This is a genomic window from Pseudomonas sp. RIT-562, assembly GCF_026241895.1.
GTDB lineage: Bacteria > Pseudomonadota > Gammaproteobacteria > Pseudomonadales > Pseudomonadaceae > Aquipseudomonas > Aquipseudomonas mandelii_F.
The window spans coordinates 1-456,202 of the sequence record NZ_JAPJIV010000001.1; the positions used below are offsets into that span (position 1 = coordinate 1).

Annotated in this window: 413 protein-coding genes, 1 tRNA gene, 1 other RNA gene, 3 pseudogenes and 1 riboswitch (1 of these 419 cut by a window edge); of the genes and pseudogenes, 188 read left to right on the plus strand and 230 right to left on the minus strand. The window is 59.6% G+C overall.

Features of this window, described 5'->3' with window-relative positions:
- Positions 1 to 243: 243 nt before the first annotated feature.
- The gene (gene tyrS, locus ORL50_RS00005; RefSeq protein ID WP_266008906.1) at positions 244 to 1,443 is read right to left on the minus strand and encodes a tyrosine--tRNA ligase; all 1,200 of its coding nucleotides are present in this window, start codon (positions 1,441 to 1,443) and stop codon (positions 244 to 246) included.
- Between the two features lie 213 nt (positions 1,444 to 1,656).
- Between tyrS and ORL50_RS00010 the strand changes: the two genes are divergently transcribed.
- Positions 1,657 to 3,078, plus strand: a complete 1,422-nt coding sequence (locus ORL50_RS00010; RefSeq protein ID WP_266008908.1) for a peptidoglycan DD-metalloendopeptidase family protein — start codon at positions 1,657 to 1,659, stop codon at positions 3,076 to 3,078.
- 3 nt (positions 3,079 to 3,081) lie between these two features.
- A complete protein-coding gene (locus ORL50_RS00015) occupies positions 3,082 to 4,173 on the plus strand; it encodes an anhydro-N-acetylmuramic acid kinase (protein ID WP_266008911.1) in 1,092 nt (363 codons plus the stop codon).
- A gap of 76 nt (positions 4,174 to 4,249) precedes the next feature.
- Here the strand turns inward: ORL50_RS00015 and erpA are convergent, their stop codons facing one another.
- A complete protein-coding gene (gene erpA, locus ORL50_RS00020) occupies positions 4,250 to 4,600 on the minus strand; it encodes an iron-sulfur cluster insertion protein ErpA (protein WP_007947969.1) in 351 nt (116 codons plus the stop codon).
- A 168-nt stretch (positions 4,601 to 4,768) separates the two neighbouring features.
- Complete coding sequence (argC, locus tag ORL50_RS00025; RefSeq protein ID WP_266008919.1) at positions 4,769 to 5,803, minus strand: N-acetyl-gamma-glutamyl-phosphate reductase; 1,035 nt, start codon at positions 5,801 to 5,803, stop codon at positions 4,769 to 4,771.
- Between the two features lie 135 nt (positions 5,804 to 5,938).
- Here argC and hemJ point away from each other — a divergent pair, with 135 nt between their 5' ends.
- The 6 genes from hemJ to coq7 all read left to right on the plus strand — a co-directional run bounded on the left by hemJ (position 5,939) and on the right by coq7 (position 10,489).
- Positions 5,939 to 6,367 carry a protoporphyrinogen oxidase HemJ gene (gene hemJ, locus ORL50_RS00030; protein ID WP_266008921.1) on the plus strand — a complete coding sequence of 143 codons (429 nt, stop codon included), beginning with the start codon at positions 5,939 to 5,941 and terminating at the stop codon, positions 6,365 to 6,367.
- Positions 6,368 to 6,400: 33 nt separating this feature from the next.
- Complete coding sequence (locus tag ORL50_RS00035) at positions 6,401 to 7,369, plus strand: NAD(P)H-dependent flavin oxidoreductase (RefSeq protein ID WP_266008924.1); 969 nt, start codon at positions 6,401 to 6,403, stop codon at positions 7,367 to 7,369.
- 47 nt (positions 7,370 to 7,416) lie between these two features.
- Positions 7,417 to 8,388: a DUF805 domain-containing protein gene (locus ORL50_RS00040; protein ID WP_266009681.1), complete on the plus strand. Its 972-nt coding sequence runs from the start codon at positions 7,417 to 7,419 to the stop codon at positions 8,386 to 8,388.
- Positions 8,389 to 8,450: 62 nt separating this feature from the next.
- Positions 8,451 to 9,239 carry an SDR family NAD(P)-dependent oxidoreductase gene (locus tag ORL50_RS00045; RefSeq protein WP_266008927.1) on the plus strand — a complete coding sequence of 263 codons (789 nt, stop codon included), beginning with the start codon at positions 8,451 to 8,453 and terminating at the stop codon, positions 9,237 to 9,239.
- 80 nt (positions 9,240 to 9,319) lie between these two features.
- Positions 9,320 to 9,658: a histidine triad nucleotide-binding protein gene (locus tag ORL50_RS00050; RefSeq protein ID WP_266008929.1), complete on the plus strand. Its 339-nt coding sequence runs from the start codon at positions 9,320 to 9,322 to the stop codon at positions 9,656 to 9,658.
- A 183-nt stretch (positions 9,659 to 9,841) separates the two neighbouring features.
- The gene (gene coq7 / locus ORL50_RS00055) at positions 9,842 to 10,489 is read left to right on the plus strand and encodes a 2-polyprenyl-3-methyl-6-methoxy-1,4-benzoquinone monooxygenase (protein WP_266008931.1); all 648 of its coding nucleotides are present in this window, start codon (positions 9,842 to 9,844) and stop codon (positions 10,487 to 10,489) included.
- 120 nt (positions 10,490 to 10,609) lie between these two features.
- Here coq7 and speD read toward each other — a convergent pair whose 3' ends face one another.
- Together speD and ORL50_RS00065 are read right to left on the minus strand one after the other, a co-directional pair.
- Positions 10,610 to 11,404 carry an adenosylmethionine decarboxylase gene (speD, locus tag ORL50_RS00060; RefSeq protein ID WP_122841271.1) on the minus strand — a complete coding sequence of 265 codons (795 nt, stop codon included), beginning with the start codon at positions 11,402 to 11,404 and terminating at the stop codon, positions 10,610 to 10,612.
- A gap of 239 nt (positions 11,405 to 11,643) precedes the next feature.
- Positions 11,644 to 12,066 carry an OsmC family protein gene (locus ORL50_RS00065; protein WP_092277352.1) on the minus strand — a complete coding sequence of 141 codons (423 nt, stop codon included), beginning with the start codon at positions 12,064 to 12,066 and terminating at the stop codon, positions 11,644 to 11,646.
- Positions 12,067 to 12,329: 263 nt separating this feature from the next.
- On the opposite strand from ORL50_RS00065, the gene crp reads away from it, so the two are divergent.
- Positions 12,330 to 12,974 (plus strand): cAMP-activated global transcriptional regulator CRP, encoded by a 645-nt coding sequence (gene crp, locus ORL50_RS00070; RefSeq protein WP_266008938.1) that lies wholly within the window; start codon positions 12,330 to 12,332, stop codon positions 12,972 to 12,974.
- Here crp and ORL50_RS00075 read toward each other — a convergent pair.
- The 4 genes from ORL50_RS00075 to ORL50_RS00090 all read right to left on the minus strand — a co-directional run bounded on the left by ORL50_RS00075 (position 12,971) and on the right by ORL50_RS00090 (position 16,267).
- Entirely contained in the window at positions 12,971 to 13,669 is a 699-nt protein-coding gene (locus ORL50_RS00075; RefSeq protein WP_266008940.1) for a lipoate--protein ligase family protein, read from the minus strand. The two genes, crp and ORL50_RS00075, sit on opposite strands and share 4 nt — an antisense overlap.
- A gap of 112 nt (positions 13,670 to 13,781) precedes the next feature.
- Positions 13,782 to 14,618: an indole-3-glycerol phosphate synthase TrpC gene (gene trpC / locus ORL50_RS00080; RefSeq protein WP_266008942.1), complete on the minus strand. Its 837-nt coding sequence runs from the start codon at positions 14,616 to 14,618 to the stop codon at positions 13,782 to 13,784.
- On the minus strand, positions 14,615 to 15,664 hold the full coding sequence (trpD, locus tag ORL50_RS00085; RefSeq protein WP_266008944.1) for an anthranilate phosphoribosyltransferase: 1,050 nt from the start codon (positions 15,662 to 15,664) through the stop codon (positions 14,615 to 14,617). Before trpD ends, trpC begins: the two co-directional genes overlap by 4 nt.
- Before the next feature lie 9 nt (positions 15,665 to 15,673).
- Positions 15,674 to 16,267, minus strand: a complete 594-nt coding sequence (locus tag ORL50_RS00090; RefSeq protein ID WP_007980194.1) for an aminodeoxychorismate/anthranilate synthase component II — start codon at positions 16,265 to 16,267, stop codon at positions 15,674 to 15,676.
- A gap of 407 nt (positions 16,268 to 16,674) precedes the next feature.
- Between ORL50_RS00090 and estP the strand changes: the two genes are divergently transcribed.
- Entirely contained in the window at positions 16,675 to 18,582 is a 1,908-nt protein-coding gene (gene estP, locus ORL50_RS00095) for an esterase EstP (protein ID WP_266008949.1), read from the plus strand.
- Between the two features lie 165 nt (positions 18,583 to 18,747).
- On the opposite strand, the gene trpE is transcribed toward estP, so the two are convergent.
- The 10 genes from trpE to ORL50_RS00145 form a co-directional block, all read right to left on the minus strand.
- Entirely contained in the window at positions 18,748 to 20,229 is a 1,482-nt protein-coding gene (trpE, locus tag ORL50_RS00100) for an anthranilate synthase component I (protein ID WP_266008951.1), read from the minus strand.
- Between the two features lie 72 nt (positions 20,230 to 20,301).
- Complete coding sequence (locus tag ORL50_RS00105) at positions 20,302 to 21,120, minus strand: phosphoglycolate phosphatase (RefSeq protein WP_266008953.1); 819 nt, start codon at positions 21,118 to 21,120, stop codon at positions 20,302 to 20,304.
- Positions 21,117 to 21,791 (minus strand): ribulose-phosphate 3-epimerase, encoded by a 675-nt coding sequence (gene rpe, locus ORL50_RS00110; protein WP_266008955.1) that lies wholly within the window; start codon positions 21,789 to 21,791, stop codon positions 21,117 to 21,119. The genes ORL50_RS00105 and rpe overlap by 4 nt, the downstream gene beginning before the upstream one ends.
- Positions 21,792 to 21,871: 80 nt before the next feature.
- A complete protein-coding gene (locus tag ORL50_RS00115; RefSeq protein ID WP_266008957.1) occupies positions 21,872 to 23,020 on the minus strand; it encodes an iron-containing alcohol dehydrogenase in 1,149 nt (382 codons plus the stop codon).
- Between the two features lie 204 nt (positions 23,021 to 23,224).
- Positions 23,225 to 24,049: an ABC transporter permease gene (locus ORL50_RS00120; RefSeq protein ID WP_008084123.1), complete on the minus strand. Its 825-nt coding sequence runs from the start codon at positions 24,047 to 24,049 to the stop codon at positions 23,225 to 23,227.
- A gap of 12 nt (positions 24,050 to 24,061) precedes the next feature.
- Positions 24,062 to 25,309 (minus strand): ABC transporter permease, encoded by a 1,248-nt coding sequence (locus ORL50_RS00125; protein WP_266008962.1) that lies wholly within the window; start codon positions 25,307 to 25,309, stop codon positions 24,062 to 24,064.
- A 182-nt stretch (positions 25,310 to 25,491) separates the two neighbouring features.
- Positions 25,492 to 26,535, minus strand: coding sequence for an ABC transporter substrate-binding protein (locus ORL50_RS00130; RefSeq protein WP_266008963.1), 1,044 nt, complete (start codon positions 26,533 to 26,535; stop codon positions 25,492 to 25,494).
- Between the two features lie 44 nt (positions 26,536 to 26,579).
- Positions 26,580 to 27,704 (minus strand): ABC transporter ATP-binding protein, encoded by a 1,125-nt coding sequence (locus tag ORL50_RS00135; RefSeq protein ID WP_266008964.1) that lies wholly within the window; start codon positions 27,702 to 27,704, stop codon positions 26,580 to 26,582.
- Positions 27,705 to 27,960: 256 nt separating this feature from the next.
- Complete coding sequence (locus ORL50_RS00140) at positions 27,961 to 28,590, minus strand: response regulator (protein ID WP_003210977.1); 630 nt, start codon at positions 28,588 to 28,590, stop codon at positions 27,961 to 27,963.
- Between the two features lie 160 nt (positions 28,591 to 28,750).
- A complete protein-coding gene (locus ORL50_RS00145) occupies positions 28,751 to 31,147 on the minus strand; it encodes a PAS domain-containing sensor histidine kinase (protein ID WP_266008966.1) in 2,397 nt (798 codons plus the stop codon).
- Between the two features lie 73 nt (positions 31,148 to 31,220).
- Here ORL50_RS00145 and ORL50_RS00150 point away from each other — a divergent pair, with 73 nt between their 5' ends.
- Positions 31,221 to 32,210 carry an alpha/beta hydrolase family protein gene (locus ORL50_RS00150; RefSeq protein ID WP_266008968.1) on the plus strand — a complete coding sequence of 330 codons (990 nt, stop codon included), beginning with the start codon at positions 31,221 to 31,223 and terminating at the stop codon, positions 32,208 to 32,210.
- 8 nt (positions 32,211 to 32,218) lie between these two features.
- Here the strand turns inward: ORL50_RS00150 and ORL50_RS00155 are convergent, their stop codons facing one another.
- The 3 genes from ORL50_RS00155 to ORL50_RS00165 are packed head-to-tail and all read right to left on the minus strand — an operon-like array spanning position 32,219 to position 34,675.
- Complete coding sequence (locus ORL50_RS00155) at positions 32,219 to 32,986, minus strand: DnaJ domain-containing protein (RefSeq protein ID WP_266008970.1); 768 nt, start codon at positions 32,984 to 32,986, stop codon at positions 32,219 to 32,221.
- Between the two features lies 1 nt (position 32,987).
- The gene (gene murU, locus ORL50_RS00160; protein ID WP_266008973.1) at positions 32,988 to 33,659 is read right to left on the minus strand and encodes an N-acetylmuramate alpha-1-phosphate uridylyltransferase MurU; all 672 of its coding nucleotides are present in this window, start codon (positions 33,657 to 33,659) and stop codon (positions 32,988 to 32,990) included.
- Positions 33,656 to 34,675: an aminoglycoside phosphotransferase family protein gene (locus ORL50_RS00165; protein WP_266008976.1), complete on the minus strand. Its 1,020-nt coding sequence runs from the start codon at positions 34,673 to 34,675 to the stop codon at positions 33,656 to 33,658. Before ORL50_RS00165 ends, murU begins: the two co-directional genes overlap by 4 nt.
- 130 nt (positions 34,676 to 34,805) lie before the next feature.
- Between ORL50_RS00165 and ORL50_RS00170 the strand changes: the two genes are divergently transcribed.
- The 11 genes from ORL50_RS00170 (at position 34,806) to ORL50_RS00220 (ending at position 48,931) form a co-directional block, all read left to right on the plus strand.
- The gene (locus ORL50_RS00170) at positions 34,806 to 37,607 is read left to right on the plus strand and encodes an LPS-assembly protein LptD (RefSeq protein WP_266008978.1); all 2,802 of its coding nucleotides are present in this window, start codon (positions 34,806 to 34,808) and stop codon (positions 37,605 to 37,607) included.
- Positions 37,588 to 38,904 carry a peptidylprolyl isomerase SurA gene (surA, locus tag ORL50_RS00175; RefSeq protein WP_266008980.1) on the plus strand — a complete coding sequence of 439 codons (1,317 nt, stop codon included), beginning with the start codon at positions 37,588 to 37,590 and terminating at the stop codon, positions 38,902 to 38,904. The genes ORL50_RS00170 and surA overlap by 20 nt, the downstream gene beginning before the upstream one ends.
- A complete protein-coding gene (pdxA, locus tag ORL50_RS00180; protein WP_266008982.1) occupies positions 38,901 to 39,890 on the plus strand; it encodes a 4-hydroxythreonine-4-phosphate dehydrogenase PdxA in 990 nt (329 codons plus the stop codon). Before surA ends, pdxA begins: the two co-directional genes overlap by 4 nt.
- Positions 39,887 to 40,705 carry a 16S rRNA (adenine(1518)-N(6)/adenine(1519)-N(6))-dimethyltransferase RsmA gene (rsmA, locus tag ORL50_RS00185; RefSeq protein WP_266008984.1) on the plus strand — a complete coding sequence of 273 codons (819 nt, stop codon included), beginning with the start codon at positions 39,887 to 39,889 and terminating at the stop codon, positions 40,703 to 40,705. Before pdxA ends, rsmA begins: the two co-directional genes overlap by 4 nt.
- A gap of 114 nt (positions 40,706 to 40,819) precedes the next feature.
- Positions 40,820 to 41,200 carry a Co2+/Mg2+ efflux protein ApaG gene (gene apaG / locus ORL50_RS00190; protein ID WP_266008987.1) on the plus strand — a complete coding sequence of 127 codons (381 nt, stop codon included), beginning with the start codon at positions 40,820 to 40,822 and terminating at the stop codon, positions 41,198 to 41,200.
- Positions 41,200 to 42,084 carry a symmetrical bis(5'-nucleosyl)-tetraphosphatase gene (locus ORL50_RS00195; RefSeq protein WP_266008989.1) on the plus strand — a complete coding sequence of 295 codons (885 nt, stop codon included), beginning with the start codon at positions 41,200 to 41,202 and terminating at the stop codon, positions 42,082 to 42,084. Before apaG ends, ORL50_RS00195 begins: the two co-directional genes overlap by 1 nt.
- Before the next feature lie 33 nt (positions 42,085 to 42,117).
- Complete coding sequence (glpE, locus tag ORL50_RS00200) at positions 42,118 to 42,447, plus strand: thiosulfate sulfurtransferase GlpE (RefSeq protein WP_266008991.1); 330 nt, start codon at positions 42,118 to 42,120, stop codon at positions 42,445 to 42,447.
- A gap of 296 nt (positions 42,448 to 42,743) precedes the next feature.
- On the plus strand, positions 42,744 to 44,666 hold the full coding sequence (locus tag ORL50_RS00205; protein WP_045059965.1) for a PrkA family serine protein kinase: 1,923 nt from the start codon (positions 42,744 to 42,746) through the stop codon (positions 44,664 to 44,666).
- A 141-nt stretch (positions 44,667 to 44,807) separates the two neighbouring features.
- Positions 44,808 to 46,079 carry a YeaH/YhbH family protein gene (locus ORL50_RS00210; RefSeq protein WP_010467159.1) on the plus strand — a complete coding sequence of 424 codons (1,272 nt, stop codon included), beginning with the start codon at positions 44,808 to 44,810 and terminating at the stop codon, positions 46,077 to 46,079.
- A complete protein-coding gene (locus tag ORL50_RS00215; protein ID WP_266009001.1) occupies positions 46,076 to 47,638 on the plus strand; it encodes a SpoVR family protein in 1,563 nt (520 codons plus the stop codon). The genes ORL50_RS00210 and ORL50_RS00215 overlap by 4 nt, the downstream gene beginning before the upstream one ends.
- 63 nt (positions 47,639 to 47,701) lie before the next feature.
- The gene (locus ORL50_RS00220) at positions 47,702 to 48,931 is read left to right on the plus strand and encodes a multifunctional CCA addition/repair protein (protein ID WP_266009003.1); all 1,230 of its coding nucleotides are present in this window, start codon (positions 47,702 to 47,704) and stop codon (positions 48,929 to 48,931) included.
- A 95-nt stretch (positions 48,932 to 49,026) separates the two neighbouring features.
- Here ORL50_RS00220 and folK read toward each other — a convergent pair whose 3' ends face one another.
- The gene (gene folK, locus ORL50_RS00225) at positions 49,027 to 49,545 is read right to left on the minus strand and encodes a 2-amino-4-hydroxy-6-hydroxymethyldihydropteridine diphosphokinase (RefSeq protein ID WP_266009005.1); all 519 of its coding nucleotides are present in this window, start codon (positions 49,543 to 49,545) and stop codon (positions 49,027 to 49,029) included.
- Positions 49,536 to 49,892, minus strand: a complete 357-nt coding sequence (folB, locus tag ORL50_RS00230) for a dihydroneopterin aldolase (protein ID WP_266009007.1) — start codon at positions 49,890 to 49,892, stop codon at positions 49,536 to 49,538. Before folB ends, folK begins: the two co-directional genes overlap by 10 nt.
- Positions 49,893 to 49,966: 74 nt before the next feature.
- Here folB and plsY point away from each other — a divergent pair, with 74 nt between their 5' ends.
- Positions 49,967 to 50,536, plus strand: coding sequence for a glycerol-3-phosphate 1-O-acyltransferase PlsY (plsY, locus tag ORL50_RS00235; RefSeq protein ID WP_266009008.1), 570 nt, complete (start codon positions 49,967 to 49,969; stop codon positions 50,534 to 50,536).
- A 33-nt stretch (positions 50,537 to 50,569) separates the two neighbouring features.
- Here the strand turns inward: plsY and tsaD are convergent, their stop codons facing one another.
- Positions 50,570 to 51,595, minus strand: a complete 1,026-nt coding sequence (gene tsaD, locus ORL50_RS00240; RefSeq protein ID WP_266009010.1) for a tRNA (adenosine(37)-N6)-threonylcarbamoyltransferase complex transferase subunit TsaD — start codon at positions 51,593 to 51,595, stop codon at positions 50,570 to 50,572.
- A 199-nt stretch (positions 51,596 to 51,794) separates the two neighbouring features.
- Here tsaD and rpsU point away from each other — a divergent pair, with 199 nt between their 5' ends.
- From rpsU to ORL50_RS00270, 6 genes are all read left to right on the plus strand, one after another.
- Positions 51,795 to 52,010, plus strand: coding sequence for a 30S ribosomal protein S21 (gene rpsU / locus ORL50_RS00245; protein WP_002551877.1), 216 nt, complete (start codon positions 51,795 to 51,797; stop codon positions 52,008 to 52,010).
- 479 nt (positions 52,011 to 52,489) lie between these two features.
- The gene (dnaG, locus tag ORL50_RS00250) at positions 52,490 to 54,469 is read left to right on the plus strand and encodes a DNA primase (protein WP_266009012.1); all 1,980 of its coding nucleotides are present in this window, start codon (positions 52,490 to 52,492) and stop codon (positions 54,467 to 54,469) included.
- A gap of 67 nt (positions 54,470 to 54,536) precedes the next feature.
- The gene (gene rpoD, locus ORL50_RS00255; RefSeq protein WP_266009014.1) at positions 54,537 to 56,384 is read left to right on the plus strand and encodes an RNA polymerase sigma factor RpoD; all 1,848 of its coding nucleotides are present in this window, start codon (positions 54,537 to 54,539) and stop codon (positions 56,382 to 56,384) included.
- A gap of 122 nt (positions 56,385 to 56,506) precedes the next feature.
- Positions 56,507 to 60,253 (plus strand): bifunctional diguanylate cyclase/phosphodiesterase, encoded by a 3,747-nt coding sequence (locus ORL50_RS00260; RefSeq protein WP_266009016.1) that lies wholly within the window; start codon positions 56,507 to 56,509, stop codon positions 60,251 to 60,253.
- Between the two features lie 15 nt (positions 60,254 to 60,268).
- Positions 60,269 to 60,345 (plus strand) — tRNA-Ile (locus tag ORL50_RS00265).
- 287 nt (positions 60,346 to 60,632) lie between these two features.
- Positions 60,633 to 60,935: a superinfection immunity protein gene (locus tag ORL50_RS00270; RefSeq protein ID WP_266009018.1), complete on the plus strand. Its 303-nt coding sequence runs from the start codon at positions 60,633 to 60,635 to the stop codon at positions 60,933 to 60,935.
- 37 nt (positions 60,936 to 60,972) lie between these two features.
- On the opposite strand, the gene ORL50_RS00275 is transcribed toward ORL50_RS00270, so the two are convergent.
- The 12 genes from ORL50_RS00275 to ORL50_RS00330 all read right to left on the minus strand — a co-directional run bounded on the left by ORL50_RS00275 (position 60,973) and on the right by ORL50_RS00330 (position 72,303).
- Positions 60,973 to 61,227 carry a hypothetical protein gene (locus ORL50_RS00275; protein WP_266009020.1) on the minus strand — a complete coding sequence of 85 codons (255 nt, stop codon included), beginning with the start codon at positions 61,225 to 61,227 and terminating at the stop codon, positions 60,973 to 60,975.
- Between the two features lie 48 nt (positions 61,228 to 61,275).
- Complete coding sequence (locus ORL50_RS00280; RefSeq protein WP_266009022.1) at positions 61,276 to 61,800, minus strand: hypothetical protein; 525 nt, start codon at positions 61,798 to 61,800, stop codon at positions 61,276 to 61,278.
- A complete protein-coding gene (locus ORL50_RS00285; protein WP_266009024.1) occupies positions 61,797 to 61,934 on the minus strand; it encodes a hypothetical protein in 138 nt (45 codons plus the stop codon). Before ORL50_RS00285 ends, ORL50_RS00280 begins: the two co-directional genes overlap by 4 nt.
- Positions 61,934 to 62,233 (minus strand): hypothetical protein, encoded by a 300-nt coding sequence (locus tag ORL50_RS00290; protein WP_266009026.1) that lies wholly within the window; start codon positions 62,231 to 62,233, stop codon positions 61,934 to 61,936. Before ORL50_RS00290 ends, ORL50_RS00285 begins: the two co-directional genes overlap by 1 nt.
- 455 nt (positions 62,234 to 62,688) lie before the next feature.
- Entirely contained in the window at positions 62,689 to 63,264 is a 576-nt protein-coding gene (locus tag ORL50_RS00295; protein ID WP_266009028.1) for a recombinase family protein, read from the minus strand.
- A 351-nt stretch (positions 63,265 to 63,615) separates the two neighbouring features.
- Positions 63,616 to 63,801 (minus strand): hypothetical protein, encoded by a 186-nt coding sequence (locus ORL50_RS00300; protein WP_236269794.1) that lies wholly within the window; start codon positions 63,799 to 63,801, stop codon positions 63,616 to 63,618.
- A 252-nt stretch (positions 63,802 to 64,053) separates the two neighbouring features.
- Positions 64,054 to 66,399 (minus strand): phage/plasmid primase, P4 family, encoded by a 2,346-nt coding sequence (locus ORL50_RS00305; protein WP_266009033.1) that lies wholly within the window; start codon positions 66,397 to 66,399, stop codon positions 64,054 to 64,056.
- Positions 66,396 to 66,668: a hypothetical protein gene (locus tag ORL50_RS00310; protein ID WP_236269792.1), complete on the minus strand. Its 273-nt coding sequence runs from the start codon at positions 66,666 to 66,668 to the stop codon at positions 66,396 to 66,398. The genes ORL50_RS00305 and ORL50_RS00310 overlap by 4 nt, the downstream gene beginning before the upstream one ends.
- Positions 66,665 to 66,985, minus strand: a complete 321-nt coding sequence (locus ORL50_RS00315; protein WP_266009035.1) for a helix-turn-helix domain-containing protein — start codon at positions 66,983 to 66,985, stop codon at positions 66,665 to 66,667. The genes ORL50_RS00310 and ORL50_RS00315 overlap by 4 nt, the downstream gene beginning before the upstream one ends.
- Before the next feature lie 574 nt (positions 66,986 to 67,559).
- On the minus strand, positions 67,560 to 68,939 hold the full coding sequence (locus ORL50_RS00320) for a tyrosine-type recombinase/integrase (RefSeq protein ID WP_087716043.1): 1,380 nt from the start codon (positions 68,937 to 68,939) through the stop codon (positions 67,560 to 67,562).
- Positions 68,940 to 69,175: 236 nt separating this feature from the next.
- Positions 69,176 to 69,823 (minus strand): peptidase M41, encoded by a 648-nt coding sequence (locus ORL50_RS00325; RefSeq protein WP_266009682.1) that lies wholly within the window; start codon positions 69,821 to 69,823, stop codon positions 69,176 to 69,178.
- 125 nt (positions 69,824 to 69,948) lie between these two features.
- Entirely contained in the window at positions 69,949 to 72,303 is a 2,355-nt protein-coding gene (locus tag ORL50_RS00330) for a glucose/quinate/shikimate family membrane-bound PQQ-dependent dehydrogenase (RefSeq protein ID WP_266009039.1), read from the minus strand.
- Between the two features lie 191 nt (positions 72,304 to 72,494).
- Here ORL50_RS00330 and ORL50_RS00335 point away from each other — a divergent pair, with 191 nt between their 5' ends.
- The 10 genes from ORL50_RS00335 (at position 72,495) to ORL50_RS00380 (ending at position 83,580) form a co-directional block, all read left to right on the plus strand.
- Positions 72,495 to 72,956: an Lrp/AsnC family transcriptional regulator gene (locus ORL50_RS00335; protein ID WP_266009041.1), complete on the plus strand. Its 462-nt coding sequence runs from the start codon at positions 72,495 to 72,497 to the stop codon at positions 72,954 to 72,956.
- 259 nt (positions 72,957 to 73,215) lie between these two features.
- A complete protein-coding gene (locus ORL50_RS00340) occupies positions 73,216 to 74,913 on the plus strand; it encodes a flavin monoamine oxidase family protein (protein WP_266009043.1) in 1,698 nt (565 codons plus the stop codon).
- 11 nt (positions 74,914 to 74,924) lie between these two features.
- Entirely contained in the window at positions 74,925 to 75,719 is a 795-nt protein-coding gene (locus ORL50_RS00345; protein ID WP_266009045.1) for a carbon-nitrogen hydrolase family protein, read from the plus strand.
- Positions 75,720 to 75,767: 48 nt separating this feature from the next.
- Positions 75,768 to 78,188, plus strand: coding sequence for a pyrroloquinoline quinone biosynthesis protein PqqF (gene pqqF, locus ORL50_RS00350; RefSeq protein WP_266009047.1), 2,421 nt, complete (start codon positions 75,768 to 75,770; stop codon positions 78,186 to 78,188).
- A 156-nt stretch (positions 78,189 to 78,344) separates the two neighbouring features.
- Positions 78,345 to 78,419 carry a pyrroloquinoline quinone precursor peptide PqqA gene (gene pqqA, locus ORL50_RS00355; protein ID WP_009045898.1) on the plus strand — a complete coding sequence of 25 codons (75 nt, stop codon included), beginning with the start codon at positions 78,345 to 78,347 and terminating at the stop codon, positions 78,417 to 78,419.
- A gap of 72 nt (positions 78,420 to 78,491) precedes the next feature.
- Positions 78,492 to 79,403: a pyrroloquinoline quinone biosynthesis protein PqqB gene (gene pqqB / locus ORL50_RS00360; protein ID WP_266009049.1), complete on the plus strand. Its 912-nt coding sequence runs from the start codon at positions 78,492 to 78,494 to the stop codon at positions 79,401 to 79,403.
- Between the two features lie 216 nt (positions 79,404 to 79,619).
- Positions 79,620 to 80,372, plus strand: a complete 753-nt coding sequence (pqqC, locus tag ORL50_RS00365; RefSeq protein WP_266009051.1) for a pyrroloquinoline-quinone synthase PqqC — start codon at positions 79,620 to 79,622, stop codon at positions 80,370 to 80,372.
- Positions 80,369 to 80,644: a pyrroloquinoline quinone biosynthesis peptide chaperone PqqD gene (gene pqqD / locus ORL50_RS00370; protein ID WP_266009053.1), complete on the plus strand. Its 276-nt coding sequence runs from the start codon at positions 80,369 to 80,371 to the stop codon at positions 80,642 to 80,644. The genes pqqC and pqqD overlap by 4 nt, the downstream gene beginning before the upstream one ends.
- Before the next feature lie 4 nt (positions 80,645 to 80,648).
- Positions 80,649 to 81,791 carry a pyrroloquinoline quinone biosynthesis protein PqqE gene (gene pqqE / locus ORL50_RS00375; RefSeq protein WP_266009683.1) on the plus strand — a complete coding sequence of 381 codons (1,143 nt, stop codon included), beginning with the start codon at positions 80,649 to 80,651 and terminating at the stop codon, positions 81,789 to 81,791.
- Positions 81,757 to 83,580 carry a S9 family peptidase gene (locus ORL50_RS00380; protein WP_266009055.1) on the plus strand — a complete coding sequence of 608 codons (1,824 nt, stop codon included), beginning with the start codon at positions 81,757 to 81,759 and terminating at the stop codon, positions 83,578 to 83,580. The genes pqqE and ORL50_RS00380 overlap by 35 nt, the downstream gene beginning before the upstream one ends.
- Before the next feature lie 99 nt (positions 83,581 to 83,679).
- Here ORL50_RS00380 and ORL50_RS00385 read toward each other — a convergent pair whose 3' ends face one another.
- Complete coding sequence (locus tag ORL50_RS00385; RefSeq protein ID WP_003228885.1) at positions 83,680 to 83,838, minus strand: YqaE/Pmp3 family membrane protein; 159 nt, start codon at positions 83,836 to 83,838, stop codon at positions 83,680 to 83,682.
- Positions 83,839 to 84,033: 195 nt separating this feature from the next.
- Entirely contained in the window at positions 84,034 to 85,284 is a 1,251-nt protein-coding gene (locus ORL50_RS00390; RefSeq protein WP_266009073.1) for an aspartate aminotransferase family protein, read from the minus strand.
- A 169-nt stretch (positions 85,285 to 85,453) separates the two neighbouring features.
- Here ORL50_RS00390 and ORL50_RS00395 point away from each other — a divergent pair, with 169 nt between their 5' ends.
- On the plus strand, positions 85,454 to 86,350 hold the full coding sequence (locus ORL50_RS00395) for a LysR family transcriptional regulator (RefSeq protein ID WP_266009075.1): 897 nt from the start codon (positions 85,454 to 85,456) through the stop codon (positions 86,348 to 86,350).
- Positions 86,351 to 86,588: 238 nt separating this feature from the next.
- Here the strand turns inward: ORL50_RS00395 and ORL50_RS00400 are convergent, their stop codons facing one another.
- From ORL50_RS00400 to bioB, 10 genes are all read right to left on the minus strand, one after another.
- The gene (locus ORL50_RS00400; RefSeq protein WP_266009077.1) at positions 86,589 to 88,367 is read right to left on the minus strand and encodes an acyl-CoA dehydrogenase C-terminal domain-containing protein; all 1,779 of its coding nucleotides are present in this window, start codon (positions 88,365 to 88,367) and stop codon (positions 86,589 to 86,591) included.
- 192 nt (positions 88,368 to 88,559) lie between these two features.
- Positions 88,560 to 90,356 (minus strand): acyl-CoA dehydrogenase C-terminal domain-containing protein, encoded by a 1,797-nt coding sequence (locus ORL50_RS00405; protein WP_266009079.1) that lies wholly within the window; start codon positions 90,354 to 90,356, stop codon positions 88,560 to 88,562.
- A 90-nt stretch (positions 90,357 to 90,446) separates the two neighbouring features.
- Positions 90,447 to 91,736 (minus strand): GGDEF domain-containing protein, encoded by a 1,290-nt coding sequence (locus tag ORL50_RS00410; RefSeq protein WP_266009082.1) that lies wholly within the window; start codon positions 91,734 to 91,736, stop codon positions 90,447 to 90,449.
- Between the two features lie 219 nt (positions 91,737 to 91,955).
- Positions 91,956 to 93,761: a phenylacyl-CoA dehydrogenase gene (locus tag ORL50_RS00415; RefSeq protein WP_266009084.1), complete on the minus strand. Its 1,806-nt coding sequence runs from the start codon at positions 93,759 to 93,761 to the stop codon at positions 91,956 to 91,958.
- 277 nt (positions 93,762 to 94,038) lie between these two features.
- Entirely contained in the window at positions 94,039 to 94,335 is a 297-nt protein-coding gene (locus ORL50_RS00420) for a pyrroloquinoline quinone biosynthesis protein PqqE (protein WP_266009086.1), read from the minus strand.
- A 106-nt stretch (positions 94,336 to 94,441) separates the two neighbouring features.
- Positions 94,442 to 95,122 carry a dethiobiotin synthase gene (bioD, locus tag ORL50_RS00425; RefSeq protein WP_266009088.1) on the minus strand — a complete coding sequence of 227 codons (681 nt, stop codon included), beginning with the start codon at positions 95,120 to 95,122 and terminating at the stop codon, positions 94,442 to 94,444.
- Positions 95,119 to 95,931 carry a malonyl-ACP O-methyltransferase BioC gene (gene bioC / locus ORL50_RS00430; protein ID WP_266009089.1) on the minus strand — a complete coding sequence of 271 codons (813 nt, stop codon included), beginning with the start codon at positions 95,929 to 95,931 and terminating at the stop codon, positions 95,119 to 95,121. Before bioC ends, bioD begins: the two co-directional genes overlap by 4 nt.
- On the minus strand, positions 95,924 to 96,655 hold the full coding sequence (locus ORL50_RS00435; protein ID WP_266009091.1) for an alpha/beta fold hydrolase: 732 nt from the start codon (positions 96,653 to 96,655) through the stop codon (positions 95,924 to 95,926). Before ORL50_RS00435 ends, bioC begins: the two co-directional genes overlap by 8 nt.
- Positions 96,648 to 97,826 carry an 8-amino-7-oxononanoate synthase gene (bioF, locus tag ORL50_RS00440; protein WP_266009093.1) on the minus strand — a complete coding sequence of 393 codons (1,179 nt, stop codon included), beginning with the start codon at positions 97,824 to 97,826 and terminating at the stop codon, positions 96,648 to 96,650. The genes ORL50_RS00435 and bioF overlap by 8 nt, the downstream gene beginning before the upstream one ends.
- 152 nt (positions 97,827 to 97,978) lie before the next feature.
- Positions 97,979 to 99,034 carry a biotin synthase BioB gene (gene bioB, locus ORL50_RS00445; protein ID WP_266009095.1) on the minus strand — a complete coding sequence of 352 codons (1,056 nt, stop codon included), beginning with the start codon at positions 99,032 to 99,034 and terminating at the stop codon, positions 97,979 to 97,981.
- 89 nt (positions 99,035 to 99,123) lie between these two features.
- On the opposite strand from bioB, the gene ORL50_RS00450 reads away from it, so the two are divergent.
- The 5 genes from ORL50_RS00450 (at position 99,124) to rarD (ending at position 104,920) form a co-directional block, all read left to right on the plus strand.
- Positions 99,124 to 99,876, plus strand: a complete 753-nt coding sequence (locus ORL50_RS00450) for a ComF family protein (protein ID WP_266009097.1) — start codon at positions 99,124 to 99,126, stop codon at positions 99,874 to 99,876.
- A 113-nt stretch (positions 99,877 to 99,989) separates the two neighbouring features.
- The gene (locus ORL50_RS00455) at positions 99,990 to 100,754 is read left to right on the plus strand and encodes a TOBE domain-containing protein (protein ID WP_266009099.1); all 765 of its coding nucleotides are present in this window, start codon (positions 99,990 to 99,992) and stop codon (positions 100,752 to 100,754) included.
- A gap of 58 nt (positions 100,755 to 100,812) precedes the next feature.
- A complete protein-coding gene (locus ORL50_RS00460) occupies positions 100,813 to 102,714 on the plus strand; it encodes a PhoX family protein (protein ID WP_266009100.1) in 1,902 nt (633 codons plus the stop codon).
- Between the two features lie 182 nt (positions 102,715 to 102,896).
- Positions 102,897 to 103,871, plus strand: a complete 975-nt coding sequence (locus tag ORL50_RS00465; RefSeq protein ID WP_266009102.1) for a serine/threonine protein kinase — start codon at positions 102,897 to 102,899, stop codon at positions 103,869 to 103,871.
- A 161-nt stretch (positions 103,872 to 104,032) separates the two neighbouring features.
- Entirely contained in the window at positions 104,033 to 104,920 is an 888-nt protein-coding gene (rarD, locus tag ORL50_RS00470) for an EamA family transporter RarD (RefSeq protein WP_266009104.1), read from the plus strand.
- A gap of 215 nt (positions 104,921 to 105,135) precedes the next feature.
- Here the strand turns inward: rarD and ORL50_RS00475 are convergent, their stop codons facing one another.
- A complete protein-coding gene (locus ORL50_RS00475; protein WP_045059928.1) occupies positions 105,136 to 105,654 on the minus strand; it encodes a glycine cleavage system transcriptional repressor in 519 nt (172 codons plus the stop codon).
- 534 nt (positions 105,655 to 106,188) lie between these two features.
- Between ORL50_RS00475 and ORL50_RS00480 the strand changes: the two genes are divergently transcribed.
- The gene (locus ORL50_RS00480; RefSeq protein ID WP_266009106.1) at positions 106,189 to 108,366 is read left to right on the plus strand and encodes a malate synthase G; all 2,178 of its coding nucleotides are present in this window, start codon (positions 106,189 to 106,191) and stop codon (positions 108,364 to 108,366) included.
- Positions 108,367 to 108,472: 106 nt separating this feature from the next.
- Here ORL50_RS00480 and ORL50_RS00485 read toward each other — a convergent pair whose 3' ends face one another.
- Positions 108,473 to 108,919 carry a response regulator gene (locus ORL50_RS00485; protein WP_266009108.1) on the minus strand — a complete coding sequence of 149 codons (447 nt, stop codon included), beginning with the start codon at positions 108,917 to 108,919 and terminating at the stop codon, positions 108,473 to 108,475.
- A 250-nt stretch (positions 108,920 to 109,169) separates the two neighbouring features.
- Between ORL50_RS00485 and ORL50_RS00490 the strand changes: the two genes are divergently transcribed.
- The 9 genes from ORL50_RS00490 (at position 109,170) to ORL50_RS00530 (ending at position 119,699) form a co-directional block, all read left to right on the plus strand.
- A complete protein-coding gene (locus tag ORL50_RS00490) occupies positions 109,170 to 111,110 on the plus strand; it encodes a putative nucleotidyltransferase substrate binding domain-containing protein (RefSeq protein ID WP_266009110.1) in 1,941 nt (646 codons plus the stop codon).
- Positions 111,107 to 111,814 carry a 3'-5' exonuclease gene (locus tag ORL50_RS00495; RefSeq protein ID WP_266009112.1) on the plus strand — a complete coding sequence of 236 codons (708 nt, stop codon included), beginning with the start codon at positions 111,107 to 111,109 and terminating at the stop codon, positions 111,812 to 111,814. Before ORL50_RS00490 ends, ORL50_RS00495 begins: the two co-directional genes overlap by 4 nt.
- 156 nt (positions 111,815 to 111,970) lie before the next feature.
- Entirely contained in the window at positions 111,971 to 112,489 is a 519-nt protein-coding gene (locus tag ORL50_RS00500) for an RNA polymerase sigma factor (protein WP_266009114.1), read from the plus strand.
- The gene (locus ORL50_RS00505; RefSeq protein WP_266009116.1) at positions 112,486 to 113,457 is read left to right on the plus strand and encodes a FecR domain-containing protein; all 972 of its coding nucleotides are present in this window, start codon (positions 112,486 to 112,488) and stop codon (positions 113,455 to 113,457) included. Before ORL50_RS00500 ends, ORL50_RS00505 begins: the two co-directional genes overlap by 4 nt.
- Positions 113,458 to 113,547: 90 nt before the next feature.
- A complete protein-coding gene (locus ORL50_RS00510; protein ID WP_266009118.1) occupies positions 113,548 to 115,977 on the plus strand; it encodes a TonB-dependent siderophore receptor in 2,430 nt (809 codons plus the stop codon).
- Between the two features lie 72 nt (positions 115,978 to 116,049).
- Positions 116,050 to 117,180, plus strand: coding sequence for a PepSY-associated TM helix domain-containing protein (locus tag ORL50_RS00515; protein WP_266009120.1), 1,131 nt, complete (start codon positions 116,050 to 116,052; stop codon positions 117,178 to 117,180).
- Positions 117,177 to 117,356 carry a hypothetical protein gene (locus tag ORL50_RS00520; protein ID WP_266009122.1) on the plus strand — a complete coding sequence of 60 codons (180 nt, stop codon included), beginning with the start codon at positions 117,177 to 117,179 and terminating at the stop codon, positions 117,354 to 117,356. The genes ORL50_RS00515 and ORL50_RS00520 overlap by 4 nt, the downstream gene beginning before the upstream one ends.
- Before the next feature lie 258 nt (positions 117,357 to 117,614).
- The gene (locus ORL50_RS00525; protein WP_266009124.1) at positions 117,615 to 118,910 is read left to right on the plus strand and encodes an MFS transporter; all 1,296 of its coding nucleotides are present in this window, start codon (positions 117,615 to 117,617) and stop codon (positions 118,908 to 118,910) included.
- A 159-nt stretch (positions 118,911 to 119,069) separates the two neighbouring features.
- A complete protein-coding gene (locus tag ORL50_RS00530) occupies positions 119,070 to 119,699 on the plus strand; it encodes a glutathione S-transferase (protein ID WP_266009126.1) in 630 nt (209 codons plus the stop codon).
- A 351-nt stretch (positions 119,700 to 120,050) separates the two neighbouring features.
- Here ORL50_RS00530 and creD read toward each other — a convergent pair whose 3' ends face one another.
- From creD to creB, 3 genes are all read right to left on the minus strand, one after another.
- Entirely contained in the window at positions 120,051 to 121,421 is a 1,371-nt protein-coding gene (creD, locus tag ORL50_RS00535) for a cell envelope integrity protein CreD (RefSeq protein WP_266009128.1), read from the minus strand.
- Positions 121,422 to 121,553: 132 nt separating this feature from the next.
- A complete protein-coding gene (creC, locus tag ORL50_RS00540) occupies positions 121,554 to 122,972 on the minus strand; it encodes a two-component system sensor histidine kinase CreC (protein ID WP_266009131.1) in 1,419 nt (472 codons plus the stop codon).
- The gene (creB, locus tag ORL50_RS00545; protein WP_266009684.1) at positions 122,972 to 123,652 is read right to left on the minus strand and encodes a two-component system response regulator CreB; all 681 of its coding nucleotides are present in this window, start codon (positions 123,650 to 123,652) and stop codon (positions 122,972 to 122,974) included. Before creB ends, creC begins: the two co-directional genes overlap by 1 nt.
- Positions 123,653 to 123,831: 179 nt before the next feature.
- On the opposite strand from creB, the gene ORL50_RS29005 reads away from it, so the two are divergent.
- Positions 123,832 to 124,623, plus strand: coding sequence for an RHS repeat-associated core domain-containing protein (locus ORL50_RS29005; RefSeq protein ID WP_416236000.1), 792 nt, complete (start codon positions 123,832 to 123,834; stop codon positions 124,621 to 124,623).
- A 25-nt stretch (positions 124,624 to 124,648) separates the two neighbouring features.
- Here ORL50_RS29005 and rloA2 read toward each other — a convergent pair whose 3' ends face one another.
- Complete coding sequence (gene rloA2, locus ORL50_RS00555) at positions 124,649 to 125,155, minus strand: retropepsin-like aspartic peptidase RloA2 (protein ID WP_266009133.1); 507 nt, start codon at positions 125,153 to 125,155, stop codon at positions 124,649 to 124,651.
- A gap of 195 nt (positions 125,156 to 125,350) precedes the next feature.
- Between rloA2 and yihG the strand changes: the two genes are divergently transcribed.
- The gene (yihG, locus tag ORL50_RS00560) at positions 125,351 to 126,238 is read left to right on the plus strand and encodes a 1-acylglycerol-3-phosphate O-acyltransferase, YihG family (RefSeq protein WP_266009135.1); all 888 of its coding nucleotides are present in this window, start codon (positions 125,351 to 125,353) and stop codon (positions 126,236 to 126,238) included.
- A gap of 1 nt (position 126,239) precedes the next feature.
- Here yihG and ORL50_RS00565 read toward each other — a convergent pair whose 3' ends face one another.
- From ORL50_RS00565 to ORL50_RS00605, 9 genes are all read right to left on the minus strand, one after another.
- A complete protein-coding gene (locus ORL50_RS00565; RefSeq protein WP_266009137.1) occupies positions 126,240 to 126,794 on the minus strand; it encodes a DUF2780 domain-containing protein in 555 nt (184 codons plus the stop codon).
- 307 nt (positions 126,795 to 127,101) lie between these two features.
- Complete coding sequence (gene fdhA / locus ORL50_RS00570) at positions 127,102 to 128,301, minus strand: formaldehyde dehydrogenase, glutathione-independent (protein WP_266009139.1); 1,200 nt, start codon at positions 128,299 to 128,301, stop codon at positions 127,102 to 127,104.
- A 207-nt stretch (positions 128,302 to 128,508) separates the two neighbouring features.
- The gene (gene purU, locus ORL50_RS00575) at positions 128,509 to 129,366 is read right to left on the minus strand and encodes a formyltetrahydrofolate deformylase (protein ID WP_266009141.1); all 858 of its coding nucleotides are present in this window, start codon (positions 129,364 to 129,366) and stop codon (positions 128,509 to 128,511) included.
- A 149-nt stretch (positions 129,367 to 129,515) separates the two neighbouring features.
- Positions 129,516 to 130,148 (minus strand): sarcosine oxidase subunit gamma, encoded by a 633-nt coding sequence (locus tag ORL50_RS00580; RefSeq protein ID WP_266009143.1) that lies wholly within the window; start codon positions 130,146 to 130,148, stop codon positions 129,516 to 129,518.
- A 160-nt stretch (positions 130,149 to 130,308) separates the two neighbouring features.
- Positions 130,309 to 133,326 carry a sarcosine oxidase subunit alpha gene (locus ORL50_RS00585; protein WP_266009145.1) on the minus strand — a complete coding sequence of 1,006 codons (3,018 nt, stop codon included), beginning with the start codon at positions 133,324 to 133,326 and terminating at the stop codon, positions 130,309 to 130,311.
- The gene (locus ORL50_RS00590; protein WP_266009147.1) at positions 133,323 to 133,652 is read right to left on the minus strand and encodes a sarcosine oxidase subunit delta; all 330 of its coding nucleotides are present in this window, start codon (positions 133,650 to 133,652) and stop codon (positions 133,323 to 133,325) included. The genes ORL50_RS00585 and ORL50_RS00590 overlap by 4 nt, the downstream gene beginning before the upstream one ends.
- A 15-nt stretch (positions 133,653 to 133,667) precedes the next feature.
- The gene (locus ORL50_RS00595) at positions 133,668 to 134,918 is read right to left on the minus strand and encodes a sarcosine oxidase subunit beta (protein ID WP_007947735.1); all 1,251 of its coding nucleotides are present in this window, start codon (positions 134,916 to 134,918) and stop codon (positions 133,668 to 133,670) included.
- 23 nt (positions 134,919 to 134,941) lie between these two features.
- Entirely contained in the window at positions 134,942 to 136,195 is a 1,254-nt protein-coding gene (glyA, locus tag ORL50_RS00600; RefSeq protein WP_266009160.1) for a serine hydroxymethyltransferase, read from the minus strand.
- Between the two features lie 273 nt (positions 136,196 to 136,468).
- Positions 136,469 to 137,185 (minus strand): TraX family protein, encoded by a 717-nt coding sequence (locus ORL50_RS00605; RefSeq protein WP_266009161.1) that lies wholly within the window; start codon positions 137,183 to 137,185, stop codon positions 136,469 to 136,471.
- Between the two features lie 132 nt (positions 137,186 to 137,317).
- On the opposite strand from ORL50_RS00605, the gene ORL50_RS00610 reads away from it, so the two are divergent.
- Entirely contained in the window at positions 137,318 to 138,361 is a 1,044-nt protein-coding gene (locus tag ORL50_RS00610; RefSeq protein WP_266009162.1) for a threonine aldolase family protein, read from the plus strand.
- A gap of 156 nt (positions 138,362 to 138,517) precedes the next feature.
- On the plus strand, positions 138,518 to 139,342 hold the full coding sequence (locus tag ORL50_RS00615) for an SDR family oxidoreductase (RefSeq protein ID WP_266009163.1): 825 nt from the start codon (positions 138,518 to 138,520) through the stop codon (positions 139,340 to 139,342).
- A 119-nt stretch (positions 139,343 to 139,461) separates the two neighbouring features.
- Here ORL50_RS00615 and gbcB read toward each other — a convergent pair whose 3' ends face one another.
- Positions 139,462 to 140,562 (minus strand): glycine betaine monooxygenase reductase subunit, encoded by a 1,101-nt coding sequence (gbcB, locus tag ORL50_RS00625; protein WP_266009164.1) that lies wholly within the window; start codon positions 140,560 to 140,562, stop codon positions 139,462 to 139,464.
- A gap of 281 nt (positions 140,563 to 140,843) precedes the next feature.
- Here gbcB and gbca point away from each other — a divergent pair.
- Positions 140,844 to 142,158 (plus strand): annotated as a pseudogene (gene gbca / locus ORL50_RS00630) (glycine betaine monooxygenase oxygenase subunit).
- Positions 142,159 to 142,577: 419 nt separating this feature from the next.
- Here the strand turns inward: gbca and ORL50_RS00635 are convergent.
- The 8 genes from ORL50_RS00635 to ORL50_RS00670 all read right to left on the minus strand — a co-directional run bounded on the left by ORL50_RS00635 (position 142,578) and on the right by ORL50_RS00670 (position 152,122).
- Complete coding sequence (locus tag ORL50_RS00635; RefSeq protein ID WP_266009168.1) at positions 142,578 to 143,450, minus strand: RHS repeat-associated core domain-containing protein; 873 nt, start codon at positions 143,448 to 143,450, stop codon at positions 142,578 to 142,580.
- Between the two features lie 164 nt (positions 143,451 to 143,614).
- Positions 143,615 to 144,181, minus strand: coding sequence for a GNAT family N-acetyltransferase (locus ORL50_RS00640; RefSeq protein WP_266009169.1), 567 nt, complete (start codon positions 144,179 to 144,181; stop codon positions 143,615 to 143,617).
- 49 nt (positions 144,182 to 144,230) lie between these two features.
- Positions 144,231 to 145,001, minus strand: coding sequence for an electron transfer flavoprotein subunit beta (gene etfB / locus ORL50_RS00645; protein WP_266009171.1), 771 nt, complete (start codon positions 144,999 to 145,001; stop codon positions 144,231 to 144,233).
- Between the two features lie 15 nt (positions 145,002 to 145,016).
- Positions 145,017 to 146,237 (minus strand): electron transfer flavoprotein subunit alpha, encoded by a 1,221-nt coding sequence (gene etfA, locus ORL50_RS00650; protein WP_266009173.1) that lies wholly within the window; start codon positions 146,235 to 146,237, stop codon positions 145,017 to 145,019.
- The gene (gene dgcB / locus ORL50_RS00655; RefSeq protein ID WP_266009175.1) at positions 146,237 to 148,189 is read right to left on the minus strand and encodes a dimethylglycine demethylation protein DgcB; all 1,953 of its coding nucleotides are present in this window, start codon (positions 148,187 to 148,189) and stop codon (positions 146,237 to 146,239) included. The genes etfA and dgcB overlap by 1 nt, the downstream gene beginning before the upstream one ends.
- Before the next feature lie 182 nt (positions 148,190 to 148,371).
- Positions 148,372 to 150,432, minus strand: a complete 2,061-nt coding sequence (gene dgcA, locus ORL50_RS00660; RefSeq protein WP_266009177.1) for a dimethylglycine demethylation protein DgcA — start codon at positions 150,430 to 150,432, stop codon at positions 148,372 to 148,374.
- Between the two features lie 15 nt (positions 150,433 to 150,447).
- Positions 150,448 to 150,978 carry a DUF5943 domain-containing protein gene (locus tag ORL50_RS00665; protein ID WP_248692261.1) on the minus strand — a complete coding sequence of 177 codons (531 nt, stop codon included), beginning with the start codon at positions 150,976 to 150,978 and terminating at the stop codon, positions 150,448 to 150,450.
- 166 nt (positions 150,979 to 151,144) lie between these two features.
- Positions 151,145 to 152,122 (minus strand): dipeptidase, encoded by a 978-nt coding sequence (locus ORL50_RS00670; RefSeq protein ID WP_008033250.1) that lies wholly within the window; start codon positions 152,120 to 152,122, stop codon positions 151,145 to 151,147.
- Between the two features lie 247 nt (positions 152,123 to 152,369).
- On the opposite strand from ORL50_RS00670, the gene ORL50_RS00675 reads away from it, so the two are divergent.
- Positions 152,370 to 152,771 (plus strand): lysozyme inhibitor LprI family protein, encoded by a 402-nt coding sequence (locus tag ORL50_RS00675; RefSeq protein WP_266009189.1) that lies wholly within the window; start codon positions 152,370 to 152,372, stop codon positions 152,769 to 152,771.
- Positions 152,772 to 152,894: 123 nt separating this feature from the next.
- Here the strand turns inward: ORL50_RS00675 and ORL50_RS00680 are convergent, their stop codons facing one another.
- Positions 152,895 to 153,404, minus strand: a complete 510-nt coding sequence (locus ORL50_RS00680) for a nucleoside deaminase (RefSeq protein ID WP_266009191.1) — start codon at positions 153,402 to 153,404, stop codon at positions 152,895 to 152,897.
- Positions 153,405 to 153,467: 63 nt separating this feature from the next.
- Positions 153,468 to 154,802, minus strand: coding sequence for a nucleobase:cation symporter-2 family protein (locus ORL50_RS00685; protein WP_266009193.1), 1,335 nt, complete (start codon positions 154,800 to 154,802; stop codon positions 153,468 to 153,470).
- A gap of 181 nt (positions 154,803 to 154,983) precedes the next feature.
- Between ORL50_RS00685 and ORL50_RS00690 the strand changes: the two genes are divergently transcribed.
- Positions 154,984 to 155,898 carry a LysR family transcriptional regulator gene (locus ORL50_RS00690; RefSeq protein ID WP_266009196.1) on the plus strand — a complete coding sequence of 305 codons (915 nt, stop codon included), beginning with the start codon at positions 154,984 to 154,986 and terminating at the stop codon, positions 155,896 to 155,898.
- A gap of 67 nt (positions 155,899 to 155,965) precedes the next feature.
- A complete protein-coding gene (locus tag ORL50_RS00695; protein WP_266009198.1) occupies positions 155,966 to 156,382 on the plus strand; it encodes a DUF3010 family protein in 417 nt (138 codons plus the stop codon).
- Between the two features lie 99 nt (positions 156,383 to 156,481).
- On the opposite strand, the gene ORL50_RS00700 is transcribed toward ORL50_RS00695, so the two are convergent.
- Positions 156,482 to 157,429 carry a GlxA family transcriptional regulator gene (locus ORL50_RS00700; RefSeq protein ID WP_266009685.1) on the minus strand — a complete coding sequence of 316 codons (948 nt, stop codon included), beginning with the start codon at positions 157,427 to 157,429 and terminating at the stop codon, positions 156,482 to 156,484.
- Positions 157,430 to 157,622: 193 nt separating this feature from the next.
- Between ORL50_RS00700 and ORL50_RS00705 the strand changes: the two genes are divergently transcribed.
- From ORL50_RS00705 to ORL50_RS00730, 6 genes are all read left to right on the plus strand, one after another.
- The gene (locus ORL50_RS00705; protein ID WP_266009200.1) at positions 157,623 to 158,567 is read left to right on the plus strand and encodes a choline ABC transporter substrate-binding protein; all 945 of its coding nucleotides are present in this window, start codon (positions 157,623 to 157,625) and stop codon (positions 158,565 to 158,567) included.
- A gap of 75 nt (positions 158,568 to 158,642) precedes the next feature.
- Complete coding sequence (gene cdhC / locus ORL50_RS00710) at positions 158,643 to 159,530, plus strand: 3-dehydrocarnitine:acetyl-CoA trimethylamine transferase CdhC (protein WP_150711210.1); 888 nt, start codon at positions 158,643 to 158,645, stop codon at positions 159,528 to 159,530.
- Between the two features lie 143 nt (positions 159,531 to 159,673).
- Positions 159,674 to 160,639, plus strand: coding sequence for an L-carnitine dehydrogenase (locus tag ORL50_RS00715; RefSeq protein ID WP_266009205.1), 966 nt, complete (start codon positions 159,674 to 159,676; stop codon positions 160,637 to 160,639).
- 133 nt (positions 160,640 to 160,772) lie between these two features.
- The gene (locus ORL50_RS00720; protein ID WP_266009207.1) at positions 160,773 to 161,249 is read left to right on the plus strand and encodes a thioesterase family protein; all 477 of its coding nucleotides are present in this window, start codon (positions 160,773 to 160,775) and stop codon (positions 161,247 to 161,249) included.
- A 14-nt stretch (positions 161,250 to 161,263) separates the two neighbouring features.
- Positions 161,264 to 162,427, plus strand: a complete 1,164-nt coding sequence (locus tag ORL50_RS00725; RefSeq protein WP_266009209.1) for a gamma-butyrobetaine dioxygenase — start codon at positions 161,264 to 161,266, stop codon at positions 162,425 to 162,427.
- 378 nt (positions 162,428 to 162,805) lie between these two features.
- The gene (locus ORL50_RS00730) at positions 162,806 to 163,069 is read left to right on the plus strand and encodes a hypothetical protein (protein WP_266009211.1); all 264 of its coding nucleotides are present in this window, start codon (positions 162,806 to 162,808) and stop codon (positions 163,067 to 163,069) included.
- Positions 163,070 to 163,185: 116 nt separating this feature from the next.
- On the opposite strand, the gene gbdR is transcribed toward ORL50_RS00730, so the two are convergent.
- Together gbdR and ORL50_RS00740 are read right to left on the minus strand one after the other, a co-directional pair.
- Positions 163,186 to 164,289, minus strand: coding sequence for a choline metabolism transcriptional regulator GbdR (gene gbdR, locus ORL50_RS00735; protein ID WP_201198415.1), 1,104 nt, complete (start codon positions 164,287 to 164,289; stop codon positions 163,186 to 163,188).
- Positions 164,290 to 164,821: 532 nt separating this feature from the next.
- Complete coding sequence (locus ORL50_RS00740) at positions 164,822 to 166,198, minus strand: L-serine ammonia-lyase (RefSeq protein ID WP_266009215.1); 1,377 nt, start codon at positions 166,196 to 166,198, stop codon at positions 164,822 to 164,824.
- A 435-nt stretch (positions 166,199 to 166,633) separates the two neighbouring features.
- Between ORL50_RS00740 and ORL50_RS00745 the strand changes: the two genes are divergently transcribed.
- From ORL50_RS00745 to choV, 3 genes are all read left to right on the plus strand, one after another.
- Positions 166,634 to 167,584, plus strand: a complete 951-nt coding sequence (locus ORL50_RS00745) for a choline ABC transporter substrate-binding protein (protein WP_266009217.1) — start codon at positions 166,634 to 166,636, stop codon at positions 167,582 to 167,584.
- Between the two features lie 76 nt (positions 167,585 to 167,660).
- On the plus strand, positions 167,661 to 168,506 hold the full coding sequence (choW, locus tag ORL50_RS00750) for a choline ABC transporter permease subunit (protein ID WP_122841190.1): 846 nt from the start codon (positions 167,661 to 167,663) through the stop codon (positions 168,504 to 168,506).
- On the plus strand, positions 168,503 to 169,681 hold the full coding sequence (choV, locus tag ORL50_RS00755; protein WP_266009220.1) for a choline ABC transporter ATP-binding protein: 1,179 nt from the start codon (positions 168,503 to 168,505) through the stop codon (positions 169,679 to 169,681). The genes choW and choV overlap by 4 nt, the downstream gene beginning before the upstream one ends.
- A 225-nt stretch (positions 169,682 to 169,906) precedes the next feature.
- Here choV and ORL50_RS00760 read toward each other — a convergent pair whose 3' ends face one another.
- Positions 169,907 to 171,856 (minus strand): BCCT family transporter, encoded by a 1,950-nt coding sequence (locus ORL50_RS00760; RefSeq protein ID WP_266009686.1) that lies wholly within the window; start codon positions 171,854 to 171,856, stop codon positions 169,907 to 169,909.
- 379 nt (positions 171,857 to 172,235) lie between these two features.
- Here ORL50_RS00760 and betI point away from each other — a divergent pair, with 379 nt between their 5' ends.
- The 9 genes from betI (at position 172,236) to yccS (ending at position 186,248) form a co-directional block, all read left to right on the plus strand.
- On the plus strand, positions 172,236 to 172,829 hold the full coding sequence (betI, locus tag ORL50_RS00765; protein WP_266009223.1) for a transcriptional regulator BetI: 594 nt from the start codon (positions 172,236 to 172,238) through the stop codon (positions 172,827 to 172,829).
- 118 nt (positions 172,830 to 172,947) lie between these two features.
- Positions 172,948 to 174,420 carry a betaine-aldehyde dehydrogenase gene (gene betB / locus ORL50_RS00770; RefSeq protein ID WP_266009225.1) on the plus strand — a complete coding sequence of 491 codons (1,473 nt, stop codon included), beginning with the start codon at positions 172,948 to 172,950 and terminating at the stop codon, positions 174,418 to 174,420.
- 152 nt (positions 174,421 to 174,572) lie between these two features.
- On the plus strand, positions 174,573 to 176,276 hold the full coding sequence (gene betA, locus ORL50_RS00775; protein ID WP_266009227.1) for a choline dehydrogenase: 1,704 nt from the start codon (positions 174,573 to 174,575) through the stop codon (positions 176,274 to 176,276).
- 265 nt (positions 176,277 to 176,541) lie between these two features.
- The gene (locus ORL50_RS00780; RefSeq protein ID WP_266009229.1) at positions 176,542 to 177,984 is read left to right on the plus strand and encodes a TldD/PmbA family protein; all 1,443 of its coding nucleotides are present in this window, start codon (positions 176,542 to 176,544) and stop codon (positions 177,982 to 177,984) included.
- Positions 177,984 to 179,321 carry a TldD/PmbA family protein gene (locus ORL50_RS00785; protein ID WP_266009231.1) on the plus strand — a complete coding sequence of 446 codons (1,338 nt, stop codon included), beginning with the start codon at positions 177,984 to 177,986 and terminating at the stop codon, positions 179,319 to 179,321. Before ORL50_RS00780 ends, ORL50_RS00785 begins: the two co-directional genes overlap by 1 nt.
- A 143-nt stretch (positions 179,322 to 179,464) precedes the next feature.
- The gene (gene mdtD, locus ORL50_RS00790) at positions 179,465 to 180,907 is read left to right on the plus strand and encodes a multidrug transporter subunit MdtD (protein WP_266009687.1); all 1,443 of its coding nucleotides are present in this window, start codon (positions 179,465 to 179,467) and stop codon (positions 180,905 to 180,907) included.
- Positions 180,908 to 181,164: 257 nt separating this feature from the next.
- Complete coding sequence (dbpA, locus tag ORL50_RS00795; protein WP_266009688.1) at positions 181,165 to 182,502, plus strand: ATP-dependent RNA helicase DbpA; 1,338 nt, start codon at positions 181,165 to 181,167, stop codon at positions 182,500 to 182,502.
- Between the two features lie 159 nt (positions 182,503 to 182,661).
- On the plus strand, positions 182,662 to 183,840 hold the full coding sequence (locus ORL50_RS00800) for a BaiN/RdsA family NAD(P)/FAD-dependent oxidoreductase (RefSeq protein ID WP_266009233.1): 1,179 nt from the start codon (positions 182,662 to 182,664) through the stop codon (positions 183,838 to 183,840).
- 224 nt (positions 183,841 to 184,064) lie between these two features.
- The gene (yccS, locus tag ORL50_RS00805) at positions 184,065 to 186,248 is read left to right on the plus strand and encodes a YccS family putative transporter (protein ID WP_266009235.1); all 2,184 of its coding nucleotides are present in this window, start codon (positions 184,065 to 184,067) and stop codon (positions 186,246 to 186,248) included.
- A 28-nt stretch (positions 186,249 to 186,276) separates the two neighbouring features.
- Here yccS and ORL50_RS00810 read toward each other — a convergent pair whose 3' ends face one another.
- A complete protein-coding gene (locus tag ORL50_RS00810; RefSeq protein ID WP_266009237.1) occupies positions 186,277 to 187,014 on the minus strand; it encodes a substrate-binding periplasmic protein in 738 nt (245 codons plus the stop codon).
- A 168-nt stretch (positions 187,015 to 187,182) separates the two neighbouring features.
- Here ORL50_RS00810 and ORL50_RS00815 point away from each other — a divergent pair, with 168 nt between their 5' ends.
- Positions 187,183 to 187,635, plus strand: a complete 453-nt coding sequence (locus tag ORL50_RS00815; protein WP_266009239.1) for a GNAT family N-acetyltransferase — start codon at positions 187,183 to 187,185, stop codon at positions 187,633 to 187,635.
- Positions 187,636 to 187,741: 106 nt separating this feature from the next.
- Here the strand turns inward: ORL50_RS00815 and ORL50_RS00820 are convergent, their stop codons facing one another.
- Genes ORL50_RS00820 through ORL50_RS00830 form a run of 3 tightly spaced genes read right to left on the minus strand, consistent with a single transcriptional unit; the run spans position 187,742 to position 190,746 of the window.
- Complete coding sequence (locus tag ORL50_RS00820; RefSeq protein ID WP_266009241.1) at positions 187,742 to 188,032, minus strand: winged helix-turn-helix domain-containing protein; 291 nt, start codon at positions 188,030 to 188,032, stop codon at positions 187,742 to 187,744.
- Between the two features lie 51 nt (positions 188,033 to 188,083).
- The gene (locus tag ORL50_RS00825; RefSeq protein WP_266009243.1) at positions 188,084 to 188,575 is read right to left on the minus strand and encodes a M48 metallopeptidase family protein; all 492 of its coding nucleotides are present in this window, start codon (positions 188,573 to 188,575) and stop codon (positions 188,084 to 188,086) included.
- Positions 188,576 to 188,622: 47 nt separating this feature from the next.
- Positions 188,623 to 190,746 (minus strand): putative bifunctional diguanylate cyclase/phosphodiesterase, encoded by a 2,124-nt coding sequence (locus tag ORL50_RS00830; RefSeq protein ID WP_266009246.1) that lies wholly within the window; start codon positions 190,744 to 190,746, stop codon positions 188,623 to 188,625.
- Positions 190,747 to 191,068: 322 nt separating this feature from the next.
- On the opposite strand from ORL50_RS00830, the gene ORL50_RS00835 reads away from it, so the two are divergent.
- Positions 191,069 to 191,737 carry a polysaccharide lyase family 7 protein gene (locus ORL50_RS00835; protein WP_266009248.1) on the plus strand — a complete coding sequence of 223 codons (669 nt, stop codon included), beginning with the start codon at positions 191,069 to 191,071 and terminating at the stop codon, positions 191,735 to 191,737.
- A gap of 63 nt (positions 191,738 to 191,800) precedes the next feature.
- Here ORL50_RS00835 and fba read toward each other — a convergent pair whose 3' ends face one another.
- The 6 genes from fba to tkt all read right to left on the minus strand — a co-directional run bounded on the left by fba (position 191,801) and on the right by tkt (position 198,239).
- Positions 191,801 to 192,865 carry a class II fructose-bisphosphate aldolase gene (fba, locus tag ORL50_RS00840; RefSeq protein ID WP_008151974.1) on the minus strand — a complete coding sequence of 355 codons (1,065 nt, stop codon included), beginning with the start codon at positions 192,863 to 192,865 and terminating at the stop codon, positions 191,801 to 191,803.
- Between the two features lie 260 nt (positions 192,866 to 193,125).
- On the minus strand, positions 193,126 to 193,458 hold the full coding sequence (locus ORL50_RS00845) for an MliC family protein (RefSeq protein WP_266009254.1): 333 nt from the start codon (positions 193,456 to 193,458) through the stop codon (positions 193,126 to 193,128).
- A gap of 57 nt (positions 193,459 to 193,515) precedes the next feature.
- Entirely contained in the window at positions 193,516 to 193,737 is a 222-nt protein-coding gene (locus tag ORL50_RS00850; RefSeq protein ID WP_266009256.1) for a hypothetical protein, read from the minus strand.
- A 35-nt stretch (positions 193,738 to 193,772) separates the two neighbouring features.
- On the minus strand, positions 193,773 to 194,936 hold the full coding sequence (locus ORL50_RS00855) for a phosphoglycerate kinase (protein ID WP_266009258.1): 1,164 nt from the start codon (positions 194,934 to 194,936) through the stop codon (positions 193,773 to 193,775).
- A 17-nt stretch (positions 194,937 to 194,953) separates the two neighbouring features.
- Complete coding sequence (epd, locus tag ORL50_RS00860; protein WP_045059864.1) at positions 194,954 to 196,018, minus strand: erythrose-4-phosphate dehydrogenase; 1,065 nt, start codon at positions 196,016 to 196,018, stop codon at positions 194,954 to 194,956.
- A 223-nt stretch (positions 196,019 to 196,241) separates the two neighbouring features.
- Positions 196,242 to 198,239, minus strand: coding sequence for a transketolase (gene tkt, locus ORL50_RS00865; RefSeq protein ID WP_266009261.1), 1,998 nt, complete (start codon positions 198,237 to 198,239; stop codon positions 196,242 to 196,244).
- A 273-nt stretch (positions 198,240 to 198,512) separates the two neighbouring features.
- On the opposite strand from tkt, the gene ORL50_RS00870 reads away from it, so the two are divergent.
- From ORL50_RS00870 to ORL50_RS00885, 4 genes are all read left to right on the plus strand, one after another.
- Positions 198,513 to 199,508, plus strand: a complete 996-nt coding sequence (locus tag ORL50_RS00870) for an ArsR/SmtB family transcription factor (protein ID WP_266009263.1) — start codon at positions 198,513 to 198,515, stop codon at positions 199,506 to 199,508.
- Between the two features lie 18 nt (positions 199,509 to 199,526).
- Positions 199,527 to 200,717 (plus strand): methionine adenosyltransferase, encoded by a 1,191-nt coding sequence (gene metK, locus ORL50_RS00875; protein WP_266009265.1) that lies wholly within the window; start codon positions 199,527 to 199,529, stop codon positions 200,715 to 200,717.
- Between the two features lie 153 nt (positions 200,718 to 200,870).
- Positions 200,871 to 202,538: an NAD-dependent DNA ligase LigB gene (ligB, locus tag ORL50_RS00880; RefSeq protein WP_266009267.1), complete on the plus strand. Its 1,668-nt coding sequence runs from the start codon at positions 200,871 to 200,873 to the stop codon at positions 202,536 to 202,538.
- A gap of 99 nt (positions 202,539 to 202,637) precedes the next feature.
- Positions 202,638 to 203,033, plus strand: a complete 396-nt coding sequence (locus ORL50_RS00885) for a DUF1090 domain-containing protein (protein ID WP_266009269.1) — start codon at positions 202,638 to 202,640, stop codon at positions 203,031 to 203,033.
- A gap of 133 nt (positions 203,034 to 203,166) precedes the next feature.
- On the opposite strand, the gene ORL50_RS00890 is transcribed toward ORL50_RS00885, so the two are convergent.
- Entirely contained in the window at positions 203,167 to 203,616 is a 450-nt protein-coding gene (locus ORL50_RS00890; protein WP_266009271.1) for a c-type cytochrome, read from the minus strand.
- 127 nt (positions 203,617 to 203,743) lie between these two features.
- Between ORL50_RS00890 and mltA the strand changes: the two genes are divergently transcribed.
- Entirely contained in the window at positions 203,744 to 204,916 is a 1,173-nt protein-coding gene (mltA, locus tag ORL50_RS00895; RefSeq protein WP_266009273.1) for a murein transglycosylase A, read from the plus strand.
- 92 nt (positions 204,917 to 205,008) lie between these two features.
- Here the strand turns inward: mltA and ORL50_RS00900 are convergent, their stop codons facing one another.
- Both ORL50_RS00900 and ORL50_RS00905 read right to left on the minus strand, forming a co-directional pair.
- The gene (locus ORL50_RS00900) at positions 205,009 to 205,392 is read right to left on the minus strand and encodes an MAPEG family protein (RefSeq protein WP_266009275.1); all 384 of its coding nucleotides are present in this window, start codon (positions 205,390 to 205,392) and stop codon (positions 205,009 to 205,011) included.
- A gap of 39 nt (positions 205,393 to 205,431) precedes the next feature.
- The gene (locus tag ORL50_RS00905) at positions 205,432 to 206,265 is read right to left on the minus strand and encodes an EamA family transporter (protein ID WP_266009277.1); all 834 of its coding nucleotides are present in this window, start codon (positions 206,263 to 206,265) and stop codon (positions 205,432 to 205,434) included.
- A gap of 211 nt (positions 206,266 to 206,476) precedes the next feature.
- On the opposite strand from ORL50_RS00905, the gene ORL50_RS00910 reads away from it, so the two are divergent.
- Together ORL50_RS00910 and ORL50_RS00915 are read left to right on the plus strand one after the other, a co-directional pair.
- Positions 206,477 to 207,646 (plus strand): MFS transporter, encoded by a 1,170-nt coding sequence (locus ORL50_RS00910; protein WP_266009279.1) that lies wholly within the window; start codon positions 206,477 to 206,479, stop codon positions 207,644 to 207,646.
- Positions 207,647 to 207,716: 70 nt separating this feature from the next.
- Complete coding sequence (locus ORL50_RS00915; RefSeq protein ID WP_266009281.1) at positions 207,717 to 208,982, plus strand: cation:proton antiporter; 1,266 nt, start codon at positions 207,717 to 207,719, stop codon at positions 208,980 to 208,982.
- Here the strand turns inward: ORL50_RS00915 and ORL50_RS00920 are convergent, their stop codons facing one another.
- Both ORL50_RS00920 and ORL50_RS00925 read right to left on the minus strand, forming a co-directional pair.
- Positions 208,983 to 209,864 (minus strand): formate/nitrite transporter family protein, encoded by an 882-nt coding sequence (locus ORL50_RS00920; protein WP_266009283.1) that lies wholly within the window; start codon positions 209,862 to 209,864, stop codon positions 208,983 to 208,985.
- A 179-nt stretch (positions 209,865 to 210,043) separates the two neighbouring features.
- Positions 210,044 to 210,436: an acyl-CoA thioesterase gene (locus ORL50_RS00925; RefSeq protein WP_314524247.1), complete on the minus strand. Its 393-nt coding sequence runs from the start codon at positions 210,434 to 210,436 to the stop codon at positions 210,044 to 210,046.
- Positions 210,437 to 210,634: 198 nt separating this feature from the next.
- A riboswitch (S-adenosyl-L-homocysteine riboswitch) is annotated at positions 210,635 to 210,736 on the plus strand.
- Positions 210,737 to 210,759: 23 nt separating this feature from the next.
- Here ORL50_RS00925 and ahcY point away from each other — a divergent pair.
- From ahcY to rhlE2, 4 genes are all read left to right on the plus strand, one after another.
- On the plus strand, positions 210,760 to 212,169 hold the full coding sequence (gene ahcY / locus ORL50_RS00930) for an adenosylhomocysteinase (protein ID WP_266009285.1): 1,410 nt from the start codon (positions 210,760 to 210,762) through the stop codon (positions 212,167 to 212,169).
- Positions 212,170 to 212,347: 178 nt separating this feature from the next.
- On the plus strand, positions 212,348 to 213,193 hold the full coding sequence (gene metF / locus ORL50_RS00935; RefSeq protein ID WP_266009287.1) for a methylenetetrahydrofolate reductase [NAD(P)H]: 846 nt from the start codon (positions 212,348 to 212,350) through the stop codon (positions 213,191 to 213,193).
- Positions 213,194 to 213,380: 187 nt separating this feature from the next.
- The gene (locus ORL50_RS00940) at positions 213,381 to 214,196 is read left to right on the plus strand and encodes a substrate-binding periplasmic protein (protein WP_266009289.1); all 816 of its coding nucleotides are present in this window, start codon (positions 213,381 to 213,383) and stop codon (positions 214,194 to 214,196) included.
- A 223-nt stretch (positions 214,197 to 214,419) separates the two neighbouring features.
- Positions 214,420 to 216,294 carry an RNA helicase RhlE2 gene (gene rhlE2, locus ORL50_RS00945; protein WP_266009291.1) on the plus strand — a complete coding sequence of 625 codons (1,875 nt, stop codon included), beginning with the start codon at positions 214,420 to 214,422 and terminating at the stop codon, positions 216,292 to 216,294.
- Positions 216,295 to 216,442: 148 nt separating this feature from the next.
- On the opposite strand, the gene ORL50_RS00950 is transcribed toward rhlE2, so the two are convergent.
- The 3 genes from ORL50_RS00950 to ORL50_RS00960 all read right to left on the minus strand — a co-directional run bounded on the left by ORL50_RS00950 (position 216,443) and on the right by ORL50_RS00960 (position 219,954).
- Positions 216,443 to 217,027, minus strand: a complete 585-nt coding sequence (locus tag ORL50_RS00950) for a YceI family protein (protein ID WP_266009293.1) — start codon at positions 217,025 to 217,027, stop codon at positions 216,443 to 216,445.
- A 32-nt stretch (positions 217,028 to 217,059) separates the two neighbouring features.
- Positions 217,060 to 217,611, minus strand: coding sequence for a cytochrome b (locus ORL50_RS00955; protein ID WP_266009295.1), 552 nt, complete (start codon positions 217,609 to 217,611; stop codon positions 217,060 to 217,062).
- A gap of 591 nt (positions 217,612 to 218,202) precedes the next feature.
- Complete coding sequence (locus ORL50_RS00960; RefSeq protein WP_266009297.1) at positions 218,203 to 219,954, minus strand: flavin monoamine oxidase family protein; 1,752 nt, start codon at positions 219,952 to 219,954, stop codon at positions 218,203 to 218,205.
- Between the two features lie 221 nt (positions 219,955 to 220,175).
- Between ORL50_RS00960 and ORL50_RS00965 the strand changes: the two genes are divergently transcribed.
- Together ORL50_RS00965 and ORL50_RS00970 are read left to right on the plus strand one after the other, a co-directional pair.
- The gene (locus tag ORL50_RS00965) at positions 220,176 to 221,582 is read left to right on the plus strand and encodes an adenosylmethionine--8-amino-7-oxononanoate transaminase (protein ID WP_266009299.1); all 1,407 of its coding nucleotides are present in this window, start codon (positions 220,176 to 220,178) and stop codon (positions 221,580 to 221,582) included.
- Positions 221,583 to 221,696: 114 nt separating this feature from the next.
- Positions 221,697 to 222,416 carry a 16S rRNA (uracil(1498)-N(3))-methyltransferase gene (locus ORL50_RS00970; RefSeq protein ID WP_266009302.1) on the plus strand — a complete coding sequence of 240 codons (720 nt, stop codon included), beginning with the start codon at positions 221,697 to 221,699 and terminating at the stop codon, positions 222,414 to 222,416.
- Positions 222,417 to 222,501: 85 nt separating this feature from the next.
- On the opposite strand, the gene trhA is transcribed toward ORL50_RS00970, so the two are convergent.
- On the minus strand, positions 222,502 to 223,119 hold the full coding sequence (trhA, locus tag ORL50_RS00975; protein ID WP_266009304.1) for a PAQR family membrane homeostasis protein TrhA: 618 nt from the start codon (positions 223,117 to 223,119) through the stop codon (positions 222,502 to 222,504).
- 282 nt (positions 223,120 to 223,401) lie between these two features.
- Between trhA and ORL50_RS00980 the strand changes: the two genes are divergently transcribed.
- Positions 223,402 to 223,821, plus strand: a complete 420-nt coding sequence (locus tag ORL50_RS00980; RefSeq protein WP_266009306.1) for a DUF6124 family protein — start codon at positions 223,402 to 223,404, stop codon at positions 223,819 to 223,821.
- Here ORL50_RS00980 and ORL50_RS00985 read toward each other — a convergent pair.
- From ORL50_RS00985 to pilG, 6 genes are all read right to left on the minus strand, one after another.
- On the minus strand, positions 223,755 to 224,210 hold the full coding sequence (locus ORL50_RS00985; protein ID WP_266009307.1) for a chemotaxis protein CheW: 456 nt from the start codon (positions 224,208 to 224,210) through the stop codon (positions 223,755 to 223,757). The two genes, ORL50_RS00980 and ORL50_RS00985, sit on opposite strands and share 67 nt — an antisense overlap.
- Positions 224,203 to 230,106 carry an Hpt domain-containing protein gene (locus ORL50_RS00990; protein ID WP_266009309.1) on the minus strand — a complete coding sequence of 1,968 codons (5,904 nt, stop codon included), beginning with the start codon at positions 230,104 to 230,106 and terminating at the stop codon, positions 224,203 to 224,205. The genes ORL50_RS00985 and ORL50_RS00990 overlap by 8 nt, the downstream gene beginning before the upstream one ends.
- Before the next feature lie 36 nt (positions 230,107 to 230,142).
- Positions 230,143 to 232,203, minus strand: a complete 2,061-nt coding sequence (locus tag ORL50_RS00995) for a methyl-accepting chemotaxis protein (RefSeq protein ID WP_416236001.1) — start codon at positions 232,201 to 232,203, stop codon at positions 230,143 to 230,145.
- Positions 232,204 to 232,350: 147 nt separating this feature from the next.
- Positions 232,351 to 232,884, minus strand: a complete 534-nt coding sequence (locus ORL50_RS01000; protein ID WP_266009311.1) for a chemotaxis protein CheW — start codon at positions 232,882 to 232,884, stop codon at positions 232,351 to 232,353.
- A gap of 10 nt (positions 232,885 to 232,894) precedes the next feature.
- The gene (gene pilH, locus ORL50_RS01005) at positions 232,895 to 233,260 is read right to left on the minus strand and encodes a twitching motility response regulator PilH (protein ID WP_101209186.1); all 366 of its coding nucleotides are present in this window, start codon (positions 233,258 to 233,260) and stop codon (positions 232,895 to 232,897) included.
- 57 nt (positions 233,261 to 233,317) lie between these two features.
- Complete coding sequence (gene pilG, locus ORL50_RS01010; RefSeq protein WP_077046044.1) at positions 233,318 to 233,722, minus strand: twitching motility response regulator PilG; 405 nt, start codon at positions 233,720 to 233,722, stop codon at positions 233,318 to 233,320.
- Positions 233,723 to 233,969: 247 nt separating this feature from the next.
- On the opposite strand from pilG, the gene gshB reads away from it, so the two are divergent.
- From gshB to ORL50_RS01045, 7 genes are all read left to right on the plus strand, one after another.
- On the plus strand, positions 233,970 to 234,941 hold the full coding sequence (gshB, locus tag ORL50_RS01015; RefSeq protein WP_266009317.1) for a glutathione synthase: 972 nt from the start codon (positions 233,970 to 233,972) through the stop codon (positions 234,939 to 234,941).
- A gap of 106 nt (positions 234,942 to 235,047) precedes the next feature.
- Positions 235,048 to 235,947, plus strand: coding sequence for an energy transducer TonB (locus tag ORL50_RS01020; RefSeq protein ID WP_266009320.1), 900 nt, complete (start codon positions 235,048 to 235,050; stop codon positions 235,945 to 235,947).
- A 246-nt stretch (positions 235,948 to 236,193) separates the two neighbouring features.
- The gene (locus ORL50_RS01025) at positions 236,194 to 236,766 is read left to right on the plus strand and encodes a YqgE/AlgH family protein (protein ID WP_266009322.1); all 573 of its coding nucleotides are present in this window, start codon (positions 236,194 to 236,196) and stop codon (positions 236,764 to 236,766) included.
- A complete protein-coding gene (gene ruvX, locus ORL50_RS01030) occupies positions 236,766 to 237,209 on the plus strand; it encodes a Holliday junction resolvase RuvX (protein WP_247294412.1) in 444 nt (147 codons plus the stop codon). The genes ORL50_RS01025 and ruvX overlap by 1 nt, the downstream gene beginning before the upstream one ends.
- Before the next feature lie 80 nt (positions 237,210 to 237,289).
- A complete protein-coding gene (pyrR, locus tag ORL50_RS01035) occupies positions 237,290 to 237,796 on the plus strand; it encodes a bifunctional pyr operon transcriptional regulator/uracil phosphoribosyltransferase PyrR (RefSeq protein WP_266009327.1) in 507 nt (168 codons plus the stop codon).
- Between the two features lie 27 nt (positions 237,797 to 237,823).
- Positions 237,824 to 238,828 carry an aspartate carbamoyltransferase catalytic subunit gene (locus ORL50_RS01040; protein ID WP_007913665.1) on the plus strand — a complete coding sequence of 335 codons (1,005 nt, stop codon included), beginning with the start codon at positions 237,824 to 237,826 and terminating at the stop codon, positions 238,826 to 238,828.
- Entirely contained in the window at positions 238,825 to 240,096 is a 1,272-nt protein-coding gene (locus ORL50_RS01045; RefSeq protein ID WP_266009340.1) for a dihydroorotase, read from the plus strand. Before ORL50_RS01040 ends, ORL50_RS01045 begins: the two co-directional genes overlap by 4 nt.
- Positions 240,097 to 240,187: 91 nt before the next feature.
- Here the strand turns inward: ORL50_RS01045 and ORL50_RS01050 are convergent, their stop codons facing one another.
- Complete coding sequence (locus ORL50_RS01050; RefSeq protein ID WP_266009342.1) at positions 240,188 to 240,607, minus strand: NINE protein; 420 nt, start codon at positions 240,605 to 240,607, stop codon at positions 240,188 to 240,190.
- Between the two features lie 250 nt (positions 240,608 to 240,857).
- On the opposite strand from ORL50_RS01050, the gene ORL50_RS01055 reads away from it, so the two are divergent.
- Positions 240,858 to 241,466, plus strand: coding sequence for a C40 family peptidase (locus ORL50_RS01055; RefSeq protein ID WP_266009344.1), 609 nt, complete (start codon positions 240,858 to 240,860; stop codon positions 241,464 to 241,466).
- Between the two features lie 129 nt (positions 241,467 to 241,595).
- Here ORL50_RS01055 and ORL50_RS01060 read toward each other — a convergent pair whose 3' ends face one another.
- Positions 241,596 to 242,630: a type IV pilus twitching motility protein PilT gene (locus ORL50_RS01060; protein WP_266009346.1), complete on the minus strand. Its 1,035-nt coding sequence runs from the start codon at positions 242,628 to 242,630 to the stop codon at positions 241,596 to 241,598.
- Positions 242,631 to 242,687: 57 nt separating this feature from the next.
- Between ORL50_RS01060 and ORL50_RS01065 the strand changes: the two genes are divergently transcribed.
- The 9 genes from ORL50_RS01065 to ORL50_RS01105 all read left to right on the plus strand — a co-directional run bounded on the left by ORL50_RS01065 (position 242,688) and on the right by ORL50_RS01105 (position 249,369).
- Positions 242,688 to 243,374, plus strand: coding sequence for a YggS family pyridoxal phosphate-dependent enzyme (locus tag ORL50_RS01065; RefSeq protein WP_266009348.1), 687 nt, complete (start codon positions 242,688 to 242,690; stop codon positions 243,372 to 243,374).
- Positions 243,375 to 243,398: 24 nt separating this feature from the next.
- Entirely contained in the window at positions 243,399 to 244,217 is an 819-nt protein-coding gene (gene proC, locus ORL50_RS01070; RefSeq protein WP_266009350.1) for a pyrroline-5-carboxylate reductase, read from the plus strand.
- A 24-nt stretch (positions 244,218 to 244,241) separates the two neighbouring features.
- Positions 244,242 to 244,829, plus strand: a complete 588-nt coding sequence (locus ORL50_RS01075) for a YggT family protein (protein ID WP_266009352.1) — start codon at positions 244,242 to 244,244, stop codon at positions 244,827 to 244,829.
- A 171-nt stretch (positions 244,830 to 245,000) separates the two neighbouring features.
- Positions 245,001 to 246,140: a homoserine O-succinyltransferase MetX gene (gene metX / locus ORL50_RS01080; protein ID WP_266009354.1), complete on the plus strand. Its 1,140-nt coding sequence runs from the start codon at positions 245,001 to 245,003 to the stop codon at positions 246,138 to 246,140.
- A gap of 7 nt (positions 246,141 to 246,147) precedes the next feature.
- Complete coding sequence (gene metW, locus ORL50_RS01085; RefSeq protein ID WP_045059822.1) at positions 246,148 to 246,768, plus strand: methionine biosynthesis protein MetW; 621 nt, start codon at positions 246,148 to 246,150, stop codon at positions 246,766 to 246,768.
- 26 nt (positions 246,769 to 246,794) lie between these two features.
- On the plus strand, positions 246,795 to 247,229 hold the full coding sequence (locus ORL50_RS01090; RefSeq protein WP_266009355.1) for a DUF4426 domain-containing protein: 435 nt from the start codon (positions 246,795 to 246,797) through the stop codon (positions 247,227 to 247,229).
- Positions 247,226 to 247,822, plus strand: a complete 597-nt coding sequence (gene rdgB / locus ORL50_RS01095; protein WP_266009356.1) for an RdgB/HAM1 family non-canonical purine NTP pyrophosphatase — start codon at positions 247,226 to 247,228, stop codon at positions 247,820 to 247,822. The genes ORL50_RS01090 and rdgB overlap by 4 nt, the downstream gene beginning before the upstream one ends.
- The gene (gene hemW, locus ORL50_RS01100; RefSeq protein ID WP_266009357.1) at positions 247,819 to 249,024 is read left to right on the plus strand and encodes a radical SAM family heme chaperone HemW; all 1,206 of its coding nucleotides are present in this window, start codon (positions 247,819 to 247,821) and stop codon (positions 249,022 to 249,024) included. The genes rdgB and hemW overlap by 4 nt, the downstream gene beginning before the upstream one ends.
- A gap of 21 nt (positions 249,025 to 249,045) precedes the next feature.
- A complete protein-coding gene (locus ORL50_RS01105; protein ID WP_266009358.1) occupies positions 249,046 to 249,369 on the plus strand; it encodes a DUF3392 domain-containing protein in 324 nt (107 codons plus the stop codon).
- 116 nt (positions 249,370 to 249,485) lie between these two features.
- On the opposite strand, the gene trmB is transcribed toward ORL50_RS01105, so the two are convergent.
- The 4 genes from trmB to ORL50_RS01125 form a co-directional block, all read right to left on the minus strand.
- On the minus strand, positions 249,486 to 250,211 hold the full coding sequence (gene trmB, locus ORL50_RS01110; protein ID WP_266009359.1) for a tRNA (guanosine(46)-N7)-methyltransferase TrmB: 726 nt from the start codon (positions 250,209 to 250,211) through the stop codon (positions 249,486 to 249,488).
- 9 nt (positions 250,212 to 250,220) lie between these two features.
- Positions 250,221 to 251,015 carry a thiazole synthase gene (locus ORL50_RS01115; RefSeq protein WP_266009360.1) on the minus strand — a complete coding sequence of 265 codons (795 nt, stop codon included), beginning with the start codon at positions 251,013 to 251,015 and terminating at the stop codon, positions 250,221 to 250,223.
- 60 nt (positions 251,016 to 251,075) lie between these two features.
- Positions 251,076 to 251,276 (minus strand): sulfur carrier protein ThiS, encoded by a 201-nt coding sequence (gene thiS, locus ORL50_RS01120; protein WP_007897898.1) that lies wholly within the window; start codon positions 251,274 to 251,276, stop codon positions 251,076 to 251,078.
- 185 nt (positions 251,277 to 251,461) lie between these two features.
- A complete protein-coding gene (locus tag ORL50_RS01125; RefSeq protein ID WP_266009361.1) occupies positions 251,462 to 251,833 on the minus strand; it encodes a DUF423 domain-containing protein in 372 nt (123 codons plus the stop codon).
- A gap of 73 nt (positions 251,834 to 251,906) precedes the next feature.
- Here ORL50_RS01125 and mtgA point away from each other — a divergent pair, with 73 nt between their 5' ends.
- The gene (gene mtgA, locus ORL50_RS01130; protein ID WP_266009362.1) at positions 251,907 to 252,629 is read left to right on the plus strand and encodes a monofunctional biosynthetic peptidoglycan transglycosylase; all 723 of its coding nucleotides are present in this window, start codon (positions 251,907 to 251,909) and stop codon (positions 252,627 to 252,629) included.
- A 193-nt stretch (positions 252,630 to 252,822) separates the two neighbouring features.
- Here mtgA and rpoH read toward each other — a convergent pair whose 3' ends face one another.
- From rpoH to ftsY, 4 genes are all read right to left on the minus strand, one after another.
- Positions 252,823 to 253,677 carry an RNA polymerase sigma factor RpoH gene (gene rpoH, locus ORL50_RS01135; RefSeq protein ID WP_007897890.1) on the minus strand — a complete coding sequence of 285 codons (855 nt, stop codon included), beginning with the start codon at positions 253,675 to 253,677 and terminating at the stop codon, positions 252,823 to 252,825.
- Positions 253,678 to 253,790: 113 nt separating this feature from the next.
- The gene (gene ftsX, locus ORL50_RS01140; protein ID WP_266009364.1) at positions 253,791 to 254,813 is read right to left on the minus strand and encodes a permease-like cell division protein FtsX; all 1,023 of its coding nucleotides are present in this window, start codon (positions 254,811 to 254,813) and stop codon (positions 253,791 to 253,793) included.
- A complete protein-coding gene (gene ftsE / locus ORL50_RS01145) occupies positions 254,810 to 255,481 on the minus strand; it encodes a cell division ATP-binding protein FtsE (RefSeq protein ID WP_095164552.1) in 672 nt (223 codons plus the stop codon). Before ftsE ends, ftsX begins: the two co-directional genes overlap by 4 nt.
- Positions 255,478 to 257,019 carry a signal recognition particle-docking protein FtsY gene (gene ftsY / locus ORL50_RS01150; RefSeq protein ID WP_266009365.1) on the minus strand — a complete coding sequence of 514 codons (1,542 nt, stop codon included), beginning with the start codon at positions 257,017 to 257,019 and terminating at the stop codon, positions 255,478 to 255,480. The genes ftsE and ftsY overlap by 4 nt, the downstream gene beginning before the upstream one ends.
- Before the next feature lie 343 nt (positions 257,020 to 257,362).
- On the opposite strand from ftsY, the gene ORL50_RS01155 reads away from it, so the two are divergent.
- The 4 genes from ORL50_RS01155 (at position 257,363) to ORL50_RS01170 (ending at position 261,915) form a co-directional block, all read left to right on the plus strand.
- Positions 257,363 to 258,718 (plus strand): M16 family metallopeptidase, encoded by a 1,356-nt coding sequence (locus ORL50_RS01155; protein WP_266009366.1) that lies wholly within the window; start codon positions 257,363 to 257,365, stop codon positions 258,716 to 258,718.
- Positions 258,711 to 260,201, plus strand: coding sequence for a M16 family metallopeptidase (locus ORL50_RS01160; RefSeq protein WP_266009367.1), 1,491 nt, complete (start codon positions 258,711 to 258,713; stop codon positions 260,199 to 260,201). Before ORL50_RS01155 ends, ORL50_RS01160 begins: the two co-directional genes overlap by 8 nt.
- Positions 260,201 to 260,815: a 16S rRNA (guanine(966)-N(2))-methyltransferase RsmD gene (gene rsmD / locus ORL50_RS01165; protein WP_266009368.1), complete on the plus strand. Its 615-nt coding sequence runs from the start codon at positions 260,201 to 260,203 to the stop codon at positions 260,813 to 260,815. Before ORL50_RS01160 ends, rsmD begins: the two co-directional genes overlap by 1 nt.
- Positions 260,816 to 260,877: 62 nt before the next feature.
- Positions 260,878 to 261,915, plus strand: a complete 1,038-nt coding sequence (locus ORL50_RS01170; RefSeq protein ID WP_266009369.1) for a hydrolase — start codon at positions 260,878 to 260,880, stop codon at positions 261,913 to 261,915.
- Positions 261,916 to 262,004: 89 nt separating this feature from the next.
- On the opposite strand, the gene ORL50_RS01180 is transcribed toward ORL50_RS01170, so the two are convergent.
- Together ORL50_RS01180 and ORL50_RS01185 are read right to left on the minus strand one after the other, a co-directional pair.
- Positions 262,005 to 262,859, minus strand: coding sequence for a sulfurtransferase (locus ORL50_RS01180; protein WP_266009370.1), 855 nt, complete (start codon positions 262,857 to 262,859; stop codon positions 262,005 to 262,007).
- A 15-nt stretch (positions 262,860 to 262,874) separates the two neighbouring features.
- A complete protein-coding gene (locus tag ORL50_RS01185) occupies positions 262,875 to 263,564 on the minus strand; it encodes a TetR/AcrR family transcriptional regulator (protein ID WP_266009371.1) in 690 nt (229 codons plus the stop codon).
- A gap of 149 nt (positions 263,565 to 263,713) precedes the next feature.
- Here ORL50_RS01185 and ORL50_RS01190 point away from each other — a divergent pair, with 149 nt between their 5' ends.
- The 5 genes from ORL50_RS01190 to ORL50_RS01210 all read left to right on the plus strand — a co-directional run bounded on the left by ORL50_RS01190 (position 263,714) and on the right by ORL50_RS01210 (position 268,461).
- A complete protein-coding gene (locus tag ORL50_RS01190) occupies positions 263,714 to 265,144 on the plus strand; it encodes a coniferyl aldehyde dehydrogenase (RefSeq protein ID WP_266009372.1) in 1,431 nt (476 codons plus the stop codon).
- Positions 265,145 to 265,169: 25 nt separating this feature from the next.
- Entirely contained in the window at positions 265,170 to 265,715 is a 546-nt protein-coding gene (locus tag ORL50_RS01195; RefSeq protein ID WP_266009373.1) for a twin-arginine translocation pathway signal protein, read from the plus strand.
- A 127-nt stretch (positions 265,716 to 265,842) separates the two neighbouring features.
- Positions 265,843 to 267,438 (plus strand): GMC family oxidoreductase, encoded by a 1,596-nt coding sequence (locus tag ORL50_RS01200; RefSeq protein WP_266009374.1) that lies wholly within the window; start codon positions 265,843 to 265,845, stop codon positions 267,436 to 267,438.
- Between the two features lie 115 nt (positions 267,439 to 267,553).
- Entirely contained in the window at positions 267,554 to 268,033 is a 480-nt protein-coding gene (coaD, locus tag ORL50_RS01205; RefSeq protein WP_045059801.1) for a pantetheine-phosphate adenylyltransferase, read from the plus strand.
- Between the two features lie 176 nt (positions 268,034 to 268,209).
- Complete coding sequence (locus ORL50_RS01210; RefSeq protein ID WP_028621174.1) at positions 268,210 to 268,461, plus strand: YfhL family 4Fe-4S dicluster ferredoxin; 252 nt, start codon at positions 268,210 to 268,212, stop codon at positions 268,459 to 268,461.
- 18 nt (positions 268,462 to 268,479) lie between these two features.
- Here ORL50_RS01210 and ORL50_RS01215 read toward each other — a convergent pair whose 3' ends face one another.
- From ORL50_RS01215 to ORL50_RS01225, 3 genes are read right to left on the minus strand one after another with little or no spacing between them, the layout of a single operon-like run.
- Entirely contained in the window at positions 268,480 to 268,803 is a 324-nt protein-coding gene (locus ORL50_RS01215; protein ID WP_266009376.1) for a multidrug transporter, read from the minus strand.
- Between the two features lie 52 nt (positions 268,804 to 268,855).
- The gene (gene mutM, locus ORL50_RS01220; RefSeq protein ID WP_266009377.1) at positions 268,856 to 269,668 is read right to left on the minus strand and encodes a bifunctional DNA-formamidopyrimidine glycosylase/DNA-(apurinic or apyrimidinic site) lyase; all 813 of its coding nucleotides are present in this window, start codon (positions 269,666 to 269,668) and stop codon (positions 268,856 to 268,858) included.
- Between the two features lie 35 nt (positions 269,669 to 269,703).
- Positions 269,704 to 270,519 carry an HDOD domain-containing protein gene (locus tag ORL50_RS01225; protein WP_266009690.1) on the minus strand — a complete coding sequence of 272 codons (816 nt, stop codon included), beginning with the start codon at positions 270,517 to 270,519 and terminating at the stop codon, positions 269,704 to 269,706.
- 206 nt (positions 270,520 to 270,725) lie between these two features.
- Between ORL50_RS01225 and ORL50_RS01230 the strand changes: the two genes are divergently transcribed.
- The 4 genes from ORL50_RS01230 (at position 270,726) to ilvD (ending at position 276,204) form a co-directional block, all read left to right on the plus strand.
- Positions 270,726 to 271,265 carry a type 1 glutamine amidotransferase domain-containing protein gene (locus ORL50_RS01230; protein WP_266009378.1) on the plus strand — a complete coding sequence of 180 codons (540 nt, stop codon included), beginning with the start codon at positions 270,726 to 270,728 and terminating at the stop codon, positions 271,263 to 271,265.
- Positions 271,266 to 271,445: 180 nt separating this feature from the next.
- Positions 271,446 to 272,642 carry a class I SAM-dependent rRNA methyltransferase gene (locus tag ORL50_RS01235; protein ID WP_266009379.1) on the plus strand — a complete coding sequence of 399 codons (1,197 nt, stop codon included), beginning with the start codon at positions 271,446 to 271,448 and terminating at the stop codon, positions 272,640 to 272,642.
- 261 nt (positions 272,643 to 272,903) lie between these two features.
- Positions 272,904 to 274,103, plus strand: a complete 1,200-nt coding sequence (locus tag ORL50_RS01240; protein ID WP_266009380.1) for a multidrug effflux MFS transporter — start codon at positions 272,904 to 272,906, stop codon at positions 274,101 to 274,103.
- 259 nt (positions 274,104 to 274,362) lie between these two features.
- The gene (gene ilvD / locus ORL50_RS01245; protein ID WP_027926529.1) at positions 274,363 to 276,204 is read left to right on the plus strand and encodes a dihydroxy-acid dehydratase; all 1,842 of its coding nucleotides are present in this window, start codon (positions 274,363 to 274,365) and stop codon (positions 276,202 to 276,204) included.
- A 164-nt stretch (positions 276,205 to 276,368) separates the two neighbouring features.
- Here the strand turns inward: ilvD and ORL50_RS01250 are convergent, their stop codons facing one another.
- Positions 276,369 to 277,424: an HAD family hydrolase gene (locus ORL50_RS01250; protein ID WP_266009381.1), complete on the minus strand. Its 1,056-nt coding sequence runs from the start codon at positions 277,422 to 277,424 to the stop codon at positions 276,369 to 276,371.
- 240 nt (positions 277,425 to 277,664) lie between these two features.
- Between ORL50_RS01250 and ORL50_RS01255 the strand changes: the two genes are divergently transcribed.
- Positions 277,665 to 279,056 carry an L-cystine transporter gene (locus tag ORL50_RS01255; RefSeq protein WP_266009382.1) on the plus strand — a complete coding sequence of 464 codons (1,392 nt, stop codon included), beginning with the start codon at positions 277,665 to 277,667 and terminating at the stop codon, positions 279,054 to 279,056.
- A gap of 90 nt (positions 279,057 to 279,146) precedes the next feature.
- Here the strand turns inward: ORL50_RS01255 and ORL50_RS01260 are convergent, their stop codons facing one another.
- A complete protein-coding gene (locus ORL50_RS01260) occupies positions 279,147 to 279,659 on the minus strand; it encodes a dihydrofolate reductase (RefSeq protein WP_266009383.1) in 513 nt (170 codons plus the stop codon).
- 99 nt (positions 279,660 to 279,758) lie between these two features.
- Here ORL50_RS01260 and ORL50_RS01265 point away from each other — a divergent pair, with 99 nt between their 5' ends.
- A complete protein-coding gene (locus tag ORL50_RS01265; protein ID WP_266009384.1) occupies positions 279,759 to 281,129 on the plus strand; it encodes a DUF2868 domain-containing protein in 1,371 nt (456 codons plus the stop codon).
- Positions 281,122 to 282,498, plus strand: coding sequence for a GTPase/DUF3482 domain-containing protein (locus tag ORL50_RS01270; protein WP_266009385.1), 1,377 nt, complete (start codon positions 281,122 to 281,124; stop codon positions 282,496 to 282,498). The genes ORL50_RS01265 and ORL50_RS01270 overlap by 8 nt, the downstream gene beginning before the upstream one ends.
- Before the next feature lie 46 nt (positions 282,499 to 282,544).
- On the opposite strand, the gene ORL50_RS01275 is transcribed toward ORL50_RS01270, so the two are convergent.
- From ORL50_RS01275 to ORL50_RS01305, 7 genes are all read right to left on the minus strand, one after another.
- Entirely contained in the window at positions 282,545 to 283,105 is a 561-nt protein-coding gene (locus ORL50_RS01275; protein WP_266009386.1) for a phosphonate degradation HD-domain oxygenase, read from the minus strand.
- A 2-nt stretch (positions 283,106 to 283,107) separates the two neighbouring features.
- The gene (locus ORL50_RS01280) at positions 283,108 to 284,238 is read right to left on the minus strand and encodes a TIGR03364 family FAD-dependent oxidoreductase (RefSeq protein WP_266009387.1); all 1,131 of its coding nucleotides are present in this window, start codon (positions 284,236 to 284,238) and stop codon (positions 283,108 to 283,110) included.
- 127 nt (positions 284,239 to 284,365) lie between these two features.
- Positions 284,366 to 285,391, minus strand: coding sequence for a putative 2-aminoethylphosphonate ABC transporter substrate-binding protein (locus tag ORL50_RS01285; protein WP_266009388.1), 1,026 nt, complete (start codon positions 285,389 to 285,391; stop codon positions 284,366 to 284,368).
- A gap of 38 nt (positions 285,392 to 285,429) precedes the next feature.
- Complete coding sequence (locus tag ORL50_RS01290; protein WP_266009389.1) at positions 285,430 to 287,154, minus strand: putative 2-aminoethylphosphonate ABC transporter permease subunit; 1,725 nt, start codon at positions 287,152 to 287,154, stop codon at positions 285,430 to 285,432.
- Positions 287,154 to 288,230, minus strand: coding sequence for a putative 2-aminoethylphosphonate ABC transporter ATP-binding protein (locus tag ORL50_RS01295; protein WP_266009390.1), 1,077 nt, complete (start codon positions 288,228 to 288,230; stop codon positions 287,154 to 287,156). Before ORL50_RS01295 ends, ORL50_RS01290 begins: the two co-directional genes overlap by 1 nt.
- 229 nt (positions 288,231 to 288,459) lie before the next feature.
- Positions 288,460 to 289,323 carry a LysR family transcriptional regulator gene (locus tag ORL50_RS01300; RefSeq protein WP_266009391.1) on the minus strand — a complete coding sequence of 288 codons (864 nt, stop codon included), beginning with the start codon at positions 289,321 to 289,323 and terminating at the stop codon, positions 288,460 to 288,462.
- Positions 289,324 to 289,339: 16 nt separating this feature from the next.
- Complete coding sequence (locus tag ORL50_RS01305; protein ID WP_266009392.1) at positions 289,340 to 291,619, minus strand: heavy metal translocating P-type ATPase; 2,280 nt, start codon at positions 291,617 to 291,619, stop codon at positions 289,340 to 289,342.
- A gap of 84 nt (positions 291,620 to 291,703) precedes the next feature.
- On the opposite strand from ORL50_RS01305, the gene cadR reads away from it, so the two are divergent.
- The gene (cadR, locus tag ORL50_RS01310; RefSeq protein ID WP_266009393.1) at positions 291,704 to 292,153 is read left to right on the plus strand and encodes a Cd(II)/Pb(II)-responsive transcriptional regulator; all 450 of its coding nucleotides are present in this window, start codon (positions 291,704 to 291,706) and stop codon (positions 292,151 to 292,153) included.
- A gap of 661 nt (positions 292,154 to 292,814) precedes the next feature.
- Positions 292,815 to 293,336: a hypothetical protein gene (locus ORL50_RS01315; protein ID WP_266009394.1), complete on the plus strand. Its 522-nt coding sequence runs from the start codon at positions 292,815 to 292,817 to the stop codon at positions 293,334 to 293,336.
- A 334-nt stretch (positions 293,337 to 293,670) separates the two neighbouring features.
- On the opposite strand, the gene ORL50_RS01320 is transcribed toward ORL50_RS01315, so the two are convergent.
- The 11 genes and pseudogenes from ORL50_RS01320 to ORL50_RS01370 all read right to left on the minus strand — a co-directional run bounded on the left by ORL50_RS01320 (position 293,671) and on the right by ORL50_RS01370 (position 305,322).
- Positions 293,671 to 294,624, minus strand: coding sequence for a hypothetical protein (locus tag ORL50_RS01320; RefSeq protein ID WP_266009395.1), 954 nt, complete (start codon positions 294,622 to 294,624; stop codon positions 293,671 to 293,673).
- Positions 294,614 to 296,689 (minus strand): ORC-CDC6 family AAA ATPase, encoded by a 2,076-nt coding sequence (locus ORL50_RS01325; protein WP_266009397.1) that lies wholly within the window; start codon positions 296,687 to 296,689, stop codon positions 294,614 to 294,616. Before ORL50_RS01325 ends, ORL50_RS01320 begins: the two co-directional genes overlap by 11 nt.
- Before the next feature lies 1 nt (position 296,690).
- A complete protein-coding gene (locus ORL50_RS01330) occupies positions 296,691 to 297,650 on the minus strand; it encodes a phosphoribosyltransferase-like protein (protein WP_266009399.1) in 960 nt (319 codons plus the stop codon).
- A gap of 9 nt (positions 297,651 to 297,659) precedes the next feature.
- Positions 297,660 to 298,988, minus strand: a complete 1,329-nt coding sequence (locus ORL50_RS01335; protein WP_266009400.1) for a class I SAM-dependent methyltransferase — start codon at positions 298,986 to 298,988, stop codon at positions 297,660 to 297,662.
- Positions 298,989 to 299,109: 121 nt separating this feature from the next.
- A complete protein-coding gene (locus ORL50_RS01340; protein WP_266009401.1) occupies positions 299,110 to 300,165 on the minus strand; it encodes a thiamine-phosphate kinase in 1,056 nt (351 codons plus the stop codon).
- Positions 300,147 to 301,409: a phosphotransferase gene (locus ORL50_RS01345; RefSeq protein WP_266009402.1), complete on the minus strand. Its 1,263-nt coding sequence runs from the start codon at positions 301,407 to 301,409 to the stop codon at positions 300,147 to 300,149. The genes ORL50_RS01340 and ORL50_RS01345 overlap by 19 nt, the downstream gene beginning before the upstream one ends.
- Positions 301,409 to 302,044: an HIT family protein gene (locus ORL50_RS01350; RefSeq protein ID WP_266009403.1), complete on the minus strand. Its 636-nt coding sequence runs from the start codon at positions 302,042 to 302,044 to the stop codon at positions 301,409 to 301,411. The genes ORL50_RS01345 and ORL50_RS01350 overlap by 1 nt, the downstream gene beginning before the upstream one ends.
- A 44-nt stretch (positions 302,045 to 302,088) precedes the next feature.
- A complete protein-coding gene (locus tag ORL50_RS01355; protein ID WP_266009404.1) occupies positions 302,089 to 302,922 on the minus strand; it encodes a thymidylate synthase in 834 nt (277 codons plus the stop codon).
- A gap of 86 nt (positions 302,923 to 303,008) precedes the next feature.
- A pseudogene (gene thyA / locus ORL50_RS01360) lies at positions 303,009 to 303,587 on the minus strand (thymidylate synthase); the annotation flags it as partial.
- A gap of 62 nt (positions 303,588 to 303,649) precedes the next feature.
- Complete coding sequence (gene lgt / locus ORL50_RS01365) at positions 303,650 to 304,456, minus strand: prolipoprotein diacylglyceryl transferase (RefSeq protein WP_266009405.1); 807 nt, start codon at positions 304,454 to 304,456, stop codon at positions 303,650 to 303,652.
- A gap of 83 nt (positions 304,457 to 304,539) precedes the next feature.
- Entirely contained in the window at positions 304,540 to 305,322 is a 783-nt protein-coding gene (locus ORL50_RS01370; protein ID WP_266009406.1) for a sulfite exporter TauE/SafE family protein, read from the minus strand.
- 133 nt (positions 305,323 to 305,455) lie between these two features.
- Between ORL50_RS01370 and ORL50_RS01375 the strand changes: the two genes are divergently transcribed.
- Positions 305,456 to 306,202, plus strand: a complete 747-nt coding sequence (locus tag ORL50_RS01375; protein WP_266009407.1) for an NRDE family protein — start codon at positions 305,456 to 305,458, stop codon at positions 306,200 to 306,202.
- Between the two features lie 114 nt (positions 306,203 to 306,316).
- On the opposite strand, the gene ptsP is transcribed toward ORL50_RS01375, so the two are convergent.
- Complete coding sequence (ptsP, locus tag ORL50_RS01380) at positions 306,317 to 308,596, minus strand: phosphoenolpyruvate--protein phosphotransferase (RefSeq protein WP_266009408.1); 2,280 nt, start codon at positions 308,594 to 308,596, stop codon at positions 306,317 to 306,319.
- Between the two features lie 22 nt (positions 308,597 to 308,618).
- A complete protein-coding gene (locus ORL50_RS01385; protein WP_007945562.1) occupies positions 308,619 to 309,098 on the minus strand; it encodes an RNA pyrophosphohydrolase in 480 nt (159 codons plus the stop codon).
- Positions 309,099 to 309,241: 143 nt separating this feature from the next.
- Between ORL50_RS01385 and ORL50_RS01390 the strand changes: the two genes are divergently transcribed.
- Entirely contained in the window at positions 309,242 to 309,898 is a 657-nt protein-coding gene (locus tag ORL50_RS01390) for a histidinol-phosphatase (RefSeq protein WP_266009410.1), read from the plus strand.
- Between the two features lie 93 nt (positions 309,899 to 309,991).
- Here ORL50_RS01390 and ORL50_RS01395 read toward each other — a convergent pair whose 3' ends face one another.
- Complete coding sequence (locus ORL50_RS01395) at positions 309,992 to 310,417, minus strand: DUF2269 family protein (RefSeq protein WP_266009411.1); 426 nt, start codon at positions 310,415 to 310,417, stop codon at positions 309,992 to 309,994.
- A gap of 39 nt (positions 310,418 to 310,456) precedes the next feature.
- On the minus strand, positions 310,457 to 311,971 hold the full coding sequence (gene ilvA, locus ORL50_RS01400; RefSeq protein ID WP_266009412.1) for a threonine ammonia-lyase, biosynthetic: 1,515 nt from the start codon (positions 311,969 to 311,971) through the stop codon (positions 310,457 to 310,459).
- A 155-nt stretch (positions 311,972 to 312,126) separates the two neighbouring features.
- On the opposite strand from ilvA, the gene rpiA reads away from it, so the two are divergent.
- Positions 312,127 to 312,801, plus strand: a complete 675-nt coding sequence (rpiA, locus tag ORL50_RS01405; RefSeq protein ID WP_266009413.1) for a ribose-5-phosphate isomerase RpiA — start codon at positions 312,127 to 312,129, stop codon at positions 312,799 to 312,801.
- A 146-nt stretch (positions 312,802 to 312,947) separates the two neighbouring features.
- Here rpiA and ORL50_RS01410 read toward each other — a convergent pair whose 3' ends face one another.
- From ORL50_RS01410 to ORL50_RS01425, 4 genes are all read right to left on the minus strand, one after another.
- Entirely contained in the window at positions 312,948 to 313,865 is a 918-nt protein-coding gene (locus ORL50_RS01410) for an SdiA-regulated domain-containing protein (RefSeq protein ID WP_266009414.1), read from the minus strand.
- A 117-nt stretch (positions 313,866 to 313,982) separates the two neighbouring features.
- Positions 313,983 to 314,912 carry an SdiA-regulated domain-containing protein gene (locus ORL50_RS01415; RefSeq protein WP_266009415.1) on the minus strand — a complete coding sequence of 310 codons (930 nt, stop codon included), beginning with the start codon at positions 314,910 to 314,912 and terminating at the stop codon, positions 313,983 to 313,985.
- 132 nt (positions 314,913 to 315,044) lie between these two features.
- Positions 315,045 to 315,710: a fumarylacetoacetate hydrolase family protein gene (locus tag ORL50_RS01420; protein WP_266009416.1), complete on the minus strand. Its 666-nt coding sequence runs from the start codon at positions 315,708 to 315,710 to the stop codon at positions 315,045 to 315,047.
- A gap of 37 nt (positions 315,711 to 315,747) precedes the next feature.
- A complete protein-coding gene (locus ORL50_RS01425) occupies positions 315,748 to 317,142 on the minus strand; it encodes an FAD-binding oxidoreductase (RefSeq protein ID WP_266009417.1) in 1,395 nt (464 codons plus the stop codon).
- A gap of 204 nt (positions 317,143 to 317,346) precedes the next feature.
- On the opposite strand from ORL50_RS01425, the gene serA reads away from it, so the two are divergent.
- Positions 317,347 to 318,576, plus strand: a complete 1,230-nt coding sequence (gene serA, locus ORL50_RS01430; protein WP_027926502.1) for a phosphoglycerate dehydrogenase — start codon at positions 317,347 to 317,349, stop codon at positions 318,574 to 318,576.
- A gap of 63 nt (positions 318,577 to 318,639) precedes the next feature.
- Here serA and ORL50_RS01435 read toward each other — a convergent pair whose 3' ends face one another.
- Positions 318,640 to 319,065 carry a DUF4399 domain-containing protein gene (locus ORL50_RS01435; protein ID WP_266009420.1) on the minus strand — a complete coding sequence of 142 codons (426 nt, stop codon included), beginning with the start codon at positions 319,063 to 319,065 and terminating at the stop codon, positions 318,640 to 318,642.
- A 134-nt stretch (positions 319,066 to 319,199) separates the two neighbouring features.
- Here ORL50_RS01435 and ORL50_RS01440 point away from each other — a divergent pair, with 134 nt between their 5' ends.
- Positions 319,200 to 319,787 (plus strand): transporter substrate-binding domain-containing protein, encoded by a 588-nt coding sequence (locus ORL50_RS01440; protein ID WP_266009421.1) that lies wholly within the window; start codon positions 319,200 to 319,202, stop codon positions 319,785 to 319,787.
- A 119-nt stretch (positions 319,788 to 319,906) separates the two neighbouring features.
- Here the strand turns inward: ORL50_RS01440 and ORL50_RS01445 are convergent, their stop codons facing one another.
- Positions 319,907 to 320,401, minus strand: a complete 495-nt coding sequence (locus tag ORL50_RS01445; RefSeq protein ID WP_266009422.1) for a 2-thiouracil desulfurase family protein — start codon at positions 320,399 to 320,401, stop codon at positions 319,907 to 319,909.
- Between the two features lie 2 nt (positions 320,402 to 320,403).
- A complete protein-coding gene (locus ORL50_RS01450; RefSeq protein WP_266009423.1) occupies positions 320,404 to 321,036 on the minus strand; it encodes a 2OG-Fe(II) oxygenase in 633 nt (210 codons plus the stop codon).
- A gap of 109 nt (positions 321,037 to 321,145) precedes the next feature.
- Here ORL50_RS01450 and ORL50_RS01455 point away from each other — a divergent pair, with 109 nt between their 5' ends.
- Positions 321,146 to 321,892: a DUF2059 domain-containing protein gene (locus tag ORL50_RS01455; protein ID WP_266009424.1), complete on the plus strand. Its 747-nt coding sequence runs from the start codon at positions 321,146 to 321,148 to the stop codon at positions 321,890 to 321,892.
- 105 nt (positions 321,893 to 321,997) lie between these two features.
- On the opposite strand, the gene bipL is transcribed toward ORL50_RS01455, so the two are convergent.
- Positions 321,998 to 322,945 (minus strand): phospholipase BipL, encoded by a 948-nt coding sequence (gene bipL / locus ORL50_RS01460; protein WP_266009426.1) that lies wholly within the window; start codon positions 322,943 to 322,945, stop codon positions 321,998 to 322,000.
- Between the two features lie 97 nt (positions 322,946 to 323,042).
- Between bipL and ORL50_RS01465 the strand changes: the two genes are divergently transcribed.
- Both ORL50_RS01465 and ORL50_RS01470 read left to right on the plus strand, forming a co-directional pair.
- On the plus strand, positions 323,043 to 323,624 hold the full coding sequence (locus ORL50_RS01465; protein WP_266009428.1) for a DUF6436 domain-containing protein: 582 nt from the start codon (positions 323,043 to 323,045) through the stop codon (positions 323,622 to 323,624).
- A gap of 114 nt (positions 323,625 to 323,738) precedes the next feature.
- A complete protein-coding gene (locus ORL50_RS01470; protein WP_266009430.1) occupies positions 323,739 to 326,141 on the plus strand; it encodes a penicillin acylase family protein in 2,403 nt (800 codons plus the stop codon).
- A 132-nt stretch (positions 326,142 to 326,273) separates the two neighbouring features.
- On the opposite strand, the gene ORL50_RS01475 is transcribed toward ORL50_RS01470, so the two are convergent.
- Positions 326,274 to 327,239, minus strand: coding sequence for a GlxA family transcriptional regulator (locus ORL50_RS01475; RefSeq protein WP_266009432.1), 966 nt, complete (start codon positions 327,237 to 327,239; stop codon positions 326,274 to 326,276).
- A 218-nt stretch (positions 327,240 to 327,457) separates the two neighbouring features.
- Between ORL50_RS01475 and ORL50_RS01480 the strand changes: the two genes are divergently transcribed.
- On the plus strand, positions 327,458 to 328,099 hold the full coding sequence (locus ORL50_RS01480) for an HD domain-containing protein (RefSeq protein ID WP_266009434.1): 642 nt from the start codon (positions 327,458 to 327,460) through the stop codon (positions 328,097 to 328,099).
- A 134-nt stretch (positions 328,100 to 328,233) separates the two neighbouring features.
- Here ORL50_RS01480 and ORL50_RS01485 read toward each other — a convergent pair whose 3' ends face one another.
- From ORL50_RS01485 to ORL50_RS01520, 8 genes are all read right to left on the minus strand, one after another.
- Positions 328,234 to 329,130, minus strand: a complete 897-nt coding sequence (locus tag ORL50_RS01485) for an ABC transporter permease subunit (RefSeq protein ID WP_266009435.1) — start codon at positions 329,128 to 329,130, stop codon at positions 328,234 to 328,236.
- Positions 329,127 to 330,047 carry an ABC transporter permease subunit gene (locus tag ORL50_RS01490; RefSeq protein WP_323055215.1) on the minus strand — a complete coding sequence of 307 codons (921 nt, stop codon included), beginning with the start codon at positions 330,045 to 330,047 and terminating at the stop codon, positions 329,127 to 329,129. The genes ORL50_RS01485 and ORL50_RS01490 overlap by 4 nt, the downstream gene beginning before the upstream one ends.
- On the minus strand, positions 330,044 to 331,186 hold the full coding sequence (locus ORL50_RS01495) for an ABC transporter ATP-binding protein (RefSeq protein ID WP_162438400.1): 1,143 nt from the start codon (positions 331,184 to 331,186) through the stop codon (positions 330,044 to 330,046). The genes ORL50_RS01490 and ORL50_RS01495 overlap by 4 nt, the downstream gene beginning before the upstream one ends.
- Before the next feature lie 71 nt (positions 331,187 to 331,257).
- A complete protein-coding gene (locus ORL50_RS01500; protein WP_266009436.1) occupies positions 331,258 to 332,355 on the minus strand; it encodes a polyamine ABC transporter substrate-binding protein in 1,098 nt (365 codons plus the stop codon).
- 242 nt (positions 332,356 to 332,597) lie between these two features.
- Positions 332,598 to 333,695, minus strand: coding sequence for a polyamine ABC transporter substrate-binding protein (locus ORL50_RS01505; protein ID WP_266009692.1), 1,098 nt, complete (start codon positions 333,693 to 333,695; stop codon positions 332,598 to 332,600).
- A gap of 182 nt (positions 333,696 to 333,877) precedes the next feature.
- Positions 333,878 to 335,242, minus strand: coding sequence for an aspartate aminotransferase family protein (locus ORL50_RS01510; RefSeq protein ID WP_266009437.1), 1,365 nt, complete (start codon positions 335,240 to 335,242; stop codon positions 333,878 to 333,880).
- A 58-nt stretch (positions 335,243 to 335,300) separates the two neighbouring features.
- Positions 335,301 to 336,659 carry a glutamine synthetase family protein gene (locus ORL50_RS01515; protein WP_266009438.1) on the minus strand — a complete coding sequence of 453 codons (1,359 nt, stop codon included), beginning with the start codon at positions 336,657 to 336,659 and terminating at the stop codon, positions 335,301 to 335,303.
- Between the two features lie 37 nt (positions 336,660 to 336,696).
- The gene (locus ORL50_RS01520) at positions 336,697 to 336,987 is read right to left on the minus strand and encodes a glutamine amidotransferase (RefSeq protein WP_266009439.1); all 291 of its coding nucleotides are present in this window, start codon (positions 336,985 to 336,987) and stop codon (positions 336,697 to 336,699) included.
- A 278-nt stretch (positions 336,988 to 337,265) separates the two neighbouring features.
- Between ORL50_RS01520 and ORL50_RS01525 the strand changes: the two genes are divergently transcribed.
- Both ORL50_RS01525 and ORL50_RS01530 read left to right on the plus strand, forming a co-directional pair.
- Positions 337,266 to 338,642, plus strand: coding sequence for a glutamine synthetase family protein (locus ORL50_RS01525; RefSeq protein ID WP_266009440.1), 1,377 nt, complete (start codon positions 337,266 to 337,268; stop codon positions 338,640 to 338,642).
- 194 nt (positions 338,643 to 338,836) lie between these two features.
- On the plus strand, positions 338,837 to 339,475 hold the full coding sequence (locus tag ORL50_RS01530) for a TetR/AcrR family transcriptional regulator (protein ID WP_266009441.1): 639 nt from the start codon (positions 338,837 to 338,839) through the stop codon (positions 339,473 to 339,475).
- Positions 339,476 to 339,599: 124 nt separating this feature from the next.
- On the opposite strand, the gene ORL50_RS01535 is transcribed toward ORL50_RS01530, so the two are convergent.
- The 9 genes from ORL50_RS01535 to ORL50_RS01575 form a co-directional block, all read right to left on the minus strand.
- Positions 339,600 to 339,815, minus strand: coding sequence for a TOBE domain-containing protein (locus ORL50_RS01535; protein ID WP_003229256.1), 216 nt, complete (start codon positions 339,813 to 339,815; stop codon positions 339,600 to 339,602).
- A 31-nt stretch (positions 339,816 to 339,846) separates the two neighbouring features.
- On the minus strand, positions 339,847 to 340,653 hold the full coding sequence (ssuB, locus tag ORL50_RS01540) for an aliphatic sulfonates ABC transporter ATP-binding protein (protein ID WP_266009443.1): 807 nt from the start codon (positions 340,651 to 340,653) through the stop codon (positions 339,847 to 339,849).
- The gene (ssuC, locus tag ORL50_RS01545; RefSeq protein WP_266009445.1) at positions 340,650 to 341,432 is read right to left on the minus strand and encodes an aliphatic sulfonate ABC transporter permease SsuC; all 783 of its coding nucleotides are present in this window, start codon (positions 341,430 to 341,432) and stop codon (positions 340,650 to 340,652) included. The genes ssuB and ssuC overlap by 4 nt, the downstream gene beginning before the upstream one ends.
- Before the next feature lie 8 nt (positions 341,433 to 341,440).
- Positions 341,441 to 342,589 (minus strand): FMNH2-dependent alkanesulfonate monooxygenase, encoded by a 1,149-nt coding sequence (gene ssuD, locus ORL50_RS01550; RefSeq protein WP_266009447.1) that lies wholly within the window; start codon positions 342,587 to 342,589, stop codon positions 341,441 to 341,443.
- A 25-nt stretch (positions 342,590 to 342,614) separates the two neighbouring features.
- Entirely contained in the window at positions 342,615 to 343,580 is a 966-nt protein-coding gene (locus tag ORL50_RS01555) for a sulfonate ABC transporter substrate-binding protein (protein WP_266009448.1), read from the minus strand.
- Positions 343,581 to 343,682: 102 nt separating this feature from the next.
- A complete protein-coding gene (ssuE, locus tag ORL50_RS01560; protein WP_266009450.1) occupies positions 343,683 to 344,276 on the minus strand; it encodes an NADPH-dependent FMN reductase in 594 nt (197 codons plus the stop codon).
- 248 nt (positions 344,277 to 344,524) lie between these two features.
- Positions 344,525 to 345,163, minus strand: a complete 639-nt coding sequence (locus ORL50_RS01565; protein WP_266009452.1) for a peroxiredoxin — start codon at positions 345,161 to 345,163, stop codon at positions 344,525 to 344,527.
- 182 nt (positions 345,164 to 345,345) lie between these two features.
- Positions 345,346 to 346,680: an OprD family porin gene (locus ORL50_RS01570; protein WP_266009453.1), complete on the minus strand. Its 1,335-nt coding sequence runs from the start codon at positions 346,678 to 346,680 to the stop codon at positions 345,346 to 345,348.
- A 368-nt stretch (positions 346,681 to 347,048) separates the two neighbouring features.
- Positions 347,049 to 348,377, minus strand: a complete 1,329-nt coding sequence (locus tag ORL50_RS01575) for an OprD family porin (RefSeq protein WP_266009454.1) — start codon at positions 348,375 to 348,377, stop codon at positions 347,049 to 347,051.
- A 352-nt stretch (positions 348,378 to 348,729) separates the two neighbouring features.
- Between ORL50_RS01575 and tauA the strand changes: the two genes are divergently transcribed.
- Entirely contained in the window at positions 348,730 to 349,716 is a 987-nt protein-coding gene (tauA, locus tag ORL50_RS01580; protein ID WP_266009455.1) for a taurine ABC transporter substrate-binding protein, read from the plus strand.
- A gap of 52 nt (positions 349,717 to 349,768) precedes the next feature.
- Here the strand turns inward: tauA and argA are convergent, their stop codons facing one another.
- Together argA and argE are read right to left on the minus strand one after the other, a co-directional pair.
- Positions 349,769 to 351,067, minus strand: coding sequence for an amino-acid N-acetyltransferase (gene argA / locus ORL50_RS01585; protein WP_266009456.1), 1,299 nt, complete (start codon positions 351,065 to 351,067; stop codon positions 349,769 to 349,771).
- A gap of 161 nt (positions 351,068 to 351,228) precedes the next feature.
- Positions 351,229 to 352,389 (minus strand): acetylornithine deacetylase, encoded by a 1,161-nt coding sequence (gene argE / locus ORL50_RS01590; protein WP_266009457.1) that lies wholly within the window; start codon positions 352,387 to 352,389, stop codon positions 351,229 to 351,231.
- Positions 352,390 to 352,545: 156 nt separating this feature from the next.
- Between argE and ORL50_RS01595 the strand changes: the two genes are divergently transcribed.
- The 5 genes from ORL50_RS01595 to ORL50_RS01615 all read left to right on the plus strand — a co-directional run bounded on the left by ORL50_RS01595 (position 352,546) and on the right by ORL50_RS01615 (position 357,791).
- Complete coding sequence (locus ORL50_RS01595; RefSeq protein WP_266009458.1) at positions 352,546 to 353,913, plus strand: CYTH domain-containing protein; 1,368 nt, start codon at positions 352,546 to 352,548, stop codon at positions 353,911 to 353,913.
- Between the two features lie 228 nt (positions 353,914 to 354,141).
- On the plus strand, positions 354,142 to 355,926 hold the full coding sequence (tfpB, locus tag ORL50_RS01600) for a type IV pilus assembly ATPase TfpB (RefSeq protein ID WP_266009460.1): 1,785 nt from the start codon (positions 354,142 to 354,144) through the stop codon (positions 355,924 to 355,926).
- A 100-nt stretch (positions 355,927 to 356,026) separates the two neighbouring features.
- On the plus strand, positions 356,027 to 356,947 hold the full coding sequence (locus ORL50_RS01605) for an SPFH domain-containing protein (protein WP_045059637.1): 921 nt from the start codon (positions 356,027 to 356,029) through the stop codon (positions 356,945 to 356,947).
- Between the two features lie 8 nt (positions 356,948 to 356,955).
- Positions 356,956 to 357,405 (plus strand): NfeD family protein, encoded by a 450-nt coding sequence (locus ORL50_RS01610; RefSeq protein ID WP_266009462.1) that lies wholly within the window; start codon positions 356,956 to 356,958, stop codon positions 357,403 to 357,405.
- Positions 357,406 to 357,473: 68 nt separating this feature from the next.
- Positions 357,474 to 357,791 carry a DUF2388 domain-containing protein gene (locus ORL50_RS01615; RefSeq protein ID WP_266009463.1) on the plus strand — a complete coding sequence of 106 codons (318 nt, stop codon included), beginning with the start codon at positions 357,474 to 357,476 and terminating at the stop codon, positions 357,789 to 357,791.
- A gap of 228 nt (positions 357,792 to 358,019) precedes the next feature.
- Here the strand turns inward: ORL50_RS01615 and gcvP are convergent, their stop codons facing one another.
- From gcvP to ORL50_RS01665, 10 genes are all read right to left on the minus strand, one after another.
- Positions 358,020 to 360,893: an aminomethyl-transferring glycine dehydrogenase gene (gcvP, locus tag ORL50_RS01620; RefSeq protein ID WP_266009465.1), complete on the minus strand. Its 2,874-nt coding sequence runs from the start codon at positions 360,891 to 360,893 to the stop codon at positions 358,020 to 358,022.
- Positions 360,894 to 361,026: 133 nt separating this feature from the next.
- Positions 361,027 to 361,410, minus strand: a complete 384-nt coding sequence (gene gcvH, locus ORL50_RS01625; RefSeq protein ID WP_266009467.1) for a glycine cleavage system protein GcvH — start codon at positions 361,408 to 361,410, stop codon at positions 361,027 to 361,029.
- 51 nt (positions 361,411 to 361,461) lie between these two features.
- Positions 361,462 to 362,544, minus strand: a complete 1,083-nt coding sequence (gene gcvT / locus ORL50_RS01630) for a glycine cleavage system aminomethyltransferase GcvT (RefSeq protein ID WP_266009469.1) — start codon at positions 362,542 to 362,544, stop codon at positions 361,462 to 361,464.
- 156 nt (positions 362,545 to 362,700) lie between these two features.
- Positions 362,701 to 364,317 carry an ABC transporter permease gene (locus ORL50_RS01635; protein WP_266009470.1) on the minus strand — a complete coding sequence of 539 codons (1,617 nt, stop codon included), beginning with the start codon at positions 364,315 to 364,317 and terminating at the stop codon, positions 362,701 to 362,703.
- Positions 364,318 to 364,458: 141 nt separating this feature from the next.
- Entirely contained in the window at positions 364,459 to 365,463 is a 1,005-nt protein-coding gene (locus ORL50_RS01640; protein WP_266009471.1) for an extracellular solute-binding protein, read from the minus strand.
- Positions 365,464 to 365,710: 247 nt separating this feature from the next.
- A complete protein-coding gene (locus tag ORL50_RS01645) occupies positions 365,711 to 366,928 on the minus strand; it encodes a 2-octaprenyl-3-methyl-6-methoxy-1,4-benzoquinol hydroxylase (RefSeq protein WP_266009693.1) in 1,218 nt (405 codons plus the stop codon).
- Between the two features lie 8 nt (positions 366,929 to 366,936).
- Positions 366,937 to 367,422: a DUF4442 domain-containing protein gene (locus ORL50_RS01650; protein ID WP_266009472.1), complete on the minus strand. Its 486-nt coding sequence runs from the start codon at positions 367,420 to 367,422 to the stop codon at positions 366,937 to 366,939.
- Positions 367,415 to 368,602, minus strand: a complete 1,188-nt coding sequence (gene ubiH / locus ORL50_RS01655) for a 2-octaprenyl-6-methoxyphenyl hydroxylase (RefSeq protein ID WP_266009473.1) — start codon at positions 368,600 to 368,602, stop codon at positions 367,415 to 367,417. The genes ORL50_RS01650 and ubiH overlap by 8 nt, the downstream gene beginning before the upstream one ends.
- Positions 368,599 to 369,933: a Xaa-Pro aminopeptidase gene (gene pepP, locus ORL50_RS01660; protein ID WP_266009474.1), complete on the minus strand. Its 1,335-nt coding sequence runs from the start codon at positions 369,931 to 369,933 to the stop codon at positions 368,599 to 368,601. The genes ubiH and pepP overlap by 4 nt, the downstream gene beginning before the upstream one ends.
- A 27-nt stretch (positions 369,934 to 369,960) precedes the next feature.
- Positions 369,961 to 370,521 carry a YecA/YgfB family protein gene (locus ORL50_RS01665; protein WP_266009476.1) on the minus strand — a complete coding sequence of 187 codons (561 nt, stop codon included), beginning with the start codon at positions 370,519 to 370,521 and terminating at the stop codon, positions 369,961 to 369,963.
- A 155-nt stretch (positions 370,522 to 370,676) separates the two neighbouring features.
- Between ORL50_RS01665 and ORL50_RS01670 the strand changes: the two genes are divergently transcribed.
- The 4 genes from ORL50_RS01670 (at position 370,677) to ORL50_RS01685 (ending at position 372,102) form a co-directional block, all read left to right on the plus strand.
- Positions 370,677 to 370,886 carry a TIGR02449 family protein gene (locus ORL50_RS01670; protein ID WP_003177365.1) on the plus strand — a complete coding sequence of 70 codons (210 nt, stop codon included), beginning with the start codon at positions 370,677 to 370,679 and terminating at the stop codon, positions 370,884 to 370,886.
- Entirely contained in the window at positions 370,883 to 371,200 is a 318-nt protein-coding gene (locus ORL50_RS01675; protein ID WP_007942435.1) for a cell division protein ZapA, read from the plus strand. Before ORL50_RS01670 ends, ORL50_RS01675 begins: the two co-directional genes overlap by 4 nt.
- A gap of 30 nt (positions 371,201 to 371,230) precedes the next feature.
- Positions 371,231 to 371,409: non-coding RNA, 6S RNA (gene ssrS, locus ORL50_RS01680), on the plus strand.
- Between the two features lie 87 nt (positions 371,410 to 371,496).
- Entirely contained in the window at positions 371,497 to 372,102 is a 606-nt protein-coding gene (locus ORL50_RS01685; RefSeq protein WP_266009481.1) for a 5-formyltetrahydrofolate cyclo-ligase, read from the plus strand.
- A gap of 39 nt (positions 372,103 to 372,141) precedes the next feature.
- Here ORL50_RS01685 and ORL50_RS01690 read toward each other — a convergent pair whose 3' ends face one another.
- The gene (locus ORL50_RS01690; RefSeq protein ID WP_266009482.1) at positions 372,142 to 372,294 is read right to left on the minus strand and encodes a hypothetical protein; all 153 of its coding nucleotides are present in this window, start codon (positions 372,292 to 372,294) and stop codon (positions 372,142 to 372,144) included.
- 195 nt (positions 372,295 to 372,489) lie between these two features.
- Here ORL50_RS01690 and ORL50_RS01695 point away from each other — a divergent pair, with 195 nt between their 5' ends.
- On the plus strand, positions 372,490 to 372,939 hold the full coding sequence (locus ORL50_RS01695; RefSeq protein ID WP_266009483.1) for an EVE domain-containing protein: 450 nt from the start codon (positions 372,490 to 372,492) through the stop codon (positions 372,937 to 372,939).
- 110 nt (positions 372,940 to 373,049) lie between these two features.
- Here ORL50_RS01695 and ORL50_RS01700 read toward each other — a convergent pair whose 3' ends face one another.
- A complete protein-coding gene (locus tag ORL50_RS01700; protein ID WP_266009484.1) occupies positions 373,050 to 373,457 on the minus strand; it encodes a flagellar basal body-associated protein FliL in 408 nt (135 codons plus the stop codon).
- Between the two features lie 150 nt (positions 373,458 to 373,607).
- On the opposite strand from ORL50_RS01700, the gene ORL50_RS01705 reads away from it, so the two are divergent.
- Entirely contained in the window at positions 373,608 to 374,585 is a 978-nt protein-coding gene (locus ORL50_RS01705) for an NADPH:quinone oxidoreductase family protein (RefSeq protein ID WP_266009485.1), read from the plus strand.
- Positions 374,586 to 374,630: 45 nt separating this feature from the next.
- On the opposite strand, the gene ORL50_RS01710 is transcribed toward ORL50_RS01705, so the two are convergent.
- Positions 374,631 to 375,242, minus strand: coding sequence for an energy transducer TonB (locus tag ORL50_RS01710; protein WP_266009486.1), 612 nt, complete (start codon positions 375,240 to 375,242; stop codon positions 374,631 to 374,633).
- 321 nt (positions 375,243 to 375,563) lie between these two features.
- Between ORL50_RS01710 and glpT the strand changes: the two genes are divergently transcribed.
- Complete coding sequence (glpT, locus tag ORL50_RS01715) at positions 375,564 to 376,913, plus strand: glycerol-3-phosphate transporter (protein ID WP_266009487.1); 1,350 nt, start codon at positions 375,564 to 375,566, stop codon at positions 376,911 to 376,913.
- Here glpT and ORL50_RS01720 read toward each other — a convergent pair.
- From ORL50_RS01720 to trxA, 5 genes are all read right to left on the minus strand, one after another.
- Positions 376,889 to 377,557: a gamma-glutamylcyclotransferase gene (locus tag ORL50_RS01720; RefSeq protein ID WP_266009488.1), complete on the minus strand. Its 669-nt coding sequence runs from the start codon at positions 377,555 to 377,557 to the stop codon at positions 376,889 to 376,891. The two genes, glpT and ORL50_RS01720, sit on opposite strands and share 25 nt — an antisense overlap.
- 341 nt (positions 377,558 to 377,898) lie before the next feature.
- Complete coding sequence (locus tag ORL50_RS01725; protein WP_266009489.1) at positions 377,899 to 378,867, minus strand: CDP-6-deoxy-delta-3,4-glucoseen reductase; 969 nt, start codon at positions 378,865 to 378,867, stop codon at positions 377,899 to 377,901.
- Positions 378,867 to 380,333 carry a 4-hydroxy-3-polyprenylbenzoate decarboxylase gene (gene ubiD, locus ORL50_RS01730; protein ID WP_266009490.1) on the minus strand — a complete coding sequence of 489 codons (1,467 nt, stop codon included), beginning with the start codon at positions 380,331 to 380,333 and terminating at the stop codon, positions 378,867 to 378,869. The genes ORL50_RS01725 and ubiD overlap by 1 nt, the downstream gene beginning before the upstream one ends.
- Before the next feature lie 139 nt (positions 380,334 to 380,472).
- On the minus strand, positions 380,473 to 381,732 hold the full coding sequence (rho, locus tag ORL50_RS01735) for a transcription termination factor Rho (RefSeq protein ID WP_007942421.1): 1,260 nt from the start codon (positions 381,730 to 381,732) through the stop codon (positions 380,473 to 380,475).
- A 248-nt stretch (positions 381,733 to 381,980) separates the two neighbouring features.
- Positions 381,981 to 382,310 carry a thioredoxin TrxA gene (trxA, locus tag ORL50_RS01740; protein ID WP_003206727.1) on the minus strand — a complete coding sequence of 110 codons (330 nt, stop codon included), beginning with the start codon at positions 382,308 to 382,310 and terminating at the stop codon, positions 381,981 to 381,983.
- A gap of 296 nt (positions 382,311 to 382,606) precedes the next feature.
- Between trxA and ORL50_RS01745 the strand changes: the two genes are divergently transcribed.
- The 5 genes from ORL50_RS01745 to ppx all read left to right on the plus strand — a co-directional run bounded on the left by ORL50_RS01745 (position 382,607) and on the right by ppx (position 387,172).
- Complete coding sequence (locus ORL50_RS01745) at positions 382,607 to 383,392, plus strand: transporter substrate-binding domain-containing protein (protein ID WP_266009491.1); 786 nt, start codon at positions 382,607 to 382,609, stop codon at positions 383,390 to 383,392.
- A 21-nt stretch (positions 383,393 to 383,413) separates the two neighbouring features.
- On the plus strand, positions 383,414 to 384,082 hold the full coding sequence (locus ORL50_RS01750; protein WP_266009492.1) for an amino acid ABC transporter permease: 669 nt from the start codon (positions 383,414 to 383,416) through the stop codon (positions 384,080 to 384,082).
- Positions 384,079 to 384,729: an amino acid ABC transporter permease gene (locus ORL50_RS01755; protein ID WP_266009494.1), complete on the plus strand. Its 651-nt coding sequence runs from the start codon at positions 384,079 to 384,081 to the stop codon at positions 384,727 to 384,729. Before ORL50_RS01750 ends, ORL50_RS01755 begins: the two co-directional genes overlap by 4 nt.
- Complete coding sequence (locus ORL50_RS01760) at positions 384,716 to 385,453, plus strand: amino acid ABC transporter ATP-binding protein (RefSeq protein ID WP_266009495.1); 738 nt, start codon at positions 384,716 to 384,718, stop codon at positions 385,451 to 385,453. Before ORL50_RS01755 ends, ORL50_RS01760 begins: the two co-directional genes overlap by 14 nt.
- 216 nt (positions 385,454 to 385,669) lie before the next feature.
- Complete coding sequence (gene ppx, locus ORL50_RS01765; protein ID WP_266009496.1) at positions 385,670 to 387,172, plus strand: exopolyphosphatase; 1,503 nt, start codon at positions 385,670 to 385,672, stop codon at positions 387,170 to 387,172.
- Positions 387,173 to 387,343: 171 nt separating this feature from the next.
- On the opposite strand, the gene ppk1 is transcribed toward ppx, so the two are convergent.
- Entirely contained in the window at positions 387,344 to 389,566 is a 2,223-nt protein-coding gene (gene ppk1 / locus ORL50_RS01770) for a polyphosphate kinase 1 (protein WP_266009497.1), read from the minus strand.
- An 18-nt stretch (positions 389,567 to 389,584) separates the two neighbouring features.
- Positions 389,585 to 390,598: a porphobilinogen synthase gene (gene hemB / locus ORL50_RS01775; RefSeq protein ID WP_266009498.1), complete on the minus strand. Its 1,014-nt coding sequence runs from the start codon at positions 390,596 to 390,598 to the stop codon at positions 389,585 to 389,587.
- A 208-nt stretch (positions 390,599 to 390,806) separates the two neighbouring features.
- On the opposite strand from hemB, the gene ORL50_RS01780 reads away from it, so the two are divergent.
- Positions 390,807 to 391,439: a DedA family protein gene (locus tag ORL50_RS01780; RefSeq protein WP_266009499.1), complete on the plus strand. Its 633-nt coding sequence runs from the start codon at positions 390,807 to 390,809 to the stop codon at positions 391,437 to 391,439.
- Between the two features lie 257 nt (positions 391,440 to 391,696).
- Entirely contained in the window at positions 391,697 to 392,365 is a 669-nt protein-coding gene (gene elbB / locus ORL50_RS01785) for an isoprenoid biosynthesis glyoxalase ElbB (protein ID WP_266009501.1), read from the plus strand.
- 111 nt (positions 392,366 to 392,476) lie between these two features.
- Here the strand turns inward: elbB and ORL50_RS01790 are convergent, their stop codons facing one another.
- The 5 genes from ORL50_RS01790 to ORL50_RS01810 form a co-directional block, all read right to left on the minus strand.
- Positions 392,477 to 392,932: a YaiI/YqxD family protein gene (locus ORL50_RS01790; protein ID WP_266009503.1), complete on the minus strand. Its 456-nt coding sequence runs from the start codon at positions 392,930 to 392,932 to the stop codon at positions 392,477 to 392,479.
- 136 nt (positions 392,933 to 393,068) lie between these two features.
- On the minus strand, positions 393,069 to 394,967 hold the full coding sequence (locus ORL50_RS01795; protein ID WP_266009505.1) for a cytochrome c/FTR1 family iron permease: 1,899 nt from the start codon (positions 394,965 to 394,967) through the stop codon (positions 393,069 to 393,071).
- Positions 394,968 to 395,167: 200 nt separating this feature from the next.
- Positions 395,168 to 395,800: a LysE family transporter gene (locus ORL50_RS01800; protein ID WP_266009506.1), complete on the minus strand. Its 633-nt coding sequence runs from the start codon at positions 395,798 to 395,800 to the stop codon at positions 395,168 to 395,170.
- Between the two features lie 153 nt (positions 395,801 to 395,953).
- On the minus strand, positions 395,954 to 396,535 hold the full coding sequence (locus tag ORL50_RS01805; protein WP_266009507.1) for a mechanosensitive ion channel family protein: 582 nt from the start codon (positions 396,533 to 396,535) through the stop codon (positions 395,954 to 395,956).
- Entirely contained in the window at positions 396,535 to 398,445 is a 1,911-nt protein-coding gene (locus ORL50_RS01810; RefSeq protein WP_266009508.1) for an ATP-binding cassette domain-containing protein, read from the minus strand. Before ORL50_RS01810 ends, ORL50_RS01805 begins: the two co-directional genes overlap by 1 nt.
- 50 nt (positions 398,446 to 398,495) lie before the next feature.
- On the opposite strand from ORL50_RS01810, the gene ORL50_RS01815 reads away from it, so the two are divergent.
- Positions 398,496 to 398,960 (plus strand): TIGR02444 family protein, encoded by a 465-nt coding sequence (locus tag ORL50_RS01815; protein ID WP_266009510.1) that lies wholly within the window; start codon positions 398,496 to 398,498, stop codon positions 398,958 to 398,960.
- Here ORL50_RS01815 and ORL50_RS01820 read toward each other — a convergent pair.
- Positions 398,957 to 400,150 (minus strand): AlgP family protein, encoded by a 1,194-nt coding sequence (locus tag ORL50_RS01820; RefSeq protein WP_266009512.1) that lies wholly within the window; start codon positions 400,148 to 400,150, stop codon positions 398,957 to 398,959. The two genes, ORL50_RS01815 and ORL50_RS01820, sit on opposite strands and share 4 nt — an antisense overlap.
- Before the next feature lie 192 nt (positions 400,151 to 400,342).
- On the opposite strand from ORL50_RS01820, the gene ORL50_RS01825 reads away from it, so the two are divergent.
- Positions 400,343 to 401,008 carry an FKBP-type peptidyl-prolyl cis-trans isomerase gene (locus ORL50_RS01825; RefSeq protein ID WP_266009514.1) on the plus strand — a complete coding sequence of 222 codons (666 nt, stop codon included), beginning with the start codon at positions 400,343 to 400,345 and terminating at the stop codon, positions 401,006 to 401,008.
- Positions 401,009 to 401,068: 60 nt separating this feature from the next.
- On the opposite strand, the gene rsd is transcribed toward ORL50_RS01825, so the two are convergent.
- The 7 genes from rsd to ORL50_RS01860 all read right to left on the minus strand — a co-directional run bounded on the left by rsd (position 401,069) and on the right by ORL50_RS01860 (position 407,497).
- On the minus strand, positions 401,069 to 401,527 hold the full coding sequence (gene rsd / locus ORL50_RS01830; RefSeq protein WP_266009694.1) for a sigma D regulator: 459 nt from the start codon (positions 401,525 to 401,527) through the stop codon (positions 401,069 to 401,071).
- Positions 401,528 to 401,704: 177 nt separating this feature from the next.
- Positions 401,705 to 402,256, minus strand: coding sequence for a disulfide bond formation protein B (locus tag ORL50_RS01835; RefSeq protein ID WP_266009515.1), 552 nt, complete (start codon positions 402,254 to 402,256; stop codon positions 401,705 to 401,707).
- 244 nt (positions 402,257 to 402,500) lie between these two features.
- Positions 402,501 to 403,739 (minus strand): heme biosynthesis protein HemY, encoded by a 1,239-nt coding sequence (locus tag ORL50_RS01840; RefSeq protein ID WP_266009516.1) that lies wholly within the window; start codon positions 403,737 to 403,739, stop codon positions 402,501 to 402,503.
- Positions 403,736 to 404,890, minus strand: coding sequence for a uroporphyrinogen-III C-methyltransferase (locus tag ORL50_RS01845; RefSeq protein ID WP_266009517.1), 1,155 nt, complete (start codon positions 404,888 to 404,890; stop codon positions 403,736 to 403,738). The genes ORL50_RS01840 and ORL50_RS01845 overlap by 4 nt, the downstream gene beginning before the upstream one ends.
- Positions 404,891 to 404,906: 16 nt before the next feature.
- Positions 404,907 to 405,674: a uroporphyrinogen-III synthase gene (locus ORL50_RS01850; protein ID WP_266009518.1), complete on the minus strand. Its 768-nt coding sequence runs from the start codon at positions 405,672 to 405,674 to the stop codon at positions 404,907 to 404,909.
- Complete coding sequence (hemC, locus tag ORL50_RS01855) at positions 405,671 to 406,612, minus strand: hydroxymethylbilane synthase (protein WP_266009519.1); 942 nt, start codon at positions 406,610 to 406,612, stop codon at positions 405,671 to 405,673. The genes ORL50_RS01850 and hemC overlap by 4 nt, the downstream gene beginning before the upstream one ends.
- 138 nt (positions 406,613 to 406,750) lie before the next feature.
- Positions 406,751 to 407,497, minus strand: a complete 747-nt coding sequence (locus ORL50_RS01860; protein ID WP_045059682.1) for a LytR/AlgR family response regulator transcription factor — start codon at positions 407,495 to 407,497, stop codon at positions 406,751 to 406,753.
- 459 nt (positions 407,498 to 407,956) lie between these two features.
- Between ORL50_RS01860 and argH the strand changes: the two genes are divergently transcribed.
- The gene (gene argH, locus ORL50_RS01870) at positions 407,957 to 409,351 is read left to right on the plus strand and encodes an argininosuccinate lyase (protein WP_266009520.1); all 1,395 of its coding nucleotides are present in this window, start codon (positions 407,957 to 407,959) and stop codon (positions 409,349 to 409,351) included.
- Between the two features lie 95 nt (positions 409,352 to 409,446).
- Here the strand turns inward: argH and ORL50_RS01875 are convergent, their stop codons facing one another.
- The gene (locus tag ORL50_RS01875) at positions 409,447 to 410,106 is read right to left on the minus strand and encodes a glutathione S-transferase family protein (protein ID WP_266009521.1); all 660 of its coding nucleotides are present in this window, start codon (positions 410,104 to 410,106) and stop codon (positions 409,447 to 409,449) included.
- Between the two features lie 125 nt (positions 410,107 to 410,231).
- Here ORL50_RS01875 and ORL50_RS01880 point away from each other — a divergent pair, with 125 nt between their 5' ends.
- From ORL50_RS01880 to ORL50_RS01890, 3 genes are all read left to right on the plus strand, one after another.
- The gene (locus tag ORL50_RS01880) at positions 410,232 to 410,516 is read left to right on the plus strand and encodes a hypothetical protein (RefSeq protein WP_045059685.1); all 285 of its coding nucleotides are present in this window, start codon (positions 410,232 to 410,234) and stop codon (positions 410,514 to 410,516) included.
- An 85-nt stretch (positions 410,517 to 410,601) separates the two neighbouring features.
- Positions 410,602 to 410,847, plus strand: a complete 246-nt coding sequence (locus ORL50_RS01885; protein WP_266009523.1) for a TIGR02647 family protein — start codon at positions 410,602 to 410,604, stop codon at positions 410,845 to 410,847.
- 191 nt (positions 410,848 to 411,038) lie between these two features.
- The gene (locus ORL50_RS01890; protein ID WP_266009524.1) at positions 411,039 to 413,885 is read left to right on the plus strand and encodes a class I adenylate cyclase; all 2,847 of its coding nucleotides are present in this window, start codon (positions 411,039 to 411,041) and stop codon (positions 413,883 to 413,885) included.
- A gap of 6 nt (positions 413,886 to 413,891) precedes the next feature.
- On the opposite strand, the gene rnk is transcribed toward ORL50_RS01890, so the two are convergent.
- From rnk to cyaY, 3 genes are all read right to left on the minus strand, one after another.
- On the minus strand, positions 413,892 to 414,302 hold the full coding sequence (rnk, locus tag ORL50_RS01895) for a nucleoside diphosphate kinase regulator (RefSeq protein WP_045059688.1): 411 nt from the start codon (positions 414,300 to 414,302) through the stop codon (positions 413,892 to 413,894).
- A gap of 252 nt (positions 414,303 to 414,554) precedes the next feature.
- Positions 414,555 to 414,782 (minus strand): DUF1289 domain-containing protein, encoded by a 228-nt coding sequence (locus ORL50_RS01900; protein ID WP_266009525.1) that lies wholly within the window; start codon positions 414,780 to 414,782, stop codon positions 414,555 to 414,557.
- Positions 414,783 to 414,786: 4 nt separating this feature from the next.
- Positions 414,787 to 415,119 (minus strand): iron donor protein CyaY, encoded by a 333-nt coding sequence (gene cyaY / locus ORL50_RS01905; RefSeq protein ID WP_045059690.1) that lies wholly within the window; start codon positions 415,117 to 415,119, stop codon positions 414,787 to 414,789.
- Positions 415,120 to 415,415: 296 nt separating this feature from the next.
- Here cyaY and lptM point away from each other — a divergent pair, with 296 nt between their 5' ends.
- From lptM to ORL50_RS01935, 6 genes are read left to right on the plus strand one after another with little or no spacing between them, the layout of a single operon-like run.
- Positions 415,416 to 415,592, plus strand: coding sequence for an LPS translocon maturation chaperone LptM (gene lptM / locus ORL50_RS01910; RefSeq protein WP_266009526.1), 177 nt, complete (start codon positions 415,416 to 415,418; stop codon positions 415,590 to 415,592).
- Between the two features lie 9 nt (positions 415,593 to 415,601).
- A complete protein-coding gene (gene lysA / locus ORL50_RS01915; RefSeq protein ID WP_266009527.1) occupies positions 415,602 to 416,849 on the plus strand; it encodes a diaminopimelate decarboxylase in 1,248 nt (415 codons plus the stop codon).
- Positions 416,850 to 416,853: 4 nt separating this feature from the next.
- Positions 416,854 to 417,684 carry a diaminopimelate epimerase gene (gene dapF, locus ORL50_RS01920; protein ID WP_266009528.1) on the plus strand — a complete coding sequence of 277 codons (831 nt, stop codon included), beginning with the start codon at positions 416,854 to 416,856 and terminating at the stop codon, positions 417,682 to 417,684.
- 13 nt (positions 417,685 to 417,697) lie between these two features.
- On the plus strand, positions 417,698 to 418,423 hold the full coding sequence (locus tag ORL50_RS01925) for a DUF484 family protein (RefSeq protein WP_266009529.1): 726 nt from the start codon (positions 417,698 to 417,700) through the stop codon (positions 418,421 to 418,423).
- Between the two features lie 2 nt (positions 418,424 to 418,425).
- The gene (gene xerC, locus ORL50_RS01930) at positions 418,426 to 419,325 is read left to right on the plus strand and encodes a tyrosine recombinase XerC (RefSeq protein WP_266009530.1); all 900 of its coding nucleotides are present in this window, start codon (positions 418,426 to 418,428) and stop codon (positions 419,323 to 419,325) included.
- On the plus strand, positions 419,322 to 420,032 hold the full coding sequence (locus tag ORL50_RS01935; RefSeq protein ID WP_266009531.1) for an HAD family hydrolase: 711 nt from the start codon (positions 419,322 to 419,324) through the stop codon (positions 420,030 to 420,032). Before xerC ends, ORL50_RS01935 begins: the two co-directional genes overlap by 4 nt.
- 188 nt (positions 420,033 to 420,220) lie before the next feature.
- Here the strand turns inward: ORL50_RS01935 and sutA are convergent, their stop codons facing one another.
- The 4 genes from sutA to glnK all read right to left on the minus strand — a co-directional run bounded on the left by sutA (position 420,221) and on the right by glnK (position 422,994).
- Positions 420,221 to 420,544, minus strand: coding sequence for a dormancy-specific transcriptional regulator SutA (gene sutA / locus ORL50_RS01940; protein ID WP_045059697.1), 324 nt, complete (start codon positions 420,542 to 420,544; stop codon positions 420,221 to 420,223).
- 102 nt (positions 420,545 to 420,646) lie between these two features.
- Positions 420,647 to 421,072, minus strand: a complete 426-nt coding sequence (locus tag ORL50_RS01945; protein ID WP_266009532.1) for a secondary thiamine-phosphate synthase enzyme YjbQ — start codon at positions 421,070 to 421,072, stop codon at positions 420,647 to 420,649.
- Positions 421,073 to 421,282: 210 nt separating this feature from the next.
- Entirely contained in the window at positions 421,283 to 422,620 is a 1,338-nt protein-coding gene (locus ORL50_RS01950) for an ammonium transporter (protein ID WP_266009533.1), read from the minus strand.
- Between the two features lie 35 nt (positions 422,621 to 422,655).
- Complete coding sequence (gene glnK, locus ORL50_RS01955; RefSeq protein WP_002555808.1) at positions 422,656 to 422,994, minus strand: P-II family nitrogen regulator; 339 nt, start codon at positions 422,992 to 422,994, stop codon at positions 422,656 to 422,658.
- A gap of 416 nt (positions 422,995 to 423,410) precedes the next feature.
- On the opposite strand from glnK, the gene ORL50_RS01960 reads away from it, so the two are divergent.
- On the plus strand, positions 423,411 to 423,671 hold the full coding sequence (locus ORL50_RS01960; RefSeq protein ID WP_205891720.1) for an accessory factor UbiK family protein: 261 nt from the start codon (positions 423,411 to 423,413) through the stop codon (positions 423,669 to 423,671).
- A gap of 65 nt (positions 423,672 to 423,736) precedes the next feature.
- Here the strand turns inward: ORL50_RS01960 and ORL50_RS01965 are convergent, their stop codons facing one another.
- Positions 423,737 to 424,000: a helix-turn-helix domain-containing protein gene (locus ORL50_RS01965; RefSeq protein ID WP_266009534.1), complete on the minus strand. Its 264-nt coding sequence runs from the start codon at positions 423,998 to 424,000 to the stop codon at positions 423,737 to 423,739.
- A gap of 1,141 nt (positions 424,001 to 425,141) precedes the next feature.
- Here ORL50_RS01965 and ORL50_RS01970 point away from each other — a divergent pair.
- Positions 425,142 to 426,635, plus strand: a complete 1,494-nt coding sequence (locus tag ORL50_RS01970) for a YifB family Mg chelatase-like AAA ATPase (RefSeq protein ID WP_266009535.1) — start codon at positions 425,142 to 425,144, stop codon at positions 426,633 to 426,635.
- 5 nt (positions 426,636 to 426,640) lie between these two features.
- Here the strand turns inward: ORL50_RS01970 and ORL50_RS01975 are convergent, their stop codons facing one another.
- The 4 genes and pseudogenes from ORL50_RS01975 to ORL50_RS01985 form a co-directional block, all read right to left on the minus strand.
- On the minus strand, positions 426,641 to 427,855 hold the full coding sequence (locus tag ORL50_RS01975) for an aldose 1-epimerase family protein (protein WP_266009536.1): 1,215 nt from the start codon (positions 427,853 to 427,855) through the stop codon (positions 426,641 to 426,643).
- A 223-nt stretch (positions 427,856 to 428,078) separates the two neighbouring features.
- Positions 428,079 to 428,939, minus strand: coding sequence for a methyl-accepting chemotaxis protein (locus ORL50_RS29015; RefSeq protein ID WP_416236002.1), 861 nt, complete (start codon positions 428,937 to 428,939; stop codon positions 428,079 to 428,081).
- A gap of 42 nt (positions 428,940 to 428,981) precedes the next feature.
- Positions 428,982 to 430,055: pseudogene (locus tag ORL50_RS29020) on the minus strand (Cache 3/Cache 2 fusion domain-containing protein); the annotation flags it as partial.
- Positions 430,056 to 430,241: 186 nt separating this feature from the next.
- Positions 430,242 to 431,162: a LysR substrate-binding domain-containing protein gene (locus ORL50_RS01985; RefSeq protein WP_266009538.1), complete on the minus strand. Its 921-nt coding sequence runs from the start codon at positions 431,160 to 431,162 to the stop codon at positions 430,242 to 430,244.
- Between the two features lie 158 nt (positions 431,163 to 431,320).
- Here ORL50_RS01985 and ORL50_RS01990 point away from each other — a divergent pair, with 158 nt between their 5' ends.
- The gene (locus tag ORL50_RS01990) at positions 431,321 to 432,718 is read left to right on the plus strand and encodes a NorM family multidrug efflux MATE transporter (RefSeq protein WP_266009540.1); all 1,398 of its coding nucleotides are present in this window, start codon (positions 431,321 to 431,323) and stop codon (positions 432,716 to 432,718) included.
- Positions 432,719 to 432,846: 128 nt separating this feature from the next.
- On the opposite strand, the gene ORL50_RS01995 is transcribed toward ORL50_RS01990, so the two are convergent.
- The gene (locus tag ORL50_RS01995) at positions 432,847 to 434,520 is read right to left on the minus strand and encodes a putative bifunctional diguanylate cyclase/phosphodiesterase (RefSeq protein WP_266009542.1); all 1,674 of its coding nucleotides are present in this window, start codon (positions 434,518 to 434,520) and stop codon (positions 432,847 to 432,849) included.
- A 264-nt stretch (positions 434,521 to 434,784) separates the two neighbouring features.
- Between ORL50_RS01995 and rep the strand changes: the two genes are divergently transcribed.
- Both rep and ORL50_RS02005 read left to right on the plus strand, forming a co-directional pair.
- On the plus strand, positions 434,785 to 436,794 hold the full coding sequence (rep, locus tag ORL50_RS02000; RefSeq protein ID WP_266009543.1) for a DNA helicase Rep: 2,010 nt from the start codon (positions 434,785 to 434,787) through the stop codon (positions 436,792 to 436,794).
- An 84-nt stretch (positions 436,795 to 436,878) separates the two neighbouring features.
- Positions 436,879 to 437,451 carry a xanthine phosphoribosyltransferase gene (locus ORL50_RS02005; RefSeq protein WP_016772573.1) on the plus strand — a complete coding sequence of 191 codons (573 nt, stop codon included), beginning with the start codon at positions 436,879 to 436,881 and terminating at the stop codon, positions 437,449 to 437,451.
- A gap of 121 nt (positions 437,452 to 437,572) precedes the next feature.
- On the opposite strand, the gene ORL50_RS02010 is transcribed toward ORL50_RS02005, so the two are convergent.
- The 6 genes from ORL50_RS02010 to dadA all read right to left on the minus strand — a co-directional run bounded on the left by ORL50_RS02010 (position 437,573) and on the right by dadA (position 443,869).
- Positions 437,573 to 439,495 (minus strand): acetyl-CoA hydrolase/transferase C-terminal domain-containing protein, encoded by a 1,923-nt coding sequence (locus ORL50_RS02010; RefSeq protein ID WP_266009544.1) that lies wholly within the window; start codon positions 439,493 to 439,495, stop codon positions 437,573 to 437,575.
- A 313-nt stretch (positions 439,496 to 439,808) separates the two neighbouring features.
- Complete coding sequence (locus tag ORL50_RS02015) at positions 439,809 to 440,222, minus strand: c-type cytochrome (RefSeq protein WP_122840998.1); 414 nt, start codon at positions 440,220 to 440,222, stop codon at positions 439,809 to 439,811.
- A 182-nt stretch (positions 440,223 to 440,404) separates the two neighbouring features.
- The gene (locus ORL50_RS02020) at positions 440,405 to 440,953 is read right to left on the minus strand and encodes a cupin domain-containing protein (RefSeq protein WP_008150195.1); all 549 of its coding nucleotides are present in this window, start codon (positions 440,951 to 440,953) and stop codon (positions 440,405 to 440,407) included.
- 125 nt (positions 440,954 to 441,078) lie between these two features.
- Positions 441,079 to 442,152: an alanine racemase gene (gene alr / locus ORL50_RS02025; protein ID WP_266009545.1), complete on the minus strand. Its 1,074-nt coding sequence runs from the start codon at positions 442,150 to 442,152 to the stop codon at positions 441,079 to 441,081.
- 87 nt (positions 442,153 to 442,239) lie between these two features.
- Positions 442,240 to 442,593, minus strand: coding sequence for a RidA family protein (locus ORL50_RS02030; RefSeq protein WP_266009546.1), 354 nt, complete (start codon positions 442,591 to 442,593; stop codon positions 442,240 to 442,242).
- A complete protein-coding gene (gene dadA, locus ORL50_RS02035; protein ID WP_266009547.1) occupies positions 442,565 to 443,869 on the minus strand; it encodes a D-amino acid dehydrogenase in 1,305 nt (434 codons plus the stop codon). The genes ORL50_RS02030 and dadA overlap by 29 nt, the downstream gene beginning before the upstream one ends.
- Before the next feature lie 157 nt (positions 443,870 to 444,026).
- Here dadA and ORL50_RS02040 point away from each other — a divergent pair, with 157 nt between their 5' ends.
- Positions 444,027 to 444,515 carry an Lrp/AsnC ligand binding domain-containing protein gene (locus tag ORL50_RS02040; RefSeq protein ID WP_010465173.1) on the plus strand — a complete coding sequence of 163 codons (489 nt, stop codon included), beginning with the start codon at positions 444,027 to 444,029 and terminating at the stop codon, positions 444,513 to 444,515.
- 55 nt (positions 444,516 to 444,570) lie between these two features.
- Here ORL50_RS02040 and ORL50_RS02045 read toward each other — a convergent pair whose 3' ends face one another.
- Positions 444,571 to 444,924, minus strand: coding sequence for a YkgJ family cysteine cluster protein (locus ORL50_RS02045; protein WP_266009550.1), 354 nt, complete (start codon positions 444,922 to 444,924; stop codon positions 444,571 to 444,573).
- A gap of 149 nt (positions 444,925 to 445,073) precedes the next feature.
- On the opposite strand from ORL50_RS02045, the gene ORL50_RS02050 reads away from it, so the two are divergent.
- The gene (locus ORL50_RS02050; protein ID WP_266009551.1) at positions 445,074 to 446,387 is read left to right on the plus strand and encodes an NAD(P)/FAD-dependent oxidoreductase; all 1,314 of its coding nucleotides are present in this window, start codon (positions 445,074 to 445,076) and stop codon (positions 446,385 to 446,387) included.
- 142 nt (positions 446,388 to 446,529) lie between these two features.
- Here ORL50_RS02050 and ORL50_RS02055 read toward each other — a convergent pair whose 3' ends face one another.
- Positions 446,530 to 446,775, minus strand: a complete 246-nt coding sequence (locus tag ORL50_RS02055; protein ID WP_266009552.1) for a DUF1127 domain-containing protein — start codon at positions 446,773 to 446,775, stop codon at positions 446,530 to 446,532.
- A gap of 179 nt (positions 446,776 to 446,954) precedes the next feature.
- On the opposite strand from ORL50_RS02055, the gene ORL50_RS02060 reads away from it, so the two are divergent.
- Positions 446,955 to 448,388, plus strand: a complete 1,434-nt coding sequence (locus ORL50_RS02060; RefSeq protein WP_266009553.1) for an aminotransferase-like domain-containing protein — start codon at positions 446,955 to 446,957, stop codon at positions 448,386 to 448,388.
- A 60-nt stretch (positions 448,389 to 448,448) separates the two neighbouring features.
- On the plus strand, positions 448,449 to 450,017 hold the full coding sequence (locus tag ORL50_RS02065; RefSeq protein WP_266009554.1) for a phospholipase D family protein: 1,569 nt from the start codon (positions 448,449 to 448,451) through the stop codon (positions 450,015 to 450,017).
- Positions 450,018 to 450,025: 8 nt separating this feature from the next.
- Here the strand turns inward: ORL50_RS02065 and ORL50_RS02070 are convergent, their stop codons facing one another.
- Together ORL50_RS02070 and ORL50_RS02075 are read right to left on the minus strand one after the other, a co-directional pair.
- Positions 450,026 to 451,168 carry an MFS transporter gene (locus ORL50_RS02070; protein WP_266009555.1) on the minus strand — a complete coding sequence of 381 codons (1,143 nt, stop codon included), beginning with the start codon at positions 451,166 to 451,168 and terminating at the stop codon, positions 450,026 to 450,028.
- A 185-nt stretch (positions 451,169 to 451,353) separates the two neighbouring features.
- A complete protein-coding gene (locus ORL50_RS02075) occupies positions 451,354 to 452,847 on the minus strand; it encodes an aldehyde dehydrogenase (protein WP_266009556.1) in 1,494 nt (497 codons plus the stop codon).
- Between the two features lie 228 nt (positions 452,848 to 453,075).
- Between ORL50_RS02075 and ORL50_RS02080 the strand changes: the two genes are divergently transcribed.
- Positions 453,076 to 453,438 carry a cupin domain-containing protein gene (locus ORL50_RS02080; RefSeq protein ID WP_266009557.1) on the plus strand — a complete coding sequence of 121 codons (363 nt, stop codon included), beginning with the start codon at positions 453,076 to 453,078 and terminating at the stop codon, positions 453,436 to 453,438.
- A 187-nt stretch (positions 453,439 to 453,625) separates the two neighbouring features.
- Positions 453,626 to 453,838, plus strand: coding sequence for a hypothetical protein (locus tag ORL50_RS02085; protein WP_266009559.1), 213 nt, complete (start codon positions 453,626 to 453,628; stop codon positions 453,836 to 453,838).
- A 205-nt stretch (positions 453,839 to 454,043) separates the two neighbouring features.
- Here the strand turns inward: ORL50_RS02085 and rpmG are convergent, their stop codons facing one another.
- A complete protein-coding gene (gene rpmG / locus ORL50_RS02090) occupies positions 454,044 to 454,199 on the minus strand; it encodes a 50S ribosomal protein L33 (protein ID WP_007894709.1) in 156 nt (51 codons plus the stop codon).
- An 11-nt stretch (positions 454,200 to 454,210) separates the two neighbouring features.
- On the minus strand, positions 454,211 to 454,444 hold the full coding sequence (gene rpmB / locus ORL50_RS02095) for a 50S ribosomal protein L28 (protein WP_007894701.1): 234 nt from the start codon (positions 454,442 to 454,444) through the stop codon (positions 454,211 to 454,213).
- A gap of 446 nt (positions 454,445 to 454,890) precedes the next feature.
- Here rpmB and ORL50_RS02100 point away from each other — a divergent pair, with 446 nt between their 5' ends.
- Positions 454,891 to 456,202: the 5' portion of an ABC transporter substrate-binding protein gene (locus tag ORL50_RS02100; RefSeq protein WP_266009571.1), read on the plus strand. It continues 275 nt past the right edge of the window; only the first 1,312 of its 1,587 coding nucleotides appear in the window; the start codon lies at positions 454,891 to 454,893; its stop codon lies beyond the right edge, outside the window.

Consider the following 456,202-nt stretch of genomic DNA (forward strand, 5'->3'; position numbering starts at 1 on the left):
CTTCCTTAGTAACTTCAACCACTTGCGCTTTCGATCTCTCGTCAGCGGGAGGCGAATTCTACAGCGTTACACGCTGCTGTCAACACCTCTTTTTCAACTTCTTTTGCGCCTCGATGACCTGAAGCAGCCGACCGTCAAAACTGCGTAACTCATTGTTTACCAAGGAGTTTTCCGTTTCGACTGCGCCGGAAGTGGGGCGAATTATAGACTGTTACAATTCGCCGTCAAGCCCTTATTTCAGCATTACTCGGATTTAAGCGTAATACGCGCAAATGCCTTCTTGCCAGCCTGGCAAACATGGGTGGCGCCCAGTACGTATATAAAGGTGCGATCAACCACTTCACCATCTATACGCACACCACCGGAATTGAGCAGGTCACGCGCGACGGCCGAGTTCTTCACCAGGCCCGCCTTATTAAGGACGGCTGCGATCGGCATATCTTCAGCTGCGGTCAATTCGATTTCCGGCAGATCGTCCGGCAGCTCGCCTTCTTTCATGCGATTGCCCGCAGCACGGTGAGCATTGGCCGCCGCTTCTTCGCCATGGAACCGCGCAACGATCTCCTCGGCCAGCTTGATCTTGATGTCACGCGGATTTGCGCCCGCTTCGACGTCGGCACGCAAGCCATTGATCTCATCCATCGAGCGAAAGCTGAGCAATTCAAAGTAGCGCCACATGAGCGCATCCGGAATCGAAACCAGCTTGCTGTACATCACGCCCGGCGCTTCCTGGATACCGACGTAGTTGCCCAACGACTTGGACATTTTCTTCACGCCATCCAGGCCTTCGAGCAACGGCATGGTCAGGATGCACTGCGGCTCCTGCCCATAACCACGCTGCAATTCACGCCCCATCAGCAGGTTGAACTTCTGGTCGGTCCCGCCCAGCTCCACATCCGCGCGCAACGCAACCGAGTCGTAACCCTGAACCAGCGGATAGAGAAACTCGTGGATAGCAATTGGCTGGTTGGTGGTATAGCGCTTGTCGAAGTCATCGCGCTCAAGCATCCGAGCCACGGTGTACTGCGACGTCAGGCGAATGAAATCTGCCGGCCCCATCTGATCCATCCAGGTGGAGTTGAACGCCACTTCAGTTTTGGCCGGATCAAGGATCTTGAACACCTGGGTCTTGTAGGTCTCGGCATTGTCGAGAACCTGCTCGCGGGTCAGCGGTGGACGCGTGGCGCTCTTGCCGCTCGGATCGCCGATCATCCCGGTGAAGTCACCTATAAGGAAGATCACTTGGTGCCCCAGTTCCTGGAACTGGCGCAGCTTGTTGATAAGCACGGTGTGCCCAAGGTGCAAATCCGGCGCCGTCGGATCGAAGCCAGCCTTAATGCGCAGCGGCTGGCCACGCTTGAGCTTTTCGATCAGCTCGGACTCGACCAACAGTTCTTCCGCACCACGTTTGATCAGCGCTAGCTGTTCTTCAACCGACTTCATAACAGACCCGCAAGGCTCGAATTCAAAGGGAACCAACCATACAAGATCGCGGGTCAAATACAAAATTTGGCCGGCACAATGACGCCAATCCGCCGGCAGAGTGTCCGCGGACTTGCTTCAGGGATGATTTGGTTATATTTTATACAGTTATTTCATCTTCATCATGTCATTCATCTTTTCCAATTCATCTTTTTTCAAAGTCAAAAATTACCTATGACCAAAGAATCGTCTAAAGCGCCACCGCTTTACCCGAAGACCCACCTGCTCGCTGCAAGCGGTATCGCCGCCCTGCTGAGCCTGGCGCTTCTGGTATTCCCTTCCAGTGATGTAGAAGCCAAAAAGACAACCCTGAGCCTTGAACTGGAAAGCCCTGCTGAACAACTGACACAAGATCAAGACGCCGCAGAAGCCGTTCAAGCCACAAATGAAACAACCGCCTCGCCTTTCGCGCAGATCGACAACAGCGCCGAAGAACCCCAGGAAACCGCCCAGGTCGAGCCTGCGCCTGCGCCGGTAGTTGAAGAAAAGAAGGCGCCAACCCATCGGGAAGTGGTAGTCGCCAAGGGTGACACACTGTCCACCCTGTTCGAGAAAGTCGGCCTTCCAGCCACTTCCGTGCGCGATGTACTGGCTAGCGACAAGCAAGCCAAGCAGTTCAGCCAGCTCAAGCGCGGGCAGAAACTCGAGTTCGAGTTGACCCCGGACGGCCAGCTAACCACCTTGCACAGCAAGGTCAGCGATCTCGAAACCATCACCCTGACCAAGAATGACAAGGGCTATGCTTTCAACCGTGTTACCGCCAAACCCAGCGTCCGCTCCGCCTATGTCCACGGCGTGATCAACAGCTCACTGTCGCAGTCTGCCGCCCGTGCGGGCTTGTCTCACAGCCTGACCATGGACATGGCCAGCGTGTTTGGCTACGACGTCGACTTTGCCCAGGATATTCGTCAGGGTGACGAATTCGACGTGATCTACGAACAGAAAGTGGTCAACGGCAAGGCTGTGGGCAATGGCCCGATCCTCTCCGCACGATTCACCAACCGCGGCAAGACCTATACCGCCGTTCGCTACACCAACAAACAAGGCAACAGCAGCTATTACACTGCTGATGGCAACAGCATGCGCAAGGCATTTATCCGCACTCCGGTGGATTTCGCCCGCATCAGCTCCAAGTTCTCCATGGGCCGCAAGCACCCGATCCTGAACAAGATCCGGGCGCACAAGGGCGTTGACTATGCAGCCCCACGCGGTACGCCGATCAAGGCCGCCGGTGACGGCAAGGTCCTGTTGGCTGGCCGTCGCGGCGGCTACGGCAACACGGTGATCATCCAGCACGGCAACACCTACCGCACGCTGTATGGCCACATGCAGGGCTTCGCCAAAGGCGTGAAGACTGGCGGCTCCGTCAAACAAGGCCAGGTCATTGGCTATATCGGCACCACCGGCCTCTCCACTGGCCCGCATTTGCACTACGAGTTCCAGGTCAATGGCGTGCACGTCGATCCGCTCGGCCAGAAAGTCGCAATGGCCGACCCGATCTCCAAGGCAGAACGCGCCCGCTTCCTGGCCCAGAGCCAGCCATTGATGGCCCGCATGGATCAGGAAAAAGCCACCATGCTGGCTTCGAAGCGCTAAGCCATGGCGCTTTATATAGGCGTGATGTCCGGCACCAGCCTGGATGGCCTGGATATCGCGCTGGTGGAGCTGGACCCGGTGATCAAATTGATCGCCACGCACTACATCCCCATGCCCGACTCCTTGCGCAGTGAGCTGCTGGCGTTATGCGCCAGCGGCCCGGACGAGATAGCTCGCTCGGCGATCGCTCAGCAAAACTGGGTGAAGCTGGCGGCACAGGGAATCAATACCCTCCTAGTCGAACAGAATCTGCAGCCTGAAGAGATCCGCGCGATCGGCAGCCACGGCCAGACCATTCGCCACGAACCGGCGCGCGGCTTCACGGTGCAGATTGGCAACCCTGCCCTGCTCACCGAGCTGACCAACATCACCGTGGTCAGCGATTTCCGTAGCCGTGACGTAGCAGCAGGGGGACAAGGCGCGCCGCTGGTACCGGCCTTTCATGAAGCGCTGTTCGAAAAACAGCCTGGCAACCGCGCAGTGTTGAATGTCGGCGGCTTCAGCAATCTCAGCCTGATCGAGCCCGAAACAGCGGTATCCGGTTTCGATTGCGGGCCGGGCAATGTATTGCTGGATGCCTGGATTCACCAGCAACGTGGCGATAATTTCGATCGCGACGGCCAATGGGCCGCCAGTGGCAAGGTTGAACCGACGTTATTGAAGGCCTTGCTGAGCGACCCATTCTTCGTCACCCAAGGTCCGAAAAGTACCGGGCGCGAAGTGTTCAACCTACCATGGCTGACACAACACCTTTCCCGGCTGCCGGCATTCCCTGCGCAAGACGTGCAGGCAACGCTGCTGGAGCTCACCGCATTGACTATCGTCGAGTCGCTGAAAAAAGCGCAGTCGGACACCAGGGAGCTGCTGGTCTGCGGCGGTGGTGCGCATAACGGTACGTTGATGAGTCGTCTGGCCAGTTTGTTGCCGGACGCAACAGTCTGCAGCACAGGCGTCTATGGGGTAGATCCCGATTGGGTCGAGGCCATGGCCTTCGCCTGGCTAGCCCACTGCTGCCTTGAAGGCATCCCGGCCAATCGCCCAAGCGTCACCGGCGCCCGCGGCTTGCGAGTGCTTGGCGCCATCTATCCCGCCTGACCGCCACTGAATCCCGGACAGTAAAACGCCGCACAACCCAATGGGGTGTGCGGCGCCTGATGTAGCCGGAAATCGCTCAGATCGAGAACGAAGAACCGCAACCACAGGTGGTCGAGGCGTTCGGGTTCTTAATCACGAAGCGCGAACCTTCCAGCCCTTCCTGATAGTCGACCTCAGCACCCGCCAGGTACTGGAAACTCATAGGGTCGACAACCAGGCTGACCCCTTCGCGCTCGACGATGGTGTCGTCATCGGCCACTTCTTCATCGAAGGTGAAGCCGTATTGAAAACCTGAACAACCACCGCCCGTAACAAATACGCGCAGCTTCAAGCGATCATTCCCCTCTTCATCGACCAGGCTCTTCACCTTGTGCGCAGCACCGTGGGTAAATTGCAAAGCCGTGGGGGTGAAGGATTCGACGCTCATGCTAACTATCTCCCGGCGTTACGCCGCCATAATGCGTGATGACGCGCATTATCCGCTTCTCCTAGAAAATCGGTCAACTATTGTTACGGTATATCAATCAGACAAATTGTCAGACCAGAATGCAAAAAGGCCCGCTTAACGGACCTTTGTGCTGATCAAGGTGAAGCGTTACGGCAACATGCCTGCGTGGGACAGCCCGAGGCGCTCGTCAAGCCCGAACAGGATATTGAGGTTCTGCACCGCCTGGCCCGAGGCGCCCTTCACCAGGTTGTCGATGACTGACAGCACCACGACCAGATCACCATCCTGCGGACGATGCACCGCAATACGGCAGACATTCGCGCCGCGCACGCTGCGGGTTTCCGGGTGGCTGCCCGCAGGCATTACGTCGACGAACGGCTCGTTGGCATAACGCTTTTCGAACAGGGCCTGCAGATCGACGGAGCGATCGACAACCGTGGCGTACAGCGTCGAGTGAATGCCACGGATCATCGGAGTCAGGTGCGGAACGAAGGTCAGGCCGACTTCCTTGCCCGAAGCACGACGCAGGCCCTGGCGGATTTCCGGCAAGTGACGGTGACCTTTGACGGCATAGGCCTTCATGCTTTCCGACGTCTCGGAGTACAGCGAACCGACTGCCGCCCCACGACCGGCCCCGCTGACACCGGACTTGCAGTCGGCGATCAGGCGAGAAGTATCGGCCAGGCCGGCTTCGAGCAGTGGCAGGAAACCCAGTTGGGTCGCGGTTGGATAGCAACCCGGCACCGCGATGAGGCGCGCTTGCTTGATCTGCTCACGATTGACTTCCGGCAGGCCGTAGACAGCCTCCTCGAGCAACAGTGGCGCGCCGTGGGGCTGGCCGTACCATTTGGCCCACTCATCAGCATCCTGCAGGCGGAAGTCTGCGGACAGGTCGATGACCTTGGTGCCGGCGGCCAACAGCTCGCCAGCCAAGGCGTGCGCGACACCGTGGGGCGTGGCAAAAAACACCACATCGCAAGCACCCAGGGTTTTGATGTCCGGAACGCTGAACGCCAGACCGTCGTAATGACCACGCAGGTTGGGGTACATATCAGCCACGGCCAGACCGGCCTCGGATCGGGAAGTGATCACTGCCACTTCAGCTTGCGGATGCTGTGCCAACAGACGCAGCAGTTCGACACCGGTGTAACCCGTGCCGCCGACGATACCGACCTTGACCATAAACCTGCCCTCAACGAACCCACTGGAAAGCCGTCGATAATAGGGCCCGTATCGTCCTGCGACAACCGGCAAGGTGACGTGCGGGCGCTCAAGCCTCTACTATTCGGGCTACCGTGAACCTGGGAATAACTAAAAATGCTTTATCTGTGGCTCAAAGCGCTTCATATCGTCAGCATGGTCTGCTGGTTTGCCGGCCTGTTCTACCTGCCGCGCCTGTTCGTGTATCACGCGCAAAGCGAGGACACCGTCAGCAAGGAACGTTTCAGCCTGATGGAGCGCAAGCTGTACCGCGGCATAATGGGCCCGGCGATGATTGCCACGCTGGTCTTCGGAATCGCGCTGATCTACCTCAACCCCAGCATCTTCTCGCAGGGTGCGTGGATTCACGCCAAGCTCACGCTGGTAGTGCTCCTGATTGGCTACCACCACATGTGCGGCGCTCAGGTGAAACGTTTTGCCCGCGGCGAAAACACCCGCAGCCATGTCTTCTTTCGCTGGTTCAATGAAGTGCCGGTTCTGATATTGCTGGCTATCGTAATTCTGGTTGTCGTTCGACCGTTCTAACCTCAACAGACACCACTCACCGGGGTACTTCCAATGTCGCTGCCCGCTTTGCTCGAACAACGTCTGCGCCTGCCCGTGGTGGCGGCGCCGATGTTCCTGATCTCCAACCCGCAATTGGTGCTGGCCTGCTGCAGAAATGGCGTGGTTGGCAGTTTTCCGGCACTGAACCAGCGCGAAAGCAGCGGCTTCAAGGCGTGGCTGCAAGAGATCGAAGCGGGCCTGGCGCTGCTGGACAACCCGGCGCCCTACGCAGTAAACCTCATTGTGCACAACAGCAACCCGCGACTGCAGGCGGATCTGCAGATTTGCGTCGAGCATAAAGTGCCGATCGTGATTACCAGCCTGGGCGCGGTCAAGGAGGTCGTGGATGCGGTTCACAGTTATGGCGGTCTGGTATTTCACGATGTGACGACTCGTCGGCACGCCGAAAAAGCTGCTGAGGCTGGAGTGGACGGCCTGATCGCGGTCGCGGCCGGCGCCGGGGGCCATGCCGGGACCTGGAGCCCGTTCTCGCTGATTGCCGAGATCCGCCAGTTCTTCGACAAGACGCTACTGCTGGCCGGCTGCCTGAACCACGGTCACGAAATCCTCGCAGCACAACTGCTAGGGGCCGATCTGGCCTATTTCGGTACGCGGTTTATCGGAACTACCGAGAGCCATGCACCAGAAGCCTACAAACAAATGCTGCTGGACTCCCGGGCCGCGGATATCGTCCATACTCCAGCCGTATCAGGTGTGCCGGCAAGTTTCATGCGCCAGAGCCTGGAAGCTGCCGGGTTCGATACCGCTGCGTTGCAAGGCAAGGGCGAAGTCAACTTCGGTTCGAAGTTGAAGCCGGTCAGCGATGAAGCCAAGGCGTGGAAGACGGTTTGGTCCGCAGGCCAGGGCGTCGGTGAAATCGACGATCTGCCAAGCGTGGATGAACTGGTGGCACGACTTGATGCCGAATACCGCAAGGCGCTGGAACAGGCCTCGACCCTGCAAAGTCGTTGGCCACGCTGAGCCCCCCACCTGCCCCCAATGATCAATCGCGACAAGGATGCCTCGCAATGAGCGAAAACCGTTTCAAGATCATGTTCGACGGCGCTCTGCTGCCAGGCGTTGACATCACAACCGCCAAGCTCAACCTCGCCGAGCTGTTCAAGAGTGATGTAAGTGCAATCGAAAGGTTGTTTAGCGGCAGACCCGTTGCGCTCAAGCGTGACTTGTCCCATTCCGATGCCCAGACCTATCTGCAGGCCCTGGCAAAAACCGGCATCGATGCACGGATCGAAAGCGAGCCATCGATCGAGCTCAATCTGTCTGATGTTCACGAACCCGTCGCAGCGCCTGCCTTTGTCCAGGAGCCGCAATCGCCTTACGCGCCTCCGCATTCCGCAGTCGGCGAAACGGTGACGGGTTTTGCTTCACTCAAGCCGTTCAGCTTCGAAGGTCGGATCGGCCGCTTGCGTTTTCTTGCCTGGACGATGGTCCTGACTCTCGTCACGCTGGGCATAGGCAGCGTATTGGCACTCATGGGCCTTGCCTTCTTCAACTCGGACTCGAGCGGCGGCCTGATTCTCGCCGGTCTGCTGGCGTTCATCCTGATCGTCGCGCTCGCGTTCGTCAGCATTCAGTTCAGCGTCCAGCGCCTGCACGATATCGGCTGGTCGGGCTGGTTATGGTTGTTGAACCTGGTGCCCTTCGTTGGCAGCTTCTTCCCCTTTGTCATGATGATCATGCCGGGCAACAGTGTTGCCAATCGTTATGGAGCGCCCCCTCCGCCCAACAGCAATGCGGTCAAGGTGCTGTCTTGCTTGTGGGTGGTATTGATCGCTCTGGTGTTCATCGGCGGCTTGGCCGGCGGCCTCTCGGCAATTCAGGATGAGTACCAGAACGCGACTCAAAGCACTTATGAAAGTGACTCCGCAAGCCCTTCAGAGATCGAAGATCAAACCGCCGTGGAAGTAGAGCCGGTGCCGAATTCAGCTGACGATGCAGCCGAAGAAGCCCAGCCACCTGTAGACTCAGCGAAAGAATGAACAGCACTCCCCGCCCGTGACACCTGCGTCGCGGGTGCGGAGCTGTTGCGATGGAGAACTGCATGACCCGTTACGCTCTGATCACCGGCGCTTCCAGCGGCATCGGCCTGGCGATGGCTGAAGCGCTGGCCCGGCGCGGCCGCAGCCTGCTCCTGGTGGCCCGACAGCGTGATCAGCTGGAAAGCATTGCGATTGAACTGACTCAGCGTTTTGGCGTGGAGGTGCTGTTCCGCGCCTGCGACTTGGGCGAGCCACTGCGGCTGTCCGGTTTCCTGCTGGAGCTTGAGGAAGGTGATCGACAGATCGACCTGCTGGTGAACTGCGCCGGCATTGGCACCTGCGGACCGTTCCTCGCCCAGGACTGGATGACCGAGCAGGACCTGATCGAAGTGAACATCCTGGCCATGACTCGCCTGTGTCATGCCATCGGCAACAGCATGGCGTTGCAGGGCGGAGGACAGATCCTCAACGTCGCGTCGGTCGCGGCATTTCACCCAGGCCCGTGGATGAGCACCTATTACGCCAGCAAAGCCTATGTACTGAATTTTTCCGAGGGATTGCGCGTGGAACTGAAGAAATGTGCGATCAAGGTGTCAGTGCTCTGCCCCGGCCCGACCCGCACTGCCTTCTTCAGAACGGCTCAGCTGAACACTGACAAGCTGGACAACACCAGGCTGACCATGAGCCCCGAAGAAGTCGCGCTCTATACCGTTCGCGCGCTGGATAAAAACCGCGCCATCATCATCCCGGGTCGACGCAACCGCTGGCGGGCGTTCCTGCCTCGCCTGGGTTCACGCTGGCTGAACCGGACAATCGCAGGCATGGTCAACAAGGCGTATTGCCCGCGCTGATAACCTGCAAGGTAAACCCTGGGCCCGGGCCTGCTCCGTGAGTACACTCAGCCCAGGCCTAAACAACGGAGAAAACAGCTGTGGATACTCTGTTCACCAAGATCATCAACCGGGAAATCCCGGCCAAGATCATTTACGAGGACGACCAGGTTCTGGCGTTCCACGACATCGCTCCACAGGCACCGGTGCATTTCCTGGTGATTCCGAAGAAGCCGGTGCGCACCTTGAACGACCTCACCGAGGACGACAAGGCACTGGCCGGCCACATCCTTTTCACTGCCCAGCGTCTTGCATTGGAACTGGGCTGCGAAAAAGGCTTTCGTGTAGTTATGAACTGCAATGAAGATGGCGGGCAGACCGTTTATCACATTCATATGCATGTATTGGGTCAACGGCAGATGACCTGGCCCCCGGGCTGATTCACTGCCGCGTGTAGGAGCAAGACTTGCTCGCGATGGCGATTTCAAAGACACCATCGCGGGCAAGCCTTGCTCCCACAGATCGCGATGCTCCACAGAGTCGCGATGCTCCCATGACCCAACGCAAACCTTCCCCGGCCGATTCGGTTAAACTGGCCGCCGAGATTCTTCCCGGAGGTCAGCATGACTACCCAACGTCACTACTCGCCCATTGACCGTCTTCTGCTGCAAGCCGATGCAGCGATGCGCACCCTGCTGCCCTTCAGTGGGCAGCCGTACCGCCCGTCGCCAGCGATCGTGCAACCGGATACGCAGATGAGCGACGAGGACACCCGGCATGTCGCGGGCCTGATGCGCATCAACCATACCGGTGAAGTCTGCGCCCAGGCGCTGTATCAGGGCCAGGCACTGACTGCGAAGCTGCCGCACGTTCGCGCTGCAATGGAACATGCTGCAGAAGAAGAGATCGATCATCTGGTCTGGTGCGAGCAACGCATCAAACAGCTGGGCAGCCACACCAGCATTCTCAATCCGCTGTTCTACGGCATGTCTTTCGGGATTGGTGCAGTGGCCGGCTTGATCAGTGACAAAGTCAGCCTAGGGTTTGTTGCGGCGACCGAGGACCAGGTGTGCAAGCACTTGAATGAACATCTGGAACAACTGCCGGCCGAGGATGAGAAATCCCGGGCGATTCTTGAGCAGATGCGCATCGATGAAGAACATCATGCTGAAAGTGCACTGGAGGCAGGTGGTTTTCGTTTTCCGGCGCCGGTGAAGTTCGGAATGAGCTTGATGGCCAAGGTGATGACCAAGAGTACTTATCGGATCTGATAAGTGCCTTTGTCAGCTACGGCCTCTTCGCGAGCAAGCCCGCTCCCACAAGGTTCTGTATTTCAGCAATAAAAAAAGGCGACTACCGCAAGGAAGTCGCCTTTTTTGTGCCCGAAAATCTTAGGTCGGCATGTTGCGCGCGTAAAAGATTTCCAGCATTTCGTGTTTCACACGGTCGGTCACCTGGGCGCGTTGCTCAGAGGACAGGCTGTTGGTGGCATCGCCGAACAGGTAGTTGTCCAGTTCGAAGTTCTTCAGCAGCATTTTGGTGTGGAACAGGTTTTCCTGATACACGTTCACGTCGGTCATCTGGTAACTGGCGCGGGTGTCTTCGGAGAGGTAGTTCTGGATCGAGTTGATCTCGTGGTCGATGAAGTGCTTCTTGCCCTCAACGTCACGGGTGAAACCGCGCACACGGTAATCCACGGTCACGATGTCCGAATCGAACTGGTGAATCAGGAAATTGAGCGCTTTAAGCGGTGAAATGACGCCACAGGTCGACACGTCAATGTCTACACGGAACGTTGCAATGCCATCATCCGGATGGATTTCCGGGTAGGTGTGCACCGTGATGTGGCTCTTGTCGAGGTGGGCCAGGATAATTTCAGGCAACGGGCCCGGAGACTCTTCGATCTGGCTGTCGGTCGGGGTGACCGGCTCTTCCGAGATCAGAATCGTGACGCTGGCACCTTGGGGTTCATAGTCCTGACTGGCGATGTTCAGGATGTTGGCACCAATGATATCGACAACTTCCGTGAGGATCTGCGTCAGGCGCTTCGCGTTGTACTCTTTATTGATGTACTCGACGTAAGCCTGCTGGTCTTGCGGAGTTTCCGCGTAGCAGATGTCATAGATGTTGAAGCTCAAGGTCTTTGTCAGGTTATTGAACCCGTGGAGCTTGAGTTTGCTTTTCACCGTTAAAAACTCTCTATGTATTGCGGCCCGGGCCGCGTGATCAAGCATGCCCGTCAGATGCGAACAACGCACCTGCGTAGGACGGTTAACACCTCTTCGCGATGGCGATTTTGGTTGTCTGTTCGGGCGAGTGGCCTGTCGGTAGACGGTCCACGACCCTGAAAAAAGTGGCGCATTATGCAGACGTCAGCTTGGGATCGCCAGAGTCTGCACTGCTTTTATGATAGTTGAATGTCGATTCAACCGAGTTCGATGATCTCGTAGTCATGAGTGATCGCCACGCCGGCTGCCCCGAGCATGATAGAAGCCGAGCAATACTTCTCCGCCGACAGCTCGATGGCACGCTTGACCTGAGCCTCTTTGAGCCCCCGGCCCTTGACCACGAAGTGCATGTGGATCTTGGTGAAGACCTTCGGATCTTCGCTTGCGCGTTCGGCCTCAAGAAAGGCCTCGCAGCTTTCGACAGCCTGCCGCGACTTCTTGAGGATACTGACCACATCGAAATTGCTGCAACCGCCGACACCCAGCAGGAGCATTTCCATCGGCCGGACTCCCAGGTTGCGACCGCCAGCATCGGGAGGACCGTCCATGACTACGACATGACCGCTGCCGGATTCGCCGAGGAACATGGCTTCGCCAGCCCATTGGATGCGTGCCTTCATCGCCCAGACTCCACTACATAAAAAAGGGTCGCCAGCTTAGCACAGGGCCTTTGGTTGACAGCGTTCAGCTGCGCAGGACATAAGCTTCACCCAGTGAGGCAAAATCTCGAATATTGCGAAAAGTGTCTGGTATGCTGGCGCCAAATCACTGGCGCACAGCCAGACTGAAGCGAACTACAAGATCGTCCGATCACGGCCCGAACTGTCGTCAGCTCCTGCAAAAACAACTCCAACTTACCGTGCAGTCTTTTCGGGATACAACCATGGTTGCGATTGCCCCCACCCCCAAGATCAAGAACCTCGACAAGTTGCTCATGCACTGCCAGCGCCGTCGCTATCAGGCCAAGAGCAACATCATCTGCGCGGGCGACCGCTCCGATACGCTGTTTTTCATCATCAAGGGTTCGGTCACGATCCTGATTGAAGACGATGATGGGCGAGAGATGATCATCGCTTATTTGAACTCAGGGGATTTCTTTGGCGAGCTGGGCCTGTTCGAACAGGCCGGCCAGGAACAGCAACGCAGTGCCTGGGTGCGCGCCAAGATTGAATGCGAAGTCGCAGAGATCAGCTATGTAAAATTCCGCGAGTTGTCCCAGCAGGATCCCGACATTCTGTATGTGCTCAGCGGACAGATCGCCCAGCGTCTGCGCAACACCACTCGCAAGGTCGGCGACCTGGCTTTCTTCGATGTGACTGGCCGCGTCGCCCGCTGCCTGCTGGAACTGTGCAAGCAACCCGACGCCATGACCCATCCCGACGGAATGCAGATCAAGGTGACTCGTCAGGAAATCGGGCGGATTGTCGGCTGTTCGCGGGAGATGGTCGGTCGTGTGCTCAAGGACCTTGAGGAGCGCAACCTCGTCAACGTCAAAGGCAAGACCATGGTGATCTTCGGCACCCGTTAACCGCCGAACATCTGCGCCAGCATTTGTCGGTAGAGTTGGTCCAGCCGTGTCAACGCCTGTGGTGCGGCGAATTTCTCATGCAATGCAATGTGGCTTTCGGCGCGAACTCGCTGCTCCAGGCCACAGGCTTGGTTAAACCGATTGACTGCAGCCACCATGGATTCGCGCTCATCATCGAGCAGCAACGCCCCATGCACCAGGCCGACCGGCCGCGTGCCGCCCTTGCTTTGCCGCCAGCGTTGAGCGGTGCCGACCATCTTACGACCATCCAGATTGACGTTGAAGCGACCGTCACAGAATGCGCCTTCCACTTCACCGATGGACGACGAGCCGCCCAGTTCATCCAGCAGCTGACAGATTGGATCGCAGAGGCGGCGATAAGCGGTTTCGATGCGATTCTGGTCACCTTCACTGCGCGGTGGCGCGTAGACCAGCGCAATGTTGATCGTGGCAGCGGACTGCGGCACAGGCTCGCCCCCGGTTTCACGCAACAGGACCGGCCAACCGGCGGCGGCGGAGACTTCACACGCGGATTCGAATTGAGGCAGGCGATTCAGACGGCGCGGCATCACCAGCGCTTGATCACAGGGTTGCCAGAACAGCAGGCCGAATTCTGCATCGCCGGCGCAGACCTGAGCGAGCAGGTCCTGTTCGGCGAGGAGGCCGGCTTCAACAGTAAGCGAGGTCGGGAGCATGAAATATTCCGTTGGACGGTAATTCCGTGGTTTATCTGAGACCGCTATCGCGAGCAGGCTCACTCCTACATTTGGCCCTTACTGTAGGAGTGAGCCTGCTCGCGATGCTTTTTCAGTCGAGGGTAGAACCGCTCACTGCAATACCACGCTCGGGAAAGAACAACCGCTGCAGCTCAGTACCTGGGTTTTCCGCGCGCATGAACGCTTCGCCCACCAGGAACGCATAGACATCGCTGATTTCCATCAGCTCGACATCGGCACGGTTGAGAATGCCGCTTTCGGTAATCACCAGGCGATCGCGCGGAATGCGCGGCAACAAATCCAAAGTGATTTCCAGGCTCACCTCGAAGGTATGCAGGTTGCGGTTGTTGATGCCCACCAACGGAGTGTCGAGGGTTTTCAAGGCCCGTTCCAGCTCGTCGCCATCGTGAACTTCAACCAGCACATCCAGGCCGACACCTTTGGCGACAGACGCCAGCTCGGCCATTTTCACGTCATCCAGGGCGGAAACGATCAACAGCACACAGTCCGCGCCCAATGCACGGGCTTCGACGATCTGGTAGGGATCGATCATGAAATCCTTGCGGATCACCGGCAAGTTGCACGCCGCTCGCGCCTGTTGCAGGTAAGTATCGGCACCCTGGAAGTAATCGATATCAGTGAGCACCGACAGGCAGGTGGCGCCGCCCTTTTCGTAGCTGCGGGCAATGTCGGCAGGCACGAAATTCTCGCGGATCACCCCTTTGCTGGGTGAGGCCTTCTTGATTTCAGCGATGACGGCGGGCTGCTTCGACTTGGCCTGAGTGATCAAAGCGTTGGCAAAACCACGGGGTGCATCGGCCGCCTTGGCCAGACTTTCCAGCTCGGCCAGACTCACAAGAGCACTGCGCTCGGCGACTTCCTGAACCTTACGCGCCAGAATGTTTTCCAGAACCGTCGGTACACTCATCCTTCATTCTCCACTCTGAATACCGCGGTAAATGCACCCAGCTCCTCAAGCTTTTCCCGAGCAAGACCTGTGTGCAGCGCATCGTGCGCCAGGGCAACGCCCTCTTTCAAACTGGTGGCATGGTCGGCGGCGTACAACGCGGCACCGGCATTGAGCACAATCATCTCGGCCGCTTTCTGACCATTTTCGGTCTTGCGCTTGCCCAGGGCATCGCGAATCAGCTCCAGCGATGCGGCCGGGCTCTCGACCGCCAGGCCGTGAAGACTCTGGCTCTTCATGCCCAGGTCTTCAGGTTCGACCCAATATTCGGTGATCTGGTCGTTCTTCAGTTCCGCCACGAAGGTCGGCGCGGCGAGACTGAATTCGTCCAGGCCATCCTTGGAATGCACCACCAGCACATGTTTGCTGCCAAGCCGCTGCAAGACTTCGGCCAACGGCCGGCACAACGCCTGGCTGAAAACGCCAACTACTTGATGTTTGACCCCGGCCGGATTCGTAAGCGGGCCGAGCATATTGAACATCGTGCGCAAGCCCAGTTCGCGGCGTGGGCCGGCGGCGTGCTTCATGGCACTGTGATGGGTCTGGGCGAACATGAAGCCGATGCCGACATTGTCGATGCAGCGCGCCACCTGGACCGGTGTCAGGTTCAAGTAGATACCGGCTGCTTCCAGCAGGTCGGCGCTGCCGCTTTTGCCGGACACCGCACGGTTACCATGCTTGGCTACGGTGCAGCCAGCGGCCGCGACCACAAAAGACGAGGCAGTTGATACGTTGAAGATGTTGGCACCATCACCGCCGGTGCCCACAACGTCGACCACGCCATCCAGGGTCTTGAGTTCGACCTTGTCCGCCAGCTCGCGCATGACCGACACCGCGCCGACGATCTCGTCGATGCTTTCGCTCTTCATGCGCATGGCCATCATGAATGCGCCGATCTGCGCATCCGTGCATTGTCCGGTCATGATTTCGCGCATGACATCGCGCATCTCGTCCGTGCTCAGATCGAGTTGGCCGACGATACGGCTCAGGGCTGTCTTGATATCCATGGAAAGTCCTTAGCGCGTGCCGCCGGTTTGTTTGAGGAAGTTGGCGAACAGTTCGTGGCCCTGCTCGGTGAGGATCGACTCGGGGTGAAACTGCACCCCCTCGATGTTCAGCGTCTTGTGGCGCAAGCCCATGATTTCGTCCACCGAGCCGTCTTCCAGCTGAGTCCAGGCTGTCAGTTCGAGGCAGTCGGGCAGGGTTTCGCGCTTGACGATCAGCGAGTGATAACGAGTGACCGTCAGCGGGCGATTGAGGCCTGCGAATACACCCTTGTCCTCGTGGAATACCGGGCTAGTCTTACCGTGCATTACCTGCCGCGCGCGGACCACGTCACCACCAAAGGCCTGGCCGATGGATTGATGACCAAGGCATACGCCGAGAATTGGCAGTTTGCCGGCGAAATGTTTGATCGCTTCGATGGAAATGCCGGCTTCGGTCGGCGTACAAGGACCGGGGGACACGACGATGCGCTCAGGGTTGAGGGCTTCGATTTCGGCAATGGTGAGCTCATCGTTGCGCACGACTTTGACCTGGGAGCCGAGCTCACCGAGGTACTGCACAACGTTATAGGTAAAGGAGTCGTAGTTATCGATCATCAGCAACATGGCGCTGGAAACCTCTTGAATTCACTGATTTTTAAACATGACCTTCAGATGATTACCCGCAGGACGCTGCGCTTTGTCGGGTGCTGGAGTGGCGCCAGCAAAGCGGCAGGTGAAACGGGTAAAGAAGGTAAATCGGTACAGGTCCGGCGAGGCCGGCAAAGAATTCAGGCGCGCCAACGCCAGCGGGCGTGTGCCTTGATGACTTGATCCAGGAGTTTGCTGATGATCAACACGGGGAAGGTCTCATTCATACGTCTTGGCACAGTAACTTAGCTGGGCGGAGCGTGCAATATCGGGGTGATGCCCGCAGGCGAATCATTAGAAGGGATAACGACCGATGGCAAATAGCCGGATTTTTTTGGTACTGTCGTTTCGTTCACTACAACAATAAATAAACGGACTTGCTCATGATCAAACAGACGCTGTTTGTACCGCTCGCCGGATGCTTGCTCGCAATGGCCTGCGCCCAGGCGATCGCTGCTCCCAATCCCTACTCAAATTTCGTCGTGTTCGGCGACAGTCTCAACGATGCGGGGACCTTTACCGACTCGGGCGGACCGGCCGGTGCGACACAGCGTTACACCAACCGGACGGGGCCGGTTTATCAGGATGGCAGCGGCGAGTCGCGTTCGCTCAACTCTACCCAGTTGCTGGGTGGGCGACTTGGGTTCTCGGCCGACGAGACGGCGGCATCGACCTCGGCGGTGCGGGCCAATCAGGGCCTGCCGGATGGTAACAACTGGGCGGTCGGCGGTTATCGCACCGACCAGATCCTCGACTCGATTACCACCCAGTCCGCAACAGGCGAGCGCACCCGGGTCGGCTATCTGCCTTCGAACAACTTCCGTGCCGATCCGAATGCGCTGTATTACCTCTCGGGTGGTGGTAACGACTTCCTTCAGGGTCGCATCCTCAGCCCCGCTCAGGCCAACGCGGCAGCGGACCGGCTCGCCGACAGCGTGCAAGTCCTGCAGACCGCCGGCGCGAAATACGTGATGGTCTGGCTGCTGCCGGACATCGGCCTGACGCCAGCCATCAATGGCACCGGCCTGCAACAAGCGGCCACCCAGCTCAGCAATCAGTTCAACCTGCAACTCGTGCAGCGCTTGCAGGGCATCAACGCGGAAATCATCCCGTTGAACATTCCCCTGCTGCTGCAGGAAACCTTTGCTGATCCGGGACGCTTCGGCCTGGCAACCGACCAGAACCTGACGGCGACTTGCTTCAGTGGCAGTGGCTGCACTGAGAACGCCACTTACGGCATCAACAGCGCCACGCCAGACCCGACCAAACTGATCTACAACGACGGGGTTCACCCGACCGAAGCCGGGCAAAAGCTGATTTCCGACTACGCCTATTCCCTGCTCGCAGCACCATGGGAGCTGACGCTGCTGCCAGAAATGGCCCACGCCACTTTACGCGCGCATCAGGACGAACTGCGCAACCAGTGGCAGTCGGACTGGGAGGAATGGCAAGCGGTTGGGCAGTGGCGCGCCATTGTTGCCGGGGGCGGCCAGCATCTGGACCTGGACAGCCAAAGCAGCGGCGCCAGCGCCGACGGCAGCGGTTACAGCCTGAATGTCGGCGGTAGCTATCGCCTCAATGACGCCTGGCGCGTAGGTGTCGCCGCAGGTTTCTACCGGCAGAACCTGGACGCGGGCAATAACGACTCGGACTACAAGCTCAATAGCTACCTGGCGACAGCCTTTGCCCAGTTCCAACAAAACCGCTGGTGGGCAGATGCCGCGTTGACGGGCGGAAAACTCGACTACGACAACCTCAAGCGCAAGTTCGACCTGGGCGCCGCTGAAGGTGCAGAAAAAGGCGACACCGACGGGCATCTGTGGGCGTTCAGTACTCGCGTGGGCTACGACATTGCCCAACCGGGCAGCCAGTGGCACCTGTCGCCGTTCATCAGCGCCGATTACGCCAAGGTGGAAGTCGATGGGTATTCGGAGAACAGCAATCGGGCCACCGCATTGAGTTTCGATGACCAGACCCGCGACTCGAAGCGTCTGGGCGCGGGCTTGCAGGGCAAGTACCAGATCACCTCGCAGACCCGCGTGTTTGGTGAGTATGCCTACGAGCGCGAGTACGAGGATGATGTGCAAAAGGTCAACATCGCCCTCAATAGCCTGCCGGCCAATGACTTCACACTGGAAGGCTATACCCCGCAGAGTCATTTGCAACGGGTGAACCTGGGAGTGAGTCACAACCTCACCAAGGATTTGGCATTGCGCGCGAGCTACGTCATTCGCAAGGATGACGACTTTACTCAGCAAGGCGTCAACCTGGGTGTAGCGCTGGATTTCTGATCGCCAGGCATAAAAAACGCGGCGCCCTCACAGGAGCCGCGTTTTTTTGTGTGCAATATTCCTGTAGGAGTGAGCCTGCTCGCGATAGCGGTAAGTCAGACTGCATAGATGCCAGCTGTGCCGGCCTCTCGCGAGCAGGCTCACTCCTACAGAGGGTGTATCAGATCAGGTGTCCGGGGTCTGTTCGGCCAGTGCCACCGCGCGGAACATTGCCCGACGCTTGTTCAGGGTTTCTTCCCACTCCAGCGCCGGTACCGAGTCCGCAACAATGCCGCCACCCGCCTGCACATGCAGCTCGCCATTCTTGATCACTGCCGTACGAATCGCGATGGCGGTATCCATGTTGCCGTTCCAGGCAAAATAACCCACCGCACCGCCGTAGACTCCGCGTTTGACCGGCTCCAGTTCGTCGATGATTTCCATCGCGCGAATCTTCGGTGCGCCCGACAAGGTGCCCGCCGGCAGAATGGCCCGCAACGCATCCATCGCGGTCAGCCCGGCTTTTAATTGCCCGGTGACGTTGGAAACAATGTGCATCACGTTGGAGTAACGCTCGATGACCATCTTCTCGGTGAGTTTCACCGAGCCGATTTCCGATACGCGACCGGTGTCATTGCGCCCCAGGTCAATCAGCATCAAGTGCTCGGCGATTTCCTTGTCGTCGGACAGCAGGTCTTGCTCCAGCGCCAGGTCTGCTTCTTCGTTGGCGCCCCGAGGACGAGTGCCGGCGATCGGGCGCACGGTGATCAGGTTGTCTTCGACCCGTACCAACACTTCTGGCGAGCTGCCAACGACGTGGAAATCACCGAAGTTGAAAAAGTACATGTAAGGAGTCGGATTAAAGCAGCGCAGCGCCCGGTACAGATCGATCGGTGCCGCCTTGAAGTCGATCGACATGCGCTGGGAAGGCACGACCTGCATGCAATCACCGGCGAGGATGTATTCCTTGATGGTGTCGACGGCCTTTTCGTAATCGTCCTGGGTGAAGCTTGAACGAAACACCGGGTCAGCCGCTTGCTGCTTGCTGAAGTCCAAGCCACGGCGCGGAGTGATTGGCTGGCGCAGTTGCTCCAGCAGCGCCTGCAGACGCGCCTGCCCCTGCTCGAAGGCATCGTCTTGCGCGGGATCAGCCAGGACAATAGCGTGCATCTTGCCAGCCAAGTTGTCGAACACCACCACCGCATCGGAGACCATCAGCAGGATATCCGGCACGCCCAGCGGATCCGGATTTGGGCACTTGCCCAGGCGCTTCTCGACATAGCGCACGCAGTCGTAACCGAAGTAACCCACCAGGCCGCCATTGAAGCGCGGCAGGCCAGGAATGGTCGGCACGTTGTAGCGCGCCTTGAATTCTTCGACGAACGCCAGCGGATCTTCAGTTTCGTGGGTTTCGATCTCGACACCGTCATGGGTCACGCTGACGTGGTGATCGTGAACCCGCAACACGGTGCGGCACGGCAGGCCGATGATCGAATAACGCCCCCACTTCTCCCCGCCCTGCACCGATTCCAGCAGGTAAGAGTTTGGCTGGTCAGCCAGTTTCAGGTAGATCGACAGCGGAGTGTCGAAGTCGGCCAGGGTTTCGCAGGCCAGGGGAATACGGTTATAGCCGGCAGCGGCCAAACGCAGGAATTCTTCGCGGATCATGGGGGTAGCCTCGTGGCTTGAGGTGCTAACAGTCAGGTGTGCAAACGTGCCGGATAGCCGGCCAGAATCGAGTCAGGCGCGCCAACGCCAGCGGGCCAGGGCCTTGATGACTTTCATCCAGAGTTTGCGGGTGACCACCACGATGGCGTTTCCATAAGGGGGTTGAACAGCGTCGGGCAACGTTATCCCAGAGCCCGCATCCAGGCAACCGGGAATTAGCTTGCGCAAGTCGTCGATCACCAGGGCCGGCGATTCTTCGGCAATCGGCCGGCCGTGGTTATAGCCGTAGCTGAGCGCGACGCACTTGACCCCTGCCGCTTTCGCCGCCAGCACGTCGCTGCGCGAATCGCCAACGAACAACGACTGCGAGGCCGGAATGTTGGCCATTTTCATCACAAAAAACAGCGCGGCGGGATCCGGCTTTTTTTGCGGCAAGGTATCGCCGCCGATGATCCATTTGAAATAGCGGCCAATCTTCATCTGATCCAGCAGCGGCGCGACAAAACGCTCCGGCTTGTTGGTGATCAGCGCCATTTCCACGCCCTGCTTGTGCAGCCACTTCAGAGTGTCGCGCACGCCGGGGTAGACCACGGTCAATTCATGGCTGTCGCTGTAGGCTTGCATGAAGATATCCAGCGCGCCTTCGGCCTCACCGTCATCAACTGTCGAATGATCGATACCACCGGCCAGCGCACGTCGCACCAGCACGGGCGCGCCGTTGCCGACCCACTCTCGCACCGACTCAAGCCCCGCAGGCTGGCGGCCGAGCTTGAGCAGCATGTTATCCACGGCCACAGCCAGGTCAGGGACTGAATCGATCAGCGTGCCATCCAGATCGAACATCACCAGACGCGGCAAAGCCCCCGGGAACAGCTGCTCAAAGCCACTCATGGACGAGCCAGCGCCAGTTCGGAGCGCATCTTCTCGATCACTTCCTGGTAGTTCGGCGCGTTGAAGATGGCCGACCCGGCAACAAAGGTGTCAGCACCCGCCGCCGCTATCTCGCGGATGTTGTTCACGTTCACACCACCGTCGATTTCCAGGCGGATATCACGACCGCTGGCATCGATCAGCGCCCGCGCTTCGCACAGTTTGTCGAGGGTGCCAGGGATGAACTTCTGCCCGCCGAAGCCCGGGTTGACGCTCATCAACAAGATCATGTCGACCTTGTCCATCACGTACTTGAGCACGTCCAGCGGAGTCGCCGGGTTGAATACCAGGCCAGACTTGCAGCCGCCCTCGCGGATCAGCTGCAGGGAGCGGTCGACGTGTTGCGTGGCTTCCGGGTGGAAGGTGATGTAGGTCGCGCCGGCTTCGATGAAGTCACCGACGATGCGGTCCACCGGGCTGACCATCAGGTGTGCGTCGATCGGCGCGGTGACCCCGTATTTGCGCAGCGCCGCGCAGACCATCGGGCCGATGGTCAGGTTCGGCACGTAATGGTTGTCCATGACATCGAAGTGCACGAAGTCGGCGCCAGCGGCCAGGACGTTGTCCACTTCTTCACCCAGGCGGGCGAAGTCGGCGGAGAGAATCGACGGAGCAATTACGAAGGGCTGCATGACGCACCTTTTCTGAGCAAAATCACGATGGCGCGCATTGTATACCTCATGCTTTGGCGCGCGCGACGTGACTGCGATGATCAGTAAGCCGCCCGGTAGATCTTCTCGATATCGACGGCACTCAATTGGCGAGGATTGTTGCGCATCAGCCGCTCGATCCCCGCAGCTTCCAAGGCCATGGCCGGGATCGCATCTTCGGGAACCCCGAAACTGCGCAACCCTTGCGGTATTTCAACCGCTGCACACAATCGGGCCATGGCCTCGACGGCCTTCTCTGCGGCCTCGACGCCGCTCAGATGAGCGGTCCTGACGCCCATGGCCTCGGCAATATCCTGCATCCGCTCAACGCAGGCCATCTTGTTCCAGGTCATGACATGGGGCAGCAATAACGCGTTACTGACGCCATGCGCGATGTTGAAGCGCCCGCCCAGCGGATACGCCAATGCATGCACCGCACCGACCCCGGCATTGCCGAACGCCATACCCGCCATCAGGCTGGCAGTGGCCATATCCTCCCGAGCCTGCAGATTGGCAGGGTTGGCATATGCCTTGGGCAGCGCGCCGGAAATCAGCTTGATCGCACCGATGGCCAGGGCATCGGTAATGGGCGAGGCATTGACCGACAGGTAGGATTCGATGGCATGCACCAGCGCATCAACGCCGCTTGCTGCCGTGACACCGCGCGGACAGGTCAGGGTCATCTGCGGGCTGACCAGCGCCACGTCAGGCAACAGGTAGTCGCTGACAATGCCTTTCTTGAGTTGTGCAACCTTGTCGGAAAGGATCGCCACATTGGTCACTTCCGAGCCGGTGCCAGCAGTGGTCGGGATGGCGATCAGCGGCGGGCCTTTGCGCGGAACCTGGTCGACACCGAACAAGTCCTCCAGCGCGCCGTGATAACCGGCGTAGGCCGCAACGCTCTTGGCGATATCGATTGCACTGCCCCCGCCCAGGCCAATGAGCCCGTCGTGCCCGCCTTCGCGATAGACGCGCATGCAATCTTCGACGATGGCAATTTCCGGATCGGGCAACACCCGATCAAAGATCTCATAGGTACGCCCGCCCAACTGCGCCAGCGCCAGTTCGACTGTGCCGGATTTGACCAAGGCAGCATCGGTGACGATCAGTGGGTGGTCGATGTCCAGCCGGGTGAGTTCAGCGGCTAGCTGCTCGATGGCACCTGCACCGGTGATCAGTTTGTGAGCGATTTTGAAAGAGGAAAGACTCATGTGCGCAGCCTCTTATAGATAGGGGAGCTGGGCAACAATAGTAGCTGGGGATTGGAGGTTGTCTGCTATTCAGGGTGTGAATGATCCGCAACACTCACTCTCACACAACACCTCTGTAGGAGCTGCCGAAGGCTGCGATCTTTTGACCTCGATTTCTAAGATCAAAAGATCGCAGCCTTCGGCAGCTCCTACAGGGGATCGGGGTCAAACCTGGGCGGTACGCAGTTTTTCACTGCGGCCGCGCAACCATTCCAGGGTCAGCAGCAGGATCACCGAGAAGGCGATCAACAGCGTCGCTGCAGCGGCAATGGTCGGGCTGAGGTTTTCGCGAATCCCGCTGAACATCTGCCGAGGCAAGGTCGCTTGCTCGGGACCGGCAAGGAACAGCGTCACCACTACCTCATCGAACGAAGTCGCGAAGGCAAACAGCGCCCCGGAAATCACCCCCGGGGCAATCAGTGGCAAGGTCACCCGACGGAACGCGGTCAGCGGCGAAGCGCCCAGGCTTGCAGCAGCCCGCACCAGATTGTGGTTGAACCCCTGCAAAGTCGCCGACACGGTGATGATCACAAATGGCACACCCAACACTGCGTGCACCACGATCAGCGAGAAGAAGCTGTTGCCAAGTCCCAATGGTGCGAAGAACAGATAACTGGCCACACCAATAATCACCACCGGCACGACCATCGGCGAAATCACCAGGGCCATGACCAAGGCCTTGCCGGGGAAATCACCCCGGGTCAGGCCGATGGCGGCCAGCGTACCGAAGATCATCGCCAGCACCGTAGCCGCCGGGGCCACGATGATGCTGTTCTTCAGCGCGCGCATCCATTCCGCCGAAGCAAAGAAGTCGTGGTACCACTGCAGCGAGAAACCTTGCAGCGGATACACCAGGAAACTTCCCGAGTTGAACGACAGCGGGATGATCACCAGTACCGGCAGAATCAGGAACAACAGGATCAGGCCGCAGAGAATCCGCAAACTGTAGAACCACACCCGTTCAATGGGCGACATGTAAGGACTCAGCATTTCGTTCTCCCCTTAGCTCAGGCGCAGGCGACTGGCGCCTACCAGCCAGCTGTAAATCAGATAGAGCACCACGGTCGCCAACAGCAGCAGCCCACCCAGTGCGGTCGCCATGCCCCAGTTGATGCTGGTGTTGGTGTAGAAAGCGACGAAGTAGCTGACCATCTGGTCGTTCGGGCTGCCCAACAGCGCTGGCGTGATGTAGTAACCGATGGCGAGGATGAAGACCAACAGGCAACCGGCGCCGACCCCGGCATAGGTCTGCGGGAAGTACACCCGCCAGAAGCTGGCGAATGGATGGCAGCCCAGGGAAATGGCAGCGCGCATATAGGTGGGCGAGATGCCTTTCATTACGCTATAGATCGGCAGGATCATGAACGGCAGCAGGATGTGCACCATCGAGATGTAGACCCCGGTGCGGTTGAACACCAGTTCCAGCGGCTTGTCGATGATGCCCATGGCCATCAGGCCGCTGTTGATCAGGCCGCCCGATTGCAGCAACACGATCCACGCTGCAACCCGCACCAGGATCGAGGTCCAGAACGGCAACAGCACCAGGATCATCAACAGGTTGCTTTGGCGTGATGGCAGGTTGGCCAGCAAGTACGCCAGGGGATACGCCAGCACCAGGCAGATCGCCGTGATGATCAGGCCCATCCAGAAAGTACGGGCGAAGATGTCGAGGTAGATCGCCTGATCGGGAGTGGCCGGGGCGACTTCGCCCAGGTCATCGATGCGGTGATCGACGGCCGCCAGCAGATAATAAGGCGTGATGCTGCTGGTATTGCGGCGCACGGCCTGCCAATAGGCAGGATCGCCCCAACGTTCGTCGAGACTTTCCAGTGCTTCTTTATAGGAGGTCGGTTCAGTGGCGAACGGCAAGGCGCGAGCGGTTTTGGTCAACAAGCTGCGGTAGCCGGCCAATTCCATGTTCAGACGCTTGGACAGGTCGCCCAACGTCTGATTCTTGCGAGCCTCGGCCAAGTCTGCACTGGCGGCCTTGTACACCGGTTCCGCGGGCAGGCCGCGACCGTCCCAGCTGGCGATGGCCGTCACGGTGCGGGGCATGCCGCCGACCACTTCCGGGTTACCAACGCTTTTGTAGAGCAGCGCCACGATCGGCACCAGGAACACCAGCAGCAGGAACAGCACCAGCGGCGCGATCAATGCCTGTGCCTTCCAGCGATTGATCCGCTCGGCGTGCTTGAGCCGCTGCTTCAAGGTGGGGTCAGTGCCCGCGTTCAGGGGAATGGCGGTGGCCATGGCGTACTCCGGAAATCTTTGGATGGGCGGCATCACCAAAGCAATGCCGCATTACATCAACATTCATGAAACACGCCGCCCTTGTAGGAGCTGGCGCAGCCTGCGATCTTTTGGCGGTTTTGAGACCGCTGAAGATCAAGGTCAAAAGATCGCAGCCTTCGGCAGCTCCTACAGGCGAAGGATTACTTCGCAGCCCAGGAATTAAAACGCTGTTCCAGTTGCTCGCCGTTATCAGCCCAGAAGCTGACGTCGATCTGCACCTGGTTGGCGATGTTTTCCGGAGTTGTTGGCATATCTTTCAGGACGTCCTTGGCCAGCAACGGAACGGCTTGGGTGTTGGCCGGGCCGTAGGCGATGTTTTCCGAGTAGGTCTTCTGCTGTTGTGGCTGCACCGAGAACGCGATGAATTTCTTCGCTGCTTCGGCGCGAGCCTTGTCCAGACCCTTTGGAATGGCCCAGGCATCGAAGTCGTAGATGCCGCCGTTCCACACGACTTTCAGGTTGCTTTCTTTCTGTACGGCAGCGATCCGGCCGTTGTACGCCGAGCTCATGACCACATCACCCGAAGCGAGGTACTGCGGCGGTTGCGCGCCGGCTTCCCACCACTGGATGCTTGGTTTCAGCTCATCGAGCTTTTTGAACGCGCGATCCTGACCATCTTTACCGGCCAACACTTTGTAGACGTCCTTCGGCGCGACGCCGTCGGCCATCAGTGCAAATTCCAGGGTGTACTTGGCGCCTTTGCGCAGGCCGCGCTTGCCTGGGAATTGCTTGGTGTCCCAGAAATCCGCCCAACTGGTCGGCGCGGTTTTCAGCTTGTCGGCGTTGTAGGCCAGCACGGTCGACCACACGAAGAAACCTACGCCGCATGGCTGGATGGCGCCCTTGACGTAGTCCTCGGTCTTGCCGAACAGAGCCGGGTCGAGTTGCTCGAACATGTCTTCGTCGCAACCGCGGGACAGTTCTGGCGATTCGACTTCCACCAGGTCCCAGGACACACTCTTGGTATCGACCATGGCCTTGACCTTGGCCATCTCGCCGTTGTATTCGCCCGCCACGATCTTGCCGTTGCCCGCCGCTTCCCACGGTGCGTAGAAGGCCTTGACCTGCGCCGCCTTGTTCGCCCCGCCAAAGGACACGACAGTCAGGTCGGGACCTGCCGCCATTGCGTGTGCCGCACCGATCATGCCCATGACCAGGGCGGTGAATTTCAGGGATTTCAACATTTATATTGTTCTCCACGTGCAGGGTTGGTGTTGCAGGGGGGCGATCAATTCGCCTCTAGAAGTGGGTCGAGCGCGCGAACGTGTTCGACTTGCCAGCCAAGCGGTACCACGTCACCGACGGCCAGCGCAGGATCGAGCTCGGCAATCGGCTGTTTCACAAAGAAATCGGTCTTGCCGCAGACTTCCAGGCGCACCCGAACGTGGTCGCCCAGATAGATGAATTCCGCCACCCGGCCGGAGAAGCGATTGACGCAGGACTCGCTCGAGCCGTTGAGGCTTACGCGCTCCGGGCGAATCGACAGCGTGACCGGCTCGCCGGTCTTGCCGACGTTGACTGCCAGGGCTTCGACCTTCTCGCCACGGCCCAACTCGACCACGCAGCGATCGCCGGTGTGGCTGTGCAGACGACCGTTGAGGCGATTGTTCTCGCCGATGAAGTTGGCGACGAAGGTGTTCTTCGGTTCTTCGTAGAGGCTGCGCGGCGGGGCAATCTGCTGGATTTCGCCTTGATGGAACACGGCCACGCGATCAGACATGGTGAGTGCTTCACCCTGGTCGTGAGTCACGTAGACCACGGTCACGCCCAGGCGCTGGTGCAGATGCTTGATCTCCATCTGCATGTGTTCGCGCAGTTGTTTGTCCAAGGCGCCGAGCGGCTCGTCCATCAGCACCAGCTGCGGCTCGAACACCAGTGCGCGGGCTAGGGCTACGCGCTGCTGCTGCCCACCGGACAGCTGCGCCGGATAGCGCTGGGCGAAGGCGTCGAGCTGAACCATGCTCAGGACTTTTTTTACTTTGTCGCTGACATCACTCTTGTTCAAGCCACGCACGCTCAGCGGGAACGCCAGGTTCTCGGCGACCGTCATGTGCGGGAATAAAGCGTAGTTCTGGAACACCATGCCGATGTCGCGTTTATGCGGCGGCACATTGTTGATGGAACGCCCCGCCAGCAGGATTTCACCTGCGGTCGGGGTTTCGAAACCGGCGAGCATCATCAGGCTGGTGGTCTTGCCGGAGCCGGATGGCCCGAGCAACGTGAGGAATTCGCCTTTGCGAATGTCCAGGTTGAGGTCTTTGACGATCAGGTTCTCGCCATCGTAGCTCTTCTGCACTCCACGAAAGCTGACCAGAATGTCACTGGCCCCTGCGCTTGTATCGACCTGGCTCATACCCACACCTTTGTTGTTGATGACTGCTGTGGACTAAGCCTAGTGGACGCTGGGAGCCGCGCAAATCGGGGGGCAGGAGAGAATCGCCTCAGCCAGATGGAAGGCTTGGGGTAGGGATTGCCCTACAAGGATGGCGGGAATGGATAGGAGCTGTGGCGAGATTGAAGCTGCAGGCCGCGAGAAAGGGCAAAAGCAGCTTTTCAGTATGTCGCAAATGGATATGCCACCACGGTCCCACACTCGACGGCGGCGAACCTTAGAGCAGTTTGTGTTCCATCGCGTACTTCACCAGCTCCGCCAGGGAGGTGATATTGAGCTTCTGCATCAGTCGCGCCTTGTGGGTGCTGATGGTTTTGCTGCTCAGCGCCAGTTGCTGGGCGATGTCGTTGACGTTCGCGCCTTGCGCCAGGCGCTCGAACACCGAGAACTCACGTTCCGACAGCAGCGAATGCAGCGGCCGCGAGTCGGTCAGCCCGACCTCGAAGACCATCCGATCAGCCAGGTCAGGATCGATGTAGCGCCCACCGGCCGCGACCTTGCGGATGGCTGTCAGCAGCAGCGCCGGGTCGCTGTCCTTGGTCGCATAACCTGCCGCGCCAACTTTTAACGCGCGGGCAGCCATTTGCGCCTCGTCGTGCATCGACAGCACCAGGATCGCCGGCGGATTGTTCAGTGCGCGAATCCGCGGAATAGCCTCCAGGCCATTGACCCCGGGCATGGAGATATCCAGCAACACCACTTCGCAGGGAACATGGCGCAGGGTCTCGAGCAGTTGTTCGCCGTTGCTCGCCTCCCCGACCACCAGCAAATCCTTGGCCAGGCCGATTAGCTGCTTGATGCCTTCGCGGACAATGGTGTGGTCTTCGGCTACCAGTACACGGATCACGTTGTTCTCCATTCTTTTTAGGGTTCTGATCCAGAATCTATCGCGAGCAGGCTTGCCCCTACACTGGGTTTGAGTCGGTGCCCAAATTGCTGGAGCACCCTAAATCCCCTGTAGGAGTGAGCCTGCTCGCGATGGCGCTCGCACAGACAACATAAAACCTTCAGGCACCCTCCAAAGGCACCCGCACCATCAGTGTCGTGCCCTCACCCGGCTCACTCTCCAGCGACAACTCGCCGCCCATGATCAACACCCGTTCGCGCATGCCCACCACACCAAAGGATGTAGGCCGACCCGTGGTGGCGACAAATCCTACGCCGTCATCGCTGACGGTCATGAGTAATTCGCTGCCTTCACGCACCAGGGTCAGTTCGACAGTATGCGCCTGGGCATGACGCATGACATTGGTCAGTGCTTCCTGCAGGATCCGGAACAGCCCGATGGCCATGGCATCGCTCAACGCCGGCAAGTTGTCCGGAACCTGCACCAGGCAAGGAATTTGCGTGCGTGCCTCGAAGCGTCGGGCCTGCCATTCAATCGCCGAAGCGATACCGGCATCGAGAATCGGCGGGCGCAGCGCTGTCGCAACGTCGCGCACCAGCTGGAACAACTGCGCAATCAGGCGCTTCATGCTGTTAAGGCGCTCCTGCAGGCCAGGGTCGAGCTGCGCGTAGGCCAATTCGCACATGGACGTTTCGAGCTTCAGCACGGTGAGCATCTGCCCCAGCTCATCGTGAACCTCCCGGGCAATGCGCGCCTTTTCTTCTTCCCGCACGCTTTCCAGATGCGCAGACAACTCGCGCAATTGTTCGCGGGAGCTCGCCAGTTCCAGTTCGATGCGCTTGCTCTCGCTGATATCCCAGACGATACCGTCCCACACGTAGGCGCCATCCTCGAGCCGGCGCGTAATGGCCTTGATCTCGGCCCAGCGCTGCTCGCCCTGACGGGTGAGAATTCGCCCTTGCCATGACCAGTCGCTATCGGTGTCCAGTGCCAGGTCCTGGGTCTGGTGATAGCTGGCCTTATCATCCGGATGCACCAGGCTGCGCAGCCCCTTGTCGCGATGAGCGAGCGTCGCCGGGGAGTAACCCACCAGGGTTTCGCTACCTTCACTGATGTAGGCAAAGTCGATCTGCCCTGTCACCGGCGCCCGCTCCAGGCGAAAGACCAATCCCGGGACGTTGGCAGCGATCCCCTGCAGCCGCGCTTCGCTTTCCTGCAATGCCGCCAAAGCTCGGCGGCGCTCGGTGACATCATTGAGGTAGACCACCAGGTACTCGCCGTCACGAAATCGCAGGAAGCTCAACGACACGTCCGTTGGCAAAATACTGCCGTCCGCCCGCACGCAGTTGGTTTCGAAACTTTGCGGTCCTTCCTCGCTGGCACGGGCGCGCTTCCACAGGTTCAACCAGCGATCCATGTGCAGCCCAGGCTCGAAATCGATCAATGGCCGGTCAATAATCCCGCCTGGGGCATAACCCAACATGGTTTCGGCCGCGCGATTGGCATACCGCACGTGGCTATCCCAATTCACCCAGAGGATGCCGACCGTACTTTGATCGATGGAAAACTGCGTGAGCCGCAAGGCTTCCTCGCTGGCTGCACGCAGGGCAATGTCTTCGCGAGCAGCAACCAGTCGTTGCTCCAGGCTGTGCTGCTGACGCCGCTGCCAGAAGACGATGGCCATGCTGCTGAGCATTAACACTGCAAACAACAGACTCAGGTTCTGCCAGAAGCCTGGCGACTCGGTCAGCCGCGGGTACTTGGGTTGTAGCCATTGGTTATGCAGCTGCTCCAGATCCTTGGCCGGAATCGCCCGCAATGCCGCCTCGACGATGCCAGCCAATTCAGGCCAGTCACGGCGAGTGGCCACCCGCAGCAACTGCGGCAAGCCGATGTCACCGACCACCACCAGACCGGCAAACTCAGGCTCGGCGGACAGTCGCCCAAGCTGCGCCTCATCGACCACGGCATAGCTGGCCTGCTGGCTCAACAGCAGTTGCAAGGCCTGGCGCTCGATCGGCACGCCCTGCAAATTCAGATGTGGATAGTTGCCGCGCAGGTAATCGGCGGTAGCACCGGGCATGCGCACCGCCACGCGGGTCTGGCTATCGAGTTTTTCCAGCTCTACCACGCCAGCGCTCTTCTGATCACTGACCACCAGTTGCGGCACACGCATATACGGGTCGGAAAACTGCCACAGACGCAGACCGGTCGGGGTTTGCGCCAGGCCAGGGGCGATATCGATTTCACCCTCTCGTGCCGCCGCCTCCAGTTGCGCCAGGTCGGGGAAGTTGCGCCAGCTCAATTCAACCTTGAGCGACTTGGCCAGCCACTTCATCAATTCGACATTGACTCCGGACAGCCGCTGAAGCCGCCGGTCGTATTGGGCATAAGGTGCCTGCAATACCAGGCCGACGCGTAATTCGCCATGGTTGGCCAGCCACTGGCGCTGCGCCGACGACAGTTGTGCAGCATGCTCGGGGGGCGCGGATGCCGCCCAGCCCACCAAGGGAAACCACAGACAGCCGATCATTAACAGGCAGCGCACAACCATCATCTAAGCCCCACACACTGACAAACACTGACTAACCCATTAGGCTGCCGGAATCACTTCTGGCCTGGAAAATCCGATGCCCCCTGACTACCGCCTGGCACTGCCAGCATTGTGCCTGTCGCTGATCCTGCCTTGTGCGTTTTCCGTCGAGGCAGCTGACCCGGCCCCTGCTCCCGCCGATTCCCCCGCTGCAACCGAGCCGACGGAGCGCCAGCCGCTGCTTGAGCGTAGCCAGGAAGACGCCGCAGCCCTCGAACGCACTTTGCCCGCTCAGGAACAGCAACAACTGCAAGCGGGCAGCGAGACCTTCCTGGCACTGTGGAAACCGGCCAATGCCGCCGAGCCCAAAGGCGCGGTGATTATCGTCCCCGGCGCTGGCGAGACCGCTGACTCACCTCAAGCAGTCGGCCCTTTGCGCCGCAAATTGCCCGACGCCGGCTGGAGCAGCCTGAGTATCACTTTGCCAGATCTGCAAAGCGATGCCATTGCCCCTCGCGTCCTCGAAGTGCCCCCGGCAATCAAGGCCCCCGATACAGGGACCAAGGACTCGACCACGTCCACGCCGATTGAACAGGCGGCCGGCGGCGAGGCCGACATAGCAGACAAGGCAGTAGTCGAAAGCGTCGACGAGCAACGAAGAGTCGACGCCGAAAGAATTTTCGCGCGGATCGACGCGGCAGTTGCCTACGCCGAAGGGCAAAGCGCGCGCAGTATCGTGGTGCTGGGGCACGGCACTGGCGGTTATTGGGCCGCTCGATATCTGAGCGAGAAGCAGCCACCTCAGGTCGAGAAACTGCTGATGGTGGCGGTCAAGACACCGGCAGGCATCAAGCCCGAGCTGCTCGATCTCACCTCATCACTCAAGCTGCCGACTGCGGATATTTTCTACATGGACAAACCGCTGGATCGCGATGCTGCGCTGGCACGACTGCAGGCGAGCAAGCGTCTGAAGACCACAGCGTTTAGCCAGGTTTCGCTGAAAGCCTTGCCCGGCAATGCCAAGGATCAACAGGAGCAACTGGTGCGCCGGGTGCGGGGCTGGTTGAGCCCACAGCCGGCGGATTGAGCCGGCCGCTAGCGGAAATCCCGGCGCTGACGGATCACCGTGTAGGCGTTATGCAACTCGCGAGTCTTGTCCGTTGCCTCGCGAACCTGCGAACTGGTGGCGCCGCTGCCGGCAATCTTGTCCGGATGATGCCGGCTCAGCAGGCGCCGGTAAGCGCGCTTGATCTGCGCCGGCTCACTGGTGGCGGACACCCCCAACAAGCGCATGGCCTCCTGATAACTCAGCATGCTGCTGATCACCGGACGCTTCTGCGGTTCGTATTCGCCGGCCAACGCCTTCACTTGCTGAGGCGTCCAGCCCAGCCAACGCCCCCACTGGGCAATCAGCTCAAGCTCGCTGCGGCCGGCACGCCCATCCGCCCAGATCATGCGCCAACAGGCGCGCAACACGCCTTCGGCAGCGAACGGTTGGGCGCTCAAGCGCCGCAGATAACCACGCAGCCGATCATGTCCCGATTTGCCGCGGTTGAACGCAGCAATTGCCCGGCGTTGCGCCGACTCGGTCATTTCCAGCCCACGCATTTCCTCTCGCGCCTGCTGGATGTGCCCAGCCACCACGTGCCCGTCGCATTTGGCCAACCGCCCCAGCAGGATGAATAGCAGTTCATCGTTGCGCAGGACGGGGCGGCCGCCGAGCTTTTCGCGCAAATGCGCCCAACTGTGCAGTTGCAGACGTCGGTCGAGCGCCTGCCCCAACAGCGCGCCGAGCAAGGCCCCCGGAATACTGGCTATGGCAAAGCCCGCCCCGGCTCCAATCAGAGTCCCTGGCCAAAGCATGTCAGCGGCTCGCTTCAATCAGGGATTCGACTTCAGCCAGGCGTTCGTGAGTACCAACATCCACCCAACGCCCATCGAGGTGCTCGCCAGTCACTTGGCCAAGCGCCATGGCTGCGCGCAGCAAAGGCGCCAGCTTGAACGCACCCGCTGAGCAATTTTTGAACAGCTGCGGGTCAAGCACGGCAATTCCGCTGTAGGTCAGGTTCGCGGTATCTGCCTCTCCATCGCGCACCAGCCCATCGTGCAGGCTGAAATCACCGGCCGGGTGATGCGCGGGGTTGTCCGCCAGCACCAGGTGCGCCAGCCCGCTGATGGGCTGATGCAAGACACTGAAGTCATAGTCGGTCCAGATATCGCCGTTGACCACCAGGAACGCTTCGTCGCCCAGCAAAGGCAGGGCACGATAGATGCCGCCGCCGGTCTCCAGCGGTTCGCCCTCCGGCGAGTAGCGAATCCGCACGCCGTATTGCGACCCGTCGCCCAGATAGTTCTCGATCTGCTGGCCGAGCCAGGCATGGTTGATCACAATCTCGGTAAAGCCGGCAATCGCCAGGGCCTTGAGGTGATATTCGATCAACGGCACGCCGCCGGCGCGCACCAGGGGTTTGGGGGTAGTCAGTGTCAGCGGCCGCAGGCGTTCGCCTTTGCCTGCCGCTAGTATCATCGCCTTCATGCTTGCGCTCCGGTACGCAGGCTATCGAGCAGTGCACCCAGCTCAGCCAGTTCCGGCCGGCGTGCAACCACGGCATCTATATAAGCAAAGAAGCGCGGTACGTCGGCCAGATAGCGTGGCTTGCCGTCGCGATGGCAGATACGGGCGAAGATGCCGATGACTTTCAGATGACGCTGCACACCCATCAGGTCGCTGGCACGCAGGAAGCTGTCAAAGTCCGCCTGCACCGGAATGCCCAGGGCTCCGGCTTGCTGCCAGTAATCTTCCAGCCAGCCGCGTACACGCTCTTCGGGCCAGCTGAGGAAGGCGTCCTTGAACAGGCAAGTGACGTCATAGGTGACGGGACCGTAGACCGCGTCCTGGAAATCCAGCACGCCAGGGTTCGGTTCGCTGAGCATCAGGTTGCGCGGCATGTAGTCACGATGCACCAACACTTTGGGCTGGGCCAGGGCACTGTCGATCAACAGATCACTGGCTTGCTGCCACTGTGCTTGCTGGGTGGAGTCGAATTCGATACCCAACTCATGTTTCACATACCAGTCCGGAAACAATTCCAGCTCGCGGCGCAGTAAAGCCACGTCATAGCTCGGCAGCGGTGCCACCATCGGCAGCTGCTGAAAGGCCAGCAAGGCTTGCAAGGCGTCCTTGAACAAATCGTCGGCGTTTCCGCTGTCGATCACGTCCAGATAGGTCTTGTTACCCAGGTCATTGAGCAAAAGAAATCCGCGCTCCAGGTCTTCTGCGTAAATTTTCGGCACATTGATACCGGATTTCGCCAACAAAAAAGCGATGTCGACGAAGGGTTTGCAGTTTTCCTGGGGCGGCGGCGCGTCCATCACGACAAAGCTGCGGCCATCGCCCTCCCAGCGGAAATAGCGTCGGAAACTCGCATCGCTACTGGCTGCAGTCAACGTGGCCGGGGGTACGGCTCCCCAGCCCTGCTCTGCAAAGAGGGTGGTCAACTGTTCTTCGAGCCAAACTTTCAGGTGTTGCAAACGTACATCTTGGTCAGGCATTGCAAGGGTCTCCGACGGCGCTAGCCGTCAAGCGGGTCATGCTTTATTATCCAGCATCTTTTTCAGACCATCGAGAGGCGTGCGGCCCACACCGCGGGCAGATGGCACGCAGGAAGCCCGGACTAATAAGATGGCATTGAAATCCCCCGCGTTTCGTAAAAAATTTCCGTTGTTGGTTACCGGCAGTCTGCTGGCCCTGCAACCTCTAGCCACTTCGTTCGTGGTCGCCGCGGAACAGTATGACTGCTCAGTCTCTGCTTCGGGTGCCTGGGACTGTGCGCCAAAATCCCCAGCCGCTGCTTTGCCACCTCGCCCCGTCCATGACGGCAGTGCGGTGAGTGCAAGCGGCGAGACGCCTGCCGACAGCGGTACGAGCGAGGACACTGGTGCCAAACCGGCACTGGTCACCGAGGCCAAGGGCCGCGGCCTGAAGTCGCGCAGTGCAGACTACAGTCACCTCGACTGGGTTCCGCGCGAGAACCTCACCGCAGCGCAATTGGCTGAAACCGGTCCTTACTGCTCTGGTTCCTATATCGAACCCACTCGTCCTGGCATGAATGACAAGACGAATAAAAGCGACGCCCCGACCTTTATCGGCGCCAAGGCCTCTCGCTACAAGCAGGAAGAACAGATTGCAGCACTGGCCGGTGACGTCGTCATGCGCCAAGGCAGCATGCAGGTCGAAGCCGACGAAGCCAACCTGTACCAGGCCGAGAGCCGCGGTGAGCTGAGCGGCAACGTACGCATTCGCGACAATGGTGCCCTGATCGTTGGTGATCACGCCGATGTGCAATTGGACACCGGTGAAGCCAAGGTCGACAACGCCGAATACGTGATGCACAAGTCGCGTATCCGCGGTAGCGCCCTGTACGCCAAGCGTGCTGAAAACGCGATCATCCGCCTCAAGGACGGTACGTACACCACGTGCGAACCGAACAGTAACGCCTGGCAGCTCAAGGGTAATAACATCACCCTTAACCCGGCCACCGGCTTCGGCACCGCGACCAACGTGACCCTGCGAGTCAAGGACATCCCAGTCCTGTACACGCCGTACATCTATTTCCCGATCGATGACCGTCGCCAGTCCGGCTTCTTGCCGCCGACTATCGGCACGGGCACCGACACCGGCTTCATGCTGGTGACTCCGTACTACTTCAACCTGGCGCCTAACTACGACGCCACGTTGTACCCACGCTACATGAGCAAGCGCGGCCTGTTGATGGAAGGCGAATTCCGCTACCTGACGCCGTCCAGCGAAGGCCAGTTCGGCGCCGCGTACCTGAACGACGACGACACCGAGCGCAGCAAGCAGACCGACTACGAAAAAACCCGCTACATGTACAACTGGCAGCACAAGGGTGGTCTCGACTCGCGGGTTCTCACGCAGGTTGATTACACCAAGATCAGCGATCCTTATTACTTCCAGGATCTGCAGACTGACCAGATTGGCGTGAAAAGCTCTGATTATGTGAATCAGCAGGGTTCGGTCAGCTATCGTGGCGACAGCTACACCGCACGTGTGAACGCTCAGGCCTATCAGCTGGCGACCGTTTCAAACATCACGCCATACGACCGCCTGCCTCAGGTGACTTTCGACGGAACCCTGCCCTATCACCCGTCCGGGCTGGATTTCTCGTACAACACCGAAGTCGTGCGGTTTGATCGAGATCTCAAGAACGGCAATTTCTTTGACGAAGACGGCGTCGATACCGGCCCCCGCCTGGATCAAAACGTATTTGGCCTGGCGCGTGCCAACGGCACCCGACTCAACCTCGCACCGGTTGTCAGCCTGCCGATGGAAGCGAGCTATGGCTTCCTCAAGCCATCGCTGAAGTACCAGTACACCCAGTACGACCTGGATCTCGACGGCAAGGGTAAATCCGACATCGCCGGCCAGGGCGCAGAGGGTGACCGACTGAACGGTACCTTTAGCAGCAACCAGAACCGTGCAGTACCGATCGCCAGCATTGATAGCGGTCTCTACTTCGACCGTAAAACCAGCTGGTTCGGTAAAAACTACAACCAGACACTCGAGCCGCGCCTGTTCTACCTGTACGTTCCTGAAAAGGATCAGGCAGATATTCCGGTGTTCGACTCCAGTGAATACACCTTCAACTACTCGTCGCTGTTCCGTGACAACCGTTTCTCCGGCGCCGATCGAATCGGCGACGAGAACAAACTGTCCCTGGGCATCACCAGTCGCTGGATCGAAGAAAACGGCTTTGAGCGTCAACGTATCAGTGTCGGCCAGGCGCTTTACTTCAAGGATCGTGAAGTCCAGCTGCCGGGTATCGACGCCAAGACCCGTGACGACGCGAAGTCCAATGTCTCGCCGTATGCACTGGAATACGAATACCGCTGGAACCGTGATTGGCGCACCACTGCCGATTACAACTGGGACCCGGACAGCCGCAGCCCCCGTTCGGGTAGCGCGATGTTCCACTACCAGCCTGAAGACAATCCGAACAAGGTGGTCAACGTAGGTTATCGCTATCGCAATGACCAGATTCGTTACGACCAGACCACTGGTAAATGGCAGGTCGGTGGCGGTGACTACGGCACCCCTGGTACACCGGGCTACGTGAAGGACTACTACAAGATCCAGCAGCACGACTTCTCGGTTATCTGGCCGATCGTGCCGCAATGGAATGCCATCAGCCGCTGGCAGTACGACTACAACCGCAACCGTACCCTGGAAGCCTTCGGTGGTTTCGAGTACGACAACTGCTGCTGGAAACTGCGCGTGATCAACCGTTACTGGGTTGACTACGACGAAACCAGTCAAGACGCTCCGCAAAACGAAAAAGGCGACCATGGCGTCTTCCTCCAAATTGTTCTGAAGGGACTCGGCGGCCTCACCGGCGCCAAAGTAGAGAGCTTCCTCGACAAAGGCATCCAAGGTTATCGTGAACGTGAAGACCAAGCTTTCTGATTGTCTGCGCCCGCTCGTGCTGGGCGCGCTGTTCCTGGGTACCGCGGCCAACGCTGCGGTGCAGTCCATCGATAGAGTGGTGGCCATCGTCGACAACGACGTGGTCATGCAGAGCCAGCTGGATCAACGGGTTCACGAAGTGCAGCAAACCATCGCCAAGCGCGGTGCTGCCGCGCCTCCGCCCGGTGTGCTGGACCAGCAGGTACTTGAGCGTCTGATCGTCGAAAACCTGCAGCTGCAGATCGGCGAACGTTCCGGCATCCGCATTACCGATGAAGAATTGAACCAGGCTGTCGGCACCATCGCTCAGCGCAACAACATGTCGGTGGACCAGTTCCGCGCCGCCCTGACCCGTGACGGCCTGTCCTATGACGACGCACGCGAGCAGATTCGCCGGGAAATGATCATCAGCCGTGTACGCCAGCGTCGTGTGGCGGAGCGCATCCAGGTGTCCGAGCAGGAAGTGAAGAACTTCCTCGCTTCCGACCTGGGCAAGATGCAGCTGTCCGAAGAGTTCCGCCTGGCCAACATCCTGATTCCCACGCCGGAAAGCGCCAACTCCGACGCGATTCAGAATGCTGCCAAGCAAGCAGACTCTGTTTACCAGCAACTCAAACAAGGTGCTGACTTCGGTCAATTGGCCATCGCCAAATCGGCCAGCGAAACCGCACTGGAAGGCGGCGACATGGGCTGGCGGAAAGCTGCTCAACTGCCACCACCGTTCGACCGCATGCTGAGCACCATGGCCGTGGGCGACGTAACCCAGCCAATGCGCACTCCAGGTGGCTTCATTATCCTGAAGATCCTCGACAAGCGTGGTGGCGAAGCTCAGGTGCGTGATGAAGTGCATGTACGCCACATCCTGGTCAAGCCAAGTCCGATCCGTGACGAAGCGAAAACCAAGGCACTGGTCGAGTCGCTCTACACCCGCATCGAGTCCGGCGAAGACTTCGCCGAGCTGGCGAAAAACTACTCGGAAGATCCGGGTTCTGCCCTCAACGGCGGCGACCTCAACTGGATCGACCCCAATGCGCTGGTGCCAGAGTTCCGCGAAGTGATGGCCAATACTCCGCAAGGCAAGCTGTCCAAGCCGTTCCAGACTCAATATGGCTGGCATGTCCTGGAAGTCCTTGGCCGTCGCGCCACCGACAGCACCAACCAGGCCCGCGAACAGCAAGCCATGACCGTACTGCGTAACCGCAAATACGACGAAGAGCTGCAAACCTGGCTGCGTCAGATCCGTGACGAAGCGTACGTAGAGATCAAACTCCCTGGTGCAGACCAGGCAGCGCAGTGAAACCCAAACGTTTCGCGCTGACACCCGGCGAGCCGGCCGGCATAGGTCCTGACCTGTGCCTGCTACTCGCCTCGCAAGCCCAGCCACACCCCCTGATTGCCATCACCAGCCGCGACCTGCTCATTGAGCGGGCCGCGCAACTGGGTGTGGTCGTCGATCTGCTGGAGGTAACTCCCGACAGTTGGCCAGACGCTCCGGCGCCGGCCAACAGCCTGTACGTGTGGGATACCCCGCTCAATGCCAAGGTGACTGCCGGGCAACTGGACAAGGCCAACGCCGCCTTTGTTCTGGAAACTCTGACCCGCGCAGGCCAAGGCTGCCTCGACGGCGCCTTCGCCGGCATGATCACCGCCCCGGTACACAAGGGCGTGATCAACGAATCCGGAATTGCTTTTTCCGGGCACACGGAATTTCTCGCGGACCTGACCCAGACGGCACAAGTGGTGATGATGCTCGCGACCCGCGGCCTACGTGTGGCGCTGGTCACCACTCACCTGCCCCTGCGCGAGATTGCCGATGCCATCACGCCCGAGCGTCTGGAGCGCGTCACACGCATTCTGCATGCCGACCTGAAAGAAAAATTCGGCATCGCCCAGCCACGCATCCTGGTTTGCGGGCTCAACCCGCACGCCGGCGAAGGCGGCCACCTGGGCCATGAAGAAATCGACATCATTGAACCTACATTAGAGCGCTTGCGCGGTGAAGGCATGGACCTTCGCGGCCCCCTCCCCGCCGACACTCTGTTTACCCCCAAATATCTGGAGCACTGCGACGCAGTGCTGGCGATGTACCACGACCAGGGCCTGCCGGTGCTCAAGTACAAAGGCTTCGGCGCGGCAGTCAATGTGACTCTCGGCCTGCCGATCATCCGTACTTCGGTCGACCACGGCACTGCCCTGGATCTGGCCGGCAGCGGCAAAATCGACACCGGCAGCCTGCAAGTCGCCCTGGAAACCGCCTACCAGATGGCCGAGACCCGTTTATGACCGAGCATTACCAACACAAGGCGCGCAAACGCTTTGGCCAGAACTTCCTGCACGATGCCGGCGTTATCGACCGCATCCTGCGCTCCATCCATGCCAAGGCCGAAGATCGCCTGCTGGAAATCGGCCCGGGCCAGGGCGCGCTGACTCAAGGCCTGCTGAGCAGCGGCGGCCAGCTTGACGTGGTGGAGCTGGACAAGGACCTGATTCCGATCCTGAACCAGCAGTTTGCCGGCAAGAGCAATTTCAACCTGCACCAGGGTGATGCGTTGAAGTTCGACTTCAACAGCCTGAACGCAGCACCCGCCAGCCTGCGAGTGGTCGGCAACCTGCCATACAACATCTCCACCCCGCTGATCTTCCACCTGCTGCACAACGCCCACCTGATCCGCGACATGCACTTCATGCTGCAAAAGGAAGTGGTCGAGCGCATGGCTGCAGGCCCCGGCGGCGGTGACTGGGGCCGCTTGTCGATCATGGTTCAGTATCATTGCCGGGTCGAGCACCTGTTCAATGTCGGCCCTGGCGCGTTCAATCCACCGCCCAAGGTTGATTCGGCGATCGTGCGCCTCGTGCCTCACGCAGTCCTCCCGCATCCGGCAAAAGATCACAAGTTGCTGGAGCGCGTGGTTCGCGAAGCGTTCAACCAGCGTCGCAAGACCCTGCGCAACACCCTCAAGCTGCTGCTGAGCAATGCCGAAATAGAAGCCGCCGGCGTCGATGGCAGCCTGCGTCCGGAGCAACTCGACCTGGCCGCCTTCGTGCGCCTGGCCGACAAGCTGAGCGAGCAGGCGCCCCAAGCACCTGCCGCCGACTGACCAGCGATGAGCGCTATCGGGTAGGACGCCAGTCTGGTTTACTACCCGGTACTTGGCCTAGACTGATCCCATCAGCTACGCCCCGCGTCCCGCTTCGTTTTTAAGGCCTCTTGCATGTCCGATCCTCGCTATCAGGTCGACGTCAGCGTCGTCACCCGCTATCTGGCAGAACAATCGCAACCCGAGCACGAACGCTTTGCCTTCGCCTACACCATCACTGTGCAGAACAATGGCGCGCTCCCGGCCAAGCTGCTGTCGCGGCACTGGGTGATCACCGACGGCGACGGACATGTCGAGGAGGTTCGCGGTGCGGGCGTCGTCGGCCAGCAACCGCTGATCGAACCGGGCAAGAGCCACACCTACAGCAGTGGTACGGTCATGACCTCCAAGGTCGGGACCATGCAGGGTACTTATGAAATGATTGCCGACGACGGCAAGCACTTCGACGCGATCATCGCGCCGTTTCGCCTGGCCGTGCCCGGAGCCCTGCACTGATGGCAACCTACGCCGTCGGTGACCTGCAAGGCTGCCTTGACGCACTGCAATGCCTGCTCAGGAAAGTCGATTTCGACCCGGCCCACGACCGGCTATGGCTAGTGGGCGACTTGGTCAACCGCGGCCCGCAGTCGCTGGAAACCCTGCGCTTCCTCTACGGCATGCGTGAATCCCTGGTGTGCGTATTGGGTAACCACGACCTGCATTTGCTGGCGGCCGGGAAGAACATCGAGCGTCTGAAAAAAGGCGACACCCTGCGCGAAATCATCGATGCGCCCGACTGCGCAGAGTTGCTGGACTGGTTGCGCCAGCAGAAGCTCATGCATTACGACGAACAGCGCAACATGGCACTGGTGCATGCCGGCATCCCGCCACAGTGGTCGCTGCGTAAAGCCTTGAAATGCGCAGCTGAAGTCGAAACGGCTTTGCGCGATGACAACCTGCTCCCACCCTTTCTCGACGGCATGTACGGCAATGAGCCAGCGAAGTGGGACAGCGAACTCAAAGGCGTCACGCGCCTGCGAGTCATCACCAATTACTTCACCCGCATGCGTTTCTGCACTGCCGAAGGCAAGCTGGACCTCAAGAGCAAGGAAGGCCTGGACTCCGCGCCGCCGGGCTACAAGCCGTGGTTCCAGCACAAGGAACGCAAGACCAAGGGCCTGAAGATTATCTTCGGCCACTGGGCCGCCCTGGAAGGTAAAGTACTGGAACCGGGCATTTCAGCCCTCGACACCGGCTGCGTCTGGGGCGGAGCCCTGACCCTGATGAATGTCGACAGCGGCGAACGCCTGTCCTGCAAATGCGATGCGCACGGCCAGGTCGCCGCTGCGCAGATCACCCCCACAACCACCGCATCATCGTCAGCCAGCATTCAGCGCTAGGCTGCGCTTTCAGCCGAGCCACAGGAGCCCGCCATGAGCGAATTCAAACGTATCCCCCCGGAACAGGCACAAGCCTTGCGCGAACAAGGTGCCGTAGTGGTCGACGTCCGCGACCCGGCCACCTTTGCCGCCCTGCACATTGCAGGCTCCAAACACCTGGATAACCACTCCCTGCACGCGTTCATTCAAGGCGCTGACCTCGACGCACCGACCGTCGTGGTGTGTTACCACGGCAACTCCAGCCAGGGCGCGGCAGCTTATCTGATCAGCCAGGGCTTTTCCGACGTCTACAGCATGGATGGCGGTTTTGAGCTGTGGCGTACGACTTATCCCTCGGAAACCGCGCAAGGCACCTGCGAATAATTTTTTTGTAACGTGTAAGCCCCGGCCCCTGCGGGCTAGCGCCGTGGCAGACGAACGGTCTGCCACAACTAATTACGTATCTCGCCTTTACCTCCCGAATTCCCAACTATCCTTAAGCCCAGGCCATCCAAAACAGGGGAGAGCCGGTACACCGGCGCGCGGGTCATCGGGAGTAGCTTTCGGGGTAGTCAGCTCTGAAAGAGTTCTGGGGGGTAAACAGCGACTGCCTGTTCGGTTGCTGCCAGCATCGACTGAGTGATCCGGCGTCGGCTCCACGTATCGAGCGAGGTGACGTCATGAGTATCTTTAGCCACTTCCAACAACGCTTCGAGTCCACACGCCAGGAAGAACTCTCGCTGCAAGAGTATCTTGAGCTGTGCAAACAGGACCGCAGTGCCTACGTTTCCGCCGCCGAGCGTCTACTGCTGGCCATCGGAGAACCGGAGCTGCTGGACACCTCGACCAACTCGAGGCTGTCGCGAATTTTTTCCAACAAGGTGATCCGTCGCTATCCGGCCTTTGAAGACTTCCACGGGATGGAAGAATGCATTGACCAGATCGTGTCGTATTTCCGCCATGCCGCCCAAGGCCTGGAAGAGAAGAAACAAATTCTCTACCTGCTCGGTCCCGTCGGTGGTGGTAAATCGTCCCTGGCCGAGAAGCTCAAACAGCTGATCGAGAAAGTGCCCTTCTACGCAATCAAGGGCTCGCCGGTCTTCGAATCACCCCTGGGCCTGTTCAACGCCACAGAAGATGGCGCGATCCTCGAAGAAGACTTCGGCATCCCGCGGCGCTACCTCAATACCATCATGTCGCCATGGGCCACCAAGCGCCTGGCTGAATTTGGCGGTGACATCAGCCAGTTCCGCGTGGTGAAGCTGTATCCATCGATCCTCAACCAGATCGCCGTGGCCAAGACCGAACCGGGAGACGAAAACAACCAGGACATCTCGGCACTGGTGGGCAAGGTCGATATCCGCAAACTGGAAGAATTTCCACAGAACGACGCCGACGCCTACAGTTATTCCGGTGCGCTGTGCCGGGCCAACCAGGGCCTGATGGAATTCGTCGAAATGTTCAAGGCGCCGATCAAGGTGCTGCACCCATTATTGACCGCCACCCAGGAAGGTAACTACAACAGTACCGAAGGCCTGGGCGCGATTCCGTTCACCGGGATCCTGCTCGCCCACTCCAACGAATCGGAATGGCACACCTTCCGCAACAACAAGAACAACGAAGCTTTCATCGACCGGATCTACATCGTCAAGGTGCCTTACTGCCTGCGCGTCAGCGATGAAGTGAAGATCTACGACAAGCTGTTGTTCAACAGTTCGCTGGCCAAAGCCCACTGCGCACCCGACACCCTGAAAATGCTCGCCCAGTTCACCGTGCTCTCGCGCCTTAAGGAGCCGGAGAACTCGAACATCTACTCGAAAATGCGCGTGTACGATGGCGAAAACCTCAAGGATACCGATCCAAAGGCCAAGTCGATCCAGGAATACCGCGACAATGCGGGCGTGGATGAAGGCATGAACGGCCTGTCGACGCGCTTCGCGTTCAAGATCCTGTCGAAGGTCTTCAACTTCGACCCGCACGAAATCGCCGCCAACCCGGTACATCTGCTCTACGTACTGGAACAGCAGATCGAGCAGGAACAATTCCAGGCCGAGACCCGCGAACGTTATCTGCGCTTCCTCAAGGAATACCTGGCTCCGCGTTACATCGAATTCATCGGCAAGGAGATCCAGACCGCCTACCTCGAGTCCTACAGCGAGTACGGCCAGAACATCTTCGATCGTTATGTGCTGTATGCGGACTTCTGGATCCAGGATCAGGAATATCGCGATCCGGAAACCGGCGAGATTCTCAACCGCGTTGCACTGAACGAAGAGCTGGAGAAAATCGAAAAACCGGCAGGCATCAGCAATCCGAAGGATTTCCGCAACGAAATCGTCAACTTCGTCCTGCGTGCCCGCGCCAATAACAACGGCAAGAATCCGACCTGGCTCAGCTACGAAAAACTGCGGGTGGTCATCGAGAAGAAAATGTTCTCCAACACCGAAGACCTGCTGCCAGTCATCAGTTTCAACGCCAAAGCCAGCAAAGAGGACCAGCAGAAACACAACGACTTCGTTACACGAATGGTCGAGCGTGGATATACCGACAAACAGGTACGACTGCTGTCCGAGTGGTATCTGCGGGTGAGAAAGTCCCAGTAAGGGAGCTGCGGGCGGCAAACGACGAACTCTCCACAAATACGCGGTGTTTGCGTATTTGTGGCCATATGTCGCGCGCCGCTTGTTTCTGAAGCTTCTGTCTTGCAGCTTGAAGCTTATGACTCGAAGCTCCCCGGAGGGCCTATGAGCTATGTGATCGACCGACGTCTCAATGGCAAGAACAAGAGCACGGTTAACCGCCAGCGCTTTCTGCGGCGCTACCGTGACCACATCAAGAAAGCCGTCGAAGAGGCGGTCAGCCGGCGCTCCATTACCGATATGGAACACGGTGAACAGATCAGCATTCCTGGTCGCGACATTGACGAGCCAGTGCTTCACCACGGCCGTGGTGGCAAGCAGACCGTCGTGCACCCGGGCAACAAGGAATTCACCAGCGGCGAGCACATTGCCCGCCCACCTGGCGGAGGCGGCGGCAGAGGGCCTGGCAAAGCCGGCAACTCGGGTGAGGGAATGGACGAGTTCGTCTTCCAGATCACCCAGGAGGAGTTCCTCGAGTTCATGTTCGAGGACCTTGAACTGCCGAACCTGGTCAAGCGCAACCTGACCGGTACCGACACCTTCAAGACCGTGCGTGCGGGCATCAGCAACGAAGGCAATCCGTCGCGGATCAACATCATCCGCACCTTGCGTTCGGCCCATGCACGCCGCATAGCGTTGTCCGGCAGCAGTCGGGCGAAGTTGCGCGAGGCCAAGGAGGAACTGCTGCGGTTAAAACGCGATGAACCGGATAACTTCGGAGATATTCAGGAAATAGAAGCGGAAATCGAGAAACTCAGTGCGCGAATTCACCGTGTGCCGTTCCTCGATACATTCGACCTCAAGTACAACTTGCTGATCAAGCAGCCCAACCCCAGTTCCAAGGCGGTAATGTTCTGCCTGATGGACGTTTCGGGCTCCATGACCCAGGCGACCAAGGACATCGCCAAGCGCTTTTTCATCCTGCTGTATCTGTTCCTGAAACGTAACTACGACAAGATCGACGTGGTGTTCATTCGCCACCACACCAGTGCACGGGAAGTCGACGAGGAGGAGTTTTTCTATTCTCGCGAAACCGGCGGCACCATCGTGTCCAGCGCCTTGAAACTCATGCAGGAGATCATGGCCGAGCGTTATCCGAGCAACGAGTGGAATATCTATGCTGCACAGGCTTCAGACGGTGACAACTGGAATGACGACTCACCGATCTGCCGCGATATCCTGATCAACCAGATCATGCCCTTTGTGCAGTACTACACTTACGTCGAGATCACCCCTCGCGAGCACCAGGCCCTGTGGTTCGAATACGAACGCATTGCCGAAGCCTTTTCTGACACTTTTGCCCAGCAGCAACTGGTCTCGGCCGGCGATATCTATCCGGTCTTCCGTGAACTCTTCCAGCGCAGGTTAGTGACATGACCGCCAAAGAGCAGAAGCGCCAACCCATTTCCACCGGCTCCGAGTGGACGTTCGAGCTGATCCAGGCCTACGACCGAGAAATCAGTCGTATCGCTGCTCGCTACGCACTCGATACCTACCCCAACCAGATCGAAGTGATTACTGCCGAGCAGATGATGGATGCGTATGCGTCGGTTGGCATGCCACTGGGTTATCACCACTGGTCCTACGGCAAGCACTTTCTCAGCACCGAAAAATCCTACAGCCGTGGCCAGATGGGGCTGGCCTACGAGATCGTGATCAACTCCGACCCATGCATCGCTTACCTGATGGAAGAAAACACCATCTGCATGCAGGCACTGGTGGTGGCACACGCGTGCTACGGCCATAACAGTTTTTTCAAGGGCAACTATCTGTTCCGCACCTGGACTGATGCCAGTTCGATCATCGATTACCTGGTGTTTGCCAAGCAGTACATCATGCAGTGCGAAGAGCGTCATGGCATTGACGCGGTCGAGGATCTGCTCGACTCGTGCCACGCCTTGATGAACTACGGAGTCGACCGCTACAAACGCCCCTACCCCATTTCGGCGGAAGAAGAACGCCGCCGTCAGAAGGATCGTGAGGAGCATCTGCAGAAACAGATCAACGACCTGTGGCGGACCATTCCCAAAGGAGCGGACAAATACAGCGACAAGGACAACGCGCGCTTCCCCGCCGAACCTCAGGAAAACATCCTGTATTTCATCGAAAAGCACGCACCCCTGCTGGAGCCTTGGCAGCGCGAGATCGTACGCATCGTGCGCAAGATCGCCCAGTATTTCTACCCCCAACGCCAGACTCAGGTGATGAACGAAGGCTGGGCCACGTTCTGGCACTACACGCTGATGAACGACCTGTATGACGAGGGCCTCGTCACAGACGGTTTCATGATGGAATTCCTGACATCCCACACCAGCGTGGTCATGCAGCCGGGCTTCGACAGCCCGTATTACAGTGGCATCAACCCTTACGCCCTGGGATTCGCCATGTACCGCGACATTCGGCGGATGTGCGAAAGCCCCACCGAGGAGGATTACCGCTGGTTCCCCGACATTGCCGGCACAGACTGGCTTTCGAGCATCAAATTCGCGATGAGCAGCTTCAAGGATGAGAGTTTCATCCTGCAGTACCTGTCACCCAAGGTGATACGTGACCTGAAACTGTTCAGCATTCTCGACGATGATCAAAAGGACGATTTGCTGGTTCCAGCCATTCACGACGAAGGAGGTTATCGGACTATCCGGGAAACCCTGGCCGCACAGTACAACCTCGGCAACCGTGAACCCAACGTGCAGATCTACAGCATCGATCGGCGCGGCGACCGCTCCCTGACGCTGCGTCATCAGCAGCACGACCGCAAACCACTGGGCGAATCGACCGAAGAGGTGCTCAAGCATCTCCACCGGCTGTGGGGCTTCGATATTCATCTGGAAACCCTGCAAGGGGATCAGGTGATGAAAACCCATCATGTGCCTCCCAGAGGCGAACACGCTGAAGGCGATTACGGCCGGCTGGACCTGGCGGTCATTCATCTTTGAACCCCTTTGTACCTCCGTTTGCTCGACGTAACGGTTATTCTGTCGAGCTAACGGAGGTTTTTTATGCAGATTTATAAAGTCGGCGGCGCGGTGCGTGATCGCCTGCTGGGTATTCCGGTCACCGATATCGACTGGGTGGTAGTAGGGGCCTCGGCCGAGGAAATGCTCGCCAAAGGCTACCGACCAGTCGGCGCAGACTTTCCAGTGTTCCTGCATCCAAAAACCGGCGAGGAGTACGCCCTCGCCCGTACCGAGCGCAAAAGCGGGCGCGGCTATGGAGGCTTCACCTTCCACGCCAGCCCCGATGTCACACTCGAAGAAGACCTGATCCGCCGCGACCTGACGATCAACGCCATGGCCGAGGATGAACAGCAAAACCTGACCGATCCTTACCATGGTCTGCAGGATCTGCAAGACCGCGTGCTTCGTCACGTTTCCCCCGCGTTTGCCGAAGATCCACTCCGAGTACTGCGCGTTGCCCGCTTCGCCGCTCGTTATGCGGGGCTCGGTTTTACTGTGGCACCAGAAACCCTGGAGCTAATGCGCCAGCTCTCGGATTCCGGTGAACTGCAGGCGTTGACGGCTGAACGTAGCTGGAAAGAAATTTCCCGCGCACTCATGGAAGACCAGCCGCAGGTTTTTATCGAGGTATTGCGCGAGTGTGGCGCGCTCAAAGTGCTGATGCCGGAAGTCGATGTGCTGTTCGGGGTGCCGCAACCTGAAGCCCATCATCCGGAAATCGATACTGGAGTACATACGCTGAGCGTGTTGCAGCAGTGCGCCTCGCACAAACTGCCACTGACCGTGCGTTGGGCCTGCCTGCTGCATGATCTGGGCAAAGGGCTGACCCCGACAGCAGAATGGCCTCGACACATCGCCCATGAACACGCGGGACTGAAGCTGATCAAGGCGGTCAACGAACGTTTCAAGGCGCCGAAAGACTGTCAGGAACTGGCGCTGCTGGTGGGCCAGTACCACACACACGGCCATCGTGCGCTGGAGCTGAAGCCTTCAACCTTGCTGGAACTGCTGCAGAGTTTCGATGTGTATCGACGGCCACAGCGGTTCGAGGAGTTCATCGCGGCCTGCGAGATGGATGCGCGTGGGCGCAAGGGGTTGGAGCAGAGAAGTTATCCACAATCCGAATATTTGCGCGGGGCGGCAACAGCAGCCCGAAGCGTGGCGGTTCAGCCGCTGCTTGAGCAAGGTTTCAAAGGGCCTGAGCTGGGCGAAGCGATCAAGCGCGAAAGGCTCATGGCGTTGAAAACCTACAAGGAGTTGGCGGCAACCTGAAGAGCATCGCGAGCAGGCTCGCTCCTACAGTGGATCTCATTGATTCACACAATCCGTGTGTAGGAGTGAGCCTGCTCGCGATAGCATCCGCGCCGTCACAACAAATCCGACGGCGTTAACTTCTGCCCACGCCACTCAAACGCCACCGGCGCCAACACCTGGTCAATCTGCGCCTCGCGCCACAAGGTCGCAAAGCTTTTGCCTACACCCGGATGCACGCGATCCGGCGCAATCAGCGACAGCGGCCACAGTACGAAGGCATTTTTCAGAATTTCTGCCCGCGGTAGCACCAGGCCATCGAAATTTCCCACCAGATCACCGAACAACAACACGTCGATGTCCAACGGCAAGCCCTTGCGATCCGGCGCATAGCGGCCATTGTCAGCCTCGATAAACTTGAGCCGACGGTCCAGCTCAATCAACGGCAAATCGGTGTAGGCCGATACCACGAAGTTGAAAAACGGCCCGCTCTTGATGCCCACCGGCTGGCTTTCGAAGACCGCTGAGCAGCGTATGTCCACCAGGAAACCCGCAAGGGCTTCCAGGCCCGCCTGTAAATGGGCTTCGCGCTCGATATTGCTACCGAGGCCGAGATAAACCTGGGTCAGCGACATCCGCGCTCGATCTCCACACCCACACCGCCGGTCGCCGCCGGGACAGCACCGGGCTTGGTCAGCTTGAGCCGGACCCAGGTGATCTTGAATTCGCTCATCAAGACTTCCACCAGGCGCTCGGCAAAAGTCTCGACCAGTTGATATTGCGCCTGCTCGGCAAAGTCCTGGATGCGTGACGAAACGCTGGCGTAATCAAGAGCCAGGGTCAGGTCATCCCCCGCCGCAGCTGGCCGGTTATCCCAGGCAAAACTCAGATCCAGACGCAAGCACTGCCGGATGCCTCGCTCCCAGTCGTAGGCACCAATGACGGTGTCGACTTCCAGGCCCTCGATAAACACTCTGTCCAAGCACTTCTCTCCGCTGCACGACAAGGGCGCAATGCGCCGTTAGAATCAGGGCGTCCTCGCCCGGAATAGTTAGCATGTTTTGGTTACTGGCGACTCTCGCCTACCTGCTCGGCTCGCTGTCCTTCGCCATATTGCTCAGCCGCCTGACCGGAAACCCCGATCCGCGAATGAGTGGTTCGGGCAATGCCGGCGCCACCAACATGTTGCGCCTGGCCGGCAAGAAACTGGCGGTCCTGACCTTGATCGGCGACCTCTGCAAAGGCCTGTTGCCCGTGTTGATCGCAGGCGCTGCAGGCCTTTCGCTGCAGGAACAGGCCTGGATCGGCGTCTGCGCCGTCATCGGCCACCTGTTCCCGCTGTACTTCCGCTTCCGCGGTGGCAAAGGTGTCGCCACCGCTGCCGGAATGTTGCTGGGGCTATACCCGCCTGCGGCCTTGCTGGCGGTTTGCGCCTGGCTCCTGACGTTCTACCTGACCCGCACCAGCTCGCTCGCCGCCCTGATCGCCACCCCGCTGACCCTGCCTTTACTGGCATGGCAAGAGCCGGCGGCCCTGTTGCCCATGAGCGCGCTCACCGGGCTGATCGTCTGGCGCCACCGTGGCAATCTACGCGACCTGTTTGCCGGGCGCGAACGGCATTTCTAATTCTGCAAGTGAGCGCCATTCATCGCCGGAGGGTCACAGCGCCGACAACTGCTCCATCGGCCAACGGGCCTGCACACTGATCGCCAGGCTTTCGTGCTGGCCAGCCTGCAAGCGCTGGCATCCGGCAAACGCGATCATCGCACCGTTGTCAGTACAGAATTCCGGGCGCGCATAAAACACGTCGCCCTGCATGTCGCCGAGCATTTTTTCCAGTGAAGTGCGCAGCGCCTTGTTGGCGCTGACGCCCCCAGCGATCACCAGGCGCTTCATGCCGGCCTGTTTCAGGGCACGCTTGCACTTGATGGTTAAAGTCTCCACCACGGCCTGCTGGAACGCCAGCGAGATGTCGCAACGGGCTTGATCGCCGTCGTCCCCGGCGCTCACGCACTGCTGCCAGGTGTTCAGCGCGAAGGTTTTCAGGCCGCTGAAACTGAATGCCAGGCCAGGGCGGTCGCACATCGGCCGCGGAAAGGTGAAACGTCCCGCAACCCCTTGCTCTGCCAGACGCGAGATTTCAGGACCACCCGGATAATTGAGGCCCATCATCTTCGCGGTCTTGTCGAAGGCTTCGCCGGCAGCATCGTCGAGAGTTTCCCCCAGAAGGGTGTACTGGCCGATCCCATCGACCTGAACCAGCTGCGTATGCCCACCTGACACCAACAAAGCGACGAACGGAAACTCCGGCGGTTGCGACTCCAGCATTGGCGCCAGCAAGTGGCCTTCCATGTGGTGCACTCCCAGGGCCGGAATTCCCCATGCAAAGGCCAGCGCCTGAGCACAGGACGCGCCCACCAGCAACGCGCCAACAAGCCCGGGGCCCGCGGTGTAGGCGATCGCGTCGATCTCGGTAGGCACGCAGTCGGCCTCGGCCAACACCTGACGAATCAAGGGCAGCATGCGCTTTACGTGATCGCGCGAGGCCAGCTCCGGCACCACACCGCCATAGGCGCGATGCAGGTCGATCTGGCTGAACAGCGCGTCGGCCAGCAGGCCGCGCTCACTGTCGTATAATGCGACACCTGTTTCGTCGCAAGAAGTCTCTAATCCCAGTACTAGCATGGGTTTGCGCCTTGTTTAGGCTGAATTCGAAGGCGCGCATAATAGTCGCCACGCAGTGCCCCGACCAGCGGTTTTCGATCAGAGGCTTTGCATTCCGAGCGATGAGGGGTTAACATCCGCAACCCTTAAAAACCGACGTCTTCAAGTGCTCTTTTGCCACGAGGATGTTGACCCCGGTAATGAATGAAGGTAGCTCTGGATGCCAGCCGTCAAAGTAAAAGAGAACGAACCCTTCGACGTAGCTCTGCGTCGTTTCAAGCGCTCCTGCGAAAAAGCCGGTGTACTGGCTGAAGTTCGTAGCCGCGAATTCTACGAGAAGCCTACTTCTGAGCGTAAACGTAAAGCAGCAGCCGCTGTTAAGCGTCACGCCAAGAAAGTACAGCGCGAACAGCGCCGCGCCGTTCGTCTGTACTAATACACAGACGTTCGTAGCAAGCTTCTGCCAAGCCCGGCCCTCAGCCGGGCTTATGGCATTTGCGGAAAACGCTTGATGCTTCACCGTCAAAGCCGCAGACGCGACCGAGACAAATCTGCTTCACAGCGTCAGACCTGGCTCTTTTGCCAGCGGTGCACGTCTTTTCTGACGAGCCTTCCAAGGCTACTGACGAGCACACCCACTGATTCCTCTCACGACGATCAGCCCAAGGCACCCTCTTGCGTGCCCGCTTATGAGCTATCCGAGGCCACCGACTGGCGGTAGCGGATTTCAGCGCAATATTTTCAAATGGTCGAATACTGATTGGAACTAACGTCAGTTGATTTTCGGCAGATACACTTCCCTACAGCGATTACGCAAACGACAGGTTCGAGCCGCTTTAACACGCGCCTCAAGCAACGGACCGCGCTCGCTCGCCGCAGGTTTTGGATCCATTCAGCGCAGATGACGAGAACGCCATGGCCGGGCTAATTCCCCAGAGCTTCATTGACGACCTTCTGAACCGCACCGACATCGTCGATGTGGTGAGCTCGCGCCTGCAAATGAAAAAAGCCGGCAAGAACTACACTGCCTGCTGCCCGTTCCACAAAGAAAAAACCCCGTCTTTCAGTGTCAGCCCCGACAAGCAGTTCTACTATTGCTTTGGTTGCGGCGCTGGCGGTAACGCCCTCGGCTTCATGATGGACCACGACAACCTGGATTTCGTCCAGGCCGTCGAAGAGCTCGCCAAAGCCGCGGGCATGGAAATCCCCAGGGAAGAAAGCGGTCGGCCGCACAAGCCGCGCCAGCCGACCGACTCCCCGCTGTACCCGCTGCTGACCGCCGCCGCCGAATTTTATCGGCAGGCGCTCAAAAGCCACCCATCGCGCAAGGCCGCCGTGGATTACCTGAAAGGCCGCGGCCTGACCGGCGAAATAGCCCGGGACTTTGGCCTTGGTTTCGCTCCGCCTGGCTGGGACAACCTGTTCAAGCACCTGAGCAGCGACACTTTGCAGCAGAAAGCCATGGTCGATGCCGGCCTGCTGATCGAGAACGCCGAAACCGGCAAACGCTATGATCGCTTTCGCGATCGCGTGATGTTCCCGATCCGCGACAGCCGGGGCCGCATCATTGCTTTTGGCGGCAGGGTACTGGGCGACGACAAGCCCAAATACCTGAACTCGCCGGAAACCCCGGTGTTTCACAAAGGCCAGGAGCTCTACGGCCTTTACGAAGCACGCAAGAACAATCGCAATCTCGATGAAATCATCGTGGTCGAAGGCTACATGGACGTCATTGCCCTGGCGCAACAAGGCCTGCGCAATGCCGTCGCAACCCTGGGCACTGCCACCAGCGAAGAGCACTTGAAGCGACTGTTTCGTGTGGTGCCCAACGTGCTGTTCTGCTTTGACGGCGACCAGGCCGGCCGCAACGCCGCCTGGCGCGCACTCGAGGCAACATTGCCGTGCCTGCAGGATGGGCGGCGTGCGCGCTTTCTGTTCCTGCCGGAAGGCGAGGACCCGGATACGCTGGTGCGCTCGGAAGGCACCGATGCCTTCCGCGCTCGGATCAACCAACACGCCCAACCGCTCGCCGATTACTTTTTTCAGCAGCTGACTGAAGAATCAGACCCACGCTCGCTGGAAGGCAAGGCCCACATGGCCACGCTGGCCGCACCGCTGATCGACAAAGTCCCCGGTGCCAACTTGCGCATCTTGATGCGTCAGCGCCTGAGCGAAATCACCGGCCTGAGTGGCGAAGCCGTCAGCCAGCTGGTGCAAAGCGCACCGCAAGATGCGCCGCCGGCCTACGATCCGGGCATCGATTACGACGCCATGCCCGACTACAGCGACTACCATCAGCCGCAGTCTGCGGACATGTACGCGCCGCAGCAGGAGTGGACGCCGAAGAAACCCGGCGCCGGCGGTAAGAAGTGGGACAAGAAGCCGTGGGACAAGAATGGCAAGCGCGGCGGTGATCGCGATCAGCAGAGCGCGCCGCGCACTCCGATCGCTGTCGAAGCCCCTACGCTGATTGCCCTTCGCACGCTTATTCATCATCCGCAACTGGCCGGCAAGGTCGAAACCGCCGACCATTTCGCCAATGAGAGCAATACCTACGCACAACTGCTGGTCGCCCTTATCGAGGCGGTGCAGAAAAATCCTAAGCTAAACTCTATCCAGTTGATGGCCCGCTGGCACGGCACCGAACAGGGTCGCCTGCTGAAGGCTTTGGCGGAAAAGGAGTGGCTGATTGACGGCGACAACCTTGAACAACAGTTTTTAGACACCATTACTAGGTTATCAGCAGGTCAACACACAGACAGCCTGGAAGTTCTGATCAGGAAAGCAAGGCAGCCAGGATTGACTGCCGAGGAAGCAAATCAGATCGCAAATCAGATGCGCGACCTATTAAAACGTAATGTGGCTGTATCAAACCCGACCTCAACTGGCGCGTGAGGTCATAGCTCAGGTATAATCCTCGGCTTGTTTTTTGCCCGCCAAGACCTTCAGTGGATAGGGTGTTATGTCCGGAAAAGCGCAACAGCAGTCTCGTATCAAAGAGTTGATCACACTTGGTCGTGAGCAGGGTTACCTGACTTACGCGGAGGTCAACGACCACCTGCCGGAGGATATTTCAGATCCGGAACAGGTGGAAGACATCATCCGCATGATCAACGACATGGGGATCAACGTATTCGAGGTTGCGCCAGATAAGGATTCCCTTATGCTGGCCGACGCCGATACCGACGAAGCCGCGGCCGAAGAGGCAGCAGCAGCGTTGGCAGCGGTCGAGACCGACATTGGTCGCACCACCGACCCAGTGCGCATGTACATGCGTGAAATGGGTACGGTAGAGCTCCTCACTCGTGAAGGCGAAATTGAAATCGCCAAGCGTATTGAAGAGGGCATCCGCGAAGTGATGGGCGCAATCGCGCACTTCCCTGGCACGGTTGACCATATTCTCTCCGAGTACACTCGCGTCACCACCGAAGGTGGCCGCCTGTCCGACGTCCTGAGCGGTTATATCGACCCGGACGACGGCATTGCGCCGCCTGCTGCAGAAGTGCCGCCGCCAGTCGATCCGAAAGCCGTGAAAGCGGACGACGACACCGACGACGATGACGCCGAAGCAACTGACGACGAAGAAGAAGCCGAAAGCGGTCCGGATCCGGTCATCGCAGCGCAGCGTTTTGGCGCTGTCTCCGACCAGATGGAAGTTACCCGCAAGGCCCTGAAAAAGCACGGTCGTGGCAACAAGCTGGCAATTGCCGAGCTGGTGCTGCTGGCTGAGCTGTTCATGCCGATCAAACTGGTGCCGAAGCAATTCGAAGGCCTGGTCGAGCGTGTTCGCAGTGCCCTGGATCGTCTGCGTCAGCAAGAGCGCGCGATCATGCAGCTTTGCGTTCGTGATGCGCGCATGCCGCGTGCCGACTTCCTGCGCCAGTTCCCGGGCAACGAAGTTGACGAAAGCTGGACCGACGCACTGGCCAAAGGCAAAAGCAAATACGCTGAAGCCATTGGTCGCCTGCAGCCGGACATCATTCGTTGCCAGCAGAAGCTGACTGCGCTGGAAACCGAAACCGGTTTGACGATCGCCGAGATCAAGGACATCAACCGTCGCATGTCGATCGGTGAGGCCAAGGCCCGCCGCGCGAAGAAAGAGATGGTTGAAGCGAACTTGCGTCTGGTGATCTCCATCGCCAAGAAGTACACCAACCGTGGCCTGCAATTCCTCGATCTGATCCAGGAAGGCAACATCGGCTTGATGAAAGCGGTAGACAAGTTTGAATACCGCCGCGGCTACAAATTCTCGACTTATGCCACCTGGTGGATCCGTCAGGCGATCACTCGCTCGATCGCCGACCAGGCCCGCACCATCCGTATTCCGGTGCACATGATCGAGACGATCAACAAGCTCAACCGTATTTCCCGGCAGATGTTGCAGGAAATGGGGCGCGAACCGACCCCGGAAGAGCTGGGCGAACGCATGGAAATGCCTGAGGACAAGATCCGCAAGGTATTGAAGATCGCTAAAGAGCCGATCTCCATGGAAACCCCGATCGGTGATGACGAAGACTCCCATCTGGGTGACTTCATCGAAGACTCGACCATGCAGTCGCCAATCGATGTAGCCACTGTTGAGAGCCTTAAAGAAGCGACTCGCGAAGTACTGTCCGGCCTCACTGCCCGTGAAGCCAAGGTACTGCGCATGCGCTTCGGTATCGACATGAATACCGACCACACCCTCGAGGAGGTTGGTAAGCAGTTCGACGTGACCCGTGAACGGATTCGTCAGATCGAAGCCAAGGCGCTGCGCAAGCTGCGCCACCCGACGAGAAGCGAGCATCTTCGCTCCTTCCTCGACGAGTGATCACAAAACCCCCGGCCCAGGCCGGGGGTTTTGCTTTATGCAGATTAAATCCCCCGCACTTCCCACCCGCCGAATTGCCCGTCTACACTCGAAACATTCCCCCGAGCCATAACGAGACCGTTATGCCCAGACTGCCGACCGTGCTTTTTTTGCTGTCGCTGATGACCTGGACCGCAACGGCTGGCGCGCTGACTCTGACCGACGAAGAACGTAGCTGGCTGGACGCCCATCCGCACTTGCGCCTGGGTGTAGATGCATCCTGGCCACCGTTCGAATTTCGTGACGACCAGGGCCATTATCAGGGCCTTGCGGCAGACTATATCGACGTGATTCGACAACGCCTGTCCGTCGACCTGAAACCCGTGGAGCCTGTCAGCTGGACAGTGGTCCTGGAACAGGCCAGGGAAGGCAAGCTGGATCTGTTGCCAGGCATCATGTCGACCCCGGAACGCCAGTCATATTTATCCTTCACTCGCCCCTATCTCGACTTTCCAATTGTCATCCTCGCCCATGTCGGGGGCGCCCAGCCGCGCAAAATCGCCGACCTGTACGGGCTGAAAATTGCCGTTGTGGACAACTACGCACCCCATGAACTCCTGCGCACCCATCATCCGGACCTGAACCTGGTGGCCATGCCCAACGTCAGCTCGGCGCTGCAGGCGCTGGCGACGGATGAGGTGGACGCCGTGGTCGGCGATCTCGCCTCCAGCGTCTGGAGTCTGCGCCAACTCAAGCTGGACGGTCTGTACGTCAGCGGCGAGACGCCCTATCGCTATCAACTGGCCATGGGCGTGCCCAAGGACAACAAGATATTGGTTGGCATCCTGGACAAGGTCCTGGCGGACATGAGCCCAGCGCAAATCAGCGCCATTCAGGAGCGCTGGGTCGGCAACGTACTGGACCATCGGACATTCTGGTCCGACCTGCTGGTTTACGGCCTGCCGGGACTGTTACTACTGATCACCGTGCTGGCCGTGGTGATCAGGATCAATCGCCGACTGAGCTCGGAAATCTCCCGCCGGGTCGATCTCGAGCAGGAATTGCGCAGCAGCGAGTATCACTACCGCGGCCTGGTCGAGAGCCTTTCGGCCATTGCCTGGGAAGCGCGCATCAGCGACTTCACCTACAGCTACGTGTCGCCGCATGCCGAAGACCTGCTCGGCTACCCGCTCTCCCACTGGCTGATCCCGGGCTTCTGGCGCAACATCATTCACCCTGCGGACCTGACTCGTGCCCAAACCTTCTGCGATCACGAAGTCCTGGCCGGGCGTGATCATACGGTCGATTACCGGGTCATCACGGCAGACGGGCGGTGTCTGTGGGTGCGCGACATCGTCAGCCTGATCGAGCACGGACATGAACCGGTGCTGCGCGGCTTGATGATCGACATCAGCGACGCCAAACGCACCGAAGAAGCGCTGCGCCTGTCAGAGCAGAAGTTCGCCTCGGTGTTCCAGCAGTGCCCCGACATTCTGGTCATCGCGCGACTGTCCGACGGCTGCCTGCTGGAGGTCAACGAAGCGTTCGAGGAGCAGATCGGCCTCACCGCCGAGGAAGTTATCGGCCAGACCGCCACCGACCTGAACATCTGGGGCATTCCCGGGGTCGGGCCAGGTCTGCTGCAGCGACTGCAGGCAGGCAGCATCCGTAACCTCGAGATGCCCTTTCGCCGCAGCAACGGCCAAGTATTCACCGGCCTGATCTCCGCCGAGCCCTTCGACCTCGATGCCACCCCGGCGCTGGTTGTGGTCGTGCGCGACATCAGCCAACTCAAGGAGACCCAACAGCAGCTGCAAATCTCCGAAGAGAAGTTCGCCAAGGCGTTCCACGCATCCCCGGACGGCCTGCTGCTGTCGCGCCAAAGCGACGGCCTGCTGATGGAGGTCAACGACGGATTCAGCCGCATCACCGGCTTCAACAGCGCGATGTCGGTGGATCGCTCTTCCCTGGAATTGGGCATCTGGGTCAACCTCAACGAGCGTAAGCAGATGCTCGACCTGCTCAAGCGCGACGGTTTTGTCCGCGACTTCAGCTGCCACATCCGCCGCAGCGACGGGCAGATCCGCCTGTGTGAGGTGTCCAGTCGACCGCTACCCATCGGCAATGAAGATTGCATGCTGACCATCGCCCGCGACATCACTGAACGCCACCTGATGCAGGAGAAGCTGCAACAGGCCGCCACCGTATTCGAGAGTACTGCCGAAGGCGTGTTGATCACCGACACCCAACAGCACATCAGCGCGGTCAACCGCGCGTTCACCGAAATTACCGGCTACAGCGAAAGCGAAGCCCTTGGCCACACCCCTCGCCTGCTCGCCTCGGGCCTGCATGACAGCGCGTTCTACGCCGCCATGTGGCATCAGCTGACCGCCGAAGGTCATTGGCAGGGCGAGATTTCCAACCGCCGTAAAAACGGCGAGTTGTATCCCAGCTGGCTGACCATCAGCGCGGTGCGCAACCGTGATCGATTCATCACCCACTTCGTCGCCGTCTTCGCTGATATTTCCAGCCTCAAGCACGCCCAGGCCAAGCTCGACTACCAGGCGCACCACGACCCGCTGACCGGCCTGCCGAACCGCACCCTGTTCGAAAGCCGACTGCACACCGCCCTGAATAACCAGCAGGAAACCGGCAGCCAGGGCGCAGTGCTGTTCCTCGACCTCGACCGTTTCAAACACATCAACGACAGCCTCGGCCATCCGGTTGGTGACCTGTTGCTCAAGGGCATCGCCGTGCGCCTCAAGGATCAGCTGCGGGACATCGACACCGTGGCGCGACTCGGCGGCGATGAATTCATCATCCTGCTGCCGGGGCTGCAACAGCCCAGCGATGCCGACCACATTGCCAACAAGCTGCTCAATTGCTTCGCGGCGCCGTTCCAGGCCGGCGAACATGAGTTTTTCATCAGCGCCAGCATTGGCACCAGCCTCTATCCCCGTGACGGCAGCGACGTGGCCACGCTGGTCAAGAATGCTGACGCTGCGATGTACCGCTCCAAAGCCAAGGGCCGCAACCGCGTCGAAAGCTATACCCGCGACCTGACCGCCCAGGCCAGTGAACGGGTAGCGCTGGAACACGAACTGCGCCGCGCCATCGAACGCAACGAGCTGCACCTGCACTACCAGCCGAAAATCAGCCTGGACGATCATCGACTGGTCGGCGCCGAAGCACTGATTCGCTGGCGCCACCCGACTTTCGGTGACGTTCCGCCAGAGCACTTCATCGCCCTGGCCGAAGAAAACGGCATGATCCTGCAAATCGGCGACTGGGTGCTGGAAACCGCGTGCCGCCAGATGTTCGAGTGGAACCAGCTCTACCATTGCCTCGGCCCGCTATCGGTCAACCTGGCCGGCGCCCAGTTGCGCCAGCCCAACCTGCTCGGGCGTATCGAACAACTGCTGAAGGACAACCGCCTCAGACCGGATTTACTGCAACTGGAAATTACCGAAAACTTCATCATGAGCCAGGCGGAGGAAGCGCTGACAGTCCTGCATCAGCTCAAGCATCTGGGCGTGCAACTGGCGATCGACGACTTCGGCACCGGTTACTCATCCCTGAGCTACCTGAAGCGGCTGCCGCTGGACATCCTCAAGATCGACCAGTCTTTCGTCCGCGGCCTGCCAGACGACCCGCACGATGTGGCCATCGTGCGCGCAATCATCGCCCTGGGCCGCAGCATGCAATTCACCGTGATCGCCGAAGGTGTCGAGACCCAGGCCCAGCAACAATTCCTGGCCGCCGAAGGCTGTGAACAGATCCAGGGTTACATCGTCAGCCTGCCCCTGCCCCCCGACGAATTCGCCGCGACATTTCTTCGTACAACAGTTTCAAGCTTTTCGGATAGCACAGCCGAGAAACCATCGTTATAATCCGCGACCTACTGAGGGCCTATAGCTCAGTTGGTTAGAGCAGAGGACTCATAATCCTTTGGTCCACGGTTCGAGTCCGTGTGGGCCCACCATACAAATCAAAGGCTTACGCTTAACGGCGTAGGCCTTTTTTGTTTTTTGACGAAAATTCCTAACGAATTGCTCAACGAATGCAGCCTGTGCTTCCACGCCACCAATTTGACGTGCGTTAAGCAGTGGCCTTTTGATTTCATCCGAGCGTATGCTGTGAAAAATCACGCCACCAGGGATCGATATGAGAACGGCACTGGCAGTACTGGCGACGAGCCTGGCGCTTGCGCCACCTCCCCTCAAAGCAACACAAACGAATAAGCACCGATAGCCATCAAGGAAATTCATTATGGATTTTTTCGCTACCCTTTTTCTTCTTGCTCTAGGCATAGCAGTTTATTTTCTGCCGCTATTCATAGCCTGCTTTAGAAAACACCCTTCAGCCCTAGCAATATCCGCCTTGAATTTTCTTGCTGGTTGGACATTTATAGGATGGCTCGTCGCATTCATTTGGGCTCTTACCAATACCCCGGCGCTATCCGCTTTACAATCCGGCAGAACTCATGATCTGTATAAATTAGCCGAACTAAGGGAAAAGGGCGCATTAACTGAAGACGAGTTCCAAAGAGAAAAATCTAAATTACTTAGCTAGATCTTTCAGAGCTAGCCCACCTGACATATTGAATGGTTTAAGCCCACATCACACCAGGATATGGCGAAGCATCTTTGTTTGGCACCGGCTTAGTTGCCTTGGCAATGCCTTTCACTAGTGCGTTGTAGCGACTCTTCGAATTGCCCTTGCAATGTTCCATGTGCGACGTAAGCCAACCGCCGTGTTTAGCTAGCCAGCGCCTGGGCGGCATTACCTCGGCAGCCTCGATTGCCCAGATAAGCAACTGCTCATCACTGGGTTGATCGTCTTCAAGCTCATCGACTGCCTGCATGTCTTGCGCTCCTGGTATTGCCCGACCGATTAGGATCGGGCTTCTAGATCAGATATGCCCAGCGGTCGCCAAACCCATTGCCAGGTTCTGGCGAGTGCCAACTAGATTGTTCAGTGCGCTTACATTCCCCAATTCCAGATCCTGAATTTGCTCCAAGGCAGAACGAACACCAGCAAGCGTGACATAGCGCCCGGCTTCCTGAGCTGAATTGAAAGCGTTGGTGAACTCATCGGTATGGGCCTCGATCAATGGCTTTAACTTGGCGACCAAAGATGAAATAGCCTTGCGATGATTTACTAGCCGTTCGATGGCTGTTATTGCATCTGCGGCTTGCTCATTTCCCTTATCGACTTTCGCTTGTTGATCCTCGACTTTGGCTTGCAAATGCAGGGCTTCCAGGCGAAGGTTTAACCGTTTGGTTAGCCGTGCTGTGGCGTCAATTTGATCCTCGAGCGCCGCCACGTCTTCACCAGCTCGGCAAGCTGTCTCCCACTGCTCATTGAGGGTCGCGAGCAACAGTTCGGCGTCGATTAGTTGCTGTTCATGCTGGGCAATCAATTCGACAGCGCTCATGCGCGGGCCTCCAGGCGAACCATGATGAGCCCTAGGCTTGCCTCGATCATCGCCATACGGTGCAGCAGGCTTTGCAGCAGGTTGCGGTTACTGGTGCCCACAGGACGCCCAGGCTTACGGGTTTCGGCAATCATTAGAAAGCCCTCCCGGAAAAATATTCGTTGAGGTCAGGGGTGAGTTTTTCAATGTTTGGCGCAGGTTGGCCCGCAAGCTTGGCTAATGCCTGGGCATTGTTTCCCATCCCTTTAGCCACTACTTCACCGAACTTATCACTAACGATTTTTCGATTAGCCGTCATGTTTTCTGATTTAAGAAAAGTCAGGTCTGACTTTATAGACGCAATGTCCTTTGCCAAGCCTTCAAGAAGTCCAACCAATGATTCCATGTCGCTAGGATTAAGCGAAGCTGAAGCGTTTACAAGTTGTCGAGCCATGTTTATTTACCTGCATATAATTAATTAACAGTGCTTATTATATCGCAAGTAAAATCACACTTTCCCAACAGTGAAATAAACGCAGAAACACTTAGCAAGCTATCTATATAGGCGATATATGAGTCAGGATTTAGTGCCTAGCTTTGAGGCTTCCAAATATATCCGCGCAGTCACCGGCGTGTTCTTCCCACCAGTTTGGCGGCTTCATCTATGGTGTGACGCATGGTTTTATTCCGTCATATGACGCGTCACACTCTAGCCTGACTGGGGGTGCATATCCACCGTTGCAGGCTTCGGCACCGGGTCGTGGTGTTGAGAGTCACCGGAAAACAGAAGTGGAACTAGGAACAGGATAACTTTTAGGAACTAGCGTGTTCATAAAGACACCATTGGCGCGTTCCTGGTTGAATTGTCCAGGTGTAGCCCTTGATCAGTCAGTCAGATTTCAACGTGCGTCATACCGCTGGCTCTATCCAATGGCGTTTAACAGTGCGCAGCGACAAATCTAGAACTTTTGCTGCTTTGGCTTGAGTAAGGCCAGCATTCTTTTCTTTCAATACCGCGGCTCGGGTGTCGTGCGCTACAGGACGGCCCAGACGCTTGCCCTCAGCCTTGGCGCGTTCAAGTCCTGCATTGGTGCGTTCTACCAGTAGATCACGCTCAAACTCAGCTACAGCAGCCAAGACGCCCATCGTCATCTTTCCCGCGGGACTGGTTAAGTCCATGCCTCCCAGTGCCAGGCAATGCACCCGGACACCCATCGCTTCCAGGTGTTCGACGGTTTGGCGCACGTCCATAGCATTACGGCCTAGCCGATCCAGCTTCGTCGTGACCAACACGTCTCCAGACTCCAGACGCTCTAACAGTTTGGCGAACCCTGGTCGCTGCATAGCCATGACACTGCCGGATACGGTTTCAGTGATCGTCCGTTGAGGTTCGACAGTAAAGCCAGCAGCGGCAATTTCCATCACCTGGTTATCAGTGGTTTGGTCTGCGGTACTGACTCGGCAATAGGCAAATGTTCGGCTCATGCTCTCGGCTCCATTGGTGCCATCTAACGTGGCGACATATTCGCAAGAGTGCCAACAAAGAGCAAGGCTAATTTTTTGTCACCTTTTCAGCGGGGGCAGTTACGGTGCCGTCAGACGGTCGATTGTTGCCGGTGTCTTGAAACGCAAAAACCATGCAAACCCCCACCGAAACACGCGAAAGAACCTCCACATACTGGCCGCTGTAATCAACAGCCACATGAGGAGGCGCCTGTGCAGTGTTTTGAATTGGTCGTGCGGATGATCGAAGCGTTAGTCCCGTTGTTCATCCTGGTCATAGAGCGGCTGGGGTAAGGAAAGCCCGCCAGGGACGGCAGGCTATCTGGAATAGCGTTATTGCTTGGCAGCCGCTGCCTGAAAAACCGCATAGCCCACCAGACCAATAAAAAAGCCAGATGCGCCTGCTAATCCAGCGCCAATGTTCCCGCCGAAGATGTAGCCAAAATATGCGAAGAACGCAGCAAAAACCGGAATCATAAGAGCAATAACGTCTTTCGCCATCAGGATTAGAGTGTTCATGGTTTCTCCTATGTGAACGCAGCACGATAGCAAATCGCCACCAGCATGGGTATGAGTAAATCGATTAGACCTTGGTCATGTGTGCCGGGTGTGCCGGGTGTGTCGGGTTTTTCGACATTCATTATCTTTCTGAAAAAATAATGTATTGAGATTTCACTATTTATATTTTTAGAGAGGTTGGGGTATCTCAGATAACACGGCACAAGCGGCACACATTGCACAAAAGAAAGGGGCCGCGATGGCCCCTTCTTGTTATTGCTGTTGCATGCTCCAACCTGGACGAATCTCCAAGCCACTTACATACTTCCCATGTCGATCACGCGTACGCCCGAAGCCTAGCCGCTCCAGCCTATCTACAAAAGATTTCTGCTTAACCTTCTGACCAATACCCTGATCAGACGCCCAACTCGTGAACGTGTCATACAGCTTTTGAGAACCGACTTTACCTAATGCGCTTCGCTCACACACATCATCAACGAACTGAGCCACCTGATCAGCTTCTAAGCGCCATTCCTCTTTAGCTTGGCGACTGCTCTCAGGATCAGTAAAGCCATGCTCTAGCGCATTGCTATACGCAGCCAACGACAGATTGAGAATGCCGGGGAGCTCAGCAAGCAGCTTCTCTTTAAGCATCGGGTCCGTCTGGCCCAAGCTGGCGTCAAACTTCCTGTTAAAGCGAATGACCAGCGCACGCCGAAACAAGGCATCAGAAAAGTCCCGCGTGTGCGGCATGTGGTTCGTCCCAAACCAGCAAGTGGCGTATGGGCGCATCACAAACGGATCTTGGAACTTATGCTCAACCGTCGCAGGCTCGCCCGACACAATGCCCTTCAATGCCGCATCAGCGATTACCTCACCCTCCCGGATTTCGGTAACGATGTTGGCTAGCTTCATATGCAGATGCGCACGAGAAAAAGCACGGTCGAATTGCGAAGGCTGCACACCGGACACATTCTCAGACCCTAGCAGCGCCTCCAGCACCGACAGCAGAACAGATTTACCGTTGCTGCCACCACCGATGAGCATAATGAATCGCTCATGCCTGCAATGCGTCATCAGCGTATATCCGAGCATTTCCAACAGCGCCCGCGCCTTCTCCTTGCCATCGCTATCAGGCTCGAAAATCTCACCTAGAAACTGAGAGAAGCGAGGTGCAGAGGCTTCAGACTGGTACTCAATAGGAACTTGAGTGGTTCGGAACTCCAGCTTGTCATGAGGCTCAAGCTCCCATTCACCAGTCAGATCATGCCGCACCAGAGCCCCGGATAAGCAGTTCACAGACTCAGGATCGCCCAAATTGAAGTCATGATCCCTGCTGTAAATCGCGGTTTTGAAAACATCTGCAACGTTATTGACCACGTTCGCTGTAATGGCCGTGTGTGGCGCAAGCGCTGTTTGAACCAACTGCTTAACCGCTCGATCCTCAGCAACTCTCCAGACACCGCGACTCAACCACTCGTAAACCAGTGGCCCGGACGCCAGGATATTGTCAGCACCGATAGAAGCCAAAACGCGCTGAGCAAGCTCAAGATGATCCTCATGATCATCATCATTCGCAGCCGGGGCCATCTCGCGCAAAGTACCCAAGCCGATACCTGTTTGTTGCTTGATCGCTTTGAGCAGCCGGTCACGCTCGATAGGGCTCCGGGACAAAGCCTCCGCTACTAGGCTTTCAATATCGGACGATTCGCTCTCATCACTCAGTAATTTCACATCCGCACTGATTTCTGAGTATGGCCGCGCCGGAACAGGTGCATACCCTTTGCGTCGAGCCCCCTCAATCATTCCAGCCAGTTCCACACCCATTAGCGCCGAGGCACGCTCTGCACCTCGTTGCTTTGCCACTTCAGGAGCTACGGCGGAGAAAACCAAATGGATCAACTGATCGTCGGCACCATTTGCAACCAATCGGCCAACAATACGCAAAGCGTTTTCGTGAACACTCTCACCCTGCAACAACTCCGCCAACAGTTCTGTGTGATCACTGCTGCCACGCTCCACAGGATCGTTAGCGGCGCTTCGGTGTGGCTCCTTAAGCGTGCCCAGCCATTCCGAGAACTCGGCCCATGTGTAACGCTGACCGCCTTCGTGAACAATGCACGACCTTACAGGCTCCGCCTTTGTGTGGTTGAACCCAGGCAGACGCATCACACGCGGCAAATCGTGAATGCTCTTGTCACTGTCTACCAACGCAATCAGCTTTCGCTGGGCAGCTTCAAACTCATTCAGTGGCACGCCATCAACGCACCAATAGGCGTGATGCTTACCGGGTGACGACTCAACAATGATCGACGGGGCAAATGGGACAGCCGCCAACCTATCGAGGTGGTTGTCGATGATGTCGAAGTCCACATACAAGGCTCGGACGCGGATAATGCTAGCGGCGTCATGCCCTCCCGCATTCACAACAGCGTATGCGCCCCACCCAGCAATATTTTTCGCCTGCAAGTCATACAAAGAGTTTGCCTTGTGTGCCCCTTGCATCGGATGGATTGCTCGATAGTGCCAGTCTTGTGGCTGCGAATCAGGGTCTAATAACGCCAGGAATCGCAAAGCCTCATCAACATCTGGCAAAGGCTTCTGAGTAGGGACGGTCATTGCACACCCCCACGGTAGCTGGCGATGATTTGGACACGTTCCGCCTCAATCAGACCCGCAAGCGCTTTGCCTGAATTGAATGCCGCCAGGTAGCGGCGATTGACTTCAACCACATCAAGCGGCGCGGATTTAAGAGAATCAAAGGCGTGTACGAATACGCTAATCGCGAGCGCATCGTCGTTATCGTTGGCGCTGATCAAAGAGGCGTTTCCGATCATTTGATATAGACCTGCGAGGGCTTTCACTTGCGTGACTTGTTGGGCATTCATACCGCGCCCTCGTCTTCGGCCAATTTAATCAATGCGTAGGTCGCTATACGCGGATGCAAACGCCCTTCACTATCGGGCAAAGTCGAAAGAGTCCGATGGATTTCATGACCCAATTCTTTCAGCTCCTTGACACGAGCGGCTGGCATTAACACGTTGTAGGCGTCGCGTAGCTCAAACGTGGAGCGCGAATGATCCATAAGCAGGGTCAGTACACGCTGGCGCTGAGCTTCGGCGCTAACATCAACCAAAGCGGTAGCTTTTTCAGGGGCAGCAGAGCTCGGCCCCGCGATCTTGCGGAGTTGGAAGTTACCCATCATTAAGCCTCCTGATCGCGCAGGAATGCCTCGACTTCGTCGAGACGATACCTAACGGCGCGCCCCAGCTTCAGAGGCTCGGGAAAGCCCTCAAGTTGAGCTAGTCGCCAAAGGGTGGTGCGGCTGATATCAAAATGCATGCACACGGCACGGGAGGCGCAATAAACCGGAGCGACAGTGTTAATATTTTCCTGCATGGTTACGACCTGACATTGGTCGCCTGCTCGTAAAAAGCGTTTGACTTGGGTGCGGTTCCTACCTAACCTTCGTCTTGCTAATAGCTTTTACGTTTCGGCGGTATTTGGTTAAAGGGTTTATCCAGATATTGCATACAAGAACCTGCGCCTTGAATCGCAGGTTTTCGTGTTTCTGGAACATGCTCATTGTAACACCACCAAATTAGGCTTTTTCTGACTAGTCAGTCACTCAATGACTTGAAGGTCACTGAATCTGTGTAAAGCATTGATTCATATAGAAAAACATAAACGCCACTCCTTGGAAGTGTTCCGCTTGCGACATTTTCCATGTCGCTTTTAGACAAGTCAGAAAAGGCAGAGCTCTAGAGCCACCTAGCGATTTACCTCCTGTTGGTGAACGCCAGAACCTCCGCACGTTGCGGGTTCCCCGCGAGCTCATCTAGATAACGCGCCCACTTATCCAAATCCCCGCGCTTTTCCGGTAGATAGTTCCATCGATCATAGTGCTTTGCTTGCACCCCCGAACGACCATGCGACAGTAACCACGCCCGGCGTTCCTGATTCACCCCCAGCGCGGCTAGGTGCGTTTCAATGGTTGCGCGCAACGTACGCCAAGTGAAACGGCGGGTTTCCCCTTTTGTCGAAAGCTGATCACCAAGCGCTGAGAAAATATCTAGCGCGGTGCCGGGTGTAATGCTGACTTTTCCACGCAGAGAGAACGGCCCAGGTGCCTTGCCTGCATCCCTAAGCGCTAACAGTGGCGATAGGATCTCACGCAATCGCTGAGTAATCGGCAACAGATGCTCACGCGGCGGACTCCCTTTGCCGCCCTTGAGGTCGATCAACCGCATCACCTCCCCATGCTCGCCATCGTCATAGATGTCGGCCCAAGCGACACGACAAAGCATCTCTACCCGTTGCCCAGCTAGATAAAGCATTGCCTTTGCGATTGCACGGCGGCGCTCAGGCAAATCCTCAACGGCTAGGACAACCGCCTTCAGTTCTTCCTTAGTCAGCGCCCAGGTATTCGCCTGATTAGCACCTTCTATAGTCGGAACGTCACGCGCAGGGTTTGATTTCAGACCGTATTGAACAGCGTCACCAGCGCGGAGCGGGTTTAGGTCGCTCGCAAGCCCGAACGAAAATGCCGCCTGGAGGTAGGAGCGCAATTTATCAGCCTGCCGTTTCTTACCATTGGTTGCTGAAGCCTTGGTCAAGCGAACGCCACGCCCTTTGCTGGCGACTGCGCGAGTCAGACAACGACGCAGGATGTTCGCAATATCGCTGGGCTCGACTTCCTTTGCCTTGCATTGCGACAGTTCAGGGAATGGATCGAGAACATCTAGCTTAAGCGCACCACGCACAGCCTTGGCACTGGACTTGCCCCTGCGCTCCATATCGTCAACATAGGCACTCAGCATTTGAGCCAATGTTCCCTGCCTTGCCTCAACATCCGCTGCACGTTGGGTTAAGCGCTGGCGCTCATCCTCTGCGACCAGATAAGCGTCAATACTCGGGAAGGCGCGGATCTCCAAGGATTTAGCTGCGGCATACGCCCGCCACTCAACCAACGTTTTTTCGGAGTAGTTCCCTAGCTTTAATCGCTCCTGCTTCCCTTCTCGGCGCAGACTCAAGTAAACCAGCACACCAGTAGCTCGACGCTCAAAGATAAGCGAACCTGCTCCTTTCCCCTCCAATGCCTCGGAAAGCGTGCCTTTCTTCAAGGCCGTGATCTTGCTGTGAACCAGTTTCTGCGCCATTCCTAGCCCCTAAATTCTCTTAACGAATTGCTCAACGAATCATAGCAACTCTAGAGGATTTCAGGAAACAACGAGAAACGTCGAATCAAGCTATAGACCTTGGAAACTGGGGTTTTCATGTTTCACAAGGTAGCTCAAGATCACCAATCTTGTGACTCATAATCCTTTGGTCCACGGTTCAAGTCCGTGTGGGCCCACCAAACAAAAAAGCCGCGCATTGCGCGGCTTTTGCGTTTTTATCGTGCCACCCGAACCAATGGAATACCCCGCACCAAACCCAGCCGCTCAAGCATCGCCGCAGTCAACACAACCTCATACGTATCCGCCGGTCGCCCCCACTGCTCCACCAGAGCCATGGCATCCACCAACACGCCTGCCAACCCGGTAATGGTCTCGGCCAGTTCCTCGACGATTTTCTGCGTCCGCGCCCACAGGTCGTCTGTAATCACCTTGAGCTGCACCGCTACCTGGTCGGACGACGCTGGATCGGTTTCAGGGAAAGCGATATTGCGCAGCAGATACTGAAGCTCTTTGACTTTGGCGTAGTCCTGCTCAGCGCCCTGTGCACCTTTCAGAATGGCTACGGCTTCGGACTTGGCGACCCGCTTGGTGACCGGATTCGTGGAAGACAATGTCTGTCCCATGGCCCCCGCCATAAGGACCATCACCCTGGCTTCCAGATGCGTTTTCATGTCCTGCATAGACAAAATAGGTCGCACCAAGGTGATTGAAGCACCACCCTGATGTCGCAAGTCCATGGTCACGGAAAGCGTCACACCGCCGGTTGCAAACCCCAAGGCTCGCGCTACCACGTAGTGCCCCATTTCGTGATGCGCAATCTGCAGTGCTCGTTCCCGTACTACCGGGGGCAACGTGCTTGTCATCTTCATCGCCTCGCATCCCTGGATATCGCATTCGACTACGAGCGACGGTAGGTGTCCATCCTGGCGGCCGGCCCCCATAAAAAAACCGCGCAATCGCGCGGTTTTTCATCTCAGCCAATCAGCCCTTACTCAGGCAACGCATACGCAATCACATAGTCACCACGATCCGGCGACTGCCGCGCGCCTCCCACTGTCAGCAGGATGTACTGCTTGCCAGTCTTGGGCGAAACGTAAGTCATTGGCCCGGACTGGCTGCCTACTGGCAGGCGCGATTTCCAGATTTCGTTGCCGTTGCCGGTATCGAATGCGCGCAGGTAGAAGTCCTGGGTGCCGGCGAAGAACAGCAGTCCGGATTGGGTGGCCAGCGAGGCGCCCAGGGTAGGCATGCCGATCGGGATCGGCAGGTGCATGCGGATACCCAGCGGGCCGGTGTCCTGGACGGTGCCGACCGGGACTTGCCACATCAGTTTGTGAGTCTTCAGATCAATCGCGGACATGGTGCCGAACGGAGGCTTCTGGCAAGGAATGCCGGCGGCCGACAGGAAGCGTTCGCGCATGGCTCCGAACGGTGTGCCTTCCTGGGGAACCACGCCCATTTCGATGCCGCTGGCCCCGGCGGCGATCTTGTCGCGCGGGATCATGTAGTTGGCCAGGCCCAGGCGCATGTCATTGACAAACATATAGTGGGTGTTCGGGTCGACCGAGACGCTGCCCCAGTTCATGCCGCCCAGCGAGCCCGGGAACTGCAGGGCGCGGTCCATTCCCGGCGGGGTGTAGACGCCTTCGTGGCGCATGCCTTTGAACTGGATGCGGCACATCAACTGATCGAACGGTGTCGCGCCCCACATGTCGGCTTCGGTGAGTTTCTGGTTGCCGATCGAGGGCATGTCCACCGAGAACGGCTGGGTCGGCGAGTAGCGTTCACCAGGTACGTTGCCCTGCGGAACCGGGCGCTCTTCGACGCGGGCAATAGGTACACCGGTTGCGCGGTTGAGCAGGAAGATTTCGCCTTGCTTGGTCACCTGCGCCAGGGCCGGCTGCATGCCACCCTTGTCATCCGGCACGTCGTACAGCAAGGGTTGCGCGGGCAGGTCGAAGTCCCACAGGTCGTGGTGGGTAGTCTGGAAGTGCCAGCGTACCTGGCCGGTCTTGACGTCCACCGCGACGATGGACGAGTTCCACTTGTCATCGAATTCGGTGCGCTGTCCGCCGAAGAAATCCGGGGTGGCGTTACCGGTTGGCAGATATACCAGGCCGAGTTTGGGGTCATAGGACATGGCCGACCAGACGTTCGGCGTGCCACGGGTGTAGGTCTCGCCCTCAGGCGGACGTTTGGTGGTGTTTGGGTTGCCCGGATCCCAGGCCCACGCCAGCTCGCCACTGCGCACGTCATAGGCACGCACGACACCTGGCGGCTCGCCCGTGGAATAGTTGTCCGCCACCCGGCCACCGATGATCACCACATCGCCTGCAACCAGCGGGGTCGAAGTCTGCTGGTAATAACCGGCTTTCACTTCACCCATGTCGGTTTTCAGGTCGACGGTGCCCTGGTCGCCAAACTCTTCGCACGGCTTGCCGGTGTCAGCGTTGATCGCAATCAGACGGGCATCACCGGTCGGCAGAAACAGACGTTTGGTGCAGGCAGCAGGCGTAGCGTCCGAGGCCGCAGGGGTCTCGGAATAGCCCAGGTCACGGCAGCGCTGCCAGTTTGGCGCGGTGCCCTGCGGGTCGAATTTCCAGCGCTGTGCGCCGGTGTCGGCATCCAGGGCGAACACCTTGCCGTAGGCGGTGCACGTGTAGACCGTGTCGCCGATTTGCAGCGGAGTGTTCTGGTCTTCTGCGCCGGCGCCGGTGCTTTGCGGGATATCGCCCGTGCGGAAGGTCCAGGCGACCTGCAGCTTGTCGATGTTGCCCTTGTTGATCTGGTCCAGCGCGGCGAAGCGGTTGCCGGCGGTGGTATTGCCCCAGTGCGCCCAGTCTTTCTGCTCGGTGCCTGGCGTGACCGGCGTAACAGCCGGTTCACTGCTGGCCTTGACCACATGGGTCGGCACAAACATGTAGGCCAGCGTTGCTACCACGCCAACTCCAAGGATACCCGCGAGGCCATAGGCACCGCGTCCCGACGTCGCGCCGGACGCCCGCACCAGGGTCGGGTAAATCAGCGCCACGACCAGGCCGATCACGGCAAAGGTCAACACTCGGGAAACCAGCGGCCAGTATTCCAGCCCGGTGTCCCACACCGCCCAGATTGCGGTCAGGATCAACGCTACACCGTACAACCACGCCCCTTGCGGCTTGCGCCGAGCAATCAGCAGGCCGGATACCAGCATCGCCAGGCCCATCAGCAGGAAGTACCAGCTGCCGCCTAGCGCAACCAGGTAACCACCACCGCCCGCAAGGCCGAGCCCGATCAAAGCGATCAGCACGCCCAGCCCTGTCAGCAGCCATTTGCTGCCGCCGGCAGCCCCAGAATTATTCATGTCGGTCGTTTTCCCCGTTTGTGACAAGCGCGGAATAATGTACGAACTAGTTACTTATGGCAAATTGTCGCAGGTAGAAATGTCCTGAACGGTCTTCAGCAGATCCACCACTGAGCCTAGATCAAACATCCGCGAAGCGGGTCGGGCCTGTAACATGCAGCACCAATGATTCATGCCGCTGGAGACGCCCCTTGCCTGACATTCGCCCACCTGTCCTTGATGAAATTGACCGCCAATTGATCGCCGCCCTGCAGATCAATGCCCGCGAAAGCGTGGCCATGCTCGCCAGGCAACTGGGCATCGCCCGCACCACGGTGACATCCCGGCTAGCACGGCTGGAAAGGGCGAAGGTCATCACCGGTTATGGCGTGCGTCTGGGGCAGCGGGTGGTCGATGGTGGGCTGCAGGCGTATGTGGGGATTACCGTGCAACCGCGTTCGGGAAAGGAAGTGCTGCGTCGGCTCAGTGCCATGGCGCAAGTCCAGCAACTGTGTGCGGTCAGTGGCGAATTTGACTACGTGGCGTGGTTGCGCACGGATTCACCGGAGCAGCTGGACCAGTTGCTGGATCAGATCGGCAGTGTGGATGGGGTGGAAAAAACTACAACTTCGATCATTTTGAGCAGCAAGATTGATCGGGGGCAGCCAGTTTAAACGCGGTCTCTTGTGGGAGCGGGCTTGCTCGCGAAGGCGATAGCTCATTGGATACTGCAGTGACAGACACACCGCCTTCGCGAGCAAGCCCGCTCCCACAGTGGACAGTGTGCGTAGAAAGGTCGTCATACTGACGTATAAATCAGCAGAACGACGACACATTGCGTCTTATTAACGTATTCAACGCTCTCTAGAATGGCTGACATCTTTTCCTATACTCAGATGCGCATTCCGCGTCGGGTCGCCAGCAAGGTCAGCCATGAACAAGAACAATCGCCATCCTGCAGACGGTAAGAAACCAGTCACCATTTTCGGCCCGGACTTCCCGTTTGCCTTTGACGACTGGATCGAACACCCGGCAGGCCTGGGCAGTATTCCTGAACACAATCATGGCGCCGAAGTAGCGATCGTGGGGGCGGGCATCGCCGGCCTGGTGGCGGCCTACGAGCTGATGAAGCTGGGCCTCAAACCTGTCGTCTACGAAGCCTCGAAAATGGGCGGACGCTTGCGGTCCCAGGCTTTCAACGGCGCTGACGGCATAGTCGCCGAGCTGGGCGGCATGCGCTTCCCGGTGTCGTCCACAGCGTTCTATCACTACGTCGACAAGCTCGGCCTGCAGACCAAACCGTTCCCGAACCCGCTGACCCCGGCGTCTGGCAGCACGGTGATCGATCTGGAAGGCAAAACCCACTACGCACAGAAACTCGCCGACCTTCCTGCGCTGTTCCAGGAAGTAGCGGACGCCTGGGCAGATGCCCTGGAAGCCGGCTCGCAATTCTCCGATATCCAGCAAGCCATCCGCGACCGCGACGTGCCGCGCCTGAAGGAGTTGTGGAACACGCTGGTGCCGCTTTGGGATGACCGCACCTTTTACGACTTTGTTGCCACTTCCAAGGCCTTCGCCAAGCTGTCGTTCCATCACCGTGAAGTGTTCGGCCAGGTCGGTTTTGGTACTGGCGGCTGGGACTCGGACTTCCCCAACTCGATGTTGGAAATCTTCCGGGTGGTGATGACCAACTGCGACGACCACCAGCACCTAGTGGTTGGCGGCGTGGAACAGGTGCCGCTCGGCATCTGGCGCCATGTACCGGAACGTTGTGTGCACTGGCCGCAAGGCACCAGCCTGAGCTCCCTGCACAGCGGCGCACCGCGTTCGGGGGTGAAAAAGATCGCTCATGCACCAAACGGGCGTTTCACCGTCACCGACAATTACGGCGACTCCCGCGAATACGCAGCGGTGCTGACCACCTGCCAGAGCTGGCTGCTGACCACGCAGATCGAATGCGACGAAAGCCTGTTCTCGCAGAAAATGTGGATGGCCCTGGACCGCACCCGCTACATGCAGTCTTCGAAAACCTTTGTGATGGTCGACCGACCGTTCTGGAAGGACAAGGACCCTGAGACTGGCCGAGACCTGATGAGCATGACGCTCACCGATCGCCTGACCCGCGGCACCTACCTGTTCGACAACGGCCAATATGAGAATGGCGTCGACAAGCCCGGAGTGATTTGCCTGTCGTACTCGTGGATGAGCGATGCCCTGAAGATGCTCCCGCACCCGGTGGAAAAACGCGTGAAGCTGGCGCTGGATTCCTTGAAGAAGATCTACCCGAAAGTCGATATTGCCGCGCGCATCATCGGCGACCCGATCACCGTGTCCTGGGAAGCCGACCCGCACTTTCTCGGCGCATTCAAGGGCGCCCTGCCCGGCCACTACCGCTATAACCAGCGCATGTATGCCCACTTCATGCAGGACGACATGCCGGCCGAGCAGCGCGGGATTTTCATCGCTGGCGATGACGTGTCGTGGACGCCGGCGTGGGTCGAAGGCGCCGTGCAGACCTCGCTCAATGCGGTATGGGGCATCATGAAACACTTCGGCGGTGAAACTCACGCCGAGAACCCGGGTCCAGGAGATGTGTTCAACGAGATCGGTCCGATCGCCCTGCCCGAGTAAAAGGAGTTCAAATGCGCGTAGCCCTTTACCAATGTCCGCCGCTGCCACTGGATGTCGCCGGTAACCTGCACCGTCTGCATCAACTGGCCCTGGAGGCCAAGGGTGCAGATTTGCTAGTAGTGCCGGAGATGTTCCTGACTGGCTACAACATTGGCCTCGATGCGGTCAGCGTGCTCGCCGAAGTGCACAACGGTGAGTCGGCGCAACAAATCGCGCGCATCGCCAAATCAGCCGGGATTGCCATCTTGTATGGCTACCCCGAGCGCACCGAGGACGGGCAGATCTACAACTCGGTGCAGTTGATCGACGCCCACGGCGAACGCTTGTGCAACTACCGCAAGACGCACCTGTTCGGCGACCTTGACCACTCGATGTTCAATGCCGGCGCAAATGACTTTCCGCTGGTCGAACTCAACGGCTGGAAGCTCGGTTTCCTGATCTGCTACGACCTGGAGTTTCCGGAAAACGCTCGACGCCTGGCCCTGGCCGGTGCCGAGTTGATCCTGGTACCGACGGCGAACATGATCCCCTACGATTTCATCGCCGACGTCACCGTTCGCTCCCGGGCCTACGAAAACCAGTGCTACGTGGCCTATGCCAATTACTGCGGGCATGAAGGCGAGATCCATTACTGCGGCCAGAGCAGCATTGCCGCGCCGGATGGCAGCCGAGTCGCCCAGGCCGGCCTTGATGAAGCCTTGATCGTGGGCGAGCTGGATCGCCAGTTGATGCTCGAGTCCCGGGCCGCCAACCGTTACCTGATCGATCGCCGTCCAGAGCTTTATGGCGACCTGAACAAGCGCTGAGCCACCGTTATCCGCTAGCATTAGCGCTTCTCTGTACTGGAAGTGCTCATGCCTGCGTTGAATCCCTCCCGCTCCCATACTGAAATCCTGGCCAACGGCCTGCGGGTGACGCTGCGCCATGCGCCGCATCTGAAGCGCTGCGCTGCGGTGCTGCGGGTGAATGCGGGCAGTCACGACGTGCCGCTGGCCTGGCCGGGCCTGGCGCACTTTCTCGAACACCTGCTGTTCCTCGGCACCGAGCGCTTTCCCACAACCCAGGGATTGATGGCCTACGTGCAAGGGCATGGTGGACAGGTCAATGCGCGCACCAACGAGCGCACCACCGACTTTTTCATCGAACTGGCGCCGCCGGTGTTCAGCGGTGGGCTGGAGCGTCTGTCAGACATGCTCGCTCATCCGCGTATGAATCTGGACGATCAGTTGCGCGAACGGGAAGTGCTGCACGCCGAATTTGTCGCCTGGTCCCAAGACGCTACTGCACAACGGCAACTTGCACTGCTCGAAGGCCTGTCGAGCACTCACCCGCTTCGGGGATTTCATGCAGGCAATCGCGACAGTCTGGCAGTAGAACAGCCGGAGTTTCAGCAAGCGCTGCAGGGCTTTCATCGGCAGTTTTATCACACCGGGCAGATGACATTGAGCCTGGCCGGGCCGCAGAGTCTTGAGGACTTGAGGGCGCTGGCCGAAGCATTTGCGCAACCTGTTGCCAGAGGTGAAAAAGCGCTGCAGACAGCGCCAGCACCCCTGATGCAATCGCCAAGCAACAGTTATCAACAGGCCGGCGAGGGTCAGCTGAATCTGCTGTTCGCACTGCAAGCCCTGCCTGAGTCATCTTCCGAAGCCCTGGCGTTTTTGTGTCACTGGTTGAATTGCGCCAAACCCGGTGGACTCCTTGCACAGTTGCGCAATCGCGGGCTGGCCGACCAATTGACCGCCAGGCCGTTGTATCAATTTGCCGGGCAAGCGTTGCTGCAACTCGAGTTCACTACCGCTCAAGCGGAACAGGTGCTGCGCGAGCAACTGCTGGATTGGCTGGGCTTTTTCGCCGCCATGCAGCATCAGCCACAATGGCGCGAAGAGTACAGCGCGGTGCAGCAACGCCAGCAGCGGATCAGCGGCGCCTTGCGCCTGGCACAACTGGACAGTGAACAGATCGAGAGCAGTGATCGGCACGCTCTCGCACTTGAGGCGATCCTCGGTCAACTCGGCGCTGTGGATAACTTCAGCGGTCCATGGCAACTACCGCCCCCCAACCCGTTCCTGCTAACAGCTGCGGCAGCGCCCAGTGCCGGCTTGATTCGCGGCCAGACCAGCAAGCACCGAGGCCTGCGTACCTTCGCCCAGGATCGCCTGCGCAGCCGCCGTGAACAATCACCGATGCAGTTCAGTCAGGCGTTGCCGGATAACACGGATGAAGGCTCGATCCATCTGCGCTGGCAACTGGCGGCCAGGCCCGCGCGCGATCTGCAAGCGAACCTGGAGCAGCGCCTGCTGACCTTGCGCGAAGACGCTCGTCAGGCGGGAGTCGACTTCGCCTTCAGTGCATCCGGTAATCAATGGTTGCTGAAAATGACCGGCCTGCAGGAGCCGATGCCGACCGTCCTCGAACACGCGCTGAAAGAACTCACAAGCACCGATACCGATTTCCCACAGCAAGCGCCAGAGCGCCTACCGCTGATGCCTGTTCGACAGCTGCTGGAAGCGTTGCCCGAGCAATGTCTTGCGCACTTCGAGGAATCGGCTGACCTGTCGCAGCTCTGGTCGGGAGCGCGCTGGGACGGCCTGGCTACCGGTCTTTCCTCCCAGACGCAGGCGGCACTGGGCCTGGCTTTGAGTCGAGTGCCCGGCGTGACGGCCACTCAACTGCCAGCACCTGCTTCAATCAACGGCGACCACCTGTGGACAACTATCGACACGGCGTCCAATGAACACGCGCTGCTGCTGTTCTGTCCTGTCCCTGGCCGGGAGATCGCCGATGAGGCGACCTGGCGCCTGCTCGCGCATATTTGCCAGACGCCGTTCTATCAGCGGCTGCGAGTAGAGCTGCAACTGGGTTATGCGGTGTTCAGTGCGCTGCGGCAGGTGCACGGGCAGACAGGAATTGTGTTCGCCGTGCAATCGCCAACAGTTGCCCCTGCAGAAATACTCAAACACATCGAATCTTTCCTGAGCAATTTGCCCGCACTGGTTGAAAACCTCGGCGAAGCTAAATTCTTCGCGCAACGGCAGGCGCTCGCGGACCAGTTCGATATCAGTGCACTGGCGCAGTCCCAGGCCAGCGACATGCTGTGGCAGGGAAAACTGGCCGGCCACTCGTCGGATTATCTGCAGCTGTTGCACCGGGCTATTCTTGCGACAGATTCTCAAGCCTTGCTCGATGCAGCCCGGCGCCTGAATCAGGCCGATGGCGGGTGGCGCTGCTTGGCCAGCGCTGTGGCTCCCGGTTTGCCTTGGCAAGTGGCAAAATGATCATTACCGACGCTGCAAAGAGCTTTCTCAAAGTTTCACGGGCAAGAGTTCTGTAATTTTGAGTAACATAGCCACCTAACTATCTGAACATCTCCGGCTGGAGGTGGACTATATGTATAGATCTCAACTGTCCCAACCACCTGAAGGAGCACTCCCATGTCCTGGTCCAAACCTGCTTACACCGACCTGCGTATCGGTTTCGAAGTCACTATGTACTTCGCCAGCCGCTAAGATTTTCTCGCGGTTCAGCGCCTCGGTTCACCGAGGCGTTTTTATTTTCGGATTTGAAATTTAGGAGCGGCCATGTTTGTCCAGATTCTAGGTTCCGCCGCCGGCGGTGGTTTCCCCCAGTGGAACTGCAACTGCGCGAACTGCGCAGGCTTTCGCGACGGCAGCCTGAGGGCAACCGCGCGCACCCAATCGTCCATCGCAATTTCCGATGACGGCATCAACTGGGTCCTGTGCAATGCCTCGCCGGACATCCGCGCCCAGCTCCAGAGCTTCGCCCCGATGCAGCCGGGCCGCGCGCTGCGCGATACGGGCATCAGCGCGATCATCCTGATGGACAGCCAGATCGACCACACCACCGGCCTGCTTAGCCTGCGCGAGGGTTGCCCGCATCAGGTGTGGTGCACGGACATGGTCCATGAAGACCTGAGCACCGGCTTTCCGCTGTTTACCATGCTGACCCACTGGAACGGCGGATTGAGCTGGAACCGCATCGAGCTCGACCACAGCTTCAGCATCCCTTCCAGCCCGAACCTGCGCTTTACCCCACTGCCGTTGCGCAGTGCTGCACCGCCTTATTCGCCACACCGCTTCGACCCGCATCCGGGTGACAATATCGGCCTGATCGTCGAAGACCTGAACACTGGCGGCAAGCTGTTCTACGCGCCTGGCCTGGGCAAGGTCGATGCGCCGTTGCTGGAGATCATGGCTGCCAGTGATTGTGTGTTGGTGGATGGGACGATGTGGGATGACGACGAGATGCAGCGCCGTGGCGTCGGCACGCGCACCGGTCGGGAAATGGGCCATCTGGCGCAAAATGGCCCTGGCGGCATGCTCGAAGTGCTGGAGCAGTTGCCCGATCAACGCAAGGTGCTTATCCACATCAACAACACCAATCCGATTCTTGATGAGGATTCGCTGGAGCGCGCAGAGCTGGTTCGGCGCGGGGTTGAAGTCGCTTATGACGGCATGAGTATTGTGCTGTAGCTGATGACCCCATCGCGGGCAAGCCTTGCTCCCACAGTGGAAGAACAAGGCTTGCCTCTGACAGTGTCACCAAAACTGTGGGAGCAAGGCTTGTCTCTCACAGGGTCACAAACTGTGGGAGAAAGGCTTGCCCCTGACTGTGTCACCAAAACTGTGGGAGCAAGGCTTGCCCGCGATGAGGCCAGACCAGTCACTACCGAACTGCAGAGAACCAAAATGACTGACATTCCGATGTCCCCCACCGAATTCGAAGCCACCCTGCGCGCCAAAGGTGCGTACTACCACATCTACCACCCCTACCACGTGGCAATGTACGAAGGCCGCGCCAGCCGCGAGCAGATCCAGGGCTGGGTCGCCAACCGCTTCTACTACCAGGTGAACATCCCCCTGAAAGATGCGGCGATCCTCGCCAACTGCCCGGATCGCGAGATCCGCCGCGAGTGGATTCAACGCTTGCTCGACCACGACGGCGCTCCCGGCGAAGACGGCGGGATCGAAGCCTGGCTGCGCCTGGGTCAGGCAGTGGGCCTCGACCCGGATCAGCTGCGCTCCCAGGAACTGGTGCTGCCTGGCGTGCGCTTTGCCGTGGACGCTTACGTCAATTTCGCCCGCCGAGCCAGTTGGCAGGAAGCCGCCAGCAGCTCATTGACTGAACTGTTCGCGCCGCAGATCCACCAGTCACGCCTCGATAGCTGGCCGCAGCATTACCCGTGGATCGACCCTGCCGGCTACGAATATTTCCGCACCCGCCTGGGCCAGGCACGCCGCGATGTCGAGCACGGGCTGGCCATTACCCTGCAGCACTACACGACGCGGGAAGGCCAGGAGCGCATGCTGGAAATTCTCCAGTTCAAACTGGACATTCTTTGGAGCATGCTCGATGCCATGAGCATGGCCTACGAACTGAACCGCCCGCCGTATCACAGCGTGACCGCACAACGGGTCTGGCATAAAGGAATCATCTTATGAGTTTTGATCGCAGCAAGACCCCCACCTGGCGTCCGGGCTACCGTTTCCAGTACGAACCGGCGCAGAAAGGCCACGTGCTGCTTTACCCCGAAGGCATGATCAAACTCAACGACAGCGCTGCGCTGATCGGCGGCCTGATCGACGGCGAGCGCAACGTGGCGACGATTATCGCCGAACTGGATGCAAAGTTTCCCGGCGTGCCCGAGCTCAGTGACGACATTGAGCAATTCATGGAGGTTGCCCGTGCTCAGCACTGGATCGAACTTGCCTGACAACGTGTCAGGCGAGTTACCGCCCAAGCCAGAAATCGGCCTGCCACTCTGGCTCCTGGCCGAGCTGACCTATCGCTGCCCGCTGCAATGCCCTTACTGCTCCAATCCCCTGGATTTCGCCGAGCAAGGCAAAGAGTTGAGCACCGAACAGTGGATCAAGGTATTTCGCGAGGCCCGGGAAATGGGCGCCGCGCAGTTGGGCTTTTCCGGTGGTGAACCCCTGGTGCGCCAGGACCTCGCCGAGCTGATTGCCGAAGCACGGAAACTGGGGTTCTATACCAACCTGATCACCTCTGGCATCGGCCTTACCGAACAGAAAATCAGCGACTTCAAGAAAGCCGGGCTGGATCACATCCAGATCAGTTTCCAGGCCAGCGACGAGCAGGTGAACAACTTGCTCGCCGGCTCGAAAAAGGCCTTCGCGCAGAAGCTGGAAATGGCTCGGGCCGTGAAAGCCCACGGCTACCCGATGGTGCTTAACTTCGTGACCCATCGGCACAACATCGACAAGATCGACCGCATCATCGAGCTGTGCATCGCCCTCGAGGCAGATTTCGTCGAACTCGCGACCTGCCAATTCTATGGCTGGGCGCAGCTCAATCGGGTCGGACTGTTGCCGACCAAGGAACAACTGGTACGCGCCGAGCGTATTACCAACGAATACCGCGCGAAACTGGAAGCCGAAGGGCACCCCTGCAAGCTGATCTTCGTCACACCGGACTACTACGAAGAACGCCCGAAAGCCTGCATGACCGGCTGGGGCAGTATCTTCCTCACGGTCACTCCGGACGGCACCGCCCTGCCTTGTCATGGCGCGAGACAAATGCCGGTACAGTTTCCCAACGTGCGCGATCACAGCATGCAGCACATCTGGTATGACTCGTTCGGCTTCAACCGATTCCGCGGTTACGACTGGATGCCCGAGCCATGCCGCTCGTGCGATGAAAAAGAAAAGGACTTTGGCGGCTGCCGCTGCCAGGCCTTCATGCTCACCGGGGATGCGGCCAACGCCGACCCGGTTTGCAGCAAGTCGCAACATCACGGCGTGATTCTCCAGGCCCGCGAAGAAGCCGAGCACGCGACCCAGACCATTGAACAACTGGCCTTTCGCAATGAACGAAACTCACGCCTCATCGCCAAAAGCTGAGCCATTCAGCGCCGCCAAAGCCGTCGCCGCCGGGGTCGATTTTGCAGAGCTGCAGCTCGGTCTCCAGGGTTTGTTCTGGAACGAATACCGCCCTGAAGACGGCGCATGCCGCATCTGGCATTGGCGCGACGGCCAGGCACGCTGCCTGACCCCTTCCGGGTTCAGCGTGCGCAGCCGAGTCTACGAATATGGTGGCGGCGCGTTCTGCCTGACGGGTGACGGAATCGTTTTTGTCAACGAGGTCGATCAGCAGATGTATCGACAGGCACTCGCCGGTGAGCCCGTGGCGCTGACTTCTGGGGAATGCCGTTACGGTGACCTGCAATTCGCCGATGGTCAGGTTCTGGCCGTTGAGGAAAACCATGACCAGCATCGCCTGGTGGCCATCGATGTGGCCGACGGCACCCGTCACCTGCTGGCCGAAGGTGCCGACTTCTACGCCGCACCGACCCTGAGCAAGGACTCCCGACGCCTGGCGTGGATCGAATGGAGCCGCCCGCATCAACCCTGGACTGCGACCCGACTGATGGTCGCCGAACGCGGCAGCGGCGGCGCTTTCGCCAGCCCGCGCTGCGTGGCCGGCGACGGCAACCAGGAATCCATTCAGCAGCCTCGCTTCGATTCCAGTGGACGCTTGTTGTGCCTCACCGACCGCGCCGGTTACTGGCAGCCTTGGGCCGAGTCCGATAATGGACTGCGCGCTCTGCCGTCAGCAGCAGCCGACCATGGTCCCGCGCCATGGCAACTCGGTGGTTGTACCTGGCTGCCTCTGGGTGGCAACAGCTACCTGGCTAGCTGGACCGAAGAAGGCTTTGGCAAATTGCGCCTGACCGGCCAGCTGGATGAAGATTTCACCGGCGACTACAGCCGCTTCCGTCATCTCGCTCTCGATGAACAATTCATCTACTGCATCGCCGCCTCGCCAATCAGCCCCTCGGCCGTCATTGCCATCGATCGCGGCAGTCGCGAAGTCGAGGTGCTGGCGGGAGGCGTCGCGCCGCTACCTGCCGAACAGATCAGCGTTGCGCAAACTTTGCGATACCCCAGCGGCTCGGGTGAAGCTCATGGCTTCTTCTATCCCGCGATGACCAGGGAAGCAAAACCGCCGCTGGTGGTTTTCATCCACGGCGGCCCGACCTCTGCCTGTTATCCGATGCTCGATCCGCGAATCCAGTATTGGACGCAACGCGGCTTTGCCGTGGCCGATCTGAATTACCGTGGCAGCAGTGGTTATGGCCGGGCGTATCGCCAGGCGCTGCATCTGAGCTGGGGTGAAGTGGATGTCGAAGACGCCTGTGCCGTGGTTGCCCATCTGGCAGGCAGCGGTCTGATTGACGGTGACCAGGCGTTCATCCGCGGCGGCAGCGCCGGCGGCTACACCACCCTATGCGCGCTGGCTTTCCACCAGGTGTTCCGTGCCGGTGCCAGCCTCTACGGCGTCAGCGACCCCGTGGCGCTTGCTCGCGCGACTCACAAGTTCGAAGGTGACTACCTGGATTGGCTGATCGGCGATCCCCTGCAGGATGCCGAACGATATGCCGCACGAACCCCGTTGCTGCATGCGAGCAACATCCGTGTACCGATGATTTTCTTCCAGGGCGAACTGGATGCCGTGGTGGTGCCGCAGCAAACCCGTGACATGGTCAAGGCGTTGCAGGACAACGGCATTACGGTTGAAGCGCATTACTACCCGGACGAACGCCATGGTTTTCGCAAGGCGAGTAACCAGGCGCATGCGCTGGAACAGGAATGGCTGTTTTACCGGCGGGTCATGGAGCTGGATAACTAAAAACGCAGCAGCTGCATCGCCAGCAGGCTAGCTCCTACAGGGAGCGAGCCTGCTCCGGGCGGCGTTCCGACGATAGCGGTCTACCTGGCGCAACAAATTTCAACGCTTGGCGATGATATAAACCGCATGCACGATCCCCGGGATGTACCCGCACAACGTCAGCAGAATGTTCAGCCAGAACGCCCCGCCGAAACCAACCTGCAGGAACACACCCAGTGGCGGCAACAGAATGGCGATGATGATTCGAATGAAATCCATGGGTCAGCTCCTGATTGAAGTAGGCTCCTGTGAGCCACACACCTAATCGACCCGCGCCGTTCGTCAGGGTTCACTGATTACACCCCCTACCGCAATCATACGGGCGAAAAAAAACGCCCCACGCCAAAAGAGTCAGGCCTGGGGCGATGCGTTATACCGCGAGACGGTTCTGAAAATCCTGTGAGGCGAGTCTGCTCAGACGGCGATCCCTTTGCGGCACTGCAATTGCGCGGTGCGCACTCGAGCGAAGGCGCGGGCCAGGCGCAGGAGCATTTCGTCGACATTGGATTTGCTCACCGTGAGTGCCGGGGTAAAGCGCAGGCAAGCGGCTTGCGGGGCCTCGATCAGCAGTCCTTCGTACAGCGCGGCCTTGACCACGGCCTCGGCGCAATCATCCGACAGGTCCAGCCCCCAGAGCAGCCCTTGACCGCGTAGTTCGCCATGGCCGTAGCGATGAGCCAGGCGCGCCAGGCCTTCGCGCAGGTGTTGGCCGACGGTGTCGACATGTTCGAGAAACCCCCTGTCTTGCAGCGCATCCAGTACCGCCAGGCCCGCCGCCGTCATCAAGGCATTACCATGGTGGGTCCCCGAGAGCTCACCAAGGTCGAAAACGCAGGCCCTGCCCCGGGCGAGTAACGCTGCCAGCGGCACACCACCGCCCAAACCGTCGCCGAGCACGACGATATCGGCTCGTACCCCGTAGGACTGTTCCGCGAGTATCTGCCCGCATCGGCCGATACCGGTCTGCAATTCATTGAGGATCAGCAGGATGCCAAGTTCGCGGCACAGCCGTTCGACACCCTTGAGGTAATGCCCAGCGGCCGGAATGACGCCGGCCTGGCTCTGAATCGGCTCAAGCATGATCGCCACTGTGCGAGCATCGACCGCCGCATGCAGGGCCGCAAGGTCGTTGAAAGGAACGTGGCTGAACGTCGAACCGTCCGACGCCGAAATCGTGGCGAGACTACGACCATCGCACGCGTTGCTGGCAACGATGATCCGCGAGGCGCCGGCGCGATGTCGCTGGCCCCATTTACGCGCCAGCTTGATTGCCGCTTCGCAGGCCTCACTGCCGGAGTTGAGCAAGTACGCCTGGTCACTGCCGGTGAGGTGGCACAGCCGCTCGGCGAGGCTGAGCATGCCGCGATTGTGCAAGGCAAAACCTGGGTTGATCAGCGTCCGCGCCTGCTCGGCAATGGCATCTACCAATACCGAAGGGCTATGCCCAAGGCTGTTGGCACCACTTCCCTGGGAGAAATCCAGATAGGCACGGTCGGCACTGTCCCACAGCCAGGAACCCTGACCGCGTACGAACACTTGCAGGGGGCGCTCGACGCTGGGCATGAGGAAGTCGCTGGACAGGTCAGCACCTTTAGAGGGTTGGAAGGCATCCAGGGCCAGATCTTCAAGGTTAGGTGGGCTTCGACGCAAACTGAACAAATTCATCAGCAATCACCTCGCTTGAGGTGTTTTGCGCTGCCTATGCAAATGCTTACGACGTAATTGGTCTTCATCGCCCACGTTAGCCCTGTAACCCTTCTGAATACAGTTAGACTAGGCGGATGCGGGGCGTGCGGCCATTTCGATTTACCAGCAATTTCGATAAGAGTTACTTATGGATTTCAAGCAACTGCGCTATTTCGTCGCGGTGTATGAAGAGGGTCACGTGGGTCGGGCCGCCGAACGCCTGTCCATTTCCCAGCCGGCGCTGTCACAGCAGATCCGCCACCTTGAGGAAAACCTCGACGTCAGCCTGTTTGAACGTACCAGCAAGCGCCTGCTGCCGACCCTGGCCGCGCACACTCTGTACAACCACGCCCTGCCTCTGCTCGACGGACTGCAGCGAGCACGGGAAGCATTGGGCAATTTCAAGGGCCAGGCATTGCGCACCCTGGCCATCGGGGTACTGCAGACCGTTCACAGCAGCCTGGTGCCGCAGATGCTCGAACGGGTGCGCAAGGCCCAACCGCACCTGGTGGTGCAAATCTACGAGCTGACGGGCCTGGAAATCGAACGACGCCTGCTTAACGGATCGCTGGATATCGGCATCAGCTACCTGCCGCCCCGTCAGCCCGGTTTGCACGGGGTGCTGCTGTACGAAGACGAACTGACCCTGGTCATCCCGGCAGATCACCCGCTACGGGAATTCAAGAAAGTCTCGATGAGCCAGGCCGCAGAATTGCCGATGTTGTTACTTGGGGAAGAGTTTCAGGTGCGGCAGATCTGGCAGACACAGCTGGCCAACTTGGGACGGCGTCCACAAGTCCAGGCGGAGCTGAACAATATGGCGGGAATTCTCGACAGCCTGCCCCACACGCGCCTGGCCACAGTACTTCCGGGGCGCTCGCAAAAGGCGCTGGGCAACGATGAACTGCTGTGGAAACCGCTGACCGAACCGCGGGTGCCGTTGAAAGTGGGGCTGGTGTGTCGCGATGTACAACGTCAACAAGCCTCGCTGGGGTTGCTGCGAACACTGCTTGAAGAAGTCATCAATGGTCCGGCGGAACGCTAGAGGCGCAGCCCGGCACTTTCTTGCGGGCAAAGAAAACCCCGCCGAAGCGGGGCTTTGCAGACTGTTTCCCTGACATCCATTTCGCTCCGCCGTCCTGGCAGAATCCTACGTGTCCGTGTTGTTGCTTTGCGCTTCCTGCGCGACGTCCATGTGAAGTAGATTAGCTCTGGATCCAATTTTCCACTAGGGCAGATCGGCAGCACGTCATGTAAGCAAATGCTTACATGACGTTACATCTTTAAAATTGTGCCGCATCCAGCAGGAACAGCGACTCGCTTCCCGCCTTTACCGAAGCGCTCAACGAATGAATTCGCGGCAGCAGACGGGCGAAGTAGAAGCGCGCAGTACCCAGTTTGCTGGCGTAGAAATCGTCCTGGGTTTCCTTGCCGAGTGCAGCTTTGGCCATCAGTGCCCACATGTAGGCGTAGGCAACATAACCAAAGGCTTGCAGGTACTCGACCGATGCAGCGCCGATTTCATTCGGGTTGTTCTTGGCGCGGTCCAGCAGCCAGGCAGTCAACTCGTCGAGTGTGGTCACGGCGTCGTTGAGCGGCTTGGTGAACTCCGCCAGGTCAGCGCTGGCCGTTGCGGTGAAGTGACGAATCTCGTCGGCAAACAGGTTGTAGAACGCCCCGCCGCTGCCGACGATCTTGCGCCCGACCAGGTCCAGCGCCTGGATGCCGTTGGTGCCTTCGTAAATCTGGGTGATGCGCACATCACGCACCAGTTGTTCCTGGCCCCACTCACGAATGTAGCCGTGGCCGCCGAACACCTGCTGGCCGTGAATGGTGGTTTCCAGGCCGAGATCGGTGAGGAACGCCTTGGCCACCGGGGTTAGCAAGGCCACCAGGTCTTCCGCGCGCTTGCGGGTGGTGGCGTCTTCGCTGAACTTGGCGGTGTCGAGTTGCATGGCCACGTAGGTGGAGAATGCCCGGCCGCCCTCGTTCGAGGCTTTCATGGTCAGCAGCATGCGCCGCACGTCCGGGTGGACGATGATCGGGTCAGCCACTTTGTCCTTGTTTTGCGCACCAGTCGGCGAGCGGCTTTGCAGGCGGTCGCGAGCGTATTCCACAGCGTTCTGGTACGAGCGCTCGCCGGTGGCCAACCCCTGGATGCCGACGCCCAGGCGTTCGTAGTTCATCATGGTGAACATCGCAGCCAAGCCCTTGTTAGGCTCGCCGACGAGATAGCCAACAGCTTCATCGAAATTCATCACACAGGTCGCGGAGGCCTGGATGCCCATCTTGTGTTCGATCGAACCGCAGTTGGCCGGGTTGCGTGCACCCAGGCTGCCGTCGGCATTGACCATGAATTTGGGCACCAGGAACAGCGAAATGCCCTTCGGCCCCGCCGGTGCGTCCGGCAGTTTGGCCAGCACCAGGTGGATGATGTTTTCGGTCAGGTCGTGTTCGCCACCAGTGATGAAGATCTTGGTGCCGCTGACCTTGTAGGAGCCGTCGGCCTGAGGCTCGGCTTTGGTGCGGATAATCCCCAGGTCCGTGCCGGCGTGCGGCTCGGTCAGGCACATTGAGCCGGCCCAGATGCCGGCGTACATGTTCGGCAGGTAGGCGGCTTTCAGCTCTTCGCTGGCGTGGGCGTTGATCGACAGGCAGGCGCCGGCGGTCAGCATCGGGTACAAACCGAACGACAGGCTGGCGGAGTTGACCATTTCTTCAACTTGCGCGGAAACGGCCTTGGGCATGCCCATGCCGCCGTAGGTCGGATCACCACCGACACCGACCCAACCGCCTTCGGCGTAAGTCTGATAAGCCTGTGGGAAACCTGCCGGCGTGGTGACAGCACCGTCCGCCCAATGGCAACCCTCTTCGTCGGCCGCACGGCTCAGTGGCGCGATGCTTTTGCTGGTGACCTTGCCGGCTTCTTCGAGGATGGCCTCTACGGTTTCCGCATCGACGGTGTCGGCCAGTGCAGGCAATTGGGCCCAGAGTTTGGCGACCTCGAACACTTCATTGAGGACGAAGCGCATATCGCGCAGGGGCGCTTTGTAGTCAGCCATGGCAAACCTCGCAGGATCTATACAGTTGATTCACAGAAAATATTTCGGTTGAATCGAGTGTACCTCAACAACTTTTACGACACATAGGGTCAGCTCATGACCGATTTGTAATTTTTAGTCATCAGCGCTGTTGGTGCATGGCTTGCCATCGCCATCGCCGGCAAGCCAGGCTCCTACGGAATCGTGCAGCTGTCAGAGCGCAAACAATTGCGCAGGCAACTGCATCAGGCAATCACTTCCCGCCTCTATCGCTGCACGATGAGCGGCTGTGCGGGGCAGCAGACGCTTGAAGTAGAACTCACTGGTTGCCAGTTTACCCCTGCAGTAATCGGCATCCCCGGCGCCCTCGTCAAGCTGTGCCTGGGCGACCAGCGCCATGCGCAGCCATAGATAACCCAGAATGATGTAACCGCTGTACATCAAGTAATCCACAGAGGCCGCGCCGACTTCGTCGGGGTTTTTCATCGCGGCGATGCCCACCTGGGTCGTCACCTCGCCCCACTGCCGGTTCAGGTCGTTGAGCTGCGCCACGTAGCTGGACAGTTGCGGATGCGCGGCATTGGCGGCGCAAAACTTGTGCACGACTTTGGTGAAGCCTCGCAGCAACTTGCCCTGGCTGCCAAGCACCTTGCGCCCCAGCAGGTCCAACGCCTGGATGCCGTTGGTGCCTTCGTAGATCGGCGCGATGCGGCAGTCACGCACCAGCTGCTCCATGCCCCATTCGCGGATAAACCCATGGCCGCCGTACACCTGCATGCCGAGGTTGGTCACTTCCAGGCCGGTATCGGTCATGAAGGCTTTGCAGATCGGTGTCAGGAACGCCAGCAAGTCCTCGGCATCCTGTCGCGCGGTTGCATCCGCACTCAAGTGCGCAACATCCAGCAACTGCGCGGTGAAGTAGGTGAGCGCGCGATTGCCTTCGTTGAAGGCTTTCATGGTCAGCAACATGCGGCGCACATCGGGGTGCACGATGATCGGATCGGCGGGTTTGTCCGGCGCCTTAGGCCCGGTCAGCGAGCGCATTTGCAGGCGATCGTTGGCGTATTTGATCGCCCCCTGGAAACTCGCCTCCCCCAGGCACAGCCCCTGCATACCGGTGCCGAGGCGCGCATGGTTCATCATGGTGAACATGCAGTTCAGGCCTTTGTTCGGCTCCCCGATCAGGTAACCCGTGGCGCCATCAAAATTCAGCACGCAAGTGGCGGAGGCCTTGATGCCCATCTTGTGCTCAATCGAGCCACAGGAAACACCGTTGCGCTCGCCCGCTTCGCCGTGGGCATCGGGCAGGAATTTAGGCACGATGAACAGCGAGATGCCTTTGGTCCCGGCTGGCGCATCCGGCAGTTTCGCCAGGACCAGGTGGATGATGTTGTCACTCAGGTCATGCTCGCCGGCCGAGATGAAAATCTTGCTGCCGGAGATCGCATAGCTGCCATCTGCAGCAGGCACGGCGCGGGTCTTGATGATGCCCAGGTCCGTGCCGCAATGGGCTTCGGTCAGGCACATGGTGCCGGTCCACTGGCCCGCAGTGAGTTTGCTCAGGTAGGTGTGTTTCTGAGCTTCAGTGCCATGGGCGTGAATCGCCGACATGGCGCCGTGGGTCAGCCCCGGGTACATGCCCCAGGAAGTGTTGCTGGAACCGACCATCTCGCTGATCACCAACCCCAGGGAACTGGGCAGGCCCTGGCCGCCGTACTCCGGATCAGCCGCCAGCCCATGCCAGCCACCTTCAACATATTGCGCGAAGGCCTGCTTGAAACCCGCCGGCGTCGTCACAACACCCTGATCGAAATGGCAGCCTTCTTCGTCGCCACTACGGTTGAGCGGTGCGAGCACGTTCTCGCAGAATTTCGCCCCCTCTTCAAGAATCGCATTGACCATGTCCGGGCTGGCGTCAGCAGCTCCCAAGGCCGCGTAGTTGCTGTGAAAGTCGAAGACGTGGTCGATCAGAAAGCGCATGTCGCGCAGGGGGGCTTTATAGTCGGGCATGGTCATTTCTCCGGCAGCAGATCACTCCAACCTACTGCCGCCGAACCCGTCGGACAATCACAGTCCAGACGCTGAATGCGCCATCATCACTCAATCCGTAGCGGCTTCCATGCGCACCGCGCCACGCCGGTTCTGCCCGAAGGCCACCACGCAGTTTCGCCCGGCGCCCTTGGCGCTGTAGAGCGCTTCGTCCGCCGATTTGAGCACGCGCTCCGGCGTTCGTTGCTCCAGCCGCTCGGCCACGCCGATGCTGACCGTCACCGAGACACTCGACGCGCTTGCACCCGCACGCCGCTGGCGCCCTTGCTGATCATCCTGGGGACGGTTGTCCTGGTTGCGCAGATGGATGTTGTAGGTGGCGATAGACTCGCGGATGAGCTCCAGGTGCGGCAGGCATTCCTCCAGGCTTTTCCCGGCGAACACCAGGGCAAACTCCTCTCCTCCATACCGATACGCCCGCCCACCACCGCCGACCTTGGACAATTTGCTGGCCACCAGCCGCAGCACCTGATCGCCGACATCGTGGCCATGGGTATCGTTGAATTTCTTGAAGTAGTCGACGTCGCTCATCGCCAGCACATAGTTGCGCCCCAGGCGTTGCATGCGCTCATTCAGGGCGCGGCGGCCGGGCAGCCCGGTGAGCTCGTCGCGAAAAGCCATTTGATAGGCTTCATGGGCCACCGCTGCAGCGATCATCAGCATCACCTGGCTGCACATGATGTTCAGGGTGAAGGGCAGGATAAAAGTCTTCGGCAGCATCCAGAACAGGCCGAGCAGGCCGACCAGTTGCGCGGCATGCAAAGGCCGCGGGTGGCGCCAGTACTGCCACGCCAGCAGCAGGAACGCCGCGACGAATACCGGATAGGCCAACTGGATCAAACTCATCCACGCGCCATGCAGGGCGGGCCAGCGGATTTCCGCCAGCCACATCTGCAAGGCCTGGGGATAACTTTGCTCCAGCCCCAGGGCGATACTGCCGACGGCCAGCAATACCGCGAACCGCGCCACCATGTCCTGGAACAGATGAGTGCGCTCCTGCCAGGCGGCAAATACGGCGAACAGCAGCGGCAGCAACAGACAACACAGATGAAACACCACCGCAGCATCCTCGCGTACCGTGCCGTTGTTGCGGTAGTAATCGGTCTGGGTGTCGAGCAGGTAGTAGGCGATGTACACCGTCAGCATCAGGAACAATTCGCGCTGACGCCGATAGACCGCGCAATAGGCGCCGCCTAGCAGCAGCACCAGGGTCGGCAGGACATTGAACAGCGAAGTGAAAAATACGTTCAGGTCCTTGACGTACGCAGCCGCGAGCCCCGCGAGCAATAGCAGCAAAGACGGCAGGAAGTGGCTGAGACGAACAGCGGAAGAACGCGGCAAGGGTTGGTTCCGGCCTGGCTAAGGTTGATGGCACGCGCATGAATCATCGCAGTAAAACACAGCCCTGAGAGAGATGTCATATGGCCATCTTCTTTAACGGCCCGACCGGGGGATTTCTTGATGGGCAGGGACAAATATTTATCCATCCCTGGTTAAAAGCAGGCACAAAAAAACCGCTGCTCCCGAAGAAGCAGCGGTTTGGTCGGAACTGCCCGAGGCTTAGTAGCCCAGTGCGAAGTTCTCTTCTTTCATGTCCATCAGGTTGCCAGCGCCCGACAGCATGGTCGCCACGTGAGTGCGAGTACGCGGCAGGATGCGCTGGAAGTAGAAGCGCGCAGTCTGCAGCTTGGCGGTGTAGAACGCCTCGTCGGAAGTGCCCGCAGCCAGTTTCTCGGCAGCCAGGCGCGCCATGTCAGCCCAGAAGTAGGCCAGGCAGGCGTAACCGGAGTACATCAGATAGTCCACGGAAGCCGCGCCGACTTCTTCGCGATCTTTCATGGCGGCCATACCGACCTTCATGGTCAGCTCGCCCCATTCCTTGTTGATTGCAGCCAGCGGAGTGACGAATTCCTGAACGGCTTCGTTGCCTTCGTTGGTCTGGCAGAACTTGTGGACGATCTTGGTGAAGCCTTTCAGAGCCTCGCCTTGAGTCATCAACACTTTACGGCCCAGCAGGTCGAGTGCCTGGATACCGGTGGTGCCTTCGTACAGCATCGAAATGCGGCTGTCGCGAACGTTCTGCTCCATGCCCCACTCGGCGATGAAGCCGTGGCCGCCGTAGATTTGCACGCCGTGGTTGGCGGACTCGAAGCCCACTTCAGTCATGAAGGCTTTAGCGATTGGAGTCATGAAGGCCAGCAGTGCGTCGGCTTTCTTCTTCTCTTCCTCGTCTACGCCGTATTTGACGATGTCGACTTGCTTGGCGGTGAAATAAACCATCGCGCGGTTGCCTTCGGCGAACGCCTTCATGGTCAACAGCATGCGACGTACATCAGGGTGCACGATGATCGGGTCAGCGGCTTTTTCCGGCGCTTTCGGGCCAGTCAGCGAACGCATTTGCAGGCGATCGCGAGCGTATTTCAGGCCGCCCTGGAAGCCGATCTCGGCGTGGGCCAGACCTTGCAGCGCGGTACCCAGGCGAGCGGTGTTCATAAAGGTGAACATGCAGTTCAGGCCTTTGTTCGCCGGGCCGATCAGGTAACCGGTGGCCCCGTCGAAGTTCATCACGCAGGTGGCGTTACCGTGGATGCCCATCTTGTGTTCCAGGGAACCGCAGGTCACAGCGTTACGTGCGCCGATCGAACCGTCTGCGTTCGGCATGAACTTGGGAACGATGAACAGCGAGATGCCTTTAGTGCCAGCCGGCGCGTCCGGCAGGCGTGCGAGCACGATGTGGACGATGTTGTCGGCCATGTCGTGTTCACCGGCCGAGATGAAGATCTTGGTGCCGGAGACTTTGTAGGAACCGTCGGCCTGAGGCTCGGCCTTGGTGCGCAGCATGCCCAGGTCGGTGCCGCAGTGTGGTTCGGTCAGGCACATGGTGCCTGTCCACTCGCCGGATACCAGCTTGGTCAGGTAAGCCTCTTGTTGCTCAGGCGTGCCGTGCTCGGAAATGGTGTTCATCGCACCATGGGACAGGCCTGGGTACATGCCCCACGACCAGTTGGCTTCGCCGACCATTTCGCTCACAGCCAGACCCAGGGACTCCGGCAGGCCTTGGCCGCCGTGCTCTACGTCGTGGGCCAGGCTTGGCCAGCCGCCTTCTACGAATTGCTTGTAGGCTTCTTTGAAACCAGTCGGGGTCTTAACGCCGGACTCGCTCCAGGTGCAGCCTTCGGTGTCACCCACGCGGTTCAGCGGAGCCAATACCTGCTCACAAAACTTGGCGCCTTCTTCGAGAATGGCGTCAACCATGTCCGGAGTTGCGTCTGCGCAAGCCGGGAGGCTCGAATAGTGCGCTTCGTAGCCGAGCAGCTCGTCACGAACGAAGCGAATATCACGCAAGGGGGCCTTGTAGTCAGGCATAGCGATAAACCTCTGCTGATGTAACCGGGGATGAACGACCGCGTTGATTTGTTGTGGCGGTCAAACAGTTGTTTGAAACATACGTTTACGACCAAACCTTGTCAAGCGTCGATCTTTTGCCGTTCGTCATCACGGCTTCTGCATTTTCCACAGGCAGCCGTCCTCAGCCGCTGCCGGGTTGAAGCGGGCTATACAAAAGATTAGTTGAGCGATAAGGACTTACGCACAAAAACGCCGCGAACAGGCGCGGCGTCTGGAGTGTTGCGCGAGGATGGATTCAGGCGTACGTGTCGATCAACGTACCGAGCATTTCATCGGAAGCCTTGGCGATCTTCACGCCGAGTTCTGCCTGGTATTTGCCCTGGGACATCTCGATCAGGTTGCTGGCCACGTCTGATAGCTGGCTGCTATCCACCGAACGCAAACGACTAGCCTGAATATCCGAAGATTGACTGGCCGCCGACCGTTCGAGGGTATTGTTGGCAATCTGCCCTGCGGCCTGGTCTATGCGGTGCTGTCCGGTCTGAACTGTGCTCAGCCCGGCATAAAAAGCGCTGTTACCTGAGATTTCCATCGCAGAATTCGTCCTTGTGAAGGAACAACAACCTTCATTGAAGCAGACCTGCAGCGAAAAGGCCCGACAAAAACACTAATGGCACAGTGCCTTACCATAGGCAAAACTAGTCCAGCAGATCCAGCTGCAGATGCTCGGCCACCGCTTCCGCACTCACCAGCTTGAGTTTTGGCACCCGGCCCAGACATGGCGCAGGGATCCGCTCGGCCAGCGTCGCCAGGTTTTCTTCCAGACGCGAAGTCTTCGGATCGATGATATTGGCGACCCAGCCCGCCAGTTGCAGGCCATCGCGGGCAATGGCTTCGGCGGTCAACAGCGCGTGATTGATGCAGCCCAGGCGCACACCCACCACGAGGATGACCGGCAGATTCAGCGCCTTCGCCAAGTCCGACAGGTTGTCCTGGTCCGCCAATGGTACCCGCCAGCCGCCAGCCCCTTCGATCAGGGTGAAGTCCGCCTGCATGTCCAGAATCTGCTGCATCGGGATGAACAGCGATTGCACGGTCAACGCCACCCCGGCTTCCCGGGCGGCCAGGTGCGGGGCAATAGCGGGTTCGAACGCCACCGGATTGACCTGCACATACTTCAGCGGCAAGGAACATTCCGCCAGCAATGCCAATGCATCGGCATTGCGCAAACCCTTGGGGGTTACATCGCAGCCAGAGGCCACCGGCTTGCCCGCTGCCGTGCTCATTCCGGCCGACCGCGCGGCGTGCAGCAAGCCGGCGGCTACGGTGGTCTTGCCCACATCGGTGTCCGTACCGGTGATGAAATAGGCTGCGCTCATAAAGGTTTCTCCAGCACCGCGTAGACCACTTGATAAGTCGCCGGCAGACCTTCGGCCTGACGAAACTGCTCATAAGCCTCGATCAAGCCGAGAATTCGCGCGCGACCGGTCAAACCACCGGGCCGCCCAGGATTAATGTTGTGCGCACCCAACGCCTTGAGTTCATGGGTCAGGCTGCGCACATCAGGGTAATGCAGCACATGTGCACAGGTTTGCAGGCTCGCTACACGCAAGCCACTGTCCGCGCACAGATGCTGGTAGATACCCAGCTCGCGGAAGCGATTAACGTGAACCATGCCATCCACTCTGCGCCAACTGTCACGCAACTCGGACAACGTGCCCACACACAGACTAGCAAATGCGAAAACGCCTCCCGGTTTCAGCACCCGCCGGACTTCACTGAGCACTGAGGCGAAATCCGCGCACCATTGCACCGCCAGGCTGGAAAAGATCAGGTCACAGCTCGCATCCTGCAACGGCAGGCTCTCCGCGTCCCCGGCAATGAAGTGAGTGGCGCCACCCAGTGGGCGAGCGTGAGCCAGCATGCCTTCGGCGATATCCAGCGCCACACCTTGGGCGTCGGTAAAGCGCTCGCCCAGTGCGCGGCTGAAATAGCCCGTGCCACAGCCCAGGTCCAGCCAGCGATCCGGTGAAAAATCTTCCGGCAGGCGACTCAGCAACTGGCTGCCGACATCGCGCTGCAATTCGGCCACGCTGTCGTAGGTGCCTGCCGCCCGGGAAAAGGAGGCCGCCACCTGGCGTTTGTCCGGCAAACCGCCGGACAGGTTGGGAAGGGACAGGTCAGTCATCGCCGCACTCGTGCAAAAAAGCCTGGATCGCCCCCGCCACTCCGTGCGGGTCCTCCAGGAGAAACGCGTGACCGGCCTGTTCAATCAGACCGATTTCCACATCCGGCAGCAACGCCAGCAACTCGCCCGCGGCTTCCGCAGGCACTAATCCGTCCAGACCGGCGAACAGGTGCAACTGCGGACCGCGAAAGGCCTGCAATGCCTGGCGCGTATCCAGTTGCGCAAGCAGCTCCAGGCCGCTCATCAATACCTCTGGCGAACTGTGCGGAGCTCCCCCCAGCAACAGCCGCGACAGGCCGCGGGCATCTTCGGCGCCCTGAGCGCACAGCAGCGAGAACCGCTTGAGGGTCATGCGCGAGTCGTCGCGACAACCGGCCAAAAAAGCATCGAAGGTTTCACCGGGCATCGCGCTCGGCCAGTGTTGATGGGCGACGAAGGAAGGATTGCTCGCCAGCGTCAGCAGACCGCAGCAGCGATCACCGCGCCGTGCCGCCAATTCAGACGCCAACATGCCGCCTAATGACCAGCCGCCCAGCCATGCATCTTGAGGTACGGTCGAGTCGAGTTCGTCGAGCCAGTCTTCGAGATCACTCGACTCCAGTTCCGGCAGCGGTTCGATCTCGACATGCAGGTGTTCATCCAGCCCTTGCAACGCCGCCGCCAAAGGCTCCAGGGGAGAAATCCCCAGGCCCCAGCCTGGCAGCAGAATCAGTCGATTACGCATGGCTTGGCTCCGCCCCCAATTGTTGAAAACAATCTGCCAGTGCGTTTAACAATAGCTGCACCTGCGCTTCGCTGTGCGCAGCGGTCAAGGTCACCCGTAGCCGGGCGCTTCCGGCAGGCACAGTGGGTGGGCGGATTGCTGTCACCATCAGGCCGCGCTCGCGGAGCATTTGCGACAGGCGAATCGCGCGACCGGCATCGCCGACCATGATCGGCTGGATAGGGGTAAAGCTGTCCATCAACTCCAGGCCAATCTGCTGTGCGCCGTGGCGGAACTGGCTGATCAATGCCTTCAAGTGTTCACGCCGCCAGTGTTCGCTGCGCAGCAGTTCGAGGCTCTTCAGGGTTGCGCACGCCAGGGCGGGGGGCTGACTGGTGGTGTAGATATAGGGGCGGGCGAATTGGATCAGGCTTTCGATCAGCTCTTCGCTGCCCGCGACAAAGGCTCCTGCCGTGCCGAAGGCCTTGCCCAGCGTGCCCACCAGCACCGGCACATCGTCCTGGCTCAGGCCGAAGTGCTCGACGATTCCACCGCCGTTGGCACCCAGCGGGCCAAAACCGTGGGCATCATCGACCATCAACCACGCGCCTTTCGCCCGTGCTTCACGAGCCAGGGCGGGCAGATCGGCGATATCGCCGTCCATGCTGAACACTCCGTCGGTGACGACCAGAGTATTGCCAGTGGCTTTTTCCAGGCGCTTGGCCAGGCTGGTCGCGTCGTTATGCAGGTAACGATTGAAACGCGCACCGGATAGCAGGCCGGCGTCCAGCAAAGAGGCATGATTAAGCCGGTCTTCCAGCACTGTATCGCCCTGCCCCACCAAGGCAGTCACGGCCCCGAGATTGGCCATGTAACCGGTGGTGAACAACAGTGCGCGGGGCCGGCCGGTCAGGTCGGCCAAGGCTTCTTCGAGTGCATGATGCGGGCTGCTGTGACCGATCACCAGATGGGACGCCCCACCACCGACGCCCCACTTGGAGGCGCCAGCGCGCCAGGCTTCGATCACTTGCGGATGGTTCGCCAGGCCCAGGTAGTCGTTGTTGCAGAAGGCGAGCAACGGCTGGCCATCGACCACCACTTGCGGGCCCTGAGGGCTTTCGAGCAGCGGGCGCTGGCGGTAGAGGTTTTCGGCACGACGGGCAGCAAGCCGTGCACGGAGATCAAAAGACATGCAGGCCTCGGAGGTTAAATCACATAAAACAATGCGGACACACCCCCTGTAGGAGTGAGCCTGCTCGCGATGGGGCCAGTACATTCAACATTGATGTCGACGCAATCGCGAGCAGGCTCACTCCTACAGGGTTGGCATTTCAATCAGGAGTATCAGACCGCGGCGTTATAGAACTGCTCGCTGCTCTTCTGCTCCACCAACGCTTGCTCAATCGCCGCCTGGTGTACCTCGTCCGCATGCTCTTCACGTGCTTCCGGCAGGATTCCCAGGCGCGAGAACAACTGCATGTCCTTGTCAGCCTGCGGGTTGGCGGTGGTCAGCAATTTGTCACCGTAGAAAATCGAGTTGGCACCGGCGAAAAATGCCAGGGCCTGCATCTGCTCGTTCATTGCTTCACGGCCTGCGGACAGGCGCACATGGGACTGCGGCATGAGGATGCGCGCGACCGCCAGCATGCGGATGAAATCGAACGGGTCGATGTCCTCGGCATTTTCCAACGGAGTGCCGGCGACTTTCACCAGCATGTTGATCGGCACCGACTCCGGATGCTCCGGCAGGTTGGCCAGCTGGATCAGCAGGTTGGCGCGGTCGTCGAGGGATTCGCCCATGCCGAGGATGCCGCCCGAGCAGATCTTCATTCCGGAATCACGCACGTAGGCCAGGGTCTGCAGGCGCTCACTGTAAGTACGGGTGGTGATGATGCTGCCGTAGAACTCCGGCGACGTGTCGAGGTTGTGGTTGTAATAGTCCAGGCCAGCCTGGGCCAGCGCTTCGGTCTGGTCCTGATCGAGACGGCCGAGGGTCATGCAGGTTTCCAGGCCCATGGCTTTCACGCCTTTGACCATCTCCAGTACATAGGGCATGTCCTTGGCCGAAGGATGCTTCCAGGCGGCGCCCATGCAAAACCGAGTCGAGCCGATGGCTTTGGCGCGAGCGGCCTCATCGAGGACCTTCTGCACTTCCATCAGCTTTTCTTTTTCCAGCCCGGTGTTGTAGTGACCCGACTGCGGACAATATTTGCAATCTTCCGGGCAGGCGCCCGTCTTGATCGACAGCAAGGTGGAAACCTGCACGCGATTAGCGTCGAAATGCGCGCGGTGCACCGTCTGCGCCTGGAACAGCAGGTCATTGAATGGCTGCACGAAGAGTGCTTTGACTTCGGCCAAAGACCAGTCATGACGCAGGTTTGCAGTGGTGCTGGCGCTCATGGGCGTTTCCTTGTTTTATGCTTGGCAGGCGCCGGGTATGGAATAACCACAGGCGCGACACGGATGTTCGGCATATTTAAGGAAGAGCGATGCGCTGTCAACCACGTTACGATGGTCCGGTTTACATCTGGTTAAAAAACAAACAGTCGTGTTTGCTATGCCAGGAAGATGTCGAAGACACTGCGCCGATCTGCATGGCCTGTGAAACTGAGCTGCCATGGCTCGGCGAACAATGCCTGACCTGCGCCTTGCCTCTGCCCGCACCCGGCATGACCTGCGGTCAATGCCTGACGCACCCGCCGGCTTTCGAACAGGTCGCCGTGCCCTGGCTTTACGGTTTTCCGGTCGACGCGCTGATCACCCGTTTCAAACACAACGCGAAGTGGCCATATGGGCGCCTGCTCGGCGAACTTCTAGCGCAGTACCTGCAAAATCGCTTCGACGAGCACATGCCACGCCCCGATGCGCTGGTGCCGGTTCCCATGGCTACCCGACGCTTGCGCCAGCGGGGCTTTAATCAAGCCGCGATGCTGGCGAACTGGCTGAGTGAAATTCTGCAGATAGGGTGCGACGAGAAGCTGGTCCGGCGGGTTCAGGACACCAGTGCGCAACAGGATCTGAAGGCTGAGGCACGCAAAAAAAATCTGCGCAATGCCTTCGCCCTGGCACCGGATGCAACCGTCACAGGCCTGCACTTTGCTCTGGTGGACGACGTGCTGACCACCGGCGCCACGGCCCACGCCTTAGCTCGCCTGTTACTGAACGCAGGGGCTGCACGGGTCGACGTCTATTGTCTGGCGCGCACGCCAAAGCCTGGCGATACCACGTCTAAAACCCTGTAGGAGCAAGCCTTGCTCCCACAGATTCACTTCTGCATAGAGATCACCTTGGCTTGACTACCAGCCGCCAAGCCGCCAACTTCCTGCTCATCGTCACAGCCAAAAGCGCCCCCACCATGTCCCTGCCAACCCTGTTGTCCCAGCACATCGTCCGCCGCCCGCAGCGCATCGCCCTGCTGCAACACATCGCCGAGCAGGGCTCGATCACCCGCGCGGCGAAAAGCGCCGGGCTGAGTTACAAGGCGGCCTGGGATGCTATCGATGAGCTGAACAACCTGGCGCAGCAGCCCTTGGTGGTACGTAGTGTTGGCGGCAAGGGTGGTGGCGGCGCCCGGCTATCCAGTGAGGGTGAGCGGGTGTTGCGCCTGTACCAGAAGCTACAGGTCCTCCAGGCTCAGGTGCTGGAAACCGCTGAAGAAGCCAGCGACCTGGGCCTGCTCGGGCGCCTGATGCTCAGGACCAGCGCACGCAATCAGTTGCACGGCAAGGTGGTCGCGATCGAGACCCAGGGGCGTAATGATCGAGTTCGCCTGGAACTGGCCGCCGGCCTGGTGATCGACACGCAGATAACCCACGACAGCACCTTGCGCCTGGAACTGCAAATCGGCACCGAAGTAGTGGCGCTGATCAAGGCCGGCTGGCTCGATTTGCTCGGCATGGATCATCAGCCGACAGCGGGCACCAACTGCCTGGAGGGCAGGATCGAAGAAATACTCGACGCCGAGGACGGCCCGAGTGAAGTGCGCATCAGCCTCCCCAACGGCCAGACGTTGTGTGCGCTGGCCGAGCCGCTCCACCTGCAAACACTGGGCCTGGGCGTCGGCAAACCGCTACAAGTGCAATTCGCACCTTCCAACGTACTCTTGGGTACACCGCTCTGAAACATTAGCGTCATTAATGCTCTTTAAGGTGGCTGCAAAATCCTGCAGGGAGCCTGATGTGAGCCTATTAGAAGAAAACCAGTCCACCGACCTCGAAAAAATGGTCGGCCTCAGCCGCCGTGGCTTCATCAGCGCCGGCGCCCTCTGCGGCGCGGCCATGTTCATGGGCGGTAGCCTGCTGAGCCGTAGCGTCCTGGCCGCCAGTGTCAGCGCGGGCACCAGCAAGCTGCTGGGTTTCGACAGCATTCCCGCCGCGACCAACGACGCCATCAGCCTGCCGCCGGGCTACCGGTCTTCGGTGTTGATCAGCTGGGGGCAGCCGTTGCACAAGGACGGTCCAGCTTTCGATCCGAGCGGCAACGGCACCGCCGAGCAGCAGGAACTGCAGTTCGGGGACAACAACGACGGCATGAGCCTGTTCGAGTTTGCGGGTGAAAAAGACCGTGCGCTGATGGCGATCAACAACGAATACACCAACTATCGCTACCTCTACCCCCACGGCGGCATGCCGCAATCGGCCGCCGACGTGCACAAGGCCCTGGCCTGTGAGGGCGTGTCGGTGATCGAAGTGCAACGCAAGGGCGGCCAATGGCACTTCGTCCAGGGCTCGCGCTACAACCGTCGCATTCATGGCAACGCGCCCATCGACCTGAGCGGTCCCGCAGCTGGCCACGCCCTGATGAAAACCAGCGCAGACCCCCAAGGCAAACATGTCCTCGGTACTTTCCAGAACTGCGCCAATGGCAAGACGCCCTGGGGCACTTACCTGACGTGCGAGGAAAACTTCACCGACTGCTTTGGCAGCAGCGACGCCGGGCAAGTATTCGATGCGGCGCAAAAACGCTACGGCGTGGTGGCCACCAGCAAGGAAATCAATTGGCATCCCCACGATCCGCGCTTCGACATGGCAAAAAATCCCAACGAGCTCAACCGTCACGGCTGGGTGGTGGAGATCGACCCGTTTGATCCGAAGTCGACTCCGAAAAAGCGTACCGCCCTGGGCCGCTTCAAGCATGAAAACGCCGCACTGGCGGAAACTGCCGACGGCCATGCCGTGGTGTACATGGGCGATGACGAGCGCGGTGAGTTCATCTACAAGTTCGTCAGCCGCGACAAGATCAATCATGCCAATGCCAAGGCCAACCGCGACCTGCTGGATCACGGCACCTTGTACGTCGCGCGTTTCGACTCCGGCGACAGCAATCCTGATCATCCCAAAGGTCATGGCGAGTGGATCGAGCTGACCCACGGCAAGAACGGCATCGACGCCGGTAGCGGTTTTGCCGACCAGGCCGAAGTGCTGATCCACGCCCGCCTCGCCGCCAGTGTGGTGCACGCCACCCGCATGGACCGGCCGGAGTGGATTGTCGTCAGTCCCAAGGACGGCCAGGTCTACTGCACCCTGACCAACAACGCCAAGCGTGGCGAAGACGGCCAGCCGGTGGGCGGGCCTAACCCGCGGGAAAAGAATGTGTACGGGCAGATCCTGCGCTGGCGTACCGATCGGGATGATCACGGCTCGAAAAGTTTCGCCTGGGATCTGTTCGTCGTCGCCGGCAACCCCGGCGTTCATGGCGGTACGCCAAAGGGTGGTTCGTCGAACATCACGCCGCAAAACATGTTCAACAGTCCGGACGGCTTGGGATTCGACGATGCCGGCAGGTTGTGGATACTCACCGACGGCGATTCGAGCAATGCCGGTGACTTCGACGGCATGGGCAATAACCAGATGCTCTGTGCCGACCCGGTGACCGGCGAAATCCGCCGGTTCATGGTTGGCCCGGTCGGCTGTGAGGTAACTGGGATCAGCTTCTCGCCGGACCATAAAACCCTGTTTGTCGGAATCCAGCATCCGGGGGAAAACGGCGGATCGACCTTCCCTGAGCATCTGCCGAACGGTAAGCCGCGCTCTTCAGTGATGGCTATCAGCCGGGAAGATGGCGGAGTCGTTGGCGCCTGATACGCCTTCATCGACGGAAAAGCTTCGCGGGCAAGCCCGCTCCCACAGGGTTGTCGCCGATTTAATAATGGCGCATAGACCTGTGGGAGCAGGCTTGCCCGCGAAGGCGTCCGCCCAGACAACACACATCTGCGCTACCATGCTTGGCCGGACGCGGCAGCCTGCTGCGCGCAGGAGTCAGCATGGCCCACCCGTTTGCAACCCTCACCCCAGATCTTGTGCTCGATGCCGTTGAAAGCATCGGTTTCCTCAGCGACGCCCGCATCCTGGCCCTCAATAGCTACGAGAACCGTGTCTATCAAGTCGGCATCGAAGACAGTGAACCACTGATCGCCAAGTTCTACCGCCCAAAGCGCTGGACCAACGAAGCGATCCTTGAAGAGCACCAGTTCACCTTCGAACTCGCCGAATGCGATGTGCCCGTAGTCGCGCCGATGATCCACAACGGCGCCAGCCTGCACGAGCACAACGGTTTCCGTTTCACCCTGTTCCCGCGCCGTGGTGGCCGCGCGCCCGAGCCAGGCAATCTCGACCAGCTGTATCGCCTGGGCCAATTGCTCGGACGCCTGCACGCCGTGGGCGCGACCAAACCTTTTGAACATCGCGAAGCGCTGGGCGTACAGAACTTCGGTCATGCCTCGCTGACAACCTTGCTCGAAGGCAATTTCATCCCTAAAAGCCTGCTGCCCGCCTACGAGTCAGTCGCCCGCGACCTGCTCAAGCGAGTCGAAGAGGTCTACAAGGCCACTCCCCACCAGAACATCCGCATGCACGGGGATTGTCATCCGGGCAACATGATGTGTCGGGATGAAATGTTTCATATCGTCGACCTCGACGATTGCCGCATGGGCCCTGCGGTACAGGACATCTGGATGATGCTCGCAGGCGATCGCCAGGAATGCCTCGGCCAGTTGTCAGAGCTGATGGACGGCTACAACGAATTCCACGACTTCGACCCGCGGGAGCTGGCGCTGATCGAACCGCTGCGCGCGTTGCGCCTGATGCACTACAGCGCCTGGCTGGCCCGACGCTGGGATGACCCGGCGTTCCCTCACAGTTTTCCGTGGTTCGGCACGGAGCGGTACTGGGGCGATCAGGTGCTGGCGCTGCGTGAGCAACTGGCGGCGCTCAACGAAGAACCGCTGAAACTTTTTTAATTCAAGATCAAAAGATCGCAGCCTGCGGCAGCTCCCACATTGGAATGCGTTCCCACGCAGGAGCTGCCGCAGGCTGCGATCTTTTTGCTTTCTGACACGACACATCTATACAACCACCCTACAATCCCTTCTTTTGTTAGCTGCCTAAGCAAGGATTCTGCATGCAAGCCGCCAACCCGCGCCGCGGGTACATCCTGGGCCTGAGTGCCTACATCATCTGGGGACTCTTCCCGCTCTACTTCAAAGCCATCGCCAGCGTCCCAGCCGTGGAGATCATCATCCACAGGGTGCTGTGGTCGGCACTGTTCGGCGCGATGTTGCTGATGGTCTGGAAGCACCCAGGCTGGTGGCGCGAATTGCGCGACAATCCAAAACGCCTGGCCATCCTCGCCCTCAGCGGCACCCTCATCGCCGCCAACTGGCTGACCTACGTCTGGTCGGTGAACAACGGGCGCATGCTCGAGGCCAGCCTGGGTTACTACATCAACCCACTGGTAAACGTGCTGTTGGGCATGCTGATCCTCGGTGAACGCTTGCGCCGCATGCAGTGGTTGGCGGTAGGTCTGGCGGCAGTCGGAGTGGCACAGCAGGTATGGCAAGTCGGCAGCCTGCCCTGGGTGTCGCTGGTGCTGGCATTGACCTTTGGCTTCTACGGCTTGATCCGCAAACAGGCACCGGTCAAAGCCCTACCGGGGCTGGTGGTCGAAACCTGGATGCTGGTGCCGATTGCAGTCGCATGGCTATTGTTCAATCCCGGTGCGAGCAGCGCCCAAGCACAGTTCTGGACCACCTCCGAAGCCTGGTGGCTGGTGGCTGCCGGCCCGGTGACGCTGGTGCCCCTGGTATGTTTCAACGCGGCGGCGCGGCATTTGCCCTACACCACGCTGGGCTTTCTCCAGTACCTGGCGCCTACGCTGGTCTTGCTCCAGGCCGTGCTGTTATTCGGCGAGCATCTATCCTCCAGCACCTTGGTGGCTTTCATCTTCATCTGGGCGGGCCTGGCGGTTTACAGCGTCGATGCGGTGATAAGTCTGCGCCGACGCAGCTGATCAAAAAACATACAAACCTCTGCAGGCCACGAATTTCGTGGCCTGCAACCATCTGCCCCAAGGTTATCCACAGCGTGATCCCCGGCGATTGTGCGCAAGTTATTGAAACTGCTGGTTTTTTGATCAACTGCTGGAGAAGCCCGGCCCCCGTGGGCTGGCGGGCTGTCTCTACAGGTTATCCACAGGCAGGTGCACGTTTAACTTGGATAACCTTTTCAAGCCTCGCTGCGCAACACCAACTCCACCATCAAATCATCCGCCAGGGTTTCCAGGCGCGACTGCAACACATCCAGTGACAGCGTCAGCGGCACCGCAAGAATCGCTTCGGCGTGGAACAGTGGTTCGCTGCTCATCGGTGCGGGACGCACTTCGGTCACCAGCCGTTCGAGATTCACCCCCTGCTCACTGAGCAGGCGAGTGATATCGCGCACGATGCCCGGCCGATCATTGCCCACCAGTTCCATGGCAATCGGCTTCCAGGTGCAGGACTGCTCAATGCCACTCTCGGCGATCAGCACCCGTATCCCGTGGGCGGATAAGGCTTGCAGCGCATCCACCAGCTCGTCATAGGCTTCGGCCGGCACTCCCACCCGCAGAATGCCGGCGAATTGCCCGGCCATCCGCGACATTCGGCTTTCCAGCCAGTTGCCGCCGTGCTCGGCAATGCACTGGGCGATGCGCTCGACCTGCCCAGGCTTGTCCGGAGCGAAAACTGTGAGTACGAGGTGGTCCATGGCGCAGCCCTCTTTTGTTATGGAAAGGCAAGTATAGGCAAGGGTTGGTACTGCGTTGACTAGCCGACGCCATCGCGAGCAGGCTCACTCCTACACCGATCGCGCTACGCCTGTGAGAGTGAGCCTGCTCGCGATTGGATCACCTCTGTGGATCCTGCGAACCACAAATCGTGTACAACTTTTTATATTTAACTGGAACAATCCATCACTTTTTTGAGAACATCCCGTTCCCCGACGCGACCGCAATGCGTCATGGGGTCGCAGAACGACGTAATTAGTCTAATTTTCACAACCGCAATTCATCATGTAGTATGCCGCAGCGCGCACTACATAACGTTGGATCGATGTCTGCCAAGGCGCAGTCGCAACCCCTGAAAGCCCTGTCAGCAAGGCCTCAAGCCGTTGATTGGACCAACCCCAGCCGCCCGCAAGGGCATGTACTGGCGCCAGGGTTTGTGGTTTAAATGGCCAGAGGCTTCATTGTCATAATTGAAGAGCTGAAAAGCGAAATAGCTGAGCAGAGTGAGGCAAGCAATGACTGAACACGTTCAAGTCGGTGGCCTGCAGGTCGCCAAAGTCCTGTTCGACTTCGTGAACAACGAAGCCATTCCCGGTACCGGCCTCACCGCCGATAAGTTCTGGGCCGGTGCCGACAAGGTCATTCATGACCTGGCGCCGAAGAACAAAGCCCTACTCGCCAAACGCGATGATTTCCAGGCTCGTATCGATGGCTGGCACCAATCCCGTGCCGGTCAACCACACGACGCCGTGGCTTATAAAGCCTTCTTGCAAGACATCGGTTATCTGCTGCCAGAAGCGGCCGATTTCCAGGCAACGACGCAAAACGTCGATGACGAAATCGCCCGCATGGCCGGCCCGCAGCTCGTGGTGCCGGTGATGAATGCGCGCTTCGCGCTCAATGCCTCGAACGCCCGCTGGGGTTCGCTGTACGACGCGCTGTATGGCACTGATGCCATTAGCGAAGCCGACGGCGCAGACAAAGGCAAAGGCTACAACAAGGTCCGCGGCGACAAGGTCATTGCCTTCGCCCGTGCTTTCCTCGACGAAGCGGCACCTCTGGCTGCCGGCTCCCACGTCGACTCCACCGGCTACAAGATTGTCGACGGCAAACTGGTGGTCGCCCTCAAAGGTGGCAGCAACTCCGGTCTGCGCGACGACGCCCAGTTGATCGGCTTCCACGGCGATGCTGCGGCACCTACCGCGATCCTGCTGAAGAACAACGGCCTGCATTTCGAGATCCAGGTCGACGCCAGCACCCCGGTCGGCCAGACCGACGCTGCCGGCATCAAAGACATTCTGATGGAAGCCGCGCTGACCACCATCATGGACTGCGAAGACTCCGTCGCCGCTGTCGATGCCGATGACAAAGTGGTGATCTACCGCAACTGGCTTGGCCTGATGAAGGGCGACCTGTCGGAAGAGGTTTCCAAGGGCGGCAAGACGTTCACCCGCACCATGAACGCCGACCGCACCTACACCGGCGTCGACGGCAAGGAACTGAGCCTGCATGGCCGCTCGCTGTTGTTCGTGCGCAACGTTGGCCACTTGATGACCATCGACGCCATCCTCGACAAGGACGGCAACGAAGTACCGGAAGGCATTCTCGACGGTCTGGTGACCTGCCTGGCCGCCATCCACAGCCTCAACGGCAACAACTCACGCAAGAACAGCCGTACCGGTTCGGTCTATATCGTGAAGCCGAAGATGCACGGCCCGGAAGAAGCCGCATTCACTAACGAGCTGTTCGGTCGCATCGAAGACGTGCTGGGCCTGCCGCGCAACACTCTGAAAGTCGGCATCATGGACGAGGAGCGCCGCACCACGGTTAACCTCAAGGCCTGCATCCAGGCGGCTGCCGAGCGCGTGGTGTTCATCAACACCGGCTTCCTCGACCGCACGGGTGATGAAATCCACACTTCCATGGAGGCCGGCCCGATGGTGCGCAAGGCCGACATGAAAGCGCAGAAGTGGATCGGCGCCTATGAGAACTGGAACGTCGATATCGGCTTGAGCACCGGCCTGCAAGGTCGTGCGCAAATCGGTAAAGGCATGTGGGCAATGCCCGACCTGATGGCGGCGATGCTTGAACAGAAAGTCGCTCACCCGCTGGCCGGCGCAAACACTGCCTGGGTACCGTCGCCAACTGCAGCTGCGTTGCACGCATTGCACTACCACAAGGTCGACGTGTTCGCCCGCCAGGCCGAACTGGCCAAGCGTGCGCGCGCCTCGGTAGACGACATCCTGACCATTCCGCTGGCAGTAAACCCGAGCTGGACTGCAGAGCAGATCAAGAACGAACTGGACAACAACGCCCAGGGCATTCTCGGTTACGTGGTGCGCTGGATCGACCAGGGCGTAGGCTGTTCGAAGGTACCGGACATCAATGATGTCGGCCTGATGGAAGACCGTGCAACGCTGCGTATCTCCAGCCAGCACATCGCCAACTGGCTGCGCCACGGTATCGTTACCGAAGAGCAAGTGCTGGAAAGCCTCAAGCGCATGGCGCCCGTGGTTGACCGTCAGAACGCCAACGACCCGCTGTACCGCCCACTGGCACCAAACTTTGACAGCAACATCGCCTTCCAGGCGGCGGTCGAACTGGTGGTGGAAGGTACCAAGCAACCGAACGGTTACACCGAGCCGGTGTTGCATCGTCGTCGCCGTGAGTTCAAGGCTGCGAATGGCATTTGAGTAATCGTTAGCGCTGAACAAAAAAGGCCCTGATCTGCGGATCAGGGCCTTTTTTTGTTCGGGGAAGATCAAAAAGATCGCAGCCTTCGGCAGCTCCTACAGGTGATCACAAATCCAAACCCAACTCGTGTTTCACCAGTCCCAGCAGCTTCACGGTATCAATTGGCTTGAGCAGAAAATCCACCACGCTCAGATGCATCGCGGCGATGGCGTCTTTCACATCGGCATCCCCGGATACGATGATGATCGGCATGGCCGCCCGCACCGATTCGCGCACCTGGCGAATCAAGTCCAGGCCATCGACATGGCCCATCCGCAGATCGGTGATCACCAGGCCAATCGAAGGTTTCTCGCTCAACATCTTGAGGGCGGTTTCACCGCTGGCTGCAGTCATGCAGCGAATACCATCGAGAGCCAGGATCTCCGACAATAATTCACGTGCGTCTTTGTCATCATCGACGATCAGCACGCGCTGTGGCGGTAGATCGGGTTCGAGCATGACCGCACTTAGCGCCTCGCGCTCGGCGTCACTCAGGATATCGTGGTCGGACATGGCTTTCTCAAAGGTTTCAAATCGTTCCTGGCCCACTGGTGAGACATCGCCAGGCAGACGTTCAATGTGCACTTCGTCGGATTTATTTCCAATAGTCGGGGGGTGGGAATTTTCTCGCCGTGTCGTCAGATTCTTCCGATAGTTAATCAGGCTGTCGCCTACCTAGACTTACGTCCAATGGGCACCCCGCGCCCATGGGCCGACCATGGTGAAGTCATCCGACAACAACAATTCAAAAAAGATTGCGGTCATGGTTATGAGTAAAGCGGACGCCTTCACCCAGGCAGGGAAAACCGCGGTGTTGCAGAACATCCAGGGCACTTTGCAGTTCCTTCAGCGCTTCCCGCCGTTCAATCAAATGGAACATGCCCACCTGGCGTATCTGGTCGAGCAATGCCAGCTGCGTTTTTACGCACCGGACGAGAGCATCATCAAGCCCGACGATGGCCCGGTTGAACACTTCTACATCGTCAAGCAAGGCCGGGTCGTGGGTGAGCGCCCGCATACCGCGAAAGGCGGGACCGAAACCACTTTTGAAATCACCACCGGCGAGTGCTTTCCACTCGCCGCATTGTTAGGCGAGCGCGCGACCCGTACCGAACACCTGGCAGCCGAAGACACCTTTTGCCTGCAGCTGAACAAGCTGGCATTCATCAAGCTGTTCGCGCTTTCGCATACCTTTCGCGACTTTGCCCTGCGTGGCGTCAGCAGTCTGCTGGACCAGGTCAACCAGCAAGTCCAGCAAAAAGCCGTGGAAACCCTGGGCACCCAATACTCGCTCAACACCCGCCTGGGCGAATTGGCCATGCGTCACCCAGTCACCTGCAGCCCGATCACGCCCCTGCGCGAAGCAGTGACCCTGATGCATGAGCAACAGGTTGGCAGCATTGTGGTGGTCGATGATGAAAAAGCCCCACTGGGGATTTTTACCCTGCGCGACTTGCGGCACGTGGTGGCCGGCGGCACCAACGACTTCAACGAAGCCATCGAACGGCACATGACCCGCGCCCCGTTCTTTTTATCGCCGGACCACAGCGCCTTCGATGCAGCGATTGCCATGACCGAGCGGCACATTGCCCACGTCTGCCTGGTCAAGGATCACCGACTGTGCGGAGTGGTGTCGGAGCGCGACCTGTTTTCCCTGCAGCGGGTCGACCTGGTGCACCTGGCCCGGACTATCCGCAGTGCTCAGCGCGTGGAAAGCCTGGTAGCACTGCGCGGCGAGATCGGCCAGCTGGTGGAACGCATGCTGGCCCATGGCGCGTCTTCTACCCAGATCACTCACATCATTACCCTGCTCAACGATCACACGGTGTGCCGGGTAATCGAGCTGACACTGGCCGAGAAAGGCGACCCGGGTGTGCCCTTCAGTTGGCTCTGCTTCGGCAGTGAAGGCCGTCGCGAGCAGACGCTGCACACCGATCAGGACAACGGCATTCTGTTCGAGGCGAAGGACGCCGCGCACGCGGCAGAAATTCGCGGCAAGTTGCTGCCCATCGCCCAGCAGATCAACCAGAGCCTGGCGTTGTGTGGGTTCACGCTGTGCAAGGGCAACATCATGGCTGGCAACCCCGAGCTGTGTTTGTCCCGAGCTGAATGGGCCCGGCGGTTTTCCGCATTTATCCGCGAGGCCACCCCGGAAAACCTGCTGGGCTCGAGCATCTATTTCGACCTGCGCGTGGTCTGGGGTGATGAGCAGGGTTGTGAACAATTGCGTCGCGGTATTCTCGATCAGGTGGCCGACAACCGCCTGTTCCAGCGCATGATGGCTGACAACGCCCTTCGCAACCGGCCACCGGTAGGACGTTTCCGCGAATTCGTCCTGGCCCGCAAGCATGGCGAAAAAGCCACGATGGATTTGAAAGTCCAGGGTCTTACCCCCTTTGTCGACGGCGCCCGGTTGCTGGCCCTGGCCAACGGCATCGAGACCAACAACACCCTGGAACGCTTTCGCCAACTGGTCGATAAAGAAGTCATCGACCGACTTGACGGTGCGGCCTACGAAGAGGCCTATCACTTCATCCAGCAGACCCGCATGCAGCAGCATCAGCTGCAGACCCGGGAGAACCTGCCCTACTCCAACCGGGTCGACCCTGACAGCCTCAATCACCTAGATCGACGCATCCTGCGTGAGTCCCTGCGCCAGGCCCAACGCCTGCAAAGCAGCCTGACTCTGCGGTATCAGTTATGAACCTGTTCTCATGGTTTCGCCCAGCAGGCCCAGTGCTGTCTGGCGACGTGCTGCAACGCCTGGATCGCCTGCCGGCACAGGCCGGGCTCAGCGAATGCAGCCTGCGCGAGCAGCGCTGGGTCGTGCTGGACCTGGAAACCACTGGGCTGAACCTGAACAAGGACCAGGTGCTGTCGATCGGTGCGGTGGTGATCGAGGATGGGGCTATCGACTTCAGTCAACAGTTCGAACGAACCCTGCAATGCGCTGACATGAAATTGGCCCCAAGCGTGCTGATCCATGGCCTCGGCCCAAGCGCGATCGCCGCCGGCAGCGATCCAGCGCAAGCATTGCTGGAGTTCATGGAATTCCTTGGCGACAGCCCGGTGCTGGCTTTTCATGCACCTTTCGACCAGCACATGCTCGGCCGAGCGCTGAAGGATCACCTGGGGTACAAGTTGCAGAATACCTTCCTGGATGTGGCGGACATCGCCCCGCTGCTGTGCCCCCAGGCACAGATTCGCGAAGCGGGACTGGACGAGTGGATCGACTGGTTCAAGCTCGAAGTATTCGAGCGCCACAACGCCAGCGCCGACGCGCTGGCCACTGCGGAACTGGCGCTGATTCTGTTCAGTCGGGCACGCCAGCAGCAGATTCACAGCCCGTTGAACCTGCAGCAGCGGCTGAGTCAGTGGAAGCGGCGCCAGCATTCTCCCTCCTTCTAACGCAACGCGATCCCGTGTAGCAGCTGCTACAAGGGCTCATACGGTTCAAAATACCTGTAACGCCCACCCGACCAGCGCCAATTGCTTACCTCCCCCGCCTCTGCGACAATCGCGAACAATTCTCGTTAGTTAACTCTTCCCAATCGGTGATGCTGCGTGCCGTCAGTCCAAAGCCCCCACAGCGAGCTCGTCGGTGCGTTATATCGCGACCACCGCAGCTGGCTATTGGCTTGGCTTCGACGCAATGTCGCCTGTCCGCAACGGGCTGAAGATCTCAGTCAGGACACCTTCGTGCGACTGCTGGGCCGCGGCGAACTGAACGAGCCCCGCGAGCCCCGGGCGTTTCTGGTGGCGATCGCCAAGGGCCTGTTGTTCGACTATTTCCGCCGCGCCGCGCTGGAGCAGGCTTACCTTGCCGAGCTGATGCTGATCCCCGAAGGCGAACACCCCTCGGTGGAAGAACAACAACTGATTCTCGAAGACTTGAAGAACATCGATCGTCTGCTCGGCAAACTGTCGAGCAAGGCGCGGGCGGCGTTTCTGTTCAACCGGCTCGACGGCCTCAGCCACGCAGAAATCGCCCAGCGCCTCGGAGTGTCGGTGCCGCGGGTCAGGCAATACCTGGCCCAGGGCATTCGCCAGTGCTACATCGCGCTGTACGGTGAACCCGTATGAGCCCGGTCAGTTCCAAACCGGTCTCGACGCAGGTCCTGGATGCGGCGATTGCCTGGCAGCTGGCGCTGGATTCCGGCAACCCGGTGGAGCGCGAAGAGTTCGCCAAATGGCACGCCGCCCACGAAGAACACGCGCGCGCCTGGCGTCAGCTGGGCATGCTCGACCAGCGTTTCAGTGTCGCTAATGGTCCGGCGCGTGCCGCGTTGCTGCAATCGCGCGAAGGCATCCGCCGACGTGTGCGCAAGCTGGGCAGCGGCCTGGCCAGCATCGTCGCAGTGATTGGCCTGGCGCTGTTCGCGGGCGAGCGCTATCTGCCGCTCGACTATTGGCTGGCCGATCAGCGTACTGCCACTGGCGAACAGCGGACCCTGCGCCTGAGCGACGGCACCGTGATCAATCTCAACACCCACAGTGCCGTGGACGTGCGCTTTGATGAGAAGCAGCGGCGGGTGATTCTCCAGGACGGTGAAATCCTGGTTGAAACCGGTCACGGCGACAGTCGGCCGTTCATTGTCGAAACCCGCGAAGGCAGCATGCGTGCACTGGGTACGCGCTTCCTGGTCAAGCGTGAAGATGAAGGCACACGTCTGAGCGTATTGCAGTCGGCGGTTGCGGCCTATCCGCAGGCGAGTCTCGAGGAACAGATTCTGCGCGAAGGCCAGCAAGTGCTGATGCGCAACAATGGCCTCGGCCCCATCGTTGCGCTCAACCTCGGTGCGGACGCCTGGACCCGGGGCATGTTGGTGGTGGACAACGCGCGCCTGGAGGACCTGGTGCATGAACTGAGTCGTTACCGTCCGGGGTACCTGGGCGTAGCGCCGGAAATTGCAGACCTGCGGATCACCGGCAGCTTTCCCTTGAACGATACCGACAAGGCCTTGCGCACATTGCTGCCGACGCTGCCAGTGCAGATCGAGCAGCACACGCAGTGGTGGGTGACGGTGACGAAGGCTGAAGCCAGGCCCTAATTGAAAATTATTTCTACCCAGCCCTATCACTTTTGGATTCTCGTTCGGCACCAAGGCAATTGAGAAATATTCCCTTTCAGGAGCCGCTGTATGTCCCGTTCGCTAGACACCTTGTTGCGCCCCAGCCTGTTGGCCGTTGCCATTGCCCTGTGCGCCCCGCTGGCGAGCGGTCCACTGCTGGCCGCCGAGCAAGCCTCCAGCGTGCGCGCCTACAACCTGCCAGCCGCGCCACTGGCCAGCACCTTGAATCAGATCGCCAGCCAGGCCGGGCTTGCTCTGTCGCTGAATCCATCGCTGGCTGCCGGTAAAACCTCGGCCCCTGTCCAGGGCCAGTTCGACGCGACCGGTGCCCTGCGCGAAGCCTTGCGTGGCACCGGCCTGCAATTGGAGCAAAGCAGTGCGGGCACGTTCAGCCTGGTGGCCGTGCCGGAGGGGGTCATGGCCCTGCCGACGACCAACGTGACGGGAGTGGCAAACACTGAGAGCGCCTGGGGTCCGGTTGATGGCTACCTCGCCACTCGCACCGCTGCCGGCACCAAGACCGACACCGCCCTGGTTGAGGCGCCGCGCTCGATCTCGGTCGCCACTCGCCAGCAGATGGACGACCGCAACGTACAGAACATCGATGACGCCGTACGCTACATGCCCGGCATCGTCGCCAGCAGCTACGGCAGCGACACTCGTGCCGACTGGTTGCGCGTGCGCGGCTTCGAACCGACTCAATTCCTCGACGGCCTGCCGCTGCCAAAAGGCGTATACGCCAACCCGAAGCAGGAAACCTGGAACCTCGATCGCCTAGCCCTGCTGCGCGGGCCGGCCTCTTCGGTGTACGGCCAGACCCCGCCAGGCGGTTTGCTGGACATGGTCAGCCGCCACCCCAGCGCCGAGGCGAGTAATGAAATCCAAGTGGAATACGGCAGTGACAATCATCGCCAGATCAACTTTGCCAGCACCGGCAAGATCGATGAAGAAGGTCAGTTCCTCTATGGCCTGAGTGGCGTGATTCGCGACAGCGGCACGCAGATCGACCACGTCGACAATAAGCGCTACAACATCGCGCCGAGCCTGACCTGGAACATCGACGAAGACACCAAGTTCACCCTGCTGACCCAGTTCACCCGCGACGATACCGGCATCACCAGCCAGTTCCTGCCAGTACAGGGCACCAAAATCCACTCGCCCCTGGGAGATATTTCCCACCACAAGAACCTTGGCGATCCGGATTGGGAATATTACGACCGTACCTATTACGCCCTGGGCTATGCCTTCGAGCATCGGCTGAATGATGTCTGGCAGTTCAAGCAAAACCTGCGCTACACCAAGTCGGACCTGTCGTTCCAGGCGCTCACCCCCGGCGCCTACCCTTTCACCCAGGTGGATGCCAATGGCAACGTCGGCCGCTCAAGCACCAGCGTCGACGAGGACATCAGCCAGTTCGCGGTGGACAACAACTTCCAGGCCGATTTCGCCACGGGTGACGTCGGTCACACCTTGCTGATCGGCCTCGATCACCAGCGCACCAACACCAACTACACCTCGATCTTCGGTGATGGCCTGACCACCAACGTCAACAACCCGATCTACGGCCTCCCCATCGTGCGCCCACCACGTTCCGATGCATTCTATGACTACGATCAAAAGACCTATCAGACCGGCCTGTATGTGCAGGACCAGATGTTCATCGATCAATGGCGCCTGACGCTGGGCGGTCGTGAAGACTGGGTGCACACCGGCACCAAGTTCTTCAACAAAGGCGATGCCACCAACACTGAACGCGATAAGAAATTCAGCGGCAACGCGGCGATCAGCTATGTGTTCGACAACGGCATCGTGCCTTACCTGTCCTACGCCGAATCGTTCCAGCCAACCAGCAATGCCACGGCCACGCCCACCGATTCGTTCAAGCCGACCGAGGGCGAGCAATGGGAACTGGGTATCAAGTACCAACCGCCTGGCAGCAAAACTCTGCTGACTGCCGCGGTGTACAACCTCACGCAAAAGAACGTGTCCGTCACCACCACCAACTCGGATAACGTCTCGATCACCAGCCAGACCGGCGAAGTGAAAGTCAAAGGATTGGAACTGGAAGCCGTCTCCGACGTGACCGAAAACCTCAAGGTCATTGCGGCCTACACCTTGGCCAAGTCCGAGGTACAGGACGGCGCGTTCAAGGGCAATCGCCTGCAACTGATGCCCAACCAGCAGGCTTCGCTGTGGACCGACTACACCTGGCACAACGGCGTGCTCGACGGCTTTGGCATCGGTGGTGGCGTGCGTTACACCGGTAATACCTATGGCGACCAGGCCAATACCGAACTGGGCAAGGCGGACGCTTTCACCGTATTCGACGCCGCTGTCCACTACGACCTCGGCCGCCTGGACAACAGCCTGAAAGGCGCATCCCTGGCGCTGAACGCGACCAACCTGTTCGACAAGGACTACATTTCCACCTGCGACAGCTTTTACTGCTACTACGGCGACCAGCGCAGTGTCGTCGCCAGTGCGACCTACAAGTGGTAAAGGCTTGACCTGACACACGCCAAGACCGGGCCGTCCTTCGAGGACGGCTTTGGCATTTCTGAAGGGCTGCAAATGAAGAGTAAAACGATCCGCCGCTGGTCCTTCGTCCATACCTGGACCAGCCTGATTTGCACGGTATTCCTGCTGATGCTGGCAGTGACCGGCTTGCCATTGATCTTTCACCACGAGATCGACCATCTGCTGGGCGATGCCCCCGAACTCAAGGAAATGCCCGCCGACACCCCGCAGCTGAATCTGCAGCAGCTGGTACTCGCGGCGGAAAAACATCGTCCCGGCGAGGTCATGCAGTACTTCGGTTTCGACGAAGAAGATCCCAATGCCGCGTTTGCGATCATGGCGGCCACTGCCGGAACCGAGCCCAATTCGTCGCATACTTTCATGCTCGACGCCCGTACCGGTGAAGCGCTGGAAGTGCCATCGGCCAACGGCGGTTTCATGATGATCATGCTGCGCCTGCATGTGGATATGTTCGCCGGCCTGCCCGGCAAGCTGTTCCTGGCGTTCATGGGCATTCTGTTTGTGGCGGCCATCGTGTCCGGGACAGTGCTGTACCTGCCGTTCATGCGCCGGTTGAAATTCGCCACCGTGCGCCAGGACAAATCCACCCGCCTGCGCTGGCTCGACCTGCACAACCTGATCGGCGTCGTGGCCCTGACCTGGATGCTGGTAGTCGGCGTCACCGGTGTGATCAGCGCCTGCGCCGACCTGCTGATTGCGGCTTGGCGTGCGGAGGCACTCGGCGCAATGATCGCACCCTATCGCGACGCGCCAGCGTTGACCCAGCTCGCCGCACCGACTCGCCTGCTGGACATCGCCAAGGAAGTTGCGCCGGACATGCAACCGGACTTCATTGCCTTCCCCGGCACGCGGTTTTCCAGCGAACACCATTACGCCGTGTTCATGAAAGGCAGCACCCACCTGACCTCCCACCTGCTCACACCCGTGCTGATCGACGCCAGCACCCTGCAGGTTACGGCCGTGGCAGAGAGGCCTTGGTACATGGACGTCATGGGCATGTCGCAACCGCTGCACTTTGGTGACTACGGCGGCATGCCGATGAAGATTCTGTGGGCAACCCTGGATGTACTGACCATCATCGTGCTCGGCAGCGGGGTGTACCTGTGGATGGTGCGGCGCAAAGCCGCGAAGCCCGTGCTTGAAGCTGCGGAGGCCCAGGCATGAGGCCGCGTCAGTCGAATTTCTGGAAAGTCTTTGCCATCCCTACGGTGATCGGCCTGTTCACCGCCGCCGGGCTGTTCGCTGCGCTGCTCGGTGATGGCGTGTGGGATGCCCTGAGCTGGCTGGGCCTGGGCATTCCCGCCGTCTTCGCCCTGCGCGGCCTGCTGCAACGCCACTAATCCCTGTGGGAGCAAAGCTTGCTCGCGATTGGATCGCCACGGTCGCCCAGTGAGACCACCGCCACTCCATCGCGAGCAAGCTTTGCTCCCACACTCGCTCAACCGTCCGCCTTGCTAACTACCCTCCCGCCTTCCCCCGCAACACCTCTGACATATTTGTTGACAATTTAGTCCTTGAGCTCCTATAAAGGCGACGTTGTACGACAACCTACAACAGTAAATTCGACACCAAAATCCAAAAATAATCATGGTGAAGTAATGAAAGTCAAAGGCATCCGCTGGTGGATGGTCGGCCTGGTCACGGCTGGCCTGATGGTTAACTACCTGGCCCGTAACACCCTCTCAGTGGCCGCCCCGACCCTGATGAGCGAAATGAACATCACCACCGAGCAGTACTCGCACATCGTGGTCGCGTGGCAAGTTTGCTACGCCCTGATGCAGCCGGTAGCTGGCTATATCATCGACGCCATCGGCACCAAGATGGGCTTTGCGATTTTTGCCTTTTCCTGGTCAGTTGCCTGCGCCTTGGCAGCACTGGCGACCGGCTGGCAAGGCCTGGCCTTTGTCCGGGGTCTGCTTGGCCTGACGGAAGCAGCCGGTCTGCCAGCGGCAGTCAAAGCGTCCACGGAATGGTTTCCGGCCAAGGAACGCTCGGTGGCCATCGGCTGGTTCAACATTGGTTCGTCGATCGGTGCGCTGCTGGCGCCACCCCTGGTGGTCTGGGCGATCCTGCACAGCGGCTGGGAACTGGCTTTCCTCATCGTCGGCGGCCTGGGCGTGCTCTGGAGCTTTCTGTGGGTCATTCTCTACAAGCACCCGCGCGACCAGAAACGCCTGAGTGACGAGGAGCGCGACTACATCCTCAACGGCCAGGAAGATCACTTCAAAGACCCCGCCACGAAAAAAGGCAGCTGGAAGAAGATCATCGGCAGCCGCAACTTCTACGCCATCGCCAGCGCCCGCATGCTCTCCGAGCCTGCCTGGCAGACGTTTAACGCGTGGATTCCGCTGTACCTGATGACCGAAAGGCACATGAACATCAAGGAAATCGCCATGTTCGCCTGGCTGCCCTTCCTTGCCGCAGACCTTGGCTGTGTGCTCGGCGGGTATCTGAGCCCGTTTTTTCATAAGCACTGCAAGGTGTCGCTGTTCACCTCGCGCAAAATGGTCCTGCTCTTCGGTGCTTCCTGCATGATCGGCCCGGCCTGCATCGGTCTCGTGGCCAGCCCGTACACCGCTATCGCCTTGCTGTGCATCGGCGGCTTCGCCCACCAGACATTGTCGGGGGCGCTGTATGCAATCACCTCGGACTCCTTCGGCAAGAACGAGGTCGCGACTGCCACCGGCATGGGCGGGATGTTCGGCTACCTTGGGGCTGCGGCGTTCACCATGGTGTTTGGAGTGATGGTCACCAAGATCGGCTATAGCCCGCTGTTCGTGGTGCTGGCGATCTTTGACATCGTCGCAGCATTCATCGTCTGGACCGTTGCCCGCGAACTCAAGCCTCAGCTGGCTGCTCCGGGTCCACAGGCCACATTGCAACCGGCTGGCTAAACGAGAGCCCGCTGGAAGCCTGTGGTAGCCGGCTTAAGGGAGCAAGGCTTGCCCGCGTTGGTGGTGGATCAATCACATCAATTTCGGATGTGCTACCGTCATCGCGGGCAAGCCTTGCTCCCACAACTGCCCGACACCACCACTGACCGAGACGCCGCCATGTCCACCCCCACCATGACCCTCTACCACAATCCCCTCTCGCCCTTCGTCCGCAAAGTCATGGTGCTGCTGCACGAAACCGGCCAGCAAGACCGAGTTGCCCTGCAAAACTGTGTGCTCTCCCCGGTCGCCCCAGACCCGAGTCTGATCAACGACAACCCCCTGAGCAAAATCCCCGCCCTGCGCCTGGCCGATGGCGCCGTCATCCACGACAGCCGCGTGATCCTCGACTACCTCGATCACCAGCACGTCGGCAACCCGCTGATCCCCCGCGAAGGCTCGGCCCGCTGGCGGCGCCTGACCCTGGCCTCCATGGCCGACGGCATCATGGACGCCGCTGTACTGACCCGCTACGAACTCGCCCTGCGCGCCCCAGAAAAACACTGGGATGAATGGCTCGACGGCCAACGCGAGAAAATCCGCCGGGCCCTGGCACTGCTGGAAAAGGACGCGATTGCTGAACTGACCAGCCACTTTGATGTAGCGGCGATCAGTGTGGCCTGTGCGTTGGGTTATCTGGACCTGCGTCATGCGGACCTGGACTGGCGCACGGCAAATCCGCAGTTGGCAGCGTGGTATTTCGAGGTGAGTCAGCGGCCTTCGATGTTGGCGACGATGCCGAAGGTTTAGATTTCGTTGGAGGTAATGGCCTCAAAAGATCGCAGCCTGCGGCAGCTCCTACGTTGGAATACATTCCCCCTGTAGGAGCTGCCGAAGGCTGCGATCTCTTGATCATAGCGCCATGACCCTATCAGTTCTGCTAGTAGGCAGTGGCTAAAGAAACGCCGATGCTAAAGGTCCGATCTTGCAGACCCTGCTCGAAGTACAGCCTCTTGCAGCATGACGACCACGGATGTATTTAATCTGCCCCCCTGCTACGCCCTACACCTCTCAGCTACCTTCCAGTCGCAAACAACCGCGCAATAAAAACCGCCAACAACCGACCCTCCCGCTGATCCTCCCGCAACCCAACCGACCGGTTCATTCCACCGCCCCAATATCAAACTCCAGAGGCTTCACCGCCCTCTGCCCCACCCCATACCAATCCAGTTTTCGCGTCAGCACCATAAACACCCCCAACAGCCCGAACAGCAGCAACGAACCCATCAGCAATGCGTAATCCTCAGCACTCAACAATCCATACAGCAGCCCGTACAGCGCAGCCAATCCAACCGAAAAACCAACCCCATGCCACACACTGCGCAGCACATGACAAACATAAAACCCGATCAACACCACGCATCCGCTGGCGGACAACAAATACGCCAGCGCAAAGCCGATATGCTCCGACAGCGACAACAGCAGCAAATAAAAGAACGCCAACGCCACGCCCACCAATGCGTATTGCACCGGGTGCACCGCCAGACTTTTGAGCACTTCAAACAGGAAGAAACCGGCAAAGGTAAGGGCGATGAACAGCAGTGCATATTTGATCGCCCGATCACTCTTCAGGTACTGGTCCACTGGGTCGATGAAACTGACGCCAAAACTGCGGCCGTTGAACGCTTCGCAGCCGCCACCCGACACACAATTGTTCAAGGCTTCGTGCAGGTTGGTGGAGAAAAAAGTGGTCTGCCAGCGGGCGGTAAAGCCTCGGTCATCAACCTCGCGTTGTGCCGGCAAGTAATTGCCGATGAAGCTTGGGTGTGGCCAGTTGGCGGCCAGCGCCACCGTGCTGGTCTTGCCCACCGGAAGGATTTGCATCTGGCCGGTGCCTTGCAGCTGCAGGTCGAAACCGAAGGCCAGCTCGGATACTTGTGCAGCATCCAGTTTGGGCAAGGTGACGTGTACGCCCTCTCCCAGCCACCCGACCTGACTGCCCGGTACGAAATCCAGGGTTTGCCCATTCAGCTGCAGCTTCAGGGCATTTTCGATACCCCTGATATCACTGATGCCGACCGCCAGGAATGGCTGATCAAACTGGTAGTCAGCAAAGTTTTCCTTGATGCCCAACTGCGCTGGGATCGAAAAATGTCCGTTGATGCGGTTGTTGGCGTGAAACAACCGCGCCTGGTAGATACCGCGCGAGCGCAGTTCAGTCTCGACCTGGCCATCCAGTTCGAAACGCTCGGGCAGAAAATACAGGCGCCCCCGCTCTTCACCGAGTTCCTGATAGCGCTGATTAGTTTTTTCGTTGAGTTTCCAGGTACGCACTACTTTGCGGTACGGCACCACCATCAGCGGTCCACTGACTTGCTGGTGATAACTGGAGCTGCGGGCGATGTCTTCGAGCACGCCATCGCGCAATTCCTGGCGGTCCTGAATCAGGCCGTTGATCATCAATAGCGGGATCAGCAACAACAGAATTAGCAGGGCAATGGCCCCGAGTTTCAATGTCAGATTTCGGTTCATGGGACTCTCCCTGTGTGGATGGGGAAAGTCTGCAAGCCGTGTATGGGGTTTATGTGGGAGAACTATGGAGATTATGTGGAGACTGCAATCGTGTGCGGGAGCGGGCTTGCTCGCGAATGCCGCAACATGCTCCTAAGCCAGGCGCAAGACGACCTCAACCCCACCCTCGACATTGCCAATAAACAACGTTCCATTGTGCAACTTGGCCACTTCTTCAACAAAGTTGAGCCCCAGACCTGTGCTCTTGCGCCCGCTGTCCGGACGCGGCAAAGAATAAAAACGCTCACTCAATCGGGGCAGCGCATAGTCAGGTATGGCTTCTGCCTGGTTAAACAGCCTGACCTCAATCTGTCCCCCAACTCGTTTAACGCTAAATCGCAGCAGACCGTGCACGGGAGTGAAATCCAGGGCATTGTCCAGCAGGTTAGCCAGCGCCTGGCGCAATAGAAAAGGTTCGCCCATCAGCTCCAGATCCGCGGCTATCGCGTGTTCCACTCGCAGCTGCTGGCCTTCGATACGCGCCGCCTGAGCACTCAGCAACTCGTTGACCAGCTCCGCCAAGGGAACAGCAACGCGCTCTTCCAGGCCTTGACGCTGTTCCACTTGGGCCAGATTGAGCAGCCGCTCGATCAACTGCTGCATGCGCACGCTTTCGCTGTCGATATTGCTGACGAACCGCTGCTGCTGGGCCAACGGCATCTCGCCTTGCAGCAATTCTGCCGCACCGCGAATTGCCGCCAGCGGGCTCTTCAACTCATGCGTGAGCGTGTGCACATACCGCTCGACGTAAGCCTTGCCCTCCAGCTGCGTGCGCATATGTTCGACCGCTGTCGCCAGTTGCTGCATTTCGCCGCCACGATAATGCGGCACCTCGGCCCGCCGGCCTTCACTCACTGCCTGGGCATAAGAAGTAAGCCTGCGCAGCGCAGCACTCAACCACCAGGACAACAGCGCGCCGAACAATAAGCCAAGTCCGATCAACCCGGCGCCATAGCCAAGCAATCGACGCTCGGTGCGATCCACGTAAGGCTGCAGTGAGCTGTTGGGTTTGGCCACGGTGACCACGCCAATGATCTTGCCGCCATCGCGGATCGGCGCTGCGACATGCATCACCGAAGAACTCGCATCGTCCGGATTGCTGCGACTGGAACGGGCCCCGTACTCGCCGCGCAGAGTCAGCAACACATCGTTCCAGCGCGAGTAGTCCTGCCCTACTGCAACTCCGCTGGAATCCAGCACCACGATGCCTTTGGCGTCAGTCACATAAATGCGGTGATTGACCTGGTTTTTCGCCAACCCCCAGATACTCGCCTTTGGCTGCCGCTCGCCATAGGCCCTGAGTAATTCCGGCCAGCGGTTCTGGTTGAGGGTGCCAGCCTTGAAGTCATCGCGAAGGATTTCGGCCATCAAGTTCGCCGTGTCCACCAGGGTTTCTTCGGTGGACTGGCGCACGCCCGGGCGGATTTCTTCCATCACTGTGTTGAGCACGAAGTAGCCGGTCAAGCCGATGAACAGCAAATAGACCAGGAAAATCCGTATACCCAACGGCATTAGCTGTGTCCCGGGCTGTAGCTGTAACCGAGGCCGCGATGGGTCTGAATCGGCTCTGCGTCGGCCTTAACCAATCGCAATTTGGCTCGGACACTCTTGATGTGGCTGTCGATGCTGCGCTCGTAGCCTGCATCGGCAGCCACGCCCAGCGCATCAAGCAACTGCTCGCGGCTGAAGACTCGTTCGGGCTGTTCGAGCAGGCACTGCAGCAGGCGGAACTCGTGGCGGGTCAGGCTCAGGGCCTGATTGCGATAGCTGATCTGCACGCGCTCGCTGTCCACTCGAAACAGAGTCGACAAGGGTTCGCTCAGGTTTTTTGGCGCCGTGCGCTTGAGAATCGCCCGGACCCGCGCCGCGACTTCCCGCGGGCTGAACGGCTTGACCACGTAATCGTCGGCACCGATCTCCAGGCCGACGACACGGTCGATTTCGCCATCGCGGGCACTGAGAAACATCACCGGTACTTCGCTGAAACGCCGCAGTTGCTTGCAGGTTTCGAAGCCGCTGATGTCCGGCAGACCGATGTCGAGGATGATCAGGTCCGCCGGGGTCAGACGCTGATGCTCCAGCGCTGCCGCGCCAAGGGTCAGCCACGCGGTGCTGAACCCCTCGCCCTGCAAGGCGAAAATCAGCGTGTCGGCAATCGCCGCTTCGTCTTCGACAATCAGGATATGAGGCATGGCGTCCGAGGGTGGTGGTGGAGTGGGCGAACGGTGACTCAAGGCTGGATCGACGTCAATCGGGCTGAGTTCAATCGCGGCGGGGTCTGTAGGAACTAGCAGTTCTGATAGTAGGCAATGGTTGAAAAAGGATCGATGCTGAAGGAACTGCTTTTTGGACCTTGCTCGGAGCTAAGTCGATGTCTACTCCTTCACGCAAAACGATACTGCTCGCAACCGATCAACAGCAGTCGGTGTTGAACGCCCTCACCGCGAATCAGCCTCACCCTATTGCTTACTCACCCTATGGCCACCGTGCACCGGAAAACGGTTTACTCAGTCTGCTCGGGTTTAACGGCGAACTGCCGGACTCGTTGACCGGGCATTATCATTTGGGGAAAGGGTATCGGCAGTTCAATCCGGTTTTGATGCGGTTTCACAGTCCGGATAGTTGGAGTCCGTTTGGAGAGGGCGGGTTGAATGCGTATGCTTATGGCGGAGGTGACCCGAGGAATAGTGAAGATCCAACGGGGCATGTTGCGGTGCTTTACAAATGGTTGCACGTAGCATCACAGTTATTTCCGCCAGCTCCACCTTTGCCACCGAGAAAGCCACCGCCTTTACTACCAAGAGCACCCCGCCTCCCTATTTCGTCAAAGGCTGTTCTTCCACCTCCTCCTGCCTTGCCTCCTCGCGGTACTCCACAGCAGTCAATCAAACCTAAAAAATATGTGCCCACCCTTCCTAAGGGTAGCTTTCTGACTTCCGAAGAGACATTGGTCATACCTTCAAACAACAATCCAGATCATGCTTGGTTCATACCAGTATCAGAAACCGAACAGTCTGTAGAGCAACTCATAAAACAAGGGGCAGCACCTCCCCCGAAAATCATAAAAGGAAAGGCAACACCTCCCCCAGTTACCGGAGGCCCAAACATCAATTATGCTTTCGAACCCGATGATGCACCCAACTCCCGGATTCGCCGGTCATAGAGCCGCGGGGCACGAAACACCCGAATTAACAATCCGGCTTATCCGCCGTAAAGCGCCGAGCCGGATTCACCGCCGCTCCAAACTCTCGCAGCGCCTTCGCCCCTATCAACAACGGATAATTAAAACTGCTGCGATCCGTCAGATTGACTTCGACCGTACGCTTAACGTTACCCAGGCACAGTTCAAGGTCAACCACCGGCCGCTTGGACGGCGCGGCCGATTCTTCATCATCCGCATCCTCTTCCGAGCGGGTCTTGATCTTGCTGATCCGCGCGACCTTGTGTTCATAGACCTTATTGCTCGCATCCTTGGTCGCCAGGCGGAAACGCACCCACTCATCACCATCTCGGGTAAAGGTTTCGATGTCTTTGGCCGACAGTGACGCGGTCAGGGCGCCGGTGTCCATCTTGGCCTTGAGCACTTCGCCGCCGATTTCCGGTAGCGCGATGTATTCGTAGCGACCGTACAGGGTCGGTTCGGCGGCCATGATTGGCAGGGCCACAAGGGACAGCAGTGCTAGGAGGGCTTTCAATTAGTGGGCGTCCTGGAAATGTGGATTGCGCAATTTTAGACCGCCAGTTGTGAATTCGTTCGGTCTTGAGATTTTTCGCGAGCAGGCTCGCTCCTACAGGGTCGCGCGTCGTGATGCCTGCAGAAGTGAAACCGATTTGGCCTCTCGCCCGAAGCTGCTTATCATGACGCGCCCAAATGATTTCAAGAGTTACTTATGCGCCGCCTGCTCACCGGCTGTTTCGTTACCTTCCTGCTGTTGCTCAACACCTTGGTTCTGTTTGGGCCGCTGATGGTGTTTGCCTTGCTCAAGCTGGTGCTCCCAGGTCGCCCGCGCGACCTTGCCTCCCTGGCGGTGATGTGGATTGCCGAGACCTGGGCGGAAGTCGACAAGCTGATTTTCCGCCTATGCATCCCCACTCAGTGGGACATCCGTGGCGGCGATGAGCTGCGCACCGATACGTCCTACCTGGTGATCAGCAACCATCAATCCTGGGTCGATATCCCAGCGCTGATCCAGACCCTGAACCGGCGCACGCCGTTCTTCAAATTTTTCCTCAAGAAAGAACTGATCTGGGTGCCGTTCCTGGGCCTGGCGTGGTGGGCGCTGGATTACCCGTTCATGAAGCGCTACAGCAAAGCCTTCCTGGCGAAGAACCCGGAGCTTGCCGGCGAGGACCTGAAAATCACCAAGGCTGCCTGCGAACTGTTCAAGCGCCAGCCGGTGACCGTGGTCAATTATCTGGAAGGCACCCGGTTCACTGCCGCGAAAAGCGCCCAACAGCAATCACCTTTCACCCATCTGCTCAAACCCAAGGCCGGCGGCGTGGCGTTTGTGCTGGCGGCGATGGGAGAGCAACTGGATGCGATTCTCGACGTGACGGTGGTGTATCCGCAGCGGAAAATTCCGGGATTCTGGGATCTGATCAGTGGCAACGTGCCGAGGGTCATCGTTGACATCAAGACTCGTGAACTCGAACCCGCGCTGTGGCAAGGGGATTACGAGAACGATCCGGTGTTTCGCGTAAAAGTCCAGAACTGGGTCAACCAGCTCTGGATCGAGAAGGACCAGCGCATCGACGCCTTGCGCGCCGGGCGCCGTTGAATCAGCTACCGGTACCGGCGCCCCAGATTCCGCCCAGGCTTTGCAACAGCGTGCCGCCAACGCCCTGTTGACCGAGGTATTGCAGGATCACCGGGGCAAACTGGCCGATCATGCCGGTGTCCATGCCCAGTGCGCTGAACGCATTGTTAAGGTCGGTAGTGTCCTTGACGTTGCCCAGGGCATTGTCCAGCCCTGCAGCCTTGCCGTTGGAACCGAGCAAACCCGCCAGCGCGCCCAACTCGCCACCGCCGGACAACTTGTCGATCCCCGGTACGCTTTTGGCCAGTTCGGAATAATCGGTCGAGCTCAGCTGATTCTTCGCCAGGCCCAGCATCGCCCCGGTGCCGCCAACGGCTTGCTGTGGCGTCACGTTTAACTGGCTAAGCGCACTGAGCAGGCCCGCCGTTTCGGAGGTAGGCGCTGCAGCAGCAGCCTTGTCCCCACCCTGCATTCCGGAGATGGCATTAGCCGCATCGTTCAGGTTGAACTGAGCGAAGACCGGGCTGGCCGCCAGACTCATCAGCGACGCCAGTACAAAACCATGTGTAATCTTCATCCAGACATCCTCTTGTGCCATGAAAACGCCCGACTTACAGGCGCAAAGCTGCCGATTTGACCGGGTACGAGCGGGCATGTTCCTCAAGCTGACGCCAATTTTCAACCCGCTCGTCGCTATGACCACCGCCCGCAGTTGGAGTACGTTTGGGGAGGTGGGTTGAATGCTTATGCGTATTTAATGCGCACATTCAACCTATATCTACAAAACGGTCTGCTCAGCCGGTACCCCAGAAAGAGACGTAAGTCCCTATAAATGAATAAAAAAACGGCGACCCTAAGGTCGCCGTTTTGTGTTGCCTGAACCCTTACGCCGCACTAAACAACTTATGCGGATCAATCACAAACTTCTTCGGCACACCCGCATCGAACTCGCCATACCCTTGCTGAGCCTGATCCAGGCTGATCACCTGCACACCCACCACTTCAGCGATGTTGATGCGGTCCCACATGATCGCCTGCATCAGCTGGCGGTTGTACTTCATGACCGGGGTCTGGCCGGTGTGGAAGCTGTGGGATTTCGCCCAGCCCAAACCAAAGCGGATGCTCAGGCTGCCCATTTTCGCCGCAGCGTCGACCGCGCCCGGGTCTTCGGTGACGTAGAGGCCAGGGATACCGATCTTGCCGGCCACACGTACCACGCCCATCAGCGAGTTGAGCACGGTGGCCGGCGCTTCGTGTTTCACCCCGTCATGACCATGACCGCGGGCTTCGAAGCCAACGGCGTCGACTGCGCAGTCCACTTCGGGCTCGCCCAGTAGTGCGGCGATCTGTTCGTGCAGTGGAGTATCGAGGGACAGGTCGGCGATTTCGAAGCCTTGGGCCTTGGCATGGGCCAGGCGCACAGTGTTGACGTCACCGATGATGACTACCGCAGCGCCCAGCAGACGAGCGGAAGCTGCGGCGGCCAAGCCAACCGGGCCCGCACCCGCGATGTACACGGTGCTGCCTGGGCCGACGCCGGCAGTCACTGCGCCGTGGTAGCCGGTTGGCAGGATGTCGGAGAGGCAGGTCAGGTCACGGATTTTTTCCATGGCGCGATCGCGGTCCGGCAGTTTCAGCAGGTTGAAGTCGGCGTACGGGACCATGGCGTATTCGGCCTGGCCGCCGGTCCAGTCGCCCATGTCGACGTAACCATAAGCGCCGCCTGGGCGCGCCGGGTTGACGCTGAGGCAGACGCCGGTGTGCATTTCCTTGCAGGAACGGCAGCGCCCGCAAGCCACGTTGAACGGGACGGACACCAGGTCGCCGATCTGCAGGTTCTCGACGTCGCTGCCCTTCTCGATTACTTCACCGGTAATTTCGTGACCCAGCACCAGGCCGGTTTGCGCAGTGGTACGGCCGCGCACCATGTGCTGGTCGGACCCGCAGATGTTGGTGGAAACCACGCGCAGGATGACAGCGTGGTTGATCTTCCTGCCGCGCGGGTCCTGCATTTTCGGATATTCAATACTCTGTACTTCGACCTTGCCAGCGCCGAGATACACCACACCACGATTGCCAGACATGCTTTCACCTCGCTGTTGTTTTTATGTAGCACTCGCGTCGCCATGGAGCGGCGGCGCGTTGATTGCTCGGGTTATTGCTTGTGTGTCTTGTGTTGTTCGTTTTGGCCCCTTCGCGAGCAAGCCCGCTCCCACAGGGTTTTTGCGGTGTACTGGGATTTGTGTACGGCACAATTCCCATGTGGGAGCGGGCTTGCTCGCGAAGGCGATCTAAAGGACGACGGTTCTGTTTGCATTGAGGAAAACCCGCCGCTCAATGTGATAACCAACCGCCCGCGCCAGCGTCAGCCCTTCGATATCCCGCCCCTTGGCGATCAGGTCTTCCGGGTAATGGCTGTGGTCCACCGCCTCCACTCCCTGGGCAATGATCGGACCTTCGTCGAGGTCGTTGTTGATGTAGTGCGCCGTGGCACCGACCAGTTTCACGCCCTTGTTGTAGGCCTGGTGGTAGGGCTTGGCGCCTTTGAAACCGGGCAGCAGCGAGTGATGAATGTTGATCGCCTTGCCGTCGAGTTTGCGGCACAGCTCTGGCGATAAAACCTGCATATAGCGCGCAAGAATTACCAGTTCGGCACCGGACTCTTCGATCACCTGCCACACCTGGCGCTCTTGGGATGGCTTGTCATTCGGGTCGAGCGGAAAGTGGTAGTACGGAATCTGGTGCCAGTCGGCCAGCGGTTTGAGGTCGGGGTGGTTGGAGACCACAGCTGCCACGTCCATCGACAATTGGCCGATGCGCTGGCGGTAGAGCAGGTCATTGAGGCAGTGATCAGCCTTGGAGACCATGATCACCACTTTCGGCCGATAGTTCGGCGCGGTCAGTTCGAAGAGCATGCCGAAGGCTTCACCGCGCTCCTGCAAGCCTGCGCGGAATGACTGTTCGTCAAAACCATCAGGCTGACGGAATTCCACTCGGATGAAGAACCGCCCCGAGAGCCGATCGTCGAAGGAGTGGTGCTCGGTGACGTAGCAGCCCTGTTCGAATAGAAAGCGCGTCACCGCATCCACGGTGCCGAGGACGCTTGGGCAGTCGGCGGTCAGAATCCATGTGTCTGGGGCGCGGCTCATAGTGCGGTGACTCCTGATAAATCGGTAAACCTACCTGTAGGAGCGAGCCTGCTCGCGATGGATGTCAACGATGACGCGTACTTCCTGATTTAACGCGTCGCGCTCAAGTTCATCGCGAGCAGGCTCGCTCCTACAGGGTCAGGGGGTAATCAAGCCTGGACGCTAAGGCCGTACTCGGCCGATGCATCCTGCAACCACAACCACCAGTAATCCGAGAAGCTGCGGCGGATCAGCAATTCCCAGGTGTCTTCGGCGGTGTGACGGATCACCAGTTGCGATTTGGCGAACACCGTCCCCACAGCCTTGCCCACCGGAAAACTGTTCGGGTGCACGTCGTAGCTGGTGGATTTCATCAATACCTGACGCACGTTCGGGCCGCTCAGTTCGAGGATCTGCTGCCCGCCGCTGACGTTGACGATCTGGATATGCAGATCGCCCAACGCCTCACGCAGTTTCTGTTCGGCGGCGAACTCTTCGCCGGTCGGTACGATCAGCAGCCACTCATCCGGGCCCATCCACTGCAGGCTAGTCTCGCCTTTGACAATCACGCTCAAGGCACCCGGTAATTCAATGCCGAGCGCCTTGTGCACACCTTCGGAAAACGCGGCATCGTGTCCATCGCCACGAATGGTCAGGTGGCCGAGGAGTTTCTTCTCACGCACGATCACGCCGGCGTTCTTGCGGCCTTTGCCCACGAGGCTGGCGAGGTCGGCATGATGCAGCGACGACTCGGCCTTGGCGCCGGTGGTTGGGCGTTGTTGGTAAACATTGGCTGCGGTCATAAAGCACCTTTCCTGAATTCTGACTTGAGCCCTGTGTAAGCAGATCTACCGCTATCGCGAGCAGGCTCACTCCTACAAGGGGTACGCGATCACCTGTAGGAGTGAGCCTGCTCGCGATGAAGTCACCACGGTGCAACTGCACTCCACAGGCTCCGAACCATTAAATGTTCTGGCGATCACCCTTAGGATCGAAGAACACCGAAGAAACGATTTCCGCCTCGATCACGCTGCCATCCGCCAACGGCGCGAACACTCGCTCGCCCATGCGGTTCAGACCGCCTTTCACCACGCCCATGGCAAACGAATAACCCAGGGAGTTGTGCGCATAGCTGGAGGTCACGTGCCCAACCATGCTCATCGGAATCGCCTGCTTGGTGTTGAACACCAGCTGCGCGCCCTCTGGCAACCACTTGGTTGGATCAATCGGCTTGAGGCCAACCAGCTGCTTACGCTGATCGCGCACGCAGTCCTCGCGATTCATGCCGCGCCAGCCGATCCACGAGAACGGCTTGGTGCGACCGACACACCAGCCCATGTTCAAGTCATCCGGGGTCATCGAGCCGTCGGTGTCCTGGCCGACGATGATGAAGCCCTTCTCGGCCCGCAGGACGTGCATGGTTTCAGTGCCGTACGGTGTCAGGTTGTACTGCTTGCCAGCCTCGACAATTTTCTCCAGCACGCCCATCGCATAATCGGCCTGCACGTTGACTTCATACGACAGCTCACCGGTAAACGAAATCCGGAAAACCCGCGCCGGCACGCCGCCGACCAGGCCTTCTTTCCAGGTCATGAACGGGAAGGCTTCGTTGCTCAGATCGATGTCGGTGACCTGGCTGAGCAGCTTGCGGCTGTTCGGGCCGGACAAGGTCATGGTTGCCCAGTGGTCCGTCACGGAAGTGAAGTACACCTTCAGGTCTGGCCATTCGGTCTGCTGGTAAATCTCCAGCCACTGCAGGACCCGAGCGGCGCCGCCGGTGGTGGTGGTCATCACGAAATGGTTGTCGGCGAGGCAGGCAGTTACGCCGTCGTCGAAGACCATGCCGTCCTCTTTGCACATCAGGCCGTAACGCGCCTTGCCCACATCGAGCTTGGTCCAGGCGTTGGTGTAGATGCGGTTGAGGAACTCACGCGCGTCCGGGCCCTGGATGTCGATCTTGCCCAGGGTCGAAGCGTCCAACAGACCGACGCTGTCGCGCACAGCCTTGCATTCGCGCTTCACGGCGGCGTGCAGGTCTTCACCGTTTTTCGGGAAATACCATGGGCGTTTCCACTGGCCGACATCTTCAAATTCGGCACCATTTTTCACATGCCAGTGATGCAGTGCAGTGAAACGTACAGGTTCGAAGATGTGCCCACAGTGACGACCGGCCACGGCGCCAAAAGTCACTGGCGTGTAGTTCGGGCGGAACATCGTGGTGCCCATTTGCGGGATGGTCACGTTCAGCGAGCGGGCGGCAATCGCCAGGCCGTTGACGTTACCCAACTTGCCCTGATCGGTGCCGAAGCCCAGCGCGGTATAGCGCTTGACGTGCTCGACCGACTCAAAGCCTTCGCGGGTCGCCAGCTCGATGCCACCGGCGGTGACGTCATTCTGGAAGTCGACGAATTGCTTGGGCGCACGCGCCGAGTTCTTCTCGTGGGGCACCTGGAACAGCGCCAGGGTTGGCTCTTCAAGGCGGCTAAGGGCTTTCGGCAAAGTACCTTCGACCACTCCAAAACCGGCTTCGCTGGCGGCACGCGCACCACCTTCGAAACCATCGGCGAGGGAATCACCGAGACCGTAGACGCCATTGATCCCGCCGACGCACACGCGCTTTTGCGGAGCTTCGCCCGGTACGAATCCGAGGATGTCTTCACGCCAGGTCGGCTTGCCACCCAGGTGCGAAGCCAGGTGTACCACCGGGCTGTAGCCACCGGAGCTGACGACCAGGTCGCAGTCCAGCCATTCGCCGGGACTGGTGACCTTGTGGCCTTTGACGTCGATCGCGGCAATGCGCGCACCCGTCACGCGCTTGGTGCCGCGAGCCTCGATCACGGCGCTGCCGGTGAGGATGCGGATGCCTTTGGCACGTGCTTCTTCCACCAGCGCACCGCGGGGATTACTGCGCGCGTCAGCGATGGCCACCACTTGCAGGCTGGCATCGAGCCAATCCAGGGCCACGCGATAGGCGTGGTCGTTGTTGGTGCTCAGGACAAGTTTCTTGCCCGGCGCCACGCCGTAGCGACGCACATAAGTGGAGACAGCTCCGGCGAGCATGTTGCCCGGCACGTCGTTGTTGCCGTAGACCAGGGGCCGCTCGTGAGCGCCGGTCGCCAGCACCACGCGCTTGGCGCGGACGCGGTGAATGCGCTGACGCACCTGGCCAATCGGCGCGCGGTCGCCGAGGTGATCGGTCAGGCGCTCGTGAATGGTCAGGAAGTTATGGTCGTGGTAACCGTTGACCGTGGCGCGCGGCAACAACAGCACGTCCGGAGTGTTTTTCAGTTCGGCGATGACACCGGCGACCCACTCTGTGGCTGGCTTGCCGTCGAGGCTCTTGCGGGAGTCGAGCAGGCTTCCGCCGAACTCTTCCTGCTCATCGGCGAGGATCACCCGCGCACCGCTGCGTGCAGCGGCCAATGCAGCGGCCAGGCCTGCAGGGCCCGCGCCGACGATCAGCACGTCGCAGTGCTGGTTCATGTAATCGTAGGTGTCCGGATCGTTCTCGGTCGGCGAGCGGCCAAGGCCGGCGGCTTTACGGATGTACTTCTCGTAAGTCATCCAGAACGATTGCGGGTACATGAAGGTTTTGTAGTAGAAGCCCGGCGGCATCAGCTTGCCGCCGACCTTGCCGAGAATCCCCATCATGTCGTTGTTCACGCTTGGCCAGCCGTTGGTGCTGGTCGCGACCAGACCCTGATACAGCGCCTGTTGCGTGGCGCGTACGTTGGGGATCTGCGTGGCTTCGGTGGCGCCGATCTGCAGCACTGCGTTCGGCTCTTCAGCGCCTGCGGCGAAGATGCCGCGCGGACGGGAGTACTTGAAGCTGCGGCCGATGATGTCCACGCCGTTGGCGATCAGGGCGGCGGCCAGGGAATCACCCTCGAAGCCCTTGTAGCTCTGGCCGTTGAACGTGAAGCTCAGCACTTTGTTGCGGTCGATCCGTCCGCCATTGGACAGGCGATTGATCTGGCTCATACCTTCTCTCCCAGAGCCGTGGCGGCCGCTTTCGGGCTGTCGGTCTTGTCGGTGAATTGTGGCTTGGTGCCGATCTTGTAGGTCTCGAGAATCTCGTAGGTCACGGTATCGCGGGTGGCGTTGAAATACTGGCGGCAACCGGCGGCGTGATTCCACAGCTCGTGGTGCAGGCCGCGAGGGTTATCGCGGAAGAACATGTAGTCGCCCCACTCCTCGTCGGTGCAGGCAGTCGGGTCCAGTGGACGCGGAATATGCGCCTGGCCGGATGCGTGGAATTCCTCTTCGGAGCGCAGCTCGCCGCAGTGAGGACAGAAGATATGCAACATAGGAAATTTCTCCTGTTAGTGGGCGACGGCCGCAGCGCCGTGTTCATCGATCAACGCACCGTTGTGGAAACGGTCGATGGAGAAAGGTGCGGCCAACGGGTGCATTTCACCCTTGGCCAGGCTTGCGGCAAATACGTTGCCCGAGCCAGGTGTCGCCTTGAAGCCACCGGTGCCCCAACCGCAGTTGAAGAACATGTTCGGGACCGGGGTTTTCGAGATGATCGGGCAGGCGTCCGGCGTGGTGTCGACGATGCCGCCCCACTGCCGGTTCATGCGCACGCGGGACAGCACCGGGAACATCTCGACGATGGCCTGGATGGTGTGCTCGATCACCGGGTACGAACCACGCTGGCCGTAGCCGTTGTAGCCGTCGATACCGGCGCCGATCACTAGGTCGCCCTTGTCGGACTGGCTGATGTAACCGTGTACGGCGTTGGACATGATCACGCTGTCGATAATCGGCTTGATCGGCTCGGACACCAGCGCTTGCAGCGGGTGGGATTCGATCGGCAGACGGAAACCGGCCAGCTTGGCCATGTGCCCGGAGTTACCAGCCGTGACCACACCGACGCGCTTGGCGCCGATGAAACCCTTATTGGTTTCAACACCGATGCACACGCCGTTTTCCTTGCGGAAACCGATCACTTCGGTCTGTTGAATCAGGTCCACGCCCAGTGCGTCAGCGGCACGGGCAAAGCCCCACGCCACGGCATCGTGACGGGCCACGCCGCCGCGACGCTGGACGGTGGCGCCCATCACCGGATAGCGAGTGTTTTTCGAGCAGTCGAGGTACGGAATCTCGTCGGCCACTTGCTTGGCATCCAGCAATTCGCCGTCTACGCCGTTGAGGCGGTTGGCGCTGACCCGACGCTCGGAATCACGAATGTCCTGCAGGGTGTGGCACAGGTTGTAGACGCCACGCTGGGAGAACATCACGTTGTAGTTCAGGTCCTGGGACAGGCCTTCCCACAGTTTCATCGCGTGTTCGTACAGGTGCGCCGACTCGTCCCACAGGTAGTTGGAGCGCACGATGGTGGTGTTGCGCGCGGTATTACCGCCGCCCAACCAGCCTTTCTCGACCACGGCGACGTTAGTGATGCCGTGTTCCTTGGCCAGGTAGTAGGCGGTCGCCAGACCATGCCCGCCACCGCCGACAATGACCACGTCATAGACCTTTTTCGGGGTCGGCGTGCGCCACATTTTCTGCCAGTTTTCGTGATGGCTGAGGGAGTGTTTGAAGAGGCCGAAGCCCGAATACCGTTGCATAGTCATTTACTCCAAAACCGCGCTCAGCGATAAACCGGGAAGTCCGCGCACAGGGCCGACACTTGCTGCGCAACATTCGCTTCCACGTCGGCATCGCCGAGGTTGTCGAGGATGTCGCAGATCCAGCCGGCCAGCGTGACGCACTGGGTCACCTTGAAGCCGCGAGTGGTCACCGCCGGGGTGCCGATGCGCAGGCCGGAGGTCACGAACGGCGACTGTGGATCATTCGGTACAGCGTTCTTGTTCACAGTGATGTGGGCGCGACCGAGGGCGGCGTCCGCATCTTTGCCGGTGAGGCCCTGACGGATCAGGCTGACCAGGAACAGGTGGTTGTCAGTACCGCCGGACACTACATCGTAGCCGCGTTTGATAAATACGCCGGCCATGGCCTGGGCGTTGTCGATCACTTGTTGTTGATAGGCCTTGAAACCAGGCTCCAGCGCTTCCTTGAAGCACACCGCTTTACCAGCGATCACGTGCATCAGCGGGCCGCCCTGGGCACCCGGGAAGACTGCCGAGTTGAGCTTCTTCTCGATCTCTTCGTTGGCCTTGCACAGGATCAGGCCGCCACGTGGACCGCGCAGGGTCTTGTGGGTGGTGGTGGTGACCACGTCGGCGTACGGCAGCGGGTTCGGGTAGAGACCGGCAGCGACCAGACCGGCAACGTGGGCCATGTCGACGAACAGCAGCGCACCGACCTTGTCGGCAATCTGGCGGAAGCGCGGGAAGTCGAGGGTCTTGGAATAGGCCGAGAAGCCAGCGACGATCATTTTCGGCTTGCACTCGACGGCCAGACGTTCAACTTCGTCGTAGTCGATCAATCCGGTCTTGGTGTCGATGCCGTACTGCACGGCGTTGTAGAGCTTGCCCGAGGACGACACTTTGGCGCCGTGGGTCAGGTGGCCGCCGTGGGCCAGGCTCATGCCCAAAATGGTGTCGCCTGCCTGGATCAGGGCCAGGTAAACGGCGCTGTTCGCGGAAGAACCGGAGTGCGGCTGGACGTTGGCGTAGTCGGCACCGAACAGTTGCTTGGCGCGCTCGATGGCCAGGGCCTCAACCTTGTCCACGTGCTCGCAACCACCGTAGTAGCGCTTGCCCGGATAACCTTCGGCGTATTTGTTGGTCAGGCCACTGCCTTGCGCTTCCATGACGCGTTTGCTGGTGTAGTTCTCTGACGCGATCAGCTCGATGTGATCTTCCTGGCGTTGCTCCTCGGCATTCATCGCCGCCAGCAGTGCATCGTCGTAACCCTGGATCTGGTCTTGCTTGCTGAACATCGCGTCTCTCCCAGCGGCATCTATGCGCCATTCGTCTCGGTAAGGCACTGGTGTTGCGACAGTGCCCTTTGATGCGATGGTATGACCGGCGCAGACAGGCCAAATGCCTACGGACGCCACGCAAAGGTGCGTTTACGACATGGGTTGAAATGGCTTCCTCAAACAGACACAGATCCACTGTGGGAGCGGGCTTGCTCGCGAATGCGGTGGGTCATCCGACATTGATGTTGACTGACCCGGCACATTCGCGAGCAAGCCCGCTCCCACAGGGGGTTAAGCGATTGCCTGACGTAGCGCGAGCAGCAGTAAGAAGTGCATGGGATAGAGCGCATACGCCCAGCGTCGCATCGGCGCAGGATTGAGATGTTTGGCATGTCGCAACAAGGCCATCCCCAACCATGGCGCGATCAGACACGTGGCAATGCCCCCGATGGCGGCGACATTGCCAAACTGCGCAGCCGCATACAGCACCTGCCACTGATTACCCGCCAAACACACCACCCCGGGCAACAGGCTGAAGTACCAGGGCCGCCTGATCACCAACAGCATCGCCCACGGCAACAGCACTCCGAAGAACCCGAACATCAGGCGCTCCGGGAACAGCGCAGCAAGCACTAAAGCACCCAGCGCCAGCAGTCGCGACTCCAGCGCTGGCTGCTGCCAGCCTCGCGCCACCAACAACCCTAGCAACAGCGTCGGCATCACGTTCAACGTGTCGGGATCCGGCATGAACAATCGATAAGGAATCTCGCTGATGGCGCTGAACAGCAGCAGCCACGACAGATAGCGCCATTGAGTGCCGGCGGTTGCAGAGCCTGCTCGCGTCAGATTGGCGGCCATCGCCAGGCAGAACCATGGAAACGCCAGGCGCCCCGGCGCAAACAGGATATCAACGGAGTAACCGACATATCGCAGGTGATCGAGCACCATGCTCAAAAGCGCCAGCCACTTGAGCAGATCGAGTGCCCCATCGCGTTGAGTCATGTGCATAATTGTCCGCCAAGCCTGTATTTTTTCGAAAGCAGCATCTCGTGTGCTCCCCGAACGATCTTCGGTAAAGTGCGCACCATCATTGACCACGAATGCTCTTCACCATAAGAGCTTCGATCACGGAAGCCGGCCATGACCGACAAGAGCCAACAATTCGCCAGCGACAACTATTCCGGTATCTGCCCTGAAGCCTGGGCTGCCATGGAGGAGGCCAACCACGGCCACCAACGCGCCTACGGCGACGATGAATGGACCGCGCGCGCGTCCGATCAATTCCGCAAACTGTTCGAAACCGACTGCGAAGTGTTTTTCGCCTTCAACGGCACCGCCGCCAATTCCCTGGCCCTGTCGTCGCTGTGCCAGAGTTACCACAGCGTGATCTGCTCGGAAACCGCCCACGTCGAGACCGACGAATGCGGCGCGCCGGAGTTTTTCTCCAACGGCTCCAAGTTGCTGGTGGCGCGCACTGAAAATGGCAAGCTGACCCCGGAATCGATCCGCGAAGTCGCCCTCAAGCGTCAGGATATCCACTATCCAAAACCGCGCGTCGTGACCCTGACCCAGGCCACCGAAGTCGGCAGCATCTACACCCCCGAAGAAATTCGTGCCATCAGCGTCACCTGCAAGGAGCTCGGCCTGAACCTGCACATGGACGGCGCGCGGTTCTCCAACGCCTGCGCTTTTCTTGGTTGCTCGCCCGCAGACCTGACGTGGAAAGCCGGCGTCGACGTGTTGTGCTTCGGCGGCACGAAAAACGGCATGGCGGTAGGTGAGGCGATCCTGTTCTTCAACCATAAGCTGGCGGAAGACTTCGACTACCGCTGCAAGCAGGCCGGTCAGCTGGCGTCCAAGATGCGCTTCCTCTCCGCGCCGTGGGTGGGGATCCTGGAAAACGACGCCTGGCTCAAATATGCCCGCCACGCCAACCATTGCGCGCAGCTACTGGCCGAACTGGTCAGCGACATTCCTGGCGTGGAGCTGATGTTTCCGGTGCAGGCCAATGGCGTGTTCCTGCAGCTGTCGGAGCCGGCAATCGCCGCGCTGACGGCCAAGGGCTGGCGCTTCTACACTTTCATCGGCAACGGCGGCGCACGCTTCATGTGCTCGTGGGACACCGAAGAAGAACGCGTGCGGGAATTGGCTCGGGACATCCGAGAAGTCATGTCCCGAAACTGATTCTGTAGGAGCTGCCGCAGGCTGCGATTTTTTGATCTTAAAAAATCAAAATCAAAAGATCGCAGCCTGCGGCAGCTCCTACAGTGACAGTGTTCACTCTTGGTCTACATTGTTTGTCGAGCCTACCCTCACATAACAATAACCAGGAGCGTGCGCATGTCCCTGCAAGGCAAAACCCTGTTCATCACCGGCGCCAGCCGTGGGATTGGTCGTGAGATCGCACTGCGGGCCGCCCGCGATGGGGCCAATATCGTGATTGCGGCGAAAAGTGCGGCGCCTCACCCCAAGCTACCCGGCACGATATTCAGCGTCGCCCAGGAAGTCGAAGCCGCAGGCGGCAAGGCGCTGGCCCTGCAAGTGGATGTGCGCGATGAGGACGCTGTGCATCAGGCTTTGGCCCAGGCCAACGAGCACTTCGGCGGCATCGATGCATTAGTTAACAACGCCGGGGCGATCAAGCTGACCGGTGTCCAACACATCGAACTCAAGCGCTTCGACCTGATGCATCAGATCAACACCCGGGCGGCGCTGCTGTGCAGCCAGGCCGCCCTGCCCTACCTGAAAAAAACCAGTGGTCACATCCTCAACCTGTCACCGCCGCTGAACCTGGCGACCAGGTGGTTCGCCCAGTACAGCCCCTACACCGTGACCAAATACGGCATGAGCATGCTGACCCTGGGCATGAGCGAGGAATTCCAGAATTACGGGATCAGCGTCAATTCGCTGTGGCCGCAGACCATGATCGCGACTGCGGCCATCGAGTTTCAGCTGGGGTCGCGGGAGTCGTTCAAACATGCGAGGACGCCGGCGATCATGGCGGATGCTGCCCATATCATTCTGGACAGCACGGCTCGCAGCATTACCGGGCGGTTGTTGATCGATGAGGAAATTCTGCGGGAGCATGGCGTGATCGAATTCGATCACTACCGCTTTGAGCCTGACGGCAGCGACAAGCTGATGCCCGACCTGTTCGTCGACTGAAACGCCGAACGTGGTGGGAGCGGGCTTGCTCGCGAAAGCGTCGGGTCAGGCAACATTGAAGTTGAATGACGCACCGCATTCGCGAGCAAGCCCGCTCCCACATGGGTTTACGGAGTAGATCAAAACTCGATGCGTACATCCCCTTTCGGCACGCTGCAGCACGAAAGAATGAACCCCTCCGCCTCGTCTTCTTCGGTAATCCCGCCGTTGTGGTCCATCTCAACTTCGCCACCCAGCTTCAACACCTTGCACGTCCCGCAAATACCCATGCCGCAAGCTTTCGGAATGAGCAGACCGAGCTTGGCTGCCGCCGCATGCACGGTTTCCCCAGGTGCCACACGAATGCTTTTGCCGGAGGAAATGAACTCAACCTGATGCAAATCAGCCACGTCGATGTCCGGCGCGTCGGCGGCGATCTCCGCTTGCTCAACCGCATCCGCACGGGCCTCCGGTGGCGTCGCGCCGAAGGACTCCTCGTGATAACGCGACATGTCGAAACCCACCGACTCCAGCATGCGCTTGACCGCATTCATGTAGGGCGTCGGCCCGCAGCAGAACACTTCGCGCTCAAGGAAGTCGGGCGCCATCAGTTCCAGCATCTTCTGGTTCAGATACCCGCGATACCCCGCCCAAGGCTCACCAAGGCCATGCTTTTCGCAGATCAGGTGCAGGCTGAAGTTGTCGATCCGCGACGCCATGTGTTCCAGCTCACGGTGATAGATGATGTCTTTCGGCGAGCGCGCGCTGTGGATAAACACCATGTCGACGTTGCCGTTGGTGTCGTAGAACCAGCGCGCCATCGACATGACCGGCGTGATGCCGACGCCGCCACTGAGGTACAAAACCTTCGGCGCGGTAAAGTCCATGGCGTTGAACAGCCCGACCGGCCCGTGTACCGCCAACTCCTGGCCTTCATGCAGGGTGTCGTGCAGCCAGTTGGAAACCTTGCCGCCCGGTACGCGCTTGATGGTCACAGAAAAGCTGTACGGCACCGAAGGCGAGCTGGAAATGGTGTACGAACGCATGATCGGCACGCCGTCGATTTCCAGCTCCAGGGTCACGAACTGCCCGGGCTTGAAAAAGAACAGAATCGGCTGGTCCGCCATAAAGCAGAAGGTGCGCACGTCCCAGGTTTCCTGGATGACTTTGACACAACGGACGATGTGTCGACCATTGGCCCAGGTCTGGGTGGTTACCGGATTCAGGAAGCTATTGGACATGCTGTTCTCCGTAGCCGTGTGTCGGCCTTATGTTGGCGATTCTGCGTATAGCGCGAACCACCCATTTACCTATCTGCGACATTCACATACTTATCGCGACCAGCCCGCAACTACCGGGGGTTGCGCGTCGGGAACAGATTGGGCCATGTCGCCCATGGATAAGGTTCTGGCGGGCGCCGGGCCCACACTCGCTCCACACAACGACAGCTTCTTTACACCTTGCGTAGCAAACCTGATCAGCCACTTTCGCGGCCACGCAGATGGCCTTGAGGAAACACACGATGGACGTCACCGCAAAAATCAGCCTGGGCGATCCGCTGGAACCCGCACGCAAGGCCACTGCGCAGATGCTGCAAGAGCGCGAGCGCACCTTCTCGCTGCCGCAGCCGTTTTACTCTGACGAGCGGCTGTTTGATATCGACATGCAGGAAATTTTCCAGAAGGAGTGGTTGATCGCCGGCATGACCTGCGAGATCCCGACCAAGGGCAACTACCTGACCCTGCAGATCGGCAAGAACCCGATCATCGTGATTCGTGGTGCCGAAGGCGTGGTGCACGCCTTCCACAACGTCTGCCGTCACCGCGGTTCACGTCTGTGCACCAGCGAGAAAGGCAAAGTCGCCAAACTGGTGTGCCATTACCATCAGTGGACCTACGAACTGGACGGCCGCCTGCTGTTCGCCGGCACTGAAATGGGCGCCGATTTCGACATGAAGCAGTACGGCCTCAAGCCGGTGAACGTGAAGACCGCCGGTGGCTACATCTTCATCAGCCTGGCGGAGAACCCGCCGGCCATAGATGACTTCCTGTCGACGCTGAACCATTACATGGAACCCTACGACATGGAAAACACCAAGGTGGCGATCACGACCACCTTGATGGAAAAAGCCAACTGGAAGCTGGTGCTGGAAAACAACCGCGAGTGCTACCACTGCAACGCGTCGCACCCTGAATTGCTGAAAACCCTGCTGGAGTGGGACGACGTCACCGACCCGCGCGCCGATCAGGCCTTCAAGGACCACGTGGCGGCCTCTGCCGCTGCCTGGGAAGCCGAAAAGATCCCTTACGCCCACGCCAGTTTTGGCCTGCGTAACCGCATCGTGCGCATGCCGCTGCTCAAAGGCACCGTGTCAATGACCCTGGACGGCAAACAGGGCTGCGCCAAACTCATGGGCCGCATCAAGAATCCGGACCTGGGCTCGATGCGCATCCTGCACTTGCCGCATTCGTGGAACCACTGCATGGGCGATCACATCATCGTGTTCACCGTGTGGCCGATCAGCGCCCAGGAAACCATGGTCACCACCAAGTGGATCGTGCACAAGGACGCTGTTGAAGGCGTGGACTACGACGTCGACCGCATGCGCCAGGTCTGGGATGCGACTAACGACCAGGATCGTCGCCTGGCCGAAGAAAATCAGCGCGGCATCAACTCTACGGCTTACCAGCCTGGGCCTTACTCCAAGACCTATGAGTTTGGCGTGGTGAACTTTGTGGATTGGTACAGCGAGCGCCTGCTGAACAACCTCGGTGCTGAGCCTGCGCCATACCTCAAAGGTGTCCCGGTCCAAGGCTAACAACACTGCCCCCCTGTAGGAGCGAGCCTGCTCGCGATGAACGTCAACGATACGCTGGCAACCTGACACCCAGCGGCGTTATCCGGTTCATCGCGAGCAGGCTCGCCCCTACAGGAACGGGTTTTTATCCTCGCACTTCATATCTCTCCTTTAGCACTGTACGAAATATGATCTATTGCGTTCAGGCCTATACGCTACGTGCCCTCCAGCCTTCCGCAAACAAGTTATCCACACCTCCACCCACAGCAATTGGGGACAACTGCAGACGTGCAGCCAAAATACCGTCAAATCGAATGGGAACCACGCCTATTAGCGTACATGGTCATTTATTGATCAATGACGAAAAGCCGCGAAGCATATGGCTTGGAGACGATGGTGAACACGTTATCCACAGATGCGCCAACAGACTTTGTGGACAACTAGGGTAAACCCGCAATTTTACAATCTAGTCGAATTACCGTCGGGTCGGCGGATATCAATGGCTCTGAGTCGTGGTGACGTTGGTGAGTCAAGGTTCGGCGTTGCGGAAGGGGGAGCTGGTACATCCATGTCGATGACAACAGAGTTGGATTTGCCCACAGTGGGAGAGACTTTTGTTTCAGCACGCCCCGTGAAAATATTTTTGACGTTTGTTTTGAATGTCTTCCATATCTGGCCTTTCTGATAGAGGTCCTTTACCGCGACTAAGCCTCGAGTCATAGCGCCTGCCAACAACCCGGCCGTCCCTGCTGTGATGACATGTACCCCGTAAGGGCTTCCTGCAGCGCTCATGGCTGCTCCGGCGGCCGTACCGACCGAACCAAGTAAGCTGAAACGCGAAGCATGTAATGCGATTCCGGTAACTTTGGGCCCAAGGAGCATGCTCGCCGGGACCACAGTGTGCAAAGTAACAAGCGCAGCTCGCTGGACAAGCTGGAGAACAGCAACATATTGCCCGGTCGGGTCCGTGTAATTCTGAGGATCTCCCCCGCAATAGGTATACGCGTTTATGCCCCCCTTGCTAAACGGACTCAATTGGTCGGGACTATGAAAACGCATCAACACCGGGTTATACACCCGATGGCCATTGCCCAAGTGATACCAACCGGTTGAGCGCTCTTTCAGCTGCCCATTGAAACCCAGATGCGCCATGGCCTGAGCCTCACCGCTTTGCAAGCCATAGGGAGAATATGCAAAGGGGTTCGGCACTCTGCGGTCCAGTTCGGCGAGGATGCTTTGCTGCAGATCGCTGGCGAGCAGCAGGGTGCGAGAGTACAGCGGATCTGCTGCTGTGGAGGCTTTTACACGTCGAGTCTGGCGGGAGATGGGCATTAGCAGCGTCCTTGATGAGACCAGGGAATCCGCCGCGCCATGACATCCCCGCTACTGGCAGGTCTTGCTGGGGAGGCGGGAACCAACTGTCAATTACCCTAACAAACCGCCAGCTGAGGCAACACTATCAGTTCTGCTAGGGTCGCCCGTCCCCGGGCAGCCCGCTAAGGTCGATACATCAAATAAGCCTCGCCCGTCACCCTGATCATCGGATGCGGCGTGATCTGGCAGGTATCGACAATACGGAAACCATGACGCTCGTAAAACCGACGGGCACCGGTGTTTGCGGCGTAGTCGATCAGGCTCAGGCCATTGAGCCCGAGCCGGTTGGCGCGGTCGTAGGCGTAGGCAAGGAACTGCCTGCCCAGGCCCTGATTGCGCCAGCCTTCATGCAGCGCCAGGCTGGAAATATACAGGGTATCGGGAATTTCCATCCCGGCGTATGGCGCCAGCACCGGGTCGGTCACCGGTGCCGCGAACGGATCGTGACGCATCACGTAGCTGTGCAGCATGCCAATGACCTCACCTTCGGCCTCGGCAATCAGGCAGTTCTTCCAGGAGAAATCCACATCGTCACGGGCGTAACGCAGGGCTCCGACGTCCAGCAGATCCTGGCCAGGCTCTGCTATCTGGCTCCAGATGTAATCCGCAGCGCCCTCGGATGAAATCTGGAACAAACGCGCAATCTCGCGCGCATCGGCGCGTACTGCCGAACGAAATTCAACCGCCATGGTTTTTCCTTATGGGAGCTAAGCTCGCTTGCGGATTCATGTAGAAGCGTCAGCGAACTACGCCCTCTTCGATCAACAACTTGAGAATCGCCTCAGCCCCCGCTTGCGCCGTACCTCCCTTGAGCACTTGTCCACCGCCCCCACTGGCCTTGGCCGTCGCGGCTTTCATGCGGTCAGCGCCGCTCTTGGCCTTGATCACCTTCAAGCGTTTAGGCCGTGGCTTGGCCGGTTGCAGGGTAGCGACCGCGAGCAATTCATCGTCGACAACTTCCACGTCATTTGCCTGCAACACCCCGCGCCTAGCCGGGCCGTAGGCGCTCTGGCGAGGCTTGGGCGCGGCGTTATCCACTGTGGCGAGAAACGGCAAACGAACCTTCAAGCGGCGCCGCTGACCGCGCGGCAAGGCCTGCAACACCAGCGCCGAACCGCCATCGATGGATTCGACCTGCGCCAGGCCCACCACCAGCGGCCAGCCGAGGCTTTCGGCCAGCAGGAACGGCAGCATGCCCGAGCCTTCGCCGGTTTCGGCCTGGGTGCCGGTCAGCACCACCTGCGCCCCGGCATCACGCAAATACGCGGTCAACGCCGGCAACGCATCGCCCCCCTGGGGTTGTTCCAGAACGTGCAGTTGCTCCAGCCCCATGCCCAGATAGGCACGCAACGCGGGTTCACCGACGTCGCCAGCGTGCAGCACCTGCAAGTTATCCCCAGCCAGTTGCAAGCCCAGCTCCACCGCCCGTGCATCCTGCTCCGCGCGACGGGGCCGACCGGAAGTCGGGTGGGCGCCAATGGACACCAGGCTGATGATTTTCGTGCTCATGGTCCTTTCCTTTCCTTAAGCCGCATCGCGCTTGGCGTCGTTACGGTAAGCCGCCACCGCATCGATCAAGGCTTGAAGAATCTCGGCGCTTTCGCCGATTACCGACAGGTCGGCCCGTTTGATCATGTCGCAACCCGGGTCGAGGTTGATCGCCACCACCTTGTCGCAGGCGCCGATGCCTTGCAGGTGCTGGATCGCCCCGGAAATCCCCACCGCCACGTAGACCCGTGCGGTGACCCAGGTACCGGACGCGCCGACCTGGCGGTCGCGGGCCATGAAACCGTCGTCCACCGCCACCCGGGACGCACCTTCGGTGGCGCCGAGGGCCGCTGCGGTCTGGTGGAACAAATCCCAGTCCTTGACCCCATTGCCACCAGAAAAGATGAATTCGGCTTCGGCCATCGGAATCGCCGCCGGATCGACCGCCACCGCGCCCAAATCCTCGATGCGCGAGAGACTGCGGGCAACGGTTGTGGATAACTCTACCGGCAAGGCTTCATGCCGGGTTTCGCTGACCGGTTCTGCGCATTCGACGGCCGCCAGAATCAAGCGTGCAACCGGCCGCGCCAGGTCTTGCAAACCAGCGCCAGCGCGGCCAATGCATTCCTGATCCTTGACTTGCCAGACCCGCGTGGCCGGCCGTTCACCCAGCGCAGCGGCAAAGCGCCGACCCAGTTCACCACCGCCGCTGCGACTGTCCGGCAGCAGCCAATGACGCGCATTGAATTGGTTATCCACAGCCCGCAGGCCCTGCACTCGCTGTTCCGGTGCATAACCGCTGAACTCTTCGCCTTCGAGCACCAGCAAACGATCGACGCCGGCTGTGGAAAACGCACTTTCCTTGTGTTCGCCGAAGACCACAGCCAATACCGCACCGTCCGAACCGGCCAATTGATGAGCCAACCCCAGCAAGTCACGGTCGTGACTGCTCAGGCGGCCACCGACCATGTCCGGCACCACGCAGATGTAAAACGCCGGCGCAGGCACCTGATGCAGGGGCAGTTGTACTTCAACGGCGGCCGAGCGTTTCGTCGACCCGCCTTGTTGAGCACCACTGCGGTCGATGCGCTTGAGACCGCTCGGGCCGATAAAGCCAATGCCATGGGGATTTTTGCGAATGACCCCGTTGGGCCCCATCCAGCTGTGTTGCGCCGGTTGCATCGCTGCGTGCAGCGGGTGCAGACGGTTGCGGGCGATCCATTCGGCGCGCGGGTCACGGCGGATAATGTCGCTCATCAGTGGGCCTCCGCAGGTTCTTCACGTTTGACCGGGGCATTCGGTTTGCTCGGAGCCGAGTCTTCGAGCAAAGCGTCGGCCACCAGCTCGGCAATGTCCTTAATCAAAGGTCGCGGTTCGACCACGCCTTCGAGCATCGCAGTGCATTGTGGACAACCCACCGCCACCAGTTCGGCACCGGTTTCGCGGATGTCTTCCATGCGCATATCGGGGATCCGTTGCTTGCCCGGAATGTCGGTGATCGGCGCACCGCCGCCACCGCCGCAGCAGCGCGAACGAAATCCGGAGCGCTGCATCTCTTTGACTTCAATTCCGAGTGCTCGCAGCACCTCACGCGGCGCCTCATATTCGCCGTTGTAGCGTCCGAGGTAGCAAGGGTCGTGATAGGTCACGCTGCTGCCTTTGTGCTGGCCGAGGCTCAGGGCCCCGGCGCCGATGATTTCTGCCATGTAGGTGCTGTGGTGCTGCACCTGGTAGTTGCCATCGAAAGCGCCGTATTCGTTTTTCAGCACGTGGAAGCTGTGCGGATCGCACGTGACGATGCGGTTGAAGCTGTACTTGGCCAGGGTCTGGATGTTGCGTTTGGCCAGCAACTGGAAGGTTGCCTCGTCGCCCAGGCGCCGTGCCACGTCGCCGCTGTCGCGTTCTTCAAGGCCGAGCACGGCGAAGTCGATTTTTGCCGCTTTGAGCACTTTGACGAACGCGCGCAGAGTGCGCTGGTTGCGCATGTCGAAGGCGCCGTCGCCGACCCAGAACAGCACGTCGGTGGATTTCTTCTCGCTGAGCAAGTTCAGGTTCAAGTCCGCCGCCCAGTTCATCCGCCCGCCCGGCGCGAAGCCGCCTGGGTTGTCGGTGGCGATCAGGTTTTCCAGGACTTCGGCACCCTTGTTCGGGGTCGCGCCTTTTTCCAGGGTCAGGTGGCGGCGCATGTCGACGATCGCATCGACGTGCTCGATCATCATCGGGCACTCTTCCACGCACGCGCGGCAGGTGGTGCACGACCACAGCGTTTCGGCATCCACCAGACCGTTGACGATCGGTTGATGCGGATTACCGGCATGCTCGCCAATCGGCTTGCCTGGATACGGGCTCCCGGCGAACTTGGCATCGGTGCCACCGGCCAGGCCGACGACCATGTCCTGAATCAGTTTTTTCGGATTCAGCGGCTGGCCGGCGGCGAATGCCGGGCATGCGGCTTCGCACTTGCCGCACTGCACGCAGGCGTCGAAACCGAGTAACTGGTTCCAGGTGAAATCCTTGGGTTTTTCCACGCCCAGCGGCGCGGTCGGGTCGTTCAGGTCCAGCGGTTTCAACCCAGTGGAACGACCACCGCCAAAGCGCTCGGCGCGACGGTGCCAGGCCAGGTGCAGGGCACCGGCGAAGGCGTGCTTCATCGGGCCGCCCCAGGTCATGCCGAAGAACAACTCCGAAACGCCCCACAACACGCCGACAAACAGGATTGCCGCCAGGATCCAGCCACCGAAGTTTTCCGGAAGGATGCCCGCGACCGGCAGAGTCACCAGGAAGAATGAAGCCGAGAACGCCAACAGGCTTTTCGGCAGGCGCATCCACGGCCCTTTGGACAATCGGGCCGGAGGGTTGAGGCGGCGCAGGTAGACGAAAATCGCCCCCACGAACATCACGGCGGTCATCAGCAGCAGCGCATACCCGAGGAAGCGGTTATGCAGGCCAAAACCGTGAACCAGTATCGCCAGAACGGCGGAGGCCACTGCACCACCGGCCGTGGCGACGTGGGTGTTGGCGATGTATTTGTCCCGCGCCACCACGTGGTGTAGGTCGACCATGTAGCGCTTGGGCATGGCAAACAGGCCGCCGATCAGGTCGACCTTGGAGGCCCGGCCCCGGCGCCACATGGCTACCCGCCGCAACGCGCCTAGAACCGCGAGGCCCAGGGCAGCGAACAACAGGATTGGAAGAAGGGTGTTAAGCATGGTGAAGCTCCCAAAGACCGCGGGGTCTTGCAGGTCAAACTACCTGGATGCCTTGCTCGATTCCTTGTAGGAGCGAGCCTGCTCGCGAAAAACCTGAGAACGCCGCTTTAAATCACACTCCCCGCGTCATCGTTCACGTCCATCGCGAGCAGGCTCGCTCCTACAGGGTTATCCACAAGCTCTTAAAAATCCTTGCACAGCCGTAACGCGTCGTAGATCGCCGCATGCACGTTGCGTTGCGCTACGCAGTCGCCGATGCGGAACAGCAGGTAGCCCTCACCGCTCTGTTCCAGACAAGGTTGTGGCTTGATCGCGAACAAGGCTTCGACGTCGATCTGGCCTTTGTTGCGCGAGCCTTCCTTCAGCGCGTAGTAGATCTCTTCATCCGGACGCACGCCGTTTTCCACGACGACTTGATCAACCACCCGCTCCTCCTTGGCGCCGGTGTATTCGTTCTCCAGCACCGCCACCAGCTTGTCGCCTTCGCGGTAGACCTTCTCCAGCATCATGTCGCCGGTCATGATCACTTCTTTCGGGTACATGCTGCGGTAGTAAGTCGGGAACGACGTGCCGCCAATCGCTACGCCCGGCTTGATGTCGTCGGTGACGATCTCGACCTGGCTGCCCTTGTCGGCGATGAAGTCGGCGGTCGACATCCCGGTGAATTCACAAATGGTGTCGTAGACCAACACGTTCTTGCCCGGTGCAACCTTGCCGTCGAGAATGTCCCAACTGCTGACTACCAGGCCTTCCGCCGCGCCCCAGTGTTCGTTCTGTTCGATGAACGGATGACCGCCGACAGCCAGCACCACCACGTCCGGACGCAAGTCCATGATGGTCGGCGCATCCGCCGCAGTACCCAGGCGCAGGTCGACTTTCAAGCGCGCCAGTTCCAGCTGATACCAGCGAGTGATACCGGCGATCTGATCGCGCTGTGGCGCTTTCGATGCAGTGGTGATTTGCCCGCCGATGAATTCCTTTTTCTCGAACAGGGTCACGTCGTGGCCACGCTCTGCTGCTACACGCGCAGCTTCCATCCCTGCAGGGCCGGCACCCACCACCACGACTTTGCGTTTCACGCCCGTGGTCTTTTCGATGATGTGCGGCACGCCCATGTATTCACGGGAGGTCGCGGCATTCTGGATGCACAACACATCCAGGCCCTGGTATTGACGGTCGATGCAGTAGTTGGCGCCAACGCACTGTTTGATCTGGTCGATCTGGCCCATCTTGATCTTGGCGATCAGGTGCGGGTCGGCGATGTGCGCACGGGTCATGCCGACCATATCGACGTAACCGCCTTCAAGGATGCGCGTCGCCTGGTTCGGGTCCTTGATGTTTTGCGCGTGCAACACCGGGGCCTTGACCACTTCCTTGATCCCGGCGGCCAGGTGCAGGAACGGCTCCGGTGGATAACTCATGTTCGGGATCACGTTGGCCAGCGTGTTGTGGGTGTCGCAACCCGAGCCCACCACGCCGATGAAGTCCAACATGCCGGTGTCGTCGTAGTACTTGGCGATCTGTTTCATGTCCTCGTGGGACAAACCATCCGGGTGGAATTCGTCGCCGCACAGACGGATGCCGACGCAGAAATCGGGACCGACTTCGGCGCGCACCGCTTTCAACACTTCCAGACCGAAACGCATGCGGTTCTCGAAGCTGCCGCCCCATTCATCGGTGCGTTTGTTAACCCGTGGGCTCCAGAACTGGTCGATCATGTGCTGGTGCACGGCGGACAGTTCGACACCGTCCAGGCCACCGGCCTTGGCGCGGCGCGCGGCCTGCGCGTAGTTGCCGATTACCCGCCAGATCTCTTCCGGCTCGATGGTTTTGCAGGTGGCACGGTGCACCGGCTCACGCACGCCGGACGGCGACATCAGCGTCGGCCAGTTGAAGCCGTCCCAGCGCGAACGCCGACCCATGTGGGTAATCTGGATCATGATCTTGGCGCCATGCTTGTGCATGGCGTCGGCAAGATTCTGGAAGTGCGGGATGATGCGATCGGTGGACAGGTTCACCGAGCTCCACCACTCCTGCGGGCTGTCGATGGCCACCACGGACGAACCGCCGCAGATCGCCAGGCCGATCCCGCCCTTGGCTTTCTCTTCGTAATACTTGACGTACCGGTCGGTGGTCATGCCGCCGTCGGTCGCGTAGACCTCAGCGTGCGCGGTGCTGAGCACGCGGTTGCGGATGGTCAGTTTGCCGATCTGGATCGGCTGGAACATTGCTTCGAAAGCCATGGCGGGTTCCTCGACTTACAACGGCTTGACGGTGAATAAACCGTCTTCGTGGCCTTCTTCGGAGCCACCGTAGACTTGCTCGGCAACCGTGCGGATCTGGCTGCCGCGGGCCTGCAGAATCTGATCCATGGCACCGGCAAACCAACCCGTGAACATGTAGTCGACCTTGCGCCCGACCTTGCCGTACACGTAGACGAAGGCCGAGTGTTCGAGCTTGACGCTGGCGGTGCCTTTATCGAGGTCGATGTCCTGGATCTTGAACAGGCCCCAGCCGCGTTGTGACAAGCGCTTCATGTAGTGCTCGAACACTGCGACACCTTCCAGGCCGTGGCATTCAGCTTCTTTTTCGCACCAATGCCAGGCGGACTTGTAGCCGGCCTTGTAGAGGATTTCGGCGTAGGCTTCGGCGCCCAGAACTTCCTCGATGCCCATGTGGTTGTTGACGAAGAAATGCCGCGGTACGTACAGCATTGGCAGGGCGTCGGAGGTCCAGACACCGGTTTCGCTGTCGACTTCGATAGGCAATTGCGGGGCGATCTTGGCCATGGAAACTTAACTCCAGAAAAATTCGTTGTGATGTCGGTCCTGTAGCAGCTGCCGAGCCTGCGAGGCTGCGTTGGGCTGCGAAGCGGCCCCCGAGGGCGGTCCTGCGGACCGCAACGCAGCCTCGTGCCTCGACAGCTGCTACAAGGGATCGTCGTTTAAAGCGGGCTTACTCGCCCCAAACGTCTTTCAAGACGTTCACCCAGTTCTCGCCCATGATCTTGCGCACTACGCGCTCGGAATGGCCGCGCTTGAGCAAGGTCTCGGTGAGGTTGGGGAACTCGCCGACGGTGCGGATGCCCAGCGGGTTGATGATCTTGCCGAAGCTGGTCAGGCGGCGGGCGTAGCCCTTGTCATGCGTCAGGTATTCGAAGAAGTCCTGGCCATGGCCCTGGGTAAAGTCGGTGCCAATGCCAATGGCGTCTTCGCCGACGATATTCATGGTGTATTCAATGGCTTCGGCGTAGTCGTCGATGGTGGAGTCGATGCCCTTGGCAAGAAACGGCGCGAACATGGTCACACCGACGAATCCGCCGTGATCAGCGATGAACTTCAGTTCTTCGTCGGATTTATTGCGCGGGTGAATCTTCAGGCCCGACGGCAGGCAGTGGGAATAGCAGACCGGCTTTTTCGATTCGAGGATGACTTCTTCGGAAGTCTTGGAACCGACGTGGGACAGGTCGCACATCACTCCAACGCGGTTCATCTCAGCGACGATTTCGCGACCGAAGCCGGACAGGCCGCCATCGCGCTCGTAGCAGCCGGTGCCCACCAGGTTCTGGGTGTTGTAGCACATCTGCACGATACCGACCCCGAGCTGCTTGAACACCTCGACATAGCCGATCTGGTCTTCAAAGGCGTGGGCATTCTGGAAGCCAAAGAGGATGCCGGTCTTGCCCTGCTCCTTAGCCTTGCGAATATCGGCGGTGGTGCGCACCGGAATCACCAGGTCGCTGTTCTCGCGAATCAGCTTCTGGCTGGCGGCGATGTTATTGACGGTGGCCTGAAAGCCCTCCCACACCGACACGGTGCAGTTGGCCGCGGTCAGGCCGCCCTTGCGCATGTCCTCGAACAGCTCACGGTTCCACTTGGCGATAATCAGCCCGTCGATAACGATGCTGTCGGCGTGCAATTCGGCTGGGCTCATCAGGCTGTCCCCTATTGTCGATTCATGCGCCGAATCGTGTGCCGGCGCTTTGGAGCCAGCATATGCCTGAGCACCGGGACAGCCGGGTGCAAAAACGACAGGGGAATTGCCGAAAGCGTCAATCCGCGACAAAGGGTCGTCGCCAGCCCTGCTCGCCCGCCTGTTCAAGCCCGCTCGCTTGAGCCAGAATCCGTCGCACGACTGGATGCTTCACTGAGGCTCTACTGGAATGAAGGACGGCAGCGCAATGAAAATGATCTTTCTGGTTCTGGCATTGATCGCCACGGGCGTGCACGCGGAAGAAGAGTCCGAGACCACCCCCTGCGACGCTGTCGAAAACGACGTCCAGACCCTGGAATGCTCGGTGTACGGACGCACCACCGCTGAAGATTTGCTGAAGGACAACTACCAGACCCTGGCCGACCGCATGCAAACGCTCTACGGCAAGAACCCGGCCCAGCTGGCAGACATCACCGCAAAAATCAAAGCGGCGCAGCAGCAATGGCTGAAGACCCGGGACGCCGACTGCGCCGTCGAAGCCTTCCCGGCGACGAGTGGCAGTAAGGCGTTCACCATCGCGCAAAATGACTGCATTGCACGCATGAGTGATGAGCGATCGGAGTTTTTGGAATCGGTTGGGCAGGAGTGAATTGCCTGCGTAGGAGCTGTCGAGTGCAACGAGGCTGCGATCTTTTGATCTCGCTGTTATAGGGATCCCGAAACCGAGTGGAGGCGTCCCCGCCTCCACCAGCCAAAAAACCACCCTACTCAATCACCTCCAAAAACCCTCATGCGCCCGCGCCGCCTCAGTCTCCAGCATCGGCCCAAATGTCGGGATCTTCCGCTGCCCTCGCGCAAACACTTCCCGGCATGGCAGCGAGAAGGTCGGGTTTTCCGGATGATCGCCCGTAAGCCCGAGCAAAGCATGTTCAGATAGCGCGTAAACCACTCGACCAATGCCCGTCCAGTAAATCGCTCCGGCGCACATGCAGCAAGGTTCCGCGCTGGTGTAGAGCGTGCAGTGGGCCAATTCAGCCGGGCTCAGCAGTTTGGCCGCCTGTGCCGCTGCGACCAGTTCGGCGTGTTGGGTGGGGTCGCCCTCGGGCGGCATCGAGTTGTTGCCTGCCGCGGCGATGATAGTACCGGCGCCGTCCGCGACCAATGCAGCGAACGGATGGCGGCCACGGGCCTTGGATTCCTCTGCCAGTTCGAGAGAGCGCCGCAGCAGTTGCAGATCAAGTTCGGTAATGCCGGCAGGTACAGTGCAAGTGAAACTAGTCATGTGAAACTCCTTATTATTTTTCAACCGTGCCCCTGACCGGTCGGGACAGGGGCAAAACACCTGTCAGTCGGTCAGCTCGGCGGCTTGCGTCCCTGGCTCGGTCCGACTCTGCGGGTTGAGCAGGATATTGAGCACGATCGCCGTGATCGCGCCGAGGAAGATTCCGCTTTCCAGCACCAGCTTGAGGGTGCCACTGGCATGTTCGAACAGCGCCGGGAACGACATCGGCAAAACTCCGACGCTGACCGAGACGGCAACGATGATCCCGTTGCGGGTGCCTTCGAATGTTACCCGTGATAACTCCTGGATCCCGGCCACCGTGGTCATGCCGAACATCACCACGGCGCAGCCGCCCAGCACCGGCGTTGGCACCGCAGCAATCAGCGCACCCAGCTTGGGAAACAGCCCCATCAGCACCATGATTGCCCCGGCCGAGGCCACGACGTAGCGGCTCTTGACGTTGGAGAGTGCGATCAGCCCGGTGTTCTGGGTGAAGGCGTTGTAGGGGAAGCTGTTGAACAACCCGCCGAGCATCGTCGACAGCCCGTCGGCCCGGAACGCATTGCCGAGTGTTTGCTGGGTGGTGGGTTTACCAGTCAACTTGCCGATCGCCAGGCAGTTACCGGTGGTCTCCGCCATGATCACCAGCATTGCCAGGGTCATCACCAGGATCGGCATGAGCGAGAACTGCGGCGTGCCAAATGCCATGGGTGGGCTCAGTTCAAACCAGGCGGCGGTGCTTACCTGGGCGAAGTTGGTCATGCCAAATGCCGCTGCGATGAGGCTGCCAACGAACAGGCCGATCAACACGCTGAGGTTGCCAATGAACCCGGAAAACTTGGCGTAGATCACCAGGGTCACGACCACCGTGGCCAGCCCCAGCAGCAGATTCGAAGGCGCGCCGAAGTCTGCGGAATCGGGGTTGCCGCCACCTAGCCAGATCGCTGCGGCGGGCATCAGGGAAATGCCGATGATGGTAATCAGGCTGCCGATCACGACAGGTGGAAAAAACCGTAACAGCCGACTGAACACCGGTGCCATGGCGATGGTGATCGCCCCCGCCGCGATCACTGCACCGAACACTTCAGTGAGACCGAACTCCTTGCCGATCATGATCATCGGTGCCAAGGCAATAAAAGAGCACCCTTGGATCAGGGGCAGGCGTGCGCCGAATTTCCAGAAGCCAAGTGTCTGGATCATCGTCGCGATACCCGATGTCAGCAGGTTCGCGTTAATCAACATCACCACCTGTGCCGACGTCAGGCCCAATGCGCTGCCCAAAATCAGGGGCACCGCCACCGCACCGGCATACATCACCAGCACATGCTGCAAACCGAATGTCACCAACTGGCGAACCGGTAGGACTTCGTCCACCGGATGAACCTGTGAATTGCTCATATCGAATGTCTCCTGAAGTGCTTTTTCTTGTAGTCCTGGGAGGCGTCCACAGGCCAGGCACAGCGCAAATCGATGCAGCAGAAGAGCTCGTTTCAGGTTCGATATTCTCTGCTTGTAAACGATGGAGCAAATGAGCAACCATCGTTTTAAACGATAGACAAGTCTGACTGAGGTCACGCCCATGCAGTTCTCGCTGGACCAGCTGCAAACATTCGTCCAGGCCGTGCACAGCGGGTCTTTTTCTGCGGCTGCACGCAAGTTGGGCAAGACTCAATCGACCGTCAGCGTGGCGATTTCCAATCTGGAACAGGATCTGGGCGTGGAACTGTTCGATCGCTCGAATCGCAACCCGGTACTGACGCCCGCCGGCCAAAAAATGCTGGTCCAGGCGCAGTCGGTGCTGGAACGGTGCCTGACGTTGCAGGCGCATGCGGACTGTCTGTCCGACGCGATCGAACCCAGTGTTTCACTGGCCATCGAAACGCCCTACAACGCCGTTATGCCGGTGCTGCTGGAGTTCGAACAGGTCTTCCCCTATGTCGACCTGGTGATCCGGCATCCGGTGTATGGAGACGTCAGCGAACTTGTCGCCCAAGGCCAGGCAGTGCTGGGCATTGCCTTCTCTCAGCCGCAGTACCCGCCGCAGCTGGAGTTCCAGCAGATGGGCAAGCTGATCATGCTGCACGTCTGCCACCCCGCACACGCGCTCGCGAAGTTGAGCAGCGTGACCTTCGACGACCTCCACGTGCACCGCCGCCTCGCGTTCAGCGCCCACGCCGAGAAATTACCCAGCAGCGAATATCTGCGCTCCACCCGACTCTGGCAGGCCGAAAACTACCTGGCGCTGCTGGAAATGGTCCGTGCCGGCCTTGGCTGGGCGACGTTGCCGCGCCAGCTGATCCAGCGTGAACTGGCCAATGGCGAACTGGTCGAACTGCAATTGGGCGCCTATCCCCACACTGACTGGCATGTGGGCGTCGACCTGCTGTGGGCACGTACGCGCAAGATGGGTAAAGCCGAACGCTGGCTGAAATCGCGCCTGCAGCAGAACAAAGTGTTCGAACTGGATCGCCGAGGGCAGTCGACCACCCTGTAACACTCGCGCCGTGACTTCATCGCGAGGCTGCGCCACCATCACACTTCATCGACTGGAAGGGTATGTAATGAAAATCTGCGGCATTGAAATCAAAGGCAGTGAAGCCATCATCGCCGTCGCGTCTCTCGACGATCAGGCGTTCAGCCACCTGCCCCTGGCCACCAAGAAGATCGCCCTGGACGATGATGATGAAGCGGCGAACGTCAAAGTCTTTGCCGCACAGGTGGCATCGTTCGTTCGGGAGAATTCGATCGACCGGATCGTGATCAAGAAGCGCAGCAAGAAAGGCGAGTTTGCCGGTGGGCCAACCACTTTCAAGATCGAGGGGATTTTTCAGTTGCTGGAGAGTTGTGAGGTGACGTTACTGTCGCCGCAGACGATCAATGCCCAGGCCAAGAAGCACAATTTCGAACTGCCGGGGACGCTGAACAAGTATCAGCATGAGGCGTACAAGGCGGCGTGTTCGGCCCTGGTGAAGAAATAACGCCGAAAAACCGTAGGAGCCCGGCTTGCCGGCGATGAGGCCCCAAGGATCCTCGCCCCCTTGAGGCAGCCATCGCCGGCAAGCCAGCTCCTACAGGAATCATACCTTCTGCGGCTGGAGGCGATCCTCGCGCGGGCACCGCGCAAACTTCGCTCGATAGCTGCGAGTGAAATACGAAGGTGATTCAAACCCGCACGCAATGCTCACTTCCAGCACGCTCATGTCCGTCTGTCGCAGCAACTGCTGCGCCTTCTCCAGCCGCAACCGCAGATAGAAATTGCTCGGCGTGTCGTTCAAGTGCAGGCGAAACAGGCGCTCCAGTTGGCGACGCGTCACCTTGATCGATTCGGCCAATTGCAGCGTACTCAGCGGCGGCTCGCTGTGCTGTTCCATCTCGCCGATCACCTGCACCAGTTTCTTGTTGCGAACGCCGTACCGACTGGCCACTTCCATGCGCTGGTGATCCTTGCGCGGGCGGATGCGACCGAGTACGAACTGTTCGCTGACCTGAATCGCCAGTTCCGGACCGTGAGCCTGGCTAATGAGGTCGAGCATCAGGTCGATGGATGCCGTACCGCCCGCCGAGGTGATGCGCCGACGATCGATCTCGAACAGCTCCTGGGTAACGCTGAGCAGCGGATAGGATTCCTTGAACGCATCGATGGCTTCCCAGTGCAGGGTCAGGCGATAACCATCAAGCAGTCCCGCCTCGGCGAGGACAAAACTGCCGGTGTCGATGGCGCCCAGGGTCACACCCTCGCTGTCCAGCCGGCGCAGCCAATGCTCCAGCGCCGGGGTGGCGAATTTCAGCGGTTCGAAACCGGCGACCACCAGCAGCGTTGCACCTTTGCTCAACGGTTCCAGCGCGGCATCGGCGTTGACCGACATGCCATTGCTGGCCAGGACGGCACCGCCGTCGGCACTCAATACGTGCCAACGGTAGAGCTCGCCGCGAAAGCGATTGGCAACCCGCAGCGGCTCGATGGCCGAGATGAATCCGATGGCCGAAAAACCCGGCATCAACAAGAAGTAGAAATCCTGGGACATGGAGCGCACTCGGCTGACGGGTAGCGTGAGGACGTTGATACGCCACTTGCAACTGGCATTCAAGAGCACAGGTCGCTCCAGTGCAAGAGCTGGTCGCCGTAGTGCGCGTTGACGGGGGCGTAGCTGCGTAACTTGGCATCACCGGTGCGCATAGACACCGGGACCCACAATAACGTCTGCCGAGGAACCCGACATGAAACGACTGATCAGCAGCTGTGTTCTTGCACTCAGCGGTACCGCTTTCCTGAGCGCCAGCGTCATGGCGGCCGAACCTGCGTCCTGCCAGAACGTGCGCATGGGCGTGGTGAACTGGACCGACGTGATCGCCACCAGTGCCATGACCCAGGTCCTGCTCGACGGCCTCGGCTACAACACCAAACAAACCAGCGCGTCCCAGCAAATCATCTTCGCCGGGATTCGCGACCAGCGCCTGGACCTGTTCCTGGGCTACTGGAACCCGCTGATGACCCAGACCATCACCCCGTTCGTCGACGCCAAACAGGTCAAGGTACTTGATGCGCCCAGCCTCAAAGACGCCCGCGCGACCCTTGCCGTACCGACCTATCTGGCCGACAAAGGCCTGAAGACTTTCGCCGACATCGCCAAGTTCGAGAAAGAACTGGGCGGCAAGATCTACGGCATCGAGCCTGGCTCGGGGGCCAATACTCAGATCAAGGCGATGATCGCCAAGAACCAGTTCGGCCTGGGCAAGTTCCAGCTGGTCGAATCCAGTGAGGCCGGCATGCTTGCGGCAGTGGATCGTGCGGTGCGGCGCAAGGAGGCCGTGGTGTTCTTCGGCTGGGCGCCGCATCCGATGAACGTCAACGTGCAGATGACCTATCTCACCGGCAGTGAGGATGCCCTCGGCCCGAATGAAGGCATGGCCACGGTCTGGACCGTTACCGCGCCGAACTACTCGCAGCAATGCCCGAACATCGGGCGCCTGCTGAGCAACCTGACCTACTCCGCCGAAGACGAAAGCCGAATGATGCAGCCGCTGCTGGATCACAAGGACGCGTTCGAATCAGCCAGACAATGGCTCAAGGACCACCCGCAGGACAAACAGCGCTGGCTCGAAGGCGTGACCACCTTCGACGGCAAACCGGCGGCTGACAACCTGAAACTGACCAGTAAATAAACCCTGATTGAACCACCGAATCGCAGCCCCACCGGGCTGCGAACGGAATCATCACGCCTGCAAGGAACCCGCCTCATGAACCACGACGTCATCATCACCTGCGCACTCACCGGTGCTGGCGACACGACCGCCAAGAGCCCACACGTGCCGGTCACCCCGAAACAAATCGCCGCCGCCGCCGTGGAAGCCGCCAAGGCTGGCGCCACCGTGGTCCACTGCCATGTGCGCAACCCCGAAACCGGCAAGTTCAGCCGTGACGTGGCGCTGTACCGCGAAGTGATGGAGCGCATCCGCGAGGCCGACGTCGACATCATCGTCAACCTCACTGCCGGTATGGGCGGCGACCTGGAAATCGGTGCTGGCGAAAACCCGATGGAGTTCGGGCCCAACACTGACCTGGTCGGCCCGCTGACACGCCTGGCCCATGTTGAAGAGCTGTTGCCGGAAATCTGCACCCTGGACTGCGGCACGCTGAACTTCGGTGATGGCGACACCATTTACGTATCGACTCCGGCGCAACTGCGCGCTGGCGCCAAACGCATTCAGGAGCTCGGCGTTAAGGCCGAACTGGAAATTTTCGACACCGGACACCTGTGGTTTGCCAAGCAGATGATCAAGGAAGGCTTGCTCGATGATCCGCTGTTCCAGCTGTGCCTGGGCATTCCATGGGGCGCGCCGGCGGATACCACCACCATGAAAGCCATGGTCGACAACCTGCCCGCCAACGCCGTGTGGGCCGGCTTTGGCATCGGTCGCATGCAGATGCCGATGGCGGCACAAGCGGTGCTGCTCGGCGGCAACGTGCGGGTCGGCCTGGAAGACAACATCTGGCTGGACAAGGGTGTGCTGGCCACCAATGGCCAACTGGTGGAGCGCGCCAGCGAAATCCTCAGCCGCCTCGGTGCCCGCGTACTCACACCCGCCGAGGGCCGGGCAAAGATGGGCCTGACCAAGCGCGGTTAAATCCCACGTCACACATCTCATCTGTGGGAGCGGGCTTGCTCGCGAAAGCGGTGGTTCTGACGCAAGAGATCTTTCGGATGTACCGGCCTCTTCGCGAGCAAGCCCGCTCCCACAGGGTTCAGCAAATTTTTCAGGAAGTCGCCATGAGCTTTATCACCGAAATCAAAACCTTCGCCGCCCTCGGCAGCGGTGTCATCGGCAGCGGCTGGGTGTCGCGCGCGCTCTCCCACGGCCTCGACGTGGTGGCCTGGGACCCTGCGCCCGGGGCAGAAGCGGCCCTGCGCAAGCGAGTCGCGAACGCCTGGGGCGCCCTGGAAAAACAAGGCCTGGCCCCCGGTGCCTCACAGGACCGCCTGCGCTTTGTCGCAACCATCGAAGAATGTGTGCGCGATGCCGATTTCATCCAGGAAAGCGCCCCGGAGCGCCTGGACCTGAAACTCGAGCTGCACAGCAAAATCAGTGCGGCAACCAAACCCGACGCCCTGATCGGCTCCAGCACTTCCGGGCTGTTGCCCAGCGAGTTCTACGAGAGCTCGACCCACCCGGAACGCTGCGTGGTCGGGCATCCCTTCAACCCGGTGTACCTGTTACCACTGGTGGAAGTTGTCGGTGGAAAAAACACTGCGCCTGAAGCCGTTCAAGCGGCAATGAAGGTGTATGAGTCCTTGGGCATGCGCCCACTGCATGTGCGCAAGGAAGTACCGGGTTTTATCGCCGACCGCCTGCTTGAAGCGTTGTGGCGCGAGGCTCTGCACCTGGTCAACGATGGCGTGGCCACCACTGGCGAAATCGATGATGCGATTCGTTTTGGCGCGGGCTTGCGCTGGTCGTTCATGGGCACTTTCCTGACTTACACCCTCGCCGGCGGTGACGCTGGCATGCGCCATTTCATGGCGCAGTTTGGCCCGGCGCTGCAGTTGCCGTGGACCTATCTGCCGGCGCCGGAATTGACCGACAAATTGATCGATGACGTGGTGGATGGCACCAGCGATCAACTGGGTACGCATAGCATTTCGGCGCTGGAACGCTATCGTGATGACTGCCTGCTGGCGGTGCTGGAAGCAGTGAAGACCACCAAAGAGAAGCATGGGATGGCCTTCAGCGAGTAAAGCGTCTGCAGGCCTGGCCCTTTCGCGAGCAAGCCCGCTCCCACAGGGGCATGTCACAACGCAGATCCCATGTGGGAGCGGGCTTGCTCGCGAAGACGGCAGCCGATCCACCACCAATGTTGGAACAATCACCATGCCCACGCTCACCACCTACCAAACCACCATCATCCCCGCCTGGGTCGACTACAACGGCCATCTGCGCGATGCCTTCTACCTGCTCATCTTCAGCTACGCCACCGACGCCCTGATGGATCGTCTCGGCATGGACAGCAACAATCGCGAAGCCAGTGGCAACTCGCTGTTTACCCTCGAACTGCACCTCAATTATCTGCACGAAGTGAAGCTTGATGCCGAGGTAGAAGTACACACCCGGATCATCGACCACGACAGCAAGCGCCTGCACCTTTATCACAGCCTGCATCTTGTGGGGGATGACAAGGAACTGGCGGGCAATGAGCAAATGCTGCTGCACGTCGACCTCGCCGGCCCCCGCTCCGCGCCTTTCAGCGCAGACACCTTGAGCAAGTTGCAAGCCATGCTCGCCGAGCAAACCGACCTGCCGGCTCCCGAATACATTGGCCGAGTGATCGCATTACCCGCTAAAAAATAACCAGGAGATCGTCATTGAACACCGCCGCCGCTTTCGCCGACTTCCGAACCTATCCATTGATCAGCGCGTTGACCGCCGTGCACACCCTGGCGGACCGGATTCAAGTGACCTGGGCTGACGGACGCCTCAGTCCTTTTCATTTCCAGTGGCTGCGGGACAATTGCCCGTGCCCGCTGTGCGTCTACACAGTGACCCGCGAACAGGTGCTGGAAATCGTTGACGTTGATCAGGACCTGTTGCCCTGCGAGGCGCACATCGATGCCGAAGGATGCTTGTCTGTCGCCTGGCAGGGCGGCCATCTCAGCCGCTTCGACCCGGGCTGGTTGCGGGCTCATGCCTATGATGACGAGTCCCGTGCCGAGCGCCGGGCTGGCAAACCCAAGGCCAGGTTGTGGCGCAGTGACCTGCAGCTGCCAGTCTTCGACTATTCAGCGCTGATGAGCGACAACCACACCTTGCTGCAGTGGCTATTGGCGGTGCGTGATATCGGCCTGACCCAGGTGCGCGACGTGCCCACCGAACCCGGTTCGCTGAAGCTGATCGCCCAGCGCATTTCCTTCATTCGCGAGAGCAACTTCGGCGTGCTGTTCAACGTGCAGTCCAAGGCCGATGCCGACAGCAATGCCTACACCGCTTTCAACCTGCCGCTGCACAGCGACCTGCCGACCCGAGAGCTGCAACCGGGGCTGCAATTTCTGCACTGCCTGGTCAATGATGCCGAGGGTGGCGAGAGTATTTTCGTCGACGGTTTTGCCATTGCCCAGGCGTTGCGCGAGGAAGATCCCGAGTCGTTCAAATCCTTGTGTGAAATCCCCGTGGAGTTTCGCAACAAGGATCGCCACAGCGACTACCGGTGCCTGGCGCCGATCATTGCCCTGGATGCGCTGGGCCAGGTCTCGGAGATTCGGATGGCGAATTTTCTGCGCGGCCCGTTCGATGCGTCTGCCGAGCAGATGCCCACGTTGTATCGAGCTTATCGGCGCTTTATTGCCATGACCCGCGAGCCTCGGTTTCGGCTGATGCAGCGGCTTAATCCGGGTGAGATGTGGTGCTTTGATAACCGCCGCACCCTTCATGCCCGTAATGCGTTCGACCCCGCCACTGGCGCCCGGCATTTTCAGGGTTGTTATGTGGATCGCGATGAGTTGTTGTCGCGGATATTGGTATTGCAACGCTAGACCGCGTCATCGTTCTTCGCGAGCAAGCCCGCTCCCACACTGGATTTGTGCACACCACCCCCCTTGTGGGAGCGGGCTTGCTCGCGAAGACGTCAGGCCAGGCACCACATCGTTCGCTGATTCACAGGCAAAAAAAACCCCGATCAAGCCGTGACAAGATCGGAGCTGAGGAGGGTACTGTTGAGGAGCCGTTGCGCGAGGGTGACCAACCTTCGTCAAGCCAGCTGAATCCAGTGTGCCCACTCCGCTCTCGGTGCAGTTAGCCGAAAACGACCTGTTCATAGGTATCGCGGCCATTACGACAAATCGCCCTTGCCGCCACCGGCCCCCCCGATGAGAATCGAATCACGACACCGTTCCCTGAAGAAGGATTGCGTCATGATGCACGCCGATTTGATTGACCAGGAAGACCTGCTGGGCCAGCTGAAATCATTGGGTTTTCAAGTACCGAACGGTTCTACCGCCGAACAGGCTTGTGAGTGTGCGGTGCGGGGTTTGAACGATGAACGGGCGATAACGCTGCGGACCATGGTCAAGCAGATGTACACCAGCAGCGCGACCATCCTGCCGGCTGTGCGTCAGGCGATCGACAAGCAGTTGTTGCCGGCGTTGGCGGCGTACCAGCAGAGCCGTAGCGCCTGATAGATACTCATCGCGGGCAAGCCTTGCTCCCACAGGTTCCGGGTTGGATTACAAATTTGCGATCCGCCCTAGACCAATGTGGGAGCAAGGCTTGCCCGCGATGCAAGCGCCTCGGTTTAAAGCCTCACACTGGCAAAAGTCGACTCATTGCGCGCCTGACTCAACGCCGACAACGGTCCCGACAACGGCGACAGCACCAGCGCCTGCGGCAACGGCATCATTGCAACCTGCTGCGTAGTATTGGAACCAACGCGCTCGTCACGCGGCGGAATGCCGAAGTATTCGCGGTAGCACTTGGAGAAGTGCGGCGTAGACACGAAGCCGCACACGGATGCCACCTCGATGATCGACATCGGCGTCTGCTTGAGCAACTGCCGGGCGCGGATCAAGCGCAATTTCAAGTAGTACCGCGACGGCGAACAATGCAGGTACTTCTGGAACAACCGCTCCAGCTGGCGACGCGACACCGCGACGTACACCGCAAGCTCATCCAGATCGATCGGCTCCTCCAGATTCGCCTCCATCAGCGCGACGATTTCCTGCAGCTTCGGCTGGTTGGTGCCCAGCATATGTTTAAGCGGCACGCGCTGGTGATCCTGTTCGTTACGGATGCGCTCGTAGACGAACATTTCCGAGATCGCGGCCGACAGCTCGCGCCCATGATCACGGCTGATCAGGTGCAGCATCATGTCCAGCGGCGCGGTGCCGCCAGAGCTGGTGAAGCGATTGCGATCGAGGGTGAACAACCGGGTGCTCATGGCCACTCGTGGAAAAGCTTCCTGCATCGACGCCAGGCATTCCCAGTGCACGCTGCAATCAAACCCGTCCAGCAGGCCGGCGCAAGCCAGGGCCCAACTGCCGGTGCAGACCGCGCCTAGACGACGCGACTGACGCGCCTGGCTTTGCAGCCACGACACGTGTTCGCGGGTCACAGTACGTTGGATGCCAATACCGCCGCAGACAATGATGGTGTCCAGCGCGGGCGCTTTGTGCATGGAGCAGTCTGGGGTGATCTGCAGGCCGTCACTGGCCCAGACCTGCCCGCCATCGACGGTGAGTGTGGTCCAGCGATACAGCTCGCGACCGGACAACTGGTTGGCCATGCGCAGCGGTTCTACTGCGGACGCCAGAGAAATCAGCGTGAAATTGTCCAGCAGCAAAAAGCCGATGGATTGAGGCGCACGGTTCTGGGGTTGAGCCCCGGAGTTGAACGTCGTCATCGCATATCTCCTCACACAAAGCGGGTGATGGCCTCAGGCGGAGGCTCTTGTTATTGCCATCGTTCTCGCGTGGGAGACGGGCTTTGTAATGACAGAGCAATTGCCATGCCTAAAATTGAATGCGCGTTCAATAACTCCTGAAAACGACGTCGGAATGTGTCCGGATGCTTCTATAAAAGGACGCGCGGGGAGTAGGGTTTTAAATTGCCATCAGGCGGGACAAGCGCAGTGCCGGGCGGGGTGTGAGCAAATCGGTAGCACTTGTGGGAACAGGGCTGCGGCGAGATGGAAACGAGTGTCACCACAAGCACGGGTGACCAGTGGTCGAGTGGCTGCTGAATACTTGGACGACTTATCTGTAAGCGACGCGCCATAAGGTGGCGCGTTGGGAATCGAGTGTTCACTTAGCGCGCAGTTTTGACTGGTCTGACGCCTTCGCGAGCAAGCCCGCTCCCACATTTGATTTGCGTCGATCACAAATCCAGTGTGGGAGCGGGCTTGCTCGCGAAGCAGGCGGCTCGGTCTTACTGAATCAGCACTCCACCGCACTGACCGCCAACCCACCCCGCGAAGTCTCTTTATATTTGTCATGCATATCCGCCCCGGTATCGCGCATGGTGCGGATCACCCGGTCCAGCGAGATGAAGTGTTGTCCGTCCCCGCGCAACGCCATCTGCGCCGCATTGATCGCCTTGACCGCCGCAATCGCATTGCGCTCGATGCAGGGTACCTGCACCAGCCCGCCCACCGGGTCGCAGGTCAGCCCGAGGTTATGTTCCAGGCCAATCTCGGCCGCGTTGCACAGCTGCTCCGGCGTGGCGCCGAGGATTTCCGCCAAGCCGGCCGCCGCCATCGCGCAAGCGGACCCGACTTCACCCTGGCAGCCGACTTCGGCGCCGGAGATCGAAGCGTTCTTCTTGCACAGAATCCCCACAGCCGCCGCGCTCAGGAAATAGTCGACGACATTGGCGTCAGTCACCGCTTCGCTGAACTTCATGAAGTAATGCAGCACTGCAGGAATGATCCCCGCCGCGCCATTGGTCGGCGCCGTGACCATGCGCCCGCCTGCGGCATTTTCTTCGTTGACGGCCAAGGCGAACAGGTTGACCCACTCCATCGCACTCAGCGTCGAGCCGATCACATTGGGCTTGCCAAGCTCCTGAAGACTGCGGTGCAACCTGGCAGCGCGACGTCGCACGTTCAGGCCGCCGGGCAGGATGCCTTCGTGCTTCAAACCTTGCTCAACGCAATCCTGCATCGCTCGCCAGAGCTTCATCAGGCCGCTACGAATTTCGTCTTCACTGCGCCAGACTTTTTCGTTGGCCATCATCAACTCGGCGACTCGCAGGTTGTGCTTCTGACACAGGCTCAACAACTCGACCGCACTGGAGAAATCGTATGGCAACTCGGTGCGGTCCATATCCACCACGCCGCTGCTGGCCTGCGCCTGATCCACGACAAAACCGCCGCCCACTGAATAGTAAGTGTCGCGGTGCAGTTCGCCGGCATCACCTTCGACGATCAAGGTCATGGCATTGGGATGGAATGGCAGGTTTTCGTCGATCAGGCGCATGTCACGGGCCCAGATGAACGGCACCGGCAGATGACCATCGAGCAATAACTCATCGGTTTCACGCAGGGTGGCGATGCGAATGCCGATCTGCGACGGATCGATCGCGTCCGGCCACTCGCCCATCAAACCCATGATCACTGCATTGTCGCTGCCGTGACCGATACCCGTGGCCGACAGCGAACCATACAACTGGACCTCGACGCGCCGGACCTGCTCCAGCAGCCCTTGCTCGCGCAAGCCCTGCACGAACAGTGCTGCGGCACGCATGGGCCCCACGGTGTGCGAACTGGAAGGGCCAATGCCGATTTTGAACAGGTCGAAAACGCTGATAGCCATTACTGCCGAACTCCTGGATATGCCCAACTCCAGACGCAAAAGCGCCCAGTGACGGAGCTGCTACGCTCAAGCTGCAATCCGCCGATATGGCTGCATCATCAGGCTTTTATCCGGTGGTTCGACGTCTCGAACCGACGCACTCTTGTCCACCAACGCCGCGAGTCGCCAACGTGATGGTTTCGCCGTTTTTTTGCGGAGCAGAGGGACAAACAGGGCAGAAAAAAGCTGTAAACGACGTCACCGACACTGGATGCGACCATCCCTGTACTGGATACGACGCACCCTGTAGGCGTCAGATTTTCACTGGTACATGATCATATCGACTCGATTGCAAGGCGCCGTGGTAGAGCTGTCTGAAAACGCCATCCAACCGCAACCTATAAGTGCGGTGGTCCAGTCGGAACACTGCCAAAAAAAACACCAAGGAGTCAGTCAATGAAAGGTTCCACGTCGTTGTTGTTGGCCGCCATGCTTAGTCTGCCGGTTCTGGCGCAAGCTGCAGAACCGGCCCAGTGCAGCACCGTAAACTTCTCCGATGTCGGCTGGACCGATATCACCGTGACCACCGCCACCACCAGCGTCGTTCTCGACGCACTGGGGTACAAGACCAAAACCACAATGATCTCCGTACCGGTGACCTACAAGTCCCTGGCCGACGGCAAGAACATGGACGTGTTCCTGGGTAACTGGATGCCGACCATGGAAAACGACATCAAGGCGTATCGTGATGCCGGCACCGTGGAGACCCTGCGCGCCAACCTGGAAAACGCGAAATACACCCTCGCCGTCCCCGAAGAGTTGTATAACAAGGGGCTGAAGGATTTCGCCGACATCGCCAAGTTCAAGAAGGAACTGGATGGCAAGATCTACGGCATCGAACCTGGCAACGACGGCAATCGTCTGATCCAGAGCATGATCGACAAGAACGCCTTCGGCCTCAAGGACGCCGGGTTCAAGGTGGTCGAGTCCAGCGAGGCAGGCATGCTCTCGCAAGTCGATCGCGCGCAGCGGCGCAACACCGCAGTAGTGTTCCTGGGTTGGGAACCACACCCGATGAACACTCGCTTCAAGATGAAGTACCTGACCGGCGGCGACGACTTCTTCGGCCCGAACTTCGGCCAGGCGACCATCTTCACCAACACCCGCAAGGGTTACGCGCAGGAATGCAGCAACGTCGGTCAGTTGCTGAAAAACCTGGTGTTCACCCTCGACATGGAAAGCACGCTGATGGGCAACGTCCTGGACGACAAGATGAAGCCTGACGCTGCGGCCCGGGCGTGGCTGAAAAAGAATCCACAGGTGCTCGATACCTGGCTCGCTGGCGTGACCACCATTGACGGTAAACCAGGCCTGGAGGCCGTGAAAGCCAAGCTCGCACAGCCTTGAATTCAGGAGCATCGCTTATGCCGGGCAGGCTTGCCTGCCCGGGCTGTTATTTCCTTGCATGCGGACGTTCAATACCATGCTGATTGATCAGAAAATCCCTTTAGGCCAGTACATCGCGGGCTTCGTCGAATGGTTGACGCAACATGGCGCCAACACCTTCGACGCAATCGCCGTGTCCCTGGAAACGATGATCCACGGCGTGACTTTTGCGCTGACCTGGTTCAACCCGCTGGCATTGATCGGCCTTATCGCACTACTGGCGCATTTCATTCAACGAAAGTGGGGACTGACGGTATTCGTCATTGCCTCCTTCCTGCTGATCCTCAACCTGGGGTACTGGCAGGAGACCATGGAAACCCTCGCCCAGGTGTTGTTCGCCACCCTGGTCTGCGTGGTCATCGGCGTGCCGCTGGGCATCGTTGCCGCGCATAAGCCGATGTTCTACACCATGATGCGTCCGGTGCTCGATCTGATGCAGACCGTACCGACCTTCGTTTACCTCATTCCTACCCTGACCCTCTTCGGGCTGGGCGTGGTGCCGGGCTTGATCTCCACGGTGGTATTCGCGATCGCCGCACCGATCCGCCTGACTTACCTGGGTATCCGGGATGTTCCACAGGAACTGATGGACGCCGGCAAAGCCTTCGGCTGCTCGCGCCGTCAATTGCTCTCACGGATTGAATTGCCCCACGCGATGCCAAGCATTGCGGCCGGGATCACCCAGTGCATCATGCTGTCGTTGTCGATGGTGGTGATTGCCGCACTGGTGGGCGCCGACGGCCTGGGCAAACCCGTGGTCAACGCACTGAACACTGCTGATATCGCCCTGGGCTTCGAAGCGGGCCTGGCGATCGTACTGCTGGCGATCATGCTCGACCGTATCTGCAAACAACCCGACGCTAAAGTAGGGGGTGACGCATGAGCATTATTCGCTTCGAAGACGTCGATGTAATCTTTTCCAAGGACCCGCGAGAGGCGCTCAAGCTGCTCGACCAGGGCATGACCCGCGACCAGATCCTGAAGAAAACCGGACAAATTGTCGGCGTTGAAAAAGCCAGCCTGGACATCGAAAAAGGTGAAATCTGCGTACTGATGGGCCTGTCCGGTTCCGGCAAGTCCAGCCTGCTGCGCTGCATCAACGGTCTCAACACCGTTAGCCGGGGCAAGCTGTTCGTCGAACACGAAGGCAAGCAGATCGACATCGCTTCCTGTACCCCGGCAGAGCTGAAGATGATGCGCACCAAACGCATCGCCATGGTGTTCCAGAAGTTCGCCTTGATGCCCTGGCTGACGGTGCGCGAGAACATCAGCTTCGGTCTGGAAATGCAGGGTCGTCCGGAGAAGGAACGCAAGAAACTGGTCGATGAAAAACTCGAACTGGTAGGCCTGACCCAATGGCGTAACAAGAAGCCCGACGAGCTCTCCGGTGGCATGCAGCAACGTGTGGGCCTGGCCCGCGCGCTGGCGATGGATGCCGACATCCTGCTGATGGATGAACCGTTCTCGGCGCTCGACCCGTTGATTCGCCAGGGACTGCAAGATGAGTTGCTGGAGCTGCAACGCAAGCTGAGCAAGACCATCGTGTTCGTGAGTCATGACCTCGACGAAGCCCTGAAGCTCGGCAGTCGCATTGCGATCATGAAAGATGGCCGGATCATCCAGTACAGCAAGCCGGAAGAGATCGTGTTGAACCCTGCGGACGATTACGTGCGCACCTTCGTCGCTCACACCAACCCATTGAACGTGCTGTGCGGTCGCAGCCTGATGCGCACCCTGGACAAGTGCAAACGCATCAATGGTTCGGTCTGCCTCGACCCGGGTGGCGATTCGTGGCTGGACCTGGCCGAAGGCAACACCATCAAGGGCGCCCGCCAAAACGGTGCGAGCCTGGACCTGCAGAACTGGGTACCCGGGCAGGCAGTGGATGGCCTGGGCCGCCGTCCGACCCTGGTGGACTCGAACATCGGCATGCGCGATGCGTTGCAGATTCGTTATCAGACCGGCAACAAGCTGGTGCTGCACGACAACAATCAGGTGGTGGGAATTCTAGGCGACAGCGAGCTGTATCACGCACTGCTCGGCAAGAACCTGGGTTAAGGCAGTAGACACAAAAACGCCGCGAGAAGATCGCGGCGTTTTTGTTTATGGGGATATCGGGTCAAGCAGCTTTGAAGCTGATGGCCCCATCGCGGGCAAGCCTTGCTCCCACAGTGCCTGGATCAGATCATCAATGGGTGATCATTCCGGACCCTGTGGGAGCAAGGCTTGCCCGCGATGAGAACGACGCGGTGTTTCAGACTGAAACGCCGCGCCCTTCACAACTCAGCTATAAACCCGGCCAAGGAGCTGCCGATGGCTTTCAAACTGATCGAGCACGTCACGGGTGATCTGATCCTGGGTGAAGCCCATCAAGTCGTAATCCTGGCTGCCGTTGTGCAGGTAAACCTCGGCGCGGTAATAACGTGCGCGGGGTTCATCGGCGCTCTCAGCCGCGACCGAATCGCTTGCCGCCGCCAGGTAGCCATCCAGGCTCACTTCGTAGACAAACGGATTGCCCTCTTCCATCTCGATCCGCAGGCCCATGCAACGCTTGGCCTTGCCCAGCAATGTCTGCACATCCAGGCCCTGGCCGCGCAACAGCACCGCCGCCTCTTCCAGCGCCGGGGTCACCTGTTTGTCCATGAAACGCTGCACGATCGACTGGTTCGGTTGCAGATCCAGCTGGGTCAAACGCTCGCTGAAACCACGGCGACCACGCGCTGCAAGCTCCGCCTGCTCCTGTTCGATCTGCACGTCCTGGCGCATAGCCTTGTGCAAGCCGAACATGAAGAACACCAGCACCACCGAGAATGGCAGGCCAGCCAGCACCACCATGGTTTGCATGGCTTCGAAGTTACCGGCAAACAACAGCCCGATGGTCACCAGGGTAATCACCGCGGACCAGAAGATCCGCAACCAATGCGGCGCATCTTCATCGACATTGCCACCTTTGCACGACAGGTTCGCCATCATCACCGCGCCGGAGTCCGCCGGCGTCAGGAACAGCACAAAACCGACGAAGATCGACACGCCGATCACCACTTTCGACGCCGGGTAATGCTCCAGCAGCTGGTAGATCGCCATGGACGGCTGTTCCAGCGCCGTTTTACCGAGCTCCACCGCGCCATGGTTCATCACCAGGTCCAGGGCCGAGTTACCGAAGATCGACAGCCACGCCAAGGTGAAGCCCAGTGGAATCAGCAGCACGCCGGCAACCAGTTCACGCACGGTGCGACCACGGGAAATACGCGCGATGAACATGCCCACGAATGGCGCCCAGGAAATCCACCAGGCCCAATAGAACAGGGTCCACAGGCCCATCCAGCGTTCGGTCTTGTCCGCGTCGCCTTCATACACATAAAGGTCGAAGGTTTTCAGCACCACGCCGTTGAGGTAGTCACCGATGTTCTGCACGAAGCCGTTGAGCAGGTGCAATGTCGGGCCGAACAGCAGGACGAATATCAGCAGGCCGCTGAACAGAATGATGTTCAGGTTGGACAGCCGACGAATGCCGTTTTCCACCCCCGATACCGCAGCAATGGTCGCCACGGTGCTCATCACGATGATCACAATCAGCAGGTTGGTGTTGCTGTGCTCCATGCCGAACAGGTTTTCCAGGCCCGACGACACCTGCAGCGAACCAATCCCCAGGTTGGTGACCAGGCCCAGCAGGGTCACGAACATGCCAAAGCCGTCTACCGCATGACCCGCCGCACCTTTGACCCAGCGCTCACCCACCAGCGGGTACAACGCCGAACGCAACGCCAGCGGCTGGTTATGCCGGTAGGCGAAGTAGGCCACGGCCAAGCCGACCAGCGCATAAATCGCCCAGCCATGCAGGCCCCAGTGCAGGAACGTCAGCTGTACCGCCTGACGTGCAGCCATGTTGCTACCGGCCACGCCTTCTGGCGGGTTGAAGTAGTGATCCAGGGGTTCGGAAGCGCCGAAATACAGCAGCGAGATGCCGATACCCGACGAGAACAGCATCCCCGCCCACGCGCCATAGCTGAAGTCCGGGGTGTCGTCCTTGCTGCCCAGCTTGAGTTTGCCGTAGGACGAAAACGCCAAGCCGATGACAAACACCAGGTAAGCGGCAATCACCACCATGTAGTACCAGCCGAAGCTGCGGGACAACCAGGCCTGGGCGATGCCGAGCAATCTGCCGGCCTCTTGCGGGGCGATGATCAGAATCGCGGTCAACAACAGGATCAGCGCGGTAGAGGTGTAGAACACCCAACCGTTGACCGTCACCTTCTCGGGTGGGGTCTTTATAAGAGAGGCAGAACTCATGGCACAGATGCTCCGGGCAGTGCGAGAGAAGAACACAAGGCAAAGCGGTACCCGACCAATCGGTTAGTTGGCAGCCGACCAGCGGGTGATATAAAGACACCCGGAAAATGCCCGAAAGCCCGCAAGCGCCGGGGCGCATAGGTTTCGAGACGATTTGGATGTCGGTTTATCGCCATTCACATGTAGGAAAAATCTGAAAACAGCGACGATTTGTCGCAGAGCTTATTCTTTGTTGATTGAACGTTCAATCAAAACAAAATAGACTGGCCCTCAATCCGATAGACGTTCCACGTCTGCCGGAAGGCCTAAGGAGATGTGCAAGATGCCCAAGGTCGGTATGCAACCCATCCGCCGTCAGCAGTTGATCGAAGCCACTTTACTGGCCGTCGATCAGGTTGGAATGGGGGCCGCCAGCATTGCGCTGATCGCCCGTTTGGCCGGTGTCTCGAATGGCATCATCAGTCACTATTTTCAGGACAAGAACGGCCTGATAGCTGCCACGGCGCAGTATCTGATGAGTGTCCTCAGCGAGAACGTCACCGCGCGTCGTCAGGCGCTGACAGATGACAGCCCACGGGCTCATCTGCAGGTGATCATCGAAGGCAACTTCGACGCCAGCCAGGTTAATGGCCCGGCAATGAAAACCTGGCTGGCCTTCTGGGCCACCAGCATGCACCACCCGTCATTGCACAGGTTGCAGCGGATCAACGATCACCGCCTGTATTCCAACCTGTGTTGCCAGTTCCGCCGCGTATTGCCGCTCGATGATGCGCGCAGTGCAGCCCGTGGCCTGGCGGCGCTTATTGACGGTTTGTGGTTGCGCGGAGCGCTGTCCGGAGACGCTTTCGACACTGCCCAGGCGCACCAGATCGCTTACGAATACATGGATTTCCAATTGGCCAAGCAGGTGAGTTAGAGCACACATAAACGCTCAACCCCTGAACTGCTACTGATCGGTGTTGCCACAACCTTATGGGGGCCGGCTTCACCCGCAGTGGTTACCGCCAACCCACTTATGCTCTTGCGAGGACTTTATGGCCCGTTTCGAACTGCAAAAACTCTACATTGATGGCGGCTACAGCGATGCCAGCAGCGACGCTACCTTCGAAGCCATCAACCCGGCTAACGGTGAAGTCCTCGCAAACGTCCAGCGTGCGACCAAGGAAGACGTGGAACGCGCTGTAGTCAGCGCCGAAAAGGGCCAGAAAATCTGGGCCGCGATGACCGCCATGGAGCGTTCGCGCATCCTGCGTCGCGCCGTCGACATCCTGCGCGAGCGCAACGATGAATTGGCCGCCCTGGAAACCCTGGACACCGGCAAGTCGTTCTCCGAAACCAAGTACGTCGACATCGTCACCGGTGCGGACGTACTCGAGTACTACGCGGGCCTGGTGCCTGCCATCGAAGGCGAGCAGATCCCGCTGCGTGACACTTCTTTCGTCTACACCCGCCGCGAGCCGCTGGGCGTTGTAGCCGGTATCGGCGCGTGGAACTACCCGATCCAGATCGCCCTGTGGAAGTCCGCCCCTGCCCTGGCAGCCGGCAACGCCATGATTTTCAAGCCTAGTGAAGTCACTTCCCTGACTACGCTGAAACTGGCCGAGATCTACACCGAAGCCGGTGTTCCGGCTGGCGTGTTCAACGTTCTGACCGGCAGCGGCCGTGAAGTCGGCACCTGGCTGACCGAGCACCCGCGCATCGAGAAAGTGTCCTTCACTGGCGGCACCGACACCGGCAAGAAAGTCATGGCCAGCGCTTCCAGCTCGTCGCTCAAAGAAGTGACCATGGAACTGGGCGGCAAGTCGCCACTGATCATTTTCGACGACGCCGACCTCGATCGCGCCGCCGACACCGCGATGATGGCCAACTTCTACAGCTCCGGCCAGGTGTGCACCAACGGCACTCGCGTGTTCGTGCCGACTCACTTGAAAGCCGCTTTCGAAGCCAAGATCGCTGAGCGCGTTGCGCGCATCCGCATCGGCAACCCGGAAGACGAAAACACCAACTTCGGCCCGCTGGTCAGCTTCGCCCACATGGAAAGCGTGCTCGGTTACATCGCCAAAGGTAAGGAAGAAGGCGCTCGCGTCCTGTGCGGCGGCGGTCGTCTGACCGAAGGCGACTTCGCCAAAGGCGCGTTCGTGGCCCCGACCGTATTCACCGACTGCACCGACGAGATGACCATCGTTCGTGAAGAAATCTTCGGCCCGGTGATGGCGATCCTGACCTACGACAGCGAAGAAGAAGTGATCCGTCGCGCCAACGACACCGACTTCGGCCTCGCCGCCGGCATTGTCACCAAGGACCTGAATCGCGCTCACCGTGTGATTCATCAACTGGAAGCCGGTATCTGCTGGATCAACGCCTGGGGCGAGTCCGACGCGAAGATGCCGGTGGGTGGCTACAAGCAATCGGGTGTTGGCCGTGAGAACGGGATCAGCTCGCTGAACAACTTCACTCGCATCAAATCGGTACAGGTCGAGCTGGGCGATTACGCCTCGGTTTTCTAAGCCCCGGCTGAAAACCCTGTAGCAGCTGCCGAGGTACGAGGCTGCGTTGGGCCGCGCAGCGGCCCCCTGAGGGCGGTCCTGCGCACACGCAACGCAGCCTCGTGCCTCGGCAGCTGCTACAGACCTGACCAACTTCAAAGAGGGTGCATTTAATGTCCCAAGAATTCGATTACATCATCATCGGTGCCGGCTCCGCCGGTAACACCCTGGCGACCCGTCTGACTGAAGACGAAGGCGTCACCGTCCTGCTGCTCGAAGCCGGCGGCCCGGACTACCGTCTGGACTTCCGCACGCAAATGCCGGCCGCCCTGGCGTTCCCACTGCAAGGCCGTCGCTACAACTGGGCCTACGAAACCGATCCAGAGCCGCACATGGACGGTCGCCGGATGGAATGCGGTCGCGGCAAGGGCCTGGGTGGTTCTTCGCTGATCAACGGCATGTGCTACATCCGTGGCAACGCCATGGACTACGACAATTGGGCCAAGCTGCCAGGCCTGGAAGACTGGGATTACCTGAACTGCCTGCCGTATTTCCGCAAGGCGGAAACCCGCGACATCGGCCCGAACGACTACCACGGTGGTGAAGGCCCGGTCAGCGTGACCACGCCGAAAGCCGGCAACAACCCGCTGTTCCACGCGATGGTTGAAGCAGGCGTGCAGGCCGGTTACCCGCGTACCGAAGACTTGAACGGTTACCAGCAGGAAGGCTTCGGCCCGATGGACCGCACCGTGACGCCGAACGGCCGTCGCGCCAGCACCGCTCGTGGTTACCTGGACACTGCCAAGAAGCGTTCGACCCTGACCATCGTCACCCACGCCCTGACCGACAAGATCCTGTTCGAAGGCAAGCGTGCGGTCGGCGTGCGTTACCTGATCGGCGCCGCTGAAGAGCGCGTTGAAGCCCGCGCCCGCAAGGAAGTGCTGCTGTGCTCCGGCGCCATCGCGTCGCCGCAGATCCTGCAACGCTCCGGCGTCGGCCCGGCTGAACTGCTGAACAAGCTCGACATTCCGGTGGTGCATGACCTGCCAGGCGTCGGCGAAAACCTGCAGGATCACCTCGAGCTGTACCTGCAATACGCCTGCACCCAACCCGTCTCGCTGTACCCGTCGCTGCTCTGGTACAACCAGCCGGCTATCGGTGCCGAGTGGCTGTTCAACGGCACCGGCATTGGCGCCAGCAATCAATTCGAAGCCGGCGGTTTCATCCGTACCCGCGAAGAATTCGATTGGCCGAACATCCAGTACCACTTCCTGCCGGTCGCGATTAACTACAACGGCAGCAACGGTGTGAAAGAGCACGGCTTCCAGGCGCACATGGGTTCCATGCGTTCCCCGAGCCGTGGCCGCATCCAGGCCAAGTCCAAGGATCCGCGCGAGTACCCGAGCATCCTGTTCAATTACATGGCCACCGAGCAGGACTGGCAGGAATTCCGCGATGGCATTCGCCTGACCCGTGAAATCATGCAACAGCCGGCGCTGGACCAGTACCGTGGTCGCGAAATCAGCCCGGGCATCGAAGTGCAAACCGATGAGCAGCTCGACAAGTTCATCCGCGAGCACGCCGAAACCGCGTTCCACCCGTCCTGCTCGTGCAAGATGGGCACCGACGAAATGGCGGTGGTCGATGGTGAAGGCCGAGTGCACGGCATGCAGGGTCTGCGAGTAGTCGATGCTTCGATCATGCCGATCATCACCACTGGCAACCTGAACGCGCCAACGATCATGATCGCCGAGAAAATCGCCGACAAGATCCGCGGCCGCCAGCCTTTGCCGCGCAGCACGGCGGATTATTACGTGGCCGGTGATGCACCGGTGCGTGGCAAGCCGATGCGGGATGTGAGCGTTACTGCTCAGTAAGACCCAGGCGCTGCCATCGCGAGCAGGCTCACTCCTACAGGGGATCTTCAGCGAACACACATCGTGTGTTAGCCAGAGATCAAATGTAGGAGTGAGCCTGCTCGCGATGGGGCCCGACCAGCCCCCAAATACCTCCCGGCAATCCTTCCCCACACCGATCCAAACTTGATCCTCCCCCCGCACAGGCCTAATCTAGCGCCACGCAAACGTTTCACCCCCCTTCGCAACACCGCCTCACCGCCACTCCATTCCAGGGAGGTCCCGAATGTTCGATTTCCATCCCCAGCTCAAGCAGCGCTTTGCTGCCTTGCGCACGGGCGCCGAGTTCTTTTCGTTGCGTTATGTGCGCGAGTCCGGCCAGTACCTGTCGGTGCGCAAGAACGTCGCCGAGCCCCCGAGCCTGAGCCGTGACGAAGGCGCGATGCTCACCGTGCGCGTCAATGGCGTCGAAGCCTACGCGGCGACCAACGACCTCTCGCAACAAGGCTTGCAAGCGGCGCTCGACAAGGCCGAGCAACAGGCGCGGCTGCTCAAGCCCCACGCTTTGCTCGACCTGCGCGAACAGGCCGTGTCCAGTGATCGTGCCGACTATTTCTCGCCCAATCTTGAGCAGCCCTTCCCCAGCCTCAGCGACTGCTTCCAACTGCTCGGTGCCGAGTCGGCGGCGGTGCCAAAGGATGAGCGACTGGTGAACTGGGAGGTCAGCATCGGCGTGACCCACGTCGAGCAGATCTACCTCAACAGCGCCGGCGCCGAGTTGCGCCAGGCCCAACGTTTCGTCTATCCCGGCCTCGACGTCACCGCCTACGACGGCAACGACAGCCAGACCCGCAGCCTGGGTTGCGAGAATTTCGGCCAGCAGGGCGGCGCCGATGTGATCAGCCGTTGCGGCCTGGTTGGCGCCGGTCCGCAAGTGGCGGATCAGGCGCTGCAACTGCTGTTGGCGCCCAACACCCCGCAAGGTCCGCGTGACCTGTTGCTGATGCCCGACCAGATGATGCTGCAAATCCACGAGTCCATCGGTCACCCGCTGGAACTGGACCGCATCCTCGGCGATGAGCGCAATTACGCCGGCACCAGCTTCGTCAAAGCCGAAGACTTCGGTCGCCTGCAGTATGGCTCCGACTTGCTCAACGTCACCTTCGATCCGGACATTCCCGAACAACTCGCCAGCTACGGCCATGACGACGACGGCAGCGCTGCCAGCAAGCAGTTCCTGATCAAGCAGGGTTTGTTGTTGCGGCCATTGGGTGGCGCCCTGTCGCAGTTTCGTGCGGGCATGGAAGGCGTTGCCAACAGCCGCGCCTGTGGCTGGAACCGTCCGCCGATAGATCGCATGGCCAACCTGAACATCGAGCCCGGCGATCAACCGCTGGAGCAACTGATCGGCAACATCGAGCACGGCATCCTGATGAGCACCAACCGCTCCTGGTCGATCGACGACGCCCGTAACAAATTCCAGTTCGGCTGTGAGTGGGGCCAACTGATTGAGAACGGCGAGCTCAAGGGGGTGGTGAAAAACCCGAACTACCGGGCGATCTCCGCCCAGTTCTGGAAAAGCCTCAGCGCCGTCGGCGACGCCAGCACCTTCAAGGTGTTAGGCACACCGAACTGCGGCAAGGGCGAACCGAACCAGGTGATCCGCGTAGGCCACGCCTCGCCAGCCTGTGTGTTCAGTAACGTGGATGTATTCGGGGGAGACGCCTGATGAGTATTCCGAGGAATCAGGCCGAGTCGTTCAAGGCCTTGGTCACCTGGCTGCAGGGCGCCATTCGCGTGCCAGAACAGTTCACCCTCAGCTACGCCGCCGAGTCATCGGCTTTCGTGCGGTTCAACCACGGCAAGGTGCGCCAGGCCGGCCAGGTGCAGCAGGCGAGCATCGGTCTCAAGCTGATCGACCAGGGCCGCCATGCCGATCTCGACATCACCCTGTCGGATGACCCGCAGAGCGATATCCTGCGACTGGCCGAGGGCCTGCAGCAGCTGCGCGAGACCTTGCCGCTGTTGCCGGAAGATCCGTACCTGATGCTCAACTTCAATGGCTGGCAGAGCAACAACGTGCAGGATCATCCGCTGCCGGATACCACTCAGGCCGTGGCTGAAATCACCCGCGCGGCGCAAGGGCTCGACCTCGTCGGGTTCTACGCAGCAGGCCCGATCAGTCGCGGCTTCGCCAGTTCGTCGGGGGCGTTCGGCTGGCATCAGGCGAACAGCTTCAACTTCGACTTCAGCCTGTTTCACGCAAACGGCCAGGCGGTGAAAGCCAGCTACGCCGGGCACGAGTGGGACAGCGAGGGCTTTGCCAAACGCTTCCAGCAGGCTCGCGAGCAACTCGAGTTTCTCGGCCGTCCATTGCGCACCCTGGCGCCGGGGCAGTACCGCGCCTACCTGGCACCTGCGGCGCTGGAAGAAATCATCGGCATGCTGTGCTGGGGCGGGTTTTCCGCGCAGTCGATTGCCAGCAAAAGCAGCCCGTTGCACAAGCTCTATGCCGGCGACCAGGCGTTCAGTAAGCTGGTATCACTGGATGAAAAAGTCAGTGGCTCGTTGAGCCCGGCGTTTTCCGGCGAAGGTTATCCGCGCAGCGACCTGAAGCTGATCGTCGAGGGCCGGGCGGGCGAGCAGTTGGTGAGCTCCCGCAGCGCCGCTGAATACGGCCTGACCGCCAACGGCGCCGGCGCCGGTGAATCACCCAGCGCCGTGAATATGGCGGCAGGGACTTTGCCGGACGCCGACATTCTCAAGCAGCTGGGTACTGGCCTGTACATCAGCAACCTGTGGTACCTCAATTACTCGGACCAACCCGGTGCCCGCATGACTGGCATGACCCGGTTTGCCACCTTCTGGGTCGAGAACGGCGAGATCCAAGCGCCGGTGAGCACTATGCGGTTTGATGACAGCGCCTACAGTTTGCTGGGTTCGCAGCTGGAAGCTTTGACGCAGGAGCGGGAACTCCTGTTGTCCGCCAGCACCTATAGTCAGCGGGCAACGGCCTCGGCGTTGTTGCCGGGAGCGCTGATCAGCCGACTCACGTTAACGCTGTAAACACCCTGTAGCAGCTGCCTAGGCACGAGGCTGCTTTGCGTGTCCGCAGGACCGCCCTCGGGGCTACTTCATAGCCCAACGCAGCCTCGTGCCTCGGCAGCTGCTACAGGGTTTCATCGTTCTGCAGATCGAGTCATTTCACACTGCCAAGAGGTCCCATGCCCAACCGCCAACCTCTCGATCCCGTCACCGCCCGCTGGCTGCCGTGGGTCGTGGCCATCGCCTTTTTCATGCAGTCCCTCGACGGCACCATCCTCAACACCGCACTGCCGGCCATGGCCCGGGACCTGGCGGAAGATCCGTTGCGCATGCAGGGCGTGATCATTGCCTACATGCTTACGGTCGCCTTGCTGATCCCGGCTTCGGGCTGGATCGCCGACCGGTTTGGCACCCGGAAGATCTTCTTCGGCGCCATCCTGCTGTTCAGCATCGGCTCATTGCTGTGTGCACTGTCCAGCAGCCTGGGCATGCTGATCGGCGCCCGAGTCATTCAGGGCCTCGGCGGCGCGCTGATGCTGCCCGTCGGACGCCTGGTGGTGTTGCGCGCTTATCCACGCTCGGAACTGGTGCGGATCATGGGTTTTATCACCATCCCCGGTTTGCTCGGCCCCCTGCTGGGCCCGACCACTGGCGGCTGGATGGTTGAATACCTGTCCTGGCACTGGATCTTCCTGCTCAACCTGCCGGTAGGTGTCGTCGGCTGCTATGCCGTCTGGAAATTTATTCCCGACCTGCGTGGCACCGAGCGCACTCGTTTCGACAGCCTCGGCTTCCTGCTGTTTGGCGCGGCGATGGTGCTGATCACCATCGCCATGGAAGGCCTGGGCGAGCTGCACCTGCCGCACTTGCGCGTGATGTTGCTGCTGTTCGCCGGCATGGCCTGCCTGGCCGCGTATTGGCTCAGGGCCGGGCACATCGACAATCCGCTGTTCGCGCCTTCGCTGTTCAAGACCCGGACTTTTGCCGTGGGCATTCTCGGCAATCTGTTTGCCCGCCTTGGCAGCGGCGCCCTGCCGTTCCTCGTGCCGCTGCTGCTGCAAGTGGCGCTGGGTTACTCGCCATCCCAGGCGGGCATGAGCATGCTGCCGCTGGCCGCTGCAGCGATGGTCGCCAAGTCCGTGGCCCGGCCGCTGATCGAGCGCCTGGGTTATCGCATCGTGCTCACTGGCAACACTCTGGCACTGGGATTGATGCTGGCCAGCATGGGCCTGGTCAGCGAGCAGACGCCCTATTGGCTGCTGCTCGGCATGCTGGCGATCCTGGGGGCGATCAACTCGCTGCAATTTACCGCAATGAATACGGTCACCCTGATCGACCTCGATGATGCCAGCGCCAGCAGCGGCAACAGCTTGCTGTCAGTGGTTGCGCAATTGTCCCTGAGCCTCGGCGTTGCCTGCGCCGGCGCCCTGCTCGGTGGCTTCACTGCAGAGGTGGGCAATGACGGCGTCGACACGGTGCTGGGAGCGTTCCAGCTGACCTTTGTTACCGTCGGGATCATGGCGATGCTGGCCGCGACGATCTTCTCGCAGCTTTCACCCAATGACGGGCGACGAGCGGTCAGCCGCGAACACGACATTGAGCACTGATCGGTGTAGCAGCTGCCGAGGCACGAGGCTGCGTTGCGTGTCCGCAGGACCGCCCTCGGGGGCCGCTGCGCAGCCCAACGCAGCCTCGTGCCTCGGCAGCTGCTACAAAGAATGGTTCGGCAGCGGCTACGACTTCTCGTCCGGAAACTACGGGCGAATGGCCATAGGACTGATACACTGCGCGACATTTTGTTTTGCAGGCCAGTCCCGTGACCACCATCGCCACCGCTTTTAATACTTTGCCGCTGTCCGCCGCCATGCTGGCTAACCTCGACTCCCTCGGTTATGCCCAGATGACGCCGATCCAGGCGCAAAGCTTGCCGGTGATCCTCAAGGGGATGGACCTGATCGCCCAGGCCAAGACCGGCAGCGGCAAGACCGCCGCCTTCGGTGTCGGCCTGCTGAACCCGATCAATCCGCGCTTCTTCGGTTGCCAGGCACTGGTCATCTGCCCGACTCGCGAGCTGGCCGACCAGGTCGCCAAGGAAATCCGTCGCCTGGCCCGTGCCGAAGACAACATCAAGGTCCTGACCTTGTGCGGCGGCGTGGCTTTCGGCCCGCAAATTGGCTCTCTGGAGCACGGTGCGCACATCATCGTCGGCACTCCGGGTCGCATTCAGCAGCACCTGCGCAAGGGCTCGCTGATTCTGCATGGCCTGAACACGCTGATCCTCGATGAAGCCGACCGCATGCTCGACATGGGCTTCTACGATTCCATCGAAGAAATCATCGCCCAGTGCCCTGAGCGCCGCCAGACGCTGCTGTTTTCCGCCACTTACCCGGTGGGCATCAAGCAGCTGGCGTCGAAGTTCATGCGCAATCCGCAGATCGTGAAGGCCGAGGCATTCCACGACGACACGCAGATCGAGCAGCGCTTTTACGAAATTTCCCCGGAAGAGCGCATGGACGCGGTCGTCAAAGTCCTCGCCCATCACCGCCCGGCTTCCTGTGTAGCCTTCTGCTTCACCAAGCAGCAAGTTCAGGAAACGGTTGATCACCTGACCTCCAAAGGCATCTCCGCCGTTGGCCTGCACGGCGATCTGGAACAGCGCGATCGCGACCAGGTATTGGCCATGTTCGCCAACCGCAGTACTTCGGTACTGGTGGCCACCGACGTCGCTGCCCGCGGCCTGGACATCGATGCACTGGACATGGTGATCAACGTCGAGCTGGCCCGCGATTCGGAAATCCACATTCACCGCGTTGGCCGTACCGGCCGTGCTGGCGAGAAAGGTATTGCGATCAGCCTGGTGGCCCCGTCCGAAGCGCACCGCGCCCAGGCCATCGAGCAATTGCAGAAGTCGCCGTTGAGCTGGGACCAGCTGGACAACCTCAAATCCCAGGGCGGCGCCCCGCTGCTGCCGGTGATGAGCACGCTGGTCATCGGTGCCGGCCGTAAAGACAAGGTTCGTCCGGGTGACATCCTGGGCGCCCTGACAGGCGATGCCGGGATTCCGGGCGCCCAGGTCGGCAAGATCGCTATTTTCGATTTCCAGGCCTACGTGGCAGTGGAACGCGGAATCGCCAAGCAGGCGCTGCAGCGCTTGAATGACGGCAAGATCAAAGGCCGTTCGCTGCGCGTGCGTATTTTGTAAAAGATCTTCTGGCTGACAGAGATCAAATGTGGGAGCGGGCTTGCTCGCGAAGGCGGACTGACAGACAACATCTATGTTGAATGTGCTGACCCCTTCGCGAGCAAGCCCGCTCCCACATTGATTTGTCGGTGAATCTGAATTTTGTGTGAGGACACCGTTTTGCGCTCTACCGAAGTCGTGATCATTGGCGCTGGCGCCGCAGGTTTGATGTGTGCGCTGACCGCCGCCGGGCGCGGGCGCAAGGTAATGTTGCTCGACCATGCGAACAAAGCCGGCAAGAAAATCCTGATGTCGGGCGGTGGCCGCTGCAATTTCACCAACATGTACACGGAACCGGGCAATTTCCTTTCCCAGAACCAACACTTCTGCAAATCCGCACTGGCCCGCTACACCCAGTGGGATTTCATCGGCATGGTCGCCAAGCACGGCGTGCCGTACCACGAGAAAAAACTCGGCCAGCTGTTCTGCGATAACAAATCCAGCGACATTCTCGAGATGCTGCTCAACGAGTGCGACCAGGTCGGCGTCAGCCTGCACCTGGACACCTCGATCCAGACCATCGAAAAACTCGAAAGCGGTTACCTGCTGGACACCACGCTGGGCCAAATCAGCTGCGAATCCCTGGTGATCGCCACGGGCGGCCTGTCGATTCCGACCCTCGGCGCGACTGGTTTCGGTTATCAAGTGGCCAAGCAATTCGGCCACGACTTGCTGCCCACCCGCGCCGGCCTGGTGCCGTTCACCATCACCGATCAGCTCAAAGAACTGTGCACCGAGCTGTCCGGTACTTCGGTGGATTGCCTGGTGAGCTGCAATGAGCAGAGTTTCCGCGAGAACATCCTGTTCACTCACCGCGGCCTCAGCGGCCCGGCGATTTTGCAGATCTCTTCGTTCTGGGAATCCGGCGACACGGTTGAAATCAACCTGATGCCGGACCACGACGTGCCGACCTGGCTGCAACAGCAACAGGCCGAACGCCCGAACAGCGAGTTGAAAACCCTGCTGGGGGAAATCTTCACCAAGAAGATGGCCAACCTGCTGGCCGACAACTGGTTCGTCTCCAAGCCGATGAAGCAGTACACCCACGGGGAAATTGCCGACATTGCCGAAAAACTGGCCAGCTGGAAGGTGGTGCCGGCCGGGACCGAAGGTTATCGCACCGCTGAAGTGACACTGGGCGGCGTCGACACCCACGAAGTTTCGTCGAAGACCATGGAATCTCTGAAAAGCCCGGGCCTGTATTTCATTGGCGAAGTGCTGGATGTCACAGGGCATCTGGGCGGCTTCAACTTCCAGTGGGCCTGGGCCTCCGGTTACGCCGCCGCGCAATACGTCTGAAACACCGCATAACGCACCCGTAGGAGCTGCCGAGAGAAACGAGGCTGCGATCTTTTGATCTTCAGGATCAAAACCAAAAGATCGCAGCCTTCGGCAGCTCCTACAGGGGACCGTGTTCTGCCGGACAAGGAACAGATTTTGCTGTCAGATGTGATCGACGCCATTGCGTCATCGTCATTACTGGCTCAATTTAGCGTCATTGCCTCGGAAGGCCTTCGCACTTCATGTCATCAAGCTCATTTAGTCAGTCTCTGCGTCGCCTTTGGGCACTGGATAAGTTCAGCTACAGCGTGCGGGTGTTCATTGCCCTGACCGGCAGCATGGCGCTGTGCTGGTATCAGGACGAAATGGGCCTGCTGATCCCGTTGTTCCTCGGGATCATCGCCAGCGCCCTGGCCGAGACCGACGACAGTTGGCAAGGCCGCCTCAATGCCCTGGCGGTCACACTCGTGTGCTTCAGTGTCGCCGCCCTCTCGGTCGAACTGCTATTTCCCTACCCAATAATTTTTGTCATAGCCTTGGCGCTGGCCAGTTTCGCCCTGACCATGCTCGGTGCCCTGGGCGAGCGTTATGGGGCGATAGCCTCGGCGACCCTGATTCTGTCGGTCTACACCATGATCGGCGTAGACCAGCGCGGCGGCGCGGTCACCGACTTCTGGCATGAGCCGCTGCTGCTGGTGGCCGGCGCGGCGTGGTACGGCCTGCTCTCGGTGCTGTGGCAGGCGATGTTTTCCAACCAACCCGTGCAGCAGAGCCTGGCGCGGCTGTTCCGCGAGCTGGGCTTATACCTCAAGCTGAAATCGTCGTTGTTCGAGCCGATCCGGCAAATGGATGTTGAAGCCCGTCGCCTGGAACTGGCGCAGCAGAATGGTCGAGTGGTGGCCGCCCTCAACGCCGCCAAGGAAATCATCCTGCACCGGGTCGGCAACGGTCGCCCCGGCTCGAAAGTCAGCCGCTACCTGAAGTTGTATTTCCTCGCCCAGGACATCCACGAGCGCGCCAGTTCCTCGCACTACCCCTACAACGCCCTGGCTGACGCCTTCTTCCATAGCGATGTGCTGTTCCGTTGCCAGCGCCTGTTGCGCCAGCAGGGCAAAGCCTGTCGTGCCCTGGCCGAATCTATCCAGATGCGCCAGCCTTTCGTCTATGACGCCAGTTTTGCCGAAGCCCTGAGCGACCTGCACGCCTCCCTCGAACATCTGCGGGTCCAGAGCAATCCGGCCTGGCGCGGCCTGCTGCGCTCGCTACGAGCGTTGGCGGCCAACCTCGGCACCCTCGATCGCCTGCTGAGCGACGCCAGCAACCCTGACGCCCTGGCCGACGCCACCGACAGCAGTCTGCTCGACCGCTCGCCACGCAGCCTCAAGGATGTATGGGTGCGCCTGCGCACTCAGCTGACTCCGACCTCGCTGCTGTTCCGCCACGCCCTGCGATTGCCCCTGGCGTTGAGCATCGGCTACGGCATGGTGCATTTGATCCACCCGTCCCAGGGTTACTGGATCATCCTCACCACGCTGTTTGTCTGCCAGCCAAACTACGGCGCCACTCGACGCAAACTCGGCCAGCGGATCATCGGTACCGCCATCGGCCTGACCGTGGCCTGGGCGCTGTTCGACCTGTTTCCCAACCCGCTGGTGCAGTCGTGCTTCGCCATCGCCGCCGGCGTGGTGTTCTTTATCAACCGCACCACGCGCTACACCCTCGCAACCGCCGCGATCACCCTGATGGTCCTGTTCTGCTTCAATCAGGTAGGCGACGGTTACGGGCTGTTCCTGCCGCGGTTGTTCGATACCTTGCTGGGCAGCCTGATCGCCGGTCTCGCGGTGTTCCTGTTCCTGCCGGACTGGCAGGGCCGACGCCTGAACAAAGTCCTGGCCAACACCCTGACCTGCAACAGCATCTACCTGCGCCAGATCATGCAGCAGTACGCCGCCGGCAAAAGCGACGACCTGGCCTACCGCCTGGCCCGGCGCAACGCGCACAACGCCGATGCGGCCCTGTCGACGACATTGGCCAATATGCTGATGGAGCCGGGGCATTTCCGTAAGGAGGCGGATGTCGGCTTCCGCTTCCTGGTGCTGTCGCACACCTTGCTCAGTTACCTGTCAGGCCTCGGCGCGCACCGCGAGACGCAGCTGCCCGCGGAAATGCGCGAGCACTTGATCGAGGGCGCCGGAGTCAAGCTGGCTGCCAGCATCGACGAGATCGCCCAGGGCCTGGCCAGCAAGACGCCGATCGCGATTCAAAGCGATGAAGAGGAAGCGCTGGCCAATGAGCTGGAGCAGATGGCGGATGAGATCGATGAAGGGCAACGCCTGGTGCAGACTCAGCTGGCATTGATCTGCCGACAGCTAGGGCCGTTGCGGACCTTGGCGGCGCATCTCATCAAGGACACAGGGGGAGACTGAAGACAGAAGCTTCAAGCTTGCAGCTGCCTCACATCCCATGCTGCTTGAACAACCGCGCATAACTCCCGTCCGCCTTCATCGCCGCGATCTCGCGATCGAATCCCGCGACGATCTGTTCGTGTCTGGGGTTCTTCAGGCTGACCAGGATATGCAGGCTGTTCTCGCTCAAGGGCTTGGGCAGAAACTCTACCGAGTTGCGGACTTTGGCCGATTCCCGCGACAGGTAGTAACGCGCCACGAACTCATCTTCCAATGTCAGTTTTACCCGATCGGCAGCGAGCATTCGCACCGCCATGGCGAAGCTGTGCACGGGGACTTTCTGCAGCGACGCATCATCGTCGAATACCCGGGAATACGCGTACCCCCGCACCACCGCGATCGGGTAGGTGTGCAGTTGCTGCAGATTGTTGAATTCGATGGCGGCGTCCTTGCGCTTGAGGAAGCGCACCCGATTCAGCAGATACTCCGCCGAAAACTGCCCGATCCGGGTGCGTTCCTCGTTGTACCAGGCATTGACCAGCACGTCATAGCGGCCCTCGCCAACCCCGAGCAAGGCGCGCGCCCAAGGCACCTGCTCGAAGTCGCTGGCATAACCGGCGCGGGCCAGAGCAGTGCTGACGATGTCTGTGGCCAACCCGCCATTGACCAGCGTGGCATCGGTAAACGGTGGCCAGGCATCAGCCACCAGCCGCAGCTTTTCCGCCAGCGCATTCTGAAACAGCAACAGCAATCCAATCAGAGCAAAGGCACGATGCACTCGCGGCATGCTGGAAAATCCTTGGCGGGCGGGCTGTCATCGAAGATTACACAAAGACGATCGGGCCGCACGAATTGAATGATGGCATTTTGGCCTTTATCACAGATTTCTTCGTCATCAAGACATCTTCGGTCCAGGCGCCTAGTATCAGAGCGAAGTCGAACAAGGAATTTGAAAATGACAGTTGAATGGGTCTGCAAACACCATAGCGATCTGGGCAAAGAGCAGCTGTACGCCATTCTGCAATTGCGCGCCGAGGTGTTCGTGGTCGAGCAGAAGTGTGTGTACCAGGATATCGACGGCCAGGATCTCGAAGGCGACACCTGCCATCTAATGGCCTGGAACGAAGACCGGCTGGTGGCTTATCTGCGCCTGCTCGACCCGGAAACGCAGGGCGGTGATGTGGTGATCGGTCGGGTGATCATTGCACCCGAGGTGCGCGGCACCGGCCTGGGGCATGACCTGATGGCCCAGGCGCTGAAACAGGCAGAAAAGCACTGGCCAGAGATGCCGATCTATCTGTCGGCGCAGGCGCATTTGCAGGGTTATTACGGGCGGTATGGGTTTGTGGTGGCGGGTGAGGAATATATGGAGGATGGCATTCCCCATATAGGTATGCGTCGTCCTTGAGGGACTCATCGCGAGCAGGCTCACTCCCACAGCCTCTGTGTTCAATGGAGATCCAATGTAGGAGTGAGCCTGCTCGCGATGCCTTGAGTTGCAGCACCGCAAAAAGTCAGGGGTACTCAAGCACCGCTTTCACCTGCTGCAAATTGCGCTCGATCCATCCCCGATCAATCGCCCCCCAATCGCGAATCCGGTAGCGCCCGGCATGATTGCGCGCACCCTCCTCCTGCTCAAACTCGCAGACGATATCCAGGTCTGCCAGCGCCGCAATGGTGTCCTGCGCCGTGCGGCGCGGCATGCCGGTAACCTCGGTCAACGCCGGGACGCTGCTGGCGATCCCGCTGTCGATCAGGTAAGCCACGTATAAGCGGCGGTAGAAGCTGGTTTTGGTCTTGCTCACGTTTTTGTCCTTTGTTGTTGGAGATCAGAAGATCGCAGCCTTCGGCAGCTCCTACAACATGTCCCGCCACGTCAGGTACACCCGCAGATCAAACTCCACCTGGTGATAGCCCGGCAGCATGTGTTCGCACAACTTGTAGAACGCCTTGTTGTGATCCGACTCCTTGAAGTGCGCCAGCTCGTGCACCACGATCATTTTCAGGAACTCGGACGGAGCCTCCTTGAACAACGACGCCACCCGGATCTCCTTCTTCGCCTTGAGCTTGCCGCCCTGCACCCGAGAAATGGTGGTGTGCAGGCCGAGGGCGCGATGGGTCAGGTCCAGGCGGTTGTCGAACAGCACCTTGTCGATCGCCGGAGCATTGCGCAGGTATTCCTGCTTGAGGTCCAGCGCATAGGTGTACAGCGCCTTGTCGCTCTGGACGCCATGTTTTTCCGGATAGCGCCGGGTCAGGTACTCGCCCAGCCGATCTTCGGATATCAGCTGGCGTACCTGATCCTGCAGCGCGGCGGGATAGGCCTGGAGGTATTTCAACGCAATCATGAAAAGGGCAGCATCAAGGACGAAAACAGGCCGCTAGTGTAGCGAATTCACGGGGTCAGCGTGTTCCAGTCGAACGGCACGACAAATTCGCCAACGTCTTCGGCCATCATCGGTCGCGCTACCAGGAAACCCTGCACATATTCACAGCCGTGCGCCTGCAGCCATTCATATTGCGCGATGGTTTCCACGCCCTCGGCAATGACCAGGATCGCGTACTGGCGGCACAGATCAATCACATTGCTGACCAATGCCGCATCCCGGGATGAATGCGGCAACCGGGCGATCAGATGCCGATCGATTTTCAGCGTGTCCAGCTCCAGATCACGCAGATGCGACAACGAACAGGCCCCGGAACCGAAGTCATCCAGCGCCACACGCACCCCCAGGTTACGCAACAGACGCAGCTGCTTGCGGGTTTCCTCGGGGTTTTGCGCCAATGCCTCTTCGGTGACTTCGACTTCCAGATGGCGCGGTTGCAACCCATGGCGCTCCAGCACCTGGCGTAACTCGGTGACCAGGTGCGGCATGCCGAACTGAGTACTGCTCAAGCTGACGCCCAGTACCAGGTCCTCGGCAAACAGGGTTTCCCACGCCTTGCGCTGGCCCGCGCCGCGCTGGTAAATCCAGCTGCCCAGGCGACTGATCAGCCGCGCTTCTTCCAGCAATGGCAAAAACAGCCCCGGCGGCACATCACCCACGCTGGGATGCTGCCAGCGCAAAAGGGCTTCGAACCCACGAATCTGCCCGCCATTAATAGCCACCTGTGGCTGGTAGACCAGGTTGAAATCGCGATTTTCGATGGCGTCCCGCACGCTCTCTTCAAGCATCAGTCGCGAGCGCGCGCGGCCATTCATTTCGTGGTCGTAGAAACGGTACTGCTGGCGCCCGGCACGTTTGGCTTCGTACATGGCAATGTCGGCCGCACGCAACAACCCATCCAGGTTGGAGCCGCAGTCCGGGAAGGTGGCGATGCCGATACTGGCACCCAGCGCGACATCCAGGCCATCAATCTGCTGACAGACAGACACCCGCTCGATCAACTTCTCGGCAATCCGCGCCGCCTGCTCGGGAAATTCCAGGTCCAGCAGCGCGGTAAACTCATCGCCGCCCATGCGGGCGAGGATATCCAGGGGCTGCAAACAGGCCTTCAATTGTTCGGATACCCAGCGTAGCACCCGATCGCCAACGTCATGACCGAGTGAATCATTGACCCGCTTGAAGCCATCAAGGTCCAGGTACAACAGCACCCACACGCTTTCGGAGCGCTCACCACGCAGCAACAGGTTCTCGACTGTCTGATAAAACCCGCGGCGGTTGAGCAGCCCGGTGAGGGGATCGGTGATGGCCTGGAACTCAAGCTGCTGATGCAGATGGCGCACGACGGACATGTCGAGCACCGTTACCACCATGGCATGTTGCTCGGCAGGCAATGGCGCACAGGACAGGGCAACCGGCACCTGCTGATTGGGGGCGGTTCGCAGCAGTGCATCGTGCAGGCGTAGGGTTTCCCCACGGCGGTAGCCGGCCAGCAGTTCGGAATCCGCCCACACCGGAATATGCGGTTTTTGCAGAAAATCGAGAAATTCCTGACCTTGCAGCTCCTGCACAGTGGCACTGAGCATCCGCGACATCGCCGGATTGGCAAAACGTATCAGGCCGCCCTCGTCGACCACCAGAATGCCCTCGGCCGCGTTATCCAGGACCGATGCATTAAAGGCTCGCGCAAGCTCCAGATCATGACTCAGGCGCTGCAGGGCACGGCGATTACGTTGGTGTTCGAGTAACGCCTGGACTTTCGGCTTGAGAATCTGCGGGTCGAAGGGTTTGAACAGATAGTCCACCGCTCCGCTGGCGTACCCCTTGAGGACGGCATCCTGGGACTGTTCGTTGGCCGTGAGAAAAATGATCGGGGTAAGGCGGGTTCGCTGACTCCCGCGCATCAGCTGCGCGACTTCAAAGCCGTCCATGCCTGGCATCTGCACATCCAGCAGTACCAGGTCGACGTCATGCTCCAGCATCAGGCTCAAGGCCTCGAAACCGGAAGCGGCGGTCATGACCTGCCAATCCTCGCGCTCCAGCAAGGCCCGCATGCTAATCAGGTTTTCCGGGTAATCGTCGACGATCAACAGAATTGAATTGCCTTCACCTGGCGTAAGTGGCCCGCATTCCATGCTGCTTCTCTTCGTTCGGGGAGTCAGGCCGGGTTCTCGTGAAAACCGGACAAATACTAAGCCCTCACTCTAGACCTGGATCCAAGAAAGCAGTAGCTGTCAGAGCGCCATCATCTAACTAAAGCGTTAATTCGCCGACTAACGGTCACGCCTGCAGCCCTTTGAAACCGGGGAAGATGGCCTTTTAACAGGATTTTGACGTCATCCATCTGTCAGTTTTGCGTTAACAATGCAGCTCGCTGCGCTTATAAAGATCGCCCTCCGAGCTGCGTGCCAGAGCGTCTGGTACGTGCGTGCAAGTAAATCTGTGGAAGCTGTGTCTATGATCGATCTCGCAACCTGGAACCTGAGTGTTCCTGTCGGCAACCCGCCCTACACCGTTGAAACTGCAAAATTGGTGAAGGGGTTCAAGGATCAATACTTCCATTCCAATACCGGCACACTATTCTTCTGGTCGCCGGTCACCGGCACCCGCACTGAAAACGCCAAGTACCCGCGTACCGAACTGCGCGAGACCTACAGCAACGGCACGCTTCGCAACTGGTACTACCCCGACGCCGACAACTCCCTTCGCGCAACCCTTGCCGTCAACCAGGTGCCGAGCTCGGGCAAGCTGGTGATCGGGCAAATTCACGCTTATGAAAGCCAGAAACCCATGGTGAAACTGGAGTACCAGTACAAGACCAAAACCCAAACAGGCAACATCGTCGCCAAAGTACGTATGCACCCCGATGATGGCGAGGGTCGGGTCATTACGCTGGCAACCGGCGTCAAGCTCGACCAGCAGTTTTCCTACCTTATTCACCTGAGTCCGGGTGGCGCGCTGGGGATCAGCGCAGCGGGTTATCAATGGGATACCAATATCAGCGCTACCTGGCGCGTGAAACCGCTGTATTTCAAGGCGGGAGTCTATGTACAGGACAACACGGGATACACCAGCGAGGGTGCGAAGGTGACGTTCAGCAAACTGGATATTGATCACGATAAATAATATCTCCGGCAATAAAAAACCCGCGTCGCTGCGGGTTTTTCATGATCGGTGATCGCTGGAGACTTAGTTGACCTTAGCGTTCAACTCACCTTTCAGATAACGCTGATACATCCCTTCCAGGGAGATCGGCTTGATCTTCGAAGCGTTGCCGGCAGTGCCGAAGGCTTCGTAGCGAGCGATGCACACGTCGCGCATGGCAGTGACGGTGGCGCCGAAGAACTTGCGTGGGTCGAACTCGCTTGGGTTGGTAGCCATCAGGCGACGCATCGCACCGGTGGAAGCCAGGCGCAGGTCGGTGTCGATGTTGACCTTGCGCACGCCGTGCTTGATGCCTTCGACGATTTCTTCAACCGGTACGCCGTAGGTTTCTTTGATGTCGCCGCCGTACTGGTTGATGATCGCCAGCCAATCCTGAGGTACCGAAGACGAACCGTGCATAACCAGGTGAGTGTTGGGAATGCGTTTGTGGATCTCTTTGATACGGTCGATCGCCAGCACGTCGCCGGTAGGCGGCTTGGTGAACTTGTAAGCGCCGTGGCTGGTACCGATGGCGATTGCCAGGGCATCAACCTGAGTGCGCTTGACGAAGTCAGCGGCTTCTTCCGGGTCGGTCAGCATCTGGCTGTGATCCAGAACGCCTTCGGCGCCGATGCCGTCTTCTTCACCGGCCATACCGGTTTCCAGCGAACCCAGGCAGCCCAACTCGCCTTCTACCGAAACGCCGCAGGCGTGAGCCATGGCTACAGTTTGCTGGGTGACACGAATGTTGTAGTCGTAGTCAGTCGGGGTCTTGCCGTCTTCGCCGAGCGAGCCGTCCATCATCACCGAGCTGAAGCCCAGCTGGATCGAGCGCTGGCAGACATCAGGGCTGGTGCCGTGATCCTGGTGCATGCACACCGGGATGTGCGGGAATTCTTCGATAGCTGCCAGGATCAGGTGACGCAGGAACGGCGCACCGGCGTATTTGCGAGCACCGGCCGAAGCCTGGACGATCACCGGGGAGTCAGTCTTGTCAGCGGCTTCCATGATGGCGCGCATCTGCTCAAGGTTGTTGACGTTGAAGGCTGGAACGCCGTAGCCGAACTCGGCTGCGTGGTCCAACATCTGGCGCATGCTGATAAGTGCCATTGTGTGTGTCTCTCCCGGTTTGGGTCGTTAATCGTGCCAGCCTGCCGTAGCGGCGGCGGCTATTCAAGTTATTGCAGATCGGGGGTTAGCCCCGGCCTGCCAATTCAGTGGTGCAAATTCTCAAGAACTACACAGATCCCCTGTGGGAGCGGGCTTGCTCGCGAATGCGGTTATACATTCAATATCTATGCAAGCTGATCCAACGCCTTCGCGAGCAAGCCCGCTCCCACATTTGGATCTCTGTAAATCAATAAATCGTCTTACTCGGCTTTACAGCCGCGGCCTATCAAATCATTGGTGGCGACCCAGTAAACCAGGCCTTCCTCACCTTTCATGTGAAACGCCAACATGTCGTTGCTGTACAGCGCACCCGAGGCGCCAGGCTCCTGCTTCAGGCGGTAGACCTGATCGGCACCACCCAGGCGCACATCAACTGCCTCGCGACTGGCATCGGCGTAGCGCCACAACACTTTGGCCTGGCTGTCACAGGTCCAGGTGGTCCAGTTGTCTGTCGATTCGGCAGGCGTAAACAGGTTGAAATTTGAGCAACCTGCCAGCAATGCCAATGCCGTAACGGCGATAATACCTTTCATCCATGTTCCTCGGCTGACAGCGTCCGCCACCAGCACTGGGTAAAAGAGTCAGACCCGTCAAGGGCAACCATGTTCCTTGGCTGGGGTCCGGGTCTCATATTTGTCCAGGCCATCAGGCCCGGAACGCTTGTTGATCACCGGGTTGGTCTCGGCCTGCCAGTCAGCCTGGTAGCAGCCTTTCTCCACCTCGGACGGTGCCGGCTCCGGCGTCGCCTTGGGATTGCTCCCGCAAGCAGCCAACGAAGCCACCACGATCAACAGCGCTAACGTCTTGACCATGTGAACACTCCCTTTCCTGGTCAACGGAGCCGACCTCAGGCCTTGGCCCGGCTTTCCAGGACTTCAACAGCCGGCAGGACCTTGCCTTCGACGAATTCGAGGAACGCACCGCCGCCGGTAGAAATGTAGGAGATCTGGTCGGCAACGCCATATTTATCGATGGCCGCCAGGGTATCGCCACCGCCGGCAATGGAGAACGCCGAGCTGTCGGCGATGGCCTGGGCCAGGACCTTGGTGCCGTTCCCGAACTGGTCGAACTCAAACACGCCTACCGGACCGTTCCACAGGATGGTCTTCGAGGATTTCAGCAGTTCGGCGAAATTCGCTGCGGTCTGTGGGCCGATGTCGAGAATCATGTCATCGGCGGCAACGTCAGCAATCAGCTTCACGGTCGCAGTTGCGCTTTCAGCGAATTCCTTGGCAACCACCACATCCACCGGCAACGGCACACTGACCTTGGCGGCGATTTCGCGAGCGGTGTCCAGCAGGTCCGGCTCGTACAGGGATTTGCCGACCGGATGGCCGGCTGCGGCCAGGAAGGTGTTGGCAATGCCGCCGCCGACGATCAGTTGGTTGCAGATCTGGCTCAGGCTGTTGAGAACGTCGAGCTTGGTGGAGACTTTCGAGCCGGCAACGATGGCGGCCATAGGCTGGGCTGGCGAACCCAGGGCTTTACCCAGTGCGTCCAGTTCAGCAGCCAGCAGCGGACCTGCTGCGGCGACTTTGGCGAACTTGGCCACGCCATGGGTCGAACCCTCGGCGCGGTGAGCGGTGCCGAAGGCGTCCATCACAAATACGTCGCACAGGGCGGCGTATTGCTGGGCCAGCTCGTCAGCGTTCTTTTTCTCGCCCTTGTTGAAGCGCACGTTTTCGAACAGCACGATGTCGCCGGCCTTGACGTCGACGCCACCCAGGTAATCAGCTACCAGCGGCACTTCGCGACCCAAAGCCTTGCTCAGGTAATCGGCGACTGGCTTGAGGCTGTTCTCGGCCGAGAACTCGCCTTCGGTCGGACGGCCAAGGTGCGAACAGACCATTACGGCCGCACCTTTTTCCAGGGCCAGCTTGATGGTCGGCAGCGAGGCCAGGATTCGCGCATCGCTGGTGACAACACCGTCCTTGACTGGGACGTTGAGGTCTTCGCGAATCAGTACGCGCTTACCTTGCAGATCGAGGTCGGTCATCTTCAACACGGTCATGGGTCGCATTTCCTGAGTTACGGCTTTTGAGAAGCGGAGAGTGGAGAAGCTGCTTGCAGGTAGTGTTCTGCAACGTCCAGCATTCGGTTGGCAAAACCCCATTCGTTGTCGAACCAAGCCAGGATGTTCACCAGCTTGGGGCCGGAAACCCGAGTCTGACTGGCATCGACGATGGCCGAATGTGGGTCGTGGTTGAAATCACAGCTTGCGTGCGGGAGCTCGGTGTAGGCCAGCAGGCCCTTGAGCGGGCCGCTGGTGGCTGCCTCGCGCAGGATCCGGTTGATCTCGGTGGCATCGGTGGCGGTGGCGGTCTGCATCGTGATGTCGAGGCAGGACACGTTAACCGTCGGCACCCGCACGGCTTTGGCCTGAATTCTGCCGGCAAGTTCCGGCAACAGGCGTTCGATGCCGCGCGCCAGACCAGTGGACACCGGAATCACCGACTGAAACGCCGAACGGGTGCGGCGCAGGTCTTCGTGGTGATAGGCGTCGATCACGGGCTGGTCGTTCATCGCCGAGTGAATGGTGGTGATCGACACGTAATCCAGGCCAATCGCCTTATCCAGCAGGCGCAACAGCGGCACGCCGCAGTTGGTGGTGCAGGACGCATTGGACACCAACAGCTCGGCGCCGGTCAGGCAATCCTGGTTTACGCCGTAGACGATGGTGGCGTCGACATCCGCCTCGCTGGCCATCGGCTGGGAAAACAGCACCCGTGGCGCGCCAGCATTGAGAAAACGCTGGCCGTCTTCGCGGGTGTGATAGGCACCGGAGCATTCGAGCACCAGATCGACGTCAAGTGACGCCCAATCGATGCCTTCGGGAGTGGCACTGCGCAGGACTTTCACGCAGTTGCCATTAATATGCAGACAATCGCCGTCGACTTTCACTTCGCCGGGAAAACGCCCGTGCGTGGAGTCGAAGCGTGTCAGGTATTCGATGCTGGCCATATCAGCCAGATCGTTGATCGCGACTATCTCAAACCCGGCCTTGTCCCCTCGCTCGAACAACGCACGCAAGACGCAACGACCAATCCGGCCGTAGCCGTTGAGTGCAACTTTGTAAGGACGCGGTTGGGGCATGGGGTTCTCGATAAACGCAGTCAGACGAAATCTCGTAAACAACATGGACCCGTAGCAGCTGGCGCAGCTGCGTTCGGCCGCGAAGCGGTCGTATATCAGACGGCGCGCTCAAAATGAAGAAACGCGTTGCCGGAAATACCACCGCTTCGCGGCCGAATTCAGCCTTCGGCAGCTGCTACAGGGATCGCGGCAGGCATGAAGACATGACTGCCGCATCCACGTTTTAGTCTTCCAGCAGCTCTTCAGCCTGACCCAGGATGTTTTCCAGGGTGAAGCCGAACTCTTCGAACAAGGCAGGCGCAGGCGCCGACTCGCCGTAGGTGGTCATGCCGATGACGCGGCCTTCCAGGCCCACGTACTTGTACCAGTAGTCCGCATGCGCGGCTTCGATGGCGATACGGGCGCTGACCTGCAACGGCAGAACCGATTGCTTGTAGTCGGCATCCTGGGCATCGAACACGCTGGTGCAAGGCATGGAAACCACACGCACATTGCGACCTTGTGCAGTCAGCTTGTCGTAAGCCTGAACCGCCAGGCCCACTTCGGAGCCGGTGGAGATCAGGATCAGCTCAGGCTCGCCTACGCAGTCCTTCAAGACGTAACCGCCACGAGCGATGTCGGCAATCTGGCCGGCATCGCGATCCTGGTGCTGCAGGTTCTGGCGCGAGAAGATCAGTGCCGAAGGCCCGTCCTTGCGCTCGATTGCCAGCTTCCAGCAAACCGCCGATTCCACGGCATCGGCTGGACGCCAGGTGTCGAGGTTCGGCGTGCTGCGCAGGCTGGTCAGTTGTTCGATCGGCTGGTGAGTCGGGCCGTCTTCGCCCAGGCCGATGGAATCGTGGGTGTAAACGAACACCACGCGCTTCTTCATCAACGACGCCATGCGGACTGCGTTGCGTGCGTATTCCATGAACATCAGGAAGGTGGCGCCGTAAGGCACCAGGCCGCCGTGCAGGGCGACGCCGTTCATGATCGCGCTCATACCGAACTCGCGAACGCCGTAGTACATGTAGTTGCCGCTGGCGTCTTCGCCGGTGACACCTTTGCAACCTTTCCACAGGGTCAGGTTGGAACCGGCCAGGTCAGCGGAGCCGCCCAGCAGTTCAGGCAACAGAGGGCCATAGGCATTCAGGGCGTTCTGGCTGGCCTTACGGCTGGCGATGGTCTCGCCCTTGGCCGCAACTTCAGCGATGTAGGCAGACGCTTTTTCGGCGAAGTCGGCTGGCAACTCACCGCTCAGGCGACGAACCAGTTCGTTGGCCAGGTCAGGGAAGGCAGCGGAATAGGCGGCAAAGCGCTGATCCCACTCGGCTTCAGCGGCAAGACCGGCTTCCTTGGCATCCCACTCGGCGTAGATGTCAGCCGGGATTTCGAACGGACCGTGGTTCCAGTTCAGCGCGGTGCGGGTCAGTGCGATTTCCGCGTCACCCAGTGGGGCGCCGTGGCAGTCTTCTTTACCCTGCTTGTTCGGCGAGCCGAAGCCGATGGTGGTCTTGCAGCAGATCAAAGTCGGTTGCTCGCTTTTGCGCGCAGTCTCGATCGCTGTCTTGATTTCTTCCGGATCGTGACCGTCGACGTTGCGGATCACCTGCCAGTTGTAGGCTTCGAAACGCTTCGGCGTGTCGTCGGTGAACCAGCCTTCGACTTCGCCGTCGATGGAAATACCGTTGTCATCGTAGAAGGCAATCAGCTTGCCCAAGCCCAAAGTACCGGCCAGGGAGCCGACTTCGTGGGAAATGCCTTCCATCATGCAGCCATCACCCAGGAACACGTAGGTGTGGTGATCGACAACGTTGTGGCCCGGACGGTTGAATTGCGCCGCCAGGACTTTTTCTGCCAGGGCAAAACCCACGGCATTGGCCAGGCCTTGGCCCAGTGGACCGGTGGTGGTTTCGACGCCAGGGGTGTAGCCGAATTCCGGGTGGCCCGGAGTGCGGCTGTGCAGCTGACGGAAGTTTTTCAGGTCATCGATCGACAGGTCGTAGCCGGTCAGGTGCAGCAGCGAGTAGATCAACATCGAGCCATGGCCGTTGGACAGCACGAAGCGGTCACGGTCAGCAAACGATGGATTGCTCGGGTTGTGCTTCAGGTAGTCACGCCAAAGTACTTCGGCGATATCCGCCATACCCATAGGGGCACCGGGATGGCCGCTGTTGGCTTTTTGCACGGCATCCATGCTGAGGGCACGAATGGCGTTGGCACGCTCACGACGGCTGGGCATCGCTGTTCTCCTGCGGATATTGAATCGAGAGTGAATAAAACGAATCGGAAAAAAGGCGAGCATTTTCCCTCACCGACCGGCCTCGGGGCAATGACAGATAGTCATATGAGGCCGTTTTTCCCACGACAGTCGGCGGTTTAGCTTGGTGAAACCTTTCCGCTGTCCTTTTGTAGAGTGAAAGAAGCGTCGGGAAGTGCCATCTATCGAGCAATATCAAAACTTTTTGATATTGCTCTTGCGATGCTTCCGACCCGTGACTAGACTGCCGGCCTTATGAATTTACGCGTGCCATCTATTCAACATGACGACTGCGATGAGCTGTCGGCCCTTTGCAAGGCCGGTGGAGATCCTTTGCGTCTGAATGTGTTGCGCGTGCTGGCCAACGACTCTTTTGGCGTACTGGAACTGGCGCAGATCTTCGGCATGGGTCAGTCGGGCATGAGTCACCACCTCAAGGTGCTGGCCCAGGCCGAGCTGGTGGCGACTCGCCGTGAAGGCAATGCGATTTTCTATCGTCGCGCCCTGCCCCACACCGAGCTACTGGGCGGCAAGCTTCACGCAGCCCTGCTTGAAGAAGTGGACAACCTGACCCTGCCTGCCGACGTGCAGTCGCGGATAGGTCAGGTGCATGGGCAACGCGCCGCCGCCAGCCAGGATTTTTTCTCACGGGTCGCAGAAAAATTTCGCGCCCAGCAGGACCTGATCGCCGGCTTGCCGCAGTATCGCGACAGCGTGGTGGCACTGCTCGACAAGCTGGGTTTCGGCGAGGCTGCCACCGCTATCGAAGTCGGCCCCGGGGATGGCGCCTTCCTGCCGGAACTGGCGCGCCGCTTCATGCACGTTACGGCACTGGATAACAGCCCGGCCATGCTTGAACTGGCGCGCCAGGTGTGTGAACGCGAAGCCCTGGCCAATGTCAGCCTGCAGCTCGCCGACGCATTGAACGGGGTCAGCCTGACGGCCGATTGCGTAGTACTGAACATGGTGCTGCATCATTTTGCTGCGCCGGCCGATGCCCTCAGGCACATGGCGGTTTTGCTGAAACCAGGCGGTAGCCTGTTAGTGACAGAGTTATGTAGCCACAACCAGAGTTGGGCCAAGGAGGCCTGCGGTGATCTCTGGTTGGGGTTTGAACAGGACGATCTGGCCCGTTGGGCCACCGCTGCGGGACTCGTTCCCGGGGAAAGCCTCTATGTAGGCTTACGTAATGGTTTCCAGATTCAGGTCCGCCACTTTCAGCGGCCAGCTGGCGACACTCACCATCGGTAAATTCAGGAAAACATCGAGATGAGCGAATACTCCCTCTTCACCTCCGAGTCCGTGTCTGAAGGGCATCCGGACAAAATCGCCGACCAGATTTCTGACGCGGTGCTGGACGCAATCATTGCTGAAGACAAGTTCGCCCGCGTGGCGTGCGAGACTCTGGTGAAAACGGGTGTGGCGATCATCGCCGGCGAAGTCACCACCTCGGCCTGGGTTGACCTGGAGCAGATCGTTCGTGATGTGATCACCGACATCGGCTACACCAGCTCCGACGTTGGTTTCGACGGTGCGACCTGCGGCGTGATGAACATCATCGGCAAGCAGTCCCCTGACATCAACCAGGGCGTCGACCGTGCCAAGCCTGAAGATCAGGGCGCCGGCGACCAAGGCCTGATGTTCGGCTATGCCAGCAACGAAACCGACGTGCTGATGCCGGCACCGATCACCTTCTCTCACCAGTTGGTGCAGCGTCAGGCTGAAGCGCGCAAATCCGGCCTGCTGCCGTGGCTGCGTCCGGACGCCAAGTCCCAGGTCACCTGCCGTTACGAAAATGGCAAGGTGGTGGGTATCGACGCCGTGGTCCTGTCGACTCAGCACAACCCTGAAGTGTCGTACAAAGACCTGCGCGAAGGCGTGATGGAGCTGATCGTCAAGCACGTGCTGCCTGCCGAGCTGCTGCACAAGGACACCCAGTTCCACATCAACCCGACTGGCCAGTTCATCATCGGTGGCCCAGTGGGCGACTGCGGCCTGACCGGTCGCAAGATCATCGTCGACACCTACGGCGGCATGGCTCGTCACGGTGGCGGTGCGTTCTCCGGCAAGGATCCTTCCAAGGTTGACCGTTCGGCGGCCTACGCCGGTCGTTACGTGGCCAAGAACATCGTGGCTGCCGGCCTGGCCGAGCGTTGCGAGATACAGGTTTCCTACGCAATCGGTGTGGCCCAGCCGACATCGATCTCGCTGAACACCTTCGGCACCGGCAAGATCAGCGATGAGAAAATCATCAACCTGGTGCGTGAAGTGTTCGACCTGCGTCCTTACGCCATCACCACCATGCTCGACCTGCTGCACCCGATGTACCAGGAGACCGCAGCTTACGGCCACTTCGGCCGCACGCCGGAAACCAAGACCGTGGGCGACGACACCTTCACCACGTTCACCTGGGAAAAAACCGACCGCGCCGACGCCCTGCGTTCTGCTGCTGGTTTGTAAGACTTCCTCGGCGGTACCAAAGCCCTGCACGGCTCGCCGTGTGGGGTTTTTTATTGCCTCAATGCGCTCGCAACAAACTGAACAAATACCGACATTCCAAATAGCCAAAGCTGACTAATCTTCAACAACCCCCACTGAGCAAGGACGCTCAAGATGCGCTTGTTGATCGCCATTCTCCTGACTTTCCTTTCCCTCGCCACCCACGCGTCCCAATGCCCTGACTGGCCCCCCGCCCGCGCCCAGGACGAGATCAGCGCCCTGCAAAAACAGATCGACCTGTGGGACGACAGCTATCACCGCCAGGGCCACTCCATGGTGGCCGATGAGCTTTACGACCAAGCCCGCGCACAACTGACGACCTGGCAGCAATGCTTCAAGCTGGGCGCTCCGACAGATCCATTGCGCACCGCAGGTGGCTCAATTACCCACCCCATCCCACACACCGGGCTGGCAAAACTGAGTGATGGCGCCGCCGTCGAAGAATGGCTGAACGGGCGCAGCGAAGTCTGGGTTCAGCCCAAGGTCGATGGCGTGGCAGTCAGCCTGGTGTACCAAAAAGGCTTGCTGGTGCAGGCGATCAGTCGCGGCAACGGGGTACAGGGCAAGGACTGGACCCTATCGGCGCGACAGATTGCCGGGATCCCGCAACAGCTTGCGCAACCCCGCGACCTGGTGGTGCAGGGCGAACTTTATTGGCACCTGGACGGCCACGTTCAAGCCAGTGCTGGCAGCCTCAATGCTCGGGGAAACGTGGCCGGGCTGATGGCGCGCAAGCAATTAGGCGCAGAGGACGCCGCAGGCATCGGCTTCTTCGCTTGGGATTGGCCAGAAGGCCCGGCCGATCTAACCGAGCGCATCGCCGCCCTGGACGCGCTGGGATTCGCCAGCACCGCGCCCTTCAGCCACCCGATCGCGGAGTTTGCCGAAGTGCAGCGCTGGCGCGAGCATTGGTATCGCTCGCCCCTGCCCTTCGCCAGCGACGGCATCATCCTGCGGCAGAACCAGCGCCCAGTTGCCGATCGCTGGCAAGCCAAGGCGCCCTACTGGATCGTCGCGTGGAAGTACCCCTTCGCCCAGGCGCTGGCCGAAGTTCGCAAGGTGCAGTTCAACATCGGACGTACCGGCAGGATCACTCCGGTCCTGAATGTGTCACCGATCTGGCTTGATGATCGCCAGGTCAAGCGCGTCAGCGTCAGCTCGCTGCCGCGCTGGAAAGCGCTGGATATCCGCCCTGGAGACCAGGTTTCCATCAGCCTGGCCGGCCTGACCATTCCCAGGCTGGACGGCGTCGTACTGCGCAGCGTCGAGCGGGTGCCAATGGAAGTACCAAACGCTGCGGATTTTCATCACCTCAGTTGCTGGCAGCCTACTGCGGGCTGCGCAAGCCAGTTTCGCGCGCGTCTGACTTGGCTCAGCGGCAAGCAAGGTCTGGACATGCCCAAAGTCGGGCCTGGAACCTGGGAGAAACTTCTGGAAACAGGCCGATTGAACGGCCTGCTGGATTGGTTGACCCTCGATGCTCAAGAGCTTGCTAACATTAGCGGTTTCGGCGAGCGCAACACTGCTCAGCTTTTAAACAGCTTCAACAGCGCGCGACAACGACCCTTCGTGCGCTGGCTCAATGCGCTGGGCATGCCGCCTACCGGCCAGGCACAGCTTGCCGATTCATGGCGGGAACTGGCACAACGTGACACTGAACAATGGCAGGCCCAAGCCGGCATTGGCCCGGGACGCGCGGCGCAATTGAGCGCTTTTTTCCGCGACCCGCAGGTCCTGGCCTTGAGCGAAACTTTACGTATGGCGGGAGTTGACGGTTTTTAGCGGCCGGCAATACCGTGCATACGGGAACCCACAGGTACCGATCCGGCTCAAACAGCCCATCGGCACACCGACACGATTGCCTATGCACATGGAGCTTTTATGAAATTTCTTTCTCCGCTCGCCCTGCTGACTCTATGCAGCGTGATGGCCGCTCCACTGATGGCCGCTGAAGAGGCTCCCGGGCTGACCGGTTGCGCGGCCAAGAAACAAGGCATCATCAACCAGATCGAACTGGCCAAGTCCCACGGCAATGCTGATCAGCAGGCCGGCCTGGAGAAAGCCCTCAGCGAAGTCACCACCCACTGCACCGACGCCTCGCTGAAGAAAGAGCGGGAGAACAAGGTGCTCGACGCCAAGCATGAAGTCAGCAAGCGCCAGGCAGACTTGGATAAGGCCATGAAAAAAGGCGATCCGGAGAAGATCAACAAGCGCAAAGACAAACTGGCAGAGTCCCGCAAGGAATTGCAGGAAGCGCTGGATGAGTTGGATAAGTAATAGCGAATACTGACCGGAGAGTTCTGCTGTTCAGGCCGGCCTCTTCGCGAGCAAGCCCGCTCCCACAATTAGAATGCATTCCAAGTGTGGGAGCGGGCTTGCTCGCGAAGGCATCGGTGGGGAGCGCTGCAAATCAATGATCCCGAAACTCTTTATGGCATGCACTGCAGGTGTCTTCGACTTTCTGCACCGCCGGTCCCAGATTGCTGGCCTTGTAGGGTTGGACTTTGCTCGCGACGACCAGCTCGCCGGTAGCGGCTTCAAGCGTGCGGGCCAGCTCCTGAAAGCGTGCCTGTTTTTGCCAGACCTCATCCTTGGCGCTGGTGTGATCTTCTTCACGCACCTGCGGGAAATGCTTCCAGGGCTCGTGGGACAACGCATCGAGCTTCACCGCGCCGTCGGCGAACTTCGCGCCATCGAATGGAATACGGCCGCGCAACATGCCACCCAGGTCTTCGCCGGTCTTGAGCATCTGCTTGAAGATCGCCTTGCGCTGGCCCAGCGGCGAATTCGGGTCGACGCCGCCACAAGCAGTCAACGTCAGGCAGGCCAGCAATACAACGGAAAGTCTTTTAAGAGTCATGGTGGCTTCAGGTCACGGGAACGGCGGCCAGTATCCTCGCGTCATCGGTAAAGACCAATAGCCCTATTATCAATATGGGTTGTTCGAGCGCATGGAGCACTCGGGCAACCGGCCAAGGAATTACTCCATGATCAGCAACATCAAGGCATGGCGCCCTCGCCTGTCCTGGACTCTCCCGATGGTCGCCGTGCTCGCCGGCTGCACCGGCGGCGAGAACACTCCACCAAAAACCCACGCACTGGCGACTTATTCCAGCGCCACCTGGGAAGCGTTGCCAACCGTGTCCGACAACGACCTGATCGCCGGTTTCGGTTCGTGGCGCAGTGCCTGTAACCGACTCAAGGCCGACGCGGTCTGGGGCGCCACCTGCGCGGCCTCGGCCAACGTACCGGCAAGCGCCGGCGAAATCCGCGGGTTCCTCAAGCAACATCTGGATGTCTACGGCCTGCGTGCCGCCAATGACAACCCCAACGGTCTGATTACCGGCTACTACGAACCCGTCTACCCTGGCAGCCTGACCCAGACTGAAGTGGCGAATGTTCCGGTGTATGGCGTGCCGGAAGACATGATCATCGTCTCCCTGGACAGCATCTATCCGGAACTCAAGGGCAAACGCCTGCGCGGGCGACTCGAAGGTCGGGTGCTCAAGCCCTATGACGACGCCGCAACCATCGAAACAAAAGGCGTGAAAGCCCCAGTCGTGGCCTGGCTGACCGACCCGATGAACCTGCAATTCCTGCAGATCCAGGGCTCGGGTCGCATCCAGCTCGATGATGGTCGCCAGCTGCGCATTGCCTACGCTGATCAAAACGGCCATCCCTACCGACCGATCGGTCGCTGGCTGGTGGAACAGGGCGAGTTGAAAAAAGAAGATGTGACGATGGGTGCCATCAGTGACTGGGCCAAGGCCAACCCGGCACGCATTCCGGAACTGCTGGGCAGCAACCCGAGCTACGTGTTTTTCACCCGCAACCCGGACAGCAACGAAGGCCCTCGCGGCTCGCTCAACGTGCCGCTGACCGCCGGCTACAGCGCTGCGGTGGACCGCAAGGTGATCCCGCTGGGCAGCCTGTTATGGCTCTCCACCACCCGCCCGGACGGTACGGCGCTGGTTCGACCGGTGGCGGCGCAGGACACTGGCGGAGCGATTGCCGGGGAAGTCCGCGCGGATCTGTTCTGGGGCACTGGCGAGGCTGCCGGGCAGTTGGCCGGAGACATGAAACAGCAGGGGCAGATCTGGATGTTGTGGCCCAAGGGAGCGGCATTGCCGCAGGTACCGCAGGTGGCTGATAAGCCTTAACGTCAAAAAATCGCAGGCTTCGCCAGCTCCTACAGGAATCCCTGTAGGAGCTGCCGAGGGCACCGAGGCTGCGATCTTTTGATCTTCTTAGGTTACGCCGACACCACAAACAAACTGATAATCAACCCCATCCCCACAAACCACACCAACGAACGCAAGATCGCCCAATCAGCCAGGTAGCAAATGATGTAGAGCAACCGGCTGGTGATGAACAACACCGACAGCACATCGATCGTCACCAGCTCGGCATTGCCGGCCAGGTGCGCGACGATCACTGCCGCCGCAAACGCCGGGGTTACTTCGAAGCTGTTCAGTTGCGCCGCATGCGCGCGTCGACCAAACCCGTTCAACGACTCAAGAAAGTCCCGGGGATCATGGTTGTCTTTCAACCGATACCCACCACTGATCTTGGCCACGCCAACGCAGAGGTAGGGCAGGAATATCGCGATCAAGATGCACCACAGAGCAACCGTCATAAAGCAGTCCCTTTTCAAGTTCCAGAATTGTTATCAGCGTTAAAACTTCATCACCAGCATGCCGATCAGTACCAGCCCACAGGCTAAGAGCCGTGGTCGGCCGAAAGGTTCTTTCAGGTAGCGCATGCCCAACAGCACCACCAGGATCACGCTGATCTCGCGTAGCGCCGCAGCTTCGGCAATCGAGCCCAGTTGCATCGCCCAGAGCACCAGAGCGTAGCTGAACAGCACGCAGAATCCGACCGTCAATCCCAGCCGCCATTGTTCGCGCCAGAACAACATGAACGCCGGTCGCTTGCGCACCACCGCCAGCAGTGGAAATGGCCAGGCACTGAGCAGGGTCACCCACACCAGGTAATCCAGCGGATGCGACCAGCGCCGCAGAGCCTGGCCATCGATGAAGGTGTAGCAGCCGATGCACAGGCCGATCAGCGCCACCACCGGCAACATCGACCAGGGCAACCGCACGCCACCGCCGCCTTGCCACAGCAGGCAAAGCATTCCCAGCGGGATCAGCAAAATGCCGAAAATCTGCTGGTGGGTCAGCACTTCGCCGGCAAAGATCAGCGTCAGCGCCAGCACTACCAATGGTGATAATCCGCGCATCAGCGGATACACCAACCCGATGTCACCGACCCGGTAAGCCTGGATCAACAAATAACGATAAAGCAGCTCGAAGGCCGCCGACGCGAGGATCCACGGCCAGATGTCCCCTGGAGGCCACTCCACGAAGGGCAACATGACGGCCACGAACAACAGGGCCACGCTGTCCATGCAGGCGACGACCAGCAGCCGCTCGGCGCTGAATTTGATCAGGGTATTCCACGCCGCATGTAACAGCGCCGCCACTAACACCAACGCCGTTGCGAGCACGGCACACTCCTTTTTTGTTGATCGCCGCCCCTTTAGGAGAATTGATTCGCCATATGTCAGCAGCTGTTTATACTGCAAGCGACCACGCCGCACTCAGTTTCGCAAAGACTAATTCCAATAACTTTTGCCCGCGACCCGCTCTGTTCCAGAACGGTCCCTGGCATGCGTATGCCTGATCACAGCGTCAAGACTACCGACAGAGACCTTGCGCATGCCACTCGCCTTGTTTGCCCTCGCTGTTGCCGCATTCGGCATCGGCACCACTGAATTCGTCATCATGGGCCTGCTGCCCGACGTCGCCCGCGACCTTGCGGTAAGCATTCCCCAGGCCGGCCTGCTGATCACCGGGTATGCCCTGGGCGTGGTGTTCGGCGCGCCGATCCTCGCGATCGGCACCGCCAACATGCCGCGCAGGGCGACGCTGCTGGGCATGACGCTGATGTTCATCCTCGGCAATATCCTGTGTGCCCTGGCGCCGAACTACGCGACGCTGATGGCCGCGCGCGTAGTCACCGCGCTGTGTCACGGCGCGTTTTTCGGCATTGGCTCGGTGGTCGCCGCCGGGCTGGTCGCACCGAATAAACGGGCCCAGGCGATCGCAATGATGTTCACCGGCCTGACACTGGCCAACGTGTTGGGCGTGCCGTTAGGCACTGCGCTTGGGCAGTACGCTGGCTGGCGTTCAACGTTCTGGGCAGTCTCGGTGATCGGGGTAATTGCGGCCATCGCCCAGTGGGCGTGGCTGCCAAAAGAAATCGCCATGGACAAGGCCAACCTTGCCAGCGAGTTCAAGGTGCTGGGCAAAGCCAATGTGTTGCTGGCGCTGGGCATGAGTGTGCTGGCATCGACCAGTCTGTTCAGCGTGTTCACCTACATTGCGCCGATCCTGCAGGACATCACCGGTGTCAGCCCCCATGGCGTGACTGTCATGCTGCTGTTGTTCGGCGTCGGCCTCACGGCAGGAAGCATGCTTGGCGGCCGACTGGCGGACAGCCGCCTGTTGCCGTCCTTGGTGGGCATGGCCCTGGCTGTGGTGGTGGTGCTTGCAGCATTCACCCAGACCAGCCACTCGGTGATCCCGGCGGCAATTACGCTGGTGTTGTGGGGCATTTTCGCTTTTGCGTTGTGCCCGATCCTGCAATTGCTGATCATCGACCAGGCCCATGAAGCACCGAACCTCGGTTCGACCCTGAACCAGAGCGCATTTAATCTCGGCAACGCCGCAGGCGCCTGGATCGGCGGACTGGTAGTCGCCAGCGGCGCCGACCTCGCCGACCTGCCCTGGACCGGCGCACTGGTCAGCGGCTTGACCGTGGTGACGGCGCTGTACTTCATCTACCGACAACGGCGAGAAGTCCAGCTGGCCAACACTGCCAGCTGACCACCCGCGCGCGGGTGAAGTCAGCCCGCCATTTCATGACTTCGACATACACCTGCCCCAAGGACCCCGAATGCTTGAGCTTGTCGCTGCATTTATCTGCCTTACCTCTCTGCTTACTTACGTCAATTTCCGCTTTATCGGCCTGCCCCCCACCATCGGTGTCATGGTCACCGCCCTGTTATTTTCCTTGCTGCTGCAAGGCCTGAGCTTGCTCGGTTATCCCGGCCTTGAAGAGCGCATACAACAGCTGATCGGCCAGATTGACTTCGGCGATCTGCTAATGAACTGGATGCTGTCTTTCCTGCTGTTCGCCGGCGCCCTGCACGTCAATCTGAATGACCTGCGCAGCTATCGCTGGCCCATTGGCCTGCTGGCGACCTTCGGCGTGCTGATCGCCACCGCCGTGATCGGCAGCCTGGCCTATTACATTTTTGCCCTATTCGGCTGGCACGTGAGCTTCCTGTACTGCCTGTTGTTCGGCGCGCTGATTTCACCGACGGACCCGATCGCGGTGCTCGGAGTGTTGCGTACGGCCAACGCCTCCAAGCCACTGAAAACCACGATCGTTGGCGAGTCGCTGTTCAACGACGGCACGGCGGTGGTGGTGTTCACCGTGCTGCTGGGTATTGCACAACTTGGCGAGACGCCCACCATCGGCGCGACCGCGATGCTGTTTGCGCACGAGGCCATTGGCGGGGTGCTGTTCGGCGGGCTGATCGGTTATCTGGTGTACCTGATGATCAAGAGTATCGAGCAGCATCAGATCGAGGTGATGCTGACCCTGGCACTGGTCATCGGTGGCTCGGCCATGGCTTCGGAACTGCACGTGTCCGCGCCGATCGCGATGGTGGTTGCCGGTCTGATCATCGGTAACCTGGGCCGCAACCTGGCGATGAACGACATGACTCGCAAGTATCTGGACGGCTTCTGGGAGTTGCTCGATGACATGCTCAATGCCCTGCTGTTCGCCTTGATCGGCATGGAGCTTTTACTGCTGCCGTTCAACTGGCTGCATGTGCTGGCAGCCAGTTTGCTCGCTGTTGCGATCCTGCTGTCGCGCCTGCTGACCGTAGCGCCAGCGATCCTGCTGCTGCGTCGTTGGCGCACCGTGCCGCGCGGAACGATCAGGATTCTGACCTGGGGCGGGCTGCGTGGCGGAGTGTCGGTGGCCCTGGCCCTGGCGCTGCCGCTGGGACCGGAGCGCGACCTGTTGCTGAGCATCACCTACATCGTGGTGCTGTCGTCGATCCTGCTGCAGGGGTTGAGCATTGGCAAACTGGTCAAACACGTCACCCGTGATGAGCCTGCGCCAGCGGCACAGGCCGGGCATCACTGATTACTTTTTGAGATTGTGCGGGTCAGGCTGCTGATCCGCACTCTGCTTGGGCGGGCCACTTTCGCTGCGAATCTGCGCATGGCTCAGCAGCGCGAAGATGAAGCTGCCACCGATAATGTTCCCCGCCAGCGTCGGGCCGGCAAATACCAACCAGAAGTCACTCCACGGCAACTCGCCGGCAAACACCAGGTACGACACTTCGGCCGAACCGACCACGATGTGGGTGAAATCCCCCAGCGCCATCAGGTAGGTGATGAGGATGATGATCCACATCTTGGCGCTTTCCATGGATGGAATCATCCAGACCATGGTGGCGATCATCCACCCCGAGACGATGCCCTTGGCAAACATCTTGCTCGCGTCGTTCTCCATTACCTTGCGCCCGATATCGAGAAAGGCCATGTCGGTCTTGGTATCGAAAATCGGCAAGTGCAGCATCACGTAAGCCACCAGCAAGGTGCCACACAGGTTGCCCACCAGCACCACACTCCATAGGCGCAGCAGCCGTCCGAAATTGCTCAGCGTCGGCTTGGTCATGACCGGCAGCACTGCGGTCAGGGTGTTTTCGGTAAACAGTTGCTGGCGCGCAAGGATCACCGCAAGGAATCCGGCGCAGTAGCCAAAACTGGCGATTACCTTGAAGGCCTCGGCGTCCGGCAGACGGGAGTTGAGCAGACCCATGGCCATCAGGGACAAGCCCATGGTCAGGCCGGCCGCAAGCGCAGACCACCAGAGCGCCGCGACGCTGCGTTCCAGCTCCTGATCACCCTGGGTGCGAATGATTTCATGCAGCACCGCAGCGCGCGGCGGCTGGTTCTTGTCGACGTCGTGCTTTTCCTGGGCCGAGAGGTTCGGGGTCTTGCCGTCTTTTTGCGTGTCCATATAGCTCCGAAACCGGTGGCGTGAGATGTAGGTACGACATGCTGGCTTCGGAGCTGTTCACTGGTTGCATTAATGAAATCGGATTTGTAGGAGCCTGCTTGCTGGCGATGGGAGCCACTTGGTGTTTGTGTTGTCGCAAATGACGCCATCGCCGGCAAGCCGGCTCCTACGGACTCGTGTTACTCGTCCTTGAACTGGTCTTTGACGTACAGGATCTCAGTGCGGCCATGGGGTGCTGGCAGGCCGTCTTCGCCGAGGTTGACGAAGACCATTTTCTCCACCGTCAGGATGCTCTTGCGCGTGATCTTGTTGCGCACTTCGCAGGTCAGGGTGATAGAAGTGCGGCCGAACTCGGTGGCGGTGATGCCCAGCTCGATGATGTCGCCCTGGCGCGAAGCACTGACGAAATTGATTTCGGAAATGTACTTGGTCACCACGCGCTGGTTGCCCAACTGCACAATGGCGTAGATCGCCGCTTCTTCGTCGATCCAGCGCAACAGACTGCCGCCGAACAGCGTGCCGTTGGGGTTCAAGTCTTCGGGTTTTACCCATTTGCGGGTGTGGAAATTCATATTCACTCCTGAGCGTCTTGCCGAATGATGGACACCATCATGGCAGAGCCCGGGCTAGAGCTCTATTCACCATCGTCTATGGCAGCGATTACCGTTCGGACATTGGCCTGCAGAAAGGCTTTGGAAGATCAGCATAGCCCGCTATAATCGCCACCGTTTCAAAACGGTAAAGATCCATTGCTACCGTTTTCCCGCCACCTGTCCGAGGGGCGCTGCAGCAGGTTCAACCTGTCAGGCTCGGATGGGGCGTTGCCTGGTCCCAGCGACCCGACACTAAACGCACAACGGCGCCCATTCGCATACATTACGAATGGAGGCTCTTCATGAGCGCTGTTATCACGCCTGCAGATTTTACCGATTACAAAGTCGCCGACATGTCCCTGGCTGCCTGGGGCCGTCGCGAAACCATCATCGCCGAATCGGAAATGCCGGCCCTGATGGGTCTGCGCCGCAAGTACTCCGCCGAGCAACCGCTCAAGGGCGCGAAGATTCTCGGCTGCATCCACATGACCATCCAGACTGCCGTGCTGATCGAAACCCTGGTTGCCCTGGGTGCCGAAGTGCGCTGGTCGTCCTGCAACATCTTCTCGACTCAGGATCAGGCCGCTGCCGCCATCGCCGCAGCTGGCATCGCGGTATACGCCTGGAAAGGCGAGACCGAAGAAGAGTACGAGTGGTGCCTTGAGCAAACCATCCTGAAAGATGGCGCGCCTTGGGATGCCAACATGATTCTCGACGACGGCGGCGACCTGACCGAGCTGCTGCACAAGAAATACCCGGCGATCCTGGACCGCGTCCACGGCGTCACCGAAGAAACCACCACTGGCGTTCACCGCCTGCTGGACATGCTGGCCAAGGGCGAGCTGAAAATCCCGGCCATCAACGTCAATGACTCGGTGACCAAGAGCAAGAACGACAACAAGTACGGCTGCCGTCACAGCCTGAACGATGCGATCAAGCGCGGTACCGACCACCTGCTGTCCGGCAAGCAAGCGCTGGTCATCGGTTACGGTGACGTGGGCAAGGGTTCGGCCCAGTCCCTGCGTCAGGAAGGCATGATCGTTAAAGTCTCCGAAGTCGACCCGATCTGCGCCATGCAAGCCTGCATGGACGGTTTCGAACTGGTTTCGCCGTTCATCGACGGTATCAACAACGGCACCGAAGAAAGCATCGACAAAGCGCTGCTGGGCAAGATCGACCTGATCGTGACCACCACCGGCAACGTTAACGTCTGCGACTCGAACATGCTCAAGGCTCTGAAGAAGCGCGCTGTTGTCTGCAACATCGGCCACTTCGACAATGAAATCGACACTGCTTTCATGCGCAAGAACTGGGCATGGGAAGAAGTGAAGCCGCAGGTGCACAAGATCCACCGCACCGGTCCTGGTGCATTCGATGCCCAGAACGATGACTACCTGATTCTGCTGGCCGAAGGCCGTCTGGTGAACCTGGGTAATGCCACCGGCCACCCTAGCCGCATCATGGACGGTTCGTTCGCCAACCAGGTTCTGGCCCAGATCTTCCTGTTCGGCCAGAAATACGCCGACCTGTCGCCAGCCCAGAAAGCCGAGCGCCTGACCGTCGAAGTATTGCCGAAGAAACTCGACGAAGAAGTGGCCCTGGAAATGGTTCGCGGTTTCGGTGGTGTCGTGACTCAACTGACCAAGCAGCAGGCTGACTACATCGGCGTGACTGTTGAAGGTCCGTTCAAGCCGCACGCTTACCGTTACTGATCGGCCCTGTTCCGCTCCCCAAGGGGAGCGGATTAATGCAGGCCTGTGGGAGCAAAGCTTGCTCGCGATAGCGTCGCCGTGGTCTCACTGAAGACTGCAGCGTCTCAATCGCGAGCAAGCTTTGCTCCCACAGGGTGCACGGTACCTTCAAGGCTTAAGTGTTTCCAAGGATATGACCATGTCCCAAGACCGTCGCTACAGCTTCGAGTTCTTCCCTACGAAGACCGACGCTGGGCATGAAAAGCTGCTCGCCACTGCCCGCCAGCTGGCTACATACAACCCTGATTTCTTCTCCTGCACCTACGGCGCGGGCGGTTCGACTCGTGATCGCACGATCAACACCGTGTTGCAACTTGAAAGCGAAGTCAAAGTCCCTGCTGCTCCGCACTTGTCCTGCGTGGGCGACAGCAAAGACGATCTGCGCGGCCTGTTGACCCAATACAAAGCTGCCGGTATTACTCGCATCGTCGCCCTGCGCGGCGACCTGCCTTCGGGCATGGGCATGGCCAGCGGTGAACTGCGCCACGCCAATGACCTGGTTGAATTCATCCGTGAAGAAACCGGCGATCATTTCCACATCGAAGTTGCCGCCTACCCGGAAATGCATCCGCAAGCACGCAATTTCGAAGACGATCTGCACAACTTCGTGCGCAAGGCCAACGCTGGCGCCGACAGTGCAATCACCCAGTACTTCTTCAACGCTGACAGCTACTTCTACTTCGTCGAGCGTGTACGGGCGATGGGCGTGAATATCCCGATCGTGCCGGGCATCATGCCGATCACCAACTACAGCAAACTCGCACGTTTCTCCGATGCCTGCGGTGCGGAAATTCCGCGCTGGATCCGCAAGCAATTGGAAGCCTACGGCGACGACACTGGCAGCATCCAGGGCTTCGGCGAGCAAGTCATCACCGAGATGTGCGAACGCCTGCTGCAAGGTGGTGCGCCCGGGTTGCACTTCTACACGTTGAACCAGGCTGAACCAAGTCTGGCGGTGTGGAACAATCTGAAGTTGCCGCGTTAAACCAAAGCAAGGCCAAAAGATCGCAGCCTTCGGCAGCTCCTACACCGGGTTTGTTTAATCCCCGTAGGAGCCGCCGAAGGCTGCGATCTTTTGCTTTTAACGGCTTTTTTTGTGCGGCAATCCACGGAGATAGAGCTTCTCCATGCAGTTTCTGGCTCTTTACGGTTTCTCGTCGTAATCTCAAGCCATGCCTTTGATCACGCAGCTCCTGACCGTGCTTCTTTTCACTTGCCTGAGCTTCGCCGCTCGGGGCGAGAAATTGCGCATTGTCACCGAGCCGTGGGCACCTTACGTGTACGAGGAAAACGGCAAAGCCCTGGGCTTGGACTACGAAACCACCGCCATCGTCTTCAAACGCCTGGGGATTGAAGTGGAATGGCAGTTCCTGCCCTGGAAGCGTTGCCTGTCGATGCTGGAAACAGGTCAGGCAGATGGCGCGCTGGACATTTTTCACAGCGCCGAGCGCGAAGCCAGCCTGCTCTATCCCAGCGAACCCCTGTCGCAAGTACAGTTCGTAATGTTCTACGCCAATGCCCGCCCCCACCCGTTCCAGTCTCTCGAAACCCTGCGCGGCCTGACCATCGGCACTTCGCCGGGCTACCTGTACAGCACCGACTTCAGCGAATCGACGCTATTCACCCGGGAACCCGCACCGAGCCATGAGGCGAACTTCGGCAAACTGCTGCGCGGACGCATCGACCTGCTGATCACAGACCGTCGAGTTGGCCAGCACCTCCTTGATGAGTTGGGCATTCGCGACCAGGTCAGCGAAAATCCTCTTATCATCAGCGAACAAAGCCAGTTCCTGGCCGTGCGCCGCAATGCCGGCATGGACTTGCTGGTACAGCGGTTCGGGGCCGAGCTCAAGCGTTTCAAGCGCGAGCCCGCCTATGCTGAGCTCAGCGCCCGTTACGGCGCTGGCCCAGCCGTAGAAGTGCCCGTAACCAGCGCGACCGCACTGCGCGGGAAAACCGTTGAGCAGCAGGAAAGCGGCGCGCAGTGATTGCTCTGTTATACTCCGGCCTTCCCGCCAGGCTCACGCCCGGACGCTCGGACTTGTTCAAGGCATCTCGAACCCGCTACAGCGCAGCTTTTCAGCCCGCGCGAGCGCTCCAGACGAGCTTTTCAGACCCAGCAGGACCGGACGGGATTGCGTTCTTCTTAAACGCCATTCGCGCCAGGCAAGACTCCCATTGGGCCAAGCCCTAACTAGAACAGGATTACTCATGTCCTTTGCTTCCCTCGGTCTCTCCGAGGCTTTAGTCCGCGCCATCGAGGCGGCGGGCTATACCGAGCCTACTCCGGTGCAACAGCGGGCAATTCCCGCCGTGTTGCAAGGTCGCGACCTCATGGTTGCGGCACAGACAGGTACTGGTAAAACCGGCGGCTTCGCCCTTCCGATCCTGGAGCGGTTGTTTCCCAACGGTCACCCGGACAAATCCCAGCGTCACGGCCCGCGCCAACCGCGCGTACTGGTCCTGACCCCTACTCGCGAACTCGCGGCTCAAGTTCACGAAAGCTTCAAGGTCTATGCCCGTGACCTGAAGTTCGTCAGCGCCTGCATCTTCGGCGGCGTCGGCATGAACCCGCAGGTTCAGGCCATGTCCCGCGGAGTTGACGTGCTGGTGGCCTGCCCTGGCCGCCTGCTCGACCTCGCTGGCCAAGGCAGCGTCGATTTGTCCCACGTGGAAATCCTCGTGCTGGACGAAGCCGATCGCATGCTCGACATGGGTTTTGTGCATGACGTGAAGAAAGTCCTGGCACGCCTGCCGAGCAAGCGCCAGAACCTGCTGTTTTCGGCGACGTTCTCCAAGGACATCACCGATCTCGCCGGCAAGCTGCTGCACAACCCGGAACGCATCGAAGTCACTCCGCCGAACACCACGGTCGAGCGCATCGAACAGCGCGTATTCCGTCTGCCGGCCAACCACAAGCGTTCGCTGCTGGCGCACTTGATCACCGCTGGCGCCTGGGAACAGGTCCTGGTGTTCACCCGCACCAAGCACGGCGCCAACCGCCTGGCCGAGTACCTGGACAAGCACGGCCTCAGCGCCGTCGCGATCCACGGCAACAAGAGCCAGAACGCCCGCACCAAAGCCCTGGCCGACTTCAAGGCCGGTGAAGTGCGCATTCTGGTTGCCACCGACATCGCCGCTCGCGGCCTCGACATCGATCAGCTGCCCCACGTGGTCAACTTCGAACTGCCGAACGTCGATGAAGACTACGTGCACCGTATCGGTCGTACTGGCCGTGCCGGTCGCTCGGGCGAGGCGATTTCGCTGGTCGCTCCAGACGAAGAAAAGCTGCTGAAAAGCATCGAGCGCATGACCAAGCAGAAAATCGCCGACGGCGACCTGATGGGCTTCGACTCCAGCGCTGTTGAAGCCGAAAAACCTGAAGTCCGCGAGCGTCCGGATGTGCGTAACCCGCGCAACCCACGTGGCCCGCGCGGTGACGGTCCGAACGGCGGCGGCGGTGGCGGCGGTCGTAAAGACAAAGGCAAGGACAAGGGCGGCAAGGAAAAACCTGCAGCCACTGGCCGCGGCGATCGTCCGGCACGCGAACAAAAGCCGCGTGAAGGTACGCCTGCTCGTGAGCAGCAGCGCCCGGCACCACGTGCTTCCGCTGATCGCGCCCCGGACGAGTTCCTGGACGACGATATCGACAACTTCGGTAACCGTGTCGACTACGTGCCCCAAGCCAAACCGGCCCAGGGCCGTGGCCGCCGTCCAGGTGCTCCGGCGCAGGGTGCGACTGCCGGCGCAGGTGCTCCACGCAGCGGCGGCAAGCCTCAGGGTCGTCAGAGCGGTCCGCGCAGCAGCGACGGCGCCACCACTGGCACTCCGCCTGCCAAGCGCAGTGGCCCACGCAGCGGTGCTCCACGTGACGGCCAGGCCCGTCGTGAGGAAGGTCGCAATCGCCGCCCGGCGCGCGACGATCAGCCGCGTTCGGAACCTGCAGTGCAGAACCCGCGCGGCCCGGCACCGAAGATCATTCACAAGGAGTCGAAAACCGATCGTTTCCCGACACCTGAACAGCTTGATCAATTGCCAGGCCGTCCTCGTGGTGAAAAACCAGCGTTGCTGACTCGTAATCGTTGAGTCAACGCAGCCATAAAAAATGCCCCGGATCGTGAGATTCGGGGCATTTTTGTTTGTGCTGCGAACTGCTTCTGTAGGAGTTGGCGAAGCCTGCGATCTTTACAAGATCAAAAGATCGCAGCCTGCGGCAGCTCCTACGGTCTCAGCATTACTTCGCTTTCACACCTTCAAACGAGATGTACAGCTCAACTGCGTCAGACGATGGGCCCAGGTCTTTCTGCTTGCCGAAATCGGAACGCTTGATGCTGGTGGTGCCTTCGAAGCCGGCACGGTAGCCGCCCCATGGATCCTTGCCTTCGCCCAGGAAGGTAGCCTTGACCACGACTGGCTTGGTCACGCCCAGGATAGTCAGGTCGCCGGTCACGTCAGCAGTGTCTTTGCCAGCGGCGTTTTTGCCGGTGGATTTGACGCTGGTGGAAACGAAAGTGGCCTTGCTGCCGTTAAGAAAGTCTTTGCTGGCAATGTGCTTGTCACGTTCAGCGTGGTTGGTGAATACGCTGGCGGTGTTCACATTGAACTCGATCTTGCTGTCTTCAGGCTTGGCAGCGTCGAAGCTGAACTTGCCGTCGATGTCCTTGAAGGTACCGGTGATGAAGCTATAGCCCAGGTGGCTGATCTTGAAATCGACGAAGGCGTGCTGGCCTTCCTTGTCCACTACGTAGTCAGCTGCCATCACGTTGGCGGACAGCAGGGCGGAACCGATTGCCAGAGCGGCGAGAGTCTTTTTCAACATGCTTTCTATTCCTTTGGAGTCGAGGTTGAACTTCAGGCTTTGCGGCCCAGCATTCGCGTCAGGGTCGCATCACGATCGATAAAGTGGTGCTTCAATGCTGCCAACGCATGAAGGCCGGAAAAAATTACCAGCGCCCATGCCAGGTACAGATGAATCACACCGGCGGTATCTGCCTGGTCCGGTAGCCCGGAGACCAATGCAGGCACTTCAAACAAGCCAAACACCGGAATCCCGACACCGTCTGCGGTGGAAATCAGGTAACCGGCAATCATCACAGCAAACAAACCAAGGTACAGGAACGAGTGGCCGAACTTGGCGCCAAGGCGCGTCATGCGGCTGTAGCTTTCCAGGGTAGGCGGAGGCGGGCTGATGAAGCGCCACAACACCCGCAGCAACATGACTGCGAACAACACCAGGCCAATGCTCTTGTGCAAGTCCGGCGCGTCTTTGCGCCAGGTGCTGTAGTAGTCCAGGTCGATCATCCACAAGCCCAGCGCAAACAATCCGAAGACCGCCAGTGCCACACCCCAGTGCAGGAAGACGCTGATCCAACCGTAGCGCGAAGAAGAGTTACGTAGCTGCATTGCCCAAATCCTGTGAGAACTGCGACCAAGACTATCGACTTATCTATCGAATTAAAGCCGAAAATTTCGCTTTGAAATATCGAGAAATACGATCATCAGTGTGAAATAGGTGGGTTAAGGAAAGATTAAAGGCCAAAGTGTGGCGGGATGTTAGTAGCAGACCAGAAATTATGTGGTGATTGTGAGGACGCCTTCGCGAGCAAGCCCGCTCCCACACGGTAGGCGCTTCAATGAATTGTGCTGGCCTGGTCGGTGACCTCTCCGTCAATTATGGAGAACAGCAGGCGGCTGTAGGCATTGATGGTTGTACGGATCTATTTGGCATTTGTGGGCGAGCTCAGTGCCCTGAACTGCGCTCACCCTTCGCCCATCAACACAGCCAGATAGGGCTATCAATGTAATTATTGCTGCCAGCGTTTTCATTCATGCTCTCCAGTTTTTGAAGAACATAGGATTTAAGGCCAGGTGCTATCAATCATATCGGTCTGATATTCGTGTGGGATGCATCTGATAAAGCCGGATGCTCCAGACTGGGTAGACGGCCAAAAAAAAGCGCGGCCCTTAAGCCGCGCTTTTGTTTACCACCAGGCTTTACTGAGCCTTGGTCTCAGTGGTCGCCGCAGGTTTGGCCGCCGGCTTTTTGGCTGGTTCAGCCTTTTTGGCCGGAGCTTTAGCCGGGGCTTTTTTTGCCTCGGTTTTGGCTGCCGGCTTTTTCACCGGAGCCTTTTTCGCAGGCTCGGCCTTCACCGGTGCCGCAGGCTTCGGCGTTTCTACCGGCGCTGGTGCTGGCGTCGGGACTGGAGCCGGGGTTGGCGCAGCCGGAGCAACGGGTGCTGGCGCCTTCACTGGCTCAGGTTTCTTCTCGTCATCGCCACCACCAAACAAGTTGGTGAAGAAGTTGCCCTTCTTCGCCGCCACTGCACCTGCCGCTGCAGCCGCCGCCACCGGCACGACTTTCGCCGGTTCAAACGACTTGCCCGCCGCCAGATCTTCAACCTGACTGGCCGCACGCTGACCGGTGCGCAACGCGCCTTCCAGGGTGCCTGGATACAGGGTGTCGGTATGTTCGCCAGCGAAGGCTACTCGCTGCAGAGGGCGTTCCCACAGGCGCCAGTATTTGCTGATCTGGCCAGGACCAAAGGCCAGGTAGGCGCCGCCCATGGAGGGGTCGGTGCTGTAGCGACGGATTTCATAACCGGTGAACGAGCCGCGCGCCTGTGGATAAAAAGCATGCAGGCGGATCAGCACCTGATCGGCCATCTGCTTGTCGCCAAATGCCTGCATCACGCGGGCGTTGTCGCCGGACAGGTTGATGACCACGTTGGCGCCACCCTTCAGCGCCGGCTCGACCCACAACATGCCAAGGCCAGTGTTGCTGTAGATCTCGCCGGACATGCGCGCCTTGCTTTCCCACACAGGCGTCTTGAACTTCAGCATGATCTGGTCGCGCCAGCCGTAGTTGGTGCCCTTGATCGCGCCCAGGTGCTGGGCATCCAGCGCTGGCGTCAGGGAAATCTTGTTCAGTGCGCGCAACGGCACGGCGACCACGACGTAATCGGCCTGGTAGTTGACGCTGCCAACCTTGACGGTTACGCCGTCCTTGTCCTGGACGATGGCCGACACCGGGGAGCTGGTCTTGATGGTCTTCAGTTGCTTGACGAAAGCCTGTGCCAGCACCGGGCTGCCACCCAGCAGGCGGGATGCGCGCAGGTCACGATCGGAGACACCGAGGTAAACGCGGCTCTGCTGGGCGAAGTACAGCAGGGACAGCCGCGAAGGCTCGTCGTAGCGGGTGCGGATCTGCTGGTTGATCAGCTGACGGGCCGTGGCCGGCAGCGTCAGGCGGTCGAGCCAGTTGGACACGTTGATCTGATCGAGGGCGTGCAACGTGTTGTTCGCCGCAGGGTTCTGCGGGTCTTCAATCGAGCGCGCCAGATCGTCCACGGTTTTCTCGTAGCGTTTGAGCGCTTCGGCAGTGGTCGGATCCTTGATCGCCAGGTCGGCAGCGCTGTAGTACACGCCATCGATCAGGTAGCTTGGCGTGCGCACGAATTCCGGTGCCGGAGTGGTACCCAGCTTGAACGTCGAGACGTACTTGTTCAGCACCGGCTGGGTCTTGTCGTTGCCGATCCACTCACTGGTGGCCATGCCGGAACGACCGCCCAGGCTCGGCTTGGCTTCCAGCAGGGTGACCTGCCAGCCTTTGTTCTGCAGCTCGTAAGCCGCCGTCAGGCCGGACAGCCCGCCGCCGATCACGATCGCTGTTTTATCCTTGGCCAGCGCAGACACGCTGAACAGGCCCAATATCACCAGCGCACAGGCGCGCAGCCAACCAGCAGACATTCAGCGAACTCCGGAAATACACGAGGAAGAACAGTTTTGCGAGTCAGACGACTCAAGGAACGGCGAAGAATACGTCAGCCATCAAATGGCCGCCAGCGACGTCTATCGCCCCATTGAATGTAGCTCAATTGCCGCAATGGGTTGTTACACGGCGAACCATTGCATAGGCTTGCGCGATTGTATGTCCGCGTTTGTCACGGACTGCCTCGAGGAGACTGAATATGGGCCTGAATAATCAGTGGATGCAACGCGATCTCGCTGTGCTATGGCATCCCTGTACCCAGATGAAAGACCACGAACAGCTGCCGCTGATCCCGATCAAGCGCGGTGAAGGCGTGTGGCTTGAAGACTTCGAAGGCAAACGTTACCTCGACGCTGTCAGCTCCTGGTGGGTCAACGTGTTCGGCCACGCCAACCCGCGCATCAACCAGCGCATCAAGGATCAGGTCGACCAGCTGGAGCACGTGATCCTCGCCGGCTTCAGCCATCAGCCGGTGATCGAGTTATCCGAGCGCCTCGTGCAGATGACACCGGAAGGCCTGACTCGGTGCTTCTACGCCGATAACGGTTCGTCGTGCATCGAAGTTGCGTTGAAAATGAGCTTTCACTACTGGCTCAACCGCGGCCAGCCAAACAAGAAGCGCTTCGTCACGCTGACCAACAGCTACCACGGCGAAACCATGGCGGCGATGTCGGTCGGCGATGTGCCGCTGTTTACGGAAACCTACAAGGCGCTGCTGCTAGACACCATCAAGGTGCCGAGCCCGGACTGCTACCTGCGTCCTGAAGGCATGAGCTGGGAAGAGCATTCGCGCAACATGTTCGCCGCCATGGAGCAGACCTTGGCGGACAATCACGACACGGTCGCGGCGGTCATTGTCGAGCCCCTGATCCAGGGCGCGGGCGGCATGCGCATGTATCATCCGGTCTACCTCAAGTTGTTGCGGGAGGCTTGTGATCGATATGGCGTGCACCTGATCCACGACGAAATTGCCGTCGGCTTCGGCCGTACTGGGACGATGTTCGCCTGCGAACAGGCTGGCATCCGCCCGGACTTTCTGTGCCTGTCCAAGGCGCTGACTGGCGGCTATCTGCCTCTGGCGGCCTGCGTCACCACCGAGGATGTCTACAGCGCCTTTTACGACGACTACCCGACCCTGCGCGCCTTCCTGCACTCCCACAGCTACACCGGCAACCCGCTGGCCTGTGCCGCGGCGCTGGCAACCCTGGATATCTTCGAAGAAGACCACGTCATCGAGAACAACAAGGCTCTGGCGCAACGCATGGCCAGCTCCAGCGCGCACCTGGCCGATCACCCGAACGTCTCGGAGGTACGCCAGACTGGCATGGTGCTGGCGATCGAGATGGTCAAGGACAAAGCCACCAAGCAAGCCTATCCATGGCAGGAGCGTCGTGGGCTCAAGGTGTTCCAGCACGCGCTTGAACGCGGCGCCCTGCTGCGCCCTCTGGGTAGCGTGGTGTATTTCCTGCCGCCGTACGTGATCACTCCCGATCAGATAGACTTTCTGGCTGAAGTGGCCAGCGAAGGGATCGACATCGCGACGCGCGACAGCGTCAGTGTTTCGGTGCCGGAAAACTTCCACCCGGGATTCCGCGATCCGGGCTGATTGGTTTGACTTGAGCTTGCCGCTGCATGGTCCTCCGCCTTCGCGAGCAAGCCCGCTCCCACAGGTGGAGGTCGCCACAGATCCAGATGATCAACATTTATCCAGAGACCACGAATGAGACTGTCCCGCTTCTTTATCGACGCCCCCTTGAGCACCGGTGAACACGAATTGCCCGAGGCCCAGGCGCACTACATCAGCCGCGTGCTGCGCATGGCCGAAGGTGATGCGTTGCAGCTGTTCGACGGCTCGGGACAGGAGTTCAGTGCACGGCTGGTGGAGGTCGGCAAAAAGCGCGTGGTGGTGCAGATCGACGAGAGCTTCGCCGGCCAGGTCGAATCACCGCTGCAGATCCACCTCGGCCAGGGTTTGTCCCGTGGCGAGCGGATGGACTGGGCGATCCAGAAAGCTACGGAATTGGGCGTGAGCGAAATCACTCCGATCTTCACCGACCGCTGTGAAGTGCGCCTCAAGGATGAACGCGCGGACAAACGCCTGATGCACTGGCGCCAGGTGGCTATCAGCGCGTGTGAGCAGTGCGGGCGGTCGCGGGTGCCGCTCATTCATCCTCCACAGTTGCTGGCAGACTGGCTCAAGCAGACCGAAGCTGATTTGAAGCTGGTGCTGCATCCAGTGGCCGAGCCGCTGCTGAGTCATGCCAAGCCCGCAACACTGGCGTTTCTGATCGGGCCGGAAGGTGGGCTGTCGGATGCCGAGGTCGATCAGGCCAAGGGCGCGGGCTTTCATGCGGCACGGCTTGGCCCGCGGGTGCTGCGTACCGAGACGGCGCCGGTTGTGGCGTTGGCGGTGGCCCAGCAGCTTTGGGGAGATTTCTAAAAAGATCGCAGCCTGCGGCAGCTCCTACAGTAGATCGCATTCCCCTGTAGGAGCTGCCGCAGGCTGCGATCTTTTGATTTTCTATTCACAGCACATAAAACAAAATCGCCACAAAGTGCAGCAAACTCCCCGCGATCACAAACAGATGCCAGATCCCATGCGCATGCCGCAGTCGGTGATCCAGCGCAAAAAAGATGATCCCCACGGTGTACAACACCCCGCCCGACGCCAGCCAGGCAAAACCTGCCGAGCCCAGCGCGGCCAGTAACGGCTTTACCGCCACCAGCACGATCCAGCCCATCACCGCGTAAATCACGATCGACAGCACCCGCGCTTCCGAACGTGGCTTGATCTCCTGCAAGATGCCGATCAACGCCAGCCCCCAGACGATACCGAACAAAGTCCAGCCCCATGGTCCGCGTAGCGTGACGAGGCAAAATGGCGTGTAGCTTCCGGCGATTAACAGATAGATCGAAAAGTGATCAACCTTCTGCATGATCACTTTCTTGCGCCCGCGCACGCTGTGGTAAACGGTCGAAGCGCTGTAAAGAACCAGCAAGGTGAAACCATAGATCGCCACACTGACGATCTTCCACGGACTGCCGTCCATGCTGGCAACCACCAGCATCCACACCACGCCGACAAAGGCAGCCACCGCTCCGACCAAATGCGTCCAGGCGTTGAGTTTTTCCCCGTGATACATGTATTGCCTACCTCAAAAATCCCTTACGACAGTGCGCAAGGCTCAGGCTTGAAGGCTGAAAGCGCAATGTTTCAGACCGCATCAGCCGCACTAAAAATCCACAGATGAGCATTCCTACATATCGTTGTAGGAGAATTCGACGCCATCCTAGGAGTGTTCCCACATAGCTTTCAGGTTGCCCCTCAGCCCCCGCCACCCTAACGTTACAGTTCGATGACAACTCATCGATCAGGCTGCAAAACCTGAACCTACGCGGCACCGGACGCAGCAATGGAGATCGACATGTCCACAGCCATTTTTCAGCACCCCGACACCCAATCAGTCACGCCTTATGCCTCAATGGGCTCGAAAAAGCTCCATGAAGCAGCGGACCGCGCACTCAACCATTACCTGAATCCCCCGATCGAGGAAAAATCCCTGAGCCCCGCCGCGTTGTTTGTGGTCGCCCCTGACGTGGATTGTTCAAAACTGTTGGCCATGGCTCGCGACAGCCTCGCCTCCGCCAGTTTGCTGGTGAGCGATTTTGCCGGTTATCTGGAAGGCTCCCAGCGGCATACAGCCCTGGCGATTCAGCAAATCATCATGCTGGCGGAACTGGCGGTGAACCGGGTGGCAGATAGCGCGGATGGGGCCGGTCAGACCAGCCCCGCTTCCACCAGCAACCCTTCCAATGCGAGCAAGTCAGGCACCTTCGCCACCTGATCGCCCACTTGCACGGCTGCCTGCTCAAGTGCGCACAAGGGCACATCGACATAGCTCAGCTGACTATCAAGCCTGCACGACCGCGGAATGCCCTGGACCAGCAGTGCGATGAACTTCAGCTCGGGGCGCCCACCCAGCGCATTGAGGATGACGATTCGCACCCGCTCGCCCATGACGATTTTCTCCCCGCACGCGGATTCGAAACTGAGCAATGGAATTTGCCGGTCCCGCCACCCTACCCGCCCCAGGTACCAGGGCGGTGTATCCAGGTCGAACGTGCCCGGCTGGTAGTCGATCAGTTCGGCGACCGCCACGTTGGGCAGGATCAGGTGGCGATCAGCCAAGGGCAGCAGCAGCCCGATGAGGTTGCTGGTGCGGTGCTCAAGCATGGGGGTTGCTCCAGAATGCGATGCTTTCGAGCAGCACCGATTCCTGATAAGGCTTGCCGAGGTAATCGTTGACGCCAATGGCCATGGCGCGGTCGCGGTGTTTCTGCCCGGTGCGCGAGGTGATCATGATGATCGGCAGGTGCTGGGTGCGCTCATCCGCACGCACTTGCGTGGCCACTTCGAAGCCATCCATGCGCGGCATTTCGATGTCCAGCAGCATCAGGTCGGGCAGGTGCTCTTCCAGCAGCAACATGGCGTCCACTCCATCCTTGGCGGTCAGCACGTTCATGCCGTGGCGCTCCAGCAAACGACTGGTGACCTTGCGCACCGTCACTGAGTCATCGACCACCAGTACCAGCAAGGGTTTATGCGGCTCGGGCTCGGCGTCCAGCATCAGGGCCTGGCGCGGCAAGCGCGTCTGCATGGCGCGGATCGGCGCCAGCAGGTCAAGAATCAACACCACCCGGCCGTCACCGAGGATCGTCGCCCCGGACAACCCCTGGACGGCGGCGAACTGCGGACCGAGGCTCTTGACCACGATTTCGCGAGTGCCGGCCATGGCGTCGACCTGCACGGCGATGTGGCGTTCGTTGCACTGGATCAGCAACACCGGCAGCGGCAGGTTTTGCCCCAGCAGTTTTGGGCGGCTGCTGGTTTTCAGCAGCTCGCCCAGGTAACACAACTCATAGTGCTGCCCGGCGTATTTGTAAGCCGGCGGATCCAGGCGATAGTGGCCTTCGAGCTCATTGGGCAAGACGCGCACAATGCCGTCGATGGTGTTAAGTGGAATCGCATACTGATCGTCACCGCACTGCACCATCAGCGCGCGGTTTACCGAAACGGTGAATGGCAGGCGGATGCGAAAATGCACGCCCTGCCCCGGCACCGAGTCGATGCTCATGGTCCCGCCCAGCTGCCGCACCTCTTCGTGGACCACGTCCATACCCACGCCACGCCCGGAAATCTGGGTGATTTTTTCCGCCGTGGAGAATCCTGGTTGCAGGATGAATTGCAGCACGTCGCGGTCGCTGATATCGCTGTCAGGCGCCAGTAATCCGCGTTTGATTGCCTTGCGGCGCACCGCGTCGAGTGGCACGCCCGCCCCGTCATCGCGGATATCAAAAATGATGTCGCTACCCTCGCGCGACAGATCCAGGGTAATCGTGCCCTGGGCCGGCTTGCCCGCAGCGATGCGCACTGCGGAGGATTCCAGGCCGTGATCCACGGCGTTGCGCAACATGTGCTCCAACGGCGCGGCCATGCGCTCGAGAACGTTGCGGTCCATCTCGCCTTCGGCGTTGCCGACGATGAACTGCACGTCCTTGCCCAACTCACTGGAGACCTGGCGGACGATGCGCTTGAGGCGCGGCAACATCCGTTCGAACGGCACCATGCGGGTGCGCATCAAGCCTTCCTGCAGTTCGGTGTTGATGCGCCCTTGCTGTTGCAGCAGGTTCTCGGCGTCCTGATTGCGCCGGTCGAGGGTTTCCTTGAGGTCCAGCAGGTCAGAGGCCGACTCGAACAGCGCACGCGAAAGTTGCTGCAGCTGCGAGTGCCGATCCATTTCCAGCGGATCGAACTCCTCGTACCCAAGCCGTTCGGCATCCACCTGCTGGCGGCTGAGAATCCGCCCCTGGGTTTCCGTATCGAGTCGACGCAGTTGGTCGCGCATGCGCTCGATGGTGGTTTCCATTTCGCTCAGGGCGACCCGCGCATCGCTCACTTGTTGCTCAATCCGCCCGCGGAAAATTGAGGTTTCGCCGGCCAGGTTGACCAGATCATCCAGCAGCTCGGCCGAGACCTTGACCATGTCGGCGCCGGCGTCAGGCTGCGGTGCAGGTAGTTCCGGCTTGGGTACCGCAGGTGCAGTGACAGGATCTGCGGGTTGCACCGGGTGACTGAAATTGCGGATCGACTCGATCAACTGCTCGGCAGACGGCATCGGTTGAGCGGCGCGGGCCGCGTCGAGCATTTGCGCGAGCCGGTCATGACTGCTCTGCAACAGCCCGAACAAGGCTGCGGTGGGCTGCAGCACGCCCGCCGACAAGCCTTCATAGAGAAACTCCAGCTCATGGGCCAGATCACCGATCGGCGCGATTTCCACCATCCGCGCGCCACCCTTGAGGGTGTGCAGGTCACGCAGCAGGTTTTCCACTTCCTGGCGATTTCCCGGTTCGGCCTGCCAGCGCACCAGCGCCGCGCCTGAGTTTTCGATGATGTCGAAACCTTCCTCGAGGAAAATCTCCAGCAGCTCCGGATCATGCCCGGGGGAATCGTTGGCCGGCAGCGGTTCAGCGACATCGGCACTATTGTGGCTGTTCTGGCGAAACTCGCGGATGGCGTCGATCAGCTCAGCCGGATCGTCCAGGGGATGCGGGCCCTGCAGCTGTTCGAGCATTTGCGCGAGGCGGTCATGGCTGCGTTGCAGCAGCTGCGCCAAGTCGTCATTGTGCTGATAACGGCGGTCCACCAGGCCTTCGTAAAGGCCTTCCAGTTCATGAGCCAGGTCACCCACCGGCTCGACCTCGGCCATCCGCGCCCCACCCTTGAGCGTATGCAGGTCACGCTGCAGGGACAGCAACGGCGCGGCGTTATCCGGATCGCTCAGCCAGCGTTGCAGGGCCTGCCCCGAGCTTTCCAGAATATCCACGGCTTCTTCAAGGAAGATCGATACGATCGCATCGTCCGGATCAATCTGCGGTTCTGCCTGCGCCAGTTCGGCGGTGGCACTGCCCAGCTCGCGAATGCTCAGGGCGCGGCTACCGTCGCTGCGAATCAGGCCGGTCGCCGACGGATCCAGGCTTTCATCCAGCAATTCACGCAAGGCGCGTACACGCTGGGGTTGCGGGCTGACTTCCTGGCCAGCCGCCAACTCGTCGAGCATGTTGATCAAGGCTTCATGAGCACTTTGCGCTTCGAGGAAAAACTCCGGGCTGACCGCCAGGCTGCTCTCCTCGACCGCCCCGTACAGATCGAGCAAGGCCTCACACAGCTCATCCACCGGGTGCAGGTCTGCCAGGTGCGCGCCTTCGCCCAGGGTAGTCAATTCGTCCAGCAGCGCACTCAGCTCCTGGCGTTCGCCGGGGTGTTGCTGCCAGCGTTGCAGCAGGCTCTCGGCGTCCAGCAGGATGTCCATGCCCTGGGCCAGAAAGTTGTTGATCAACTGCGGATCGCGCTTGATGCGTGGCCGGCTGTGGGGGGCGTTCATCAGGTTTTGCAGGCGCGAGGCCAGCAGTGCAATGGTGCGCTCGATTAACTGCTGGGCGCCGGGTATCTCGGCCAGCGGATCCGTGGTGAGCTGGCGCAGGCCGAGCCGGAACAACCCTTCAGCTTCCAGCAACAGTTCGACTTCATCCAGATCCAGCGCCAGCAGGTGCGCCTTGTATTCGCGGGCCAGTTGATCCAGCGGCGCGGCCAGCTCGGCGATCGGCACTACACCCGCCATCGAGGCGCTGCCCTTGAGCGTATGCAACGCGCGTTGCAACTCGTCACTGGCCTGCAATGGCACATGCTCGGCGGCCTGATCGAGGAAGCGATCGACGCTGCCCAGATGGGTTTCGGCTTCGTTGCGGAAGATTTCCAGCAGCAATGGATCGAGCGCCGCCACATCCTCGACGTCTTCATCTGCCAAGGGTGGCTCGCCCTTGGCCAAGGCGTGGGCTCGGGCGGCCACCTGATCGACATCGTCGCGCTGGCGTTGGGCATTGTGGGCAAATTCGGCGATCAGCTCCGGCAATAGCTGCAGTACATCAGCCAGCAGTTGCTGCACGTCAGGGCCCGGCTTCACGCTGTGTTCGAGCACTCGATTGAGCAGGTTTTCCACTGCCCACGCCAGCTCGCCCAGGATCAGCGCCCGAACCATCCGACCGCTGCCTTTCAAGGTGTGGAAAGCCCGGCGCAGCTCACTCAAAGCCGAGGTGTTCTGTGGGTCGGCAGTCCAGCGCGGCAGGTATTCACGGAGGACTTCCAGGACCTCGTCGGTTTCTTCGAGGAACACTTCACGCAGCTCATCGTCCACCGGCTCTTCGCCCACTGGCGGCGGTAGCAGGCTGCCGGGGGTATGCAGCGCCGGTGGGTTCACCGCCGAAACCGGGTTGGCGAGGACGTCCGCGAGGGTCTGCACCAGGTCCGGAGCACCGTACGCCTGCAACTCCTGCATCAATTGCGCTTCAGTCGGCAGCGGCGCGTTTTCAGGTGCCGCTACATGCCTGGCGCGGGGGAAAAAACCCAGGGCGGCCAGGCTTTTCTCGGCGACGTCGAGCACCTGCTCCCCAGCTGACTCGGGGTCATCGCTGAGGCGCTCCAGGTAATACTCAATGCTGGTCACCACATCGGCCAGGCTGTCGAGCTCCTGCCAACCCGGCTGGCCAGGATCGAGCAGCAGGTGCTCGCGAATGAATTGGTTGCAGGCCTCGACCAGGCTCGCGGCACGGCTCAACGGGATCATCGCCAGCGCGCCGCGGATCTGCGTCAGCAAGGCCGGCAGGGGCTGCAGTTGCTGCCGGTCCCAGTCGGCGTCGATGTAGTCGACGATCATGTCCTTGGCCTGTTGCAGGCAGATGCGCGCTTCGCGAATGACGATCTGGTGGATCTGCGTCAGGTCGGTGGTCGGCAGGCGACTGTCTTCCTGGCTCTCCGGCTCCAGGTTGCCGACCATGCCGGCCAGGTTCGCTTCGACGTAGAGCAAGGCGCCAGCGACGTCCATGAGGATGGCGTCGGTCGGTTCGCGCTGGCCCTGGGCCAGGCTCAGGACCACCGCCAGCTGATCGATGATGACCTTGCGCGGCTGGCCAAAGCCCAGCACCGCCAGGGTGTCGGCGATTTGCCTTAGCGGTGACAGCAGGCTGTCGAGATCGGCAATGTGTTGGCGGTCGCTGCGCACGAACAAGTCAAGGCGCTCCTTGACCCGCACCAGCTCTTCGCACAGCGCCACCAATACCGAGCGCATCGCATCGCGGTCGGGACCGGCCAGGCGCGCGCGTTCTTCATCAACCATTGCGCTGTCAGGCAACGCGTCCTCGAGGGAGTAGCGATCTTTCATGGTCAGCATGCGCCCTGTGGGGTGTTCGGCCTTGGCAATGTAGAACAGCAAACTCTTGAGCAGCTCTGGTGGTGCCGGTTGATTGATACCGCGCATGCCCTCTTCGAGCAGGCGCTTGAGTTCCTTGTCTGCTTCCTTGAACAGGCTGCGCAGCGCCGGGCTGTTGGCGATTGCGCCGCCGCGCATGCCCTCCACCAGCGCCGAGGCGACCTGCCACAACGGGCTTAGCGGTGCATGGCCGCAAATGCTTTCGAGACGGGCAAACACCTTGGTTAGCAACCCCAGGTGAGTGTCGTCGTCCTGTTCGCGTAGCAACCCTACCAACGCCATCTGCAACGTCTGCCGCAACTTTCGCAACACATTGGCAAGGTCAGCCGGTTCCAGCAACGCCAGCGCCGCGTCATCCAAGGCTGGCAGATCCGGCAGTTGCGGGCTGAACAGGCTGGTTTCCGACAACAGGCTCTCGCCCCGGGCGCTGCGCAAATCGTTGATCAGGGGCAGCACCACCAACGGCAGATCACGGCGCGCACCTTGCACCCGCTCCAGATAGACCGGCAGTTGCGCCAATGCCTGCAACAGCAGGTGGATCGCTTCATCGCGATGGCTCACCCGATTGTGCTGCAACGCCTGGGTCAGTTGCTCCATTTCTTCGGCCAGCAGTGCCGCGCCGTAGAATTCGACCATCTGCAAACTGCCGTGCACCTGGTGAATGCACGCCAGGCATTGCGCCAGCGCCAGGGGCGTCTGCTCTTCGTCGATGGCCATGCTCTCCAGATGGAGCGCCGCCTGCCTCAGCGTTTCGGCAATCTCGCCCTTGACCCATTCGAGGGCCACATAGTCGTGCCGATCACCCATAACCACTCCACTCGAAAAACCTGCGCCTGCCACGCCCTATACTTTATCAGCAGCCTGCGCACTCGCCGCGGGCAAGGTGAAACCGGACACCGAACGCCGCAGCTGACTGGCCATCTTCGCCAGGTTGCCGATGCTTTCGGCGGTTGCAGTGGAACCAGACGAGGTCTGCGAAGTGATCTGCTGGATCACGTTCATCGTCAGGGAGATCTGTCCGGCCGAGGACGTTTGCTGCTGGGCGGCATTGGAAATGCTCTGGATCAGCGCCGCGAGCACTTTGGATACGCCTTCGATTTCTTCCAGGGCTACTCCGGCATCCTGCGCCAGCCGTGCGCCGCGCACCACCTCGGTGGTGGTCTGTTCCATGGAAATCACAGCTTCATTGGTGTCAGTCTGAATCGCCCGTACCAGGGTCTCGATCTGCCGGGTCGCTGCCGATGAGCGCTCGGCCAGGCGCTGCACTTCATCGGCAACCACCGCGAAGCCGCGCCCGGCGTCACCAGCCATCGAGGCCTGGATAGCCGCGTTCAAGGCGAGGATGTTGGTCTGGTCGGCGATGTCGTCGATCAGGCTGACAATATCGCCGATTTCCTGTGAAGACTCGCCGAGACGCTTGATCCGCTTGGCGGTGTCCTGAATCTGCTCGCGAATGTTGTCCATGCCATGGATGGTGTTGTGCACCACCTCGTTACCCTTATTGGCGATTTCCACGGAGCGTTCGGCCACCGCCGAGGACTCGGCCGCGTTGGCCGATACCTGGTCGATGGACTGAGCCATGTCGTTGATTGCCGTGGAGGCTTCGGAGATCTGCTGCGCCTGATGCTCGGAAGCTTGCGCCAGATGCATGGCCGTGGCCTGGGTTTCTTGTACGGCGGCGGCCACCTGGCCAGCGGTCAGGTTGATGGTTGCCACCAGGTCGCGCAGTTGGTCGACGGAATAATTGATCGAATCCGCGATGGAGCCGGTGAAATCTTCCGTCACCGAGGCCGTCACCGTCAGGTCGCCGTCTGCCAGGTCTTCGATCTCGTCGAGCAGGCGCATGATCGCGGTCTGGTTGCGTTCGTTCTTTTCGGCGGTTTCGCGCAGTTGGCGATTGGTTTCGCGCACCATCACCAGGCCGATAAGGATAATCGAAGCAAGCGCCAGCAAGCCCAGGACATAACCGCCAATGGTATCGGTATGACGTCCGCCGGCCAGGTTTTCAAAACCGTTGGCCAGGTGCGACGCTTCGTCCAGCAGGGTTTGCGACAGGCTGAAAATGTTCGTGGCAGATTCCCGGACCTTGAACAGCTCAGGCGAAGTTTCGAGTATTTCATCGACGGAACCCGAGACGAATTCGAACAGCTCGGAAATCTCCACCAGGCGGGCCCGGGCATCGCGGTCCTCGACCTGGCTGACTTTCAGCGCCGGATCACCTTGCAGCATGCCCGTCAGGACCTGGCCGAAGCGTGCCGCATCGCGCCCGAAGATATCCGCAGCCTGTTGCGAGTTCTCATCCCCGGACAACACGGTGTTCACCGCCCCCAGGATCCGTTCGGCCAGCAATGATTGGCGCTGAGCCATCGCGACCTGGGCGGCTGGCGCGCCGCGCTGCAGGAGAATTTCCACGACTTTTTCGTATTCGACCTGCAGCTGCGGCACCGTCTCGGCCAGGGTCGCGGCGACCTGGTGCAGCGACAGCACGGTCTGTTCGCTGGTAAGGATCGCGTCGGTATTTTTCAGCAGCCGCTCCCAGTCCGTTTGCACCGCGCGCATTTCCGGGCGCACGGCAGACGGCGCAGGAGGCAGGCCGGTGGAGGGGTCGCCCTGCTTCAGATAACTCCAGCGCTGGGCAAAATCATTGCGCGCATCGCTGAGCAGTTTGAACGCAGCGGCCTTGCCGGCGGCGGCTTCGGTAGCATTCTTGGCGATACGCTGGGACAGCACGCGCAACTCGCCCGCATGGCCGATGTACTGCTTGTCGTACGTAGCCTGGGTGTTGAGATACGCGAAGTTGGCGAACAACAGCATGATGAAGATGATCAGCGCGATGAACAGCACGATGATCTGCGACCGGCTGCGCGACCCTTCCATTGGCTTGCCTGTTTTTGCTTTTATCATCGGTCCTCGCCTGTAACACCACCTGTGACCCTTGCCGAAGAACCCTGTGGGAGCGGGCTTGCTCGCGAATGCGGTGGATCATTGGGCATTGATGTCGACTGACACATCGCATTCGCGAGCAAGCCCGCTCCCACAAGTGGTCCGCGTTTACAGCGCGACATGCATGAAGCCTTGCGACTGCGCCAGTGCAAACGGGCTGAACACCTGCCAATCCTGCTCACGTTGAAACCGTCCCTTGATAAACGGTGCAATCGGGCCGCTCAAGTTATCCACTGGCTCCAGGCTGCCCTGGGCAAAATGCTGCAAGCCGAACACTTCGTCGACCATCAATCCGGCGAACACCTCGTTGTGCTCCACCACCAGGACCCGGCGCTGCTTGCGCACCGCCGATAGCTCCAGGCCGAAGAAGCCGCACACGTCCATGATCGGCAGCAAGCGCCCGCGCAGGTTGGCCACGCCCTTGACCCAGGTTTTTACCCCAGGCAACTGGGTGCAGCGCGGCTCGTGCAGCACTTCACTGATTTCGCCCATGGGCGCGACATACCAGTGCTCGCCCAGGCGAAAGCCGATGCCGCTCCAACTGTCCTGGCGGGTCGGTTGGGAAGGTAGATCCGCCGCCAGCAGACGGCAGCGCTGATCAATTTGCAGCAGCAGTTCGAAGGCAGTCAGCGATTCGCTCATGGCCCGATGATCAGCCGGCCAGCACGTTGTTCAAGGTCTTGATCAGGGTGTCTTCGTCGACTGGTTTGGTCAGGTAATCCTTGGCGCCCTGGCGCGTGCCCCAGACCTTGTCGGTGTCCTGGTCCTTGGTGGTGATGATGATCACCGGGATGTGCCCGGTTTCCGGGTCCTTGGTCAACTGCCGGGTGGCCTGGAAACCGTTGAGGCCGGGCATGACGATGTCCATCAGCACCGCGTCAGGTTTTTCCTGGCGGGCCAGGGCTACGCCGTCGGCGCCGTTCTCGGCTTTCAATACTTCGTGACCGTGCTTTTCCAGCATGCCAGTCAGTTTGTACATCTCAGTCGGCGAGTCATCAACGATCAGAATTCGTGCCATGGTCTTCCCCATTCTTGTCGGCGCCGGGCCCATTGGCCCAGCGTCACTGTGCGTGTCCTACTGCGGCAAAACGGCGGCAAACCCCGGAACATGGGCCTGGATCGCGTTCAGCAATTCTTCCTTGCTGAAAGGCTTGGTCAAAAACTGGTCGGAGCCGACGATGCGCCCCTTGGCCTTGTCGAACAGCCCGTCCCGGGACGACAGCATGATCACTGGCGTGGATTTGAAGGCGCTGTTGTTCTTGATCAGGGCGCAGGTCTGATAGCCATCCAGGCGCGGCATCATGATGTCGACAAAGATGATGCCGGGATGATTGTCGGCGATCTTCGCCAGCGCATCGAAACCATCGATGGCCGTGATGACCTCGCAGCCCACATTTTTCAGCAAGGTTTCGGCGGTGCGGCGAATCGTCTTCGAATCGTCGATCACCATGACCTTCAAGGCGCTGGAATGCTGATCCATATTTGCTCTACCGTCGCCTTTGCGAATCAATTTGTCCGTTTTCGGATCTTCTCGGGCTCGAAACCCTTGATGTTCAAGGGCCAAGCCTTTTTAGCACAGTCTCCAAATCCAATCTATCGGGGGACTGGTGCGGTGGTTTTTCTTGACCGCAAACACGCCCGGCGCCACTCTGACGCCACTTTTATATAGCCCTGCGGCTCGCTCCCACAGTGGATCGACACAGCCCCACCCATTCGAGGAATACCCCATGAGCGTTCGCGTCGGGATTGTCATGGATCCCATTGCCGGCATCTCCTATAAAAAGGATAGCTCGCTAGCCATGCTGCTGGCTGCACAGAAGCGCGGCTGGGAACTGTTCTATATGGAACAGCGCGACCTGTACCAGGGCGAAGGTGAAGCCCGGGCGCGCATGCGTCCGTTGAAGGTTTTCGCCAATCCGGAAAAATGGTTTGAGCTGGAAGCCGAGACCGACGCGCTGCTGAGCGATCTGGACGTGATCCTGATGCGCAAGGATCCGCCGTTCGATATGGAGTTCGTCTACTCCACTTATCTGCTGGAGCAAGCCGAGCGCGCCGGCGTGCTGGTAGTCAACAAGCCGCAAAGCCTGCGCGACTGCAATGAAAAGCTGTTCGCCACACTGTTTCCGCAGTGCACTCCGCCGACTGTGGTCAGCCGTCGCGCCGACGTGCTGCGTGAGTTCGCCGCCAAGCACGGCGATGTGATCCTCAAGCCTCTGGACGGCATGGGCGGCACCTCGATCTTCCGTCACCGCGCTGGCGACCCGAACCTGTCGGTAATTCTCGAAACCCTGACCGCGCTGGGCGCCCAGCAGATCATGGGCCAGGCATACCTGCCAGCCATCAAGGACGGCGACAAGCGCATCCTGATGATCGACGGCGAACCTGTGGATTACTGCCTGGCGCGCATTCCGGCAGCCGGTGAAACCCGCGGCAATCTCGCGGCTGGCGGTCGTGGCGAAGCGCGTCCATTGAGCGAAAAAGATCGCTGGATCGCTGCTCAGGTCGGCCCGACATTGCGCGAGAAAGGCCTGCTGTTCGTCGGCCTCGACGTGATTGGCGAGCACCTGACGGAAATCAACGTCACCAGCCCCACCTGCATCCGCGAGATTGATAATGCCTTCGGCACCGACATTGGCGGCCTGCTGATGGATGCGATCGAGAAGAAGCTGCAAGCTGTCAGCCTCAAGCCGCAAGCTTGAAGCACGCGACATACAGCTTGTCGCTTGCAACTTGAAGCTTGAAGCTAAAAACCAACATTGCGTTATCATGCCGAGCCCGTAAAAACGCGATGTTGGTTTTTTTGCCATGACACTCCCGTCCGATCTGCCCGTCGAACTCGCCCACCGTGGTGTGCGCCCGGCCGATCGCCTCGGATTTACCCTGTTTCTCGCAGCACTGATTCACCTTGCATTGCTGCTGGGCGTCGGCTTCACCATGGTCGAGCCCAAGCAGATCAGCAAAACCCTGGAAATCACCCTCGCCACCTTCAAAAGCGAAAAGAAGCCCGAGAAAGCAGATTTCCTGGCTCAGGAAAACCAGCAAGGCAGCGGCACCCTGGATAAAAAGGCGATACCCAAGACTACCGAGGTCGCGCCCTTCCAGGACAACAAGGTGCAGAAAGTCACTCCGCCGCCGGCCGCCAAGCCGCAAGTCCAGGAAGCGCCACCCAAGGCAGCCGTGACCACTGTTGCGCCGAAGCCGAAGAAAGCCCCGGCAAAAACCGAAGCGCCCAAGGCTGATGCCAAACCCAAGGTTGCCGCACCGACATTCGACAGTGAACAGCTGTCCAGTGACATCGCCAGCCTCGAAGCGGAACTGGCCAACGAACAACAGCTGTACGCCAAGCGTCCACGCATCCACCGCTTGAGCGCCGCCTCGACCATGCGCGACAAGGGCGCCTGGTACAAGGATGAATGGCGCAAGAAAGTCGAGCGCATCGGCAATCTGAACTACCCCGACGAAGCCCGCCGCAAGCAGATCTACGGCAATTTACGGCTGATGGTCTCGATTAACCGCGACGGCTCGCTGTATGAGGTGCTGGTGCTCGAATCCTCCGGACAGCCGCTGCTGGACCAGGCGGCCCAGCGCATCGTGCGGCTCGCGGCGCCATTTTCGCCATTTACCGGCGACCTTTCGGACATCGACCGCCTGGAAATCATCCGCACCTGGAAATTCGCCCGCGGCGACAGACTGTCCAGCAATTAAGAATGCGCGGACCGTAGCAACTGGCGAAACCCGCACTCCCCCGTAGCAGCTGGCGAAGCCTGCGTTCGGCTGCGAAGCAGTCGTAAAACCATGCGACTGCGTTTTTGCAGGTGTCCGGCGTTTTCAGGGTTTACGACTGCTGCGCAGCCGAACGCAGGCTTCGCCAGCTGCTACAGGGGTCGGTGAGCGCATTTCCTGTGCATCCCCAGCTTGTCAGTTTGCCCCTCCAACGCCACACTAGCGCTCATGAAAAACGTCAGCCCCAGTTACCTCAAGCATCATTTCCTGATCGCCATGCCGCACATGGCCGACCCGAACTTTGCCCACACCTTGACCTACATCGTCGAGCACACGGCCAATGGTGCCATGGGGCTGGTAGTCAACCGTCCGCAAGACCTCAATCTGGCCGACATCCTCGAGCAATTACGCCCCGATATCGAGCCACCCGTGTTGTGCCAGCATGTGCCGATTTTCATCGGCGGCCCGGTGCAGACCGATCGCGGATTTGTCCTGCACCCTTCAGGGCAGACCTATCAGGCGACCGTTGATCTGGAAGGCGACCTGTCCCTGTCGACTTCCCAGGACGTGTTGTTCGCGATCGCCGATGGCGTCGGCCCGGCGAAAAGCGTGATCACCCTCGGTTACGCCGGTTGGGAAGCCGGGCAGCTGGAGTCCGAGCTGGCCGACAACGCCTGGCTGACCTGCCCGTACAACGCCGACATCCTGTTCAATACCAGCAGCGAACTGCGCCTGGAAGCGGCGGCCCGGCACCTGGGGATCAACCTCAGCCTGCTGACCAGTCAGGCGGGGCACGCCTGATGGCCCTGCGGTTGATTCTCGGGTTCGACTACGGCACCAAACAGATCGGCGTTGCGGTCGGCCAGGTGATTACCGGCCAGGCTCGCGAGCTATGCACCTTGAAGGCGCAGAACGGCATCCCCGACTGGAATCAGGTCGAAGCCCTGATCAAGGAATGGAAACCCGACGCTGTCGTGGTCGGCCTGCCCCTGAATATGGACGGCACGCCCAGCGACATGTGCCTGCGCGCGGAAAAATTCGCCCGCCGCCTCAACGGCCGCTACAACCTGCCCTTCTATACCCACGATGAACGCCTGACCACCTTCGAAGCGAAGGGCGAGCGGCGTGATCGCGGCGGACAAAAAGGCAGCTACCGCGACAACCCGGTGGACGCCATCGCCGCCGCTTTGCTGCTACAAGGCTGGCTCGACGAAAACACCGCACTGTTCCAATCTCAATCCTGAAGAGCCGCCTCGCGACTCTCTAAGCTGCAACCCGGGCCTCGCTCAAGCAGAATCTGGCCCGGGCCCAAGAAGGAGCAACCATGAGCCTGCCCAATCCCGCCGAACTGATCAGCCAGATGGCGACCCGTCTCAAGGCGCACCTGGAACATCGCGGCATCAGCGAACCGCGCTACATCGGCATTCGCACCGGCGGAGTCTGGGTTGCCCAGGCCTTGCTCGACGAACTGGGTAGCGACGCGCCGCTCGGCACCCTGGACGTATCCTTCTATCGTGACGACTTCAGCCAGAACGGCCTGCACCCGCAAGTCCGCCCTTCTGCCCTGCCGTTCGAGATCGAAGGCCAGCACCTGGTGCTGATCGACGATGTGCTAATGAGTGGCCGCACCATTCGCGCCGCCCTCAACGAACTGTTCGACTACGGCCGCCCGGCCAGCGTGACGCTGGTCTGCCTGCTGGACCTCGACGCCGGCGAGCTGCCGATCCGCCCGAACGTGGTCGGCGCGACCCTGTCGCTCGCCGCCCATGAACGGGTGAAATTGTCCGGTCCTTCGCCGCTCGTGTTGGAACTGCAAGACTTCGACCTTTAATCCGCCCTATTGAGAGTCCCCCTCGCGATGACGCCTCTAGACACCAAGCGCCCGCTGCAGCTCAATGATCAGGGCCAGCTGCGCCACTTCCTCTCGCTCGACGGTTTGCGCCGCGAGCTGCTGACGGAAATCCTCGACACCGCTGACTCGTTCCTCGAAGTCGGCGCCCGGGCGGTGAAAAAAGTCCCGCTGCTGCGCGGCAAGACCGTGTGCAACGTGTTCTTCGAGAACTCCACCCGCACTCGCACGACCTTCGAGCTGGCGGCCCAGCGGCTGTCGGCGGACGTCATCACCTTGAACGTGTCGACTTCCTCGGCCAGCAAGGGCGAAACCCTGCTCGACACCCTGCGCAACCTGGAAGCCATGGCCGCCGACATGTTCGTCGTGCGCCACGGTGATTCCGGCGCGGCGCACTTCATTGCCGAACATGTCTGCCCGCAAGTGGCGATCATCAACGGTGGCGACGGCCGCCACGCGCACCCGACCCAGGGCATGCTCGACATGCTGACGATTCGTCGGCACAAGGGCGGCTTCGAAAACCTCTCGGTGGCCATCGTCGGCGACATCCTGCACTCACGAGTCGCGCGTTCGAACATGCTGGCGCTGAAAACCCTTGGTTGCCCGGACATCCGCGTGATTGCGCCGAAGACCCTGCTGCCGATCGGTATCGAGCAATACGGCGTCAAGGTCTACACCGACATGACCGAAGGCCTGAAAGACGTCGACGTGGTGATCATGCTGCGCCTGCAGCGCGAGCGTATGACTGGCGGCCTGCTGCCGAGCGAGGGCGAGTTCTACCGCCTGTTCGGCCTGACTACCGCGCGCCTGGCCGGCGCGAAGCCGGACTGCATCGTCATGCACCCGGGCCCGATCAACCGCGGGGTGGAAATCGAGTCCGCAGTGGCCGATGGCCCGCACTCGGTGATCCTCAATCAGGTGACCTACGGGATCGCCATTCGTATGGCCGTGTTGTCCATGGCCATGAGCGGGCAAACCGCGCAGCGTCAATTCGAGCAGGAGAACGCCCAGTGAAGCTCAGCATTCTCGGCGCACGTGTCATCGATCCAGTCAGCGGGCTGGATCAAGTTACCGATATCCACATCGAAGCCTGCAAAATTGTCGCCCTGGGCGCCGCACCCGCCGGCTTCGTCGCAGTCGATACCATTGAAGCCCAAGGCCTGGTGGCCGCGCCTGGCCTGGTCGACCTGAACGTCGCCTTGCGTGAGCCCGGCTACAGTCGCAAAGGTTCGATCATCAGCGAAACCCGTGCAGCGGCGGCCGGTGGCGTAACCAGCCTGTGCTGCCCGCCCAAAACCAAACCGGTGCTGGACACCTCGGCTGTAGCCGAACTGATCCTCGACCGCGCCCGTGAGGCCGGCAACACCAAAGTCTTCCCGATCGGCGCCTTGAGCAAAGGCCTCGACGGCGAACAGCTGGCCGAACTCGTGGCCCTGCGTGATGCCGGATGCGTGGCCTTCGGCAACGGCCTCGAAAGCTTCCGCAACACCCGCACCCTGTGCCGGGCACTGGAATATGCGGCGACCTTCGACCTGACGGTTATCTTCAACTCCCAGGACCATGATCTGGCTGAAGGCGGTCTGGCCCACGAAGGCCCTACCGCGAGCTTTCTCGGCCTGCCGGGCATTCCGGAAACTGCCGAAACCGTGGCCCTGGCCCGGGACCTGCTACTGGTCGAGCAAAGCGGCGTGCGTGCGCACTTCAGCCAGCTCACCAGCGCCCGTGGCGTGGCCCTGATCGCCCAGGCCCAAGCCCGCGGCTTGCCGGTGACCGCCGATGTTGCCCTGTATCAGCTGATCCTGACGGACGAGGCGCTGATCGACTTCAGCAGCCTTTATCACGTCCAGCCGCCACTACGCACCCGCGCTGACCGCGATGGCCTGCGCGAGGCAGTGAAGTCTGGTGTGGTGTCGGCCATCTCCAGCCACCACCAGCCCCACGAGCGTGATGCCAAACTGGCGCCGTTTGGCGCAACCGAACCGGGCATCAGCAGCGTCGAACTGCTGCTGCCGCTGGCCATGACGCTGGTGGAGGATGGTTTGCTCGACCTGCCGACCCTGCTGGCGCGCCTGAGTGCCGGCCCGGCCGAAGCATTGCGCCTGCCGGCGGGCAAGCTGGCGGTGGGTGGTGCAGCGGATATCGTGTTGTTCGATCCGGCTGCTTCGACCGTGGCCGGAGAGAACTGGCTCTCCAAGGGCGAGAACTGCCCGTTTATTGGCCACAGCCTGCCGGGGGTGGTGCGGTATACCCTGGTGGATGGGCGGATTAGCCACCAGGCCTAGAAACAAAAAGATCGCAGCCTGCGGCAGCTCCTACAGGGAAACGCATATCCCTGTGTAGGAGCTGGCGAAGCCTGCGATCTTTTGATCTTGCTTAACGGCGCTGTGCGTTACGGACTGAAACCTGGTCATTCAACGTCCAGAAGTCATACAGCACCCCAATAAAGAACAACCCACCGGTCACCAGATACAGCAACCCGCTGATCCATTTGCCCTGATACATCCGGTGCACACCGAACACCCCCAGGAACGTCAGCAGAATCCAGGCGACGTTGTATTCGATTGGCCCAGCGGCAAAACGCAGGTCTGCCTCGCGATCCATGGCCGGGATCAGGAACAGGTCGATCAGCCAGCCAATGCCCAGCAAACCAAAGGTGAAAAACCAGATCGTCCCGGTCACCGGCTTGCCGTAATAAAAGCGGTGCGCGCCGGTGAATCCGAGGATCCACAGCAGGTAGCCGATGACCTTGCTATGGGTGTCCTGGTGCGGAACGGGGTGTTGATAGGTATTCATGGATGACCTCGATTCACACGATAGATAAATATTCTTTAATTCTTTGTGACTTTTTTACGCGTGGCCGACAGATGGCAAATGTTATCCTGTGGCGCGCTAAAGTCTTGTCCCGTAAGACATTTGCTTGAAGCCTAGCGTACATCTGTCGCCAATTTGGTTCCCTTGAGACCGTCGCGAATCGACCAACGGGTCCGGAATGGACAAAAAAGCTGTTATAAAGTTGCGCGCTAACCAATATGAGCCCTGCCTAATGCGTCCATTTTTCAAGACATGGCTAACCATTTGCCTTTTGATGCCACTGGCCGCCCACGCCACCAATCGTGAGCAACGTCTTCCTAACGTTAATGGTTACACCCCGAAATCCCATGCTTCTGCCCCTTCGAGCAAAAGCAAGAAAACCGCTCCAACCCTGACCAGCAAGAGCAGCCTGGTTCCGCCGATGGCGAGCAAGGAAAGCAGCAACGTGCTCAGCCGTGCAGTGAATGTGCTCGGTACTCCCTATCGTTGGGGCGGTAGCAGCCCAAGTAAAGGGTTCGACTGCAGCGGCCTGGTGAAATACGCGTTCAATGACGCGACATTCGACCTGCCGCGCACTTCGAATGCCATGGCCAGTGGTCATGGCGAGAAAGTCGATCGCAAGGATCTGAAGCCCGGCGACCTGATTTTCTTCAACATCAAGAGCCGTCGGGTCAATCACGTCGCCATTTACCTGGGCAACGACCGCTTCATCCACGCACCGCGTCGCGGCAAGTCGGTGAGCATCGATACCCTGAAGAAACCGTATTGGGAAAAACACTACGTAGTGGCCAAGCGGGTACTGCCGAAAGAACAGAACGCCTTGCGGGTTGTTCAGCGCTGATCTGAAGCCACGAAATTCGCCGAACCTTGCGGCCCTATCGCGAGCAGGCTCACTCCTACATTGGAATGCATTTCCCTGTAGGAGTGAGCCTGCTCGCGATGGCGCACATGCAAGCGCCACAAATCCCCATTAAAAATTATCGGGCGACCGCGCCTTCTCCCGCGCATGCTCGCGACTGATCAGCCCCTTGCTGACCAGATCCTTCAAGCACATATCCAGCGTCTGCATCCCCAACGACGCACCCGTCTGAATCGACGAATACATCTGCGCCACCTTGTCCTCGCGAATCAAGTTACGGATCGCCGACGTTCCCAGCATGATCTCGTGGGCGGCAACCCGGCCGCCGCCAATTTTCTTGATCAGCGCCTGTGACACTACCGCCAGCAGCGACTCGGAGAGCATCGAACGCACCATGGACTTCTCGTCCCCAGGGAACACGTCCACCACCCGGTCGATGGTTTTTGCCGCCGAAGTCGTGTGCAACGTGCCGAACACCAGGTGCCCGGTTTCCGCTGCTGTCAGCGCCAGGCGAATGGTCTCCAGGTCGCGCATTTCACCCACCAGAATCACGTCCGGATCCTCACGCAGCGCCGAGCGCAAGGCTGTGGCGAAGCTGCGGGTATCGCGGTGGACTTCGCGCTGATTGATCAGGCATTTGCGCGACTCGTGGACAAATTCGATCGGGTCCTCAATGGTAAGAATATGGTGATGACGGTGGTTATTCAGGTAGTCGATCATGGCCGCCAGGGTCGTCGACTTGCCGGAGCCAGTAGGCCCGGTGACCAGTACCAGCCCGCGCGGGGCCTCGGTGATCTTGCGAAACACGTCCCCCATGCCCAGGTCATCCATGCTCAGGACTTTCGAAGGGATGGTGCGAAAAACCGCACCGGCGCCACGGTTCTGGGTGAAGGCATTGACCCGAAACCGCGCCACGCCGGGCACCTCAAAGGAAAAATCGCTCTCCAGGTGCTTCTCGAAGTCCACGCGCTGGGTGTCATTCATGATTGCGTAGATAAGCTCCTGCACCTGCTTGTGGTCCAGGGCAGGCAGGTTGATGCGCCGCACATCACCGTCCACTCGAATCATCGGTGGCAGGCCGGCAGACAAGTGCAGATCGGACGCGCCCTGTTTGGCGCTGAAGGCCAGCAGCTCAGTGATATCCATAGCGCTCCTCAATTCCAGTAGAATGCCGCCAACCTCAGAACCGCTGGCGCCTCTTGAATGTCCACGATAGCAGACAACATCGCTCAGGTTACTTCGCGCATCCATGCTGCGGCCCAAGCTGCTCGCCGCGACGAGCACAGCGTGCAGTTGCTCGCCGTGAGCAAGACCAAGCCCGCCGCAGCGTTGCGCGAAGCACACGCCGCCGGGATCCGCGACTTCGGTGAGAACTATCTGCAGGAAGCCCTGGGCAAGCAGCTCGAATTGGCCGACTTGCCCTTGATCTGGCACTTCATCGGCCCCATCCAATCGAACAAGACTCGTGCTATCGCCGAGCACTTCGCCTGGGTGCACTCCGTGGATCGCTTGAAAATCGCACAACGCCTGTCCGAACAACGCCCCGCCGATTTGCCTCCACTGAATATCTGCATCCAGGTCAACGTCAGCGGTGAAGCCAGCAAATCCGGCTGCACCCCTGAAGATCTGCCGGCGCTGGCGCAAGCCATCAGCCAATTGCCGCGCATCAAGTTGCGCGGATTGATGGCGATCCCTGAGCCGACTGAAGATCGGGCCGCGCAGGACGCTGCTTTTGCTGCCGTACAACAACTGCAAGCCAGTTTGAACCTGCCGCTCGACACACTTTCCATGGGCATGAGCCACGACCTTGAGTCGGCCATCGCCATGGGCGCGACCTGGGTCCGCATCGGTACGGCCCTGTTCGGCGCCCGCAATTACAGCCAGCCTTGACGGCTTTCTATATAAGGACCTGACATGAGCAAGACTCGTATTGCCTTTATCGGTGCCGGCAACATGGCCGCCAGCCTGATCGGCGGCCTGCGCGCCAAAGGTCTGGACGCCGCGCAGATCCGCGCCAGCGATCCGGGTGCCGAAACCCGCTTGAAAGTGACGGCTGAACACGGCATCGAAGTCTTTGCCGACAACGCCGAGGCCATTCAGGACGCCGACGTGGTGGTCCTGGCAGTCAAACCCCAGGCGATGAAGGCAGTGTGCGAAGCAATTCGTGCGAATCTCAAGCCTAATCAGCTGGTGGTGTCCATCGCCGCCGGCATTACCTGTGCCAGCATGAACAACTGGCTTGGCGCACAGCCCATCGTGCGCTGCATGCCCAATACCCCGGCGCTGTTGCGCCAGGGTGTAAGCGGTTTGTTCGCCACGGCCGAAGTCAGCGCCGAGCAGCGCCAGCAAGCTGAAGAACTGCTGTCGGCGGTGGGCATCGCCCTGTGGCTTGAAGAAGAACAGCAGCTGGACGCGGTCACCGCTGTATCCGGCAGCGGCCCGGCATATTTCTTCTTGCTGATTGAAGCGATGACCGCTGCCGGCGTGAAACTCGGCCTGCCGGCGGACATCGCCGCTCAGCTGACGGTGCAGACCGCGCTGGGCGCCGCGCACATGGCGGTTGCCAGCGACGTAGACGCAGCTGAATTGCGTCGCCGCGTGACGTCCCCGGCCGGCACCACCGAAGCTGCAATCAAATCGTTCCAGGCCGGCGGCTTTGAAGCGCTGGTAGAAAAAGCACTCGGCGCCGCTGCGCACCGCTCGGCCGAGATGGCTGAGCAACTTGGCCGCTAATCAGCTCTTACAAAGGAATCAATGATGCTTGGACTCAATGACGCTGCCATTTTCATAATCAAAACCCTGGGCAGCCTGTACCTGCTGATCGTATTGATGCGCTTCATCCTGCAACTGGTGCGGGCGAACTTCTACAACCCGCTCTGCCAGTTCATCGTGAAAGCCACTCAACCGCTGCTCAAGCCGCTGCGCCGGGTCATCCCTAGCATGTTCGGGCTCGACATGTCGTCACTGGTACTGGCGCTGATCATTCAGATGCTGCTGATCGCGGTGATCCTGCTGCTCAAAGGCTTCATGGTCGATTGGCTGTTCCTGGTGCCGTGGGCCCTGATCGCGCTCTTCTCGCTGTTTTTGAATATTATTTTCTGGGCGATGATCATCAGCGTGATTCTGTCCTGGGTCGCACCGGGGAGCCACAATCCGGGTGCGGAGCTGGTTGCGCAGATTACTGAACCGGTGCTCGCCCCGTTCCGCCGGATCATTCCGAACCTGGGCGGCCTCGACATCTCGCCGATCTTCGCGTTTATCGTGATCCAACTGCTGCAAAGCTGGCTTATTCCGCGCCTTGCGTTCTTTGCACTCATGCCGCAGGGGCTGCTTGGCTTGATCTGATACCGCGTTATCGTTTATCGCGAGCAGGCTCACTCCTACAGGCCTGTAGGAGTGAGCCTGCTCGCGATGAATACTCCTCGGTACATCTGAATGTAATCATCCCCGGCCTTCGCTTGCCGCTAACCCCACCGGTCTTTAGACTTACGCCTCATTTCAACGAGAGCAGGGTCGATGCCAACTGCCTTTCCCGCCGATTCTGTTGGTTTGGTGACGCCGCAAGTGGCGCACTTCAGCGAACCCCTGGCCCTGGCCTGTGGCCGTTCGCTTCCAGCCTATGACCTGATCTACGAAACCTATGGCACGCTGAACGCCACGGCGAGCAACGCCGTGCTGATTTGCCACGCCTTGTCCGGCCACCATCACGCCGCCGGCTTCCACAGCCCCGACGACCGCAAACCCGGTTGGTGGGACAGCTGCATCGGTCCCGGCAAACCAATTGATACCAACAAATTTTTCGTGGTCAGCCTGAACAATCTGGGTGGCTGCAATGGTTCCACCGGCCCGAGCAGCATCAACCCGGATACCGGCAAGCCATTCGGCGCCGACTTTCCGGTACTCACCGTAGAGGATTGGGTACACAGCCAGGCCCGCCTGGCCGACCTGATCGGCATCGACCAGTGGGCCGCCGTGATCGGTGGCAGCCTGGGCGGCATGCAGGCGATGCAATGGAGCATCACCTACCCCGAGCGCATTCGACACTGCCTGGCGATTGCCTCGGCGCCCAAACTGTCGGCGCAGAACATCGCGTTCAACGAAGTGGCGCGTCAGGCGATCCTCACCGACCCCGAATTCCACGGCGGTTCGTTCCAGGAAGCAGGCGTTATCCCCAAGCGCGGCTTGATGCTGGCGCGGATGGTCGGGCACATCACTTATCTGTCCGACGACTCCATGGGCGAGAAATTCGGCCGAGGGCTGAAAAGCGAGAAGCTCAACTACGACTTCCACAGCGTCGAATTCCAGGTCGAGAGCTACCTGCGTTATCAGGGCGAGGAGTTTTCCGGACGTTTCGACGCCAATACCTATCTGCTGATGACCAAGGCCCTGGATTACTTCGACCCCGCGGCGAATTTCGACGACGACCTGGCGAAAACCTTCGCCAACGCCCAGGCCAAATTCTGCGTGATGTCCTTCACCACCGATTGGCGCTTCTCCCCTGCCCGCTCCCGAGAGCTGGTCGATGCGCTGATGGCCGCCAAGAAAGACGTGTGCTACCTCGAGATCGATGCTCCGCAAGGCCACGACGCCTTCCTGATTCCGATCCCGCGTTACCTGCAGGCGTTCAGCAACTACATGAACCGAATTTCGCTTTGAGGACATCATGAGAGCCGATCTGGAAATCATCCAGGAATGGATCCCCGCCGGCAGCCGCGTGCTCGACCTGGGTTGCGGCGACGGTGAACTGCTGACCTGGCTGCGCGACAACAAGCAGGTGACCGGCTATGGCCTGGAAAACGATCCGGACAACATCGCCGAATGCGTCGCCAAAGGCATCAACGTCATCGAGCAGGATCTGGACAAGGGCCTGGGCAACTTCGCCAGCAACAGCTTCGACATCGTGGTCATGACCCAGGCGCTGCAGGCAGTGCACTACCCCGACCGGATCCTCGACGAAATGCTGCGGGTCGGTCGCCAGTGCATTATTACCTTCCCCAACTTCGGACACTGGCGCTGCCGCTGGTACCTGGCAAGCAAAGGGCGGATGCCGGTTTCCGATTTCCTGCCGTATACCTGGTACAACACGCCGAACATCCACTTCTGCACTTTCGGTGACTTTGAAGAGTTGTGTCGCGAACGTGAAGCCAAGGTCATTGATCGGCTGGCAGTGGATCAACAGCATCGCCACGGGTGGGCCAGTAAGCTATGGCCTAATCTATTAGGTGAAATCGGCATCTACCGCGTCAGCAGCCCCGGGCTGCAGGATCACAAGATCGCGGTGTGAAACACGATATTTCGAGGAGAACCACTATGGGTCGTCTAGCGCTGTTTCTACTTACTGCCTGCCTGAGCGTGACCGCCATCGCTGCAGATGCCATCAAGGGTGAACGCCAGGAGAAATTCGGTGACGTGACGGTGCACTACAACACCTTCAATTCCACCTTCCTGACCCCGGACATTGCCAAAGCTGCTGAGCTGACTCGCAGCAAGAACCAAGGCGTGATCAACGTTTCGGTGCTCAAAGATGGCAAGCCGCAGATGGCCCAGGTCAGTGGCACCATCAAGGACCTGACCAGCCAGAGCGTGAAGCTCAACTTCCGCCAGATCACCGAACAGGGTGCGATCTACTACATCGCGCAGTACCCGGTGGACCAGCAGGAAGTGCGCACCTTCGAGATCAAGGTGCAGAACGGCGATAAAATCAACACCATCAATTTCAACCAAGAGCTTTTCCCCGGCCAATGATGAACTTCACCCAACTCGTACTGGCCAGCCACAACGCCGGCAAGCTCAAGGAACTCCAGGCCATGCTCGGCGACTCGGTGCAACTGCGCTCGATCGGCGAATTCAGCACTGTCGAGCCTGAAGAAACCGGCCTGTCGTTCGTCGAGAATGCCATCCTCAAGGCCCGCAACGCCGCGCGTATTTCCGGCCTGCCGGCCCTGGCCGACGATTCGGGCCTGGCCGTGGATTTCCTGGGTGGTGCACCGGGCATCTATTCCGCCCGTTACGCTGACGGCCAGGGCGACGCGGCGAACAACGCCAAACTGCTGGAAGCTTTGAAAGACGTGCCGGAAGCCGAGCGCGGCGCGCAATTCGTTTGTGTGCTGGCGCTGGTACGGCACGCAGACGATCCGTTGCCGATCCTTTGCGAAGGCTTGTGGCACGGGCGCATCCTGACCCAGGCCAGCGGCGAGCACGGGTTTGGCTATGACCCGCTGTTCTGGGTGCCAGAACGCGACTGTTCCAGCGCCGAGCTGAGCCCCAGCGACAAGAACCTGATCAGCCACCGCGCCCGTGCAATGGATCTGCTGCGCCAGCGTCTGGGCTTGAAATGACCCACGACTCCTCCGCGCCGCCGCTGATCTTCGGCGGCGCCGCACAATCGCCTCGGGCTCCATTTGCCGTGCTCCCGCCCCTGGCGCTGTACATCCACATCCCGTGGTGTGTACGCAAATGCCCTTATTGCGACTTCAATTCCCACACTGCCAGCCCGGTGCTGCCAGAAGAGGAATACGTTGATGCGCTGCTGGCCGATCTCGATCAGGACCTGCATGCAGTCTACGGTCGCGAGCTGAGCTCGATCTTCTTTGGCGGTGGCACGCCGAGCCTGTTCAGCGCTGCGGCCCTGGGTCGATTGCTCAAGGGCGTCGAACAGCGCATAAAGTTTGCCGCCGACATCGAAATCACCCTGGAGGCCAACCCCGGCACCTTCGAGCAAGAGAAGTTCACTGCTTACCGGGCACTGGGCATCAATCGCCTGTCGATCGGCATCCAGAGTTTTCAGGAACAGAAGCTCAAGGCCCTGGGGCGCATCCATAACGGCGACGAAGCCCTGCGAGCCGCCGGCATGGCGCGTCAGGCCGGGTTCGACAACTTCAACCTGGACCTGATGCACGGCTTGCCCGATCAGTCCCTGGACGATGCATTGAATGACCTGCGCCAAGCCATTGCCCTGAAGCCGACTCACCTGTCCTGGTATCAACTGACGCTGGAACCGAACACGGTGTTCTGGAACCAGCCGCCCGCACTGCCGGAAGACGACACCCTGTGGGACATACAGGAGGCCGGGCAGGCGTTGCTGGCCGAGCACGGTTACGCGCAATACGAAGTGTCTGCCTATGCACAGGCTGGCCGCGCGGCACGGCACAACCTCAACTACTGGAGTTTCGGCGATTTCATCGGCATCGGCGCTGGAGCCCACGGCAAGCTCAGTCATCCGGACGGGCGCATCGTGCGCACCTGGAAGACCCGGCTACCTAAGGACTACCTCAACCCGGCGAAAAGCTTCCAGGCCGGCGAGAAAGCGCTGACCAACGAAGAGCTGCCGTTCGACTTCCTGATGAACGCCTTGCGCCTGACTGCGGGTGTGGAATCGCGGCTGTACCCGGAACGCACCGGCCTGTCCCTGGAAAGCCTTGCTGAAGGTCGGCTGGAGGCAGAACAAAGCGGCTTGTTGCAGGTCGAACCGTCACGCCTGGCGGCCACCGAGCGCGGCCAACTGTTCCTCAATGACTTGCTGCAGAAATTTCTGAGCTGATTCCAGAACTAAGGAAAACCCATGGATTTTGTACTCGACCTGCTCGCCACGGTGTCTCGCTGGAGTCGCGGCAACCTATCGGAAATCGCCCTGGCGCTTGTAGGGTGCCTGCTGGTGTTGTTTGGTGCGGATTTCAAAGGCTGGGTCGAGCAACGCCTGGGCAGCGTCGCGGGCGCCTTGCGCGTCCCGATGATGGCCCTGTTGTGCATGGTTGGCAGCGGCGCCGCACTGATCTATGCGACTCCGTGGATCGTCAAGGGCTTGAGTCAATTCAACAACTACAGCCTGGCGCCGGTATTGGTGGTGGTGCTGGTGTTGATTGGCGTGGTGGCTGATCGCCGCTGAACCTACGAACAACCCAAAACAACTGTGGGAGCGGGCTTGCTCGCGAATGCGATGTGTCAGTCAACATAAATGTGTCTGATACACCGCATTCGCGAGCAAGCCCGCTCCCACAGGTTTTAAGACTGCTTTTCGAACTTCAGATCCCACACGCCATGCCCAAGACGTTCGCCGCGGCGTTCGAACTTGGTAATCGGCCGCTCGGCCGGGCGCGGTACGCATTTGCCGTCTTCAGCCAGGTTGCGATAACCCGGCGCGACATTCATCACTTCGAGCATGTATTCGGCGTACGGCTCCCAGTCCGTGGCCATGTGCAGCACACCGCCGACCTTTAACTTGCTCCGCACCAGCTCCGCGAACGATGCCTGAACGATACGGCGCTTGTGGTGGCGGCTCTTGTGCCATGGGTCGGGGAAAAACAGCATCAGGCGATCGAGGCTGTTGTCGGCCACGCAGCGGTTGAGCACCTCGATCGCATCGCAATCATAGACTCGAAGGTTGGTCAGGCCCTGGGTCAGCACGCCATTGAGCAGCGCGCCGACACCTGGACGGTGCACCTCAACGCCAATGAAATCCTGCTCCGGCGAAGCCGCAGCCATTTCCAGCAGCGAATGGCCCATGCCGAAGCCGATTTCCAGGGAGCGCGGCGCAGAACGGCCAAACACCTGATCGAAGTCCACCGGCGCATCGGCCAGCGGCAGGACGAACAGCGCAGTACCCTGCTCCAGGCCTTTCTGCTGGCCTTCGGTCATGCGCCCGGCGCGCATCACAAAACTCTTGATACGGCGATGTTGGCGTTCTTCGCCTTCTTCCGGCTGGACAGGCGTTTCGTTTGATTCAGTCATCAATGGCTCTTACTTGATCAGACCATCCAGCGGCGAGGAGGCGCTGGCATAGAGTTTTTTCGGCATGCGACCGGCGAGGTAAGCCAGACGGCCCGCGACGATCGCATGTTTCATGGCTTCGGCCATCATGACCGGTTGCTGGGCATGGGCGATCGCCGAGTTCATCAGCACCGCCTCGCAACCCAGTTCCATGGCAATGGTGGCATCGGAGGCGGTACCCACACCGGCATCCACCAGTACGGGAATTTTCGCTTCTTCGAGGATGATTTGCAGGTTGTACGGGTTGCAGATCCCCAGGCCCGTACCGATCAGACCAGCCAGAGGCATCACCGCGATGACACCGATTTCCGCCAGCTGACGGGCAATGATCGGGTCATCGCTGGTGTAGACCATCACGTCAAAACCTTCCTTGACCAGCACTTCGGCGGCCTTGAGGGTTTCAATCACGTTGGGAAACAGGGTTTTCTGGTCGGCCAGCACTTCCAGCTTCACCAGGTTGTGGCCGCCAAGCAGCTCACGGGCCAGGCGACAGGTGCGCACGGCCTCGGTGGCATCAAAGCAACCGGCAGTGTTCGGCAGGAAGGTGTAGCGCTCCGGCGACAGGACTTCGAGCAGGTTCGGTTCGCCGGGGTTCTGGCCGAGGTTGGTACGGCGCACGGCGAAGGTCACGATCTCGGCGCCCGAGGCTTCGATGGCCTGGCGGGTTTCTTCCATGTCGCGGTACTTGCCGGTACCTACCAGCAAACGCGACTGGTAAGTACGACCGGCCAGGACGAAGGGCTTGTCGCTACGAACGATGCTCATGGGAAATCCTCTGTAGGGTTGAGGTTCTTGCAGAATGCTGTGCCCTGGGGGCCCGGGCGACTAGCCGCCGCCGATGGCGTGCACCACTTCGACCGAATCGCCGTCGTTCAGAGTGGTTTCGGCATGCTGGCTGCGCGGCACGATATCCAGATTGAGCTCCACCGCAACGCGGCGTCCGGTCAGTTCCAGACGGGTCAGCAGGGCCGCAACGGTTTCACCGTCGGGCAATTCAAGGGATTCGCCGTTCAACTGAATGCGCATGCCACAGGCCACCATCTTTTTAAGGGGCTGGCATTCTAGCCCGATCAGTCAGATCGACCCAAGCCATTCGTCTTGAAACGCAATCCTCCCGGTAGGAGCTGCCGCAGGCTGCGATCTTTCGATCTGGCTTTTTTGAAGATCAAAAGATCGCAGCCTGCGGCAGCTCCTACAGAGGTTTGGTTACCTCAGGCCAGGCGCCAGGCGGCAAGGCCCAGGCAGAACCAGCCAACCAGAAATGCCAGGCCGCCAAATGGCGTGATGATCCCAAGCTTGCTGATGCCCGTCATGGTCAACACATACAAACTACCTGAGAACAGCAGAATGCCGATCGCAAACGAGGCTCCGGCCCAGGTAACCAGGCGTCCCGGTATCTGCGTGGCCAGCAACGCCACCCCGAGCAACGCCAGGGTATGCACCAGTTGATAGGTGACGCCGGTATGAAAAATCGCCAGATATTCAGGCGTCAGGCGGCTCTTCAGGCCATGGGCGGCGAAGGCGCCCAGGGCAACTCCGGTAAAGCCGAAAAAAGCGGCCAACATCAGAAAGCCACGCAGCATGAGAACTCCAGTCAGACTCGATCAACAGGGTCTGTATAATGGCCCGCTCAACGGGTTCGGCCAAGCCATCTCTATGCTGCGTTTAATTCTACGAAGATTCACCAAGGCCGTGCTCTGGTTCGCGGGCGGCAGCGTTTTGCTGGTGCTGATATTTCGCGTGGTGCCGCCCCCGGGGACGGCCTTGATGGTCGAGCGCAAGATCGAATCCTGGTTCGACGGCGAGCCCATCGATCTGCAACGCACCTGGAAACCCTGGGATGAGATCTCCGACGACCTCAAACTCGCGGTAATTGCGGGCGAGGATCAAAAATTCCCGGAGCACTGGGGATTCGATTTCGGCGCGATTCAAAAAGCCCTGGCTCACAACGAGCTGGGAGGATCGATCCGCGGCGCCAGCACGTTGAGCCAGCAGGTTTCGAAGAATCTGTTTCTCTGGTCTGGCCGCAGCTGGCTGCGCAAGGGACTGGAAGCATGGTTCACTGGGCTGATCGAGGTGCTGTGGCCAAAGCAACGGATTCTTGAGGTGTACCTCAACAGCGTCGAGTGGGATGAAGGGGTATTTGGCGCGGAAGCGGCCGCCCGGCATCACTTTGGCGTGAGCGCTAAGGGGCTGAGCCGTCAGCAATCCAGCCTCTTGGCGGCAGTCCTACCGAACCCGCGAGTGTGGAGCGCGAGCCATCCCACCAGTTATGTTGCGCGACGCGCAGGGTGGGTTCGGCAGCAGATGAGCCAGTTGGGCGGTGACAGCTATCTGCTGGGCCTGAACGATTCGCGCCGGGCACCTTGGGCGCAGTAACACTGCAAATCCCCTGTGGGAGCGGGCTTGCTCGCGAAGGCGTCGTGTCAGTCAACGTTACTGCAGGATGACACTCCCCATTCGCGAGCAAGCCCGCTCCCACACTGGCTGCGTGGTCATTCAGTAAGACATGCACAAACAAAAACGCCCCGATCATTGCTGACCGGGGCGATTTCTATGGCGTTCGCGGAAGTTAAGCCGCGATCGACAACTTGAGCTTGTTCATCGCGCTTTTCTCAAGCTGACGAATACGCTCGGCCGACACGTTGTACTTCTGCGCCAGGTCATGCAGCGTGGCCTTCTCTTCAGCCAACCAGCGCTGATAGAGAATGTCGCGGCTGCGGTCATCCAGCACTTCCAGCGCCTCGTGCAGGTTGTGGTTGGAGTTGTCGCTCCAGTCGGCATCTTCCAGTTGACGGGCCGGATCGTACCGGTGGTCTTCCAGGTAATTGGCCGGCGATTGGAAAGCGCTGTCGTCGTCTGCTTCTGCAGCCGGGTCGAAGGCCATGTCATGGCCGGTCAGGCGACTTTCCATCTCACGCACTTCCCGCGGCTCTACGCCAAGGCTTTCCGCCACACGGTGGACTTCCTCGTTATTCAACCAGGCCAGACGTTTCTTCTGGCTGCGCAGGTTGAAGAACAGCTTGCGCTGGGCCTTGGTGGTCGCGACTTTCACGATGCGCCAGTTGCGCAGGATGAACTCGTGAATCTCCGCCTTGATCCAGTGCACAGCGAACGAAACCAGACGCACACCCATTTCCGGGTTGAAGCGCTTCACGGCCTTCATCAGGCCGACGTTGCCTTCCTGGATCAGGTCAGCCTGAGCCAGACCGTAGCCGGAATAGCTACGGGCAATGTGTACGACAAAACGCAGGTGGGCGAGCACCATCTGCCGAGCCGCCCCCAAATCCTGCTCATAGTAGAGACTCTCGGCCAGTTCACGCTCCTGCTCCGGCGTCAGCAGTGGAATGCTGTTCACCGTGTGCACATAGGCCTCCAGGTTCGCACCCGGGACCAGAGCATATGCAGGTTGCAAAGAATTGGTCATACGAAAAAACCTCCGTCTTACATAACTCGTGCAGTTCAGCACTGCGAAAATTGACCGGAAACCGAAGAACAAGTTCCCATAAACGCTGAAAGGTCAATACGAGCAAAATGATATTACTTTGGCGCAAGCTCCCGCAGGTGGCGTGCGACTGCAATCCATGCACCGATATACCCCAACAGCACCGCGCCAAGCAAGAGTGACAGACCGTCGGCAACCGGTACCCCGGCCAATGCGAAATCACTGCCGTACAAACCGGCCAGGCCGACCACCGCATCGTTCAGCCAATCCAGGCCAAACGCCAATACGCCCCAGGAAAATATCCCTGCACCGAAGCCATACAGCGCGCCCATGTACAGAAAGGGCCTGCGCACATAACTGTCAGTGCCGCCCACGAGTTTAATCACTTCTATCTCTGTGCGCCGGTTTTCAATATGAAGACGAATGGTATTGCCTATCACCAAAAGTAATGCAGAAACCAGCAGCACGGTGAGACCGAAGACAAAACGGTCGCCCAGCTTCAGAATCGCTGCCAAACGCTCGACCCAGACTAGATCAAGTTGCGCCTGTTGTACCTTCGGCAACTCCGAAAGTTTTTGTCTCAATGCTTCAAGAGCAGGCTTGTCGACCTCGTTAGGGGTCACCAGCACCACGCCGGGCAGTGGGTTTTCCGGCAATTCCTTGAGCGCGTCGCCCAAGCCGGACTGCTGCTGGAACTCCTCGAGCGCCTGATCGCGGCCAACGTATTCGGCTTCGGCAACGCCGGGGATAGCCTTTATCTGCTCTCGTAACGCTTCGCCCTGTTCAGGGCTGGCGTCGAGTTGCAGGTACAGGGAAATCTGTGCCGCACGCTGCCAAGAACCACCGAGACGCTCGACGTTACCTAGCAAAAGTGACAGCCCCATAGGCAGGCTCAAGGCGACTGCCATCACCATGCAGGTAAAGAAGCTGCCAATGGGCTGCTTGCCCAAACGGCGCAGACTGTCCATCAGGCTGGCGCGATGGCTTTCAATCCAGGCGTGGAACAGCGTGGCGAAGTCAGGGCCGTCATCGTCGTCGCGTTTTTTCTTCTGCGGCTGCGGATCGGCGGCCTTCGGGGCCACGCGCTCGGAAACCTTGGGGCTGCGAGTCGCACTCATACGCCGGCCTCCCCGTCACCGATCAAGCGACCGCGCTGCAGAGTCAGCATGCGGTGGCGCATGCGCGCGATCAGCGCCAGGTCGTGACTGGCGATCAGCACGCTGGTGCCCAGGCGATTGATGTCTTCGAAAACCCCCATGATCTCGGCCGCCAGGCGCGGGTCGAGGTTACCGGTGGGTTCGTCCGCCAGCAGCAAGGCCGGGCGATGCACGATGGCCCGCGCAATACCGACGCGCTGTTGTTGCCCGGTGGACAGGTCGCCGGGATACAAGTCAGTTTTGTCGGAGAGCGCCACTCGCTCAAGGGCAGAGTCCACGCGCTTGACGATCTCGGCCTTCGACAAGCCAAGGATCTGCAGCGGCAAGGCCACGTTGTTGAATACGGTGCGATCGAACAGCAGCTGGTGATTCTGGAACACCACGCCAATCTGCCGCCGCAGGAAAGGAATCTGCGCGTTGCTGATGGTGGCCAGATCCTGCCCGGCTAGCAGCAATTTGCCAGTGGTCGGGCGCTCCATGGCCAACAGCAGCCGCAGCAATGTGCTTTTACCGGCGCCGGAATGCCCGGTTACAAACAAGAACTCGCCGCGCCGGACCCGAAAGCTCAGCTCGTGCAGGCCGACGTGACCGTTCGGATAGCGTTTACCGACCTGTTCGAAACGAATCATGAACGCTCCCGCTCGGCAAACAGTGCCTGGACAAAGGGTTCTGCTTCAAAAGTACGCAAGTCATCGATGCCTTCGCCGACGCCGATGTAACGAATAGGCAGGCCGAACTGCTTGGCCAAGGCGAAAATCACCCCGCCCTTGGCCGTGCCATCGAGTTTGGTCAGTGCCAGACCAGTCAATTCAACGGTCTGGTTGAATTGCTTGGCCTGGTTGATGGCGTTCTGGCCAGTCCCTGCGTCGAGCACCAGCAACACCTCGTGCGGCGCGTCCGCATCGAGCTTGCTGATTACCCGGCGAACCTTCTTCAGTTCTTCCATCAGGTTGTCTTTGGTATGCAGGCGCCCGGCAGTGTCGGCGATCAGTACGTCGATGCCACGGGCCTTGGCGGCCTGCACGGCGTCAAAGATAACCGATGCCGAGTCGGCGCCGGTGTGCTGGGCGATCACCGGGATCTTGTTGCGCTCGCCCCAGACCTGCAACTGCTCGACCGCAGCAGCACGGAAGGTGTCACCGGCGGCCAGCATGACTTTCTTGCCTTCAAGCTGCAGCTTTTTCGCCAGCTTGCCGATAGTCGTGGTCTTGCCGGCGCCATTGACGCCAACTACCAGAATCACGAAGGGTTTGTTCTGCGAGGAGATTTTCAGCGGTTGCTCAACCGGCTTGAGCATCGCCGCCAACTCCGCCTGCAGCGACTTGTACAGCGCATCGGCATCGGTCAGCTCCTTGCGCGCAACTTTCTGGGTCAGGCGCTGGATGATCACCGAGGTGGCTTCGACACCCACGTCGGCGGTGAGCAGACGGGTCTCGATGTCTTCGAGCAGTTCGTCATCGATGAATTTTTTGCCCAGGAACAGGCTGGCCATGCCTTCGCCGATGCTGGCGCTGGTCTTGGACAAACCTTGTTTGAGCCGGGCGAAGAAGCCCGCCTTGGTTTCTTCGGTACGTGCGGGTTCAGCCGCAGGTTGCGCGAGGGCAACGGGCGTCTCGGCAATCACCGGGGCCTGGACCGGAGCAGGCGCTGGCGCAGCGACTACTACTGGCTCTGGCATCGGCACTGCTGCAACTGGCTCTGGCTCTGGCTCTGGCTCTGGCTCTGGCTCTGGCTCATTCAAAACCACCGGAGCGACTGGCGGCTCGACAAATAGTGCCTGAACCGGCTCTGGTGCAACGACAGTCGGGGCCGGGATCGGTGGCGGCAAGTGCGGTGCCAGCTCATCCTCGACCAACGCTACCGGCTCTTCTGCCACTGGCAGCTTCAACCACGGCTCGGCAGCCGGAGCTGGCGTCAGCGGCTGCTCGGCCACGATTTCAGGCTCGGGCTCAGGCTCAGGCTCGATGACCGGCTGCAGCACCGGCTCGGCGATCGGCAGGACAATCGGTGCCGGCTCCTCGTCCAATACCGGCTCAGGAACCGGCTCAGGTAGTGGCTGTGGCTGTTCGACGACGGTTTCCTGCGGCTTTTTGCGCAGCCATCCGAACAGGCCTTTCTTCTCGCCAGCCGCAGCTGGGGTCTTCTTGTCGTCGTTGGAACCAAACATGGAGGACGGCTATCTCACGGTAGCGACGCGCCCACAGGCGCCTCGGCAAATAAATATTCAATGCTGAACAGACTGCGATTGATCGAGCTTGTTCACGCGCAACATTTTGTAGAGGTGCACAGCACACCTCAAGAAAACGATTTAACACAGGACTGATGCGGCAAAATCGGCGAAAAAGTAGAACTCTGCTGATAAATGTCGAATTCCCGTCGCGAACCCATACAACCTGATCAAGCACCAAGGCCTGATAGGCGTGGCCGCCGCTAAAACGGATCAGTATCCTAGCACCCTCTCGCCCGCCGACGCTAAGACCAAGCGGGCAGCCCAACAGGTTTAAAAACGAATGAATGCTCTTGCCCGCCGCGCTGCAGGCCTGCTGCTCAGCACAGTTTGTCTGCCACTCTCAGCCATGGCTGCCGATCCCCAACCCACCCACGAATTCACCCTGGATAACGGCCTCAAGGTCGTAGTGCGCGAAGACCATCGTGCGCCAGTGGTCGTTTCCCAGGTCTGGTACAAGGTCGGCTCGAGCTATGAGACCCCAGGCCAGACCGGCCTGTCCCACGCACTGGAACATATGATGTTCAAGGGCAGCGAAAAAATCGGCCCCGGTGAAGCCTCGCTGATCCTGCGCGACCTGGGCGCTGAAGAGAACGCATTCACCAGCGACGACTTCACTGCCTATTACCAGGTGCTGGCCCGGGATCGCCTGGGCGTGGCCTTCGAACTCGAAGCCGACCGCATGGCCAGCTTGCGCCTGCCACCCGACGAGTTCGCTCGCGAGATAGAAGTCATCAAGGAAGAGCGTCGCCTGCGCACTGATGACAAGCCGATGTCCAAGGCCTACGAGCGCTTCAAGGCCATGGCCTACCCGGCCAGCGGCTACCATACGCCGACCATCGGCTGGATGGCCGACCTCGACCGCATGAAGGTCGAAGAACTGCGTCACTGGTACCAATCCTGGTACGTGCCGAACAATGCCACGCTGGTGGTGGTCGGCGACGTCACCCCCGACGAGGTGAAAACCCTGGCCCAGCGCTATTTCGGGCCGATTGCCAAGCGTGACGTTCCGTCAGCGAAACAACCTCTGGAACTGGCCGAACCCGGTGAACGCAAGATCACCCTGCACGTGCAAACCCAGTTGCCGAGCCTGATGCTGGGCTTCAATGTGCCGAGCATCGCCACCGCCGACGACAAGCGCTCGGTCAACGCCTTGCGCCTGATCTCGGCGCTGCTGGACGGCGGTTACAGCGGACGTATTCCGACTCAATTGGAACGCGGGGAAGAATTGGTGTCCGGCGGCGCGTCGAGCTACGACGCCTACACCCGCGGCGACAGCCTGTTCACCTTGTCCGCGACCCCTAACACCCAGAAAAACAAAACCATCGCCCAAGCCGAGGCCGGCTTGTGGAAACTGCTCGATCAGTTGAAAACCACCGCGCCTACCGCTGAAGAACTGGAACGCGTGCGTGCTCAGGTCATCGCCGGCCTGGTCTACGAGCGCGATTCGATCACCAGCCAGGCCACCGCCATCGGCCAGTTGGAGACGGTAGGCCTGTCGTGGAAGTTGATGGACACCGAACTCGCGGACCTGGAAAGCGTGACTCCGGAAGACATCCAGAAAGCCGCCAAGCTGTATTTCACCCGCGAACGTCTCAGCGTCGCCCATGTACTGCCACAGGAGACGACTCATGAGTGAGCGTAAAAAACCGCGCCTGGCGCTGATCGGCCTTGTCGTTGTCGCCCTGATCGGCTCCGCGACTTTCTATCTGCTGCGCCCCGACGACTCGACGGCCAGCGAGGCCCTCGACAAGGCCAAGTCCAGCCAGAAGCTGCAATCCCTGGCCGAGCTCGATGGCAAGGCACCGAGCCACCGCAAGCTTGACGTGCAGACCTGGAACACCGCCGAAGGCGCCAAAGTACTGTTCGTCGAGGCTCGCGAGCTGCCGATGTTCGACCTGCGGCTGATTTTTGCCGCCGGCAGCAGCCAGGATGGCGACGCCCCCGGCCTGGCACTGCTGACCAACGCCATGCTCAACGAAGGCGTTGCAGGCAAGGACGTCGGCGCTATCGCCCAGGGTTTTGAAGGCCTGGGTGCGGACTTTGGCAATGGCGCATTCAAGGACATGGCGCTGGCTTCGCTGCGCAGCCTTAGCGCAGCGGATAAGCGCGCGCCAGCCTTGCAGCTGTTTGCTGAAGTAGTGGGTAAACCGACCTTCCCTGCCGACTCCTTCGCGCGTATCAAGAACCAGATGCTCGCCGGCTTCGAATACCAGAAACAGAACCCCGGCAAACTCGCGAGCCTGGAGTTGATGACCCGCCTGTACGGCGATCACCCGTATGCCCATTCGAGCGACGGCACGGCGAAAACCATTCCTGCGATCACCCTGGCACAACTCAAGGCCTTCCATGAGAAAGCCTATGCTGCTGGCAACGTGGTCATTGCCCTGGTGGGCGACCTGTCTCGCGCCGATGCCGAAGCGATTGCCACGCAAGTTTCCAGCGCCCTGCCGAAAGGCCCCGCGCTGCCGAAAATTGCCCAACCGGCAGAACCCAAGGCCAGCATCGGCCATATCGAGTTTCCGTCCAAACAGACCAACCTGATGCTCGCGCAGCTGGGCATCGACCGTGACGATCCGGACTATGCCGCATTGTCGATGGGCAACCAGATCCTTGGCGGTGGTGGTTTTGGCACCCGCTTGATGACCGAAGTCCGAGAGAAACGTGGCCTGGCCTATGGTGTGTACTCCGGCTTCACGCCGATGCAGGCACGCGGCCCGTTCATGATCAACCTGCAGACCCGTGCCGAAATGAGCGAAGGCACGCTGAAGCTGGTGCAGGATGTCCTCGCCGACTACCTCAAGACCGGCCCGACGCAGAAAGAACTCGACGACGCCAAGCGCGAACTGGCCGGCAGTTTTCCACTGTCCACCGCCAGTAATGCCGATATAGTCGGCCAACTGGGCGCCATGGGGTTCTACAACCTGCCGCTGAGTTACCTGGACGACTTCATGCGCCAGTCGCAAAGCCTGACCACCGAGCAGGTCAAGGCCGCATTGAACAAACACCTGAGCACGGACAAAATGGTCATCGTCAGCGCTGGCCCGACCGTGCCGCAAAAGCCGTTACCGGCCCCTACTGATAAACCTGCCGAGCAACCGCTCGGGGTTCCGGAGCATTAATGGCCAGTTCTCGCCCTAAAAAACCTGTTCACAACGTGCATAACGGCGTGAATCAATTGCGCATCATCGGCGGCGAATGGGGCAGCCGAAAGCTGAGCTTCCCCGATGCACCAGGCTTGCGCCCGACGCCGGACCGGGTGCGCGAAACCCTGTTCAACTGGCTCGCGCCTTATGTCGCCGGGGCCAAAGTATTCGACCCCTTCGCGGGTAGCGGCGCGCTGTTTCTTGAAGCATTGTCCCGTGGCGCAGCAATGGGCCAGGCGCTGGACGCCAGCAATATTGCGGTATCGAGCATCAAGGAGCACCTGGGCACGTTGCGCTGCACCTCCGGGCAAATCCAGACAGCCGACGCCTTGCGCTACCTGGAAACCCAGACTGCCGTCGCCTACGACCTAGTGTTTCTCGACCCGCCGTTCAACCAGAACTTGTTGCCGAGCGTTTGCACTCTGCTTGAAGAGCGCCAGTGGCTGGCGGATGAGGCCTGGATCTATACCGAGAGCGAAAACGCACCATCAAGCCTTGGCTTGCCCGGCAACTGGCGCCTGCATCGGGAGCAGAAATCCGGGCGGGTGTATTACGCATTGTGGCAACGTATGGCAGTGATCGCCGGTTAATCGACCCGCCTGAAAAAGGTGCCTGCCGCAATGAGGCAAGCACCGCTGCATCGAGAGTAATCGTGCCCCCTTCGCCAGAACGCTTCATCCCCGCCTTCGGCCTTGGCAACCCGCACCTGCAAACGTTGTGGGGACCGCTGTGGCGCAAAACCACCCATATCGAACGCGAGCGCGAGCGCCTGTGGCTTGATGACGGTGACTTTCTTGACCTCGACTGGCATGGCCCGCACAGCGCCAACGCACCTTTGGTGCTGGTACTGCACGGGCTGACGGGGTCATCAAATTCACCCTATGTCGCTGGCGTGCAAAAGGCGCTGGCGGCCCAAGGCTGGGCCAGCGTTGCGCTGAACTGGCGCGGCTGCTCAGGGGAACCCAATCTGCTGCCTCGCAGCTACCATTCCGGCGCCAGTGAAGACCTGGCCGAAGCCCTTAAACATCTGAAGGCCAAGCGACCGCTGGCGCCGATGTACGCGGTCGGATATTCCCTGGGCGGCAACGTGCTATTGAAATACCTGGGGGAAACCGGCGATGACAGCGGGTTGCAGGGGGCGGTGGCGGTCTCGGTGCCTTTTCGCCTGGACCAATGCGCCGACCGCATCGGCCAGGGATTTTCAAAGGTCTATCAGGTGCATTTCATGCGTGAGATGGTCGCTTACATCAAAAACAAGCAGCGCCAGTTTCAGCACGACGGACGCGAGGATGGACTGGCGTCCCTGGCGGCCCTTGGCTCGTTGGAGAACATGCGCACGTTCTGGGATTTCGATGGCCGGGTGACTGCACCGCTGCATGGCTACGCCGATGCCGAGGATTACTATCGCCGCGCTTCGAGCCGTTATTTCCTGGGGGCAATTCGCACACCGACGCTGATGATCCAGGCGGCGGACGATCCGTTTGTCTTTCCGCACAGCCTGCCACAGGCCGACGAGTTAGCTGAGTGCATCCAGTTCGAATTACATGCCAGAGGTGGGCATGTGGGTTTTGTCGATGGTTCGATCAGGCAGCCGGGGTATTACCTGGAGCGGCGAATCCCAGCCTGGCTGGCAGAATTTGACCAAGTCCTCTGTAGGAGCGAGCCTGCTCGCGATGATCGTCAACGATAACGCGGAGATCCTGACACCCTGCGGCGCGCTCAGGTTTTTCGCGAGGAGGCTCGCTCCTACAGGGACCGGTACACGTACGGGTTTTGCGTTTATTCGCCCGTGGCGACGCCCCGAGCAGGATCATTGATCCACTCGCTCCACGACCCGGCATACAGCGCCCCCAGCGGATAACCCGCCAGGCACAGGGCAAATAGGTTGTGGCACGCGGTCACGCCGGAACCGCAATACGCCACCAACTCTGTCGGCGAACGGCCTGCCAGCTTATCGGCAAAGCGCTGCTTGAGTTGATCCGCCGGCAGAAACCGCCCATCACCGCCGAGGTTATCGCTAAACGCCGCGCACTGGGCTCCGGGAATGTGTCCGGCCACCGGATCGATCGGCTCCACTTCACCCTTGAAGCGCGGCAAGGCACGGGCATCGAGCAAGGTCATCGCCGGCTGATCAAGGCGCTCCCGCAGTTGTTCAGAGCTCAACACCAACGCGCAGTCCGGCTGACCGCTGAAGGTGCCACGCTCTTTACCAGGAGCATCCAGGCTCAAAGGCAGCCCGGCGGCATGCCAAGCCTTGAGTCCGCCATCAAGGATGAACACGCCATCACGCTTGCCCAGCCATGCCAGCAACCACCAGGCGCGCGCCGCGAACGCCCCGGGGCCGTCGTCGTACAGAACCACTTCGCTGTCGGCGTTGACGCCCCAGGCCTGCAGGCGCTCGATCAGGTCGTCCGGATTTGGCAACGGATGTCGACCGGTTACGCCCCTGACGACCGCCCCGCTCAAGTCCCGCTCCAGGTCGGCGAAACTCGACCCGGCAATATGGCCTTCCGAGTAACTGCGCTGGCCGTAGTCCGCATCCTCCAGGGCAAAACGACAATCCAGGATCACCAGCCCCGGCTGCTCCTTTTTCAGGTCCAACGCTTGCGGGCTGATCAACTGCGCAATAGGCATAACGGGCTCCCGTGATTAAAGCGGTTCTGAATCCTCATGCGCTTCTTCAAGCGCCTGACCCAGTGGCACATAAAATTCTTCGTACAGCGCATTGACCGCATCACGCGCCTGATCCGTGACGAACCCGGCCTCCAGCACCAGTACCTGGTACACCCCGCGCTTGATGGCCTGTTCACTCAAGTGATTGGAGTTTTCCCGCGTGGTGCACAGAAAGCGCACCCAGGAAGTCAGGATAATCCAGGCGTTGAGGGTCAGGGACTCGATCTGCACCTTGTCCATGCGCAGGATCCCGGCCTCGACGAAGCCGGCGTAGATGTGAGTGCCATGAATCAGGCAGCGCTGGGAAAAGCGTCGGTAGCGCCCGGCCAACTCCGGATCGCTGTCGAGCAGATGCTCAAGGTCGCGATGCAGGAATCGATAGCGCCACATGGCTGCCAGCAGTTCCTTGAGGTAGAAACGCTTGTCTTCAACCGTGGAGGCACGCCCCTGGGGCGGGCGCAGGAAGCTGTCCACCAGGCTTTCGTACTCACTGAACAGCACGGCGATAATCGCCTGCTTGTTAGGGAAGTGGTAGTACAGGTTGCCCGGAGAAATCTCCATGTGGGCGGCAATGTGGTTGGTGCTGATGCTGCGTTCGCCTTGCTGGTTGAACAGCTCCAGGCTGTTCTGCACGATGCGCTCGCTGGTTTTTATTCGAGGGGCCATGGCTTGAGCTTTAATTCAGGAATGCGAAGAAGAGCATCTTACGGCCTATCCGTAACCGGATAAAACAAAGCTGCACCAGGATGCCAGTTGACTTTATAGAGCATAGACTCTAGAAAGTGTTTCAGTAAAATAAAAATCCGGAGCTGACCATGACCGCTGACATCGCCTATCTGCAAAATTTGCAGCAGCCGTTGGACGAACTACGCAGCCTGTTTGATGCGCAACGCGCCGCGTACGCGACCAACCCGATGCCACCGGCGGCTCAGCGCCAGCAATGGCTGAAAGCACTAAGGGACCTGCTCAGCTCTGAGCGCCAGGCCCTGATCGAAGCCATCAGCCAGGATTTCAGTCACCGCAGCGCCGATGAAACCCTGCTCGCCGAACTGATGCCCAGCCTGCATGGCATACATTACGCCAGCCAGCACTTGAAAAAATGGATGAAACCCTCGCGGCGCAAGGTGGGAGTCGCCTTCCAGCCAGCCTCGGCCAAAGTCGTGTACCAGCCAGTGGGCGTGGTCGGCGTGATCGTGCCATGGAATTATCCGCTGTACCTGGCGATCGGGCCGTTGGTAGGCGCGCTCTCAGCGGGAAACCGAGTGATGCTCAAGCTCAGCGAATCCACCCCGGCCACCGGATTACTGCTCAAGGACCTGCTGGGACGAATCTTTCCCCAGGATCTGGTCTGCGTCGTGCTCGGTGAAGCCGATATCGGCGTGGCCTTTTCCCAATTGCGTTTTGACCACCTGCTGTTTACCGGCGCCACCAGCATCGGCAAGCACGTGATGCGCGCGGCGGCGCAGAACCTGACCCCGGTAACCCTGGAGCTTGGCGGCAAATCCCCCGCTATCGTGTCCCACGACGTGCCGCTCAAGGATGCCGCCGAGCGCATCGCCTTCGGCAAGACCCTCAACGCCGGGCAAACCTGCGTGGCGCCGGACTACGTGCTGGTGCCGCAAGACCGTGTAGCAGGCTTCGTGGAAGCTTATCGCCAGGCCGTTCGCGGGTTCTACCCGACGCTGGTGGACAATCCGGACTACACCGCCATCATCAATGACCGACAACTGGCGCGTCTCAACGGCTACATCAGCGACGCCACCAGCAAGGGCGCATTGCTCATTCCGCTGTTCGAGCAGGGCCAGGGTCGCCGCATGGGCCATAGCCTGCTGCTCAACGTCAGTGATGACATGACTGTGATGCAGGACGAAATCTTCGGCCCGGTGCTGCCGATCGTGCCCTACACCGATCTTGATCAGGCATTTGCCTACATCAATCAGCGCCCCCGCCCGCTCGCCCTGTATTACTTCGGCTACAACAAGCGCGAACAGGATCGAGTGCTTCACGAAACCCACTCCGGCGGTGTTTGCCTCAATGACACCTTGCTGCACGTAGCTCAGGACGACATGCCATTTGGCGGCATCGGCGCATCGGGCATGGGTCATTACCACGGCCACGAGGGATTTCTGACGTTCAGTAAAGCCAAGGGGGTATTGATCAAGCAGCGTTTCAACGCGGCGAGGCTGATCTACCCGCCTTATGGCAAAGCCATTCAAAAGCTGATTCAGAAACTGTTCATTCGCTAATCAACATCGCCGGGTAATAACAATAATGACCCCCAGCCTGTCCGATACACCCGCACTGTCACGCCGTGGCCTGCTGAAATTCAGCCTGGGCGCGACTGCCTTCCTTGCCACCGCCGGATTGGGCGCCAGTCTCAGTGGCTGCTCCTCAAGTACCCCGGCCAGCGGTTTCGCGATCCTGCGTCGGGGTGACCTGCTGTTTTTGCGCGCACTGATTCCAGTGCTGCTCGATGGCGCGGTACCTGCCGAGAAGATGTCGCACGCCGTCGATAGCACGTTGGCAAATCTGGATAACGGCCTGAATCACTTGTCGCCGGAGATGCTCAAGCTGACGCAGCAGTTGTTTGACGTGCTGGGCCTGACCGTCACTCGCGGACCGCTAACCGGGGTCTGGGGCAGTTGGGAAAATGCCAGCGCCGATGAAATCCGACAGTTCCTCGACCGCTGGGAAAACAGCTCGCTGGATTTGTTGCGCATGGGCCATAGCTCATTGCTGCAGCTGGTGATGATGGCCTGGTATAGCCGCCAGGAATCCTGGGTGCATTGCGGGTATCCGGGGCCGCCTGCTGTTTGAGACCGAGTCGAGCCCATCGCGAGCAGGCTCACTCCTACATGTATCGCGTAATCCTGTGGGAGCGGGCTTGCCCGCAACGGCATCAGCCGCTTCACCACACAACCAAAACAATAACGAGAACCCGAACATGCCCGTACCCGATCCGTTCCGAGAAGGCCTGGCCCGCGGCTGGAAGACCTATAACGGTTCGCAACTGACCGAGGACCTGACCCTCGAGGCCGACGTGGCAATCATCGGCAGCGGTGCCGGTGGCGGCACGACGGCAGAAATCCTCAGCGCCGCCGGGTACAAGGTGCTGCTGATCGAGGAAGGCCCGCTCAAGACCAGCAGCGACTTCAAGATGCTCGAAGACCAGGCCTACACCAGCCTGTATCAGGAGGGCATCGGTCGCATGAGCAAGGACGGCGCCATCACCATCCTGCAAGGGCGCGCAGTCGGCGGCACCACGCTGATCAACTGGACATCGAGCTTCCGCACCCCAACCCCGACGCTCGAACACTGGGCACGGGAACATGACGTCAAAGGCCACAGCCCCACCGACATGGCACCCTGGTTCGAGAAAATGGAGCAGCGCCTGGGAGTCGCCCCGTGGATGGTACCGCCTAACGCGAATAACGACGTGATCCGCAAAGGCTGCGAAAAACTGGGCTACAGCTGGCATGTGATTCCGCGCAACGTCCGCGGCTGCTGGAACCTGGGTTACTGCGGCATGGGCTGCCCGACCAATGCCAAGCAATCGATGTTGGTGACCACCATTCCTGCGACCCTGGAAAAAGGCGGTGAATTACTTTATCTGGCTCGCGCTGAAAAGCTCTCGATCAAGGACGGCAAAGTCACCGGCCTGAATTGCGTCGCCATGGACGAGCGCTGCGTTGCGCCAACGGGCAGGACTGTCACGGTAAAAGCGCGGCATTACGTACTGGCCGGCGGCGGAATCAATAGCCCGGCGCTGCTGCTGCGCTCCGCTACCCCCGACCCGCACAAACGCTTGGGCAAACGCACGTTCCTGCATCTGGTGAACATGTCCGCAGGCTTGTTCGATGAAGTGATCAACCCGTTCTATGGCGCCCCCCAATCGATTTATTCCGATCACTTCCAGTGGCAGGACGGCACCAGCGGCAAGATGTCCTACAAACTGGAAGTGCCGCCGCTACACCCGGCGCTCGCCACGACCCTGCTTGGCGGCTTCGGTGAGGAAAATGCCCGGCACATGGAAAATTTGCCGCACACCCACGCCATGCTGGCGCTGCTGCGTGACGGTTTCCATCCGGACAGCCCCGGTGGCAGCGTCGAATTGCGCGGTGATGACACGCCGGTCCTCGACTACCCGGTGTCCGCCTATGCCTGGGACGGCCTGCGCCGGGCGTTCCACAGCATGGCCGAAATCCAGTTTGCCGGCGGCGCCAAGGCGGTGATGCCAATGCACGCCGATGCTCGATACGTCAAAACCCTGGCCGAAGCGCGCACTTTGATCGACGGTTTGAGCCTGGAGCTGTACCGCACCCGCCTGGGCAGCGCCCATGTGATGGGGGGTTGCGCCATGGGCGAAGATCCGAAAAACGCCGTGACCGACAGCCTCGGCCGTCATCACCAGATCAGTAATCTGTCGATCCACGATGGCTCGCTGTTCCCTACCAGCATTGGCGCAAACCCGCAGTTGTCGGTGTACGGACTAACCGCGCAATTGGCCACGGCGCTTGCCGAACGTTTAAAAAATCGGTGAAAACGAGGAATATTCCCATCGTCTATAGTGCTTTCTTACCCAACAGGCGACTTGGCCGACCGGGAAGGCTGCGATACCATCCGACTCCCCAACGGACTCCCGCCAGGACGACGCGATGAACCGAGTGTTGTACCCAGGTACCTTCGACCCTATTACCAAGGGCCATGGCGATCTGGTCGAACGCGCCTCGCGCCTGTTCGATCACGTGATCATTGCCGTCGCCGCCAGCCCGAAGAAAAACCCTTTGTTTCCCCTGGAACAACGGGTGGAGCTGGCTCGCGAGGTCACCAAACACCTGCCGAACGTGGAAGTGGTCGGTTTCTCGACGCTGTTGGCGCATTTCGCCAAAGAGAAAAACGCCAATGTGTTTCTCCGTGGTTTGCGCGCAGTGTCGGACTTCGAATACGAATTTCAGCTGGCCAACATGAACCGTCAGCTGGCACCGGATGTGGAGAGTCTGTTTCTCACCCCGTCGGAGCGCTATTCGTTCATCTCCTCGACGCTGGTCCGTGAAATTGCGGCCTTGGGCGGCGATATCACCAAGTTCGTGCACCCTGCGGTGGCGGACGCCCTGACCGAACGCTTCAAGAAATAACGCAGACTGTTGCAGCCGGCTTGCTGGCGATGCACGTTAACGATGACGCGGGGCTGTCTGGATAAACCCGGCGCTCTCCCGTCCATCGCCAGCAAGCTGGCTCCTGCAGCTCCAATGCGGCACAATTGCGCGCATTGGTTTATAACGCCCGGGTTTCCACCCTGGCTGGAGTTAGCATGTCCCTGATCATCACCGACGATTGCATCAACTGCGACGTCTGCGAACCCGAGTGCCCGAACGCCGCCATCTCCCAAGGCGAAGAGATCTATGTGATCGACCCCAACCTGTGCACGCAGTGCGTCGGCCACTACGACGAACCGCAGTGCCAGCAGGTTTGCCCGGTGGATTGCATTCCGCTGGATGAGGCGCATCCGGAGACTGAAGAGCAGCTGATGGCGAAGTATCGGGTGATCACCGGTAAGGTCTGATCGCTGGTGTGGCTGCCTTCACTCCCGCTGCTCAAACCCCTCCCCGATACACCCCAGACACCGCACAAACGCCGCCTTCGCCGGATCCACCACCAGCGCCTGCCCCGCATCCCCAATGCCGCCACCCAGCGCGGTAAACGGCAGCGAGACCACAAACGCCCCGGCACCGATCACTGTCACCACCACCAGCAAGGGTCGGGCGATCAGCAGGTCGCCGAGCATGGCGTAGGCTGGGGGATTCTGGATGGTGTAGCGCGGGTCGCCGCTGCCATTGCTGGCAGCCAATACCGGCGCAGCGAGGCTCAACAGCAACACGACGACAAGGGTTCGAAACGAATTCATGGCACGGTCCTTCGGCTGGGCAGTGAACACTGACTATAGCCTGTTGGACCTGTCAGCTTTGGCAACGAGGGCAAAAGACGCTGGCGCGCTGACCCAGCTTCACTTCCCGCAAGCCGGTCCCACAGACCTTGCAGTGCTCGCCACCGCGACCATAAACGAACAATTCCTGCTGGAAATAGCCAGGCTGACCGTCGCCGCCGATGAAGTCGCGCAAGGTGGTGCCGCCGCGCTCGATCGCATGGATCAGGATGCGCTTGATTTCGATTGCCAGTTTTAAATACCGGGCGCGGGAAATGCTCTTGGCCTCGCGGCGCGGGTCGATGCCTGCGGCGAACAGCGCTTCGGTCGCGTAGATATTGCCCACGCCTACCACGACCGCGTTATCCATGATGAACGGCTTGACCGCCATGGAGCGCCCGCGGGACTGCTGAAACAGGCGCTCGCCGTCAAACAGCTCGGTCAACGGCTCCGGCCCGAGGCGTATCAACAGCTCGTGATTGAGTGGGTCAAGGCTCCAGAGCATTGCGCCGAACCGGCGAGGGTCGGTGTAGCGCAGGGCCAGGCCTGACTCCAGCTCGATGTCCACGTGCTCATGCTTGGCCGCCGGAGTGCCGATCTCCACCAGGCGCAAATTGCCGGACATGCCCAGATGGCTGATCAGGGTGCCGACTTCGGCATTGATCAGCAGGTACTTGGCGCGCCGCTCCACCAGCACGATGCGCTGCCCGGACAGCCGCACGTCGAGGTCTTCGGGTATCGGCCAGCGCAGGCGTCGATCACGCACAATCACCCGACTGACGCGCTGGCCTTCAAGGTGTGGCGCGATCCCGCGGCGAGTTGTTTCGACTTCTGGCAGTTCAGGCATGGCGCACTCTAATCAGGACTGGATCAGGTCAACACTCAGCGATGATTGCCAAGGTCGCGAATCGTTTGCTTGAGGGTCTCGAAGTCGTAGTCCGAGAGGCCGACATAATCGAGCACCAGATGGCTGATGCTGTTCCACTCGTGGTCGATTTTCTGGTTGCCCAGCACCCGATAGGACGCGCAGATATGCTCGGCCATCTTCAGGATCGCCAGCAGGTTTTTCAACTGGCTGTTACGTGACGATTCATCACTGAAGATCGCCAGGGCATTGTGATGGTTGGCGATCGCATGGGACACGTGCTCCGGCAGGCGCCAGGATTTGGCCGTGTAGTAACCGACCACCGCGTGGTTGGTGTTGAACCGGCTGTTTTCCGTATCAACCACCCGACATTCCGCGCTGGCGTTGGCGTAAGCCTGCTCCAGCACACTCATGTAGTCGGGAAAACGCTGCAGCATCAGCGGCACGCCGCAGTCGTGAAACAGCCCCAGGGCGTAGGCTTCGTCACCGGCCTGACCACCGAGGCGCTTGGCCAGGGTGAGGCAGGTCATGGCCACATCCTGGGCGGTGTCCCAGAATCGATTCAGGGTGACGATGGTGTCGTCGTTCATCTCGCCCTTGATCGACATCGCGTTGATCAGGTTGATCACCGAACGGCTACCCAACAGATTCACCGCGCGCTGGATCGAGGCGATCTTGTTGCTCAAGCCGTAGTATGGCGAATTGACGATCTTCAACAGCGAACCGGACAGGCCGGGGTCCTGGGAGATCAGCTTGGCGATCACCTCCAGGTCCGGGTCCGGCATGTACTGCTCCATCTGCAAATCCACCATGATCTGCGGCTGGGCCGGCACGCTAATGCCTTGCAGGGTCTGTTGAATCTGTTCGGTGGTCAGCTCTTGGGACATAAGTACACGCTCTGGGACAGGCGGCGATTCTAACCTTTATGAAGTTGGATCCGACACACCAGCGGGCACATCGGAGGAACTTTCATCCACGCCCAGGCTTCGGACTGAGTAACGCCCAAGGGCAAACACTTACTCATTCAGGAGCAGCCATCATGGCCAATTCCCTCAGCGGCAAGCGCGTCGCGATTCTTGTAACCGATGGTTTTGAACAGGTCGAACTCACCGGTCCGAAACAGGCTTTGGAAGAAGCCGGTGCCCGGGTCGATATCCTCTCGGCCGAGGAAGGTCAGGTCAAAGGCTGGAATCACGACAAGCCGGCTGATGACTTCCAGGTTGACGGTACCTTCAAGGGCGCCAGCGTCGACCACTACGACGCCATCGTCCTGCCCGGCGGCGTGCAGAACTCCGACACCATCCGTATCGATCAGGACGCCCAGCACCTGGTGAAAACCGGCACCTCGGCCGGCAAGCCGATCGCCGTGATCTGCCATGGCGCCTGGCTGTTGGTGTCTGCCGGACTGGTCAACGGCAAGACCTTGACCAGCTTCAAGACGCTCAGGGACGATCTGGTGAACGCCGGAGCCAATTGGGTGGACAAGGAAGTGGTGACGGACGGCAACCTGATCAGCAGCCGCCAGCCGGATGATATTCCGGCGTTTAACCGCGAGTTGATTGCCGCGCTTTCTGAATAAGATTCAAAACCGCCTTCGCGAGCAAGCCCGCTCCCACATTTGAACGCGTTCTATCTGGAAGATCGCAGACCAATGTGGGAGCGGGCTTGCTCGCGAAGAGGCCATCAGCGTTTCATCGCTCTCAAGCCCGCCGCCCCCCCCAACACGCTATACTCCCGCTCTTTTTTCCGGAGCGACGTCATGTCCCTGCCTAGCCTGCGCCTCAAAGCCAACGCCGACCGTCGCCTGCGAAACGGCCACCTGTGGGTCTACAGCAACGAAATCGATGTAGCCGCCACCCCTCTGCAGGGCTTCCAGGCCGGCGATCAGGCAATCCTCGAAGCCGCCGGTGGCAAAACCCTGGGCATCGTTGCCATGAGCCCGAACAACCTGATCTGCGCCCGCCTGCTGTCGCGCGACATCAAGTTGCCGCTGGACAAGTCGCTGCTGGTGCACCGTATCAACGTTGCCCTGTCCCTGCGCGATCGCCTGTTCGACAAGCCGTTCTACCGCCTGGTATACGGCGATTCCGACCTGTTGCCAGGCCTGGTAGTCGACCGTTTCGGCGACATCCTGGTGGTGCAGATCGCCTCGGCGACCATGGAGGCCCACAAGGAAGACGTGATCGCCGCGTTGACTCAAGTGCTCAAGCCAAGCGGCATTCTGTTCAAGAACGACTCCGCCGCTCGTGACGCCGAAGGCCTCAACCGCTACGTCGAAACCGTGTTCGGCCTGGTGCCGGAGTGGGTCGCGCTGGAAGAGAACGGCGTGAAGTTCGAAGCGCCGGTCATCCAGGGCCAGAAAACCGGCTGGTTCTACGACCACCGCATGAACCGCGCACGCCTGGCGCCTTACGCCAAGGGCAAACGCGTCCTCGACCTGTACAGCTACATCGGCGGCTGGGGTGTGCAGGCGGCTGCTTTCGGCGCCAGTGAAGTCTTCTGCGTCGACGCTTCGGCCTTCGCCCTCGACGGAGTCGAGCGCAACGCTGCCCTGAACGGCTTCGCCGAGAAAATGACCTGCCTCGAAGGCGATGTGTTTGATGCCCTGAAGGAGCTCAAAGCCAGCGAAGAACGTTTCGACGTGATCGTCGCCGACCCGCCGGCGTTCATCAAACGCAAGAAAGACATGAAAAACGGCGAAGGCGCCTACCGTCGCCTGAACGAGCAAGCCATGCGCCTGCTCACCAAGGACGGCATCCTGATCAGCGCCTCGTGCTCGATGCACCTGCCGGAAGACGACCTGCAGAACATCCTGCTGACCAGCGCCCGCCACCTGGACCGCAACATCCAGATGCTGGAACGCGGCGGCCAAGGCCCGGATCACCCGGTGCACCCGGCGATTGCTGAAACGCGTTACATCAAGAGCATTACTTGCCGGTTGCTGCCGAATAGCTAATCGCTGAAAGCGGGGTCGCTGCGCAACCCAACGCAGGCTGCGCCAGCTGCTACATGAAGCACCACAACCCATGTAGCAGCTGCCGAAGGCTGCGTCCGGCTGCGAAGCAGTCGCCATCAAGGTGCATGCCGATCCCCCTGGTTGAGGGAGCGAGTCAATCGCTTGCGCAACAGCTTCACAAAAGCCTCACACCTTCTGCATTGACTTCCACTATCAGCAAGTCAACTCTCGACCACCCCTCACGGACCGAGAGCGTTGTTGATGAACCCTTCCACGCACATTTCAAACAAATCCTCGCTCATCCTGCTGTTGATGAGCATGACGCTCCTGGGTGTTTTCCCCCTGGACGTCGTACTCCCGTCCTTTCCCGCGCTCTCTGACCACTTCAAGACCTCAGCCTCCGACATTGCCCTTTCTGTCAGCCTGTTCGCCATTGGCCTGGCGTTATCCGTGGTGCTTGTCGGACCACTGTCGGATCTGTGGGGGCGCAGGAAGCTTTTATTGACCGGTATTGTGATCTCGATAATCGGTGCAGCAGGTTGCCTGGTTTCCAGCGATTACAGCTGGTTCCTGCTGTTTCGCGTCGTCCAGGCCGTGGGTTGCGGATCCTTTGTGCTCTCCCAGGCGCTGATCCAGGACCTGTTCGTCGGCAAGGAACAGGAGCGGATGAGGATCTGGATGACCACCGGCGGTGGGGTTTTCATATCCATCTCGCCGCTGCTCGGCACCTGGCTGCAATTGCACCTGGGCTGGGAAGGCAGCTTCTATGTTTTTATCGCGCTGGCCGCCATGGTCTGGATAAAAGCAGGCGTCTTGCTCAAGCACACTCCACGCATTCGCACTGCGTCGCCCGGGCGCTTTTTCAGTGCCTATGGGCGGCTGTGTTCCGATGGACGCTTCATGGGTTATTGGCTCATTTCGGGCCTGGCCTTCGCCTGCCATTTTTCATTCATCGTCATTTCACCCATCATTTTCATGGAACGCTTGGCCCTCTCGCCTTACGAATTTGCCTGGGCCCTGTTGTTGTATGGCGTGGCTTATGTGGTAGGCGGAATAATCGCCAGTGCCCTGCATCGGCGCCTGCAGGCCACGACACAGATCATTGTCGGCCTGGGCCTGATCGCCCTGTCAGGGGTGGTCATGTTGTGGCTGTCGAATCAGTTCGGGCTCACGGCTGCGGCGGTGCTGATACCGATGTTGATCTGCACGGCCGGGACTACCATCGCCAGGCCTATTGCCAACTCCAAAGCCATGACCCTTCATCCCGAAGATGCGGGCACGTCCTCTTCGGTCGGCGGCGTAATGATCTTCATGTGCGGCGGCGTGATCAGCGTGGTGATCAATCTCGCGTCCGAGGACCTGACCAGAGCCCTCTCCTTGTGTTTCTTGAGCCTGAGTGCCGTAGGTCTCGGTTTGAATGCGCTGATCGCGCGGCGCAATGTAGCCCTGAAAGTGAGCTGATACACGCCGGTCGTCATTCAACACGCCCCGTGAGCGCTGGATCAGCCGCTCACCGGCATTCCCTCTCGCCGCCAGCCGTGTAGAATCGCCTCATTCATCGCCAGTCATCCCCCGGCGGGTTTATGAGCTCAAGCTGAAGCGCGCGGCGATCCCGCAAACTTATCGGCAACTTCCGGACACACGGCCATTTCTGAGTGTTCCAGACGTCAATAGAAGCTCACTTCCCTTTTGATACCTGATTAGCCGCCCGGAGTGCTTCATGCCTGATTACCGCTCGAAAACATCCACCCACGGCCGCAACATGGCCGGTGCCCGCGCTCTGTGGCGCGCCACGGGGATGAAAGATGACGACTTCAAAAAGCCGATCATCGCCATTGCCAACTCCTTCACCCAGTTCGTACCGGGCCACGTCCACCTCAAGGACCTGGGTCAACTGGTCGCCCGCGAGATCGAACGCGCTGGCGGTGTGGCAAAAGAATTCAACACCATCGCCGTCGATGACGGCATCGCCATGGGCCACGACGGCATGCTCTATTCGCTGCCGAGCCGCGAGATCATCGCCGACTCCGTCGAGTACATGGTCAACGCCCACTGTGCCGACGCGATCGTCTGCATCTCCAACTGCGACAAGATCACCCCCGGCATGCTGATGGCCTCCCTGCGCCTGAACATCCCGGTGATCTTCGTCTCCGGCGGCCCGATGGAAGCCGGCAAGACCAAGCTGGCCAGCCACGGTCTCGACCTCGTCGACGCCATGGTCATCGCCGCCGACTCCAGCGCTTCTGACGAGAAAGTTGCTGAGTACGAGCGCAGCGCCTGCCCGACTTGCGGTTCGTGCTCCGGCATGTTCACCGCCAACTCGATGAACTGCCTGGTAGAAGCCCTGGGCCTGGCATTGCCCGGCAACGGTTCGACCCTCGCCACCCACAGCGACCGCGAACAGCTGTTCCTGCAGGCCGGCCGCACCATCGTCGAGCTGTGCAAGCGTTACTACACCGAGAACGACGAGTCGGTATTGCCGCGCAACATCGCCAACTTCAAGGCGTTCGAAAACGCCATGACCCTGGACATCGCCATGGGCGGTTCCACCAACACCATCCTGCACTTGCTGGCCGCCGCCCAGGAAGCCGAGATCGATTTCGACCTGCGCGACATCGACCGCCTTTCCCGCCACGTGCCGCAACTGTGCAAAGTCGCGCCAAACATCCAGAAGTACCACATGGAAGACGTGCACCGCGCCGGCGGGATCTTCAGCATCCTCGGCTCCCTGGCCCGTGGCGGCCTGTTGCACACCGACCTGCCAACCGTACACAGCAAGACCCTGGCCGAAGGCATTGCCAAGTGGGACATCACCCAGACTGACGACGAAGCGGTGCATCACTTCTTCAAGGCCGGCCCTGCAGGTATCCCGACGCAAACCGCGTTCAGCCAGTCGACCCGTTGGGAAACCCTCGACGACGACCGTGAAAACGGCTGCATCCGCAGTGTCGAGCACGCCTACTCGAAAGAAGGCGGCCTGGCCGTTCTCTACGGCAACATCGCACTGGACGGCTGCGTGGTGAAAACCGCAGGCGTCGACGAGTCGATCCACGTGTTCGAAGGCAACGCGAAGATCTTCGAAAGCCAGGACAGCGCCGTGCGCGGCATCCTCGCGGACGAAGTGAAAGCCGGCGACATCGTGATCATCCGTTACGAAGGCCCGAAAGGCGGCCCGGGCATGCAGGAAATGCTCTATCCGACTTCGTACCTGAAATCCAAAGGCCTGGGCAAAGCCTGCGCCCTGCTCACCGATGGTCGTTTCTCCGGCGGCACCTCGGGCCTGTCCATCGGCCACGCTTCGCCGGAAGCGGCAGCGGGCGGCGCGATTGGCCTGGTGCAGGACGGCGACAAGGTGCTGATCGACATTCCGAACCGTTCGATCAACCTGTTGATCAGCGATGAAGAGATGGCCGGCCGGCGTGCCGAGCAGGATCAGAAAGGCTGGAAGCCGGTGGAAAAACGTCCCCGCAAGGTGACCACGGCACTGAAGGCCTATGCCCTGCTGGCGACCAGCGCTGACAAGGGTGCTGTGCGCAACAAGGCGATGCTCGACGGGCTGTAAGCGTCAGTCGCAACCATAAAAATGCCCCGCCAAGTGCGGGGCATTTTTTTTGCCTGACCGATTAATGGGTGGCCATCAGAACCCCATCGCGAGCAGGCTCACTCCTACAGGAGAATGCGTTCCAATGTAGGAGTGAGCCTGCTCGCGATGGCCACGACTCGGTCTTACTGGATTTCTTCTGGCTTCACGATCACCCAATTCTTGTCCGCCGTCACCGGCAACCCTTCCTTGGCCTGCGCCGCAGCGTGCTTAGCCATCATGCCGTTAATCTGGGTCATGTATTTGTCTTTGCGGTTGACCCACAAGTGAATGCCGCCCTTGGCCACGTCGACGCTGTGGAACAGCATGAAACCATCACTGGTGGGCGTATCACCACCGACCAACACCGGTTTTTTCCACTCATCGATGTACGTCAGGATCGCCGCCTGCTTGCCCGCCATCCAGGTCGCCGGAGTCCACAGGTACGGGGTCAACTCGAGGCCCAGGTTGGCTTTCTCGTCATACTTGCCGGCGGTGATCTGCTTGCGTGCGGTGGTCAGTTCGCCGGTCTTGGTGTCCTTGAGCAACAGGCTCACACCGATCACGTTCTGCGGCTTGACGTTGTAGCCATACTGCGGATCGGACGCGACCATGCGCACCAGCTCTTCCGAGGCAGCGGTCATCACATAGACCTCGATGCCGTTTTCCATCAGCTTGTTGTAGAGCTCTTTCTGCCCAGTGAAGATCTTCGGCGGATTGACGTCGAGCTTCTTCACCACGTCGCCTTCGTAGTAGGTGGCAGGCACCGGTTTGCCTGATGCCATCAACTCGTCGACATACCCCTTGAGCTCTTTGAGGGTGAAGCCGGAGAACACCTGCGCGACCCATGGGTAGCAGACCATGTCATCGAGTTCGCAGAGTCGATAGTAATAACTGAACAGGCTTTCCTTGTGCTCGGCGGTGTCTTTGAACGGGATCAGTTTCAGGGAGGGGTCGAGCTTGTCACGGGTGATCAGGCCCTTGTTTTCCATGAACGGCAGCAATGACTCTTCCAGATCGTAGCGGTAACTGGTGTTGTCCATGTCGAACACCGCGTAGTTACCTTTGTTGGCATTGGCGGCGATCATCGCATCCAATGCCTTGGCCTGATCGGCTGGCCAGTGTTTCAGATCCGTGGCGAGGGCCTGGCCAGCCAGGCCGAGGCAGAGTGCTGCTACCAGAAATTTCGGTGCAAGCTTCATCTTGGTTCTCCCTGATTCAAAGAGCTCGACGCTATCAAATTAATATGACAGTCCCCGCCTGCCTGCGACCGTCCGCGTCCCTATTGCGCCAGCTGCATTCCCGAGAGCGACACGCGCTTATTCCAAAAACGACAGTAACCATGCGTTTTTGATATTAATTCATTAGTTTTCAAGCTGTTAGGCTTGCCGGTTCGCAGCTGCCCCGCAAGGCAGCGGGCACAAGTCTTTATCGGAGTTTTCATGAATCTGCCGCTGACCCTCAATCTGCTGGTGTTCCTTGCCCTGCTATTCGGCCTGGCGCAAACCCGTCACTCCAACTGGAGCCTGGCGAAAAAAGTCCTGCTTGCGCTGACACTCGGCGTGGCATTCGGCGTGGCTTTGCACACCATTTATGGTGCTGGCAATCCGGTGCTGAAAGCCTCTATCGGCTGGTTCGATCTGGTGGGCAACGGCTACGTGCAACTGCTGCAGATGATCGTGATCCCGCTGGTATTCGCCTCGATACTCAGCGCCGTGGCGCGCCTGCACAACGCCTCGTCACTGGGCAAGATCAGCTTCCTGACCATCGGCACGCTGCTGTTCACCACCGCTATCGCCGCGTTGATCGGTATCGGCCTGACCAACCTGTTCGGCCTGACCGCGGAAGGGCTGGTCGCCGGCACCCAGGAAATGGCTCGCCTGCAAACCATCCAGACCGACTACGCGGGCAAGGTCGCCGACCTCAATGTGCCGCAGTTGCTGTTGTCGTTCATCCCGCAAAACCCGTTCGCTGACCTGGCGCGCGCCAAGCCGACTTCGATCATCAGCGTGGTGATCTTCGCTGCGTTCCTCGGAGTTGCCGCCTTGCAACTGCTGAAGGATGACGTTGAAAAAGGTCAGAAAGTGATCAACGCCATCGATACCCTGCAAGCCTGGGTGATGCGCCTGGTGCGCCTGGTGATGAAGCTGACCCCTTACGGTGTGTTGGCGCTGATGACCAAAGTGGTCGCCGGTTCCAACCTGCAAGACATCATCAAGCTCGGCAGTTTTGTGGTGGTGTCCTACATCGGCCTCGGCCTGATGTTTGTGGTGCATGGCGTGCTGGTGTCGGCGGCCGGAATCAATCCGCTGCGCTTTTTCCGCAAGATCTGGCCCGTGCTGACGTTTGCCTTCACCAGCCGTTCGAGCGCTGCGACCATTCCGCTGAGCATCGAAGCCCAGACCAGCCGCCTGGGGATTCCGCAATCCATCGCCAGCTTCGCCGCCTCGTTTGGCGCGACCATTGGCCAGAACGGCTGTGCCGGCCTGTACCCGGCAATGTTGGCGGTGATGGTAGCGCCGACCGTGGGCATCAATCCGCTGGACCCACTGTGGATCGCGACGCTGGTGGCGATTGTGACCCTGAGTTCGGCTGGAGTGGCTGGGGTCGGCGGTGGTGCGACGTTCGCCGCACTGATCGTGTTGCCGGCGATGGGCTTGCCGGTATCACTGGTAGCGCTGCTGATTTCCGTGGAGCCGCTGATCGATATGGGCCGCACAGCGTTGAACGTGAGCGGTTCGATTGCAGCGGGCGCGGTGACCAGCCAGATCATGCAGCAAACGGATAAAGAGTTGCTGGATGCGGATGAGCATTCGGCGTTGGCTCAGGCTTAAGAGCAGCCGCCAAGATCAAAAGATCGCAGGCTTCGCCAGCTCCTACAGGTGTTCACCGATCCCGTAGGAGCTGCCGCAGGCTGCGATCTTTTAGGCTCTCTGCCAAACCTCGAAGCTGTACGCCGGCTTATCGCCTTCGGCAGCAGTTGGCACGTTCGACACCAGCTTCCACTGCCCCAGATCAAACTCCGGAAACCACGCATCCCCTTCAGGGCTCAGCGCCACACGGGTCAGATACAACCGATCCGCCTGTGCCATGCCCTGCGCATACAACTGCGCCCCGCCAATCAACATCAGCTCATCCACACCCTGCTCGTTCGCCCATTCCTGCGCCCGCACCACTGCTGCCTCCAGCGACGGATACACCTCCGCGCCTTCCAACTGCAGGCCAGCCTGGCGGCTGACGACGATATTCAAGCGTCCCGGCAGCGGACGACCCAGGGAATCCCAGGTCTTGCGCCCCATGATGATCGGCTTGCCCAGGGTGGTGGCCTTGAAGTATTTGAAGTCCCCCGGCAAGTGCCAGGGCATGCTGTTGTCGACGCCGATCACACGGTTTTCACCGAGGGCTGCAATCAGGCTGAGAGGGAGTGATTTAGTCATGTCGGCGAGGATACCAGAGCGCCAGCTTCTCGCAACGTAGCCCCCCGACAAGCGCTACAGCGGTTATGCTCACGGCTCAATTGAGCGACGGGATGCCGCGTGACTGAACTGACTAACCTCTGGCTGACGGAAACCATCCGCCTGCGTGAAGAACACGCCGGGGCCCTGGATGATCTGGAAGCCAACCGAATTGCCCGCAGCGCGGGCGGCGATCTGCCGGCACGGATTCAACGCCGAGCGCTGTGGCTGGCCGAACGCGACGGGCTGAGCAGCGCGCTGAGCCATTGGCTGCAAGGTGCGCGACTGGCGCTGATCGCCCTCGCCGTACTGGCAATCATCAGCGGCGCCGGCCTGGCGTTTGCCGCGCTGGGCGACGGACAGAACCCGGTCAATGTGTTCTGGGCCTTGGGCAGCCTGCTCGGGCTGAATTTGATTTTATTGCTGAGCTGGGCGCTCGGCCTGATGTTCGCCGGCGAACACGGCGCCAGCCTCGGCCGCTTGTGGCTGTGGCTCAGCGAAAAACTCGCCCGGGACGCCAAGGCCGCGCAACTGCCGCCGGCGTTACTGTTGCTGCTGCAACGGCAGAAACTCAATCGCTGGGTGATTGGCGTGCTGGTCAACGGCCTGTGGTTGCTGGCCATGCTCAGCGCACTGGTGATGTTGCTGACCTTGATGGCGACTCGGCGTTACGGCTTCGTCTGGGAGACCACCCTGCTCAGCGCTGACACCTTCGTCGCCATGACCCAAGCCTTGGGCGCCCTGCCCGCCTTGCTCGGCTTCAACATTCCAACGGTCGAGATGATCCGCGCCAGTGGCGATGCGGCGCTTAACATTGAAAGCGCCCGGCAAGCCTGGGCCACCTGGCTGGTTGGCGTGCTGGTGGTCTACGGAGTTTTCCCGCGCCTGCTGCTGGCACTGCTCTGCCTGTGGCGCTGGAAAAGCGGCCAGGCACATTTGCGCCTGGACCTGAACCTGCCCGGCTACGCGCAGTTGCGCGAAAGGCTGATGCCCAGCAGCGAAAGACTGGGCATCAGCGATGCCGCGCCCGAGCAGTTGCATCAAGTGCAAAGCCACACCAGCGACTTGCAAAGCGCGGGCGCGTTGCTGGTCGCCATCGAGCTGGATGATCAACGTCCGTGGCCGCCACAGTTGCCGAAGAATGTCAGCGACGCCGGGATTCTCGACAGTCGTGAATCGCGGCACAAACTCCTCGAACAACTCAGCCGGTTTCCACCTGCACGCCTGGCCATCGCCTGCGACCCACGGCGCTCGCCTGATCGCGGCAGCCTGGCGTTGATTGCGGAGCTGGCACGCAACGCCAGCGCCACTCGAGTCTGGTTGCTGCAGGCACCACCTGGCGAGGCGCTGGATGCCGAGCGCCTGGGCGATTGGCATGTGGCGTTGCAACAATTGGAACTGCCGTTCGCCGACAGTGCGCCATTGAACTGGCTGGAGAACGGGCATGACTGACTCACGGCAACATCCGCTCAAACTGGCCGTGGTGGGCCACACCAACGTCGGCAAAACCTCGTTGCTGCGAACCCTGACACGGGATGTGGGATTCGGCGAAGTGTCTCACCGGCCCAGCACCACCCGCCATGTCGAAGGTGCGCGCCTGTCGGTGGACGGCGAGCCGCTGCTCGACCTGTTCGACACCCCGGGCCTGGAAGATGCCATCGCCCTGCTCGACTATCTTGAACGCCTGGAGCGCCCCGGCGAACGCCTCGATGGCCCGGCGCGGCTCGCTCGCTTCCTGGAAGGCAGCGAGGCCCGGCAGCGTTTCGAGCAGGAAGCCAAAGTGCTGCGCCAGCTGCTCACCTGCGATGCAGGGCTGTATGTAATTGACGCTCGCGAACCGGTGTTATCCAAATACCGCGACGAGCTGGAAGTGCTGGCCAGCTGCGGCAAGCCCTTGTTGCCGGTGTTGAATTTTGTCAGCAGCGCCAACCATCGCGAACCGGACTGGCGCGAAGCATTGGCGCGATTAGGCCTGCACGCCCTGGTGCGTTTCGACAGCGTCGCGCCACCGGAAGATGGCGAACGCCGACTGTACGAAAGCCTGGCCCTGCTGTTGGAAAACGCCCGGCCGCAACTGGAACGCCTGATCGCCGATCAGCAAGCCCAGCGCCTGGCCCGCCAGCAAAGTGCTGCGCGATTGATTGCCGAATTATTGATCGACTGCGCCGCGTGCCGACGCAGCGTGGTCGCCGAGGCCGAGCAGGAACAACAGGCGATCAGCGAACTGCGCAAGGCCGTGCGCCAGCGGGAACAGCGCTGCGTCGAAGCCCTGCTCAAGCTCTACGCGTTTCGTCCGCAGGATGCCGCAGCCAGCGACTTGCCATTGCTCGATGGGCGTTGGGGCGACGACCTGTTCAATCCTGAAACCCTCAAACAACTGGGAGTGCGAGTGGGCGGCGGCATCGCAGCCGGCGCAGCCGCCGGGGCCGGGGTGGATCTGCTGGTCGGTGGTCTGACACTGGGCGCTGCCGCACTGGCGGGCGCCATTGCCGGCGGCGCCCTGCAAACCGCGCGCAGTTACGGCAGCCGTCTGCTGGGCAAGATCAAGGGCCAGCGCGAACTGACCGTCGACGACAGCGTGCTGCGCCTGTTGGCCTTGCGCCAGCGCCAACTGTTGCTGGCGCTGAATGCTCGCGGGCATGCCGCGCTGGAGAGCATCCAGGTCGCCACGCCCCAGGACAAGACCTGGCGCGAAGGCAAGTTGCCGGAAGCGCTGAACAAAGCCCGGGCGTATCCGCAATGGTCTTCGCTCAATCCCCATGCAAAGTTGAATCAGGCGGAGCGCCAGGAGCAGATTGAAGTGTTGGCGCAGCAGCTTTAGATCTCGGTGTCCTGTGCTGGCGAAGGGTGCGGCGCGGTCTCGAAACTTAGGACACCAGCAATCGCAACGCCTTCGCCCGCAACACCGCTAAATCAATAATCGGCATATCCATCTCCTTGGCCAACTCATCCCACTGCCGCATCCGCAGGCTGATCGCGCACAACGGATCACACTCGAAATCTTCAGCCTCTACCTCGGTCATCACCCCACCCTGATACTCCAGGGTGCGGCGACTGGCTTCACTCAATCGCTCGTAGTACCCAGGCTCCCTGAGCGTCAGATACCGCTTGGCCTGAACGTGATACTCCACCAGCCGCGCCAAGCGTTCGCTGAAGCCAGCGCGCCGCAGATAATCGGCACCCAGGCGCTCATGGCTGACCACGCCAAACCCACCCATATTGCCGACGCCGTCGGCATCGCAGATATGCCCGATGTCATGGAAGAACGCCGCCAGCACCACCTCATCATCGAAGCCTTCGGCCATCGCCAATTGCGCAGCCTGGGACATATGTTCGATCTGCGACACCGGCTCGCCGATGTAGGCGCTGGCGCCGTAATGCTCGTACAGCGCAAACACCTCGTCGATCACTTGCTCAACGCGATCCATGGTCATTCTCCGAGCAAGGCCGCCACATTGCGTTCGGCCATGGCGGGCCCGACACTCATGCCTACTCCGCTGTGCATCAACGCTGCGCTCACCCCCGATGCCGGACGCAGGAACGAAAAGGGGGCTGGCCCGCGCGCGCCATAGACGCCCTGCCAACGCTCCACCACCTGGATCTTGCAGCCCAGCGTCTGCTCGGCGAGTTCGATCATGTAGTCGTCCACCTGCTCGGCATTGAATGGCGAGGCATCGCTGCCGTAGTGGTGCGAATCACCAATGATCAATTCGCCATAAGGCGTCGGGCTGATCAACAGGTGAATGCCGTTTTCATGCAGGTGAGGTGTTTCGCGCAGGATCTGCGCCTGTACCGCCTTTGCTTCGGGTAGGTCGGCAAAGGCGCCGTAGTGCACGCAACTCAGCCCGGTGAGCAGCGCATGCTGCAGGTTCAGATTGACCTGCGGGCGCGCCCGCAGCATCTGCAGGCGGCAGATTTGCGGGTTGAGCTCGGCAATGGGCGCGGCCAGCAAGGTCTGATAATCGTGGCCGGAGCAGACGATGATCTGCGCGGCCGTGAAGGTTCCCGCGGTACTGTGCAAGCGACCGGGTTCGATCTCGCGAACCAAGGTCGAGAAGTGAAACTCGACGCCGAGCTCGCGTCGCAGGTAGTCGATCAATCCCGGGATGGCTTCCCGGGAATACAACTGCTGATCCTCCAGGCCATGCAGGGCAGCCCGGTGATGGCGGAATTGGCCGTTGTACAAGTCGCGTAAGGCTGCGCCGCGCAGCAGGTCGACGCGGTAATCGTGCTCCAGGGCGCGACCGGCGCAGAAGGCTTCGAGCAATTCTTCTTCGGCTTCCGTGCGGGCGAACAGGTAGGAGCCGTTACGCTTGAGCTGCAGGCCGGCCAGTTGCGCCCATTGCCCCCAGATATCCCGGCTGGCCTTGGCCAGTTCGAGCATCGGGCCAGGTGGCTGGCCGGTGACCAGGGCCTGGCCAAAGTTGCGCACCGAGGCGCCCAGGGGTGTTTCGCTGCGTTCGAAAACGCGCACCTTGAGCCCGCGCCTGGCGGCGGCGTAGGCGTGGGACAGGCCGAGGATGCCGGCGCCTATAATCAGCATGTCGTTGTGTTGGGTCATGGGGATTTTCCAAAGTTCGAAACCGCCTTCGCGAGCAAGCCCGCTCCCACAGGGGATCCATGTCGATCATAAATCCAATGTGGGAGCGGGCTTGCTCGCGAAGGGGCCCTGTCAGCCGATAGAGATCTTACTTGGCAGCCACTTTCTCGGACTTGCCGTCATACCGCTTACGCCACTCGGCCAAAATCTCATCGCGATTCTTCGACGCCCAGGCAAAATCGTTCTTGATCAACCGCTGCTCGTAATCCGCCGGCAGCTCGGTCTGCGGCTTGGCGATTCCCGGCTGAGCCAGCACCGCGAAGTTCTCTTTATAAAGCTCCATTGCCGCCGGGCTTGCGGAGAAATCAGCCAGCTTCTTCGCCGCCTCTTCGTGCTGCGAGCCCTTGATCAGCGCAGTGGCTTCGATCTCCCAGCCCAGGCCTTCCTTCGGCAGGATGATGTCCAGCGGCGCACCCTGGCGCTTCAACTGAACGGCTGGGTATTCAAAAGAAATGCCGATCGGGAACTCACCGGACGCTGCCAGTTTGCATGGCTTGGAACCGGAGTGGACGTACTGGCCGATGTTCTGGTGCAGGTCGTCCATGTACTGCCAGCCCTGCTTCTCGCCGAAGGTTTGCAGCCAGGCGCTGACGTCGAGGAAACCAGTACCGGACGAAGCCGGATTGGGCATCACGATCTTGCCCTTGTACTCAGGCTTGGTCAGGTCCTGCCAGCTGACGGGCTTGGTCAGGCCCTGCTTCTCGGCCTCGACGGTGTTGAAGCAGATGGTCGCGGCCCACACGTCCATACCAACCCAGGCTGGCGGGTTTGCCGCGTCGCGGTAGTTGCCGCCGATCTTGCCCAGGTCCTTCGGTGCGTAACTCTGCAGCATGCCTTGCTGGTCGAGAATCGCCAGGCTCGACGCGGCCAGGCCCCAGACGGCATCAGCCTGCGGGCGGGCTTTTTCGGCCAGCAGCTTGGCGGTAATGATGCCGGTGGAGTCGCGCACCCACTTGATCTCGACGTCCGGGTTGGCTTTCTCGAACGCTTCTTTGTAAGTCTTGAGCTGTTCAGCTTCGAGGGCGGTATACACCGTCAACTCGGTTTTCGCCGCAAAGGCGTTCAGGCTGAAAGCGGTGAGGACAGCAGCGGCCAGGGCCAGGGGCTTGAACATGATCTTTTCCTGTTGAGTTGAGGTTGCGGGAGTGGAAATCAATTGCCGGGCGCGATCTGCCGCCAGGCCTGGGAGCGGCGCAGCAATCCGCGCGAAGCCCAGGCCAGCAGCAGGGACACGCCCGCCGAGGTGAACAGAATCAGGGTCGACATCGCCGCCGCGCCGCCGACGTTGCCGGCGTCATCCATGTTCAGCACCGCCACCGCCGCGAGGATGGTGTCGGGGCTGTACAGGAAGATCGCTGCCGAGACGGTGGTCATGGCCGAGACGAACAGGTAGCGCACGATGTCGAGCAGCGCCGGCAGGCAAATCGGCACGGTGACCCGCAGGTAGTGCCGATACAGCGGCGCCTTGAGCGACAGCGCAGCGGCTTCGAACTCGGCGTCGAGCTGGCGCAGGGCCGTGGTCGCGGTCATTTGCGCGGTGGTCAGATAGTGAGCAATGGTGCAGACCACCAGCAGGGTCATGGTCCCGTACAGCACATGCAGCGGGTTGCCAGTGAGGTTGAAGAAGAAGACGTAACCCAGGCCCAGCACCAGGCCCGGCACCGCCATCGGCACAAAACTGAGCATGCGCAGGGCCAGGTTCAGGCCGCGCTGCCCCTTGGTTTTTTCCATCAGGTAGGCGCCGGTGAAGATCAGCACGCTGCCGATCAGCGCCGTGCACAAGGCCATCTTCACGCTGTTGCCATAGGCCAGCCAGCCTCCGCCTGCGGTGTCATTGAACTGATAATGGTTGAGCGACAGCGACAGGTTGTACGGCCAGAATTTCACCAGCGACGAGAACACCGCCATACCAAAGACCAGTAGTAGCACCGCGCAGATCAACATCACGATCGCCAGGTAGCAGCTGTCTCGCCGTCTCGACGGCAGCGGTTTGAACACTTGGGCCCGGCCGCTCATGGAGTCACCGTGACGGCGACGCAACCAGGCGTCGACGCCGAAACTGAACACTGCCGGCAGCAGCAGGACCATGCCGATCAGCGCGCCCCGACCGAACTGTTGCTGGCCGACTACCGCTTTGTAAGCTTCCAGCGCCAACACTTGATAATCGCCGCCGACCACCACGGGCACGCCGAAGTCGGTAATGGTCAGGGTGAACACCAGGCAGAACGCCGCGAACACGGCTTGACGCGTGGCCGGCCAGGTGATGCTGCGGAAGGCTTTCGCCGGGCTGGCGCCCATGCTGGAGGCAGCGTCGAACAGGCGCGCATCTGCCAGGGATAAGGCAGATAGCAGAATCATCAGGGCATGGGGAAAGGTGTAGATGACCTCGCCGAGCACGATGCCCCAGAAACCGTAGATATTGTCCGAAAGCAGCCCGCGCAACATGCCCTGGTTACCAAACAGATAGACCAGTGCGATACCCGGCAGCATCGAGGGCGCCATCAGCGGCAACAGGGAAATACCCCGCCAGATGCCTTTGCCTGGAATCAGCGTGCGTTGCAGAGCGTAGGCAAACAGGTAGGCCAGCGGTACGACAATCGCCGCAACGCTGAGGGAAACCTTCAAGCTGTTGCCCAACAGCCAGTGGAAGTTCGCACTGCTCACCAGCTCGCGCGCAGCGACCAGACCGCCGCCCTGCCCGGCCTCGGAGCTGAACCCGCGCCAGAAGATCGTCAGCAACGGCATCAATACCGCGATGCCGAGCAGGACCAGCAAAATCACTTTGCCGCCGACTACGAACAATCGATCACCGATTTCAGCTCGGGAAGTCTGTCGCACCTGCTTGCGCGGTAGCGGCAGCGCGATGTTTGCGCTCATCAGGCAAACACCTGCAAGCTGCGCGGCGGCAAGGCCACCATGATCTGCTGTGCGCCCAGGCGCGGCATGGCTTCAGGTGCCAGTTCGGCGAGCAGTGCATGGCCGGGCAATTGGTCCAGTTCGAAACTCATGCGGCAGCGGTTGCCGAGGAAAGTGATTTCGCGAACCTTGGCCGGGAACAGGTTTTCCTCATGCACCGGCGGGTTGACGTTGATTGCTTCGGGGCGGCAGAACAAACGGCCCGAGGCGGTTTTCGCGCTGCCTTCGGCCAGGCGCATGTTCATCCCGCCGACCTGGGCATGGCTGTCACTGCTACGGCTGAACGGCAGCCAGTTGCCCTGGCCGACGAACTCGGCGACAAAGGGCGTGGCCGGACGATCGTAGATTTCCTGCGGAGTGGCGTACTGCTCGACCTTGCCGTTGTTCATCACGGCAATGCGGTCGGCCATCAGCATGGCTTCGTCCTGATTGTGCGTGACCATCAGGGTCGTGATCCCGAGATTGCGCTGCAGCTGGCGCAGTTCGGTGCACAAATGCTCGCGAACCCGCGCATCGAGGGCCGACATCGGTTCATCCAGCAGCAGCAGCGAAGGTGCCGGCGCTAACGCCCGCGCCAGAGCCACGCGCTGCTGCTGGCCACCGGACAACTGGCCGGGGTATTTCTTCTCGCTGCCGATCAGGCCGACCAGTTCCAACATCTGCCCTACGCGCTTGCGCACTTCATCGCGACCACTGCCTGCGAGGCCGTAGGCAATATTGGCTTCGACGGTGAGATTGGGGAACAGCGCGTAGGACTGGAACAGAATTCCGTAGTCCCGGGCCTGGGGAGCCAAGTGGGAGACGTCACGATCGCCGAGGTACAGCTCGCCGCTGTCCTGTTTTTCGAGGCCGGCGATGCAGCGCAACAAGGTGGTCTTGCCGCAGCCCGACGGACCCAGCAGGCAAACCAGTTCACCCGCTGCCACGTCGAGGGAAACGTTATCCAGCGCAGTGAACGCGCCGAAGCGTTTCTGCACGCCGCGCACTTTCATCGGGGCGCCGGGGTTGGTCAGGGCAGTTGCGATCGAGTGGTTCATGGACAGGCCTCATCAAGCAGATGAGTGCCATCCTAGGGATGTAATGCGTACGTCATGTGGCAGTGAGGCAAAAACGGCCGATAGTGGTATTCAGGGATTTGGGTTGAGCCTTCAAGACAGATGTTGCCTGGACTGGCGCCATCGCGAGCAGGCTCACTCCTACAGGGGAACGCGGTTAACTGTAGGAGTGAGCCTGCTCGCGATGAGGCCCTCATTGCCGATCAAGATTTCAGGCAGGGGCCATTTCCTGCGCCAACCCCAGAAACGCCGCCGGCAATCGCGCGCCCTTGCGCTCTTTCAGGCAATACAGGTACTCGGGGATCTGCGGCGCATTCTCGATGGTCAACACCCGCAGCTGTGGATCATGAGGCACTTCCTGCCGGGCAATGATGCTGATGCCGATGTTGCGCAGCACCGCTTCGCGGATCGATTCCCGGCTGCCTATCTCCAGCAGCGGGCCGAAACCCACACCGGCACTGGCCAGCAGTTCTTCAGTCATCCGCCGGGTAGTCGAGCCCGACTCGCGCATCAACAGGGTATGCCCGGACAGCGCGCTGAGCGGCACATGCTCGTGCACGGCCAGCGGATGATTGCGATGCACCGCCAGCACCAGTGGATCGGTGCCGAGCACCCGGCGTATCAGTCGCGCATCATCCAGCAGCTGCGAGGACGCAGCGACATCAACGCGGTACTCCTCCAGCGCCTCCAGCACCTGCTGCGAGTTGCCGATCTCCACCGATACTTCAACCTGCGGCAGGCGCTCGCGGAAGGTTTTCACCAGGTCGAGAATGTAATAAGGCGCGGTGGCCGCGATGCGCAACGTGCCTTGGACCTGGCCACTGTTGCGCAGGAAAAACTCGATGTCCGCCTCCTGCTGCATCAGGGCCTTGACCATCGGCAGCAGCCGCGCCCCTTCATCGCTGACAGTCAGGCGGCGGCCACCGCGATAGAACAGTTCCACCGAGTACTGGCTTTCCAGATTGCGAATCTGCGTGGTCACCGTAGGCTGGCTAAGGCCAAGCTTTTTCGCCGCCTGGGTAATGCTGCCCAGGCGGGCAACCATATAAAACGCCTTCAGCTCGGCACTCAGCACACCCGCTCCTCATCGCTTATTTGCGCAACAGGCGCAAACCATTGAACACCACCAACAGGCTGACGCCCATGTCGGCGAACACCGCCATCCACATGGTGGCGATCCCGGCGAAGGTTACCCCAAGAAAGATCGCCTTGATCACCAACGCGAGCGCAATGTTCTGCTTGAGGATGCTCGAAGTCTGCCGCGACAGGCGAATGAACGCGGGTATCTTGCGCAGATCGTCGTCCATCAGGGCGACATCCGCTGTCTCGATGGCAGTATCGGTACCAGCAGCCGCCATGGCGAAACCGATTTCCGCCCGGGCCAGCGCCGGGGCATCGTTGATGCCATCGCCGACCATGCCGACCCGATGACCCTGTGCATAAAGTGCTTCGATGGCCTGCAGCTTGTCAGTCGGCAGCAGATCACCGCGAGCTTCGTCAATGCCCACTTGTGCGGCAATCGCCTGCGCGGTGTGGACGTTGTCGCCAGTGAGCATCAAGGTCTTGATGCCCAGCGCATGCAGCTGCTCGATCGCTTCGCGGCTGGACTCCTTCACCGTGTCGGCTACGGCGAACAACGCCAGCGGGCCGGACGCAGCGAGCAACAGCACCACTGACTTGCCCTGCTTTTCCAGGGCGAACAGCTTTTCCTCCAGTTCGGGCGAACACAGGCCCAACTCTTCCACCAGCCGATGGTTGCCCAGGTGGTAAGTCTGCCCATTGATATCCCCGCGCACTCCCCTACCGGCCAGGGCTGCAAAGTTATCCACAACCAGCGGCGCCGTTTGTTTATCCACAGCCGCATTGGCAATCGCCAATGACACCGGATGGTCCGAGCGACCGGCCAGCGCCGCCGCAATGGCCGGGGACGCCGCATCAGCGGTCGGATCGAGTGACAGGTAATCGGTCTGCACCGGCTCGCCATGGGTGATCGTCCCGGTCTTGTCCAGGGCCAGGTAGTCAAGCTTGTAGCCACCCTCCAGGTAAGTCCCACCCTTCACCAGAATCCCTTTGCGCGCCGCCGCGGCGAGGCCGCTGACAATGGTTACCGGCGTAGAAATCACCAGTGCACAAGGGCAGGCAACCACCAGCAATACCAGCGCGCGGTAGATCCAGTCGAACCACACTGCGCCCATGAACAGCGGCGGAATCACCGCGACGGCCAGGGCCAGGGCAAACACCGCCGGGGTGTAGATTTTCGAGAACTGGTCGACAAACCGCTGGGTCGGCGCCCGTGCCCCTTGGGCCTGCTCGACCGCATGGATAATCCGCGCGAGCGTCGAGTTGTCGGCTGCAGCGGTGACCGTATACTCCAGCGAACCGGCCTGGTTGATGGTGCCTGCGAACACTTTGTCGCCGACGCCCTTTTCCACGGGCAGGCTCTCGCCGGTGATCGGAGCCTGGTCGATAGTCGAGTTGCCCGAGACTACCGAACCGTCCAGCCCAATCCGCTCGCCGGGACGCACCCGCACCCGCGCGCCCAGCTCAATGGCTTTGACATCCTGTGCCACCCAGCTGCCGTCGGCCTGCTGCACCGTGGCCTGTTCCGGCGTCATCTGCATCAGTCCGCTGATGGCGTTGCGCGCGCGATCCAGGGATTTCGCCTCGATCAACTCGGCTACGGTGAACAGGAACATCACCATCGCCGCTTCCGGCCACTGGCCGATCAGGATCGCGCCGGTCACCGCGATGCTCATTAGCGCGTTGATGTTCAGGTTGAGGTTCTTCAGGGCGATCCAGCCCTTTTTGTACGTGCCAAGACCGCCGCTGAGAATCGACACCAGTGCAACGACAGCCACCACCCAATCAGGTGCGGCGCTGGTGAAGTGAATCACTTCGGCTCCCAGCGCCGTCAGGCCGGAGAGTGCCAACGGCCACCAGTGTTTCTTCTGCGCGATTGGCGCGGGAGCTTCGACGCCCTGCTCCAGCGGCTCGGCCTGCATGCCGAGGGACTTGATGGCATCGATGATCGGCGCAGTGGTCGGCAGGTCGTGAGTCACCCCGAGCACACGGTTGATCAGATTGAACTCCAGCTGTTGCACACCCGCCAGTTTGCCGAGCTTGTTCTGGATCAGCGTCTGCTCGGTCGGGCAATCCATCGCGTCGATGCGAAAACTGCTCAGCCGCGCGCCGTCGGTCGGCGTTTCGCTCAACTTGACCAGGGACGGCGCCGCCGCTTTGGAAGCACAGCAGGAATCGCCATGGCTGCCATGGTCGTGCTTTTGCAGCGGCTGCAGCTTGGGGCCGTGATCGTGGGGATGGTCATGATCGTGATCATCGCCGGGTTTGTGGATGTGCAGGGAATCGCTCATTGGTTGCGTCCATGTAGGTGCCTGTTGCCAAGTAAAGACCCTGTAGCCACTATAGGGTCAAGCACCCATTTGGAGATTGCCGACATGAAGATCGGAGAGCTGGCCAAACTGACCGACTGCGCCGTCGAGACTATCCGCTATTACGAGCGCGAGAACCTGCTGCCAGAGCCGGCGCGCAGTGACGGCAACTACCGCGTCTACACCCAGGCCCACGCCGAGCGCCTGACCTTTATTCGCAACTGTCGCACCCTCGACATGACCCTGGAAGAGATCCGCAGCCTGCTGGCACTGCGCGACAGTCCGCAGGATCAATGCGAAAGCGTGAATGCCCTGGTGGATGAGCACATTCATCACGTCAAGGCACGGATCGATGGCTTGCTGGCCTTGCAGGCACAGCTGCTCGACCTGCGCCAACGCTGTGGCGAAGGACCGGGCAATGAGCAGTGCGGGATTCTGCAGCGGCTGGAAGTGAGTGGCGGGGTTGTGGCGACGGAAGTTGAGCATTCCCATGTAGGCCGAAGTCACGGTCATTGACCTTAGGGCTGACACCGAACCTGTGGCGATAGGATATCCCCGTAAGGTCGCGAAGCGACCCTGAAACCTGAAACCGCAGCCAAGAAACAAACCGCATTCATAAGTAGTGGCGCTTGAAAGGTAATCCTCATTGAGCGGTTACAAGAAATACGCGCGAATCAGTAGATCAATTAAATCAAAAAAAAAAATTAATTCGGTATAAAAACTATCAGTTCTGATAGTTATTTTTTCGACTCGCCTCAACTATTATTTTATTAATTTCAAGATATTCAATTTAGCCCATAAAACTCTTGCCGTACCAGCAGGAGCCCTGCCGCTGTGAAAATCACTTCTAAATACATTGGAAATTTTTCCCTCCTACTAAATCCACAAACAGGATGATCAATGTATGAACACAGGACGAGCACTAACTTTAGCCGACACCTACTTCTACAGCGCAGACTATGTGGGTAACATACAACAAAAATTTATGGTTGTGTCCCAGGCTGATGGCTCAGTAGGGATTCGCAGTTATTATCAAGACCTGGCACTTACAATGTAAGAAACTAAGGCTGTCACGGCCAGTCCTGTCGATGGCAGACTATCGCAAAGTTTTGTACTTGAAAAACATAACGATGGCTCTTTTAGCATTCACAATAAACATTACCCTTTAGCACTTGAAATGACAGCAACAGGCGTCGAGGCAAATTCTTACGTCGCCGGTAAAAAAACTCAACGTTTTGCTATGGAACCTCACTCTGATGGCACGGTAGGTTTTCGTAAGGTCAATTTAGTTTTCAACACTGTCAAAGTGCCCAATGATTTAGATGGCACACTAGAAGCCAATATTAGATTTGCCCAATGCCAAACTATCCACGCAACGCTCAGGTCTGGTGACAGGCAACCTCATTTAGCAGCATACCGTGCAACTTTACTTATGGTGAAGCCACTTGAAAGCGTTGAGACCCTGCAGGTCACTGTTCTCGACCGTGATGGAAATCGCCTTGGTTCACAACATCTCAACACCCCAGAAAAATTACCCCAAACGCTCTACCACGCCGATATTGATCTGGATGATGTAGATTTCATTCCACTACCAGGATCCACTTACTCTATTAATACCCCTAGCGAACTACAGCTACTTAGCAACCCATCAGCACCCTTCTTGAGAGTAGAAATAAATTCAACGAATCGGTGCGATTAACCGCTAAGACTTCCACACTTGAATTTAGGTACTCAAAGGTTCAGATTTAGGCAATGTTCGCGAACGCGCTTATGCATATGCGCAGCGAACGGAGCTACGCGAAAGTAACTGCTGGAACCAGTTAGAAATCCAGCGTTACTATTTTTAGTCACCCACTCGTTTCAGATCGTCATGCCACTTTCATTGAGCCCCGTCGTGTTGGTACTCCGCCCCCCCGTTCGGTGAACCGTTCTCCCTCACGCCTTTCTCTGAAGATCAAGATAGCTCCGCTTGCTAGGAACACCATTCCGTAAATTTTCCAAACAGAAGGAAGCACTAAAGTACGCTCTTGATCCTAGAGCGAAGGAAGTTCTATTGTGTATTTCCAGATACTCGATATTCCTTTAGACGTCTCTTTAGCATAGCCTTCAGAGAAAGGAAAAATCAGCGAAACCGCATCTTCTTTCGTATACAGACAATACAAAGCGAAGCCTAAAACTTGAGCTTTGGTTGCTAACGGACTCAGATATAAATTTGTTATCTTCTTGCGACTATTTTCTAGCTCAACGATCTCTTGTATCCGTGCAGCTGTCGCGAACGGATCATTGGCTGGAGCGAAATATCTTGTTTTACCTTTCCCATTAGGAAATGCCGCTTCATGCGCTTGGCTAGCTCTGATAATACTTTCCTGATACATATCGGCACGCAGTGACGGGAACCCCCAAAGTGTTACAACATTAGCATAATCTTTATGGTCCACTACTTGTTTAAGAAGCTCGTGGTCATAACCGATCCCCATCAACAATACATCATTATTGCTATCATTATTAGGGACTCCACCGAAGCCTGCTACGGGACGAACTTCCGTAACTGGCCCATTGGCAAATTTAGTGTCGTCCTTATCTTGATATCTGCCAGGATCAGAATAGATCGCATCAAAAGTTTGAAAGCCTCGGTACTGTAGCAATTTAACGAGGAAGATCAGGTGTGGGCGCATGAACCCAGTTATATCAATGCAAACTTTTTTCCCTTTGATGCGCTCATACCAAACATCTAGAAAGATATTTAGGTATTCAGCTTCATCTAATTCAGGCGTAAAAAACACCTCACCGCTCGTTGGGTATTCAGAAGACAGATAATTATAGTGCGGAAAAATTAACCAGATCTTAGTATCCGCATTTGCTTTATTGAAAATTTTCCCAACGCGCTCGCTGGAATTATAAGCGGAGATCAAAACATCCCAAGTGTCTTCTTCCTGCCATTCCTTATCAATGGGCATATTTGTTTTGTAAAAATACTCAAACCTCATTTGAACCACCAAAATCAAGCATCAACTTCTGCTGTTCAATAGCATTGCTATTAGCTCTTTTCTTTCCAAAACCTGGAGCCTTGAGACTTGCTGTGGCTTCTTGCAATACAACCTTGAATTCGTCATTGGATAACTCGCCAAATATAGCTTCTGCCAACGTCTTTGACAGCCTCACATCTCCTCTTACCGAAACAGGCAGATCCCACTTGGGAGAAAGCATAGGATTCAGTTGATATTTATCGTCGATATGTTGGGAGTTCGCGTTAGGACGCCCCTTTACTATTTTAAATATATAAGACCAGTTTTCTGCCAATCTCAACGTCTGTTTCGCTTTTTCGGTAAGATCAGAAACATCCACACTAAAAGCAAGAGGGGAAACCTCAACAGGCTTTGAAGAAAATCGCACTTCACGCAGATACTCTGCTAAACGTTCAACTGCATTCTGGGTGCTAGGAACATCGACTCCTGGCCGAGCATCTTCATCAAAAAAGAAACCAGCACTTTGAGACACGGCTTCACACTGAGTACTAATTGGTATTTGCCGGTCGTAAAATGGCTTCTCCCCATTAAATGCCGACCATTTATATACATTTCTCAAAATTACCAATAAATTCCTCGGGACACCTGCGGACATTTTAACGAAGGCATCAAATCCAGAGTACATTGGTGTAGGAGACAATTTAAAATCGCGATACATTTGAGCGAGCAAATCGAGCGAGAAATGCCCATATAACCGCTTGTGTCTATTCCCTGCTGGCGCACCATCTATATATGCTACGCATCCCTTATGAATTTCTTTAGCGGCTTGGACTATTGACTTACCTCGGAACCAGTCTTGATAAAACATAAAAATATTAAGCTTTTCCAGCAATGGAACTCCTGGCACGCGCAGATCTTTAATTATTTGATTGATCTCTTTCTGGTTTAGTAATGCCGTCTGTTCATCTGAGCGGCTGGACAGTTGCTCAATTAACTTTTTGAAATAGGCTGGATCGTCAGATGAAGAACTATTGAAGATCCCATCAATCTGCGCCGCGTAAAAATTATCGGAGTTAAATGTTGCGAAGAAATCAGGAAGGCGATGAATTACTTTTTTTAGATCCGAAGAACTGTCGAGTATTCCACCATCTATCAGGCGCTTTGCGCATAATTCTTTCGCAAAGCGTTTATACTCGTCGGTTCGGCTCCGAGCACGAATCAACTGATCAAGATAAAGCGCACGAAACTCGGATCCATCTTTATTTTCTTCATCTGAGCCGTAGTTAGCATGTGTTTTAATCCCATAAAGTCTAGCGCCCAAACGGAAAGTACAAGGGTCCTGTCGATGACGTATGAGAGTATTTATAAATTTTTGTTGCTCAACCGATAGATTTTCAACTTCATCTAGAAGGTATATAAAACGTAGATTCCTAAGCGCTGCAATACGTGTCGATACTAATTTCGGCAAACCAAATAGGAGTGAACCAGGGCTAATTGAGATATTAACCGCCAATTCCTTAGTAAAGACGCAATTATTTACCGCGTGATCAACACGTTTTCTGATTGAAACAATATGTTGAAAAACAGAGTCCCAAGTAGAAAATCCATCACTTGGCGGGATATCAAATAAGTCAACTGCGTTCGCACTAATGCTATTTAAGGAGACATTTATCTCCGGCGAAAGAGTTGCGAGATCCGCCAAAACTTGAACTAAGTGTTCGACGAGGCGCAATTCGAAATAAAAATTAAATAGCGGCCCCCACTTATCCTCACCTTGCCCTTTTCCGCTAAATCTTCCCGTGTCTAAAATATTGGCCCGTAGAAATATTCCGAGATATCCCTGTGCAATCAAATCATCGATACAGCCGGATGGCAACCGTAACTTTTGTGCGGGATATGAGCAGTATCTCATCAAGTGAGTTTTACCACTCCCCTTACCGCCAAGAATATGTTTAGAGGTCTTAGCTAACGGTTCAATTAGAGAAAGTAGACCTTCCCCCTCAAAGTCGACCCAATAATCGTTGATCTGGGCATCGGAGTAGTCCGCAGCTCTAATGACATCGAATGGATTTAGATTAGCGTCCATATTAGTACTTCTTATCATAACGTTTAAACACGGGTTTCCAAGATGCAGCCTTTGGAAAATCAAACCAGAGTATAGGAAGCGAGTTGTCTGGCGTGTTATGCAAAAATGAAATTAATAATTGTCCATCTTTGTAGCCTAATGCATGTAAATCACATTTAACAAGATCTTTACCGTAACCAGTTGCAATCTCTTTTGCTATTCTGAAATCCAGTTCATCAGGAATAGTGGCAAAGGTACGCGAGTTTTCCGAAAAACATCTGAAAGACTCATCCAACTCATACACGCATGAGGCTCTGGCGCCGAATAGCTTGGGGTCTTTAGCCGCCCCTAAACCTTTACTTGTTGCAAACAATGAAAAATAATAACTTTCGACACCAGGAAAATGTCCAATTTCTTCAAGTTTTTTTGTCAGATATGTACTTATCTGGGTTCCAGACCCTAATAAATCATCTATAAACACATATCTTTTTACATCAGGATCTGTTTGAACAATAGTAATTTTATTACCAGGCAAGCGTGAAACTGAATATATATCGCCTGAATCTATAAATAGATCCTTAGGGAGATCATTTACTTGGCGAAAATAATATAATAAATGAGGCCCACTTTCAGATGGATTACCCACACCTAAAAAACGAGTTGCGGCTAGCTCCTCAGCAAATTTAGCCTCAATAAAACCTTCATCTAACGTATTATTATTTTCTCTTCTGATTTTGGCAATTATGGGATGCCTATAGAGATTCTCATATACAGACTTCAACATTTCCCTAAGTAGGTCCTGACCAAAGAACATTACTTGGGATAGAAGAAAAAGAGCATGTGACCGTTCTACATCAACTGGATAATATTTACCGGTAAAATTTTGCAGCCACTCTTGCACATCAGGCCATCTCAATCTGTTGTCCCAGGCCTGGCTGGCTAGAACTTCGATTTTCCTCTTGAGCCTGTCATCAAGTTCCATTGAAACTCCTTAGCTCGGTTTTCTAAACACTAAAACCCATTCTCGGGTAATTAAGCTTGCACTCCTATTGCGCTTTGTCATCAACCCTCTTGACTTAATCGAATCAATCAACTTCAATTCAACCTCTAGTCCTTGTGCCACACATATCTCTTGAAGATACTCGGAAGATTTAAATTCCTTTCCACATACTTCGTTATTCCCGATAACCAAAATCAAGCGCCCACCTTTTCTTAACACTCTCACCGCTTCAGTTAGCGCCTGCCTCATTTCAAGCAAATATAAAGCAGCAATTGCCGAGCGAAGAGGGTTAATTACATATATATCCGATAGTACGGAGTCGGCATCAGGAATGCCCGTAGATATTATGTTGGTATATTGGCTTTTAGGCAGGTGTTCACGTCCAATGTTGAGGTCTTCCAAGGCCCGGAGTTGAGTCGATTCGATCAACCCCAGCCACCCCAAGTTTAAGCTAGATGCGCGGATGTATTTTTGTGCGCCAGCATAAGGAGGAGATGTGATAATTAAACCAATACTTTCGGATGGCAAGACTTCATTGCCACTACATTTTAGATTCCTAGCATCAGTACCAATGCATGTCACAGGTGGAAGATTATTATTTAGCTCCTGCATCTTAGACATTCTTTTGACGTTACTATAGAACTGATCAACAAAAGCATCTAAAACACTAATTTTCTTTACCACTCGTGCGCCGTCATAAGGCTTGAGTTTAACAGGTACAGATAATCGAGGATCTGCCAAGCTTACTTTTCTAATAATGGCAGAAAATGTTGCGAGACAAAAATTACGCACACACAACTCTTCCTCTGCTTCAACGGCAGATTTCAATCGGCATAAGTCGCGAATGGTCCTAGGCTCAAACCAGTGATCTATATTAACCACATCTGGAGCTGTCTTGGACCTGCTCAACTTAAATCGGGCCATAACCCTGTCATATGCGAGCATTAGCGTTTCGCTATTTAGCGATTTGGTTTTCACGCTAGAAATAAGTCTGGCAAGGGGGTTGGAGTCAGAATAGACAGCAGTGTGCCCAGCCAACGCAGCTTCCAAAACCACCGTACCAGTCCCACCGAATGGATCCAGAACGATGTCGTCTTTTTTTGAGACATTACTAGCTGCTAGAAAAAAATGGGCTATATGTGGAAGTAATTTAGCTGGATACGAATGCAGGTAATGCGTTGCCCGCTCTCCTACCTTCATCCAAGGCACCAGTTCTCTAAACGAAACCTCTTGCGCTTGACCGCTTACCCTGTAGGCATTCCTAAGCCTCTCGACCTCTTGCGCGGTATCGAAAGGGAAAGCCAAATTCGGTGAGGGCACACGTATAGTCATTTTTTTGAAGAGCACGACGTAGATAGATTTGAGAACTTTGAGGTAACCAAAGAACCTGTAATACTGTACAAGTTAACAGAAACCCGCACCTGATTCACCAACGCTTTCGCTAAGCAAAGATTGGCGTCCTCATGAAGACGTCGACCAAATCTTCTACGCTTTCGATTGAGTTGTACCCTTGCTGGAAATTTTGATTTAAACGACCAGGTAATAGCTTTCGACCATCATCAACCATTACCTCGCCGCTCCCCGTGAAGGCATGTCCGAGATAGGTCACAGTAAATTCTCTTAGCTGCTCCTCGAAAATCACTTCATGATCTTTCGGAACCAAGCAGGCTAGCTGCCAATCTCCGAAGTTAAAACAAGCATTTTCAATTAGCATGCTCTGAGAGTTTAGGATATTCACAAACTCGCCGGGCAAATTCCACTTAATGTCGCGCTCTAAAATAACATCTAGGTTATTAGTTGAGCCTAGTTGATAAATCGCGTTTGCTGCGCCATCGGAGCAATCCATACAAGCCACTTCAAACGGAAGGTAGCTAAGCCGTTGCCCAGCCTCTACCTGGGGAACCGGAAAGCAAAGTGATCGATCCAAATGTCGCTGGAGCGACTCAGGCACTGACTGCCAAGCGAAGTGATTTGCTACAACTGACGTCCAGAAGCCTCCAGTCTTACCAATCAAATAGACAGAAAATTCAGTGCCATTGATCGAGCGTGTGACACTTCGGCAAGCGGGGCTCCCGATGATCGTACCTGTCGCGGAGAAGCGTCTGGCACTTTTTACGTTCCCACCAAATAACCTGGCATTCGCATTCGTCAGGGACTCCATCAGTCCACGCTGAAACCCTCGCACGAAGGATACTGGAGTCGTATCAGGCATCTCCAACGAAACGAGCATACCCAATGGCTTCCCGCCAGAAGAGGCAATATCTGACAGATTTATAGCGGCGGTGTAGCATCCCCAGACTTCTGGCGTAGCTTTCCCAAACCAGTTTGCAACGGGGGTAGGGCAAGGGTCCATTGACCATAGGAGGCGGCTGTTCCCTATATCCAAATGTGCACAGTCGTCGCCAGGCAACGCCGATGAGGAGACATCAGGCAGAATGACCTCTTTTAAAAGCTTTAACTCGCCAAGATCGCCAACGGTCAGTTCGGGCTGTTCCATATCTGGTCACCTATCTTATTGAGAGCTATAAGTGTCCAGATCATGTCCATCTCCGGCATTGCGCTCAGCCCTAGGACTACTAAAAAAAGGCCCGCAAAATAGTGCTGCTCAACGGAGTATTTATCTGAACCCGCTAAACTGGTGTATAGATCTAAAGCGACTCTGGCTTGTTTACGGATCTGCGATACGCAGACATAAACGCGACGCACGGCTTCGATCTGGTCTTGCCGCAAATGCTGCTCAATCTTTTCCGATTCTTTGTACTCTTCAAATCCAGGTAACCACATGCCCTTTGTGCACATGTAGCGTTCAAAGCTTTCAAAATACTCAACCGAGATATGCTGATTCTTATCAGCATCTGGCCTGTTTTCTTTTAACAGCTCTTTGAACAACTGGTATTTAATCGTAGCTTCCATCAGTACGAAATCTTTCGCCGGGTGACCGTCATGCACCCAGCCGAAGTCAATCAACTCAGTTTCATTAGCATTGAAACTATTGACCATTAAGTTCCTGGCGTGCAGATCTCCATGCACCAGATAAGGGAGAACCTGATGATCAAAATCCGTCACCATTCTTTCGTAATGACTTTTTACCCCTTGAGCTAGCAGACTTAACCCTTGGTTGTTGCCACCGGAGCAAACAATTGCGTCTAGACGCTCAAGCGGTTGATTTTTTCGTTTAACATACCAGTCGTAATCACTGATAAAACTCTTTCTCTCACCCTCACCATTCGGTTGATTACCAACCCTGCTCAGTATCGAACTGAGTGCGCTCGCACATTCCTCGTCCGACTTCGCGAGATCTAAGAAGAAGACTCTGTATTCACAATGGTTTGGAACTTTTGCCAGCTCGCAAACTATCACTCCTACGTTATTATCATCATCAACCTCATACTCAACATCAGAACACATGCCTGCTCTTTTCGCACGCAACGAGCTGATGTATTCCTCCATAGTTGATTTAACATCTTGAAACTTTGCCACAAAGCGACTGGGCTGTTGCTGGCCTTGATGATAAATATCCAAATAGAATACTTCGCTACCGCTATTACCTGCGCGAGGAACAGGGTACAGCTCAAAACTACGTAACTCGAAAGCGCCTACGTTCTTTATTTTATGTTTTTGAGCATAAGCGTTTGCCAAGGATCGGCGTATAGCCAACGCTTTGTTGTGCTTGATTGTGTTTCTATCAAAACGATACTCAAATATTATTGGACAAACATCGTCGATACTTGCTTCGGCCATTATGCTAGCTTCCTGCTCAATAGCTCAATCATTCCCTGTTCCGGACCTGCTTCCCTCCAGTCCCAAACTGGACAACCTAGCACTGAGGCAACTTTTCGACGAATAGTTTGGCTTGGGAGAGGAACATCTAACTTTTCAGCGCCAAATCCAAACTGTTCAGCCCCGATTAGAGCGTATGGCATGACACCATCAATAGTAGAGTATGCATCGATCAAACTCTTGAAAAGTGTTGGATCAGAACCTGAAACAGAACCAACTTTCACGCTACCGGCCTGCGGGACCAAATGCAAATGGGCATGGTATATTCCACAGCCGCCATGGTCAGCAGTGATCGCTCCGTGCTCAAAATAAAGCGTGTCATCCGATTTAACATCTAGCAACTCGTGGACATCCGCTATGACACGCCTCAACTGAATAGCCAGATCCGGCAACGAGTTGAAAGCTTGTGCGAAATTCGAGTAGTGAACTTTCGTAACGACCAAAGAATGCCCCGGAGTTAACTGGCCGATGCATGGGAACACAACAAGATCGTCTGTTTCAGCGATCACTCGACTACTGAACTCTGGATATAACCTAGCAAAGTTAGTATCCCTACGCCCGATTAGCTCTCGACAAAACACACAATTATCTTTCATAACTCTCCCTGAGACTCGCTATAACACACCACAAACTAAAGCTCTCAAATAGCAACTGGAGCCTTGATACTCGGATCAGCCTCATACCCTACTATTTCAAAATCTTCAAACTTGTAATCATATATACTACTTGGCTTTCTATTAATTATTAATTGCGGTAGCTTTTTCGGTGTGCGCATCAGTTGCGTATCAATTTGATTCCTATGATTTGCATAGGCATGGGCATCCCCAAGAGTCACAATTATCTCATGAGGAATCAAATCACATTGCTGAGCTAGCATGTGAGTCAGTAGTGCCAGAGCGGCAGTATTATATGGAAGGCCGAGGAAGACGTCCGAGCTACGGATATAGAGCTGCATGGAGAGCTTCCCATCAGCCACAAATGCTTGGTAAAGCAAATGACAAACCGCCAGTGCCTGTTTTCCATTTTTCACGTTTTCCTGAGGTGATAATTTCTCATCAGGAAGATATTCGACGTTCCAACCATGAAATAGAATGCGTCGGCTGTTCGGGTTGTTCTTCAAACAGTCAACCATGTAGTCAATCTGGTTGATCTTACCGCCATCCTTCGTGGGCCAGCCGGTCCACTGCGCACCGTAGACTGGTCCGAGATCGCCCTCTTCGGTAGCCCATTCATCCCAGATTGTCACACCATTTTCATTGAGCCATTTCGTGTTCGTGTTGCCGCTCAGCATCCAGATCAATTCATTGGCGATGCTTTTGAAATGGAGTTTCTTGGTGGTCAGCAGTGGAAATCCGTCAGCAAGATTGTGCCGGAACTGCCTACCAAATACCGCAGTAGTGCCAGTCCCCGTACGATCCCCTTTCTCAGAGCCATTTTCGATGACGTCTCTTAGAAGCTCAAGATATTGCTTCATGCTAGGAACACCCCTTGCTCGGTAGCAGACGCCAAGACGGAATCTTGCTGATATTTTTTGATAGTGGTGATAGCGCTGTCCGCAAAATGGCACGGCGGCAGGGCCATTTCATCAAGCTGCGCGACGTTCCAGCCGTGGAACAGGATGCGCCGGCTGCCTGGGTCCTTGATGATGGTGTCGACACACTGGCGAATCTGGTCGATTGCCTTGTACAGCACCACATACGCCTGGCCGTCTTCCTCGCCTTCGGCAATCTTGCGGTAGCCCTGGCTCAGGGTCTGCTCGATCGCAGCCTGATTGCTGAGCGGGATCTGCTTGTACGCTGGCCATTTGCGCCACTGCACGCCGTAAATTTCGCCGAGATCGTCTTCGCCCTGGCGGAACGGGTTCGCCAGCCACTGGGCATTTTCGTTGGCGTTCTGGTCCCAGACCTTGCAGCCCAGCGCGCGGAATTCGGCGGCGTTGTTAACGCCACGCAAGAAACCGCACATCTCGCCGATGGCCGACTTGAAAGCCATCTTGCGGGTGGTGATCGCCGGAAAACCTTCCTGCAGGTCGTAACGCAGCATCGCTCCGGGAAAGCTGATGGTGTTCACGCCGGTGCGGTTGGCCTGCTTGGTGCCGTTCTTGATGACGTGGGCGACCAGTTCGAGATATTGCTTCATGAGTTACCTGTTTCCTTGAACCCGGAACCTGCGCCCCGGGGTTCGAATTTAGCGTCTGTGTCTTAGATCGCGGCTGCCGGAGCGGCCGGGGCGCGGTGATACGCCAGCCAGATCAGGAACAACCCGCCGACGATCATCGGTACGCACAGCACCTGACCCATGGTCAGCCAGTTCCAGGCCAGATAGCCCAGTTGCGCGTCTGGTACGCGGACGAATTCAACGATGAAACGGAAGATGCCGTAGAACAGCGCGAACATCCCGGACACCGCCATGGTCGGCCGCGGCTTGCGGGAAAAAATCCACAGGATCGCAAACAGCGCCACGCCTTCCAGCGCGAACTGGTACAGCTGCGACGGGTGACGCGCCAGTTGCGCCGGGTCGGTGGGGAACACCATCGCCCACGGCACGTCAGTGGCCTTGCCCCACAACTCGGCATTGATGAAGTTGCCGATACGCCCGGCACCCAGGCCGATCGGCACCATCGGGGCGACGAAATCCATCAGCTGGAAGAACGACTTGTTGTTCTTCTTACCGAACCACAAAGCGGCCAGCATCACGCCGATAAAACCGCCATGGAACGACATGCCGCCCTTCCACACCTCGAAAATCAGCGTCGGGTTGGCCAGATAAGCATTCAGATCGTAAAACAGAACATAGCCCAGGCGACCGCCAACGATCACGCCCATCGACATCCAGAACACCATGTCGGAGAGTTTCTCCTTGGTCCAGGTCGGGTCGAAGCGGTTCAGCCGGCGCGACGCCAGCCACCAAGCGCCGCCGATGCCGATCAGGTACATCAGGCCGTACCAGTGGATTTTCAGCGGGCCGATGGCCAGGGCCACCGGGTCGATCTGCGGGTAAGGCAGCATTGCGACTCCTCGTTAGAGTTGAAACTTTCAAAATTCCCGGGCGACGCTGTCACGCCAGGATTAAGCCAACATTGCGCAGCGCGTCAAAGCAGAAAGCTCAGCCCAACGCAGAACAGCAAAGCGGCAAACAGTCTTTTCAGTAACTTGGGCGACAGCCGGTGGGCCAGCCGCGCCCCGACCCGGGCGAAGAACATGCTGGTCAGGGCAATACCCAGCAACGCCGGCAAGTAAATAAAACCGAGACTATGGGCTGGCAACAACGGATCGTGCCACCCCAGAATCATGAAACTTAATGCACTGGCCAACGCGATCGGCAGGCCGCACGCCGACGAGGTGGCCACCGCCTGCTGCATCGGTACGCTGCGCCAAGTCAGGAACGGCACGGTCAGCGAGCCACCGCCTATGCCGAAAATCGCCGAGGCCCAGCCGATCACGCTACCCGCCAGGGTCAGACCAACTTTGCCTGGAACCGTCCGGCTGGCTTTGGGTTTGACGTCCAGGGCCAGCTGTACAGCGATGACCAAGGCAAATACGCCGATGATCTTCTGCAGGTTCGGCCCGGAGATCGCTTCAGCCGTCAGCGCGCCGAAGCCGGCACCCAGCAGAATGCCCACGGTCATCCACGCAAAGATCGGCCAACGCACGGCGCCGCGGCGATGATGCTCGCGAACCGCATTGATCGAAGTAAAGATGATCGTCGCCAGGGAAGTCCCCACCGCCAGGTGAGTCAGGATCGACGAGTCGAACCCCTGCAAGGTGAAACTGAACACTAGCACCGGGACGATAATGATCCCACCACCCACCCCGAACAGCCCGGCCAGCACGCCCGCACAGGCACCCAGCGCCAGATAGAGCAGAATTTCCATGGCCATATCCCTAGCATCGTGAAATCAGGAGCGGCATGGTAACGGATGCGGGGGCAAAGGCTCCACTGTGCAAGGCGATGGATCGACGGACGATGACTGCGTAGAGTGGGAAAAAAACGCACAGGATCACCTTATGTGCCTCATTGTTTTTGCCTGGCGACCGGGCCACGCCCAGCCGCTTATCGTGGCGGCCAACCGCGACGAGTTCTACGCACGTCCCAGCCTGCCTCTGGCCCAATGGCCGCATGCGCCCCACGTACACGCCGGTCGAGACCTGGAAGCCGGTGGCACCTGGTTGGGTATCGGCGCCAACGGCCGCTTCGCCGCGCTGACCAATATTCGCGACCCACATCAGCCGCCAGCGCGTAAATCACGCGGCGAACTGGTCGCGCGATTTCTCAGTGGCGACATGCCAATCGATGATTATTTGACCGACGTTATCGGACGTTCGGTTGAATATGCCGGGTTTAACCTGTTACTGGGCAACAGTCATGAGCTGTGGCATTTCAATGCCCGGGAGTCCGAGGCGGTGATGCTGCAGCCGGGCGTCTATGGGTTATCCAACGCCGGACTCGACACCCCTTGGCCGAAGTTGCTCAAGGCCCGGGCGGCACTGGAATCAGTGCTAGAGGACCCGCAGCCCGACGCCCTGCTCGCCCTGCTGAACGACTCGCAGCCAGCGGACTTTTCCGAGCTGCCGGATACGGGCGTGGGGCTGGCGACCGAGACGTTGCTGTCGAGCGTGTTTATTGCCAGCCCGACGTACGGCACGCGGGCGAGTACGGCGTTGATCGTGCAGGCGGATGGCACGCGGCTGATGGTTGAGAGGAGTTTTGGCCCGTATGGGGGGCGGTTGGGGGAGGTTGAGCTTAAGGTTTAGATTTGCGCTGTGAGGCCTGGCGCTATCGCCGGCAAGCCGGCTCCTACGGGAGATCTGTGTCGTTCACACATCCATTGTAGGAGCCGGCTTGCCGGCGATGAGGCCATCAACCGTTTAGAGAACCTTGGCAGTCGCCGGATTGTTGATCCGCGCCAACCCCAGGTTTTTCAAGGCCAGCTGCAGCGAGCTGTGAATAACCTGCGGGTTGTCGATGGTCATCAGCTCCGCCAGTAATTCCTTGGCCTTGCTCAGATTGATCTGGCGCAGCATCCACTTCACCTTCGGCAAGTTGGTGGCGTTCATCGACAGGCTGTCGAAACCCATCGCCATCAACAACACCGCAGCGGCAGGATCACCGGCCATCTCGCCGCAGATGCTCACGGGCTTGCCTTCGGCATGGGCATCACGCACCACGTTCTGCAGGGCCTGAAGCACTGCCGGGTGCAGGTAATCGTAGAGGTCGGCAACCCGCGGGTTGTTGCGATCGACCGCCAGCAGGTACTGGGTCAGGTCATTCGAACCAACCGAAAGGAAGTCGACTTGCCGCGCCAGCTCCTTGGTCTGGTACACCGCGGCCGGAATCTCGATCATCACGCCAATCGGCGGCATGGGTACATCCGTGCCTTCGTCGCGCACTTCGCCCCAGGCACGATGGATCAGGTGCAGGGCCTCTTCGAGTTCGTGAGTGCCGGAGATCATCGGCAACAGGATTCGCAGGTTGTTCAGGCCTTCGCTGGCCTTGAGCATCGCCCGGGTCTGCACCAGGAAAATTTCCGGGTGGTCGAGGGTGACGCGAATGCCGCGCCAGCCGAGGAACGGGTTGTCTTCCTTGATCGGGAAGTACGACAGCGACTTGTCCCCGCCGATGTCCAGGCTGCGCATGGTGACCGGTTGTGGATGGAAGGCGGCGAGCTGCTCGCGATAGATCGCCAGCTGCTCCTTTTCGCTGGGGAAGCGCTGGTTGATCATGAACGGCACTTCGGTGCGGTACAGGCCGACGCCCTCGGCGCCGCGCTTCTGTGCCCGCGCCACGTCCGCCAGCAGGCCGGTGTTGACCCACAGCGGCATGCGGTGGCCGTCGAGGGTCACGCACGGCAGGTCGCGCAGGGAATCGAGACCCAGGGCCAGTTGCTTCTCTTCTTCCACCACCTCGGCGAATTGCTTGCGCAGTACATCGCTAGGGTTGGTGTAGACCTCACCGCGGTTACCGTCGACGATCAGCTCGATGCCGTCGACCTTGGCATAAGGCAGGTCGACCAGGCCCATCACCGTCGGAATGCCCATGGCCCGGGCCAGGATCGCGACGTGGGAGTTACCCGAACCCAGTACCGAAACCAGGCCCACCAGCGTGCCTTCCGGAACCTCGCCGAGCATCGCCGGCGTCAGTTCTTCGCTGACCAGAATGGTTTTTTCCGGGTAGACCAGGTTTTGCTGGCGCTCTTCCTGCAGGTAGGCCAGCAGGCGGCGACCGAGATCTTTGACGTCGGACGCGCGCTCACGCAGATAGGCGTCGTCCATCAGTTCGAAACGGTTGACGTGATCGGTGACGACTTGGCGCAAGGCACCCTGGGCCCACTGACCGGTCTTGATCACCGTGGTGACTTCGCTACCCAGGGCAGCATCGTCGAGCATCATCAGGTAGACGTCGAACAGCGCGCGCTCTTCCGGTCGCAGCTGGGTCGCAAGCTTGGCCGATAAGGCCCGCATGTCGGCCCGCACGCCTTCAATGGCGGTCTTGAACAGCCCAAGTTCGGCATTGATGTCGGTAATGGTCTTGTCCGGTACCACATCGAGGTCCGCCGGTGGCAGCATGACCACTGCAGTACCGACCGCCGCACCCGGGGAACCTGGCACACCGACGAACTTTGCCTCCTGGATGCCCTTGCCCTGGCGCCCCAGCCCGCGGATCGAGCCGGTGGCCTCGGCGTGGGCGATTACGCCGGCGAGTTGCGCACTCATGGTCACGAGGAAGGCTTCTTCACCCTCATCGAACTGGCGGCGTTCTTTCTGTTGGATAACCAGCACGCCGACGACTCGGCGGTGGTGGATGATCGGCGCTCCGAGGAAGGAGGCGTAGCGCTCTTCCCCGGTCTCGGCGAAGTAACGGTAGCGCGGGTGATCCGCAGCGTTTTCGAGGTTCAGGGGTTCTTCACGCGTACCGACCAGGCCCACCAGACCTTCGTTCGGCGCCATGCTGACCTTGCCGATCGAGCGCTTGTTCAAGCCCTCGGTGGCCATCAGCACAAAGCGGTTGGTCTCAGGGTCGAGCAGGTAGACCGAGCAGACCTGGCTGCCCATGGCCTCTTTGACGCGCAACACAATAATCCCCAACGCCGCCTTGAGATCCTTGGCGGAGTTAACTTCCTGGACGATCTTGCGCAGCGTATTGAGCATGGCTCGGGGTCGAACTCCGTCGTCAGTCGCGCGTTAAAAGGCGCGGGGCAAGCTCTTTGAGAGCGCGTCGATACACCTCGCGCTTGAATGTCACCACCTGGCCCAACGGATACCAATAACTGACCCAGCGCCAGCCATCGAACTCCGGTTTACCGGTCAAATCCATCCGCACCCGCTGCTCGTTGGAGATCAGGCGCAAGAGAAACCATTTCTGCTTCTGGCCGATGCACAGCGGTTGGCTGTGAGTCCTGACCAGACGTTGCGGCAAACGATAGCGCAACCAGCCCCGGGTACAGGCGAGAATTTCAACATCTTCGCGTTCCAGGCCCACTTCTTCGTTCAACTCGCGGTACAAGGCGTCTTCCGGCGTCTCCTGGGGATTGATTCCACCCTGGGGAAACTGCCAGGCATCTTGATTGATACGGCGAGCCCATAGCACCTGTCCGGCATCATTCGTGAGAATGATCCCGACATTGGGGCGGAAACCATCGGGGTCGATCACGGCAACAACCTCGCAAACGCATGTCGTCGCATTGTTCCACAAAGGTTGTGAAGGCAGCAACGAGCCGGCCTACCTTATGTGCACTCTTGTGAAAAGTCCGTATTCTGGACACCTTTCTACAGACTTTTCAGCGAGTAACTGCAATGCGGCTGGCTTTATTCGACTTGGACAACACCCTTCTGGGCGGCGACAGCGACCACGCCTGGGGCGATTACCTGTGCGAACGCGGGTTCCTCGACGCGGTTGCCTACAAGACTCGCAACGACGAGTTCTACCAGGATTACCTGGCCGGCAAGCTCGATAACGCCGCCTACCTGAACTTTTGCCTGGAAGTCCTGGGCCGCACCGAAATGGCTACGCTGGCGCAGTGGCACCTGGACTACATGCGCGACTGCATCGAACCCATCATGCTGCCCAAGGCGATCGAACTGCTGGCCAAGCATCGCGCAGCGGGTGACAAGCTGGTGATCATCACCGCGACCAATCGCTTCGTGACGGCCCCCATCGCCGAGCGCCTGGGGGTTGAAACACTGATTGCGACCGAGTGCGAAATGGTCGACGGTCGTTACACCGGGCGCAGCACCGACGTGCCGTGCTTCCGTGAAGGCAAGGTCACCCGCCTGAATCGCTGGCTGGAAGAGACCGGGCATTCGCTGGAAGACAGTTATTTCTACAGCGACTCGATGAATGATCTGCCGTTGCTGGAGCAGGTGGCGAATCCGGTGGCGGTGGATCCGGATCCGAATTTGCGCGCAGAGGCAGAGAAGCGTGGTTGGCCGGTGATTACTCTGCGCGACTGAAACCGCCTTCGCGAGCAAGCCCGCTCCCACATTGGAATGCATTCCCCTGTAGGAGTGAGCCTGCTCGCGATCGGGTCGATGCGGTTTTAAGCCTTAAACAGGCTTGGCGCCCATCAACCCCGCAATCGCGATAAAGCAGACAAAGCTGAACAGTGCGAGGGCAAAGGTGAACTTGCCATTGCCTGCCGGAGCAGTTCGTAGCCGATTCAACCGCACCACCAACCAGAACCACGCCAGCGCCGCCACGGTATAAAGCACACTGGAGGCCAGCAACCACGTCTGCCCCAGCGGCCAGCCCACCAGATGCACCATCCACCAGCCGGTGAACGGCATGCTCAATAAAGCCACGCCCATCAGCACCCAGACAAACACTCGCGGGCGCTGCAGGGTCCGCGCGGGCGCCGTTGCGTCACCATTACGCCGGGTGCGCCAAACCCAGATCGCCAGCCCCAGCGCGCTGAGCAACAGCAGTGCGGTCGCTACCATGTGCGCCATTTTCAAGGCGGTTAACGTTTCCATTGTCCGGTTTCCTTATGACCTGCCCATCAGCGTAGCCCCTCAGCCGAGAAACAGCAGGTAGGCCGGGTTGTCGCTTTCGTCCCAGTATGGGTAACCGATTTCTTCAAGCGCCGCCGGCACCAGATGACGCTCGTCATGCGGCACCTGCAGCCCCGCGACGACACGGCCATCCGCAGCACCGTGGTTGCGATAGTGGAACATCGAAATGTTCCAGCGCCCGCCCAGCTTGTTGAGGAAGTTGAACAGCGCACCCGGGCGCTCCGGAAACTCGAATCGCAGGATGACTTCGTCAACCACATGCGCCGCACGACCGCCGACCATGTGGCGGATATGCAACTTGGCCAGCTCGTTGTCGGTCAGGTCGAGGACTGGGAAGCCCTGCTCGCCGAGGCTGGCGATTAACGCACTGCGCGGATCGGTGTCCGGATGGGTTTGCACCCCGACAAAGATGTGCGCTTCGCTGCCGGTGTTGTAGCGGTAGTTGAATTCGGTGATCTGGCGCTTGCCGATGGCTTCGCAGAACGCCTTGAAGCTGCCTGGTTTCTCGGGGATGGTCACGGCGATGATGGCTTCGCGGCCTTCGCCCAGCTCGGCCCGCTCGGCGACGTGGCGCAGGCGGTCGAAGTTGACGTTGGCGCCGGAGTCGATGGCCACGAAGGTATGGCCGGTAACGCCGTGGTGTTCGACGTACTTCTTGATCCCGGCCACGCCCAAGGCGCCAGCGGGCTCGGTGATGGAGCGGGTGTCGTCGTAGATATCCTTGATGGCCGCACAGATTTCGTCAGTGCTGACCGTGATCACTTCATCGACATGATCCTTGCAGATGTCGAATGTGTGCTGGCCGATCTGCGCCACCGCCACACCGTCGGCGAAGATCCCCACCGTGGGCAACACCACGCGTTCACCGGCGGCCATCGCGGCCTGCAGGCAGTTGGAATCGTCGGGCTCGACGCCGATGATCCTGATTTCCGGCCGCAGGTATTTAACGTACGCCGCAATACCGGCGATCAGGCCACCGCCGCCCACCGGAACGAAAATCGCATCCAGGCGCCCCGGGTGTTGGCGCAGAATCTCCATGGCCACCGTGCCCTGCCCGGCAATGGTGTGGGGATCGTCGTAAGGGTGAATGTAGACATAGCCTTTTTCGTCGACCAGTTTCAGCGAGTAGGCCAGCGCTTCCGGGAACGAATCTCCGTGCAACACGACTTTGCCGCCGCGCGAGCGCACGCCTTCGACCTTGATTTCCGGGGTGGTCTTGGGCATCACGATGGTCGCCTTGACCCCCAGCACCTTGGCGGCCAGGGCCAGGCCCTGGGCATGGTTGCCGGCAGACGCGGTAACTACACCGCGCGCGCGCTCTTCGTCGCTCAGCTGGGTGAGCTTGTTATAAGCGCCGCGAATCTTGAACGAGAACACCGGCTGCAGGTCTTCGCGCTTCAGCCAAATATTGTTGCCCAGCCGCTCGGAGAGCTGGCGAGCAGTCTGCAATGGAGTTTCTACGGCAACGTCATAAACGCGCGAGGTGAGGATCTTCTTGACGTACTGTTCGAGCATCGGAAAGCATCACTGAGCGGGTTGGGCAGGGCCAACGAGTCTAACCCGGCTTTTGGGCGGGCGACCACACTAAACCGGTGGTTTTGAGGACACCGGAAAAGATCGCAGCCTATAATGCCGGCCTTTAGTCCCCTCTTCGGCACTTCGGAGCCCGCATGACCCAGGATCAACTCAAACAGGCAGTAGCCCAGGCCGCCGTCGACTTCATCCTCCCGAAACTCGACGACAAGAGCATCGTCGGGGTCGGCACCGGCTCCACCGCCAATTGCTTCATCGACGCCCTGGCCCAACACAAAGGTGCATTCGATGGCGCCGTAGCCAGTTCCGAAGCCACTGCCGCGCGCCTCAAGGGCCACGGGATTCCGGTATACGAGTTGAACACGGTCAGCGACCTGGAGTTCTACGTCGACGGGGCCGATGAAAGCGACGAGCACTTGAACCTGATCAAGGGTGGTGGCGCCGCCCTGACCCGCGAGAAGATCGTGGCGGCCGTGGCCAAGACGTTCATCTGCATCGCCGATGCCAGCAAACTGGTGCCTGTGCTGGGCGAGTTCCCGTTGCCAGTGGAAGTCATCCCAATGGCCCGCAGCCACGTGGCTCGCGAGCTGGTCAAGTTGGGCGGCGACCCGGTCTACCGCGAAGGCGTGCTGACCGACAACGGCAACATCATCCTCGACGTATTCAACATGCAGATCACCAATCCGGTAGAGCTGGAAACGCAGATCAATGCAATCGTCGGCGTGGTCACCAACGGGTTGTTCGCAGCGCGTCCGGCGGATTTGCTGTTGCTGGGTACGAGTGAAGGCGTGAAAACCCTGCGCGCCAAGTAGACCCTGCAGGCCATTTTCTCCCGGGCAAATGAACATTCCTGTAGGAGTGAGCCTGCTCGCGATAGCGGAGTAACAGTCAATATAGATGTCGACTGATGCTCCGCTATCGCGAGCAGGCTCACTCCCACAGGATTATGCCGTTAGGGTCAGGGCTGGGCGGGCTTCTTGAATACGTAGAACAGATTCGGCTCGCTCACCAGGTACATCGTGCCTTCGTCATCCATGGCGATCCCCTCCGCTTGCGGCACGGTCTTCTGCAGACCCTGACGCCCCTTGTTCAGCGACATGGTGCTCAGCGGCCTCCCGCCCACATCCAGCTCCAGAATGAGCCGCGACTCGTCGGACAGCGCCAGCAGATGGCCGCTGCGCTCGTCGTATTGCAGGCTGGACAGGTCTCGCACAAACATCCCAGCATCGCGCTTGGGGTTGTTGACCACATGCACCGCGTAGGATTTTTCCGGGTTGTAGTGCGGAAAACCCTGCACTTCGTAGATCAACATCGGATCGCGTTCCTTGGCCACGAACAGGCGCTTGCCCACAGAGTCGTAGGCCAGGCCTTCAAAGCCCTTGTTACTGGCCATGTGCACGCCAAGGGATATCTGCTCGGCATCTGCCGCATCCAGGAAAGTCGTGTCCTTCTCCAGGTGAATCTTGATCAACCGCTGCTCGCGCTCGTCGGTGATCACGTAGGTGTCGGCACTGATGTACTCCACCGCCTCCGGATCGCCAAAACCGATCAGCGCAACGCGCCGGATGATCTGGCCGTCCAGTGACAGCTCAATCAATTCGGAATTCTTGTTGGTGACCGTGAACAGGCTTTTGCGCACCGGATCGAAAGTCAGGGCCGATACGTCGTCATCCAGGCCTTCGATGACTCGCGCCTCGACCGTCACCTGATAGCGGTCCAAGCCAATGGAGAGTTCATTCTCGCCCTGCCACAGCGCATGCAGGTTGAACCAGCCTCGCTCGAACAGGCGCAAGTATTGGCCCATGGCGATCAACGCCAGCAGCGCGATCACCACGAAGATCAGGATCAGGGGTTTGGGACGGGCAAATCGACGCATTCTGGCGGGCTCGGTTTCAAGACAGGCGGATGAAATATCATGTCTGTCTGAACTGAAGCTTAATGGCCACTTGCCCTGTCCTACAACCGTGCAGAAGAAATCTGCACGGCGTCGTGATCAATTCTGCTTTTCGAAGCGATAAAACAGATTCGGCTCGCTCACCATGTACAGGTTGCCAGCGTCGTCCATGGTCACGCCTTCGGCTCGTGGGATGGTCTTTTTCAACCCATTGAAGCCACCCAGCAAAGTCATGAAGCTGACCTGCTCGCCCTTCTCGTCAAGTTCCAGCAACAGGTGAGAGTCGGCTGACAGCACCAGGGTATGGCCGGTGCGCGGGTCGATGGCCAGGGCTGACAGGTTGCGCAGGTCCAGTTCGTCACTGTCGAGTTTCTGTTTGTCGCCAGTCAGCGAAACGCCATCGCTGCTTTTCCAGGTGAACAGCGCCGGTGGGCGCTCTTCACCCAGCAGCATCTGCTGATTGTGCGAGTCCCAGACAATGGCTTCGAACGCCTTGTTCTGGTCTTTCGAAGGGCCGAGATCATATTTTGGGAAGTCGGCAATGTTCAACTCCCGGGTATCGGCATCGACCTTGACGATGGACAGCAGATGCTCACGCTCGTCGACGATGGCCATCAGGCCGTTGCCCATTATCGTCAGGCCTTCCGGATTGCTCCAGCCGACCAGGGGCATTTTGCGCAGCACATCGCCCTGCAAGGTCAGTTCAACGAGAAACGGATTTTTGCCCATGACCGAAAACAGGGTTTTGGTTTGAGCGTTGTAGGCCAGGTCGGACGCTTCGTCCTTTTCCATGCCTGGGAGCAATTTGGCGTCGATCACGGCCTTGTAATTCGGTAGCCAGATACTTTCCTGGCGTTCGGCCGTGCTTTCGAAACGTTCCTGCAACCAGAGTGCGCCACGATCATCCCAATGCATGGCAATGGCCAGGCCATAAACGATGGCGGCTACCAGCAACAGCCAGTAGTACCAACGCATGAAAAAGCGCGGGCGGCGGGCAGGTTTGAGTGTGGGCAGCGGTTGGTTGGCCATGGGAAAATCCAGGTGGTCGGTAGACACCTTGTAGGAGCCTGCTTGCTGGCGATCTCGGTGTGCCATTCGATATTTTAATTGAATGACACCCCGCGATCGCCAGCAAGCAGGCTCCTACAAGGGTGTGTTGTTTCAGCGGACGCTGGTGGTGAAGCTGCTCGCGCCTGGCAATTCGATCACCAGTTCGTCACCGACATTCAGCGGGCCAACACCCACCGGCGTGCCGGTCAGGATCACGTCACCGGCCTGCAGCGAGAAGCAGCCGGCCATGTGCTGGATCATCGGCACGATCGGGTTGAGCATCGCGCTGCTGTTGCCATCCTGACGGACTTCGCCGTTGATGGTCAGGCGAATGCCGATGTCGGTCAGGTCGGCGAAAGTGCTGCCGGACACGAATGGCGCAATTACCGCCGCGCCGTCGAACGACTTGGCGATTTCCCAGGGCAGGCCCTTGGACTTCAGCTCGGCCTGTTTGTCGCGCAGGGTCAGGTCCAGGGCCGGGGCGAAACCGGAAATCGCATCCAGCACTTCTTCGCGGCTTGGCTTGGTCGACAACGGCTTGCCGATCAACACAGCGATTTCCGCTTCGTAATGCACCGAACCGCGTTCGGTCGGAATGCTGAAGCCACCTTCAAGCGGCACCACACAGCTGCCCGGTTTGATGAACAGCAGCGGCTCGGTAGGCACCGGATTGTCCAGTTCCTTGGCGTGTTCGGCGTAGTTACGGCCGATGCACACCACTTTCCCCAGCGGAAAGTGGATACGCGTTCCGTCGACATACTGGTGCTGATAGCTCATGGACCGACTCCTGCTTCGTAGCGCTTAAATTCGAATGTCAAACCGCGAAAATCTTGCCCGGGTTCATGATGCCATTCGGGTCGAATACCGCCTTGACGGCTTTCATGTACTCGATCTCGACCGGCGAGCGGCTATAGGTCAAGTAGTCACGCTTGGTCATGCCCACGCCGTGTTCGGCGGAGATCGAACCGTTGTATTTCTCGACGGTTTCGAACACCCACTTATTAACGGTGGCGCATTTGGCGAAGAACTCGTCCTTGCTCAGGTTATCCGGCTTGAGGATGTTCAGGTGCAGGTTGCCGTCGCCGATGTGACCGAACCAGACGATTTCGAAATCCGGGTAGTGTTCGCCGACGATCGCGTCGATTTCCTTGAGGAACGCTGGGACTTTCGACACCGTGACCGAAATGTCGTTCTTGTACGGAGTCCAGTGGGAAATAGTCTCGGAGATGTACTCGCGCAGCTTCCACAGGTTCTGCAGCTGGGTTTCGCTCTGGCTCATCACGCCATCCAGCACCCAGCCCTGCTCCACACAGTGCTCGAAGGTTTCCAGGGCGTGGTTGGCCACTTCTTCGGTGGTCGCTTCAAATTCCAGCAACGCGTAGAACGGGCAATCGGTTTCGAACGGCGCCGGCACATCACCGCGCCCCATGACTTTAGCCAGGGCCTTGTCGGAGAAGAATTCGAAAGCAGTCAGGTCGAGCTTGCCCTGGAATGCATGCAGAACCGGCATGATCGAATCGAAATCGGCGGTGCCGAGGACCATGGCGGTCAGGTTTTTCGGCGCGCGATCCAGGCGCATGGTGGCTTCAACCACAAAACCCAGGGTGCCTTCGGCGCCAATGAACAGCTGGCGCATGTCGTAGCCGGTGGCGTTCTTGATCAGGTCGCGGTTCAGCTCCAGCACATCGCCCTTGCCGGTAACGACTTTCATGCCGGCGACCCAGTTACGGGTCATGCCGTAGCGAATAACCTTGATCCCGCCGGCATTGGTGCCGATATTGCCGCCAATTTGGCTGGAACCAGCCGATGCGAAGTCCACCGGGTAATACAGGCCTTTTTCTTCAGCGACGTTCTGCAAGTGCTCGGTGACCACGCCCGGCTGGCACACGGCGGTGCGGTCGGTGAGGTTCACGTCGAGAATCTGGTTCATGTAATCGAAGGACACGACCACTTCGCCATTGGCTGCCACCGCCGCAGCGGAAAGCCCGGTACGGCCGCCCGACGGCACCAATGCCACCTTGTGTTCATTGGCCCAACGGACAATGGCCTGCACCTGCTCGGTGGTCTTGGGGAACACGATGGCCGTGGGCGCCGGAGCGAAATGCTTGGTCCAATCCTTGCCATAAGCATTCAGGGAGTCGGCATCGGTCAGCACCTTGCCAGGCTCAACCAGGGTCTTCAGCTCATCAATCAGGGCAGGATTGGTCATCGACAGAACTCTCGAACAATTCATGGTCATCCTGAGAACGCTTCACGTCGCAGGAATGAGTGTTTAGCGGGGCGCCTATGCTAGCATACCGACCCCGCAGGGTAGTGCCCAAAGGCGATTCTGCGGCGACGGCATACTTGCCGTCCGGGTCAGCATCTGTTGACCATTTCCTGCCATTTTTCTCCGGGATACAGGTTTACGCAGATGAGCAAGACTTCTCTCGATAAGAGCAAGATCAAGTTCCTTCTTCTCGAAGGCGTCCACCAATCGGCTGTCGACGTTCTCAAGTCGGCGGGCTACACCAGCATCGAGTACCTCACAGGTTCTCTGCCGGAAGCCCAGCTGAAGGAAAAGATCGCTGATGCGCACTTCATCGGCATTCGCTCCCGCACGCAACTGACCGAAGAGATCTTCGATCACGCGAAGAAGCTCGTCGCTGTCGGTTGCTTCTGCATCGGCACCAACCAGGTCGACCTGAACGCGGCTCGCGAACGCGGCATCGCAGTGTTCAACGCACCGTACTCCAACACTCGCTCCGTAGCCGAGCTGGTGCTCGCCGAAGCGATCCTGTTGCTGCGCGGCATCCCCGAGAAGAACGCTTCCTGCCACCGTGGCGGCTGGATCAAAAGCGCGGCCAACTCCTTCGAAATCCGTGGCAAGAAGCTGGGTATCGTCGGTTACGGCTCGATCGGTACTCAATTGTCGGTCCTGGCTGAAGGCCTGGGCATGCAGGTGTACTTCTACGACACCGTGACCAAGCTGCCACTGGGTAACGCCACCCAGGTCGGTAACCTGCACGAGCTGCTGGGCATGTCCGACATCGTCACCCTGCACGTTCCGGAAACCGCTGCGACCCAGTGGATGATCGGCGAGAAGGAAATCCGCGCCATCAAGAAGGGCGGCATCCTGATCAACGCCGCACGCGGCACCGTGGTCGAGCTGGACGCCCTGGCAGACGCGATCAAGGACAAGCACCTGATCGGCGCGGCCATCGACGTATTCCCGGTAGAGCCCCGCTCCAACGACGAAGAGTTCGAGAGCCCGCTGCGTGGCCTGGACAACGTGATCCTGACCCCGCACATCGGTGGTTCCACCGCCGAAGCGCAGGCCAACATCGGCTTGGAAGTCGCGGAAAAACTGGTCAAGTACAGCGACAACGGTACTTCGGTATCGTCGGTGAACTTCCCGGAAGTGGCCCTGCCGGCTCACCCTGGCAAGCACCGCCTGCTGCACATCCACGAGAACATCCCGGGTGTGATGAGCGAGATCAACAAGGTCTTCGCCGAAAACGGCATCAACATTTCCGGTCAGTTCCTGCAGACCAACGAGAAAGTCGGCTACGTCGTGATCGACGTCGACGCCGATTACTCCGAGATCGCCCAGGAGAAGCTGCAGCACATCAACGGCACTATTCGTTGCCGGGTATTGTTCTGATAGCGATTCTGAGCGACAAAAAAGGGAGCCGTTGTGGCTCCCTTTTTCATGCCTGCGGAGAAATTATTCCACCGTCACGGTGATTTTCTTCGACACGATTGGCGGGTCGAATGGAATGTGACCGCTGTCACCCAGCTCCAGCTGCAAAGTGTGCTTGCCTGGCGGTAGTTTGATGGTCGCTTCGGTCTGCGCCTTGCCGAAATGCATGTGGTTGGCGTCCGTCGGAATCGGCTGGCCAGCTGCAGGCAGATCTTTCACATCGATCAACAGGTGGTGGTGACCGGTGTGCTTGGTGACATCGCCCGCAGGGGCCAGAGAGATGTCCTTGACGCCGAACTTGACCTTGAATTCCTGTGGCACCTTGGCACCGTCTTCCGGGGAAACGATAAACGCTTCTGCTCCCTTGGGGGCCGGAGTGGCTGCCGTTGCCAGCATCGAAGCCCCCATCAACAGGCCAGCCAATGCTGCTCGTGACATAAAGGTTTTCATTCTCTTCTCCAGTTTTTACGTAAAATCCGCGCAGTCATGACAACTTCATGACCATTTGTTGTCGAAGGCACTCGACAACCATAGCAAAGCGAGCCGATCCAGAGCCTCGCCATAATGAATTCAAAGGAGTGACCATGCGCTTTTTGCCTGGCCTGATCTGCCTGCTACCCCTTTTGAGCCCAATGGCTCATGCCGAGTTGATTGACGACATCAACGACCGTGGCGAACTGCGCATTGCTCTTGAGGCTAATACACCACCCTTCAATTTCAAGGACGACGGCAAACTCACCGGCTTCGAAGTGGAACTGGGTCAACTGCTGGCCCAGGAGCTGGATGTACGGGCCGACTTTGTCGTGGCCGATGCCAGCGAGCTGTTGCCGGGGGTCGAGAGCGGTAAGTTCGACGTCGCCATCAATCACATAGCACTGACCCCGGATCTCAAGGATCGTTTCGACTTCAGCGAACCTTACAGCTATGCCAAGGCAGATCTGATCGCGCAGAAAGAACCGGAGCCGCGCTCGATCCTGCTGGTGCAGAGCCTGACGCAGGAAAAACCCAAGGCACCCGCGCCGCTGAGCCTGGCAATTCCGTTTCAGAAGGGCAACCCGGCGTTTCATGCCAGCCTGGAGAATGCGTTGGGGCGGATCAAAGCAGATGGGCGCCTGGAAGCGCTTTCCGAGAAGTGGTTTGGTGCGGATACGAGTGTGGCTCCCAAACCCTGAGACCACTGCCAGACTCTGAATATTACGCGACCCTTGTAGGAGCCTGCTTGCTGGCGATTGCGGTGAAACATTCAACATCTACATTGACTATTACACCGTCATCGCCAGCAAGCAGGCTCCTACAACTGCGGTGTAAGGCTTGCGAGTACGGCAGCGGCTTTGGGCAATTCGAGCTCGCTGAAGACCTGCACACCATGACGCCGTAGCAATGCCGCGGTAACGCCTTCGCCGCTGACCTTCACGCCGCTGAAAGTCCCGTCGTAGGTCAACAGATTCCCGCATGACGGGCTGTTGGCCTTCAACACCGCAATCCGGATGCCGTGCTTTTGCGCCAGTTCCAACGCCTGGTAAGCCCCCGCTAGAAATTCGGCGCTGACATCCGCGCCATCAGTGGTGATGACCGCAGCCTGCCCATCCAGCACCTCGCCGCCCTGCCCGCCCGGAATTTCTGCGGCAGCCCGGGGAGTCGGCAAGCCTCCGGCCACTTCGGGGCACAAAGGCACGACCCGACCTTCATCGACCCATTGCTGCAGCTGATCGAACGGCCCGCTGGCACCGCCGTCGTAGCGAACGCGGTGCCCCAGCAGGCAGCGGCTTACCAGAATCTTCTGCATGGTCAGAATGGCTCGTTGCCGCGACGCCGGAACCAGCCAGTCAATGACAGGCGATTACGGCTTGCGGGCATGACTTCGTGGGGCACTTCGCCCGACAGGAATACCACCAGGCAGCCTCCGGTAGGCACCACGTCGTGCTGCACGCCTTGGTCCAGGTACATGCGCAGCTGGCCGCCGTGCTCGGGCAGCCAGGCGTCGTTCAAGTAGACCACCGCCGATACCATGCGCCGGTCATCGTCGCGGAAGCGGTCGACGTGCTTGAGGTAAAAGGCTCCTGGCGGGTATAGCGCGAAATGACTTTCGAAATCTTCCAGACCGAGGAACAGGCCGCGATTCATCGCCTCGCGCAGGCTGTCCATCAGCTGCAGATAACTGTCACAGGCCAGCGCCTGGCCGGGTTCGATCCACTGGATACGATCACCGCGAATGCCTTCGCGAATCTCCGAAGTGGGCCCACGACCCACGGCGGCGGGCGCCAATTCACCTTCGGCTGCACGTTTATGGCACTCAGCAGCCAGTTCCCGGGTCAGACCCAGAGGCAGGAAAATATTCTGCTGCGACCAGCCATGTGTGGCCAGGTCGTCGACGATACGTAGCAGCAGCGGATGATCAGAGGATATTTGCATGGCGCGCATAGTATTCCTGTGCCTGCAAATCCGACAGAGCCGTGCAGCGGCTTGATACGAATTCTCGACAAGTCCGAATGCCACACGGAGAATAGTCGCCTGCTGACAGGAGTCCCCAATGCGCCGTTTGCTTTTCTCACTGTTGATGTTCTGCGTTATGCCCGCCTGGGCAGACGGCCACGACCAGTTGTACAAGGTCGCCGGCTGGCCGGAACAACGCGCGCATTTCAACGACGCACTTGCGGCCGCCCAGCAGCGCTACCAGAACAGCCTGCCTCCGGCGGTGTTCCAGGCGCTGGTCAACAACAGCAACCAGCGGTTCGCGCCCCAGGCCGTCGATCAACGCGCCGAGGCGCAATTGCGCAAGACCCTGGTCGATCCCAAGCCGGCCCTGGCCTTTTTCGAGTCGCCACTGGGCAAGAAAATCGTCGCTGCCGAGCTGCTGGCAACCCGCCGCGATCAGCTGGCGAAGAATGCCAAGGGCCTGCCAAAAATCGAGGCCAGTGACACTCGCATGCTGATCATCGGCCACCTCGCCCAGGCCTTGCCTGCGCGCGAAGCGGGCGCCGAGGTGAGCCTGGCAATTGCCGGCGTCGCCGCAGACAGCCTCAGCTCGATGATTCCCGGCTTGCTTGGCGGCGGTCAGGCGCAGGGGATGTTGAACGGTCAGCGCCAGCGCCTGATGGATCAGATCGGCAGCGACTTGAACAACACGTTGCTGTACGTCTATCGCGACCTGTCGGACACGGAACTGGAAGAATTTGCGACATTTGCCGAGTCGACTGAAGGCAAGGCTTATTACCAGGCGGCGCTGGCGGCGATTCGGGCGGGGTTGGCGGTGGGGCAGACTAACCCGGGGCAATAATTTTCAGTACCTGATAGATCGCTATCGCGAGCAGGCTCACTCCTACATTTGGAACGCATTTCAACTGTAGGAGTGAGCCTGCTCGCGATAGGGCCCCCACTGCCGCTATAGATTCCGGCCCTTGATCCGCTTGGTCAAAAAGCCAAAATACTCCGCCCGCAACGCCAGCGTTTCATTTGCCAGGTGATGCCGTGCCTCGGGCAGCATCAACACCTGCGGCCGATCGAATTTGGCCCGCAACACCCCAAGGTTATGCTGCCAATCCACCGTCATGTCCGCCTGCCCCTGCACGATCAGCGGCCGCCGCAAGCTGTTCGGCGCCGCCTCGATGCGCTTGATCCAACGAGCAAGGGCGCCGACCCAGGCGGTGGGCAGACGCAGCGGTTGCAGTGGGTCGGCTTGCAGGAACGGCAGGAAATCCGGGTCGTTGGAGTTCTCGCTGAAGCGCCGGGCGATGGCTTTGACGAAGGGCCGGAGCAAGTGATAACTGAGCTGCGACCAGCCCCACGCCCGCGGCCGAACCAAAGGCGACAGCAGGATTACCTGACCCTGGGCCGGACTGTCTGGCCCGGCGTTGAGCACATGATCAATCACGATTGCCCCCCCGGTACTTTGCCCGCACAGGTGCCACGGCTGCGGCAGATCAATCGACTTCGCCTCGGTAAACAAGCCGTGCAACGTGTCCTGATACTCGGCGAAATCCCGGATGCTCGCCCGCTCGCCGCTGGACAGGCCATGCCCTGGCAAGTCGCAGGCAATGACGGCGAAACCCTGCTCCAGCGCCCAGTCGATCACGTGCCGATACAAGCCGGTGTGATCGTAGAAACCGTGGAACAGAAACAGCGTCGCCTTCGCCCGCTGCGGCCACCAGAACTGGCTGACCACCTGATAACCACCCACGTCGAACCGCCCCAGGCCAGAGCGCAGCTCGCGCCCGGGAAAATCCAGCCCATAAAACCGCTGATACGCCCGCCCTTCCTCCGACAATGGCTGGGCATCGGCCAATGGCCGCAGGCTGGCGCGCAAGTGATCGGGGGCGAAAGTGGCAGACATGAGCATTTCCAGCGAGTGAAAAGGACTTTATCGGCCTGCGATATTCATCTGTCCCGGCAAGCATGGCAAGCTAGCCGACCTCAAAGGAATGCAATCCATGCGCCCGGCCTACCGCACCACACTGCTCGCCAGCCTGCTCACCCTCGTGTGCGCCGCCGTACTGTGGGCGGCATATGACTGGTTCCAGGGGCGCTACCTGCGCGCATTCAGTGAACACACGGCGGTGTTCTCCGGCGACCCCTTGCGCCTGCCGGATGAAATGGCAGGCCCCGGGGCTATTCGCCTGGTGCACTTCTGGGACCCGGCGTGTCCGTGCAATGTCGGCAACCAGCAGCACCTCAGTGAACTGGTCGAGCGCTATGTACCACAGGGCATCGAGTTCTACTCGGTGCAGAAGCCCGGCAGTCACGGCCAGTTGCCGAGCACCCTGAGCAGCCTGAAAAACATCAACGTGTTTCCTGGCTCCGAGCAGATTCCGGCCAGCCCCGCCGTGGCGATCTGGGATCGAGCCGGCAAGCTGGCCTATTTCGGCCCCTACAGCGAAGGTCTCACCTGCAACTCCAGCAACAGTTTTATCGAACCGATCCTGCAGGCTTTAAACGAAGGCCGCGAGGTCAGCGCCACCCACACGCTGGCGGTGGGATGTTACTGCCCCTGGCCAGTGGCTACGACCCAGTAGGGACAAAACCGGCAATAAGAATCCCTCCTAAGGGCGATGGGCCGAAACGGCAGGTCGTGTTAAACAGTGTCGCCAGGGAATTGCTGTCACTCATAACAAGAACAAGGAATCTCCATGAAACGCCTCCTGACCGCTCTCGTCCTGCTGGTTGTGGTACTCGCTGCGGGCGCTGGCTGGTACGTCTACAGCAAACAGCCGACGCGCAAGGGCATGGTTGAACTGCAACACCTGCAGGGCCCCGTCACGGTGCGATACGACGAGCGCGGTGTGCCGCATATCCGTGCCGAAAACGAACCCGACCTGTATCGCGCGCTGGGTTATGTGCAGGCCCAGGACCGGCTGTTCCAGATGGAAATCCTGCGCCGCCTCGCCCGAGGTGAACTCGCCGAAGTGCTGGGGCCTAAATTGCTCGATACCGACAAGCTGATGCGTAGCCTGCGCATTCGCGAGCGCGCTGAAACCTACTTCGCCAACCTGGATCAAAAGTCGCCGGCGTTTATCGCCATGCAGGCGTATCTGGACGGCATCAATCAGTATCAGGACAGCCATCCGCGACCGGTCGAGTTCGACGTGCTGGGGATTGCCAAGCGCCCTTTCACTACGCAGGACACCATCAGCATCGCCGGCTATATGGCCTACAGTTTTGCCGCGGCGTTTCGCACCGAGCCGCTGCTGACCTACGTACGCGATCAACTTGGCACCAACTACCTGAGCGTCTTCGATCTCGACTGGCAGCCCAAAGGCGTGCTGGCGAATCAACCAGGCGGTGCCGCTGCCCATGCCAGCATCGACTGGAAGGACCTCAATGCCCTCGCCCGCCTGAGTGAACAAGTCCTGGCCGATAACGGCCTGCCGCAGTTCGAAGGCAGCAACGCCTGGGTCATCGCCGGCAGCCGCACCAAGAGCGGCAAGCCGTTGTTGGCGGGCGACCCGCACATTCGGTTTTCCGCGCCATCGGTGTGGTACGAGGCGCAGCTCTCGGCACCGGGCTTCGACCTTTATGGCCACTATCAAGCGCTGATGCCGTTTGCGTCACTCGGCCTTAATCACGATTTCGGCTGGAGCATCACCATGTTCCAGAACGACGACCTGGACCTGATCGCGGAGAAGGTCAACCCGGACAATCCCAACCAGGTCTGGTATCGCGGCAAGTGGGTGGACATGACTTCCAGCGAGCAGCAGATCGCCGTGAAGGGCCAGGCGCCAGTGACCCTGGTGCTGCGCCAGTCGCCCCACGGGCCGATCGTCAATGACGCGCTGGGTGCCAACGCTGGCAAGACGCCGATTGCCATGTGGTGGGGATTCCTCGAAAGCCAGAACCCGATCCTTGAAGGCTTCTACCAGCTCAATAGTGCCGACACTTTGGCCAAGGCCCGCAGTGCGGCGGCCAAAGTCCAGGCGCCGGGCCTGAATATCGTCTGGGCAAATGCCAAGGGCGATATCGGCTGGTGGGCGGCCGCCCAACTGCCCAAGCGCCCTGCCGGGGTGCGTGGCGATTTCATTCTCGCCGGTGGTACTGCCGAAGCGGAAAAGGACGGGTTCTACCCCTTCAGCGCCAATCCCCAAGAAGAGAATCCGCCACGGGGCTATATCATCTCGGCCAATTTCCAGCCGGTGTCGCCAACCGGGATGGATATTCCCGGGTACTACAACCTGGCGGATCGTGGCCAACAGCTCAATCGCCAGCTCGGCGACAACGCCGTCAAGTGGGACCTCGACGCCAGTCAGAAGCTGCAGCTGGGCACCACCACCAGCTACGGCCCGCGCTTTCTCGCCCCGCTGTTGCCGGTATTGCGCGGAGTGGTCAACGATCCTGCGGAGCTGAAGCTGGTCGAACAACTGGCCCAATGGCAAGGTGATTACCCGCTGGATTCCACCAGTGCCACCTTGTTCAACCAGCTGCTGTTCAATCTGGCCGACGCGACAATGCATGACGAGCTGGGCGATGCATTCTTCGAAACCCTGCTGTCGACCCGGGTAATCGATGCCGCGCTGCCGCGCCTGGCAGCCAACATCGATTCACCGTGGTGGGACAACCGCAACACTGCCGCCAAGGAAACCCGCGCCGACACGGTCAAGGTAGCGTGGCAAGCGAGCCTGGCGCACCTCAAGAGCACACTCGGCGCAGACGTCACGCAGTGGCAGTGGGGCAAGGCGCATACCCTGACCCATGGTCATCCGCTAGGGCAGCAAAAGCCGCTGGAGCGGATTTTCAACGTCGGCCCGTTCGCCGCGCCTGGCACTCATGAAGTACCAAATAACCTCTCGGCGAAGATCGGCCCGGCGCCCTGGCCTGTCACTTACGGCCCTTCGACCCGACGCCTGATCGACTTCGCCGACCCGGCACACAGCCTCACCGTCAACCCGGTCGGCCAAAGCGGCGTGCCGTTCAACAGCCACTATGACGACCAGGCGGAGGCGTATATCGAAGGGATGTATTTCCAGGCTTACCTCAATGAAGAGGAGGTTAAAGCGAATACTCGGAGTACTTTGAAGTTGGCGCCACCGAGCCGGTAAATTATGTTGCCTGGGCGGCCCTCATCGCGGGCAAGCCTTGCTCCCACAGGACAATGGCGAACCTGAGATCAACATTTGTGGGAGCAAGGCTTGCCCGCGATGGGGCCCGCATGAACTCCTCCGAACTCTGCCTCACACCCCCACCGCAAAATTCAACCGGAACTGCTGGGGCGTCACCCCCAGCCGCCGGTTGAACACACTGCGCATATGCTGCGCATCCCGAAAACCACACTGGTACGCCACCGTCTTGAGTGGCGCTCGGGTGCTTTCCAGCAGCACTCGTGCCGCATCCACCCGCGCCCGTTCGACGAATTCCGCCGGGGTGATCTTCGCTTCCCGGGCAAACACCCGGGAGAAATTGCGCGCACTCATGTTCGCGGCGGAGGCCAGGTCGGCGATGGTCAGGTCGCCCGTCAGGTTGGCCAATACATGCAGCTGCACCAACGCGACCGCCGAGGTCGGTTCGGCATGGGGCGTGAGGAACGGACTGAACTGCGACTGCCCACCCGAGCGCTGGGTGAACACCACCAACCGCTTCGCCACGCTCAACGCGACTTCCGGGCCGTGATCCTGGGCCAGCAGGAACAGCGACAGATCAATCCCCGCCGTGACCCCGGCCGAGGTGACCAGCTCGCCGTCCTGCACGTACAACCGGTCGGCTTCGACGCATGTTCCAGGACATAAAGCAGCCAACGCCGCCGCATCGCCCCAATGCGTGGTCACCGTTCTCGACTCCAGCAACCCGGCCCGGGCCAGCATGAAGGCACCATTGCAGATAGAGCCGAACCGTTGCGCCCGTGCGCTGGCGTCGCGCAGCCAATCATCGAAAGTCGCGCCGAAGTTCATGTACGGCAACTGCGGCCCGCCCGCCACCAGGAGCAAGTCGTACGCCTCCGGCGCTTCGCTGTAATGCCGATGGGCGTGGAGTGCCAAACCGTTGGAACACACCATCACCCCATGTTCGACTCCGATCACTTCCAGGCGATAGTGGTCCGCTGGCGCCAGGAAACGGTTGGCCTCGGAAAACACATCCATGGGCCCGGTGACATCCAGTGACTGAACGCCGGCGAAGACCACAATGGCCACGGTTTTACTCATGCCAAAAACTCCCCAAATCTATGCCTGCGAACACTTGTAGCAGCTGCCGGCCTGCGAGGCTGCGTTCGGCTGCGTAGCAGTCGTGAAAAAATCAGGCTGGCGCGATATGCATGTTCATTGGCAAGGATCGCAGCCATGCCTCGATTGTCCGCTTCGGGCCGCAGGAACAGACTTGTTCCAACAGCGCCGCCACGGCGTTCCCCACGAGGAAAGCACCCATGAGCAGCACCATCGCCGGCATCCAGATCCCCGACAGCGCCCTCGCCATGGCCACTACCGAATACATCCGCGACGTCGAGTCGGATTTGCTCTATCACCATTCCCGTCGAGTATTTCTGTTCGGCGCTCTGAGCGGTGAGCGCAAGCAGCTGGCCTACAACCCCGAACTGCTTTACGTCGGCGCGATGTTCCATGACCTGGGTCTGATGGAAGGCCATCGCTCCGCCAATGAACGCTTCGAGGTCGACAGTGCCAACGCCGCCAAGGCCTTTCTCAAGCCCTACGGACTAACCGACGACGACATCGAACAGGTCTGGCTGTCGATTGCCCTGCACACCACACCGGGAGTACCCCAACACCTTCGCCCTAACGTAGCGCTGGTGACGGCGGGGGTCGAGATGGATGTACTGGGTATCGACTACGCGGCGTTTTCCACTGGGCAGCGCGAGGCCGTGGTGCATGCGCATCCACGAGGTGATGGGTTCAAGGAGTGCATCCTGTGTGCCTTCGCCAATGGCTTCAAGGATAAGCCCGACACTACTTTCGGCACGGTGAATGCGGATGTGCTGGTGGACAGCGAGCCAGGGTTCAAGCCGATGAACTTTGTCGAGATCATCCGCAAGTCCCCGTGGATTTCATGACCGCTGTAAAACCTGTAGGAGTGAGCCTGCTCGCGATTGCGCACTGACATTCAACATCTTCGTTGAATGTCACGCCCTCATCGCGAGCAGGCTCGCTCCTACAGTTAAATCCTGTCGACCATTTATTTGATTGGTCAGCCTTGGACCGCTTCCGGCGCCTGCGCGCGACGCACGTCCGGTTGCTTCCACGAGTCCGCAGCGCTTTCCTCGATGGCCTGCTGAATCGCCTTCTTGCGCGACTCTTCCGCACGACGGCTGAAGAACCACACCAGGAAGGTCACCAGCGACACCGCCAGCAGGATCAGGCTGGCCACGGCGTTGATCTCCGGCTTCACGCCCAGACGCACGGCCGAGAACACCTCCATCGGCAAGGTCGTCGACCCCGGCCCGGAAACGAAGCTCGCCAACACCAGGTCATCCAGGGATAACGCGAAGGACATCATGCCCCCGGCTGCCAACGAAGGCGCGATCATCGGGATGGTGATCAGGAAGAACACCTTCCACGGCCGGGCGCCAAGGTCCATGGCGGCCTCTTCGATGGACAGGTCAAGCTCACGCAAGCGCGCCGACACCACCACCGCTACATAGGCCGCACAGAACGTCGTGTGCGCGATCCAGATAGTGACGATGCCACGCTCCTGGGGCCAACCGATCATCTGCGCCATCGCCACGAACAGCAGCAACAGCGACAGACCGGTGATCACTTCAGGCATTACCAGCGGCGCGGTGACCAGGCCACCGAACAGCGTGCGACCCTTGAAGTGGGTGATTCGCGTCAGGACGAAGGCGGCCAATGTGCCCAGTGCTACCGCTGCGATCGCCGTGTAGCAGGCGATCTCCAGCGAGCGCACCACCGAGCCCATCAGCTGGGTGTTGTCCATCAGGCCGACGTACCACTTGATCGACCAGCCGCCCCACACCGTCACCAGTTTGGAGGCGTTGAACGAATAGATCACCAGGATCAGCATCGGCGCGTAGATGAACAGCAGCCCCACTACCAGCATGAAACTCGAGAAACGGAAGCGCTTCATTCCTTGCCCTCCATCTCTTTGGCCTGGCTACGGTTGAACAGGATGATCGGCACGATGAGGATCGCCAGCATCACCACCGCCAGGGCAGACGCCACCGGCCAGTCACGGTTGTTGAAGAATTCCTGCCACAGCACTTTACCGATCATCAGGGTTTCCGGACCACCGAGCAGTTCCGGGATCACGAACTCACCCACCACCGGAATGAACACCAGCATGCAGCCAGCGACGATGCCGTTCTTGGACAGTGGAATTGTGATTTTCCAGAAGCTGTTGAAGGTACTTGAGCCCAGGTCGGATGCGGCTTCCAGCAGGCTGTTGTCGTGTTTCACCAGGTTGGCGTACAGCGGCAGGATCATGAAGGGCAGGTAGGAATAAACCACGCCGATGTAGACCGCCAGGTTGGTGTTGAGGATCTGCAGCGGTTCGTTGATCCAGCCCATGCTCAACAGGAAACCGTTGAGCAGGCCGTTGTTGCTGAGGATGCCCATCCACGCATACACGCGGATCAGGATCGCAGTCCAGGTCGGCATCATGATCAGCAGCACCAGCACCGTCTGCATTTCCTTGCGGGCGCTGGCGATGGCGTAGGCCATCGGGTAACCGATCAGCAGGCAGAGGACGGTGCTGATCAGCGCCATCTTCAACGAGCCGAGGTAGGCGGCAATGTACAGCTCGTCGTCGCCCAGCATCGCGTAGTTGCCGAGGTTTAGTAGCACCTGCAGCTTCTGATCAACGAAATTGTAGATCTCGGTGTACGGCGGAATGGCCACGTCGGCTTCGGCGAAGCTGATCTTCAGGACGATGAAGAACGGCAGCATGAAGAACAGGAACAGCCAGATGAACGGAACCCCGATGACCAACTGGCGGCCACCGGGAATTATTCGATTGAGGCGGCGTTTGAATTTGCGCATGTTCATGAGCGAAGTACCACGCCGCTATCGTCTTCCCAATACACGTACACCTGGTCGCCCCAGGTCGGACGCTGGCCGCGGCGTTCGGCGTTGGCCACGAATGACTGCACCAGCTTGCCGCTTGGCAGCTCGACGTAGAACACCGAGTGGCCGCCGAGGTAGGCGATATCGTGCACCTTGCCGCTGGACCAGTTGTATTCGCAGGTCGGCATGTCGGCGGTGACCAGCAGTTTCTCAGGGCGGATCGCGTAAGTGACCGACTTGTCCTGCACCGAGGTGCTGATGCCGTGGCCCACGTAGATTTTCCGGTCGAGGTCCTTGCAGGTGATAATCGCGTGACCTTCCGCGTCGTCGATGACTTCGCCTTCGAAGATGTTGACGTTGCCGATGAATTCGCAGACCAGGCGGCTGGTCGGGGTTTCATAGATGTCGATCGGGCTGCCGATCTGGGCGATCCAGCCCAGGTGCATGATCGCGATGCGCTCGGCCATGGTCATGGCCTCTTCCTGATCGTGGGTCACCATGACGCAGGTCACGCCGACTCGCTCGATGATCTCCACCAGCTCCAGCTGCATTTGCGAACGCAGCTTCTTGTCCAGCGCGCCCATTGGCTCGTCGAGCAGCAACAGCTTCGGCCGCTTGGCCAGGGAGCGCGCGAGCGCCACACGCTGACGCTGACCGCCGGACAATTGGTGCGGCTTGCGCTTGGCGTACTGACTCATCTGCACCAGCTTGAGCATCTCAGCCACGCGGGCGTCGACTTCAGCGGCCGGAATCTTGTCCTGCTTGAGGCCGAAGGCAATGTTCTGCGCCACGGTCATGTGCGGGAACAAGGCATAGGACTGGAACATCATGTTGATCGGCCGCTCGTACGGCGGCATATCGGTGATGTCCACGCCATCGAGGAAAATGCGCCCCTCCGTGGGCCGTTCGAAACCTGCGAGCATGCGCAGCAGGGTGGACTTGCCCGATCCCGAACCGCCGAGCAGGGCGAAAATTTCGCCTTTCTTGATTTCCAGGGACACATCGTCCACGGCAATCGTCTCGTCGAACTTCTTCGTGACCCGGTCGATTTTGACCAGCACCTGTTTAGGTGTCTGGTCGCCCTCGAGGGCTTTCTTGTAGGCGCCGGAGGCAACTGCCATTTACGAAACTCCCAGAAAAAAGAGTGCAGTTCGCTCAAGGTGAGCCAACCTGGATAGTTTGAGCCTTGAAGCTATTTACCCGACTTGACCTTGGTCCAGCTGCGGGTCATCAAACGTTGAATATTGGGTGGCAGCTCGATGGACACGTAGGTCTTGTCGAGCACTGCCTGCGGCGGATAAACCGCTTCGTCGGTACGAATGGACTGCTCCATCAGTTTGTCCGACCCAGGGTTCGGGTTGGCATAGCCGACGTAATCACTGACCTGGGCGATTACCTCAGGTTTCAGCAAATAGTTGATGAAGGCGTGGGCCTCTTTGACGTTGCTCGAATCTTTTGGAATCGCCAGCATGTCAAACCACAACGCGCCGCCTTCCTTGGGAATCGAATAGGCGATGTTCACGCCCTTCTTCGCTTCTTCGGCACGGTTCTTCGCCTGGAACATGTCGCCGGAGAAACCGATAGCCACGCAGATGTCGCCGTTGGCCAGGTCCGAGATGTACTTCGAAGAATGGAAGTAAGTGACGTATGGGCGTACCGCCAGCAACTTGGCTTCGGCCTTCTTGTAGTCTTGCGGGTTGGTACTGTTGGCGTTCAAGCCCATGTAGTTGAGGACTGTCGGCATCATTTCATCGGCGGAATCGAGGAAGGCTACGCCGCAGCTATGGAGCTTCTTGATGTTCTCAGGCTCGAACAGCACGGCCCAGGAATCGATCTTGTCGACGCCCAGCACAGCCTTGACCTTTTCGACGTTGTAACCGATGCCGTTAGTCCCCCACAGATACGGCACCGCATACAGGTTGCCCGGATCGTTCTGTTCCAGGCGCTTGAGCAGCACCGGGTCGAGGTTGGAATAGTTCGGCAACTTCGACTTGTCGAGCTTCTGGAATGCGCCGGCCTTGATCTGCTTGCCAAGGAAGTGGTTGGACGGCACGACAACGTCGTAACCGGTGCGCCCGGCCAGCAACTTGCCTTCCAGTGTTTCGTTGGAGTCGAAGACGTCATACACCGGCTTGATGCCGGTCTCTTTCTGGAAATCTTCCAGGGTGGTCTGACCGATGTAGTCCGACCAGTTATAAATATGCACCGTACCGGCGGCCTGGACACTGGCAGCAACTGTCAGTCCGGCAGCAACCAGCAGGGCATTGCGCAACAAAGAAGAAATAGGCAAGTGGAGGTCCTCTGAAATTAGTTGGGCCCAAGTTGCCCAGCGCTGCATGACAGCCTCGACTGCCCGACAACAAACCGGCGCGCAACTTACCCTCGAAAAACCGTTCCAGCAAAACTTTTATGAATACATCACTGTAGGAGCGAGCCTGCTCGCGATGGTCGTCAACGATAACGAGGGGTGCCTGACACCCCTCGGTGTTGCAACTTTTTTAGCGAGCAGGCTCGCTCCTACAGGGCTATCTCTTATTTACCCGATTTGATCTTGGTCCAGCTGCGGGTCAGGATTCGCTGGGTAGCGGCCGGCAAGTCGGCAATCGCATACAGCTTGGCCAGTACGTCGGCTGGTGGATAAACGCCCGGATCGCTGGTGATGTCTTTATCAACCAACGGAGTTGCCGCTGCGTTACCGTTCGGGAAGCGTACGGCGTTGGTGATCTCGGCCATGATTTCCGGCTTCATCAGGAAGGTCATGAACTTGTAGGCGCCCTCAACGTTTTCGGCATCTTTAGGGATGGCGACCATGTCGTAGAAGCTGCCAGCACCTTCTTTCGGAATGTTGTAGCTGACTTTCACCTTGTCACCGGCTTCAGCCGCGCGGGACTTGGCCTGGTAGATGTCGCCCGAGTAACCGATAGCCACACAGATGTTGCCGTTGGCCAGGTCGGAGATGTACTTGGACGAGTGGAAGTAGCCGATCGAAGGACGGACTTTCAGGAACAGTGCTTCGGCTTCAGCCAGTTGTTTCTTGTCCTGGCTGTCGGTTGGATAGCCCAGGTAGTGCAGCGCCACCGGAATCATCTCGGTTGGCGAGTCGAGGACGCTGATGCCGCAGGATTTCAGCTTGGCAGCATTTTCCGGCTTGAAGATCAGGTCCCAGGAATTGGTTGGTGCATCGGCACCCAGTGCAGCCTTGACCTTCTCGGCGTTGAAGCCGATACCGATCGAACCCCACATGTACGGGAACGCATGTTCGTTACCCGGATCGCTGACCGATACCGCTTTGAGCAAGTCAGGATTGAGGTTTTTCCACAATGGCAGTTTGGACTTGTCGAGCTTCTGGTAGACACCCGCCTTGATCTGCTTGGCCAGGAAGTTGTTCGACGGTACGACGATGTCGTAGCCGGACTTGCCTGCCAGCAACTTGGCTTCCAGGGTTTCGTTGCTGTCGAATACGTCGTAGACCACCTTGATGCCCGACTCGGCTTCGAACTTCTTCACGGTGTCCGGGGCGATGTAGTCAGACCAGTTGTATACGTGCAGAACCTTGTCGTCCGCCTGAACTGCGCCTGCCATCATGCCCATCAGGGACATGGCCAGGAGGGTCTTGCCAGCTATCTTCATACCTAATGCCTTCATGGGTAATGCTCCAATTTTTCTTTTTAACCACGTGCTCAGCGGCCTTTGCCGGGCATCTGAAACAACCGGTAGTCTGGCAAGATCCGAGGCAGGCTTTCAAGGAAAGACCCATCCTTTATTTGCCCTGAGCGAAATGCAAACCTTGCACCCCGCTCAGAGCCTAGCACCTAGGCCTGCAGCGCACTCAGTGTCAGGTCCAGGCACTTGCGAGCCTTGGTCACCAGCTCATCGATTTCCGCCTTGGTGATCACCAGTGGCGGAGCGATGATCATGGTGTCGCCGACTGCGCGCATGATCAGGCCATTGTCGAAGCAGAAGGTGCGGCAAATCATGCCAACGCCTTTGCCTTCGTAACGTTTGCGAGTGGCCTTGTCCTGGACCAGTTCGATCGCCCCCAGCAGCCCTACCCCACGTACTTCGCCCACCAGTGGGTGATCGTTCAGTTCCCGCAGGCGACTTTGCAAATACGGTGCCGTTTCTGCGTGGACGTGCTCGATGATTTTTTCATCACGCATGATGCGGATGTTTTCCAGCGCCACCGCAGCCGCCACCGGGTGACCGGAGTAGGTGAAGCCGTGGTTGAAGTCGCCGCCTTCATTGAGGACCGCCACCACTTCGTCGCGCACGATCAGGCCACCCATTGGGATGTAGCCGGAGGTCAGGCCCTTGGCGATGGTCATCATGTCGGGCTTGAGGTCGTAGAAATCGGAGCCGAACCACTCGCCGGTGCGGCCGAAACCACAGATCACTTCGTCCGCCACGAACAGGATGTCGTACTTGGCGAGGATTTCCTTGATGCGCGGCCAGTAGGTCTCTGGCGGAATGATCACGCCGCCGGCGCCCTGGATCGGCTCGGCAATAAAGGCACCGACGTTATCCACGCCGACTTCCAGAATTTTTTCTTCCAGCTGGTTGGCAGCCCACACGCCAAACTCTTCCGGCGTCATGTCGCCGCCTTCGGCGAACCAGTACGGCTGGGCGATGTGGACGATGCCCGGAATCGGCAAGTCGCCCTGTTCGTGCATGTAAGTCATGCCACCCAGGCTCGCGCCGGCCACGGTGGAACCGTGATAGCCGTTCTTGCGGCTGATGATGACTTTCTTGTTCGGCTGGCCCTTGATCGCCCAGTAGTGGCGGACCATACGCAGCATGGTGTCGTTGCCTTCGGAACCGGAACCGGTGAAGAACACGTGGTTCATGCCTTCTGGCGCGATGTCGGCAATGGCCTTGGCCAGCTCCAGTACCGGCGGGTGAGCGGTCTGGAAGAACAGGTTGTAGTACGGCAGTTCGCGCATCTGCTTGCTGGCGGCGTCGGCCAGTTCGTCGCGACCGTAACCGATCGCCACACACCACAGGCCGGCCATGCCGTCGAGGATCTTGTTACCTTCGCTGTCCCAAAGGTAAACACCCTTGGCGCTGGTGATGATGCGCGGGCCTTTTTCCTTCAGCTGCTTGAAGTCACTGAACGGTGCCAGGTGGTGGTCGTTGCTCAGTGCTTGCCACTCACGGGTTTGCGGATTGTTGCTGGTCATGCGAATTCTCCTAAGTTTGCAGTGAGGGCGCGGTTATTTCCTACCGCGCCGCAGCGCATCAGACGGCGAAGAGCAGGAATTCCCGCTCCCACGAACTGATCACGCGCTTGAAGTTTTCATGCTCGGCCCGCTTGACCGCGACGTAGCCAGTGATGAATTTCTTGCCCAGGTATTTCTCGATGGTTGCGCTGTTTTCCATGCGTTCCAGCGCGTCCTCGATGGTCAGCGGCAGGCGCAGGTTGCGGCGTTCATAGCCACGGCCCACCACCGGCGCACTTGGGTTCAAGCCTTCGACCATGCCGATGTAGCCGCAGAGCAGGCTCGCGGCAATCGCCAGGTAAGGGTTGGCGTCGGCACCCGGCAGGCGGTTTTCCACCCGACGATTCTGCGGGCCGGCGTCCGGTACCCGCAGGCCAACGGTGCGGTTTTCTTCGCCCCACTCCACGTTCACCGGCGCCGAGGTGTCCGGCAGGAAGCGGCGGAACGAGTTGACGTTGGGTGCGAACAGCGGCAGCAATTCCGGGATGAGTTTCTGCAGGCCACCGATGTGGTGCAGGAACAGCTGGCTCATGGTCCCGTCTTCATTGGAGAAGACGTTCTTGCCGGTCTCGATGTCGATAATGCTCTGGTGCAAGTGCATCGCACTGCCCGGCTCGCCGGTCATGGGCTTGGCCATGAAGGTGGCGGCCACGTCGTGCTTGAGTGCGGCTTCACGCATGGTGCGCTTGAAGATCAGGATCTGGTCGGCCAGGGACAGGGCATCGCCGTGACGGAAGTTGATTTCCATCTGCGCCGTGCCGTCTTCGTGGATCAGCGTGTCGAGGTCCAGGTCCTGCAACTCGCACCAGTCGTAGACGTCTTCGAACAGCGGGTCGAATTCGTTGGCCGCTTCAATGGAGAACGACTGGCGGCCAGTTTCCGGGCGCCCGGAACGGCCAATCGGCGGTTGCAACGGGTAGTCCGGATCGTCACTGCGCTTGGTCAGGTAAAACTCCATTTCTGGCGCCACGATCGGCTGCCAGCCCTTGTCGGCATAGAGTTTCAACACTTTCTTGAGCACGTTGCGCGGCGACAACTCGATCGGGTTGCCTTGCTTGTCGTAGGTGTCGTGAATCACCTGGGCGGTCGGCTCGATGGACCACGGCACTACATACACCGCGTTCTGGTCGGGGCGGCAGATCATGTCGATGTCGGCCGGGTCGAGCAGTTCGTAATAGATGTCGTCTTCGACATAGTCGCCAGTAACGGTCTGTAACAGAACGCTTTCGGGCAGGCGCATGCCTTTTTCTGCGATGAACTTGTTGGTCGGCGAAATCTTGCCCCGGGTGATACCGGTCAGATCGGCGATCATGCATTCGACTTCTGTGATCTTGTGGTCTTTCAACCAATCGGTGAGCTGGTCGAGGTTGTTACTCATAAATGCCTCTTAGGCTGAGTTTCCTGACTCTGATAAGTCAGGCGTTGTTTGACGCATGGGCGTCGTGTGGTACAGATAGCCCCTGCAATTGCCGGGCACATGAATGCTCGCCGCGAAAGCAGCGTGGAGCAACAGGTGTGTAGGTGATGCGCGCAGAATTACCAGAGGCACCCGGCACAAAGTGCGGGCCGCCAGCTTCAAACGGTTCTATATTGGATGCAGAGACAGTAAAGAGACTGCCATCCAGCCCGTCCAGAATATCGGACGCTGCCAGCTGATCGGTCTGCCTTGAGCAGCCGGTGACGCCGATTAACGGCAGGCGAGACATGAAACACCCCGGTATTATTGCTGTTATGGGTTTGATTCGAGCTTAGCCTTGTTCATTTTTTTACACAACACCCCCGTAAAAAATACAACACGGCCCGCTCAAGCCTGCGGCTGGCAATACTCCCCAGGGCCAAAAAACGCCCCAAAGTGCCTCAAAAATGCCTCATGGGCGCTTTTTTAGGGCAAAAAAGGCCTCGCTTGACTTCGGCATGCCGTTCGGGTTGACTGAAACCCGAAGAGATCAATGATTGATATTTTTAACAACAAAGGTGTTGCATCATGTCGGTACCCCCGCGTGCCGTTCAGCTTAACGAAGCGAACGCGTTCCTTAAGGAACATCCTGAGGTTCTGTACGTTGACCTTCTGATTGCGGATATGAATGGTGTGGTGCGCGGCAAGCGCATCGAACGCACCAGCCTCCACAAGGTTTACGAGAAAGGCATCAACCTGCCGGCCTCCCTGTTTGCCCTGGATATCAACGGCTCTACGGTGGAAAGCACCGGCCTGGGCCTGGACATCGGCGATGCTGACCGAATCTGTTATCCAATTCCCGATACCCTGTGCAACGAGCCTTGGCAGAAGCGCCCTACCGCGCAACTGTTGATGACCATGCACGAACTCGAAGGCGAACCCTTCTTCGCGGATCCTCGTGAAGTGCTGCGCCAGGTCGTAGCGAAGTTCGACGAAATGGGTCTGACGATCTGTGCCGCTTTCGAACTCGAGTTTTACCTGATCGACCAGGAGAACGTGAACGGTCGCCCACAACCTCCGCGCTCGCCGATCTCCGGCAAACGCCCGCACTCGACTCAGGTCTACCTGATCGACGACCTCGACGAATACGTCGACTGCCTCCAGGACATTCTGGAAGGTGCGAAGGAGCAAGGCATTCCTGCCGACGCGATCGTCAAGGAAAGTGCCCCGGCGCAGTTCGAAGTGAACTTGCACCACGTCGCCGACGCCATCAAGGCGTGTGACTACGCGGTACTGCTCAAGCGCCTGATCAAGAACATCGCCTACGACCATGAGATGGATACCACCTTCATGGCCAAGCCTTACCCGGGCCAGGCAGGTAATGGACTGCACGTCCACATCTCGATCCTTGATAAAGATGGCAAGAATATTTTTGCCAGTGAGGATCCCGAGCAGAACGCCGCACTGCGTCACGCGATCGGCGGTGTGCTCGAGACCCTACCGGCGCAGATGGCTTTCCTCTGCCCGAACGTCAACTCCTACCGCCGCTTCGGCGCACAGTTCTACGTGCCGAATGCACCGTGCTGGGGCCTGGATAACCGGACTGTAGCGGTGCGCGTACCGACCGGTTCAGCCGATGCCGTGCGTCTGGAACACCGCGTTGCCGGCGCCGATGCCAACCCGTACCTGCTGATGGCTTCGGTCCTGGCAGGCGTGCACCACGGCCTGACCAACAAGATCGAACCGGGCGCGCCCGTAGAAGGCAACTCCTACGAGCAGAACGAGCAAAGCCTGCCGAACAACCTGCGCGATGCACTGCGCGAGCTGGACGACAGCGAAGTGATGGCCAAGTACATCGATCCGAAATACATCGACATTTTTGTCGCATGTAAAGAGAGCGAGCTGGAGGAGTTTGAGCACTCCATCTCCGATCTTGAGTACAACTGGTACCTGCATACCGTTTAAGCGGTTGCAGTAAAAAAAACGCCGTCGGCTGGTAAAGCTGACGGCGTTTTTTTATGGCCGCTTTCGGCGGATCGCGAGCAGGCTCACTCCTACCACGCATTACCACTGTAGGAGTGAGCCTGCTCGCGATGGCGTCCTGGCAGACAACACACATACCTGCTCGTACAATGCCCCCTGCCCCGCAGGAGTCTCCAATGACGCGCACCGCCCCCGTTCGTAAACCCCGCGCCCGCAGCCAGGCGCGGATCGATTCGATACTCGACGCCGCCCGTACGCTGCTGGCAGCCGAAGGCGTGGGCAGCCTGTCGATCTACAGCGTCGCCGAGCGTGCAGAGATCCCGCCCTCTTCGGTCTACCACTTTTTCGCCAGTGTGCCTTCCCTGCTTGAAGCCCTGACGGCCGACGTCCACAGCGCCTTCCGCGCCTGCCTGCAGGCTCCCATCGACCATGCGGCCCTCAAGGATTGGCGCGACCTGTCACGCCTTGTGGAACAGCGCATGCTGGCGATCTACAGCGAAGACGCCGCCGCTCGGCAATTGATTCTCGCCCAGCACGGGCTGACCGAAGTGACCCAGGCCGACCGTCAGCACGACATCGAGCTTGGCGCCCTGATGCACAAGCTGTTCGACCGGCATTTCGAACTGCCGAAGCTGCCGGACGATGTCGACGTGTTTGCCCTGGCCATGGAATTGGGGGATCGAGTGTATGCGCGCTCGGTGCAACAGCACGGGCAGATCACGCCGCGTATGGCCGAGGAAGGGATGCGGGTTTTTGATGCTTATCTGGGGCTGTATCTGCCGCCATATCTGCACAAACGCAGCACTTCAGCCTAAGTGGTGGCTGGATTCACTGGCCTCTTCGCGAGCAAGCCCGCTCCTACAGGTGGAATGCGTTCCCCTGTGGGAGCGGGCTTGCTCGCGAAGGCCGCACCGCCGAACCTACTGAAAATTCATGCCCTTAAAGCTTGGCAATCGACACCTCGGTGGATTTCACAAAGGCGATCACTTCACTGCCAACCACCAGCTCAAGCTCTTTGACCGAGCGAGTAGTGATCACTGAAGTAACGATGCCCGAAGCGGTCTGCACGTCGATTTCCGACAGCACGTCACCCAGCACGATTTCCTTGATCGAGCCTTTGAACTGGTTACGAACGTTGATGGCCTTGATAGTCATGATGTTGTTTCCTGTCGTTGGATAAGGTGAGTTATTGCGCCCAACGCAATTGCGTAGGCAGTGGTGAAACAGGTTCTGGTTCCGGCGGCTCGCCGGGCAGGGACAGCACGCGGTTGAGCACTTCGGTTTCCAGCGCCGCCAGCCGGTGAGAACCGCGAACCCGAGGGCGCGGCAGTTCCACGTGGAGGTCGAGGCCGACTTCGCCCTCTTCGATCAGGATCACCCGATCAGCAATCGCTACCGCTTCACTGACGTCGTGGGTGACTAACAGCACCGTGAAACCGTGCTTCTGCCACAGTCGCTCGATCAGTTGCTGCATCTCGATGCGAGTCAGGGCATCCAGCGCCCCCAGGGGCTCGTCCAGCAACAGCAAGCGCGGTTGATGGATCAGCGCGCGGGCCAGGGCCACGCGCTGCTTCTGCCCACCGGACAGGGCCGCAGGCCACTCATTGGCGCGGTCCGCCAGGCCAACCGACTCCAAGGCTTCCAGCGCTTGCGGGCGCCAGTTGCCGGACAGGCCGAGGCCGACGTTATCGATGACTTTCTTCCATGGCAGCAGACGCGCTTCCTGGAACATCAAGCGGGTGTCGTCCAGCGCCGCGCTCAGGGGTGCCGAGCCTGCCAGCAGTTCGCCGCCAGTAGGTTGGTCGAGGCCGGCGAGCAAGCGCAGCAAAGTACTTTTGCCACATCCGCTGCGCCCGACCACGGCAACGAACTGTCCGGCCGGAATGTGCAGGTCGATCTCGCGCAATACCTGGCGCGAGCCAAAGGTCTTCTGCAGCTTGCGCACTGCCAGCGGAATCCCGCGCAGCAGGCGTGGAGGTTGTTGAGCCGTCATGCGGCACCTCCCTTGGCAACTTGATAAGCCGGATGCCAGCGCAGCCACACTCGTTCCAGGCCGCGGGCAGCGAGGTCGGCGAGTTTTCCCAGCACGGCATACAGCAGGATCGCCAGCACCACCACGTCGGTCTGCAGAAACTCGCGGGCGTTCATTGCCAAGTAGCCAATACCGGAGCTGGCAGAAATGGTTTCCGCAACGATCAACGTCAGCCACATGAAACCCAGCGCGAAACGCACGCCCACCAGGATCGAAGGCAATGCACCCGGCAGTATCACCTGGCGGAACAGGCTAAAACCGGACAAGCCGTAGCTGCGCGCCATCTCCACCAGCGCCGGGTCGACGTTGCGGATGCCGTGATAGGTGTTGAGGTAAATCGGGAACAGCGTGCCCAGGGCTACCAGGAAAATCTTCGCCGACTCGTCGATGCCGAACCACAGGATTACCAATGGGATCAGCGCCAGGTGCGGCACGTTACGAACCATCTGCACCGAACTGTCGAGCAGACGTTCGCCCCATTTCGACAGACCGGTGATGAACCCGAGCACCAGGCCGATGCTGCCGCCGATGGTAAAGCCCAACGCAGCGCGCCAGCCGCTGATTGCCAGGTGCGTCCAGATCTCGCCGCTGCGAACGAGGCTCACGCCGGCTTCGATGACTGCGATCGGCGCCGGCAGAATCCGTGTCGACAACCAGCCCGCCGACACCGACAACTGCCACACCGCCAGCAACAGTACCGGCAAAGCCCAGGGCGCGAGGTTGTGGATAATTTTCTTCATGGCGCGCCTCAGCTCTGGGACGCGGCTTTGGGAAGGATATCGTTGGCGACCATTTCGCCGAACGGGCTGACGTAGTTGGCACCCTGGGGCAGCTGCGGACGCTCGATGTCCAGGTGCGGGAACAGCAGTTCTGCTACCCGATACGACTCTTCCAGGTGTGGATAACCGGAGAAGATAAAAGTATCGATGCCCAGGTCCGCATACTCCTTCACGCGGGCAGCCACGGTCGGACCATCACCCACCAGCGCCGTGCCGGCACCACCGCGCACCAGGCCGACGCCGGCCCAGAGGTTGGGGCTGACTTCCAGATTATCGCGACTGCCACCGTGCAGCGCGGCCATGCGTTGCTGGCCCACCGAATCGAAGCGCGACAGCGAAGCCTGGGCGCGGGCGATGGTTTCATCATCCACGTGGGAGATCAGCCGGTCGGCGGCCTGCCAGGCTTCAGCGTTGGTTTCACGAACGATCACGTGCAGGCGAATGCCGAAGCGCACCGTGCGCCCCAACTTGGCTGCCTTGGCCCGCACCTGCGCGATCTTCTCTGCAACCGCCGCCGGCGGCTCACCCCAGGTCAGGACCATCTCGACCTGCTCGGCGGCAAGGTCCTGCGCCGCTTCCGACGAGCCACCGAAGTACAGCGGCGGACGCGGTTGCTGGATCGGTGGGTAGAGCAGCTTGGCGCCCTTCACACTGATGTGCTGGCCGTCGTAGTCGACGGTTTCACCTTCCAGCACCCGACGCCAGATTCGGGTGAATTCCACCGAGGCCTGATAGCGTTCTTCGTGGGTCAGGAACAGACCATCGCCGGCCAATTCTTCCGGATCCCCGCCGGTGACCAGATTGAACAGCGCACGCCCGCCGGACAACCGATCCAGCGTTGCAGCCTGGCGCGCAGCGACCGTCGGGGAAATGATCCCGGGGCGCAGGGCGACGAGGAATTTCAGGCGCTGGGTTACCGGGATCAGCGACGCGGCCACCAGCCACGAATCTTCGCAGGAGCGCCCGGTAGGAATCAGCACCCCACCGAAGCCCAGGCGATCGGCGGCTTGCGCGATCTGTTGCAGGTAACCGTGGTCAACGGCGCGAGCGCCTTCGGCGGTGCCAAGGTAATGGCCGTCGCCGTGGGTAGGCAGGAACCAGAAAATATTGAGGCTCATGGAGTGGTCTCCTTAGGGAATCGAATTACTGTGCTTTGGCCACGGCCGCCGGTGGCGTCCAGATCACGTCCTTGATGCTCAATGGCTTCGGAATCAGCTTGAGCTGATAGAAGCTGTCGGCGATTTTCTGCTGGGCGGCCACCACTTCCGGGGTCAGGAACAGCGCGCCGTAGCCTTGGCGTTTTACCGAAGTCAGGGTGATGTCAGCCGGCAGGCCGAGCAGTGGCGAGACCTGCTTGGTCACGTCTTCAGGATTGGCCTTGGACCATTCGCCGACTGCCCGCACTTCTTCGACCAGGGTCTTGATCACCTCGGGATTCTTTTGTGCGTAGGGCTTGGTCGCCAGGTAGAACTGATGGTTGTCGACGATGCCTTTGCCATCACGCAGCGTGCGGGCCCCCAGTTGCTGTTCGGCGGCGGCCTGGTACGGGTCCCAGATGACCCAGGCGTCGACACTGCCGCGCTCAAATGCGGCGCGGGCATCGGCGGGCGGCAGGAACACGGTCTGGATATCGCTGTACTTCAGGCCAGCGTCCTCCAGCGCGCGCACCAGCAGGTAGTGCACGTTGGAGCCTTTGTTCAGGGCGATTTTCTTGCCCTTGAGCTCCTGCACCGACTTGATCGGCGAGTCCTTCGGCAGCAGGATCGCCTCGCTGTGCGGCGCTGGTGGCTCATAGGCCACGTAGAGTAGATCGGCACCGGCCGCCTGGGCGAACACCGGCGGAGTTTCGCCGGTGACGCCGAAGTCGATGGAGCCGACGTTCAGGCCTTCAAGCAGCTGCGGGCCGCCGGGAAACTCAGTCCATTGCACGTCCACGCCTTGGGCGGCGAGGCGTTTTTCCAAAGTGCCCTTGGCCTTGAGCAGCACCAGGGTGCCGTACTTCTGATAACCGATTCGAAGGGTCTCGGCCTGAGCTTGAGTAATGGCGCCGAAGGTGACAGCCGCAGCAAACAGAGCGACCAGACCACGACGCAAAATGACAGTGCGCATAGCGCTCTCCTTTTTGCAGTTGGGTTTTGGCTGCACCTGCTTGGCCGTTGGCGGCTGAGTAAGGTGAAGTGAAGCAAATTCAGGGGTGGATCGAGTGCGGGCTCAAATGCTCCAGCGGGCACTCAACAAACGTTCGTTCAACAGATTCGGATCGATCGGCTTGGGCCGTCGCGCCATCGCAATCAGAAACAGCTCCAGCGACTCATTGAGTCGTTGCTCCAGCTCAGGTGCCAGTTGCGCCTGGGCGCTGCCTTCGCCGTAGGCGATCTGACTGTCCACGGCAAAAATCCCGTGGAGCATTTCCTGGGCTTTCAGTGCTGACAGCACTGGCTTGAGCGCGTAATCCACCGCCAACATGTGCGCGATACTGCCGCCGGTTGCCATGGGCAATACCACTTTGTGGTCCAACGCGCGCTCGGGCAGCAGGTCCAGCACGGTTTTCAGTGCGCCCGAGAACGAGGCCTTGTAAACCGGCGTAGCGATCAGCAGGCCGTCAGCGTTTTCAATCTGTTGCAGCAGGTCGATCACCTTGGGGCTATCGAAGCGCGCATGCAGCAAGTCTTCGGCCGGGAAGTCCCGTACCTGGTAACTCACCACTTCCACACCCTGCTCCCGCAACCAGTGCTGAGAGCGGTCCAGCAGCACTCCGGAACGGGAGCGTTGGCTAGGACTGCCACCGATTGAGACGACCAGCATTCAAGAATTCCTCAAGCTATTTTGGCGATTCGCAGTGGGCGATCTCGCGTTGATGGCAGTGACCTTAACAGCTGATTGTTATATCTATAAATCATATTTATTCATTTGGTTATACGATTTGGAGATATGACATAAGCGCTGATTCGGGCGAAAAAAAAGGCCGTCGAAACGGCCTGAAATCCCCTGCTTTGTGAGTTCGAGAAGATCGCAGCCTGCAGGAGCTGCCGCAGGCTGCGATCTTTTGCTCTTCAACGATTCGGTTGCGGCGTCAGGCGCAGGTATGGCTTCACCGCGCGATAACCCTTGGGAAAGCGCTTCTGGATTTCCTCTTCGTCCTTGAGTGAAGGCACGATCACCACTTCGTCACCGTCCTGCCAGTTGGCCGGGGTGGCCACTTTGTAATTGTCGGTGAGTTGCAGCGAGTCGATTACCCGCAGGATTTCATGGAAGTTGCGGCCAGTACTCGCAGGATAAGTAATGGTGAGCCGCACCTTCTTGTTCGGGTCAATCACAAACAACGAACGTACGGTCAGGGTGTCGTTGGCATTCGGATGGATCAGGTCGTACAGGTCCGAGACCTTGCGATCGGCGTCAGCCAGGATCGGGAAATTGACCTGGGTGTCCTGGGTTTCGTTGATGTCTTCGATCCACCTGTGGTGCGAATCCACCGGGTCCACAGACAGCGCAATCGCCTTGACTCCGCGCTCGGCGAACTGCTCTTTCAACTTGGCGGTGAAGCCCAGCTCGGTGGTGCACACCGGGGTGAAGTCTGCCGGGTGGGAGAACAACACGCCCCAGCTGTCGCCCAGCCATTCATGGAAACGGATGGTGCCGGCGCTGGAATCCTGTTCGAAGTCGGGGGCGATATCGCCAAGTCTGAGGCTCATGGTGCTGCTCCTGGTGAGTGCTGGATGAGCTCAACTGTGCCTGTGTTTTTTATCCATTAAAAAGAATAAATATCGATTTGTTTATATCGTAAATGCATATAAAAACTAATGCTAAAAACGCAAGAAGCCCCGCCCGGCGTAGTGCCGGGCAGGGCTTTTTTACGTCAGTACTGCGAGCGCTATTACAGCAGCGGGATCGAGTAGCTGAGGATCAGGCGGTTCTCGTCCTGCGAACGGGTGTTCGGCAGGTCGGTGCGCCAGGTAGCGTTTTTCCACATGAAGCCAACGTTTTTCAGCGGGCCTTCAGGCACTACATACGCCAGGGTGAAGTCGCGTTCCCACTCGGAGGCACCGGAAGCAGCTGGTTGCCGGTTTGCGCCAACGGTGTCGATATCATCACCTTTGAGGTATACGGCGCCAGCAGTCAGACCCGGCACGCCGACTTTGGCGAAGTCATAGGAATAACGGACTTGCCAGGTTTTCTCGCCAGCACGGCCGAACTTCTGGATCTGCATGTCAGTGATGGTGTAATTCGACGAACCGTCGCCCTGGTTCAACCAAGGGAAGTCGCTGCTGCCATTGCTGACCTGATAACCGCCACCGAAGGTGTGGCCGGCAACGGTGTACAGGAACAGGCCGCTGTACAGGTTGTTATCGACCGGACCTTTACCGCTTGCCACGCCGTTGTAGTTACCGTTGCTGAAGTAGGCAGCAGTATTGGAGTTGGCACCGTCATCCGAGCTGTTGAAATAACGCAGATCAGACTTCAGGACACCCGGACCGATAGCCCAGTTGTGCACCAGGCCCAGGAAGTGTTGCTTGTAGAAATCTTCCAGGTTGCCGTAGTAGTACTGGGCAGTCAGGTCTTTGGTGATCTTGTAGTCGCCGCCGGCGTAGATGAACTTGTTGCTGTTGGCGACACGAGCGTTAGCACCGCCGATGGACAGCTGTTCATTGTTGCTGGAGTTACGACCTTTGACGTGCTCGATCTGACCGCCGACCAGAGTCAGGTCCTTGATCTCGCCGGAAGTGATCTGGCCGCCCTGCCAGGTTTGTGGCAGCAGACGACCGTCGTTGGTCACGATGACCGGCAGTTTCGGCTGCAGCGTACCCAACTTCAGTTCAGTCTGGGAGATCTTGGCTTTGGCAGTCAGGCCCAGGCTGGAGAAGTTATCCACCGCTTCGCCGTTGGACTTGCTTGGGAACACAGTGCCGCCGTAGGAAGTGGCCGTGGCACCGTTAGTACCGCCACCGGAATCCAGACGCACGCCCAGCAGGCCAATGGCATCGATACCGAAGCCAACAGTGCCCTGGGTGTAACCGGAGATGAAACGCAGGTCGAAGCCTTGGCCCCACTCTTCGTTCTTGTTCGCGCCGGCACCGTCACGGTTATCGGTGTTGATGTAGAAGTTACGCAGGCCCAGGGTGGCCTTACTGTCTTCCACGAATCCGGCAGCACTTGCCTGCTGCGCCAAAACCCCTACCGCCACGGCCAGGGCCAAGGTCGACTTGTTCATTGTTTCGCTCCTATGGTTCTAATTTTTTGGCCCGGAGTCGAATGCTCCGGATCCTGAAATACGCGCTTAACGCAAACCACAACCACAGGTCACCGCACTGACGTGTCTAAGTCAGGGGTCTGACCAAGGTGGATGGGGGCCGCATGGTAAACGTATAAAAATTTATTTCATGCTTTTCATGCCGTTCTGGAATAAAAAAACGGCATTTAATCGCGCTGGGCCACTGATATCGGCTCAGGAGGGATGCACTTTAGGGGTTTCGATTAAAAGCTAAAAAGAATAATAAATTACATCATAAGACCAAATGGAAATATGGCGAAAAACTCGAAAAAAACCCCGCCGTTCAGCGGGGCTCTTTCTTCAGCTTTTTACAGGAAGCTATAGGTGTAGTTGAAGATCACACGAGTCTGGTCTTGCGCGGAAATATTGGTGTCGCCGCGGTAGGTGCCGTGACGCACGGTAGTACCGAAGCCCTTCAGTGCGCCGGTCTGGATCACGTAATCCACGCGCAGGTCACGTTCCCACTCAGTCTGGTCTTTGCCAACGCCGTTGGTGGCCTTGATGTCCTCGCCACGCAGATAAGCGGCCGAGGCCTTCAGGCCTGGAACACCCAGGGAAGCGAAGTCAAAGGTGTACTGGCCGAATGTGGTGTTCTCGCCCGCACGTACGAAGCCGTTGACCATGGCATCGGTGAACAGGTAGAAGCTCGCACCGCCAGCGCCTTCGTTGCGACCGTTGCCGTCAACCACGTTGCCCTGGTTCAGGTAAACGAAACCACCGTCATCGCTGACACGCTGGTGGCCCAGCAAGAAGGCGTTCGGACCCAGGGTATAGGTGAACATGGCACTCCAGGTCTGGTTATCCACCTCGCCCGGGTTCTTCGCGTAACCGCCATTGTTGTTGAAGCGGTAACCCGCATCGCCATTCTTGCCGTCGGAGCTGCTGTCGAAATACCGCAGGTCAGTCTTGAACGACTGGTTGGCACTGATCGGATAGACGTGTACCAGGCCCAGGAAGTGTTGCTTGTAGTAGTCTTCCAGATTCGCATAGTAGTACTGCAGCATCAGGTCTTTGGTGACCTTCCAGTCCGCACCGCCGTAACGGAATTTGTTGCTTTCTTCAGTACCGCCAGCCACCGCCAGGCCGGTGGTGTTCGACGACGCGCGACCTGCTGCGTGTTCCAGCTGACCTGCGTTGAACGTGACGTTGTCGATTTCCTTCGAGGTGATGGTGCCGCCTTCAAAGGTCTGTGGCAGCAGGCGACTGTCGTTCGCGATCAGCACCGGCATGCTCGGTTGCAAGGCACCACCGAGGTGGGCTTCGGTTTTCGAGATGCGTGCCTTGACGTTACCGGCTACGCGACTCCACGGATCGGATGCGGAACCGTCAGTGTCGCTGGGGAAAAATGAGTTGTTGTCTGGGTGATGACCGCGGCCACCGTCCAGATGGATGCCCACCAATGCCTGGGCGTCAAAGCCGAAGCCGACCGTGCCTTGAGTGAAACCCGACAGGTAATCGAATTTGAAGCCCTGGGCAGTTTCACGCTGGTCGTTGGCGGTGCCTTCGCGGGTGTCGGCGTTGTAATACATGGTGCGAGAACTGACGGAAGCCTTGCTGTCTTCAATGAAACCGGCGGCGCCTGCCTGCTGCGCCATAACCCCTACGGCCACGGCCAAGGCCAAGGTGGACTTGTTCATTTTTTAAGCTCCTCTCGTTTCTAATTTTTGTATTCCTGGCCCTGGGTCGAATGCCCGGGATCCTAGGATTTGCGATTAGCGCCAGACCGTGACCTGCAAGTCAATCGTAACCGTATGTGACTACGACCATGGTCTAACACCCCATAAAATCGGCATGTGCAGGCTGATGCGCCCGGCATAAATCCAACAGGAAGCATGCGATGATTTCTTATATCTTTTCGGAATTGCTCGCAGTGCCCGGTCTGGCGAAAAGGGAACCTATAAGCTAATTCCTAAAAGGTATTTATTGGCCGTTTTTTAGTTCGATTAGATTTAACGGAAATCCGCATTTCCTCTCATCGAAGACCCGGCCATGACAATCAAGCGCGCACTATCCAATCCAATTGTTACAGTTTGTGTATCGGCATTAATTTCGTTCAGTGCCGTCGCGGCCGACCTTAACGTGGGTTATCAGACCGGGATTGATCCGAGCAAGGTGCCGCAGGCAGACGGCCTGTACGAGAAAACCATCGGCCAGAAAATCGACTGGCGCCGCTTCAACAGCGGGCCTGAAGTGGTCACGGCGATTGCTTCCGGGGATGTGCAGATCGGCAACCTGGGCTCCAGCCCGCTCGCCGCTGCCGCTTCGCGCAACTTGCCCATCGTTGCGTTCATCGTTTCGGCGCAAATCAATGCTGCCGAAGCGCTGGTTGTCCGTAATGGCAGCGGGATCAATAAACCGGAAGATCTGATCGGCAAGACCATCGCCACACCCTTCGTTTCAACCTCCCATTACAGCCTGCTCGGTGCGCTGAAGCACTGGGGCCTGAGCACTTCGCAAGTCAAGGTGGTGAACCTGCAGCCGGCGGAAATTGCCGCTGCCTGGAAACGGGGTGATATCGACGGGGCTTTCGTCTGGTCGCCTGCACTGGGGGAGATCCGCAAGACCGGCAAGACGTTGACCGATGCAGCCCAAGTCGGCCAATGGGGCGCTCCGACCTTTGAAGTCTGGGTAGCGCGCAAGGATTACGCAGAGAAACACCCGGAAGTCATCGCCAAATTTGCCAAGGTCACCCTGGACTCGTTTGCCGAGTATGCCGCGCACAAAGACAGCTGGACCGCCGATTCAGTGCCGGTGCTGAAAATCGCCAAATTGACTGGGGCCAATGCGGCCGATGTGCCTGAGTTGCTGGCGGGCTCGGCATTCCCGGACGCCCAGGCACAGCAGACTACCGCGCTGCTGGATGGCGGCACGGCCAAGGCGATTGGTGAGACGGCGAAGTTCTTGAAGGAACAGGGCAAGGTCGAGACGGTGCTACCGGACTATTCGGCGTATGTCAGCTCGAAGTACGTGAAGTAATCGCACCCGTGGAGCTGCCGCAGGCTGCGGCAGCTCCCACAGGTGATCTGCGTTACAGAGTCTTTTCGAAGATCTTCGAATTACGCTGATAGTTGTACAGCGACGCCCGAGCCGACGGCAGCCGGTCCACGCTGCTTGGCACAAAACCGCGCTCGCGGAACCAGTGGGCGGTCCGGGTCGTCAGTACGAACAGGGTCTTCAAGCCTTGCTCCCGGGCGCGAGTCTCGATGCGCTCCAGCAGCTCATCACCACGCCCGCCGTGGCGGTATTCCGGGTTTACCGCCAAGCATGCCAGCTCACCCGCGTCGGAATCGGCAATCTGATACAGCGCCGCGCAGGCGATGATCATGCCTTCGCGCTCGACCACGCTGAACTGCTCGATCTCCCGCTCCAGTACCTCGCGGGAACGACGCACCAGGATCCCCTGCTCTTCCAGCGGACTGATCAGGTCCAGCAATCCGCCCACGTCTTCGATCGCCGCTTCGCGGACAATCTCGAATTGCTCCTGGGCGACCAAAGTACCGCCACCGTCGCGGGTGAACAGTTCGGTCAGCAGCGCACCGTCTTCGGCGTAACTGACGATATGACTGCGCGCCACACCGCCACGGCAGGCTTCGGCAGCGGCATCGAGCAGTTCGCCCTGATAATTGCTGCCCAGGCGCAGCAGATGCGCCGGGACTTGCTGGGGACGCAATTCGCGCACCAGGCGGCCGTTTTCGTCGATCAGGCCGAGGTCGGCACCGAACAGCAGCAGTTTGTCGGCACCCAGGTCGATGGCCGCCCGAGTGGCGACGTCTTCGCAAGCCAGGTTGAAGATCTCGCCAGTTGGCGAATAGCCCAAAGGCGAGAGCAGCACGATGGAACGCTCGTCCAGCAGGCGATTGATGCCTTTGCGGTCGACCCGCCGCACTTCACCGGTGTGGTGATAATCGACCCCTTCCAGCACGCCGATCGGGCGCGCAGTCACCAGGTTGCCGCTGGCTACCCGCAGGCGCGAGCCCTGCATCGGCGAAGACGCCATGTCCATCGACAGCCGTGCTTCGATGGCAATCCGCAATTGGCCGACGGCATCGATCACGCACTCCAGAGTGGCGGCATCAGTGATGCGCATTCCATGGTGGTAATGCGGGGTCAGGCCACGGGCAGCCAGGCGGGTTTCGATTTGTGGACGCGACCCGTGAACCAGCACCAGGCGCACACCCAGGCTGTGCAGCAGCACCAAGTCATGGACGATATTGCCGAAATTCGGATGCTCAACGCCATCGCCGGGCAGCATGACGACAAAGGTGCAATCGCGGTGGGCATTAATGTAAGGGGAAGCGTGACGAAGCCAATTAACGTATTCGGGCATGAACCTGGGCCTGTAATAAATAGCAGCCAAATAATGGGCGAAACGGAACAACGCACAGCGGGCTGATGGTTATCGTCGGAACAGGCTTGGCGACACGCGCGCTCTCCTCATGAATACGGGTTGGACCAACATCAATTTAAAGGCCGTCGGGGGATTTGTGTTCAGCCGACAGGTTTGGCTGGTGTCAGGCAGTAATGTTCAATCAGTTGACGTAATAGATGCACCGTAGGCTGCAAACGTGACATTTCGAGGTATTCCCCCGGCTGGTGGGCACAAGCTATGTCCCCGGGGCCAAGCACCAGCGTTTCACAACCAAGGCTCTGAAGATAAGGCGCTTCGGTGCCGAACGCCACTGCTTCGGCGGTGTGGCCGGTGAGCTTTTCGGCGATCTGCACCAGTTCCGCGTCTTCGGCCTGCTCGAAGGGCGGCACTTCCGGGAACAGTGGCGCGTAATCGATCTTCACCTGATGCCGCTCGGCGACCGGCTTGAGCCTTTGCAAAATCTCCGCGCGCAAGGCCTTTGGGTCCATGCCCGGCAACGGACGCAGGTCGAATTCCAGGGAGCACTGGCCGCAAATCCGGTTGGGATTGTCACCGCCATGGATGCAGCCGAAGTTCATGGTGGGCGTGGGAACGCCGAATTGCGGGTTGTGAAACTCGCGCTGCCACAGCAAACGCAGGCCGCGCAGTTCACCGATGGCGTCGTGCATCGCTTCGAGGGCGCTATGGCCCAGGCGCGGGTCCGAGGAATGGCCGCTCTGCCCAAGGATGTCGATGCGCTCCATCATGATGCCCTTGTGCATGCGGATCGGCTTCAGCCCGGTCGGTTCGCCGATGACTGCCGCGCGCCCCAGTGGACGTCCCGCCGCAGCCAGCGCGCGGGCGCCGGACATCGAGCTTTCTTCATCGCAGGTGGCGAGGATTAGCAACGGCTGCTTGAACGGCTGGTCGAGCAGGGGAATGACGGCCTCGATGGCCAGGGCGAAAAAGCCCTTCATGTCACAACTGCCCAACCCCACCCAGCGGCCGTCGACTTCGGTGAGTTTTAATGGGTCGGTCTGCCACAACGCGCCATCGAACGGCACCGTGTCGCTATGTCCGGCCAGCACCAGGCCGCCTGGGCCGGAGCCGTAGCTGGCGAGCAAATTGAATTTGCCGGGGCTGACCTGCTGGATGTCGCAGGCAAAACCCAGGTCGCCCAGCCAGGTCGCCAGCAAGTCGATCACCGGACGGTTGGTCTGATCGAGGCTGGCCTGGGTGCAGCTGACGGACGGCGCGGCGATCAGCGCAGCGAACTGATCTTTCATGGACGGCAAAGGCATCGCTGACTCCAACTCCCGAATTGAAGTCCATCATAGAGCCATCCAGTGACAGGAATAAACCGTCGCGGCGCGAAGGATGGACGAGTCCTGTACACTGCACGGCCTTGGCAGCCACACATTCCCCCGGCTGCGCTCCCGATCCTGGATTTTCCGGCCATGCAGAAAGAAACCGAAATCAAACTCCGCGTCAGCCGCGAAACCCTCGCTGCCCTGCGCGAGCACCCGCTACTGAAAAAACGCAACAAAAGTGGCTGGGAACGCCGTGAATTGATGAATCAGTACTTCGACACGCCTGAGCGCGACCTGGCCCGTGCCAAGGTTGCCCTGCGCCTGCGCCGCGATGGCGAAGAAGTGATTCAGACCCTCAAGACCCGCGGCCAAAGCGTTGCCGGTCTGTCCGAGCGTAACGAATACGATTGGAACCTGCCCAAAGCCAAGCTCGACGTGAAAAAACTTGACGGCGAATGCTGGCCTGAAGAACTGGCCGAGCTGGACAAGAAAACCCTGAAAGCCATTTTCACCACCGACTTCGTTCGCGAGCGCGCCGAAATCGCCTGGGGCCGTGGCAAGACCAAAGTGGTCATCGAAGCCGCACTGGACCTGGGCCACGTGGTGGTCGGCAAGCAGAAGGAAGAGATCTGCGAGCTGGAACTTGAATTGCGCGAAGGTGAACCGGCTGCCCTGCTGGAACTGGCTGCCGAATTGGCCGCGACCCTGGCATTGATGCCGTGTGACATCAGCAAGGCCGAACGCGGCTATCGCCTGTACGACGCCAACAGCTATTCCCTGAGCCTGCCGGCGCCGCAGATCAGCGCCGAAATGCCGTTGGACGACGCATTCGCCGCGCTGTGCTGGCATTTGCTCGGCAGCAGCCAGCGTCTGGCGGAGCAGTACCGCTTCAATGGTCACTGGCGCCTGTTGCTGGACTGGGTCGAGAACCTGGCCGAAATGCGCGCACTGCTCAGCAGCCTGGGGCAAGCCGCACCGCGTCAATCGACCCACGACCTGCGAGTTGCGCTGGATGCCTTGCTCGAAGACTGGCGTCCGCTGGTCCAGGCCGGGGTGGATGATGAGGATGTGCGCAAAGCCGCGCCTGAACAGTTCCTCGAAGAACTGGAAGACCCGCGCTGGGGCCTGTTCTCCCTGAGCACTTCGCGTTGGTTGCTGGCTCGCACCTGGACCGCCGAGCGCAACGTGCGCGGCAATCGCCAGGGCGCGGCGCAACTGGGCAGCTGGCTGCCGCGCCTGCTGGGCGAAGAGGCAACCTCCTTGCAACTGCAGCGCTATCAGCAACAACCCGAAGACCTCGCCGAGCAACTGCCGCGCATCGAGCGCATCCAGTCCTGGCTGCACCACGCCCGTGGCGTGCTGGAGATCCCGGAAATGGATCGCCTGTACGGTGAGCTGAAGCAGTTGGCGCAATTGGCTAACGAGCCGATCACCGACGAATCCCTGGATGCGCGCAAGCAGCAGGCGATTGCGGTTTATCAGAATCGTGCGTGGAAGATGTTGCTGCGCATGTAAAGACGCCATCGCGAGCAAGCTTTGCTCCCACAGTTTCTGTAGGAGCAAGGCTTGCCCGCGATCAGGCCAGCCCGCCTACCAGAAAATCAGAGCGACCAACTCATCGGCGACTTGATCCCCCCGCAAGCCGCAGGCTGAAACCCCTCGATACGGCTTCGTCGGGTAGTGGCCCAACGGTTGGCGCCTGCGCGTCTATCCTTTGCGCACTGTTGTTCATGAGGAGCCCGCATGTCCGTTCAACTCGCCATTCAGGACCGCTGGCTGGATCTCAATGATTTGCTGCGCGAACTGGTCGACCAGGGCTTCGTCAGCCAGGACTCGGCCGAACTCGCACTCAATGCCCGACGGCGCCATGCGGCTAATGGCCAACTGCATCCACTGGAGTTCATTGCCGGCCAGCATCTCGACGATCTCAGCCGCCCCGGCAAGCATCTCGACCTGGAAAGCCTGACCCTGTGGCTGTCACAGCACGCCGGGCAGCCGTACCTGCGCATCGACCCGCTGAAGATCAATGTGGCGGCTATCACGCCGCTGATGTCCTATGCGTTCGCCCAGCGCCACAAGATTCTTGCGGTTTCGGTCGATCGCGACGCCGTCACCGTGGCCAGCGCCCAGCCCTACGTCAACGGCTGGGAGGCCGACCTGACCCATGTCCTGAAGCTGCCAATCAAGCGGGTAGTGGCCAACCCGGTGGATATCCAGCGCTTCAGCGTCGAGTTTTTCCGCCTGGCCAAATCGGTCAGCGGGGCGACAACCGGTGATCAGCAGATCAATTCGATGGGTAACTTCGAACAGTTGCTCAACCTCGGCGCCAGCGACCAGGAGCCGGACGCCAACGACGCGCACATCGTCAATATCGTCGACTGGCTGTTCCAGTACGCCTTCCAGCAGCGCGCCAGCGATATTCATATCGAGCCGCGGCGTGAGCAGGGCACCGTGCGTTTTCGCATCGACGGAGTCCTGCACAACGTCTATCAATTCCCCCCGCAGGTGACCATGGCGATCGTCAGTCGCCTGAAAAGCCTGGGCCGGATGAACGTTGCGGAGAAGCGCAAACCCCAGGATGGCCGGGTGAAAACCAAGACTCCGGACGGTGGTGAAGTCGAGCTGCGGCTGTCGACCTTGCCGACCGCGTTCGGCGAAAAAATGGTCATGCGTATTTTCGACCCGGAAGTGCTGCTCAAGGATTTTGATCAGTTGGGCTTTTCCGCCGAAGACTTGCGCCGCTGGCAGGACATGACCCGCCAACCCAACGGCATCATCCTGGTGACCGGGCCAACCGGTTCAGGCAAGACCACCACGCTCTACACCACCCTGAAAAAACTGGCGACGCCCGAGGTCAACCTCTGCACCATCGAGGACCCGATCGAAATGGTCGAGCCGGCGTTTAACCAGATGCAGGTCCAGCACAACATCGACCTGACCTTCGCCGCCGGCGTCCGCGCGCTGATGAGGCAAGACCCGGACATCATCATGATCGGCGAGATCCGCGACCTCGAAACCGCTGAAATGGCGATCCAGGCTGCGCTCACCGGTCACCTTGTACTGTCGACGCTGCACACCAACGATGCACCCAGCGCCATCAGCCGCCTGCTGGAACTGGGCGTGCCGCACTACCTGATCAAGGCGACGGTGCTCGGCGTCATGGCCCAGCGCCTGGTGCGCACCTTGTGTCCGCACTGCAAGGCGCCGCTGGCGCTGGGCGAAGAGGACTGGCAAACCCTGACCAGGCCCTGGCAAGCACCGCTACCGGGTAACGCCCAGCGCGCCATCGGCTGCCTGGAATGCCGTGACACCGGGTACCGTGGGCGTGCGGGGGTGTATGAAATCATGCAGCTGACCGACGGGATCAAGGCGCTGATCAGCCCCGACACCGACTTGCTCGCGGTGCGCCGGCAGGCTTTCAAGGAAGGCATGCGCAGCCTGCGCCTGTCGGGCGCGCAGAAGGTCGCGGCCGGCCTGACGACCATCGAAGAGGTGCTGCGGGTCACGCCACAGAGCGAACAGAAGTAAGTCCTGATGATGCGAGAGCCCAGTTGTGGTTCATATCCATGACTGGCATCGCTACACTCCTGCGGTCGAAATTCATTGATGCACTCAACAGGGAATTGTTATGCAGATCGGTACCGTGCTCCTGCTATTTGTCGGCCTGGTGGTCGCCATTCTGTTCATGGGCTTCAAAGTCGTGCCCCAGGGTTATCAATGGACGGTCGAACGATTCGGCCGTTACACCAACACCCTCAAGCCCGGCCTGAACATCATCATTCCGGTCATGGACCGCATCGGCCGCAAGATCAACGTGATGGAAAGTGTGCTGGATATCCCGCCGCAGGAAGTCATCACCGCCGATAACGCCACGGTGCAGATCGATGCCGTGTGTTTCTTCCAGGTAGTGAACACGGCGCAGGCCGCCTACGAGGTCAACAACCTCGAACACGCGATTCGCAACCTGCTGCAGACCAACATCCGTACCGTCCTCGGCTCCATGGAGCTGGATGCGATGCTCAGCCAGCGTGACGGAATCAACGAAAAACTGTTGCGCACTGTCGACGAGGCGACTGCACCCTGGGGCATCAAGATCACCCGGATCGAAATCAAGGACATCAGCCCGCCCGCCGACCTGATGGCCGCGATGTCCGGGCAAATGAAGGCCGAGCGGATCAAGCGCGCGCAGATCCTCGAAGCCGAAGGCCTGCGTGCCGCAGCGATTCTGACGGCCGAAGGCAAGAAGCAGGCGCAGATCCTCGAAGCCGAGGGCGGTCGCCAAGCCGCGTTCCTCGAGGCCGAAGCCCGGGAGCGTCAAGCCGAGGCTGAAGCCCAGGCCACCAAGGTGGTGTCGGAAGCGATCGCTGGCGGTAACGTGCAAGCGGTGAATTACTTCGTCGCCCAGAAGTACATCGATGCGTTGGGCAAACTGGCGTCGGCCAACAACAGCAAAGTGATCCTGATGCCACTTGAGGCCAGCTCGATGATCGGCGCAGTCGGAGGCATCGGCGAAATCGTCAAGGCTACGTTCGATAACAAGAAAGCCTGAGGCATACCATGTGGGCATTCCTGCAAAACCTGTCGTTCTGGGACTGGCTGGCGGTCGGCACCCTGCTGCTGATTCTTGAAGTGTTCGGTGCCGGCGGCTATCTGCTGTGGATCGGCATGGCCGCAGCCGCCGTTGGCGTGTTGACGTTCCTGCTTCCGGGCTTGTCCTGGGAAGTGCAGTTTCTGCTGTTTGGCCTGCTTTCGATCGCCACCGCGCTGTACTGGTGGCGACGCCAGCGCAGCGCGATCCGCCAGAGTGACGAACCGAACCTCAATCTGCGGGGCCAGGAGTTGATCGGCAAGACCTTTGTGGTGCACGAGGCGATTGTCGACGGGCGCGGCAAGATCAAGGTCGCCGATGGAGTTTGGATGGCTCACGGGCCCGATGCGCCCTCCGGCAGTCGGGTTCGAGTGACGGGCCAGCAAGGCACGATCCTGCTGGTGGAACCGTCCGAGTAAGCCACCACGGAACTGGATTGGCAAATTGACGATCCAAGGCGGTAGTTAATCCAGTGGAGTCACCCATCATGCGTTTCAAGTTTGCTGTCGCCACCATCGCCTTACTGTCCCTTCCAGTCGGATCGGCGATGGCCGATAGCTTTTGGCGTAACGTCATCTCGTCCGGTGCCACTACCGGCTCGACTTACCTGACGTTCAAGGATCACAAGCTGATTGTGGCGGCCCAGGACGACGCCGGCAGCTTCGTCGCCAGCGACGGCGGCATCCGCGGCCCGTACCTGGAAGCAGCCATGCAGAAGGTCCGCGCCGACAATCCTGGCCTGCAGGCTACGGATATGGAGCTGGCGAATGCGATCCTGGCGAAGAATGCTGTGGCGTCGGAATAAGCCTGTTCGCTGAACCAAAAATGCCGCTCGCATGAGCGGCATTTTTGTGTCCACCCTGTAGAACCCCTGTGGGAGCGGGCTTGCTCGCGAAGAGGCCGGTACGTTCAGAATCTTAATCGGCTGACACTCCGCCTTCGCGAGCAAGCCCGCTCCCACAGGTTTTGGGTACGGCTCCGAATTTGCGTCGCGGCACAAATCTTTGTGGTAGTGGGCATGCTCGGATGGTGCTCAACGATAATCATCCACCGGCACGCAAGCGCAAAACAGGTTGCGGTCGCCGTACACATTGTCCACCCGATTCACCGCCGGCCAGTACTTGTGGGCCTTGGTATGCGCATCCGGGGTCACCGCCTGCTCAATGCTGTAGGGCCGCTCCCAAACCCCGGTGACATCCGCCAGCGTATGCGGTGCGCCCTTGAGCGGGTTGTCCTCAGCCGGCCAATTGCCGTTCTGCACCTCGGTGATTTCCGCGCGGATGCTGAGCATCGCGCCAATGAAGCGATCCAGCTCTGCTTTTGATTCGCTTTCGGTAGGCTCCACCATCAAGGTGCCAGGCACCGGGAACGACATGGTCGGCGCGTGGAAACCGTAGTCCATCAAGCGTTTGGCGACGTCCTCTTCGCTGATCCCGGTCAGCGCCTTCAAGGGTCGCAAGTCGAGTATGCATTCATGCGCCACCCGGTCGTTACGCCCGGTGTAGAGCACCGGGAAAGCGCCGGACAGATGTTGCGCCAAGTAGTTGGCCGCGAGAATCGCCACCTCGCTGGCATCCGCCAATTGTGGCCCCATCATCGCGATGTACATCCAGCTGATCGGCAGGATGCTCGCGCTGCCCCAGGGCGCGGCGCTCACGGCGTCATTTTGCGGCAGCGGCCCGTCAATCGGCACTACCGGGTGATTGGCCACGAATGGCGCCAGGTGCGCCCGCACCCCGATCGGCCCCATGCCCGGGCCCCCGCCGCCATGCGGAATGCAGAAAGTCTTGTGCAGGTTCATGTGCGAGACATCCGCGCCGATGTCGGCCGGGCGCGCCAGCCCGACCTGCGCGTTCAGGTTGGCGCCATCCATGTACACCTGGCCACCGTGGCTGTGGACAACTTCGCAAATCTCGCTAATGCCCTCCTCATACACGCCATGCGTCGAAGGATAGGTCGCCATCAGGCAGGCGAGTTTGTCCCCTGCCGTAGCCGCCTTGTCTTTAAGGTCGTCCAGATCAACGTTGCCCGCCTCGTCGCACTCGACAATCACTACGCGCATCCCGGCCATCTGCGCTGAAGCCGGGTTGGTGCCGTGGGCCGAAGATGGAATCAGGCAGATGTCCCGCGCTCCCTCCTGCCGGCTCTCATGGTATTTGCGGATCGCCAGTAGCCCGGCGTATTCGCCTTGGGCACCTGAGTTAGGTTGCATGCAGATGGTGTCGAAGCCGGTGATCGCGCAAAGCCAGCGCTCCAGCTCCTCGATCATCAGCGTATAACCCGTCGTCTGCTCCCTCGGTACGAAGGGGTGCAGGTTGGCGAATTCCGGCCAGGTGATGGGGATCATCTCGCTGGTGGCGTTGAGCTTCATGGTGCAGGAGCCCAGGGGAATCATCGACTGGTTCAGCGCCAGGTCCTTGTTCTCCAGCTGCTTGAGGTAGCGCAACATTTCCGTTTCGCTGTGATGGGCGTTGAACACCGGGTGTCGCAGGTAAGGCGAAGTCCTGAGCAGCCCTTGCGGAATGCCGCTGACGAGCGATTCGGCATCCAGTTCCTCGACGATGAGCCCATGATCGGCACCAAGAAACACATCGAACAGCCGGGCTATGGTGTCTTCGTCGCAGCTTTCGTCCAGGCTGAGGCCCAGTTGCCCGCGCCCGAGGATGCGTAGATTGATCTGCGCCGCCCGGGCACTTTCGATGATCGCAGTCTGGGTGCCGCCGACTTCCAGGGTCAGGGTGTCGAAGAAGTGCTGGTTGAGACGGGTGATGCCATGGCGCTCAAGCCCCGCTGCCAGGATGCAGGTCAAACGATGAACCCTTTGGGCGATGCGTTTGAGTCCTTCCGGACCGTGATAGACCGCATAGCAGCTGGCGATATTGGCGAGTAGGACCTGAGCGGTGCAGATGTTCGAGTTGGCCTTTTCGCGGCGGATATGTTGCTCGCGGGTCTGCAGGGCCATCCGCAAGGCTACGTTGCCGCGAGCATCCTTGGACACACCAATGATGCGCCCCGGGATTGCCCGTTTGTACTCCTCGCGACTGGCGAAAAATGCCGCGTGGGGCCCGCCGTAACCCATGGGCACGCCAAATCGTTGGGAAGAGCCGAACACCACGTCGGCACCCAGTTCTCCCGGCGGAGTGAGCATTAGCAGGCTCAACAGATCGGTCGCGACACAGGCCAGTGCTTGCTGGGCATGCAAGTGATCGATCAGCGGGCGCAGGTCGCGGATTTCGCCGTGGGTGTCGGGGTATTGCAGGAGCGCGCCGAACACCTGGTGCTGGCTGAGATTTTCCACCGAATCAATGACCAGCTCGAAGCCAAAACCTTCGGCACGGGTCTTCACCACCGAAATGGTCTGCGGATGACAATTTTCATCGACGAAAAACACGTTGCTGCGCGACTTGGCCACGCGTTTGGCCAGTGCCATGGCTTCTGCGGCCGCCGTGGCTTCGTCCAGCAGCGAGGCGTTGGCCAACTCCAGCCCGGTGAGGTCGATGGTCATCTGCTGGAAGTTCAGCAGCGCCTCCAGTCGGCCCTGGGCAATCTCCGGCTGATAAGGGGTATAGGCGGTGTACCAGCCGGGATTTTCCAGGACGTTGCGCAAAATGACCGGGGGCGTGAGGGTGCCGTGATAACCCATGCCGATGAGGCTGGTCCACACCTGGTTCTGCTGGGCGTAGCCACGAAGCTTGGCCAATGCGGCTTCTTCGTCGAGGGCGGGCGGCAGATCCAGCGCGCGGTTCAGGCGAATGCCCGGCGGCACCGTCTGCTCGATCAGCTCGACCCGACTGCCGATGCCCAGGCTGTCGAGCATGGCTTGCTGCTCGGCGGCATCGGGGCCGAGGTGACGGCGCAGGAAGGCATTGGGGTCGCGTAACTGGCTCAGGGACGGCAGCTGGGACATGACGGGCTCTCTCTTGAGTGGCGCTCGGCGTCGATGTAACACGGTCAAACCAGCATAGCAGGCACCGTCACTGCGATCTTTTATCTAAAAAAAAGCCCCGACAGGTCGGGGCTTTGGGGGTGACGCTGAGCGCTTACTCGCCGATAGCGGCCTTGTAGGCGGCTGCATCCAGCAGCTTGTCCAGGTCAGCAGCATTGGCTGGCTTCAGCTTGAAGATCCACGCGCCATACGGGTCAGTATTGAGCAGCTCAGGCGAACCGCCCAGGTCTTCGTTGACCGCAATCACTTCGCCAGCAATCGGCGAGTAGATGTCAGAGGCAGCCTTGACCGACTCCACTACACCAGCCTGGTCTTGCGCGGCGAAGACTTTACCCACTTCGGTCAACTCGACGAACACTACGTCGCCCAGGGCTTCCTGAGCGTGGTCGCTGATGCCTACGGTGACGGTGCCATCGGCTTCGAGACGGGCCCATTCGTGACTTTCGGCAAAACGCAGGTCGGCAGGGATATCGCTCATTTCTGTGTCCTCAAGAATAAATGTCAGCGGTCGTTGCCCGCCAAAAAAGGGTTAGATCAAGGTTTTGCCATGGCGTACGAAGGTCGGTTTGACCACTCGGACCGGGTACCACTTGCCACGGATTTCCACTTCGGCGCGGTCGGCAGTTGCCATCGGCACGCGCGCCAGTGCAATCGACTTGCTAAGCGTAGGAGAGAAACTACCACTGGTGATCTCCCCTTCGCCAACATCGGCTATCCGAACCACCTGATGAGCGCGTAGTACACCACGCTCTTCCAGCACCAGCCCGACCAGTTTGTGCTGTACGCCCCCGTCCCGCTCGGCCTCCAGGGCCTCACGGCCGATGAACTGGCGATTGGCCGGTTCCCAGGCAATGCTCCAGGCCATGTTCGAAGCCAGGGGCGACACATCCTGATGAATGTCCTGGCCGTACAGATTCATTCCGGCTTCAACTCGCAACGTATCCCGCGCACCGAGGCCGATCGGCGAGATGCCCGCGCCTACCAGGTCGTTGAAGAACCCCGGGGCCTGACTGGCGGGCAGGACAATTTCCAGACCGTCTTCACCGGTGTACCCGGTGCGAGCGATGAACCAGTCCCCGTCGGACCGACCTTCGAACGGCTTGAGCAGCTGGATCAGGTTGCCACGGGACTGGGAGACCAGTTCGCAGATTTTATGCCGGGCCTGGGGGCCCTGGATGGCCAGCATTGCCAGCTCCGAGCGCTCGATCAGGTGCACGTCGAATCCGTCGAGATGCGCCTGCATCCAGGCCAGATCCTGGTCGCGCGTGGAAGCATTGACCACCAGCCGATAACTGTCCTCGAGGCGATAGACCAGCATGTCATCGACTATGCCGCCACGCTCGTTGAGCATGGTGCTGTACAAGGCCCGGCCAGGGCTGTGCAGTCGCTCGACATCATTGGCCAGCAGATACTGGAGCCAGGCCTTGGCCTGGGGGCCGCTGATATCGATCACGGTCATGTGGGATACATCGAAAACCCCGCAATCGCGGCGCACCTGATGGTGTTCCTCAACTTGCGAGCCGTAATGCAGAGGCATATCCCAACCGCCAAAATCGACCATCTTCGCGCCGAGGGCGAGATGAAGGTCATACAGAGGCGTGCGCTGTCCCATGGGTTTCTCCTTCCGGGCGTGGCGAAGGTGCGGGCAAGTTCTGCACGGACTGAAAGCCCTGAATTAGAGGGCTTTCAATCGATTTCAGCGATCTTATCTGTAGGACATGCCGCACCGAATGCCGCGCATTGTAGCTGCAAGGTGTAGGACTGGCACCTAGGCGTTTCGATGCGCCGAGCGCCTGATCAATCCGATGACCGGTAATAGCCCCACTAGAACCAGGGTCAGCGCCGGCAAGGATGCCCTCGCCCACTCTCCTTCGCTGGTCATTTCAAAGATCCGCACGGCCAGCGTGTCCCAGCCAAACGGGCGCATCAGCAGGGTCGCGGGCATTTCCTTGAGCACGTCGACGAACACCAGCAAGGCAGCGCTCAATGTCCCCGGAAGCAATAACGGCAGATACACCTTGAAAAACAGTCGTGGCCCACTGACGCCGAGGCTACGTGCCGCTTCGGGCAAAGATGGCCGTATACGCGCCAGGCTGCTCTCCAGCGGGCCGTAGGCCACTGCGATGAAGCGCACCAGATAGGCCAGCAGCAATGCGCACAGGCTGCCCAGCAGCAACGGCTTGCCTGCCCCGCCCAGCCAGGCGGACAGCGGAATCACCAGCTCGCGATCCAGGTAACTGAACGCCAGCATGATCGAGACCGCCAGCACTGACCCGGGCAAGGCGTAACCCAGATTGGCCAGGCTTACGCCGGAATGAATGGCCCGGGTCGGCGCCAGGCGGCGCGCGAAGGCCAACACCAGCGCCACGCTGACGGTGATCAGCGCAGCCATCGCGCCTAGATAAAGGGTATGCACGATCAGCCCGGCGTAGCGCTCGTCGAGGTCAAAGCGCCCACGCTGCCAGAACCACACCACCAGTTGCAGCATCGGAATCACAAAGGCACAGGCGAACACCAGCCCGCACCAGCTCATGGCTGCCACAGCCTTGAACCCGCGCAGGTGATACAGCGCCTTGACCCGCGGCCGTTCATTGCTCGCCCGGTTGGCGCCACGGGCTCGCCGCTCGCCGTACAGCACCAGCATTACCACCAGCAGTAACAGGCTCGCCAACTGAGCCGCAGTGGACAGGCTGAAGAATCCATACCAGGTCTTGTAGATGGCGGTGGTGAACGTATCGAAGTTGAACACCGATACGGCACCGAAGTCCGCCAGGGTCTCCATCAAGGCCAAGGCCACGCCCGCGCCAATTGCCGGGCGAGCCATCGGCAGCGCCACTCGCCAGAACGCCTGCCACGGAGACTGCCCAAGGACCCGCGCGGCCTCCATCAAACCTTTGCCCTGGGCCAGGAACGCGGTGCGCGCCAGCAGATAAACGTAGGGATAAAACACCAGCACCAGCACCAGGATGACGCCGCCGGTGGAGCGCACTCGCGGCAGCCGCAAGCCTGTGCCGAACCACTCACGCATCAGCGTTTGTACGGGACCGGCAAAATCCAGCAACCCGACAAAGACAAAGGCCAGCACGTACGCAGGGATCGCGAACGGCAGCATCAGCGCCCAATCCAGCCAACGACGGCCTGGAAACTCACAGAGGCTGGTGAGCCACGCCAGGCTGACACCCAACAGTGTCACCCCGAGCCCGACGCCGAGCACCAGAGTCAGCGTATTGCCCAGCAGTCGTGGCATCTGGGTGTCCCAGAGGTGCGACCAGATCTGTTGATCGATGGTTTGCCACGACAACAGCAAGACGCTGAGAGGCAGCAGGACCAGCGCGGCGATGGCGAAGACCAGGGGATACCAGCGGCGTTGGGCGGGGTGGGCCAAGGAAGCGCTCTCGCGGGAAAATCGTGCAGTGTAGGGAAAACGCAAAAAGATCGCAGCCTCCGGCAGTTCCTACAGTGGGATTATGTACACCCTGCAGGAGCTGCCGGAGGCTGCGATCTTTTGATCCTTAAAGAACCAGACTCAATTCCAGCCAGCCCGATCCATCATCCGGATTGCTTCCGCCTGCCGCTTCCCAGCAATCTCCACCGGCAAGGTATCGGCAACAAACTTGCCCCAGCTCGCCACTTCAGCGGACGGCGGAACAGCCGGGTTGGCGGGGAATTCCTGATTCACGTCAGCGAAGATCTTTTGCGCTTCAGGCGTCGTCATCCATTCCACCAACGCCTTGGCAGCTTCCGGGTGCGGCGCATGCTTGGTCAGGCCGATACCCGACAGGTTGACGTGAACGCCGCGATCCGCCTGGTTAGGCCAGAACAGCTTTACCGCCAGGTCGGGCTTCTGCTTGTGCAGGCGGCCGTAGTAGTAGGTGTTGACGATGCCCACATCGCACTGGCCGGCATTGATCGCTTCGAGAACGGCGATGTCATCGGAGAAGACATCGGTGGACAGGTTGTTCACCCAGCCCTTGAGAATCTGCTCGGTTTTGTCGGCACCATGCACTTCGATCATGGTGGCTGTCAGTGACTGGTTGTAGACCTTTTTCGCAGTGCGAAGACACAGGCGCCCTTCCCAGTTCTTGTCGGCCAGCCCTTCGTAGGTCGTCAGCTCGCCGGGCTTCACTCGCTCGGTCGAATAGGCAATGGTCCGCGCGCGCAGGCTCAGGCCGGTCCAGGCGTGGGCCGAGGAGCGGTATTGCAGCGGAATGTTGGCGTCGATCACTTTGGAGATGAACGGCTGCAGGATGCCCATCTGCTCGGCTTGCCAGAGGTTGCCCGCATCGACGGTGAGCAGCAGGTCAGCCGTGGCATTCTCGCCCTCGGCCTTGATGCGCTGCATCAGCGGCGCTTCCTTGTCGGTGATGAATTTGACCTGGACCCCGGTTTTCGCGGTATAGGCATCGAATACCGGCTTGATCAGCTCGTCGATACGCGAGGAGTAAACCACCACCTCATCGGCGGCCTGCGCGACGGTGCTGCCGATCAGGGTCAGGGCGAGTGCGGTCAGTAGACGCTTCGGTGCCAACATGGGAGCGGTCTCTCGATTGAAAATTTGAGGCCAAATGATAAGGACTCACATTTGCCTTCTCAATCGATGAGTGGCTGGAGGAGTTACCAGATGTTGCGTGCGTGGGATTTTTGGTGGATGGGCGGGCCTCTTCGCGAGCAAGCCCGCTCCCACATGGATCTCCAGCGCGAACAAATAACGCGTTAACACCACATACCCTGTGGGAGCGGGCTTGCTCGCGAAGAGGCAATCAGCCCCAACGAAAATGTCAGGCTTTGGCCAGCGCCGGCAAATCCCCAGTCAACCCCAGCGCCTCGCGCACGAACAGCGCCTTTGCCTCGGGCATCTGATCCACCAGCTTCAACCCGGCATTGCGCAACCAGCGCACCGGCAGCGGGTCGGCCTGGAACAGTCGCTCAAAACCTTCCATCGCCGCCATCAGCGCCAGGTTGTGCGGCATGCGCCGTCGCTCGTAGCGGCTCAGCACTTTCGGGTCCGCCAGGCGCTCGCCGCGTTCCAGGGCTTGCAGCAGTACCTCGGCCAGCACCGCCGCGTCGAGGAACCCCAGGTTCACGCCCTGCCCGGCCAGCGGGTGAATGGTATGGGCTGCATCGCCGATCAAGGCCAGGCCTTCTGCGACATAACGCTTGGCATGACGCTGACGCAACGGCACGCACACTCGCGGATCAGCGCCAAGTACCGTGCCCAGGCGACCTTCGAATGCTCGCTCCAGTTCGCGACAGAAATCCTCTTCGTCCAGCGCCATCAGACGTTCGGCTTCGCTCGGCGTGGTCGACCAGACGATCGAGCACCAATCCTGCTCACCGTCCCGCTCCAACGGCAGGAAGGCCAACGGGCCGTGATCAGTGAAACGTTGCCAGGCGGTCATCTGATGTGAATTCGAGCTGCGCACGCTGGTGACGATCGCGTGATGCAGGTAATCCCATTCGCGAGTCGCCACGCCGGTCAGACGTCGCACCGCCGAATTGGCGCCATCGGCAGCGATCACCAGTGGCGCGCGCAACGTACGACCGTCGGCCAGGGTCAGAAGCCAGTCTTCCCCGGAACGCCGCATCTGCTCCAGGCGCGCGTTGGCCAGCAGCCCGAGGTCACAGTCGTGCAAGCGATCGAGCAAGGCATCCTGGACCACACGGTTTTCGACGATGTGCCCAAGCACTTCGGCATGCACACTGGCCGCCGAGAAATGAATCTGCCCGGTGCCACTGCCGTCCCACACGTGCATGTCGGTGTACGGACTGGTGCGCCGGCTGGCAATGCCATCCCACACGCCCAGGCGTTCGAGGATTCGCTGGCTGGCAGCCGACAAGGCGCTCACTCGCGGCTCGAACGGCGCCTGGTGGTCGAAGGGTTTGACGCTCATGGGGCTGCCGTCCAGCAGCAGCACTTCCAGCCCGCTGTCCTGTAACGCCAGCGCCAGGGCACTGCCGACCATTCCGGCGCCGACAATCAGCAGATCTGCGCGCATTTCCATGCTTATGCCTGTCTCGCTTGCGGCTTGAGCCGCACGTAAAGGGTTTTGCCGACACGCGCCACCAACTGGCCAGCGCCGTCATGAATATCGACCTGCAACTGCGGCAGGTACTTTTTGCCATCGGCCGTCTGCCGGCGGATCTCGTCGAGCAAGGTATCGTCAATAGTGAAGCGGGCGAATACCGGGCCTTTGCCGGGCGCGATGAAATCGATATCAGCGGCCTTGTCCCAGACGATGTACCGGTGACCGAGGTTCTCCATCAGCATCAACATGAAGAATGGGTCCACCATCGAATACAGGCTGCCACCAAATTGGGTACCGACATAATTGCGGTTGTACCAGCCCAGCCCCATGCGCACCCGCACGTCACGGAAGTCGTCGCTGATGTGCTGCACTCGAACTCCAGCACCGAGATACGGCGGGTAGAGGGTCATCGCCCAGCGCATCAGCCGTGCCTTGCCAAATTTTTTGCTCAGCCAGTTAAGCATCGGGTCGGGTACCCAGGCCCATGGCCTGCCGGGCGAACCAGCGCTTGGCCGGCGGCAGCAGGTCCAGGCCCAGCAGGCCAAGGTTGCGCCCCAGGGAAACCAGCGGCTGGGTGCTGCCGAAGAGCCGAGTGACCTGATCCGAGAAACCGACCGTCAGGTTCTGATCCAGGCGCTGACGCTCGCGGTATGCCTGCAGGGTAGCGAAATCGCCGGGGCCGGCAGCGCTCGCCAGCAGCGCATCGGCCAGCGCCTGGGCATCGCGCAACGACAGATTGAAACCCTGACCGGCAATCGGGTGCAGGCTATGGGCCGCATTACCGAGGATCGCCAGGTGCGGACGGACCTGTTCCTCGGCTTCGATCAGCGTCAAAGGATAGAGATGCCTGGCTCCCACTTGCTTCAGCGTGCCGAGGCGATAACCGAAGACACCCTGCAGCTCACTGAGGAACGCGCGGTCGTCCAGTGCCGCCAGGCGCTGCGCATCCATGCCCAGACGAGTCCAGACCAGTGCACAGCGGTTGTCCGGCAATGGCAGCAAGGCCATCGGGCCGTCGTCGGTAAACCGTTCGAAGGCCACTCCGTTATGGGCCTCACTCGGGGTGATGTTGGCAATCAGCGCACTCTGGTTGTACGGGCGCTTGCGGATGCCGACGCCCAATTGCTCGCGCAGCCCGGAGCGACCGCCATCAGCCAGCACGGCGAGGTCGCATTCCAGGGTGGTTTCATCGTTGAGCGTCAGGCGATAGCCATCGGTGAGCGGCTCCATGCGGGTCACTTCCGCCGGGCAACGCCAAGTGATCACGTCCTTGTCCAGCGCTTGCCACAGGCACTGCCCGAGCCAGGCATTTTCCACCACGTAACCCAGCGCCGGCACGCCCTCCTCCATCGCCGACAGGCGCGCGGTAGAGAAGCGGCCCCGGTCAGAGACGTGAATCTGCTTGATCGGCTCGGCGCGGCGGGTAATTTCCTGCCACACGCCCAGCCGTTGATAGATCTGTCGGGCGCCGTAGGACAGTGCCGAAGACCGCGCATCGTAGCTTGGCTGGTAGGTATCGCCAGGCGCGAAGGGCTCGATCAGCACAATCTTCCAGCCACGGGCCTTGGCCCCGGCCTGCAACGCCAAGGCGAGACTGGCGCCAACCAGGCCACCGCCGATAATTGCCAGGTTTGCTCGACTCATGCCGCGTGTGCCCGTGCAGCGGCCATCAAGGCCTCGATCTCGGCCACCGTTTTCGGCACGCCTTTGGTCAGGATTTCACAACCGGTCTTGGTCACTACCACGTCGTCCTCGATGCGCACGCCAATGCCGCGCCATTTTTTCGCAACTTTCTGATTGTCCGCAGCAATGTAGATGCCAGGCTCCACGGTCAGTGCCATGCCGACTTCCAGCACCCGCCACTCACCGCCTACTTTGTACTCGCCGACATCATGCACATCCATGCCCAGCCAGTGCCCGGCACGATGCATGTAGAAGGCCTTGTAGGCTTCGCTGGCAATCAGCTCATCGACGTCGCCCTGCAGCAGCCCCAGCTCCACCAGGCCAGAAGTAATCACCCGGACCGTCGCTTCGTGAGCCTGGTTCCAGTGTTTGTTCGGGGCGATTTCGGCAAATGCGGCTTCCTGGGAGGCCAGCACCAACTCGTAAATTGCCTTCTGTTCGGCAGAATACTTGCCGTTTACCGGCCAGGTGCGGGTGATGTCGCTGGCGTAGCAGTCAATTTCGCAACCGGCGTCGATCAGCACCAAATCGCCGTCCTTGAGCAGCGCGTCGTTCTGCTGGTAATGCAGGATGCAGGTGTTGCACCCGGCGGCGACGATCGAGCCGTAAGCCGGCATCTTCGCTCCACCTTTGCGGAATTCGTAGTCCAGCTCGGCTTCCAGGCTGAACTCGTACAACCCGGGGCGACTGGCCTGCATTGCACGGATATGCGCCTGGGCGGAAATCCGCGCAGCCTCGCGCATTACTTTCACTTCTGCAGCCGATTTATACAGGCGCATGTCGTGCAGCAGATGATCCAGGGCAACGTATTCGTTCGGCGGCTGGGCGCCCAGATGGGCCTTGGAGCGGATCACGTTGATCCAGTCCATCAGGTGCCGATCGAATTCCGGGTTGCTGCCCATGGCCGAATACACCCGATCGCGCCCTTCAATCAGGCCCGGCAGGATGTCGTCGATGTCGGTGATGGGAAACGCATCATCGGCACCGTACTCGCGAAGCGCTCCTTCCTGGCCGGCGCGCAGGCCGTCCCACAGCTCGCGCTCGGCATTGCGCTCGCGGCAGAAGAGGATGTATTCGCCATGCAGACGCCCCGGCATCAGCACCAGCACGGCCTGGGGTTCGGGAAAACCGCTGAGGTACTGGAAGTCGCTGTCCTGGCGGTAGACATGCTCGACGTCACGGTTGCGGATGGCCACCGCTGCCGCGGGCAAGATGGCAATACTGTTGGGCTCCATCTGCGCCATCAGGGCCTTGCGGCGACGGCTGTATTCCGATTTCGGGATATGAATCATGGGCAGATGGCTTTCCCTGGCAAACGATTAATGCAGTGACGGCTTGGCGGCGGCCGGCGCATCCGGCTTTTTGGTTTCGGAGAACAGCAGCAGTGGTGCTACGCGCAGGTACTCCATCACTTCCATATAGTCGCTTTCGCCGTCGTCGGACTCTTCCAGGGCATCTTGCACTTGGGAAATGGCCGCCAGATCCTGTAACACTTCAGTGGCTTCGGCGCTCAGCATGCTGCTGTCACGGCAGTTCAAGCCAAAACCGCTGAGGAAACCCTGGCACCATTGGCCCAGTGCGGCGGCGCGGTCCGCCAGAGGCTCGTCGTCGGTTGGCAGCAGCAGAACGACGGTGACGTCGTCGCCGGTGAGCTCGCCCTTGACCATTTCCTGCAAGCCGATCAAAGCATTGCGGACGTTGTCTTGAGGCTCGCTTTCCAGCAATTCGGCGGCATCGATCAGCCACTCGTCGGCATTGAAGCCGGCACCGGCGCAACTGCGACCGAGCAACAGCCCGTGCAGTTCGGCGGGCGAGACATTATGACCGCTGGAAGTCAGCAGGGTGGCAAAGGCTTGGTACGGGGAATTCTGAATGGGCATGGGCAGCTAGGCGCCAGACGGCGCTATGTCTAGAATGAAGGCCTTGTATCCTACATCGACTCCTCTGTAGGAGCGAGCTTGCTCGCGATGACGTCCATCGCCAGCAGGCTCGCTCCTACAGTAATAAACACCATCAGACATTTTCAGTGGACCCAATGGAAGACACCGACCTGCAAGCGCTGATGGCGAGACTCGAGTTGTTAATTGACCGGGTCGAGCAACTAAAGAGCCAAAACGGACTCCTATTAGCTCAGGAAAAGACCTGGCGCGAGGAACGCGCGCACCTCATTGAAAAAAATGAAATCGCCCGGCGTAAGGTCGAATCGATGATTTCGCGCCTCAAGGCCCTGGAGCAAGACTCATGAGTTCAAGCAATAGCGTTACCGTGCAGATCCTCGATAAAGAATATTCGATCATTTGCCCCCAGGAAGAGCGCAGCAACCTGGTGAGCGCCGCTCGCTACCTGGACGGCAAGATGCGCGAGATCCGCAGCAGCGGCAAAGTCATCGGCGCCGATCGTATTGCCGTAATGGCCGCGCTGAACATTACGCACGACCTGCTGCATAAGGAAGAACGCCCGGATGTGCAGGCCAGCGGCTCGACCCGCGAGCAGGTTCGCGACCTGCTGGATCGCGTCGATCTGGTGCTCGCTACCGATCCGGACGTCACCAAGGGCTGATTCATGCGACCGCTTGGGGTATACTCGCATCACTCCCTGGGGTGCTTGCCAGTTGACCACGTCCCTGAGCCGATTCGCACTACCCTGGAGGTTGCACGTTGGGCTGGTGTGCATGTCCGCTAGACGGAAAGCCTTAAAGCCTACTGCATCTTCCACCTTGAACTTTCGGGTTCAAGGGCTAAGTCAGCAGCGGTTCATCCGGGGAGCCTGATTCCAGTCCGATGCCGGTTTCATTACCGGCATCGGCTTTTTTACGGGTACGCTTTAGTCACCCGTACTGCCGAAAGCACAAATCCATGACCGAACCTGCGCTGCTGCCCCGCCCGCAACTTCGACGCATGCTGCGCAAGGCCCGCCGTGCACTGACCCCGAGTCAACAGCGTCAGGCCGCTCGCGGGCTGTACACCCAATTGGCCCAGCACCCGCTGTTTCGCCGCGCCAAACATATCTCTTTGTACCTGCCCACTGACGGTGAAATCGATCCGCGCTTGCTGCTGCGTGCGGCCCAGCGTCGAGGCAAGGTGACTTATCTGCCAGTGCTCAGTGCCTGGCCGCGCACGCGGATGGTGTTCCAGCAAATTCGCCCCGGCGAAAAGCTCAAGCCCAACCGTTTTCGCATCCTGGAGCCGCGACCCAACCTCGCGTTGCAACGCAAAGTCTGGACGCTGGATCTGGTCCTGCTGCCATTGGTAGGGTTTGACGACGTCGGTGGACGCCTGGGCATGGGTGCCGGGTTTTATGATAGGAGCCTGGCCTACCTGGCGCGCCGCAAAAACTGGCGCAAGCCGACGTTGCTGGGGCTGGCCCATGAATGTCAGAAAGTCGAGCGACTGGCTCAAGCGAGCTGGGATGTACCGTTGCAGGGAACGGTGACGGACAAGGCTTGGTATTTCGCAGGGTAGACGCCACCGGATTCAGCGGCGTCGAAGTGCACAGCTGGTTTAGCGCTTGAAGGCTGACGGCTGTTGCTGCTGGGTCAGCTCGATGGGAGCGTCAGTCTTGTTGCTCCACAGACTTTGGGCATAACCGGTGGTCACGACGCCGAGGCCGAACAAAATAACCAATATCCATAGTAAATCCGGTTTGCGTTTCATCGATTGCCCCCCAAAGGCACATGAACACGATGACAGCAGCGGTTTCCGTTGTAGGCCGTGCAGCAGCGTCAAGCTAAGAAGGCCGGCATTTTGCGACAACGCGACCCTACACGCAAACGCTGGCGTCAACCGACTGTCGGTTTGTCATACAATTGCCCGACAACTTGCCCACTCACTTCGCAAGGAGCAAAAACCATGGCCTATTGGCTGATGAAATCCGAGCCCGACGAGCTTTCCATCAAGGACCTGGCAAAGCTTGGCAAAGCGCGCTGGGACGGGGTTCGCAACTATCAGGCGCGCAACTTTCTGCGGACCATGGCGGTGGGCGACGAGTTTTTCTTCTATCACTCCAGCTGCCCCGAACCGGGGATTGCCGGGATAGGCAAGATCGTTGAGGCGGCGTATCCGGACCCTACGGCGCTGGAGCCGGAAAGCCATTATTACGATCCGAAGGCAACGCCTGAAAAGAATGCCTGGAGTGCAATTGATGTCGAGCATGTCGAGACGTTTGCCCGGGTGTTGAAACTCGATTATCTGAAGCAGCAGACGGCGTTGGCAGAGATGCCGCTGGTGCAGAAGGGTTCGAGGTTGTCGGTGATGCCGGTTACACCGGAGCAGTGGGCGGCGGTGCTTGCACTTTTGTAAGAGCGCGATCTTGAGTGCGCTATCGCGAGCAGGCTCACTCCTACATCTGATCTGCATACCCTGTAGGAGTGAGCCTGCTCGCGATGAGGCCAGCCCAGACAACAATTACCCTATTGGATGATCAGGTTGTTGAACAACAGATCCTCAACCACCGGCTTGCCCGTCTCGTCATTCATGATCTGCTGGGTTTGCTTCAAGGCTTCCTGGCGCAACTTCTCCTTGGCTTCCACATTGTTCATCGCCTCGGTGGTCTGCTGCGCAAACAAAGCTACCAGCTGATTGCGAATCAACGGTTCATTGGCCTTTACCAGCTTGGTCGCCTCGTCCCCGGTCACACGCAAGGCCACATCCGCCTTGTAGACCTTGAGTTTTGGGGTGCCGTCCAACCCGTAGTTGCCCACGAAAGGCGGGGTCAGGGTGATGTAGTTGACCTTCGGCGCTGCTTCTTCCTTGGCTTCTTCGGCCATCGCTGCCACGGGCAGAACCAGGGCCAGCATCAATACGGTCCACGCTTTCACAATTCGCTCCTTATCCGGTTTGCGGCCTAGCATAACGACCCACTGCGCCAGCACAAGCTTATGGCTGACTATCAGGGCGAGGCATGCTCGTTGACCCGTTGACTCACACACCTACACTTATCGGCCATCACTCCCAAAGGAATAGCCCTGATGAAAGCCGTGCTGTGCAAAGCCTTCGGCCCTGCCGAATCGCTGGTGCTGGAAGAAGTCGCCAGTCCTGTCGCGAAGAAGAATGAAATCCTGCTGGACGTGCACGCCGCCGGGGTCAATTTCCCCGACACGCTGATCATCGAGGGCAAATACCAGTTCAAGCCACCCTTCCCGTTTTCCCCAGGTGGAGAGGCGGCGGGCGTGGTGAGTGCGGTGGGCGAAAAAGTCAGCCACCTGAAAGTCGGTGATCGCGTCATGGCGCTGACCGGTTGGGGCAGTTTCGCCGAACAAGTGGCGGTGCCAGGCTATAACGTGTTGCCGATCCCGCCGTCGATGGACTTCAACACCGCCGCTGCCTTCAGCATGACTTACGGCACTTCGATGCATGCACTCAAACAACGGGGCAACCTGCAGCCAGGTGAAACCTTGCTGGTGCTGGGCGCCTCCGGCGGAGTCGGCCTGGCTGCGGTAGAAATCGGCAAAGCCATGGGCGCCCGGGTGATCGCCGCCGCCAGCAGCGCGGAAAAACTCGCCGTGGCCAAGGCCGCAGGCGCTGATGAACTGATCAACTACAGCGAAACCAGCCTCAAGGATGAAATCAAACGCCTCACCGATGGCCAGGGTGCCGACGTGATCTACGACCCGGTCGGCGGTGACTTGTTCGACCAGGCCATCCGCGCCATCGCCTGGAACGGCCGGCTGCTGGTAGTCGGTTTTGCCAGTGGGCGCATTCCGGAGCTGCCGGTGAACCTGGCGCTGCTCAAGGGCGCAGCGGTGGTCGGGGTGTTCTGGGGCTCTTTTGCCCAACGCCAACCGCAGGATAATGCGGCGAACTTCCAGCAGCTGTTTGGCTGGTTTGCCGAAGGCAAGTTGAAGCCGCTGGTGTCCCAGGTGTACCCGCTGAGCGATGCGGCGCAGGCGATCAACGACCTTGGACAGCGCAAGGCGGTCGGCAAGGTGGTCGTGCAGGTTCGCTAAAGCTGTGCAGATCTGGCCGGGATGGAATCCGTCCAGATCGCCTCCTCATAGCAGATTGCGAATCTCAGTCGGCAGGAGGTCCATGTACTTGTTCACCGGACTGGACCGACATTGCCGAACGATGATCGGCACCTTCCTGTTCAGCTTGGCGATCCACTCCAGGCGCTGCTCATCCGGCAACTGGGTGGTATGAAAGACGTTCGACAAATATGACCTGGTGTAATGAAACGGCGTGGAATCGATCCACGCGTATTCCGGTGTGTAGCGCAATTCTTCGTTCACGTCCCGGCATTTGAGCTTCCGGAGCCATTGGTTAGTGTGAATCGGCGAATCCAGATCCAGACGAAACACTAATGGCGCTATGACGCCCTGCTCGGCAGGTAAATCCCCCCCGGCCACCCACGGTTTGAACCGCCACTTTGCTATGGCCACCGTGGCAGCCTCGGCCATGTCCGGGTGGTCCGATTCGAGAACCTCGACCCTTTCGACCGAGCCGTTTGCACTCACCACGAATGAGATACGCACGTTACCGGTGATTCCGGCACGTTGGAGGTGCCGGGGATACGCCGGTTTCGGATTATCCTCGGGTATCAAGATCACCCCCGCACGCGCATCAAGCGAAACCACCAACAACAGCAAAAATGAAATCCACCGCATAACCCCTCCTCCATGACTCAATTCGCAAACTGCTTCCTGCATAGGTTACGGACCCAAAGCCGGTAAAAGAACGTGATGACTTCCGGTACTAACGAAGGACGCTTCCCATAAAACACCCATAAAACGGGCGCCCGAGTGCCTGAATGAGGCCACGGTACTTTTTCCTACAACGTCCTTCACTTACGTCTGAGCGACATGTTCGTAAAAGAACATGCAATCTGGAAAATTTCCGCTGTTTGGTCAATGAGAAGCGGTGCTATTTTCGGTAACGAAACTGTAACATTCGCATCCGCAGTCAAAACAAGAATCTGGAGCTCTTGAATGTTTGCTTTCTTTCGTCCTGCCGCACATCAGGCTCCATTGCCTGACGACAAAATAGACAGTACCTACCGACGTCATCGCTGGCAGATCTTCGCCGGGATTTTCATCGGTTATGCCGGTTACTACCTGCTGCGCAAAAACTTCTCCCTGGCCATGCCTTATCTGATCGAAGAGGGCTATACCCGCGGTGAGCTGGGCCTGGCGCTGTCTGCCATTGCCATTGCCTACGGTTTGTCGAAGTTCCTCATGGGCATCGTTTCCGATCGCTCGAACCCACGTTTCTTCCTGCCGTTCGGCCTGCTGGTTTCCGCCGGGGTGATGTTCATCTTCGGTTTCGCGCCATGGGCTACCTCGAGCGTGACCATCATGTTCATCCTGCTGTTCATCAACGGCTGGGCCCAGGGCATGGGTTGGCCGCCAAGCGGCCGGACGATGGTGCACTGGTGGTCGCAAAAGGAACGCGGTGGCGTGGTGTCGCTGTGGAACGTCGCGCACAACGTCGGCGGTGGCTTGATCGGCCCGCTGTTCCTGCTGGGCATGGGCCTGTTCAATGACTGGCATGCCGCATTCTATGTGCCGGCAGCCGTAGCCCTGGCTGTCGCGGTGTTTGCCTTCGCCACCATGCGTGATACCCCGCAATCGGTTGGCCTGCCGCCCATCGAGAAGTACAAGAACGATTACCCGGAAGGCTACGACGCCAGTCACGAAGAGGAATTCAGCGCCAAGGAAATCTTCGTCAAATACGTGCTGCGCAACAAAATGCTCTGGTACATCGCCTTGGCCAACGTCTTCGTCTACCTGCTGCGCTACGGCGTACTGGACTGGGCACCGACCTACCTCAAGGAAGCCAAGGGCTTCACCGTGGATAAAACGTCGTGGGCGTACTTCTTCTACGAGTGGGCGGGTATCCCGGGCACGCTGTTGTGCGGCTGGATGTCGGACAAGATCTTCCGCGGCAACCGTGGCCTGACCGGCATGGTGTTCATGGCCCTGGTGACTGTGGCGACGCTGGTGTACTGGCTGAACCCGGCTGGCAACCCAACCGTCGATATGATCGCGCTGGTGTCGATCGGCTTCCTGATCTATGGCCCGGTTATGCTGATCGGCTTGCAGGCACTGGAGCTGGCCCCGAAGAAGGCTGCTGGTACGGCAGCGGGCTTCACTGGCCTGTTTGGTTACCTGGGTGGGTCGGTCGCGGCCAGTGCGGCGATGGGCTACACCGTTGACCACTTCGGCTGGGATGGCGGCTTCGTGTTATTAATCGGCGCGTGCTTGCTGGCGATGGCCTTCCTGGCGCCGACGTTATGGCACAAGCAAGTCGCCAGTCAGACCCGCGAAGCGGTCGCCTGATCAACGGATGATTTGCAGCGCTTGAGCCGCGCCTCCAGATTCCGGTCTGGCATGGCGTGGCTACGCAGGGCGTGGGCGGTCTGCTCGACATAATCGCGAGTGGTGCCGTAGCGCCCGCAAGCACTTTCGAACACCTGGCTCAGCACATGGTCCGGCAAGTTGCCGGCGTAGCTGGGCAAGTGTCGCTCCAACACGAACCCCAACGCCTGAACCTGACTGCCGTCTTCGAGACGGCAGTTGAGCCAGTGTGGGCGATAGGACGGAAATGGCATTTCGCGCTGCCACAGCGCATACAGCGAAGCGTCGAGCTGTTCTTCAGGCAGGCGATAGGCGAACCCGCTGCAGGAGCCGCCGCGATCCAGGCCGAACACCAGCCCAGGCACTTCAGGCGTGCCGCGATGTTCGTGAGACCAGAGGTACAGACCACGATGATAGCCATGCACCCGACCGCGCACTCGCTCTACAGCCGGGCACTCAGGCCGCCAGATCAGTGAACCGTAAGCGAACAGCCAGACCGGGCCACCCTTGTGGCGCGCCATGGTGGACTGCATCGAGCTGAGCAATTGTTCGTGAGTGAGCTGCGGCCCCAGATCGAGCCGCGGAGGGTAAGCCAGATTCAAAAAAGCAGATTCTATGGCGCTCATGGCGATTAGCGTTCAGCTCCCCGCGGGTAAAGAATTACTTAATAGAACGCACCGCTGTAACAATAAGGCACATATGTTTTAAGGCAATTTAAGTGCCATGGCACAAATAGTTAATAATTGCCCAAGTGAGTTATAACCTACCGGTATTTGTATTTTTTTATAAATACCGATCGGCTATATAGGAAGGTATAAGGATAAAACCGTAGGAGCTGCCGCAGGCTGCGATCTTTTGATTTTTCAAGACAAAGTCAAAAGATCGCAGCCTGCGGCAGCTCCTACAAAGGCGAGGTCAAAATCGAGGATCAAGATCGAGGACCAAGATCGCGGATCAAGATCGCGGATCAAGATCGCGGCGCATACGCAAATACATCCGCGCGCATCTGGTGGGCATCCATCCCGGCTTCCACCAGAGCGTCCAGCGTGCCGTAGACCATCGCTGGCGAGCCACTGGCGTACACATGCAGCGCCTTCAGATCGCGGAAGTCCTCGCAGACCGCTTCATGCAGCATGCCGCAGCGCCCTTCCCAGCCGCACTGATCGCTGACGACCTTATGCAGGAACAGATTGGGCAGCTTCAACCATTCGTCCCAGTGCTCGATTTCATAGAAATCTTCAGGCCGACGTACGCCCCAATACAGGTGGACCGGATGCTTGAAGCCAGCGGCGCGACAGTGCTCGATCAGGCTATGGATCTGCCCCATGCCCGTTCCGGCAGCGATCAGCACCAGCGGACCATCCGGCAATTGCGCAAGGTGGGTGTCGCCGAACGGCATTTCGATGCGCACCATCGCATTGCGTTGCAGCTGATCAATCAGGCTTAGCGCACTGCTTTCGCGCGCCAGCACGTGGATTTGCAGGTCGCGTCCGGCATGAGGTGCCGAGGCCAGGGAAAACGCTGACTTCTCACCGTTCTCCCGCTCGATCATCAGGTACTGCCCGGCGTGATAGCGCGGTGGCTTGCCGGCAGGCGCGCGCAGACTGACGCGCCAGGTGTCGCCACCCACGTCCCGGCACTCGATGACCTGACACGCCATGCTGCGCACCGGCAATTCTCCCAGGGAGAGCACGCCATCCCACAACACGACGCAGTCTTCCAGCGGCTCTGCAATGCAAGTGTAGAACTCGCCGTGATCACGCACATCGCCGCCCTGCTCGACGCGGCCTTCCACCAGCAGCGCGGCGCACACATGACAGTTGCCGTTGCGACAGCTTTGCGGGCAGTCGTAGCCCAGGCGCCGCGCCCCATCGAGAATCCGCTCGCCGGGCAGAATCTGTAGCACCGCTCCGGAAGGCTGCAAGGTTACACGCATCAATCTATTCCTAACTGATTCCAGATGGCATCGACCCGTTTAGTCACGGCTTCGTCCTTGACGATGACCCGGCCCCACTCGCGAGTGGTTTCACCCGGCCATTTATGCGTGGCATCGAGCCCCATCTTCGAACCCAGGCCGGAAATCGGCGAAGCGAAGTCGAGGTAGTCGATCGGCGTGTTATCGATCATCACCGTGTCGCGCTTGGGATCCATGCGCGTGGTAATGGCCCAGATCACGTCATTCCAGTCCCGCGCATTGATGTCGTCGTCAGTGACAATAACGAACTTGGTATACATGAACTGTCGCAAAAACGACCAGACACCGAGCATTACCCGCTTGGCATGACCAGGATAGGACTTCTTCATGGTCACGATGGCCATGCGGTACGAGCAGCCTTCGGGCGGCAGATAGAAGTCGGTGATCTCCGGGAACTGCTTTTGCAGGATCGGCACGAACACTTCGTTCAGGGCCACTCCGAGAATCGCCGGCTCATCCGGCGGACGGCCGGTGTAGGTGCTGTGGTAGATCGGCTTGATTCGATGAGTGATGCGCTCGACCGTGAACACCGGGAAGCTGTCGACTTCGTTGTAATACCCGGTGTGGTCGCCGTACGGGCCTTCGTCAGCCATCTCACCCGGATGGATCACGCCTTCAAGGATGATCTCGGCGGTGGCCGGCACCTGCAGATCGTTGCCACGGCATTTGACCAGCTCGGTTCGGTTACCTCGCAGCAGGCCGGCGAAGGCATATTCGGACAAGCTGTCCGGCACCGGCGTGACCGCGCCCAGGATGGTCGCAGGGTCGGCGCCCAATGCCACGGACACCGGGAACGGCTGGCCGGGATGCTTCTCGCACCACTCGCGGTAGTCCAGCGCGCCGCCACGGTGGCTCAGCCAGCGCATGATGACCTTGTTGCGGCCGATCACTTGCTGGCGGTAGATGCCGAGGTTCTGGCGATCCTTGTTTGGACCTTTGGTGACAGTGAGGCCCCAGGTAATCAGCGGGCCGACGTCGCCGGGCCAGCAGGTCTGCACTGGCAGCATCGCGAGGTCGACGTCGTCGCCTTCGATGACCACTTCCTGGCAGACCGCGTCTTTGACCACTTTCGGTGCCATGGCGATGATCTTGCGGAAGATCGGCAGCTTGGACCAGGCATCTTTCAGGCCTTTGGGCGGCTCGGGCTCCTTGAGGAAGGCCAGCAGCTTGCCGATCTCGCGCAACTCGCTGACGGCTTCTGCCCCCATGCCCAGCGCCACGCGCTCTGGTGTGCCGAACAGGTTGCCGAGCACCGGAATGTCATAACCCGTCGGGTTTTCGAAGAGCAGCGCGGGGCCCTTGGCGCGCAAGGTGCGATCGCACACCTCGGTCATTTCCAGCACAGGGGACACCGGAACCTGGATGCGCTTGAGCTCGCCGCGCTGTTCCAGACCGCTGATAAAGTCGCGCAAGTCGCGATACTGCATGCGTGAGCCTCGTTTTGGCCGTGGCGTTCGGGGGTGGCAGTTTAGCGCCGAACCCCGCTGTTCAGAACCACGAACTGCCATTGATCAAAAATCGGATAGCAAAAAGCCGGGTTTCCCCGGCTTTTGCTGAACTATCGACTTACTTGCGTTTCATCGACAGGAAGAACTCATCGTTGGTCTTGGTCGTTTTCAGCTTGTCGACCAGGAACTCGATGGCAGCGATCTCGTCCATCGGGTGCAGCAGCTTGCGCAGGATCCACATGCGCTGCAACTCGTCATCGGCGGTCAGCAACTCTTCGCGGCGGGTGCCGGAACGGTTGATGTTGATGGCCGGGAACACGCGTTTTTCCGCGATACGACGATCCAGCGGCAGTTCCATGTTGCCCGTGCCTTTGAATTCCTCGTAGATCACTTCATCCATCTTCGAGCCGGTTTCAACCAGCGCGGTGGCGATGATGGTCAGCGAGCCGCCTTCCTCGATGTTCCGCGCGGCGCCGAAGAAACGTTTCGGTTTCTCCAGGGCGTGGGCATCGACACCACCGGTGAGTACTTTGCCGGAGCTCGGGATCACGGTGTTGTAGGCGCGAGCCAGACGGGTGATGGAGTCGAGCAGGATCACCACGTCCTTCTTGTGTTCGACCAGGCGCTTGGCCTTCTCGATCACCATTTCGGCAACCTGCACGTGGCGGGTTGGCGGCTCATCGAACGTCGAGGCAACCACTTCGCCGCGCACGGTGCGCTGCATTTCGGTTACTTCTTCCGGACGCTCGTCGATCAGCAATACGATCAGATGAACTTCAGGATTGTTACGAGCGATGTTGGCTGCGATGTTCTGCAGCATGATGGTCTTACCGGCTTTCGGCGGTGCGACGATCAAACCACGCTGGCCTTTGCCGATCGGGGCGCACAGGTCGATGACCCGACCGGTGAGGTCTTCGGTGGAACCGTTGCCGGCTTCCATCTTCATGCGCACAGTCGGGAACAGCGGGGTCAAGTTCTCGAAGAGAATCTTGTTTTTCGCGTTCTCGGGACGATCGTAGTTGATCGTGTCGACCTTGAGCAGCGCGAAATAACGCTCGCCTTCCTTCGGAGGGCGGATCTTGCCAACGATGGTGTCACCGGTGCGCAAGTTGAAACGACGAATCTGGCTCGGCGAGACGTAGATATCGTCTGGGCCGGCAAGATAGGAAGCGTCAGCGGAGCGGAGGAAGCCGAAGCCGTCCTGGAGAATCTCCAGCACGCCATCACCGGAGATTTCCTCGCCGCTTTTAGCGTGCTTTTTGAGCAGGGAGAAAATCACGTCCTGCTTGCGCGAACGGGCCATATTTTCTATGCCCATCTGTTCGGCCAATTCGAGCAGTTCGGTAATCGGCTTTTGCTTGAGTTCAGTCAGATTCATATAGGAATGACGTAATCATTTATGGAGGGGGGGAAATTAAGCTTTTGGCTTAATGAGGCCGCGCCGCAGAGAAGGCGACAGGATCGCGTACTTATTCGAAAAGGAGTGCGTCGGCGACGGCTAGCAGGGGGCAAAGGAGAAACCAGTGCGGGGCCGAATGTAACACCTGAGTTTCGGAGCGTCTAGCCCTCCATAACGAAAAAGCCCCGCAGATAGCGGGGCCTTTTTCGGACACTTTATTACGACGCTTAGATGTTGGCGTCGAGGAAAGCAGCCAATTGCGACTTCGACAGTGCGCCGACCTTGGTCGCTTCAACGTTGCCGTTCTTGAACAGCATCAGGGTCGGGATACCACGCACGCCATGCTTGGCCGGGGTTTCCTGGTTTTCATCGATGTTCAGCTTGGCAACAGTCAGCTTGCCTTTGTAGGTTTCTGCAATCTCGTCCAGGACCGGAGCGATCATTTTGCAAGGGCCGCACCATTCAGCCCAGTAGTCGACCAGCACAGCGCCTTCGGCCTTCAGTACATCGGCCTCGAAGCTAGCGTCGCTAACGTGTTTGATAAGATCGCTGCTCATGGAAGTCTCCAGGTTGTAAGCAAAAAAACGTGGCCCATCATAGCCGCCCTTCCCCCGTTCAGGAAGCTGCAGATGATTGAGTCTCGCTATGGTGCTGCATGAGTTTGGGTATAGCTCAATTCGAGCATCGGGGGAATGATTGCTCGCTGCGCGCACCATTTAGGTGCGCTGGCGCGCCCAGGCAAAATTCAGCAAGCACCCGCAAATCCGCGGGCCGCAGCCGATAAAAGCGGGGTTGGCACAGGCCGTGCTCTATCGAATCGCAGAAAAAATTTCAGCCGATTCGGAGTCTTGCCATGACCAAGCGCTACAGCGCCTTCCTCGCCGCCCTGTTTGCCAGCCTGATGCTGACCCAGGCGCCCGCCCACGCTGACGGCCTGGAGGATGTAGTCAAGCGCGGCGTCCTCAAGGTGGCCGTGCCCCAGGATTTCCCGCCCTTCGGCTCGGTAGGGCCGGACATGAAACCCCGGGGCCTGGATATCGATACCGCAAAACTGTTGGCCGACCAGCTCAAGGTCAAGCTTGAGCTGACCCCAGTCAACAGCACCAACCGCATCCCGTTCCTCACCACCGGCAAGGTCGACCTGGTGATTTCCAGCCTGGGCAAAAATCCCGAGCGCGAGAAAGTCATCGACTTTTCCAGCGCCTATGCGCCCTTCTACCTGGCAGTGTTCGGCCCGCCGGACGCCGACATCAAGGATCTGGACGCCCTCAAGGGCAAGACTGTCAGCGTCACCCGCGGCGCCATCGAAGACATCGAGTTGACCAAGGTGGCTCCCGAGGGCGTGACGATCAAGCGCTTCGAGGACAACAATTCGACCATCGCCGCGTACCTCGCCGGCCAGGTCGACCTGATTGCCAGCGGCAACGTGGTGATGGTGGCGATCAGCGAAAAAAACCCCAAGCGTGTACCTGCATTGAAAGTGAAGCTCAAGGATTCGCCGGTCTACGTCGGAGTGAACAAGAATGAGCCGGCCTTGCTGGGCAAGGTCAACCAGATCCTGGCGACCGCGAAGACCGACGGCGCGCTGGAGAAAAACGCCCAGACCTGGCTGAAAGAGCCGCTGCCGGCCGATCTCTGATCGTCGTTCGGGAGTTTTGACATGGCTTATCAGTTTGACTTTCTACCGGTGGTGCACAACACCGATCTGTTGTTGCGCGGGGCACTGTTCACGCTTGAGTTGACGGCCATTGGCGCCGTGCTCGGCGTCGGCCTTGGCATTGTCGGGGCGCTGGTGCGGGCGTGGAACATCCGGCCGTTCGCGGCGATTTTCGGGGTCTACGTCGAGTTGATCCGCAACACGCCATTCCTGGTGCAGCTGTTTTTCATCTTCTTCGGCTTGCCATCCCTGGGCCTGCAGATTTCAGAGTGGCAGGCTGCGGTGCTGGCCATGGTGATCAACCTCGGCGCGTATTCCACCGAGATCATCCGCGCCGGCATCCAGGCCATTCCACGAGGGCAACTGGAAGCTGCTGCGGCGCTGGCAATGAGCCGATTCGAAGCGTTCCGCCATGTGATCCTGCTGCCCGCGCTGGGCAAAGTCTGGCCGGCCCTGAGCAGCCAGATCATCATCGTCATGCTCGGCTCGGCGGTCTGCTCGCAGATCGCCACTGAGGAGCTGAGCTTTGCCGCCAACTTTATTCAGTCGCGCAACTTCCGCGCCTTCGAAACCTATGCCCTGACCACGCTGATCTACCTGTGCATGGCGCTGATGATCCGCCAATTGCTGAACTGGATCGGCCGGCGCTTTATTTCCAGGAGCAGCCAATGAGCGATTTCACCCTCTGGGACATCGTGCGCAACCTGCTCACAGGCCTGCAATGGACGTTGGCGCTGTCACTGGTGGCGTTCATTGGCGGCGGGGTGATTGGCCTGTTGGTCATGGTCATGCGCATCTCGAAGAAACCCCTGCCGCGCAATATCGCGCGCACCTACATCGAACTGTTCCAGGGCACGCCGCTTCTGATGCAGCTGTTCCTAGTGTTTTTTGGCGTGGCGCTGGCCGGGGTGGAAATTTCCGCCTGGATGGCTGCGGCCGTCGCCCTGACGCTGTTTACCAGCGCCTACCTGGCAGAGATCTGGCGCGGCTGCGTCGATTCGATCCCCAACGGCCAATGGGAAGCCTCGTCGAGCCTGGCGCTCAACCCGCTGGAGCAGCTGCGCTACGTGATCCTGCCGCAGGCGCTACGCATCGCCGTCGCGCCGACCGTGGGCTTCTCGGTGCAAGTGGTCAAAGGCACCGCAGTGACCTCGATCATCGGCTTTACCGAGCTGACCAAGACCGGCGGCATGCTCGCCAATGCGACCTTCGAGCCCTTCATGGTCTACGGCCTGGTCGCCCTCGGTTACTTCCTGCTCTGCTACCCCCTGTCACTCAGCGCGCGCTATCTGGAAAGGAGACTGCATGCCTCTGCTTAGAATTTCCGCCCTGCATAAATACTACGGCGACCACCACGTGCTCAAAGGCATCGACCTGAGCGTCGAGGAAGGCCAGGTGGTGGCAATCATCGGTCGTAGTGGCTCGGGCAAATCCACCTTGCTGCGCACGCTCAATGGCCTGGAGTCGATCAACGATGGCGTGATTGAAGTTGACGGCGAATACCTCGACGCGGCCCGCGCTGACCTGCGCACCCTGCGGCAGAAAGTCGGGATGGTGTTTCAACAGTTCAACCTGTTCCCGCACCTGACTGTGGGCGAGAACGTGATGCTCGCCCCGCAGGTGGTGCAGAAAGTGCCCAAGGCCCGAGCGGCCGAGCTGGCGCGCGAGATGCTGGAGCGAGTCGGGTTGGGCGAGAAGTTTGATGCCTTCCCCGATAGGCTCTCCGGAGGACAGCAGCAGCGCGTGGCGATCGCCCGGGCCCTGGCGATGTCGCCCAAGGTATTGTTGTGTGACGAGATCACTTCAGCGCTGGACCCGGAATTGGTCAATGAGGTGCTGAGTGTGGTTCGGCGGCTGGCCAAAGAGGGTATGACGCTGATCATGGTGACCCACGAAATGCGCTTTGCCCGGGAGGTGGGGGATAAGTTGGTGTTCATGCATAAAGGCAAGGTGCATGAGGTGGGGCATCCAAAGGAATTATTTGCCAACCCGCAAACGGCGGAGCTGGCGAATTTCATTGGAACGGTGGAGGCGACAGCCTGAAGGACCGCTATCGCGAGCAGGCTCACTCCTACATTGGTGTTGTGTTGGTCTCAAGACTAGGGCAACACCAAACCCTGTAGGAGCGAGCCTGCTCGCGATTGGCTGCGCAGCAGCCACCGGCTTAGCTGCTCAGGATCAAGGGTTTGAACACTGCGCGTTGGCGTCAGCCTTTGATCGTGGCACGATGTCGAGGTTATCGACCGAGACCCCCAGACCATGCCGCAATCCCAAGCCAAGAATCTGTCCCTGATCGCCGCAATCGACCTGGGCTCCAACAGCTTTCACATGGTCGTGGCCAAGGCCCAGAACGGCGAAATTCGTATTCTCGAACGTCTCGGGGAAAAGGTTCAGCTCGCCGCAGGCATCGACGAAGAGCGCCAGCTCAACGAAGAATCCATGCAGCGCGGGCTCGACTGCCTGAAACGCTTTGCCCAACTGATCAACGGTATGCCTCCGGGCGCCGTGCGGATCGTGGGCACCAACGCCCTGCGCGAAGCGCGCAACCGCAATGAATTCATCCGTCGCGCCGAGGAAATCCTCGGTCATCCGGTGGAAGTCATCTCCGGCCGGGAGGAAGCGCGCCTGATCTACCTGGGCGTGTCCCACACCCTCGCCGACACCCCGGGCAAGCGCCTGGTGGCCGACATTGGCGGCGGCAGCACCGAGTTCATCATCGGTCAGCGCTTTGAACCACTGCTGCGCGAAAGCCTGCAGATGGGCTGCGTCAGCTTCACCCAGCGCTACTTCAAGGATGGCAAGGTCACGCCGGCCCGTTACGCCCAGGCCTACACGGCGGCGCGGCTGGAGATCATGAGCATTGAACATGCCCTGCACCGTCTGACCTGGGATGAAGCGATCGGCTCCTCGGGCACCATTCGCGCCATCGGCCTGGCGTTGAAAGCCGGCGGGCACGGCACTGGCGAAGTCAACGCCGAAGGCCTGGCCTGGCTCAAGCGCAAGCTGTTCAAGCTGGGCGACGCCGACAAGATCGATTTCGAAGGCATCAAGCCTGACCGCCGCGCCATCTTCCCGGCCGGCCTGGCGATTCTCGAAGCCATCTTCGACGCCCTCGAGTTGCAGCGCATGGATCACTGTGAAGGCGCCCTGCGTGAAGGCGTGCTGTACGACCTGTTGGGCCGTCATCACCACGAAGACGTCCGTGAGCGCACCCTCAGCTCGCTGATGGAGCGTTACCACGTCGACCTGGAACAAGCGGCGCGGGTAGAGCGCAAGGCGCTCCACGCGTTTGATCAGGTGGCCGAAGACTGGGACCTGGATGACGGCGTGTGGCGTGAATTGCTGGGCTGGGCGGCCAAGGTCCATGAAGTGGGCCTGGACATCGCCCACTACCATTACCATAAGCACGGCGCCTACCTGATCGAGCACTCCGACCTCGCCGGCTTCTCCCGCGAAGATCAGCAAATGCTCGCCCTGCTGGTGCGCGGCCACAGGCGCAACATTCCCAAGGACAAGTTTGCCGAGTTCGGCAACGATGGCAGCAAGCTGATCCGCCTGTGCGTGCTGCTGCGCTTTGCGATCCTGTTCCATCACATCCGCGGCACCCAGGAAATGCCCCAGGTGGTTCTGCGAGCCAACGGCGATAGCCTGGATGTGCTGTTCCCGGCCAACTGGCTGGATGAGAACCAGCTGACCCAGGCAGATTTCGCGCTTGAGGCGGAGTGGCTGACGCGAGTTGGGTTTACGCTTAACGTCCGCTGAAAGTGAAAAAGGCCTTCTTCGGAAGGCCATTTTTGTGCCCGCGATTCAGCGGGCAACGCAATTGTCCCTTGTGGGAGCGGGCTTGCTCGCGAAAGCGGAGTGTCAGTCAATCTAAAGGTCGGTTGACACACTGCATTCGCGAGCAAGCCCGCTCCCACATAGGGCCGTGCGTTAACGCACCGCCAGGATCGGGCTGCCCAGCCGCTCCAGCAACGTTGCCTGAGCACTGCGCGGGTTCTGGTTGCCGGTTGGTGTGTTGCGGATGTAGCGCCCGTCCGACTGCAGGCTCCAGCTGTGGGTGTTGTCGGTCAGGTACAGCTCCAGCTCTTTCTTGACCCGCATGATCAGCTTCTTGCCCTCCACCGGGAAGCAGGTCTCGACGCGCTTGTCGAGATTGCGCTCCATCCAGTCGGCGCTGGACAGGAACATCTGCTCTTCGCCGCCGTTGAGGAAATAGAAAACCCGGGTGTGCTCCAGGAAACGCCCGATGATCGAGCGCACGTGGATGTTGTGCGAAACCCCGGCGATGCCCGGGCGCAGGCAGCACATGCCGCGGACCACCAGGTCGATGCGCACACCGGACTGACTGGCCTTGTACAACGCACGGATGATCTTCGGATCGGTCAGCGAGTTGAACTTGGCAATGATGTGTGCCGGTTTGCCGTCCAGGGCGAACTGCGTCTCCCGGGCGATCATGTCGAGCATGCCCTTTTTCAGGGTGAACGGTGCGTGCAGCAGCTTTTTCATGCGCAGGGTCTTGCCCATGCCGATCAACTGGCTGAACAGCTTGCCCACGTCTTCGCACAAGGCATCGTCGGAGGTCAGCAGGCTGTAGTCGGTGTACAGCCGGGCGTTGGCCGCGTGGTAGTTGCCCGTACCCAAGTGGGCGTAGCGCACGATCTCCCCGGCCTCGCGACGCAGGATCAGCATCATCTTGGCGTGGGTCTTGAACCCGACCACGCCGTAAATCACTACCGCACCGGCCGCTTGCAGACGGCTGGCCAGCTGCAGGTTGGACTCTTCATCGAACCGCGCTCGCAACTCGATCACCGCGGTGACCTCCTTGCCGTTACGCGCGGCATCCACCAGCGCGTCGACGATTTCCGAGTTGGCCCCGGAGCGATACAGCGTCTGGCGCACGGCCAATACGTGTGGGTCTTTCGCCGCCTGGCGCAGCAGGTCGACCACCGGCGTGAAGGACTCGAACGGGTGCAGCAACAGGATGTCCTGCTTGCTGATCACGCTGAAGATGTTCTCGCTGTTCTGCAGCAGTTTCGGGATCTGCGGCGTGAACGGCAGGTATTGCAGCTCGCGCTGGCTGTCGAGGCCGGTGATGCTGAACAGGCGAGTGAGGTTGACCGGGCCGTTGACCTGATACAACTCGGTCTCATGCAGGTTGAACTGCTTGAGCAGGTAGTCGGAGAGGTGTTTCGGGCAAGTGTCAGCCACTTCCAGTCGCACCGCGTCGCCATAACGGCGCGAAAAGAGTTCGCCGCGCAGCGCGCGGGCCAGGTCTTCGACGTCTTCGGTATCGACCGCGAGGTCGGCGTTACGGGTCAGGCGGAACTGGTAGCAGCCCTTGACCTTCATGCCCTGGAACAGGTCGTCGGCGTGCGCGTGGATCATCGACGACAGGAATACGTAGTTGTCACCCGAGCCGCCCACCTCTTCCGGCACCTTGATCACTCGCGGCAGCAGGCGCGGGGCCGGAATGATCGCCAGGCCGGAATCACGGCCAAACGCATCGATACCTTCCAGCTCGACGATGAAGTTCAGGCTCTTGTTCACCAGCAACGGGAATGGGTGAGTAGGATCCAGGCCGATCGGCGTGATGATCGGCGCAATCTCGTCGCGGAAGAACCGGCGCACCCACGTCTTGATCTTGGTGGTCCAGTGGCGGCGGCGGATGAAGCGGACCTGATGTTTCTCCAGCTCCGGCAACAGAATATCGTTGAGGATCGCGTATTGGCGGTCGACGTGGCCGTGCACCAGCTCGCTGATGCGCGCCAGGGCCTGATGCGGTTGCAGTCCATCGGCGCCCGCCTGTTCACGAGCGAAAGTGATCTGTTTCTTCAGGCCAGCGACTCGAATCTCGAAGAACTCGTCCAGGTTGCTGGAGAAGATCAGCAGGAACTTCAGCCGCTCCAGCAACGGATAGGACTCATCCAGCGCCTGTTCCAGCACGCGAATGTTGAACTGCAGCTGCGAAAGCTCGCGATGGATGTACAGGCTGCTGTCATCCAGGCCGGGAATGGCAATCGCCGGCGCCGTTGATACGGCTTCGACCACCACCGCGGGTGGAGATGGCTCCAGCTCCGGCGGTGTTTCGGCGATTTGCTCTACCACGGGTTGAGCATCTTTTACGGCAACTTCAGTGAGTCCTTCGGTATTCATGGAATGTTCCTGGGAGGGCTATTTCTGCTCTCGTAACAATTGAGCGGCACGGACGGCAAAGTAAGTCAGGATGCCGTCGGCGCCTGCGCGTTTAAAAGCGGTCAGGGATTCAAGGATCACCCCTTCGCTCAACCAGCCATTCTGGATCGCCGCCATGTGCATGGCGTATTCGCCGCTGACTTGATAAACAAACGTCGGCACTTTGAATTCTTCTTTGACCCGCCAGAGGATGTCCAGATACGGCATGCCTGGCTTGACCATGACCATGTCCGCGCCTTCTGACAAGTCCGCTGCCACTTCGTGCAGGGCCTCGTTGCTGTTGGCCGGGTCCATCTGGTAGGAGGCCTTGTTGGCCTTGCCCAGGTTCAGCGCCGAACCCACCGCATCGCGGAACGGGCCATAGTAGGCGCTGGCGTATTTCGCCGAGTAGGCCATGATTCGCACGTTAACGTGATCGGCCAATTCCAGGGCCTCGCGGATCGCCTGGATACGCCCGTCCATCATATCGGACGGAGCCACCACCTGCGCCCCGGCTTCGGCATGGGACAACGCCTGGCGGACCAGTGCATCGACGGTAATGTCGTTCTGCACGTAGCCGTCCTCATCAAGAATACCGTCCTGGCCGTGGGTGGTGAACGGGTCGAGGGCTACGTCGGTAATCACGCCCAGCTCGGGAAATTGCGCACGTAATGCGCGTGTGGCGCGCTGGGCAATGCCATCCGGGTTCCAGGCTTCGGCCGCGTCCAGCGACTTGAGCTCGGACGGCGTCACGGGAAACAGTGCCAACGCTGGAATCCCCAACTCGACCCACTTGGCCGCTTCTTCGAGCAGCAGATCGATGGTCAGGCGCTCGACACCCGGCATCGACGCTACCGCTTCGCGACGGTTCTCACCATCCAGCACGAACACCGGCAGGATCAGGTCGTCCACGCTCAGAACATTTTCACGAACCAGCCGGCGCGAGAAATCATCACGACGATTGCGTCGCAGACGGGTGGCTGGGAACAGGCGGTTAGCGGGGGTAAAGCTCACAGCAGACTCCTGAGCCCGCGCTGGCGGGCGAGCGTGACAGTTATAAGCTGCCATTATGACCGTCGTATTACAGTTATGTGCACCCCTGTGACAGGTAGGCACATTCCATTGTCCTTGTAGGAAATGTTCACGTCGAGACACATTTGGACACTTTCATGAATGTGCTCGAAGGGTTAGGCTGCGCGTTCATTTCGCCAGCACCCAGACAATGCTCCAGCAATTTCTTCAGGAATTCGGGTATTTCGCCCTCTTTCTCGGCACGTTCTTCGAAGGCGAAACCATCCTGGTACTCGCGGGCTTCCTTGCGTTCCGTGGATACATGGACATCAAGATCGTCACCATAGTCGCGTTCTGTGGCAGTTATGCGGGCGACCAGCTGTGGTATTTCCTCGGCCGCAAGCATGGCCGCAAGCTGCTGGCGCGCAAGCCGCGCTGGCAGATGATGGGCGACCGGGCGCTGGAGCACATCCGCAAGCACCCGGACATCTGGGTCCTGAGCTTCCGCTTCGTTTATGGACTGCGCACGGTGATGCCCGTGGCCATCGGCCTTTCAGGCTATCCACCGGGACGTTATCTGCTGCTGAACGGGATTGGCGCGGCGATCTGGGCCTCGGCACTGGCGGCGGCCGCGTATCATTTTGGCGCGGTGCTGGAAGGTATGCTCGGCAGCGTCAAGAAGTACGAGCTGTGGGTGCTTGGCGCCCTGTTGGTCCTGGGCGTGGGCCTATGGCTGCGCCGGCGCTTCAAGAATGCCCAGCTGGCGAAGAAGGTCTACGCCGACGAACAGGCGCTGAAAGCCGAACAGGCCAAGGCTGCAGCCCCCAAGACGCCAATCGAGTAAACGGCCTCTGCACCCGCAGCGGCCCCGATTCGCAGCAAGCCTCCCTTTTCTCCGCGCACTGTGTGCGTCGTCCCGCCGCGTGATAGACGCTCGCAAATAATGAACACCCTGGCTTCGTTGCGATCCATGTAGAAAGCCTTCTGCTCAGGGAGAGCCCGTTAAACGGACGGTGTGCCTGGTTGTAACCGCAATTTATGCCTATGGCAACGAGTGGCAAATTAGTGGACATTTAGCGCCATGAATAAGGAGAAAAGCCCATGAGCAAAAAAATTGCAGTGATCCTTTCCGGCTGTGGCGTCTACGACGGCGCCGAGATCCACGAGAGCGTCATCACCCTGTTGCGGCTGGACCAGCGTGGCGCCCAGGTGCAGTGTTTCGCGCCTAATATCTCGCAGCTGCACGTGATCAACCACATCACGGGCGAGGAAATGCCCGAGTCGCGTAACGTGCTGGTTGAATCGGCGCGGATCGCCCGTGGGCATATCAAGGACATCCGCGAGGCCAGCGTCGCGGACTTCGATGCGCTGATCGTGCCAGGCGGATTCGGTGCGGCGAAGAACCTGTCTAACTTCGCCATCGAAGGAGCCGGTTGCACTGTGCAGCCTGACGTCCTGGCGCTGACTGAAGCCTTTGCCGAAGCTGGAAAGCCGGTCGGGCTGATCTGCATCTCCCCCGCCCTGGCGGCGAAGATCTACGGTCCCGGCGTGAACTGCACCATTGGCAACGATGCCGATACTGCCGCTGCCATGAACAAGATGGGGGCCACCCATACCGAGTGCGCGGTCACCGACATCGTCGAAGACAAGGCGCGCAAACTGGTGAGCACGCCGGCTTACATGCTGGCGCAGTCGATCAGTGAAGCGGCTTCGGGGATCAATAAACTTGTGGATCGGGTTCTCGAACTGACTCACGAAAACGACGTGTAGGAGTGAGCCTGCTCGCGATGGCGATGTAACTGCCGCCAGCGATGTTGGCTGTGCCGGCCTCATCGCGAGCAGGCTCACTCCTACAGGGGTTAGCGTCAGGGTTGAGCGAGCTCAGGGTTTGCGGGTCAGCCGAGTCAGGATCCGGTCCAGCGAGTTGGCAAACGCTTGCTTCTCGCGGTCGCCAAATGGTGCTGGCCCACCGCTCATCTGGCCTTGCTCACGCAGATCGGTGAACAGGTTGCGCACTGCCAGGCGGTCACCCATATTCTGCGCGTCAAACTCCTTGCCTCGCGGATCGAGCACGGTGACTCCGTTCTTCACTAACCGGTCGGCCAGCGGGACGTCGCTGCAGATCACCAGTTCCCCCGGGACTGCGTGCTCCACCAGATAGTCATCGGCCGCATCGGGGCCGCTGGGCACCACGATCAACTTCACCAGCGCCAGGCCCGGCTTGATTTGCGGCTGGCCGGCAACCAGCACTACTTCAAACTGACGCTTGAGGGCGAACTTCACCACCAGGTCCTTGGCCGCCCGGGGGCAGGCGTCGGCATCGATCCATACGCGCATTGTGTTTTCTCCATTTGAAAAGCATCGCGGGCAAGCCTTGCTCCCACAGTAATGATACCTGCAGGAGCAAGACTTGCCCGCGACTGATACCTGTGGGAGCAAGGCTTGCCCGCGATTGTGAGCGCAGCGATTGCTCTTAAGAGACCTGAACCCGACGCTTCTCCGCCAACCAGCTACGCCCATACAGCAGGACAATCGCAGTCACCGCTACCGCCTGCGCACCCAGCGAATACGCATCAGCGTGAATCCCCAGCCAGTCGAAGTCAAAGAATGGCACCGGCCGCGTGCCGAAAATCCCCGCCTCCTGCAACGCCTTGACCCCATGACCCGCGAACACCACCGATAGCGCGCACAACAGCGCAGCGTTGATGCTGAAGAACAACGACAGCGGCAACTTCGCCGAACCGCGCAGGATCACCCAGGCCAGGCCTACCAGCAACACCAGCGCAGTGGCCCCCCCGGCAAGCACCGCGTTATGCCCGGCAGGCCCCGCCTGCAGCCACAGGGTTTCGTAGAACAGGATCACCTCAAACAACTCGCGATAGACCGAAAAGAACGCCAGGGTGGCAAACCCGAAGCGTCCACCGCCGCCCACTAGGCTGCTCTTGATGTAATCCTGCCACGCAGCGGCGTGACGCCGATCGTGCATCCACACGCCAAGCCACAGCACCATAACGCTGGCGAACAACGCTGTAGCGCCTTCGAGCAGTTCGCGTTGCGATCCGCTGACGTCGATGACATAGGCGGCAAGGCCCCAGGTGGCCAGGCCGGCCAGCAGGGCCAGGCCCCAGCCGACGTTGACGCTGCGTACCGCTGATTGTTGGCCGGTATTACGCAGGAATGCGAGGATCGCCGCCAGCACCAGGATGGCTTCCAGGCCTTCGCGCAGCAAAATCAACAGCCCGGAAATGTAGCTCAGGGACCAGCTCAAGCCGTCGCTGCCCAACAGGTCGGCAGACTCTTTCAATTTGCCCTTCGCGGTATCCAGCCGCTGCTGGGCCTGGGCCACCGGCAACCCGTCCTGCAAGGATTGACGGTAGGCCATCAGGGATTTTTCAGTGTCTTTGCGCACGTTGGCGTCGACGTTGTCCAGAGAGCTCTCGACCAGCTCAAAACCTTCCAGGTAGGCGGCTACCGACAAGTCATAAGCCTGATCGTGATCACCGGCCCGGTAGGCGGCAATACTCTTGTCCAGTGTTGCTGCGGTGTAATCGAGCAGTTGCGCCGGCCCGCGCTTGACCTGCGGTGGCTGAGCGCGCTGCGCGCGATAGATCGCAGCCGCCTGCGGACCTTCGGCGGCCTGTACTTCGGCAGGAGTCTGGCGGGCCAGGTCGGCAATGTTGTAAATCTTTTCAGCGGCGGCAGCATTCGGCTGCGCGCTGAAGCTGGCAATGTAGGTGGCCAGGTCCCAGCGCTGGCGATCATCCAGTTGATCGGCGAACGCTGGCATATCGGTGCCTTCAATGCCCAGCCCAAGGGTGCTGTAGATCGCGTAGAGGCTCAGGCGATCCATACGCGCGCTGTCACGCAGATTCGACGGCGGCGGAGTCAGGCCGACGCCTGCCGGGCCGTCGCCCGCCCCCGCATCCCCGTGGCACACCGAGCAATGCTGGACGTACAAAGGCGCCCCCCGAGTAGGATCCGGGGTAATGATTGGTGCCTGGCTAATTTCGTAGGCCACCGCCAGCTTTGCCGCGAGCTGCCGGGACTGGCGAGCCACATCGGCACCCTCCTGACGCTCGGTAATGGCGCTACGCAGTGAATTGATGCCCTGCACCAGCGCAGCTTGATCCGGTTTGGTCGGCAGGCCGGAAATCAGGTCTTGCACGGCCTTGATCGAATCGAGCTGGTCGCGATAGGCGGATTCATTAATGACCTTGCCCCCCTGCACCGTCTGCGGGTAATCCGCAGCAATGTAATCGAGGCCGTGTAGAGCCTGCGGCGCACCGTCCACAGTGTCGGCCAGCAGCCGGGTGCTGCAAAGGACTGCCAGGGGGATTAACAGCCAGGCCAGGAATCGCGACGGGGCAATCATGAATGAATCTCAGTAGGAAATACGAAGTTACATATTGTTCACTTCGAATGAGATTCACTCAAGCTTTGTTCGTTGGGTTCGTGATGATTGTGCTTTGGGACAGGCGACTGCTGCGCAGTCGGACGCAGCCTTCGGCAGCTGCTACAAGGGCCGGTTCAGGTACAAGGCGGCTTGGGGGCCGCCCGCCTCAGGGATGGGGGTTAAGCCGCGGCTTTGCGCAACGTCGCCATGAACGCTGCCGCGCCGATGAACAGGCCGGCAAAGGTGCGGTTCATGCGTTTCTGCTGCTGGGGGGTGCGCAGCATGCGCAGTACTTTGGAGGCCAAACCGGTGTAACCGGCCATGACGATCAGGTCGACGCAGACCATGGTGACTCCGATCACCACGTATTGGATCAACAGCGGCGCATGGGGATCGATGAACTGCGGGAGCACCGCCAACATGAACACCAAAGCCTTGGGGTTGCTGATGTTCACCAGAAAACCACGAAACACCAGCGCCAGCGGCTTGCCGATCTGCCGTACTGCTGCATCGTCGCTCATGTCAGTGGGCAGTGCGCGCCATTGCTTGATCGCGAGGAACACCAGGTAAGCGACACCAAACCACTTGATCGCATAGAACGCCGTAGCCGATGCAGTGAGGATGGCGCCGACACCGGCGCCCACGATGGCAATCTGTACCGCCAGGCCGATTTGCAGGCCGAGGGCATTCCAGTATCCGCGCCAGAAACCGTATTGCAGACCGCTGGACATCGACGCAATGGCGCCGGCACCCGGAGAAAGGCTGATCACCCAGCAGGCGGCAAAAAACGCCAGCCATGTTTGAAGCTCCATCGCACACCTCGACTCAGACTCTCGTGACAGATGCCTAAGCTAATGCGGCTTGGGGCTGATGACCATAGATTTTTACAGGATGTGTATGGTTTGAGGGCGCTATCGCGAGCAGGCTCACGCCAACAGGGCCTTGAGCCTGCTCACGATGAAGATTTACTTCTCAAACCCGCTCGACGGGAAAACGTCACTGCCCCGCCACCGCCGAACCGAGCGCTGGAAGAACAGGCTGTTGGGAACTTGCACCATTGCGCTGCCGGTGCCGAGCTCTTCGGCTTCGATCAAGGTGGTGTAGAGCAGGTTGATTGCGATCACTCGCCCTTTCACGCCTGGCTTGTCGGTGGTATCGACCAGTTCGACCACGTCGCCAATGCGGAACGGCCCCACGGTGAAGATCAGGATCGCGCACAGCAGGTTGGACAGCACGCTCCACATGGCGAAGAACGCCACCGCCGCGACCGCAACAAAACCGGAAAGCGCCGTCCACAGCACCGTGGCGGACACGCCCAGGCGTTCCAGCACGAAAATCAGCGCGCTACCCATGATCAGCCAGCGCAGCCCGCCTCGCAGCGGCAGCAACAGCTGCGGAGGAAACGGGTAGCGCTCACCCAGGCGGTTCAGGCATTTGGCGACAAAGCGCTGGGCGAAGTAGCCCGCCAGCAGGATCAGCAGAATCTGCAGCACCAGCCACAAAGGTTCGATCCACACGGCTGACAGCGGCAGCCTGAAGTCCTCCATCAGGACAACGCCTCCAGCTCCGCCTGCATACTTTCAAGCAGCTCGAGGGCTTCCATCCAGGACTCCTCCAGTTCAGCTTCACGTACCTTGAGCTTCGCCTGCTCAGCCAGCAGGTCACGCAAATCATTCTTGCGCGCAGGTTCGTAGATGTCGCTGTCGCCCAGGCTGACATCGATCTTCGCCAGCTTTTCGTGCAACTTGCCCAGTTCGGCCTCGAGCTTGTCGGCTTCGCGTTTGTGCGGCGCCAGTTGCTGGCGCAATGCAGCGGCGGCCTGGCGCTGGGCCTTCTTGTCGGTCTTGTCCGGGTTGACCGGAGTACTGCTGACTGGCGCGTTGCGCTGGCGGTACTCCACCAGCCAACGAGTGTAGTCGTCCAGGTCGCCGTCGAATTCCTCGACCTTGCCATCGGCTACCAGGTAGAAATTGTCGGTGGTGCTCTTGAGCAGATGGCGATCGTGGGAGACCACCAATACCGCACCACTGAATTCCTGCAAGGCCATGGTCAGCGCCAGGCGCATTTCCAGGTCGAGGTGGTTGGTGGGTTCGTCGAGCAGCAGCAGGTTCGGCCGGTCCCAAGCGATCAATGCCAGGGCCAGTCGCGCTTTCTCGCCACCGGAGAAATTCAGCACCGGCTCGTCGATGCGCGCTCCGCGGAAGTCAAAACCTCCGAGGAAGTCGCGCAACGTCTGCTCACGCTCGGTCGGCGCCAGGCGCTGCATATGCAGCAACGGGCTGGCCTTGGAGTCCAGGGAGTCGAGCTGATGCTGGGCAAAGTAACCGACCACGGTATTTTCGCCACGGGTCAGGCGACCGGCCAAGGGTTCGAGTTCACCGGCGAGGTTCTTGATCAGGGTCGACTTACCGGCGCCGTTCGGGCCGAGCAAGCCGATCCGCGCGCCAGGGGTCAGTTGCAGCCTGACCTTCTCCAGCACGGTTTTTTCGCCGTAGCCCAGACGGGCATCGGATAGATCGATCAGCGGGCTGGAAATCTTGGTTGATTCCCGGAACACGAAATCGAATGGCGAATCGACGTGGGCCGCAGACAACTCTTCCATCCGCTCCAGCGCCTTGATCCGGCTCTGGGCCTGACGGGCCTTGGTGGCCTGGGCCTTGAAGCGCGCGATGTAGCTTTCCATGTGCGCCCGCTGCACCTGTTGCTTCTCGTAAGCCTGTTGCTGCTGGGCCAGACGTTCGGCGCGGGCACGCTCGAATGCGGTGTACCCGCCGCGATACAGGGTGATCTTGCGCTGGTCGACGTGGGCCACGTGGTCGACCACGGCATCGAGAAAATCCCGGTCGTGGGAGATCAGCAACAAGGTGCCGGGATAACTTTTCAGCCATTCCTCGAGCCAGATGATGGCGTCGAGGTCCAGGTGGTTGGTGGGTTCGTCGAGCAGCAACAGGTCCGAGGGGCACATCAGTGCCTGCGCCAGGTTCAGGCGCATCCGCCAGCCACCGGAGAAATCCCCGACCTGACGATCCATCTGTTCGTTGGTGAACCCAAGGCCGGCCAGCAGCTTGCGAGCCCGGGCGTCGGCGGTGTACCCGTCGGCACTGTCGAGTTCCGAGTGCAGGCGGGCCTGAGCGGCACCGTCGTGAGCCGCTTCCGCTGCCGCAAGGTCCCGTTGCACCTCACGCAGGCGCAGGTCGCCATCGAGCACATAGTCGACCGCAATGCGTTCGAGCGTCTCGATTTCCTGGCGCATGTGGGCGATGCGCCAGTCGGCCGGCAGGAAGCAATCACCCGAGTCCGGGTGCAGCTCACCCCGAAGCAAGGCGAACAGGCTCGATTTGCCGGCGCCGTTGGCACCGATGAGGCCGGCTTTGTGGCCGGCGTGCAGGGTTAGCTCGGCGTCTTCTAGCAGACGCTGCGGGCCACGCTGTAAAGTCAGGTTCTGAAGTCGAATCATAATGGCGGCGGAGTCTACCAGCTTCGCTCGCAACTGGCGCGAGTAGCACTATGTCCTCTGACCTGTGGAGCTTTTCCCTTGACGTTTATGCCCGGCCCGGCGCCGAGCAGGCGTGCCTGCAACTGCAATCGGCGGGGACGAATGTGTGCCTGCTGCTTTGCGGGATGTGGCTGGAACAACGAGGGGTGGTATTTAGCGAACCGCGTTTGCGGCAACTGCGAGAGGTGGTCGAAGGCTGGGATGTCGGCGTGATACAGCCGCTTCGTGCACTGCGCACCCAATGGAAAGCCGGCGCAGCTGGCGACACTGATCTGCATGGGTTGCGGGAAAAACTCAAGGCACTGGAACTTGAAGGCGAGCGGATTCTTTTGTTGCGACTGGAAAAAACCGCGCAGCAGTGGCCGCAGAATGACAGGGCCGGGTCAACGGCCTGGCTGGAAGGTGTCGCGGCGGACACCACCAACGTTGGCCGCGACGCGCTGCATCAGCTGCGCGTCGCGGTGACCGGCACTTAGGAAGCGCTGGTTGGGGTAGAGCCTGGGTTCGACGACGGGGCTGGCGTTGGCGCCGCAGTGGTGGTCGAAGTGCTGGTTGCAGCAGGCGAAGCCGATGCAGAGGTCGTCGACGAAGCCGGCGCTGCAGGCTTGGCAGCAGGGGTCGGAGTCGGCTTCGCAGCAGCGGGTTTTTTCACTGCTGGTTTTGCAGCTGGCTTGGCAGCGGCAGGTTTCGCAGCTGTGGCTGGCTTGGCGGCAGCAGCAGGTTTTGCAGCCGTTGCCGGCTTGCTGGCGGCAGCAGGTTTTGCAGCGGCAGTTTTAGCAGCCGGTTTGGCCGCAGGTTTTGCTGCTGGCTTGGCTGCAGGTTTCGCGGCGGCTGTTTTTGCTGCGACGGGTTTTGCAGCAGGTTTGGCAGCCGCAGTTTTAGCTGCTGGTTTGGTAGCAGGTTTGGCTGCTGCGGTTTTTGCTGCAGCCGGTTTGGCAGCGGCAGTTTTTGCGGCAGGTTTGGCAGGCGCTTTTGCCGCAGCTGGTTTTGCCGCAGTGGTTTTAGCAGCAGGTTTTGCAGCAGCGGTTCTTGCCGCTGGCTTGGTTGCTGGTTTTGCCGCAGCTGGCTTGGCAGCAGCTGTTTTGGCAGCTGGTTTTGCCGCAGCCGATTTCGCCGCCGGCTTGGCAGCACTGGCAGCCACTGGTTTTTTAGCAGCAGCTTTCACCGGCGCTTTTGCAGCTAGTTTGGCAGCAGGTTTAGCCGGTGCTTTTACAGCAGTCGTTTTGGCTGCGGCTTTCTTGGCAGGTACCGCAACTGGCTTGGCCGAACGCAGGGACAACGCCTTGCCGACAGCCTCTTGAACACGACCGACACCCTGGGCCAGTTTCAGGCTTTCCTGGGCATCGCGCTTGAGTTGCAGGATGTAGTTGCGGGTCTCGGATTGACGATCCTTGAGGGCATCGAGCAAGTCCTCAAGTTCCTTGACTCCACCCTTGGCCTTGGCTTGCGCCTTGGCTTTGCCGGCCGCCGCAGCGTCCTGCAATTTAGTGCGAGATTTGTGCAATTTTTCCTGCGCTTTTCCGCGTTGCTTTTCCAGCTTGGCGAGCAGTTTTTCAGCATCAGCCAAGGCTTGCGAACAAGCGGTTTCCAGATGCTCGAGCAAGCTGCCCGACAATTGTTGGAGTAAGTGCAACGGAGTATTTACAGGCTTCTTGGTGGCCGACATGGTTTACCTCCTGGCTGACGTGGGTGCGGCTCATACTAGACCTCTGCAGACACCGCCGCTAGGGCATGTTGACAGTATCGAAAGCGTTGTGTTGCAACGGACGGCAAAACTTCTTCACCCGCGCAAAAGCAGTTCACCGTTCACGGCATTCGCACTGGCATAATCCGCCGCATCTCAGGCCGGAGAGTGCCCATGTCGCGTTATCTTTTTTTATCGTTGTGCGTATTTTTTTCAACAGCTCAGGCTGCGGAAAAAACCACCGAAACTGACTCCCACGATCTCGCCTATAGCCTGGGTGCAAGCCTTGGCGAACGCCTGCGCCAGGAGGTGCCCGATCTGCAATTGCAGGCATTGCTCGATGGTTTGCAGCAGGCCTATCAGGGCAAACCCCTGGCGCTGAAAGACGAGCAGATCGAGCGGATCCTCGCCGAACACGAAGCGCAAATTGCCGAGCAACCAGCAGTCCCGCAAAGCGAAATTGCCCTCGAAAAAGAACAGCGTTTTCTTTCCGAGGAAAAGGCCCGGCCTGGCGTTCGTGAAGTTGCTGACGGCATCCTGCTGACCGAGCTGGCGCCGGGTACCGGAGCGAAGGCTGGCCCGAACGGCAAGGTCCAGGTGCTGTACATCGGACGCCTTCCCGACGGCACGGTGTTCGATCAGAACAGTCAGCCGCAGTGGTTCAGCCTGGACAGCGTGATCTCGGGCTGGCGAAGTGCGCTGCAGGACATGCCGGTAGGTGCGAAATGGCGGCTGGTAATTCCCTCGGCACAAGCCTATGGCGCTGACGGCGCTGGCGACCTGATCGCGCCCTTCACGCCACTGGTATTCGAGGTGGAATTACGCGGCGCAAAAAACTGAATTCCAGGCACAAAAAACGGCGCGCCGAGCGCACCGTTTTCTTGTCTTGCATGAAGAGGTTCAGGCCTGAACCGGGTCCTCTTCCTTGTGAGCGGTGTGCAACACTTCGATCAGGCAGTCTTCCAGTTCGAAGCGCTCGTGCAACAGGCCACCGAGCTCCTTGAACTTCTCTGCCACACACTTGCCTGCATCGCACAGGTCGTTGAACGCGAGGAGCTTTTCAGTGATGACGTCGATTCGCGGGTAAATGGTCTCGGCCAGTTCCAGCCCACGCTTGTCATTGAAGGCCTTGGCCTCCCCTGTCAGCTGTTCGTAGATTTCGAAATGCCCGGCTGAAACGTAATCGACCAGCACACCGCAGAATTCCTGCAAAGGCTTGCGGTTCTCGCTTAGCGCCTCGGGCTTCTCGCCGAGATAGTCATAAGCCCGCACCAGTTCGTGACGCTCCTGCAACCAGCGATCGATCAGCAGATGCACTCCACCCCATCGTTCTTGAGCATTCTGACAACTTTCGAGCATGGTGATCTCTCTTCCCTTGTGGGTCATGCTGCCCTACACCTGTCACGTACTTGAAGGCCAAGATCGGTCAGGCAGAGCGTCATTCGAGCAACATAATTCCAATGACACGTGCGGGCCAGATTATGCCCGCGCGACTGTGGCTTCAAGGTACGCAGGAGATAAAGTTCATACAAGTGTTTAATCGCGCGCCAGACCCTGCTGCGACGACTCGCCGCTGAGTGGTCGCCGGAGGGTGATCCACAGAAGCCTGAGCGGTTGATAAACAACCATAATTGTCATCGCACAGAAGAACAGCAGGCTCCACTCCGGGATGCTCAGATCGAACAGCGTCCAGGAAATCTCCGCACAATCGAAAGTACCCTCGAACATCAATTTCACTGCACCCGACCAGGAAGTATCGGCAAATGCTTCGACCAGACTCGACGAGCAGTCGGACAAGTGATGCAGCGGATCGCTCTGCAACAGCACCTGCCGCCACGCCGTGATGGTTCCCGCCAGGCTGCAGGTCAGCACCAGCATCCAATACACCAGCGTCCCCAGGCGTTCCGGGCCATGTACCGAAGCCGACAGGCACAATCCCGTGAGCAACCACAGACTGCCACGCTGCAGGATACACAGGCCGCAAAGCCTGAGGCCGACCGCATATTCCAGGTAATAGGAAATGCCCAACGCCAGGGCACCTGCGACGAAAGCCATGAAGAACAAGGAACGTGAGCGGGCCAAAGACATGGCATTTCCGTAACAGTAAGAGACAGGCGATTACGTTAGAGGAAAGCGCGCAGACCTTTCAAGGTACTACAGCAGGGAGAGTTCTACAGTGCAGGAGGGAAATACCGACAGGGGTATTAGGATCTGATGTAATCGTCTGTAGGACGAAGCCGGTTGAGCATTTCGAGGGGAATATTCTGACGCTGGAAAGGCAGTTTTTAGCGAAGAGGGAGCGAGCTCCCTCCTCTCAATCATCATCTGAAAATCAAGCGTGGACAGGCGCCGGCAACGGTGCCGCCAGCAAGCGCTCATCCAGCAGACCCAAGCCTTCCTGGAACAATTGATTGCTGCGCTCGGTATCACCCAATTGTGCCAGCAACCGCGCCAGTTCCGCGCAAGCTTCCGGGTTACGCTGCACTCGCAGGCTGCTCTCCAGATAGTCGCGCGCCTTGCCCCACAAACTGCTTTGCAGGCACAGGCGACCGAGTGTCAGGAGCAGGCTCGGGTCTGCAGGATGATCCTTGAGCCAGCCTTCTGCGGTTTGCAGTTGCCGGGCCGGATCGCTGCCGCGGACCAAACCGTAAAGGCGCGCCAGATGGCTGTTGTAGTCGCGTTTGAGCGCAGTGCGCAGAACCTCTTCCGCTTCAACCTGAGCACCCAGCAGGCGTAGCTGCTCGGCGTAGGCCAATACCAGTTGCGGCTCCTGGCGCTGGGCCGACGTCAGTCTCTGCCAGGCGTTGTTGAGCGACTGCAGGCCGACGGTGCCGTCTTCTTCCCGATGCGCCGCCAGCGACAGGTTCTCACCCCAGGCACGACGTTCCAGGTCAGCCAGCTCGGCCGGCGGCAGTACCTTGTCCTTGCGCAGCTCCGGCAACAGCCGGATCACCGCCGACCAATCGCCTCGTTGTTGATGCAGGCGTTGCAGCTGGCGCAGCGTCTGGACGTTATGCGGATGGCGCTCGTGCATGGCCTGCAGGGTCGCCAGGGCACCCTCGGTGTCGCCACGGTCGGTCTGCAGCTGCGCATGATTCAAGGCAATCGCCAGCTCGGCCTGGGGTTGACGCTCAAGCGCGCGCTCGAGCAGATTGTCGCTCTCCTCGTACTTGCCTTGCTCATTGGCCGCGCGGGCGGCGCCGAGGTAGTAGAGCAGCGGTTGACGCTCAGCTTCCGCAGCACGATGCAGATGACGCTGCGCACTGGCCCAGCGACCCTCCGCCAGGTCCAGCTGGCCATGTTCGATCGCGACCTGCACGCGACGACTACGATTGCGCCGCGACCAGGGATTGACCACGCCACTGGACGTCATCACCAGCTCGATCAGCGCCTTGATGCCCCAGACCACCAGCCACAATACGGCCACGAGCGCGAGGGTGGCCCACAGGCTCGACTCGAAACGGAAGCTCTTGTAGGCGATCAGCACGTACCCGGAATGTTCGGCAATCGCCAGGCCCAGCGCGGCAGCCGCGGCAATCACCAGAAACACGATCACATACAGGCGTTTCATGGCGTGGCCTCCTGCGCGGCGTCAGCGGCAGGCTTGGCCATCGGCTTGATCGAGTCCTCGGCGTTGACGTTACGTCGCTCCAGATACCCCTGCACGGCGCTGAGTGTGCCAGTGAGGTCCGGGGTAACCACGGTCACCGGTTGCTTGCTCAATTCACCCACTTGTTCGAGCATCACCTTGCTCTGCGGGTTGTCCGGGTTGAAGTTGCCTTTGAGCACGTCCCGCGCTTCGGCGAGGGCCTGGGTATAGACCGGGCCCTGACCATTCAGCGCGGCCCACTGGGCCTGCTCCAGGGCCAGGCTCAAGGCCAGGCGCACCTGGCTGAGGCTCTGGCCTGCCAGCAACGGGCGAACGTTCTTGTCGGCATTGAAGTCGATGCGGATGTAGCGCGAGATCTGGTCCCACCACTGCGCCCAGCGGCTGGCACCATCGCCATCGGCGGTCAGGCCCAGCAACGACTCGCCACGGTCCTTGTACTCAGGCGCAAGCTCGGTGAGGTTGATCACTTGATCGCGCAATGCGCCCAATCGCAGGAACAGTCCGGTGCGGTCCGGCTGCTCGGTACTGCGTAGCGCAACCAGGGTCTTGGCCACCTGCTCGCGGGCGGCGAATGAGCCAGGATCGTTTTGTTCTCGCAGAATTTCGTCGGCACCCTGGACCAGGGCCTGGGCGCTGCTGATGTCCTGCAATGCCGACAGACGCAGGCTGGCGAGGCGCAACAAATGCTCAGCCTCGGCCAGGCGCCAGTCCTTGCGGCTGGCACCTAGGACGGTTTCCAGGCGCTGGTTCAGGCGTTGTTGATCACCTTGCAGCTGAGCCACCAGGCGGCTGCGTGCTTCCAGTTCATCAGCCGGGGGCAGTTGCTCAAGGCGGGCGCTCAGACGCTGTTCATTGAGTTTCAGGCTCTGCGCCTGATCGTTCAACGCCTGCACCTGGCTCAGTTGCTGTTGGTTATTGGCTTGCAGGTGGCGCACCTGCCACACCCCCCAACCACCGACGGCGACACCGGCCGCACCGAGCAACAGCGCGACGATTGCCAGGCCATTGCCCCGGCGCTGCTCGGGTGCAGGCGGCAGGGTATCAATCGGATCTTCAACCGGGGCATGCAGCACTGGCTGGACGTCATCTTTTGGCAAGGCTGTTTCGCTCACGTATCCATCCTTTGCATTAGAGAACGGGTTCGGGATGCTCCCGTAACGCCGTCAGCAAAGCCGTGGCACTGGCGCCACGACAATCCACAACTATTTGCGCCCCGGCGGCATGCGCCATTTCGGCGACCCGGGGGCTCGGTACAAACAACGGCAACTGCGCCAATTGCGGCCAGATATCGCCAGCCAATCGATGCAAGTGCTCAAAACCTTGTCCACTGCTGACCACCAGCCCGTTCAAGCGTTCCGCCCGAATCCGCTCCGGCAACGTCTCCGGGGGATAGTGCGGCAGCTCGCGGCGGTACAACTGCAGATACTCGACACTAGCACCAAGCTCGCGCAAACGCTCAGCGAGGAGCTCTCGCCCGCCCTCCCCACGCATGATCAGCACCCTTGAAGCAGGTCCGCCGATAGCCTGGCGAAACGCGCCATGCTCCAGCAGTGCTTCGCTGTCATCACCGCCTTCGGGAAAGCTGACGTCCAGGCCGTACTGGTCGAGGATCTGAGCCGTAGCGGCGCCGACACTGAACCACTTCAGGGCCGGGAACTCAGACCGATGCTGGCGCAGCAGTTCAACGGCGATTCTGGCGGCGGGCTTGCTGACCACTATCACCGCATCGAAGCGATCCAGAGCCTGGATCACTTCGCGCATGTTGGCAGAAACGGGAAGAGGCGCTATGTCCAAAAGCGGCAAGCTACTGCTGAAAACTCCCGCCTCACTCAGCACGTTCGCCAGTGCCAGCGACTCATCGGCAGGTCGCGTCAGCAACAGGCGCCAGCGGATCACTCGTGACCTGCCTCGCCATAGACCGCTTTGAGGATGTCATTGGCACCCTGGCTCAGGAGGTCTTCGGCCACTTGCACGCCCAGGGACTCGGCCTCGCTGCGTGGAGCACGCGCCTCGGCGCTGAGCAGCAGGCCGCCGCTCGGATCGCCCACCAGGCCACGCAACCAGATCTGCTCGCCTTCGAGCACGGCGTAGCAGGCGATCGGCACTTGGCAGCCACCATTCAGGTGCTTGTTGAGAGCTCGCTCGGCGGTGACACGAGTGGCTGTGTCCTGATGGTGCAACGGAGCCAGCAAGGCGTGAATTTGTGTATCGACGCTACGGCACTCGATGCCCACTGCGCCCTGGCCGCCGGCAGGCAAGCTGTCGTCGACACTGATGGCCGCGGTGATGCGGTCTTCGAAGCCCAGTCGAATCAGGCCGGCAGCCGCCAGGATGATCGCGTCATATTCACCGGCATCAAGCTTGGCCAGGCGGGTGTTGACGTTGCCGCGCAGGAAGCGGATTTCCAGGTCCGGACGACGGGTCAGCAACTGGGCCTGGCGACGCAGGCTGGAGGTGCCGACGATGCTGCCCTCAGGCAGTTCGTCCAGGCTGGCGTAGGTATTGGAGACAAAAGCGTCACGCGGGTCCTCACGCTCGCAGATACAGAACAGCCCCAGGCCTTCGGGGAAGTCCATGGGCACATCCTTCATCGAATGCACCGCGATATCTGCTTCGTTTTCCAGCAGCGCCGTTTCCAGTTCTTTGACGAACAGGCCTTTGCCACCGATTTTCGAGAGCGGCGAGTCAAGCAGCTTGTCGCCGCGACTGACCATGGGCACCAGCGTCACGAGCAGTCCGGGATGGGCCTGTTCCAGACGGGCTTTGACATATTCGGCCTGCCACAGGGCGAGAGCACTTTTGCGGGTGGCGATGCGGATTTCGCGAGAGGACATGGATCAATCCGTACTGAATAGATACGGCGGATAATAACAGCTCAGCCAAATCCACTTTGACTTGTATCAGAAGTGTAGCGGCCTCCCTGGCCTCGGATGTCCTGCAAGCAGCTGGATAAAACGCCTGTAAACCGCGTTTTAAAGCTGTTGCATCATTTTTCGAACGCCCGCCACGTGGCGCCGACTGACGATCAACGCGTCACCGTTCAAACCCTTGAGGTACAGCTGGAAATGACCCAGGGGCGTACGCTGGAGGCGTTCGATTCGTTCGCGGGCGACCAGGGCGTTGCGATGGATGCGCACAAATCGGTCGCCGAATTCGTCTTCAAGTGCCTTGAGCGGCTCGTCGAGCAGCACTTCACCACCCTCGTGGCGCAAGGTCACGTATTTGTGATCGGCAATAAAATAGACCACCTGGCCCAGCGGGATCAGTTCAATGCCCTTGCGGGTTCGGGCGCTGATATGACTTCGCGGACCGCTGCCGGTCTCGGCGGCAGGACGGGTAAGTGCTGCCAGCTGGACGCGATTGGGGCGCTCAGCTTTTTTCAACGCTTCTTGCAAGTGTTCGGTGCGCACAGGTTTCACCAGATAGCCTACGGCGCTGGCCTGTAAGGCTTCCACGGCAAATTCATCGGGCCCTGTGCAAAACACCACGGCGGGCGGGGTTTCGCGTTCGCACAATCTTGCAGCCACTTGCAGGCCATCAAGGCCAGGCATGCCGATATCGAGCAACACGATATCCGGCTTGTGGCTGTCGATCAGTGCCAACGCCTCTTCGCCGTTCGTGGCGCTAGGCTCCAGGACGCTGTATCCCTCGAGTTCGCCAACCATTCGGCTCAGGCGCTCGCGGGCCAAGGGTTCGTCATCAACGATCAGGACATTCATATTGCGCTGGATTCCTGCGTGAGTCTCGCACAAGGATAGCGTAGACAGGTGAAGTGACGTCCGTCACCGCGATCCACGCTAAGACTAGCGCGAGGGCCAAAAAGTGCCGCTGGAACGACGGCTAAATTTTCATCTTCCGGGCGTTTGTCGGCCCAGGCCCGCGTTGGCGAGGCATCGCCGTAGGGTTTGCTGATACACAATATGAACACCCCCTCTTCTTATAGTCCGTTGCAGCGCCCGGAACTGCGCTGATCCCTCTGTCCAACTGTAGACGGTTGCCGGCACGATATTGCTCAATCGAAAAATATCGTTGTGCTTATTGTTAATACGCTCTGCCACGCATCCACCGCAACAAGAGAAAATATTCGTATCGACCAGTGTCAGCGCCAGGCTTTGCAACCCTGTTATTATCCGCAGGAGTTTCAACGCCACTTTATTTCAGCCGATACGAGCGAATTCATGAGCACTGACAAGACCAATCAGTCCTGGGGCGGCCGCTTCAGTGAACCCGTCGACGCCTTCGTCGCCCGCTTCACCGCCTCCGTCACCTTCGACCAGCGCCTGTATCGCCACGACATCATGGGCTCGATCGCCCACGCCACCATGCTGGCCAAGGTCGGCGTACTGACCGATGCCGAACGCGACAGCATCATCGATGGCCTGAACACCATCCAGGGTGAAATCGAGGCCGGGCAGTTCGACTGGCGCATCGACCTCGAAGACGTGCACATGAACATCGAGGCGCGCCTGACCGATCGCATCGGCGTGACCGGTAAAAAATTGCACACCGGTCGCAGCCGAAACGACCAGGTTGCTACCGATATCCGCTTGTGGCTGCGCGACGAGATCGACCTGATCCTGGCCGAAATCACGCGCCTGCAAAAAGGCCTGCTGGAGCAGGCCGAGCGTGAGGCTGGCAGCATCATGCCGGGCTTCACCCACCTGCAAACCGCGCAGCCGGTGACATTCGGGCACCACATGCTGGCCTGGTTCGAAATGCTCAGCCGCGACTACGAACGCCTGGTCGACTGCCGCAAGCGCACCAACCGCATGCCTCTGGGCAGCGCCGCGCTGGCCGGCACCACGTACCCGATCGACCGCGAGTACACCGCCCAACTGTTGAATTTCGACGCAGTCGGCGGCAACTCGCTGGACAACGTCTCCGATCGCGACTTCGCCATCGAATTCTGCTCGGCCGCGAGCATCGCGATGATGCATCTGTCGCGCTTCTCCGAAGAGCTGGTGCTGTGGACCAGCGCGCAGTTCCAGTTCATCGATCTGCCAGACCGCTTCTGCACCGGCAGCTCGATCATGCCGCAAAAGAAAAACCCGGACGTGCCGGAGTTGGTTCGCGGCAAAACCGGCCGTGTATTCGGCGCACTGATGGGCCTGCTGACCCTGATGAAAGGCCAGCCATTGGCCTACAACAAGGACAACCAGGAAGACAAGGAACCGCTGTTCGACGCGGCCGATACCCTGCGCGACTCACTGCGGGCATTCGCCGACATGATCCCGGCGATCAAACCCAAGCACGCCATGATGCGCGAAGCGGCCCTGCGCGGTTTTTCCACTGCGACGGACCTGGCGGACTATCTGGTTCGCCGTGGCCTGCCGTTCCGTGATTGCCACGAAATCGTTGGCCATGCCGTGAAGTACGGCGTGGAAAGCGGCAAGGATCTGGCGGAAATGAGCCTGGAAGAGCTGCGCAAGTTCAGCGACCAGATCGACCAGGACGTGTTTGCGGTGTTGACCCTGGAAGGCTCGGTGAATGCCCGTGATCACATCGGCGGGACTGCACCGGCCCAGGTGAAAAAAGCTGTGGTTCGCGGCCAGGAATTGCTCGCCAGCCGCTAAAAGCTTCGCGAGCAAGCCCGCTCCCTCAGTGGACACACTATCCACTGTAGGAGTGAGCCTGCTCGCGATGACTTACTTCAGAGCACTACAAATACCTATTTCTTCGAAGCAATCATCGCCATAAACGCTGGCATCCCCGCCTCCTTATCCTTCGCAATCTGCTGCACATGCGGATTCTGCTCCAGAAGCTCCAGCAGCGCCTTGGCCGCCGGCAACTCCGCCAGCAAGTCCAGATCAAACAACTTCTTCGCCACTGCGCACGCCAGCGGCACGCTGTAGAGGAAATACAAATCCGCCACGCTCAGGCTGTCACCTGCTACGTAAGGGGCGAACTTGGCGTGCCTGCCCAATGAGGCAAACCCCAGCAGCAACTCCGCCTTGGTCTTGTCCTTTATCGCATCGGCCACCGGCATGCCGAAAAATGCCTCGGGGTAGCACGCGCGACCTGGCAACTCGATGTACAGCTCGATTTCCTTGGCCAGCGCCAATACCTGAGCGCGCTCGAACGGGTCGGATGGCAGCAGTGGCTTACCCGCCTGGCTTTGTTCTATGTACTCGAGGATCACCGCGGTTTCATTGACAAAACCCTGCTCGACGCCAAGCACCGGTACCTTGCCGCGCGGGCTGATCGCCAGGGCCTCAGCGCTGTTGCCTGCAAAAAACGGTACTTCTTCGAACGGCAGGCCCTTTTCCAGCAGTGCCAGTTTGACCATGTTGTAATAGTTGCTGACAGAAAATCCGTAAAGCTTGAGCATCACAAAGCCTCCAGGCCGTGCAGGGGGTTGGCAGCGCAAGTTATAGAACGCCTCCGCACTTCTTGCCAGCAGCATCACAGTGCTGAATGCAGGTAAACTGGCCGCCTTAACTTGAGGAGCCTGCCATGAGCGAGCCAACAGATATCGAGATCGACGAAGAAGAATTCGCTGAGAACACCCTGGTCGAAGCGATCGAAAACCAGATCGAAAGCGACAACCCTCCCGCAGCCAAGGCAACCTTTAACAAGTTGACCCTGGTGGGATACGAGCGCGAAGAGATTTTGAACCTGATGGCCCACGTGCTGGCGGTAGAAATCGACGCAATCCTCGAAGAAGACCGCGCGTTCAACACCGAATGGTACGAAACAGCCTTGCGCGCGTTGCCCGAGCTTCCGCCGGAAAAGAAATAACCCACCTGCAACTACTGGACATGCCGCACAACTCGGCTCACCTTAGGGGCGCTATCGTCCAATTCCTAGAAAGTCTGGAGTCCTTATGTCGCTTACCCCTGAGTTGGTTGCCGAACTGGAAATCCTCGCACTCTTCAACCTGGACAGTTCCCAGGAAGGTTTGAAAATTCATCAGACCGCTGCCCCTAAAGCCATTGCTGCTGCCCAACGCCTGTATGAGAAAGAGCTGATCGATCAGCCCGATGGCGGTTACCTGACCAGCCTCGGTCGTGACGCTGCGCAAAACATCCAAACGCTGCTGACCATCCTGAACGTCGAAGAACCAGCCTGAATTTAGCCGTATCGTCCGCGGAAACCCCTGTCCTGGGATTTCTGCGGACACTCTCTGCTGCACATAGCGACAACGCGATAAAAATCTGACGCCAGAAAAACAAAATCAGCTTAGATGTCCCCGGGCCGAGGCGCTAAACTGCGCTTATTCCGAGAACACTGCCCGTGCCCATCGAGCCGGTTTGAGCCGACATGACCCGCGACCATGAAATCCGTCCCGACCTGGACGAAGGCATCGACCGCAAGGTCCTCAGCCAGCTGCGCGCACGTTTTCTAACGCTCAATGAAGCTCGTATCGCCCGAGCGCTTGAAGGCCTGTCGAGCCGCCAGCAATCTGTCCTGACGTTGCTTGCGCTGCTCTTTCACGTTAATCACCCGCTGCTGCCCGGTTATGTCTCGGGCAACACTCCGGCGGGACTGTCGAATTACGAACCGGACGCCACTACCCTCGCTGAGGCCCAGCGCCTGACTCGCTCGTTTACTTACAAACCGCGCCACGGCAGCAATCCGCCACGCCCGATCCATGGTCTGTTCCTGATGGGCAGCCTGGGCACGCTGGCCCAGGCAGACCAGAGCGATATGGACTTCTGGGTGTGCCACGCCACGGACCTGGGCGAAAACGAACTCGCCGAGCTGCGCAAGAAGTGCCAGCTGCTGGAAGCCTGGGCCGCGAGCCAGGGTGCCGAGGCGCACTTTTTCCTGATCGACCCGGTGCGCTTCGTTCGCGGCGAGCGCGATAACCAGCTCAGCTCGGAAGACTGCGGCACCACCCAGCACTACCTGTTGCTGGACGAGTTCTATCGCACCGCCATCTGGCTGGCCGGCCGCACCCCCATCTGGTGGCTGGTGCCCGTATACGAAGAGGCCAACTACGACCGGTACACCCACGCACTGGTATCCAAACGTTTCATCCGCGCCGACGAGACCCTGGACCTTGGACACATGGCGTACATACCGCCCGGGGAGTTTATCGGGGCGGGGTTATGGCAATTGTTCAAGGGCATCGATTCGCCGTACAAATCAGTGCTCAAACTGCTGCTGATCGAGGTTTACGCCAGCGAACAGCCAAGGGTCAATTGCCTCAGCCTGCGCTTCAAGCAAGCGGTGTTCGCCAATCAACTCGACCTCGATGAGCTCGATCCCTATGTGGTGGTTTACCGGCGCATCGAGGAGTACCTCAAGGCTCGAGGACAGTCGGGGCGCCTGGAACTGGTGCGTCGCGCGCTGTACCTGAAGGTCAATCGCAAGCTGACCGCGAGCAGCAACCGCACCCAAGGCTGGCAACGTTCGCTGCTCGAACGCCTGGCCCATGAGTGGAACTGGGACGAGCGGCAACTGGCCCTGCTCGACAGCCGCAGCCAGTGGAAGGTGCGCCAGGTCGGCACGGAGCGCCGGGCCCTGGTCAGCGAGCTCAACTACAGCTATCGCTTCCTGACCCGCTTTGCCCGGGACGAACAAACCGTCAGCCTGATCAATAAACGCGACCTCAATGTGCTGGGACGCCGGCTGTATGCAGCCTTCGAACGCAAGTCGAACAAGGTCGAATTCATCAACCCGGGCATCGCGCCAGACCTGGCCGAAGATACACTGACACTAGTGTTCGCACCGAACAAGAAAGAACCGGGGCAAACCCAGTGGGGCCTCTATAACGGCAGCCTGGCCGCACATGAGTGGGAGCACTTCGCGCCGATCAAACGCAGTCGCCACCTGCTGGAATTGCTCACCTGGTGCCATCGAAACGGCGTGATCGACAACAGCACGCGCCTGGCGCTGCACCCTGGCACCAGCGACCTGAGCGAGTTCGAGCTGTTCAACCTGCTCGGCAGCCTGCAACAGAGCATCGCCCTGCCCCTGACCGCTGTCGCCGAGGAACCGCTGCTGCGCGCCGCCGTGCCGAGCGAAGTGCTGCTCCTGATAAATGTCGGCGTGGATCCGCTCAAACATCATCGCGACTTGAATATCCTGATGACCACCGAGCGCACCGACTCCCTGAGCTACGCCGGAGTGCGCGAAAACCTGGTGCTGACCCTCGATCAGGTCACGCTCAACAGCTGGAACGAAGTACTGGTCAACCGCTTCGACGGCCCCAACGCCCTGCTCGACTGCCTGTGCGATTACCTCAACCACTTGCCCAACGGCCCACAGCAACCTCGGCTGCGCGTGCGTTGCTTCTGCCACAATCGCGCGCAGTTCATCGCCCAGCGGGTCGAAGAGATTATCGACAGTGCGCACGACCTCCTGCTGAGCCGGCTCAATCACCGCTACCTGCTGCAGGTGCAGCAGCACTACCACGTACTGGAACTGGTTCCGGGCCAGGTCAAACATGTTGCCCTGGGCTCGCTGGCGGAACTGGTCGACTACCTTGCCAAGGAGCAGGCAAGCTACAGCCCGCTGCACCTGGATCCAATGGCACTCGCCGAGCACGACCTGGCGTTGATCCTGCCGATGGGGCAACCGGCCTGCATTCAGGTGTTCTACCGGATCCATGAAGACCAGGCCGATCTCTACGTGCTGGATGAATTCAATGCCTTGTGGCAGCAGCGCCTGCCCTACCATGATGAACAGAGCCTGCTGGTACCGCTGCAGCGTTTCCTGCAGTCAATTCAGTTTCGGCGCGAGGCCTCGCTGCCGATGAGTGGCACCCAACCGGCAAGCCTGGAAATACAATATTACAAGTTGTTGCCATCAGGCCCGGCCCGCGCTCGCCGGGTCGAAAGCCGACCTGCGCCAGAGACTCCGCTGAATCAGCCGTTTTACGACGTGCAGGCCATCGTTGGCCAATCCGGGGCCGCCAGGATGCAGGTCACCCTGTACTGTAACCAACGCGAGTTTTCGGAATTGGAGCATGGGGATCAGCTGTTCAGCGTGGTAGCCCGGGAAATCATCGAGCAACGCCGGGAAGCCGAGCGATATCGATGCTACATCACCGATCTGGACCTGTCGGGCCTGGCCGGTGATGATCAGAGCTCCAGCAACGTGTACCTGGGTTACAAAGCCGACCTGGAGCGCGCATTGAACGAGGCGCTCGGGCAGGTCTGAGGAATCTTATTCCGGAAAATCACCGCCATTGGCAGGCTGGGATTCAACTTCCAGCAGAGTCAGCTTCAAGGTTTTGCCACCCGGTGCTGGCCAGTCGATGTGCTGCCCGACCTTGAGGCCCAGCAGTGCGCTGCCAACGGGTGCCAGGATGGAAATCTTGCCTTCGTCAGCGTTGGCATCCTTGGGATAGACCAGGGTCAGGTGGTAGTCCTTGCCGCTGCTTTCCTCTCGGCAATGCACTTTGGAATTCATGGTCACGACATCGGCAGGCACATCTTCGTGTCCAACCAGGGTATCGGCGCGATCCAGTTCGGTTTGCAGCGCGATAACGCCCGGCAGCGTGTCATCCAGGCTGTCGATCAGGCGCTCCAGACGTTGCACGTCCAGACGGGTAAGGGTGATGGAAGGTGCGGTCATGATCAGGGCAGACTCCTTTCTTCTGCACGAAAAAAGCAAAACCCCGCCAGAAAAAGGCGGGGTTTTCACGAGCCTCGATGGGTTGAGGCGTACCCGGACACTATCACAGCTCAATAAATATACAAGCCAGGTGCGGCGGACGGCTTTGCCCCCTGTAGGAGCTGCCGGAGGCTGCGATCTTTTGATCTTGTTCTTCGGCGAACTCAGTATCGCTAAAAATCAAGATCAAAAGATCGCAGCCTTCGGCAGCTCCTACAGTGGATTGGTGGTGGCTTTGCGATTTGAGGCCTGGGCGCAAATGACCCGACGGCGATCATCGTCCGCCGAGCGCCATTCGCGGATGTCTTCGACATGGCGAAAACACCCCAGGCACACTTTCAGTTCGTCCAGCCGGCACACGCCGCTGCACGGCGACGGGACCGCCGGGCTTACGTTGCTGTAGAGCGGCTTGGGCGGACGGACAGTCGCTGGCTGGGTCACGGCGTTACAGGCCTTCGAAATCGAATTCGGCACCGGCCTGCTGCTTGACGATGCGCTCAAGCATCTCGCCGAGCTGCTCTTCGCTTTTGTCGCACATCCAGCGCTCGCTCTCTTCGTCGTAGTCGAAGTGAAAACCACCGGACACCGCCGCCAGCCACAGCTGACGCAGCGGTTCCTGACGGCTGAAGATCAACTGGCTGCCGTTTTCGAACTTCACGGTCAACACGCCAGCCGAACTCTCCAGATCGATATCCAGGTCGCTGTCGTCAAAAATATCCTCCAGCGTTTGCTGGGTGGCATCGACCAGATCGTGGAAACGGGCTTCGGTCAAACTCATTACGGCAACCTCAAAAAGTGTCTACTCGCGCTCAAGCGCCGCAAGATACGGGCGAGCCCCGGTGATTGCAAAGGATAACCGACAGATCACTGAACCTGTAGGAGTGAGCCCTGCTCGCGATGGCGGTGCGTCCGGCAGAATCCATGGCGATAGAACTGTCGCCAGCGCGAGCAGGCTCACTCCTACAGGGCTTACACAATCCACGAGCCCCGCCAGACGGGAGGCCCGTCGCATAGGCAAGCTGCCGGGTGGCCGGTATACTCCGGCGCAATTAAAGCATTTTCAAGGATTTCGCCATGAAGCGCCTGATCTCTTCCCTTGCTGCGCTCGCTGCGGTTACCTGCCTGTTGTCGGCCTGTGGGCAAAAAGGCCCGCTGTACCTGCCTGATGACTCCCAAGACCCGGTGGAGCAGGCCAAGTCGTCGCAACAGCAGCCTGCGTCGAAAGCCCACAAGCACGACGTCTACCAATAAGGGAACCTCATGGACGCTTTTAACTACCGTGACGGTGAGCTGTTCGCGGAAGGTGTTGCCCTGTCCGCCATCGCCGAACGCTTTGGCACGCCGACCTACGTCTACTCGCGGGCGCACATCGAAGCCCAGTACCTGGCATACGCCGATGCGCTGGCCGGTACGCCGCACCTGGTGTGCTACGCGGTCAAGGCCAACTCCAACCTGGGTGTACTGAATGTCCTGGCGCGTCTTGGCGCCGGTTTCGACATCGTCTCCCGCGGTGAACTGGAGCGCGTGCTGGCGGCTGGCGGCAGCGCTGACAAGATCGTGTTCTCTGGTGTCGGTAAGACCCGTGACGACATGCGTCGCGCCCTGGAAGTCGGCGTGCACTGCTTCAACGTAGAATCCACCGATGAACTTGAACGCCTGCAAGTCGTGGCGGCCGAGCTGGGTGTTCGCGCGCCAATTTCGCTGCGCGTCAACCCGGACGTCGATGCGGGCACTCATCCGTACATCTCCACCGGCCTCAAGGAAAACAAGTTCGGCATCGCCATCGCCGACGCCGAAGACGTGTACGTGCGCGCCGCGCAGCTGCCGAACCTGGAAGTGGTAGGCGTCGATTGCCACATCGGTTCCCAGCTAACCACCCTGCCGCCCTTCATCGATGCCCTCGACCGCCTGCTGGGCCTGGTCGACCGTCTCGGCGATTGTGGCATCTACCTGCGTCATATCGACCTCGGTGGTGGCCTGGGCGTGCGTTATCGCGATGAAGAGCCGCCTTTGGCCGCCGACTACATCAAGGCTGTGCGTGAGCGTCTCGACGGTCGCGACCTGGCGCTGGTGTTCGAGCCGGGCCGCTTTATCGTGGCCAATGCCGGCGTGCTGCTGACCCAGGTCGAATACCTCAAGCACACCGAACACAAAGACTTCGCCATCGTCGATGCGGCGATGAACGACCTGATCCGCCCGGCGCTGTACCAGGCCTGGATGGACGTCACCGCCGTGCGCCCACGCGATAGCGCTGCGCGTGCCTACGACATCGTCGGGCCGATCTGCGAGACCGGCGACTTCCTGGCCAAGGATCGTCAGCTGGCCCTGGAAGAAGGTGACCTGCTGGCCGTGCATTCGGCTGGCGCCTATGGGTTTGTCATGAGTTCCAACTACAACACTCGCGGCCGCACCGCTGAAGTCTTGGTGGACGGTGATCAGGCATTCGAAGTGCGTCGCCGTGAAACGGTAGCCGAGTTGTTCGCTGGCGAAAGCCTGCTGCCGGAGTAAAACCATGCTGCTGCGTTTTACCAAGATGCATGGCCTGGGCAACGATTTCATGGTCCTCGACCTGGTCAGCCAGCACGCCCATATTTTGCCCAAGCACGCCAAGCAATGGGGCGATCGACACACCGGCATCGGTTTCGACCAACTGCTGATCGTCGAAGCCCCGAGCAACCCGGACGTGGACTTCCGCTATCGGATCTTCAACTCCGATGGTTCCGAGGTGGAACAGTGCGGCAATGGTGCGCGCTGTTTCGCCCGCTTCGTGCTCGACAAGCGCCTGACCGCAAAGCGGCAGATCCGCGTCGAGACCAAAAGCGGCATCATCGAACTGGATATCCGCAGCGACGGCCAGATCAGCGTGAACATGGGCGCGCCGCGCCTGGTGCCAGCCGACATCCCGTTCGAAGCACCCGAGCAGGCGCTCAGCTATCAGATCGAGGTCGACGGTACTGCGGTCGACCTGGCCGCCGTGTCCATGGGCAATCCCCATGCGGTGCTGCGGGTCAGCGACATCAACAACGCACCGGTGCATGAGCTGGGACCGAAGATCGAACATCACCCGCGCTTTCCGGCTCGGGTCAATGTCGGTTTCCTCCAGGTCATCGACCGCAATCGCGCGCAACTGCGCGTCTGGGAACGCGGGGTCGGGGAAACCCAGGCCTGCGGCACCGGCGCCTGCGCAGCAGCAGTGGCCGCGATCAGCCAGGGGTGGATGGATTCGCCGCTATTGATCGACCTGCCCGGCGGGCGTTTGTCCATTGAATGGGCAGGCCCTGGCCAACCGGTAATGATGACCGGCCCGGCAGTCCGTGTTTATGAAGGACAAGTACGTCTTTGAGTGAGTCAATCCGATGACCGACAAGCCCCAGGTTCCCGCCCTACAGCCCGACGAATCCCCTTCCGAAAGCCTTGAGGCGGCGGCAATAGCCGCGTACCTGGAGGCTCATCCGGATTTCTTCATCGAGCACGAAGAACTGCTCCCGGCCTTGCGCATTCCGCATCAGCGCGGCGACACCATCTCGCTGGTCGAACGCCAGATGACCATTCTGCGCGATCGCAACATCGAACTGCGGCATCGCCTGTCGCACCTGATGGACGTGGCCCGGGACAACGATCGCCTCTTCGACAAGACTCGCCGCCTGATTCTCGCGCTGATGGATGCCGCTAGCCTGGAAGATGTGGTGATCTGCGTCGAGGACAGTTTGCGCCAGGACTTCCAGGTACCTTTTGTCAGCCTGATCCTGCTGGGTGACAACCCAATGCCGGTAGGCCGCTGGGTGACCCACGCCGACGCCCAGACCGCCATTGGTGGTTTGCTCTCCGAGGACAAGAGCGTCGCTGGCAGCCTGCGTGAGCACGAGCTGGATTTCCTGTTCGGCGAAGAGCAACGCAAACAGATCGGTTCAACTGCCGTTGTCGCCATCAGCCATCAAGGCATCCATGGCGTGCTCGCTATCGCCAGCCGCGATCCACAGCACTACAAGAGCTCGGTGGGAACGCTGTTCCTTAGCTATATCGCCGAAGTCATGGGCCGCGTGCTGCCACGGGTCAACAATTCGCTGCGCTCGGTACGCTGATCGTGGAGCGACAACTGGACGCTTACTGCGAACACCTGCGCAGTGAGCGGCAGGTGTCGCCGCACACGTTGCAGGCCTATCGTCGCGACCTCGATAAAGTCCTGGGCTGGTGCGTCACACAGAACATCGGCAGTTGGTCGTCCCTGGATATCCAGCGTCTGCGTGGCCTGATCGCCCGCCTGCACTCCCAGGGCCAGTCTTCGCGCAGCCTCGCGCGCCTGCTGTCGGCAGTGCGCGGCCTCTATCATTACTTGAACCGCGAAGGGTTGTGCGACCACGACCCTGCCAATGGCCTGGCACCGCCCAAGGGTGAGCGGCGCCTGCCGAAAACCCTGGATACCGATCGCGCGTTGCAACTGCTCGAGGGCGGGGTGGAGGATGATTTCCTGGCGCGGCGCGACCAGGCTATCCTCGAGTTGTTCTATTCCTCCGGCCTGCGCCTCTCGGAGCTGACCGGGCTCAACCTGGATCAACTGGACCTCGCCGACGGCATGGTCCAGGTGCTCGGCAAGGGCAGCAAGACCCGACTCTTGCCGGTTGGCGCCAAAGCCCGTGAAGCGCTGGAGTTGTGGCTGCCATTGCGCGCCATGGCCAATCCGGCAGACGACGCGGTGTTTGTCAGCCAACAGGGGCGCCGCCTCGGTCCACGAGCGATTCAGGTGCGGGTGAAAGCTGCGGGTGAGCGCGAGCTGGGACAGAACCTGCACCCGCACATGCTGCGGCATTCCTTCGCCAGCCACCTGCTGGAATCCTCGCAAGACCTGCGCGCCGTGCAAGAACTACTCGGCCACTCGGATATCAAGACCACCCAGATCTATACCCATCTGGACTTCCAGCACCTGGCGACGGTCTACGACAGTGCCCACCCACGGGCCAAACGCATTAAGGGCGATGATTCATGACGATCCAACTGATCACTTTCGACCTCGACGACACCCTGTGGGACACCGCACCGGTGATTGTCAGTGCCGAAGCCGTGTTGCGTGAATGGCTCACCGAACATGCACCGAACCTGGGTGCCGTGCCGGTCGAACATTTGTGGACGATTCGCGAGCGCATCCTGGGCAACGAGCCTGGCCTGAAGCACCGCATCAGCGCCCTGCGCAGGCGGGTCCTGTTCCATGCCCTGGAAGAAGCTGGCTACACCCATGGTGAAGCGTCAGACCTGGCTGACCAGAGTTTTGAAGTGTTCCTGCATGCGCGCCACCAACTGGAAATATTCCCTGAAGTAGAGCCAACCCTGGAAACACTGGCCAAGCACTACGCCCTCGGAGTCGTGACCAATGGCAATGCCGATGTGCGAAGGTTAGGCCTGGCGGATTACTTCAAGTTCGCCCTGTGTGCCGAAGACATCGGCATCGCCAAGCCCGATGCGCGCCTGTTTCATGAAGCGCTGCAGCGTGGGGGCGCTACGGCGCAGACCGCAGTGCATATCGGCGATCATCCGGGCGATGACATTGCCGGGGCGCAACAGGCGGGGCTGCGCGCCATCTGGTTTAACCCGCAGGGTAAATTGTGGGAAGCCCAAAGATCACCGGATGCCGAAATCCGCAGCCTGACGGAGTTGCCGGCGTTGTTGGCGCGGTGGAATGCGCACCACCAGCCTTGAGAACACTGCCCCTCCTGTAGGAGTGAGCCTGCTCGCGATGGCGGTGGATCAGCCAATACCTTTTTTGATGTGAGGCCGTCATCGCGAGCAGGCTCACTCCTACAGGGATCGGCGTAAGAACGCAGTTTTTGCACCCATGAAAAAGCCCGCAGCGACGGCGGGCTTTTTCAGCAAGCAAGGGCAAACGCCTAGATAGGCCGGCTGCCATACTTGTTGTCGGGCTTCTTGGGAGGATCGGCGACCACATTGGCCTCCACTTCCTGCACCTTGCCACCTTTGGCCAGGAACTCTTCCATAGCCTTGGCGAGCGCATCGCGCTCCTTGTTCTTTGCTTCGACGCTCGGCAGCTCATCGACCGAAACCGCAGCCTTGGCCTTGCCCTTGGCGGTCGGAACGGGCGTTTCACCGCCGTCGTCTTCAGCGACGTCTTCCGCCGCTGCTTCCAGACCTTCTTCGGTTTCGTCGTCGTCGCCTACTTCGAGGTCGTCGTTTTCCAGATCATCGTCGCTCATGTTCTACCTCATGACTTGCGAAAAGCAGATTAGTTATAGCCCAGCTTCGCCGCCTGTCGACGGCTGCCGGAAAAAATTCAACCGCCATTGATGACCAATGGCTTATGCCCCTTCACCGTGCAAGGTGGCGAGGACTCTACGAGCACCGCCATGATCTCGGTGCTCGCCCAGATAAACGCCTTGCCAGGTTCCCAGCGCCAGCCGGCCCGCCGAAATCGGCAAACTGAGCTGACAGCCAAGCACGCTGGCCTTGAAGTGCGCCGGGAGGTCGTCCAGGCCTTCGTCGTTGTGCTCAAAGCCGTCCGTTCCTTGTGGGATCAGACGATTGAAGAATCGTTCGAAGTCGCGACGTACCGCCGGATCGGCGTTCTCGTTGATGGTCAACGACGCCGAGGTATGCTGCAGCCACAGGTGCAACAGACCGACCCGACATGCCCGGAGTTCAGGCAAACCGGCGAGTAACTCGTCCGTTACCAGATGAAAGCCCCGGGGCCTCGCCCGCAAGGTAATCAGAGTCTGTTGCCACATACAGTTCTCCGCACGTTCGGGGCGCATTCTAGCGCGCTCTGGGAAAAAACAAAGGCCCTAATATTCCTTCGTTGTTGTAAGCCATTGGCCGCACAAATTCACTCGTTACAAAGGTAGCCAAAGCTCGAGGAAAAAACCTTTCAGCTTCTATCCCAGTGACAAATCCCGGACAAAAAAATGCCCGGCGAACCGGGCATTTTTTACGCTGACTTACAAGTTGTAGCCACGCTCGTTGTGCAGGGCCAGGTCGATACCGACCGCCTCTTCTTCCTCAGTTACACGCAGCCCCATGACGGCGTCCAGGACCTTGAGGATGATGTAGGTAATGATCGCGGTGTAGATCACCGTGAAACCCACGCCTTTGAGCTGGATCCAGACCTGCGCGCCGATATCGGTAACCGTGCCGAAACCACCCAGGGCCGGTGCTGCAAACACACCGGTGAGGATCGCGCCGAGGATACCGCCGATACCGTGCACACCAAAGGCGTCCAGGGAGTCGTCGTAGCCGAGCTTGCGTTTCAAGGTAGTGGCGCAGAAGAAACACACCACGCCTGCAGCCAGACCGATCACCAGGGCACCCATCGGGCCCACGGTACCAGCGGCTGGAGTGATCGCGACCAGACCGGCCACAACACCCGAAGCAATACCCAGTGCGCTTGGCTTGCCGTGGGTGACCCACTCGGCAAACATCCAGCCCAGAGCCGCGGCAGCGGTAGCGATCTGGGTTACCAGCATCGCCATGCCGGCGGTGCCGTTGGCAGCAGCCGCAGAGCCGGCGTTGAAGCCGAACCAGCCGACCCACAGCATCGCGGCCCCCATCAGGGTATAGCCGAGGTTGTGCGGCGCCATTGGCGTGGTCGGGAAGCCTTTACGCTTGCCCAGCACCAGGCAGCAGATCAGGCCAGCCACACCGGCGTTGATGTGCACCACGGTGCCGCCCGCGAAGTCGAGCACGCCCCAGTCCCACATCAGGCCGCCGTTGCCGGACCAGACCATGTGTGCGATCGGTGCATACACCAGGGTGAACCAGATACCCATGAAGATCAGCATGGCGGAGAACTTCATGCGCTCGGCGAATGCACCGACGATCAACGCAGGGGTGATGATGGCGAAAGTCATCTGGAAGGTGATGAACACCGCCTCAGGGAACAATGCTGCCGGACCGGTCAGGCTCGATGGCGTGACACCGGCGAGGAACGCCTTGCCCATGCCGCCGAAGAACGAGTTGAAGTTGACGACGCCCTGCTCCATGCCGGTGGTGTCGAACGCAATGCTGTAGCCATAAATGACCCACAGGATGCTGATCAGACCGGTAATGGCGAAGCACTGCATCATCACGGAAAGAATGTTTTTGGAGCGGACCATGCCGCCGTAGAACAGCGCGAGACCGGGAATGGTCATGAACAGCACGAGGGCTGTCGAGGTCAGCATCCAGGCGGTGTCGCCGGAATTGAGGACTGGGGCCGCCACTTCGTCTGCCGCCATGGCCAGGCTGGGCATTACGAGGGACAACAGGGCTCCTAGCCCTGCGAATTTACGCAGAGTCATATTGTTTTCTCCTGGGGCGTTGGGTTTGTGGCGGCTTAGATTGCGTCGGTATCGGTTTCGCCGGTACGGATGCGAATCGCCTGTTCCAGATTGACCACGAAGATCTTGCCGTCACCAATCTTGCCGGTGTTGGCTGCCTTGGTTATCGCCTCGATAACCCGATCAAGATCCTTGTCGTCAATGGCGACATCGATCTTCACCTTTGGCAGGAAATCGACCACGTATTCCGCGCCGCGATACAGCTCGGTGTGACCCTTCTGCCGACCGAAGCCTTTGACCTCAGTAACGGTAATGCCCTGCACGCCGATCTCGGACAAAGACTCGCGCACGTCGTCCAGTTTGAACGGCTTGATGATGGCAGTGACTAGCTTCATGAAAACTCTCTCCCGAATTGGTGGACTTGCCCCAGGAAAACAAACCCGACTCAAGTCTAAGCGCAGTGCCTGGCTTTGTAACGCATCGTCGGCCTTACCTGCCCGTCCGACGCCAGTTAACCGCTCCTGGCGAAACACTTCCCCGTTCCGCCCGGCGCACTGCATTCGTCACAGCGACTGCATCAGTGCATGGGTTACTAGGCTCTTAGCAGAAAGCTTGCCATCTCTTGAAAAGTGCCTGAATTCAACCCCTTGGCCCGACTCAAAAGCGACTGGGTGAACGACATGCCGCGGATACGCACAACAACGGTGCGGCGCCGTTCGTCCGCATGCGCGAAAACCGTGCATCCCTGCATCGGGATTGACTATAGACACTGCGTGATACACTGCCCGCCATCGTTTCCAGGACCTTTCCCATGCTCGCGCCCAAAGACTTCCTCGACGCCCTCACGGGCACCGCCTCCCGCCTTTTCAGCGGCGACACGCCATTGCCGAAAAGCGAAATCGAAAGCCAGTTCAAGGCGTTGTTGCAGAGCGGCTTCAGCAAGCTGGACCTGGTGAGCCGGGAAGAGTTTGATAGTCAGATGGTCGTACTGGCACGGACCCGCGCCCGCCTGGAAAGCCTTGAAGCGAAAGTGGCCGAGATGGAAGCAAAGCTCAATCCACCGGCTGAGTAAGCGCTGCAGATCACCGTGGGGGAGGCTTCGAATGGCCTCACGCGTATTGCGGTCGCAGTAGGTAGTTAGCCACGTTCGATATCGTCGCTGCGCGCCTCGTAATGCGATGGCGGATTCAGCCAGAAGTCGGGCGTGGTGTTGAAGTGAACGGCCAGCTTCCTGGCGAGGTCCGGACTGACGCCTGTGCATTGCGCGACAAACTTCGTCAGCTCAACCTCATACTCCGGACGCAGGACTGCAAGGTTGGCCCCCGTGGCATCCGATGGTTCAAGAAACTCCTCTTCAAGAATTCCCCCGGAATGATTCGAGCGCATTCCATTACTGTCCATCTTCCCTTCTCCGGGTGGCGTGATCAGCAGCGATCATAAGCAGCCCTCCCCAGCAAACAAGCGCACCCCGGCTATTCAGGCATCGCCCTTCAAACATTTCGGAACAGTCCTACAAAAACTGCGTGCTGCAGCTGATTTCGTCCCCCATTTTGCTCCGCTAACCTCTTCGCTCAGACCCAGAGCTCGCCCCATCGCACACCGTGTGCAGGTCATTAGCAGAGTTGCCCCTAGTGGGTGCTACAGCCTCACGATTACGGACGACTCACTTTTGCCTGAACCGATATTCCCTGTTTTGTCTTGCATTGACTTCACGACCTTGGACAAAGACTACTGCGTACCTCACCCAGTCTCTGGAGAGCTGAGTTTCGCATATGTCGCAGAGTACAAAAGTCGGAACCTCTCAGTTACCGGCGGTGAGGTTTTCTTACGAATCGGCAAACACCTAGGGTTCGGCAAAGGCTTTGGGGTCAATCACATTTGGGAAGGACATAGCCACGAACTACCAGCATGGGGCTGTAAGTCAATCGATGAGGTTCCAGCATTTGTTGCGGCGATTTTGACCCAAGGTGCCCAAGTATTATGCGAGAGCTATCAGACACGTGACGGATACCGCCTCACGATTGTCCGAGGTGCACGCGGTTGCGCGATTCTGTCGCCGCAGCTGGATAAGGAGGGGGAGAACTTCTACTCGGTCGTGACCGCATACAAGAGCAATCGCAACCGCGGAGCGATGAGAGTTGGCACCCTGAAAGAAAAAAAGGCGCCATAGGCGCCTTTCAAAAATGCAATTAGGGCTGGTAGTCGCAGCGCTCGCTTAGCACGTCCGAGAAGCTTCTCTCGAAAGGGGTCGAAAGCCAACCGCTGTTGCCGGTTGCCGCTACCACAGGATCTACGAATCCTGCACATCCACAGTGTTGAGGCAATTTCGTAGTAAACCGCAACACCCCTGCTCTATAAGAGCCCTTGAACAAATTCTATCAAGTACAGCAGGCAGCTTCAACGATTAGATGGTGGACCAATTAACGGGTCGGTAGCGGACTCCAGCAACATCCTGCGAAGCTTTCCCTGTCGCGCAGATGTAAACCCCATCTACCCTTGAAATCACCGCAGGAAGCGGCTCCCGTCAGCTCAAGGAACGACCATGTCCCTCTCCATCGTCCACAGCCGCGCTCAGATTGGTGTGGATGCGCCCGCCGTCACGGTGGAAGTGCATCTCGCCAATGGCTTGCCGTCACTGACAATGGTCGGTTTGCCCGAAACGGCCGTGAAGGAAAGCAAAGACCGGGTACGTAGTGCGATCATAAATTCCGGGCTGCAGTTTCCCGCGCGACGCATCACGCTCAATCTCGCCCCGGCGGATTTACCCAAGGATGGCGGGCGATTTGATTTGGCGATTGCTCTGGGAATTCTGTCGGCCAGCGTTCAGGTGCCGACGATGACCCTGGATGACGTGGAATGCCTGGGGGAACTGGCGTTATCCGGCGCGGTGCGGGCGGTGCGCGGCGTATTGCCCGCCGCCCTGGCGGCGCGCAAAGCGGGTCGAACGTTGCTGGTGCCGCGGGCGAACGCCGAAGAGGCCTGCCTGGCATCGGGCCTGCAGGTGATTGCTGTGGATCATTTGCTGGAGGCCGTGGCTCATTTCAACGGTCACCAGCCCATCGCTCCATACGTCTCAGACGGCCTGATGCACGCCAGCAAACCCTATCCTGATCTGAGTGAAGTACAGGGCCAACTCGCAGCCAAACGAGCGTTGCTGATTGCTGCGGCAGGCGCGCACAACTTGCTGTTCAGCGGGCCACCTGGGACCGGCAAAACACTGCTGGCGAGCCGACTGCCGGGCCTGCTGCCGCCCTTGGCCGAAAGCGAGGCGCTGGAGGTCGCAGCCATTCAGTCGGTCGCCAGTTGCGTGCCCCTCAGTCACTGGCCGCAGCGACCGTTTCGCCAACCTCATCACTCGGCATCCGGCCCGGCGCTGGTGGGTGGCGGTTCAAAGCCTCAGCCCGGTGAAATCACCCTCGCCCACCATGGCGTGCTGTTCCTTGATGAACTGCCGGAATTTGACCGCAGAGTGTTGGAGGTGCTGCGCGAGCCAATGGAATCCGGTCACATCGTGATATCGCGCGCAAGGGATCGAGTGCGCTTTCCGGCGCGTTTCCAACTGGTCGCAGCAATGAATCCCTGCCCCTGTGGATATCTTGGCGAGCCAACTGGCAAATGCTCATGCACCCCGGACATGGTCCAGCGCTACCGCAACAAACTGTCCGGGCCGCTGCTGGATCGAATCGACCTGCACCTGACCGTAGCGCGGGAAGCCACAGCTCTCAACCCCTCAGCGAAACCCGGCGATGACACCGCCAGCGCCGCGCTGCTGGTAGCCGACGCCAGGGAGCGTCAACACAAGCGCCAAGGCTGCGCCAACGCCTTCCTCGACCTCCCCGGCCTGCGCAATCACTGCAAGTTATCCACAGCCGATGAGACCTGGCTGGAATCCGCCTGCGAAAGACTGACCCTGTCGCTACGCTCGGCCCATCGATTGCTCAAGGTAGCGCGCACTTTGGCGGACCTTGAGCAGATCGATGCCATCTCGCGAGAGCATTTGGCTGAGGCGCTGCAGTATCGGCCGGCCACGAACTGATGAATTTACTCCTTGGTGAGATCCACCAACGGCATCTGCCGCACCTCGGTTTCGCGCCCGGCCTGAATCTCGCTCACCCGCTTCAACGCCTGCTCCACCGCGCCTTTGTCCGCCAACAAGCTGTAGCTGATCTGGAACTGTTTCTGCTCTTTCGGCGCGATCGTTGGCACCAGACCCAGTGGCCGTTGATACCGGCGGTTGTAGGAAAAGCTAGTGCCTGGCTCAAGTCCGGTGACGTAGCCCTGCCCCTGGGTATCGGTGTTTTTCCACAAGGAGAAAACCGGCAGGGTTTGCGTATTGAAACCCACCGAGACGCCCAGGCTGCCAGCTTTGTTGTGCAGCACAGTTAACGTATCGCCATGTGCATCGGCGTAAGGCACTACGTTGTAGACCGTTTCGTCATAGTCTCTGGTCGGGCCGCGGTACGTTTGCCAGTCCGTCAGATCCGCCTTGGCCTTGTCGTTGAACGGCGACACCTGCTTTACCGGCGCGACGAAGCGGGCGCCCTGTTCCAGAAATGGCGTACTGAAGTTGCTGTGGTACAGCGCCTGGTATTCCTTTGGATAGTCGCCGTTGTTGGTCAGCGTATCGTTAAGGCTGAAGCGCACGCTGCCGGGTTCAGTGACCAGTTCGGTGGCGACGGAGAAGTCGACTTTCTTGAACGCCTGCTCTTTCAACTCGCCGCGCAGACTGATGGTGTAAGGCGGGTTTTCGTCGATGTGCAGGGTGACTTTGCTGGCCGGGATGTTCGCAGCGCGACCATGCAGGGTCAGCAATTCACCGTTGTCGATACCGGGATGGCCAACCCACTCGTAACCACAGCGAGTGACCAGCTCGTTGAAGCCCTCCAGCCAGCCGAGCCCACCGCGACCGTTGAGTTCGATGAAGGCTGGGTTGACCACTTCCTTGACCGGGGAGTCCCAGCCCATGCGCACGTCACCCACCGAAGCCTGCAGCACATTCATCCCGCGGGTCGGCACTACCGATAGTTTGAGCGCGCCGTTATCGATGTCGACCACACTGACCCCCTCCTGGCGACCTCCGTGCAAGGTACGCAGGGTAACGGAGAAGGGTTTGTCGGTTTTCACGCCGAGCTGCTGGCTGGTGATTGTCCAGTTTTCGGGCGCTTTGTTGGAGTCCAGCAGGGTGTAATCCCAGGCCATGGCGTGGGAGGCAGCGGACAGTGCGCTGAGCGTGATGAACAGTTTGAGCGGAGTCATGGCAGGTGCCTTTATTGGAGTTGTGCCGTTTTTATAGACTTGCTGAAACGATTCATCAAGCTAAAAAAGCCAAGAATTGGCCCGCTGCATTGGTATCAGCTCAAGAAAGTGAGGCCTCTATCGCGAGCAGGCTCACTCCTACCGCAGAACGTCGGCGGTCACAGTGATGGCCACCTGGCACTGTAGGAGTGAGCCTGCTCGCGATAGCTATACCAGCGACACCTCAACGAAACCGGTCAACCTCGGAACGCAACCCCGCCGCCAAGCTCTCCAGCTCTTTCGCCGTCACAGCCAGGTGCGACACCACTTCACGCTGCTCGCTGTTGGCCAGCGCAATGCTTTGCAAGTTGCTGCTGAGCAAAGTTGCAGTGCTGCTCTGCTCTTGGGTGGCCGTGGTGATCGCCGAGAACTGCTGGCCGGCCGCGCGACTCTGCTCATCGATGCGCGCCAGGGCCGCCGCGACGTTGGCGTTGCGCGACAGACCTTCCTGCATCAGCACATTGCCCTGCTCCATGGTGCTGATGGCATTGCCTGTCTCCTGCTGAATGCTCTGGATCATCAGCGAAATTTCATCGGTCGCCTGGCGAGTACGTGAAGCCAGGTTGCGTACTTCATCGGCGACCACGGCAAAACCACGGCCCTGCTCACCTGCGCGGGCTGCTTCGATCGCCGCGTTGAGCGCCAGCAGATTGGTCTGCTCGGCAATCGAGGTGATCACCCCGACGATGCCGCCAATTTCCTGTGAACGCTGGCCCAGCGTGTTGATGACCGTCGCGGTGCTGTTCAGCGCGCCAGCGATTTGCTCAATGGACGAAGAAGCCTCGTCCATCGAAGTCCGACCGATCCGGGTTTGCTCGGCGTTTTCCTGGGCGAGTAGCTGGGTGCTGCCCATGTTGTCGGCGATGTTCAGGGAGGTGGCGCTGAATTCTTCCACGGCGCCGGCCATGCTGGTGATCTCGCCAGACTGTTGTTCCATGCCTTCGTAGGCACCGCCAGACAGGCCAGACAGTGCCTGGGCACGACTATTGACCTCCTGCGATGCTTTGCGGATGTGCTCCACCATGGTCGAGAGCGCCTGGCTCATCTGGTTGAAAGCCCGGGCCAACTGACCGATTTCGTCATGGCTCGAGACATTCAGGCGCACGCTCAGATCACCGGCGCCCAGCGCTTCGGCCTGGCGCACCAGATCACCCAGTGGCGCCAGTTTGCTGCGCAACAACCAGACCGCCGCACCGACTGCAATCAGCATCGCCAGCAGGCTGCCGATCGCCAGTTGAATGCCGACGCTCCAGGTCACGGCGCGGATTTCCGCTTGGGGCATGCTCGCCACCACCGACCAGGGACCACCCTCGAACGGCACGGCCACGCTGTAAAAGTCTTCGGACTGGTCGCTCCAGAACTCACCTTTGCCAGGCGTTTTGGCCAGACCCGCAAGGGTTGGCGCCGCCTGTTCCAATGCTTGTACTCCAGCAATTGGCACCAGCCATTTACCCTGTTCATCCAGCAACGCCAGGGAGCCGGTCTGACCGATGCGGAAGCGCTTGAGGTTGGCGAACTGCGCGTTCTGCGCATCGGTGTAATCGAATCCTACAAACAGCACGGCAATCACCCGGCCGCCGCTGTCGCGTACCGGGGTGTACTGGGTCATGTAGGAACGTTCGAACAACAGGGCCCTACCGACGTAGTTCTGTCCCGCCATCAGGCGTGCGTAAGCCGGGTGAGCGTGATCCAGCAGCGTGCCGATGGCTCGCGTGCCATCCTGCTTGCTCAGGGAAGTACTGACGCGGATGAAGTCGTCGCCGTTACGCACGAACAGCGTGGCGACCCCGGCGGTCATTTGCTTGAACTCATCTACTTCCTGGAAATTGTTGTTCAGCACTTCGCTGCCCAGGTGCAAGCCTGGCGTCGACACGCCCGCGACCGTCACCGGCTGCTCCGGGTGCAGGCTGAGGCCAGCGCTGAAGCGCTTCTCGAACAGGCCGCTGAGACGCTGGGTACTCTCACGCAGCGTTCCGTGAAAGGTGCTCAACTGATCGGCCAGCAACCGGGCCTCGCTGGCCAGGTGCTCTTCGCGGGTAGCGAGGTTGGCGGTGTCCAGCGAACGCAGGGCGAACAGGGTGCTGCAGCTGATGACAATCGCCAGTATCACGGCAAGCGCGATACCCAGCTGTGAGGCAATGCGGGCGCGAGGTTGAGACATGACAGCTCCTGGCCAAGCGTCCGAATCCTCCTTGATCTGGCTGCACACTCAGCGATATTTCTAATAATGGGGTTTACGTCGAACCTGCACGAAGGTTCCACCCGCATCTCTTCGGCGGCAAAACTGAATACTTGAGCCGATTACCCGGATATGTCCGGAGCCTGGCGCTGCTCAGGCTCTATCGATTCAGCTCAGGTGCTCGACGTCCGGCAGTTCCATGGCCTTGACCTCTCCCTGCAGGAAGTCACTGAGCCGGCGCATACGCTCACCGCCGGGGCGAGTTTTCGGCCAGACCAGGTAATATTTCTCACCACTGGCCACGGCAGTCGGCCACGGCAGACTCAGACGTCCCTGAGCCACATCCTCGGCCACCATCAGCAGATCACCCATCGACACGCCGTAGCCCCGCGCTGCAGCGATCATGCCCAGCTCCAGCGTATCGAATACCTGCCCACCCTTGAGCGATACCTGCTCGGCCAGCCCCATGCGTTCTAGCCAGTTGCGCCAGTCGCGGCGATCCGGGGTGGGATGCAACAGTTCGGTATTGGCCAGGCGCGTCACGTCCCAAGGTTGCTCGTTCAGCAGATTTGGCGCGCCCACCGGGATCAGTTCTTCCGGGAACAGATAACTTGCCTCCCAATCGGGGGGGAAATGGCCATTACTCAACAACACGGCGCAGTCGAAGGGCTCGTCGTTGAAGTCCACCGAATCGACGTCCATCCAGGCGCTGGTCAGCTGCACCTCGTTCCCCGGCTGCAGGTGACGGAAGCGGCTGAGGCGTGCCAGCAACCAGCGCATGGTCAAGGTAGAAGGCGCCTTCATGCGCAGGATGTCGTCTTCGGCGCGCAAGGTATTGCAGGCCCGTTCCAGCGCGGTGAAGCCCTCGCGGATGCCCGGGAGCAACAGCCGCGCCGACTCGGTCAGTTGCAGGTTGCGGCCACTGCGGTGAAACAGTCGGCAGGCAAAATGATCTTCAAGCGTACGAATATGCCGGCTGACCGCGCTCTGGGTGATCGACAGCTCTTCAGCCGCCCGGGTAAACGAACTGTGACGAGCGGCCGCTTCAAAAGCACGCAGGGCATACAACGGAGGAAGACGACGGGACATTCAGAAAGCTCCTACAGCGCAATGCCAACAACTTAGCAGAAACTCTGCATGATGAGTTTTAGTCATGCCACCCATCCTTTTTATCCCTTTGTGAAAATCCTGCAAAGCGCCGAAAATCGACGGTCTACTGTTCCCTCTGAAAATCGAGCGTGATGATCATGAAGCATCCAGCGCGTATTGAACTCTGGGCCATATTGCGGCTGGCGGGGCCGCTGATTGCCTCGCAGTTGGCGCACATGCTGATGGTCCTCACCGATACCTTGATGATGGCGCGCATCAGCCCCGAAGCGCTCGCCGGCGGAGGCCTGGGCGCGGCCACTTATTCCTTCGTGTCGATCTTCTGCATCGGCGTGATTGCCGCGGTAGGTACGCTGGTGGCAATCCGTCAGGGTGCGGGCGATATCGTCGGGGCAGCGAAGCTCACTCAGGCGGGGTTGTGGCTGGCATGGCTGATGGCGCTGGCTGCCGGCCTGCTGCTGTGGAACCTCAAGCCTGTGCTGCTGATGTTCGGCCAGACCGAAAGCAACGTCCACATGGCCGGGCAATTCCTGATGATCCTGCCGTTCGCCCTGCCCGGCTACCTGAGCTTCATGGCCCTGCGCGGCTTCACCAGTGCAATCGGTCGGGCGACGCCGGTGATGGTTATCAGCCTCGCCGGCACGGTGGCGAACTTCCTGCTCAACTATGCATTGATCACCGGCATGTTTGGCCTGCCCAAGATGGGCCTGGTGGGGATCGGGCTGGTCACGGCCATCGTCGCCAACCTGATGGCAGTGGCGCTGGCCCTGTATATCCGGCGGCATCCGGCGTACGACGCTTATCCATTGCGCGAAGGTCTGTCACGGCCGAACCGCCAGTACCTGAAGGAACTATGGCGCCTGGGCCTGCCCATCGGCGGCACTTACGCCGTGGAAGTCGGGCTGTTCGCCTTCGCCGCGCTGTGCATGGGCACCATGGGCAGTACACAGCTGGGCGCGCATCAGATTGCCCTGCAGATCGTTTCGGTGGCGTTCATGGTGCCGGCCGGCATGTCCTACGCGATCACCATGCGTATCGGCCAGCACTACGGCGCCGGGCAGTTGCTGGATGCACGACTGGCGGGACGGGTCGGCATTGTGTTCGGGGCCGCAGCGATGCTCGGTTTCGCGATGGTTTTCTGGTTACTGCCCAATCAGCTGATTGGCTTGTTCCTGGATCACAACGACCCGGCGTTCCGCCCAGTGATTGAACTGGCGGTGAGCCTGCTGGCGGTCGCCGCCTGGTTCGAGCTGTTTGACGGCACGCAGACTATCGCCATGGGCTGCATTCGCGGGCTCAAGGATGCCAAGACCACGTTTCTAGTTGGACTGGGTTGCTACTGGCTGATTGGCGCACCGGCGGCCTGGTGGATGGCATTCCACCTCGACTGGGGCCCGACCGGGGTGTGGTGGGGCCTGGCGCTGGGCCTGGCGTGTGCAGCGGTGAGCCTGACGCTGGCGTTTGAGTGGAAAATGAAGCGGATGATTCGGCGGGAGCCGGCGTCGCCGCAGCGTTTTCAGGTCGCCCAACCTGACTGAGATCCCTTTGTGGAAATGAGATCCCCCTGTGGGAGCGGGCTTGCTCGCGAAGGCGCAGTGTCAGGCGACAGTGATGTTGCCTGACACGGCCTCTTCGCGAGCAAGCCCGCTCCCACATTGGATTTGGGTTAGCTCACGACTTCCATGGCGGGCTGCTGGCTCGAGCCAAACGACAAATACTCCACCAACTCCACCAACGGCAACGGCTTGCTGATCAGGTAACCCTGCACCTGATCACAGCCAAAGCCGCGCAACAGCTCCAGCTGCTCCGGAGTTTCCACGCCTTCGGCTACCACTTCGAGGTTGAGGTTGTGCGCCAGGTTGATCATCGCGTGCACCAGCTTGCGATTCTCCTCGCGCTCTTCCATGCCGCCGACAAAACTCTTGTCGACCTTCAGCAAGGCAATGGGCAGGCTGTTGAGGTGCACGAATGAAGAGAAGCCGGTCCCAAAGTCATCCAGGGAGAAGCGCACGCCCAGGCGCCCGAGGGCATCCATGGTCTGCTTGACCAAGTCGCTGCGACGCATCACGGCGGTTTCAGTCAGTTCGAACTCCAGCCACTGCGCCTCGACCCCGCGCTCAACGATCAGGCGGCTGAGGGTCGGCAACAACTGGCTGTCCTGGAATTGCCGGAACGACAGATTGATCGCCATGTGCAGCGCTGGCAGCCCGCGCTCGCGCAGGGCCTGCATGTCGCGCAGGGCACGGGAAATAACCCAGTAACCCAGGGGCACAATCAAGCCGCTCTGCTCGGCCAGCGGTACGAATTCACTGGGTGGCAGCAAACCGCGCTCGGCATGACGCCAGCGCACCAGCGCTTCGAGGCCGACGATTTGCCCGTCCTCGAGGTTCAGCCGGGGCTGGTAATGCAGTTCCAGCTCATCGCGGCGCAGTGCCCGACGCAGCTCGCTTTCCAGGTCAGCCATGCTCCGCGCATTGCGGTTGATACGTTCATTGAAGATGTGAAAGGTGCAACCCTGGGTGCTCTTGGCCTGCTGCATGGCGATGTGCGCGTGCCACATCAGCGGGTCAGCGCCGGCCTGGGCGCGAGCGTGGGCGATGCCCAGGCTGGACCCGATCAGCAGGCTTTCGCCGTCGACCCAATAGGGTTCGGCCAATGCTTCAGTGATTCTTTCGGCCATCCACTCGGCGCGCTGGGGGGCCCGGCGGGTATCGATCAACAGCGCAAATTCGTCGCTGCCCAACCGCGCCAGTTGGTCACCCACCTCAAGTTGGCTCTTCAGCCTGGCGACCACCTGCAGAATCAACCGGTCCCCGGCCTGATGCCCCAGGGCGTCGTTGGCGTGGCGGAAGTTGTCGAGGTCCAGATGCCCGAGGGCCAGGCCACGGCCGTCGTTTTCCACCAGACGCGCCGCCAACAGGGTCTGGAAACCCTGGCGATTGGCGATGCCGGTCAATGGGTCCTGCTCGGCCAGGCGCTGCAGGGTCGTCTCCAGCAGACCGCGCTCGCGTACGTGGCGCAGGCAGCGACGCAACATGCCGGGATCGAGCAGATCGCGCACCAGCCAGTCGCTCACACCATCGGGGGGCGACGCCGGCTCGTGTTCGAGCAGCAAAACGGTTGGCAGGGTGCAACGACCGGGAAGTGGCTGCAGAGCAGGTATCGTCAATAACACCGCACTGCGGTTGTCATCGAACAGACTGCTGACAGACTCCCAGTTCGGAGCGCTGATGAGCACGGCCGAGCTCCCCATCGGAGCCAGACACTCACGCAACAACGCTGTCCACGCTGGCTCTTCGGCCAGTAGCAGCAAACGCAAGGGTTCGACAGGCGTAGACAAGCTAGCTCCCTAGACTCTGCAGTGATGTAAGCGACGGGCATTATGCCGCGCCACCAACCAATGACCAAATGACATCAGTTATCAAACGTGGCTTTTGTATCAGGAATTACGAACATTAGACGCAAATACCTCACGTATCCTGCGTGAAAGTAACAAAACCGGCAAATGCAGTTAGCGTGGTGCGTCACAAGTCGGACAGAGCAGCACAAATTGCTGAGCCTGTTAAAATGCCGGCCCATTTCGCAAACGACTCCCTGATTCCGTATGTCCCGACTCAATCCCCGGCAGCAAGAAGCCGTGAGCTACGTCGGCGGCCCTCTTTTGGTGCTCGCCGGTGCTGGCTCCGGCAAGACCAGCGTGATCACGCGCAAGATTGCGCACCTGATCCAGAACTGCGGCATCCGCGCCCAGTACATCGTCGCCATGACCTTTACCAACAAGGCCGCGCGCGAGATGAAGGAACGGGTCGGCACCCTGCTCAAGGGCGGCGAAGGCCGCGGCCTGACGGTGTGCACCTTCCATAACCTGGGCTTGAACATCATCCGCAAGGAACATGTTCGCCTGGGCTACAAGCCGGGCTTCTCGATTTTTGACGAAACCGACGTCAAATCGCTGATGACTGACATCATGCAGAAGGAATACTCGGGCGACGACGGCGTCGACGAGATCAAGAACATGATCGGCTCGTGGAAGAACGACCTGATTCTGCCCGCCGAAGCCCTGGAAAATGCGCGCAATCCGAAGGAGCAGACAGCTGCCATCGTTTACACCCACTATCAGCGCACGCTCAAGGCGTTCAACGCGGTGGATTTCGACGACCTGATCCTGCTGCCGGTGAAGCTGTTCCAGGAACACGCCGACATCCTCGAAAAATGGCAGAACAAGGTTCGTTACCTGCTGGTAGACGAATACCAGGACACCAACGCCAGCCAGTATTTGCTGGTGAAGCTGCTGATCGGCAAACGCAACCAGTTCACCGTGGTCGGCGACGACGACCAGTCGATCTACGCCTGGCGGGGCGCGCGGCCGGAAAACCTGATGTTGCTCAAGGACGACTATCCGTCCCTGAAAGTGGTGATGCTCGAGCAGAACTACCGCTCCACCAGCCGCATCCTGCGCTGCGCCAACGTGCTGATCTCGAACAACCCTCACGAATTCGAAAAACAGCTGTGGAGCGAGATGGGCCACGGCGACGAGATCCGCGTTATCCGCTGCCGCAACGAAGACGCCGAAGCCGAGCGCGTGGCCGTGGAACTGCTGACCCTGCATCTGCGCACCGATCGCCCCTACAGCGATTTTGCGATCCTGTACCGCGGTAATTACCAGGCCAAGCTGATCGAGCTGAAGCTGCAGCACCACCAGATCCCCTATCGCCTGTCCGGCGGCAACAGTTTCTTCGGGCGCCAGGAAGTGAAGGACCTGATGGCCTACTTCCGCCTGATCGTGAACCCGGACGACGACAACGCTTTCCTGCGAGTGATCAACGTGCCGCGCCGGGAGATCGGTTCAACCACCCTGGAAAAACTCGGCAACTACGCCACCGAGCGCAAGATCTCGATGTACGCTGCCACCGACGAAATCGGCCTGGGCGAACACCTGGACACGCGTTTCACCGATCGCCTGTCGCGCTTCAAGCGCTTCATGGACAAGGTTCGCGAGCAGTGCGCCGGCGAAGACCCGATCTCGGCGCTGCGCAGCATGGTCATGGACATCGATTACGAGAACTGGCTGCGCACCAACAGCTCCAGCGACAAGGCGGCCGATTACCGCATGGGCAACGTCTGGTTCCTGATCGAGGCGTTGAAAAACACCCTCGAAAAAGACGAAGAAGGCGAGATGACCGTCGAGGACGCCATCGGCAAGCTGGTGCTGCGCGACATGCTGGAACGTCAGCAGGAAGAGGAGGATGGCGCCGAAGGTGTGCAGATGATGACGTTGCACGCGTCCAAGGGCCTGGAATTTCCTTACGTGTTCATCATGGGCATGGAAGAGGAAATTCTCCCCCACCGCTCCAGCATCGAAGCCGACACCATCGAAGAAGAACGCCGCCTGGCCTACGTCGGAATTACCCGCGCGCGTCAGACCCTGGCCTTCACCTTCGCCGCCAAGCGTAAGCAATACGGCGAGATCATCGACTGTGCGCCGAGCCGCTTCCTTGATGAACTGCCGCCGGACGACCTGGCCTGGGAAGGCAATGACGACACCCCGGTTGAAGTCAAAGCCGTTCGCGGCAATACCGCATTGGCAGATATACGGGCGATGTTAAAGCGCTAGAATTGAGTACTTTTTAACCCAAGCATTTCAACCGAACACTTTTTGACAAGCTAGGCGCCTGCTGCGCCAGTAGAGGAAAGCTTCATGGAAGCACTGCACAAGAAAATCCGCGAAGAAGGCATCGTGCTTTCCGATCAGGTCCTGAAGGTCGACGCCTTCCTGAACCATCAGATCGACCCGGCCCTGATGAAGCTGATCGGCGACGAGTTCGCCGCGCTGTTCAAAGACTCGGGCATCACCAAGATCGTCACCATCGAAGCCTCGGGCATCGCCCCGGCGATCATGACCGGGCTGAACCTCGGCGTGCCGGTGATCTTCGCCCGCAAGCAACAGTCCCTGACCCTGACTGAAAACCTGCTGTCGGCGACCGTTTACTCATTCACCAAGAAGACCGAAAGCACCGTGGCGATCTCCCCGCGCCACCTGACCAGCAGCGACCGCGTGCTGATCATTGATGACTTCCTGGCCAACGGCAAGGCGTCGCAGGCGCTGATCTCGATCATCAAGCAGGCCGGCGCGACCGTGGCCGGTTTGGGCATCGTGATCGAGAAGTCGTTCCAGGGTGGCCGTGCCGAGTTGGACTCGCAGGGTTATCGTGTTGAATCGCTGGCGCGTGTGCAGTCGTTGAAGGATGGCGTTGTAACCTTCATCGAATAACCCGCTGCCCCCCCTGTAGGAGTGAGCCTGCTCGCGATGAGGCCATCACATTCAACATCATTGTTGCCTGTGACACCGCCATCGCGAGCAGGCTCACTCCTACAAGGGTGTGTGTTGTTGGTTAGATCGTGGTGGCTTTCAGGCCGGTGAGCAACAGCCGCTGAAACAGATCCTCCTTCAAACCCTCCGGATGGGTCAGCTGCATCCGTTCCAGATGCACCGGAAACTCCGACGGTTCTGGCGCATCCAGCGCTGCCTTGCCCAACTCGAGAATTTCCGCCAGCTTGAACTTGCTCTTCAACCAGTTCAAAGCCCGCAATAGATCCCGCTCCACCTCAGTGAAATCGCATCCCAACGGATACTCCGGAAACAACTGCGGATGCCGCGCCTGAATGGCCTGCAGCCGTTGCGGACTGTTGTCGGCGAAACGCGGGTCCATGCGGAAATCTTTCGGCAATTTGCCAACTTTTTGCGCCTGTTCGATCAGCTCCGGTTGAAAGCGCGAGTCGCTGATGTTCAGCAGCGCCTCGATCACCGCCGCGTCGGTTTTGCCGCGCAGATCGGCAATGCCGTACTCCGTGACCACGATATCGCGCAGATGCCGCGGGATGGTGCAATGGCCGTATTCCCAAACGATGTTCGAACTGACCTCGCCGCCCGCCTCGCGCCAGCTGCGCAGTATCAACACCGAACGAGCGCCTTGCAGCGCATGGCCCTGGGCGACAAAGTTGTATTGCCCGCCGACTCCGCTGAGTACGCGCCCGTCTTCCAGCTGATCGGCCACCCCGGCACCCAGCAGGGTCATGGTGAACACCGTGTTGATAAAGCGCGCATCCAGGCGCTGCAGGCGCTTTAGCTCCTCCTGGCCGTAGAGCTCATTGATGTAGCTGATGCGGGTCATGTTGAATTCGAGGCGCTTGCTTTGCGGCAATTCACGCAAACGCTCGTAGAAGCTGCGCGGCCCGAGGAAAAATCCACCATGCACCGAGATGCCATCGGTCTGTGCGGCCTCATCCAGCGTACCGGCATTCGCCTGTTGCTGGGTGGGCACATCCGGGTAGACCTTGCGCCGCACGATCCCGGCATCCGCCAGCACCAGCAGACCGTTGACGAACATTTCGCTACAGCCATACAAGCCCCTCGCGAACGGCTCGATGCCGCCTTCGCGGTCGATCAGCTGCGCCCACTGGCTGAGATTGATGTCTGCCAGCAGCGCTTTGTATCCGTCACTGTCGGCCTGGCGCGCGAGCAATGCGGCGGTCAATGCATCGCCCATGGAACCGATGCCGATTTGCAGCGTGCCGCCGTCGCGCACCAGGGTGCTGGCGTGCAGCCCGATGAAATGGTCCTGGAAACCCACCGGCATGTTCGGCGTGGAAAACAGCGTGGAGTCGTCCTTGGCATCGATCAACAGGTCAAAGGTATCGATGCCGATTTCCGCGTCGCCTGGCATGTAGGGCAAATCGTTATGCACCTGCCCCACCACCAGAATCGTCTCCCCCGCTGCCCGGCGCTTTTCGATCATGGGGAACAAGTCGAGGGTGATGTCCGGGTTGCAGCTCAGGCTCAGGCGATCGGGATGCTCGCTATGGCTGGCCACCAGCTGCGCGATCAGGTTCAAGCCGGCCGCATTGATGTCCCGGGCGGCGTGGCTGTAGTTGCTGCTGACGTAATCCTGCTGGGCCGACTCGCTGTGCAGCAGGCTGCCAGGCTGCATGAAGAATTGCTGCACATGGATATTGGCCGGCAGGCTGTCCTTGAGCAGGTCCGCGAGGAAATCCAGCTCCGGGTAGTCACCGAACACCCGCTCGATGAAAGGCTTGAGGAAGCGCCGTTGCAAGCCGTCCCCCAGCACCGGCCGGCCCAGGCACAACGCGGTGTAGACGGTCAGCTGGCGCTCGGGCAGCTGCGCCACGCGCTGATAGAGCGCGTTGACGAAATGGTTGGGTTTGCCCAGACCCAAGGGCAGGCCCATGTGAATGTGTGCCGGCAACCGCGCCAGGACATCATCGACCGCTTGCTCGATAGAACACAGCTGAACCATCTGACCTTCCCTTACATTCCGTGAATTGGGGTTGGACCGAGCTTGCATGCTCTTTGCTGCATTGAACAGTCTGGTAGGGTGGGAAATTATCCAATCAGGAGGAGCAAGCCGGCGGAACCTTGTAGCAGCTGCCGAAGGCTGCGTTCGAGGACGAAGTCCTCGCCTTCAGGACCTTTAGTCATTCAAAGGCACCGCATGCCAAGGTTTTACGACTGCTTCGCGGCCGGACGCAGGCTTCGCCAGCTGCTACGAAGGTATGCACACGCGCACAAAAAAGCCGCCCAAAAGCGGCTTTTTGCTGAAAAATGAACGCTTATTTCAAGCCGGACATTTTCTCGATGGCGCCTTTGAGATCAGCATCCGAGCAATCGGCACAGGTGCCTTTTGGCGGCATTGCGTTGATCCCGGTGATCGCTTTGGCCAGGATGCCGTCGAGGCCGCCCTGGTGATCCGCACGTTCTTTCCAGGCTGCAGTGTCACCAATTTTTGGCGCGCCCAACAGGCCGGAGCCGTGGCAAGCGTTGCAATGTTTCGCAATGATCGAGTCAGGGGTCTTGGCATCACCGCCGCCGGCAGACGCAGCGACTTCCATACCCTTGCACTCTTGACCTGTTACACAGACCTTGCCTACGGGTTCAAGGCGTTTGGCAATATCATCATTCGTCGCAGCTTGAGCGCTGACAGCCCATAGGGCCAGTACGGTTGCTGGTACAGCCAGCATTTTCATAATTAGGTTCACGCGTTCACCCTCAATGGTGGCTAGTCACGCCCACGGCCACGGTTCGCAGGCGGGCGCAAGTATAACGGTAAGCCCGCCACACTGAAACAACCCCAAAGTCGAAGGGGTCTTGTTCCATGACGTTAAAACGGTTCGGGCGCCTCGGCAGTACTGGCAGGACGCCTCTTCTCTTAGAAATTCGCCGGTGTCGCTGCGCTGATTAGTCGCGCTGGCGCATCGAACGGATTACGGAAACGGTGCGGCTTGGTACTTTCAAAGTAGTAGCTATCGCCAGCTTCGAGCACAAATGTTTCAAGCCCCACCACCAGCTCCAGTCGCCCCTCCAGCAAAATCCCGGTCTCTTCCCCTTCATGGGTGAGCATCTCGTCACCGGTGTCGGCGCCTGGGGGGTAGATTTCGTTGAGGAATGCGATGGCGCGGCTCGGGTGCGCCCGGCCGACCAGCTTCATGGTCACGGCACCATCGGAAATATCGATCAGCTCGTTGGCTTTGTAGACGATCTGAGTCGGTTTTTCCTGCAGGATTTCTTCTGAAAAGAACTCGACCATGGACATGGGAATGCCGCCCAACACCTTGCGCAGCGAACTGATCGAGGGGCTCACGCTATTCTTCTCGATCATCGAGATGGTGCTATTGGTGACGCCCGCGCGCTTGGCGAGCTCACGCTGGGAGAGACCCTTGAGCTTACGGATCGATTGCAGTCGTTCACCGACGTCCAAGCTTGCGCCTCCAGAATTCAGGTAGTTGAATATTGAGCGTTATCATGGCGACAGCGTTCAGTATTTACAACACTTGGACCTGAATCCCGTTGGGCGAGGCGACTTCCGGCGCGCTGAGGTGAGCCTTAATCCCCGGAATAGAGCTTTGGCACCCGACGCAGATTGCAAAAGATCTGGTAAGGAATCGTGTCGGCAGCCGCTGCCACTTCGCTGGCGAGGATGTTTTTCCCCCACAACTCGACGGTTGAGCCCAGGCCTGCCTGGGGCACATCAGTCAGATCGATGCACAGCATGTCCATCGAAACCCGACCAATCAACTGGCTGCGCTGGCCAGCGACCATGACTGGCGTACCAGTCGGCGCCTGGCGCGGATAACCGTCGGCATAACCCATGGCCACCACGCCCACGCGCATCGGCCGCGGCGTGACAAAACGGGCTCCGTAGCCAATTGGCTCGCCAGCCGGAAGCTCACGCACGCAAATCACTTTCGATTCGAGGGTCATCACGGGCTGCAGGCGCGAAGCCACGGTGTTGGCTTCTTCGAACGGCGTCGCGCCGTACAGCATGATCCCCGGGCGAACCCAGTCGCTGGGAATTTGCGGCCAACCCATGACTGCCGGCGAATTGCGCAGGCTGATTTCAGCCGACAAACCCTGGCGTGCCGCTTCGAACACCGCGACCTGCTCGGCACTGGACTGATCATGCAGCTCATCGGCACGGGCGAAGTGGCTCATCAGCACAATCTTCGCGACCTTGCCGCTGGCCAGGAGCCGCTGATAGGCAGCCTGGTAATCCGCAGGATGCAGGCCGACCCGATGCATGCCCGAGTCAAGCTTGAGCCATACCGTAATCGGCTTGCTCAACGAAGCCTTTTCGATGGCTTCGAGTTGCCACAACGAATGCACTACGCACCAGAAATCGTGCTCGACGATCAGCGACAGCTCATCGGCTTCAAAAAAGCCTTCAAGCAGCAAGACCGGCGCGCGAATACCTGCAGCCCGCAGCTCCAGAGCCTCCTCGATGCACGCTACGGCAAAACCGTCTGCTTCGGCTTCCAGGGCCTGGGCACAACGTACAGCGCCATGACCATAGGCATCGGCCTTGATCACCGCGAGGGCCTTGGCCCCCGTGACTTCACGGGCCAGTTGATAGTTGTGGCGCAGGGCTTGGAGGTCGATCAGGGCACGGGCAGGACGCATGGCGGCAGACTTCTGGTCGGTCAGTGGAATAAAAACCGGCGCTGCTGGCGGCGTTAACCGCCAGTCGCACCGGGAGAGGGATCTTGCTTAAGGCAGAGCAGCCACTACCGACAGCTCAACCAGAATTTGCGGTTCACACAGCTTGGACTCAACCGTGGCACGGGCTGGGGCAACACCTTTGGGCAGCCACTTGTCCCACACCGAATTCATGCCGGCGAAATCTGCGTCGATGTCTTTCAGGTAAATCGTCACTGACAGCAGGCGGCTCTTGTCGGTCCCGGCCAGATCGAGCAAACGCTCGATATTGGCCAATGTTTCACGGGTCTGCTGTTCAATCCCGGCGCTCATATCGTCGCCGACCTGTCCTGCCAGATACACGGTACCGCTATGGACGACGATCTGACTCATGCGCTCATTGGTGAGCTGGCGCTGGATTGACATGTTTTGCAGACTCCTGAATTTTGTTGCCGTAACGGGAAATATCGAGGCCTTCGGCACTGATCTGCGGCGTCCTCTTGGCCATCAAGTCGGCAAGCAAGCGACCGGAACCGCATGCCATGGTCCAACCCAGCGTGCCGTGACCCGTGTTCAGGAACAGATTGCTGAACGGCGTCGCGCCGACAATCGGCGTTCCGTCCGGGGTAGTTGGACGCAAGCCGGTCCAGAAGCTCGCCTGGGCCAGATCGCCGCCCTGAGGATAGAGGTCGTTGACGATCATCTCCAGGGTTTCACGCCGACGCGGGTTCAGCGACAGGTCAAAACCGGCGATCTCCGCCATGCCACCCACTCGGATGCGGTTGTCGAAACGGGTGATCGCGACCTTGTAGGTCTCGTCGAGGATGGTCGAAGTAGGCGCCATCGCCGGATTGGTAATCGGCACGGTCAGGGAGTAACCCTTGAGCGGATACACCGGGGCCTTGATGCCCAGCGGTTTGAGCAGCTGCGGCGAGTAGCTGCCGAGCGCAAGTACGTAGCGGTCAGCGGTTTCCAGCTTGCCGTCGATCCAAACGCCGTTGACCCGGTCGCCGGCATAGTCGAGCTTCTGGATGTCCTGGCCAAAGCGGAACTCAACGCCCAGCTTCACTGCCATTTCGGCCAGGCGGGTAGTGAAGATCTGGCAGTCGCCGGTCTGGTCATTCGGCAGACGCAGGGCGCCCGCGAGGATGTCGGTAACGCTGGCCAGGGCCGGTTCGACCCGGGCGATGCCGGCACGATCGAGCAGTTCGAACGGCACGCCGGACTCTTTCAAGACGGCGATATCTTTCGCCGCGCCATCCAGTTGCGCCTGGGTGCGGAACAACTGCGTGGTGCCGAGGCTGCGGCCTTCATAGGCGATGCCGGTTTCAGCGCGCAATTCATCGAGGCAGTCACGGCTGTACTCGGACAGGCGGACCATGCGCTCTTTGTTCACCGCATATCGGCTGGCGGTGCAGTTGCGCAGCATCTGCGCCATCCACAGGTACTGGTCGATGTCAGCCGTAGCCTTGATCGCTAGTGGGGCGTGACGCTGCAGCAGCCACTTGATCGCCTTGAGAGGTACACCCGGCGCTGCCCACGGCGAGGCATAACCCGGCGATACCTGGCCGGCGTTGGCGAAACTGGTCTCCATGGCAGCAGCCGGCTGACGATCCACAACCACCACTTCAAACCCGGCTCGAGCCAGATAATAAGCACTGGCGGTACCGATGACGCCGCTACCCAAGACCATAACGCGCATTTTCATATCCCTCATCGCGGCTTGCCGCTGACGTTTGTTGTGTTCGAGCAATGATGTGCGCAGTGTAAAAAAGATTAGGCAGTGCTTTTCACTATATAAGTGCCTATATTTGGCGACAATTCTCGGCAAAAACCCTTTTCACGGAGGCGCATCCCCTATGCGTACCAACACTCAGACCAAACGTGAGCTGGACAAGATAGACCGCAACATCCTGCGGATCCTGCAAGCGGACGGGCGCATCTCGTTCACCGAGCTTGGGGAAAAGGTCGGGCTCTCGACTACGCCCTGCACCGAGCGGGTCCGGCGGCTGGAGCGCGAAGGGATCATCATGGGCTACAACGCCCGCCTGAATCCGCAGCACTTGAAGGGCAGCCTGCTGGTGTTCGTCGAGATCAGCCTCGACTACAAATCCGGAGATACTTTCGAGGAATTCCGCCGTGCGGTGCTCAAGCTGCCTCACGTGTTGGAGTGTCACCTGGTGTCAGGCGATTTCGACTACCTGGTGAAGGCGCGGATTTCCGAGATGGCTTCGTACCGCAAATTGCTGGGGGATATCCTGCTCAAGCTGCCGCATGTGCGCGAGTCAAAGAGCTATATCGTGATGGAAGAGGTGAAGGAGAGTCTGTGCCTGCCGATTCCGGACTGAGGGATTTACGGCGGCGGTTCGAGCCTGCTCGCGATGGCACCAACCCGGTCCAGGCCTATACCAACACCTGCCGGGTCGACGCCATGTACTCATGGATCTGCTTCTCCACCTGCGGATGAATCAGCTCCACTGGCCCTCGACCATTGGGGCATGGCAACGTTTTGGTGGTACCGAACAGCCGGCAGATCAGCGGTCGCTCGTCATACACGGTGCAGCCATTCGGGCCGAGATGCACACAGTTGAGCTCATCCATCGCCGCATCCTGCTCGGCGCGGGTTTTGCGCGGCAGGCGCGACATTTCTTCCGGCGAGGTGGTCACCGGCCCACAGCAGTCATGGCAGCCCGGTACGCACTCGAATGAGGGTATCTGCTGGCGCAGCGCGCGAATTTTCTGACTGTTGCAGCTCATCGACACAGTGACCAAAGCAGCGGAATAGAGCGCAATTGTGCAGCAAAAGCGCCAATCCAGACACCACCAGCCGACCAGTGTTGCCCGGCCCCGAAGCTGCGGCCTATGCTCAGTCAAATTTTCCAGACACCTGAATCAGGAACATGCTCATGAATGCCCGTGCTCAGCAACCCATCGCGAGCCACCAGCACCCGCGCTCTTATTACGCCGCCAGCAGCCTGCCACAACCTGATCATCCAGTGCTGCAGGGTGAGGTGCTGGCTGACGTCTGCGTGGTTGGCGGAGGTTTCTCGGGGCTGAACACGGCACTGGAACTGGCCGAGCGTGGCTTCAACGTGGTACTGCTGGAAGCCCATAAAATTGGCTGGGGCGCCAGCGGCCGCAACGGCGGGCAGCTGATTCGCGGAGTCGGCCATGGGCTCGACCAGTTCGCCAACGTGATCGGCGCCGACGGTGTGCGCCAGATGAAGCTCATGGGCCTGGAGGCAGTGGAAATCGTCCGCCAGCGGATCGAACGTTTCCAGATAGCGTGCGACCTGACCTGGGGGTATTGCGACCTCGCCAACAAACCCGGCGATCTGCAAGGTTTCGCCGAAGATGCCGCCGAATTGCGCACTCTCGGTTACCGCTACGAAACCCGGCTGCTGCGGGCCAATGAAATGCATGAGGTGGTCGGGTCCGAGCGGTATGTCGGCGGCCTCATCGACATGGGTTCCGGACACCTGCATCCGCTTAATCTGGCGCTTGGCGAAGCCAGTGCCGCTCAACAACTGGGCGCCAGGTTGTTTGAACAGTCGGCGGTGACCCGCATCGATTATGGCCCGGAGGTCAAAGTTCATACCGCCCACGGCTCGGTCCGCGCCAAGACTCTGGTGCTGGGGTGCAACGCCTACCTCAATGACCTCAACCCGGAGCTCAGTGGCAAAGTGCTGCCGGCGGGCAGCTATATCATTGCCACCGAGCCCCTGAGCGAAGACCAGGCCCATGCACTGCTGCCGCAGAACATGGCGGTATGTGATCAACGGGTAGCGCTGGATTACTACCGGCTTTCAGCGGACCGGCGCCTGCTGTTTGGCGGGGCCTGCCATTACTCGGGGCGAGACCCGAGCGACATCGCGGCATACATGCGGCCGAAAATGCTCGAGGTGTTCCCGCAACTGGCCAACGTGAGGATCGATTATCAATGGGGCGGGATGATCGGCATCGGCGCCAACCGCCTGCCGCAGATCGGCCGGCTCAAGGATCAGCCGAATGTCTACTATGCCCAGGCCTATTCGGGACATGGAGTGAATGCGACCCACCTGGCGGGCAAGTTGCTGGCCGAGGCTATCAACGGGCAGCAAGGCGGTGGTTTCGACCTGTTTGCCAAGGTGCCGCACATTACTTTCCCGGGTGGTAAGCATCTGCGTTCGCCGTTGTTGGCGCTGGGGATGTTGTGGCATCGGCTTAAAGAGTTGGTCTGAAACCCGCGTAGCAGCTGACGAGCCCCGCGAGGCAGCGTTCGGTGGCGAAGCCGCCGCAAAAGTGCAACCGCGACCTTCTGGTGGATCGCGGCCCTAGCCGAACGTAGCCTTCGGCAGCTGCTACAAGGGATTGCGCTATCACTCACATCCGCCAAAACGGTTTAAGCCCCTCCTCCAGCGCCTGCTCCCGACTCAGCCCGATGTCCCGTAGCTGCTCAGGCGTGAGTTCCAGCAACGCCTTGCGCGTATGCACTCGACGCCAGAACAGGGCCCAGCGACCCAGGCCGGACGGCGAGTTGCGCACTTGCGCCTCGCGGGTGCCGTTTTCGTGCCCTTTCGCCAGTTCCTGACTGTGTAACGTCAGCCGCACATCGCTCAAACCGTTCATCGTGGTAACTCCTGTTTACTTGGGTAGCCAGAGGTTTCATGATGCGCGGACGAGCAAAACCGTGACAGATTCACTCTTACGGTATTAAAACCCTACAGATCCGTCATTCCTAGCTCTGAATCGTCAAATCTCAGCTGATCTGTACTGGTCGATCAAATAACTCAGACCGAGACTGCGCCATGACCCTCTACGTCAACCTTGCCGAATTGCTCGGCACACGTATTGAACAGGGCTTCTATCGCCCCGGTGATCGGCTGCCGTCGGTGCGGGCGCTGAGTGTCGAACACGGGGTCAGCCTGAGCACGGTTCAGCAGGCTTATCGGGTGCTGGAAGACAGCGGCCTGGCAATGCCCAAGCCCAAGTCCGGCTACTTTGTGCCCGCCAGCCGCGAGCTGCCGGATTTGCCTGCGGTAGGCCGTCCGGCACAACGACCGGTGGACATCTCGCAGTGGGACCAGGTACTGGAACTGATTCGCGCTGTGCCGCGCAAGGACGTGGTGCAGCTGGGTCGAGGCATGCCCGACATCACCACCCCCACCATGAAACCGCTGCTGCGCAACCTCGCCCGGATCAGCCGGCGCCAGGACATGCCCGGCCTGTATTACGACAACATCCATGGCACGCTCGAATTGCGCGAACAGATTGCGCGCCTGATGCTCGACTCCGGCTGCCAGTTGAGCGCCAGCGACCTGGTGGTAACCACCGGCTGTCATGAAGCCTTGTCCACCAGCATCCGGGCCATTTGCGAGCCCGGGGACATCGTGGCGGTAGATTCGCCGAGTTTTCACGGTGCCATGCAAACCCTCAAGGGCCTCGGAATGAAGGCCCTGGAAATCCCGACCGATCCGATCACCGGCATCAGTCTGGATGCCCTGGAACTCGCGTTGGAACAATGGCCAATCAAGGTCATACAGTTGACCCCCAACTGCAACAACCCGCTGGGCTATATCATGCCGGAGTCGCGCAAACGCGCATTGTTGACGCTCGCCCAACGTTTCGACGTGGCGATCGTCGAGGACGACGTGTATGGCGAGCTTTCCTACACCTACCCGCGACCGCGCACGATCAAATCCTTTGACGAAGACGGCCGCGTCCTGCTGTGCAGTTCCTTCTCCAAAACCCTCGCGCCCGGCTTGCGCATCGGCTGGGTGGCGCCCGGGCGCTATCTGGAACGGGTGCTGCACATGAAATACATCAGCACCGGCTCTACCGCACCGCAACCACAGATCGCCATCGCGGAGTTCCTCAAGTCCGGGCATTTCGAGCCGCATTTGCGTCGAATGCGCAGCCAATACCAACGCAACCGCGACCTGATGATTGACTGGGTCTCCCGCTATTTTCCCGCAGGCACGCGCGCCAGTCGGCCCCAAGGCAGCTTCATGCTGTGGGTCGAACTACCGGATGGATTCGATACCCTCAAACTGAATCGTGCCTTGCACGATCAGGGCGTACAGATTGCCGTGGGCAGTATTTTTTCCGCCTCCGGCAAGTACCGCAATTGCCTGCGGATGAACTACGCTGCCAAACCAACGCCATTGATCGAAGAAGCGGTGCGCAAGGTGGGCGCCGCAGCTATCAAACTCCTGGCGGAAACTGATCACATTCACGACTGACCTTTCTGCGCAAACCAGCGTCCATATATCGACCCCAGCCGCCAATCGGAACGATCCTACGTGAGAGTCAGACACCCGCTGCTCGCTCTTCTGCTTCTCGCCTCGCTCCTTGGTGGCTGCGCCAGCCTTGATGTGACACGCGAACCCAGCCAGGCCCTGCCCGCCAGCGATTCGGCGTTCGGCCGGTCGATTCAGGCCCAGGCGGCGCCCCATGAAGGCAAATCCGGATTTCGCCTGCTGTCCAACAGCAGTGAAGCGTTCATGGCGCGCGCCGAGCTGATCCGCAATGCCCAGAGCAGCCTCGACCTGCAGTACTACATCGTGCACGACGGTATCAGCACTCGAATGCTGGTCGAAGAGTTGCTCAAGGCGGCCGACCGTGGCGTGAGGGTCCGAATCCTCCTTGACGACACCACCAGTGACGGCCTGGACTGGATCATCGCGACCCTGGCGGCGCACGAACACATTCAGATCCGCCTGTTCAACCCGCTGCACCTGGGCCGCTCCACGGGTGTCACGCGCAACATGGGCCGCCTGTTCAACCTGTCGCAACAGCATCGACGCATGCACAACAAGCTGTGGCTGGCGGACAACAGTGTGGCAATCGTCGGCGGACGCAACCTGGGCGATGAATATTTCGACGCCGAGCCCAATCTGAATTTCACCGACATCGACATGCTCAGCGTCGGCCCGGTCGCCGAACAGTTGGGACATAGCTTCGATCAGTACTGGAACAGTGCGCTGAGCAAGCCGATCGACCAGTTTCTGTCGAGCAGGCCCACGCAAAAAGACCTGCAGGACACCCGGACCCAGCTGGAACAATCCCTGGAAGAAACCCGCAAGCAGAATCACGCGCTCTACCAGCAACTGATGACCTACAATACCAACCCGCGCCTGGACATCTGGCGCCGGGAGCTGATTTGGGCCTGGAACCAGGCGCTGTGGGATGCGCCGAGCAAGGTGCTGGCGAAGGGCGAGCCCGATCCGCAGCTGCTGCTGACCACTCAGCTGGCTCCTGAATTGGATAGGGTGAGCAAGGAACTGATCCTGATCTCGGCCTACTTCGTGCCGGGCCAGCCCGGCCTGGTGTACCTCACCGGCCGCGCCGATGCCGGTGTTTCGGTGACGTTGCTGACCAACTCACTGGAAGCCACCGATGTGCCGGCGGTGCACGGCGGCTACGCGCCTTATCGCAAGGCCCTGCTGGAACACGGCGTGAAGTTGTTCGAGCTGCGCCGTCAACCCGGCGATGGCGGCGGCAGCGGACCGAATATTTTCTCCAGCAAGTCGTACCGCGGCTCCGACTCGAGCCTGCACAGCAAGGCGATCATTTTCGATCAGCAGAAATCGTTCATCGGCTCATTCAACTTCGACCCGCGCTCGGTCCTGTGGAATACCGAAGTCGGGGTGCTGGTCGACAGCCCGGAACTCGCGGCACATGTACGCAAATCAGCACTGGAGGGCATGGCGCTGCCGTTGAGCTACCAGGTGAAACTGCAGGACGGGCAGATCGTCTGGGTCACTGAGGACGACGGCAAGATGCACGTCCTGACCAAAGAACCGGGCAGCTGGTGGCGCCGGTTCAATGCCTGGTTCAGTACAGCAGTGGGTCTGGAGCGGATGTTGTAACCACAACCCTACGCGGCCTGGGTGGTGCCGAACGCCCCCTGCCGCGACAACAGGATTACCAACCCCAACGCCCCCGCCGCCATCAACAGCGGCAATGCATGGCCGCTGATCCACTGACTGCCCGCTCCGGCAACCAGCGGCCCTACCAAACAGCCGATCCCCCACAACTGTGCAATGTGCGCATTGGCGCGCACCAGGGCGTCGTCCCGGTACCGTTCACCGATGAGGATCAGCGACAAGGTGAACAGGCCGCCCGCGCTCGCGCCAAACAGCACCCACAACGGCCAGATCAGCAGCGTGTCGATCAGCAATGGAATCGCCAGGCTCGAGACCAGCAAAATTACCGCACAACCGGTAAACAGAGTGCGCCTGGACAGGCGATCAGCCAGTGCACCAATCGGCAATTGCAGCAAAGCATCGCCCACCACCACCGTACTGACCATCGCCAAGGCGATTTCCGTGGTGAAGCCTTGGCGCAGGCAATAGACCGGCAGCAACGTCAGGATCATTGCTTCGAACGCAGCGAACAACGACACCGCCCAGGCGATCGCCGGCAAACCACGGCAAAAACCCAGCAAATCCCGGAAGGTCACGCTGCAGGCTTCACTGCTGGGCGCCCCGCTACGGCCGAGCAACAGCAACGGCGCGCTCGTCAGCAGGGCGACGCCGACCCAAAATCCGTAATCATGGTCGGTGCCCACTACCCCCAGCAGCAACGGGCCGGCCAGCTGGCTCAGGGCATAGGTGCTGCCGTAAAGCGCCACCAACCGTCCCCGCCATTGCTCGATTACCAGCTGATTGATCCAGCTTTCACCGAGGATAAACACCAGGGTCAGGATCACCCCGATCATCAGCCGCAACGCCAGCCACACCGGATAGCTCGGCAACAACGCCAGCAAGCCGATGGACAACGCCCCCGCCCACAGGCAAATGCGCATCAGATTCGCCGTGCCTAGACGCGCCGCCAGGTGACTGGAAATCTTCGCCCCCAGCAACACCCCGATGGCTGGCATCGCAGCCATCACGCCAATTGCAAATGAGCCGTAGCCCCAGCCTTCCAGGCGAAACGACACCAGCGGCATGCTGACACCCAAGGCCAGGCCGACACTCAAGACAGACGCCAACACGGCGAAATACGTCGCCCAACGCATGTTCCACGCTCCTGTGGATATTATTTTCACAACCACACAAAACACTGTGGGAGCGGGCTTGCTCGCGAAGAGGCCAGTACATTCAACGTCGATGTTGACTGTTACACCGCCTTCGCGAGCAAGCCCGCTCCCACAGGGGATCTTCGTCGTTTTGAGAGCCTGGTTTACCCAGGCTCTTTAACGGCTTACAACTTGATCCAGGTCGCCTTCAGCTCGGTGTACTTGTCGAACGCATGCAGCGACTTGTCGCGACCATTGCCCGATTGTTTGAAGCCGCCGAATGGCGCAGTCATGTCGCCGCCGTCGTATTGGTTGACCCAGACGCTACCGGCGCGCAGCGCCTTGGCGGTCAGGTGCGCCTTGGAGATATCCGCAGTCCATACGGCTGCAGCCAGGCCGTACGGCGTATCGTTGGCAATCTGCACGGCTTCCTCGGCGTTGTCGAAGGTGATGACCGACAGTACCGGACCAAAGATCTCTTCCTGAGCGATTTTCATCGCATTGCTCACACCGTCGAAAATCGTCGGCTCGACGTAGGTGCCACCGGTTTCCTGAAGAATCCGCTTGCCACCGGCCACCAGCTTGGCGCCGTCAGCGTGACCGGATTCGATGTAGGACAGCACGGTATTCATCTGCTGGGTATCCACCAGCGCACCAACGTTGGTTGCAGGGTCCAGCGGGTTGCCCGGCTTCCAGGTCTTCAGCGCTTCGATCACCAGGGGCAGGAACTTGTCCTTGATCGAACGCTCGACCAATAGGCGCGAACCGGCAGTGCAGACTTCGCCCTGGTTGAAGGCGATGGCACCGGCCGCCGATTCGGCAGCTGCCTGCAGGTCCGGAGCATCGGCGAATACGATGTTCGGGCTCTTGCCACCGGCTTCCAGCCAAACGCGCTTCATGTTCGACTCGCCGGAGTAGATCAGCAGTTGCTTGGCGATCTTGGTAGAACCAGTGAACACCAGGGTGTCGACATCGTTGTGCAGGGCCAGCGCCTTGCCAACGGTATGGCCATAGCCCGGAAGAACGTTCAATACGCCTTTCGGAATACCCGCTTCAACGGCCAGCGCGGCGATGCGGATGGCAGTCAGTGGCGACTTTTCGGACGGCTTGAGAATTACCGAGTTACCGGTGGACAAGGCCGGGCCGAGTTTCCAGCACGCCATCATCAGGGGGAAGTTCCATGGCACGATGGCACCGACAACACCTACCGGCTCGCGAGTTACCAGACCCAATTGATCGTGCGGGGTGGCAGCGACTTCGTCGTAGATCTTGTCGATGGCTTCACCGCTCCAGCTCAGGGCTTGCGCCGCGCCTGGAACATCGATGTACAAGGAGTCACTGATCGGCTTGCCCATGTCTAGGGTTTCAAGCAGGGCCAGCTCTTCGGCGTGCTGTTTGAGCAGGCCGGCAAAACGGATCATGGTGGCTTTGCGCTTGGTCGGCGCCAGGCGCGACCACACGCCAGAGTTGAACGTGGCGCGAGCGTTTTCAACAGCGCGCTGGGCATCGGCGGCGTCACAGCTGGCAATCTTGCCCAGCAGGCGGCCATCAACCGGGCTGATGCACTCGAAGGTCTCGGCAGAGACAGCATCGGTGTATTCGCCATTGATGTAGGCACGGCCTTCGATCTTCAGATCGCGAGCCCGTTGTTCCCAATCGGCACGAGTCAGGGTGGTCATACGAGTGTCCTCCTCTTGTTGAATACGAGCGCCCTGCGTTCTTCGCGGACGTTTTCAGGAATTCCGCCTGGCCATCCCGCATGTTCGGCCCGAGGCAACCGCCACCCTAAACCAGCGGCAGGTGAAGTTTCAATATATTTGACATAAGGCCGGCAAACGGCCTTACGATGTTCATTTTAATAAACATAGACTTCGGGCTTTCCAAAGCAATCACTGGGGATTACAACAATGAACATCCAGGACATCGCCGATTTCAGCCAGGCCGACATCCAGCCCGATCGCTATCGGCCGGACGACGCCAAAATCCTCAAGGGCGATCCCGAGCAAGCGGTGTACAACCACTACAACAGCCCTTGCGGCCAGCTGAGCGCAGGTGTTTGGGAAGGTGCAATCGGCCAATGGCGGGTGAATTTCACCGAGCATGAATACTGCGAAATCGTTCAAGGTGTTTCAGTTCTGCGCGACGATGACGGCAATAGCAAAACCGTGCGTACGGGTGACCGTTTTGTCATTCCGGCGGGCTTCAAGGGCACCTGGGAGGTTCTGGAGGCGTGCCGCAAGATCTACGTGGCATTCGAACAGAAGGCGTGAAGCCATACGATTCGAGCAAAAGCCCATCCTGGTGATGGGCTTTTTTACGCCCGGTAAAAAGTCCAAATACAACGACACATTCCATCGAGTGCTAATTGCGCGAGGTTGTTCCAGGATCTGGCGACGTCACCCACAGGGGGTGACGAGAGCAGATTCGCTCCAGACATCTAGCGCAAGGAAGCAGCACATGAGCACCGATTTGAACCAACACCTGGCCACTGCCAACCAGTACATCGGCAAACAGTACTGCGAGGAACTACGTGCAGAGCTGGCCAACAAAACCGGCCTGGCAGTGCGCCCGCGCGGCGACGGCTACATCATGACCAAGGATTACAATCCAGCGCGAATCAACCTGCTGGTAGAAAACGAAATCATCACCCATGTGACCATGGGCAATTGATTTGCGGGCGTTATGCGCCGCCCGACCTTGCGGGATAAGGTGGCGAGACGCCTGTAGCGATACAACGCCCGGTGCCTTGCATCGGGCGTTTTTGCATGGTGACCCCACGTTACGGCAGTTGAGCCAATTACCCGCCACCGTCACGGCAACAAAAAAGGCCCGTATCTCGCGATAGGGGCCTTTTTCGTAAGAGAGAGAAAATCAATTACTTGATTTTGCCTTCTTTGTAGATCACGTGCTTGCGAACAACCGGATCAAATTTCTTGATCTCGATTTTGTCCGGAGTAGTACGCTTGTTCTTGTCGGTAGTGTAGAAGTGACCAGTACCGGCGCTCGAAATCAAACGAATCAATTCACGCATGATTAGCTCCCTTAGATCTTGCCAGCTTTGCGAATTTCGGCCAGCACGACAGTGATGCCACGCTTGTCGATGATACGCATGCCTTTGGCAGATACGCGCAGACGCACGAAACGTTTCTCTTCTTCAACCCAGAAGCGGTGATGCTGCAGGTTCGGCAGGAAACGACGACGGGTTTTGTTGTTTGCGTGGGAAATGTTATTCCCAGTCACCGGACCCTTACCGGTAACTTGACATACTCTCGACATGCCTCAGCCCTCTAAAACCACATGCCCAACCCGGCATGGGTTGGCCGCTTAATCTCTCAGTCATTTGGCGCCAGGCGCCGCGTTTCTTTAGAGGTCTTACCGGCTACACCTACAGTGAAGGAACCGGGCCCCTAGAAAAGAGCGCTGCTTTATACCAGAAAGACCGCAGAGCAACAACATTCCGTGCGCACAGACTCAATAAAAACCCTGTTTTTTTGGCTTTGAGCGCCTTGGATAAAGGCTGAAGCCCATATTGACCGCTCGTCGCAGAGAATCATCCACGAGGCCTGTTCAGGGTTTTGCTCGATTGCCGCACACGGAAATCAGTCGCACATAGTCCCCCGAAAATGAAAATGGGGATAGTCATTTGCAAAGGAGCCATCTAGGGTAAGCCTTTTCCAGACTGCACTTGCAGATGGGCCTTCGATCTGTAAAGGAATCCGACCATGCGCCTCGCTGCCCTACCGCTGTTGCTCGCCCCACTCCTGCTGAGCCCGCAAGCCATGGCTGCGGCCCTGAGCGTCTGCACCGAGGCCAGCCCTGAAGGGTTCGACGTGGTGCAATACAATTCGCTGACCACCACTAACGCATCAGCCGACGTGCTGATGAATCGCCTGGTGGACTTCGATACGGCCAGCGGCAAAGTGGTCGCCGGCCTTGCCGACAGTTGGGAAGTCTCTGCGGACGGCCTGACCTATGTCTTTAAATTGCATCCGCAGGTGAAATTTCACCGCACCGACTATTTCTCTCCAACCCGCGAGCTGACTGCGGAAGATGTGAAGTTCAGTTTCGATCGCATGCTGGACCCGGCAAACCCTTGGCACAAAGTGGCGCAGAGCGGCTTCCCGCACGCGCAATCGATGCAACTGCCGGCGCTGATCAAGAAAATCGATGCACTGGACCCGCTGACCGTGCGCTTCACGCTGGACCACCCGGACTCGACCTTCCTGCCGACCTTGAGCATGGGCTTTGCCTCGATCTATTCCGCCGAGTATGCGGACAAACTGATGAAAGCCGGCACCCCCGAGAAGCTCAACAGCCAGCCCATCGGCAGCGGCCCGTTCATCTTCACGCGTTTCCAGAAAGACGCCTCGATTCGCTACAAGGCCAACCCGGACTATTTCCGCGGCAAGCCTGCGGTTGATCCGCTGATATTCGCCATCACCCCGGACGCCAACGTGCGCCTGCAGAAGTTGCGTCGCAACGAGTGCCAGATTGCCCTGTCGCCCAAGCCTCTGGACGTACAGGCAGCGCTGAAAGAACCGACACTCAAAGTGGAAAAGACTGACGCGTTCATGACGGCCTTCGTCGCCATCAACAGCCAGCATCCACCGCTGGACAAGCCCGAAGTGCGCCAGGCAATCAACCTCGCCTTCGACAAGGCCAACTACGTCAAGGCAGTCTTTGAAGACACTGCAGAGCCTGCCTCAGGGCCGTATCCGCCCAACACCTGGAGCTACGCCAAAAGCTTGCCAGGCTACGCCCACGACATTGCCAAGGCTAAGGCATTGATGGCCAAGGCCGGGCTCAAAGACGGCTTCCAGACCACCATCTGGACCCGCCCTTCCGGCAGCCTGCTGAATCCCAACCCCAGTCTCGGCGCACAAATGCTGCAGTCGGACCTGGCTGAAATTGGCATCCAGGCCGAAATTCGCGTTATCGAATGGGGCGAGGTGATCCGGCGCGCGAAGGCTGGCGAGCACGATCTGCTGTTCATGGGCTGGGCAGGCGACAATGGCGATCCGGACAACTTTCTGA

Excerpts from the sequence above, each read along its gene's own strand:
- tyrS (WP_266008906.1), bottom strand. The coding sequence starts at position 1,443 with ATGAAGTCGGTTGAAGAACAGCTAGCGCTGATCAAACGTGGTGCGGAA.
- ORL50_RS00010 (WP_266008908.1), top strand. The coding sequence starts at position 1,657 with ATGACCAAAGAATCGTCTAAAGCGCCACCGCTTTACCCGAAGACCCAC.
- ORL50_RS00015 (WP_266008911.1), top strand. The coding sequence starts at position 3,082 with ATGGCGCTTTATATAGGCGTGATGTCCGGCACCAGCCTGGATGGCCTG.
- erpA (WP_007947969.1), bottom strand. The coding sequence starts at position 4,600 with ATGAGCGTCGAATCCTTCACCCCCACGGCTTTGCAATTTACCCACGGT.
- argC (WP_266008919.1), bottom strand. The coding sequence starts at position 5,803 with ATGGTCAAGGTCGGTATCGTCGGCGGCACGGGTTACACCGGTGTCGAA.
- hemJ (WP_266008921.1), top strand. The coding sequence starts at position 5,939 with ATGCTTTATCTGTGGCTCAAAGCGCTTCATATCGTCAGCATGGTCTGC.
- ORL50_RS00035 (WP_266008924.1), top strand. The coding sequence starts at position 6,401 with ATGTCGCTGCCCGCTTTGCTCGAACAACGTCTGCGCCTGCCCGTGGTG.
- ORL50_RS00040 (WP_266009681.1), top strand. The coding sequence starts at position 7,417 with ATGAGCGAAAACCGTTTCAAGATCATGTTCGACGGCGCTCTGCTGCCA.
- ORL50_RS00045 (WP_266008927.1), top strand. The coding sequence starts at position 8,451 with ATGACCCGTTACGCTCTGATCACCGGCGCTTCCAGCGGCATCGGCCTG.
- coq7 (WP_266008931.1), top strand. The coding sequence starts at position 9,842 with ATGACTACCCAACGTCACTACTCGCCCATTGACCGTCTTCTGCTGCAA.
- ORL50_RS00065 (WP_092277352.1), bottom strand. The coding sequence starts at position 12,066 with ATGAAGGCACGCATCCAATGGGCTGGCGAAGCCATGTTCCTCGGCGAA.
- crp (WP_266008938.1), top strand. The coding sequence starts at position 12,330 with ATGGTTGCGATTGCCCCCACCCCCAAGATCAAGAACCTCGACAAGTTG.
- ORL50_RS00075 (WP_266008940.1), bottom strand. The coding sequence starts at position 13,669 with ATGCTCCCGACCTCGCTTACTGTTGAAGCCGGCCTCCTCGCCGAACAG.
- trpC (WP_266008942.1), bottom strand. The coding sequence starts at position 14,618 with ATGAGTGTACCGACGGTTCTGGAAAACATTCTGGCGCGTAAGGTTCAG.
- trpD (WP_266008944.1), bottom strand. The coding sequence starts at position 15,664 with ATGGATATCAAGACAGCCCTGAGCCGTATCGTCGGCCAACTCGATCTG.
- ORL50_RS00090 (WP_007980194.1), bottom strand. The coding sequence starts at position 16,267 with ATGTTGCTGATGATCGATAACTACGACTCCTTTACCTATAACGTTGTG.
- estP (WP_266008949.1), top strand. The coding sequence starts at position 16,675 with ATGATCAAACAGACGCTGTTTGTACCGCTCGCCGGATGCTTGCTCGCA.
- trpE (WP_266008951.1), bottom strand. The coding sequence starts at position 20,229 with ATGATCCGCGAAGAATTCCTGCGTTTGGCCGCTGCCGGCTATAACCGT.
- ORL50_RS00105 (WP_266008953.1), bottom strand. The coding sequence starts at position 21,120 with ATGAGTGGCTTTGAGCAGCTGTTCCCGGGGGCTTTGCCGCGTCTGGTG.
- rpe (WP_266008955.1), bottom strand. The coding sequence starts at position 21,791 with ATGCAGCCCTTCGTAATTGCTCCGTCGATTCTCTCCGCCGACTTCGCC.
- ORL50_RS00115 (WP_266008957.1), bottom strand. The coding sequence starts at position 23,020 with ATGAGTCTTTCCTCTTTCAAAATCGCTCACAAACTGATCACCGGTGCA.
- ORL50_RS00120 (WP_008084123.1), bottom strand. The coding sequence starts at position 24,049 with ATGCTGAGTCCTTACATGTCGCCCATTGAACGGGTGTGGTTCTACAGT.
- ORL50_RS00125 (WP_266008962.1), bottom strand. The coding sequence starts at position 25,309 with ATGGCCACCGCCATTCCCCTGAACGCGGGCACTGACCCCACCTTGAAG.
- ORL50_RS00130 (WP_266008963.1), bottom strand. The coding sequence starts at position 26,535 with ATGTTGAAATCCCTGAAATTCACCGCCCTGGTCATGGGCATGATCGGT.
- ORL50_RS00135 (WP_266008964.1), bottom strand. The coding sequence starts at position 27,704 with ATGAGCCAGGTCGATACAAGCGCAGGGGCCAGTGACATTCTGGTCAGC.
- ORL50_RS00145 (WP_266008966.1), bottom strand. The coding sequence starts at position 31,147 with ATGATGGTTGTGCGCTGCCTGTTAATGATCGGCTGTCTGTGGTTTCCC.
- ORL50_RS00150 (WP_266008968.1), top strand. The coding sequence starts at position 31,221 with ATGCCCCCTGACTACCGCCTGGCACTGCCAGCATTGTGCCTGTCGCTG.
- ORL50_RS00155 (WP_266008970.1), bottom strand. The coding sequence starts at position 32,986 with ATGCTTTGGCCAGGGACTCTGATTGGAGCCGGGGCGGGCTTTGCCATA.
- murU (WP_266008973.1), bottom strand. The coding sequence starts at position 33,659 with ATGAAGGCGATGATACTAGCGGCAGGCAAAGGCGAACGCCTGCGGCCG.
- ORL50_RS00165 (WP_266008976.1), bottom strand. The coding sequence starts at position 34,675 with ATGCCTGACCAAGATGTACGTTTGCAACACCTGAAAGTTTGGCTCGAA.
- ORL50_RS00170 (WP_266008978.1), top strand. The coding sequence starts at position 34,806 with ATGGCATTGAAATCCCCCGCGTTTCGTAAAAAATTTCCGTTGTTGGTT.
- rsmA (WP_266008984.1), top strand. The coding sequence starts at position 39,887 with ATGACCGAGCATTACCAACACAAGGCGCGCAAACGCTTTGGCCAGAAC.
- apaG (WP_266008987.1), top strand. The coding sequence starts at position 40,820 with ATGTCCGATCCTCGCTATCAGGTCGACGTCAGCGTCGTCACCCGCTAT.
- ORL50_RS00195 (WP_266008989.1), top strand. The coding sequence starts at position 41,200 with ATGGCAACCTACGCCGTCGGTGACCTGCAAGGCTGCCTTGACGCACTG.
- glpE (WP_266008991.1), top strand. The coding sequence starts at position 42,118 with ATGAGCGAATTCAAACGTATCCCCCCGGAACAGGCACAAGCCTTGCGC.
- ORL50_RS00205 (WP_045059965.1), top strand. The coding sequence starts at position 42,744 with ATGAGTATCTTTAGCCACTTCCAACAACGCTTCGAGTCCACACGCCAG.
- ORL50_RS00210 (WP_010467159.1), top strand. The coding sequence starts at position 44,808 with ATGAGCTATGTGATCGACCGACGTCTCAATGGCAAGAACAAGAGCACG.
- ORL50_RS00215 (WP_266009001.1), top strand. The coding sequence starts at position 46,076 with ATGACCGCCAAAGAGCAGAAGCGCCAACCCATTTCCACCGGCTCCGAG.
- ORL50_RS00220 (WP_266009003.1), top strand. The coding sequence starts at position 47,702 with ATGCAGATTTATAAAGTCGGCGGCGCGGTGCGTGATCGCCTGCTGGGT.
- folK (WP_266009005.1), bottom strand. The coding sequence starts at position 49,545 with ATGTCGCTGACCCAGGTTTATCTCGGCCTCGGTAGCAATATCGAGCGC.
- plsY (WP_266009008.1), top strand. The coding sequence starts at position 49,967 with ATGTTTTGGTTACTGGCGACTCTCGCCTACCTGCTCGGCTCGCTGTCC.
- tsaD (WP_266009010.1), bottom strand. The coding sequence starts at position 51,595 with ATGCTAGTACTGGGATTAGAGACTTCTTGCGACGAAACAGGTGTCGCA.
- rpsU (WP_002551877.1), top strand. The coding sequence starts at position 51,795 with ATGCCAGCCGTCAAAGTAAAAGAGAACGAACCCTTCGACGTAGCTCTG.
- dnaG (WP_266009012.1), top strand. The coding sequence starts at position 52,490 with ATGGCCGGGCTAATTCCCCAGAGCTTCATTGACGACCTTCTGAACCGC.
- rpoD (WP_266009014.1), top strand. The coding sequence starts at position 54,537 with ATGTCCGGAAAAGCGCAACAGCAGTCTCGTATCAAAGAGTTGATCACA.
- ORL50_RS00260 (WP_266009016.1), top strand. The coding sequence starts at position 56,507 with ATGCCCAGACTGCCGACCGTGCTTTTTTTGCTGTCGCTGATGACCTGG.
- ORL50_RS00270 (WP_266009018.1), top strand. The coding sequence starts at position 60,633 with ATGGATTTTTTCGCTACCCTTTTTCTTCTTGCTCTAGGCATAGCAGTT.
- ORL50_RS00275 (WP_266009020.1), bottom strand. The coding sequence starts at position 61,227 with ATGCAGGCAGTCGATGAGCTTGAAGACGATCAACCCAGTGATGAGCAG.
- ORL50_RS00280 (WP_266009022.1), bottom strand. The coding sequence starts at position 61,800 with ATGAGCGCTGTCGAATTGATTGCCCAGCATGAACAGCAACTAATCGAC.
- ORL50_RS00285 (WP_266009024.1), bottom strand. The coding sequence starts at position 61,934 with ATGATTGCCGAAACCCGTAAGCCTGGGCGTCCTGTGGGCACCAGTAAC.
- ORL50_RS00290 (WP_266009026.1), bottom strand. The coding sequence starts at position 62,233 with ATGGCTCGACAACTTGTAAACGCTTCAGCTTCGCTTAATCCTAGCGAC.
- ORL50_RS00295 (WP_266009028.1), bottom strand. The coding sequence starts at position 63,264 with ATGAGCCGAACATTTGCCTATTGCCGAGTCAGTACCGCAGACCAAACC.
- ORL50_RS00300 (WP_236269794.1), bottom strand. The coding sequence starts at position 63,801 with ATGAACACTCTAATCCTGATGGCGAAAGACGTTATTGCTCTTATGATT.
- ORL50_RS00305 (WP_266009033.1), bottom strand. The coding sequence starts at position 66,399 with ATGACCGTCCCTACTCAGAAGCCTTTGCCAGATGTTGATGAGGCTTTG.
- ORL50_RS00310 (WP_236269792.1), bottom strand. The coding sequence starts at position 66,668 with ATGAATGCCCAACAAGTCACGCAAGTGAAAGCCCTCGCAGGTCTATAT.
- ORL50_RS00315 (WP_266009035.1), bottom strand. The coding sequence starts at position 66,985 with ATGATGGGTAACTTCCAACTCCGCAAGATCGCGGGGCCGAGCTCTGCT.
- ORL50_RS00320 (WP_087716043.1), bottom strand. The coding sequence starts at position 68,939 with ATGGCGCAGAAACTGGTTCACAGCAAGATCACGGCCTTGAAGAAAGGC.
- ORL50_RS00325 (WP_266009682.1), bottom strand. The coding sequence starts at position 69,823 with ATGACAAGCACGTTGCCCCCGGTAGTACGGGAACGAGCACTGCAGATT.
- ORL50_RS00330 (WP_266009039.1), bottom strand. The coding sequence starts at position 72,303 with ATGAATAATTCTGGGGCTGCCGGCGGCAGCAAATGGCTGCTGACAGGG.
- ORL50_RS00340 (WP_266009043.1), top strand. The coding sequence starts at position 73,216 with ATGAACAAGAACAATCGCCATCCTGCAGACGGTAAGAAACCAGTCACC.
- ORL50_RS00345 (WP_266009045.1), top strand. The coding sequence starts at position 74,925 with ATGCGCGTAGCCCTTTACCAATGTCCGCCGCTGCCACTGGATGTCGCC.
- pqqF (WP_266009047.1), top strand. The coding sequence starts at position 75,768 with ATGCCTGCGTTGAATCCCTCCCGCTCCCATACTGAAATCCTGGCCAAC.
- pqqB (WP_266009049.1), top strand. The coding sequence starts at position 78,492 with ATGTTTGTCCAGATTCTAGGTTCCGCCGCCGGCGGTGGTTTCCCCCAG.
- pqqC (WP_266009051.1), top strand. The coding sequence starts at position 79,620 with ATGACTGACATTCCGATGTCCCCCACCGAATTCGAAGCCACCCTGCGC.
- pqqD (WP_266009053.1), top strand. The coding sequence starts at position 80,369 with ATGAGTTTTGATCGCAGCAAGACCCCCACCTGGCGTCCGGGCTACCGT.
- ORL50_RS00380 (WP_266009055.1), top strand. The coding sequence starts at position 81,757 with ATGAACGAAACTCACGCCTCATCGCCAAAAGCTGAGCCATTCAGCGCC.
- ORL50_RS00385 (WP_003228885.1), bottom strand. The coding sequence starts at position 83,838 with ATGGATTTCATTCGAATCATCATCGCCATTCTGTTGCCGCCACTGGGT.
- ORL50_RS00390 (WP_266009073.1), bottom strand. The coding sequence starts at position 85,284 with ATGAATTTGTTCAGTTTGCGTCGAAGCCCACCTAACCTTGAAGATCTG.
- ORL50_RS00395 (WP_266009075.1), top strand. The coding sequence starts at position 85,454 with ATGGATTTCAAGCAACTGCGCTATTTCGTCGCGGTGTATGAAGAGGGT.
- ORL50_RS00400 (WP_266009077.1), bottom strand. The coding sequence starts at position 88,367 with ATGGCTGACTACAAAGCGCCCCTGCGCGATATGCGCTTCGTCCTCAAT.
- ORL50_RS00405 (WP_266009079.1), bottom strand. The coding sequence starts at position 90,356 with ATGCCCGACTATAAAGCCCCCCTGCGCGACATGCGCTTTCTGATCGAC.
- ORL50_RS00415 (WP_266009084.1), bottom strand. The coding sequence starts at position 93,761 with ATGCCTGACTACAAGGCCCCCTTGCGTGATATTCGCTTCGTTCGTGAC.
- ORL50_RS00420 (WP_266009086.1), bottom strand. The coding sequence starts at position 94,335 with ATGGAAATCTCAGGTAACAGCGCTTTTTATGCCGGGCTGAGCACAGTT.
- bioD (WP_266009088.1), bottom strand. The coding sequence starts at position 95,122 with ATGAGCGCAGCCTATTTCATCACCGGTACGGACACCGATGTGGGCAAG.
- bioC (WP_266009089.1), bottom strand. The coding sequence starts at position 95,931 with ATGACTGACCTGTCCCTTCCCAACCTGTCCGGCGGTTTGCCGGACAAA.
- ORL50_RS00435 (WP_266009091.1), bottom strand. The coding sequence starts at position 96,655 with ATGCGTAATCGACTGATTCTGCTGCCAGGCTGGGGCCTGGGGATTTCT.
- bioF (WP_266009093.1), bottom strand. The coding sequence starts at position 97,826 with ATGTCTTTTGATCTCCGTGCACGGCTTGCTGCCCGTCGTGCCGAAAAC.
- bioB (WP_266009095.1), bottom strand. The coding sequence starts at position 99,034 with ATGAGCGCCAGCACCACTGCAAACCTGCGTCATGACTGGTCTTTGGCC.
- ORL50_RS00450 (WP_266009097.1), top strand. The coding sequence starts at position 99,124 with ATGCGCTGTCAACCACGTTACGATGGTCCGGTTTACATCTGGTTAAAA.
- ORL50_RS00455 (WP_266009099.1), top strand. The coding sequence starts at position 99,990 with ATGTCCCTGCCAACCCTGTTGTCCCAGCACATCGTCCGCCGCCCGCAG.
- ORL50_RS00465 (WP_266009102.1), top strand. The coding sequence starts at position 102,897 with ATGGCCCACCCGTTTGCAACCCTCACCCCAGATCTTGTGCTCGATGCC.
- rarD (WP_266009104.1), top strand. The coding sequence starts at position 104,033 with ATGCAAGCCGCCAACCCGCGCCGCGGGTACATCCTGGGCCTGAGTGCC.
- ORL50_RS00475 (WP_045059928.1), bottom strand. The coding sequence starts at position 105,654 with ATGGACCACCTCGTACTCACAGTTTTCGCTCCGGACAAGCCTGGGCAG.
- ORL50_RS00480 (WP_266009106.1), top strand. The coding sequence starts at position 106,189 with ATGACTGAACACGTTCAAGTCGGTGGCCTGCAGGTCGCCAAAGTCCTG.
- ORL50_RS00485 (WP_266009108.1), bottom strand. The coding sequence starts at position 108,919 with ATGTCCGACCACGATATCCTGAGTGACGCCGAGCGCGAGGCGCTAAGT.
- ORL50_RS00490 (WP_266009110.1), top strand. The coding sequence starts at position 109,170 with ATGGTTATGAGTAAAGCGGACGCCTTCACCCAGGCAGGGAAAACCGCG.
- ORL50_RS00495 (WP_266009112.1), top strand. The coding sequence starts at position 111,107 with ATGAACCTGTTCTCATGGTTTCGCCCAGCAGGCCCAGTGCTGTCTGGC.
- ORL50_RS00505 (WP_266009116.1), top strand. The coding sequence starts at position 112,486 with ATGAGCCCGGTCAGTTCCAAACCGGTCTCGACGCAGGTCCTGGATGCG.
- ORL50_RS00510 (WP_266009118.1), top strand. The coding sequence starts at position 113,548 with ATGTCCCGTTCGCTAGACACCTTGTTGCGCCCCAGCCTGTTGGCCGTT.
- ORL50_RS00515 (WP_266009120.1), top strand. The coding sequence starts at position 116,050 with ATGAAGAGTAAAACGATCCGCCGCTGGTCCTTCGTCCATACCTGGACC.
- ORL50_RS00520 (WP_266009122.1), top strand. The coding sequence starts at position 117,177 with ATGAGGCCGCGTCAGTCGAATTTCTGGAAAGTCTTTGCCATCCCTACG.
- ORL50_RS00525 (WP_266009124.1), top strand. The coding sequence starts at position 117,615 with ATGAAAGTCAAAGGCATCCGCTGGTGGATGGTCGGCCTGGTCACGGCT.
- ORL50_RS00530 (WP_266009126.1), top strand. The coding sequence starts at position 119,070 with ATGTCCACCCCCACCATGACCCTCTACCACAATCCCCTCTCGCCCTTC.
- creD (WP_266009128.1), bottom strand. The coding sequence starts at position 121,421 with ATGAACCGAAATCTGACATTGAAACTCGGGGCCATTGCCCTGCTAATT.
- creC (WP_266009131.1), bottom strand. The coding sequence starts at position 122,972 with ATGCCGTTGGGTATACGGATTTTCCTGGTCTATTTGCTGTTCATCGGC.
- creB (WP_266009684.1), bottom strand. The coding sequence starts at position 123,652 with ATGCCTCATATCCTGATTGTCGAAGACGAAGCGGCGATTGCCGACACG.
- ORL50_RS29005 (WP_416236000.1), top strand. The coding sequence starts at position 123,832 with ATGTCTACTCCTTCACGCAAAACGATACTGCTCGCAACCGATCAACAG.
- yihG (WP_266009135.1), top strand. The coding sequence starts at position 125,351 with ATGCGCCGCCTGCTCACCGGCTGTTTCGTTACCTTCCTGCTGTTGCTC.
- ORL50_RS00565 (WP_266009137.1), bottom strand. The coding sequence starts at position 126,794 with ATGAAGATTACACATGGTTTTGTACTGGCGTCGCTGATGAGTCTGGCG.
- fdhA (WP_266009139.1), bottom strand. The coding sequence starts at position 128,301 with ATGTCTGGCAATCGTGGTGTGGTGTATCTCGGCGCTGGCAAGGTCGAA.
- purU (WP_266009141.1), bottom strand. The coding sequence starts at position 129,366 with ATGAGCCGCGCCCCAGACACATGGATTCTGACCGCCGACTGCCCAAGC.
- ORL50_RS00580 (WP_266009143.1), bottom strand. The coding sequence starts at position 130,148 with ATGACCGCAGCCAATGTTTACCAACAACGCCCAACCACCGGCGCCAAG.
- ORL50_RS00585 (WP_266009145.1), bottom strand. The coding sequence starts at position 133,326 with ATGAGCCAGATCAATCGCCTGTCCAATGGCGGACGGATCGACCGCAAC.
- ORL50_RS00590 (WP_266009147.1), bottom strand. The coding sequence starts at position 133,652 with ATGTTGCATATCTTCTGTCCTCACTGCGGCGAGCTGCGCTCCGAAGAG.
- ORL50_RS00595 (WP_007947735.1), bottom strand. The coding sequence starts at position 134,918 with ATGCAACGGTATTCGGGCTTCGGCCTCTTCAAACACTCCCTCAGCCAT.
- glyA (WP_266009160.1), bottom strand. The coding sequence starts at position 136,195 with ATGTTCAGCAAGCAAGACCAGATCCAGGGTTACGACGATGCACTGCTG.
- ORL50_RS00605 (WP_266009161.1), bottom strand. The coding sequence starts at position 137,185 with ATGCACATGACTCAACGCGATGGGGCACTCGATCTGCTCAAGTGGCTG.
- ORL50_RS00610 (WP_266009162.1), top strand. The coding sequence starts at position 137,318 with ATGACCGACAAGAGCCAACAATTCGCCAGCGACAACTATTCCGGTATC.
- ORL50_RS00615 (WP_266009163.1), top strand. The coding sequence starts at position 138,518 with ATGTCCCTGCAAGGCAAAACCCTGTTCATCACCGGCGCCAGCCGTGGG.
- gbcB (WP_266009164.1), bottom strand. The coding sequence starts at position 140,562 with ATGTCCAATAGCTTCCTGAATCCGGTAACCACCCAGACCTGGGCCAAT.
- ORL50_RS00635 (WP_266009168.1), bottom strand. The coding sequence starts at position 143,450 with ATGCCCATCTCCCGCCAGACTCGACGTGTAAAAGCCTCCACAGCAGCA.
- ORL50_RS00640 (WP_266009169.1), bottom strand. The coding sequence starts at position 144,181 with ATGGCGGTTGAATTTCGTTCGGCAGTACGCGCCGATGCGCGCGAGATT.
- etfB (WP_266009171.1), bottom strand. The coding sequence starts at position 145,001 with ATGAGCACGAAAATCATCAGCCTGGTGTCCATTGGCGCCCACCCGACT.
- etfA (WP_266009173.1), bottom strand. The coding sequence starts at position 146,237 with ATGAGCGACATTATCCGCCGTGACCCGCGCGCCGAATGGATCGCCCGC.
- dgcB (WP_266009175.1), bottom strand. The coding sequence starts at position 148,189 with ATGCTTAACACCCTTCTTCCAATCCTGTTGTTCGCTGCCCTGGGCCTC.
- dgcA (WP_266009177.1), bottom strand. The coding sequence starts at position 150,432 with ATGGCTTTCGAAGCAATGTTCCAGCCGATCCAGATCGGCAAACTGACC.
- ORL50_RS00665 (WP_248692261.1), bottom strand. The coding sequence starts at position 150,978 with ATGGCCAAGATCGCCCCGCAATTGCCTATCGAAGTCGACAGCGAAACC.
- ORL50_RS00670 (WP_008033250.1), bottom strand. The coding sequence starts at position 152,122 with ATGAGCCCAGCCGAATTGCACGCCGACAGCATCGTTATCGACGGGCTG.
- ORL50_RS00675 (WP_266009189.1), top strand. The coding sequence starts at position 152,370 with ATGAAAATGATCTTTCTGGTTCTGGCATTGATCGCCACGGGCGTGCAC.
- ORL50_RS00680 (WP_266009191.1), bottom strand. The coding sequence starts at position 153,404 with ATGACTAGTTTCACTTGCACTGTACCTGCCGGCATTACCGAACTTGAT.
- ORL50_RS00685 (WP_266009193.1), bottom strand. The coding sequence starts at position 154,802 with ATGAGCAATTCACAGGTTCATCCGGTGGACGAAGTCCTACCGGTTCGC.
- ORL50_RS00690 (WP_266009196.1), top strand. The coding sequence starts at position 154,984 with ATGCAGTTCTCGCTGGACCAGCTGCAAACATTCGTCCAGGCCGTGCAC.
- ORL50_RS00695 (WP_266009198.1), top strand. The coding sequence starts at position 155,966 with ATGAAAATCTGCGGCATTGAAATCAAAGGCAGTGAAGCCATCATCGCC.
- ORL50_RS00700 (WP_266009685.1), bottom strand. The coding sequence starts at position 157,429 with ATGTCCCAGGATTTCTACTTCTTGTTGATGCCGGGTTTTTCGGCCATC.
- ORL50_RS00705 (WP_266009200.1), top strand. The coding sequence starts at position 157,623 with ATGAAACGACTGATCAGCAGCTGTGTTCTTGCACTCAGCGGTACCGCT.
- cdhC (WP_150711210.1), top strand. The coding sequence starts at position 158,643 with ATGAACCACGACGTCATCATCACCTGCGCACTCACCGGTGCTGGCGAC.
- ORL50_RS00715 (WP_266009205.1), top strand. The coding sequence starts at position 159,674 with ATGAGCTTTATCACCGAAATCAAAACCTTCGCCGCCCTCGGCAGCGGT.
- ORL50_RS00720 (WP_266009207.1), top strand. The coding sequence starts at position 160,773 with ATGCCCACGCTCACCACCTACCAAACCACCATCATCCCCGCCTGGGTC.
- ORL50_RS00730 (WP_266009211.1), top strand. The coding sequence starts at position 162,806 with ATGATGCACGCCGATTTGATTGACCAGGAAGACCTGCTGGGCCAGCTG.
- gbdR (WP_201198415.1), bottom strand. The coding sequence starts at position 164,289 with ATGACGACGTTCAACTCCGGGGCTCAACCCCAGAACCGTGCGCCTCAA.
- ORL50_RS00740 (WP_266009215.1), bottom strand. The coding sequence starts at position 166,198 with ATGGCTATCAGCGTTTTCGACCTGTTCAAAATCGGCATTGGCCCTTCC.
- ORL50_RS00745 (WP_266009217.1), top strand. The coding sequence starts at position 166,634 with ATGAAAGGTTCCACGTCGTTGTTGTTGGCCGCCATGCTTAGTCTGCCG.
- choW (WP_122841190.1), top strand. The coding sequence starts at position 167,661 with ATGCTGATTGATCAGAAAATCCCTTTAGGCCAGTACATCGCGGGCTTC.
- choV (WP_266009220.1), top strand. The coding sequence starts at position 168,503 with ATGAGCATTATTCGCTTCGAAGACGTCGATGTAATCTTTTCCAAGGAC.
- betI (WP_266009223.1), top strand. The coding sequence starts at position 172,236 with ATGCCCAAGGTCGGTATGCAACCCATCCGCCGTCAGCAGTTGATCGAA.
- betB (WP_266009225.1), top strand. The coding sequence starts at position 172,948 with ATGGCCCGTTTCGAACTGCAAAAACTCTACATTGATGGCGGCTACAGC.
- betA (WP_266009227.1), top strand. The coding sequence starts at position 174,573 with ATGTCCCAAGAATTCGATTACATCATCATCGGTGCCGGCTCCGCCGGT.
- ORL50_RS00780 (WP_266009229.1), top strand. The coding sequence starts at position 176,542 with ATGTTCGATTTCCATCCCCAGCTCAAGCAGCGCTTTGCTGCCTTGCGC.
- ORL50_RS00785 (WP_266009231.1), top strand. The coding sequence starts at position 177,984 with ATGAGTATTCCGAGGAATCAGGCCGAGTCGTTCAAGGCCTTGGTCACC.
- dbpA (WP_266009688.1), top strand. The coding sequence starts at position 181,165 with ATGCTGGCTAACCTCGACTCCCTCGGTTATGCCCAGATGACGCCGATC.
- yccS (WP_266009235.1), top strand. The coding sequence starts at position 184,065 with ATGTCATCAAGCTCATTTAGTCAGTCTCTGCGTCGCCTTTGGGCACTG.
- ORL50_RS00810 (WP_266009237.1), bottom strand. The coding sequence starts at position 187,014 with ATGCCGCGAGTGCATCGTGCCTTTGCTCTGATTGGATTGCTGTTGCTG.
- ORL50_RS00815 (WP_266009239.1), top strand. The coding sequence starts at position 187,183 with ATGACAGTTGAATGGGTCTGCAAACACCATAGCGATCTGGGCAAAGAG.
- ORL50_RS00825 (WP_266009243.1), bottom strand. The coding sequence starts at position 188,575 with ATGATTGCGTTGAAATACCTCCAGGCCTATCCCGCCGCGCTGCAGGAT.
- ORL50_RS00830 (WP_266009246.1), bottom strand. The coding sequence starts at position 190,746 with ATGGAATGCGGGCCACTTACGCCAGGTGAAGGCAATTCAATTCTGTTG.
- ORL50_RS00835 (WP_266009248.1), top strand. The coding sequence starts at position 191,069 with ATGATCGATCTCGCAACCTGGAACCTGAGTGTTCCTGTCGGCAACCCG.
- fba (WP_008151974.1), bottom strand. The coding sequence starts at position 192,865 with ATGGCACTTATCAGCATGCGCCAGATGTTGGACCACGCAGCCGAGTTC.
- ORL50_RS00845 (WP_266009254.1), bottom strand. The coding sequence starts at position 193,458 with ATGAAAGGTATTATCGCCGTTACGGCATTGGCATTGCTGGCAGGTTGC.
- ORL50_RS00850 (WP_266009256.1), bottom strand. The coding sequence starts at position 193,737 with ATGGTCAAGACGTTAGCGCTGTTGATCGTGGTGGCTTCGTTGGCTGCT.
- ORL50_RS00855 (WP_266009258.1), bottom strand. The coding sequence starts at position 194,936 with ATGACCGTGTTGAAGATGACCGACCTCGATCTGCAAGGTAAGCGCGTA.
- epd (WP_045059864.1), bottom strand. The coding sequence starts at position 196,018 with ATGCCCCAACCGCGTCCTTACAAAGTTGCACTCAACGGCTACGGCCGG.
- tkt (WP_266009261.1), bottom strand. The coding sequence starts at position 198,239 with ATGCCCAGCCGTCGTGAGCGTGCCAACGCCATTCGTGCCCTCAGCATG.
- ORL50_RS00870 (WP_266009263.1), top strand. The coding sequence starts at position 198,513 with ATGAATTTACGCGTGCCATCTATTCAACATGACGACTGCGATGAGCTG.
- metK (WP_266009265.1), top strand. The coding sequence starts at position 199,527 with ATGAGCGAATACTCCCTCTTCACCTCCGAGTCCGTGTCTGAAGGGCAT.
- ligB (WP_266009267.1), top strand. The coding sequence starts at position 200,871 with ATGCGCTTGTTGATCGCCATTCTCCTGACTTTCCTTTCCCTCGCCACC.
- ORL50_RS00885 (WP_266009269.1), top strand. The coding sequence starts at position 202,638 with ATGAAATTTCTTTCTCCGCTCGCCCTGCTGACTCTATGCAGCGTGATG.
- ORL50_RS00890 (WP_266009271.1), bottom strand. The coding sequence starts at position 203,616 with ATGACTCTTAAAAGACTTTCCGTTGTATTGCTGGCCTGCCTGACGTTG.
- mltA (WP_266009273.1), top strand. The coding sequence starts at position 203,744 with ATGATCAGCAACATCAAGGCATGGCGCCCTCGCCTGTCCTGGACTCTC.
- ORL50_RS00900 (WP_266009275.1), bottom strand. The coding sequence starts at position 205,392 with ATGACGGTTGCTCTGTGGTGCATCTTGATCGCGATATTCCTGCCCTAC.
- ORL50_RS00910 (WP_266009279.1), top strand. The coding sequence starts at position 206,477 with ATGCCACTCGCCTTGTTTGCCCTCGCTGTTGCCGCATTCGGCATCGGC.
- ORL50_RS00915 (WP_266009281.1), top strand. The coding sequence starts at position 207,717 with ATGCTTGAGCTTGTCGCTGCATTTATCTGCCTTACCTCTCTGCTTACT.
- ORL50_RS00920 (WP_266009283.1), bottom strand. The coding sequence starts at position 209,864 with ATGGACACGCAAAAAGACGGCAAGACCCCGAACCTCTCGGCCCAGGAA.
- ORL50_RS00925 (WP_314524247.1), bottom strand. The coding sequence starts at position 210,436 with ATGAATTTCCACACCCGCAAATGGGTAAAACCCGAAGACTTGAACCCC.
- ahcY (WP_266009285.1), top strand. The coding sequence starts at position 210,760 with ATGAGCGCTGTTATCACGCCTGCAGATTTTACCGATTACAAAGTCGCC.
- metF (WP_266009287.1), top strand. The coding sequence starts at position 212,348 with ATGTCCCAAGACCGTCGCTACAGCTTCGAGTTCTTCCCTACGAAGACC.
- ORL50_RS00940 (WP_266009289.1), top strand. The coding sequence starts at position 213,381 with ATGCCTTTGATCACGCAGCTCCTGACCGTGCTTCTTTTCACTTGCCTG.
- rhlE2 (WP_266009291.1), top strand. The coding sequence starts at position 214,420 with ATGTCCTTTGCTTCCCTCGGTCTCTCCGAGGCTTTAGTCCGCGCCATC.
- ORL50_RS00950 (WP_266009293.1), bottom strand. The coding sequence starts at position 217,027 with ATGTTGAAAAAGACTCTCGCCGCTCTGGCAATCGGTTCCGCCCTGCTG.
- ORL50_RS00955 (WP_266009295.1), bottom strand. The coding sequence starts at position 217,611 with ATGCAGCTACGTAACTCTTCTTCGCGCTACGGTTGGATCAGCGTCTTC.
- ORL50_RS00960 (WP_266009297.1), bottom strand. The coding sequence starts at position 219,954 with ATGTCTGCTGGTTGGCTGCGCGCCTGTGCGCTGGTGATATTGGGCCTG.
- ORL50_RS00965 (WP_266009299.1), top strand. The coding sequence starts at position 220,176 with ATGGGCCTGAATAATCAGTGGATGCAACGCGATCTCGCTGTGCTATGG.
- ORL50_RS00970 (WP_266009302.1), top strand. The coding sequence starts at position 221,697 with ATGAGACTGTCCCGCTTCTTTATCGACGCCCCCTTGAGCACCGGTGAA.
- trhA (WP_266009304.1), bottom strand. The coding sequence starts at position 223,119 with ATGTATCACGGGGAAAAACTCAACGCCTGGACGCATTTGGTCGGAGCG.
- ORL50_RS00980 (WP_266009306.1), top strand. The coding sequence starts at position 223,402 with ATGTCCACAGCCATTTTTCAGCACCCCGACACCCAATCAGTCACGCCT.
- ORL50_RS00985 (WP_266009307.1), bottom strand. The coding sequence starts at position 224,210 with ATGCTTGAGCACCGCACCAGCAACCTCATCGGGCTGCTGCTGCCCTTG.
- ORL50_RS00990 (WP_266009309.1), bottom strand. The coding sequence starts at position 230,106 with ATGGGTGATCGGCACGACTATGTGGCCCTCGAATGGGTCAAGGGCGAG.
- ORL50_RS00995 (WP_416236001.1), bottom strand. The coding sequence starts at position 232,203 with ATGATAAAAGCAAAAACAGGCAAGCCAATGGAAGGGTCGCGCAGCCGG.
- ORL50_RS01000 (WP_266009311.1), bottom strand. The coding sequence starts at position 232,884 with ATGAGCGAATCGCTGACTGCCTTCGAACTGCTGCTGCAAATTGATCAG.
- pilH (WP_101209186.1), bottom strand. The coding sequence starts at position 233,260 with ATGGCACGAATTCTGATCGTTGATGACTCGCCGACTGAGATGTACAAA.
- pilG (WP_077046044.1), bottom strand. The coding sequence starts at position 233,722 with ATGGATCAGCATTCCAGCGCCTTGAAGGTCATGGTGATCGACGATTCG.
- gshB (WP_266009317.1), top strand. The coding sequence starts at position 233,970 with ATGAGCGTTCGCGTCGGGATTGTCATGGATCCCATTGCCGGCATCTCC.
- ORL50_RS01020 (WP_266009320.1), top strand. The coding sequence starts at position 235,048 with ATGACACTCCCGTCCGATCTGCCCGTCGAACTCGCCCACCGTGGTGTG.
- ORL50_RS01025 (WP_266009322.1), top strand. The coding sequence starts at position 236,194 with ATGAAAAACGTCAGCCCCAGTTACCTCAAGCATCATTTCCTGATCGCC.
- ruvX (WP_247294412.1), top strand. The coding sequence starts at position 236,766 with ATGGCCCTGCGGTTGATTCTCGGGTTCGACTACGGCACCAAACAGATC.
- pyrR (WP_266009327.1), top strand. The coding sequence starts at position 237,290 with ATGAGCCTGCCCAATCCCGCCGAACTGATCAGCCAGATGGCGACCCGT.
- ORL50_RS01040 (WP_007913665.1), top strand. The coding sequence starts at position 237,824 with ATGACGCCTCTAGACACCAAGCGCCCGCTGCAGCTCAATGATCAGGGC.
- ORL50_RS01050 (WP_266009342.1), bottom strand. The coding sequence starts at position 240,607 with ATGAATACCTATCAACACCCCGTTCCGCACCAGGACACCCATAGCAAG.
- ORL50_RS01055 (WP_266009344.1), top strand. The coding sequence starts at position 240,858 with ATGCGTCCATTTTTCAAGACATGGCTAACCATTTGCCTTTTGATGCCA.
- ORL50_RS01060 (WP_266009346.1), bottom strand. The coding sequence starts at position 242,630 with ATGGATATCACTGAGCTGCTGGCCTTCAGCGCCAAACAGGGCGCGTCC.
- ORL50_RS01065 (WP_266009348.1), top strand. The coding sequence starts at position 242,688 with ATGTCCACGATAGCAGACAACATCGCTCAGGTTACTTCGCGCATCCAT.
- proC (WP_266009350.1), top strand. The coding sequence starts at position 243,399 with ATGAGCAAGACTCGTATTGCCTTTATCGGTGCCGGCAACATGGCCGCC.
- ORL50_RS01075 (WP_266009352.1), top strand. The coding sequence starts at position 244,242 with ATGCTTGGACTCAATGACGCTGCCATTTTCATAATCAAAACCCTGGGC.
- metX (WP_266009354.1), top strand. The coding sequence starts at position 245,001 with ATGCCAACTGCCTTTCCCGCCGATTCTGTTGGTTTGGTGACGCCGCAA.
- metW (WP_045059822.1), top strand. The coding sequence starts at position 246,148 with ATGAGAGCCGATCTGGAAATCATCCAGGAATGGATCCCCGCCGGCAGC.
- ORL50_RS01090 (WP_266009355.1), top strand. The coding sequence starts at position 246,795 with ATGGGTCGTCTAGCGCTGTTTCTACTTACTGCCTGCCTGAGCGTGACC.
- rdgB (WP_266009356.1), top strand. The coding sequence starts at position 247,226 with ATGATGAACTTCACCCAACTCGTACTGGCCAGCCACAACGCCGGCAAG.
- hemW (WP_266009357.1), top strand. The coding sequence starts at position 247,819 with ATGACCCACGACTCCTCCGCGCCGCCGCTGATCTTCGGCGGCGCCGCA.
- ORL50_RS01105 (WP_266009358.1), top strand. The coding sequence starts at position 249,046 with ATGGATTTTGTACTCGACCTGCTCGCCACGGTGTCTCGCTGGAGTCGC.
- trmB (WP_266009359.1), bottom strand. The coding sequence starts at position 250,211 with ATGACTGAATCAAACGAAACGCCTGTCCAGCCGGAAGAAGGCGAAGAA.
- ORL50_RS01115 (WP_266009360.1), bottom strand. The coding sequence starts at position 251,015 with ATGAGCATCGTTCGTAGCGACAAGCCCTTCGTCCTGGCCGGTCGTACT.
- thiS (WP_007897898.1), bottom strand. The coding sequence starts at position 251,276 with ATGCGCATTCAGTTGAACGGCGAATCCCTTGAATTGCCCGACGGTGAA.
- ORL50_RS01125 (WP_266009361.1), bottom strand. The coding sequence starts at position 251,833 with ATGCTGCGTGGCTTTCTGATGTTGGCCGCTTTTTTCGGCTTTACCGGA.
- mtgA (WP_266009362.1), top strand. The coding sequence starts at position 251,907 with ATGCTGCGTTTAATTCTACGAAGATTCACCAAGGCCGTGCTCTGGTTC.
- rpoH (WP_007897890.1), bottom strand. The coding sequence starts at position 253,677 with ATGACCAATTCTTTGCAACCTGCATATGCTCTGGTCCCGGGTGCGAAC.
- ftsX (WP_266009364.1), bottom strand. The coding sequence starts at position 254,813 with ATGAGTGCGACTCGCAGCCCCAAGGTTTCCGAGCGCGTGGCCCCGAAG.
- ftsE (WP_095164552.1), bottom strand. The coding sequence starts at position 255,481 with ATGATTCGTTTCGAACAGGTCGGTAAACGCTATCCGAACGGTCACGTC.
- ftsY (WP_266009365.1), bottom strand. The coding sequence starts at position 257,019 with ATGTTTGGTTCCAACGACGACAAGAAGACCCCAGCTGCGGCTGGCGAG.
- ORL50_RS01155 (WP_266009366.1), top strand. The coding sequence starts at position 257,363 with ATGAATGCTCTTGCCCGCCGCGCTGCAGGCCTGCTGCTCAGCACAGTT.
- ORL50_RS01160 (WP_266009367.1), top strand. The coding sequence starts at position 258,711 with ATGAGTGAGCGTAAAAAACCGCGCCTGGCGCTGATCGGCCTTGTCGTT.
- rsmD (WP_266009368.1), top strand. The coding sequence starts at position 260,201 with ATGGCCAGTTCTCGCCCTAAAAAACCTGTTCACAACGTGCATAACGGC.
- ORL50_RS01180 (WP_266009370.1), bottom strand. The coding sequence starts at position 262,859 with ATGCCTATTGCGCAGTTGATCAGCCCGCAAGCGTTGGACCTGAAAAAG.
- ORL50_RS01185 (WP_266009371.1), bottom strand. The coding sequence starts at position 263,564 with ATGGCCCCTCGAATAAAAACCAGCGAGCGCATCGTGCAGAACAGCCTG.
- ORL50_RS01190 (WP_266009372.1), top strand. The coding sequence starts at position 263,714 with ATGACCGCTGACATCGCCTATCTGCAAAATTTGCAGCAGCCGTTGGAC.
- ORL50_RS01195 (WP_266009373.1), top strand. The coding sequence starts at position 265,170 with ATGACCCCCAGCCTGTCCGATACACCCGCACTGTCACGCCGTGGCCTG.
- ORL50_RS01200 (WP_266009374.1), top strand. The coding sequence starts at position 265,843 with ATGCCCGTACCCGATCCGTTCCGAGAAGGCCTGGCCCGCGGCTGGAAG.
- coaD (WP_045059801.1), top strand. The coding sequence starts at position 267,554 with ATGAACCGAGTGTTGTACCCAGGTACCTTCGACCCTATTACCAAGGGC.
- ORL50_RS01210 (WP_028621174.1), top strand. The coding sequence starts at position 268,210 with ATGTCCCTGATCATCACCGACGATTGCATCAACTGCGACGTCTGCGAA.
- ORL50_RS01215 (WP_266009376.1), bottom strand. The coding sequence starts at position 268,803 with ATGAATTCGTTTCGAACCCTTGTCGTCGTGTTGCTGTTGAGCCTCGCT.
- mutM (WP_266009377.1), bottom strand. The coding sequence starts at position 269,668 with ATGCCTGAACTGCCAGAAGTCGAAACAACTCGCCGCGGGATCGCGCCA.
- ORL50_RS01230 (WP_266009378.1), top strand. The coding sequence starts at position 270,726 with ATGGCCAATTCCCTCAGCGGCAAGCGCGTCGCGATTCTTGTAACCGAT.
- ORL50_RS01235 (WP_266009379.1), top strand. The coding sequence starts at position 271,446 with ATGTCCCTGCCTAGCCTGCGCCTCAAAGCCAACGCCGACCGTCGCCTG.
- ORL50_RS01240 (WP_266009380.1), top strand. The coding sequence starts at position 272,904 with ATGAACCCTTCCACGCACATTTCAAACAAATCCTCGCTCATCCTGCTG.
- ilvD (WP_027926529.1), top strand. The coding sequence starts at position 274,363 with ATGCCTGATTACCGCTCGAAAACATCCACCCACGGCCGCAACATGGCC.
- ORL50_RS01250 (WP_266009381.1), bottom strand. The coding sequence starts at position 277,424 with ATGAAGCTTGCACCGAAATTTCTGGTAGCAGCACTCTGCCTCGGCCTG.
- ORL50_RS01255 (WP_266009382.1), top strand. The coding sequence starts at position 277,665 with ATGAATCTGCCGCTGACCCTCAATCTGCTGGTGTTCCTTGCCCTGCTA.
- ORL50_RS01260 (WP_266009383.1), bottom strand. The coding sequence starts at position 279,659 with ATGACTAAATCACTCCCTCTCAGCCTGATTGCAGCCCTCGGTGAAAAC.
- ORL50_RS01270 (WP_266009385.1), top strand. The coding sequence starts at position 281,122 with ATGACTGACTCACGGCAACATCCGCTCAAACTGGCCGTGGTGGGCCAC.
- ORL50_RS01275 (WP_266009386.1), bottom strand. The coding sequence starts at position 283,105 with ATGGATCGCGTTGAGCAAGTGATCGACGAGGTGTTTGCGCTGTACGAG.
- ORL50_RS01280 (WP_266009387.1), bottom strand. The coding sequence starts at position 284,238 with ATGACCCAACACAACGACATGCTGATTATAGGCGCCGGCATCCTCGGC.
- ORL50_RS01285 (WP_266009388.1), bottom strand. The coding sequence starts at position 285,391 with ATGTTCAAGCCCCTGGCCCTGGCCGCTGCTGTCCTCACCGCTTTCAGC.
- ORL50_RS01290 (WP_266009389.1), bottom strand. The coding sequence starts at position 287,154 with ATGAGCGCAAACATCGCGCTGCCGCTACCGCGCAAGCAGGTGCGACAG.
- ORL50_RS01295 (WP_266009390.1), bottom strand. The coding sequence starts at position 288,230 with ATGAACCACTCGATCGCAACTGCCCTGACCAACCCCGGCGCCCCGATG.
- ORL50_RS01305 (WP_266009392.1), bottom strand. The coding sequence starts at position 291,619 with ATGAGCGATTCCCTGCACATCCACAAACCCGGCGATGATCACGATCAT.
- cadR (WP_266009393.1), top strand. The coding sequence starts at position 291,704 with ATGAAGATCGGAGAGCTGGCCAAACTGACCGACTGCGCCGTCGAGACT.
- ORL50_RS01315 (WP_266009394.1), top strand. The coding sequence starts at position 292,815 with ATGACAGCAACAGGCGTCGAGGCAAATTCTTACGTCGCCGGTAAAAAA.
- ORL50_RS01320 (WP_266009395.1), bottom strand. The coding sequence starts at position 294,624 with ATGAGGTTTGAGTATTTTTACAAAACAAATATGCCCATTGATAAGGAA.
- ORL50_RS01325 (WP_266009397.1), bottom strand. The coding sequence starts at position 296,689 with ATGGACGCTAATCTAAATCCATTCGATGTCATTAGAGCTGCGGACTAC.
- ORL50_RS01330 (WP_266009399.1), bottom strand. The coding sequence starts at position 297,650 with ATGGAACTTGATGACAGGCTCAAGAGGAAAATCGAAGTTCTAGCCAGC.
- ORL50_RS01340 (WP_266009401.1), bottom strand. The coding sequence starts at position 300,165 with ATGGAACAGCCCGAACTGACCGTTGGCGATCTTGGCGAGTTAAAGCTT.
- ORL50_RS01345 (WP_266009402.1), bottom strand. The coding sequence starts at position 301,409 with ATGGCCGAAGCAAGTATCGACGATGTTTGTCCAATAATATTTGAGTAT.
- ORL50_RS01350 (WP_266009403.1), bottom strand. The coding sequence starts at position 302,044 with ATGAAAGATAATTGTGTGTTTTGTCGAGAGCTAATCGGGCGTAGGGAT.
- ORL50_RS01355 (WP_266009404.1), bottom strand. The coding sequence starts at position 302,922 with ATGAAGCAATATCTTGAGCTTCTAAGAGACGTCATCGAAAATGGCTCT.
- lgt (WP_266009405.1), bottom strand. The coding sequence starts at position 304,456 with ATGCTGCCTTACCCGCAGATCGACCCGGTGGCCCTGGCCATCGGCCCG.
- ORL50_RS01370 (WP_266009406.1), bottom strand. The coding sequence starts at position 305,322 with ATGGAAATTCTGCTCTATCTGGCGCTGGGTGCCTGTGCGGGCGTGCTG.
- ORL50_RS01375 (WP_266009407.1), top strand. The coding sequence starts at position 305,456 with ATGTGCCTCATTGTTTTTGCCTGGCGACCGGGCCACGCCCAGCCGCTT.
- ptsP (WP_266009408.1), bottom strand. The coding sequence starts at position 308,596 with ATGCTCAATACGCTGCGCAAGATCGTCCAGGAAGTTAACTCCGCCAAG.
- ORL50_RS01390 (WP_266009410.1), top strand. The coding sequence starts at position 309,242 with ATGCGGCTGGCTTTATTCGACTTGGACAACACCCTTCTGGGCGGCGAC.
- ORL50_RS01395 (WP_266009411.1), bottom strand. The coding sequence starts at position 310,417 with ATGGAAACGTTAACCGCCTTGAAAATGGCGCACATGGTAGCGACCGCA.
- ilvA (WP_266009412.1), bottom strand. The coding sequence starts at position 311,971 with ATGCTCGAACAGTACGTCAAGAAGATCCTCACCTCGCGCGTTTATGAC.
- rpiA (WP_266009413.1), top strand. The coding sequence starts at position 312,127 with ATGACCCAGGATCAACTCAAACAGGCAGTAGCCCAGGCCGCCGTCGAC.
- ORL50_RS01410 (WP_266009414.1), bottom strand. The coding sequence starts at position 313,865 with ATGCGTCGATTTGCCCGTCCCAAACCCCTGATCCTGATCTTCGTGGTG.
- ORL50_RS01415 (WP_266009415.1), bottom strand. The coding sequence starts at position 314,912 with ATGGCCAACCAACCGCTGCCCACACTCAAACCTGCCCGCCGCCCGCGC.
- ORL50_RS01420 (WP_266009416.1), bottom strand. The coding sequence starts at position 315,710 with ATGAGCTATCAGCACCAGTATGTCGACGGAACGCGTATCCACTTTCCG.
- ORL50_RS01425 (WP_266009417.1), bottom strand. The coding sequence starts at position 317,142 with ATGACCAATCCTGCCCTGATTGATGAGCTGAAGACCCTGGTTGAGCCT.
- serA (WP_027926502.1), top strand. The coding sequence starts at position 317,347 with ATGAGCAAGACTTCTCTCGATAAGAGCAAGATCAAGTTCCTTCTTCTC.
- ORL50_RS01435 (WP_266009420.1), bottom strand. The coding sequence starts at position 319,065 with ATGAAAACCTTTATGTCACGAGCAGCATTGGCTGGCCTGTTGATGGGG.
- ORL50_RS01440 (WP_266009421.1), top strand. The coding sequence starts at position 319,200 with ATGCGCTTTTTGCCTGGCCTGATCTGCCTGCTACCCCTTTTGAGCCCA.
- ORL50_RS01445 (WP_266009422.1), bottom strand. The coding sequence starts at position 320,401 with ATGCAGAAGATTCTGGTAAGCCGCTGCCTGCTGGGGCACCGCGTTCGC.
- ORL50_RS01450 (WP_266009423.1), bottom strand. The coding sequence starts at position 321,036 with ATGCGCGCCATGCAAATATCCTCTGATCATCCGCTGCTGCTACGTATC.
- ORL50_RS01455 (WP_266009424.1), top strand. The coding sequence starts at position 321,146 with ATGCGCCGTTTGCTTTTCTCACTGTTGATGTTCTGCGTTATGCCCGCC.
- bipL (WP_266009426.1), bottom strand. The coding sequence starts at position 322,945 with ATGTCTGCCACTTTCGCCCCCGATCACTTGCGCGCCAGCCTGCGGCCA.
- ORL50_RS01465 (WP_266009428.1), top strand. The coding sequence starts at position 323,043 with ATGCGCCCGGCCTACCGCACCACACTGCTCGCCAGCCTGCTCACCCTC.
- ORL50_RS01470 (WP_266009430.1), top strand. The coding sequence starts at position 323,739 with ATGAAACGCCTCCTGACCGCTCTCGTCCTGCTGGTTGTGGTACTCGCT.
- ORL50_RS01475 (WP_266009432.1), bottom strand. The coding sequence starts at position 327,239 with ATGAGTAAAACCGTGGCCATTGTGGTCTTCGCCGGCGTTCAGTCACTG.
- ORL50_RS01480 (WP_266009434.1), top strand. The coding sequence starts at position 327,458 with ATGAGCAGCACCATCGCCGGCATCCAGATCCCCGACAGCGCCCTCGCC.
- ORL50_RS01485 (WP_266009435.1), bottom strand. The coding sequence starts at position 329,130 with ATGAAGCGCTTCCGTTTCTCGAGTTTCATGCTGGTAGTGGGGCTGCTG.
- ORL50_RS01490 (WP_323055215.1), bottom strand. The coding sequence starts at position 330,047 with ATGAACATGCGCAAATTCAAACGCCGCCTCAATCGAATAATTCCCGGT.
- ORL50_RS01495 (WP_162438400.1), bottom strand. The coding sequence starts at position 331,186 with ATGGCAGTTGCCTCCGGCGCCTACAAGAAAGCCCTCGAGGGCGACCAG.
- ORL50_RS01505 (WP_266009692.1), bottom strand. The coding sequence starts at position 333,695 with ATGAAGATAGCTGGCAAGACCCTCCTGGCCATGTCCCTGATGGGCATG.
- ORL50_RS01510 (WP_266009437.1), bottom strand. The coding sequence starts at position 335,242 with ATGACCAGCAACAATCCGCAAACCCGTGAGTGGCAAGCACTGAGCAAC.
- ORL50_RS01515 (WP_266009438.1), bottom strand. The coding sequence starts at position 336,659 with ATGAGTAACAACCTCGACCAGCTCACCGATTGGTTGAAAGACCACAAG.
- ORL50_RS01520 (WP_266009439.1), bottom strand. The coding sequence starts at position 336,987 with ATGTCTCGCCTGCCGTTAATCGGCGTCACCGGCTGCTCAAGGCAGACC.
- ORL50_RS01525 (WP_266009440.1), top strand. The coding sequence starts at position 337,266 with ATGTCGGTACCCCCGCGTGCCGTTCAGCTTAACGAAGCGAACGCGTTC.
- ORL50_RS01530 (WP_266009441.1), top strand. The coding sequence starts at position 338,837 with ATGACGCGCACCGCCCCCGTTCGTAAACCCCGCGCCCGCAGCCAGGCG.
- ORL50_RS01535 (WP_003229256.1), bottom strand. The coding sequence starts at position 339,815 with ATGACTATCAAGGCCATCAACGTTCGTAACCAGTTCAAAGGCTCGATC.
- ssuB (WP_266009443.1), bottom strand. The coding sequence starts at position 340,653 with ATGACGGCTCAACAACCTCCACGCCTGCTGCGCGGGATTCCGCTGGCA.
- ssuC (WP_266009445.1), bottom strand. The coding sequence starts at position 341,432 with ATGAAGAAAATTATCCACAACCTCGCGCCCTGGGCTTTGCCGGTACTG.
- ssuD (WP_266009447.1), bottom strand. The coding sequence starts at position 342,589 with ATGAGCCTCAATATTTTCTGGTTCCTGCCTACCCACGGCGACGGCCAT.
- ORL50_RS01555 (WP_266009448.1), bottom strand. The coding sequence starts at position 343,580 with ATGCGCACTGTCATTTTGCGTCGTGGTCTGGTCGCTCTGTTTGCTGCG.
- ssuE (WP_266009450.1), bottom strand. The coding sequence starts at position 344,276 with ATGCTGGTCGTCTCAATCGGTGGCAGTCCTAGCCAACGCTCCCGTTCC.
- ORL50_RS01565 (WP_266009452.1), bottom strand. The coding sequence starts at position 345,163 with ATGAGCCTCAGACTTGGCGATATCGCCCCCGACTTCGAACAGGATTCC.
- ORL50_RS01570 (WP_266009453.1), bottom strand. The coding sequence starts at position 346,680 with ATGAACAAGTCGACCTTGGCCCTGGCCGTGGCGGTAGGGGTTTTGGCG.
- ORL50_RS01575 (WP_266009454.1), bottom strand. The coding sequence starts at position 348,377 with ATGAACAAGTCCACCTTGGCCTTGGCCGTGGCCGTAGGGGTTATGGCG.
- tauA (WP_266009455.1), top strand. The coding sequence starts at position 348,730 with ATGACAATCAAGCGCGCACTATCCAATCCAATTGTTACAGTTTGTGTA.
- argA (WP_266009456.1), bottom strand. The coding sequence starts at position 351,067 with ATGCCCGAATACGTTAATTGGCTTCGTCACGCTTCCCCTTACATTAAT.
- argE (WP_266009457.1), bottom strand. The coding sequence starts at position 352,389 with ATGCCTTTGCCGTCCATGAAAGATCAGTTCGCTGCGCTGATCGCCGCG.
- ORL50_RS01595 (WP_266009458.1), top strand. The coding sequence starts at position 352,546 with ATGCAGAAAGAAACCGAAATCAAACTCCGCGTCAGCCGCGAAACCCTC.
- tfpB (WP_266009460.1), top strand. The coding sequence starts at position 354,142 with ATGTCCGTTCAACTCGCCATTCAGGACCGCTGGCTGGATCTCAATGAT.
- ORL50_RS01605 (WP_045059637.1), top strand. The coding sequence starts at position 356,027 with ATGCAGATCGGTACCGTGCTCCTGCTATTTGTCGGCCTGGTGGTCGCC.
- ORL50_RS01610 (WP_266009462.1), top strand. The coding sequence starts at position 356,956 with ATGTGGGCATTCCTGCAAAACCTGTCGTTCTGGGACTGGCTGGCGGTC.
- ORL50_RS01615 (WP_266009463.1), top strand. The coding sequence starts at position 357,474 with ATGCGTTTCAAGTTTGCTGTCGCCACCATCGCCTTACTGTCCCTTCCA.
- gcvP (WP_266009465.1), bottom strand. The coding sequence starts at position 360,893 with ATGTCCCAGCTGCCGTCCCTGAGCCAGTTACGCGACCCCAATGCCTTC.
- gcvH (WP_266009467.1), bottom strand. The coding sequence starts at position 361,410 with ATGAGCGATATCCCTGCCGACCTGCGTTTTGCCGAAAGTCACGAATGG.
- gcvT (WP_266009469.1), bottom strand. The coding sequence starts at position 362,544 with ATGGGACAGCGCACGCCTCTGTATGACCTTCATCTCGCCCTCGGCGCG.
- ORL50_RS01640 (WP_266009471.1), bottom strand. The coding sequence starts at position 365,463 with ATGTTGGCACCGAAGCGTCTACTGACCGCACTCGCCCTGACCCTGATC.
- ORL50_RS01645 (WP_266009693.1), bottom strand. The coding sequence starts at position 366,928 with ATGCGCGCAGATCTGCTGATTGTCGGCGCCGGAATGGTCGGCAGTGCC.
- ORL50_RS01650 (WP_266009472.1), bottom strand. The coding sequence starts at position 367,422 with ATGCTTAACTGGCTGAGCAAAAAATTTGGCAAGGCACGGCTGATGCGC.
- ubiH (WP_266009473.1), bottom strand. The coding sequence starts at position 368,602 with ATGAGTCGAGCAAACCTGGCAATTATCGGCGGTGGCCTGGTTGGCGCC.
- pepP (WP_266009474.1), bottom strand. The coding sequence starts at position 369,933 with ATGATTCATATCCCGAAATCGGAATACAGCCGTCGCCGCAAGGCCCTG.
- ORL50_RS01665 (WP_266009476.1), bottom strand. The coding sequence starts at position 370,521 with ATGCCCATTCAGAATTCCCCGTACCAAGCCTTTGCCACCCTGCTGACT.
- ORL50_RS01670 (WP_003177365.1), top strand. The coding sequence starts at position 370,677 with ATGGAAGACACCGACCTGCAAGCGCTGATGGCGAGACTCGAGTTGTTA.
- ORL50_RS01675 (WP_007942435.1), top strand. The coding sequence starts at position 370,883 with ATGAGTTCAAGCAATAGCGTTACCGTGCAGATCCTCGATAAAGAATAT.
- ORL50_RS01685 (WP_266009481.1), top strand. The coding sequence starts at position 371,497 with ATGACCGAACCTGCGCTGCTGCCCCGCCCGCAACTTCGACGCATGCTG.
- ORL50_RS01690 (WP_266009482.1), bottom strand. The coding sequence starts at position 372,294 with ATGAAACGCAAACCGGATTTACTATGGATATTGGTTATTTTGTTCGGC.
- ORL50_RS01695 (WP_266009483.1), top strand. The coding sequence starts at position 372,490 with ATGGCCTATTGGCTGATGAAATCCGAGCCCGACGAGCTTTCCATCAAG.
- ORL50_RS01705 (WP_266009485.1), top strand. The coding sequence starts at position 373,608 with ATGAAAGCCGTGCTGTGCAAAGCCTTCGGCCCTGCCGAATCGCTGGTG.
- ORL50_RS01710 (WP_266009486.1), bottom strand. The coding sequence starts at position 375,242 with ATGCGGTGGATTTCATTTTTGCTGTTGTTGGTGGTTTCGCTTGATGCG.
- glpT (WP_266009487.1), top strand. The coding sequence starts at position 375,564 with ATGTTTGCTTTCTTTCGTCCTGCCGCACATCAGGCTCCATTGCCTGAC.
- ORL50_RS01720 (WP_266009488.1), bottom strand. The coding sequence starts at position 377,557 with ATGAGCGCCATAGAATCTGCTTTTTTGAATCTGGCTTACCCTCCGCGG.
- ORL50_RS01725 (WP_266009489.1), bottom strand. The coding sequence starts at position 378,867 with ATGCGTGTAACCTTGCAGCCTTCCGGAGCGGTGCTACAGATTCTGCCC.
- ubiD (WP_266009490.1), bottom strand. The coding sequence starts at position 380,333 with ATGCAGTATCGCGACTTGCGCGACTTTATCAGCGGTCTGGAACAGCGC.
- rho (WP_007942421.1), bottom strand. The coding sequence starts at position 381,732 with ATGAATCTGACTGAACTCAAGCAAAAGCCGATTACCGAACTGCTCGAA.
- trxA (WP_003206727.1), bottom strand. The coding sequence starts at position 382,310 with ATGAGCAGCGATCTTATCAAACACGTTAGCGACGCTAGCTTCGAGGCC.
- ORL50_RS01745 (WP_266009491.1), top strand. The coding sequence starts at position 382,607 with ATGACCAAGCGCTACAGCGCCTTCCTCGCCGCCCTGTTTGCCAGCCTG.
- ORL50_RS01750 (WP_266009492.1), top strand. The coding sequence starts at position 383,414 with ATGGCTTATCAGTTTGACTTTCTACCGGTGGTGCACAACACCGATCTG.
- ORL50_RS01755 (WP_266009494.1), top strand. The coding sequence starts at position 384,079 with ATGAGCGATTTCACCCTCTGGGACATCGTGCGCAACCTGCTCACAGGC.
- ORL50_RS01760 (WP_266009495.1), top strand. The coding sequence starts at position 384,716 with ATGCCTCTGCTTAGAATTTCCGCCCTGCATAAATACTACGGCGACCAC.
- ppx (WP_266009496.1), top strand. The coding sequence starts at position 385,670 with ATGCCGCAATCCCAAGCCAAGAATCTGTCCCTGATCGCCGCAATCGAC.
- ppk1 (WP_266009497.1), bottom strand. The coding sequence starts at position 389,566 with ATGAATACCGAAGGACTCACTGAAGTTGCCGTAAAAGATGCTCAACCC.
- ORL50_RS01780 (WP_266009499.1), top strand. The coding sequence starts at position 390,807 with ATGCTCCAGCAATTTCTTCAGGAATTCGGGTATTTCGCCCTCTTTCTC.
- elbB (WP_266009501.1), top strand. The coding sequence starts at position 391,697 with ATGAGCAAAAAAATTGCAGTGATCCTTTCCGGCTGTGGCGTCTACGAC.
- ORL50_RS01790 (WP_266009503.1), bottom strand. The coding sequence starts at position 392,932 with ATGCGCGTATGGATCGATGCCGACGCCTGCCCCCGGGCGGCCAAGGAC.
- ORL50_RS01795 (WP_266009505.1), bottom strand. The coding sequence starts at position 394,967 with ATGATTGCCCCGTCGCGATTCCTGGCCTGGCTGTTAATCCCCCTGGCA.
- ORL50_RS01800 (WP_266009506.1), bottom strand. The coding sequence starts at position 395,800 with ATGGAGCTTCAAACATGGCTGGCGTTTTTTGCCGCCTGCTGGGTGATC.
- ORL50_RS01805 (WP_266009507.1), bottom strand. The coding sequence starts at position 396,535 with ATGGAGGACTTCAGGCTGCCGCTGTCAGCCGTGTGGATCGAACCTTTG.
- ORL50_RS01810 (WP_266009508.1), bottom strand. The coding sequence starts at position 398,445 with ATGATTCGACTTCAGAACCTGACTTTACAGCGTGGCCCGCAGCGTCTG.
- ORL50_RS01815 (WP_266009510.1), top strand. The coding sequence starts at position 398,496 with ATGTCCTCTGACCTGTGGAGCTTTTCCCTTGACGTTTATGCCCGGCCC.
- ORL50_RS01820 (WP_266009512.1), bottom strand. The coding sequence starts at position 400,150 with ATGTCGGCCACCAAGAAGCCTGTAAATACTCCGTTGCACTTACTCCAA.
- ORL50_RS01825 (WP_266009514.1), top strand. The coding sequence starts at position 400,343 with ATGTCGCGTTATCTTTTTTTATCGTTGTGCGTATTTTTTTCAACAGCT.
- rsd (WP_266009694.1), bottom strand. The coding sequence starts at position 401,527 with ATGCTCGAAAGTTGTCAGAATGCTCAAGAACGATGGGGTGGAGTGCAT.
- ORL50_RS01835 (WP_266009515.1), bottom strand. The coding sequence starts at position 402,256 with ATGTCTTTGGCCCGCTCACGTTCCTTGTTCTTCATGGCTTTCGTCGCA.
- ORL50_RS01840 (WP_266009516.1), bottom strand. The coding sequence starts at position 403,739 with ATGAAACGCCTGTATGTGATCGTGTTTCTGGTGATTGCCGCGGCTGCC.
- hemC (WP_266009519.1), bottom strand. The coding sequence starts at position 406,612 with ATGTCCTCTCGCGAAATCCGCATCGCCACCCGCAAAAGTGCTCTCGCC.
- ORL50_RS01860 (WP_045059682.1), bottom strand. The coding sequence starts at position 407,497 with ATGAATGTCCTGATCGTTGATGACGAACCCTTGGCCCGCGAGCGCCTG.
- argH (WP_266009520.1), top strand. The coding sequence starts at position 407,957 with ATGAGCACTGACAAGACCAATCAGTCCTGGGGCGGCCGCTTCAGTGAA.
- ORL50_RS01875 (WP_266009521.1), bottom strand. The coding sequence starts at position 410,106 with ATGCTCAAGCTTTACGGATTTTCTGTCAGCAACTATTACAACATGGTC.
- ORL50_RS01880 (WP_045059685.1), top strand. The coding sequence starts at position 410,232 with ATGAGCGAGCCAACAGATATCGAGATCGACGAAGAAGAATTCGCTGAG.
- ORL50_RS01885 (WP_266009523.1), top strand. The coding sequence starts at position 410,602 with ATGTCGCTTACCCCTGAGTTGGTTGCCGAACTGGAAATCCTCGCACTC.
- ORL50_RS01890 (WP_266009524.1), top strand. The coding sequence starts at position 411,039 with ATGACCCGCGACCATGAAATCCGTCCCGACCTGGACGAAGGCATCGAC.
- rnk (WP_045059688.1), bottom strand. The coding sequence starts at position 414,302 with ATGACCGCACCTTCCATCACCCTTACCCGTCTGGACGTGCAACGTCTG.
- cyaY (WP_045059690.1), bottom strand. The coding sequence starts at position 415,119 with ATGAGTTTGACCGAAGCCCGTTTCCACGATCTGGTCGATGCCACCCAG.
- lptM (WP_266009526.1), top strand. The coding sequence starts at position 415,416 with ATGAAGCGCCTGATCTCTTCCCTTGCTGCGCTCGCTGCGGTTACCTGC.
- lysA (WP_266009527.1), top strand. The coding sequence starts at position 415,602 with ATGGACGCTTTTAACTACCGTGACGGTGAGCTGTTCGCGGAAGGTGTT.
- dapF (WP_266009528.1), top strand. The coding sequence starts at position 416,854 with ATGCTGCTGCGTTTTACCAAGATGCATGGCCTGGGCAACGATTTCATG.
- ORL50_RS01925 (WP_266009529.1), top strand. The coding sequence starts at position 417,698 with ATGACCGACAAGCCCCAGGTTCCCGCCCTACAGCCCGACGAATCCCCT.
- ORL50_RS01935 (WP_266009531.1), top strand. The coding sequence starts at position 419,322 with ATGACGATCCAACTGATCACTTTCGACCTCGACGACACCCTGTGGGAC.
- sutA (WP_045059697.1), bottom strand. The coding sequence starts at position 420,544 with ATGAGCGACGATGATCTGGAAAACGACGACCTCGAAGTAGGCGACGAC.
- ORL50_RS01945 (WP_266009532.1), bottom strand. The coding sequence starts at position 421,072 with ATGTGGCAACAGACTCTGATTACCTTGCGGGCGAGGCCCCGGGGCTTT.
- ORL50_RS01950 (WP_266009533.1), bottom strand. The coding sequence starts at position 422,620 with ATGACTCTGCGTAAATTCGCAGGGCTAGGAGCCCTGTTGTCCCTCGTA.
- glnK (WP_002555808.1), bottom strand. The coding sequence starts at position 422,994 with ATGAAGCTAGTCACTGCCATCATCAAGCCGTTCAAACTGGACGACGTG.
- ORL50_RS01960 (WP_205891720.1), top strand. The coding sequence starts at position 423,411 with ATGCTCGCGCCCAAAGACTTCCTCGACGCCCTCACGGGCACCGCCTCC.
- ORL50_RS01965 (WP_266009534.1), bottom strand. The coding sequence starts at position 424,000 with ATGGACAGTAATGGAATGCGCTCGAATCATTCCGGGGGAATTCTTGAA.
- ORL50_RS01970 (WP_266009535.1), top strand. The coding sequence starts at position 425,142 with ATGTCCCTCTCCATCGTCCACAGCCGCGCTCAGATTGGTGTGGATGCG.
- ORL50_RS01975 (WP_266009536.1), bottom strand. The coding sequence starts at position 427,855 with ATGACTCCGCTCAAACTGTTCATCACGCTCAGCGCACTGTCCGCTGCC.
- ORL50_RS29015 (WP_416236002.1), bottom strand. The coding sequence starts at position 428,939 with ATGAGCCAGGCGCTCTCGACCATGGTGGAGCACATCCGCAAAGCATCG.
- ORL50_RS01985 (WP_266009538.1), bottom strand. The coding sequence starts at position 431,162 with ATGTCCCGTCGTCTTCCTCCGTTGTATGCCCTGCGTGCTTTTGAAGCG.
- ORL50_RS01990 (WP_266009540.1), top strand. The coding sequence starts at position 431,321 with ATGAAGCATCCAGCGCGTATTGAACTCTGGGCCATATTGCGGCTGGCG.
- rep (WP_266009543.1), top strand. The coding sequence starts at position 434,785 with ATGTCCCGACTCAATCCCCGGCAGCAAGAAGCCGTGAGCTACGTCGGC.
- ORL50_RS02005 (WP_016772573.1), top strand. The coding sequence starts at position 436,879 with ATGGAAGCACTGCACAAGAAAATCCGCGAAGAAGGCATCGTGCTTTCC.
- ORL50_RS02010 (WP_266009544.1), bottom strand. The coding sequence starts at position 439,495 with ATGGTTCAGCTGTGTTCTATCGAGCAAGCGGTCGATGATGTCCTGGCG.
- ORL50_RS02015 (WP_122840998.1), bottom strand. The coding sequence starts at position 440,222 with ATGAAAATGCTGGCTGTACCAGCAACCGTACTGGCCCTATGGGCTGTC.
- alr (WP_266009545.1), bottom strand. The coding sequence starts at position 442,152 with ATGCGTCCTGCCCGTGCCCTGATCGACCTCCAAGCCCTGCGCCACAAC.
- ORL50_RS02030 (WP_266009546.1), bottom strand. The coding sequence starts at position 442,593 with ATGTCAATCCAGCGCCAGCTCACCAATGAGCGCATGAGTCAGATCGTC.
- dadA (WP_266009547.1), bottom strand. The coding sequence starts at position 443,869 with ATGCGCGTTATGGTCTTGGGTAGCGGCGTCATCGGTACCGCCAGTGCT.
- ORL50_RS02040 (WP_010465173.1), top strand. The coding sequence starts at position 444,027 with ATGCGTACCAACACTCAGACCAAACGTGAGCTGGACAAGATAGACCGC.
- ORL50_RS02045 (WP_266009550.1), bottom strand. The coding sequence starts at position 444,924 with ATGAGCTGCAACAGTCAGAAAATTCGCGCGCTGCGCCAGCAGATACCC.
- ORL50_RS02050 (WP_266009551.1), top strand. The coding sequence starts at position 445,074 with ATGAATGCCCGTGCTCAGCAACCCATCGCGAGCCACCAGCACCCGCGC.
- ORL50_RS02055 (WP_266009552.1), bottom strand. The coding sequence starts at position 446,775 with ATGAACGGTTTGAGCGATGTGCGGCTGACGTTACACAGTCAGGAACTG.
- ORL50_RS02060 (WP_266009553.1), top strand. The coding sequence starts at position 446,955 with ATGACCCTCTACGTCAACCTTGCCGAATTGCTCGGCACACGTATTGAA.
- ORL50_RS02070 (WP_266009555.1), bottom strand. The coding sequence starts at position 451,168 with ATGCGTTGGGCGACGTATTTCGCCGTGTTGGCGTCTGTCTTGAGTGTC.
- ORL50_RS02075 (WP_266009556.1), bottom strand. The coding sequence starts at position 452,847 with ATGACCACCCTGACTCGTGCCGATTGGGAACAACGGGCTCGCGATCTG.
- ORL50_RS02080 (WP_266009557.1), top strand. The coding sequence starts at position 453,076 with ATGAACATCCAGGACATCGCCGATTTCAGCCAGGCCGACATCCAGCCC.
- ORL50_RS02085 (WP_266009559.1), top strand. The coding sequence starts at position 453,626 with ATGAGCACCGATTTGAACCAACACCTGGCCACTGCCAACCAGTACATC.
- rpmG (WP_007894709.1), bottom strand. The coding sequence starts at position 454,199 with ATGCGTGAATTGATTCGTTTGATTTCGAGCGCCGGTACTGGTCACTTC.
- rpmB (WP_007894701.1), bottom strand. The coding sequence starts at position 454,444 with ATGTCGAGAGTATGTCAAGTTACCGGTAAGGGTCCGGTGACTGGGAAT.